The 461,373-nt window shown below is 46.9% G+C and carries 414 protein-coding genes, 15 tRNA genes, 2 rRNA genes, 3 pseudogenes, 3 riboswitches and 1 other annotated feature (2 of these 438 running past the window's edge); of the genes and pseudogenes, 103 read left to right on the forward strand and 331 right to left on the reverse strand.

Annotated features, from left to right (window positions below; all coding sequences use genetic code 11):
- Positions 1 to 592 carry the 5' portion of a MurR/RpiR family transcriptional regulator gene (locus MKX75_RS23250; RefSeq protein ID WP_339167006.1) on the reverse strand. The gene continues 272 nt to the left of window position 1, outside the view, so the window shows 592 of its 864 coding nt (coding positions 1–592); it begins with the start codon at positions 590 to 592; its stop codon lies off the left edge, out of view.
- Positions 593 to 804: 212 nt separating this feature from the next.
- On the opposite strand from MKX75_RS23250, the gene MKX75_RS23255 reads away from it, so the two are divergent.
- Entirely contained in the window at positions 805 to 1,152 is a 348-nt protein-coding gene (locus tag MKX75_RS23255) for a hypothetical protein (protein WP_339167008.1), read from the forward strand.
- 155 nt (positions 1,153 to 1,307) lie between these two features.
- Here the strand turns inward: MKX75_RS23255 and MKX75_RS23260 are convergent, their stop codons facing one another.
- The 7 genes from MKX75_RS23260 to MKX75_RS23290 all read right to left on the reverse strand — a co-directional run bounded on the left by MKX75_RS23260 (position 1,308) and on the right by MKX75_RS23290 (position 8,062).
- Positions 1,308 to 1,847: a DUF4303 domain-containing protein gene (locus tag MKX75_RS23260; protein ID WP_339167010.1), complete on the reverse strand. Its 540-nt coding sequence runs from the start codon at positions 1,845 to 1,847 to the stop codon at positions 1,308 to 1,310.
- Positions 1,848 to 2,068: 221 nt separating this feature from the next.
- Positions 2,069 to 2,293 carry a helix-turn-helix transcriptional regulator gene (locus tag MKX75_RS23265; RefSeq protein WP_017692532.1) on the reverse strand — a complete coding sequence of 75 codons (225 nt, stop codon included), beginning with the start codon at positions 2,291 to 2,293 and terminating at the stop codon, positions 2,069 to 2,071.
- 244 nt (positions 2,294 to 2,537) lie between these two features.
- On the reverse strand, positions 2,538 to 3,527 hold the full coding sequence (locus tag MKX75_RS23270; protein WP_339167012.1) for a YhcN/YlaJ family sporulation lipoprotein: 990 nt from the start codon (positions 3,525 to 3,527) through the stop codon (positions 2,538 to 2,540).
- A gap of 270 nt (positions 3,528 to 3,797) precedes the next feature.
- Positions 3,798 to 4,811, reverse strand: coding sequence for a DUF4340 domain-containing protein (locus MKX75_RS23275; RefSeq protein ID WP_339167014.1), 1,014 nt, complete (start codon positions 4,809 to 4,811; stop codon positions 3,798 to 3,800).
- Positions 4,808 to 6,202, reverse strand: a complete 1,395-nt coding sequence (locus tag MKX75_RS23280) for a GldG family protein (RefSeq protein ID WP_145151479.1) — start codon at positions 6,200 to 6,202, stop codon at positions 4,808 to 4,810. The genes MKX75_RS23275 and MKX75_RS23280 overlap by 4 nt, the downstream gene beginning before the upstream one ends.
- Positions 6,203 to 6,206: 4 nt before the next feature.
- On the reverse strand, positions 6,207 to 6,923 hold the full coding sequence (locus tag MKX75_RS23285) for an ABC transporter permease subunit (protein WP_062837857.1): 717 nt from the start codon (positions 6,921 to 6,923) through the stop codon (positions 6,207 to 6,209).
- Complete coding sequence (locus MKX75_RS23290; protein WP_339167016.1) at positions 6,920 to 8,062, reverse strand: ATP-binding cassette domain-containing protein; 1,143 nt, start codon at positions 8,060 to 8,062, stop codon at positions 6,920 to 6,922. Before MKX75_RS23290 ends, MKX75_RS23285 begins: the two co-directional genes overlap by 4 nt.
- A 236-nt stretch (positions 8,063 to 8,298) precedes the next feature.
- On the opposite strand from MKX75_RS23290, the gene MKX75_RS23295 reads away from it, so the two are divergent.
- Positions 8,299 to 9,372, forward strand: coding sequence for a glycosyltransferase family 4 protein (locus MKX75_RS23295; RefSeq protein WP_254847941.1), 1,074 nt, complete (start codon positions 8,299 to 8,301; stop codon positions 9,370 to 9,372).
- 64 nt (positions 9,373 to 9,436) lie between these two features.
- Here the strand turns inward: MKX75_RS23295 and MKX75_RS23300 are convergent, their stop codons facing one another.
- Together MKX75_RS23300 and MKX75_RS23305 are read right to left on the reverse strand one after the other, a co-directional pair.
- Entirely contained in the window at positions 9,437 to 10,921 is a 1,485-nt protein-coding gene (locus MKX75_RS23300) for a DHA2 family efflux MFS transporter permease subunit (protein WP_062837860.1), read from the reverse strand.
- A 263-nt stretch (positions 10,922 to 11,184) separates the two neighbouring features.
- Complete coding sequence (locus tag MKX75_RS23305) at positions 11,185 to 11,544, reverse strand: hypothetical protein (RefSeq protein ID WP_339167018.1); 360 nt, start codon at positions 11,542 to 11,544, stop codon at positions 11,185 to 11,187.
- A 184-nt stretch (positions 11,545 to 11,728) separates the two neighbouring features.
- Here MKX75_RS23305 and MKX75_RS23310 point away from each other — a divergent pair, with 184 nt between their 5' ends.
- Both MKX75_RS23310 and MKX75_RS23315 read left to right on the forward strand, forming a co-directional pair.
- The gene (locus MKX75_RS23310) at positions 11,729 to 12,967 is read left to right on the forward strand and encodes a glycosyltransferase family 4 protein (protein ID WP_339167020.1); all 1,239 of its coding nucleotides are present in this window, start codon (positions 11,729 to 11,731) and stop codon (positions 12,965 to 12,967) included.
- Positions 12,964 to 13,134, forward strand: a complete 171-nt coding sequence (locus tag MKX75_RS23315) for a hypothetical protein (RefSeq protein ID WP_167350959.1) — start codon at positions 12,964 to 12,966, stop codon at positions 13,132 to 13,134. Before MKX75_RS23310 ends, MKX75_RS23315 begins: the two co-directional genes overlap by 4 nt.
- Positions 13,135 to 13,643: 509 nt before the next feature.
- Here MKX75_RS23315 and MKX75_RS23320 read toward each other — a convergent pair.
- The 17 genes and pseudogenes from MKX75_RS23320 to modA all read right to left on the reverse strand — a co-directional run bounded on the left by MKX75_RS23320 (position 13,644) and on the right by modA (position 27,530).
- Positions 13,644 to 14,360, reverse strand: coding sequence for a glycosyltransferase (locus MKX75_RS23320; protein WP_145151490.1), 717 nt, complete (start codon positions 14,358 to 14,360; stop codon positions 13,644 to 13,646).
- A 213-nt stretch (positions 14,361 to 14,573) separates the two neighbouring features.
- On the reverse strand, positions 14,574 to 15,290 hold the full coding sequence (locus MKX75_RS23325) for a glycosyltransferase (RefSeq protein ID WP_339167022.1): 717 nt from the start codon (positions 15,288 to 15,290) through the stop codon (positions 14,574 to 14,576).
- The gene (locus MKX75_RS23330; protein ID WP_339167023.1) at positions 15,287 to 16,228 is read right to left on the reverse strand and encodes an NAD-dependent epimerase/dehydratase family protein; all 942 of its coding nucleotides are present in this window, start codon (positions 16,226 to 16,228) and stop codon (positions 15,287 to 15,289) included. The genes MKX75_RS23325 and MKX75_RS23330 overlap by 4 nt, the downstream gene beginning before the upstream one ends.
- Complete coding sequence (locus tag MKX75_RS23335; RefSeq protein WP_062837866.1) at positions 16,210 to 17,037, reverse strand: SDR family oxidoreductase; 828 nt, start codon at positions 17,035 to 17,037, stop codon at positions 16,210 to 16,212. The genes MKX75_RS23330 and MKX75_RS23335 overlap by 19 nt, the downstream gene beginning before the upstream one ends.
- Positions 17,034 to 18,020 (reverse strand): polysaccharide biosynthesis protein, encoded by a 987-nt coding sequence (locus MKX75_RS23340; protein ID WP_062837867.1) that lies wholly within the window; start codon positions 18,018 to 18,020, stop codon positions 17,034 to 17,036. Before MKX75_RS23340 ends, MKX75_RS23335 begins: the two co-directional genes overlap by 4 nt.
- Positions 18,013 to 19,104 (reverse strand): UDP-N-acetylglucosamine 2-epimerase (non-hydrolyzing), encoded by a 1,092-nt coding sequence (gene wecB, locus MKX75_RS23345; RefSeq protein ID WP_062838047.1) that lies wholly within the window; start codon positions 19,102 to 19,104, stop codon positions 18,013 to 18,015. The genes MKX75_RS23340 and wecB overlap by 8 nt, the downstream gene beginning before the upstream one ends.
- 14 nt (positions 19,105 to 19,118) lie before the next feature.
- On the reverse strand, positions 19,119 to 20,768 hold the full coding sequence (locus MKX75_RS23350) for a glycosyltransferase family 4 protein (RefSeq protein WP_339167024.1): 1,650 nt from the start codon (positions 20,766 to 20,768) through the stop codon (positions 19,119 to 19,121).
- A gap of 39 nt (positions 20,769 to 20,807) precedes the next feature.
- Positions 20,808 to 21,947, reverse strand: coding sequence for a glycosyltransferase (locus MKX75_RS23355; RefSeq protein ID WP_062837868.1), 1,140 nt, complete (start codon positions 21,945 to 21,947; stop codon positions 20,808 to 20,810).
- Between the two features lie 65 nt (positions 21,948 to 22,012).
- Positions 22,013 to 23,107 carry a glycosyltransferase gene (locus tag MKX75_RS23360; RefSeq protein WP_062837869.1) on the reverse strand — a complete coding sequence of 365 codons (1,095 nt, stop codon included), beginning with the start codon at positions 23,105 to 23,107 and terminating at the stop codon, positions 22,013 to 22,015.
- A gap of 257 nt (positions 23,108 to 23,364) precedes the next feature.
- Positions 23,365 to 23,706: a hypothetical protein gene (locus MKX75_RS23365; protein WP_062837870.1), complete on the reverse strand. Its 342-nt coding sequence runs from the start codon at positions 23,704 to 23,706 to the stop codon at positions 23,365 to 23,367.
- Position 23,707: 1 nt separating this feature from the next.
- A complete protein-coding gene (locus MKX75_RS23370; RefSeq protein WP_076333119.1) occupies positions 23,708 to 24,007 on the reverse strand; it encodes a hypothetical protein in 300 nt (99 codons plus the stop codon).
- The gene (locus tag MKX75_RS23375) at positions 24,004 to 24,345 is read right to left on the reverse strand and encodes a hypothetical protein (protein WP_017692510.1); all 342 of its coding nucleotides are present in this window, start codon (positions 24,343 to 24,345) and stop codon (positions 24,004 to 24,006) included. Before MKX75_RS23375 ends, MKX75_RS23370 begins: the two co-directional genes overlap by 4 nt.
- A 23-nt stretch (positions 24,346 to 24,368) precedes the next feature.
- Positions 24,369 to 24,656 (reverse strand): hypothetical protein, encoded by a 288-nt coding sequence (locus MKX75_RS23380; protein ID WP_017692509.1) that lies wholly within the window; start codon positions 24,654 to 24,656, stop codon positions 24,369 to 24,371.
- A gap of 121 nt (positions 24,657 to 24,777) precedes the next feature.
- Positions 24,778 to 25,218: pseudogene (locus MKX75_RS23385) on the reverse strand (ATP-binding cassette domain-containing protein); the annotation flags it as partial.
- A 150-nt stretch (positions 25,219 to 25,368) separates the two neighbouring features.
- On the reverse strand, positions 25,369 to 25,701 hold the full coding sequence (locus MKX75_RS23390; RefSeq protein WP_264934204.1) for a hypothetical protein: 333 nt from the start codon (positions 25,699 to 25,701) through the stop codon (positions 25,369 to 25,371).
- Positions 25,702 to 25,974: 273 nt separating this feature from the next.
- Complete coding sequence (gene modB / locus MKX75_RS23395; RefSeq protein ID WP_339167029.1) at positions 25,975 to 26,661, reverse strand: molybdate ABC transporter permease subunit; 687 nt, start codon at positions 26,659 to 26,661, stop codon at positions 25,975 to 25,977.
- Positions 26,658 to 27,530 (reverse strand): molybdate ABC transporter substrate-binding protein, encoded by an 873-nt coding sequence (gene modA / locus MKX75_RS23400; protein ID WP_339167031.1) that lies wholly within the window; start codon positions 27,528 to 27,530, stop codon positions 26,658 to 26,660. The genes modB and modA overlap by 4 nt, the downstream gene beginning before the upstream one ends.
- Positions 27,531 to 27,771: 241 nt before the next feature.
- Between modA and MKX75_RS23405 the strand changes: the two genes are divergently transcribed.
- Positions 27,772 to 28,803 (forward strand): helix-turn-helix transcriptional regulator, encoded by a 1,032-nt coding sequence (locus tag MKX75_RS23405; protein WP_339167032.1) that lies wholly within the window; start codon positions 27,772 to 27,774, stop codon positions 28,801 to 28,803.
- Between the two features lie 155 nt (positions 28,804 to 28,958).
- Here the strand turns inward: MKX75_RS23405 and MKX75_RS23410 are convergent, their stop codons facing one another.
- Positions 28,959 to 31,031, reverse strand: coding sequence for a beta-galactosidase (locus MKX75_RS23410; protein WP_339167034.1), 2,073 nt, complete (start codon positions 31,029 to 31,031; stop codon positions 28,959 to 28,961).
- Between the two features lie 175 nt (positions 31,032 to 31,206).
- Here MKX75_RS23410 and MKX75_RS23415 point away from each other — a divergent pair, with 175 nt between their 5' ends.
- Positions 31,207 to 32,064, forward strand: a complete 858-nt coding sequence (locus MKX75_RS23415) for an AraC family transcriptional regulator (RefSeq protein WP_339167036.1) — start codon at positions 31,207 to 31,209, stop codon at positions 32,062 to 32,064.
- 80 nt (positions 32,065 to 32,144) lie between these two features.
- Here MKX75_RS23415 and MKX75_RS23420 read toward each other — a convergent pair whose 3' ends face one another.
- The 32 genes from MKX75_RS23420 to MKX75_RS23575 all read right to left on the reverse strand — a co-directional run bounded on the left by MKX75_RS23420 (position 32,145) and on the right by MKX75_RS23575 (position 66,017).
- Complete coding sequence (locus MKX75_RS23420) at positions 32,145 to 32,378, reverse strand: helix-turn-helix transcriptional regulator (protein WP_076333123.1); 234 nt, start codon at positions 32,376 to 32,378, stop codon at positions 32,145 to 32,147.
- Positions 32,379 to 32,387: 9 nt separating this feature from the next.
- A complete protein-coding gene (locus MKX75_RS23425) occupies positions 32,388 to 32,864 on the reverse strand; it encodes a DUF2975 domain-containing protein (protein ID WP_145151513.1) in 477 nt (158 codons plus the stop codon).
- Between the two features lie 278 nt (positions 32,865 to 33,142).
- On the reverse strand, positions 33,143 to 33,478 hold the full coding sequence (locus MKX75_RS23430; protein WP_339167040.1) for a DUF3024 domain-containing protein: 336 nt from the start codon (positions 33,476 to 33,478) through the stop codon (positions 33,143 to 33,145).
- Positions 33,479 to 33,591: 113 nt separating this feature from the next.
- Positions 33,592 to 33,861 (reverse strand): 30S ribosomal protein S14, encoded by a 270-nt coding sequence (rpsN, locus tag MKX75_RS23435; RefSeq protein ID WP_036605831.1) that lies wholly within the window; start codon positions 33,859 to 33,861, stop codon positions 33,592 to 33,594.
- A gap of 52 nt (positions 33,862 to 33,913) precedes the next feature.
- Complete coding sequence (locus MKX75_RS23440) at positions 33,914 to 35,110, reverse strand: GTP-binding protein (RefSeq protein WP_339167042.1); 1,197 nt, start codon at positions 35,108 to 35,110, stop codon at positions 33,914 to 33,916.
- Between the two features lie 484 nt (positions 35,111 to 35,594).
- Positions 35,595 to 36,815, reverse strand: a complete 1,221-nt coding sequence (locus MKX75_RS23445) for an MFS transporter (RefSeq protein ID WP_339167043.1) — start codon at positions 36,813 to 36,815, stop codon at positions 35,595 to 35,597.
- A gap of 41 nt (positions 36,816 to 36,856) precedes the next feature.
- Complete coding sequence (locus MKX75_RS23450; RefSeq protein ID WP_339167044.1) at positions 36,857 to 38,050, reverse strand: MFS transporter; 1,194 nt, start codon at positions 38,048 to 38,050, stop codon at positions 36,857 to 36,859.
- 14 nt (positions 38,051 to 38,064) lie between these two features.
- Positions 38,065 to 38,817 carry an ABC transporter ATP-binding protein gene (locus MKX75_RS23455; protein ID WP_339167045.1) on the reverse strand — a complete coding sequence of 251 codons (753 nt, stop codon included), beginning with the start codon at positions 38,815 to 38,817 and terminating at the stop codon, positions 38,065 to 38,067.
- The gene (locus tag MKX75_RS23460) at positions 38,818 to 39,627 is read right to left on the reverse strand and encodes an ABC transporter ATP-binding protein (RefSeq protein ID WP_339167047.1); all 810 of its coding nucleotides are present in this window, start codon (positions 39,625 to 39,627) and stop codon (positions 38,818 to 38,820) included. It lies immediately after the preceding gene.
- Entirely contained in the window at positions 39,608 to 40,504 is an 897-nt protein-coding gene (opp1C, locus tag MKX75_RS23465; protein ID WP_339167048.1) for a nickel/cobalt ABC transporter permease, read from the reverse strand. The genes MKX75_RS23460 and opp1C overlap by 20 nt, the downstream gene beginning before the upstream one ends.
- The gene (gene opp1B / locus MKX75_RS23470; protein ID WP_339170568.1) at positions 40,504 to 41,436 is read right to left on the reverse strand and encodes a nickel/cobalt ABC transporter permease; all 933 of its coding nucleotides are present in this window, start codon (positions 41,434 to 41,436) and stop codon (positions 40,504 to 40,506) included. Before opp1B ends, opp1C begins: the two co-directional genes overlap by 1 nt.
- Before the next feature lie 229 nt (positions 41,437 to 41,665).
- Positions 41,666 to 43,303 (reverse strand): nickel ABC transporter substrate-binding protein, encoded by a 1,638-nt coding sequence (gene nikA / locus MKX75_RS23475; protein ID WP_339167049.1) that lies wholly within the window; start codon positions 43,301 to 43,303, stop codon positions 41,666 to 41,668.
- Positions 43,304 to 43,529: 226 nt separating this feature from the next.
- Positions 43,530 to 44,831: an opine metallophore biosynthesis dehydrogenase gene (locus MKX75_RS23480; protein WP_339167051.1), complete on the reverse strand. Its 1,302-nt coding sequence runs from the start codon at positions 44,829 to 44,831 to the stop codon at positions 43,530 to 43,532.
- A 65-nt stretch (positions 44,832 to 44,896) separates the two neighbouring features.
- Positions 44,897 to 45,691, reverse strand: a complete 795-nt coding sequence (locus tag MKX75_RS23485) for an SAM-dependent methyltransferase (RefSeq protein ID WP_339167053.1) — start codon at positions 45,689 to 45,691, stop codon at positions 44,897 to 44,899.
- A 43-nt stretch (positions 45,692 to 45,734) separates the two neighbouring features.
- Positions 45,735 to 46,595: a diaminopimelate epimerase gene (locus MKX75_RS23490; protein ID WP_339167055.1), complete on the reverse strand. Its 861-nt coding sequence runs from the start codon at positions 46,593 to 46,595 to the stop codon at positions 45,735 to 45,737.
- A 297-nt stretch (positions 46,596 to 46,892) separates the two neighbouring features.
- A complete protein-coding gene (locus MKX75_RS23495) occupies positions 46,893 to 48,113 on the reverse strand; it encodes an amidohydrolase (RefSeq protein WP_339167057.1) in 1,221 nt (406 codons plus the stop codon).
- A 39-nt stretch (positions 48,114 to 48,152) separates the two neighbouring features.
- Positions 48,153 to 49,214 (reverse strand): LLM class flavin-dependent oxidoreductase, encoded by a 1,062-nt coding sequence (locus MKX75_RS23500; RefSeq protein ID WP_339167059.1) that lies wholly within the window; start codon positions 49,212 to 49,214, stop codon positions 48,153 to 48,155.
- A 240-nt stretch (positions 49,215 to 49,454) separates the two neighbouring features.
- Complete coding sequence (locus tag MKX75_RS23505) at positions 49,455 to 50,327, reverse strand: LysR family transcriptional regulator (RefSeq protein WP_062837890.1); 873 nt, start codon at positions 50,325 to 50,327, stop codon at positions 49,455 to 49,457.
- Positions 50,328 to 50,396: 69 nt separating this feature from the next.
- The gene (ssuE, locus tag MKX75_RS23510; RefSeq protein ID WP_339167061.1) at positions 50,397 to 50,945 is read right to left on the reverse strand and encodes an NADPH-dependent FMN reductase; all 549 of its coding nucleotides are present in this window, start codon (positions 50,943 to 50,945) and stop codon (positions 50,397 to 50,399) included.
- Positions 50,946 to 51,066: 121 nt separating this feature from the next.
- On the reverse strand, positions 51,067 to 51,981 hold the full coding sequence (locus MKX75_RS23515; protein ID WP_339167063.1) for an ABC transporter permease: 915 nt from the start codon (positions 51,979 to 51,981) through the stop codon (positions 51,067 to 51,069).
- Between the two features lie 60 nt (positions 51,982 to 52,041).
- Complete coding sequence (locus MKX75_RS23520; RefSeq protein ID WP_145151552.1) at positions 52,042 to 52,974, reverse strand: ABC transporter permease; 933 nt, start codon at positions 52,972 to 52,974, stop codon at positions 52,042 to 52,044.
- A gap of 222 nt (positions 52,975 to 53,196) precedes the next feature.
- On the reverse strand, positions 53,197 to 54,840 hold the full coding sequence (locus tag MKX75_RS23525) for an ABC transporter substrate-binding protein (RefSeq protein ID WP_076333141.1): 1,644 nt from the start codon (positions 54,838 to 54,840) through the stop codon (positions 53,197 to 53,199).
- 173 nt (positions 54,841 to 55,013) lie between these two features.
- Entirely contained in the window at positions 55,014 to 56,357 is a 1,344-nt protein-coding gene (locus tag MKX75_RS23530; RefSeq protein ID WP_062837894.1) for an LLM class flavin-dependent oxidoreductase, read from the reverse strand.
- A gap of 322 nt (positions 56,358 to 56,679) precedes the next feature.
- Positions 56,680 to 56,958 (reverse strand): glutaredoxin family protein, encoded by a 279-nt coding sequence (locus MKX75_RS23535; protein ID WP_036605813.1) that lies wholly within the window; start codon positions 56,956 to 56,958, stop codon positions 56,680 to 56,682.
- A gap of 238 nt (positions 56,959 to 57,196) precedes the next feature.
- Entirely contained in the window at positions 57,197 to 58,165 is a 969-nt protein-coding gene (locus tag MKX75_RS23540; protein WP_339167067.1) for an aminoglycoside phosphotransferase family protein, read from the reverse strand.
- A gap of 193 nt (positions 58,166 to 58,358) precedes the next feature.
- Complete coding sequence (locus tag MKX75_RS23545) at positions 58,359 to 60,038, reverse strand: glycosyltransferase family 2 protein (RefSeq protein WP_339167069.1); 1,680 nt, start codon at positions 60,036 to 60,038, stop codon at positions 58,359 to 58,361.
- 67 nt (positions 60,039 to 60,105) lie between these two features.
- Positions 60,106 to 61,653 (reverse strand): GT-D fold domain-containing glycosyltransferase, encoded by a 1,548-nt coding sequence (locus MKX75_RS23550; protein ID WP_339167071.1) that lies wholly within the window; start codon positions 61,651 to 61,653, stop codon positions 60,106 to 60,108.
- A gap of 5 nt (positions 61,654 to 61,658) precedes the next feature.
- A complete protein-coding gene (locus MKX75_RS23555; RefSeq protein ID WP_062837897.1) occupies positions 61,659 to 62,390 on the reverse strand; it encodes a sugar phosphate nucleotidyltransferase in 732 nt (243 codons plus the stop codon).
- Positions 62,387 to 63,160 (reverse strand): glycosyltransferase family 2 protein, encoded by a 774-nt coding sequence (locus MKX75_RS23560; RefSeq protein ID WP_339167074.1) that lies wholly within the window; start codon positions 63,158 to 63,160, stop codon positions 62,387 to 62,389. Before MKX75_RS23560 ends, MKX75_RS23555 begins: the two co-directional genes overlap by 4 nt.
- Positions 63,157 to 64,278 carry a glycosyltransferase family A protein gene (locus tag MKX75_RS23565; RefSeq protein ID WP_339167076.1) on the reverse strand — a complete coding sequence of 374 codons (1,122 nt, stop codon included), beginning with the start codon at positions 64,276 to 64,278 and terminating at the stop codon, positions 63,157 to 63,159. The genes MKX75_RS23560 and MKX75_RS23565 overlap by 4 nt, the downstream gene beginning before the upstream one ends.
- A 41-nt stretch (positions 64,279 to 64,319) precedes the next feature.
- Positions 64,320 to 65,276, reverse strand: a complete 957-nt coding sequence (locus tag MKX75_RS23570) for a glycosyltransferase (protein WP_062837899.1) — start codon at positions 65,274 to 65,276, stop codon at positions 64,320 to 64,322.
- A gap of 444 nt (positions 65,277 to 65,720) precedes the next feature.
- The gene (locus MKX75_RS23575; protein WP_062837900.1) at positions 65,721 to 66,017 is read right to left on the reverse strand and encodes a hypothetical protein; all 297 of its coding nucleotides are present in this window, start codon (positions 66,015 to 66,017) and stop codon (positions 65,721 to 65,723) included.
- Positions 66,018 to 66,057: 40 nt separating this feature from the next.
- On the opposite strand from MKX75_RS23575, the gene MKX75_RS23580 reads away from it, so the two are divergent.
- On the forward strand, positions 66,058 to 67,623 hold the full coding sequence (locus MKX75_RS23580; RefSeq protein ID WP_339167081.1) for a M4 family metallopeptidase: 1,566 nt from the start codon (positions 66,058 to 66,060) through the stop codon (positions 67,621 to 67,623).
- Positions 67,624 to 67,797: 174 nt separating this feature from the next.
- Here the strand turns inward: MKX75_RS23580 and MKX75_RS23585 are convergent, their stop codons facing one another.
- Complete coding sequence (locus tag MKX75_RS23585) at positions 67,798 to 71,928, reverse strand: WIAG-tail domain (protein WP_339167083.1); 4,131 nt, start codon at positions 71,926 to 71,928, stop codon at positions 67,798 to 67,800.
- 352 nt (positions 71,929 to 72,280) lie between these two features.
- Here MKX75_RS23585 and MKX75_RS23590 point away from each other — a divergent pair, with 352 nt between their 5' ends.
- Together MKX75_RS23590 and asd are read left to right on the forward strand one after the other, a co-directional pair.
- On the forward strand, positions 72,281 to 73,411 hold the full coding sequence (locus MKX75_RS23590) for a YheC/YheD family protein (RefSeq protein WP_339167085.1): 1,131 nt from the start codon (positions 72,281 to 72,283) through the stop codon (positions 73,409 to 73,411).
- 85 nt (positions 73,412 to 73,496) lie between these two features.
- The gene (asd, locus tag MKX75_RS23595) at positions 73,497 to 74,288 is read left to right on the forward strand and encodes an archaetidylserine decarboxylase (RefSeq protein WP_062837904.1); all 792 of its coding nucleotides are present in this window, start codon (positions 73,497 to 73,499) and stop codon (positions 74,286 to 74,288) included.
- Positions 74,289 to 74,634: 346 nt separating this feature from the next.
- On the opposite strand, the gene MKX75_RS23600 is transcribed toward asd, so the two are convergent.
- Positions 74,635 to 75,420, reverse strand: coding sequence for an AraC family transcriptional regulator (locus tag MKX75_RS23600; protein ID WP_062837905.1), 786 nt, complete (start codon positions 75,418 to 75,420; stop codon positions 74,635 to 74,637).
- A gap of 407 nt (positions 75,421 to 75,827) precedes the next feature.
- Positions 75,828 to 77,285 (reverse strand): PLP-dependent aminotransferase family protein, encoded by a 1,458-nt coding sequence (locus tag MKX75_RS23605; RefSeq protein ID WP_339167088.1) that lies wholly within the window; start codon positions 77,283 to 77,285, stop codon positions 75,828 to 75,830.
- Between the two features lie 156 nt (positions 77,286 to 77,441).
- Between MKX75_RS23605 and MKX75_RS23610 the strand changes: the two genes are divergently transcribed.
- The 3 genes from MKX75_RS23610 to MKX75_RS23620 all read left to right on the forward strand — a co-directional run bounded on the left by MKX75_RS23610 (position 77,442) and on the right by MKX75_RS23620 (position 79,929).
- Positions 77,442 to 78,059 (forward strand): pyridoxamine 5'-phosphate oxidase family protein, encoded by a 618-nt coding sequence (locus MKX75_RS23610; protein ID WP_145151586.1) that lies wholly within the window; start codon positions 77,442 to 77,444, stop codon positions 78,057 to 78,059.
- A 178-nt stretch (positions 78,060 to 78,237) separates the two neighbouring features.
- Positions 78,238 to 79,536: an aminotransferase class I/II-fold pyridoxal phosphate-dependent enzyme gene (locus tag MKX75_RS23615; RefSeq protein ID WP_339170571.1), complete on the forward strand. Its 1,299-nt coding sequence runs from the start codon at positions 78,238 to 78,240 to the stop codon at positions 79,534 to 79,536.
- A gap of 264 nt (positions 79,537 to 79,800) precedes the next feature.
- Positions 79,801 to 79,929 (forward strand): hypothetical protein, encoded by a 129-nt coding sequence (locus MKX75_RS23620; RefSeq protein ID WP_017692471.1) that lies wholly within the window; start codon positions 79,801 to 79,803, stop codon positions 79,927 to 79,929.
- A 169-nt stretch (positions 79,930 to 80,098) separates the two neighbouring features.
- Here MKX75_RS23620 and MKX75_RS23625 read toward each other — a convergent pair whose 3' ends face one another.
- From MKX75_RS23625 to MKX75_RS23645, 5 genes are all read right to left on the reverse strand, one after another.
- Positions 80,099 to 81,316, reverse strand: a complete 1,218-nt coding sequence (locus MKX75_RS23625; RefSeq protein ID WP_076333152.1) for an ABC transporter permease — start codon at positions 81,314 to 81,316, stop codon at positions 80,099 to 80,101.
- A 2-nt stretch (positions 81,317 to 81,318) separates the two neighbouring features.
- Complete coding sequence (locus tag MKX75_RS23630) at positions 81,319 to 82,071, reverse strand: ABC transporter ATP-binding protein (RefSeq protein WP_062837910.1); 753 nt, start codon at positions 82,069 to 82,071, stop codon at positions 81,319 to 81,321.
- A 27-nt stretch (positions 82,072 to 82,098) separates the two neighbouring features.
- Entirely contained in the window at positions 82,099 to 83,472 is a 1,374-nt protein-coding gene (locus MKX75_RS23635) for a DEAD/DEAH box helicase (protein WP_339167093.1), read from the reverse strand.
- A 434-nt stretch (positions 83,473 to 83,906) separates the two neighbouring features.
- The gene (locus MKX75_RS23640) at positions 83,907 to 84,680 is read right to left on the reverse strand and encodes an SDR family oxidoreductase (protein WP_339167095.1); all 774 of its coding nucleotides are present in this window, start codon (positions 84,678 to 84,680) and stop codon (positions 83,907 to 83,909) included.
- Between the two features lie 55 nt (positions 84,681 to 84,735).
- Entirely contained in the window at positions 84,736 to 85,194 is a 459-nt protein-coding gene (locus MKX75_RS23645) for a chemotaxis protein CheX (protein WP_062837913.1), read from the reverse strand.
- A gap of 456 nt (positions 85,195 to 85,650) precedes the next feature.
- Between MKX75_RS23645 and MKX75_RS23650 the strand changes: the two genes are divergently transcribed.
- Together MKX75_RS23650 and MKX75_RS23655 are read left to right on the forward strand one after the other, a co-directional pair.
- Positions 85,651 to 86,553, forward strand: a complete 903-nt coding sequence (locus MKX75_RS23650) for a LysR family transcriptional regulator (protein WP_036605798.1) — start codon at positions 85,651 to 85,653, stop codon at positions 86,551 to 86,553.
- A gap of 30 nt (positions 86,554 to 86,583) precedes the next feature.
- A complete protein-coding gene (locus tag MKX75_RS23655; protein WP_339167096.1) occupies positions 86,584 to 87,393 on the forward strand; it encodes a histidinol-phosphatase in 810 nt (269 codons plus the stop codon).
- A 455-nt stretch (positions 87,394 to 87,848) separates the two neighbouring features.
- Here the strand turns inward: MKX75_RS23655 and MKX75_RS23660 are convergent, their stop codons facing one another.
- From MKX75_RS23660 to MKX75_RS23685, 6 genes are all read right to left on the reverse strand, one after another.
- Positions 87,849 to 88,481, reverse strand: a complete 633-nt coding sequence (locus MKX75_RS23660) for a GNAT family N-acetyltransferase (RefSeq protein ID WP_339167098.1) — start codon at positions 88,479 to 88,481, stop codon at positions 87,849 to 87,851.
- Positions 88,482 to 88,648: 167 nt separating this feature from the next.
- Positions 88,649 to 89,380 (reverse strand): metallophosphoesterase family protein, encoded by a 732-nt coding sequence (locus MKX75_RS23665; RefSeq protein ID WP_339167100.1) that lies wholly within the window; start codon positions 89,378 to 89,380, stop codon positions 88,649 to 88,651.
- Between the two features lie 265 nt (positions 89,381 to 89,645).
- A complete protein-coding gene (locus tag MKX75_RS23670) occupies positions 89,646 to 90,620 on the reverse strand; it encodes a metallophosphoesterase (protein ID WP_339167102.1) in 975 nt (324 codons plus the stop codon).
- A gap of 175 nt (positions 90,621 to 90,795) precedes the next feature.
- Positions 90,796 to 91,560 (reverse strand): succinate dehydrogenase iron-sulfur subunit, encoded by a 765-nt coding sequence (sdhB, locus tag MKX75_RS23675; protein WP_062837919.1) that lies wholly within the window; start codon positions 91,558 to 91,560, stop codon positions 90,796 to 90,798.
- A 656-nt stretch (positions 91,561 to 92,216) separates the two neighbouring features.
- Entirely contained in the window at positions 92,217 to 93,959 is a 1,743-nt protein-coding gene (gene sdhA / locus MKX75_RS23680; protein ID WP_036673387.1) for a succinate dehydrogenase flavoprotein subunit, read from the reverse strand.
- A gap of 43 nt (positions 93,960 to 94,002) precedes the next feature.
- Positions 94,003 to 94,671 (reverse strand): succinate dehydrogenase cytochrome b558 subunit, encoded by a 669-nt coding sequence (locus MKX75_RS23685; protein ID WP_062837920.1) that lies wholly within the window; start codon positions 94,669 to 94,671, stop codon positions 94,003 to 94,005.
- Positions 94,672 to 94,973: 302 nt separating this feature from the next.
- Here MKX75_RS23685 and MKX75_RS23690 point away from each other — a divergent pair, with 302 nt between their 5' ends.
- Positions 94,974 to 95,897: a LysR family transcriptional regulator gene (locus MKX75_RS23690; protein ID WP_062837921.1), complete on the forward strand. Its 924-nt coding sequence runs from the start codon at positions 94,974 to 94,976 to the stop codon at positions 95,895 to 95,897.
- 59 nt (positions 95,898 to 95,956) lie between these two features.
- Here the strand turns inward: MKX75_RS23690 and MKX75_RS23695 are convergent, their stop codons facing one another.
- Together MKX75_RS23695 and MKX75_RS23700 are read right to left on the reverse strand one after the other, a co-directional pair.
- Entirely contained in the window at positions 95,957 to 96,628 is a 672-nt protein-coding gene (locus tag MKX75_RS23695) for a TrkA family potassium uptake protein (protein WP_017692455.1), read from the reverse strand.
- Positions 96,629 to 96,645: 17 nt separating this feature from the next.
- Entirely contained in the window at positions 96,646 to 97,986 is a 1,341-nt protein-coding gene (locus MKX75_RS23700) for a TrkH family potassium uptake protein (RefSeq protein WP_339167105.1), read from the reverse strand.
- A gap of 426 nt (positions 97,987 to 98,412) precedes the next feature.
- On the opposite strand from MKX75_RS23700, the gene MKX75_RS23705 reads away from it, so the two are divergent.
- Positions 98,413 to 100,110 (forward strand): type II CAAX endopeptidase family protein, encoded by a 1,698-nt coding sequence (locus MKX75_RS23705; RefSeq protein WP_076333156.1) that lies wholly within the window; start codon positions 98,413 to 98,415, stop codon positions 100,108 to 100,110.
- Here MKX75_RS23705 and uvrC read toward each other — a convergent pair.
- Positions 100,079 to 102,166 carry an excinuclease ABC subunit UvrC gene (gene uvrC, locus MKX75_RS23710; protein ID WP_076333157.1) on the reverse strand — a complete coding sequence of 696 codons (2,088 nt, stop codon included), beginning with the start codon at positions 102,164 to 102,166 and terminating at the stop codon, positions 100,079 to 100,081. The genes MKX75_RS23705 and uvrC overlap by 32 nt on opposite strands.
- A 472-nt stretch (positions 102,167 to 102,638) precedes the next feature.
- On the reverse strand, positions 102,639 to 102,956 hold the full coding sequence (trxA, locus tag MKX75_RS23715) for a thioredoxin (RefSeq protein WP_017692451.1): 318 nt from the start codon (positions 102,954 to 102,956) through the stop codon (positions 102,639 to 102,641).
- A 264-nt stretch (positions 102,957 to 103,220) separates the two neighbouring features.
- Between trxA and MKX75_RS23720 the strand changes: the two genes are divergently transcribed.
- On the forward strand, positions 103,221 to 103,376 hold the full coding sequence (locus MKX75_RS23720) for a YqzM family protein (protein WP_139331949.1): 156 nt from the start codon (positions 103,221 to 103,223) through the stop codon (positions 103,374 to 103,376).
- Between the two features lie 187 nt (positions 103,377 to 103,563).
- On the opposite strand, the gene dnaI is transcribed toward MKX75_RS23720, so the two are convergent.
- The 11 genes from dnaI to MKX75_RS23775 all read right to left on the reverse strand — a co-directional run bounded on the left by dnaI (position 103,564) and on the right by MKX75_RS23775 (position 124,953).
- Positions 103,564 to 104,514 carry a primosomal protein DnaI gene (gene dnaI / locus MKX75_RS23725; protein ID WP_062837925.1) on the reverse strand — a complete coding sequence of 317 codons (951 nt, stop codon included), beginning with the start codon at positions 104,512 to 104,514 and terminating at the stop codon, positions 103,564 to 103,566.
- A 264-nt stretch (positions 104,515 to 104,778) separates the two neighbouring features.
- Entirely contained in the window at positions 104,779 to 107,562 is a 2,784-nt protein-coding gene (locus MKX75_RS23730) for an alpha-mannosidase (RefSeq protein WP_339167108.1), read from the reverse strand.
- 22 nt (positions 107,563 to 107,584) lie between these two features.
- Positions 107,585 to 110,737 (reverse strand): beta-galactosidase, encoded by a 3,153-nt coding sequence (locus MKX75_RS23735; protein WP_339167110.1) that lies wholly within the window; start codon positions 110,735 to 110,737, stop codon positions 107,585 to 107,587.
- The gene (locus MKX75_RS23740; protein WP_339167111.1) at positions 110,734 to 112,053 is read right to left on the reverse strand and encodes a glycoside hydrolase family 125 protein; all 1,320 of its coding nucleotides are present in this window, start codon (positions 112,051 to 112,053) and stop codon (positions 110,734 to 110,736) included. The genes MKX75_RS23735 and MKX75_RS23740 overlap by 4 nt, the downstream gene beginning before the upstream one ends.
- Positions 112,054 to 112,341: 288 nt before the next feature.
- Positions 112,342 to 115,548 (reverse strand): alpha-mannosidase, encoded by a 3,207-nt coding sequence (locus MKX75_RS23745; protein ID WP_339167113.1) that lies wholly within the window; start codon positions 115,546 to 115,548, stop codon positions 112,342 to 112,344.
- A gap of 4 nt (positions 115,549 to 115,552) precedes the next feature.
- Positions 115,553 to 117,907 (reverse strand): glycoside hydrolase family 3 N-terminal domain-containing protein, encoded by a 2,355-nt coding sequence (locus tag MKX75_RS23750; RefSeq protein ID WP_339170572.1) that lies wholly within the window; start codon positions 117,905 to 117,907, stop codon positions 115,553 to 115,555.
- 36 nt (positions 117,908 to 117,943) lie between these two features.
- A complete protein-coding gene (locus MKX75_RS23755) occupies positions 117,944 to 118,864 on the reverse strand; it encodes a carbohydrate ABC transporter permease (protein ID WP_062837930.1) in 921 nt (306 codons plus the stop codon).
- A gap of 24 nt (positions 118,865 to 118,888) precedes the next feature.
- A complete protein-coding gene (locus MKX75_RS23760; RefSeq protein ID WP_036605780.1) occupies positions 118,889 to 119,818 on the reverse strand; it encodes an ABC transporter permease subunit in 930 nt (309 codons plus the stop codon).
- Positions 119,819 to 119,895: 77 nt separating this feature from the next.
- On the reverse strand, positions 119,896 to 121,368 hold the full coding sequence (locus MKX75_RS23765; protein WP_076333162.1) for an ABC transporter substrate-binding protein: 1,473 nt from the start codon (positions 121,366 to 121,368) through the stop codon (positions 119,896 to 119,898).
- Between the two features lie 281 nt (positions 121,369 to 121,649).
- Entirely contained in the window at positions 121,650 to 123,164 is a 1,515-nt protein-coding gene (locus tag MKX75_RS23770) for a response regulator transcription factor (protein WP_339167116.1), read from the reverse strand.
- A gap of 1 nt (position 123,165) precedes the next feature.
- Positions 123,166 to 124,953 (reverse strand): sensor histidine kinase, encoded by a 1,788-nt coding sequence (locus MKX75_RS23775; protein WP_339167118.1) that lies wholly within the window; start codon positions 124,951 to 124,953, stop codon positions 123,166 to 123,168.
- 482 nt (positions 124,954 to 125,435) lie between these two features.
- Here MKX75_RS23775 and MKX75_RS23780 point away from each other — a divergent pair, with 482 nt between their 5' ends.
- A complete protein-coding gene (locus MKX75_RS23780) occupies positions 125,436 to 128,252 on the forward strand; it encodes an endo-beta-N-acetylglucosaminidase (RefSeq protein WP_339167120.1) in 2,817 nt (938 codons plus the stop codon).
- Between the two features lie 222 nt (positions 128,253 to 128,474).
- Here MKX75_RS23780 and MKX75_RS23785 read toward each other — a convergent pair whose 3' ends face one another.
- The 3 genes from MKX75_RS23785 to MKX75_RS23795 form a co-directional block, all read right to left on the reverse strand.
- Entirely contained in the window at positions 128,475 to 129,353 is an 879-nt protein-coding gene (locus tag MKX75_RS23785) for a hypothetical protein (RefSeq protein WP_339167122.1), read from the reverse strand.
- Positions 129,354 to 129,729: 376 nt separating this feature from the next.
- A complete protein-coding gene (locus MKX75_RS23790; RefSeq protein ID WP_036605770.1) occupies positions 129,730 to 131,265 on the reverse strand; it encodes a helicase DnaB in 1,536 nt (511 codons plus the stop codon).
- A 386-nt stretch (positions 131,266 to 131,651) separates the two neighbouring features.
- Positions 131,652 to 131,945, reverse strand: a complete 294-nt coding sequence (locus tag MKX75_RS23795) for a YuiB family protein (protein ID WP_062838055.1) — start codon at positions 131,943 to 131,945, stop codon at positions 131,652 to 131,654.
- Positions 131,946 to 132,395: 450 nt separating this feature from the next.
- Between MKX75_RS23795 and hemQ the strand changes: the two genes are divergently transcribed.
- Positions 132,396 to 133,142 carry a hydrogen peroxide-dependent heme synthase gene (gene hemQ, locus MKX75_RS23800; RefSeq protein WP_062837936.1) on the forward strand — a complete coding sequence of 249 codons (747 nt, stop codon included), beginning with the start codon at positions 132,396 to 132,398 and terminating at the stop codon, positions 133,140 to 133,142.
- Between the two features lie 328 nt (positions 133,143 to 133,470).
- On the opposite strand, the gene MKX75_RS23805 is transcribed toward hemQ, so the two are convergent.
- Together MKX75_RS23805 and MKX75_RS23810 are read right to left on the reverse strand one after the other, a co-directional pair.
- A complete protein-coding gene (locus MKX75_RS23805; protein WP_145325111.1) occupies positions 133,471 to 133,722 on the reverse strand; it encodes a hypothetical protein in 252 nt (83 codons plus the stop codon).
- Complete coding sequence (locus MKX75_RS23810) at positions 133,719 to 134,912, reverse strand: NAD(P)/FAD-dependent oxidoreductase (protein ID WP_036605766.1); 1,194 nt, start codon at positions 134,910 to 134,912, stop codon at positions 133,719 to 133,721. The genes MKX75_RS23805 and MKX75_RS23810 overlap by 4 nt, the downstream gene beginning before the upstream one ends.
- Before the next feature lie 525 nt (positions 134,913 to 135,437).
- On the opposite strand from MKX75_RS23810, the gene MKX75_RS23815 reads away from it, so the two are divergent.
- Together MKX75_RS23815 and MKX75_RS23820 are read left to right on the forward strand one after the other, a co-directional pair.
- On the forward strand, positions 135,438 to 136,439 hold the full coding sequence (locus tag MKX75_RS23815; protein WP_339167128.1) for an NAD(P)/FAD-dependent oxidoreductase: 1,002 nt from the start codon (positions 135,438 to 135,440) through the stop codon (positions 136,437 to 136,439).
- 75 nt (positions 136,440 to 136,514) lie between these two features.
- Entirely contained in the window at positions 136,515 to 136,766 is a 252-nt protein-coding gene (locus tag MKX75_RS23820) for a hypothetical protein (RefSeq protein ID WP_076333170.1), read from the forward strand.
- A gap of 21 nt (positions 136,767 to 136,787) precedes the next feature.
- On the opposite strand, the gene MKX75_RS23825 is transcribed toward MKX75_RS23820, so the two are convergent.
- The gene (locus tag MKX75_RS23825) at positions 136,788 to 136,931 is read right to left on the reverse strand and encodes a sporulation histidine kinase inhibitor Sda (protein ID WP_017692430.1); all 144 of its coding nucleotides are present in this window, start codon (positions 136,929 to 136,931) and stop codon (positions 136,788 to 136,790) included.
- 356 nt (positions 136,932 to 137,287) lie between these two features.
- Positions 137,288 to 137,947 (reverse strand): YheC/YheD family protein, encoded by a 660-nt coding sequence (locus MKX75_RS23830; RefSeq protein WP_339167130.1) that lies wholly within the window; start codon positions 137,945 to 137,947, stop codon positions 137,288 to 137,290.
- A gap of 236 nt (positions 137,948 to 138,183) precedes the next feature.
- On the opposite strand from MKX75_RS23830, the gene MKX75_RS23835 reads away from it, so the two are divergent.
- Both MKX75_RS23835 and MKX75_RS23840 read left to right on the forward strand, forming a co-directional pair.
- Entirely contained in the window at positions 138,184 to 138,438 is a 255-nt protein-coding gene (locus MKX75_RS23835) for a hypothetical protein (RefSeq protein ID WP_062837940.1), read from the forward strand.
- A gap of 26 nt (positions 138,439 to 138,464) precedes the next feature.
- The gene (locus MKX75_RS23840) at positions 138,465 to 139,994 is read left to right on the forward strand and encodes a Ppx/GppA phosphatase family protein (protein WP_264935122.1); all 1,530 of its coding nucleotides are present in this window, start codon (positions 138,465 to 138,467) and stop codon (positions 139,992 to 139,994) included.
- On the opposite strand, the gene ppk1 is transcribed toward MKX75_RS23840, so the two are convergent.
- Entirely contained in the window at positions 139,954 to 142,035 is a 2,082-nt protein-coding gene (ppk1, locus tag MKX75_RS23845; protein WP_339167131.1) for a polyphosphate kinase 1, read from the reverse strand. The genes MKX75_RS23840 and ppk1 overlap by 41 nt on opposite strands.
- Positions 142,036 to 142,284: 249 nt before the next feature.
- Between ppk1 and MKX75_RS23850 the strand changes: the two genes are divergently transcribed.
- The 3 genes from MKX75_RS23850 (at position 142,285) to MKX75_RS23860 (ending at position 144,821) form a co-directional block, all read left to right on the forward strand.
- Complete coding sequence (locus MKX75_RS23850; protein WP_062837943.1) at positions 142,285 to 142,512, forward strand: hypothetical protein; 228 nt, start codon at positions 142,285 to 142,287, stop codon at positions 142,510 to 142,512.
- Between the two features lie 384 nt (positions 142,513 to 142,896).
- Positions 142,897 to 143,910, forward strand: coding sequence for a glycosyl hydrolase 53 family protein (locus MKX75_RS23855; RefSeq protein ID WP_339170575.1), 1,014 nt, complete (start codon positions 142,897 to 142,899; stop codon positions 143,908 to 143,910).
- Positions 143,911 to 144,365: 455 nt separating this feature from the next.
- Positions 144,366 to 144,821: a hypothetical protein gene (locus MKX75_RS23860; RefSeq protein WP_339167133.1), complete on the forward strand. Its 456-nt coding sequence runs from the start codon at positions 144,366 to 144,368 to the stop codon at positions 144,819 to 144,821.
- 8 nt (positions 144,822 to 144,829) lie between these two features.
- Here the strand turns inward: MKX75_RS23860 and MKX75_RS23865 are convergent, their stop codons facing one another.
- From MKX75_RS23865 to MKX75_RS23890, 6 genes and pseudogenes are all read right to left on the reverse strand, one after another.
- Positions 144,830 to 145,171 (reverse strand): hypothetical protein, encoded by a 342-nt coding sequence (locus MKX75_RS23865; protein WP_339167134.1) that lies wholly within the window; start codon positions 145,169 to 145,171, stop codon positions 144,830 to 144,832.
- Between the two features lie 194 nt (positions 145,172 to 145,365).
- Positions 145,366 to 146,244, reverse strand: a complete 879-nt coding sequence (gene rarD / locus MKX75_RS23870; RefSeq protein WP_339167135.1) for an EamA family transporter RarD — start codon at positions 146,242 to 146,244, stop codon at positions 145,366 to 145,368.
- A gap of 93 nt (positions 146,245 to 146,337) precedes the next feature.
- The gene (locus MKX75_RS23875; RefSeq protein ID WP_339167136.1) at positions 146,338 to 146,916 is read right to left on the reverse strand and encodes a hypothetical protein; all 579 of its coding nucleotides are present in this window, start codon (positions 146,914 to 146,916) and stop codon (positions 146,338 to 146,340) included.
- A gap of 175 nt (positions 146,917 to 147,091) precedes the next feature.
- Complete coding sequence (locus MKX75_RS23880; protein WP_339170577.1) at positions 147,092 to 147,733, reverse strand: NAD(P)-dependent oxidoreductase; 642 nt, start codon at positions 147,731 to 147,733, stop codon at positions 147,092 to 147,094.
- 273 nt (positions 147,734 to 148,006) lie between these two features.
- Positions 148,007 to 151,909 carry a carbohydrate binding domain-containing protein gene (locus tag MKX75_RS23885; protein WP_339167137.1) on the reverse strand — a complete coding sequence of 1,301 codons (3,903 nt, stop codon included), beginning with the start codon at positions 151,907 to 151,909 and terminating at the stop codon, positions 148,007 to 148,009.
- Between the two features lie 410 nt (positions 151,910 to 152,319).
- Positions 152,320 to 152,415, reverse strand: a pseudogene (locus tag MKX75_RS23890) (iron-sulfur cluster assembly accessory protein); the annotation flags it as partial.
- 437 nt (positions 152,416 to 152,852) lie between these two features.
- On the opposite strand from MKX75_RS23890, the gene MKX75_RS23895 reads away from it, so the two are divergent.
- A complete protein-coding gene (locus MKX75_RS23895; RefSeq protein ID WP_339167138.1) occupies positions 152,853 to 153,191 on the forward strand; it encodes a hypothetical protein in 339 nt (112 codons plus the stop codon).
- A gap of 553 nt (positions 153,192 to 153,744) precedes the next feature.
- On the opposite strand, the gene MKX75_RS23900 is transcribed toward MKX75_RS23895, so the two are convergent.
- The 19 genes from MKX75_RS23900 to MKX75_RS23990 all read right to left on the reverse strand — a co-directional run bounded on the left by MKX75_RS23900 (position 153,745) and on the right by MKX75_RS23990 (position 164,384).
- The gene (locus MKX75_RS23900; protein WP_339167140.1) at positions 153,745 to 154,206 is read right to left on the reverse strand and encodes a phBC6A51 family helix-turn-helix protein; all 462 of its coding nucleotides are present in this window, start codon (positions 154,204 to 154,206) and stop codon (positions 153,745 to 153,747) included.
- Positions 154,199 to 154,750, reverse strand: a complete 552-nt coding sequence (locus tag MKX75_RS23905) for a hypothetical protein (protein ID WP_339167142.1) — start codon at positions 154,748 to 154,750, stop codon at positions 154,199 to 154,201. The genes MKX75_RS23900 and MKX75_RS23905 overlap by 8 nt, the downstream gene beginning before the upstream one ends.
- Positions 154,737 to 154,937, reverse strand: a complete 201-nt coding sequence (locus tag MKX75_RS23910) for a hypothetical protein (RefSeq protein ID WP_339167143.1) — start codon at positions 154,935 to 154,937, stop codon at positions 154,737 to 154,739. Before MKX75_RS23910 ends, MKX75_RS23905 begins: the two co-directional genes overlap by 14 nt.
- Positions 154,938 to 154,993: 56 nt before the next feature.
- Positions 154,994 to 156,316 carry a hypothetical protein gene (locus tag MKX75_RS23915; RefSeq protein WP_339167145.1) on the reverse strand — a complete coding sequence of 441 codons (1,323 nt, stop codon included), beginning with the start codon at positions 156,314 to 156,316 and terminating at the stop codon, positions 154,994 to 154,996.
- A 41-nt stretch (positions 156,317 to 156,357) separates the two neighbouring features.
- Positions 156,358 to 156,834 carry a hypothetical protein gene (locus MKX75_RS23920; RefSeq protein ID WP_339167146.1) on the reverse strand — a complete coding sequence of 159 codons (477 nt, stop codon included), beginning with the start codon at positions 156,832 to 156,834 and terminating at the stop codon, positions 156,358 to 156,360.
- A complete protein-coding gene (locus MKX75_RS23925) occupies positions 156,827 to 157,279 on the reverse strand; it encodes a hypothetical protein (RefSeq protein ID WP_339167147.1) in 453 nt (150 codons plus the stop codon). Before MKX75_RS23925 ends, MKX75_RS23920 begins: the two co-directional genes overlap by 8 nt.
- Positions 157,280 to 157,300: 21 nt before the next feature.
- On the reverse strand, positions 157,301 to 157,891 hold the full coding sequence (locus MKX75_RS23930; protein WP_339167148.1) for a hypothetical protein: 591 nt from the start codon (positions 157,889 to 157,891) through the stop codon (positions 157,301 to 157,303).
- The gene (locus MKX75_RS23935) at positions 157,884 to 158,321 is read right to left on the reverse strand and encodes a hypothetical protein (RefSeq protein WP_339167150.1); all 438 of its coding nucleotides are present in this window, start codon (positions 158,319 to 158,321) and stop codon (positions 157,884 to 157,886) included. The genes MKX75_RS23930 and MKX75_RS23935 overlap by 8 nt, the downstream gene beginning before the upstream one ends.
- A 16-nt stretch (positions 158,322 to 158,337) precedes the next feature.
- Positions 158,338 to 158,790, reverse strand: a complete 453-nt coding sequence (locus tag MKX75_RS23940) for a hypothetical protein (RefSeq protein ID WP_339167151.1) — start codon at positions 158,788 to 158,790, stop codon at positions 158,338 to 158,340.
- Positions 158,791 to 158,984: 194 nt separating this feature from the next.
- Positions 158,985 to 159,296, reverse strand: coding sequence for a hypothetical protein (locus MKX75_RS23945; RefSeq protein ID WP_339167152.1), 312 nt, complete (start codon positions 159,294 to 159,296; stop codon positions 158,985 to 158,987).
- Between the two features lie 157 nt (positions 159,297 to 159,453).
- The gene (locus MKX75_RS23950; RefSeq protein WP_339167153.1) at positions 159,454 to 159,666 is read right to left on the reverse strand and encodes a hypothetical protein; all 213 of its coding nucleotides are present in this window, start codon (positions 159,664 to 159,666) and stop codon (positions 159,454 to 159,456) included.
- Between the two features lie 67 nt (positions 159,667 to 159,733).
- Positions 159,734 to 159,958, reverse strand: a complete 225-nt coding sequence (locus MKX75_RS23955; protein ID WP_339167154.1) for a helix-turn-helix domain-containing protein — start codon at positions 159,956 to 159,958, stop codon at positions 159,734 to 159,736.
- Positions 159,959 to 160,038: 80 nt separating this feature from the next.
- Positions 160,039 to 160,812, reverse strand: a complete 774-nt coding sequence (locus MKX75_RS23960) for a hypothetical protein (RefSeq protein WP_339167155.1) — start codon at positions 160,810 to 160,812, stop codon at positions 160,039 to 160,041.
- A 479-nt stretch (positions 160,813 to 161,291) separates the two neighbouring features.
- Positions 161,292 to 161,717, reverse strand: a complete 426-nt coding sequence (locus MKX75_RS23965; RefSeq protein ID WP_339167156.1) for a hypothetical protein — start codon at positions 161,715 to 161,717, stop codon at positions 161,292 to 161,294.
- A 73-nt stretch (positions 161,718 to 161,790) separates the two neighbouring features.
- Entirely contained in the window at positions 161,791 to 162,222 is a 432-nt protein-coding gene (locus tag MKX75_RS23970; protein WP_339167157.1) for a helix-turn-helix transcriptional regulator, read from the reverse strand.
- 964 nt (positions 162,223 to 163,186) lie between these two features.
- On the reverse strand, positions 163,187 to 163,546 hold the full coding sequence (locus tag MKX75_RS23975; protein ID WP_339167158.1) for a hypothetical protein: 360 nt from the start codon (positions 163,544 to 163,546) through the stop codon (positions 163,187 to 163,189).
- Complete coding sequence (locus tag MKX75_RS23980; protein ID WP_339167159.1) at positions 163,546 to 163,677, reverse strand: hypothetical protein; 132 nt, start codon at positions 163,675 to 163,677, stop codon at positions 163,546 to 163,548. Before MKX75_RS23980 ends, MKX75_RS23975 begins: the two co-directional genes overlap by 1 nt.
- Positions 163,643 to 164,098 (reverse strand): hypothetical protein, encoded by a 456-nt coding sequence (locus tag MKX75_RS23985; RefSeq protein WP_339167161.1) that lies wholly within the window; start codon positions 164,096 to 164,098, stop codon positions 163,643 to 163,645. Before MKX75_RS23985 ends, MKX75_RS23980 begins: the two co-directional genes overlap by 35 nt.
- Position 164,099: 1 nt before the next feature.
- Complete coding sequence (locus MKX75_RS23990; protein ID WP_339167162.1) at positions 164,100 to 164,384, reverse strand: hypothetical protein; 285 nt, start codon at positions 164,382 to 164,384, stop codon at positions 164,100 to 164,102.
- 190 nt (positions 164,385 to 164,574) lie between these two features.
- Here MKX75_RS23990 and MKX75_RS23995 point away from each other — a divergent pair, with 190 nt between their 5' ends.
- Positions 164,575 to 164,787 carry a helix-turn-helix transcriptional regulator gene (locus tag MKX75_RS23995; RefSeq protein ID WP_253440672.1) on the forward strand — a complete coding sequence of 71 codons (213 nt, stop codon included), beginning with the start codon at positions 164,575 to 164,577 and terminating at the stop codon, positions 164,785 to 164,787.
- A 211-nt stretch (positions 164,788 to 164,998) separates the two neighbouring features.
- Here MKX75_RS23995 and MKX75_RS24000 read toward each other — a convergent pair whose 3' ends face one another.
- Both MKX75_RS24000 and MKX75_RS24005 read right to left on the reverse strand, forming a co-directional pair.
- A complete protein-coding gene (locus MKX75_RS24000; RefSeq protein WP_339167164.1) occupies positions 164,999 to 166,300 on the reverse strand; it encodes a hypothetical protein in 1,302 nt (433 codons plus the stop codon).
- Positions 166,301 to 166,321: 21 nt separating this feature from the next.
- Positions 166,322 to 166,534, reverse strand: a complete 213-nt coding sequence (locus MKX75_RS24005) for a hypothetical protein (protein ID WP_339167166.1) — start codon at positions 166,532 to 166,534, stop codon at positions 166,322 to 166,324.
- 1,047 nt (positions 166,535 to 167,581) lie between these two features.
- Here MKX75_RS24005 and MKX75_RS24010 point away from each other — a divergent pair.
- Positions 167,582 to 168,424 (forward strand): hypothetical protein, encoded by an 843-nt coding sequence (locus tag MKX75_RS24010; protein WP_339167167.1) that lies wholly within the window; start codon positions 167,582 to 167,584, stop codon positions 168,422 to 168,424.
- 55 nt (positions 168,425 to 168,479) lie between these two features.
- Here MKX75_RS24010 and MKX75_RS24015 read toward each other — a convergent pair whose 3' ends face one another.
- The 3 genes from MKX75_RS24015 to MKX75_RS24025 all read right to left on the reverse strand — a co-directional run bounded on the left by MKX75_RS24015 (position 168,480) and on the right by MKX75_RS24025 (position 171,052).
- Positions 168,480 to 169,439, reverse strand: coding sequence for a tyrosine-type recombinase/integrase (locus MKX75_RS24015; protein ID WP_339167168.1), 960 nt, complete (start codon positions 169,437 to 169,439; stop codon positions 168,480 to 168,482).
- A complete protein-coding gene (locus tag MKX75_RS24020) occupies positions 169,436 to 170,476 on the reverse strand; it encodes a tyrosine-type recombinase/integrase (RefSeq protein WP_339167170.1) in 1,041 nt (346 codons plus the stop codon). Before MKX75_RS24020 ends, MKX75_RS24015 begins: the two co-directional genes overlap by 4 nt.
- A 219-nt stretch (positions 170,477 to 170,695) precedes the next feature.
- Complete coding sequence (locus MKX75_RS24025; protein ID WP_062837974.1) at positions 170,696 to 171,052, reverse strand: iron-sulfur cluster assembly accessory protein; 357 nt, start codon at positions 171,050 to 171,052, stop codon at positions 170,696 to 170,698.
- Between the two features lie 671 nt (positions 171,053 to 171,723).
- Between MKX75_RS24025 and mqnE the strand changes: the two genes are divergently transcribed.
- Positions 171,724 to 172,830 carry an aminofutalosine synthase MqnE gene (gene mqnE / locus MKX75_RS24030; protein WP_062837975.1) on the forward strand — a complete coding sequence of 369 codons (1,107 nt, stop codon included), beginning with the start codon at positions 171,724 to 171,726 and terminating at the stop codon, positions 172,828 to 172,830.
- 234 nt (positions 172,831 to 173,064) lie between these two features.
- Positions 173,065 to 174,126, forward strand: a complete 1,062-nt coding sequence (locus MKX75_RS24035; RefSeq protein WP_076333178.1) for an NAD(P)/FAD-dependent oxidoreductase — start codon at positions 173,065 to 173,067, stop codon at positions 174,124 to 174,126.
- On the opposite strand, the gene MKX75_RS24040 is transcribed toward MKX75_RS24035, so the two are convergent.
- Positions 174,123 to 174,377 carry a YuzB family protein gene (locus MKX75_RS24040; protein ID WP_062837976.1) on the reverse strand — a complete coding sequence of 85 codons (255 nt, stop codon included), beginning with the start codon at positions 174,375 to 174,377 and terminating at the stop codon, positions 174,123 to 174,125. The genes MKX75_RS24035 and MKX75_RS24040 overlap by 4 nt on opposite strands.
- Before the next feature lie 80 nt (positions 174,378 to 174,457).
- Here MKX75_RS24040 and MKX75_RS24045 point away from each other — a divergent pair, with 80 nt between their 5' ends.
- The gene (locus tag MKX75_RS24045; RefSeq protein ID WP_053783253.1) at positions 174,458 to 174,703 is read left to right on the forward strand and encodes a NifU family protein; all 246 of its coding nucleotides are present in this window, start codon (positions 174,458 to 174,460) and stop codon (positions 174,701 to 174,703) included.
- A 137-nt stretch (positions 174,704 to 174,840) separates the two neighbouring features.
- Here the strand turns inward: MKX75_RS24045 and MKX75_RS24050 are convergent, their stop codons facing one another.
- The gene (locus MKX75_RS24050) at positions 174,841 to 175,620 is read right to left on the reverse strand and encodes an SDR family oxidoreductase (RefSeq protein ID WP_339167171.1); all 780 of its coding nucleotides are present in this window, start codon (positions 175,618 to 175,620) and stop codon (positions 174,841 to 174,843) included.
- Positions 175,621 to 175,793: 173 nt separating this feature from the next.
- Here MKX75_RS24050 and MKX75_RS24055 point away from each other — a divergent pair, with 173 nt between their 5' ends.
- A complete protein-coding gene (locus tag MKX75_RS24055) occupies positions 175,794 to 176,792 on the forward strand; it encodes a DUF2167 domain-containing protein (protein ID WP_339167173.1) in 999 nt (332 codons plus the stop codon).
- A gap of 119 nt (positions 176,793 to 176,911) precedes the next feature.
- On the opposite strand, the gene MKX75_RS24060 is transcribed toward MKX75_RS24055, so the two are convergent.
- From MKX75_RS24060 to MKX75_RS24085, 6 genes are all read right to left on the reverse strand, one after another.
- Entirely contained in the window at positions 176,912 to 177,751 is an 840-nt protein-coding gene (locus tag MKX75_RS24060; RefSeq protein ID WP_339167174.1) for a MetQ/NlpA family ABC transporter substrate-binding protein, read from the reverse strand.
- A gap of 75 nt (positions 177,752 to 177,826) precedes the next feature.
- Positions 177,827 to 178,486, reverse strand: a complete 660-nt coding sequence (locus MKX75_RS24065) for a methionine ABC transporter permease (protein WP_076333181.1) — start codon at positions 178,484 to 178,486, stop codon at positions 177,827 to 177,829.
- Positions 178,487 to 179,521: a methionine ABC transporter ATP-binding protein gene (locus MKX75_RS24070; RefSeq protein WP_076333231.1), complete on the reverse strand. Its 1,035-nt coding sequence runs from the start codon at positions 179,519 to 179,521 to the stop codon at positions 178,487 to 178,489.
- A 126-nt stretch (positions 179,522 to 179,647) separates the two neighbouring features.
- A riboswitch (SAM riboswitch) is annotated at positions 179,648 to 179,788 on the reverse strand.
- 169 nt (positions 179,789 to 179,957) lie between these two features.
- Positions 179,958 to 180,677 (reverse strand): Cthe_2314 family HEPN domain-containing protein, encoded by a 720-nt coding sequence (locus MKX75_RS24075; protein ID WP_076333182.1) that lies wholly within the window; start codon positions 180,675 to 180,677, stop codon positions 179,958 to 179,960.
- Positions 180,678 to 180,877: 200 nt separating this feature from the next.
- The gene (locus MKX75_RS24080) at positions 180,878 to 181,801 is read right to left on the reverse strand and encodes a heme A synthase (protein WP_268801834.1); all 924 of its coding nucleotides are present in this window, start codon (positions 181,799 to 181,801) and stop codon (positions 180,878 to 180,880) included.
- A 387-nt stretch (positions 181,802 to 182,188) separates the two neighbouring features.
- A complete protein-coding gene (locus tag MKX75_RS24085; protein WP_062837984.1) occupies positions 182,189 to 182,533 on the reverse strand; it encodes a thioredoxin family protein in 345 nt (114 codons plus the stop codon).
- Between the two features lie 142 nt (positions 182,534 to 182,675).
- Between MKX75_RS24085 and MKX75_RS24090 the strand changes: the two genes are divergently transcribed.
- Positions 182,676 to 183,962 (forward strand): DUF2515 family protein, encoded by a 1,287-nt coding sequence (locus MKX75_RS24090; RefSeq protein ID WP_339167178.1) that lies wholly within the window; start codon positions 182,676 to 182,678, stop codon positions 183,960 to 183,962.
- 214 nt (positions 183,963 to 184,176) lie between these two features.
- Here MKX75_RS24090 and MKX75_RS24095 read toward each other — a convergent pair whose 3' ends face one another.
- From MKX75_RS24095 to MKX75_RS24125, 7 genes are all read right to left on the reverse strand, one after another.
- Positions 184,177 to 185,805, reverse strand: coding sequence for a polysaccharide biosynthesis protein (locus MKX75_RS24095; protein WP_339167179.1), 1,629 nt, complete (start codon positions 185,803 to 185,805; stop codon positions 184,177 to 184,179).
- Positions 185,806 to 185,866: 61 nt separating this feature from the next.
- Positions 185,867 to 186,307, reverse strand: coding sequence for a DUF456 domain-containing protein (locus MKX75_RS24100; protein ID WP_047841365.1), 441 nt, complete (start codon positions 186,305 to 186,307; stop codon positions 185,867 to 185,869).
- Positions 186,308 to 186,361: 54 nt separating this feature from the next.
- On the reverse strand, positions 186,362 to 187,111 hold the full coding sequence (locus MKX75_RS24105) for a Cof-type HAD-IIB family hydrolase (RefSeq protein ID WP_076333185.1): 750 nt from the start codon (positions 187,109 to 187,111) through the stop codon (positions 186,362 to 186,364).
- Between the two features lie 405 nt (positions 187,112 to 187,516).
- A complete protein-coding gene (locus MKX75_RS24110) occupies positions 187,517 to 189,466 on the reverse strand; it encodes a penicillin-binding protein 2 (protein WP_339167180.1) in 1,950 nt (649 codons plus the stop codon).
- A 397-nt stretch (positions 189,467 to 189,863) separates the two neighbouring features.
- Complete coding sequence (locus MKX75_RS24115; RefSeq protein ID WP_339167182.1) at positions 189,864 to 191,900, reverse strand: penicillin-binding transpeptidase domain-containing protein; 2,037 nt, start codon at positions 191,898 to 191,900, stop codon at positions 189,864 to 189,866.
- A 105-nt stretch (positions 191,901 to 192,005) separates the two neighbouring features.
- Positions 192,006 to 193,151 carry a transglutaminase domain-containing protein gene (locus MKX75_RS24120; protein ID WP_139331951.1) on the reverse strand — a complete coding sequence of 382 codons (1,146 nt, stop codon included), beginning with the start codon at positions 193,149 to 193,151 and terminating at the stop codon, positions 192,006 to 192,008.
- Positions 193,152 to 193,169: 18 nt separating this feature from the next.
- Entirely contained in the window at positions 193,170 to 193,625 is a 456-nt protein-coding gene (locus tag MKX75_RS24125) for a hypothetical protein (protein WP_062838060.1), read from the reverse strand.
- A gap of 216 nt (positions 193,626 to 193,841) precedes the next feature.
- Here MKX75_RS24125 and MKX75_RS24130 point away from each other — a divergent pair, with 216 nt between their 5' ends.
- Both MKX75_RS24130 and MKX75_RS24135 read left to right on the forward strand, forming a co-directional pair.
- On the forward strand, positions 193,842 to 195,017 hold the full coding sequence (locus MKX75_RS24130) for an MFS transporter (RefSeq protein WP_076333188.1): 1,176 nt from the start codon (positions 193,842 to 193,844) through the stop codon (positions 195,015 to 195,017).
- A 521-nt stretch (positions 195,018 to 195,538) separates the two neighbouring features.
- On the forward strand, positions 195,539 to 195,886 hold the full coding sequence (locus MKX75_RS24135; RefSeq protein ID WP_062837991.1) for a toprim domain-containing protein: 348 nt from the start codon (positions 195,539 to 195,541) through the stop codon (positions 195,884 to 195,886).
- 74 nt (positions 195,887 to 195,960) lie between these two features.
- On the opposite strand, the gene MKX75_RS24140 is transcribed toward MKX75_RS24135, so the two are convergent.
- Positions 195,961 to 196,572: an SCO family protein gene (locus MKX75_RS24140; protein WP_062837992.1), complete on the reverse strand. Its 612-nt coding sequence runs from the start codon at positions 196,570 to 196,572 to the stop codon at positions 195,961 to 195,963.
- Positions 196,573 to 197,004: 432 nt separating this feature from the next.
- Here MKX75_RS24140 and MKX75_RS24145 point away from each other — a divergent pair, with 432 nt between their 5' ends.
- Entirely contained in the window at positions 197,005 to 197,985 is a 981-nt protein-coding gene (locus MKX75_RS24145; protein WP_339167184.1) for a metal-dependent hydrolase, read from the forward strand.
- A gap of 117 nt (positions 197,986 to 198,102) precedes the next feature.
- Here MKX75_RS24145 and MKX75_RS24150 read toward each other — a convergent pair whose 3' ends face one another.
- A complete protein-coding gene (locus MKX75_RS24150; RefSeq protein WP_017692386.1) occupies positions 198,103 to 198,321 on the reverse strand; it encodes an alpha/beta-type small acid-soluble spore protein in 219 nt (72 codons plus the stop codon).
- Positions 198,322 to 198,441: 120 nt separating this feature from the next.
- On the opposite strand from MKX75_RS24150, the gene MKX75_RS24155 reads away from it, so the two are divergent.
- Positions 198,442 to 198,642, forward strand: coding sequence for a hypothetical protein (locus MKX75_RS24155; RefSeq protein WP_076333191.1), 201 nt, complete (start codon positions 198,442 to 198,444; stop codon positions 198,640 to 198,642).
- 115 nt (positions 198,643 to 198,757) lie between these two features.
- Here the strand turns inward: MKX75_RS24155 and trpS are convergent, their stop codons facing one another.
- Positions 198,758 to 199,750 (reverse strand): tryptophan--tRNA ligase, encoded by a 993-nt coding sequence (gene trpS, locus MKX75_RS24160; RefSeq protein ID WP_076333192.1) that lies wholly within the window; start codon positions 199,748 to 199,750, stop codon positions 198,758 to 198,760.
- Between the two features lie 73 nt (positions 199,751 to 199,823).
- Positions 199,824 to 200,093, reverse strand: a binding site (T-box leader).
- A gap of 245 nt (positions 200,094 to 200,338) precedes the next feature.
- Here trpS and MKX75_RS24165 point away from each other — a divergent pair.
- Both MKX75_RS24165 and MKX75_RS24170 read left to right on the forward strand, forming a co-directional pair.
- On the forward strand, positions 200,339 to 201,313 hold the full coding sequence (locus MKX75_RS24165) for an aldose 1-epimerase (RefSeq protein WP_076333193.1): 975 nt from the start codon (positions 200,339 to 200,341) through the stop codon (positions 201,311 to 201,313).
- A 205-nt stretch (positions 201,314 to 201,518) separates the two neighbouring features.
- The gene (locus MKX75_RS24170; RefSeq protein ID WP_047841310.1) at positions 201,519 to 201,752 is read left to right on the forward strand and encodes an alpha/beta-type small acid-soluble spore protein; all 234 of its coding nucleotides are present in this window, start codon (positions 201,519 to 201,521) and stop codon (positions 201,750 to 201,752) included.
- 83 nt (positions 201,753 to 201,835) lie between these two features.
- Here the strand turns inward: MKX75_RS24170 and MKX75_RS24175 are convergent, their stop codons facing one another.
- Together MKX75_RS24175 and MKX75_RS24180 are read right to left on the reverse strand one after the other, a co-directional pair.
- Positions 201,836 to 202,246: a hypothetical protein gene (locus MKX75_RS24175; protein WP_062837997.1), complete on the reverse strand. Its 411-nt coding sequence runs from the start codon at positions 202,244 to 202,246 to the stop codon at positions 201,836 to 201,838.
- Between the two features lie 274 nt (positions 202,247 to 202,520).
- On the reverse strand, positions 202,521 to 204,320 hold the full coding sequence (locus MKX75_RS24180; protein ID WP_076333194.1) for a M3 family oligoendopeptidase: 1,800 nt from the start codon (positions 204,318 to 204,320) through the stop codon (positions 202,521 to 202,523).
- Between the two features lie 118 nt (positions 204,321 to 204,438).
- Between MKX75_RS24180 and MKX75_RS24185 the strand changes: the two genes are divergently transcribed.
- Both MKX75_RS24185 and MKX75_RS24190 read left to right on the forward strand, forming a co-directional pair.
- Positions 204,439 to 204,609, forward strand: a complete 171-nt coding sequence (locus MKX75_RS24185; RefSeq protein WP_076333195.1) for a YycC family protein — start codon at positions 204,439 to 204,441, stop codon at positions 204,607 to 204,609.
- Positions 204,606 to 204,839 (forward strand): hypothetical protein, encoded by a 234-nt coding sequence (locus MKX75_RS24190; protein ID WP_062837999.1) that lies wholly within the window; start codon positions 204,606 to 204,608, stop codon positions 204,837 to 204,839. Before MKX75_RS24185 ends, MKX75_RS24190 begins: the two co-directional genes overlap by 4 nt.
- A 25-nt stretch (positions 204,840 to 204,864) precedes the next feature.
- Here the strand turns inward: MKX75_RS24190 and MKX75_RS24195 are convergent, their stop codons facing one another.
- From MKX75_RS24195 to MKX75_RS24205, 3 genes are all read right to left on the reverse strand, one after another.
- Positions 204,865 to 205,596, reverse strand: a complete 732-nt coding sequence (locus tag MKX75_RS24195) for a DUF2225 domain-containing protein (protein WP_175623788.1) — start codon at positions 205,594 to 205,596, stop codon at positions 204,865 to 204,867.
- Positions 205,597 to 205,641: 45 nt separating this feature from the next.
- Complete coding sequence (locus MKX75_RS24200) at positions 205,642 to 206,019, reverse strand: globin (RefSeq protein ID WP_339167189.1); 378 nt, start codon at positions 206,017 to 206,019, stop codon at positions 205,642 to 205,644.
- Between the two features lie 244 nt (positions 206,020 to 206,263).
- The gene (locus MKX75_RS24205) at positions 206,264 to 206,428 is read right to left on the reverse strand and encodes a hypothetical protein (protein ID WP_155984997.1); all 165 of its coding nucleotides are present in this window, start codon (positions 206,426 to 206,428) and stop codon (positions 206,264 to 206,266) included.
- 153 nt (positions 206,429 to 206,581) lie between these two features.
- On the opposite strand from MKX75_RS24205, the gene ylbJ reads away from it, so the two are divergent.
- Entirely contained in the window at positions 206,582 to 207,832 is a 1,251-nt protein-coding gene (ylbJ, locus tag MKX75_RS24210; protein ID WP_339167190.1) for a sporulation integral membrane protein YlbJ, read from the forward strand.
- A 104-nt stretch (positions 207,833 to 207,936) separates the two neighbouring features.
- On the forward strand, positions 207,937 to 208,740 hold the full coding sequence (locus tag MKX75_RS24215) for an NAD kinase (RefSeq protein ID WP_036673293.1): 804 nt from the start codon (positions 207,937 to 207,939) through the stop codon (positions 208,738 to 208,740).
- A 29-nt stretch (positions 208,741 to 208,769) separates the two neighbouring features.
- Here MKX75_RS24215 and MKX75_RS24220 read toward each other — a convergent pair whose 3' ends face one another.
- Complete coding sequence (locus tag MKX75_RS24220) at positions 208,770 to 209,189, reverse strand: YutD family protein (protein WP_254847947.1); 420 nt, start codon at positions 209,187 to 209,189, stop codon at positions 208,770 to 208,772.
- 14 nt (positions 209,190 to 209,203) lie between these two features.
- Positions 209,204 to 210,103: a lipoyl synthase gene (lipA, locus tag MKX75_RS24225; protein WP_062838003.1), complete on the reverse strand. Its 900-nt coding sequence runs from the start codon at positions 210,101 to 210,103 to the stop codon at positions 209,204 to 209,206.
- 240 nt (positions 210,104 to 210,343) lie between these two features.
- Here lipA and MKX75_RS24230 point away from each other — a divergent pair, with 240 nt between their 5' ends.
- Positions 210,344 to 211,414, forward strand: a complete 1,071-nt coding sequence (locus tag MKX75_RS24230) for a M23 family metallopeptidase (RefSeq protein WP_062838004.1) — start codon at positions 210,344 to 210,346, stop codon at positions 211,412 to 211,414.
- A gap of 178 nt (positions 211,415 to 211,592) precedes the next feature.
- On the opposite strand, the gene yunB is transcribed toward MKX75_RS24230, so the two are convergent.
- The 4 genes from yunB to zwf (MKX75_RS24250) form a co-directional block, all read right to left on the reverse strand.
- The gene (gene yunB / locus MKX75_RS24235; protein ID WP_339167191.1) at positions 211,593 to 212,468 is read right to left on the reverse strand and encodes a sporulation protein YunB; all 876 of its coding nucleotides are present in this window, start codon (positions 212,466 to 212,468) and stop codon (positions 211,593 to 211,595) included.
- A gap of 264 nt (positions 212,469 to 212,732) precedes the next feature.
- Entirely contained in the window at positions 212,733 to 213,377 is a 645-nt protein-coding gene (gene fsa / locus MKX75_RS24240) for a fructose-6-phosphate aldolase (protein WP_036605718.1), read from the reverse strand.
- An 88-nt stretch (positions 213,378 to 213,465) separates the two neighbouring features.
- Entirely contained in the window at positions 213,466 to 214,359 is an 894-nt protein-coding gene (gene gnd / locus MKX75_RS24245) for a phosphogluconate dehydrogenase (NAD(+)-dependent, decarboxylating) (RefSeq protein ID WP_339167192.1), read from the reverse strand.
- A gap of 537 nt (positions 214,360 to 214,896) precedes the next feature.
- Entirely contained in the window at positions 214,897 to 216,351 is a 1,455-nt protein-coding gene (gene zwf / locus MKX75_RS24250; RefSeq protein ID WP_339167193.1) for a glucose-6-phosphate dehydrogenase, read from the reverse strand.
- 415 nt (positions 216,352 to 216,766) lie between these two features.
- Here zwf (MKX75_RS24250) and MKX75_RS24255 point away from each other — a divergent pair, with 415 nt between their 5' ends.
- On the forward strand, positions 216,767 to 217,087 hold the full coding sequence (locus tag MKX75_RS24255; RefSeq protein WP_036605715.1) for a helix-turn-helix domain-containing protein: 321 nt from the start codon (positions 216,767 to 216,769) through the stop codon (positions 217,085 to 217,087).
- 175 nt (positions 217,088 to 217,262) lie between these two features.
- Here MKX75_RS24255 and MKX75_RS24260 read toward each other — a convergent pair whose 3' ends face one another.
- Positions 217,263 to 218,135, reverse strand: a complete 873-nt coding sequence (locus tag MKX75_RS24260) for an AraC family transcriptional regulator (protein ID WP_339167194.1) — start codon at positions 218,133 to 218,135, stop codon at positions 217,263 to 217,265.
- 141 nt (positions 218,136 to 218,276) lie between these two features.
- Between MKX75_RS24260 and MKX75_RS24265 the strand changes: the two genes are divergently transcribed.
- Complete coding sequence (locus MKX75_RS24265; protein WP_339167196.1) at positions 218,277 to 219,404, forward strand: glycoside hydrolase family 88 protein; 1,128 nt, start codon at positions 218,277 to 218,279, stop codon at positions 219,402 to 219,404.
- A gap of 91 nt (positions 219,405 to 219,495) precedes the next feature.
- Here the strand turns inward: MKX75_RS24265 and MKX75_RS24270 are convergent, their stop codons facing one another.
- Entirely contained in the window at positions 219,496 to 220,653 is a 1,158-nt protein-coding gene (locus MKX75_RS24270; RefSeq protein WP_339167198.1) for a Gfo/Idh/MocA family oxidoreductase, read from the reverse strand.
- 111 nt (positions 220,654 to 220,764) lie between these two features.
- Between MKX75_RS24270 and MKX75_RS24275 the strand changes: the two genes are divergently transcribed.
- The 10 genes from MKX75_RS24275 to MKX75_RS24320 all read left to right on the forward strand — a co-directional run bounded on the left by MKX75_RS24275 (position 220,765) and on the right by MKX75_RS24320 (position 230,611).
- Positions 220,765 to 221,637, forward strand: coding sequence for an AraC family transcriptional regulator (locus tag MKX75_RS24275; protein ID WP_339167199.1), 873 nt, complete (start codon positions 220,765 to 220,767; stop codon positions 221,635 to 221,637).
- A gap of 220 nt (positions 221,638 to 221,857) precedes the next feature.
- Positions 221,858 to 223,291, forward strand: a complete 1,434-nt coding sequence (locus MKX75_RS24280) for a lysylphosphatidylglycerol synthase domain-containing protein (RefSeq protein ID WP_339167200.1) — start codon at positions 221,858 to 221,860, stop codon at positions 223,289 to 223,291.
- A gap of 87 nt (positions 223,292 to 223,378) precedes the next feature.
- Positions 223,379 to 224,491, forward strand: a complete 1,113-nt coding sequence (locus tag MKX75_RS24285) for a phosphatidylglycerol lysyltransferase domain-containing protein (protein WP_339167202.1) — start codon at positions 223,379 to 223,381, stop codon at positions 224,489 to 224,491.
- 632 nt (positions 224,492 to 225,123) lie between these two features.
- Positions 225,124 to 225,771, forward strand: a complete 648-nt coding sequence (locus tag MKX75_RS24290) for a phosphatase PAP2 family protein (protein WP_339167204.1) — start codon at positions 225,124 to 225,126, stop codon at positions 225,769 to 225,771.
- An 8-nt stretch (positions 225,772 to 225,779) separates the two neighbouring features.
- On the forward strand, positions 225,780 to 226,865 hold the full coding sequence (locus MKX75_RS24295) for a HAMP domain-containing sensor histidine kinase (RefSeq protein WP_339167205.1): 1,086 nt from the start codon (positions 225,780 to 225,782) through the stop codon (positions 226,863 to 226,865).
- A 169-nt stretch (positions 226,866 to 227,034) separates the two neighbouring features.
- Complete coding sequence (locus MKX75_RS24300) at positions 227,035 to 227,538, forward strand: DedA family protein (protein WP_339167206.1); 504 nt, start codon at positions 227,035 to 227,037, stop codon at positions 227,536 to 227,538.
- 42 nt (positions 227,539 to 227,580) lie between these two features.
- Complete coding sequence (locus MKX75_RS24305) at positions 227,581 to 228,147, forward strand: methyltransferase domain-containing protein (RefSeq protein WP_062838017.1); 567 nt, start codon at positions 227,581 to 227,583, stop codon at positions 228,145 to 228,147.
- Positions 228,148 to 228,204: 57 nt separating this feature from the next.
- A complete protein-coding gene (locus tag MKX75_RS24310) occupies positions 228,205 to 228,885 on the forward strand; it encodes a response regulator transcription factor (RefSeq protein ID WP_339167207.1) in 681 nt (226 codons plus the stop codon).
- Between the two features lie 61 nt (positions 228,886 to 228,946).
- On the forward strand, positions 228,947 to 229,978 hold the full coding sequence (locus tag MKX75_RS24315) for a HAMP domain-containing sensor histidine kinase (protein WP_339170582.1): 1,032 nt from the start codon (positions 228,947 to 228,949) through the stop codon (positions 229,976 to 229,978).
- Positions 229,979 to 230,011: 33 nt separating this feature from the next.
- A complete protein-coding gene (locus tag MKX75_RS24320) occupies positions 230,012 to 230,611 on the forward strand; it encodes a methyltransferase domain-containing protein (RefSeq protein WP_339167208.1) in 600 nt (199 codons plus the stop codon).
- 56 nt (positions 230,612 to 230,667) lie between these two features.
- On the opposite strand, the gene MKX75_RS24325 is transcribed toward MKX75_RS24320, so the two are convergent.
- The 7 genes from MKX75_RS24325 to MKX75_RS24355 form a co-directional block, all read right to left on the reverse strand.
- Positions 230,668 to 231,060: a hypothetical protein gene (locus tag MKX75_RS24325; RefSeq protein ID WP_339167209.1), complete on the reverse strand. Its 393-nt coding sequence runs from the start codon at positions 231,058 to 231,060 to the stop codon at positions 230,668 to 230,670.
- A 25-nt stretch (positions 231,061 to 231,085) separates the two neighbouring features.
- The gene (locus MKX75_RS24330) at positions 231,086 to 231,868 is read right to left on the reverse strand and encodes an SDR family oxidoreductase (protein WP_339167210.1); all 783 of its coding nucleotides are present in this window, start codon (positions 231,866 to 231,868) and stop codon (positions 231,086 to 231,088) included.
- Between the two features lie 89 nt (positions 231,869 to 231,957).
- The gene (locus MKX75_RS24335; protein ID WP_339167211.1) at positions 231,958 to 232,536 is read right to left on the reverse strand and encodes a TetR/AcrR family transcriptional regulator; all 579 of its coding nucleotides are present in this window, start codon (positions 232,534 to 232,536) and stop codon (positions 231,958 to 231,960) included.
- Positions 232,537 to 232,592: 56 nt separating this feature from the next.
- Positions 232,593 to 233,591, reverse strand: coding sequence for an NADP-dependent oxidoreductase (locus MKX75_RS24340; RefSeq protein ID WP_339170584.1), 999 nt, complete (start codon positions 233,589 to 233,591; stop codon positions 232,593 to 232,595).
- Between the two features lie 85 nt (positions 233,592 to 233,676).
- On the reverse strand, positions 233,677 to 234,762 hold the full coding sequence (locus MKX75_RS24345; RefSeq protein ID WP_339167213.1) for an alkene reductase: 1,086 nt from the start codon (positions 234,760 to 234,762) through the stop codon (positions 233,677 to 233,679).
- 63 nt (positions 234,763 to 234,825) lie between these two features.
- Positions 234,826 to 235,584 carry an SDR family NAD(P)-dependent oxidoreductase gene (locus tag MKX75_RS24350; protein ID WP_339167214.1) on the reverse strand — a complete coding sequence of 253 codons (759 nt, stop codon included), beginning with the start codon at positions 235,582 to 235,584 and terminating at the stop codon, positions 234,826 to 234,828.
- Positions 235,585 to 235,871: 287 nt separating this feature from the next.
- Positions 235,872 to 236,768: a LysR family transcriptional regulator gene (locus MKX75_RS24355; protein ID WP_339167215.1), complete on the reverse strand. Its 897-nt coding sequence runs from the start codon at positions 236,766 to 236,768 to the stop codon at positions 235,872 to 235,874.
- A gap of 112 nt (positions 236,769 to 236,880) precedes the next feature.
- Between MKX75_RS24355 and MKX75_RS24360 the strand changes: the two genes are divergently transcribed.
- Positions 236,881 to 237,858, forward strand: coding sequence for an NADPH:quinone oxidoreductase family protein (locus MKX75_RS24360; RefSeq protein WP_339167216.1), 978 nt, complete (start codon positions 236,881 to 236,883; stop codon positions 237,856 to 237,858).
- A 163-nt stretch (positions 237,859 to 238,021) separates the two neighbouring features.
- On the opposite strand, the gene MKX75_RS24365 is transcribed toward MKX75_RS24360, so the two are convergent.
- On the reverse strand, positions 238,022 to 238,810 hold the full coding sequence (locus MKX75_RS24365) for an RNA methyltransferase (RefSeq protein ID WP_339167217.1): 789 nt from the start codon (positions 238,808 to 238,810) through the stop codon (positions 238,022 to 238,024).
- Positions 238,811 to 238,836: 26 nt separating this feature from the next.
- Positions 238,837 to 239,538 (reverse strand): TrkA family potassium uptake protein, encoded by a 702-nt coding sequence (locus MKX75_RS24370; RefSeq protein WP_076211287.1) that lies wholly within the window; start codon positions 239,536 to 239,538, stop codon positions 238,837 to 238,839.
- A 127-nt stretch (positions 239,539 to 239,665) separates the two neighbouring features.
- On the opposite strand from MKX75_RS24370, the gene sspI reads away from it, so the two are divergent.
- Positions 239,666 to 239,899, forward strand: coding sequence for a small acid-soluble spore protein SspI (gene sspI / locus MKX75_RS24375; RefSeq protein ID WP_036673259.1), 234 nt, complete (start codon positions 239,666 to 239,668; stop codon positions 239,897 to 239,899).
- Between the two features lie 230 nt (positions 239,900 to 240,129).
- Here sspI and MKX75_RS24380 read toward each other — a convergent pair whose 3' ends face one another.
- The 12 genes from MKX75_RS24380 to MKX75_RS24435 all read right to left on the reverse strand — a co-directional run bounded on the left by MKX75_RS24380 (position 240,130) and on the right by MKX75_RS24435 (position 250,790).
- Positions 240,130 to 241,713, reverse strand: a complete 1,584-nt coding sequence (locus MKX75_RS24380) for a peptide chain release factor 3 (protein WP_062838029.1) — start codon at positions 241,711 to 241,713, stop codon at positions 240,130 to 240,132.
- A gap of 351 nt (positions 241,714 to 242,064) precedes the next feature.
- Positions 242,065 to 242,463: a DoxX family protein gene (locus tag MKX75_RS24385; RefSeq protein WP_053783291.1), complete on the reverse strand. Its 399-nt coding sequence runs from the start codon at positions 242,461 to 242,463 to the stop codon at positions 242,065 to 242,067.
- A 360-nt stretch (positions 242,464 to 242,823) separates the two neighbouring features.
- Entirely contained in the window at positions 242,824 to 244,374 is a 1,551-nt protein-coding gene (zwf, locus tag MKX75_RS24390; RefSeq protein ID WP_339167219.1) for a glucose-6-phosphate dehydrogenase, read from the reverse strand.
- A gap of 215 nt (positions 244,375 to 244,589) precedes the next feature.
- Positions 244,590 to 245,339: a YwmB family TATA-box binding protein gene (locus MKX75_RS24395; protein WP_339167221.1), complete on the reverse strand. Its 750-nt coding sequence runs from the start codon at positions 245,337 to 245,339 to the stop codon at positions 244,590 to 244,592.
- Between the two features lie 408 nt (positions 245,340 to 245,747).
- A complete protein-coding gene (locus MKX75_RS24400) occupies positions 245,748 to 246,416 on the reverse strand; it encodes a response regulator transcription factor (RefSeq protein ID WP_091020933.1) in 669 nt (222 codons plus the stop codon).
- The gene (locus tag MKX75_RS24405) at positions 246,358 to 247,473 is read right to left on the reverse strand and encodes a sensor histidine kinase (RefSeq protein ID WP_339167222.1); all 1,116 of its coding nucleotides are present in this window, start codon (positions 247,471 to 247,473) and stop codon (positions 246,358 to 246,360) included. The genes MKX75_RS24400 and MKX75_RS24405 overlap by 59 nt, the downstream gene beginning before the upstream one ends.
- A gap of 31 nt (positions 247,474 to 247,504) precedes the next feature.
- Positions 247,505 to 248,152 (reverse strand): cell wall-active antibiotics response protein LiaF, encoded by a 648-nt coding sequence (liaF, locus tag MKX75_RS24410; protein WP_062838033.1) that lies wholly within the window; start codon positions 248,150 to 248,152, stop codon positions 247,505 to 247,507.
- A 151-nt stretch (positions 248,153 to 248,303) separates the two neighbouring features.
- The gene (locus MKX75_RS24415; protein WP_062838034.1) at positions 248,304 to 249,011 is read right to left on the reverse strand and encodes a PspA/IM30 family protein; all 708 of its coding nucleotides are present in this window, start codon (positions 249,009 to 249,011) and stop codon (positions 248,304 to 248,306) included.
- A gap of 1 nt (position 249,012) precedes the next feature.
- Positions 249,013 to 249,516, reverse strand: a complete 504-nt coding sequence (locus tag MKX75_RS24420) for a PspC domain-containing protein (protein ID WP_339167224.1) — start codon at positions 249,514 to 249,516, stop codon at positions 249,013 to 249,015.
- Positions 249,517 to 249,533: 17 nt separating this feature from the next.
- The gene (locus MKX75_RS24425) at positions 249,534 to 249,770 is read right to left on the reverse strand and encodes a PspC domain-containing protein (RefSeq protein WP_339167226.1); all 237 of its coding nucleotides are present in this window, start codon (positions 249,768 to 249,770) and stop codon (positions 249,534 to 249,536) included.
- A 4-nt stretch (positions 249,771 to 249,774) separates the two neighbouring features.
- The gene (locus MKX75_RS24430) at positions 249,775 to 250,446 is read right to left on the reverse strand and encodes a PspA/IM30 family protein (RefSeq protein WP_062838036.1); all 672 of its coding nucleotides are present in this window, start codon (positions 250,444 to 250,446) and stop codon (positions 249,775 to 249,777) included.
- 35 nt (positions 250,447 to 250,481) lie between these two features.
- Positions 250,482 to 250,790, reverse strand: a complete 309-nt coding sequence (locus tag MKX75_RS24435; protein ID WP_062838037.1) for a hypothetical protein — start codon at positions 250,788 to 250,790, stop codon at positions 250,482 to 250,484.
- Positions 250,791 to 251,314: 524 nt separating this feature from the next.
- Between MKX75_RS24435 and MKX75_RS24440 the strand changes: the two genes are divergently transcribed.
- Positions 251,315 to 253,678, forward strand: coding sequence for a helix-turn-helix domain-containing protein (locus tag MKX75_RS24440; protein ID WP_339167227.1), 2,364 nt, complete (start codon positions 251,315 to 251,317; stop codon positions 253,676 to 253,678).
- A 334-nt stretch (positions 253,679 to 254,012) separates the two neighbouring features.
- Here the strand turns inward: MKX75_RS24440 and MKX75_RS24445 are convergent, their stop codons facing one another.
- The 19 genes from MKX75_RS24445 to MKX75_RS24535 all read right to left on the reverse strand — a co-directional run bounded on the left by MKX75_RS24445 (position 254,013) and on the right by MKX75_RS24535 (position 262,775).
- Positions 254,013 to 254,939, reverse strand: coding sequence for a class I SAM-dependent methyltransferase (locus MKX75_RS24445; RefSeq protein ID WP_339167228.1), 927 nt, complete (start codon positions 254,937 to 254,939; stop codon positions 254,013 to 254,015).
- 169 nt (positions 254,940 to 255,108) lie between these two features.
- Positions 255,109 to 255,187: transfer RNA gene (locus MKX75_RS24450), tRNA-Leu, on the reverse strand.
- Positions 255,188 to 255,193: 6 nt separating this feature from the next.
- Positions 255,194 to 255,267 (reverse strand) — tRNA-Cys (locus MKX75_RS24455).
- A 6-nt stretch (positions 255,268 to 255,273) separates the two neighbouring features.
- Positions 255,274 to 255,348: transfer RNA gene (locus MKX75_RS24460), tRNA-Gly, on the reverse strand.
- Positions 255,349 to 255,352: 4 nt separating this feature from the next.
- A tRNA-Gln gene (locus MKX75_RS24465) sits at positions 255,353 to 255,427 on the reverse strand.
- A gap of 22 nt (positions 255,428 to 255,449) precedes the next feature.
- Positions 255,450 to 255,522: transfer RNA gene (locus MKX75_RS24470), tRNA-His, on the reverse strand.
- A 30-nt stretch (positions 255,523 to 255,552) separates the two neighbouring features.
- Positions 255,553 to 255,626, reverse strand: a tRNA-Trp gene (locus MKX75_RS24475).
- Positions 255,627 to 255,632: 6 nt separating this feature from the next.
- Positions 255,633 to 255,718 (reverse strand) — tRNA-Tyr (locus MKX75_RS24480).
- A 9-nt stretch (positions 255,719 to 255,727) separates the two neighbouring features.
- Positions 255,728 to 255,803 (reverse strand) — tRNA-Thr (locus tag MKX75_RS24485).
- A 20-nt stretch (positions 255,804 to 255,823) separates the two neighbouring features.
- A tRNA-Phe gene (locus MKX75_RS24490) sits at positions 255,824 to 255,899 on the reverse strand.
- 95 nt (positions 255,900 to 255,994) lie between these two features.
- A tRNA-Asp gene (locus MKX75_RS24495) sits at positions 255,995 to 256,072 on the reverse strand.
- A gap of 27 nt (positions 256,073 to 256,099) precedes the next feature.
- Positions 256,100 to 256,173: transfer RNA gene (locus MKX75_RS24500), tRNA-Met, on the reverse strand.
- Positions 256,174 to 256,190: 17 nt separating this feature from the next.
- Positions 256,191 to 256,266 (reverse strand) — tRNA-Val (locus MKX75_RS24505).
- A gap of 67 nt (positions 256,267 to 256,333) precedes the next feature.
- Positions 256,334 to 256,405 (reverse strand) — tRNA-Glu (locus MKX75_RS24510).
- 9 nt (positions 256,406 to 256,414) lie between these two features.
- Positions 256,415 to 256,506 (reverse strand) — tRNA-Ser (locus MKX75_RS24515).
- A 3-nt stretch (positions 256,507 to 256,509) separates the two neighbouring features.
- Positions 256,510 to 256,585: transfer RNA gene (locus MKX75_RS24520), tRNA-Asn, on the reverse strand.
- A gap of 67 nt (positions 256,586 to 256,652) precedes the next feature.
- Positions 256,653 to 259,578 (reverse strand): 23S ribosomal RNA (locus tag MKX75_RS24525).
- A gap of 305 nt (positions 259,579 to 259,883) precedes the next feature.
- Positions 259,884 to 261,436, reverse strand: a 16S ribosomal RNA gene (locus MKX75_RS24530).
- The 16S and 23S rRNA genes sit together here with 15 tRNA genes alongside, the layout of an rRNA operon.
- 460 nt (positions 261,437 to 261,896) lie before the next feature.
- Complete coding sequence (locus tag MKX75_RS24535; protein WP_076333548.1) at positions 261,897 to 262,775, reverse strand: nucleotidyltransferase-like protein; 879 nt, start codon at positions 262,773 to 262,775, stop codon at positions 261,897 to 261,899.
- 122 nt (positions 262,776 to 262,897) lie between these two features.
- On the opposite strand from MKX75_RS24535, the gene MKX75_RS24540 reads away from it, so the two are divergent.
- Positions 262,898 to 263,278 (forward strand): DUF2614 family zinc ribbon-containing protein, encoded by a 381-nt coding sequence (locus MKX75_RS24540; RefSeq protein ID WP_339167229.1) that lies wholly within the window; start codon positions 262,898 to 262,900, stop codon positions 263,276 to 263,278.
- A 271-nt stretch (positions 263,279 to 263,549) separates the two neighbouring features.
- Here the strand turns inward: MKX75_RS24540 and MKX75_RS24545 are convergent, their stop codons facing one another.
- From MKX75_RS24545 to MKX75_RS24610, 14 genes are all read right to left on the reverse strand, one after another.
- Positions 263,550 to 265,280 (reverse strand): glycosyl hydrolase family 18 protein, encoded by a 1,731-nt coding sequence (locus MKX75_RS24545; protein WP_339167231.1) that lies wholly within the window; start codon positions 265,278 to 265,280, stop codon positions 263,550 to 263,552.
- Positions 265,281 to 265,423: 143 nt separating this feature from the next.
- Positions 265,424 to 265,846 (reverse strand): peroxide-responsive transcriptional repressor PerR, encoded by a 423-nt coding sequence (gene perR / locus MKX75_RS24550; protein ID WP_026081471.1) that lies wholly within the window; start codon positions 265,844 to 265,846, stop codon positions 265,424 to 265,426.
- A gap of 171 nt (positions 265,847 to 266,017) precedes the next feature.
- Positions 266,018 to 267,427 carry a DUF4097 family beta strand repeat-containing protein gene (locus MKX75_RS24555; protein ID WP_339167233.1) on the reverse strand — a complete coding sequence of 470 codons (1,410 nt, stop codon included), beginning with the start codon at positions 267,425 to 267,427 and terminating at the stop codon, positions 266,018 to 266,020.
- 26 nt (positions 267,428 to 267,453) lie between these two features.
- Positions 267,454 to 268,047, reverse strand: a complete 594-nt coding sequence (locus MKX75_RS24560) for a hypothetical protein (RefSeq protein ID WP_339167235.1) — start codon at positions 268,045 to 268,047, stop codon at positions 267,454 to 267,456.
- Between the two features lie 147 nt (positions 268,048 to 268,194).
- Positions 268,195 to 268,905 (reverse strand): MgtC/SapB family protein, encoded by a 711-nt coding sequence (locus MKX75_RS24565; RefSeq protein ID WP_076333552.1) that lies wholly within the window; start codon positions 268,903 to 268,905, stop codon positions 268,195 to 268,197.
- Positions 268,906 to 268,938: 33 nt separating this feature from the next.
- Positions 268,939 to 269,403, reverse strand: coding sequence for a GNAT family N-acetyltransferase (locus MKX75_RS24570; RefSeq protein WP_339167236.1), 465 nt, complete (start codon positions 269,401 to 269,403; stop codon positions 268,939 to 268,941).
- Between the two features lie 95 nt (positions 269,404 to 269,498).
- A complete protein-coding gene (gene gatB, locus MKX75_RS24575) occupies positions 269,499 to 270,938 on the reverse strand; it encodes an Asp-tRNA(Asn)/Glu-tRNA(Gln) amidotransferase subunit GatB (protein WP_062836483.1) in 1,440 nt (479 codons plus the stop codon).
- 26 nt (positions 270,939 to 270,964) lie between these two features.
- Positions 270,965 to 272,422, reverse strand: coding sequence for an Asp-tRNA(Asn)/Glu-tRNA(Gln) amidotransferase subunit GatA (gene gatA / locus MKX75_RS24580; protein ID WP_036667997.1), 1,458 nt, complete (start codon positions 272,420 to 272,422; stop codon positions 270,965 to 270,967).
- A gap of 27 nt (positions 272,423 to 272,449) precedes the next feature.
- Positions 272,450 to 272,737 (reverse strand): Asp-tRNA(Asn)/Glu-tRNA(Gln) amidotransferase subunit GatC, encoded by a 288-nt coding sequence (gene gatC, locus MKX75_RS24585; protein WP_076333553.1) that lies wholly within the window; start codon positions 272,735 to 272,737, stop codon positions 272,450 to 272,452.
- 205 nt (positions 272,738 to 272,942) lie between these two features.
- Positions 272,943 to 273,326 (reverse strand): hypothetical protein, encoded by a 384-nt coding sequence (locus tag MKX75_RS24590; protein ID WP_024631336.1) that lies wholly within the window; start codon positions 273,324 to 273,326, stop codon positions 272,943 to 272,945.
- A gap of 239 nt (positions 273,327 to 273,565) precedes the next feature.
- Positions 273,566 to 273,832 (reverse strand): hypothetical protein, encoded by a 267-nt coding sequence (locus MKX75_RS24595; protein WP_186333798.1) that lies wholly within the window; start codon positions 273,830 to 273,832, stop codon positions 273,566 to 273,568.
- A gap of 318 nt (positions 273,833 to 274,150) precedes the next feature.
- The gene (locus MKX75_RS24600; protein WP_145152305.1) at positions 274,151 to 274,783 is read right to left on the reverse strand and encodes an MBL fold metallo-hydrolase; all 633 of its coding nucleotides are present in this window, start codon (positions 274,781 to 274,783) and stop codon (positions 274,151 to 274,153) included.
- A gap of 6 nt (positions 274,784 to 274,789) precedes the next feature.
- The gene (locus MKX75_RS24605) at positions 274,790 to 275,359 is read right to left on the reverse strand and encodes a thioredoxin family protein (RefSeq protein WP_017692292.1); all 570 of its coding nucleotides are present in this window, start codon (positions 275,357 to 275,359) and stop codon (positions 274,790 to 274,792) included.
- A gap of 2 nt (positions 275,360 to 275,361) precedes the next feature.
- The gene (locus tag MKX75_RS24610) at positions 275,362 to 275,976 is read right to left on the reverse strand and encodes a DedA family protein (RefSeq protein WP_145152307.1); all 615 of its coding nucleotides are present in this window, start codon (positions 275,974 to 275,976) and stop codon (positions 275,362 to 275,364) included.
- A 160-nt stretch (positions 275,977 to 276,136) separates the two neighbouring features.
- On the opposite strand from MKX75_RS24610, the gene MKX75_RS24615 reads away from it, so the two are divergent.
- Positions 276,137 to 276,484, forward strand: a complete 348-nt coding sequence (locus tag MKX75_RS24615; protein WP_339167238.1) for a dehydrogenase — start codon at positions 276,137 to 276,139, stop codon at positions 276,482 to 276,484.
- Positions 276,485 to 276,971: 487 nt separating this feature from the next.
- Here MKX75_RS24615 and MKX75_RS24620 read toward each other — a convergent pair whose 3' ends face one another.
- The 5 genes from MKX75_RS24620 to yyaC form a co-directional block, all read right to left on the reverse strand.
- Positions 276,972 to 279,566 (reverse strand): O-antigen ligase family protein, encoded by a 2,595-nt coding sequence (locus tag MKX75_RS24620; protein WP_339167239.1) that lies wholly within the window; start codon positions 279,564 to 279,566, stop codon positions 276,972 to 276,974.
- Positions 279,567 to 279,752: 186 nt separating this feature from the next.
- A complete protein-coding gene (locus tag MKX75_RS24625) occupies positions 279,753 to 281,000 on the reverse strand; it encodes an SAM-dependent methyltransferase (RefSeq protein WP_339167241.1) in 1,248 nt (415 codons plus the stop codon).
- Positions 281,001 to 281,096: 96 nt separating this feature from the next.
- Entirely contained in the window at positions 281,097 to 281,801 is a 705-nt protein-coding gene (locus MKX75_RS24630; protein ID WP_339167243.1) for a DUF6483 family protein, read from the reverse strand.
- A 275-nt stretch (positions 281,802 to 282,076) separates the two neighbouring features.
- Complete coding sequence (locus tag MKX75_RS24635) at positions 282,077 to 282,868, reverse strand: alpha/beta hydrolase (protein WP_076333560.1); 792 nt, start codon at positions 282,866 to 282,868, stop codon at positions 282,077 to 282,079.
- A gap of 60 nt (positions 282,869 to 282,928) precedes the next feature.
- The gene (gene yyaC / locus MKX75_RS24640; RefSeq protein ID WP_339167245.1) at positions 282,929 to 283,486 is read right to left on the reverse strand and encodes a spore protease YyaC; all 558 of its coding nucleotides are present in this window, start codon (positions 283,484 to 283,486) and stop codon (positions 282,929 to 282,931) included.
- A gap of 158 nt (positions 283,487 to 283,644) precedes the next feature.
- Between yyaC and MKX75_RS24645 the strand changes: the two genes are divergently transcribed.
- The gene (locus MKX75_RS24645) at positions 283,645 to 283,869 is read left to right on the forward strand and encodes a DUF1128 domain-containing protein (RefSeq protein WP_017692283.1); all 225 of its coding nucleotides are present in this window, start codon (positions 283,645 to 283,647) and stop codon (positions 283,867 to 283,869) included.
- Between the two features lie 66 nt (positions 283,870 to 283,935).
- Here the strand turns inward: MKX75_RS24645 and MKX75_RS24650 are convergent, their stop codons facing one another.
- Together MKX75_RS24650 and MKX75_RS24655 are read right to left on the reverse strand one after the other, a co-directional pair.
- Positions 283,936 to 284,661 carry a pirin family protein gene (locus MKX75_RS24650; RefSeq protein WP_339167247.1) on the reverse strand — a complete coding sequence of 242 codons (726 nt, stop codon included), beginning with the start codon at positions 284,659 to 284,661 and terminating at the stop codon, positions 283,936 to 283,938.
- Positions 284,662 to 284,800: 139 nt separating this feature from the next.
- Complete coding sequence (locus MKX75_RS24655) at positions 284,801 to 285,820, reverse strand: asparaginase (protein ID WP_339167248.1); 1,020 nt, start codon at positions 285,818 to 285,820, stop codon at positions 284,801 to 284,803.
- Between the two features lie 178 nt (positions 285,821 to 285,998).
- Here MKX75_RS24655 and MKX75_RS24660 point away from each other — a divergent pair, with 178 nt between their 5' ends.
- The 4 genes from MKX75_RS24660 (at position 285,999) to MKX75_RS24675 (ending at position 288,014) form a co-directional block, all read left to right on the forward strand.
- Complete coding sequence (locus MKX75_RS24660) at positions 285,999 to 286,700, forward strand: phosphatase PAP2 family protein (protein WP_076333563.1); 702 nt, start codon at positions 285,999 to 286,001, stop codon at positions 286,698 to 286,700.
- 134 nt (positions 286,701 to 286,834) lie between these two features.
- On the forward strand, positions 286,835 to 287,092 hold the full coding sequence (locus tag MKX75_RS24665; protein WP_017692278.1) for a GlsB/YeaQ/YmgE family stress response membrane protein: 258 nt from the start codon (positions 286,835 to 286,837) through the stop codon (positions 287,090 to 287,092).
- Positions 287,093 to 287,156: 64 nt separating this feature from the next.
- Positions 287,157 to 287,564: a YtxH domain-containing protein gene (locus tag MKX75_RS24670; protein WP_017692277.1), complete on the forward strand. Its 408-nt coding sequence runs from the start codon at positions 287,157 to 287,159 to the stop codon at positions 287,562 to 287,564.
- Positions 287,565 to 287,648: 84 nt separating this feature from the next.
- Positions 287,649 to 288,014, forward strand: a complete 366-nt coding sequence (locus MKX75_RS24675; RefSeq protein ID WP_017692276.1) for a DUF5665 domain-containing protein — start codon at positions 287,649 to 287,651, stop codon at positions 288,012 to 288,014.
- A gap of 19 nt (positions 288,015 to 288,033) precedes the next feature.
- Here MKX75_RS24675 and MKX75_RS24680 read toward each other — a convergent pair whose 3' ends face one another.
- From MKX75_RS24680 to MKX75_RS24730, 11 genes are all read right to left on the reverse strand, one after another.
- Entirely contained in the window at positions 288,034 to 289,095 is a 1,062-nt protein-coding gene (locus tag MKX75_RS24680) for a magnesium transporter CorA family protein (RefSeq protein WP_339167250.1), read from the reverse strand.
- Between the two features lie 101 nt (positions 289,096 to 289,196).
- The gene (locus MKX75_RS24685; RefSeq protein WP_062836470.1) at positions 289,197 to 289,970 is read right to left on the reverse strand and encodes a sigma-70 family RNA polymerase sigma factor; all 774 of its coding nucleotides are present in this window, start codon (positions 289,968 to 289,970) and stop codon (positions 289,197 to 289,199) included.
- Positions 289,967 to 290,419, reverse strand: coding sequence for an anti-sigma B factor RsbW (gene rsbW, locus MKX75_RS24690; RefSeq protein ID WP_062836469.1), 453 nt, complete (start codon positions 290,417 to 290,419; stop codon positions 289,967 to 289,969). The genes MKX75_RS24685 and rsbW overlap by 4 nt, the downstream gene beginning before the upstream one ends.
- 18 nt (positions 290,420 to 290,437) lie before the next feature.
- Positions 290,438 to 290,776: an STAS domain-containing protein gene (locus MKX75_RS24695; protein WP_017692272.1), complete on the reverse strand. Its 339-nt coding sequence runs from the start codon at positions 290,774 to 290,776 to the stop codon at positions 290,438 to 290,440.
- An 86-nt stretch (positions 290,777 to 290,862) separates the two neighbouring features.
- The gene (locus MKX75_RS24700; RefSeq protein WP_339167252.1) at positions 290,863 to 292,539 is read right to left on the reverse strand and encodes a response regulator; all 1,677 of its coding nucleotides are present in this window, start codon (positions 292,537 to 292,539) and stop codon (positions 290,863 to 290,865) included.
- A 16-nt stretch (positions 292,540 to 292,555) separates the two neighbouring features.
- Positions 292,556 to 293,428, reverse strand: a complete 873-nt coding sequence (locus MKX75_RS24705) for a protein-glutamate O-methyltransferase CheR (protein ID WP_036606984.1) — start codon at positions 293,426 to 293,428, stop codon at positions 292,556 to 292,558.
- Positions 293,429 to 293,514: 86 nt separating this feature from the next.
- On the reverse strand, positions 293,515 to 297,240 hold the full coding sequence (locus tag MKX75_RS24710; RefSeq protein ID WP_339167253.1) for a response regulator: 3,726 nt from the start codon (positions 297,238 to 297,240) through the stop codon (positions 293,515 to 293,517).
- A complete protein-coding gene (locus MKX75_RS24715; RefSeq protein WP_062836466.1) occupies positions 297,237 to 298,406 on the reverse strand; it encodes a fused response regulator/phosphatase in 1,170 nt (389 codons plus the stop codon). The genes MKX75_RS24710 and MKX75_RS24715 overlap by 4 nt, the downstream gene beginning before the upstream one ends.
- Positions 298,407 to 298,754: 348 nt before the next feature.
- Positions 298,755 to 299,099 carry a general stress protein gene (locus MKX75_RS24720; protein WP_062836465.1) on the reverse strand — a complete coding sequence of 115 codons (345 nt, stop codon included), beginning with the start codon at positions 299,097 to 299,099 and terminating at the stop codon, positions 298,755 to 298,757.
- A 94-nt stretch (positions 299,100 to 299,193) separates the two neighbouring features.
- Positions 299,194 to 299,727, reverse strand: a complete 534-nt coding sequence (locus tag MKX75_RS24725) for a hypothetical protein (RefSeq protein WP_076333567.1) — start codon at positions 299,725 to 299,727, stop codon at positions 299,194 to 299,196.
- A 68-nt stretch (positions 299,728 to 299,795) separates the two neighbouring features.
- A complete protein-coding gene (locus MKX75_RS24730; protein WP_339167254.1) occupies positions 299,796 to 300,305 on the reverse strand; it encodes a DUF948 domain-containing protein in 510 nt (169 codons plus the stop codon).
- Between the two features lie 221 nt (positions 300,306 to 300,526).
- On the opposite strand from MKX75_RS24730, the gene MKX75_RS24735 reads away from it, so the two are divergent.
- Together MKX75_RS24735 and MKX75_RS24740 are read left to right on the forward strand one after the other, a co-directional pair.
- A complete protein-coding gene (locus MKX75_RS24735; protein ID WP_017692264.1) occupies positions 300,527 to 300,691 on the forward strand; it encodes a DUF1328 domain-containing protein in 165 nt (54 codons plus the stop codon).
- Between the two features lie 372 nt (positions 300,692 to 301,063).
- Complete coding sequence (locus MKX75_RS24740) at positions 301,064 to 301,576, forward strand: hypothetical protein (protein ID WP_145152345.1); 513 nt, start codon at positions 301,064 to 301,066, stop codon at positions 301,574 to 301,576.
- 90 nt (positions 301,577 to 301,666) lie between these two features.
- Here the strand turns inward: MKX75_RS24740 and MKX75_RS24745 are convergent, their stop codons facing one another.
- Positions 301,667 to 302,554: a cation diffusion facilitator family transporter gene (locus MKX75_RS24745; protein ID WP_062836461.1), complete on the reverse strand. Its 888-nt coding sequence runs from the start codon at positions 302,552 to 302,554 to the stop codon at positions 301,667 to 301,669.
- A gap of 290 nt (positions 302,555 to 302,844) precedes the next feature.
- On the opposite strand from MKX75_RS24745, the gene MKX75_RS24750 reads away from it, so the two are divergent.
- Positions 302,845 to 303,033, forward strand: coding sequence for a hypothetical protein (locus MKX75_RS24750; RefSeq protein ID WP_017692261.1), 189 nt, complete (start codon positions 302,845 to 302,847; stop codon positions 303,031 to 303,033).
- A 116-nt stretch (positions 303,034 to 303,149) separates the two neighbouring features.
- Here the strand turns inward: MKX75_RS24750 and MKX75_RS24755 are convergent, their stop codons facing one another.
- The 6 genes from MKX75_RS24755 to MKX75_RS24780 all read right to left on the reverse strand — a co-directional run bounded on the left by MKX75_RS24755 (position 303,150) and on the right by MKX75_RS24780 (position 311,924).
- Positions 303,150 to 304,775, reverse strand: a complete 1,626-nt coding sequence (locus tag MKX75_RS24755; RefSeq protein WP_062836460.1) for an ATP-binding cassette domain-containing protein — start codon at positions 304,773 to 304,775, stop codon at positions 303,150 to 303,152.
- A 215-nt stretch (positions 304,776 to 304,990) separates the two neighbouring features.
- Positions 304,991 to 306,037 (reverse strand): MBL fold metallo-hydrolase, encoded by a 1,047-nt coding sequence (locus tag MKX75_RS24760; protein WP_076333569.1) that lies wholly within the window; start codon positions 306,035 to 306,037, stop codon positions 304,991 to 304,993.
- Between the two features lie 70 nt (positions 306,038 to 306,107).
- The gene (locus tag MKX75_RS24765; RefSeq protein WP_339167256.1) at positions 306,108 to 306,305 is read right to left on the reverse strand and encodes a hypothetical protein; all 198 of its coding nucleotides are present in this window, start codon (positions 306,303 to 306,305) and stop codon (positions 306,108 to 306,110) included.
- Positions 306,306 to 306,313: 8 nt separating this feature from the next.
- Positions 306,314 to 307,348 (reverse strand): cytochrome d ubiquinol oxidase subunit II, encoded by a 1,035-nt coding sequence (locus tag MKX75_RS24770; RefSeq protein ID WP_076333570.1) that lies wholly within the window; start codon positions 307,346 to 307,348, stop codon positions 306,314 to 306,316.
- Positions 307,345 to 308,691 carry a cytochrome ubiquinol oxidase subunit I gene (locus MKX75_RS24775; RefSeq protein WP_062836456.1) on the reverse strand — a complete coding sequence of 449 codons (1,347 nt, stop codon included), beginning with the start codon at positions 308,689 to 308,691 and terminating at the stop codon, positions 307,345 to 307,347. Before MKX75_RS24775 ends, MKX75_RS24770 begins: the two co-directional genes overlap by 4 nt.
- A 386-nt stretch (positions 308,692 to 309,077) precedes the next feature.
- Entirely contained in the window at positions 309,078 to 311,924 is a 2,847-nt protein-coding gene (locus tag MKX75_RS24780) for an ATP-binding protein (RefSeq protein WP_339167258.1), read from the reverse strand.
- Positions 311,925 to 312,266: 342 nt separating this feature from the next.
- Here MKX75_RS24780 and MKX75_RS24785 point away from each other — a divergent pair, with 342 nt between their 5' ends.
- A complete protein-coding gene (locus tag MKX75_RS24785) occupies positions 312,267 to 312,965 on the forward strand; it encodes a response regulator transcription factor (protein ID WP_339167260.1) in 699 nt (232 codons plus the stop codon).
- 48 nt (positions 312,966 to 313,013) lie between these two features.
- On the opposite strand, the gene MKX75_RS24790 is transcribed toward MKX75_RS24785, so the two are convergent.
- Entirely contained in the window at positions 313,014 to 313,430 is a 417-nt protein-coding gene (locus tag MKX75_RS24790) for a hypothetical protein (protein WP_339167261.1), read from the reverse strand.
- Between the two features lie 242 nt (positions 313,431 to 313,672).
- Here MKX75_RS24790 and MKX75_RS24795 point away from each other — a divergent pair, with 242 nt between their 5' ends.
- From MKX75_RS24795 to MKX75_RS24805, 3 genes are all read left to right on the forward strand, one after another.
- Positions 313,673 to 314,815, forward strand: coding sequence for a virulence factor (locus MKX75_RS24795; RefSeq protein WP_062836452.1), 1,143 nt, complete (start codon positions 313,673 to 313,675; stop codon positions 314,813 to 314,815).
- 147 nt (positions 314,816 to 314,962) lie between these two features.
- A riboswitch (Lysine riboswitch) is annotated at positions 314,963 to 315,190 on the forward strand.
- A 117-nt stretch (positions 315,191 to 315,307) separates the two neighbouring features.
- The gene (locus MKX75_RS24800; protein ID WP_076333573.1) at positions 315,308 to 316,789 is read left to right on the forward strand and encodes an amino acid permease; all 1,482 of its coding nucleotides are present in this window, start codon (positions 315,308 to 315,310) and stop codon (positions 316,787 to 316,789) included.
- A gap of 196 nt (positions 316,790 to 316,985) precedes the next feature.
- On the forward strand, positions 316,986 to 317,627 hold the full coding sequence (locus tag MKX75_RS24805) for a class D sortase (RefSeq protein ID WP_062836450.1): 642 nt from the start codon (positions 316,986 to 316,988) through the stop codon (positions 317,625 to 317,627).
- A 128-nt stretch (positions 317,628 to 317,755) separates the two neighbouring features.
- Here the strand turns inward: MKX75_RS24805 and MKX75_RS24810 are convergent, their stop codons facing one another.
- The 9 genes from MKX75_RS24810 to xylA all read right to left on the reverse strand — a co-directional run bounded on the left by MKX75_RS24810 (position 317,756) and on the right by xylA (position 334,966).
- Positions 317,756 to 322,270 carry a collagen binding domain-containing protein gene (locus tag MKX75_RS24810; protein ID WP_339167263.1) on the reverse strand — a complete coding sequence of 1,505 codons (4,515 nt, stop codon included), beginning with the start codon at positions 322,268 to 322,270 and terminating at the stop codon, positions 317,756 to 317,758.
- Between the two features lie 164 nt (positions 322,271 to 322,434).
- Positions 322,435 to 323,562 carry a transglutaminase domain-containing protein gene (locus tag MKX75_RS24815; protein ID WP_062836448.1) on the reverse strand — a complete coding sequence of 376 codons (1,128 nt, stop codon included), beginning with the start codon at positions 323,560 to 323,562 and terminating at the stop codon, positions 322,435 to 322,437.
- A 392-nt stretch (positions 323,563 to 323,954) separates the two neighbouring features.
- Positions 323,955 to 326,348: a YcdB/YcdC domain-containing protein gene (locus tag MKX75_RS24820; protein WP_339167265.1), complete on the reverse strand. Its 2,394-nt coding sequence runs from the start codon at positions 326,346 to 326,348 to the stop codon at positions 323,955 to 323,957.
- A 229-nt stretch (positions 326,349 to 326,577) separates the two neighbouring features.
- On the reverse strand, positions 326,578 to 327,504 hold the full coding sequence (locus MKX75_RS24825) for an alpha/beta fold hydrolase (RefSeq protein ID WP_339167266.1): 927 nt from the start codon (positions 327,502 to 327,504) through the stop codon (positions 326,578 to 326,580).
- A gap of 168 nt (positions 327,505 to 327,672) precedes the next feature.
- Positions 327,673 to 328,299, reverse strand: a complete 627-nt coding sequence (locus MKX75_RS24830) for a bifunctional 4-hydroxy-2-oxoglutarate aldolase/2-dehydro-3-deoxy-phosphogluconate aldolase (protein WP_062836445.1) — start codon at positions 328,297 to 328,299, stop codon at positions 327,673 to 327,675.
- Positions 328,300 to 328,549: 250 nt separating this feature from the next.
- Complete coding sequence (locus tag MKX75_RS24835) at positions 328,550 to 330,691, reverse strand: glycosyltransferase (protein ID WP_339167268.1); 2,142 nt, start codon at positions 330,689 to 330,691, stop codon at positions 328,550 to 328,552.
- Positions 330,688 to 331,419 (reverse strand): glycosyltransferase family 2 protein, encoded by a 732-nt coding sequence (locus tag MKX75_RS24840; protein ID WP_254847967.1) that lies wholly within the window; start codon positions 331,417 to 331,419, stop codon positions 330,688 to 330,690. Before MKX75_RS24840 ends, MKX75_RS24835 begins: the two co-directional genes overlap by 4 nt.
- 220 nt (positions 331,420 to 331,639) lie before the next feature.
- Positions 331,640 to 333,133: a xylulokinase gene (xylB, locus tag MKX75_RS24845; protein ID WP_076333577.1), complete on the reverse strand. Its 1,494-nt coding sequence runs from the start codon at positions 333,131 to 333,133 to the stop codon at positions 331,640 to 331,642.
- 516 nt (positions 333,134 to 333,649) lie between these two features.
- Positions 333,650 to 334,966, reverse strand: coding sequence for a xylose isomerase (gene xylA / locus MKX75_RS24850; protein ID WP_062836441.1), 1,317 nt, complete (start codon positions 334,964 to 334,966; stop codon positions 333,650 to 333,652).
- Positions 334,967 to 335,166: 200 nt separating this feature from the next.
- Here xylA and MKX75_RS24855 point away from each other — a divergent pair, with 200 nt between their 5' ends.
- Both MKX75_RS24855 and MKX75_RS24860 read left to right on the forward strand, forming a co-directional pair.
- Positions 335,167 to 336,333 carry an ROK family protein gene (locus MKX75_RS24855; RefSeq protein ID WP_076333578.1) on the forward strand — a complete coding sequence of 389 codons (1,167 nt, stop codon included), beginning with the start codon at positions 335,167 to 335,169 and terminating at the stop codon, positions 336,331 to 336,333.
- Between the two features lie 147 nt (positions 336,334 to 336,480).
- A complete protein-coding gene (locus tag MKX75_RS24860; RefSeq protein WP_017692236.1) occupies positions 336,481 to 336,678 on the forward strand; it encodes a hypothetical protein in 198 nt (65 codons plus the stop codon).
- A 118-nt stretch (positions 336,679 to 336,796) separates the two neighbouring features.
- Here MKX75_RS24860 and MKX75_RS24865 read toward each other — a convergent pair whose 3' ends face one another.
- The 3 genes from MKX75_RS24865 to trxB all read right to left on the reverse strand — a co-directional run bounded on the left by MKX75_RS24865 (position 336,797) and on the right by trxB (position 340,292).
- Entirely contained in the window at positions 336,797 to 338,644 is a 1,848-nt protein-coding gene (locus tag MKX75_RS24865; RefSeq protein ID WP_339167269.1) for an AraC family transcriptional regulator, read from the reverse strand.
- A gap of 413 nt (positions 338,645 to 339,057) precedes the next feature.
- A complete protein-coding gene (locus MKX75_RS24870) occupies positions 339,058 to 339,288 on the reverse strand; it encodes a glutaredoxin family protein (RefSeq protein WP_056693307.1) in 231 nt (76 codons plus the stop codon).
- A 62-nt stretch (positions 339,289 to 339,350) separates the two neighbouring features.
- Complete coding sequence (gene trxB / locus MKX75_RS24875) at positions 339,351 to 340,292, reverse strand: thioredoxin-disulfide reductase (protein WP_036668032.1); 942 nt, start codon at positions 340,290 to 340,292, stop codon at positions 339,351 to 339,353.
- Between the two features lie 256 nt (positions 340,293 to 340,548).
- On the opposite strand from trxB, the gene MKX75_RS24880 reads away from it, so the two are divergent.
- Positions 340,549 to 341,280 (forward strand): ZIP family metal transporter, encoded by a 732-nt coding sequence (locus tag MKX75_RS24880; RefSeq protein ID WP_036606933.1) that lies wholly within the window; start codon positions 340,549 to 340,551, stop codon positions 341,278 to 341,280.
- 123 nt (positions 341,281 to 341,403) lie between these two features.
- On the opposite strand, the gene MKX75_RS24885 is transcribed toward MKX75_RS24880, so the two are convergent.
- On the reverse strand, positions 341,404 to 342,213 hold the full coding sequence (locus tag MKX75_RS24885; protein WP_339167272.1) for an alpha/beta hydrolase: 810 nt from the start codon (positions 342,211 to 342,213) through the stop codon (positions 341,404 to 341,406).
- 132 nt (positions 342,214 to 342,345) lie between these two features.
- Positions 342,346 to 344,241 carry a heavy metal translocating P-type ATPase gene (locus tag MKX75_RS24890; protein ID WP_339167274.1) on the reverse strand — a complete coding sequence of 632 codons (1,896 nt, stop codon included), beginning with the start codon at positions 344,239 to 344,241 and terminating at the stop codon, positions 342,346 to 342,348.
- Here MKX75_RS24890 and MKX75_RS24895 point away from each other — a divergent pair.
- On the forward strand, positions 344,229 to 344,597 hold the full coding sequence (locus MKX75_RS24895) for a hypothetical protein (protein ID WP_339167276.1): 369 nt from the start codon (positions 344,229 to 344,231) through the stop codon (positions 344,595 to 344,597). The genes MKX75_RS24890 and MKX75_RS24895 overlap by 13 nt on opposite strands.
- A gap of 182 nt (positions 344,598 to 344,779) precedes the next feature.
- Here the strand turns inward: MKX75_RS24895 and MKX75_RS24900 are convergent, their stop codons facing one another.
- The 23 genes and pseudogenes from MKX75_RS24900 to MKX75_RS25010 all read right to left on the reverse strand — a co-directional run bounded on the left by MKX75_RS24900 (position 344,780) and on the right by MKX75_RS25010 (position 374,834).
- Complete coding sequence (locus MKX75_RS24900) at positions 344,780 to 346,087, reverse strand: homocysteine synthase (protein ID WP_036606925.1); 1,308 nt, start codon at positions 346,085 to 346,087, stop codon at positions 344,780 to 344,782.
- A gap of 238 nt (positions 346,088 to 346,325) precedes the next feature.
- Positions 346,326 to 347,171 (reverse strand): sugar phosphate isomerase/epimerase, encoded by an 846-nt coding sequence (locus MKX75_RS24905; protein WP_339167277.1) that lies wholly within the window; start codon positions 347,169 to 347,171, stop codon positions 346,326 to 346,328.
- 26 nt (positions 347,172 to 347,197) lie between these two features.
- Positions 347,198 to 347,950: a 2-dehydro-3-deoxy-D-gluconate 5-dehydrogenase KduD gene (kduD, locus tag MKX75_RS24910; protein WP_339167278.1), complete on the reverse strand. Its 753-nt coding sequence runs from the start codon at positions 347,948 to 347,950 to the stop codon at positions 347,198 to 347,200.
- Positions 347,951 to 348,027: 77 nt separating this feature from the next.
- A complete protein-coding gene (locus MKX75_RS24915; RefSeq protein WP_339170587.1) occupies positions 348,028 to 348,786 on the reverse strand; it encodes a DeoR/GlpR family DNA-binding transcription regulator in 759 nt (252 codons plus the stop codon).
- 225 nt (positions 348,787 to 349,011) lie between these two features.
- Positions 349,012 to 349,851 carry a 5-dehydro-4-deoxy-D-glucuronate isomerase gene (gene kduI / locus MKX75_RS24920; RefSeq protein ID WP_036606918.1) on the reverse strand — a complete coding sequence of 280 codons (840 nt, stop codon included), beginning with the start codon at positions 349,849 to 349,851 and terminating at the stop codon, positions 349,012 to 349,014.
- 215 nt (positions 349,852 to 350,066) lie between these two features.
- Complete coding sequence (gene cyoD / locus MKX75_RS24925; RefSeq protein ID WP_062836431.1) at positions 350,067 to 350,396, reverse strand: cytochrome o ubiquinol oxidase subunit IV; 330 nt, start codon at positions 350,394 to 350,396, stop codon at positions 350,067 to 350,069.
- On the reverse strand, positions 350,397 to 351,017 hold the full coding sequence (gene cyoC, locus MKX75_RS24930; RefSeq protein ID WP_062836430.1) for a cytochrome o ubiquinol oxidase subunit III: 621 nt from the start codon (positions 351,015 to 351,017) through the stop codon (positions 350,397 to 350,399).
- Positions 351,018 to 352,988, reverse strand: a complete 1,971-nt coding sequence (locus tag MKX75_RS24935) for a cbb3-type cytochrome c oxidase subunit I (protein ID WP_076333585.1) — start codon at positions 352,986 to 352,988, stop codon at positions 351,018 to 351,020.
- Between the two features lie 21 nt (positions 352,989 to 353,009).
- A complete protein-coding gene (gene cyoA, locus MKX75_RS24940; RefSeq protein WP_076333586.1) occupies positions 353,010 to 353,984 on the reverse strand; it encodes a ubiquinol oxidase subunit II in 975 nt (324 codons plus the stop codon).
- 318 nt (positions 353,985 to 354,302) lie between these two features.
- Positions 354,303 to 354,566, reverse strand: a complete 264-nt coding sequence (locus MKX75_RS24945) for a hypothetical protein (RefSeq protein WP_076333587.1) — start codon at positions 354,564 to 354,566, stop codon at positions 354,303 to 354,305.
- 329 nt (positions 354,567 to 354,895) lie between these two features.
- Entirely contained in the window at positions 354,896 to 356,257 is a 1,362-nt protein-coding gene (locus MKX75_RS24950; protein ID WP_062836427.1) for a GH1 family beta-glucosidase, read from the reverse strand.
- A gap of 16 nt (positions 356,258 to 356,273) precedes the next feature.
- Positions 356,274 to 358,655, reverse strand: a complete 2,382-nt coding sequence (locus MKX75_RS24955) for a glycoside hydrolase N-terminal domain-containing protein (RefSeq protein WP_339167281.1) — start codon at positions 358,653 to 358,655, stop codon at positions 356,274 to 356,276.
- Between the two features lie 189 nt (positions 358,656 to 358,844).
- Positions 358,845 to 360,530: an ABC transporter substrate-binding protein gene (locus MKX75_RS24960; RefSeq protein ID WP_062836502.1), complete on the reverse strand. Its 1,686-nt coding sequence runs from the start codon at positions 360,528 to 360,530 to the stop codon at positions 358,845 to 358,847.
- A gap of 332 nt (positions 360,531 to 360,862) precedes the next feature.
- Positions 360,863 to 362,566 carry an ABC transporter substrate-binding protein gene (locus MKX75_RS24965; RefSeq protein ID WP_145152403.1) on the reverse strand — a complete coding sequence of 568 codons (1,704 nt, stop codon included), beginning with the start codon at positions 362,564 to 362,566 and terminating at the stop codon, positions 360,863 to 360,865.
- A gap of 387 nt (positions 362,567 to 362,953) precedes the next feature.
- Positions 362,954 to 364,642, reverse strand: a complete 1,689-nt coding sequence (locus MKX75_RS24970; RefSeq protein ID WP_339167283.1) for an ABC transporter substrate-binding protein — start codon at positions 364,640 to 364,642, stop codon at positions 362,954 to 362,956.
- Positions 364,643 to 364,829: 187 nt separating this feature from the next.
- Positions 364,830 to 365,732 (reverse strand): carbohydrate ABC transporter permease, encoded by a 903-nt coding sequence (locus tag MKX75_RS24975; RefSeq protein ID WP_036606894.1) that lies wholly within the window; start codon positions 365,730 to 365,732, stop codon positions 364,830 to 364,832.
- Positions 365,733 to 365,747: 15 nt separating this feature from the next.
- The gene (locus MKX75_RS24980; protein WP_036606891.1) at positions 365,748 to 366,731 is read right to left on the reverse strand and encodes a sugar ABC transporter permease; all 984 of its coding nucleotides are present in this window, start codon (positions 366,729 to 366,731) and stop codon (positions 365,748 to 365,750) included.
- 278 nt (positions 366,732 to 367,009) lie between these two features.
- Positions 367,010 to 369,463 (reverse strand): glycoside hydrolase family 2 TIM barrel-domain containing protein, encoded by a 2,454-nt coding sequence (locus MKX75_RS24985; protein ID WP_339170590.1) that lies wholly within the window; start codon positions 369,461 to 369,463, stop codon positions 367,010 to 367,012.
- 21 nt (positions 369,464 to 369,484) lie between these two features.
- Positions 369,485 to 369,688, reverse strand: a pseudogene (locus MKX75_RS24990) (sugar-binding domain-containing protein); the annotation flags it as partial.
- A gap of 51 nt (positions 369,689 to 369,739) precedes the next feature.
- On the reverse strand, positions 369,740 to 369,919 hold the full coding sequence (locus tag MKX75_RS24995) for a hypothetical protein (RefSeq protein WP_339167285.1): 180 nt from the start codon (positions 369,917 to 369,919) through the stop codon (positions 369,740 to 369,742).
- A gap of 175 nt (positions 369,920 to 370,094) precedes the next feature.
- Positions 370,095 to 371,690, reverse strand: coding sequence for a response regulator transcription factor (locus tag MKX75_RS25000; RefSeq protein ID WP_339167287.1), 1,596 nt, complete (start codon positions 371,688 to 371,690; stop codon positions 370,095 to 370,097).
- Positions 371,683 to 373,473 (reverse strand): sensor histidine kinase, encoded by a 1,791-nt coding sequence (locus tag MKX75_RS25005; protein ID WP_062836420.1) that lies wholly within the window; start codon positions 373,471 to 373,473, stop codon positions 371,683 to 371,685. The genes MKX75_RS25000 and MKX75_RS25005 overlap by 8 nt, the downstream gene beginning before the upstream one ends.
- A 182-nt stretch (positions 373,474 to 373,655) precedes the next feature.
- The gene (locus tag MKX75_RS25010; RefSeq protein WP_339167288.1) at positions 373,656 to 374,834 is read right to left on the reverse strand and encodes an MFS transporter; all 1,179 of its coding nucleotides are present in this window, start codon (positions 374,832 to 374,834) and stop codon (positions 373,656 to 373,658) included.
- Positions 374,835 to 374,975: 141 nt separating this feature from the next.
- On the opposite strand from MKX75_RS25010, the gene MKX75_RS25015 reads away from it, so the two are divergent.
- Positions 374,976 to 375,587 carry a TetR/AcrR family transcriptional regulator gene (locus MKX75_RS25015; protein ID WP_339167289.1) on the forward strand — a complete coding sequence of 204 codons (612 nt, stop codon included), beginning with the start codon at positions 374,976 to 374,978 and terminating at the stop codon, positions 375,585 to 375,587.
- Positions 375,588 to 375,681: 94 nt separating this feature from the next.
- On the opposite strand, the gene MKX75_RS25020 is transcribed toward MKX75_RS25015, so the two are convergent.
- The 5 genes from MKX75_RS25020 to MKX75_RS25040 form a co-directional block, all read right to left on the reverse strand.
- Positions 375,682 to 376,104, reverse strand: a complete 423-nt coding sequence (locus MKX75_RS25020; protein WP_339167290.1) for an OsmC family protein — start codon at positions 376,102 to 376,104, stop codon at positions 375,682 to 375,684.
- 277 nt (positions 376,105 to 376,381) lie between these two features.
- A complete protein-coding gene (locus tag MKX75_RS25025) occupies positions 376,382 to 377,128 on the reverse strand; it encodes an amino acid ABC transporter ATP-binding protein (protein WP_339167291.1) in 747 nt (248 codons plus the stop codon).
- Between the two features lie 16 nt (positions 377,129 to 377,144).
- The gene (locus MKX75_RS25030) at positions 377,145 to 377,789 is read right to left on the reverse strand and encodes an amino acid ABC transporter permease (protein WP_017692207.1); all 645 of its coding nucleotides are present in this window, start codon (positions 377,787 to 377,789) and stop codon (positions 377,145 to 377,147) included.
- Between the two features lie 32 nt (positions 377,790 to 377,821).
- Positions 377,822 to 378,673: a transporter substrate-binding domain-containing protein gene (locus MKX75_RS25035; protein WP_339167293.1), complete on the reverse strand. Its 852-nt coding sequence runs from the start codon at positions 378,671 to 378,673 to the stop codon at positions 377,822 to 377,824.
- A gap of 115 nt (positions 378,674 to 378,788) precedes the next feature.
- Positions 378,789 to 379,421 carry a TetR/AcrR family transcriptional regulator gene (locus tag MKX75_RS25040; protein WP_076333597.1) on the reverse strand — a complete coding sequence of 211 codons (633 nt, stop codon included), beginning with the start codon at positions 379,419 to 379,421 and terminating at the stop codon, positions 378,789 to 378,791.
- 214 nt (positions 379,422 to 379,635) lie between these two features.
- Between MKX75_RS25040 and bacA the strand changes: the two genes are divergently transcribed.
- Complete coding sequence (bacA, locus tag MKX75_RS25045) at positions 379,636 to 380,445, forward strand: undecaprenyl-diphosphate phosphatase (RefSeq protein ID WP_076333620.1); 810 nt, start codon at positions 379,636 to 379,638, stop codon at positions 380,443 to 380,445.
- A 622-nt stretch (positions 380,446 to 381,067) separates the two neighbouring features.
- Here bacA and MKX75_RS25050 read toward each other — a convergent pair.
- The 5 genes from MKX75_RS25050 to MKX75_RS25070 form a co-directional block, all read right to left on the reverse strand.
- The gene (locus MKX75_RS25050) at positions 381,068 to 381,394 is read right to left on the reverse strand and encodes a thioredoxin family protein (RefSeq protein ID WP_062836412.1); all 327 of its coding nucleotides are present in this window, start codon (positions 381,392 to 381,394) and stop codon (positions 381,068 to 381,070) included.
- 85 nt (positions 381,395 to 381,479) lie between these two features.
- Positions 381,480 to 382,388, reverse strand: coding sequence for an aldo/keto reductase (locus MKX75_RS25055; RefSeq protein WP_339167294.1), 909 nt, complete (start codon positions 382,386 to 382,388; stop codon positions 381,480 to 381,482).
- 179 nt (positions 382,389 to 382,567) lie between these two features.
- Positions 382,568 to 382,738, reverse strand: a complete 171-nt coding sequence (locus MKX75_RS25060; RefSeq protein ID WP_167350917.1) for a hypothetical protein — start codon at positions 382,736 to 382,738, stop codon at positions 382,568 to 382,570.
- A 152-nt stretch (positions 382,739 to 382,890) separates the two neighbouring features.
- The gene (gene gpmA, locus MKX75_RS25065; protein WP_339167297.1) at positions 382,891 to 383,634 is read right to left on the reverse strand and encodes a 2,3-diphosphoglycerate-dependent phosphoglycerate mutase; all 744 of its coding nucleotides are present in this window, start codon (positions 383,632 to 383,634) and stop codon (positions 382,891 to 382,893) included.
- A gap of 72 nt (positions 383,635 to 383,706) precedes the next feature.
- Entirely contained in the window at positions 383,707 to 384,279 is a 573-nt protein-coding gene (locus MKX75_RS25070; protein ID WP_339167298.1) for a DUF420 domain-containing protein, read from the reverse strand.
- A gap of 377 nt (positions 384,280 to 384,656) precedes the next feature.
- Here MKX75_RS25070 and MKX75_RS25075 point away from each other — a divergent pair, with 377 nt between their 5' ends.
- Positions 384,657 to 385,847, forward strand: coding sequence for a cation:proton antiporter (locus tag MKX75_RS25075; RefSeq protein WP_076333599.1), 1,191 nt, complete (start codon positions 384,657 to 384,659; stop codon positions 385,845 to 385,847).
- Positions 385,848 to 386,062: 215 nt separating this feature from the next.
- Positions 386,063 to 386,716 (forward strand): transcriptional regulator, encoded by a 654-nt coding sequence (locus MKX75_RS25080; RefSeq protein WP_339167299.1) that lies wholly within the window; start codon positions 386,063 to 386,065, stop codon positions 386,714 to 386,716.
- Between the two features lie 287 nt (positions 386,717 to 387,003).
- Here the strand turns inward: MKX75_RS25080 and MKX75_RS25085 are convergent, their stop codons facing one another.
- The 10 genes from MKX75_RS25085 to MKX75_RS25130 form a co-directional block, all read right to left on the reverse strand.
- Positions 387,004 to 387,489, reverse strand: coding sequence for a DedA family protein (locus MKX75_RS25085; protein ID WP_062836407.1), 486 nt, complete (start codon positions 387,487 to 387,489; stop codon positions 387,004 to 387,006).
- Between the two features lie 13 nt (positions 387,490 to 387,502).
- Complete coding sequence (pssA, locus tag MKX75_RS25090) at positions 387,503 to 388,048, reverse strand: CDP-diacylglycerol--serine O-phosphatidyltransferase (protein WP_076333600.1); 546 nt, start codon at positions 388,046 to 388,048, stop codon at positions 387,503 to 387,505.
- 21 nt (positions 388,049 to 388,069) lie between these two features.
- Entirely contained in the window at positions 388,070 to 389,818 is a 1,749-nt protein-coding gene (locus tag MKX75_RS25095) for a HAMP domain-containing sensor histidine kinase (protein ID WP_339167300.1), read from the reverse strand.
- A complete protein-coding gene (locus MKX75_RS25100) occupies positions 389,815 to 390,495 on the reverse strand; it encodes a response regulator transcription factor (protein WP_062836404.1) in 681 nt (226 codons plus the stop codon). Before MKX75_RS25100 ends, MKX75_RS25095 begins: the two co-directional genes overlap by 4 nt.
- Positions 390,496 to 390,746: 251 nt before the next feature.
- On the reverse strand, positions 390,747 to 391,559 hold the full coding sequence (gene thiD, locus MKX75_RS25105; RefSeq protein WP_062836403.1) for a bifunctional hydroxymethylpyrimidine kinase/phosphomethylpyrimidine kinase: 813 nt from the start codon (positions 391,557 to 391,559) through the stop codon (positions 390,747 to 390,749).
- 105 nt (positions 391,560 to 391,664) lie between these two features.
- Entirely contained in the window at positions 391,665 to 392,363 is a 699-nt protein-coding gene (locus tag MKX75_RS25110; RefSeq protein ID WP_076333602.1) for an ABC transporter permease, read from the reverse strand.
- Positions 392,356 to 393,279 (reverse strand): ABC transporter ATP-binding protein, encoded by a 924-nt coding sequence (locus MKX75_RS25115; RefSeq protein WP_339167303.1) that lies wholly within the window; start codon positions 393,277 to 393,279, stop codon positions 392,356 to 392,358. Before MKX75_RS25115 ends, MKX75_RS25110 begins: the two co-directional genes overlap by 8 nt.
- Before the next feature lie 126 nt (positions 393,280 to 393,405).
- Positions 393,406 to 394,338 (reverse strand): sensor histidine kinase, encoded by a 933-nt coding sequence (locus MKX75_RS25120; RefSeq protein ID WP_339167304.1) that lies wholly within the window; start codon positions 394,336 to 394,338, stop codon positions 393,406 to 393,408.
- Positions 394,335 to 395,051: a response regulator transcription factor gene (locus tag MKX75_RS25125; protein ID WP_339167305.1), complete on the reverse strand. Its 717-nt coding sequence runs from the start codon at positions 395,049 to 395,051 to the stop codon at positions 394,335 to 394,337. The genes MKX75_RS25120 and MKX75_RS25125 overlap by 4 nt, the downstream gene beginning before the upstream one ends.
- A gap of 153 nt (positions 395,052 to 395,204) precedes the next feature.
- On the reverse strand, positions 395,205 to 396,056 hold the full coding sequence (locus tag MKX75_RS25130) for a DegV family protein (RefSeq protein WP_145152451.1): 852 nt from the start codon (positions 396,054 to 396,056) through the stop codon (positions 395,205 to 395,207).
- A 306-nt stretch (positions 396,057 to 396,362) separates the two neighbouring features.
- On the opposite strand from MKX75_RS25130, the gene MKX75_RS25135 reads away from it, so the two are divergent.
- The 4 genes from MKX75_RS25135 to MKX75_RS25150 all read left to right on the forward strand — a co-directional run bounded on the left by MKX75_RS25135 (position 396,363) and on the right by MKX75_RS25150 (position 399,701).
- The gene (locus MKX75_RS25135) at positions 396,363 to 397,139 is read left to right on the forward strand and encodes an ABC-2 family transporter protein (protein ID WP_339167306.1); all 777 of its coding nucleotides are present in this window, start codon (positions 396,363 to 396,365) and stop codon (positions 397,137 to 397,139) included.
- Positions 397,136 to 397,936: an ABC-2 family transporter protein gene (locus MKX75_RS25140; RefSeq protein WP_339167307.1), complete on the forward strand. Its 801-nt coding sequence runs from the start codon at positions 397,136 to 397,138 to the stop codon at positions 397,934 to 397,936. Before MKX75_RS25135 ends, MKX75_RS25140 begins: the two co-directional genes overlap by 4 nt.
- Positions 397,937 to 397,958: 22 nt before the next feature.
- The gene (locus tag MKX75_RS25145) at positions 397,959 to 398,927 is read left to right on the forward strand and encodes an ATP-binding cassette domain-containing protein (protein WP_339170593.1); all 969 of its coding nucleotides are present in this window, start codon (positions 397,959 to 397,961) and stop codon (positions 398,925 to 398,927) included.
- 96 nt (positions 398,928 to 399,023) lie between these two features.
- A complete protein-coding gene (locus tag MKX75_RS25150) occupies positions 399,024 to 399,701 on the forward strand; it encodes a succinylglutamate desuccinylase/aspartoacylase family protein (RefSeq protein WP_339167308.1) in 678 nt (225 codons plus the stop codon).
- 95 nt (positions 399,702 to 399,796) lie between these two features.
- On the opposite strand, the gene MKX75_RS25155 is transcribed toward MKX75_RS25150, so the two are convergent.
- From MKX75_RS25155 to MKX75_RS25180, 6 genes are all read right to left on the reverse strand, one after another.
- Complete coding sequence (locus MKX75_RS25155) at positions 399,797 to 400,852, reverse strand: serine hydrolase domain-containing protein (protein ID WP_339167310.1); 1,056 nt, start codon at positions 400,850 to 400,852, stop codon at positions 399,797 to 399,799.
- A gap of 160 nt (positions 400,853 to 401,012) precedes the next feature.
- The gene (locus tag MKX75_RS25160) at positions 401,013 to 401,414 is read right to left on the reverse strand and encodes a MerR family transcriptional regulator (RefSeq protein ID WP_339167311.1); all 402 of its coding nucleotides are present in this window, start codon (positions 401,412 to 401,414) and stop codon (positions 401,013 to 401,015) included.
- A gap of 26 nt (positions 401,415 to 401,440) precedes the next feature.
- Positions 401,441 to 402,928: a prolyl oligopeptidase family serine peptidase gene (locus MKX75_RS25165; RefSeq protein ID WP_339167312.1), complete on the reverse strand. Its 1,488-nt coding sequence runs from the start codon at positions 402,926 to 402,928 to the stop codon at positions 401,441 to 401,443.
- 189 nt (positions 402,929 to 403,117) lie between these two features.
- A complete protein-coding gene (locus MKX75_RS25170; protein WP_339167313.1) occupies positions 403,118 to 403,561 on the reverse strand; it encodes a FixH family protein in 444 nt (147 codons plus the stop codon).
- A 19-nt stretch (positions 403,562 to 403,580) separates the two neighbouring features.
- Entirely contained in the window at positions 403,581 to 404,030 is a 450-nt protein-coding gene (locus tag MKX75_RS25175; protein WP_047841622.1) for a disulfide oxidoreductase, read from the reverse strand.
- Positions 404,031 to 404,218: 188 nt separating this feature from the next.
- Complete coding sequence (locus MKX75_RS25180) at positions 404,219 to 405,847, reverse strand: copper amine oxidase N-terminal domain-containing protein (RefSeq protein ID WP_339167314.1); 1,629 nt, start codon at positions 405,845 to 405,847, stop codon at positions 404,219 to 404,221.
- Between the two features lie 328 nt (positions 405,848 to 406,175).
- On the opposite strand from MKX75_RS25180, the gene MKX75_RS25185 reads away from it, so the two are divergent.
- The 3 genes from MKX75_RS25185 (at position 406,176) to MKX75_RS25195 (ending at position 408,190) form a co-directional block, all read left to right on the forward strand.
- Positions 406,176 to 406,382, forward strand: a complete 207-nt coding sequence (locus MKX75_RS25185; protein WP_062836391.1) for a hypothetical protein — start codon at positions 406,176 to 406,178, stop codon at positions 406,380 to 406,382.
- Positions 406,383 to 406,582: 200 nt separating this feature from the next.
- The gene (locus MKX75_RS25190) at positions 406,583 to 407,692 is read left to right on the forward strand and encodes a hypothetical protein (protein ID WP_339167315.1); all 1,110 of its coding nucleotides are present in this window, start codon (positions 406,583 to 406,585) and stop codon (positions 407,690 to 407,692) included.
- Positions 407,693 to 407,914: 222 nt separating this feature from the next.
- Positions 407,915 to 408,190 (forward strand): WXG100 family type VII secretion target, encoded by a 276-nt coding sequence (locus tag MKX75_RS25195; RefSeq protein WP_339167316.1) that lies wholly within the window; start codon positions 407,915 to 407,917, stop codon positions 408,188 to 408,190.
- 59 nt (positions 408,191 to 408,249) lie between these two features.
- On the opposite strand, the gene MKX75_RS25200 is transcribed toward MKX75_RS25195, so the two are convergent.
- The 6 genes from MKX75_RS25200 to MKX75_RS25225 all read right to left on the reverse strand — a co-directional run bounded on the left by MKX75_RS25200 (position 408,250) and on the right by MKX75_RS25225 (position 414,202).
- Entirely contained in the window at positions 408,250 to 408,519 is a 270-nt protein-coding gene (locus MKX75_RS25200) for a DUF4176 domain-containing protein (protein WP_062836497.1), read from the reverse strand.
- Complete coding sequence (locus tag MKX75_RS25205) at positions 408,519 to 409,217, reverse strand: hypothetical protein (RefSeq protein WP_339170597.1); 699 nt, start codon at positions 409,215 to 409,217, stop codon at positions 408,519 to 408,521. The genes MKX75_RS25200 and MKX75_RS25205 overlap by 1 nt, the downstream gene beginning before the upstream one ends.
- A gap of 51 nt (positions 409,218 to 409,268) precedes the next feature.
- The gene (locus MKX75_RS25210) at positions 409,269 to 410,231 is read right to left on the reverse strand and encodes a hypothetical protein (protein WP_339167317.1); all 963 of its coding nucleotides are present in this window, start codon (positions 410,229 to 410,231) and stop codon (positions 409,269 to 409,271) included.
- Between the two features lie 46 nt (positions 410,232 to 410,277).
- Positions 410,278 to 411,051, reverse strand: a complete 774-nt coding sequence (locus tag MKX75_RS25215) for a hypothetical protein (RefSeq protein WP_339167319.1) — start codon at positions 411,049 to 411,051, stop codon at positions 410,278 to 410,280.
- Positions 411,052 to 411,343: 292 nt separating this feature from the next.
- Complete coding sequence (locus MKX75_RS25220; RefSeq protein ID WP_339167320.1) at positions 411,344 to 412,396, reverse strand: hypothetical protein; 1,053 nt, start codon at positions 412,394 to 412,396, stop codon at positions 411,344 to 411,346.
- A gap of 90 nt (positions 412,397 to 412,486) precedes the next feature.
- Positions 412,487 to 414,202 carry a DUF6138 family protein gene (locus MKX75_RS25225; RefSeq protein WP_339167322.1) on the reverse strand — a complete coding sequence of 572 codons (1,716 nt, stop codon included), beginning with the start codon at positions 414,200 to 414,202 and terminating at the stop codon, positions 412,487 to 412,489.
- Between the two features lie 331 nt (positions 414,203 to 414,533).
- Between MKX75_RS25225 and MKX75_RS25230 the strand changes: the two genes are divergently transcribed.
- The gene (locus MKX75_RS25230; RefSeq protein ID WP_062836384.1) at positions 414,534 to 414,776 is read left to right on the forward strand and encodes a hypothetical protein; all 243 of its coding nucleotides are present in this window, start codon (positions 414,534 to 414,536) and stop codon (positions 414,774 to 414,776) included.
- A gap of 223 nt (positions 414,777 to 414,999) precedes the next feature.
- Here MKX75_RS25230 and MKX75_RS25235 read toward each other — a convergent pair whose 3' ends face one another.
- The 3 genes from MKX75_RS25235 to MKX75_RS25245 form a co-directional block, all read right to left on the reverse strand.
- Complete coding sequence (locus MKX75_RS25235) at positions 415,000 to 416,652, reverse strand: extracellular solute-binding protein (protein WP_339167324.1); 1,653 nt, start codon at positions 416,650 to 416,652, stop codon at positions 415,000 to 415,002.
- Positions 416,653 to 416,794: 142 nt separating this feature from the next.
- The gene (locus MKX75_RS25240; protein ID WP_076334049.1) at positions 416,795 to 418,387 is read right to left on the reverse strand and encodes a response regulator; all 1,593 of its coding nucleotides are present in this window, start codon (positions 418,385 to 418,387) and stop codon (positions 416,795 to 416,797) included.
- Positions 418,362 to 420,122: a histidine kinase gene (locus tag MKX75_RS25245; RefSeq protein ID WP_076334050.1), complete on the reverse strand. Its 1,761-nt coding sequence runs from the start codon at positions 420,120 to 420,122 to the stop codon at positions 418,362 to 418,364. The genes MKX75_RS25240 and MKX75_RS25245 overlap by 26 nt, the downstream gene beginning before the upstream one ends.
- A gap of 161 nt (positions 420,123 to 420,283) precedes the next feature.
- On the opposite strand from MKX75_RS25245, the gene MKX75_RS25250 reads away from it, so the two are divergent.
- From MKX75_RS25250 to MKX75_RS25260, 3 genes are all read left to right on the forward strand, one after another.
- Positions 420,284 to 420,562 carry a hypothetical protein gene (locus MKX75_RS25250; protein WP_062836380.1) on the forward strand — a complete coding sequence of 93 codons (279 nt, stop codon included), beginning with the start codon at positions 420,284 to 420,286 and terminating at the stop codon, positions 420,560 to 420,562.
- Between the two features lie 306 nt (positions 420,563 to 420,868).
- A complete protein-coding gene (locus tag MKX75_RS25255) occupies positions 420,869 to 421,789 on the forward strand; it encodes an ABC transporter permease subunit (RefSeq protein WP_076334080.1) in 921 nt (306 codons plus the stop codon).
- A gap of 34 nt (positions 421,790 to 421,823) precedes the next feature.
- Complete coding sequence (locus MKX75_RS25260) at positions 421,824 to 422,702, forward strand: carbohydrate ABC transporter permease (RefSeq protein ID WP_017692164.1); 879 nt, start codon at positions 421,824 to 421,826, stop codon at positions 422,700 to 422,702.
- Between the two features lie 44 nt (positions 422,703 to 422,746).
- On the opposite strand, the gene MKX75_RS25265 is transcribed toward MKX75_RS25260, so the two are convergent.
- Both MKX75_RS25265 and MKX75_RS25270 read right to left on the reverse strand, forming a co-directional pair.
- Positions 422,747 to 422,938 carry an aspartyl-phosphate phosphatase Spo0E family protein gene (locus MKX75_RS25265; protein ID WP_062836379.1) on the reverse strand — a complete coding sequence of 64 codons (192 nt, stop codon included), beginning with the start codon at positions 422,936 to 422,938 and terminating at the stop codon, positions 422,747 to 422,749.
- Positions 422,939 to 423,220: 282 nt separating this feature from the next.
- Positions 423,221 to 423,931, reverse strand: a complete 711-nt coding sequence (locus MKX75_RS25270) for a MarR family transcriptional regulator (RefSeq protein WP_062836378.1) — start codon at positions 423,929 to 423,931, stop codon at positions 423,221 to 423,223.
- Positions 423,932 to 424,153: 222 nt separating this feature from the next.
- Between MKX75_RS25270 and MKX75_RS25275 the strand changes: the two genes are divergently transcribed.
- Complete coding sequence (locus tag MKX75_RS25275; protein ID WP_339167326.1) at positions 424,154 to 425,734, forward strand: FAD-dependent monooxygenase; 1,581 nt, start codon at positions 424,154 to 424,156, stop codon at positions 425,732 to 425,734.
- Positions 425,735 to 425,818: 84 nt separating this feature from the next.
- Here the strand turns inward: MKX75_RS25275 and MKX75_RS25280 are convergent, their stop codons facing one another.
- The 5 genes from MKX75_RS25280 to MKX75_RS25300 all read right to left on the reverse strand — a co-directional run bounded on the left by MKX75_RS25280 (position 425,819) and on the right by MKX75_RS25300 (position 429,557).
- Positions 425,819 to 426,841, reverse strand: a complete 1,023-nt coding sequence (locus MKX75_RS25280; RefSeq protein WP_076334052.1) for a hypothetical protein — start codon at positions 426,839 to 426,841, stop codon at positions 425,819 to 425,821.
- A 24-nt stretch (positions 426,842 to 426,865) separates the two neighbouring features.
- Positions 426,866 to 427,864, reverse strand: coding sequence for a C39 family peptidase (locus tag MKX75_RS25285; protein WP_254847996.1), 999 nt, complete (start codon positions 427,862 to 427,864; stop codon positions 426,866 to 426,868).
- A gap of 28 nt (positions 427,865 to 427,892) precedes the next feature.
- Entirely contained in the window at positions 427,893 to 428,813 is a 921-nt protein-coding gene (locus tag MKX75_RS25290) for a WYL domain-containing protein (RefSeq protein WP_076334053.1), read from the reverse strand.
- Positions 428,814 to 428,896: 83 nt separating this feature from the next.
- Positions 428,897 to 429,085 (reverse strand): hypothetical protein, encoded by a 189-nt coding sequence (locus MKX75_RS25295; protein ID WP_076334054.1) that lies wholly within the window; start codon positions 429,083 to 429,085, stop codon positions 428,897 to 428,899.
- A 148-nt stretch (positions 429,086 to 429,233) separates the two neighbouring features.
- Positions 429,234 to 429,557: a helix-turn-helix transcriptional regulator gene (locus tag MKX75_RS25300; protein ID WP_062836375.1), complete on the reverse strand. Its 324-nt coding sequence runs from the start codon at positions 429,555 to 429,557 to the stop codon at positions 429,234 to 429,236.
- 206 nt (positions 429,558 to 429,763) lie between these two features.
- On the opposite strand from MKX75_RS25300, the gene MKX75_RS25305 reads away from it, so the two are divergent.
- Positions 429,764 to 431,143 (forward strand): MFS transporter, encoded by a 1,380-nt coding sequence (locus MKX75_RS25305; protein ID WP_339167330.1) that lies wholly within the window; start codon positions 429,764 to 429,766, stop codon positions 431,141 to 431,143.
- Positions 431,144 to 431,336: 193 nt separating this feature from the next.
- Here the strand turns inward: MKX75_RS25305 and MKX75_RS25310 are convergent, their stop codons facing one another.
- From MKX75_RS25310 to MKX75_RS25320, 3 genes are all read right to left on the reverse strand, one after another.
- Entirely contained in the window at positions 431,337 to 431,786 is a 450-nt protein-coding gene (locus MKX75_RS25310) for a nuclear transport factor 2 family protein (RefSeq protein ID WP_062836373.1), read from the reverse strand.
- A 280-nt stretch (positions 431,787 to 432,066) separates the two neighbouring features.
- Positions 432,067 to 432,474 carry an Rrf2 family transcriptional regulator gene (locus MKX75_RS25315; RefSeq protein WP_017692155.1) on the reverse strand — a complete coding sequence of 136 codons (408 nt, stop codon included), beginning with the start codon at positions 432,472 to 432,474 and terminating at the stop codon, positions 432,067 to 432,069.
- A 106-nt stretch (positions 432,475 to 432,580) separates the two neighbouring features.
- A complete protein-coding gene (locus tag MKX75_RS25320) occupies positions 432,581 to 433,420 on the reverse strand; it encodes a helix-turn-helix domain-containing protein (protein ID WP_062836372.1) in 840 nt (279 codons plus the stop codon).
- Positions 433,421 to 433,538: 118 nt separating this feature from the next.
- On the opposite strand from MKX75_RS25320, the gene MKX75_RS25325 reads away from it, so the two are divergent.
- Positions 433,539 to 434,543 carry a Gfo/Idh/MocA family oxidoreductase gene (locus MKX75_RS25325; protein ID WP_076334056.1) on the forward strand — a complete coding sequence of 335 codons (1,005 nt, stop codon included), beginning with the start codon at positions 433,539 to 433,541 and terminating at the stop codon, positions 434,541 to 434,543.
- 20 nt (positions 434,544 to 434,563) lie between these two features.
- A complete protein-coding gene (locus tag MKX75_RS25330) occupies positions 434,564 to 435,511 on the forward strand; it encodes an aldo/keto reductase (RefSeq protein ID WP_076334057.1) in 948 nt (315 codons plus the stop codon).
- A gap of 268 nt (positions 435,512 to 435,779) precedes the next feature.
- Here the strand turns inward: MKX75_RS25330 and MKX75_RS25335 are convergent, their stop codons facing one another.
- Both MKX75_RS25335 and MKX75_RS25340 read right to left on the reverse strand, forming a co-directional pair.
- A complete protein-coding gene (locus MKX75_RS25335) occupies positions 435,780 to 436,799 on the reverse strand; it encodes a Gfo/Idh/MocA family oxidoreductase (protein WP_339167332.1) in 1,020 nt (339 codons plus the stop codon).
- A gap of 55 nt (positions 436,800 to 436,854) precedes the next feature.
- Positions 436,855 to 437,631, reverse strand: coding sequence for a sugar phosphate isomerase/epimerase (locus MKX75_RS25340; RefSeq protein WP_036606781.1), 777 nt, complete (start codon positions 437,629 to 437,631; stop codon positions 436,855 to 436,857).
- Positions 437,632 to 437,829: 198 nt separating this feature from the next.
- On the opposite strand from MKX75_RS25340, the gene MKX75_RS25345 reads away from it, so the two are divergent.
- From MKX75_RS25345 to MKX75_RS25365, 5 genes are all read left to right on the forward strand, one after another.
- Positions 437,830 to 438,660: an AraC family transcriptional regulator gene (locus MKX75_RS25345; RefSeq protein WP_076334058.1), complete on the forward strand. Its 831-nt coding sequence runs from the start codon at positions 437,830 to 437,832 to the stop codon at positions 438,658 to 438,660.
- A gap of 89 nt (positions 438,661 to 438,749) precedes the next feature.
- Positions 438,750 to 439,451 carry a response regulator transcription factor gene (locus MKX75_RS25350; protein ID WP_076334059.1) on the forward strand — a complete coding sequence of 234 codons (702 nt, stop codon included), beginning with the start codon at positions 438,750 to 438,752 and terminating at the stop codon, positions 439,449 to 439,451.
- 20 nt (positions 439,452 to 439,471) lie between these two features.
- Complete coding sequence (locus MKX75_RS25355) at positions 439,472 to 440,920, forward strand: ATP-binding protein (protein WP_076334060.1); 1,449 nt, start codon at positions 439,472 to 439,474, stop codon at positions 440,918 to 440,920.
- A 147-nt stretch (positions 440,921 to 441,067) separates the two neighbouring features.
- Entirely contained in the window at positions 441,068 to 441,826 is a 759-nt protein-coding gene (locus tag MKX75_RS25360) for an ABC transporter ATP-binding protein (RefSeq protein WP_076334061.1), read from the forward strand.
- A gap of 11 nt (positions 441,827 to 441,837) precedes the next feature.
- A complete protein-coding gene (locus MKX75_RS25365; RefSeq protein ID WP_254847997.1) occupies positions 441,838 to 444,234 on the forward strand; it encodes an FtsX-like permease family protein in 2,397 nt (798 codons plus the stop codon).
- A gap of 82 nt (positions 444,235 to 444,316) precedes the next feature.
- Here the strand turns inward: MKX75_RS25365 and mmuM are convergent, their stop codons facing one another.
- The 9 genes from mmuM to MKX75_RS25410 all read right to left on the reverse strand — a co-directional run bounded on the left by mmuM (position 444,317) and on the right by MKX75_RS25410 (position 459,156).
- Positions 444,317 to 445,384 carry a homocysteine S-methyltransferase gene (gene mmuM / locus MKX75_RS25370; RefSeq protein WP_076334063.1) on the reverse strand — a complete coding sequence of 356 codons (1,068 nt, stop codon included), beginning with the start codon at positions 445,382 to 445,384 and terminating at the stop codon, positions 444,317 to 444,319.
- Complete coding sequence (gene mmuP / locus MKX75_RS25375) at positions 445,362 to 446,774, reverse strand: S-methylmethionine permease (RefSeq protein WP_339167335.1); 1,413 nt, start codon at positions 446,772 to 446,774, stop codon at positions 445,362 to 445,364. Before mmuP ends, mmuM begins: the two co-directional genes overlap by 23 nt.
- A 92-nt stretch (positions 446,775 to 446,866) precedes the next feature.
- A riboswitch (SAM riboswitch) is annotated at positions 446,867 to 446,968 on the reverse strand.
- 72 nt (positions 446,969 to 447,040) lie between these two features.
- Entirely contained in the window at positions 447,041 to 448,243 is a 1,203-nt protein-coding gene (locus MKX75_RS25380) for a Ger(x)C family spore germination protein (protein WP_339167336.1), read from the reverse strand.
- The gene (locus MKX75_RS25385) at positions 448,240 to 449,340 is read right to left on the reverse strand and encodes a GerAB/ArcD/ProY family transporter (protein ID WP_062836361.1); all 1,101 of its coding nucleotides are present in this window, start codon (positions 449,338 to 449,340) and stop codon (positions 448,240 to 448,242) included. Before MKX75_RS25385 ends, MKX75_RS25380 begins: the two co-directional genes overlap by 4 nt.
- Before the next feature lie 38 nt (positions 449,341 to 449,378).
- Positions 449,379 to 451,091, reverse strand: a complete 1,713-nt coding sequence (locus MKX75_RS25390) for a spore germination protein (protein WP_062836360.1) — start codon at positions 451,089 to 451,091, stop codon at positions 449,379 to 449,381.
- Between the two features lie 147 nt (positions 451,092 to 451,238).
- On the reverse strand, positions 451,239 to 452,144 hold the full coding sequence (locus tag MKX75_RS25395; RefSeq protein ID WP_339167338.1) for a methyl-accepting chemotaxis protein: 906 nt from the start codon (positions 452,142 to 452,144) through the stop codon (positions 451,239 to 451,241).
- A 177-nt stretch (positions 452,145 to 452,321) separates the two neighbouring features.
- Positions 452,322 to 454,802, reverse strand: coding sequence for an EAL domain-containing protein (locus MKX75_RS25400; protein WP_339167339.1), 2,481 nt, complete (start codon positions 454,800 to 454,802; stop codon positions 452,322 to 452,324).
- Positions 454,803 to 454,949: 147 nt separating this feature from the next.
- Positions 454,950 to 456,074, reverse strand: coding sequence for a response regulator (locus MKX75_RS25405; protein ID WP_062836358.1), 1,125 nt, complete (start codon positions 456,072 to 456,074; stop codon positions 454,950 to 454,952).
- A complete protein-coding gene (locus MKX75_RS25410; protein ID WP_339167341.1) occupies positions 456,052 to 459,156 on the reverse strand; it encodes an ATP-binding protein in 3,105 nt (1,034 codons plus the stop codon). The genes MKX75_RS25405 and MKX75_RS25410 overlap by 23 nt, the downstream gene beginning before the upstream one ends.
- Positions 459,157 to 459,506: 350 nt before the next feature.
- On the opposite strand from MKX75_RS25410, the gene MKX75_RS25415 reads away from it, so the two are divergent.
- Positions 459,507 to 461,373, forward strand: the 5' portion of a protein-coding gene (locus tag MKX75_RS25415; RefSeq protein WP_339167342.1) for an NAD(P)/FAD-dependent oxidoreductase. 77 nt of this gene lie beyond the right edge of the window; the window shows 1,867 of its 1,944 coding nt (coding positions 1–1,867); its start codon is at positions 459,507 to 459,509; its stop codon lies off the right edge, out of view.

The following is a 461,373-nucleotide window of genomic DNA, read 5'->3' on the forward strand; positions in this document are numbered from 1 at the left end:
GCAGGGCATCGATGGTCTCTGGTGTTTCGCCTGAATAGGATACGGCCATCGCTACATCTCCCTCAGCGAGCGAAGATGCGGACGTAATCTGCATGTGTGAGTCTGAAAACGCCGTACAGCTTTTGCCGATCCGCACCAGTTTTTGATAGAAATCCTGCGTCACAATCGACGAGGTTGCCACACCGTACAGATCGATGCGGCGAGCCTGGCACAATAATTGAACGGCATGCTCCAATCTGCCCAAGTCCAGTAAACGAGTGGTATCTGCAATAGATGCAAGGTGGTTGGCTTCGATAGCTTCAACAATTTTGGAGAGCGGGTTGCCAGCGACGATATCCTGATATGCCGTATCATCCGAAGCGTGTGATAACTCTGCGGCGAGCTTCATTTTGAAATCGGGAAAACCTTTGAAATGAAACGACTTGCAAAAGCGGGTCACCGTCGCCGCACTCGTTCCACTCTGCTCTGCCAGATGACTAATCGTCCAGCCGGGAATGTCCGATGGAGATTGCATAATGACTTCGGCAATACGTCGCTCCTGAGACGGAAGGTTATTCAGTTCTTGCTGCAACGCACGTAATATGGCTGCCATGAGGACCTCACTTTATGAAAATTATTTTTATATATTTTTAGTAAAATAAGAAAATTATTTTTATAACTTCATTTTAATCAAGACGATCCTGCAAATCAAGAGGAATTTAACATGACTTTCTCATTCATGCTGAACTTGTGGGTAGACGCTCGCCTCCTTGCTCCACATAGTGGATATCCTTTATATTGAAAATCGAGAGGGGCGCAATTCTAATGAATCGAAGACAACGGAAAAAGCTCATTCCTTCCATCTGGATTATTGCTACTAAACAAACAGAAGGACACGCATATTATGCCCTCTATGCTATCGATTGGAAACGAGGAGGTAGGCTGAGTTGGGAAGGCTGGAATCAGCTCGAAGACCTGCTGCAATTTCATATTCCGATCAAACGAAAAGCCGGAGGTCGGAGATCTTATTCCATGCCTGCCGCCAAAATAGCAAAAAGAGCACTGCATCTTCATCTAACTGAAGCACAATTTGAGGAATTGGAGCAGCTCTTTTATCAGCCATTTTCGAAGAAAAGATGGAGGATGTTCATACAACTGAATAGGAATCAATAAGTGTATGGATTCGGTTATTTCATTTTTACACGCTAAAAAAAAGCCTCTTCCCTTCTTTGGATAAAGAATAGGAAAGACTTTCGGGTTGCTACTACGATTCAATTCATTTCGATTCATTTCCATTCGAAGAAAGTTTCAACTCAAGTCAACTCGGTCTAATTCATGCCATCATATCGTTTTAAGAATTTGCTGGCTAAGCCGGGTACAGTCATGTGATGAACTGATTGATTTTCAATCTCCTCCGCCAGATCATCATCTGTGAGAGAAACGAAAAACGTAATGTCAGCTTTGGTTTGTCCATATCGGGCGAAAACGTCATTTGCTGTCTCATTCACAACTTTGGCGATGATTCGAATGATCTCATCCTTATACTTCTGGACATCTTCTGTTGCGTACAACAATCGGCTGATATGGTTAAAATGCGTCTCGTCGCCATATTGATATTCGGAGCAGCCCCATCTGTAATAGATCTCATCCTCCTCACTATCACATAGCCCTTGCTCTTTCATACTCAAAATATGCCCAGCAAGGGATTTCTCTGTATTTACCGCCAAAAACAGGGTAACCCAGTCACTGTCCGTTCCAAAAGCACAAGCATATACTTTTTCATGCTGCACCTTAGCCAGCGTTTGTTCCAGATCGGGTAGAAACCCCGCTCGAAATTGGTCTTCAAATTCATTTAAAAAACGGTCCACTCAGCTCATCCTTTCATTATTAAGATAAGGTAATTATCATTATGGTCTACTAAAATAATGAAAACAAGCGATGCGATGCTACGTTTCGGATCTTCCCTCAATTTATTGTTAACTCCCTCATTTCATGGTCAATAGCAGCAAAAAAGCCTTGCCCCATTCTTCATGACAAAGAATAGAGAAAGGCTTTCATGCTGCTACTTAATCCTAACTGTAATTCGCAACTAAATCTTCAGTTCTCCAAGCTTAATCAGCTCGACAACTGCCTGCGAACGACCCTTAACATTGAGTTTCTGCATCACATTCGAAATATGGTTACGCACCGTTTTCTCGCTGATGAATAACTGCCCTGCGATGTCACGCGTTGTTTTGTCTTGAACCAGTAATTCGAATACTTCGCGTTCACGGTGGGTCAACAAAAATTTGCTTTTATGATCGATACCCTTCAATGTTCACCCCTCCTTGCTCGGGTTGTGTTGGTGTAACAAGGTTAAGGGGATACAGTCAACTCATCTTATGTCAGGTCAAGGGCGTTGGTTCAGTTTTAGAAGAAAAATGGGCAGTAAACCTGTGATTCATTGTCCCAAGAGAACGTGTGCAGTTGTCTATATCTTTGAGATTATGTAAAACAAACATGCCCCTGCAGCGGATGTTGCCATCTGCGCAAAGGCACACTTGTACTTGTCAAAAAAACTACCGATTCATTCGGTTCATGACACCACCGTTGTGATTACGGTTCATCAGGCCATCGTCAAGGATACCATCACGGTGATTGGTATCCGTGCCGTTGGTCGGGAAAATGCGCTCTACCATCGATTGGAACGTATCGATCATGCCGCTGACAGGCTTACCATTACGAATATCTGTGGCATAGTTCTCAACATGCTCCACAAAATCCGGATTAGCTGATACATATACATTCTCGATATTCGGTGCAAACTGCTTGATTTTGGCTGAAATTTTACCCTTAATCTCAGCTGATGTGTTATCGTCCGAGCTATCTACACGTTGTCCTTCACTTTTCATACCATAATGACCATCGTCCGTCCCACGTGCTTTGCCGCTGTTTGTCAGACCACGCATCATGCCAACCGCGCCTGTGCCCATCGTGCCATAGATGCCACGATCATTGCCCATATGACTGCGATCCGTTGCTGAATTTGTATTCAGACCTGGCGCAATTCCGCTGGTGCTGTACGGAGACATGGTACCCGTACCGCCATTCACACGCATACCACCCATATCGTGATTCATGTTTCCACCACGCATGGTATCACTGGCATGATTGCGCATCGTTCCACCAAGCATACTCGTACGACCATTGGATTTGCTATCCAGCTTGCCTGAATGACCATCTGCCAAACGAACCGCGACATAAGCATTGCGATCCGTTAACATGACACGAGCGGATTTGACTTCCTTCATCTCCGTGATGCGTTTTGCCAGCTCTTCGCTGGATTTCAGGTCAGTCACATTATGCATGCGATAACTTTTCGCACGGATACCATCCATGCCATTCGTTTCCACACCATAACGGTTAATGCCGTTAGCTTGCTCACGAACACTTTGCGTATGAAGATTATTGGTATCCCGATTCGTGCCACAACCTGTCAAACCGGCCATTACAAAGATTGCAGTAGACAATGATAACGTAATAGCTGTTGCCTTTTTGACTGCTGGCATGTACTCATCCTCCAATGTATGTTGGTTTTGGTCACAAAGATAGGATGCGCTTCTGTACGTACCGGTATGCTGAAAGGATATGGTACCTTACCCTGTAGTTATGATCTTTTGGTTGTGGTCTTTGCTAATTGGTCTTGGGTTTTGATCTCTGGACAGTGAGGGCTTCACCTATATAATAAAAAAAACAGTGCTGCTTGTTCGCAGCACTGTCTCCATGTAACTTGAATTCAATTCAAGTTAGTTATATTCACTTATCTACTTTCAACTCACTCATTTTCCATCTGATGCGGAAGTCGTCGACTCATCTGCTGAACTCGATGACTCTTCTGAAGAAGTTGTTGATGCTTTAATCGTATCCGGGAATTTCTCGGCTTCCGTCAGACTCGTCGCATCCATGGCATAGGCCCACTGACCATCCGGCGTAATGACCCAGATCTGATCTGGTTCGGATGGTACGGTAAGTCCCCGATACACATCACGAACTTGTTGCCCATTTACCGTCTGTTCAACAGACAGGCTGAATCGGGGGACCGTATCCTTCAGCTCGGACGCTTTGCGCACATCATCTGCTGTCGACAGGTTTTTGATTTTGCCAATGAGCGAAACGGCATCTGTGGCTTCAATTGTTTTTCCATTCAATGTCCAGGTCTGCTCTGCCGCACCGTTCTCCAATGTTGATTTCAACATCCAAGTGGCTGCTTCACCTTCCCACTCCAGTGACCCCACATTCGTCTCATCCATGTTGAAAGGGGTGGTGTCCAACAGATCACGACGTGACAAGGCCATGTTGGTAATCGCCTCTGTCTGTACGGCAACTACGGGACCCTCATCTACACGCACATAACGTGCATCATCTGCTGGAAGCTGGCCACCAATAGCCAGTTTAACCTCCCGATTATCTTTGAGTTTGATCTCCAATCGAGTAGCACCTGTTCCTAACCCGTACTTATCCAGATCCGTCGGTGCTTCTTCCACCACCAGTTCCTGATTCGCACCACTCAGAGCATCCAGCCAGCTGCTTACACTGTAACCGTTGAGAGGATAGGCTTTCGGTTCAATCATCTGCCAGATGCCATTCTCAAGTGTCAAAGTCGAAGATGCTGCTGCACCAGATGTCTCCTCCGTTGTGTCATGTATCGTGATGGATTGAATATCCCCAGACTGAATACCAAGTAACTTGGCTTGTACCGCTTCTTCTTCCCGAAAATAATTTTGACTGGCCGCGTACACCCAGCCCACAATCAGTACGATAACCACCAGAATCGTTGGGATCCATTTTCTCATACCCGTCTGCGCCTCCACCATAAGAGTACACCGAGTATAACAAAGATGAGCGGGAACGCCACAATCGCCACAAAGAAGATCGTTCTAGCCTGTTCACCGTTCAGGTATGCCATCTCATAACCGGCTTGAACCCGTGGACGAATCGTCAATCCATCTTCTTTTTCACTCAAATAGTTCACTGTATTCAAAATAAAATCCCGATTGCCGCCATTCGCAATTTCCGAATCCTGCATGAAAATGGACGAGCCCAGAATAACTGCCTTCGGTTTACCATCCGTTGTATCGGCTGCATACCCCAATTCCACTGGACCCTGAATGTCCTCTTCGGCATCATTGGTCGTTTCATTTTGCAATAAACCGCCGATATTCGTCTCCCCATAACTGTCATCCGAAGAATGAATTAACGGGGAAAGGGTATATTTATCCTGTTCTTTGCTGGTCAGCGCAATCGACAGCGACAACATCGGATACAATTGGCTTGCAGCAAGTTTGTCCGTAATTGCATGCGTACCATACTCCGGCACGACCCAGAGCGGCCCCATCGTACTGGCTTGCTGATTATCCACCATGACCGCATGCTCATCTACGACGCCATAGTCAGCCATCAGGGCATCGATGTTTTTCCAACTCGATTTCATATCTTCCACAAATCCGAGGGATAATAACAGCTTGCCTCCATTACTCAAATAGGTACGAATGGCTTTCATTTCCGTATCACTGAGATCACGTTGTGGACCAATAATAGCGAGCACATCTGCATCCTCCGGAACCTTCCCGGCTTGATTCAGCTGCAACTCTTCCGTTTGCACATTATTTTGTTCCAAGGAGGATTGAAGTGTGGTCATCTGATCAAGACTCAACTCTTCATGTCCGGTCAAAAAGACCATTTTGTGCATTTCCGTGGATGACATATTCATGAGCGCCTGCGTCAGCTTTTCCTCACCTGTGAACTGATATGATCCGTCACTGCCGTCACCTGTCGCGGTGAACAGACTCGCAATATCAATCACTTTGTGTTGATCTCCCTGCTCCAGTACGATGGAGCTGCCTGTTATGCCGTATTTGGATGCCAACGCAGGTTCCTGCGTCAGATTATACTGTTTTAGCTTTAGCTTGCTGTTGCGTTTGGTATACTCCTCCACCATATCCGTGACCTCACGGTTCAGGACCGTGTTGTTGGCATTTTCGACGGTTAACACCAGAATGTTGACGTCGTCCTTCACGTTTTTGATCGCAGTAAGGGACTGGTCAGATAACGTGTATTGTTTATTCGAGGTCAGATCCAGCTGGAAGCCGCCAAGTGAATTCAGGAACAGTGTTAGCAAAATAAAGATGCCAATCACCGCTACAGACAGCACGGTACTGTTGGTATGACTTAACCATTTTTTCATCTTCTCACCTCCACCGCTTCCGTTCCACAATTTGAATGCTTAACAGCAGAAATACACCTGAAAGTGTGACATAGTACAAGATATCCGGCCCACTAAGCACACCTTTCATGAAGCTGTCGAACCGGTTAGTCAGGGCAAACGGGTCCAGCCACTGTTGCAAAGCAGATCCCGTATTGCCTGCGAATGAATCAAGCATCCACAAAACGAGCAAAATAATAAAACCAGCCACCGCAGACACCATCTGATGCTGGGATAACGTTGAAGCGAACAGTCCAATCGCCATCATGCTTCCACCCAGGAAGAATAACCCCAGCGCAGACATCCATACCGTAGTCATATCCAGTGTCCCATAGAACGACATGATGAATGGATACACCAGACTGCACAGGATGAGTACGACCAGAATGGCGAGAGAAGCGAGATATTTGCCGAATATAATTTCCGACACACGTGCCGGAGAGGTAAGCAACAATTCATCCGTTCCCTGTCTGAATTCTTCAGCGATCAAACGCATCGTCAGCAATGGTACAACAAACAGCAGCATGGACAACGTGTCTCCCAACACGAGACGATAATCGACAATGCTCGGCTGGTAATATACAAAGCTTGAATAGAACAACAGACTGGTCATCAGTACATATACAGCAAAAGCAAAATAGGACGTTGGTGACAGAAAATAAGCTTGCAGCTCTTTGTTGCATACCGCCATCATTCGTCTCATTTGGAGTCCTCCCCTTTACGAGAATGGGGCGAGGAATCCGCTGATGCACTCGCTGATGTTCCCAATACACTCGACGAGTCGATGTCCGAAGTTACGTCCTGATCCGTCTCTGCCCCAGCAACCTTATCCACATCTGCCAAATTCGTGTCTGTGTCGGTTGTCTCCGTTGTCGTCAGCTTCAGGAAGATTTGCTCCAGACTCAGGTTCTCCTTCTTCATCTCCAGTATCGGTAATCCTGCACCGGACAAAAGGTAGAACAGCTCTTCCCGAAAATCTTCCGCACTTTCTCCGGTGAGCAGCATTTTAACCGTATCCGTTGAAGCTGAAGTCAGTGAAGTGTCTTTGACGTCATTCGCATCGGACGTCTGAATGACTTCACTCCGCACCTTCTCCCATGGTGACAGCACATTATGTATTTGCTCCGCAGTGGCTTTTACTTCAATCGACACCTTGAACTGATCCCCTATCGCTGATCCGAAATGCTGAGGTGAACCATCCAGCACAAGTTGCCCCTGATTAATGATCAACATTCGATTACAGAGCGTGCTCACTTCAGGCAAAATATGTGTACTGAGCAGCACCGTATGGTTCTCGCCCAACTCTCGGATCAGATCCCGGATCTCGATAATCTGATTCGGATCAAGCCCCGATGTTGGCTCATCCAGGACCAGCAGATCCGGCTTGTGAATAATGGCTCCCGCCAATCCGAGACGTTGCTTGTAGCCTTTGGATAAACCGCGTACCAATTGTTTTTCCCGACCCTGAAGTCCCAATCTGCTAACCATCTCACTGACCCGCAGCTTGACCTCACGTGCCGGGACATCCCGCAGATTCGCTACGAATCTGAGATAGGACTGTACTGTCATATCCGGATAGAGCGGCGGTGTTTCAGGCAGATACCCAATCTTGGAACGAACACGCTGACCCTGCTCATGCACCGACACTCCATCCACCATAATGGAACCCGCGGTTGGATGCAGATAGCCCGTAATCATACGCATCGTTGTTGTTTTTCCGGCACCATTGGGCCCGAGAAACCCGACAATCTCACCACGTTCCATGGTGAAATCCAGTTGATGCACGCCACGCTGCCCTTCGTACACTTTGCTGACCTGTTTCACTTCGAGCACATCATTCATCCTTTCCCGTTAAAATACCCGTGCACCATCGTTTGCAATAGATGATGGGCACGGGAAGTTCCTTGTATCTTACGTGAGCTATCCTAGCCTCAGCTTAATGTCACTTAAAAGAAAGCTTAAAAATAATTGTCCAAAATGTGAACATTCACAGTAACACCCACACCCTGCGCTTAAAGCCAACGTAACATAGAGTACAGGAGAATGTGCTCCTGACCAAAAGTCAGAGGGTGAATCGTGTGAAAGTATTATTCACGTTTTATGTTCCAAGCGGTGGCGTGGATACGTTAAATCGACTGCGCACCGCGGTTCTGAAACGTCATGGCATTGAAGCGCACCTGCTGTATCTGAACACAGGCTCGGGATTGCAGAACAACAGTGATACGCCCATTTTCACCGCGTCCAGTGACGAGGATATCCATCATTTAATTCATACCCACCATTATGATGCTATCATTGCCACCTCAGACATTGCTATGCCCGGCCGCTTGCGAGGACTTGGTTATACAGGACGAATCATTTTTGAAGCGCAGGGACTCGGCACACGCGATCAGGCTCTGGAAACGATACAGATGGCAGTACCATACCTGCAAGCCCATTGCGATGCAGCCGTTTTGCCGCCCACAGACCATCTACTGGATATGTTCATTCATATCTGCCCTTGGCTGCATCGGTTTGTTATTCCCAATATGCTGGATACGGACACCTTTGCTCCCATCTTGGTGGATACCCCACCCTATCCCGTGCTGGCTTGGGTAGGACGACTCGAACACAACAAAAACTGGCGTGAATATTTAACCATATCCAGTGAAATCATCAAAAAAAATCCGAAAGCCAGACTATGGTTGTTCCACGATCCCACCTTGGCTAACCCTGAAGATGAAGTCATGTTCCGGCACATGCTGGCAGAATACGGACTCGAAGATAAGATTGGTATCTTTATCAATGTTCCCCATTCTCAGATGCCTGCCTTCTATTCCATGATCGCCGCTTCAGGAGGCATCATGTTATCCACTTCCCTGTTGGAAGGATTCGGTTATGCTGTCGCTGAAGCCATCTCTTGTGGCTGCCCGGTACTCAGTACAGACTCCGACGGTGTGCGTTCATTTATCACACATAATAAAACTGGGAAGTTCTATCCGATAGGCAATATCAAGGCAGCTGTCTCCGAAGCAAAGGACCTCATGAACAACAAGAAACTGCGTGAATATATCCGCATTCAGGGCAGACAGCATATGAGCTTGTCTTTCTCACCAGACCGATATGCCCTTTCATTTCGTGAAATGATGACTGCCTTGCGTATTTTTCAATAAAGGATCGCAAAAAGGCAGCTCAGAGAGATTCTCTGAACTGCCTTAGTATGGTTCTTAGGGAGTCTTAGTGTCCCATCATCATTGCAGGATCAGGCTTGTCGCCATTTTGAAGGTCTTCTTCCGGCATTGGTTTTGGTTTGCGCAGGATCAAACTGAGCAAACATCCGAACAATGCAATACAAGCGGCCAGGAAGAACGTATCATTGAAACCACCCACCAAACCATGAACGATAGCGGTCGGCTCTGCACTCGTTGTATTATCTGCAATTCTTGAAGTAAGGAAGCCCGTAAGTCCGGCAACCGCGAAAGACACGACCACTTGCTGTGCAGCAGCCGTAAGCGGTGTAACCCGTCCAACCAACTTGCGCGGTGCAGCATTCAATACATGCGTATTGAGCGGCATCATGGACAAGCCCATACCCAGACCCATCATGACCAGCGCCGTTATAATCAGACCAAGACCTGTCTCTGCCGTGATGGAGGACAGAATAAACAATGCTCCCGAGATAATTCCCAGACCCACGAAGGCCAGAGGTCTCGCACCAATTTTATCAAACAATCGACCGCCGAGCGGCATACCCACACCGGAAGCCAAAGCCTGTGGAAGCAGAATCAATCCTGTTTCCAGTGCAGTGTACCCTTTGATCTGCTGCAAATATAACGGGATCAGGATCATCGCACCGAACAGCGCCACTTGGGACACCCATGCGAGAACAATCCCCCGTGAGAAGTCAGATGATTTGAATACCCGAAGTTCGAGCAATGGATTTTGATGACGTAGTTCTACAATAATGAACAAAATGAGCGCTACGCCACCCACAATGACACCCGTAAGTGTTGTTGCAGATGTCCAGCTCGTTCCACCCTCACTCACACCGTAAGCAAGCATCGAGAACGCAATTGGCGCCAGAATCATGCCGAGCAGATCCAGTGCAGGCGTGCGTCCACGATCCGTATCAGGCAAGAACTTGATACATAGAATGAAAGCCGCAATACCGATTGGCAAGTTAATCAGGAAGATCCAGTGCCAGCTCAGTGATTCAATAAACCACCCGGACAACACCGGACCCAATGCAGGGGCAAGCAGCATGGGAATTCCTAGCATCCCCATGATGGAGCCTCTTCGCTCAGGAGGAGCCAGACGAAAGACCATCGCCATACCAATTGGAGCAACCATGCCTCCACCGAGACCCTGAATGACACGGTAAATGATTAATTGCTCAGGCGATTGGGCAATCGAGCATAATACAGAACCCAAAGTGAACATGGCAATCGTGAACAGAAATACTCTTTTGGCACCAAAACGGTCAGTTAACCAACCTGCAAGCGGAATAACCGCAGACAATGCCAGGGTGTAACCCGTAACCGTCCATTGGATGGTCTTAAGGTCCGTTTCGAAATATTGAACAAGATTCGGAATGGCCACGTTCACGACCGTGCTGTCCAGAATAACCATAATCATTCCGACGATAATAGCCAGGAGTGGCAGTATAATTGTTTTGATTGAAAACTCTGCCGGCTCCTGGGGAACTGCTGTTTGTTCTTTCACGTTCTCCACACTCTTTTCCGGCTAGCGGATCACAGGTTTATCCCTGCGTCTCACTCAGCCTATATTTACGACTAATTTCAAACTATCGTTTTAAACCGTCGTTTTAAACTTTTGTTTAATACTGATCTAATTTTAATGAAAATACCTTTGCTGTCAAGCTATTTTTTAGAGACAATTCCACTATGGATGCACCACAAAAAAATGGAACAGGCTCTTCCCTGCTCCACACGTTGGCTGATCATGCCTATTTAATTATGTCCATATCAATCTGCGAGCTTCATCATCTGATATTCTGACAGTATGCCCAATGTCTGACCGTGAATATTCCTGCAATACATCCGAATCACCAGATGATTCGGTGAAGAACTGTTGCTGATGATCCTCATTTCATAAGGCTCGGATGACACATCCAAATTATGAATGACCTGATTACCGCCCGCTCCCCCTGAACTGGGCCCGAGATGAAAAAGATGCCGGTACAGTTCTCCATGCCTACTGGCTCCACCAACAAATACATCCGTCCCTTCTTCGCCGCCGACATAGGCCAACTCCACATCCATGTACTTGACGGGAACAAATGTCTGTAGCAGATTCTCATGAATCTCAAGTAAATATACCGCCACTGTAGAACCCTCCTTCGGAGCATGAACCTTCCTGTTCATAGGATATGCTCCCTCTCGTCCATTGCCATTTGCATTCACCCATTTTCGAACATTTACACGGAAATGCCCGACCTTCCGGTCCTCTTTTTTCATAGAATAAAAGGATAGAAGCTCGGCCGGTGCAGGCCGTGACAAGGAGGTAGCTATGAGAGTTCTGCTCGTTACGTATTGGGAGCTTACACATATGGGTGGGATCTGGACATATGTTAAACAATTGGCCGACAGGCTGATGGCGCTTGGTGTAGAGGTTGATATCATGGGCACGAATGGTGCCAATAACGAAATATATATTCGTAATCTGAATCGTGCTTTCTCCAAGGATAAAGTGTGGCCCATGCTGCAAGCCAAGCTCAACCCAACCGATCTGCCACAATTCACAGCCGACTCTCTTCTTGCTTATTATGAATTGAATAGATATGCCTTCGAGATGGCTGCCGCTTATCTGGGAGTGGACCATTATGACGTCATCCATGCGCAAGATCCGGTAGCCGCCGTAGCGATAAAACGCATTTTGAACCGTAATGTTCCACTCGTTACCAGCTATCATGGAGCTCTTGCACGCGAAGCCTTCTACGATGCTCAAAATTCCAACCCGCAGCTTACCCTATCATCCTATTTGCAATCGAAACGCGGACGTTATTTTCTCTCATTGGAAGAACGGAGTGCGGCACAGTCTGAGCTCATTCTGGTGTCCAGTCACTGGATCAAGAGCACGCTTACAGAGCTTGCGGTTCCCGAATCAAAGTTTCGGATAATCCCCTACGCCGTGGACCTGTCAGCCTACCGTTCATTAGCAGCTACGAAGTTCCGTCAGCGGCCACCTGCAGGCAAAAAAGTCATTGCCTTTACCGGAAGGCTTGAATACATCAAGGGCGTTCATGTGTTGATCAAGGCTTTAGCCAGTCTGAAAAATAAACGTTCCGATTGGGTCTGCTGGATCGCAGGAGAAGGCAACCTGATCGATGAATTGCGGGCACAGGTCACGGCGGCTGGCATTGGAGCAGATGTTGTGTTTTGGGGCAAGCTGGACAATATTCCTTCCTTCCTGCGCCATGCCGACATTTATGTCCAACCCAGCCTGCAGGACACCCAGCCGTTCTCCGTTACGGAAGCGCAACTGGCGGGTGTACCCGTTATTGTCAGTGGTACGGCCGGCATGCCTGAAATGGTTGACCCTGGACGCACGGGGTGGGTCGTGCCTCCGCAGGATGTCGATTCGCTCCGCGAATTGTTGCATGCACTTCTGGAGGATGACGTTACCCGTAAAAAAGTAGGTGCTGCGGCCAAAGCCTGGGCCGAAGAAAACCGCTCACTGGAAGAGATGGGACTTCGTACATTACAAGTCTATCAAGAAGCCATTTACAGAGGAGGACTCACGATATGACGTTACTTGTACCTAGTGATTTGTACAATCGCTGGTTCTCGACCCCGGTTTCCACACCTCACATCGACGTGGATTACGCTGCAATGAATGAATTGATGAAGAAGCTGCCTAAAGGATATGTATTTCCCGATCCGGCATCGATGGCGATCATGAATTCAAAGGACTGAGGCTTCAATACAAGCCATATTCATGTAACATGCTTGAATATGAAACACGGGGTGTCCCATTTGTCATACGAATGACAGAGGACACCCCGTGTTCGTTTTACTGTGTTCTAACGAATCCAACACACGCTATTTGTTTCCTTTTACACAAGTCTGAAATGTAACGAATCACAGAGACGTTATTTCGTCTAATGTGGTCGATTTTCAGATTCGGAAGCCATTTTCGGAAGAAATAACGTGATAGAGATTCGTTAGAATTTATTTTTCATGGTAATTGCCCCAATAAGACGTGGCAGATTCGTTAGCGCTTGAAGCCATGGGAAATCCAGATCTTATTCATCTGTTGCCAACCTGGAATACATATTCAGATTGTTGAACTTTTCGCCTGCCCTTTAGCATGCGTCGGTGAAATGAAAAAAAGAGAGCATCCCATCTATAGCAAATTAATGCTGTAGACTGTACTCTCTTAATATTTAACACCTATTTCATTCAGCCCTCTTCGCCAAATCGATCTATTTCCAGTACCCACCAACATGTAGCAGATTGAGCAGCGTAGGTCGATGCTTATCCTGAACCCGTTCCATCTCGGCAACCAGTGCCTTGAAGTGACGTTTGGTTCCCATGGACTCATGCAATCGGTAGCACATCAGAGGTTCATTGTAATAGAACAGCTCATACATCGGAAACAGTCTCATCCACATCTCATAGTCATGGGTATAGCGAAAATCAGTGTCGAACAAGCCGAACCGCTCAAATGCCTCCATCTCTAGCATGACGGTACAGCCGTTGATCGGACAACCTTCGAGCAGTACCTGCAACATCTCCAGACGACTACCCACTTCCGGCTGCACCGTATCCAGCCATTCACTCTTCTCATTCACATAATGGTAGGCACCATGACAGAATGAAGCCTTGACCTCTCGCATAAACTTCAGTTGTTTCTCCACCCGGTCCAGCAGCATTACATCATCTGAACTGAGCCAGACAAAATATTCCCCTGTCGCATGTTTGATGCCCTCATTCAATGCTGTCGCGGTTCCACCGTTTTCTTTGCGAATATAGTGGATAGAATCCATGAATGGATGTAGCCGCTCCACGTGCTCGGTTGACCCATCATCCACCACGATCACTTCAATATGCGGATACGTCTGGTGAATGGCGCTGTGAACAGCCTGCTCGATATAAGCACAATTGTAGAAAGGAATGACGATTGATACTTTCGGCTCCATTCGGGCTTCCCCTTCCTCCGCTTGTCTCTGTGTAGCGATTGCTTTCTTCTATTATATGAAGATCAATACGATCGGTATCAGGCAGCTGCGGTGCTGCGGAAGCACATTTCAATCATTAATCGACTTTCTCACCTTCACTATCTTTGGCAAAATTGCTACGCAAAGAGGGCGTTAATCAGCCACCTTGTGACCTTCATAACCGCCCTCCCTACGCTACCCGCCAAGCGCCGCTATACGCTGCAATAACGGTTCGCGATATCTGGACCATACCATGGATGCCTCTCTGCCGATGACATCCGCATGACGAACCGATCCCATTCCTCCATGCCAACGATATGCGGTATGTGGCTCGTTCAGATATGGAAAACGATGACCGTTCAGAAGAATACGCAGCCAGAGATCCAAATCATGCGTATAAGGCAACAACTCATCAAACAACCCCACCCCACTGAACAGATCCTTGCGAATCATGACGGTACAGCCATTCACCGGATTGCCATTAACGAACAATCGCAACCAATCCAGATCAGCCATCGGTGCAGGTCCTGCGTTCAGCTTGGTCGCGGCAGAATGTTCATTAATATAATGAAAGTTTGTATGCGAGACAAGCACATTCTCGCGTTGCATAAACGCAAGCTGATGCCGAATTTTATCAGGGTACAGACAATCATCCGAACTAAGCCAAACCACATATTCACCTGAGGCATGGCGGATGCCATGATTAAGTGCCGAAGCGGTACCACCATTGCTTTTGCCAAGTACATTTATATACGGAAGATAAGGCTGAAGCAGCTCCGCATGCCGGGTAGAGCCATCGTTCACAACAATGATCTCCACATCATGATACGTCTGGTTCAGCGCACTCTGAATTGCCTGTGGCACGTAAGGGCAGTTATAGAAAGGAATGACAATGGACACTCTTGGACTCAATTTGTCGTCCTCCCTTGCTGGGCACGAACATCACTCAGAATATCCTGTAGCGATGTGGCAAATGGAATCAGCGGCTGCCAGCCAAGCTTGCGCAGCATGGATAATTCCTCCTGTTTACCCGCTCCATCCGGACCGGAAGATGCGCCATCCCAGCGAACAGGCACTTCTGCTTCTGTCATGGACAACAGCAGATCTGCAATTTCACCTAGACTACGCTCGACTCCGGACACCACTGGATATACCGTACCGCTAGCCCCCTGTACCAGGAGGGTCGCATATGCTCTGACCGCATCTCGCACATCCAGAAAGTCACGGGTGCTGTCCCGTCCGGACAGACGGAATGCCTCGGTTTTGCCCGCCTGCTCACACGCAACAACATGGCGCGCAAGCAGTGAACAGATACCTGTCGAAGGACCGGCACCGATCAGATTGCCCGGCTCCGCCAGCATGATCTGCTGTCCGAAGAGCGACATCCAAGACAAAGACACCATCTCTTCAAGTGCTTTGCTAAGGCTGTACGGGTGCGGAGGCTGGGGAATCCGGCCGGGTTCCGGCGTATATTTTAACCTTGATCCCACAATAACGGTTCGTGCTGCCGGACAACTGCGAAGCGCATCCAGTAAATACAGCACAGCCATTACATTGGTCTCCAGGACCAGTAGCGGATCTGCCCACGAATCGGGCACGGAATTTTTGCCGGCGAGATGCAGTACATAGTCTGGCTGCACCTCGTCGATTAGGTGACGTACTTGCTGTTTATCATTTAGATCACAGACATGGACTTCGGCGCCTTTACCGAATGAATACACATCCGGTCTCCGGACTACCGCTGCAACCACTGCACCTGCTTCCCGAAAATAAGAAACCGCATGTCGCCCGGTAAATCCCGAGGCGCCTGTGATCAGTACTTTCTTGCCTGTCAGCTCTGCTCCATCCATAATGCCAGCTCCTTCAGCATTGTAGAATAATCCGGCAGGTCTGTCTTCACATCCTCACGAGTGGATACCAGCGTACGGTCCTGCACCATGCTGTCATCACGCACAATCGTCACATCCTGCTTATCCCAAGTCTGCTTGAACAGCACAAGCAGGTCATGCTTGCTGACCGGAGCCGGATGAGCCAGATGGATGAGACCACTAACGGATGAAGCCAGATAATGGTCTACCCATTTGGCCAGCTCAAGCGTGGTCACCCCGTTCCAGAACACGCGGGTATACCCGCCGACTTCACCTGTGCTGGACATAAACCATTGCATCAGACCAATGCCACCCTGCCGAATCTCAGGTCCAATGATCGACGTACGAATCGTCAGATGGCCTTCATCCTGAACTTCACCAAGTGCTTTGGTGATGGCGTAAGCAGAAGTCCCATCCGTGACATCATCTTCCCGGTATGCTCCCCTGTCCCCGCTGAACACACAATCTGTGCTGATATGAATCAGGCGTGCACCAATCTCATCCGCAACCCGCCGCAGACGATGCGGCAGGAAACCATTAATATGATATGCGGTGATTTTGTCCTCATCTGCGAAGCTGTTCAACACACCTACAGCATTAATAATCACATCCGGGTGCACCGCTTCTACCAGTCGATCGACCATGAAGCTGTCGTTCACATCCAGGAGCAGACCATTCGGGTCCGTGACATCCCGAGTTGTGTAGAAGACGCTGTGTACACCTTGACGGCGGAAATAGTCGACCAGAATATGGCCGGCCATTCCGTTCCCACCAAGTATCAGCAGTTTCATGACAGAAATCCTCCGCGTTTCAGAATTTCACGAATCTCCTCTTTGGTCATCAGTTGATGTTCGGAACTGAAGCTGTTGAAGGAAACTGGAGGACAATTGTTGTAATGTTCACGCAGTCCCGGGATACCGAGGGTCGGGAGAATGACCAGATATTGCTCATCGTAGACCACAGTAGTCATGCTCTCGAATTCACTCATCAGTATTTCATGAATTTTCTCCCCTGGACGAATACCACGTTCCACAATAGCCACATTCTCCACGCCGGAATCCTCAATCAACACTTCAGCTAGATCCACGATTTTGCATGTTGGCATCGTCATGACAAAAATCTCTCCGCCCATACTCTCCACGGAAGCTTTGAACAGCAGCGTGATCGCGTCCTTGAGGGTAAGAAAGAATCGAGTCATGCTCATGTCCGTGATGGAGACCTGCCCTTTCTGGCGAATCTGATTCTTGAACAGATGCACCACACTGCCGTTTGTTCCCAATACATTCCCGCCCCGCACCGTAACAAACTTGGTGTCGCTGTGCAACAAGTTGGCATATACGATTAATTTCTCCCCGATGGCCTTTGTCATGCCATAGAAGTTGGACGGGTTGGCAGCCTTGTCAGTCGAGATATAGATGACTTTTTCCACCTTGTTCTCAATAGCCGCCTCGATCACATTCTGTGTACCAATCACATTGGTTTTGAGTGCTTCGTACGGCTGGTCTTCACACACCGGAACATGCTTGAGTGCAGCCAGATGAAACACATAGTCCACATGCTGGCAGGCAGCCGTTAAGGCGTCCTTGTCACGAATATCTCCAATCCGGAAATGAAGACGCGGGTCTTCAAAATCACGACTCATGGCCACTTGGCTGGACTCGTTCCGGGAATACACAATAATTTCTTTAGGCTGCTGGGGCAGCAGTTGAGCCACAAGTTCATAACCCCATGATCCCGTACCGCCAGTCACGAGTATACGCTTATTTTCAAACATGCATTTTCCCTCCAAGCAGAAATTTAACCACTTTACTGGATACATCTGTTGCTTTGTAGCCTTGCGGACAGTCCCAATCCGTAGACATCTGCGTCATGACTTTTACACAATCGGCGATGCGTGCCGCATCCAGACCGGAGACCACATTGCTTCCGCAATCCACCGTTTCCGGCCGCTCTGTCGTTCGACGCATGGTCACGGTCGGCACACCCATAATGCAGCACTCCTCCTGCACGGTACCGCTATCCGTAAGTGCACAACGTGCATGACGTTCGAGCATCACAAAGTCGAAGAATCCAAACGGCTCGTGAAACTCCACCAGCGGGTTCATCTCCAGCTGCAGATGCTCGGCAATCCGAATCGCTGTACGCGGATGAATGCTGCAGATCACACGCAACCCGTGTTCCTCTGCAACCTGATTCAGCCCTTTCATAATCTCCAGCAAATGAGGGGCATGATCGACATTCTCGGCACGATGAGCGGTAACCAAAAAATATTGCCCGGACTTCAGCTTCAACTTTTTGAGAATTTTGCTGGAGTTTACCTGTGCGTCATAGTGCTGCATCACTTCATAGATTGGATTGCCCGTGAGCACGATTCTTCTGCTCGGTACCCCTTCGCTAACCAGATGTTTCTTGCTCTGTTCCGTGTAAGGCATATTAATGGTGGAGATGGCATCAATAACCCTGCGATTCTTCTCCTCAGGCACATCCAGATCGAAGCAACGATTGCCTGCTTCCATATGAATAACAGGAACCCCCATGCGCTCAGCCAGCACAGCACACAATGCGCTATTGGTATCACCGAGCAGCAGTAATTTATCGGGTTTCTCCTGCAATATCAGATCTTCCATCTGCGTAAACATCGAGGACAACTGCCGTCCCAGGGAGGCCGCTTCATCCTGGAGAACGTAATCCGGTGCGCGCAGACCCATTTCCTTGAAAAAGAGACCGCTGAGACTTTCCGTGAAGTTCTGTCCCGTGTGTACCAGAATATGTTTGGACGCGTACTGGTCCAGCTTGGAAATGATCAGGCTGAGTCGAATGATCTCAGGTCTCGTACCCAGCACCGTCATGATCTTCATCGTAATCCCTGCCTTCATCTTGTATTGGAACCTTTGCGCCTCACTCGACTACGTCCCGCCTTGGCAGATTTACGTCTGCGACTAGCCGATTTTCCCATATGCGGACGCGGTCCCTTCGTTGTACGGGGTTTCCCCTTACGTTTGCCAGTACCCGAAGCTTGTTTCAAGCCCTCACGGTCTCGGCGAGTATGTGGTGCAAGTGATTTGCGTCGACGTTTCCCCGTTCTGCCACCCTGTTGAATGAGCTTTGCAACGGAGCGAGCCGCTGCACCCGGAGCATCGTGACCCAATGCAATCGGAGGTAATGAGGAAAGCGGCAACGCCTGGATAACGCTCAGTGGGAATAAGAGTGCCCGCACTGTAGCAGGTTCCAGAGCCAGTACTGTGCGTAATCCGCTCTCTCCCCATGTGTACACAGGTCCATTCGGAGGCTGGATGTACGTAAACCATCCGGGAAAACGTAACAACCACTGTGTCACCATCGTATGCAATTTCGTTCGGTAGGTTTCAATCCCGTAGAGCCTTTCCGCTTCTGTCCGATTGCGCCACCCCGTATCCGAGGCCAGATCGGAATCATTCAGCAAGGTTGTCGCTAATGTAACCAGCGCTTCGGTATCTCCCGGCGGGGCCAGAAAGGCATCACTGCCTACGGATTCCATCAATTCCTTCAGTCCACCCTGAGCGAAGGCAATGACCGGTTTGGCAAAGTAGAGCCCCTCCAATGCGGTCATACCAAATCCTTCTTTGACCATGCTCGGAATGACTACAATATCCATGGCGGTATACGCCAGAGATACGTTCTCTTCAAATGTGGTGAAGGTAAATCGGCGCGAATACCCGGATTTCTTCACCCGTGATACACACTCGTCGTAATACTTTTTATCCGATGGTGCGCCGATGATCCAGAAACGACAGCGCGAATGCGTTTCACAGATCTTCAAGGCCATATCTACAAAAGGTTTCAACCCTTTGGCATCATATATAAAGGAAGAAATATAACCGATACAGGTCTGTGATGACTTGAAACCGAGTTCCTTGCGCTTGCGCTCACGCAGATGAACCCAGCGGTCCGGTGCGGGTAGTGCAGGTTCCCAAGTAGGCGAAATGACGGTCAGTTTGTCACCCATGCCAGCTTCATGAAATGGGGCCACCGCTGTCTCGGATATACCGATAATCCAATCTGCATAACGGCCAATCATCTGGATCGCCTCGGTTGTATGTTCATTGGAATGAATGATCTCGGTGATCTTCCAGATGACCGGAATCTGAAGCGATTTCGCCACTACAGCCGGCATTACATTGACGCAGGTGTTCGTTAGCACCAGATCAGGCGCGGTTTCCCGAATCAGGGAGACCGCCTCCTGATACGCTGGTGTATGACGAAGATGCTCCGCATCATCTGCAATGCCCCGGTAAGGTGTGTACACACCGTGAAGCATCGGCAGATTGCATATTTTGACCTGAATGCCGAATCTTCGTGCAAGCCCCGCAAGCTTCCCCTCCTGCGGAACTACGAGCACACAATCAAAGATCGTACCGATCTCCCTCATAAAATGAAGCAGCAGCTTCTCCGCGCCCGTAATGCTGCGGGTGTTGCACACATGGGAAAACAACATCAGCTTTGGTTTCATTGCCATGGCCGCACGGACCCTGTATGCGGACATCCGATACAGGGTACTGTGCACACCTCCTCCCGGCCAAAATTAAGGGAATATGATGGTTAACATTTCATTAATTCTTTTACCGTACGTGTGGTCTTTCAGTGTACGTTCGAGCCCTCGAAGTGCGATCTCGCGACGTTCCTTCTCATGAGTAAGGTAATATTCCACCTTGTCGAGCAACTCCTGCGGGGAGGAATACGTCTCAATCTCCACACCTGGTTTGTAGAAACGGGCAATATCATCCCGTGCATCGGTCAGCTGTAGCGTTGTGGATGCGGCAATTTCAAACGTTCTCGGGTTCGGTGAAGCCGGCGGGATTTTGAGGTGATTGTTATTGACCGAGTCATCTTCGTGGGACCGATGCAGGTTGATGACAATTTTGGTGCCATTGTACACATCGTTGGTCTCCTGCGGACTCATCCAGCGGCCAAGTTCAATCTTCTCGCCATAGGCAGTGTAGTCAGGCAGGCGGTCCCACCAGATGCCGTTAAATACCGTATTGTGTGACATCAGCTGAGCCATGATCGGGTTGAAGAAGTATACCCGGTTCCAGTAGGCGGAGCCGATAAAGCTGACATCTCTTTTTAATGGGGAAGGCGTTGTAATTGGGAAGTAATGATTGGTGAAGGCGGCAAAAGGAAGGTAATGAACCGATGCACAACCGGTTTGGCGGTACAGTTCAACACAGTTCAGTTCCAGCGTGAAGATATGGTCATAATGATGCACGATCTCCAGCGTCATATCTGTATAGTACGGATCATCCGTGAGCCAGATCGCCGTCTGAATGCCTGCTTGGCGAATTGCATCGATATGCTCGATGGGAATATCCATTCCATCCAGCACAAGCACCAGATCAGGACGCGTTTGCAGCGCAATCTCGGAAACCGGTTGACGCGGATCAGAGAGGGTTACCTGAGCTACCATGCCCTGTAGTGTGGCCATAATCGCCTCATCCAGCGGAGAGTATGGAAAGCCTTTACCCGAAGATACATACAGCACGTGAAGCTGCCGGAAAGGCAACGGTTCCTGTGCACAATTCACAATATAGTTGGCGCGACCACGCAGATATCCTTCTTCCTTACCCGCATCATATCCGGCATGTTGCCCATTTTTACGTGCTTGATCTGCCAAGCTGAGTACGGGTGCATGAACCTTTTTGGTTTTACGGTGTTTGAGAGACATACCGCCACTCCTTTATTTTTGGGATAGGGTTCTCGTTACTGCTGTACTTCAGATGGGGACTGGGATTACAAATGTTCCAGCAACTGAGCGATGCGTCGAGTGAACGTGTGCTGGTTCATCGTGGTGAGAAGTCCACGCCAAGCCATCGCCTGTCGTTCTTCTTCATGTTTCAGATAATAGTGGATCTTGTGCTGAAGCTCTGCCGCATTGCTGAACGTCTCGATGTCATAGCCCGGCTGATAATAACGGGGCAGATCTCCGCGTGTATCCGTAATCTGCATCGTGCCGCAGGCACTGATCTCATACGTCCGTGGATTAATGGAGCGGCCTTCCAGATGGTGCGTATTGCGATTGTCTTCTCCGTTCTCGCAAGTCCGGTGAATGTTAATGACAATCTTGGCACCATTGTAATAATCCACGGTCGCTCCGGGGTCAATCCACCCTTCGTGGATGAACCGGCCAAGTACATCAAAGCGTGCCAGCCGGTTCCACTGACTACCCGCGATGAACACCTTTTTGTCTGCGAGAAAAGGGGCCAGCTCATCAAACAACTTAATCCGATTCCAGAACCCTGTACCGATAAAACAAATGTCGTACTGATGCTGCGGTGCCGTGCGCCGCGGTTGAAACATGCCTGGATTCACCGCGAGCGGCATGTAGATGACCTGGCTCGCTCCATGTCCCAGATAGAAGGGCACCGCGGCCTCTTCATGTGTGAACACGACATCATAGTGCTGACAGAGGGTCGCTGTATCTTCGGTGAAATACGGATCATCCACAAACCATACAGCTGTTCGAATACCGAGTGCACGTATGCCGTTCACCTGCTCCAGATGATCTGCGGGGAACACATGTAGACCATTCATGACAAGCACGACATCGGGCCGATGGTGGCTGGCTTCCTGCAACATCGCTGCTGGCGATCCAACAACGCATTCACGTACAGACTGCTGCAGGGCCAAGGTTACACCTTCATCGATGGCATCGAATCCTTGTGGAATATACAGCACCTTCATGTCCCGCAGGGTCGGTTGAAACACCTGGACCCGCTCCATCATGGCCTGACAGCCGCCAAATCTGCGGCCTTCTGCGTATCCGCCGCGGTAAGCCGTCTCCGCTTCGGTCAGCGGACGGTGTCTTCGTTTTGCCACATTCTTCACCCTGTCTTCCTTCAGGAGATCTCACTTCCAGACTCTCCCCGTGATTGGTCTTCCCTCTAAAGGATATGCCTCGGGGTCAGATGCATCATGGACGGGTGTCCTGCAAGGCGCAAAATTGGCGCTTGCCCTCCACATCCGCCTGTACGGGCATGTCCGCTTTTGCGGTTATGCAAATAACCCGGAGGGATCTGTCCCCCCGGGCTATTACATCTGTTATACAAGTATCATTCCATGCAGGAATAATCGTGTCTACTCGGTTACTGTGCTTTGTACGCCAGCTGATGTCCGTCCTCGAATCCCTTGGCGAAACCCGCGTTGAATCCCTCGTTGTACGCCTCGTTGTATCCCTGGCTGTACGCACTGTCCGGGTTCGGATCGGTAGGGGTAGCCGGGACGAATGGTTGTACGGGCTTCGGACTCCGGTGCCGCCGTACCGTACGTTTCTTTTTTTTGAGCCACGCACTGCGTCCTTTAAGTGGGCGTTTGTGAAGCACACGCTTGGCTTTGAGCGCACGCAGTTTGCGGATTTTGCGCAGACGGGCTCCACGGGTTACCAAAGCTCTTTTGGTTCTCAGTCGTACTTTCTTCTTCTTTAACATGTCAACATTCCTCCTGTATGTCCCGAACGATACGAATTACACACCCGGGGTCTTTGAGCCAGGGCAAGCCAGGCTCCCCATGCTGGATTCGAGCCAGCCTGATTCCCGTAACCATACGAGACATCTCTTCCTGATAACGACTCAACAAACGAATGTTCTCGGCCAGACTGCGGGCGGATACTTCCGAATGAGCGGATACGCTGGCTACACTGTCCAGAATGCGCGCCAGCGCCTGCTGACTGTGTGCAATAGATTCAATGAGAGCCAGTTTCGCTTCCTGCTCACGCCGCATCAGACTCATTTTCCCATGTCTCCCAGATCCATGCCGCCAAACATGCCACCGTCCATACCGCCGCCATCTTCGCTATCGTTCTGTACCATCACCGCTTTGAGATTGTTGCACAGTCCGGTTTCCATCCGGGTCAATCCTTCCAGCAATTCCACCAGCTGATCATGCATTTTGAGTGGCTCTCCGACCTGATCCCCATGCGTCAGAAAGGTATCCCCATTCAGATGATTCAGCGTCCAGTTCCGTACCTTCTCGGCCTCAATCGCTTTTGCCTCCAAGATCAGGGCAATGTTCCACTGCATCTTGGCTGCTGCGTCCAGCATCAGAATGAGGCTCTGTTCTCTACTCATGTTCTTTCACCCGCCTTCCGGGCTTATTCTTCCTCTTGAACCGCAATCTCCCGCATGACTTGGGTCAGCGTTTCCGCTACAGCCTCTTCCAGATCTGCAAGGCCTCCCAAGTAAGAGATAATGCTTTTGTTGATTTGCCCAGAGCTATCCAGCAGACCGTCAACGCCATCCAACTCCGGTTCGATATCTGGCAAATGATTGATGATTTCAGACATGCGCACAGCGACTTGGCGTTTGGCATCCAGCACACGTGCGATCTGCTGGTGAGAGTGTGCAATATGTGTGATGATTTCATCGATTTTGCTCTGCATGGTCCTCCTCCTTACCGTCACGGCCTGCTTCACCCAAAGAAAAACCCGGCCTATCAGCATTTGCCTGTTACAGCATATGCCGGGCCGGGATCGTCAGTTACTACAGCTTGCGCCTATATCGTCAGATGACATAACTCCAGTCGGAAGAATATCGACTGAGGAATTGGCGAGTACGTTCCTGTTTCGGACGCACAAATACCTCTTCCGGTGTTCCTTCCTCCACAACAGAGCCTCCATCCATGAAAACAACTCGATTCGCCACCTCACGGGCAAAACCCGTTTCATGGGTAACCACAATCATGGTAATCCCTTCATGAGCAATGGAGCGGATGACAGACAATACCTCCCCCACAAGCTCCGGGTCCAGCGCCGAGGTCGGTTCATCAAACAAAATCACTTCGGGATTCCATGCCAGTGCTCTGGCAATCCCCACCCGTTGCTATTGTCCACCTGACAACATACTCGGATACTCATTAATTTTGGCAGACAGTCCGACTTGTTCAAGCACACGCAAGGCGCGAGTTCTCGCTTCAGCTTTGGGTATTTTCTGGGCAATAATTAAGCTAATAGGACATCCTGATAAGGATATAGGACTTCTCTGTAGTACGCGAAAAAGCCATCCCCAAACCAATTGGTGGATGACTTCTTCTGTATGAATATCATTGAATTATACTATTTTGGCGGTACACCGCTTGATGTTTTACACGACCATCTATCTGCGACTCGCCCATTTAATTTTACGTGCAACTTCCAATCGCTGTAATTGCAAGAGCCCGATCCGTTCCTCAAACTTCTTGCGTTCATCCATGGAATGAGCGGCATGAATCTGGTGGCAAAGACCTGTCAGTTTGCTGTTGATGTAATCAAACCGTGTCCATAATTCCTCTTCAGGTGTGCGCTGCTGCTCCGTCGCCGTCTGAAATATTTTGAGTTGGTGGATAAGGGATTGCTGCCATTCCTGATCTTGAATTTGGATGGCAAAATGCAAAAGATCCAGATAGTCATCGATTTGCAACGATACGCCGCAATCAGGTTTAGTGTTCATCGTCGTCTCTCCTTATTTCAGTACTTGGCTGGAATCAGTTACTTCTATCTTACAGGAACAAGCCCATTGAAAGCGAGTGCTGAACGATTAAATTTTGGAAATATTTTTATTTTTTTATGTTAAAACAGCTTTACATTTCCATTAAGACCAATTTGGCAGGGTATTGATATTGGTACATATGAAATTGGTAATAAAAACCCGCATTAAGGAAAAAAGTTCTTTCCTCAAAACGGGTTTTTCATTATTTTATATATAATATTAACACATATCAAATCAGTCATTTTTTCCATCTCGCTGCTGTCTGGTCATCAGTAACATGAGAAACGAGATGATAATAATGGAAACAGTCCATGCCCAAGCCATGGTCTGATTGCCCGAATCCACAGCGACATAGATTGCCGTGGGTACCGTTTGCGTTTTGCCCGGAATATTGCCTGCAATCATCAGTGTCGCTCCGAATTCGCCGAGTGCCCGGGCAAAGCCCAGGATGAAGGCGGTCATCAATGCTCTGCCTGCGAGCGGCAGGGAAATGTAACGAAAGACCTGCCACTCATTCGCCCCAATTGAACGGCCCGCATCTTCCAGATCACGATCCACACCGCTGAATCCCGATTTCATCGTCTGATACACCAACGGGAAAGCAACCACCACCGAAGCAATCACCGCTGCCCACCAGGAGAATATAACCGGCGCAGAGAATATCGCTTCAATCCATTGTCCAAGTACACTTTTACGTCCCAATATGACAAGTAACAGAAATCCGACCACCGTCGGGGGAAGTACTAAAGGTAGCATAAATGCCGTTTCCAATAGAATCTTTCCCCGAAATGAAGTACGCGACATTTTCCAGGCTACGACGATTCCCAACACAGTAGCAACCACGCTGGATAACAACGCAACCTGAAGCGACAGGCGCACCGGTGACCAGAACACGGACCAGTCTATTACGTTCACATTCATTCTGAAATAGAGAATCCGTATTTCGTAAAGATATCCAGCACTTCAGGGGTTTGCAAGTACGCATAGAATTGTTCGGCCTCTGTACGATGTTTCGTTCCTTCGATAATGCCTACCGGATAGTTGGCAGGTGTGTAGCTGTTTTTGTCCACCTCAAACGCAATTTTCACCTGATCCGAGGTAAGAGCATCCGTTTTATATACAAATCCTGCATCTGCATTACCTGTCTCTACATATTGAAGAACCTGTCTAACGTCTTTACCCTGCACAAGCTTGCTTTCCAGTTCATCCCACAGCTTGGCATTGGTCAGAGCTTCCTTGGCATAGGTTCCCGCTGGCACACTTTCCGGAATTCCAATCGCTACGGTCTTGATGGAATCGCTGGTGAGATCCGTTTCACTGGCCACTGTATTGGTCCCATCTGCTGGCACAATCGCCACCAGTGAATTCTGTAGCAGATTCTTCTGATCGCCCGATGCAATCAGGTTTTCGTCCACCAGCGCATTCATATTTTTCGTTGCCGCCGATACAAAGATATCAGCCGGTGCACCTTGTTCAATCTGCTGTTGCAGGGCACCTGATGCGCCAAAGTTGAAATTCAGTTCTATATTGGGATTCGCTGTTTCAAAATTCGTTTCTATTTCCTTCATGGCATCCGTAAGACTGGCCGCCGCAGAGATCGTCAGATCTACCGTTTCCTGCGGATCAGTAACGCCTGCTGATGAACTTTCGCCTGATGCTGCTGGCGTCGAAGTTGTTTGTTCTGCACCCGTGGATGTATCCGTAGTGCCCGTGCTTGCGCCACAACCAGCCAATACAAGAGCCAGTCCCAGTGACATACTTCCTAATACATATCCGATTCTCTTTCTCATACACTTCTCCCCCAATGTTATGTTTAGTTATAACTAGATATAATTAATTATATCTAATTATACACAAGACAAGGAAAATGGGAAGGTGATTTCAATCACATTTGAATTTTGATACCTGTCCTATAGATTTATTACATATTCTCACGTTTATGGCTTCCCTCAATTAATGGTATAGTACAAGAAACATTCCATTACGATAAAAGCATAGTTGCTCTATACCTTTGAAGGAGGATCTTCACTTATGACGGAGGAGCAATCCTACACAACCGAAGAAATATCCAAGCTGCTCAAAATATCGAAACTGACGGTCTATGACCTAATCAAAAAGGGAGACCTCGTCGCATACCGTGTGGGTAAACAAATGCGAATTGATGCAACTGATCTGGAGGCATATAAACGTCGCTCCAAGCAACTTCAATCCCCAGGTCAACGCATCCCGACTCCAGATCAGACCTCGGCAACAGGGACTCAGCTAGGTCTTAGTGATTCTCTGGGAGCTTCAATATCGTCAGCAAACTCCGCCGGTTCTGCGCCAGCGATATCTGGTCATGGTCTGACAGGTACGCCACGGCATCTGGTGATCACAGGTCAGGATGTCAGTCTGGACATCCTGATGCGCCACATGGAGAAACATACTCGGGACATTCGCCCGCTACGTTCGTTCATGGGCAGCCTGGATGGACTTATCTCGATGTATCGCGGTGAGTCTGATCTGGTCAGTACCCATCTGCTAGACGGAGATACAGGTGAATATAATCTGCCGTATATTCGTAAAATTCTGACGGGACGATCTTATGTTGTGGTGAACCTGCTGTCACGTCCTGCCGGACTGTATGTACAGCGTGGCAACCCGCAGAACTTGCAGAATTGGACCGACCTGAGCAAGCCTGAACTTCGTCTGGCTAACCGGGAGAAAGGTTCTGGCGCGAGAGTACTGCTGGATGAGCAACTTCGGCTACATGGAATTCCATCCACAGGTCTGATCGGATATGAAATGGAAGAAACCAGTCACATGGGCGTGGCTGCCAAAGTCAGTTCAGGTGAAGCTGATGTTGGAGTTGGCATTGAGAAGGCTGCGCGACTTGTGGGACAGGTTGATTTTATCCCGCTCACTCAGGAGCGCTATGATCTGGTCATGTTGAAGAAGCAAGGTAATGAAGCCTGGATCGAATCGGTCCTGCGAATTCTCCAATCGCCGGAGTTCAGGCAGGAATTGCAATCATTCGAGGGATATGATGTGTCACGTACAGGTGAAATTTTGTACGAAGCATAATTATGTACAATACAGTCCATGACAGAAAAAGGACCGCCCATGCTAAACGCATGTTAAACATCACATCATGCATATACAAAACGCCTTGCAATGGCTGCAAGGCGTTTTTGGTGTTTCTTTCTATATATAACGCATGATATGGATGAATGGATTCCTTATTGCGGCAAATCGATCTCAAAGATGAATACACCATACGCGGACATGTTGATTTCATTCTGCATTGTTGTACCCGATAGTAACTCTTTTGCTTCTTTCTTAAGCTTGATAGCCACTTGTTGATCCGAGTAGTTGAGTAAAAATACATAAGCTTTGTCCTCACCAGAACGGATACCAAGTTCAACCTCAGTCGGTACCTCAACCAGGTCATCCACAGGTGACGATAGCCCTATTTCATCTAGAATAGCATCTACGACCGGTTCATTGTAAGCCGCTCCGTAATACCATACCTGCCCCTGACCTACCGCACGTTTGGTCAATGCAGGGCTACCTGCATAGTATTCAGATGCATACTCGGCCATGACCTGCACCTCGGGATGCTCCACGTGAAGAACTTCGTTAAATCCGGCCGTTGACGTTCCCTCCTGAAGTCGCTCACTCGCCCCACTCCATTCCAGTTTGGCTGCTGGAACGGTTCCTTTGATTAAGGTAAAGTCCTCTACAGTTACACCACACAACTCAGCGACAGCCCCAGGGAACGGTCTCATGTAACAATGCCCCTTAAGATCCTTATATCCGGTGCGAGCACCGAAAAACAGAGTGCCTCCTTGACTGACATAGGCTTGCAGAAGTTCTGCTGTCTCGTCTGTCATGATGGCCGGGTGAGCATAGATGATCACCTTATATTCGGATAGCTCCTCCAGTGTTGTCGTTGGTTGCAGTGTAACCATGTCCGTCGGAATATGACGATACTGAAGCTGCTTATACCAGGAACGTACGCTCTGTTGCTGAAGCGGACCGTGCCACTCGTCCAACTCACCATCCCAGATATTATCGTAGTCCTGCAGGATCGCAACATCAGCTTGATATGTAGTGCCCGCAATAACGCGCCCGATCTTGGCAAACTCTTCACCCACTTGTGCAACCTCGCGTACCCTTCTGTTGGGCTGATTATGGTAATCATTGATGCCATGCCAGTACATCTCGGTTCCGAACGTTGCCGTCCGCCAGCGGAAATATACGAGCAAATCTGTTCCATGAAGAACGGATTGATATGACCATAATCGGATCTGTCCCGGTCTTGGCGTACCCATGCCGATACTATCGACCCAGCCTCCTGGTCCAGACTGCTGTTCCATGACGCAAAAGTTCGGTGACATGTTGCGGACGTTGGACAGTTTCATGCTCCATGCCCGGTCTTTCAATGAATTGTCGTCTGTCCCTGGGAAGATCGTAGCAAACTGCGGATACGAATCATAAGAGAAGAAATCCAATAGCTCCTCTGTCATTTCATGATTATCCAAGTGTCCAAACGTACCGTTCGTTGTGATCCAACGTTCCGGGTCCAGTTCCCGAATGATATCCACTTGGAGCTTGGCAAATGAAATGGTATTAGCTGAGATGAATCTCTTTTCATCTAATGCCAGGTGAGGATTTGGCGATTGGCTGACCATATTTCGGGTAAGGTGAACTTGCTCCCAGTCAGTATAGGTCTGACTCCAGAAAACGGTTCCCCATGCCTGGTTCAGATTCTCCAACGATTCGTAACGATTCTTAAGCCATTCACGGAAGGCGACATGGTCAGCCTCAGCATAGAAAACATCCATATGACAATTGAATTCGTTATCGATCTGCCATCCAATAAGCGCCGGATGATCTTTATAGGTAATCACCATATTGCGCACAATTTTCTCACATTGCTGTCTGTAGATTGGGCTGCTGTAGTTGGTATGGCGTCGCATGCCGTGTTGATACAATACCCCGTCCTTATTCGCGTTTAAGACTTCAGGATATTTCGAGGTTAACCACGCTGGTGGTGTTGCAGTCGGTGTTCCCAAAATAACGCTCAAGCCGTATTGATGTGCCAGATCCAATGCCTTCTGGAAAAAACTAAAATCAAACTGACCTTCTTCCGGTTCAAAGATGGACCATGCAAATTCAGCCATCCGAATAACTGTGATATTCATCTCTTTCATTCTACGGAAATCGTCCTCCCACAACTGTTCCGACCAGTGCTCAGGGTAATAACAGACCCCCATTTTTAATTCATCCAATTGGATTGATTTTGCCACCTTTAATTGCCCCCTTAACCTGCCATATTGCCTCCATTCTATTGGAACCTTCACAGATAATAAATGACAAGATTATGCGACTTATAATAAAATATTGTCATTGCTGAATATTCAAATAACAGTGGGCTGAATCTATTTCAGTTCACTACATAAAAATATTGCGTTTAAATGGAGGATGCACGTGAAAGAACACATCTTTCTCCCCAAACCGGTTTTCCCCAGATATGTATGTTTTCCCGATTTTATTGGAGGGTACAGTGACTTTCCGAAACATCATGTGAATCGGGAATATCGAACCAAAGATATCAACTTGGATCATTGCTATAATCTGCACCTTGTACTTGAAGGTAAAGGATTCCTGGACACAGGAACCGCTTGTTACGAGTTAACACGTGGGCAGGGATTCCTCTATGGTCCCGGTCTTAGACAAACGTACTATTCAGATTCGGATGATCCTTGGAGTATTCGTTGGATTCACTTCTACGGCGTTCGTCTCGAAGAACTGTTAAATGGAAAAGGCGTTGACGAGCCCTGGCTGTTTCAATGTTCCAACTTCCCGGTGGTTACCTCGTTAATGGACAAATTACTGGAGCTAGGAAGAGGCTATCAAGTGGAGGACGAGCACAGTACGGCAGCAACTCTATATGAACTTCTGACCCGATTGCAATCCGCAGCGAGCCAAATCAATGTTTCCTTAAATCACACTTCCGAGCGAATTCGTGAAGCAGGGAATTATATTCGTTCCCATAGTAACGAGCACATTACATTAGACCACGCTGCCGGGATTGCCGGATACAGTACAACATACTTTAGCCGAAAGTTCAGTCAGACGTTTGGCATCTCCTTCCCGGAATTCCTGATGGAATCCAGGCTATTACATGCGAAACAGCTGCTCGCAACAACCAACCTTTCTATTAAACAAATTACACTGGAAACGGGATTTTCACAGTCAAGCTACTTCATCCGATGTTTTAAAACCCAGGAAAATGTAACGCCTATGCAATTTCGAATGATGCACAATCATTCGTTATAGGTACGGTACGTATTTCGTGATCATGCTGACGCAAAAAGAAGACTCTGCATATAACATGCAGAGTCTTCTTCGTTCATTTTTCATAAATGCTCGTTCGTTTCTTCATCCTCATCAGCCTTATATTCTAATATATCTCCAGGCTGACAATCCAGTGCTTTACAGATGGCATCCAGAGTGGATAATCGGATCGCTTTCGCTTTTCCTGTTTTTAATATGGAAATATTAGCGATCGTGATCTCAACTCTCTCAGCAAGTTCGGTGACCGTCATTTTCCGCTTTGCCAACATCACATCAATATTGATTACAATGGCCATATATTCACCTCAGACCACTAGGTCATTTTCTGATTTAATATCAATCGCTTCCTGCAACAATCTTTGGAGCACCGCGGAAAATACGGCAATAACCAATGAAGCAAAAATAGGAACCATTCCCATAAGGATGAGGCCCGGGGCATCATCTTTCTCTGCTACAACATAAACAAATGGCAACATCACAAAATAGAGACTACTGATTACAATAGCACAATATTTTATTGTTTTTAAGGATCTCACTGATATTAGAGAGAACGCTTCATTTTTGTCGATGTAGCTCAACAGACGGAATGCCTGGTACAGTGCAACGATAAACGGAATAACTGACACATACATCATAATCACTATGGGGTATAGTGCACCTGCATAATTCGGATTCACCGGGTTGTTCGCTAACCAAGGTATGCCGAATATACATAAGGCAAGAATGGGAACACCAATAAGCAACACAGCCAATTTTAAAAAGATGGTTGTACCTCGCTTCACAAAAAGCACCTCGCTTGTTTTAAGTGATATGAATTTATCACAGTATTTATTGTTTTACAATAAATTTTTATTGTAAAACAGATTTTATTTATTCTTTTGCCCGTTAAGGAAGGAAGATCAAAAGATCGCATCTCTCTTTGCTTCAGTGATTCTTGGACACAAAAAAAGCCCGATGCTAGCCACTGATGTCGCTAGCTCGAACTCGGTTGCATATACGCCATATTTGTCTGAATTAACATTAATTTTAACAAATGAAATATTCTCTTATCCGATCTCTCTCACGTACGCCAGAACAGTCCAGCCTCATCCCGTTCCACCTGCTCGAGTACATCCTCAAAATCGGAACAAGGTGCAATTACATCTACCGGATTCCAGCTGCTCTGTTCATCTCTGGCATACACCTTCCACTGGTTATCTTCCCAGTAAAATCGGGCAATGTGCATCTTGTCCCATTGATACCGCTCCTCCGCAGGTCTTTCTTCAGTCAGGATCAATTCATTGTCATTCATCACATATGTCAACTTCACCATCGTACGCAGTGGCACAGGTACCTTCTCGTGAATATAGCCGTTCATTACGGACTGAATTCTTCTTAGTGTAAACAAGTCCAGCATGGTGATGCACATCCTTTCAGCAAAAAAACGCCCTGTTCTACGCACCGCATGTAGCTTCCAACAAGTGGTGCCCTTCCTCATGCAAAAGTGGTCAGCTACACCCCTTGATCATTTTACCAGCTGGATTTCGTTACCCCAGGAATCTGTCCTTGATGAGCCAGTTCTCTGAACTTAATTCGAGATACCTTGAACTTGCGTAGATAACCCCGCGGCCGACCTGTTACCTCACAACGGTTCTTCAAACGAGTCGGAGATGCATTCCTCGGCAATTTCTGCAAGGCTTCGTAATCCCCTTTTTCCTTCAGTTCCCGGCGCAGGTCCGCATATTTTGCCACGATTGCCTGACGTTGCTTCTCACGTACCACTTTTGATTTTTTAGCCATGAATGACAGCTCCTTATCGATTGAATTTATATTTAGAACATTATCTTCCGAGTTATACGGCTTCCACAGGCCATGGCAGTGGATTGTCGAAATGGCCCCAGTCGGCCAGCATTTCTTCATCACTGAGCAGGCACTGGTCCAGCTCATCTTCAATGCTTGCACGCTCCATTTCGATCCCGATCATGACAAGCTCCGTCTGACGATCTCCCCACTGGGCATCCCATTTCTCCAGAACATCCGGCTCGTTACGCAAAATTTCTTCCTTGTCCGCTTCCGGCAACGCCGCGACCCAATGTCCCGCAGGACCGAACTGAATGGATGGCCCTGCCTGGCTGAGGCTTGCAGCAACATCCCCTTCGGCCGCGAGCCATACCAAACCTTTGGCACGTACCACTTCTTCCGGCCAGTAACTCATGAATTCAGCCAGACGGGAAGGATGGAACGGCTTTCTGCGGCGATATACAAAGGAACCAATGCCATATTCCTCGGTTTCCGGTGTATGCGACTCCTTCTCCAATTCCTGAATCCATCCGGCGGACATGCTCACCTTCTCAAAATCAAAGCGGCCTGTATTCAGAATCTCAGACGGATTCACCTGTCCATTCTCAGTCCGAATGATCTTGGCATTAGGCTGTAGCTTGCGAATAATGCCTTCGAGCTTGTTCAGCTCGGTGTCATCAACCAGATCACATTTGTTCAGCAGCAGCACATCACAGGTTTCGATCTGATCAATCAACAAGTCTACGACATCACGGGTGTCCTCATCTCCGGTCGCTTGGTTACGGTCCAGAAGACTCTGCCCTGATCCAAAATCATGCCAGAATCGATTAGCATCCACCACCGTTACCAGACAATCCAATCGAGCCAGGCGAGTCAAATCAATACCCGACTCCTCATCGGCGTATGTAAAGGTCTGTGCAACGGGAACAGGTTCACTGATCCCGGTGGACTCGATCAAAATATAATCATACTTGCCTTCGTTCACCAGCTTCTCAATCTCCTGCATCAGATCATCTCGCAAGGTGCAGCAGATACAGCCATTGGACAATTCCACCAGCTTCTCTTCAGTTCGAGACAAGGTTGCCTCCCCCTTGACCAGCGCAGCATCAATGTTGACCTCACTCATGTCGTTGACGATCACAGCAACCTTAAGCCCTTGTCTGTTGTTCAACACGTGATTCAAAACCGTCGTTTTCCCTGAACCGAGGTAACCACTCAGTACGGTTACCGGAACTTGCTTTTGTGTCATAGATCTCGACTCCTTATATGTGCAGTCTGTGTAATCCAGACTTTAATAGTAATTATTACGATTAACAACAATGACTATAATCCTGTTAGACGGTCGTTGTCAAACTATTTTTGATTCAACCTGCAAAAAAAACAAAAAAAGGCTGATGACCGACCCTTACACTTTCGCATCCTGAGGATACGTTTTGGCAAAAAGTGAGTCATAAACCTCCTCTGTAAATGTTCGCATTACATGCGGGATAGGCTAGACGAAACGGAGAGGACAGAAAGAACCTGAAGAAGCGGAGCTACAAGCTTTCTGCAGGAAAGCTACTTCGAAAGCATACACTTCGCCTACAAGCTTTCTGCAGGAAAGCTACATCGGAAGCATACGCCATCCCCGGATTTAACCTTTATAAAAAGGTATCAAAAAAATCTGGGGATAACAGCGATCGGAAGGTTGTTCTGTCATCGGAGTGATCCGTGTAAATGTTCTTTAGTTCAATTTATATAGACACCACTGAACTGGCCTTATTCCCCGCTTCCATCCGTTGCCTGAAAACAACCACCAGAATCATCGCTGCAATAGAGAGCAACGTGCAGATCATAAACATGGTCGAATACGAACTCACTTGCACAATAAGCCCCATTGCCAGTCCACCCAGAGAGAATCCAAGGTCATACGAGGACATGAAAATCCCCATGAGTACATATCTGGAATCCGCGGGCAGCACAAAAGACAGATATGTGGTTAATGTCGGGTACAACAATGCCAGAGCAAAACCGCTAAATACCGCGGATAAATACACCAGTGGCCCGATGGTCTCCATTAGACTGAGCAACTGGGTTCCCAGTGCAGCACAGAGCATTAACCCTGCCATCAGCCAGGTATTCCAGCTACCGTCGGACGGAATTTTTTTACGCAAAATAAACCTGCACAGGATCACAACCAGTCCCTGAATCGTCAGAAATACGCCTGCACTTGCCATTCCGGTGGATACCATATACAAGGGAAGGAAGGTCGCTGTTGCCCCAAAAACGCAGGACGCAAACAACATCACCACACTGCTGATTAGCAGTGGCGTACTGCGCCAGATGCCTCCGAATGAACGAAACATATCGCCCAAGGTATACGATTTGTTCTGCACGGTACTCCGCGGCAGATCTACATTATATCCAATCAGAAGTGGCAGAGCCGCCAGACCGATCATCAGCAGCGTAAACGCCAGATCACTGGCATTTTCCCAGATTTGTATGGCAAGGATCGGAATGACCAGAGAAGGAACCATCGTAAACAGGGTGTACATGGACAGCCCTTGTGCCCGGTCTTTGTCCTCCAACTTTTCCACAATACCCGCCTGCATCGTCATGGAGAAAAAGGCCGTAGCCACCCCTTGCAGAGCTCGCAACCACAGATACGTCTCCACACCAAAAACAACAAATAACAGCAACGTGCCCGCATGCAGAAGCAATAGCCATTGCATCACTCGAAGCGGCCCATGCTTACCCAGCAGCTGTGCTGCAAAAGGTCTCAAGAGCATACAAGTGAACATGTATGCCCCCATCATCAGACCAATCTCAGCCTGATTCAAACCGGCGGCCTCGCTTCGCAAAGGCAGAATAATCGTCAAAGCTGAATTCGCCGCAAAAAATAAAAAGGCCAGCATATAAAACCGGATAAACGAAAAGGATACCGGATTTAATTTCCCATTGGATGTTGCCGTCATCGAAGACTTCAAACGTTCGTCACCACTTTCTCTTCTGGCAGTCAACTCACAGATGTACCTGACACGGGTCTACGCCGTTCGTAGGCAAAAACAATCATTACCGCTCCTAGGATAGCACACATCATGTACATAAATGAATAGGAAGAGAAGTCAGCGACGGGTCCCATAATCACACCACCCAGAGAAATACCCAGATCCGCCATCGCGATAAATAAACCGATCAGAACGTTTCGATTCAGCTTAGGCAACACAAAAGATAAATAGGTCGTGAGTGTCGGATACAGGATCGCCTGACCGATTCCCATGAACACAGCACCCACATAGAAATAGACCACTCCGCCTGTCACGGCAAAACTGACACATTGCGCAGCTACGGCGAGCAGACACATGGTGCCCATCATGAAAGGAGAATGCCAACTGCCATCGGAAGGAATCCTTTTTCGAAGCATAATTCGAGCCAGCACCACCGTTCCTGCCTGAAGCATCAGATATACGCCAGCATTCCCGTTTGGTACTTGGCTCGCATACAGCGGAATAAAGGTGGTAATCGCGCCAAATACAACGGAAGCAGCGAGCATTAACACACTGCAACGAAATAAATGTGGATTCTTCACCAGCTGACCAAAGGATTCCCACATGCTCACGTTCTGCTCCGATGGATCCACAGCAGGTTGCTCCTTGCTTGGTTCCATTTTGGCAGTATATCCGAAAACACCCGTACAGACGGCAATACCGATCAGAACCACTGTAAAATAATCCATGCCACCCGTCTGCCAGATTCCTAATGCAATAACAGGTCCCACGATCCCCGGTATATAACTGAACAGCGAATAATACGAAATCCCCTGAGAGCGATCTTTCTCCGGAAGGGCATCAATAATGCCAATCTGCAAAGCCATGGAGAAGAACGCTGTCGATACACCTTGCAAAATACGAGCAACCAAATAACCGCCAAGTCCCGTAAAGGTATATAAAATCAGCGCAAATCCATTGATAATCAGAATCAGACGCAATATTTTGATTGGTCCATGCTTTTGAATAATCCGACCGGCCCAGGGTCTGAAGAACATCGTTGTGAACATATAAGCACCCATGATTAGTCCGATCGTTGTACCGCTCGCACCCAAGGACTCGCCTTGCAATGGGATGATCACGTTAAGAATGGCATTGGCACTGAAATATAGAAGAACCAGTATGTACAAGCGTAGAAAAGGCCAAGACATCGCTCCACTCACAATGGGTGCTCCCCCTAAAATGTAATTAAATGCTTCAATAATCGCTTCGCATAGTCTGACTGAACATCCTTTAGCTGCTCAATAGGAACGATCTCTACAACCTGTCCCTCTCTGAAAATGATTACCCTGTCACAGATATAGGCTGCCGCCTGTATATCATGTGTGATAAAGACATAGCTCAGCTTGTAGATTTCCTTAAGCTCTTTCAACAATTGCAACACCTGGATCTGAACGGACACGTCCAATGAGCTGATCGCTTCATCAAACACGATAAGTTTTGGGGCTGTCGAGATCGCTCTGGCAATGCACACTCTCTGAGCCTCCCCGCCCGATAGTTCATGCGGATATTTGGATCTATAGGAAGGGTCCAGTCCAACTTGGCTCAGCAACAGATCCACCTTCTCTGAATTACTTTGATCCTTTCGCAGCTTTTGCTGTGCTTGCATCGGTTCCATAATGGCAGCTTCCACGGTAAGAAATGGATTGATGGAGGACGTATAATTTTGAAAAACGGCGCTAATGTTACCCATCCGTACACGTCGATCCTGTACGTCTTTACCATCGAGCGAGATCGTTCCACGATCCGGGCGTTCAATGCCCAGAATCAGACGGCCCAACGTAGATTTACCGCTTCCGCTTTCACCGATGATACCGAGACACTCACCCTGCTGGCATTCAAAGGTAACCTGTTTCAAAACTTGTTGTTTGTGCTTGGAGAACAGTCCGCCTTGGTTATATGATTTTTCGATACCTTCCACCTTTAGCATCTATGACTCCCCCTGCATCAACGCCTTAAAATGATTGCTCAGCTCCAGCCGGGTAGAGACCAGATACTGCGTATAGGCATGCTTCGGCTCTGTCAAAACAGAATGCATGCTACCGCGCTCTACGATCTCGCCGTCCTTCATGACCATCACGTCATCTGCAATCTTCTGAACAACGCCGAGATCATGGGAGATGAACATCATGGAACAGCCCATGCGTTCACGTAATTGAATCAATTGCTCCACCACTTCATATTGAGAGATCGTATCCAGTGCCGTTGTTGGCTCATCCGCAATAATCAGATCAGGCTCCAGCACCAATGCCAGTGCAATCATGATTCGTTGCAGCATCCCACCGGACAGCTGATGTGGATATTGATTCAGAATCTCGCGCGGATGTCTGAGCATGACGCTTTCCATCGCATGGATGATTTTCCGTTCAACCTCACGGGTGTTCCAGCCAAAATGCTGCTGAAGCGTCTCCCGAATATGAACACCAATGACACAGGAAGGATCAAATGCACTCATGCCATTTTGCAAAATCATACATAGATGCTTGCCCCGCTTACGCCGCATCTCCGGTTCCGAAATCTGGTTCAGGTCTTCGCCCTGGAATAACATCGTGCCCGATTGGCGAATCCATGGCTTGTTCAATCGCATGAGAGCTCTGCACGTAACGGATTTACCGCTACCACTTTCCCCTACAATGGCCATACAGCTTCCCTGCTTAACTTCAAATGAACTGTCATGAATGATCACTTTGTCTGTATTGGTGTCCCATACCTTCAAATGTTCAACCTCGACTATATTCATAAGTGGTCTTTCTCACCTCACTTTCGTAAGACTTGTCAGACTTACCTTGAGAGGTCATCAATTTGGGGTCCAGAGCCACTTGAAGGGCATCCGATAGAAAATTAAAAGCAGATACCACCACCACAATGGCCAGGCCCGGTGCCAACATCAATTCAGGTCTGGAGAACATGACTTCCCTCGCCTCATTGAGCATCATGCCCCACTCCGCATGCGGAGCCTGAATGCCAAGCCCCAGAAAGGAAAGGCCGGAGATCTGCAACATCATCGAACACATGGAACCACTGGCAATGACAGCAATATCGGCAAAGGTAACCGGAACAATATGTTTGGTTATAATTCTCAGATTAGGCGTGCCAGAGGCTTTAGCGAATTTCACATAATCCATATCAGAGAATTGCATCACAGATGTTCGAATAACGCGGGCAAACCAGGCCCATTTCATCCACACAAAGGCAATCAAAATGTTCTCCAGTCCTGCACCCAAAATGCCAACCACCGCCAGTGTCATCACGTATCCGGGAAAAGACAGCATAATGTCACAGACTCTCATAATCCATGCATCCACTTTCCCCTTGAAGTAACCCGCAATGAATCCAACAATAGCCCCGATCAGAACAGATAAACTGAGTGCAACCAGCACCCATAACACACTTGGACGGATACCATAGATAAGCCGGGATAGTACACATCTGCCCAGATGATCATTGCCTAATAGATACTCCCAAGACGAAGAGGCGTATCGAAGCTTCATGTTCACTTGTCCAGGATCATGCGGCGCAATAAGCGGAGCCAAAATGCCCGCCATAAGCGTAGCGATAATCACCACCAAAGAGGTCATCGCAAGCTTGTCTTTGCTCAGATTTTTCAATATTCGCATCAGAATTCCTTTCTCAACCGGGGATTCATCGCCGCATTAATGATGTCGGATAACGTGTTAAACAACACAAAGGTGACAGCCAACATCAAAACATACGCCTGAATAATCGGAAAATCCCTGCTTAAAATGGATTTCACGCTGAGCCTACCGAGCCCCGGCCAGGCAAATACATTTTCAATGACTACCGTACTGCCCAACACGATCGGGATCGCCATGCAAAAGATGGACACGGCCACCTGTAATGAATTTCTTAGAATATGCAGGGTAACTTTCTTCTCGCTCAGACCACTTGCCCGTGCATATAACACATAGTCCTCATTCATATTGCTCAGCATGGAACTTCGAACCGTTCGGAAATAAATGCCTGTATAACTCACCGTGATCACAATCACCGGAAGAATGTAGCTTCGATACGAGTCCATACCACTGGTAGGCAGCATATCCAGCTTGACGGAAAAATACCAGATCATAATAGCTGCAAGCCAGTAGGATGGCATGGCCGTAAGGAAAAAGGAAATACCTCTAACCGATCGATCCAGCAGCTTGCCTTCTCTCATGGCACAGATCACACCAAGCAGGATGGACAGCGCAATAATAAATACCGATGAGACGAGCGTTAACTTCAATGTGTTCATAAAAGCCGGCCCCATCAAAGACCACACGGGTTCACCCGATACATATGAGTTGCCGAAGTCCAACTGCAAAACAGCCATAATCCAGTTCGCATACTGGATCATGAACGGCTGATCGAATCCCAGCGCTTCATTCGTTTGCGCGATCAGTTCATCTGTAATCTGCGGAACCTCCTGTGCCTGTAATACGACAACTGCCGGGTCCAAGGGAGATAGATTAATCAGGACGAACGTTATAAATGAAATGATAATCAGTAAAGGGATGGCTAACAGAATCCTTTTGACGATATAACTTCCCATATCCATCTCCGCTCTATTTAAATTGAACTAAACAATATTTACACTACACTCCGATGACAGAACAACCTTCCGATCGCTGTTATCCCCAGTTTTTTTTGATTCCTTTTATATAGGAAAAATCCGGGGATAGCGTATGCTTCCGATGTAGCTTTCTTGCAGAAAGCTTGTAGGCGAACGCTCCGCTTCTTCAGGTTCTTTCTGTCCTCTCCGTTTTGTGTAAATGTTTAGTTCAATTTATATATTTAAAATTCATTTGTTCAAAAGGTAGTTCATATTGAGTCTGCTTGAATGAGATTCCTTCGAGATTCTCGGGAGCGACTATGGTGACACGTCCGTTGGTAATCGGAATGAACACTGCTTCATCATGGACGATCTTCATAATGTCGGCATACAGGGATTGGCGTGAAGCCTCATCCGTGGAGACCATGACCGCATCGATTTTCTTGTACAATTCATCTGCTTCAGCAATTCCGCTTGTCGTATGCTTGTAAGCCGAATCTGATGTAAATGCAGCAATGGTACTCTGTGGATCATAGGCCAGTCCCCACGTTTGATTAAAGAGCAGATCATATTCCCCGGTGGCTCTCCGATTCGCGATGGAAGTAGACTCTTCACCCACGATCTCAAGCTGAACACCCAATTCTTTCATCGAATACTGGATCAATTCGGCCTGTATTTTCTGTGAAGACGAGTTGCTGTCATAGTATAGTTTCATGGCTAGAGGCTGACCGTTCTTCTTTCTCACCCCTTCACCACTTGCCAATGTCCAACCTGCTTGGTCCAGAAGCTGTTTAGCCATTTCCGGATCATACTCCCGTTTCTTCAGGTCTACCTTGGCGTAATTGACATTGGCTGAAAATAGCGTGTCCGCAACAGTCTGCGTTCCGTTAAAAATATCGTTACTGATCGTTTCCCGGTCGATACCAACCCATAAAGCTTCTCGTACTGCCGTTTCCTGAACCGGACTATTCTGACGACTGCTATTGGCTACGATCATATTCGTATTCATCGCTTCACTTCGAACCAATTGATAATCACCGGATTCAGCCAATTGATCCATGGCCTCGACATCAATGCTGTCTGCCCCCCGGTCATCTGTGAACACAAAGTTGATTTCTCCCTTTTGTAATGCCAGGAATGTCGTTTCGCCTGCAGGAAGAACCTTGGATGTGATTTTCTTGATTGCAGGTGCACCACCCCAATAGTCTTCATTGGCTTCAAACGTGGCATTCTCTTCGACTTTATGAGCAGTAAGCTTGTAAGGCCCTGTACCGTGGAAACCACTCACTCCGTCTTTGGTTCCGCCTTCTTTAAAATCCTTGGGTGATATGAAGACGTAAGGTCTTGTCATGGACAGTTCCACTAGCGCAGGATAATAAGCTTCTGACAGTGTCAGCTCCACCGTATGCTCATCGATAACCTTTACACTTGTGATTTTGGTAGACAGCTTGATCCAGGCATGTTTTTCAGCATTCGCCTGAACTGCATCGATATTTTGTTTGACCGCCTCTGCGTTGAACGGCTCCCCATCATGGAATTTCACATCTTGTCGCAGATAAAAGGTATAGGTCTTGCCATCCTCCGAGATATCCCATGATTCCGCAAGCAATGGCTTGATGCCGTCAGGCGTGTTTTCCACCAGAGACTCATATATCATCCCTTGCGCAGGCATGGAGCCTGTATACAGATGGGGGTTCATATCATTAATATCTTTGGCAGAAGCATAGATAAGTTCAGTCTGTACCTGGCTATTGGCAGGCTCCGTTTGGGCACTCTCTTTCTCTTTTGTGCTCTGAGCGCATCCTGCCAGCACCGTAATGGCAGATACCAGCAATAGTATGGATGTAAAAGTAAGACCCTTTTTCACAACATTTCCTCCTGATGATTAAGTTACAAGCAGACCTTATAGGTTACATCGGACCACTCCGATTGCAGTACCATCTTCCGATCGCTGTTATCCCCAGATTTTTTTGATTCTCTTTTCCAAAGAGAAAATCCGGGGATAAAGGCGACCGCTTCGCTTCTTCAGATTGGTTCTGCACTCTCCGTTATGATGTAAACATCAGGTTCAACTTGATTAATTTGAGATGTAATTAGACCCTATTACTTGAAAGTCCCGTGCAGATCATGCGGATATCCTCGTCAAAGGATTGGATCACAAAGGCATCGGATAAACGTTGATCTGTTTTCGTACGGGCAACTTCCTGAAGCTTCGCCTCATATTTGGCGATAAATTGATCAATCGTTGGGCAGCTCACATCGAGGTGTCTGGCAATGCCCTGAATGATTTTGATGCGGTAGTAATCTTCTTTGGGCATACGAGGGATGTCCAGCTCCCCTTCGCGATTCATGAACGTTTTGCGGAATGGCACTGCTGAAAAGTCGAAATATTTCCCTGCCGAATCGGGTTCCGAGAATGGATCAATCAATAATGAGGTATACCGTATGTATAATAAATACTCTTGATGAATGACCTGTAGCTGATTGAAATTCTCGATATCCTGGCGTGATATACTCTCTAATTGAACCGGATAGTTGTCATCCGTCATGAATTGAAGCAGGTTGACTCCCTGAATACGGAGCCGTTCCGTAATATTCATAATCTCCTGCCACTGTGCCCGCATATCCCGTATCAAACCTTGTGTAATCGGACCTTCGGGATACATCTTATATACATATTTCGAAATATCCGATGCCCCAAAAATGGCCTCTAATGAGAAGTCGTTCATGAACAGGGGTGGATGCACATACAACGAAATATTTCTCGTTTCCGCCTCCAACGGAGATCGCATCACTTCCAGCGCAACACCCAAACGCTCATACACTTGGCATAGCTTACTGACCTGTTCAGACGGGTAACGAGTGGAACCGATATAGACCTTTTTCTTGACCCCTGTTGTAATTACATGATTGGACGGATGTTCGTGCATCCAACGGGTATCTCCGAGGTAGGTCGAGAAGCTGACCACTTCCGGCGCTGCATTCCGCTCTCTCATATAATGGGTCACGAGTCGATTCGACCCAAACGTTGGAGAAATCAAAATGATACATTTCAGTTGTTTGATGAATTCATCATTCATTTGTTCCAACACATCGATATAAGCATCGGTGGTAACTGCCAAAATGAGTGTATCCCATTCCCCATCAATGGTGTCATATCCCTTGAACACATGATCAATGAAACACTCACCTTCGAGTGGCTGATGTTTCTCATTTTGAATGCTGACCTGAATACGCCCATTGCTCTGTTCGAGGGCTGAGAATACGGACGCTGAACGAACCGATGCTCTCCCCACAATGCCTATACAGCAATTGAGATGAGCTTTGAGTGTAACCGCAAGCTGAATGGATGCAGGCCCGGTTCCAAGTAACAGAATTCGCTGAAGATTGCTCATGTATGCCTCCTATATTCAAAGTTCAATCCGTAATCCTTTTGACGCACTTGGATGCACTTGCATCCCTATGCTTTTTGATACAACGCAATATCGAACACATCATCCGGACGCAGGATCTGGTTCACCAGCTTCCACTTGCTGCTATCCGTCTCTTCCATCGGATAATTGAACAAGGACTTCAACTGGTCACCGTATCTCATAGCTACAACCACCTGCGCATTCGTCAGGGCATGCAGTTGATCGAGCAACTCATATTTAGGGGCCACGGTAGAGCTGAAAATGATATGTGTTGCTTCCTTGGTATACTCCAGATTCTCCAGCAATGTTGACTGCAAACGAATCTTCAAGCCCGCGCCCAGCTTCTCCACCACCTTCTGCCCGAGTCTAATAGATTCTTCATCAATATCGATCCCTACGACCTCTGCACCTGTTCGCTTGGCGATGAGTAATGGTGTCATGGGGAAGGAACCGGAGCCTACCAACAACACCTTAGAATCAGAGGTGACATGGAAGCTGCCGAATTCTTTATCGATGCACTCTTCTATATTCTTGAAATAATGGGCAATCTGTTCATCCCCGTTCTCTAACTTCAATGCACGATATTTCTCCATGATCGCCACACACTGGGCGGATTTATTTCTTAACTGCCATATAAGCGAATCCAGTTCTTCCAGCTCCGAATGCTCCAACTGTTCCCAGGTTGCCTTATTCTCCTGATCGGTCACAAAGCGGGAGTAGTCATTGATCATAGCCTCCAGCTCCGAGCTATGCTGAATCGTATGATCATACTTGCTCGCGAGCTTATCGAATTTCTCTGCAAATTCACTCAAACATGTCTGAAAATGGACCAATGTGATCATTTCTTTTCCCCCTATACGTTGTCTCGATCATGTATCAAGTACCTCATGCGTTTACTACGCTCCATTCTGCTGGAGTATCTATGAAGGCTTTTCCCTGTGCCACAATTCCAACAGATCCCTCAATCGTAATCCTCCCAAGTTCTGCGCCATTCCACTGGGCCGCCACTTTGATCGCACCACCAGGCTGCTTGATGTACTGCGTAATCTGCCTCTGCTGGCTCCATGCGAGATACGCTCCCACGGAGGCTGTACCCGAACCACACCCTCTCTCCCAAATCAGACTATCCAGCTCCGGAACATAGATGAGTGGGGCCATTTCTTCCGAGTGCGATTGATATAACAAGATACCGATCAGCTTATCTCCCAGGGTTAGTCCCAGTAACCTTGCAAGGGTCTGTGCCCTCTTTTTCATCGTATCGTCGAAGTCATCCACTTCAATCACGATATGGATGAACTCAGCGTACCGGATGATTACCATATCCAGCTCGATGCCTTCGTACCGGATTGTTCGCTGCTCAATCTGCTTCGGAACCGGCATGGTTACCTGGCAGTCATATTCATTCTGCTGTTTCTTCACATGGCACATGATTAATTGATCGGTTCCGGAAACCTCCAGCACGATGTCCATCGATTCCTGTTGTGCCAGTCCTGCTTCAGATGCGTGGTGTGCTGCAAGTGCCATACAGGCATTGCCACAGAACTCTCCTCCGGCCATTTCCAGGCGGGCCACAGCTTCCGGTCTCCTCGTTGGTTCAATGAATCCCACTTGTTCAGCGTAAACGTTATCATACGACATTAGACGCGTTGCGATATGATTGTATTTCTCTGCTGCATGATCCGTTTTAACCAGAATCGTCATGTTTTGGGTGGGACTGAACTTGATAAAATCGATCTCCTGTTTCATCGCAGCAGCTACTCCTGTTCTTCATTTTTGCCTAATAGTAATTATTACGATTAAAAGGTCGAGAAAAATATAGCACATCCTTTTAGGGACCGTCAACAAATATTTCCATTTAAAAAAATAAAATTTCATAAACCCTTTAGCTGTCCATCCTATAAGAAAACCCAAACAGAGCTGACGCTTCTGCGCCAGCCCTAGCCATAACAACACCATCTGATAAGATTCAACAAATACGAAAAACGGTTGCCGCAGAACGGAACCGTTTCGATCTGGATGTAATCCAGGGATTAACTGCGACCCTCACTCCTGATGTGATTGCACATTTTGCAGTGCCTGTTCAGCTAGTGCAGCCAGAAGATGTGCTCCCAGCGGCAGTGCCCGTTCATCCACATCAAAGCCAGGGTGATGCCACTCATTCGGGCCAGAGGTGCCCAAGAAGAGGAACAGGCCGGGAACTTCTTTTTGATAAAAAGAGAAGTCCTCTCCTGCCGGAGAAGGCAGAGGTCTGATGCTATTCAGTCCAATCTGACTTGCAACTTGCTCCGCCGCAGATGCCAGAGCTTCATCATTGACCACGGCAGGTGGTCCCTGAATCCAGCGAACCGTAGCACGTGTGCCATAGGCCGCCGCCACACCGGCTACCACCTGATTGAAACGCTCGCGAATTCGTGCGCGCACTTTCTCATCAAAGGTCCGTACTGTGCCATCGAGTATCGCTTCATCGGGAATAACGTTCCAGGCTGTGCCGCTATGTAGCTTGGTGACGCTGATTACAGCACTCTCCTGTGCTCCCACATTGCGACTCACAATGGCCTGTAATGCCGTAACAATATGTGCGGCAACCACGATTGGATCAATGCCTGCTTCCGGCACGGCTGCATGGGTGCCTACACCTTCCACTTTGACAACGAAACCGTCTGCTGCTGCCATCAACGCACCTTCCCGAATGCCCACCGTACCCACCTGGAGATCAGGTTTGTTATGCAACCCAAATACGGCCCTAACATCGGATAATGCGCCGCTCTGGATCACTTGCCGAGCACCCGTTGCTTTTTCCTCCGATGGCTGGAATATCAAGCGTACTTTCCCAGGAAGCGTGGACTCACGCTGCTTTAACAATCGTGCAGCACCAATCAGAATCGCCGTGTGTGCGTCATGTCCGCAAGCGTGCATCTTTCCATCTACCTGGGAGGCAAAATCCAGTTTCGTCTCTTCCTGAATGGGCAGCGCATCAATGTCCGCTCTTAGGGCAACCACAGGTCCGTCCCCTTGACCTACTTCAGCGACGAGCCCTGTCCGCAGCACATATTCGTCTGCAATACGGACGCCTTCCTCTTCCAGCCAGCTGCGAATAGAAGCTGTCGTCTCCCTTTCCTCACCGGACAATTCCGGGTTACGATGCAGGTGTCGCCGAATGGTGATTAAACGTTCTGCGAATTCTTCCGCCCGTTCACCATGAAGCTCATGCTCGGGGCCCTGTACTTGTTGCTCAGCCTGCTGCTGTTCCAGATCACTTTTCATCACATGGCCTCCCATTCGTATATATTCATTGCCCTACTTCTATCCGATTGCTGCTTCCTGTTCCTTAGATTCCAGTGCAAATTCACTAAGCCCCTGCTCTGACAAAATTTCACGCAACAATTCAAAGGAACGAATTCGCTTGGCAAAGTCCCGTGTAGCTGTAGTCACAATGAACTCTTCCACAGCAAAATCCTGCTGGAACTTCAGCAGTGCCTGACCTACCGTTGCTTTCGTGCCCCGGGTCACACTTGGCTCCAGAATCTCGATCCGATAGGTTTCGTTTGATTGACGACCGAATTCTTCCGCCTGTTCCACAGAACCGACAGTGAGTACTTTCCCACTCTCCAGATGGATCTTCACCAGCATATGCTCGCTCGCAAGTCCTTCCGCTTCCTCCTCACTCTCGGCCACAATTAACGATATGGCTAGTGCAGCGTAGGGCTCCCGTCCCTGGGAACGATCAAATTGTTCACGATATACATGGATCGCTTGAAGCGCTACCTCTATATTACTGTTAATGAACAGTGAAAAGACATAGGGAAGTCCCAGTTCCGCAGCCATGCCTGCACTATCAACACTGGCTCCAAGTACGTACAGCTCTGCTGGAATGTCGGACACAGGCGAAGCAGTGAGCCCCGCAAGTGCATGAGATGGATCTTCATGTGGTTCATTATGAATGTATCGCTTCACCTGAACAATTTTCTCTTTCAGGGATGCAGCTCCCTGAATACCTTCCTGCAATGCCTGTGTCGAACGAGGTAATCCCCCCGGCGCACGACCGATTCCCAAGTCAACTCTTCCTGGGCCGAGCGCTGCGAGTATATTGAAATTTTCGGCGACTTTATACGGGCTGTAATGCTGGAGCATCACCCCGCCAGAGCCCAGGCGAATCCGCTTCGTATGCGCAAGCAAGTGGGAGATGAGTACCTCTGGGGAGGAACCTGCAACATGCCCTGAATCATGGTGCTCCGATACCCAGAACCGATGGAATCCAAGCTGATCTGCCTGCTGTGCCAGCTCAATCGTGTGCCGAAAAGCATCCACCGCCGTTTCCCCTTCATAGATGGGGGTCTGATCCAAAATGCCAACACGAATACTCATTTCCTTCTCCTCCTTGATTGTGCTGAACCTATGTTCTTGAATCACTATTAAGTTGAACTGGAGATGTTACACTTTATCACTCCGACTGCAGTGCCATCTTCCGATCACTCTTATCCCCAGATTTTCTTTACTCCCTTGGTTCAAGGGAAAAATCTGTTGATAAATGCGCACGCTTCGCTTCTTCAGATTGGTTCTGCACTCTCCGTTATGGTGTAAAAGTCAGATTCAACGTTAGACGCTCTATAACTGCCGCAGCAGTTCCCCGAAGGGCTCTGCCAATGGCGAATATTCTTCCTTTAACGTGACGACGCTGATCTGCAACGATACACCTGCAACCTCATGTACCTGAATGGGGAACAACTCCTGATTTTGCACTTCCTTCTTCACCGTGAGTCCAGGGAGAAAGGCAATGCCTGCCCCTTGCATAACCAGTTTCTTCGCCGTCTCCGAATTATCGACATGATATGTAATATTCGGCGGATGTTCCAGCGAGTCGAAAGCCCGGTGAATGCGAAGCCAGTCCAGTGAACCACATTCGAAAAAGACCAGTTGCTCATTCCGGATCGCTTCCATGCTGACATGCCCGCTTTCAATGAATGGATGTCCTTTGTACACATAGAGCTGGATCGGATCTTCATAAAAAGCAACCGTACGGATCGCAGGATGCATGACCTTGCGTACAAAGGCAAGATCAATCTCCTGACCAAGCAGTTTGGCAATCAGCTGATCCGTCGTTGCTGTCGTCAATTTGATGTTAATTTCGGGGTAAGCATCCTTAATCTTGGGTAGAAAATCGGGAATGACATAATTGGATACCGATACTGTACTACCGAGCCGAAGAGCATCCGGTGTGGATCGCCGTTGCTGAATCTTCTGCTTGCCCTTCTGAATCACTTGCAGCACTTGCTGCGCATATGGCAGGAATTTCCGACCTTCCTCTGTCAGCACAATTTGCTTGCCAAGCCGATCAAACAACTTGCAGCCCAGCTCCCTTTCCAGTGACTGAATGCGAGCTGTGACCGAAGGTTGGGACAAGAAGAGTACTTCGGCAGCTTTATTGAAGCTTCCATAATGGTTGATATATACAAATGCTTCAATGTTCTCGATATTCATGAGCGCCTCCGTATCCACGTCCGCAGACGTTTGACTTTATATCTATTTAACCGATAAATTTACTCGGTTTTATGATATCTTAATCCCATCCTTTTCCAGTGTCAATATCAATTCGTCCAAGGAACGATCCAGGCGTGAAGTAATGTCCACCGAGAGTATGAACTTTCCATCATCCAGTCGTTCAATCCCCTGATCCACAGCGTACACCCCACCCAGAATATGTCTTCCACCAAGGGCTGCCAGAACAGGCTTCAATGCATAATCAATAGCGAGTAGATGAGCAATGGAGCCACCAATGACGAGCGGGATTGTCAACTTACCCCGTAGCCCCTCTTGCGGAATCAGATCCAGGAACAGCTTGAGCACGCCGGAGTACGATGCCTTGTATACCGGTGTAGCTACAATAACGGCATCCGCCGCTTCAACAACAGCCAGAGCATCACGAATAAATGAGCTGTCGAATCGGGCTTGCACCAGATCCTCAGCGGGCAGATCCACAACGTGAATAACTTCAACGGTGATGCCTGCCTCCGTTAATTTTTGGCTGCTGTAATCCGTCAGACCTGTCAAACGCGAACGTTTGGATGGTGATCCGGCAATAATGACAACATGTGACATAAATTTCTCCTCCTCAAGCGTAAACGGCTGTCGCCGTCCTCTGGTGGCACAGCTACCGTTTCGCAGTGAAATATAAATGGATAGGGTGAAACTTATAAATTCTTATCTTTTGAAATAGCGGTCAGGCCGCTCCTTTTACTTTGGGGTCCAACCGATCGCGAATATCGTCTCCAATCAGATTAACCGCCAATACAAACAACGTGATCGCCAGCCCCGGGAACGTACAGATCCACCAGGCAACCGTCAGATAACCTCTACCTTGCGAGAGTAAGGCGCCCCAATCGGGAATTTCCTTCAACACCCCAAGTCCCAGAAAGCTGAGTCCGGAGCCCGTCAGGATCGATGTTCCTACGCCAAGCGTAGCCATGACCAGCAAGGGTGACAACGAATGTGGCAGTACATGTTTCCAGAAAATACGGGTATTGGAACCGCCCAGTGAACGTGTCGCTGTAATGAAAGGCAGACCTTTAACAGATATGACCTGCCCACGCATCACCCGTGCGTACCCCGGAATCGAGGAAACCGCAACAGCCAGTGCAATATTCATCAGTCCTGGCCCGAGAGCAGCTGCAACAGACAACGCCAGGAGCACGCCGGGTACAGCCATCAGTATATCAACGGCACGCATGGTGATGGTATCAACAACGCCCCCGGCATAACCGGAGATAATACCAAGCGCACTGCCAACAATGCCTCCCACAAGCACCGAAGCAAATCCAATAAGTAATGAATCCCTGCTTCCATGCACAACTACACTGAAGATATCCCTGCCAAAATAGTCCGTCCCGAACAGGTGCGCAGCAGAGGGAGCCTGCAGAATGGCATCGGTCATCATCTGAGTTGGATCATAAGGAGCAATCCAGCCCGGCACAATTGCGCATGCCACGGTAAACACGACTACCAGCAATGCTGCATAAAAGAATAATCGGGATACCGCGAGTGAAACGCGATAGCGCCAAGTGCGGCGATTCCACAGACGTATACGTCCTACGCCCGCCCATGCTTTTTTGTCACCAGCCAAAGGTTTCATGCTCATGAGCAACAACTCCTCCTTCCATACTCCGCGTCAGGACACTTCTGACGGTTCCAGTTGTCATCATGTTCGGACTGCACGCCGAACCCGGGGATCAATGTACGAATACGAGATGTCCACCAACAAATTCAAGACCACATAGATAATGGATGTAAAGAAAACAACGCCTTGCACCACGGGCAGATCCTTGGCCATTAGCGCATCGGCAATAATCCGGCCGATTCCTTGTCTGGAGAATACAGTCTCCACCACAACCGTTCCGGCAAGCAGATCACCGATCAGCATGCCAATTACCGTTACGGCAGGGATCAGCGCATTACGCAGCGCATGGCCATACATGATGGCGCGCTCGGAAAGTCCTTTTGCCCGTAATGCTACGATAAACGGTTCATTGATGACTTCCAGCATGCTGTTCCTCACCATCCGTACGATAAACCCTGCACCCACGAGACCCAGCGTAGCTGCCGGAAGAATCAGTGAGCTGAATCCATCGGAACCCATCGCCGGGAACCAGCCAAGCTGTACCGAGAATAACAGGATGAGCAGTATCCCCGTCCAGAAGGTTGGCATGGAGATGCCAAACAGTCCAACGAGCCGGGCAACGAAATCAATCACGCCATTGCGATGAATTGCAGACAATACACCGAGTGTAATTCCAATCGTGATCGCAATGATTGAGCTGAGTGCGGTCAAAGCCAGTGTGGCTGGAAAATGCTCCAGTATTTTGGGCAGAACCGGATCCGAATTGATCATCGATTTACCGAAATCGCCACGCAGCATATCACCGAAATAGTTCGCAAACTGGATGTAAAACGGCTGATCCAGCCCAAGTTGAACCCGCAGATTCTCGATCATCTCCGGGGTAGCCGAGGACGGGTCCAGCATGAGCAGAACCGGATCACCCGGCAGAAGATACATGATGCAGTACACCAGCACCGAAGCTCCGAAAATAACCAGAAGCGATGTTGCGAGTCGTGACAGTATCGTTTGAACCATACCGGGATATCTCCTTCCTGAATCTGGATTGGTCGTTCCTATAGTGCGTGTTCAAAAAGACCAGTTTTCAGTACCGAGAAGATGGAATGAAGCTAGAAATGGAGTAGCGGAGCGTAGGAAACTACGTGAGCAACGGACATTTCGGCTGAATTTCATATTCGATGCTGATCATGCCATTAGGCATGACTCGTAATCAAAAGTAGACTTTTTGAACAACCTCTGTTAGGGCTGAATGCGGACGTCGTTAAAGAGTGGATACCCCAGTGAATCGAACTTGATGCCTTCGACCTTTTTGGATGCTGCGACGGTATAAGGGAATACATAGATCGGCAAAATTACCGCTTGCTCAATCAGGTATTGTTGAATCTGATTGTAGATCTCGACACGTTTATCCGCGTCACTCTCAACGGCTCCCTGCTCCAGCAGTTCATCAATCTTCGGATCAGACAAACCGGACAATGTCGGACGCTGACCCTCTGCACTCGTATGATAAAAGGCATACAATGCATTTGGATCGGAGTTAACCTGGCTGTTGCCATAGAGATCGTAATCCCAGTTCTGATAGATGACCGTTGCGATGTCTTTTGTAATTTCCACTTCAACTGCGATGCCTACCTGCTTCAGCTGTTGCTGGATAATGGCGGCAATGTCGTTGCGTTTCTCCCGATTGGGCGAACCATCGACATAACGTAGGGTCAGTTTCTGGCCGTCTTTGGCACGAATGCCGTCAGCGCCCTTCACCCAGCCTTGTTCATCGAGCAGCTGATTGGCTTTGTTGATGTCCGGGTTAATGCTTCCTTCCAGCGATGCATCATAACCCAGAATTCCAGGAGACAGTGCAGACCACGCACGTTCGTAGTTGCCCAGATACAATGTTTTGACAATCGATTCCACATCTACGGCGGATTGTACCGCCTGCCTTACTTTCACATCATCCCAAGGCGCTTTGCGCAGATTGAAAAAGAGTGTATATGGTAATCCCACCGTGTTAGCCTGTAACAGTTGCTGGTTCGGATCGTTTTTCAATGCAGCGATATTTTGCGGTGGAACGGTCTCGGCAGCGAGTACCTGACCACTTTGTACACTTCCGATGCGTGTCGCTTCTTCCGGTACAATTTTGAATGTGATCGTATCCACATGTGGCGCAGCTTTATTTTCAACCGTCTCAGGTCCCCAGTTGTAATCCTTGTTCTTGGCAACGACGATATCCGCATTTTCATCCCATTTCACAAAGGTATACGGACCTGTGCCCACCGGATTTTTACCCAGCTGGTCGCCATATTTTTGGGCAGCTGTAGGGGATACGATCCCCAGAAGCGCCTGACTCAAGTTGCCAAGAAAGGCTTGCGATGGCGATTCCAGATTTACCTTAATGGTATATTCATCAATGACCTCGGAGGAGCTGTAGGGTCTAATCAGGGCAAGGGAATTGGCAGCTTTGGTGGCCGGATCGATCACCCGGTCCAGATTGTATTTCACGGCTTCCGCATTAAACGGTGTGCCATCGTGGAACTTCACGCCTTCACGCAGCTTGAACGTATAACTCTTGCCGTCCTCGGATACGCTCCATTCCGTGGCGAGCCACGGTTTGATGGAACCATCCGGCAACTGTACTACCAGATTGTCATAGATCGTGCGAATAGCACGTACAGCCACGGCAAGACCACTGCGATGAGGGTCAAGTGAATCCGGCGATGTAGCGAGGGCAAAGGTTAAGTTGCCCCCTTCCGCTGACCCGGCCTGATCCCCGCCCGAAGCCTGTGCTGCACCGTTCGTGCTGCCTCCCGCCGCTCCGCAACCGGATAATACCATCACCAATACTGCTGCCAATGCCATATATTTCATCCATGAGATAGACCTGTTCATATCGCTTCCCCCTCTGTGTATACAGGTGTCATTAAATTAATGTTTATACCCAATACTTGATATTCCCTATGAGTTAAGTCGGTTTTAAGACAGTACAAAACGTAGTAAGTGACTTTATTACCGGTTCGAGAAAACAGCCAGACAAAATCAGATGCTCGTTCGCTCCCTATCCGTTATGCCAAATCAGATACGACTTGCTCCTTCGCAGCCGTATAACGGTTAACCGGAATTTGCACCCCAAGGTTACCTCGCAATGTATCGTGCTCATAGTCCGTACGATACAGGCCGCGTTCTTGCAGAATCGGAACAACGAGTTCCACAAAATCAGACAACCCACTTGGCAGCTCGGAAGCAATAATGAAGCCATCCGCCGCTTCTGTCTCGAACCATTCCTGAATCTTGTCAGCAACCTGCTCCGGTGTGCCCAGGAATTTGCTTCGCGGTGTTGCTGCCCGCAGAGCCACTTCACGCAACGTCAATCCTTGCTCCTTGGCATCCTTCTTGATCTTGTCCGTGCCACTGCGGAAACTGTTGCTTCCAATGCCATTCAGTTCCGGGAACGGTTCATCCAGCGGATATTGGGAGAAATCATGATGTTCGAAGAAACGACCCAGGTAATCCAGCGCTTTGTCGATGGTGACCAAGCTTGCGATCTCCTGATATTTCTGTTCAGCTTCCTCTTCCGTCCGTCCAACAATAGGATTGATGCCTGGCAGAATGACAATATCCTGGGAAGAACGTCCGTAGGAAGCCGCCCGTGTTTTGACATCCTTATAGAATGCCTGCGCATCTTCAATTGTATCGTGTCCAGTAAAGACAGCATCTGCTTCTTGTGCTGCCAGCGTTTTGCCATCTTCCGATGAACCTGCCTGGAAAATTACCGGCTGTCCTTGCCGTGAACGGGCAATATTAAGCGGACCTTGTACGGAAAAAAACTCTCCTTCATGATTAAGCGTGTGCAGTTTGGATGGGTCGAAGAATACACCGCTCTCTTTGTCTCTTACAAAGGCATCATCTTCCCAAGAGTCCCACAACCCTTTGGTTACCTGTAAATATTCCGCGGCAATTCGATAACGTTCCGGATGCGTAGGGTGACTGCTCTTACTGTAGTTCTTCGCTGTACCTTCGAGCGGAGAGGTTACTACGTTCCAGCCTGCACGGCCATCACTGATCTGATCGAGGGAACCGAACTGTCTGGCTACGGTGAAGGGATCACTATAGGATGTCGAGAGGGTACCCACCAGTCCAATCCGTGAAGTAACGGCAGCCAAGGCGGACAAGATACTGATCGGTTCGAAGCGATTCAGGAAATGGGGAATGGATTTCTCGGTAATATACAGACCGTCTGCGATAAAAACAAGATCGAACTTGCCTTCCTCCGCTTTCAGTGCCTGACGCTTGTAGAATCCAAAGTTGACGCTGGCATCCGACAGAACCTCCGGGTGTCTCCAAGTGGTATTGCTTCCTCCAACCCCATGAATAATGGCTCCAAATTTCAAACTGCGTTTCGCTGTCATGTTCACTCCGCCTTCCTTGGATTAAAATCTTCAAAAAAATGATCAAGGGCCAATCTGAACTGATTACGTATACGAATTAACTGAAAGTTAACTATTCCTATGAGTTTGGTTTGTTTTAATTTCACAAATCTTATCACTGCCCTGCAAAAGGGTCAACAGCGCGACTAATAGATTTTTTCTATATGTGTATTGAAGATGTGAATTAGAACCATTTACATCTCATCAAGCGTTGAGTTATGAACGTTCCAGCAGCTGCACAAATGCGATCTTGCATCATGCAGCAGCCGGAACGGCTTGCTCCAAAGGTATATATCGACGCCCGTTAGACCGCTGCCGCTTCGTCCGCTCGTGCCAGAAGTTCAGCCAGCTTCTCCAGATCAGGTTCCAGCAAAGCTTCAAACTTGCCGTCCCCTCCCACTTCAATCACGGGTACATGCCGAATGCCATATTTTGCTTCAAGCACATCTCGCAGCACGTCATTACCCTGCACTTCAATGTTCTCGAAAGGCTGGTTTCGCTCTGTCAGAAATGCTTTTACTTCCCCGCAAAAATGACAGCCTGTTTTGCTCCACAGCACGACTTTTTTGGTTGATGATGACATCGACATACCTCCTGGTTGGTTTTAAAATTAAGATCTGAGCGATGGATGACGAATCCCCTAGACCTTCAATTCCCATCTGTTAAATAAGAATTATGGCTATAAATGTACTCCTGCACCCTTCAGGCGTCAATGGATCTGCTAATAGAATAAACCTATAGCTAAGTCAATGGATCTGCTAATAGAATAAACCTATAGCTAAATAGAAAGATTAAATTTTAAATTTGAAAGATGAATGATTTCACATCAATGATTCGCTATTGGCCCTCCAAACCTGTTCAAGAGCTTGTTTCGCTAATGTAGTGTAAAACTCGATCTGATCCGGACTTCGATCTATGGCCCACCTCAGGGTATCAAACGCTTTCAACAGCAAAACATACCTCGCTTGATTCAGTTCATGTTCCTGCTCTTGTACACTTGTCCCATAACCTTCTAAAAACGCTTTCAGTTCTTCGTTGTCAGGACCCTCTCCCCGTAGCTGGCATTGCAAGAGTTGAATGATATCCCCATACGGCGTGACGGTGACCTCCGCATTTCCCCAGTCCAGAAGGGTAATCTCTCCTGTCAAACTTACGATTGTATTCTTCAAAGAGAGATCGCCATGGCATAAGCCAAAGCGGAATTTTTGTATTTTCATTTGTTCGAATAATTGCCTTACGACCTGTGATTCCTCCATCGTCATCACACCAAGCTCGATCAGCGGGTCTTGCTCCGTCAGACTATTGATATTGTATTGCACATATCCTTGCCAGCTGCCATCTGATCCTGCATGCGGGGGAGAGTAAAATCGATCCTGTACAGAATTGTGCAGATCCCTTCCGAAACCTGTAACGGGGATGGATTGCAAAAGTTGAGTATACTCACCAAGTTTCCTCCAGATCATGGACGGGGGCACTGTCGTATCCAATCCGTTATCCCCTTCCACAACCGTTTGAATCATATAGGCATGTTCAGCGTTGACCCCAACGGATAATGTTTCTGGCCCAGGAATACCGGCACTCGTTGCTCGTTCGATGCACCATTTTTCTTTCAAAAAGGTGGGATATGTATCTGGATTATTCATCCGTACAATCACTTTATGACTTGCCGTTTCCACCAGGCAGACCTGATTAACAAAACCTTTACCCACGATATGATGTGAGCATGTTACTTTTTCCAGCAAAAAATCACTGGCAATCTGTTCGGCTTGGTTAACTATAGAATTCTTCACGGTGCATCCTCCCTGTCCCTATCTCATGATCCCAAGTTACGCTTGATGATAACTGCGTTGGTCATAGTGTAAAAGGAAATGGATGATCTTTCAATTATTCGGATGCGGAATGAGTCAGAGCGATTATACTGGATACCGCTACATCTTCCATTCCGCATCATGCTGCTGATCTGGACAAACAGATCGCCTGACATTACAGATCTGGGTTCAAAAGCTGAGGTGGGGCGATAATGGGCCAGCCTTCTTCCATCGAATTCAGTTGGTCCGCAGACACACTGACAATATGCCCGGAATTTACACCCCAACGTTCTGCGGCATATACGGATACAAATCGTCTGCGCTTGCCTCCGCTAATCTGATATCGAATCTCGGGTGCATCCACTGCGGCAACAATACTTCCTTCTGCCCAGCCATTCGGAGAACCTTGAACCGCTGTCGTATGCACCTGATGCGACTCCAGCGGCCATCCTTGCACGTCCCCCGCTGATATCAGTGCTTCTCCGGCAGGAATGGCGAGCAGATCCGGTTTGGCAACCTGAACAGGAGATATTCCACGCGGTACAGGGATGTTCAACTTACGCCGCCGTCCGCCGGTTAAGGTATAGACATCGCCTTTGGCATCGGACAGGAACGATCCTTCCGGGTAGAAGTCACTGCTGCGTCTGAACTGTAATGCTGGATCTTGGCTACCCTGCGTTGAGATTCGCTGGCGCGGATCGATTGGGTTTGTATCTCTGTCCTCTTGTTGACCGGATGGGGTACCAGAGCTTTGTCGTTTCGCCATGCGGGTAGTTTCGGCAACCAGCGTATGAGGATCTCCCCACTTTTGGCTATAAAACTGCTCGTTATCCTTGTTCACTACAGCAAAGTCCTGCTCACCCAAGGCTTTCATGCTGACACTTCCAAAGTGATGGATAAAGGCATCCCCCGCTACCGCAAGCTGGTATCCTGCCAGTTTCACCCGGATGATCCAGTCGTCATCTTCGAAATTACCCACGGCATACCCTTCATCCAAATAACCTACCCGCTCCAACAGTTCCCGTGAGAACAGCCAGCAGAATCCGACGAGTCGATCGGTCATTCGGTGTTTCTCTGCATCTGGACGATTATGTGTGGTGGCAAAAGACCACATGTCCTCGACCTCACGGTACGGAACCTTAATTTGCTGATCCCCGCCAATATAGTTGGTCACCGGGCCCACCACACCAATCTGTGGATCACTGGCAAGACAAGTCATCATGTTATCCAGCCAGCCTGGAGTAACCAGCGTGTCGTTGTTCAGTACGATAATATGTCGTCCTCTCGCCATCATCAGCCCATGATTGACACCTCCGGCAAACCCTCGGTTCTGATCCAGGGCAGCCACCCTCACCATGCCGCCTTTGCGGAGCATCGCCTCAGCAGTTCCATCCTTGGAGGCATTATCCACGACTATGATTTCGAAGGGGGCCGGGGTATGCTTTTCGATACTGGACACACATTGCAGCACATACTCCCGCTGATTGTACGTGGGAATAATGATGCTAACTCCTTCAAAAACAAGACCAAACGAGCCCTGTCCCTGGCGGACACCTTCGTCATAGCCTCTGTGATAACCCTGTTTGTATAGTTTGGCGCCCTTGGCTGTGCGTTTACTTTTGCCCTTGCGTCTGGATTTCCGTGTTGAACGACTACCTGCTGCATGCAGAACTGCCATTTCAGGTTCCGAGACATCTTGCTGTGTGGCACGGTGGCCCGCTTTTTTGTCGCTGCTTATGCTGCCATTCCGGTTGTGTTCACTACGGCTTTTGTCACTGCGAGTGACGTTTCGAGCATCAGCCTTGTTGTTATGACCATGACGTCCTTCCCCGCGCTGTTGACCGGGTATGCTCATGTTGCTCCCTCCATTTCCACTCGTCCGTGAGGCCAACGCGCACATGACCAGCCCCCGGACGGTCCACCTAGAGTTGAAGCTCTCCTGTTACCAGTTTGTCAGCCAGATGTCCAAAATCCAGAGCGACCTTGCCGAGTTCACCTGCAATTCGCCGACACAGAATGACCGCCGGAATGCCCGCCGCCACCAGAGCGATATCGAAAGCATGCTCTGCGGTTTGCTGCATCACCCTCGGAACATCCATGACACCTGCCACTGAACCAATGATGCCTGTGACATGAATACCCCGGCTATGCAGCAGTGCCGCAAGCTCTTCAGCCTGGCTGCCTATGAGCAGAACTCGTCGCCCTTGCAGTACCGGCAGCACCAAGCCGGACTGATGCAGACTGTAATTGATCGTGGAGCTGGTCAACTTCAGCCGGGACCAGTCGATCCCAAAGTGGCGCAATACCGGGAATAGCAGACCCTGGAACGTAGGCGCCCGGGAGATCGGGACGCCAACCCAGTCGGCGGACTGTATGGCTTCCGCGAGCATCGCGCGGATGTCTGGGGTTGAGCATGGCACCCCTGCATAGGGCAGAAACGGTGCCAGCTCCTGCACTTCCTGGCCTGGCAGCACCGTATCGGCTGCCAGGGTGAGCAGTTCGCCATCTCCGAGGCGAACGACAGACAAGGGGCGCTGCGCATCCAGCGCCGCCGTGATGTGGCCAGCCATCTCATGAGGGCTGGCCAGCCGGGCCAGGCTGGGCGCGTATTGGCGGAATCCCGCCGCGATCAGATCTGCCGCGGCCACGGCAGGCAGAATATGATCCGGCGGGATGTGCTGCGCCACCAGCGCCTCCCCGCCGGCGAATACGCCGTCGCGGTAGCCCTCGGCGTAGCCGCCGGGCACGGCCTGCGCCTGCACTGCGTGCTCCGCGGGCTGTGCAGGCGCAGGCAAGCCCTTCGCGCTGCCCGCATTCGCGGCGGCAGCGCCTTCCCGCCCCGCAGGAGCGACACCCTTCGGGAGTGTCGCTTGGCGCGGGGCGGGGCCAGCACCGCTGGCAGGCATCGCCTGTGGCGTGCTGGCTTGCGGTGCTGGCAGGGGCGCACGGCGCATCGCTGTGCGCTGCTTGGCGCGGGCAGCGGCACGCCGGCCCCGCGCTGGTGCAGCCCTGCGCCCAGCAGTGGCCTGGCGCAGGCCGGCTTTGCCTTTGCCGGTACGGCTGGCTCTGCCCGCATTGCTTCCGTTCGCAGGGCCAGCTTTGCCTGCTCTGCCCACAGCACTGCCCGTGCTGCCCGCTTTACCCGCACGGACCTTATGCGCTGCGCCTGCTGATGTCCCCGCTTTGGTCTGGGTACTCCGTTTCCCAGACTTCACACCTCTGACTCCAGCGGGCCCTGTACCCGTCCCTGCCGGAGTGCCACTGCCCATGAATACCGCCGGGTGCGTGCCCCGCGGTTTACCTGACACTGAGGCCCCAGTGGACCTGGTAGGTATCGCTACTCTCACGCCATTTCCTCCTTTGGCATGCACGAGGATTGTCGCTGCGCAAAGCGCCGGAGCATCCTTCCAGCTCCGGCGCAGGGTGTTCTGCTCCCATGGGGCACCGCACAGCGGCAGCATCAGGCGCATATATTTTAGGGCAATTGTCCCTTCATGCGGACAGCTGCTTCCTGGAGCGAATCAAATGTACCTGCATCACTCCAGTATTTCTGCAAAATATCATATTCCAGTCCACCAGCAGACGCGTAGTGATTATTTACATCCGTGATTTCAAGCTCTCCGCGTGCAGACGGCGCGATGTTTTGAATCAGGTTAAATACGTGATCGTCATACATATATATGCCAGTTACACAATAAGAGGTCTTCGGCTGGCTTGGCTTCTCCTCAATGTACGAGATTCGCTCTGGATGCTGTGGATCAAAGACCGGCACCCCATAACGTCGAGCATCATCCACTTCTTTGAGCAGAACTCGCGCTGTACCCGCCGGTTGCTGCATGTAGCGGTCCACATAAGGCTTCAAATCGTCGCTGAAGAGATTATCCCCCAGAAGCACAACAAATTTTTCGCCAGGAAGGATAAAGGTCGTCGCCAGATCCAATGCTTCCGCAATCCCGCCTGCCTTTTCCTGAATGCGGTACGTCAGCTTGACCCCATGATCTGCTCCGCCACCAAGATACTCTGTATATAACCCGGCGGAATGTTTGTTAATGACAATCAATATTTCATCAATGCCTGCCTGGCGGAGCCTGTCGATGCCATACATAATCATCGGATGTTTACCGACTGGAAGCAGATGTTTATTAATGAGCCGGGTCAGAGGATACAGTCTAGTTCCTGTTCCGCCGGCAAGAATTACACCTTTCATTCCACATTCCCTCCTTCATCGGATATGTCCATATATTCAAGCGGATCGACATGCCATTTGCTCATAAAAATCGAACGATTACGCTCAAGCAGCTGTTTCCACGCCACCGGATCTGTCTTCTGGAAGCTTGCACTTCCCTGATGATGCACAAGGACATCCCCGCATACCAGCAAGCGATAGCCTTGCAATCTTGCTCTATAACAATAATCGTCATCCTCATAGTGTCCCGGAGAGTACGCCTCGTCAAGCAGTCCAACCGATTCTATTACACTTCGTTTCATCAGCATGCACAGACCGACAATCCGGCGTACGTCCCTCCATCTTGAAGAATCCGCAATATTGTTGGAATCAGCCAGTTCCTGAAAATGTTCCATGTTCCGAAACGCCAGTTCAATCTGCTGAATTCCGCTTGCATAATTCGTGACAGGACCCGTGATCCCAATACTTGGATCACTGTGTAGAGCCGTTCGCAGATTCTCCAGCCAACGATGCGTGACCGTAACATCATTGTTCAGCAGCAACAGCTCTTCCCCGCATGCTGCACGGAGTCCAGCGTTACACGCTGCCGGAAATCCCCGATTGTCCGGGAACCTGACAAAACGAATTCGCTCCAGTGCACAATATTCAGCGGTTCCATCCGTCGAACCGTTATCCACAACGATAATTTCGTATGACGCAGGATCGCCCGAGTATTGTCTGATGGCATCAATGCAGGGCCTGATCAGATCCAGCCCGTTGTACGTTGGGATAATTATACTGGTCAGGGTCATCTGGCGTTCCTCCTGTAGGCCACTTCGGCACGAGAGAGCGTATGTGTCTGGGCTGTATCCCAACCTGTATCCAGCCAGGTAGTCAGCGCCTCCAGGTGATCTCCGATGATCAATCTGGCGACATCATTCCCACTCCCCGTGTTACCGGGACGCAAACGATTGGAACGAATAACATCCACCTGACTTGGTGCCGATACGCTCAGCCCATGCTGAATGGCGAGGCTTTGTGCCTTAGGTGGAACGGCCAGTGATGCTGGCTTCACGGTCTGAATCATACGACGAGACAACGCATGGGGCACGGCTGTCATGGAATTGGAACCAAGATCTGCCCTGCCTAAGGTTCGGTTCAGATATGCTTTGATTCGGCTTACCTCATCCTGCCCTGCAAACGGAGGAAGCAAGGACGTCAGATTATTCAACGCCACATCCTGTCCCCGATCCACCGCGAACAGAAAGGGTGCAAGCTGTTCCGCCGATACGACCATATCCCCATCCACAAAAAGGACCGTCTCCGCATCCGTCACCTTGGCTCCCAGGGACCGCCCCACATCATGCCCTGCCCGATCCGGTTCATATACGAGCGTAATTCCCGGCTGCCTTAATACCTGCTTCAAGCTGTCATCCGTCGTTCCATTCAGTACCACAATGATATCTGTCAGAGGCAAACGTTTGAGTTGCAATAGCACCTGCCCCAGTGTACGTTCCTCATTGCAGGCACAGACAACGGCAGCAGCCGAATGGCGAAGGGGTAGCGGTACGATCTGGCATGAATATCCAGAAGTATGAGCATACCCTTGCATAAATGCCTTACCTGCGTTCAGAGCTACTTCTAGGTTGCTTAGCTCCGCAACATTCACCGCGTATGCATTCCACGCGTGGCGCGCATGTTTTTCTGACGCTGCGTTGTCCGCCTTCGCCTCGCTTCCTGCAAGTTGCCCTGCTTTCCACATCAAACGCAGATCCACCAGGCCAGCTTTGGATCGGTTTCTGCTCGTTTTTGGAGTAATCGACTGTTTCTTGTTTCCATGACGCTTGTTGATACGGCTGCTTCCTGTCGTCGTTCGTCTTCGTCTATTTGTTGTCCGTCTGCGGTGGACAATTCCCGAACGTCCCTTCATTACCTCACCTCCAGCATGCTGCATCATCCGATGCGACATGCTTACCTCGCCAGGCTGCGAACACGTTGCAGATCGGTATGGCCTCCGCGGGGACCAAGCGTGTCCGTAATCCACCTGATTGCTGCCAGATGATCATTCAGCACCACTTGACTGAGCGGATCAGGCCCGCTTCGTTTCTTGATTCGAACGGCATTCAATCTGCCCACAGGTACGTGATGAACAGCGCGTACCCGGAGTCCGCCAATCACTGCTTTCGCTTGTGCGAGCGGCGGAACTTCAAGTGATGTTATTCCGATGACCTCAAGTCCATGACGGCTTAATGCATGCGGAATAGCAGTCATCGAAGCCCCTCGGAGATCGGATCTGGCGAGTATGCTGTTTAACATGTGTTTGGCCTCCACTACCGGATGAATGGGGCTGCGAGTTATCGGTCCATGGTAGTCGTTAAGTGCCACATCCGTTCCCTTCAGCACAGCCTGCACATAAGGTGCAAGGTGCTCGGCAGGGATTGCAATATCTGCATCAGTGAACAGCAATACCTGACCGCGGGCCGCCGCTGCACCTACTTTTCGTCCTCCATCATGCCCCAATGCTTCGGCATAAGTGAGTACTCGTGCCCCTGCACGTTTAGCTGCGTTAGCTGTACCATCTGTTGAACCATTAACAACGACAAGTACTTCAGCGTCACGACATATCCGCAGCGCTTCCCGAACGACGGCCCCAATTGTTTTCTCCTCATTCATAGCAGGGATAATGACCGAGAGCATAGGCCGCTGAGAATCGTCCCCATGCGGAGAGGTATCTCTTATGCCATTTTCGGCTTCATTCTTGGTCCCATCCTTTGCCTGTAGCATCTGCTGCTTGGGTGGAATAACGAACATATAGGCCTTTGTACCCTTTTTCTGTCCAGACTTCAAACCTCGTTTCTTCAGCACTGTTTTTCCGCGTCTCACTTTCGATTGCGTTGCAAAACGTGCTTTAGTACGGGTTTTACGCAACACTTTCACCTCCCGCATTCAATCATGAGCATGCCAAGGGAGTACACGTTATTCTATGTATTCGTGGAGCAGTGGAAACGGCGTATGTCCTTGCACCAAGCAGGTTCTCTCTGCGAATCAGGGGGGACAAGCCTTCCTTTTAGACAAAATACGTCAAAATATGCGTAAAACGCTACCTCTCCCCTACTTCAGACACAATTTTAGAAAAAAGCCAAATTTGCATCTTTTCCAAAGTTTTACACTGTGATAATATACGATCCAAGCAGTTTTATTTACAAAAATAACCTTGTAAGGAACACAAGTTCCCTATCTTCTTCTTTAACTATTTATTGACCTTAGGTTAGTTATTTAGTTATTGATGATGCATTTGCAAAACATGTTTAGTTATTTGTGTTTCTGATCTTGAGAGGAGTGATGCTGTTCAAAACATACTGCCATTGTCATTTACGTAAACCCGGAATGAACAACCCAGTTTTCCGTGAACACACCTTCTACCTGCGCAATTGGACAACCCCCGGCTTCTGAAAGAGGAACACAATGGACGATTAAGCCTTCGGGCTGAACCGAATAAACGGTAATCCTTTGGGTTGTGTTGATCACTCCCCAAGCCAAGGCCCAACCGATTTTGTTCCAATCGTTTCTTGTCTCATTCCACGCTTCAGGTTCAGCCCCACGCTCCGCGCTGCCCAAGTTGCAGACGGAATCCCAACCGAGATTGGCATGATTATGAAATTGATTCATTTTTCCAAAAAAAATAAGTTTGAGAATGGGAGAGTTTACTATGAAATTTGCCAAAGTTATGCCAACAATTCTTGGAGGAGCTCTTTTGCTCGCTTCCGTATCCTCTGCTACTGCAGCTCCAGTGTCTGATCAATCCATTCCACTTCAGGCCCCTTATGCCTCTGAGGAGGGTATTCCATTGAGCAGTGGAACAGATGACACCATCTTCAATTACCTTGGACAACAGGAACAATTCCTGAATTCCGATGTGAGATCCCAGCTCAAAATTGTCAAAAGAAATACCGATACCGCTGGCGTAAGACACTTCCGTTTGAAACAGTATATTAAAGGTATCCCGGTCTATGGTGCAGAACAGACGATCCACCTGGACAAAACCGGAGCCGTGAGTTCCGCGCTTGGCGATCTGCCACCAATTGAAGAGCAAGCTATTCCGAATGATGGTGTAGCCGAGATCAGCCGAGAAGACGCGATCCGCATTGCAACCGAAGAAGCAACCTCCCGTATTGGAGAGCTTGGTGCAGCGGAAATCACACCTCAAGCTGAATTGAACATCTATCATCATGAAGAAGATGGTCAGACTTATCTGGTTTATATCACGGAAGTTAACGTGCTTGAACCTGCCCCTCTGCGGACCAAGTATTTCGTAAACGCAGTGGATGGCAATATCGTATCCCAGTTTGACCTCATTAACTTTGCCACTGGAACAGGTACGGGTGTGCTTGGTGATACCAAAACCCTGACAACCACCCAATCCGGCAGCACCTTCCAACTGAAAGATACCACTCGCGGTAATGGCATCCAAACGTACACGGCGAACAATGGCTCTTCGCTGCCAGGTACCCTGCTTACGGATTCAGATAATGTATGGACCGATCGTGCAGGTGTAGATGCTCATGCTTATGCTGCTGCCACGTATGATTTCTACAAAAACAAATTTAACCGTAACGGCATTAATGGTAACGGATTGTTGATCAGATCCACTGTGCATTACGGCTCCAATTACAATAACGCCTTCTGGAACGGGGCACAGATTGTCTTTGGTGATGGAGACGGAACGACGTTCCGATCCCTGTCCGGTGATCTGGATGTTGTGGGTCATGAATTGACACATGGTGTTATTGAGTACACAGCCAATCTGGAATATCGCAATGAACCAGGTGCACTCAACGAAGCCTTTGCCGATATTTTCGGCAATACGATCCAAAGCAAAAACTGGCTGCTCGGTGATGATATCTACACACCTAACATTCCAGGAGACGCGCTCCGCTCCCTGTCCAACCCTACATTGTATGGTCAACCTGACAAATACAGTGATCGCTACACAGGTACACAGGATAACGGTGGTGTGCATATCAACAGTGGTATCATTAACAAAGCCTATTTCCTCGCAGCTCAAGGCGGAACACACAATGGTGTGACGGTTACTGGAATCGGCCGGGATAAAGCGATCCAAATTTTCTACAGCACATTGGTGAACTACCTGACGCCAACGTCCAAATTTGCAGCTGCCAAGACAGCTACCATTCAAGCTGCCAAAGATCTGTACGGAGCAACTTCCGCTGAAGCGACTGCCATTACCAAAGCGTATCAAGCTGTAGGCCTGTAAAACTTACTTTAATTCTTGTGGTTAAACTTATAATGAACTCATTTTAAATTGTAACGAAACGTTCAGACACCCCTCACCGTCCGAACGGATCAAGCTTATCTCATGCAAAAGCGGTGTCCCGGACAACTCTGGGCACCGCTTTTGTCATTTATCTTTTATTTATATAAGGCTGTATTATGCTTGCGAAGGTCCTGCAGCAATCCATGACAACAATCCGTACGTATGCTTGCAATCTGCCGTACGTGACACTTCCAGTACCGCTTCATCCTCACTCTGCGAGAGAAGAGATACCTGAAATCCCCGGTCATTGCTCATGGCTACAATCACATAATGTTCTGAAGCAAATGACTCTTCAAACACAACGGTTACCTCTGTGCATGCTTCACTCTCTGGCAGTACAAAAGCTTCCATTCCAAATTGCTGTACCACAGGTTGCTTGCTTACGCTACGAACTGGCTGGAAGGACAAATGTTTGGCCTGAACTGCGCCCGATTGCAGCTGGTTGCTGCCCACGGCATCATCACACAGATGCTCCTGTGTAATGGATTGAGGTTCTGGATTATACTCCACTTGAACAGCATATCCTGACGACGTTTCGACTGAATCAACAACGGATTGAGTCCTTTCATCTGTTACAGATTCCGCAATTTCTTCTGTCCATTCTGTAGAGAATTCAGCCCCGGCTTGAGCCTCTTGCTGATCATATTGATTTTCAAATTCAGGCTGTGTCTGTTGATCCTGCAGTTCCAGTACACCAGCCAGCGCATTCGTTGCTGTCTCATTACCGATATCCAGTCCAAACAGTGCTTCATTGTCCAGACCTACCGACTGCATAAGCTGCTGAACCTCCAGCATTGCTTCCTGCCTTTTCAGCTCTGCCAGTTGCTCCAGTGTATCTGCACTCACCTGACGAATGGCATTCCAGATCTCTTCACTTAGATGTGCCGTACCCACAATACCTGCATTCAAATGACTGGAAGTGATACTTTGATCACTTAATTTGCTGCCATCAATCGCTCGGTCAGCCAAATGCACAGCGGATATCGCTCCTGGAGCTAATTTACTGCCATCCACACTACCATCTGCCAATTTGGAACCCGCTACTGCTCCATCCTGGAGGTTAACCGTACCTACCGCGTCCTCTTCCAAGTGAAGCGCACCAATACTTCCCTCTTGAATGTGATCCGCACGGATTGCGCCTTCTTCAATATGAGAAGATTGCACACTTTCGTCTGCAAGATGAACACTTGATACCGCACCCTCGGCTAATTTGCTGCCATCGATCGCATGGTCAGCCAAATGCACAGAAGATATCGCGCCTGCGGCCAGTTTACTACCATCCACACTACCGTCAGCGAGTTTGGAATCCGTTACTGCTCCATCCTGAAGATGCTCCGTGCTTACCGCTTCCTCTTCCAAGTGAAGCGCACCAATACTTCCCTCTTGAATGTGATCCGCACGGATCGCTCCTTCTTCGATGTGAATCGATTGCACACTTTCATATGCCAGATGTCTGCTCGATATCGCACCCGCAGCTATTTTTGTTCCGTCTACACCGCCTGTCGCCAGTTTAGATCGGGTCACGGATTCTTCCTGTAAAATAATCGTACTCACCGATTCTTCTTCCAGATGAGAAGTACCAATGCTCCGCTCCTGAATGTGGTGAGGAAGGATCGCCCCATCCTGCACATGGCGGGATTGTACCGCTCCTTGCTGAAGATGATTTGCGCCAAGCGCCTCCGCCTGAAGATGCAGTCCACTGATCAGACCTGGTTGCAGATGTGCTTCCGTTACGGATAAAGGCGCCAGATGATCTGTTTGCACAGAGGATGGCGTGAGATGTTGTGATGTTATTGCCTGCCCTACGATATGATCTCCATGAATAATGTCTTCTTTCAGATGTTGGGAGTTCACGACCTGAGCAGCCAAATGATCCGATGTTACACTTCCTCCAGCCAGATGAATGGAATCGACCGAACCAGGCTGAAGGTGATCACTGCTTACCGCACCATGCTGTAATTCCACTCCAGTTACCGAATCTGCTGCCAGATGCTCTGAAGACAACGTACCTTGCCGCAGTTTGTTGCCTGTAATACTGCCATCTGCAAACAACTCCGGCGACCGGATCTCATCAGCCAGATGCTCCAGGGAAACGGCATGTTGCTTCAGATGATAACCACGAATCGTTCCGGCAGGAATATGCTTGGCGACGATACTTTCAGCCAGGATTTTAGAAGAAGTAACACTGCCATCGGCCAGTTTCGCTGATGTAACTGCCAAGTCAGCCAGTTTGTCAGTAGAGACACTCTCTGGTGAAAGTTTAGGAGAAGTAACCGCATGGTCCGTCAGATGCGGCGGGAAAATGGACCCTCCAGCCAATTGGGCTGAGGTCACACTGCCCGGGGCCATTTTATCCGTAGTGATTGCACCGCGAGACACCGCCTCCGTATGAACACTGCCCGGTTGAAGATGGGGTGTGCTCACCGAGTGCTCCGTAAGGTGCTCGGACTTCACAGAATAAGGTCTCAGTGCTTCGGAACCTACACTGCCTTGAGCCAGATGCGCACCTGTAACACCTCCATTCGCGAGATGGGTCGATGTTACGCTGCCCGGAGCCAATGCTTTGCTTATGACAGAGGCAGGCCCCAGTTTCTCGGCTGTAACACTGGTATCCGCGAGCTTCGCACTTGTTACCGCTCCGTCCTGCAATTCAAATGTACCTACGGATGACTCGGCCAAGTGCTTCTCCAGCACGACACCTTCGCCCAAAGCCTCAGCAGACACACTTCCCGCGGAGAAATGAGAAGCTTCAATGCTTCCACTAGCAATATGAATCGAGTGAATGGCTGAATTATCCACATGCACAGGGGTTATGCCTCGATTCGCGATATGCTCTGCACGAATGGACCCTTTGGCCAGATGTTTACCTTGTACGGCTTCATCGGCAATTTTGGAAGCAATGATGCTCTGGTCAGCGATCTTGGAAGCCGTAATGGCCTGTTCCAGCAATTTCGCTGTTCCGACAGACTGGTCTGCCAGCTTGCTGCTGTTGACCGCACTATCCACCAGATGCTCACTGCTTATTTCTCCATGCCCAATCTGCTCGCTGCCTATAGCGAGCGCTCGAATCTGAGCGGAGCCGATGGAACCATCCACCAGATGCCTTCCGCTTAATGAATTCTCGGCAATGTGTCTGGTCTGAATCGCCCCGTCCTCAATCTGCTCACTTCCAATACTGCTGGCAGACAGTTGGGAACGCCCCACAATCCCTTCCGCCAAATGTGCCTGTTTAACTGCACCGGACTGAATGTGGTGTGATTCGATGGATTGCTCTTCAATCTTGCTGCCCGTCACAGCACCCTCACGAATTTTGGCCGATGTCACCGCATCATCAGCCAGCTTCGATGTATGAATGACTCCACCCGATAAATGGCGGGTCTCGATCCCACTGATGGCAATCTTATCACCAGTGACCGCATGATTTTTGATTAATTCTTCGGTAACCAGCAAGCGGCTAAGATGCCTTGTATTGATGGAACCGTCGGCAATTTTGGCGGAATCAATGACTTGATTGCCGAGCTTCTGCGAAGTGATGCTGCCATCCCTGATTTTATCCCCACCAATGGAAGCATTCCGGATTTTGTGACCTGACACGGAGCCATCAATCAGATGTTCTTCCGATACAGACGCTTCTGCCAGTTTCGCAGATACAATTGCACCATCCGCGATGTGGATGCTGGTCACTGCATAATCCTGTAACGCTTCACTTCCGACAGCACCTGGTTTCAGCTTGGATGCATCCACCGAGAAGGGAGCCAGCCGACTCTCCGTAACAGCGAACTCACTGAGATCATCCGTGTAGATGTAGTGTCCGGTATGTCCCGGCATCTGATTCTGATTCAGGATCTCTAGCCGATCCTTGCTCTTTGTCTCCTTCTTGCTACTCTGTTCTTCCAGGGAAAGAGGAGCAATACTGCTTACCTGAATTTCTTTCTCCGTGACCACTGGAGCACTCACTTCCTGGTTCACTGACTCTACAGGTTCAGGCTTCGGGGTGTCAGCCAATTTCTCTTGCACAGGCTCGTTCGTAGCTGAACGAACCTCTGTACTTTCGGGAGAAGCTTCAGCTGAATCTTGAATGCTCTTGGGAGCAGGTACATCTGTATTCAGGCGTTCTCCCCTATTCGGTATCAGCCCTGATTTTGTTGGATCCACTCGGCGATCAGTCAGTTCCAATTCCTTGAATTTCGGGCTCACATGCCGCAGTTTCGGCGTCAGAACCTTCTTTTTGCCATTTTTACTCATGCAGCTTGCTCCTTCCTCTAACGTTCGTCTCCGGCATCATATGCTTCCATATGGGCATCTGCCACTTCAATTGTGACTTTTGCAGATTCCAGAGCACGGATGTACAGGCTTCAAGACAGGAAGGTTCGATGAGCTTCGTGGAAATAGGCGTGTCAGGGTGGTAGTGGAAAGGCGGCTGTCCACGCCCCCGTCCCAGTCATGTCATAGAATATTATGTCTAAGCAAACACTGGTGCATGGCTATGCATCTACACACCGGTCTGCGTTATCGCGATGTCAGAGCCATGCGGTGACAGGCCGGCATTCCATGAATGGACGATCCATGTCGCGATAACATCGAAGGAGGAACGGTCATGCCCCAAGAAACGATCGGCATTATGTTCGATTCACGCATGTACCGGGGGATACCGGCCGGAAGGACCGGTCAGGAATCACTCGCGAATTATGAACAGGCAGCGGCCAGTTATGGATTAACTCCCTGCTTTTTGCGGCTGGAAGATATTGATTCGGATCGTAAGACATGTGTTGCCTATGTAAAAAAGGAAGGTAAATATGTCCGTGAGCGCATGCCATTGCCCTCCGTCATTCATAACCGATCACTCCAGCTTCGCCGGGCGGAACAGCATCAGATCACCAAGCTGATGTTGCAGGGTATTCAGGTATTCAACGTTCGCAACCGGTACCGTAAAGATCACATTCATGACATGCTTCATCAGGACTTCGCCTTGCGAGAACATCTGCCCCATGCAGTTAAAGCTACGCCTGAGTCTCTGACCTATATGATGGAACATTATGATGACCTCGTCATCAAACCCTGTAGTGGCAGTATTGGTCATGGTATTATGCGAGTCTTTCAGCGAGATGGACAGTGGAAACTGACCTGTGAGACAAAAGCTGCACGCAAAGGATGGGCTACATTCCGATTGAGCAAAGGACAGCTTCCTTCCTCCACCCTACGGCGTATCTTTCGTCATGCCTACCTCATTGAAGAACGTATCCCGCTGGTGCGTTATGAGGGTAGGCCGGTCGATCTGCGGGTATCCGTACAGCGTGGTAGCGATGGTCTGTGGGGAATTACAGGCATGTTTGCCAAAGCCGCTCCTGCTCATACGTTTGTCACCAACATCGCCCAGGGCGGTAAAGTCATGAAGCTCGCGGAGGCCCTTGGAGCAGTATATTCAGACTTCGATTTGGCTCGACTGGAGCACAGAATCGGATTTGTTGCACTCCGAATTGCCCAAAACCTGGCCGCCAGTCTGCCACACCTGGCTGATCTGGGCCTTGATCTCGGAATTACGCGTAGCGGCCAGATCTATTTTATTGAATGCAATGGACGGGATCAGCGCTACGGTTTTCGTAAAGCCGGCATGTCGGAACACTGGAAGACCACATACAGTAAACCGATGGCCTATGGACGTCTGTTGCTGGAGCAGAATTCGAGAATTCCGAGACAACCGCAGACATACGATAGGGGATCATATTGATTTCGCGTGCATTCTGTGTCAATATTATGCAGAACGGCCGGTCATGCCGGCCTTGAAGTTCGCATTAACCCTAAGGGGGATATTCATGGCAAAAACGCTGTTGCGATTAATGACCGAGCTTTCTTCGCGCAAATGGATCTCCCGGACTGTGGGAGCCTTCTCCAAAAGCCGGGGAAGCAAGGCATTTATCCCTTATTTTGTCCGGACCTACGACATCCCTGTTCAGGAGGCCGAGAAAGACTGGAAGGAATACCGTTCACTGAACGATTTCTTTACCCGCAAATTAAAACCGGGCATGCGCCCGTTGGAACTTTCAGAGCATGCACTGATCAGTCCGGTCGATGCCAAGATTACGGCAGCCGGTCCGATATCTGCAGGGACACTCCTGAATGTTAAGGGACAAAATTATACACTTGCTGAATTATTAAACCATTCTCCCCATCTGGAGAAGTACAAGCACGGCTACGGGTTCGTCCTCTATCTCAGCCCTCGCGACTATCACCGCATTCATGCACCTGTCAGCGGCCGCAAAATAGAGAGCGAGCACATCAAAGGCAAAGTTTATCCCGTGAATGACTTTGGCCTGACCCATATGAGATCCGTGCTTAGTCGAAACGAACGGCTCATTACGTATATCGCACACGATTACGGTGAAGTGGCGGTTGTCAAAGTAGGTGCGATGAACGTGAGTAGCATACAATATGCGGACACGGACACAAGTACCTGGGCACAGGGCGATGATCTGGCCTATTTTGAATTCGGTTCCACTGTTGTTCTGTTGACGCAGAGTGGCACATTCGAACCGAAACCGGGCTTACAGCCAGGCGATTCGGTCAAAATGGGCGCATTGCTTGGTCGTTTGAAACCGAAGAACTAATGAGTCATACGCAAATAAAGAGGATGGCGCAGCACCTGTAACCAGGTATTGCGCCATCCTCTTTATGCATTCATATTCATCCATGTATACATACAGTACGAAGCTATGCTCCGTCGTTATTGGTCTGCTGAGTTCTCCTCAAAACCACACATCTTGCAAGTCCTCTGCCGGTTTGAAGCGGCGCAGACGGTTCCGGAAAATATTGCATCCCTTCGTAGAGCATCCCCGGTTGCGGACCCGACGTTTTCCGTTCATCACAAGTTCCCCCTTTTGGTCATCTGGAATGCTAGATAATTACCCTTGCGTTCCAGACTTGAAACGTTGTCATGTTCTTCCCATCAGAATTCTAACGAATCTCGGATGGGCTTTTGCCTGTATACTGCTTGAACTGACGACTGAAGAAGAAAATATCCCGGTATCCCAGAGCATCTGCCACTTCGGTCACATTCATGCCGGTATGCACCAGCAGATGTTCTGCCCGTTCAATACGCATACGGATAATATAAGATTGCACCGATGATCCAACCAGTTCCTTGAACTTGATCGAGAAGTATCGGGGTGATAAGCCAGCCCGTGCAGCCAGATCTTCCACCCGATGCGTAATCCCGGGATGCTGACGCACATAATTGGCGACCTCCTGGATCACATCGGATAACTGGTTGCTAACCTTTTTCTCCACAGGTTCTTCCGTATCGGCGCGCAGCAAATGAATCATCAGCTGTTTTAGAATCAATCGACTCTCTTCATCACGTCCGTACACATCCGATAAGAACAGTCTTACATAACGTGCCAACAAATGCTCAAATTCCACCGTTTCCTGTACCTCACGATAGGACTGGGGAACATCAGTAACAGGCTCGTCCACATCAAAGTGAATATACGTAAGTACCAACGGTTTTTGCTTATTATGTGTTGCCGTAGGATGATCGCCTGGTCTGAACAAAAAACAACTACCCTTCCCAACTTCATAGGACTGGTCATTCAGTACAAGCGTTCCTTCACCACTCCATACATAAAATAAATCATAGTTTTGCATCGGTTTTTCCCGTTTCTGCCACTTCCAGCCCGGTTCACAGACAATTTTGGCGACAGCGGGCAAAATAACAAATGATGACGGCGATGCCTGCAGCATGTCGCCACTCCCCCTTGATAGTTAATCTCTCTGCATATGGCATCATTCTGATCTGAATCTCACTTCTTCAATCAAGGCCATATGTATTTCAGTATCTATAGAAATTGAACTAAAGAACATTTACACTTGCCACTCCGATGACAGAACAACCTTCCGATCGCTGTTATCCCCAGATTTTTTGATTCACTTTTTCAAAGGTGAAAATCTGACGATAGCGTATGCTTCCGATGTAGCTTTCCTTCAGAAAGCTTTTAGGCGAACGCTCCGCTTCTTCAGGTTATTTCTGCCCTCTACATTTTCGTGTAAATAATTAGTTCAACTTGTATAGCATCATTCAATCCAACTTGCTCATATATAATCTCTGCTCCTACAGGAGCGAAATGTCTTATCCCATTATACAGCGGAATTCACTGAAACGAAAATGTGCACTTCTCCCAGGCTAGCCGCATTCGCCGGATTCCCTCTATTATCTCTTCTTTCTCCAGATGTGCAAAAGCAAAGCAGGCCGCCGGATGACCTGAAGTCAGCCGATATCGCTCTCCATCACGGAACAGTATGCCATCCTCCTCAGCAAGCTTTTTAAATTGCTGATAACTGTCCACATTGCCATTCCAGGTAGCATAGATATGCAGTCCTGCATCACCAAGCTGCATGGTGAATGCCTCCGGCAACTGTAGCTGCATCTCTCGCACAAAGAAATCATGCCGTTCCCCATATAAACGGGTTAACCTCCGTAAGTGCCTCAGGTAACCTCCTCGGGTCATGAACTTCGCCAGTGCGCGCTGCTCCAGCAGTGCCGGAGGTACCGGTTCATACAGCGCCTTGGCGGCAAGCAAAGGTTCTACCAGACCAGGTGGCAGGACGGCGTAGCCTAGTCGGAACGCAGCAACCATCGTTTGTGAGAATGAACCGACGTAGATGACTCGCTGTTCACGATCAAGCACTTTGAGGGGTTCAATCGGTCTTCCGCCCCACCGGAATTCGCTGTCGTAATCATCTTCAATAATGACCGCATTCCGCTTCGAGGCCCACGCAAGCAAAGCACGTCTTCTGTCCAATCCCAGCACGGCTCCTGTTGGAAACTGCCGGGTAGGTGTGACAAATAACGTCTGTGCCACCCATGGCTGGGGAATAATACCCGCGGTATCCACATCTGCCGGGATGATGTTCCCACCACAGGACTTAACGGCATGGGCAATGCCCGGATACCCCGGATTCTCCAATACAACCGCTGCCCCCTCTGCAATCAGCAGCTGGGATAGCAGAGTGATGCCTTGCATTGAACCGCTGAACAATACAATCTGTGATGCATCAGCCTGGATGCCACGTGTCCATCTGAGATGGGAGGCGATGGCTTCACGCAGCTCCGGATCACCGGCTGCACCGCTAGGTTCTCGCCAACCACTCCGATGAACAGCAGCGAGCGCACTCTTCCACTCCGCCAACGGGAAATGTTCTGCTGGCATGCGCTGCATTTGGAAATTAATGATGGACGGCTTCGGTGAAGGTATCTGGGCCCGTGGGACATCATGTTGTGTATTCAACATCTGGACTCGTTCGCCCCAGGGAGACAGCCTGAGAACGGCTTCCTGTTTCTCGTTTTCCTGTGTCGATAATGTTTCCGTTACAAATGTACCTCTTCCCCGATGTGCATGGACATAACCATCCGCAAGCAGCATGTCGTATACCTGAGCTACCGAACCACGTGACATCTCATATTGTCTTGCCAGTTCGCGCGTCGAAGGAAGCCTCGTGCCTCCCTCCAGTGTGCCTGCATGAATGGCATCCCGTAACGCATGGTACAATGCCTCATACTTGTATCGATGCTGAAGTTCATAGGTATCCATCGGTAGCCACAATTCCATCGTGCACCTCTCTCCATCCGTCTTCATTCGTGATCCCTGACCAATTGGCCTACTAAAGTGAATGTAAATTGGATCTATTTCATTGTCAATGTATGAACTATGGTTATCCATAAGATATGGCGTTCTATTATATATTTCATTGATGGGGGAATACACATGAGACGGAAAGAATTCACAGTAGATGAAGAACAGGAGATTACCACATTTCTGGATCAGTGCTCCTTCGGGTTTCTGGGAACAGTCAGTCCAGATGGACAACCACGGGTTACACCACTGAATTTTGTCTATATGGACGGTCACTTTTATTTTCACGGCAGTCTGGCTGGCGAGAAGATGAAACAGATTAAGCAGGATTCGTCGGTCAGTTTCACGGTGGCTGAAGAGTTCTCCCTGATTCCATCCTATTTCAGTGATCCCGAGCTTGCTTGTCCAGCGACTTCTTTCTTCAAAAGTGTCATGGCCTTCGGTCAGGCAGAACCGGTTAAGGATCTGGACATCAAAGGCAAGGTACTACAACGCTTCATGGAGAAACTCCAGCCACAAGGCGGATATGTGCCCATTGATGCTACTGACTCGCGTTACACAGGCAACCTCAAAGCTGTAGCCGTTGTAAGAATAGTACCAGAACGAATCAGCGCCAAGTTTAAATTCGGACAAAATCTCTCCAGTGAACGATTCGATCATATCAGTGGTCAACTGGAGCAACGCAATGAGGGACGAGATGCCGAAACCGCTGAGATGATGCGGAAATATTGTCCATTTCATCAGCAATAAGATTCATTTTCAGAGGATTCATCCAAGGATAAATTCAGCTAATTTTCACCTTAAAACCGTCTGCAACAACGCGGTAAAGCGATATAACTGTCATGTTGCGTAATTTCCGTGACGGGGGGATGTCAAGGTGTTATAATGTTAGGCAGTTGAATCCCAAAGACTTGGAAGGATGAAAAGAATGAATCCACTGGCTGAACAGTTGAACGAAAGTATTCAGGCAGGCAGCAGTCACGTCTACTCCATGCTGTCACAGCTCGGCAAAGAAATTTATTTCCCTAAAGAAGGTATCTTGAGTCAATCTGCTGAAGCAGCAAGCTTGGCCAAAACCTATAATGCAACGATTGGTATCGCTCTGGAGGGCGGTGTGCCGATGCATCTTCCGGTTATCCAGGAGAAGCTCTCTGCATTCCAGCCGAAAGATCTTTACCCTTACGCTCCGCCTGCAGGCAAGCCTGAATTGCGGACCGTTTGGAGAGACAAGATGCTGAAGGAAACACCTTCGCTTGAAGGTAAAACGTTCGGTAACCCGATTGTAACCAATGCATTAACCCATGGACTTAGTATCGTAGCCGACCTGTTTGCCGATGAAGGGGACGCTGTCATATATCCGGATAAAAACTGGGAAAATTATGAGCTGACCTTCGGAATTCGTCGTCATGGCCAGTTGGTTCATTATCCCCTGTTCGATGATCAATTGAACTTCAACAGCGAAGGCTTGCTTCAGGCCCTGCTTGATCAGAAGGACAAAGGTAAAGCGATCGTACTGCTCAACTTCCCGAATAATCCTACAGGTTATACGCCTGGAGCCGAAGAAGCAGATGCGATTGTGAGCACGATTCTTCAGGCAGCTGAAGCTGGCGTTAACGTGGTTGCTGTAACAGATGATGCCTACTTCGGGCTGTTCTTCGAAGATTCCATTCATGAATCCCTGTTTGGCAAACTTGCCAATATTCATCCACGTGTTCTGACTGTAAAAGTAGATGGTGCAACCAAGGAAGAATTCGTATGGGGCTTCCGCGTTGGATTCATTACGTATGCCCATGAAGATGCAGCCGTTCTGCACGCATTGGAACAGAAGACACTCGGTATTATCCGGGCAACCATCTCCAGTGGCCCGCATCCTTCCCAGACCTTTGTATTGGATGCGCTCAAAGCACCGGAATTTGAAACACAGAAACAGGAGAAGTTCGAGATTATGAAAGGCCGTGCCAACAAGGTGAAGGCCATTCTCGATAGCGGCAAGTATGAAGATGCATGGGATTATTATCCCTTCAACTCTGGTTACTTCATGTGCCTGAAGCTGAAAGAAGTTGGTGCTGAAGAACTTCGAAGCCACTTGCTGCACAAATACGGTGTCGGTACAATCGCGCTGGGTGAAGCGGATCTGCGAATCGCCTTCTCCTGTATCGAAGAATCCGGATTGGAAGATCTGTATGAAACCATCTATCGTGGAGTTCAGGATCTGCAGACGACCTAGTTAACACACCGTAACGAAGTTACAACAATCTCAATAAATCAGGGACACAGGATCATGTCTGTACCCTGCATGATATAAGAACCCTTTGTATAACCGCGACGTTTCATGTCTACGGATATACAAAGGGTTCTTTTATGTTTTAGCTGCCCAAAAGCTTTAATTTCTGACTTTACCGGGCATCGGCCCAATCAGCCTACCCCCAAGGCACATAATATACGATGTACGCAAGGGCGTGCCAAACAACCACTTGAAAGGGGAATGACCATGTCTGGAGTTGAAGATACAAGAGGCGGTTATGGATGCGGCGGTTACGGCGGAGGATTTACAAACACAGGTGCCATTCTCGTTCTTTTCATCTTGCTCGTGATTATCACTAAATCGTTCCTCTGTTAGTACCAATACACACTTGCGCGAGAATCAAGTGATCTGACCGCATGATTCCATTACAGCACAAAGAAGGGTATACCGGGATACAGCCCGGAATACCCTTCTTTTGTTATCTTTTGTACCTCTCACTGATGAACTCAATCTAATCATCCGAGTTGGTCAGGTGTCCGATCGTTTACTCGTCATCTTCTTCCTTCAACCACTTGTTACCTTGCGAACGCCGCATGATTACAATGACCAGTATGCCCAATACAAGTGCCACTCCAGTGATGCTTAGTCCACTCACTCCGGCAGCTAGCATAGGCAGCCACATGAGCAATGCAGCCAATGCGTGCAGATGGAATATGAATCCTAACACCTGGGAACGACGACTTTCTCCCGAGATCGGATAGATCATAATCCAGAACGATTCACTATGACTGCGACGCAGCGCGCCTAACTGAACACCTGCAAGCAACAGGAAGAACAGATACACACCTACACCAAAGTAGCTGCCTGCTGTCCACCAGGATAGTAACATGCCCAGTACAACTAGGCGTAACACAATTGAGAACACTTCAGTTCGAATAAACGTTTTGGTAATCAGATATCGGTAAGCTTTCCCTGCATTCCAGGGAAGACCGCTCCCCAATTTGCTAAGCCAGCGACGCGAACTTACTTTCTGTCCGGATGAAGGTACATCCACAAACCAGCCAAGCGTCCGCATAACCCTGCCAGCCTGCCCCTGCTCCACCTGAATCAATCGTTCCCACGCTACCCGATGTTTCACCGGTATACGCAAGGCGACGATGTAGACGACAGCCAGCAGCAGCAGGAACCAGACGCTGCGTTGCGGTGGCTGCCACAGCCATGCGCCAACCGCCAGCACTGCCAGAGCCCATCGCAAGAGACGATATCCTCTTGCTGCCCCGAGCTGAACCATTCTTAGCTCTTGCCACGCTCCATAACTGGACAACCCTTTCCACAGCAACAGGAATACGATGAACCAGCCAAATGGCCGTGCATCCAGATCTGCTCTGACATAGAGAGGCCACAGTGTAACAAATACCAGCAGCAAGCCCAGACTTTTATAGATGACACCCCGGGCAAAGCTATTCTTCAAATACTCCTGCATCCGGTATTCCTGTGGTCGCAGGAACACGATATCTGCCGGAAGCAGATATGTACGATAACTGCTAAACAGCACTAGCGGTGCCAGCAGCAACAATGCAATCCAGCGAATCGGAAATTCAGCCGGAATGTTCTGGACAAACGATGTATACCAGGCGGAGAACGCAATGACGAGAAATAAAAAGACCATAGCTACACCGCTCTGGATCACATAACCCAGATAAGGAAGAATTCCGTTCCAGAATCCTGTGCGTCTTTGCTTCCATAGCAGCTTGAGATCCATGCTCAATCCCTGCCTTGTACGAGGGAATAGAACATGTGCTCCAGCGTGGCATCCGATTCCCCGAATTGGGAGCGCAGTTCATTCAGCGTCCCTTGAGCAATAACCTGCCCACGGTGCAGAACGATAAAACGGTCACAGTAATTTTCAATCGTGGACAGAATGTGTGAACTGAGCAAGATGGATGATCCAGATGCTTTCATTTCAAGCATAAAATCAAGCAAGGAGCGAATACCGAGCGGGTCCAGCCCCAGGAAAGGCTCATCAATGATGTACAGTGGTGGTCCGGCCACAAAAGCACACATGATCATAACCTTTTGTCGCATCCCCTTGGACAGGTGAGTCGACAGACTTGTACTTTTCTCATTCATGCGGAACAATGCCAGCAATTTCTCTGTACGTTGTTTGAAGTCAGCCTCCGACACATTGTACGCTCTTGCCGTAAATTCCAGATGCTCCATCACCGTCATCTCATCATACAGTTCAGGTGATTCAGGTACGAATGCCATGGCCGATTGGTAGATCTGCGCATCCTCGTCCCTCTTCTTGCCCATCACTCGCACTTCGCCCTGTTGAGGGGTCATCAAGCCGAGGATATGTTTCATGGTTGTGCTTTTGCCAGCACCGTTTAATCCGATCAGTCCGACCATCTCTCCACGTCCGACTTCCAGATCGATGCCGTGAAGGACCGGCCGTTTGGCGCTATAGCCTCCGCTTAGCCCGCTGATTTGCAGAACAGGCGATTGAACGTTTTCCATCTATCCCTGCACCCCTTTCGTCAGATTCTATTCTTCGGAGCGTGGCGTTTTGTCTTTACTCCACTTGGGTGCTCCCTTGTTTTTACGATCCTGTTCGCGCTCCGTGCGGCCTGTATTGCCAGCTGGTTTGCTACCCGCTGGACGCGAATTGGAGATTGTAGCTCGGGTACCGCCATTGCGGCTGCCCTGACCTGGTTTGCGATCTCTGGATTGTCCTGGTTTTCTGGAGAACGAATGTCCCTCAGGACGTGTGTCCGGACGCGGATCAGCCTCCAATACTTTACCGCCAAAGAGTACACGTTCCGGCAGTTCAATTCCGAGTTCGCGTGCGAATTTACGCATAATGAAGATCTGTGTTTCGTCCACAATGGACAGTACAATACCCGAGCGCCCCATCCGGCCTGTACGACCTGCACGGTGAACATAGTGCTCCGAGTCAAATGCAGGGTCATAGTTAATGACCATTGGCAGGCCTTCGATATCCAGTCCTCTGGCAGCGACTTCACTGGCGATCAGCAATTGCAGTTTACCGTTACGGAATGCAGACAATACGTTACTGCGGGTCACTTTGTCAGCATCGCCATACAGCGCAGCAGCGGACAAGCCCAGATGATTCATTTTCGCTTCCACTTCACCAATATCCTCTGTTGCATTCACAAATACAATTGCCCGATCCGGGTTGTACTGTCTAACCAGACGACGCAGCATGTCAATTTTGTTGCGGTTCTCTTCTACAAAATAAAAATGCTCAAGGCCCGCAGCCGTAGCACGGTCCGGTTCAATTCCGATCTGAACAGGCTCTTTCATCTCACGCTTTGCGAGTCCAGCCGTATGCTCATCAATGGTTGCTGACAGGAAAATCAGCTGACGGTCGCGCAGTGCACTTTTCAGAACAAAGTTCACGTCACTTACGCCGCCAAGTTGGAATACCTGATCCGCTTCATCAATAACAATGGTGGAAACGTTGTGCATTTTCAGTTTTTTGAGTGTAATCAATTCTTTCAGTCGTCCCGGTGTACCCACAACCAATTGCGGATGCTCACGCAGCTTCTCGATCTGACGTTTAGCCGCTGCGCCACCAATCAGACCCAATACGCCGATCTTGCGTTCTTCCCCGTAGCGCTGTGCCTCACGTACAATTTGCATCGCCAGCTCTTGTGTTGGTGCAATAACAAGCTTCTGAGTACCTTTGATTTCCATTTTGATGGATTGTAACAGTGGCAGCAAATATGCCAACGTTTTTCCTGTTCCCGTCTGGGATTTGGATACGACATCTCGGCCTTCCAAAATAACCGGGATTGTCTGAGCCTGCACAGGTGAAGGTTCGTTAATGCCATGTTTCGCCAAAACGGCCTCCAGATCCTGTTCCACGCCAATTGAAGCAAATGTTTGATTCGTCATGTATGTCCATCCTTTTAATTTATTCATTTTGATGTTATATAAGTTCAACTAATTATTATTTACACTGACACTTCGAGGACAGAACAACCTTCCGATCACTGTTATCCCCAGATTTTTTTGATTCCTTTTTTAAAAGGAAAAATCCGGGGATAAACGGCAAGCATATGCTTCCGATGCAGCTTTCTTTCAGAAAGCTTTTAGCTTCGCTTCTTCAGGTTATTTCTGTCCTCTCCGTTATTGTGTAAATGTTAGTTGAACATATAAGTTGCTTGTACGGATATAACCGAAGCCTGTCATCACATTACCTTTCATTATATGCGAAAAAAGCCCGTGGACCAAATCTTATTCAGGAATTGTCCATTTGCACACAAAAAAAAGAAAAGCCCCTCGGCGGAGCCTTTCTTTCATCCCGAATATGATGCCCAATATTGCATTTACTTCTGATTCATTACACCGTGCGACAATCGATCCGCAAGACGTGGAAATAGCTGGTACAGCCATATGCCAGCAGAAGCAAGTCTTGGCAGATTCACTTCTTCCTTGCGCTTTTTCATCGCCCGAATCATATGACCCGCAACGTCTTCCGGTTTCAACATCATCCAGCGTACATTATTCACATAATTGCCAGATGGGTCAGCCCGATGGAAAAATGGTGTATCAATCGGACCTGGGTTAATCGTTGTCACCAGGACTCCGGTCTTGCGAAGCTCCTGACGCAGCGCGTTACTAAATCCGAGTACAGCATGTTTCGTAGCCGTATAGGAAGCGGATTTTGCCGTACCGATTTTGCCGGCCATAGAAGCCACATTCACAATCTGTCCTCTACCCCGTTCCAGCATCTGTGGCAGCACTGCTTTGGTACAGCGGACAATGCCCATGTAATTGACGTCCATCATCTCATCGAATTCCTGTACAGACATGTCCGTCATAGCTGCGAATTTTCCATAACCCGCGTTATTCAGTAAAATGTCAATTTGTCCGTATTTATGCAATATCGCATCCACAGCTTCCTGAACCTGCTCACTATTCGTAACATCAAGCGTGAGCAATTCATGTGGCCCTTTCAGCGAAGCACCAATCTCTTCCAGCTTATCCCGCGAACGGGCAGCCAGAATCGGGATGGCTCCTTCTTCTATCAGCATCTGCGCACAAAGCGCACCGATACCACTCGATGCACCTGTGATAAACACTACCTGATCTTTCAGCATCCGTGATGTCCTCCCGTATGAACACATATTGCCTTTTGAGGCGTATGGTTCTATTCTACGAGATCATGACCTGAATATCCATCTCACCAATGCCGTCCATCAGCAAAGGAATGCTCAGTGCTTTCGTTGCACTAAATGTAGTCAAGTGTTCGGATTTCATCACTTGTGGAGGTGTAATATCAACCACAACACCTTGGTTCGACAGGATCGTACTGGCATTACCACTGATCATATTACCGAGTTCCGAAATAGCACTCTTGCTCATTTCATCCATTTCTGTAATGACGAATCCGCCCATCATCGCAGATACAATTTTCAGTGCAACTTGTTCGTTGATTCCAAATACAATATTTCCGCTAAGTTGTCCGGTCATTCCGATCACGATCCAGACATGGTCTGCAATGAACTCTACATTCTTCACGCCAAGACTCCCGGTGGAAGGCGAAACCTGGATGAGCTGTTCGAATACGTTCCGTGCCGATTCCAGGAAAGGATTAATCACTTCCGCTTTCACTGTCTATGTCCCCCTCACACTGGGTTATTGGTCACACACCAAAAGTCCCATATTCATTAAATTTATTATACTTTATCACGTACAAGAATTCATTAAGAATTCGTTAAATCATGTGTACTATAATTTATCGTCATCCGTGGGGCAAATGTTTATAGCTGATTCTAGCGAATAAACAGAGCTTTTCACTTCTTTTGCAGAAAGCTTTTCAATCATCGTACGTGGTAAAAGGTATTTAGGACTTTATGACTGTTTTCTCACAACTGTTAAAAAAATCAATTTCTTGCATTCGCGTTTTTTCACAGTCTCTTGAACTACTTTTTATCCCAACAATCACCTTCATTGCTCTGCTGTCCTGAATCACCTATAATTTAAGATAACGGAACAATAACCAGTTACGGGATTTCATCGCACCAAACACTACATAATCAAGATACTTTGCCTGCAAGGAGGTCACCTATGAACATAAGCCAATTGGAGACACTAATTACCATTTCCAAAACGATGAGCTTCCGCAAGGCGGGAGAACTTCTGAACCTGACCCAGCCTGCCGTCTCGGCCCAGATCAAAAGTCTGGAGGATGAATTCAGCACCGTTCTTGTGGATCGCAACCAACCCGTCACCCTGACAGACCGTGGACAGGTATTCCTGGAGCATGCTGAACGGATGCTCGACATCGTCGATGAGTTGAAACAAAAATTGTCCGATCTCGATGAAACGCCTCAGGGACGTATCGTGCTGGGTACAACAACTTCCATTGCTATTCAGATCCTGCCAAGGGTGTTATCCTATTTCCAAGATCAATTCCCGCTGATTAAAACCAGTATTCAATCCCTGCCTTCATCACAGATCTATACCCAGGTCGAAAATGGGCTGGTTGATATTGGTATTGGTTATCTCACGGAGCGCAATCCCAACCTGAATACCTCTGTACTGTACTATGACACATTTGAACTCGTGGTATCTCCTTCCCATCCGCTGGCGAAGAAAAAACATGCTGCAGTGGATGTGCTCCGCAGTACACCATTGATTCTGCTGTCCCCGGATACCGTAGGACGACGGTTTACAGAAACCATTTTTAAGAAACATAATATTGAACCTAATATTGTGATGGAGTTGTCTAGCAGCGAGGAAGTGAAACGGATGGTCGAGATTGATCTCGGAGCAGCTGTCATATCCAAACAATCGGTTGCCCATGAGTTGCGCCAAGGTACTCTGAGAATGATACCCTTAAGTGAGCTGGAGGTCAGTCACCCTGTTGGTGTCATTTATAAGTCCAGTCGTTACCTCAACTCAGCAATGCAACAATTCATAAGTGACCTCAAAGGCATGCCGGAAACCCAATTCATCAGTTCAGAATGACAATGAGCCATGAGAAAGGAAGGATTCCATATGAAATTCGATCTTCACACACATCATTTTCGTTGTGGTCACGCAGACGGCAACATCCGCGATTATATAGAGGCAGGTATTGAGGCAGGACTTCAGGCCATCGGCATCTCGGATCATACGCCATACTTTGGCAGTGAGCTTGAGCAGGCATTTCCCCGGATCGCAATGGGCAAGTCGGAATTACAGCATTATGTGGAAGAAGTCCTTGCTCTGAAAGAAGAGTACGCAGGTAAAATCGATGTACTGCTCGGCATTGAATCTGACTATTTCCCTGCTCATGCGGAATTGTACCGCACCACACTGGGACAGTATCCTTTTGACTATATTATTGGTTCCGTTCATCATACCGAGGATGTGAGTATCTTCAACAAAACCCGGTGGAACGGACTGAGCAGTGCTCGTAAAGTTGAAGTAAAAGAAAGCTATTATTCATTGATCCGAGAATCGGCTCGCAGCGGTATGTTCCAGATCCTTGGGCATATTGATGCGATGAAAGGAAATTATCCACCCTTCTCCGAAATTATCGCTGATCAGGCCATTGATGAAACGTTGCAGGTCATTGCAGAATCCAACGTAGCCATCGAAATTAACACATCAGGCAAAACCAAACTCAGCGGTGGCTGGTACCCGTCAGATGCCATTCTGGAACGGGCGCATCATTATGGAGTGAAGGTGACCTTCGGGTCGGATGCTCATAAACCGCAGCGGGTTGCAGACGAGTTGGATGACGTTCGTACACGTCTCAAGGAGATTGGATTCACCGACTGGGTGTACTTCAAACAGAAACAGATGCAGGTTGTACCACTGTAAAAAATATCAGACCACATAGAAACCCCCACAGCGCGCTTGTTCACGTTGTGGGGGTTTAGGTTTAATTCTAAATTAAAAATATTATATAACATTTACACGATAACGGAGAGGACAGAAATAACTTGAAGAAGCGAAGCTAAAAGCTTTCTGAAAGAAAGCTGCATCGGAAGCATATGCTTGCCGTTTATCCCCGGATTTTCCCTTTTCAAAAGGGAATCAAAAAATCTGGGGATAACAGCGATCGGAAGGTTATTCTGTCATCGGAGTGGCTGTGTAAAAAATTCAAAAAAAATGAACCCGCTCGCGCGGGTCCCAACAGCATTATCTATTATCAAAAAGGGGGTCATGAGATAAGTTTACCCCCTGTCTGTTAGAGTTCAATTGCAGCTATATTTCATTTGTGTAACAAATAATTGAAGTTCGATTCATTCACGTTTGACTACTCTTAATCTATGTTATTGCGGCTTGTCAGATACCAGGGTTTGAAAGTCTTTCTTCTGAAGCGGATGTACGTATTGTTCCCGGTACATGCTGTACACTTTGACATCCATTAGGGATTCTGATGCCTCGTCATCTTCATCGTGCAGCCCGAATGAGGGAAGACTCCGCTCATAGGACATCCCTATTTTGCTTAGCACCCGTTCTGAAGATACATTGGCCTCATAACAACGTGCCTCCACCCTCCACAAATGAAGATCGTCAAATCCAAACTGCAGCAACCTCTGTACAGCCTCGGTAGCCACACCCCTGCCCCAACAGGATCTGTTCAGGATATAACCAATCTGTGCGGTTCCATTCTGATCATTCCAGTGCTGGAATGACGTGATCCCGATGACCTGTTCTTTGCCTCTCCAGCAGATCCCATAATGTAACGAATCCAGCTTGGCACTGCTGCTCCGTATCTGGTTCAATAACCGTCTCGCCCTGATCGGTGTGGGCTGGCTTCCCCTATTCACATACCGGATAACTTGAGGATCGGAAAAAAGTTCCGATAATGTACTGTAATCACTTTGACGCAATGATCGCAGGACAAGACGCTCTGTCCACAAAGCAGGCAGACCTTGAACCAACATTTTTCGGGTAAGCATGACAATCGCTCCTTTTGCCTAAACGGGCTCTAGTCCGGTAAGACAAGCATGCTCTGAAGATGATCCGGCGTAATACCATTTGAACTGATCCACGAACTTTAGTATTCGCTTTTAGTGTTCATATATTGCATCATTCAATTCCTAACCCTTAAGGGTTAGGAGGCTGACTACTCCTGCAACCCACGATAGACCCCCTTACGAATCTCACGGATATAAAAATCCAATGCAGGAACATTTGCCGACTGTGCAGCTTTTACTTCCCGCTCAATATCATAAGGTACCCGCACAAATTGAACATTGAATGGGATATTGTTATCATTGCTATCTTCACCCTCCAGAATACAGTAGGAAGCCTGGGGAAGATCCAGCGGATTACCTACACTGCCTGCATTAAACAGTAGCTTGCCATTCATATACTGCAAGTATGCGTTATGCACATCACCATAACCCACGACGTCTGCTATACCTTGGTCAGGCTCATCAGCCGGAGGATCAAACATTGCTAACCTCTTTTCCAGCTCATCCCAAGGCTGTACACGATGGTATACACTTTGAGGTGAAGCATGAACCAGGCGGATAGTGCGACCGCTCAGCTTAAACTGATGACTGAAAGGTAGACTTGCCAAGTATGCCAAACGTTCCTCACCAAGCCGTTCTGCTTGCCAAGTGAAATTCTCGTTGTCCTGGTTAACGGCAACCAGTTCATCCCAATTACCGCGGATGACAAGTTCGCACGTCGCTCTCACCTGATCAACAACCTGTACCGGTTCTGGTCCTTTGCCCACGAGGTCACCGAGACAAAAGATTCGCTCTACGCCACGACTTCGGATATCTTTTAGCACTGCTTCCCAGGCAGTCATGTTGCCATGAATGTCGGATACAATCGCAATTCGTTCCATCTGGATAACCTCCATTCATGTTGAATCGTTCACTGTTGTACGTTTACACTTGCCACTCCGATGACAGAATAACCTTCCGATCGCTGTTATCCCCAGATTTTTTGATTCCCTTCTTCAAAGGAAAAATCCGGAGATAAAGGCGAAGCATATGCTTCCGATGCAGCTTTCTTTCAGAAAGCTTTTAGCTTCGCTTCTTCACGTTATTTCTGTCCTCTCCGTTCTCGTGTAAAAAGTTTAGTTGAACTAATATGATCTCATATTCCTTTTATGTGGTTAATCCTTTAAGCTCAAACACCGTTAGTTCGGGTCTGCACAGAAAACGAATGGGCAGTTGGGTCATGCCAAAACCACGATTCACATATACGGGCATCTGTGTCTGGGTGGAGTAATATACCCCCTGGACATCCGTGTAATACAACCCCTGAACATACTTATGCGAACCTCGCGGAGTCGTCAGCGCCCCCACCCAGGGAAAACGTACCTGTCCACCATGGCTATGACCGGAAAGCTGCAATCCGAAACCATAGGGAGTGGCAATGTCGGCATAATCCGGTTCATGCATGAGCAGAAGCTTCCACACATCATGATCCAATTCCTTGATAGCTTGGGCAGGATCAGGTCTGCCTGTCAGCGCGTCATCGAGACCAGCTATGGCCAGACGTTCTCCCCCTTGTTCAATCACCACATGTTCGTTCCGCAACAAAGTGAATCCGGCTTCACGGAACATGGTTGCAACTTCATTCTGCTGTCCGCCCCGATAATCATGATTCCCCAAAACCGCAAATTTTCCATACTTCGCTTGCATGGAAGCCAATATCGGAATACATTCACGCATTGGCTCTGCTTCCCTCTCAACGATGTCTCCGGTAAAACAGATCAAGTCCGGTTGCTGCTCTTTAATCGTTGCTGCCAGCTTCTTCATCTCTTTCACCCCGGTATGAAAACCAAGATGAGCATCGCTAAACTGAACGACACGCAATCCGTCAAATGCCTTTGGAAATTTCGGCAGTTTCAGCCCCACTTGCTTGATTTCCAGACGACGCGGCTCCCAAAGCCAGGCATAACCTCCTGTAAGCAAACTGGCACCTGCCGTCATCAAAACCATACGCAATAAGAAACTTCGGCGAGAGGGATCATGATCCTTTTCTTCTCCAGGAAACACAGACTCTTCTGCACCTGGTGCCTTGTGCGAGCGCTGGGACGGCGAGTTGTTACTACCCTGACGCGGTGTCTCTGCCATATCTCCCCCTCCTTCTACGCTCCATATCCATCCCCTTAGTATACCATATTCTGCATGGATGGCCCGGTTCCTCTGCTTCTTTGTAAAAAGAAGCCGGGATCTCCGGCATGTTGCTGCACGGGATCACGACTTCTTCTAAGTTGCAGATTGCACTTCTGCACATGTTATGAGGAGATTATACTCCCAACCAGCGTTTGAACATATGCTTGGTCGTTTGTTTGTTCATTTCGGCAATGGAGGTTGTCAGTGGAATACCTTTTGGACAAGATTGCACACAGTTCTGTGAGTTACCACAGCCCTCAATGCCTCCGTCTTCCATCAACGCTTCCAGACGATCATCGGCGTTCATCTCCCCTGTTGGGTGAGCATTGAACAGGCGCACTTGGGAAAGCGCTGCTGGACCAATAAAGTCTGTCTTCTCATTGACGTTCGGGCATGCCTCCAGACATACACCACATGTCATGCATTTGGACAGCTCATATGCCCACTGACGCTTCTTCTCAGGCATCCGTGGACCTGGACCGAGGTCATAGGTACCATCGATCGGAATCCATGCTTTAACGCGTTTCAGGGCGCTAAACATCCGGGTACGGTCGATGACCAGGTCACGAACCACCGGGAATGTCTTCATTGGTTCGATGCGAACAGGCTGTTCAAGCTTGTCGATCAGGGCTGCACACGCTTGACGTGGCTTGCCGTTGATGACCATGGAGCAGGCACCGCAGACTTCTTCGAGACAGTTGGAATCCCAGCACACGGGAGCAATGGATTTGCCATCTGTATTAACCGGGTTACGCTGAATCTCCATTAGGGCGCTGATCACGTTCATGTTGGGACGGTACGGAAGCTCAAATTCTTCGTTGTACGAAGATGACTCCGGGCTGTCCTGACGGGTGATGATAAACTTGACGGTTTTGTTGGCTGTAGCTTGTTCCGCCATATCGTTGTCCCCTCCTCTGGTGACGATGATTGTATTGCTGATGCGCAAAATGGTTTGGTGCACGGGAGACGCTTCGTCAGCGGAATGCCCCTCTGATCGCTGTTATCCCCGGATTTTTTTGATCAACCCTTTCCAGGGTTAAAATCCGGTGATAAAGGCGAGCGCTTCGCTTCTTCTGGGCATTTCCGCTTCCTCCGCTACGTCGTGCACTGGGTCACTTTGCTGGAAACTGCACTCCATTCATGTTGGATGGCAGCATTGAAGTTCTGAAGCATCGCTAAGGCGCGTTGCTTCTTCAGGGCATTTCCGCTTCCTCCGCTACGTCGTGCACTGGGTCACTTTGCTGGAAACTGCACTCCATTCATGCTGGATGGGCAGTATTGAAGTTCTGAAGCATCGCTAGGCGCTTTGCTTCTTCTGGGCATTGCTGTTTCCTTCGCTATGTTGTGCACGTGGGTCACTTTACTGGAAAACTGCACTCCATTCATGCTGAATGGGCAGTATTGAAGTTCTGAAGCATCGCTAGGCGCTTGCTTCTTCTGGGCCTTTCCTTCACTTTGATTGCAGTAACTTTGAAGAAGCTTTGCTTCTCCAAAGTTCTCCTGCCTCTCCGTTCAGGTGTTTAACTATTCATTGCATGAATAGTATGGTACTACTTAATCCTTAGAGTAGTCCCGGATACGTGGTGGGATCAGGGATACGTCTACGGGCTCGTACGAGATTTTCGGGCCTTCCTTCGACCAGCTTGCGATGGTCGTTTTCAGGAACTCTTCGTCATTACGCTCCGTAAATTCCGGTTTGTAATGCGCGCCACGGCTTTCGTTACGCAGCAGTGCGCCCAGCGTCATCGCTTCTGCCAACTCAATCATGTTCCACAGTTGGCGGGTGAACGCTGCGCTCGGGTTGTTCCAACCGGAGCTGTCGTACATGTTGATTTTGCCGTAACGCTCTTTCAATTCCTTGATCTTGCCGATCGTGGCTTCAAGCTTGTCGTTGTAGCGTACAACCGTCATGTTGGCTGTCATCCACTCGCCAAGCTCTTTATGAATGACATAGGCATTTTCCGTGCCCTGCATTTTCAAGATGCCTTCGTATTTGTCGCTTTGTTGTTTGGTGTGTTTCTCGAATACGGAAGATGGGATATCAGCGGACGATTTTTTGAGTCCTTTGATATATTCAGCCGCTTTCGGTCCAGCCACCATACCACCATAGATCGCGGATACGAGTGAGTTTGCACCCAGACGGTTCGCACCATGGTATTGATATTCACATTCACCAGCTGCGAACAGCCCCGGAATGTTGGTCATTTGGTTGTAATCTACCCACATGCCGCCCATGGAATAATGGACTGCCGGGAAGATTTTCATCGGGATTTTACGCGGGTCATCGCCCATGAACTTCTCATAGATCTCAATGATTCCGCCGAGTTTAACATCAAGCTCCTTCGGATCTTTGTGCGACAGGTCGAGATAAACCATGTTCTCGCCGTTCACACCCAAGCCCATGTCTACGCAGACGCTGAAAATTTCACGAGTCGCGATATCACGCGGAACCAGGTTACCATAGGACGGATATTTTTCTTCAAGGAAGTACCACGGCTTGCCGTCTTTGTACGTCCAGATCCGTCCACCTTCACCACGCGCGGATTCGGACATGAGACGCAGCTTGTCATCCCCTGGAATGGCTGTCGGGTGAATTTGAATGAACTCACCGTTAGCATAATTCACACCTTGCTGATACACCGCACTTGCAGCTGTACCTGTGTTAATTACCGAGTTGGTCGTTTTACCGAAGATGATACCGGGACCACCACTCGCCAGAATAACTGCTTCTGCCGGGAAGGTCTGTACTTTCATCGTTTTCAGATCCTGAGCTACGATCCCGCGACATACCCCTTCATCATCCAAAACGGCCTGCAGGAATTCCCAGTTCTCGTATTTCGTAACCAGGCCCGCTGCTTCCCAGCGACGCACCTGCTCGTCTAATGCATAGAGCAATTGTTGCCCTGTTGTCGCTCCGGCAAACGCCGTACGGTGATGCTTTGTTCCCCCGAAACGACGGAAATCAAGCAAACCTTCCGGTGTCCGGTTGAACATTACGCCCATACGGTCCATCAAGTGAATGATGCCAGGTGCTGCTTCGCACATCGCTTTAACAGGAGGTTGGTTCGCAAGGAAGTCACCGCCGTATACCGTATCGTCAAAGTGTACCCATGGGGAGTCACCCTCACCCTTGGTATTTACCGCTCCGTTAATGCCGCCTTGTGCGCATACAGAGTGGGATCGTTTAACAGGAACCAGTGAAAATAAATGAACATGGACTCCGGCTTCAGCCGATTTGATCGCCGCCATCAAGCCTGCGAGACCGCCGCCCACAATAATTACATTCGTTGATGCCATTGCTGTTCACTCCCTTATAAGTCAGCATTTATACGCTAAATGCTTAAATTAGAACTGTTTTAACTGCGTCAATCATCGAAGTAGCTGTCTGGAAATCAATGCTCCGGAAAGCAAATAGTGAAGCAATAAACATGATGGAAACGATAGCGAACAAACTCATACATACGTAAGAGGATACACGCTGCGCACGCGGACCAACTGTAATCCCCCAGCTAACGAGGAACGACCACAGGCCATTGGCAAAGTGATATGAAGCCGCAACCACACTGATCATATATATCGCAAAGGTTATCGGATTCGTCACCGCATCATGTATGACGCCGCCAATCTCTTCATGGGATACGTTACCCAGTGCAATCTGTACCCGCGTCTCCCATACGTGCCAAATGACGAATACAAACGTAATGATACCGCTTACCCTCTGCAACGTGTAGCGCCAGTTGCGCTCATTACCGTAACGCCCAACGTTAGGCTTGGCCTGATAGGCAATGTAAAGACCGTAAACACCGTGATAGAACAACGGCAGCCAAATGAGTGTCGCCTCAATTACAATAACAAGAGGCAAACCGTTCAGAAATGCAACGGCACCATAAAAAGCTTCTTTGCCGCCTTCAACTGCTGTGAAGTTCGTCACCAAGTGCTCAATAAAGAACAGACTGAGCGGAATGACGCCAAGCAAGGAGTGCAGCTTTCTGGAGTAAAACCCTTTCATAAAATGTCGATCCCCTTTCGCTAAATACAACGTTTTCATAAATGATTTCACTTATCGTGACACGAATCCTTTTCCATGAAAAGGTTCGACAAATTGTTCCGTTTTCGCCAGGTGTGAACAACTTGTGTCACGATTCATGTTACTCCTTTTTTTCTTATAAGGGAATTGCAATATAATTATTAAATGTTATAACCTATAGGTATAAGCAGTGAAACATTGGGTTTACAGGCCATACAACATGGAAAACGATTAAGCAAGGGCAAGAATCACACTCATCACTCATGGAAAAGAGGTCGTTATTCATGTTCGAAGAGTTAAACGCATTTGCAGCGGTCGTGGAGCAGTCCAGCCTGAACCGTGCATCCAAGTTACTGAACTTGTCCCAACCCGCACTCTCACGCAAAATTGCTAAATTGGAGGATGAACTCGGGGTTGCCCTATTCCACCGCCGGGGCAAACGGCTGGAGTTAACCAGTGTGGGCCAGCTCGCCTATACGTTCGCGGTAGAACAGAAGCAACAGCAGCAGAAGTTCCTGACGATGCTCGCCCAGTATAAGGATGAAGAACAGAGCACCATTACACTCGGCGCAAGCCTGACGACGCTTCAAACTACGTTACCGCCTCTGGTTAATGCCTTTATGGAGAAACATCCGAATGCCGAACTGAAATTGTTGACGGGGAAAACGCATGAGATTGTCTCTTTTGTACGTGACAAAAAAGCCGATGTGGGTATTGTTGCTTCTTCCATCAGCGAAGTAGGGCTTAACTGTGTGCCGCTCTTTGACGATCATCTGGAGCTGGTAGTGCCGCTCACGCACCCTTTGTCCGGCAAGGAAGCCGGAATGGAGCATTTGCAGGATCTGCCGATGATCACGTTCTCCAAAGGCACCTGGTACCGCAAATTAACGGACGACCTCTTCCAGCGCTGTGCCGTGATGCCGGATATTCGTATGGAGATTGATTCCTTCGAAGCGATCATCCGACTTCTGCCTTCCGCCAAAGCCGCTGCTCTATTACCCAAGTCATATCTCCGTCCACAATTGCTCGCGGACAACGATCTGGTTTCTGTTCATTTGCCACAACTACAACAGACCCGAAGAACTACCTGCATGATCTATGGGGAAAAGGAAGACCTCAGTGAGACCTCCAGACAATGGGTCAAGGAGACGGCCGCACTCTTTACAGCAAAGGCGCCATTGCCCTCACGGAGGACTACGACGCCTTAGCTTGAATCTGATCAGCCAGGCTCCGACGCCTGGCTCCCATTTTTAATCATCTTAACTTATCAGCTCTCCTGGCTGATAACCTCCTCTTCAAATCGGTCGATATCTGCATTATTACCAATAATGACCATAATATCCCCCATCTGAAGCGAGTCCAGTGCTGTCGGAGCAATAATGACCCCGGCTTCTTTCTGTAACGCCACAATGCTGCAACCAAAACGTACGCGTGCATTCAGGGTGGAAAGGGTTTTGTTGTGCAGACAGGCGGGAACCTTCATCTCGACAATACTGTAATCATTGGATAGTTCAATGTAATCCAGCAAGTTCGGGGTGACCAGCTGGTGGGCAACCCGAATGCCCATATCCCGCTCAGGATAAACAACACGATCGATCCCCAGTTTATCCAGTGCTCGTCCGTGAAGGACGGATATGGCCTTGGCCACGACCGTCTTGACGCCCAGTTCTTTTAACAGAATCGCGGTGAGAATGCTCGTCTGGATATCATCCCCGATGGCAACGATGCAGCAGTCAAAATTACGAATCCCCAGGGAGCGCAGCACTTCCTCATCTGTGGCATCGGCTACAACGGCATGGGTGACCAATTCACTTATGTCTTCGACGACTTCTTCATTTTTATCGATCCCGAGCACCTCGTAGCCGAGTTCCATCAATTCCTGTGCCAGACTGGAGCCAAATCGTCCGAGCCCAATCACTGCAAACTGCTGTGTTTTCATTGTTCTTCACGAACCCCTCATCCAATAATCATTTTGCCTTCCGGATACCTGTATAACTCTTTACCCTTTTTCTGCCCAAGTGCATACGCTAATGTAATGGGTCCGAGCCTTCCTGCGAACATTGTAAAACAGATCAGGAGCTTCCCGATGGTGGTCAGCTTCAGCGTTAGTCCGAGTGATAATCCCACGGTGCCAAAGGCCGATGTCGTTTCAAATAAAATCATCATAAAGCTGGCTTCTTCCGTGGTACTCAGCGCCATCGTTACGGCTATGATGAACAAGAGCGCCAGCAATGTAATGGTAAGCGCCTTGAAAATCCTTTCCTGTACGAGCCGATAGCGGAAAAATACGATATCTTCACGTCCACGCATCATGGCGATGACTGCGCCAGCCATAATCATAAATGTCGTCGTTTTGATCCCGCCTCCGGTTGAGCCCGGTGAAGCACCGATGAACATCAAAATGATGATAAAGAACTGCGTTGCCTGCCTGAGCCCAGCAATGTCTACCGTATTGGCCCCTGCTGTTCGCGGTGTAACTGACTGGAAGAACGAACCGAGTATTTTGCCACCCCAGTTCAGACCACCGAGCGTCCGGGGATTGCTGAATTCGAATACGAAAATAACGAGTGCACCAAACACAATCAACAATCCAGTCATTAACAGTACAACTTTGGAGTGCAGAGACAGCTTCCGCGTTTTGCGGTAATCCACCAGGTCTGACAACACCACAAAACCGATCCCGCCAGAGACAATCAGGAACATGGCTGTAAAATTCACCAGCGGGTCATATACATATCCGGTCAGACTGCGGAAATCCCCAAACATATCAAAGCCCGCATTGTTGAACATTGAGATCGCATGCCAGTAACCGTAATAGATCGCCTGTCCGATTGGCATGTCGAACGACCAACGAATGGCAAAGAGCGTACCACATATGCCTTCGAGAATGAGTGAGTAGATCACAACTTTACGAATCAGCCGAACGATGCCCTCCATCGTGCTCTGATTCATCGCTTCCTGTAGAATCAGCCGCTCCCTAAGCGAGATCCGCCGTTTGAACGCAATGGCAACCAACGTAGACATCGTCATGAAGCCAAGTCCGCCAATCTGAATCAGAATCGCGATCACAACCTGACCCAGCACCGAAAAATGAGTCCCTGTATCGACCACAACCAAACCGGTGACACATACGGCCGAAGTTGCCGTAAAGAGCGCATCAATAAATGCAAGGCTATCACCGTTTCGGCTGGATGCCGGAAGCATTAATAGCAGTGTGCCTACCAATATGATGGCAGCAAACCCTAACACAAGAATACGTGGTGGCGATAATCGCATCCATTGAACATTCAGTTTCACTTAAGTATCATCCATCCTCTGCTAAAATGAAAATAACTCCACACCCCGTGGAGCCTTCTTCATCTGAAATGCTGTTTCCAAACGTTAAACATGTATGATTCAGATTAAAACGACATATATAATGAAGTTGGAATATAATCTATTCGTTCCCTTGTTGGGCGAAAGACATGCGAATCGTTGCACATTTGTTTCAAAATTATAAGCGCTGCGGCGTTTGCAGACAAAACGTTTTTTGTGTAAATCGGATCGAATTCAGCCAAAAAGGGAAAAACTCAGATATGGCGACGGATGGATCAGATTCTTTCGGTCCTTTTCATTCATTTTCAAGGATTTACACCCGTTTTCGTTACATCATTGGCATTCATGCATCGCCCTGTGCTATGTTTACTTTAATATCCATATTAGATTAAGGAGGAACACCATTACATGAATCCCTTAGGGAAGCCTTTGCTACTCAAGGCTAACTTCAAGCGTCTGGGGTTGCTTGCGGCGATCGGCCTGATTCTATTTTTTGTATTTCAGATCTTTCCTGCTACCTCATCGCAAACCACAGAAATTTCGTCTACGTCCTTCATAACCAAGGAGCAGGCGACGCAATCCGCACGATCTTTCGCAGCTTCTGTGGATGACTATACACTGCCAAATGATGCTGGAAACACCCTGGTAACCTACCAGACACATTCCGATATTTACGGGTATATGGCCAAAACGAAACAACTCGACGCCTATAACCAGAAATGGGAAACAGCCTATCCTTACGATGTATACCGCGTTCGTTTGCCTGATCAGGACAAAGGCGGTTATCTTCATGTTGACGTACATATGAAAACAGGAAAAGTGGTCGGCTTCAAACGAGAACTCCCTTCTTCCCTCTATACAGCTATTGAGGCGGAACAGAGCACTGGGAAAGTGACCACATCGCAAGTGCTTGCCGAAGGCAATATGTCTCTAGACGAGAAAGAACAGCTTGCGGCTGGCGTTCTGGCCGAATTCGGTTATGAAGTGCCGACACTTCAACTGGATACTCGCGATGGTGAAGCGGGACTGAAGTATACAGATGCTGCAAAAACCATTGGAGATTCCAAACTTGAACTAAACTTTACGTTTGAAGAGGGTGCGGTACGATCGTTCGATCCTGGCTTCTCGGTCCCTGAATCCCATACCGATTATGTGAAAGCTCAGACGCGCCAAGCCAACTGGATGACCTATGGCGGATATGCGTTCCTCACCCTTGTTCTGGGTGTGCTGGCCATTATTTATAGCATTCTGACCCGAACACATACGTCTTTCAAACGCGGGATCATTCTCTCGCTGGTGTATTTCGCAGCTTCGGTGATTGGCACGCTGAACATGATTCCTCTGCTTCAGGCACAAGGATTCTCCAACTTCATGTTAGCGTTCCTAATGTTATTTCAGATAGGCATTACACTGGTCATGAGTGCAACCATCTATCTATCCCTCGTTGCCGGTGACGGCATGTGGCGTAAAATAGGTCTGAACCCTTGGCCTCGTGCCAAAGAACCGGGATACGGTAAATATGTACTACACAGCATGTATGCTGGTTACCTATGGGCATTCATTCTACTAGGTGTGCAATCCATCCTTTTCTTCATTCTGGAGAAGAGCATTGGCACATGGTCAACAACGTCAGCAGATCAATCTACATTTAATATGACCTATGCCTGGCTTTTCCCGATTATGGCCTGGATGGCCGGTATTGGTGAAGAAGCCGTATACCGACTGTTCGGCATTCGTATGATGCAGAAGATTGTGCGTAATACGTTTATTGCATGTCTGATCCCAACCATCATTTGGGCACTTGGACACACATTGTATCCGATCTATCCAGTAATCACCCGTCCCATTGAGCTGATGGTGATTGGATTGCTCTTCAGTCTGATCATGCTGCGTCACGGCTTCATTGCCGTTGTATTCGCCCATGTGATCTTCGACAGCTTATTGATGGGACTCAGCCTGATCTTTATGGGCGATGCCCTGAATATGGCTGCTGGACTCTTCTGGATCGTACTCCCGGCCATCGTTGGTTATGTGGTCTACAAATTCAATCCAAAACAAAAAGAGAAGCCGTATGTTACGACTCCTCATCCCGAAGTGCTGCAATAATCTGATTTGCCAACTTGTCACCAATAGATAGAGGCCGGAAGTCTTCGACGCTGGCCTCTTTTATTTTGCGCAAAGAGCCAAAATGCTTCAACAGCAGCTTACGCCGCTTCTCTCCGATCCCAGGAATGGCATCCAAACGTGACGTCACCATCGATTTACCCCGCTGTTCGCGGTGGAACGAGATCGCAAAACGGTGAACCTCTTCCTGTATCCGCTGCAACAGGTAAAATTCCTGGCTATCCCGAGGCAGGGAGATGACCTCCGGTGGATTACCGATCATCAACTGTGAAGTCTTATGCTTCGCATCCTTCACCAGACCACATACCGGAATAAACAGCCCCAGCTCATTTTCCAAAATATCGACCGCAGCCGAGATCTGCCCTTTACCACCATCGACCACAATCAGGTCAGGCTGAGTCAGGTTTTCTTTCAATACCCGCTCGTAACGGCGACGGATGACCTCTCTCATCGTTTCATAATCATCCGGTCCTTCAACCGAACGGACCTTATACTTCCGATATTCCTTCTTATCCGGTTTACCATCCGTAAATACGATCATGGCGGATACCGGATTCGTTCCCTGGATGTTCGAGTTATCAAAGGCTTCTATTCGACGAAGCTGGTCCAGTCCAATAAAACGTCCCAGTCCTTCGGCAGCTTTAGATGTCCGTTCTTCATTTCGCTCAATCAAACGGAACTTCTCTTCCAATGCCACACGTGCGTTATCCACAGCCATCGTAATCATCTGCCGTTTCAATCCACGTTGCGGAATGAGCACTTTAATCTCCAACCACTCCTGTAACGCAGCAGCAACCTGAGTTGGGTCTTCCAGACCTGCCGGGAGCTTCTCAGTTGATGCAGTTGTATCCATTGTGGAAGCATCCTCTTGCATACTCTCAGGTTGTTCACCTTCTGCTTCAGCGGAACTTCCATATGCTGCACGAGTCTCGGCAACCAGTGGCTGGGAAGCGAGCCTTTGCTCTCCTTGTCCCGTCTGTTCGAACTCCACCGTAACAGCGGCAGGTACCGCTTCATCAGTATCAGATACTGTATCCGTACTTTCATCACCGGTTGACATATCTTTGGGCATTTCCGGCAACAAAATCTCTTGTGGCAATGCCGGATTATCGCTGTAATACTGCGTCACGTAGGACATAAAGTCACTGTACGCCTCACCATAAAACGGGAAGGTGGAGACATGGCGTTCGATCATTTTACCCTGACGCATGTATAGAATCTGGACACACATCCAGCCTTTATCAATAGCAAAACCAAATACATCGCGGTCTCTGGCATCGGCCATCGTAATTTTCTGTTTTTCCATCATCGCATCGATGGCAATCACCTGATCGCGTAGTTCCTTGGCACGTTCAAAATAAAGGTCCTCCGCAGCTTCCTGCATCTTCCGCTGCAAATCCTTTTTAATCTCTTCATGTCCACCGCTCAGAAATGAACCGATCTCTTGCGAAATCTGATCATATTGCTCCTTCTCGACTTCCTTCACACAAGGCGCAAGACACTGGCCCATGTGATAATACAGGCACACTTCTTTGGGCATTACACCACATTTGCGCAGTGGATACATACGGTCAAGCAGTTTTTTCGTTTGGTGTGCCGCATACGAGTTCGGATAAGGTCCGAAGTATTTGGCTTTATCTTTCAGCACACGCCGGGTTACTTCCAGCCGGGGGTGCTTTTCATTTGTAATTTTAAGATACGGGAATGTCTTGTCATCCTTGAGCAACACGTTATAACGCGGCATATGTTTCTTGATCAGGTTACACTCCAGAATAAGTGCTTCCATGTTACTGCCTGTCACAATATATTCAAAATCACGGATTTCGGAGACCAGCCGCTGGGTCTTTCCGTTATGACTGCCGATAAAATAAGAGCGTACGCGGTTCTTCAGCACTTTGGCTTTACCTACATAGATAATGGTGCCTTCACTGTTCTTCATCAGGTAACAACCCGACATGTCTGGCAGCAAAGCGAGCTTATGACGAATCTGCTCCAATGCCTTCTCCTGATCCTGCAAATCATTCATGAATTGGTCCATAATTCGGTGAATCCTCCTTCCCTAAGAAAGTATAAATAAAAGGTTACACTAAGCCATTCTGATTACAGTACCGTCTTCCAATCCGTTATCGGATAGTCTCTGAGTCACCTTTTTTAGAAGAAGAAACTAAAGATAATTCACACTGACACTACGATGACAGAACAACCTTCCAATCCCTGTTATCCCCAGATTTTTTTCATTCCCTTTTCTCAAGGGAAAAATCTGTTGATAAAGGGGAACGCTTCGCTTTTTCAGGTTTTTTCTGTCCTCTCCGTTACTGTGTAAATAATTAGTTCCAATATATATCAGAGATGAATCCGGGATAAACGCGAGCACTTCGCTTCTCCAGATCGGTTCTGTACTCTACATTGAAGTGTAAAATATATTTTTACTTTATATTGTCCTATATAAAGGTATTCGACGCAAAACGCCCCCGGCATGTAAACCGGAGGCGTATGTGTAAGCCTGTAAATTATTGATGTTTTGCGATAATTCCTTTGAGCGCATCTTTCGAGTTCAGACCAACCACTTTATCTACCGGTTGACCGTCTTTGAAGAAGATCAAAGTTGGAATGCTCATTACGCCGAAGCGGGAAGCAGATTCCGGATTTTCATCCACGTTAACTTTAGCAATTTTCACTGCATCGCCAACTTCTGTGGACAGCTCTTCCAGGATTGGAGCGAGCATTTTACAAGGACCACACCAAGGCGCCCAGAAATCAACAAGAACCGTTCCTTCGCCTTCTACTTCAGCGTTGAAGGATTGATCGGATACGTTAACAATAGCCATGAAATTGTCCTCCTTATATATACTTACGGTTTATTTTAACCTGTAACGTCGTGAACGACACTTCCAGTATAACACAGGTACGTCAAACTTGTGAATTGAACGCCACAATGTTCATCTTCTCAACATCAAATCTTCACAATTACAGGATGTGGCCTGCCAACTGCAAAATCTTTACAAACGCTTTCTTTTCCAAGTATACTGAAATTACTCCGGGTTTCAGCCCCCATACGGGCAAGCTGTCATTCCCTATAAGGAGGCAATAACATGGACGCAAATGTGCGGATCAGCGACCCGCGTGAACATGTGAACGAGGAACCCCGCAACGATCTTTTTGATCTGATCGTGGGTGTTGCCGGCATGGGCGGCCTGATGACAGTGATCTTTTTCGGTATGGTAATCTTCAAATTCATCACCGAATAAGATACTCAGGCTTACGCAGGACCAAAAAAGCCCGGTTTTCGCGACAATGCGAAAGCCAGGCTTTTTTTGGGACTACTTTAGAGCTTAATTGCAATCAGCTCATTTTATACAATCAAAAGCTCTACCGTTAATTTGATTTGGAGATTAAGCTTGTCTCGAACCATTTCGTTCATTTAGATCGGTCGGTTCAACGTTTGCCGCGCTGATTCTCACCCCGAACGGAGATGACATCCACAAATGGACGAATCCGGTCCATGAGACGCTGCCCTTTATTCGATTCCTCGCCGTCCCGGTTGGTAAAGCTAAGGTGCTTTTCAAGCCCATCCAAATTGTAATTGGACGTATAGAACGTTGGTTTGCGATTCATCCGATAGTTCAGAATGGACCCCATCACATGATCTCGAACCCAAGGGTTCAGATTCTCTGCCCCGATATCGTCAAAGATGAGCAGATCACAGCTTTTCAGAATATCCGTCATTTCCTTCAGCTTCTGCCCTTCACTGATCATGGATTTCAGATCCTCCACAAAGTCAGGCATATAGATAATGACACCCGTGTGGCCTGCAACCGCCAGTTCATGCAACAGATAACACATCAGAAACGTCTTGCCTGTCCCGAAAGTTCCCTCGAGAAACAGTCCTTGCGGAGATAATCCGTTCTCCTTGGTCTCCCTAATATAACGAAGCACCTGATTCACTGCCGGAGCACGCATCCGATCCTTGCCCATGATCTCCACGTCGTTGTATCCGGCACTGAGCGCACGCTCGTCCACATAGAAACTGCGAATACGTTGCTTAATGATATGTTCATTTTGCCGGGCGATATGTTTGGAACAAGGCGCTTTTATATCTATGATTTCGGGTTTACCGTTAAAATGTTCTACTTCCAGTTTGCAAAAGTGGCCCTGAAAATCGTTAGGACAGTTGTCGAGTCCCGGACAATTCGCACAGTTCTTTGAGTCTTTGGCGTACTGAAACAGCTTGCTCAGATCGGTCATGAGCTGTGCATCTTGCAGTTCAGGATGACCTGCGCGGAATTCGCGTACGTACGGATTTTCCATCAACTCCGCCGCAATCCGCCGCGATTGCTCACGAAAGGCAGGGTTCAGCTGCTGAAGCAGTCCTCCCAAGGATTCCATGGCTTCAAGCCCCCTTAATGTTTCAATATAGAATGAACAATTGAAGTGTACCTGTGACCATCTTGATGGCATAGGAACTTTGGATCACTTGCAATTCTACTGTTCATTCTATAGAAAAACAACCAATAACTCAACTGATACATCTGGTAAATAGCGTAACCCTTCCACCACCGTACATGATCCCTAGTTTAGAGTACACTTGCAGTCCTCTACCTTACAGTACGTGTTCAAAACTCTGTTTTCCGACTTATTGAACCACCTTTATTAGCGGCGCAAGCCAACAGTAACGATCTCGCATGAACCTGTCTGTATGTTCCATTCCTTGCTGGCAAATGATAATGTTGATGCCTCTTCTATGCTGAGGGAATGAAACATTTCGCCCTCTTCCTCCAGGATGTTGCTCTTGTATGCCGTTTCGAATGGCTGTGGATTCGCTTGTGATGCAGCAAACTTCAAGTTAGCGGACTCGGTGGTCATATTGAACCAGCGGAACATCACATCACCAGAATCCTCATTCACCTTGAGCGAAGAAAAAGCCAAGCCGTCCCCTTGCCATGCAAACGGTGTGTTGTTAGGTGTCAGATAGCCCGGGTGTACTTCGGTTTGTGCCAGCGTCCAAGGAACCTGGAACTGATACGCCTCAATATATGCACCTGACGCTGCACCATTTCCATCGTGGGGAATGATCTCGATCTTAAATGTATGTTCACCAAGGCATTGTGCTTCAGGTGTCGGGAACAAGCCCCAATCTCCAAGTTCGCCTACAGAACGAAGCAGCGTAACCGCGATGGTATTGCGTCCATCCAGAAGGACTTCATATTCATTCAGGCCCAGATTGGCAACGACCAATCCGGCGTCCTTTTCACTCACATCCACAAAATTTTGTTGATGCTGAGTATTGCTTGGATTTTGCCACTCTGGTGCAGGCTTGTTATCACGCGTTGCAATTTCGAACATGGAATCCACATGATGAACTCCAGATACAAGATCCGTTGGGAAAAGAGCACGTACCCGGTGATCCTTCGCCTGATTGTTGAAGGTTGTTTCCATTTGCACGCCTTTTCCACTACGACTAAGCGATACAACCGTGCGGATCTGGAGCGGAATCATTTTAGTTGATCGCTGGGCTTTGCGGTATGGATAATAAATCAGCTCCCGTTGTTCCTGATCCAGCATCTCATCCGCCGACTCCGGTATTTCCCAATGATGAATCACTTCGAACGAGGCCAAGTATGATGTATCCTCAAGGACCCGAATCTCAGCCTGAAGCGCTTGTGTTGTCAATGCCACTTCATTCTCTGGCTGTTTGAACATGTATTCATTACCGATATCGCCCACATTTTCGTACACGCCAAGGTCCTTGTAAGTCCGGCCTGTTCGTTTATCTGTGAGGGTGAATGAACCGTTGTCGGCAATCGTGACGATCAAGTGTTGATTTTCCATGCCACGTTCACCACGCAACAGCGTAGTCGTTTTCGATGGAGATCCACTCTTGGCACGATCCGCTGAGTTCACCAAAGCATAAGTCTTCAAGCCCAATGCAGCTACATTCTCTGTTTCAAAACGAATACGAACGCGCCGGCAGCTATACGGCTGACGGAAGCGATCATCCGGTAGATCATAGCCGAATTGCAGACCCAGATCCTCCACCGTACATGGAATCTGCGTACCTTCTTCATCTACCAGTATGCGATCTGACAGGTCAACGGCTTTCATCTGCGTCGCCATCTCTTCCAATGTATATCCATCCCGGAAATACAACCGAGCCGCGTCCAGTTCCATCTGAACTACACCACTGCGTTCCCATCCCGTTGTATTAAACACCACCACAAGCCGGGCATTTTCGCCGTAACGCTCAAAGATGGAGGTATCGACAGCTGTAGCAATCTGGCTAGTGCTCTCTTCAATCAATGCCTCTGCCACATGACGGCTCTTATCAAACCGTGTTACCATCTCGCGGTGCACCTCATCCACACTGCATCCACAGATGCTGTCATGTGGGTGATTCTGCATCAGCGTTTTCCAGGCATATGTCAGTTGATCATGTGGATAGTCATGCCCAAGCAGATAGGCATAGGTTGCCAGGGGTTCAGCCACCTTTTCCAGCATGGTCTGGCCCAGCTGGTTCATCTGTTTCAGATACACACGAGCCGAGGCGGTGTTCACCAGAGTTCCCCAGCCATCGGTACGTTGGCTGCGCAGTTCGCCTTTGACCGTGGACAACTCATGTTCAGCCGATGCTCTCAAGGCGTTCAGATAATCCGGAAAGTTCGAGTGAATGAACTCGATATCGGGATATAATTGCTCAGCCATGCGAATCGCTTCTGGCAAGTCTCGCTGAATCGGCTGATGATCACATCCGTTCATGTACAGCAACTCATTGGTGGATGCATATTTCTCAGCGTCTGCAAGCTTGGTTTCCCAGAACTTGCGGGCCGATTCCTCGTCTACTGGAACTTCATTTCCGTTGGAATACCAGTTGGCAAACAATACGCCGAGCACTTTCGATCCATCTGGCCCTTCCCACATCAGCTCCGAGAAGCTCGATTCATATCCGGCATCCGATACCGTATTATTAAATCCCGTAGGCTTCACACCACGCCCAAAGAACACATTATCAATGCCCGATTGCTGCATTAGCTGCGGAGTCTGTCCGACCAATCCGAATGTATCGGGAAAATAACCAATCTTCGAAGGTGTTCCGTAACGCTTGGCATCCTTATGTCCAACCTGCATGTTGCGCACATTGGCTTCTCCACTCGTCAGAAACGCATCCTGCAAAATGTACCATGGCCCAATCACAATCCGTCCATTGCGGATATGCTTCTCCAGTCGTTCCTTCTGCTCCGGTCGAACCTGAAGATAATCTTCGATGATAATCGTTTGCCCATCCAAATAAAAGCTTTTATAGTCTGATCCCTCATCAAGCTGATCCAACAGTGAATCGACGAGCTGAATGAGTCGCATATGATGCTTCTCATACGGCAAGTACCATTCCCGATCCCAGTGGGTATGTGAAATGATGTGTGCTCTCTTCTTCTTGGTCATCGTGTTATCCCACCTCTTTCGTCTAGTTTACAATCTCAACCTCATCCGGGCGATACACGCCATTCAGCTTTCCGGAAGCATCTGTGGCAAAAAGAACCGAACGATTTTTCTCCAATTGGAACGAGTACGATACACCTGTACGTTGATCTCTTACGTGAACCTCATGGTTCAAGGCAAACTCCGATACGAATACATAGAGATTCCCTTTTGGAAAACTCAGCTTCCGCCCGTAGATTCCTGCGACATCCCCGCCAGATATCCATTCCAACTCCTGTTCGATGCCAGCAATCTCAGTGGCATAACGATACAATTCAGCGAGTGGTTCATCCCGTCCGTTTAACTCGAGCGGCAGTGGGGTCCAGATTAATTGCCCTTTGCCCAAAGGCAGAACGTGTACTTCATCTGGTGTACCATTATCGCCATGAAGCAACGTCTCCTTCGCTACCTCGGCGATACGACGCCGTCCATAGGTCACCCGGTGATTCACGCCATTAATATTCAGCAATTCCTCCCGCTGCACGTTACCCAGACTGCGTTTGCCTACGATATGATCGGCCCGGTCACTTGTTTTCCAGTATGCGTCCAGTCCCAGTGGTCCGGTAATCAGCAGACTCGTCCCTTCCTTCTCGGCGAACGTGAGCAATTGATACAGTGCAGCGCTGTCCATATTGTGCGGACTCGGTACGATGATCAGTTTCGGTGGCTGCTGCTCCAACGCTTCCAGATGATATTCGGATAACGCACGGAACGGCAGTTTCAGATCATAGGACATCACACGGGTCAGCTTCGTTGTCGCATCATAGGCCAGGGCACGGTTGGAGAAGTCATTGGAATACGGGAACACCACTGCAATATCCTCCAGCTGGCGGTCTTCAAAGAGATCACGAATGCCATGCATGAATCGGCCAAAATCATAAGACACATCCGCCTCTGGCTTCTCCGTACCATCTGCACGAAGGGCTCCGATATGAGACTCATTGGCATTATCCATATAAAAGTTGGTGTTCCAGATCCATTGCACCGCTCCTGCACCGCCTGTCGAGAAAGCATAGGCGTACTTGCGTTCGAGAATGCCACGAAGCTCTTCCTCCGTACGCTTGGCTCGCCCATCGGGGGTTTCCACGTACATGATGCCCGTCTCCTGAATGAGATTGGGCTTATGAGGCGTTTTGGCGAAAATACCGTCCCAGATCAGATCATCATTCAACCACCAGGAATGCACGGTTGTGTAGTCCACTTCACGTTCATAGAAGAAAGGTGAAGGACGCTGCGCACCAAGGGCTTCATCCTGCCCCACGGTAACCAGATGATTCGGTACCAGATCCTTGATCGTACCTACAAGCTCTCTAGCCCAACCATTGTGCATCTCCATAGAGAAGAGACAGTAATCAAGCCAGCGCGTTCCTTTTTTGGCCTTGTGCATGTCCTGTACATCAAAATTAATCTCTTCCGGCTCCGGGATCACCGCGGCTGCAAAGTTGGGAAGCTGCTTCGGTGACATGTTCCATGCCTCCTGCAACGCTTCAATCGTCTGATGCCGCTGCTCAAGCCAAGCGATATAAGCCTGCTGTTCATACAAATCCCTCGCCGAGCGTGGGCCAGCTGAGAAGATACGCACCGGATCAAACATCGATGGCTCGTTAATCAGATCCCAGTCCACATGCGTTGTGTGCGTGTGACGACTGACAATGCTTCGGATGAAACGTTTCTGTGCCTCGACACTCTGCGGGTCCAAATACGGATTCGTGCCTTCCCATGTCTCCGGTGTAAAGGAGAAAAAGGTGAATGTGACCTGCAAGCTGTGGCGTTTCGCCGTTAAAATAAAGGCATCAATGGCACGAAGCACATCCTCTGCCATATGTCCGTCCACCTGCATCATGTTGCGATAGGCGGTCCAGATTCCCGTGCGAATCCAGTTGATGCCGGCTTTTGCCATCTGAGCCATGTCTCGATCCCAGACATCCGCATTGGGCAGAAATAAAAATTTCCGTGCCACATCCGAGGTCATGTAGGTCATACCCACAACAGGCAGAGGACGTCCATCTTTTACAAAATAGTCCCTGCTGCGGGTAATCACTTCCCCTTCTGCCAGCAATGCGGCATCTTGTCCCCAGAAGCCTTGACGCAAGGTTCGAACTTCTCCATCAGGTGCCTGCGCGTGGCATACGATCAGATACAACCCACTTTTAATGGAAACCGGGAGAAGTATACGTTCGAAACGCTGCTCACCGGAAAGTTCCATCTCTAGTTGATGGCTCCATACCGTTTCCGTCGTGCCACTTGTGCGATCCTCATGCTCGACCGTTATGTCGAATGTCCACAGCTCAGACGTTGTACGCCTGCTGCCTGCACGCTGTAAAATCTGGCCTTGAAGTGTAAGTACAGCCCGTTCATCTGGATCATACGAAGCGTAATTCGTTTTCAGGGATAACTCGGTTACACCTTGCGCACAGAATTGCGCCCACTTTACAATCTCGACAGCACCATCCTGAGTCCAGAATGCGGGGGTCAGCGGCAGATGCACAAACATCCAGCGTGAACCAACAAAAGTCCCGCGGGAGTTTTCCCACAGAACGACCGGAGCGGCGATGCTGCGTCCATCCTTGCTCATGCCACGAAGTAATGGATAAATCTGCGTACTCATGGGGCCGGATGAACCCATCTGGTGAGGCAGATCACTTGTTTTGGTTGTATGTGGAACCAGATTCCATGTATCTGAAATCTCGAAAATCCCCTCTTTACCAGCAAGAAGCGGGATATATTCAGATGACGTGTACGATTGCACGTTGGCAGCAGATACGTTCAATGCCTCATGGATATAGAGTTCCTGATGATACGCGGTCTGCTCTGACTCTACAACCCATGCCTCATTTTCATATCGAACCGGACGTTTGAAGGGTGCACCGCCAACACTGATCAGGCTCCCTCCCTGATGCAGATAAGCTGCAATCTCCATCCATGCGGATTTGGGGAAATAGGGTGCGTGCAGATTCACTAGACATCCTTCACCTGCTGTAGCGTTCAAAGCCTCTGCAAGTTCATCAGCGTTTACAACAGTGATCTCTTCGACTGCTTTCCATGTATTCAGAGCCTGCTCCGTTGGAAAAGCGCCATCCACTGGAAACGCAGGATCAGCGAAGATAATCAGCTTTTTATTATTAGGTTGGATACTCATAACAGGCCATCCTTCATGGATCTATAGACCAACTGGGAGAACAGGCTGTTGGACCATGCAAACCATTTACGTGTAAAAATCGTCGGATCATCGGCATGGAAGCCTTCATGCATATAACCTGTATCTGCATCTGTCGCTTCAAGCATGCGAATAATCTCCAGTTTCTCCTCGGCAGACTGCGCAGTCAGTCCTTGCATGGACAAGCCCATATGCCAGATGTAATCGGGCGGAGTGTGCGGGCTACCGATTCCTTTGGCAACCTTGCCCTCATAATAGAACGGGTTCTCTTTGCTCAGAGCAAAGCGGCGCGTATTCTGGTAGATCGGATCATCCGCTGTGACGTAACCCAGATATGGAATGGACATGAGTCCCGGTGTACCCGCATCGTCCATGAGACAGTGGTTGCCATAACCGTCCGTCTCGTACGCATAGATCGGTCCAAATTCGGGATGACGATAAATACCATACAACTGAATGCCGTGATCCACGTCCTGCTCCAGATCCTTCAATTCCTGCAAGAATTCCATATCCCGGAACACCCACTCGGCAAACTCCTGCATCTGACGCAGAGCGACAACCGCGAACATGTTGCCAGGGATATTGTAGTGGAAATCGCAAGCATCATCACTGGAACGGAAGCCGGACCAGATCATGCCCGTGTAATTGACTGGCATACCTTTTCCGTGATTGCGCAGGGAGTCTGTTGGGATACCGTTATTCCGAGTAAAGCGATATGGAGATTGTTCCATGTGATGCTGTTCGACTTTGAATAGATCCACGATTTTACGCATCGCTGCCTTGAAGCTGGAATCAAAAATATCGGTCAGCTCGGTTTCCTTCCAATATAGATAGGCCAGGCGTACAACAAAACATAATGAGTCAATCTCAAATTTGCGTTCCCACACCCAAGGTGACATCTCGGTCTCGTCCGTGGTGTTCCAGTGCCAGTCGTTCGCTGTCTCATTGAAGGCATTGGCATACGGATCAATGTGAACATACTGGATATGACGTTTAATTAACCCGCCAATAATGCGTTGCAGGTCCTCGTCTTCTTTGGCAAACGGAATGTAATGTACCACCTGCTCCACGGAATCACGCAGCCAGGAAGCCGGAATATCTCCTGTGATAACAAAAGTCGTACCGTCCTCCATCAACTTCGTTGTTGTTTCAATGGTGTTAGGAAAGCAGTTTTTGAATAATTGAAGCAGCTTTGGTCGGTGAGCCAGTTTCTGTTCCGCTTCTTCGAGCACGGCCTGAATGGATTGTGGCAACGCGACGGGCGGCATTGGTATTTTGGGTAATCTGAACTGTTCCATGGATGAGTGCAACTCCTTAAACAAATTGAATGGTGTAGCTATAAAGAAACAAAAAATTTACACAGGACCACTGCGCGGTCAGAAATATCCTCCGATCGCTGTTATCCCCAGATTTTTTTGATTCCCTTTTCTAAAGGGTAAAATCTGAGGATAGGGTATGCTTCCGATGTAGCTTTCTTTCAGAAAGCTTTGAGGCGAACGCTTCGCTTCTTCTGGTTATTTCTGTCCTCTCCGTTAACGTGTGAATAAAGAGCTGGACATATATAGCTCGAAATATTTCAAAAAGGTTTACCGCAGTAGCACGGTTTGTATTTGGTAAGGTCTAAAAGATAGTGTAATCTGGCCATGGGTATGAGCCAGTGGTTGGACCGGTTCTTCCAGTGCGTTAGAGTGATAGGCTTGCTCAAAGGCATGCGGCCATTGCAATGTGATGTTTTCGCGTTTGCCTGATGATTCATAGAAACGAAGGACTGTTCCGTGCCCATCCTCTGCCATTTTGACCGTATCGAGAATGACGTGATTACTATTAAAGTTAATCCAGGAGCCTGTTGCTGGGCGTACAGGTGCGGCATTTGCATTTGTGGTTGCAGTTGGATCGCCTTCGGCTCCTGCGCTTTGTTGTACTTGATCCCTCTGCCCCATCTGTTGTACCTGCTCCGTCTGTTGCCCTTGGTTCACCTGCTGTACCGTCACCTCATGATTCAGTTCGGCAGCCTGACGTACGGTGTGTGCAGTTCGCCAGTCTCCGTCATGTGGGTATAGGGAATACGTGAATTCATGTTCTCCCAGATCAGCCGTGCGATCCGGCCATTTGGGTGCACGAAGTAAGGACAAACGAATCGTGCTTCCTTGCACGTCGTACCCGTACTTGCAGTCATTGAGCAGGCTCACGCCGTATCCGTATTCGGACACGTCCGCGAAGCGATGTCCACACACTTCATACTGGGCTTGTTCCCAGCTTGTGTTGCGATGCGTCGGACGTTCCAGTGCACCAAATGGAATCTCAAATGTCGCTTTGGAGGTCACCACATCAATTGGGAAGCCAACTTTCAGAAGTTTGTGATTCTCGTTCCAGTTCACCTGTGTCTGGAAGTCAATTCGCCGTGAGTCATGATAAAAGACGATATCTTGTGTGATCACCGATTGATGAAGCTTCCAGCGGAAGCGCAATACATCCTTCGTTGTACCCGCCAGCACCAGCTTTTTCTCCAACAGCTCCACTTCGCCAGCAATCTGCTCTTCATAACGACTGTCGATATCCCATGCATCCCAGAGCGTCGGACGATCATGGAAGAAGTGAAGTTGATTGCCCCGTTCACCCGGCTTCAACATCTCACGCTCTGCGGTTTTATCCCACAGGCGGATGATCTCCCCACATTCATTGAACTGCACATGATATAAGGCAGTATCCCATGTATCTTTAAAGGTTGGTTGTGCGGCAAGGTTCTTCATTTCCCGTACATTCGTTTCCCTTGTATTTTCCGGTACCAGCCAAATCGTTTTATATCCAAACGCAGGTATGTCTGTCACGAGAATGGACATGCTGCCATCCTCCCGATCCATTCGCAGGCGCTGGCCTTCTTCATCAATCCCGTAGCGATCAAAGCCATCCTGCACAGGAAGTTGAACGACTGCACTCCGTTTCCAGCCCAAGCTGTTGAACACAACATAGGCCACGGAACCTTCTGGCCCCTGTGTGTTGATACCGGTTGTTAATGCTGCAACGCCTTGACTCAATCCAGTTCTACCCAATTCGAATACCTGTACATATTCCTCATTCGAAGTGACGTAGGATTCCGTAATCGCCGATCCCGGTATAATATCGTGGAATTGATTCAGCAAAATTAATTTCCAGCCGTCATGCAGCGCTGAACGCACTTGAGCTTCGGCGTCCGTCTCCATATCTGGTTGAGCGAGTGTATTCCACAGCTCAGCTTCACGATACAGAACCTCCGCTTTCCGATTGTTGCGCTTGTTACGCGCATGTGTCGTGTAGGTTCCCCGGTGTAACTCCAGATACAGATCACCATGCCACTTCGGAAGTACAGGCTGTTCTTTTTCGATTCCGGCAAAGAAAGCTCCAGCTGAGCTATATCGACTTGCAGGCTGCCCAACCATCAGGTCTGCGCGATCCACATACTCCAGCATCTCGCGTGTTACCCCGCCTCCGCCATCTCCGTGTCCGTATAGAAGCATATGCTCCGGATGAGCCGCTTTCTCACGGTAGGACTGCCAGTGATCATGAATGTCCTTCGGCAACGTATGCTCGTTAACACCATGATTGAGGTAAGACAGAATTGGTGTGCCGTCAATGCCCACCCAGTGGAAGAGATCGTATGGAAATACATTCGTGTCATTCCATCCGAGCTTCGTCGTCATGAAATATTCCACATTGCCATGCTTCAAAATCTGCGGCAAGGAGGCACAGTACCCAAACGTATCCGGTAGCCATTCAATCTGTGATGTTTTGCCAAACTCCTCCATATAGAAACGCTGACCATATAACATCTGGCGAATCAGGGACTCCCCACTCGGAATGTTCAGATCAGGCTCAACCCACATGCCGCCCACCAGTTCCCAGCGGCCTTCTACAATCCGCTGCTTCACCCGCGCGTACAGCTCAGGGTCATGCTCTTTCAAAAATGCATATAACAAAGGTTGGCTTTGGGAATACACATAGTCGGGATATTCATTCATGAGTGCATCCACGGTGGAGAAGGTACGGCTCGTTTTGCGTACCGTCTCACGTACAGGCCACAGCCAGGCAATATCAATATGGGACTGTCCCACCATATGCTCCAGACCTTCCACGTTGCCGCCAATCTCACGCACATGATGCTTCAGATTATTCTCAATCTGACGAATACCCTCTCCCTGCTCAATCTCTTCTGCTGACATGCCTACAAATTGATCCATCGCACGATACACCAGTTCTAACAGGCGAACCCGCCTGAAGTCACTTTCGGGCAGCAGCACAGCTGAATCACGCACAATAATAACGGTGTACATCAGACTGCGAACCGCTTCATTGGGTCTCACCAGCAGGCTCGTAATTGATGTGATCGGCGGCTGAATAACCGCCTGTTGATTCAACGGGTCTACAGGTTCAGGTACCGGATCAAACATCTCAATCTCAAGTTCCGGAGTGGTTCCGACTTTGGATGGATCGAGTGTGACGTAGGTATGATTGCGGTCAAGTCCCTGATAGGAATGTCCATTCACCCGCAGCAAACCTTCGCCTCCGGTTTCAAATACAAGTCCATAAGGTGCTTGCTGCCATGTTGTAGGGACCTCCAAACGTGTTCTAAAGAAATAAGTCGTTCCCTGTTTGCTCGGAAAACGCTCAAAATCTTGCCCTTCCGGGTACTCACCCTGATTCTCATACTGTCCTGGCACATTATAATAAGCGCGGGTAATGTCCCAACTGCGCAGTTGTAATTGCTCCAGCCACTGATGTTCGGACAACTCGCGAATAAATCGTCTGATACGTTCCAAAATCTTACGCCTCCCTTACAATCAGTTCGGCCATTTGCGTATCGTTTACGCTGCTGCCGATATGAATATGGAATTGTCCCGGTTCAACAACAGGCTTCAAGTCACGACCAATATACTGCAGCTGCTCGGCCCCGATGTGGAATTCCACGATCTGTGTTTCTCCAGGCTTCAGGTTCACTTTCGCAAATCCCTTAAGTTCCTTGGCGGGACGAGTCAGCGAACTGACCACGTCAGATATATACATCTGTACAACCTCTGCACCTGCATAACGTCCAGTATTGGTCACATTCACCGATACCGTAACCGTATCACCAGCTGTCATAGACTCAGCACTCAGTTTCGGTTCGCTGTACTCAAATGTGGTATAGCTAAGTCCGTATCCAAATGCATAACGTGGCTCTAAATCCTCTTCCAAATACCTTTTGCCGCGGGAACGTTTGCCGTTATAGTAGATCGGTAACTGACCAACATGCTTCGGAATGGAGATCGTCAATTTACCCGATGGATTCACATCACCGAATAGAATATCTGCAATGGCATGCCCGCCCTCTTGACCCGGATACCACGCCTCCAGAATTGCATCGGCATGTTCATCTACCCAAGGCTCAGTGATAGGACGACCATTGATGTACACAACGACAAGTTTCTTGCCGAGCTTATGAATCTCCTGAATGAGCTCCAGCTGTACTCCGGCAAGACCCAACGTCATCCTGTCGATCCCTTCGCCGCACTCCATATCATTCCAGGAGTTATCGGACACATTGGAAGCACCCGTCTTAAGATCAATCGTTCCTTCTCCAAAGTCACGTGCACTGGAACCGCCAACCACGATAATGACCGTATCCGCTTGACTGGCAACTTCGATCGCACGCTCGAATCCTTCTTTCGAATCACCTTTGATCCGGCAGCCTGGTGCATATAACACCTCATCCATACTGCTGTCACCACTCAAAGGACCAACAGAACTCTTTTCCGTTTGCCCTTCCACATGATTAGCCAGCTTACTGCGAATCCCATCCAGTACCGTCGCCACTTTCGACTTCGGTTGCGGAGACGTGTAATCACCCAGTTGATTGTAGGCCTGATCCGCATTGGGACCAATGACGGCAATCCGACCCACATTTGCTATCGATAGAGGTAACGTGTCAGCCTCATTTTTGAGAAGTACAACGCCTTCCGCAGCCAACTGTCGTGCCAGCTGAACATGCGCTTTACTGCCAATGACTTCTGCTGCACGATCGGCATCCACGTAAGGCTGTTCGAATAAGCCCAGTCTGAACTTCAACGCCAGCACGCGAGAGACAGCCTGATCCAGAACCTGCACATCAAGCTTGCCTTCTGTTAACGCCTGCACCAGATATTGCCCGAACATCTCACCGGACATCTCCATATCGATGCCTGCTTCAATCGCCTGTATGGAAGCTTCCATTCCATCTGCCGCGACATCATGCCCACTTGCCAGCATATTAATCGCACCACAATCCGTAATGACCAGACCGTCAAAGCCCCAATCCTTACGCAAAACATCTTCCAGCAGTTCCGTATTCACGGTGCAAGGTGTGCCATCAATTTCGTTGTACGCTGGCATGATCGACGCAGCCCCAGCTTCCACCGCTTTACGGAATGGATACAGATCCACTTCCAGCAGTTCGCGCCAGCCCATATGTACAGGTCCTGCATTGCGTCCACCTTCCGAGCTGCCGTAACCTACAAAATGTTTCAGCGTTGCCGCCACTGTATCTCCACGGTCGAGACTTTCACCCTGAAGTCCTTCCACAGATGCAACCGCCAGTTCTCCTATGAGATACGGATCTTCCCCGAAGCATTCCTCCGTACGTCCCCAGCGCGGATCACGCACAACATCCAATACCGGAGAATAGGTGACCGCACCACCTTGGGCACGTGTCTCCCGTGCTACTGCCTGGCACATCTCCCGATACAGATCCACATTCCAGGTGCTCCCCAGTAAAAGGGGGACAGGATATACCGTTCCGTCAATGGCCATATGACCATGCGAGCACTCTTCCCCAATCAGGATGGGAAGCCCCAGTCTGGAATGCTCCACCGCATAGCGTTGAATCAGGTTAACCGCCTCAGCGCCTTCTCTGGCGGATAGTCCATTTTCCAGCGTCACGCCAGTCCAAGGGTCTGCCCGAAGCGCACCGTAAAGGGAGCCGATGCCCCCATTTTCCACTTGCTGCTTAAAGGATTCATTTAACGTGATGTTCCCTTGATCATTCGTATAGGTCTGCCAGCCAAATGGCTGCGTAAGTTGGCCTACCTTTTCTTCCGTCGTCATCAGGCTCAACAGGTGTTGTACCCGTTCTTCTATGGCTTTGCTTTGATCCTTATAAGTCATCAATCTGCATCTCTCCCATCCTATAGCGTGATCCGGCTATTCTTTGACAGCGCCCACCGTCAGACCTTGTACGAAATAACGCTGGAAGAACGGATAAGCGAATATTATCGGCAACGTGGCAAGCACTACCATCGCCATTCGGGACGTATCCTGCGGAATGGACTGCATGGCTGCCAAACTCATTGAACTGTTAGCAGAGTTCTGCTGGATAAACTGGATGCTCGACTCAATCCGCATCAGCATGGATTGCAGCGGCACCAGATTCGGATTATCAATATATAAGAGTGCGTTGAACCAATCATTCCAGTAACCGAGTGTACTGAACAACCCGATGGTTGCCAGCCCTGGCAAGGAGAGTGGAATCACGATTTTCATAAAGGTATAGAACTCACCGGCGCCATCAATCTTCGCCGATTCAATGACTGCATCCGGTACACTGGTGGAGTAGAATGTACGCAGGATCATAATATAGAAGGCATTCATCGCCAGCGGCAGAATCAGTGCCCATAACGTATCTTTCAACCCAAGGAGCTGGGATACGACCATATAGGTCGGAATCATCCCGCCGTTGAACAACATCGTCAGAATCGCAAAGATGGAGAAAAATCTCCGGTATCTGAAGCTCTTGCGGGAAATCGCATACGCGTACAGCGACATGAGAATCAGACTGATGATGGTACCGAGTACCGTCACCAGAATGGTCACTCCATACGCCCGCAGCAGCGTGTCCCCACTCTGCCAGACAAACTGATATGCCGCGAGACTCCATTCTGCCGGAATCAGACGATACCCATCACGGGCCAGTGCTTTCTCGTCCGTAAACGAGATGATGACTACAAATATAAAAGGAAATACACAGATCAGAGCGAATAGACCGGCGATGATGTTCATGATCACGTTCCAGCCGCTGGATACGTGGTGGAAGTCACGTTTTTTAACAAGCCCTGCTTGAGCCATAGTGGTTCACTCCTTTCCCTTGTCCTAGAATAGGCTACTGTCTTTATCGACTTTGCGCACAACATAGTTGGAGATAATAACAAGCACAAAGCCCACCACAGATTGATACAATCCGGCAGCAGTACTCATGCCAATCTCACCGCTCGTTTTCAAACCACGATATACATACGTATCAATAACATTTGTCACGGAATATAACGTACCCGAATCCCTTGGCACCTGATAGAACAGTCCAAAGTCGGCATAGAAAATGCGGCCTACGGCCAGCAAGGTCATAATTGTAATGATGGGTGACAGCAACGGAATCGTAATATTACGAATCTGCTGCCACTTACTTGCTCCATCGATCATGGCTGCTTCGTAGAGCGATTTATCAATCCCCAGTATGGAAGCCAGATAGACAACGCTGCTATAACCGATGGTTTTCCATAACGCTACGAATACCAGAATATACGGCCAATATTTTGCCTCGGAGTACCACTGAATCGGTTCCATCCCGAACCAGCCGATGATCTGATTCAACATCCCGCGGTCCATGCTCAGGAAGCTGAATGCGAAGTAACCAACGATAACCCAGGAAAGGAAATACGGCAGGAACATGCCCGTTTGATACAGTTTGGCGAGTCGTTTATTAACCAGTTCCGAGAGCAGGATTGCCAATGCCACAGCAAATACCAGTCCCAGGAAGATAATGGCGATGTTATAAAAGAGGGTGTTGCGTGTAATGAGCCATGCATCACTTGTGCTGAACAGGAATTTGAAATTGTCCCAGCCTACCCATTCACTCTTCATCAGACTTGCCCAGAACCCTTCACGGCTGAAGCGATATTCTTTAAAAGCAGCCACGGTGCCCACGAGTGGCAAGTAGGAGAAGAAGAAGAACCAGATGGCGCCTGGCAGCACCATGAGCAGCATGACTCGGTTTCTAATCAGGTTTTTCAAAAATGTAGTCATTATGGAGATCCTCCTTCAGGCTTGAATGAAAAAGGACCGGACGCGATAAGCAGCCGCCCGATCCTTACGATGTACCGTTACTTGTTTTCCGCTCTCCAGGCATCCAGCTGGCTTTGGGCTTCAGCCATTACTTTCTCCAGTCCGGCTTGATTGAACTTCTCAATCACTTGATCCAGATTAGTCGCCGGGTCCAGTGTACCTGTCATCAGTGCTGCCCAATATTGCTCTTTCACGTTCTGTACCGCCGTCAGTTCAGCAGATACATTGCTTGCATCGAAGTTGAAGCTGAGGATCGGGGAATTGACACCTTCAGCATTGAACTTCTTGAACTCATCCCATTTGTTGTCCGGGTCATTGCTGTTCAGGAAGAGCAGCATGTTATTCCCCAGGGAGTATGAAGGCATATCGTAGTTTTTCGACTCAGGCAGATTCTCCATATGTGTGTCATCCACTTTTTTGTAGTGTGTACCCTCGATACCGGAATCCACCATATTGCGCAGTACAGGATCTGTATTCAACAGGTTCAGGAACTCCATCGCTTTCTCCGGATATTCCGAGTTGGCCGAGATCGCCATGATGGAGCCTTGTACAGATGTATTCGTGATGATCGCATCACTGGCTGGAGTCGAAACGACTTCATAACCATAACTTGCAGACCATTGATTATCTGCGAGCGGCTGAGTCTGTGCACGATCCAGGAACCAGTTACCCGATGTTGTCAGGTCGTTCGTGGAACCTGTTGTTGCCGCTTCTGCCGATACATAACCGGCTTTGTAGTATTTGTGCATTGTGGTGAGTGCTTCTTTCATTTCAGGTGTTTCCAGGATGTTCACGAGCTTATAATCTGTTGTATCCAGCTTGATTGCCATTGGCAGATTCTGAATGACATAGTCATATGGCACGTAAGGAACATAGTTCTTATCCATGGCAAATGGTGTTACACTCGCCTCGTTTTCCTTGATCGTTTTGAGCAGAGGCTCCAGACTGTCTAACGTACGAACGCCAGAGATGTCCAGCTTGTATTTATCAACCAGCATTTGGTTAAAGCGCCATACCTCTTGTTGAGGCAGCTCTTTGTTGGCTGGAATTCCGTAATTGTGTCCATCTACCTTCGAACCGCTGAGGAATGCAGGATCAATGGTCTTGGTGAGATCTTGACCGTATTCGGTAAGCAAGTCATCCAGTTCAAGGAACGCACCTTTTCTTGCATTTTGTACATAATCGAATCCACCCGAAGAGGTGAACAGAATATCCATTGGCTCACCGGATGCTACGTTAACCTGCATCTTCTGCGGGTAGTCACCCCAGTCAACCATCTTCATCGTTACCGTGGCATTAATTTTCTCTTTGGTATACTTGCTGACTTCTTCCATCACTTTGTTGACGTCTTTCTGAGGGGTACCGATGGTATACCAGATCAACTCGACCGCGTCATCTCCCGCTCCTCCGGATTCTGAAGCACTTTTGCTTCCTCCACAGGCACTAAGAACAAGCGTAACGGCCATTAACAATGCAAGAACGAGTGAGAAGCGTTTTCTTTGTTTACTCATTTCTTTGATCCTCCCTTTTCGTGGTCCCTTAGGCTCTACTTACTAACTGCTTTAACCTTATCGAATGAAAGCATTTACAAAAAGAAGATAAACTTAAGTTTTCGAGGTACAAATTAAAGAGAAATCGTCCTTGGGCAACTATTTTGTACCTGTTTAAATAAATCGCTTACATGAAAGAGACATGCCGGGTAACGTATGGCATGATCTTCATCACATGCCACTTCTGTTCCCGATATGTCTCTTGGATTCCGTCCGCAAAATTGGATCTGCCCGTCACCGAATTAACCAAACACCTTGAAATCAGTCGGTGAAATTCCTACATATTTGCGGAACTGTTTATAGAAATACCCTGTCTCCCAGTACCCTACATTTCGGGCGATCTCATGTACCTTCAGATTCGAATTGCGTAGATGCTCCTTCGCACGTTCAATCCGGTATCTGTTGATATATTCGGCAAACGTCTCCCCGGTCTCCTTATGGAACAATTGTCCCAAATACACTGGATGCAGATGATAATGGGCACCCAATAGCTTCAAGGAGAGCTCTTCTGCGTAGTGTTTGTCAATATGCTGAAGCACCTGGTTCACAATCGGATTCTTCAAATCCTGCAATAGGGATTGGATGGTCTGCGACCCAACCTGCTGAAGTGCCCTCACGAGCTCATCAAAAGTGCCACTGTCCAGCACAAGTTGAAGCCCCTGTTGGTATATGGCAGACTCATCCGAGTGTTTGATGCTCTCCAGTTCCATTTTGAAGCGAATCACCACTTCCAGTGCGGTATTCTGTAACTCCCCAGGTGTAAGCCCATCGCGATGCTGTTCAAAGTCCATGCGAATCTGGTCGGCAAGCTGTTCTGTATTCCGGGACAAAATAAGTTTGGCGTACTCCCTCCAATCGATGAAGAAGGTCGCCGTTGAACTTCCGCACCTTTCCAGTATCGCATGGTCGATCACTTTAAGATCGGGATAAATCATCACATACTGGAGTGCTTTTTTGGCCTCGGCATAACTGGTCGGTGCATGGTACAGCCCCTTCATCAACCTGCCTGCTCCAATGCGTACCGCAGGATGTGTTACGGTTATCGCATTAGATAATTCCTGAAGACCATCCATCAACTGTCGCTCCTCGTCGCTCGTACCCTGAATATTGGCAATAATGACGATGTCTCCATCGATATCATGAAATACGTTCAGATGGCGTCTGTCCCTCAACATCTCTTCCACACGTTCAAACATACCAGATGTCTGTTCTTTATCCCGCAAGACAGCCACAGCAACGTCCGGTGCATCCAGCGAAAGATTCATAAATTGGGCACGTTCTTCAAATTCAGTAGCTGCAATCTGTCCCGTAAGCCATCGATGAAGAATGTTATCTTTCAGAATCTGGATGCCATACGCATCATCGGCTTGAGGTGACACCGTATGATCTAGCTTGGACGCGGTGTTGCTCAGCGTGGATTCCAATTCCTCCACATTAATCGGTTTAAGCAGATAATTTTCGATTCCCAGCTGCATGCCTTCCTTCAGATATTCGAACTCATTGAAACCACTGAGGATAATGACCTTCAGCTCAGGTTGCACTCGCCTTGCTTCCCGAATCAGGTCTAGACCATTCATGAGCGGCATCGAAATATCCGTAATCAGAATGTCCACAGGCTGAGAGGAGAGCGCTTGTAACGCCGCCTGCCCATTCCCTGCGTGACTCACAATTTCCATACCAAACGAAGACCAATCCACAATATCGTATAAGCCTTCAATGATGAACGGCTCATCGTCCACAATAAACACCTTGTACATGTTACACACCTGTCCCTTCTGTATGTGGATAACGCACCCTGATCCGTGTTCCTTCTCCGAGGGTGCTCTCTATGGTGATACCGAACTCTGGCCCGTACAGGAAACGCAATCGACTATGAACACTGCGCAGCCCGAACATCTGACCAGACTCTTCAGGACGTTCCAGTTCTTCAAGGATTTCCGTCAGGCGTGCAGGATCAATGCCTTTGCCATTATCTCTGACCTCCACCTGCACTACATCATCCGTCTCTTCTACAATGATGGATAAGCGGTTATCCGAACGTTCTGTCTGAATGCCGTGCACGACATAATTCTCAATGATGGGTTGCAGCGAAAGTTTGACTACAGGGTGTTGATAATAAGCAGCGTCGATCTGGATCGTATATATGAAAATATCCTTGTAGCGGATTCGGAATAACTCCAGATACAAGCGGCAAGCTTCCATCTCATCCTTCAGCGTATAATTTTTCTTTTGCTGTACCAGGCTCTTGAACAATACGGATAGACTATAGATCATCTCACCGACGTCTCTGGCACCCTGGGATATGGCTCTCATCCGAATCACTTCGAGCGTATTGTAGAGAAAATGGGGGTTGATACGCGCCTGTAATGCGACCAACTCCGTCTCCTTCTGTTTGATCTCGGCTTTGTAGACCCGTTCGATATACAGATTCAGCTCGTCCAGCATATCGTTAAAGCTATGCGAGATCTGCCCCAGTTCATCATCACGCGGATCATCAATGCGAGCCGTGAAGTTGCCGTATTTCACTTTCTGGGTGAAGCGAATAATTCGACGGGTTCGTTTGGCAAAGTTAATAATGAAAAACGCCGGAACCAGCACGGCAAACAAAATACATACGATACTGATCGAGATGATGGTATTGCGAATGCCCGCATAGGTTTCAGCCATCTCTTCTACCGGAACAGTGCCGATGACCACGTAACCCTGATCCGCAGAGACGAACTTGTTCACATACATGTTCTGCTCCTTTTTCATCGAATCCATATCCGTCTGATCAAACAGCGAATCGGCTACATTCACGTAGGGATATTTCTTCCCATAATACTGATTGTTGGAGTCGAACAAGACTGTACCTTTCGCCGATAATACCACGATTTCTCCCTTCAGATTACTCTCGTAGTTATCCAGTGCATTTCCGATTCCCTCCGAGTCAAAGAAGACAAGAAATTGGCCCAGATTCCGAAGGGTCTGTGTATTGTTAATCGGTACGCGGATGGAATAGAGCGCAGGGTCCCATTGATTGATCTCTTTGCGAATCCAGGAATTGGGGGCACTGATATTGGGCGTTTCCATCGCCATCACGTCAGGAATATAGGAATGGGCCACATTGGTGTCCAGCTTGCGGAACTGCTTGTGTTGATTGAAGGTAGACAGGTCCTGCTGCTCCGCGCTATACAACATGAGTTGGTTAATCTGCGAATTACGATCCATAATGTTCTGAAAATGTTTCAACACATCGGCCGAATAGTCGTCCTGATTGGCATAGTATCCATTGGTCATGTGCTGAACATATTCAGCGTACGAATGATTCATCAGATAAGTAATGTTGGCGGACAGCGCCTCATTCTGATGCATGTCTCTCACCATGTTTTGCACCGATTCATACTGCTGATGAATGTATCGATCCACATGTTCCATCGCCGCTTTCTGGATCGCCAGTTCCCGGCGAATCGTGGAGTCGGACACTGACAGGAAGATGATATAAGACAATGTAATGATCGTGACAATGGATATCATCGAGAAGATCAGTAGCATTTTCATAAACATATTATTTTTGAAGAAATTATTGTAAACGCTAACAATTTTCAAGTCGCATGTCCCCTCCGATGCTGTTTTCCTGACTCTATAAGTTGAACTAAAGATTACTTACACTGACACTACGATGACAGAATAACCTTCCAATCGCTGTTATCCCCAGATTTTTTCGATTCCCTTTTCTTAAGGGAAAATCTGGTGATAGCGTATGCTTCCGATGCAGCTTTCTTTCAGAAAGCTTTTAGGCGAACGCTTCGCTTTTTCAGGTTTTTTCTGTTCTCTTCGTTATCGTGTAAAAAATTAGTTCAACTTATAAAGAATTATATCATTAGGCTTCTGACATTAACTTGTCACCTGGAACTTTTCTTTAGTTTGTACTAGCGATTCTTTAATTTCACCCTATTTAAAAACGCTTTCATCCACTATCGTTAACCATAAGTTTAGCTTTGTGTAAAAGAATACCTTACATTCATTCCACTTGAAGGAGGAACAGCATGACACGCAAACTCAAACCGAAAGGCATCATTCCCAAAGTAACTGCCATGGTCCTGACTACGGCTCTGCTTGGACAAGTTGTTGCATCATCCGTTTATGCCGGAGACACGCTCCCTTACACCGGTGAAAGTGCCAAAGGGGTAAATCAACCCTATCAACATGGGTACACCTCAGCCCAGATTCTGAACTGGACACCGGAAAGTGATATCCATGGTGATCTGCTTCGTGCCCATGTTCCCTTGCAGCCACGTAATGAAGCGTTCTCTGCTACACAGGCATATCCTGAGCTTAGCCCGGACACCCAGCTATTTACGATGAGTGGTGATTACGGCAATGCATTCTTCGATAGCACACCATATACCAATGAATTCAGCCAGTATCTCTTTAACTATTGGCAATATACAGACTACTACAGCTATTGGCACGGCATGGCCTCTGCGGGAGTACCGGAGGAGCTGTATGACCCTAGTAAGGAATGGACGGAGAAATATTTCGAGTTTGGTATTTTGAACATTCCGAATCCGGCATACACCAATGCAGCCCATAAGAATGGCGTTAAATCCATTGCCAACATCTTTTTCTCGGACAATGACCGTGGACCACAGACGTACAAACAAATGCTGATCCAGGATGAAAACGGTCATTTCCCTGTGGCCGAGAAGCTGGCCGAGATGGCAGAATACTACAACTACGATGGATACTTCTTCAATCAGGAAGAGGTTGCCCGGGGTGTAGCCCCTGAGGATATCGCTTCCTACAAGAAATTCATGAAATATCTAAGAGATAAAGGCCTGTATGTCCAGTGGTATGATTCCACAATCAATACAACGGGCAAGATTCAGTACCAGAATCAATTTAATGGGCTCAATAGCCCCTTTGTACAGGATTCCGTTCTCGGCAGAGTCTCGGATTCCATCTTCCTGAACTATGTATGGAACCACAAGATGCTCCGCGATTCCCGTGATCATGCTCTTAGCCTGGGATTGGATCCACTGGAAACCGTATTTGCTGGTGTCGAAGGTGGACATGACAAATTCGGCCGCTGGAAGCAGTCCTACGACCTGCGTCATAACTTGGATGAGAACGGTCAGCCTATGAATAGTATCGCGACACTCGGTGCTGACTTCACCCACAACGCCTTGGATGAAGAGATGGGCGATGGCAGTACCAATCATCGAGCTGAGGATGAGTACCAGTGGATGACCTTTGTACGTGATCGCGCCTGGTGGTCTGGTCCAAATCAAGACCCGACAGATGCACGTCGTAATGCGTCTGCCAATCTGTCGGATGTGTATGCTTCCGGCGCAAACTGGGATGGAATCGCTGCATATCTTACCGAGCGATCCGTCATCAACGGCTCTAATTTTGCAACAAACTTCAATACGGGCCACGGTCTGAAATATTATGAAGACGGCACTGTCTCGAACGATAAAGAATGGTCCAATATCAACATTCAGGATATCCCTGTCACTTGGCAATGGTGGATGGATAGTGAAGGCGACAAGCTAATTGTTGATTTTGATTATGGTCCCTCTTATGAGAAAGGCGCAAGGTACAACTATGACTCCATTGGCGCGTTTAATGGCGGCAGCTCTCTCGTGGTGAACGGTACACTGAACGCGGAGAACTTCCTGCGTCTGTACAAAACCGACCTGTCCGTCAACGGACAATCCAAACTGGAGCTCACGTATAACAAACCGTCAACTAGCGATGCTTCTTCCCTGCATGTTGGGCTGATCTTCGAAGATGATCCATCCAACGTGGTCAATGTAAATGTGCCTAATGCAGGCCAGCATACGGAAGGCTGGAAGACAACTTCGCTGGATTTGAGCGCCTATCAAGGAAAAACCATTGCCGCTATGGGATTATCCTTTGACCCGAATGGCGAGGCAATAGAGAATTACCAGATGAATATTGGCGGGATCCGCATTTCCGACGGTTCAGCGGCTGTACCGGATGCACCTACCGGATTCCATATTGCCAAAGCACTGACCAACACCAATGAACTGGTTGTTGCATGGGATATGAAGGACTATTCAGAGGTCAAACAATACAATTTATATGAAAATGGTGCCTATGTTGGTGGCGTGTATGATTCTACTTTTTATATCAAATCGCTAAAACAGCCGTCTGGTGAACTGTCCATTCGTGCGGTTGGTGCAGATGGTACCGAGAGTGAAGCAACCGTCCTGCCTTACGATCTGAATGCAGCCGTTCAGAATATTGATGTGAAATTCAAAAAGAATGGCGATGCCATCGTAAGCTGGAAAAACCCGAAAAAAGCAAAAGATTCGGGCAAAGACAAAGATAAGAATAAGGACAAGGATAAAAAGAAAGACAAAGGTAAAGGCAATGAGTCTATTCAACTCACACTACAAACCGAATACACGAAAGAACCCTTCACCACGTCTCTTCAGGTCAAAAAAGGAAAACAATCTGCCGTCCTGACCGGACTTCCAACCAATGGTGAGCATTACGTGCTGAACATCGCCATTGGCGGCCAGAACCCGGTTACCCATACCGGACAGCTCGCAGATCTTCAGATTACACCATACGCCAAGGAAAAGGTCACTGTAAAAGATGGGAAATATACATTAGCCCTCCCGGATCTGGAGGACTGGTACAAGATCTATGTTTATGAAAATGGGGTGGCACGCGAGTTCGGAGTCACTTACGTTTCGCAGAAATTCCCGTATATCATTCGGGGAAGAACGAAGCTGAGTGAACTGACCTTCACACCATCGTCCAGCAGCAGCTCTTTGAAGCTGGTCATTGAGGATTATGCAGGCAATCAGGCCACTACGATTCTGAGGTAACATTGCAAGGTATTTTCAAACTAACCTGTATAACATTAGCCACTTACATCTATTTTAATAAAAGAGAGCCCTCTCACTTCCTTGATAGGAAGTTGAAGGGGCTCTCTTTTATTAATCTCAAAAAACATCTCGAAAATCATTGACGATATAACTAGCTTGAGAAAGTACCGGAAGATGAAATTGTTTATGTGTAATCTAAATTCTTTATTTCCAACATAAAATTTATAGCTGATTATATAGTTTCTTGAAATTAGAAATGTATGGGTCAAGAAGATACAACTTCTTCTTTATAATTCTCTCTCTATATTTAGAGAGTTCTTCGGAAGTATTCACTACTTTATAGCTTTTAATTTTAGCTTTCTTCACAATTCCAATGGAAATTTTATCATTATACGGGTCAAACAGCTCGATCGTTCCATTAAATAAACTAGTTCCTCCATTAGGACCCTTTTTATACGTTCCATATTGATATACGTTTTTTTTCTCTTCCGTATATTGCATAAGAAATCCAGATTCTTTTTTAAAATTCAAAGATGCAAACAAGGACATATTTTCTGCTTTTAATGGAACATTTAAATCATTGGAGTCTTCTAAACCGAGAGCGACCATCACATTATCGTTCATGTACCTAAAAACCAATTCAGTATCTAAACTCAAGTCCTTTATCACTGTGTATCCAGATACAGGCTGACCATCTTTAAAAGTACCCTGATGTGCCGTAGCTCGATCATATTCTTCACTGTACTTACTAAATTTAAAATATTCTCTTAAAGTACCTTGCCCATTCTGTTTATCATTAGCCCAAGTTCCCTCATAAATGACTTGAGGCGTTTCTGTTTCTGGGTCTGATGTGATTAACTCTCCCTTCCCAGATCTCTTTCCATATTTCCACTCACCGGTATAAGTTTTATACTTTCCCCATGTGGCAGTTCCCTTTCCATGTGGTTTCCCATCTTGAACTTCACCATAGTAGACACCTCCATTAGAAAGAGATAAAGATACTTCTTGTGTTGTTGCAGCGTAAACCCCTCTTTCAGTAGCTACATTAGACCCTATAAATAACCCTAGAACCAATAAAGCAAATGCAATAAATCTCTTCAAATTCAAAATCCTTTCTATTCTTATGTATTAGTAGGTACTATTATATATCGTATAAATGATAACATTTCTGTATATTCATAAGCTGATCATTGAGAACTACGCGGGCAATCAAGCAACCATGATTTTGAGGTAACCCGTCAGGATATTTCAGGCACGTTGTATAACTGCAAAGAAACGTAGGGTCCATTACTTCCAACAGGCAGTTAAAGGGCTCTATGTTTTGATCACGAAGTAGTATGTCAGGAAGGATTTGGGAGTTACAGTAATAACTCGATCTGATGGTCTTGATCAGATAAAGTGAAAACGTTGGTAATTCAAAAAAAAGGCGAGTCTCCATTAATCGGAGGACTCGTCTTTTTGGTTTTAATATAAATATTTAAGAAGTTCCTTTTTGCTTACTCGCCTGCATCTGCTGGGCGAATCGCATCATCTCTTCGAACTCTTCCTCGGATACGGCGTCTCCATCGGTGCTTATGTCTTGTACAATCGGAATCTCAGGTTTGGCTTTGGTTCCTTTGCCGTATGTACGGGTACGGGTTCCAGCTGCACCAGCAGCCTGTTTGCCTTTGACCTTGGCCTGATCGCGAATATATTGGACGGCTTTCTCGTAAGAGTTCACCTGCTTGAGCAACATGTTGGAGGCGATCGCCTCAACGAAGTTACGGTTAATTCGCTGCTCTCCGCCGGATACAAGTAATGCCATCAAATAATGAATCAATACATTGATAACTTCACCAGGTAACTTGTAACTCAGATCAATTTTCTCAAATATATCGATTAGATTGTCCGGTACTGCACCAGGGAAGAACGTCTGCAGTAGACGTGTATACGGCTCATTCCGCAACATCATGTTGTATTGGTGAATATCACACTTGGTCATAAATTGTGGAGGCACTTCAACGTAGTATTCCATCTGCACTCCATGCTCAACAGGTGGTTCACCGGAGTCTTCTTTCCGTTCTGGCTCCTCCATATGCTGTCTCAAAGCCACTACCTTGGCTGCCTGTACAGTCTGTTGCTCATGACGCTTCTTCGTCTGCCTGAACTGCATGCTCGCCTTATGCTGGAGATCATCCAGAATCAACTGGCCCTGCGGACTGAAGATATCATCTTCATCCAGCAGACGGCATACATCCTGCACACTGAGGTTAAACTTGTTCACGACATAATTTACAATGCCCAGTTGTTCATGATCGAACCGCAACTGTTCTACATGACGCCGGTTGACCGACTCCCGCGGAAAACGCAAAATAATGTCAGCGTAGTTCAAACTGTTTTCTTCCGCTGCATCATTCGTGCCTGTCCGCTGGGCCGTAGTCGATACTTCCGACAATGCTTGCTCCAACTCGTAATCAATAACATGTGTATTCAATTCAAATATATCGTAAAAGGGAACGGAAATATTCTCTTTATTGGCTGCTGGATAAGGCGCGTCCCCATTTTCCACTGCCGAGAAACCGGATCGCAGGGAAAGGACGGCAAATTTGCCTATCTTGTCACGAAGCAGCAGTGTCAAATGCTGTGTCCGGAAAAATTCTGCCGGAGAGAGCGGCGGTTGCAGCTCATATTCGTAGATGTAATCATCATTTTCCGGAATATATAGCCGTGAAGTCTGAAGCAGCCCTACTGCCTCAAGCTTGGATGTCTGCTCTAGCAAATATTTACGCCCTTTCTCACTTGGCTCAAGTCCAAGTGTCATGAACAGCCTCCGTTGCTGTTCAAGCGGCGAATAACCGACCTGTTCACCGGGAAGATGCTGAAACAACAGCCGATACAAGCCAACCGCAAAAGCACCTACCATGGGCTGATATGCTCCTGTAAGCATACGGTCATCCAGGGCGCTAAGTCCAAACTCCCTGTATACGCAGTAGCGATGATGTTCAGTATAATGGTGCAGATTCTTCATGCGCATAGCCTGATCTCCTTCTCCCCAAAAGTATGTTTATCTATTCTATCATAAATGTCTGATCCTCAAATGCTCAAAAACAGGTAAAAAGATGGCCTGTTCTCGCTCCGTTTCGTCCTAGGTCGACATCATTCACGTTTTCGCCGAATTAAGCAACTTTCAAAAAAAACATGTCGAGAGTCGCTAGATTACTATAAAAGCTGTAGCCGGAGAATACAAGTAAAGATCTGAAGAGAATGTTCTCCAAATGTATATGAAGTACAAGCGTACAATAATCCATCTTATATCAATGAATAGCAAAAAAGCCTTCCCTTTGTACTCGTAAGCGTTTACGACAAAGACAAGACTTTCTCACGATTACAGTCATGCATGTGTTACCTCTTTCCAGCAAACTAAAACATTCTGTATCCACCCAGACGCAACTTCTGAATCGTCCAGCCACTGATTACCGCACCAGCCAGTCCAGCGACACCCGTCATATAATCTACAAGCTGGAAAGAACCCAGATGTGACACCAGAGATGACGAATGATCCCATAGAGAGTATACAACAATAGGCAGAATTACAATAATGAACAGATAGGAAGGGAACCAGGTTGTCTTCATCAGCATGTTTAAAATGAAACCGATACCAAACATCATAACGAAAAATAATACCATTAATACCAGCACAGGTATAAATTGCATCGGCCGACGTTCACCTCTTCTTTCACGCATTCGGGTTTCACTTCTGGATAGTAGTTAGTGTACCGCAAAAAATGTGGCGAAGCAACGAACTTTCTGGACAAATTTCCCTATATTCACGCTCTGTCCATTTGCCCTTCTGCTTCATGTTGGGATACAATGTAAACGATAAAGCACTCACCCGTCCCTTATAGTACGTGTTCAAAAAGACTGGTTTTCAGTACCGAGAAGATGTAATGAAGTTAGAAATGGAGCAGCGGAGCGTAGATAGAGCTACGTGAGCAACTACAATGTTTCCGAAGGAAACATACTTCGTAAGCATCCACTTATTTCGGCTGAATGCCATATTCGATGCTGATGATGCCACCAGGCATCATTCGTAATCAAAAGCGGACTTTTTGAACAACCACTTATCGGGATTTGGAAATATACCTTGCAGGAGGAACACAACCAATGAACGAAGCAGCATCAACACTGGAGGGCTGGTATGCCCTGCATGATTTTCGCTCGATTAACTGGGCCGCCTGGAAAGCAGCAGATGATGAAGAACGTGCTGTAGCACTAGACGAGCTTCAGGAATTCTGGAAAGAATGGAAAGAAGTCGAGGATTCATCCAAAGGAAGTACAGTCGTGTATACGGTTGTAGGTCAAAAAGCAGACCTCGTCATGATGCACCTGCGTGAAACGCTGGAAGATCTGAAGGCTGTGGAGAACGCGTTTAACAAAACGATGTTTGCCCAATACACAACTAAGTCTTATTCCTACGTCAGTGTAGTGGAATTGAGTAACTACCTTGGCAAAGAAGGCGAAGACCCGATGCAGAATCCAGAGATTATCGCCCGCCTGAAGCCTGTTCTGCCGCAACGGCAATACATCTGCTTCTATCCGATGAACAAAAAGCGTGAGCTGAATGACAACTGGTACATGCTGTCCATGGACGAGCGTCGCACCATGATGCGCAGTCACGGCATGATTGGTCGTAGCTATGCGGGTAAAGTAAAACAGATCATAACCGGCTCTGTCGGTTTCGACGATTGGGAATGGGGCGTTACGCTGTTTGCGGATGATGCACTTCAGTTCAAGAAACTCGTCTATGAGATGCGTTTCGATGAAGTTAGCGCGCGTTATGGCGAATTCGGTTCGTTCTATGTGGGAAGTCTGTTGAACGAAGGAACTTTGGAAGACATGCTTAAGCTGTAACAATAGACACAATAAAGCACCGCGACAGCTCCTGTAAAGGATACTGTCTGCGGTGCTTTATTATCTATCAATATTCTAATACCTCAAGCTTGATTTAGATCTATATTGTTTGAACTATTTGTTTACACAAAAACGGAAAGGACAGAAAAAACCTGAAAAAGCGAAGCTACAAGCTTTCTGCAAGAAAGCTACTTCGAAAGCATCCACTTCGCCTAAAAGCTTTCTGAAAGAAAGCTGCATCGGAAGCATACGCTATCACCGGATTTTCCCCTTTAACAAAAGGGAATCAAAAAAATCTGGGGATAACAGCGATTGGAAGGTTATGCCTCTAATCCTGCTCTTCATCAACCGCTTTCAGTGATTCGAGGAATTCGGCTGTGGCCCGGTCACGGTCACGACCTTTCTCTTTAAGCCGCTCAATCGCGGGCAAAATGAGAATATCCACTTCTTTCTGCACGATATAGGCCAGATCATACTGATCCTGTTCCTCCAGATAACCACCGACCTGCATCAGGGCGTTGTATCGATCCAGTTCTTCACGCGTTAATAGTCCCCGGACCTGAACACTGCAATGTCTCATCCAAAAAACCGCCCTTTCTTCAGGACTAACGGAATACCACCAATGATGAACAGATAACGCAGATCAACCAGCTTCTTCAACTGAGCCGCTTTCCAGCCCTTGTATTTCTTGCCGCCTACAACAGCAATCGCTTCACCTTTACCCAATGAAGCAACCGTGCCTTTGCTCGTAAATACAAAAGGTTGTGGCTGTTTCTTGCGAATGGATGCCACGACGTTCTTCGCACAGTTAACCCCCTGCTGCATCGCAATCTGGGCTGTTGGCGGATAAGGCCGTCCTTCCGCGTTGAACACAAGTGAATTGTCACCGATGACATAGACATGCTCATGCCCTGGAGCACGCAGGTAGTCGTCTACTTTCACTCGTCCCCGCATGACTTCAAGACCTGCCTGTTCAAGCAGTGAGTTACCGCGAATACCGCCGGTCCATACGACTGTAGCAGCATCGAGCTTTTCTCCCTCTCCCACAATAACTCCATCCGGGAGACATTGCTTGATCGGAACACCAATTTTGAAGGTAACACCTTTCTTCTTCAGCACATTCATCGCATGTTCTACCAATTCCGGGTCAAATCCAGGCAAAGCCGAAGGTGCTGCCTCTACATTGTAGATATGCACATGTTTCGGATTCACGTCGAACTCTTTGCACAGCTGTGGAATGCGATCTGCAAGCTCAGCTACGAATTCAACGCCACTGAAACCCGCTCCACCTACGACAAACCGAATACGATTTCGTTTGTTGTCGTTTTTGTACATCGCAAATTGATATTCGATGTGTTCTCTAATCAGTCTGACCGAGTTAATGCTGCGGATTGTCATGGCGTGATCAAGCATGCCCGGAATACCAAAGGTCTCAGGTTCTCCGCCTAGTCCAATAATCAGATAATCATAGGATAACGTGCCGTCCTCCAAAATAATCTTCCGATCCTGCAGACGAATCTCCTTCACGGAAGACTTGACCAGATCAATCTTGAACTCATCAATCAGCTTCGAAATAGGGACTCTTGCATGCTCAATGGTATCCGTGCCGGCTGCCGGCATATGTAGATGTGTAGTAATATAATGATAATCATGCCGGTTCACCAATGTGACGTCGGCCTCGTTATAGTTCAATTCCTTCTGCAGCCGCTGGGCTGTTAGAATCCCGCCATAGCCCGCGCCGAGGATGACGATTTTGGGAATACTGCTCATGTCTATACCCCTTCCGGTTTCACTTGCACCAGCCCGATGCTGGGTGAGATGCAAAATACACTTACTTACAAATATTGATGAGGTCTTGCCCATTATGACGACAAATGTTAACTTCGCGAATTTATTTAAACGTTTGCAGCAAAATTTAATTCGTTTGCACGCAAATTATCGTTTCAAGTTGTGAAATTAACCACAAGTTTCCACAAAACACGGGAGTTGTCTTCACATTACATATTGACTCTAAATTAGACAAAAAAACACATAGTACAGGTCAAGGATATCTGTATTTCTGGTAAAGATCAAGGTTTTTTTTGTTATTTTTCATAACCTTTCATTTCCAATTTCATCCTATTCTCATCTGATCTTCATCAATTATTCTCAGATTCGTGATGCAGCTAACTTTGCAACCCTGAATACACCGTTTATAATAGGAAAGACAGTTCAGCACCAACGTCGGTTACGATATGTAGCCTGCACATTCTTCCTGTTAACTACCTATTAAAATATGAAAGGTGTTGTTGATTCTTGACTGCACAGAATTCCAGTCATGATATGACTGATTTGCTTATTATCGGTGGAGGCCCTGCGGGTCTGTTCGCCGCGTTTTATGGTGGGATGCGTCAGGCATCCGTTACACTGGTTGAAAGTATGCCACAGCTTGGCGGACAGCTTGCCGCTCTTTACCCGGAGAAATACATCTATGATGTAGCCGGATTCCCGAAAGTAACCGCTCAGGAACTGGTGAATAACCTGGTTGAGCAAATGAGTCATTTTAACCCGAACATCCGCCTTGAAGAAAAGGTTGTATCGGTGGAGAAAAAGGATGAACAACATTTCGTCGTGAAGACGGATGAGAATGAATATCATGCCAAAGCCGTCATTATTACAGCTGGTGTAGGTGCATTCGAACCACGTCGCCTGGAGCTTGAAGGTGCTGCCAAGTTCGAGAAGAGCAACCTGCACTACTTCATCAGTGATCTGAATGCCTTCGCTGGCAAAAAGGTAATGATCAGTGGCGGCGGTGACTCCGCAGTAGACTGGGCACTCATGTTAGAGCCCATCGCTGAGCAAGTAACGCTGATCCATCGTCGGGACAAGTTCCGTGCACATGAGCACAGTGTCGAAAACCTGATGAATTCCAAGGTGAATGTCGTTACACCGACCGAAATCACGGAACTGCATGGGGATGACACCATTACCAAGGTAACCCTCTCCCATGTCAAAACCAAAGAAACACAGGAAATCGAAGTAGATGACGTGATTGTTAACTTCGGATTTGTCTCTTCTCTCGGGCCGATTGCCGAGTGGGGAATCGAAATTGACAGCAACTCCATCGTTGTGGATTCCCGCATGGAAACATCTATTCCAGGGATCTTCGCTGCCGGGGATATTACAACATACCCAGGCAAACTGAAGCTAATCGCTGTCGGATTCGGTGAAGCTCCAACAGCAGTGAATAACGCCAAAGTATACTTCGATCCGGATGCCAAGTTGTCCCCGGGACACAGCAGCAACATGAAACGCTAGTTTCGCTAAAACAACATAATTGATACAAAAAAGGGTATCTTACTCCTGAGTGAATCCATATCAGGAGGGATACCCTTGTCTTATATATGCCCGCTGTGTAACGGTCTGGTTGTACCGGAGCAGGCTTGCCCCCACTGCCTTCAGGGACTGTTAGAATGCGGCAAATTGGATGACTACACCGGACCATACAGCCCCTACGCATTCCAAACTTCCTCTGACACGGCAGACGAAGCCGAAAACGTTTGCAATCATGTGATGTACTGTCACCATTGTCAGACGAGCACGCCATGGCCTGTCTCACTATGGGACTTGTCCGGAAACCTGTAACATTGCCTGCAATGAGGATCTCTAGTGAAGAATGGCAGATACGTCGGTACCCAGTTTGCGCTTATGGATTTCTGCCAACAGCAGTGCGATGAAATCTCGTTCGAGATTCAACTCAATCGCTTTATGGTAGGAATCCAACAACATCTCATCGGATAACATAGCCATTTCCCGCCACAACCTTTCCTTTTTTTTCCTCAAAACTATCATATCAGAGATTCATATAGAGAACAAGCGTTCTTGTTATCCACAATGATATGTGGAAATCCTGTGCATAGTTTGTTGATAATTGGTAAAAATGTTGAGTAATCAACGTGTATAGTGTGGACAATATTTATGCACAGGAAAGATGTACTTTCAACAGAACGTTTATCAGCGTATTTTTTTTGGAATAAATTCATAGTTTCAAGACTTGTTGCGAGTAAATTACCCTGTAATGTAAAATTTCAAACGTTTTTCATACCGTTTTCTTCTATATATTATCGGTTTTTCTTGGATTTTTTTAAGCTTTTCCATCCATTTTTTTATTGTGGTCTGGTATTCACTTCCAGAATCCATATCTTGCCTGAATAATCCAGCCCATAATCAAAACCAAGCTGACCCACACCTGGGAACTGACTTTCCATGATATATGTGCATGTCAGTGTAAGTGAGCGCATCTCTCTGCGTTTGTGCCGACCGGATATATGGGGCAGGGATAAACCAAGGGCTCTCCGTCCCGACAACATGGTGCCACCCTTGCTCAGATTCGTCACACAGAGTCCTGGGCGAGCGAGTCGTCCTACCAAGGAACGGAATACCCATCCTCGTTCGGTCTTGACGACTTTGACTCTATAATCAACAGGTCTTCCTTGAATCGTTGCCAGATGGATGCCCTGCTGGATCAAATACCTGCGTCTTGCCTTTACACGTACCAGAGAGCGATACATCTGACTGAAACTGGCGAAAGAACGGGTCGTTTTCATATGCGTGTATCGATAAGCCCCTCCGCTCGCCGATACCCGGATAACACCATACCCTCCGCCACCGACAATAGGTTTGACATACACCATTCCATAACGACTGAGCATGTGCAGCAGATTCCCCGAGTTGAATGCCTTGGTCTGTGGAATATGGACAGCAGCTACCGGGTACTTCAGCAGTGCCGCTGTCTTCCGCCATTTGCTTGCAAGCTGTCTCGACATGGGTTGATCTCCTTCCCTAGAACAATAGTCCTTCCTTATACATACTCAACAGGAGCCGTGCTTTCTTGGATGTCTGTCCAAGGCAAAGGCCCCTTTTCCATGGAACATGTCCCAAGGTGATGGCGGAAAAAGGAACAAGCGCCCGGTTTGCTTTTCAAACAAGTCAATCTGTCGTATGCTACTAAGGAATGGCTGGAAGGGCTTAAATATGAGGATCTAAGGAGCGTTCAGAAGAAATGGAAGCATTTTTCAAATCACTATATGGCGTAGCCTATTTTGCAATGTCGATCGTTCTGGTAGCCGTCACGGTACTTCTCTTTGTCACAGGTATCCGACTGTTTATTCAAAAGCGCAATCGCGGCTTTGCCGTGAGTTGTCTTATATTTGCCTGTTTCATCGTCTTTATCATTGTTGTTATGTTAACTACGCCCTTCTCTGCCACACCTCCGGGTTCACCGGAAGCCATGGCTGCCCTGCTTCACTTCGGGTAGTTGAACCTCTGTAGAAGGAGATGCTTATGACACGTACTAATGAAACCTTAGGAATTATTGATATCGGCTCGAACTCCATTCGTCTAGTTATATATGAACTGGACCAGGACAAAGCCTATCGCATCATTCATGAAGACAAATACGCCGCTCGTCTGAGCAGCGTTGTTGAGTCGGATGGAACCATTCTGCGTCACTCTCTGAATAAAGCCATCACCATCTTGCGTCAATTCAAAGCGACCTGTGAAGCCTATCAAACCAAACTGATTCGCGCAGCAGCTACGGCAGCTATTCGTAATGCAAGCAATGTCCTTGAGATTATCGAATGGCTGGAGAGCGAGACGGGACTTACCATCGAATGTGTATCCGGAGATCGGGAGGCCTATTATGGTTTCCTTGGTGTCACTCAATCCATTGAACTGGCAGACGGTTATGTCGTGGATATTGGAGGCGGTAGCACGGAGATTACGGTCTTTCGGGATAGGAAAAGGTTACATAGCATTTCCCTCCCCATCGGGGCAGTGAATTCGCATGCCCGTTATGGGGGCGAAGACCAGTGGACCGTGGAAAACGCGAATGCACTGTGTAACGAAGTCATTCAAGCTCTCCGTGGACAGGATTGGATTGCTGAGCACCCCGGCCTGCCACTTATCGGACTTGGAGGCACGATGCGTACACTCGCCAAAGTGGAACAGAAGCGTACCCAGTATTCGCTGCCTGTCACCCATCATTATGAGATCGGTGAGGAAGCGATGGAGAACATCGCACGCTCCTTGCCACATCTCACCTCGGCACAGCGCAAAAAGGTACCTGGGCTCGCCAAAGATCGCGCAGACATCATAGTGCCCGGCGTATTGATCCTGCGAACTGTTTTCAGATTAATACAGGGTGATCGGTATGTGGTTAGTGGTGCGGGTTTACGGGACGGGTTGTTGCGAGATTACATGGCTGAAGGTCAACCGGTCGTTCCGGACGCGCTGAAGGACAGTATCCGTAACTTTATCCATTTTGGTCCGCCTATTCCAGAGAAACGTCTGCAACGGATTCATCAGGATGCAGTTACCCTGTATACTGCACTGCAAGGTACTGCGCCTGATCAAGCAGATGCCCGAATTCTGTATGCTTCTTCCATGCTGCATATGGCTGGTAAGCAGATTAACTATTTCCGTTATACACAGCACTCGGCCTATTGGATCATGAATGCGAGCATCTATGGACTTTCTCACCGGGAGACCATTCTCAGTGCCAGTGCTGCCGATTATCATCCTAAAAAAAGAACGCCCCAACTGCTGAATAAGCACCGGGACATTCTGAAAAACTCGGATGAGCGGCATGCTCATCGTATAGGCTCTCTGCTGCGCGTAGCCGAAGCCATCAATCGATCCGAGAGCATCGCTGCGATCGAAGCAACAAAAGAAAACGACTCGCTGCAGGTGCAATTCACCTGTACAGCCGAGCCGTTACTGGAACTTGATGGCCTGGAAGAGGCCGTCAAGGACTTACAGGAAGCCTGGGGAGTTACGTTAACGCACTCCATTCAGCAGGCTTCCAAGGGATAATTCCCATGGCCTCCGTCTGACTTCTCAGCGGGGGCTTTTCATTTTGTACAAATACATAATTGCCACCAGGCATAAGTTCTCTCGCTTTGACATTATCCATAAGGGACAGATTAAGGATATCCACCAGCATCTTCTTCAGCTCTGGATCGAATACAGGACACATCAGTTCAATTCTTCGATTCAGGTTACGTGTCATCCAGTCTGCACTGGAGATGAATACATCGGGGTTACCGCTATTTTCAAAATAAAACAACCTTGAATGCTCCAGGAAGCGGTCCACAATGCTAATGACACGAATGTTCTCACTAAGCCCCTCTACCCCCGGACGCAGGCAGCATACGCCGCGCACGATCAGATCGATCTGTACTCCGGCTTGAGAAGCCTCATACAATTCATCAATCATGTCCTGATGGGATAAGGAGTTGATCTTGGCGATGATTCTGGCAGGTTTGCCTTTCAGGGCATGCTCCGTTTCTCTACGAATCAGTGAAAATAGTTCGTCCTTCATCCCATCCGGAGCAACGTGGAACGCCTGTAATGCCTTCGGACCGGAATATCCGGTAATCTCATTGAACAATTCGGATGCATCTTCCCCAATAATCGGATTGGAGGTGAACAGTCCCACGTCCGTATACACTTTGGCTGTACTCTCATTATAGTTACCGGTTCCTACATGAACATAACGTCTCAAACCCTGCTGTTCCCTGCGTACGACAAGAATGATTTTGGCATGGGTTTTCAGTCCAACCAGTCCATAAACCACGTGACAACCGGCCTTCTCCAGCTTACGTGCCCAAGCAATGTTGCGCTCTTCATCGAACCGGGCTTTCAATTCCACCACAACTGTGACTTGCTTACCACTCTCAGCAGCAAGTGCAAGTGCTGGAATAAGGCGTGAATCGCCATTGACCCGATATAAGGTCATCTTGATGGCCAGAACTCTTGGATCTTCCGAAGCCTCCAATATAAAATCGGTGACCGGTTCAAATGATTCGTATGGATGATGCACCAGCACATCTCGTTTGCGCAACAGCTCGAAATGACTTTCTCTGGGCAGGAACTCCAGTGGATAGACAGGCTTCACCGGACTGTATTTCAGATGTGAGAAGCCGTCCAAACTATCTACGAATCCAGCCAGAAAACTCAGATCCAGTGGTCCATCAATTTCGTACACCGGGTCCTGAATATCGAATTCATCCTGCAATTCAAGCAAGGCATCCGGACGAAAATCTTTGCAGACTTCCAATCGTACAGGAGCCCCTCGGCGTCTGCGCCGCAATTCTTTTTCAATAGCCTCCAGCAGATCTTCTGCTTCTTCTTCATTAATGAACAGATCCGCATTGCGGGTCACTCGGAATTCCTGCGCAGCAAGTGAGATATATCCGCTGAACAGAGTGTGAATATGATGTTTGATGAGGTCTTCAATCAGTATGAATGTTTTCTTTTTGCTATTCGCCCGAATGGGAGCCTGAACCACACGAGGCAGATTGGAAGGTACCTGAACAATAGCCATAAACGGCTCGCCCTCTTGCTCCCCTTCCTTCTGCAGCATCACGGACAGATAGACAGACTTGTTGTGTACCAGCGGGAACGGACGACTCTGATCAATCGCCATCGGTGTGAGTACCGGGAAAATAATTTCATGAAAGTACTGGTCCATTGCGCGCTGCTGTGTCACATTAAGATCTGTATATTCCTGAATGTTTACGCCTTTCTTGGCGAGTAGACGAATAAGTTCACGATACGTTTTATACTGCTCGGCGACCATGGTCCCGGTTCGTTTGATCAATCTGCGGTATAATCCCGAAGGGGTATACCCTGTAAAATCCTTTTGCGTAAATCCGGCCTTGATCTTCTCTTTTGTCTCTGCCACCCTTACACTGACGAACTCGTCCAGATTACTGGCGACAATCCCGAGAAATCTCATGCGTTCCAGCAGGGGCGTCGTTGGATCCTGGGCCTCCTGAAGTACGCGCCGATTAAACTCAACCCAACTTAAATCGCGATTAACGTAGTTACCTGTTTTGACGTCTCTATGCATGTATGGCCTCCGAATGTGTTGCATATCTATTCTTGGTTAGAAGTTCTACTATAATTGTACTATTCGTAATCAACATCAAGCGTCAGCGCAGTGTAAACGCTACGTAAAATTTATGTAAATGATACCTCATGGGCGCAACTTTTTCCATCCCTTTACAAAGGTCAATAGACAGAGTAAAGTGAAGTACAGTGTGATTTGGTCCGGTTTCTTGTTATCATTTCCAAATATCAGTATTTAAAGGAGTATATAATGAAATCCAACAAACCTAGAACGTTACAAAAAAATATAGAGTTTTTCACGGCTGCACTCTCTCAATGTGTAGTGAGCGCATGGCAGGAAGACCCGGCTGGCGTCTACTGTGAAGTAGGTAGCGGCATTGTCGAGCGGATCAGTGAAGATAGCGTGCGCATTCGCAACAATGACGGAACGAAGAGTCACTATGCACGAGATATCACGATGTTCCAGACCGAAAAATAATTTTGCGTAAATACGTAAAAAAGACTAGCTTTCCCAAACAAGGTGTTGTATACTCTTGCCACAAGGAAAGGAGGTGCGTCAACATTTCTAATCACATGTTGAACGTGTCCCTTACCCGATCCACTAGCTCAAAATAAAATGAGTCCGGTGGAGGCGCGGGATACGGATCAATGTTTCAAAAAGCGCCACGGGTAGAAAAGCCGTCTTCGGACGGCTTTTTGTTTTGTCTTTTTTCCTAGAGAGGTTGAGAAAACACCCAAAATATTGGAAATGGACCCTTTAGTAGAGTAAACCTGGATGGCTATAATTAGGATGCAACTCAACCCAAATCCGAGGAGGCATCTTGTAATGTTCAAAAATGTAAGGGGTTTCAAGACATCCATCATGTTGGCTTTTGTTTTGTTATTCACCTCCATCATGTTGCCCGCAGGTCAGCATGCCAGCGCAGCACCAAGTTTCGCCAAAGGAGCCGACATCAGCTGGGTTCCCGGAATGGAAGCCCAAGGCTACAAATGGAAAGATAAAAACGGGGTACAGCGTGACATCATTGATATTTTGAAAAACGACTATCAAATCAACTCCGTTCGTATTCGAGTGTTCGTTAATCCTTCGAATGATTATGGTAACGGTTACATGAATAAGGATCGTGCGGCTACACTCGCACAACGTGCCAAAAATGCCGGCATGAGCGTGATGCTCACCCTGCACTACAGCGACTCCTGGGCAGATCCTGGTCAACAAACCAAACCTGCTGCCTGGAAAAATTACACGTTCCAACAACTCATGGATGCGGTATGGAACCACACTCGTGATGTGATGACCGCGATGCAAAGCAAAGGCGTTACCCCGGACTGGGTACAGATCGGTAATGAAACAAGCAACGGCATGTTATGGGAAGATGGCAAAGCATCCACTAACATGAAAAACTATGCGTGGCTGGTGAACACAGGCCATAATGCAGTGAAATCCCTGAGCAGCGGCACCAAAACCATTGTGCATCTGGCGGGTGGAGATGATAACGCCCTCTATGTATGGAATATTGGTGGTCTGATCAATAACGGAGCTAACTTTGACATGATTGCCATGTCCCTCTACCCTTCGGCTTCCGGCTGGAACACAGCCGTGACAAATACGGTAAACAATGCCAAGGATCTGATCAACCGTTATGGCAAAGAGATCATCATCTCCGAAATTGGCATGGACAATAATCAGGCAGCGGCTGGTAAAAGTTTTGTAGCGGCGATGAAAAACCAAATCCGCAATCTGCCGAATGGCAAAGGGAAAGGCGTATTCTATTGGGAGCCTCAAGCTACACCAGGTTATAACAGTGGCTACGGCAAAGGCGCATGGCAATCCAATATGATGCCGACGGTAGTCATGGAAGGATTTATTGACTAGGTACGATGGGTAGAAGTGCGGGCTGTGGAGCAATGGTGGCGTTCCGGGGGCGGATCGTTCTTATGATCGCTGTTATCCCCAGATTTTATGAATTCCCCTGATAAGGGGAAAATCCGGGGATAAAGGCGACCGCTCTGCTTCTTCAGAATCGATTCCGCCCCCTCCACTACGTTGCTGCTCCTTGAGACACTTCTAAAATCGTGTGTAGTCAAATGATTAGGGTAATGAAGAGCGGAAGGCGCTTTCCTATGGGATTAGCGCCTTTTGTGTGTTTGCGGGCAGCGTGGTCGGCGTTCCGGGGGCGGATCGGGCACTTCTAAAGCGTGTCGCGATCAATCAAGGAGGGGTGCGCCACTCGGGCTGGAGACTGATGTTCTTTTGGCTTACATATGAATATAATAAGTTAATTGAGATAACACATAGGATCAACTTTTTATTGGAGCGGGGGAATATGGATGAGTTTTTTAAAAGGGATGGGGCAATTGGCTGGAGAATTTACCGGGAAAGTATTGGGAGGTAGTGTGCGGGTTGTAGGTGAACTTGCAGGAAGTCCCTTTATCAAGGAAATCGGAAACGGCGTAGAAAAAGCCACGATTAATACAGGCAAAACCGTTGGACAACTGGCTAGCGGGACATATGATCTGGCGAGTGGTGCGATCCGTAAAGATGATACCGCCATAGACGCTGGACTTGCCGATATTGGAGGTGCCGTAACCAATACTGCAAAAGGTGTAGCGATATCAGCCAAGTATGTATATAAAGGTGGTAAGGATGTCGTCGTGGGCTTGAAAGAGGAAGATAAGGACAGAGTCAAGCTTGGTGCCAAAAATCTTTTAGCTGCTGCTTCCGTAACAACACTCGCTGTCGGTGTCATTGATGCAGTTGATGGGGCTGAAGGTGTAGATACGTAGGATTTGGATTAGATCACCAATAACACAACAACTGAAGAAATACAGCCTAGCAAGGCAACAAAAATATGGAGGCAACTAAACGAGATTTTTTCAAGAAAAATCCGTTGTTTCTTCTGAATAAAGCATGAGTAAATGAACACTGTAACCACAATGGGCAGATATAAATGAAAATCCGGACCATCCGTGCTTGGTAATAGTTTATTAATATATCTACCTATCGTCTCGTTGACCATCATAAATCCATATATACCACCAATTATCGCTGAAACTGCAAACTGAAATAGTATCTGAACTACAGCATTCTTTACAAAGAACGGATTACGTTTACGGTAACGGTCACTAACCATCATATTATCTATTACCTCCTCGTTTTTTTGATTACCTCTTTTATGAGTAATGCCCCTATATTTTACCATAAGGTTGATCAGTTCCCTTTATAGTTTTTATTGACCTATCGTTCCCCACAAACGAAAAACTGCCCTGCCCACCTCATTGGCGGACAGGGCAATTATGGCGATATCAGAATGACTCATGACTCTTCTGTTCAGCTTACCTTAGCAAGTCTCGTAGCGCGCATCGATGCAGCAGCGTATACGATCAGCGCTGTCCAGATGAGTGCGAAACCGACGAGCAGAACTGGCGAGACCGTTTCCTTGAACACGAACACACTCAGGATCAGCATGATCGTCGGTCCGATATATTGTACGAAGCCGAGTGTGGACAACGACATCCGGGCGGCTGCCCGTGCAAAGAAAAGCAGCGGCAGCGCCGTCACCACGCCGGAAAGCAGCAGTTCGAAGAACATCGGCGCAGGCAGTGTCCATGCCGTTGCTTCTCCCACAATGGCCAAGTAGATCCAATAGCCGAGTGCGACAGGCAGAACTACAGCTGTCTCCGAAAATAAGCCCACAGAAGCGTCTTGCTTAATCTTCTTCTTCGCCAGACCGTACAAACCAAATGACACGGCCAGCGAGATCGCAACCCATGGGAAACGTCCGTAGTCGATGGCAATGATGAGCACCGCGACACCAGCGATGGCAATCGCGAGCCATTGGCCACGGTTTGGCTTTTCATGAAGGAAGACAACCGCCAGTAACACGTTCAGCAACGGGTTCAAATAATAGCCCAGACTTGTCTCAACGACATGACCGTTGTTCACTGCCCAGATGAAGATCAGCCAATTAATAGCAATAAGCAGCCCACTCGCGGTGAGGGACAGCAAGGTCGAACGACTGGTCAGAATGCGCTTCATGTCACCCCAACGACGTTGGACGGCAACGAAAATCCCCATAAAAACAAATGACCAGACAACCCGGTGCGATAAAATCTCGCCTGCCGGTACATTTTCAAACAACTTCCAATACAGCGGGAGAACCCCCCACATGATATACGCAATGATCGCGTTGATTAATCCACTGTTCATAACTATTTCCCCTCTTAGCCCTGTGATGTCTCAACGGATTATACGCCTCGATCCTCATTTAAGTAAAGGGGTAATAGGTCATGCGTAGCGAGATTATACTTTGCGCTTTTTCTTTCTTACTCTCATAAAGAAGACAAAGATCGCCGCAAATACGACTACACCTACGATATACAAATCAATATCCTGCTCAAACATAAACCACATTTTGTGTTCTACGTTCACTTGTTGTTTGGGTGGATATCCTTCCCCGAATAGTTCAGTTGCTTGATTAAGATTATTCATTTCGATAGTCAAACTGCACGGACTACTGCTTAACTCGCCATCCGCTTCGCTAAAGTATATTAAGTATTTGTTGCCTTCCTTGAAATCAAACCCCCAAGTGAAGTTAGTTGCGATAATGAGTTGAGAGTCAACTTCAGTATTCCAACTCCTCTCAGCCTCTACTAAAATATATCTAATTTTCTCTTTGGTCCCCGTAAACCCCTCTTGCTTCAAGTCGACCTTTACTTGCTTTACTTCACCATAAACAGCTCCATCATATAGTTCTAACTGTTCTTGGGGACTTCCCAATTCTACACATGACAAAGCGTTAACATCTTGTGCATTTGAGATAAAGAACACGGTGGATATAAAACATATTAACGTGAATATACGAAACTTCAGCTTTTCCACCTTCTTTTCATAACGTTAATTCGTACATCTTTATTGACCTGTTTAACAGGAAAAATGTTGCATTTTCTCTGGCCCTTAGGTGAATGAATGCGTTTGTTTATTTCAATAACACAAAAACGAACGCCAATCTGTTAAGATCAGCGTCCGTCATGTTCCATATTATCATTTAAAAGTATTACTTCGCTTCGCCGACAACGGTAAAGCGCTCGTTTTTGTGTTGTGGGTTTTCAATCTCATCAACCAAAGCAATCGCATAGTCTGCATAGCTGATGTAGCTGTTGCCTTCACTGTTCACGAGAATAACATCGTTGCCTGCTTGATATTTGCCAGTGCGTACACCTTCTGGATTAAAGAATCCAGCCGGGCTCAGGAATGTCCATTGAATACCTGAAGATGTTTGTAGATCCTGCAAGTTTTGGCCTTGGTTCGTTGCAGTTGCTTTGTAAGCATCAGGGAAGCCTGGAGATTCAAAGACACGCAATGTCTTGGACTCGTCTGTGAACAGGCTTCCTGCTCCACCCACAACGATCAGACGAGTGTTTGGTGCATCTTTCAGAATGTTGATCAACGCTTGTCCTACTTCCACATGCAGGTTTTCTTTACCCGCTGGAGCACCAAATGCATTTACAACTACATCAAACGCTTTAAGATCTTCAGCTGTAAGGTCGAATACATCTTTCTCCAGCGTATTCAGACTTTTATCTTCCAATTTGGATGCATTACGAACGATCGCCGTTACTTTATGCCCTCTGTCTGCTGCTTCTTTCAAAATTACACTTCCTGCTTTGCCTGTTGCACCAATGATTGCAATGTTCATCATGATCTCTCCTTTAAATTATCGATTTGTTTATGTTTGAACTTTATATTGTAACTATAGTAGTTACAACTAAGTTTGTCAACTAGTACTCGCCATCTCTCTTTACCTCTCCTAAAAAGATTGTGCATTTGGGATGGGCCTTATTCTGACGAGGTCGCTCATCCCATCTATAAATAAGTAAAGCCCTGTTCACTTATTAGCTGAACAAGGCTCCCCAAACTACGACTATGAATCCTGGCATCGTGAAGTCTATATCGATGTGTGATGAATACCTTATGCGCTCAGGCGTCCCCAACTTAACAGTGATGCATTCTTAAATTGAATGGAATGAAATGCTGTCGGGCTCTCGATGACATCCGTACTGGTTGCATTTCCCGGTGCTCCAGAAGTTATTACACCTGCATTGTATGTGCTCACGCCCAAAGGGAAGATGTAATTTCGTCCTCCGTTGTTGTCCCACGTGCCGCTGCGATTGTTAAATACCGCTTCCAGCCCCGTAGCTGTACCCACATCAATGGTTATCTTGTTATACCCTGCTAGCTCGGAGGATGGAATGGCAACTCCTGGTGGCGTCGTCCATGTGCCGCCTGTCGGGCGGTAATGGATATTAGGTTGAGCATAACCTTGCTTGTAGTAGATGGTTACACTATTGCTTATCGGTGCAGCATCGGTTGTTACACTCAGTTCGGCACTTGCAGCCGATTTGTTTTGTGCCGCATCATAGGCAGTGACTTTGTAAACATAGCTCGTTGATGCCTTTAGGCCGGTATCCGTAAATGCAGGCGCAGTACTCGTTCCGATTTTAACACCGTCACGATATATTTCGTATCCGACTACGCCTACACTATCCGTCGACGGAGTCCAAGCCAGCGCTACACGATCAGCCGACTTGGAGGTAACTATCAGACTTGTTGGCACACTTGGTGGAGTTACATCTACTTGAGGTGCTCCTGGAGTGATGACTCCTGCATTGTAGGTACTCACCCCTAACGGAAACTGATAATTCTTGCCCCCATTGTTATCCCACGTACCACTACCATTGTTGAATACAGCTTCCAGCCCCGTCGCTGTACCCACGTTGATTGTGATCTTAGTGTACCCCGGCATCTCGGCTGCTGGCATCTTCACACCCGGCGATGTCGTCCATGTACCACTTGTCGGACGATAGTGAATATACGGTGTGGCATATCCTTGTTTGTAATAGACCGTTACGATATTGCCCTCTTTTGTTTTCACTGTCAGAGGTTCGCTAGCTGGTGAGACATTGCCTGCCGCGTCTACCGCCTTGATCGTATACACGTAATTCGTTGCCGGTGCAAGGGATTCATCCGTGTACGTCAGTTTTGTGGATTCCCCCACTTTGCTGCCATCCCGATAGATCTCATACCTTGCGATACCGTAATTATCCTGACTGGCCGACCACCCGAGTGTCACGGAGGATGAAGTTGAATTTTGCACAACTACATTTGCCGGTGCTGATGGTGGTTCGTTATCTGCCGCCAAAGTTTGCACTTGTACGGGCGAGCTGACGGTGGAGACGTTATTCGCCTTGTCTCTGGCCTTGATACTGTAAGCATAGGTTTTCTCGGGCTCAAGTCCCGTATCGGTGTATCCTGTCGTCTGGGAACTTCCTACTTTGGTTCCATCACGATAAATGTCATAACCTTCTACACCCACATTATCTGTAGATGCAGTCCATTGCAGCGTGACACTGCGATCCGTCACACGTACAGCATTGACACCTGTCGGTGCCGAAGGCGGTGTCTGATCGACCACCAGGAACGGGTGCGTGCCTTGGATTGTTCCATTTACATCCTCCACAATTTTACCGGAGGCGTCCTTTTTATATTTTCCTGTACCCACATATACCGTCTGGATGTCACTGCGGGTAACGTTGCCATTGGTATCAACAGCCTCAATATAATAATCCACCAGTTGATCCCGGAAATCGTTGAAATACGTGTAATACATATCCCCGATCTCCTGTGCCGGTACACTCTTGAACATATCTGTGCTGCTTGACTGCCATGCCACACCATTGATATCTGGTTTCAGATCACGCTTCGTCATCGGATATTCTTGCCAAGTGCTGACTTTAGCCGGATCGATGTTGGGTACGCCTTTCGCCTTGAGTGCCGCAGGGTCGTACACACGGAACGTGTTATCCTTGGCATCTGCCCTCTTATCCCGATGTGTGCGTACCTTCACTTTGATATCACTCACACCATTTACATCATAAGCATACGTGTAGATACCGAAGGTATTATCAAAATAATGGAGCGTCCATCCTTCTGCCTTACTAACGTTGGCACTGCCCGGGTTGTACGGATAACGCTGTGGCCACCATACCGATGGACCTGTGCGATCCTTCGCAAGCTGGCTACTTACATAAGGCTTGGAGAAGAAAAGAGATTGATTAAAGGACAACGTTGGCTTCACGCCATCATCCACATTTTCATCATAATAACCAAAACCGGAATCCAACGCTGGCAGAAGGAAATACCAGCTCAGCTCTGCCGGATTAGCTCCTCCTTTATAATTGTTGGCGGGATCTCCTTTCACCGGGTAAGCCATCATCCACGGATTCAGCTGATTTCCCTCGTACGTGATTTCACGATCCAGAGCCGTCGTTGGCTTCCAGTGGTTCGGATTGCTGTCCAGCCAGATCTGTTCAGCAGTCTTGGCATAATTCAGCGCAGCTTGCTCCAGTGCAAAATTGCGCTCAAGATAGTGATATCCATACTCAAACGATACGGTCATGCCATCCTGTACGCCGTCCAGATTTTTTTTGGGCTCCAGATTGAGGCCTGTTGCCTTGTTGAATGCATCAAACTGTCCCTTCCAGATTCCAAAAGGAAGACGCCAGTGGTACCAAGTCGGGTCTGACGAAGAATCCCGGGTATCAATCCATGAGCCGTCCTGTACATGCACCACATCATCGGCTTTTGGAGTATTCGTGCGCAAGTATTCGTTGATACTCTCGCCTTTCACACCTGGCTGGGCATACGTAACTTCACCTGCATTTCGCCATGTGTCTTCGGAACCGGCACGGCCAGAGGAATTGTCTCCGTCATGTGCAATGACGAAGAACTGCTTCTGATCCACCAATCCTTCGAACGGTTTGAGTACGTCTGCTTTCACCGAGCCCTGGTAGCCTTCTTCCCAAGATTCAGCCTGTGCCACAGGGATGCCAACAATCTTCTTCTCCGTACCCGTTTCAGGATTCACGTGTCGCACCCAATGAGGTGTGGAAGCAAACGGATATTTGTTGTAAACAACCTGTTTCTCATTGAACATTGGAGCAGATACCCATGAACCCACATTACTTGTATTTTGCAGATCAGCCCGGTTCGGCGGGGAAACCATGGTATCTTTGCCCGGGTCGTTCAGCAGCGGGTAATCTTGGAGGGTTCGCGAAAAATGATTGTTACCAATCACGGACCACTCAATGCCGAGTTGATCCAGAACCGGGATGATTCGTTCCGAAAAACCCAGCTCGGTCGGGAAAAATCCTTTGGAAGATTTAAAACTGTCACCCAGAAAAAAAGGCTGTGCCAATACGGCATTCTGATAGATCAGATCTTTCAGCAGATATTCGTTGCCTGCCAGTGGTCCCATGGAGTGGTGTCCGGAGAAGTGGACGAGATCCATCGTTCGTTCTCCGTTCGTTGTTTTGAGATTATTGTAAGCATTCTTCCAAGGAGCACCCCAGGATTTATTGTTGTAACCGTTTACATTATTTGTATACATAAAGCTATCTACATTGTTCAGCAATGACCCTGACATCGTAACCTGCATACCTGCAGCCGGGTGATTATTTTTCAGATTGCCAGCCACTTGCCAAGGCCAGGTCAGATACGCTCCAGTTTTGGCATGGTGAGTGTAATACGCCACAAGATCATCATGCGGCATAGGCGCTCCGCCAGGCAGAAAATACGGATAACCAGCCGGAGGGTTCTTTTTCAAATCGATGACTTGCCCGTCATAGGTGTATCGGATCGGAGATCCTACAGGTGCTGAAGCATACTTGGATGTGTCATAGTAAGCCCAAAAATTTGGCATATGGTTATGGTATACATGGGAAGCAGAGATTTCGGCATAAGCCGCTGTCGTTTGCATGGAAATGACAATGGGTAATGCCAACAGGAATGCGCCGATCCTGCGCACAAGCTTCATGTTATTCCTCCCTTTTCTGTTACCCCTGTGGGGATCATGAATTCAATTATTGTGTAAGATGTTCAGGTTGATCAACAAATAGCATTTTTGACTTTAAGGCTCAAGTTGCCTGAATTTGTACCTCTTTAACGCCTCCTTCCTTTTTGACTTAACTTTTTTTGTACAAACGTTTGCGCAAACAGAGAATTTCCATGGGCATGCCCCTCATCTGTAAGCTATAAACACGCTTTTTTAAAGGAAAAGTTATGTCCAACAATCTGCAAACGTTTGCACAAAATATATTACCTGTGATTGGAACAAAGTGTCAACAAAAAAAAGGCACAATCCCGACGAAACATCTCCGCCAGAATTGCGCTTTTTTCTTTGCTATAAGCATAGCCTACTTAAATAATCCTCAACTGGATTACAACTTAACAATCCTTATCAGGCACACCCGCATCTTCCTTCGTACGGAAAGAAGATCCGCAGCCACATGTGGCTACTGCGTTCGGGTTATGAATCGTAAATTTACGCTTGGCTATTCGGAAGGCTTAACGCCCGTCACTACGCGGTTTCTCGTATGTGAGCGGGATTGTGAATCCGCACGACTACTTGTTAATCACGCGCCACTATGACGCATAATCTCGTTAATCGCATTCTACCCTAATGGATGCGTACAAGTCAACGACTGCCCACCTCTGCAACTATTAATTTCGGATGTCTGCGTATTCCATTTCGCTCGACGTCGCGCAGTTTCATCGCATATATACTCCGCCGCCTCCGCGCTATACTAAGAACAAACGTTCCCTTACGATAATTACGAAGGAGAAAGCGGGTACTCACCGCCCATGATCGACATTACCAAAGCTGACCGCGCGCTAATCGGTTGTTTAAGTAGATTGTCTAACAGTTAACGTGGTAAAATATACTAGAATCAGATTCTTTGTGAAGGGTGGTTAGTATTTTGAATATTGTGGATTTACTAGAAAAAGCAAATCAAGAAAGATTAAAGATTCGACAAAATGCGGAAAAAAGAGAAAGAAAGATACAAAAGATGAAAGAGGAACTACACGGTGCACTAAAGGATGTATTTGCTGAGTTGCACGATGGGGGTGCTTCTACTCATGGACACTCAATTGGTCCAAATGTAGCGTCTATAACACTATACGGTGAAACAATCACTATTTTGATTACTGAGTTACACAATGCGATTGAAGAAAATCCAGAAATCATACTAGAGGACTTCATAAAACTTCGTATTCTGAATGAATATAAAGAGAAGATAGGACTCGAAGCTCAGTAACAAACAATTAAATAACGCAGTTCTCGCGGATTAAATTCCGTTGAGAACTGCGTTATTTAGCTAATTGGATCATCTGACCACCGCCTCCGCCCTTCATTATCGAACTCCCGGATTTTTTTTGCCGCGCGGATTGTTCTCACCCCTGATCCGGCCGCCCGCGACGGGGGCGTTGGGGTCACGCGATTCCGTCCCGTTTACTCTCTTGCTTACCGCATAAATATACAGTCGCGGAGGATTGAGTATATGTGATCATCAATCCCTCGTACTCTCCTTAAACCCGCGCCACTACTACGTTTCCTAACCGTATGTATAAATCCATTCTATTCACCGTATATACATTTCCAGTTCTATTCGCTAATAAACCGCATATCTGCGCGGATAATCCGTCCGCCACGTTAACAACCGCTGGCAGTTTATACATCCGATTTTCCGCGCAGTATACACCGGTTATGCACCGTTCAACCCCGAAGTTTTAGCGTGGCCGTCCGCCAGGAGCGCGTTGCAGGTTTTGACGCCCCTTCACCGCTATCCTGTCCGGTAACGTCCGCTAATCTTACGCAGTTTCTCCGTCAACCAGATCGTTCAATTCCGCGATTTCCCTACGGATTTCCTCGTCTGTCTTACGGTTACTTGCGTTCTCTTCGCGTCTGTCTTCTACTATAGTACGGTCGGACAGTAGCGCCCATCTACGCATATATAAATCGATAGCTTTCACGGAAGGCAAACCGTTATTTCCTCCGCGAATTGCTTTCATTAAAGCAACGTTAACTTCCGTTCTCATTCCGCGAAGATTAATATCCGTAAGATAACTTACGTAATCAATAAATTGTTCTTGCGCTTTCCATTCGTAAAGAGTTGAACGCGCGATTCCAATCTCATTCGCTAACTCTTGCATATTCTTCTTACGGCCATCCTCAGACAGTAGCTCTCCCCACTCATTACTCACCAGTAACTGCGCGGCCTTCCTCTGCTGTACAGTCAGTTGTGCCTCTAATACATTACGTTGTCTACTCATACATATCGTCCTCCTCATATTGGTGAATCTTCGGCAGAACCTCAGCAATCGCTATATATACGGCATCCTCCGCCATAACTGCCGCTCCTTTAATTTCGTAGGCTAACGCAGAATCCTTCGTCATTAATCCGATGCTGAAATGTACCTTCCTCATAAGTCCGTTGATATCCAATTCATCCGTCTTGCCGGTATCAATCGCCTCATTTACGCGCTTAATAATCCGCAGGAACGAGCCGGCCCCCAGCGCATGTATGCTGCACCAAAATCCTGTGGAGTAGCGCAAAACCTTCGCGGCTTCCTCGTATTTGGCGAGCTTACTTAAGTCAATTCGCGTTATTTGATCCGCCGCAAGCACCGCCGCGTACTTTACAGCGATTACTTTAAGCGGCTGCAGACGATCAACTAGCGCCATCGACAACGGAATATCAACGATCTTCGGGCGCGGCTTCGGATCAAGATTCCTCCCGTTATCAATTCGTATTTGTCGCAGCTTCTCGTCTAACCTAGCGATATCTGTACGTAACTCCGCGTTAGTCATTGCCATCGTTTAAATCCGCCCCTTCGTTCTGTTCTAATTGTACGATTGCCTCGCCAATAACCGTATCTAGCCCGCGCAGTATATCCAGGCGGCTACCTGCGTGTACTCCTAATACCTCGCTAATCACTGCGCTGAGCTCTCCGACTGGATGTGCGACATCAACGGTAAACTCCATTAAAGTACGTGACTTCATTCATATACCTCCTCGTATTAAGAAGGCCCGCAATTAAGCGGACCCATAACGATTGATTACGCGGATCTCGAAGTAGTGAATGTGCCGCCCCAATTCTGATTCGCGCTATTGCCGTGGTTGTGCGTTGGTAACGTAATATCGTGCGTATGATTATTGAGCTTGGCCCATATCGCATCAAGCTGCGTCTGTAACCCGGTAACACTTCCGATACCCACGTTGAGTCCGGTTACTTCGCGGCGAAATTCAACGTTACCATCAATTGTTACCGCGCCTTGTAAACGGATCGGATTCGCGGTATTATTCGACCCGATAAATACGTCAGAACTGATAATCGAGAGGCCGCCGCTATTCTGATACGAGTTAATCTCGCCGGCCGTACTCCCGCCTGTTCCAAAGAACGTAATTGCAGAGACGCCGTTATCAGATCCGGTATTGATGCGGATGCGGTTCGTACTATTTGCGTCGTATGTCCGTAAACCTTGCGCGTCAACTTCCATACGCCGACCGGACGCTGCTGTTCGGATAAGCGCGCCTGTAATAGTACTACCCGTCGTAATATCACCCCGAAATGTACCTTTACCCGCGTACATATTACCGTCAGTATCCACCGTAAATTGACCGTTACCGACGTTAATTGAGGAACCTACGATCGAGCCGTTATTGAAATCGGAGCTATTAATCTGCGCGGTATTAGCCGTTAACTTATTCATAGTCGCGTTTCCGAAATGATCCGCGAGAAACGGTGAGCTGCGCCCCTTCCATATCGGATACGCTTGCTTATCACGAATCCACGCGGTGCTATGCGCAATATTGTCGGTACTCATCCTGGAACCTTGTAATCTCCCTCCAACGTGGATATCCGCAACCTCTGTGTAAGACTCTTCAACCGCGCTACTAAGCTCTACGCCGGCATTTACTTTGGCGACCAAAATCGGAAGGACTTCTTTTGAATGCGCGCCGAACGAGAAGAATTCGAGATTAGAAGGCACTGTAACGTCGATTTCGAAATCTGTGCTGTAGACCATTTGGACATAACGCGGCACGCCGTCCTCAAACTCGAGAATAAGGATGCCTAGCTCAATGCCATGCTCCAACGCTTGGTACGCGGGTTTATTCTCGTTAGCCGCCTTAAATTTGGTATAGCACTCTCTCGCTACTTGCTGGATTTCCTCGATGCTATTTTGGGCCGAAAGTTTGCGAAAAACTGATTCCGCGATATCTAACATGCCGGATAGAAATACGATTCGTTTACCGATCACTCTCGCTTTTGAATAGTCATCCTTCACGACAAAATCCATCTCTCCTGACTTCGTGCATATGCGGCCATCCGACCATACGTATATATTGTTATCGATAAAGGCTGAGACACATAAACTCATTAAAATTCCTCCTTTGATATGAAAATAGGACCCAGAGGTCCTTAGTTGATAAGCAGTGATTTAAGTTTTAGATAACGTCCTTGGTCATGCGTCGTCTTTGTAGTTGATGCGCGCTGATACAGGCGGCTGAGAGAATCGAAATCGTGTCTCACGTCCGAAATGTCAACGCCTGAATAATCGACGCCTTCGTTCTTGAATACAAGATCTTCGTCACCCTCCAGGACACTAGTCCCGTTTTGGAGCTTTACAATTGAGATCGTAGACTGATCTGTAGCCGGTCGCTGTTTAAACAACACAACGGACCATGAGCCCGGAAATTTCCTATCTATACGAATAGTTCTTCCTGTAATAAACGTTCCTCCACCATCATCGGAAACCCATGCTCCGGAAAGTGGCTCGTTTGGGTCCGGGTGGACTAACGTAATCCTTGACTCACCGTAAAACTTCGCATATGTGTACCCTGTTGTATCAATATCTGTTACTCCGACACCTTTACCCGTGATCACTTTTCTACTCATTTGAAGACACCCCTCTTTTAATTTGTGTGTACAATCCGATATTGTCCGGCGTCGGGTTACTCTTCGCATATCGTTCCGCAGCCTTAACGTCGGCCTTGGTTACGGTGCCTTCCGCGAGCTTGGTACGGAGATGGCCGCCGAGTACCCGGTGATCGATGTGCGCCGTCTTCTCCCCTTCGTAATAATCGAACCGATCCCGGATAAGGTGAGCGCGGACAAGATCGTCAGGATCGTTCGTTTCCTTTGCGCGGGTATCGAAATGCTCAACATCCTGCGCGGACGGGACCGCAACGAAGTTCACTCCGGATTCCTCGTTGAACATTAACGCGATCGTATCGTTATAATCCCGTTCCAACTGCTTCGCTCTTGCGATCTTCTCCGGATTGCCTGGCGCCATTTTAAGCGCCTCTGTTACTGCGCTGTAATTGATCGAATCTGTATTCATGTAATTTCCTCCCTGAATGTATTAGTAGGTAGCGCTACGTCTCATCGATTCGAAGTCACGCAAATCCCGCTCTGTAATTACCGCGTTCATAAACTTACTGCCGGCTGTACTAATGTCTGCGCGGGCTGTTGTGTACGTGTACTTACTCTCGCGGAGCTCCGAAAGTACATCTTTGCGCTGATCCTCTAGTTCCGTCGCAGCAGTAATAACTTTCTGAAACGCAATTCTGTACGCGTCTGCGGCTGCGGCTAGTTCATCAACAGCGGGGTTAAACGTCGAATCCATATATTGCGGAACGAATTCCTTGTTCCATGACTCTGCGACATCATCCGAGCGTATAGCAGTTTGATAAACTGTGGCTGCGATCTCTGACTGTTGATCGGCTCTGCGTATAGCTCGTTCCAGATCGAAAACCTTCTTGTCCGCTGCGTCAATCTCAGCGTCAAGGTTCACCTCCTCCGCGATTGAGCGTCTAACTAGTTCCAGATAATTATCTTTGGCCTGGGATAACTCCTGCTGGATATCCTCTCTCTTTTGGTCTAGCCCTTTACGCTTTGCTGATGCTTCTGCTCTCTCTGCTTTGAACTGATCAAGTTTATCGAATTTAATCACTTTGTCTGTCTCCCTTTTCAATGTATTGGATTAATCTGCGAAGCCATTGAACGGCACGCGCTCGCCAGCCTCTTAACTTCGGTTCTTGAACGGATGCGACACCTGGATACAATTCCCGATATATTTCCGGATTGTCCTCCACAATGTGGTAGAGTTGAGCCACGTCCAGAGGGTGCACAATGTCCGCGTTAATCTCCGGATCAGCTAGAGCCTGCCGGTAAATTTCGCGGTCACTCGTCTGTAGGTCGAAACCTCCGCCAATCTCCGCAAATTCTACAACCTCGACCGCAAGCTGTATCGCGAGTACCGGATCAGAGCACGGAACAATTGATGACGTTTGAAGCTCGCCCCTGCGGTCATATAGCTGAATGTGGAGAAGCTGCGCGATGCCGTCCGCCTTTACCCAATCCGCAAGGATCAATGGTTTCAACTTATCCCTCCTTATATCAAATCGAGCTGACAAGTGACTCGCCGCGCCGTAAAGCATCGTTTGCCAATTCCTTGAGCTCCGGAATACGGTTTTCAATATTCGGCTTCCAAGTCATTCGGATACCTACGTTACAAGACTCCGCGAACAAACGGACATGCTGCTCGTATTGGCGGTATCTTTGGAAATGTGGCGCGTTCCCTCGTATGACAACGAACTTCGTGCGGCTGTCTACGTTCCGAATAATGTCCTTGATCATGAGCGGTATAACCTGGCGCATCGTAATCGTCTTTGTATCGCGCTCATCATAATGAAGCGAAAGCACGGCGTAAGGCTCATACCATACGGTACCTTCTACGCTAGGATCTCGTTTTGATAGGCGGACGCCGGCGACAATGCGGCCATTACCTGTGTTAAGTATCGCGACATGGGCGTATGTGATTTGATCAGGTAATAAACGTTCGTCCATCATCTCGTCACCCTCCGTAAATTAATGTCACCCGTTTTCCGACCGGCCGTCGATCTCCTGGCACGATATCGAGCGCGATGGTATCGCCGACCTGCAGCGTAGTTCCTTCGGTGCGTACGTTTGACGCGTGAACAAACACCGTGCTGGCGATCCCTGCGCAGCGTACGAAGAAAAAACCGCGATCGTTGTTGCAATACTCAACTCTGCCCGTCGCTTCCAACGCCCTCACCCTCTTCGAGTTCCGTGACGAATGCTTCAACCGCGCCAGTAACATTCGATGTAACCGAAAGTGGATACGCACCCAACTCGCGGATATGATCCGTAGCATGAAAATATCCGCTCCATAACGAGCTCACCGCGCTTTCAAATGGCGTCATATCGGCGATGATTGCTTCTTTCGCGGTATACGTAACCCATCCGTCGCTGGCTGTGATGATAACGGTGTCGATTCCGTCCTCTTGCGTATGTTCGATCCGAGTGTACAACTCGCGCTTAGTCTCCTCGCTCATTCCGTTCCCCTACCTTCCGTTAAATACGTGCATAATCCGTCCGCTATTGCGTGCCTTCCGCTTAATTTAAGCGCGCCAAAAAGAAGCCGAGGGTCATAGTTCCTCCGCCTGTTCCAAGCGTTAATTCCGCGCTATTCTCACGTATTGCGTACCACTACTATCCGCTGACATTTACGCCGAGCAGCCGCCTGATTGACCGTTTCCTAGCGGATGGTACGCGGTATTGGATCGCTACTAATCTGCCCTCGCGCTCATACGTTGCCATGATAGTGAAATCCGGAAAGCTTCGGCCGATCTTCCGTATAACTTCGCGATCTTCCGTGTAAGCTGCGAGATTGTCGGCATTCAAGCGCCATATTGCGTTGGACATTCCGATTCACTTCCTTAGATTAACGTTTTAAAGTATTAAAGTTTAAATACAAAAATAAAAGACGCTTTTAAAGCGCCAATTTGTCGGACTCTTTTGCTCTTTGAATCGCCAGTAACACGTCATCTCCGGTCCCGAATACTTGCGCCAATTTGATCCTCAGATCACGCGAAACATTACGTCGTCCGTTCTCCACATCGCTCACACACGATTGGCTGACGTTTAGTGCTTCCGCAAACTGGGACTGGGTCATGCCAGCCATAACCCTGATACCACGCACTCCTGATCCATCCATTATCACAAACCTCCTTCGCTCATTTGAAATATCGCATACATCCGAAATAAATAATCGGGAACCTTCGTCCCCTTCCCTACTTACGCGGAGATGTGGACAGTACGAGGCTTGCGACAGTCTACAAACTTCTCTGTCAATGGTTGTTCGTACATATTGTATGTGACCATCTCTCCCCACCAAATATCGTGATGTGTTCCCTTGTACTGGTTACGATCACTGGTCCATCCGTACACTCCATCGAGATATCCCGCGCCCTCCGTTCCCTTCTTATCTATGAGTTGAGCCGTATTCTTCCGGCCGTGACTTTCCTTCCTTCTCTTAGCGTCAGCCATGTTCGCAAGCTTCTTCGCCGCGCCGTACGATCTCTCTGAACGCTCTTGAATGTCCTTCATTTCCTCCGGATTATAAAACCCATACGGCAAGGACATACGCTTGCGCTCGCCTTCATATTTGATCGTTCCATACCGTTTCTTGCGCTCCCATAACGTCTTGTACAGGCGGAGGCAGGTCGGACCACACTTGAGTTTATTCCCGCGTCCTTCGAATGGATATTGACACATTAGGCATAACTTCCCTCCGAACTTCTCAACTGCACCCTCCGCGTCAGCCTCGCAGTAAATACGGACATTGTGCTTCCGCATAAACTCCCGCGCTCCTGAGCCTGGCGGAACGATAAGGTCACGGTCGCGAGGCATATCGTACGGATCGCGCATGATAGATAACCCTCTAGTGTGATCCTCCGCGAGAATATAGTCGGCTAGGCGCTCCAAGCGCTGGTATTCGAGCTGCGTACGGAAGCGGCCATCACCGCCTACGTGATTGTCGTAGTAGTACGCGTCGTACAGTTCCGCCATAGTCTCCGCTATCTGCAGACGTTGTTCGAGTGGCTGTTTGGCGTACGTCCGATAATTGGCACGCGTCCAATTCGGGAATAGCTCGCAGTCTTTACCGGAGTAATCGTAGCGATCGACGTCGGGCGTGACGATGAGCTGTAAGGCGGGGCCGGTGGTATATTCGACTAGCTGTTTTGCTGCCTCCATGTAAATCCCTCCTTGTGGATGTCGACTGGTTTAACTTCCGCATATCGTTTGTCTTTCTGTAAAGTTCCTCCGCGCTCTTATATCTCACCATACCTTTATGCGCGATAACATTTATCCGCTAGGAACGAAGTGACGACGCGTGAGGGATAGTGTTCTTCTATCCCGAAACTCTGCTCGGTAATGTTTTATTTTTCTTTCTCGTTATTCTTTCTCGTTATTCTTTCTCTGGTTAAATGACTTAATTACAGAGGAGAAATGGTTTATTATCCGAGTTTAAACTGTTTGAAGTCCGCTTATGATGCCTTGGCTTCCGGCTCAAATTCGGCCTGCTTTATTTGTAATCGCTCCTTATCCTCTTCAATCTCACGAGCCGCAGCGTCCACTCTCTCTTGAAATGCACGCACCTCCTCAGCATAAATTGCGCGGAACTCTGCTTCGGTTAACGGCTCAAGTGGCTCATAAATGCGTTTATTTGCCACCATCCTTGACTTACTAACGTTAAGCAGCCCATATCTAACGAGGATATCAACATTGGTACGTATTTTGTACGCGGACATACCGGTTTGAGCGGTTATATCCAACTGATTGAGCCACACTTTACCGTGCATAACGTGTCCCAACTTATTCTGACGCCAGGACAGTAGATACCCGTATAGGCCCACCGTTTCCAGAGTGAACCCGTCGAGTAACGGGTACATCCGGAATAAGATATTAGGCATGCGCGCAAATCCGTCATCGTGGGCGAGCGGTTTTGATACGTCGATTGTCATTGCGATACTCCTTTCTCACTATCTAGATTGCGTAACCGTAGCCGCCACCGTTACCCTCACAGAATGCAACCGCAAGCTTTCCATTCAATTCCGCGTCACCTGTGTCAAACTCGGCAACTTTTTTATACTCGCGCATCGTAACCGTAACCTTGCCGGCTTCGTCCGCGTCTTGATCGATAAGGAAACGACCTCTTTCTAACTCAATGTCTTTGACCACCTGTAACCAAAGTTCGAGATAAATTTCGTATGCTCGTGCAACAAGCTCTGATCTAGTGACCGGATAGCCTAGTTCAAACCTGCGGAGAGTGCTCTCGCTGGTGCCGATACTTTCCGCCACTCTGGAACGAGATAAGCCCATACGGGTACGACGTTCTTTGAATGCTGCGCCTCTCTTACTCCATGCATTAGTGTTCTCCTGGATGTACTGCTCACGCGTAGTCAATTGGTTTGTCATAGTAAATCTCTCCCTTTTTCGTTATGGTTTTAATAGATGCGGAGTCGTCCGCGGAAGGCCTATACTACCTTGTTGCCGGCCAATGACGTTTGGCACACTTTCGTCTAATATTTTATCTACAGCGAGATGTGAATCCGCACAGTCAACCGTGAAATTTCGTTATATTACTATGCTGCCGGTCGATGGGTCTTCGCACACCCGCTCTACTACTTTGTTCCCGCTCGGATGAATTTTCGGGTACCTAACGCTATACTTGTATTAACGACTGCCGATCGCCCTTCGCACACTTTACGAAAAAATTTCTCTATAACATATTAACTCCACTCACCTCCAATCTCGGGTATACGACGCGCAGCCTATACTTGATTTAACGATTCCCGATCCTTTCTGACACACTCTACGAAAAATATCCGTTACTCTACTAGTGCCGACCGATTCGAATCTCGGGTATACTTGTTGAAATTTCGTCCTCATTATATATAAGGACAAAAAATCGAAAAGTTGGGACATTTGCTGAGATACTAAATATAAGCACAAGTTTTTTGAAGAAAGGGACATCCGTTTCTTATTTCGCTTCCTAAGTAATATAGGCACATAATTTCGTGAAATTGAGACACAAGAAAAAACTTTTACAAAAACTGAAACCAATCGGAACTCACGTTCGTATTACAAGATATAAGAAGCGGACAAGCGGTGCCTGAACCGGATTTACCGGCCGCCTGTCCTTGGATGGAAGCGCAGTTCCCGCTACACTCCCGAATCTATGTTAAGCAATGCGCCAGTGAGAGATTGCCGTCTCTCCATCGCGTTATAAGTTCCGGACCAACCGTTGGCGCGGTGAAGTCCGGATAAACTACGAACTGCATAGCGATCCAAGACGATAATTGGCGTTAACGACTCAGTACAGTACGTTCCAAAGCGTGCGTCTTCTCCCCATTAGGCGTTCCCGCGCCGAAATTTAGGTTCATTGAAGGCGGTCAAGCTTGAGGTTAATGTCGCCAAGATCCTTGGTACACATTATAATATCGAGTAAAAACTGCAGACCATTTACCTGCGTTAATGCCGTGATAATCGTTTCTATTTGAACGCGGGTATCCATGCCTTCTACTTCATCCGCGATAATCAACCCTCCGGAATCGCCATCTAAATAAAGGTGATCGAGGTGGGGCGCTTTATGGACACTGCGTAACCAAAGATTGCCCTCGTCCATAATAAAAATGTGACGCTCGTTCAATACATAACCTTCGTAAAGAGTATACACGTGGGGATTATCCCACGGGCCCATCACCATGGAAGCAAGTTCAAGTTCAATCTTCGCGGGCATCAGGCGATCACTTCCTTCACGATAAGTACAAGCGCGTAGACGAATTTGAGCATACGGATAAAGTTACGTTTATATGAAGTGTTTACTTCCTCCTTGTTACGCGTAGTTGGCATATTGGTAGTTGCAATCATTGTTGTTTCCTCCTTCGATAATGAATCCGACCTCGGCGAGCTTACTGGCTGATAACGTAGCTGTTCCGGATACTGCGCGACTACTCACTCCGGCGATCCGACGGAACGCTCCCGGTAGGCAAACGAGCTGCTGTCCGGATGTGAGATGCGTTACGACGAAATTGCCTCCGTGTCGTTCGCTCAATTCGTATGTAATCCGCGAAGATAACGGATCTGATAAATCTGCGATGATGCTAAGCGCTTCGAGTTCGGCCGCCGACGCTTCTACGTTGGCAGTACGGTTAGTACGCTTGATGCGAGGGAATACTGCGAGAAAGAGATTGTGTGGAATGCTCCGTTCTATACCGTTGAGAGTGACGATGAAGCTTGCGGCGATGCGGTCGCGTGTGTACGGAAGTGTTACCGTTGGGACGATTTTCATATTATTGTGCCTCCTTATGGGGGATAAGTTTTTGGAGTAATTCAACCGCGCTCATGTCGCGGATATTATTAATGAAACTAAGGTCACCGACTTTTAAATCGAATATTGAAGGCTCGCCGTAAGTTGTGACGTACTCTACTCCATCAAAGCTAATGCGCTCCATGACTGCGAGACTAAACTCAGTGTCAACGTAAATCGCGTGATGTTCATCTATAAGCGTGCCAGCGTATTCAATCCGCCACGGTCCATCTACGTCTACGCCTTTGGTTACGATAGTGATCGGCATAATTGCGTACCTCCTTGCGTGAATGTTGATTCGTTCGGATACAATGTTGCGAAAGTTGAAACTTATTATACAGTTATACGTATATTCGCTTATCTGTTAATGAGTATATACGACTTCTAGTATAGAGTCAACACTTTATTTACGCTTATCTGTATATTCGTTATAATGGGGTTTAAGGGAAGGTGTACATATGAGAAGGATTCGAATCCGCCTTAATGAAGTAATGGCAGAACGTGGGTTAACACAGACACAACTTGCGGAGGTATCAAACGTTAGACAAGCGGCTATCTCTGAGATGTCTCGGAATATCCGCGAACAGATCAATATTAAGACGCTAATCAAAATAGCTGACGCGCTTGAGATCGACGACATATCGGAGCTTATCGTAATAGAGAAGGACTAGGAGGGCCGCATGATTAGCGGCTCTTTTTTGCGTGGTTTTACCGTGGAATCAGCGCGTTAGGACTTCGGTGAGGGAAACGTACCCGGACGGGCTTGGTGCGCTGTTTACACGGGGATTTGACGAGTAGAACGCGAAAGAACCGCTAACCCTGCGTATGGGCTGCGGTTATTTACAATGAAAAGGAATAATATGCAATCCGATGTTCTGTGATTTATTTTAATTGAGCAGGTGTGTTACTTAAGGAAACATACTCTTGCCAGTTGTATTTATTAAAATGACCGCAAGTATTAAGAAGTTCATCGATCACTTGCTCTTTTTTTTCTGGGTGATTCTGAATATAAAAATATATCGCTAAGAGGTCTAATCCAGTCAATAGACAATGATCACGACTCGTGCTAAAGTTCATCATTTGGTCAGGGAATGCCTTCTCATTTCTCTCTTCTAGAGGAATATCTTTATAAGCGTTTACCACTAGAAAACCCTTTGGCTTCCGGTCTTTAGATATGATATATTCACTAACCCATTTCTCGAGTTGTGCAGCGTGTCTTTCTGCAGCACTTTTGCTTACTCCTTTTACTTCTACAACAGCAGCATGATCCTTATATTCTAAAATCAGATCATCTCTCCCTGGAACTCCTTCACTAACATTAAATCCAAGTTCTTTAAAAACAATACTGACTATATTCTCCAAATATGTGCCGGTACCAGTAAAAAGAATTTTTAACGCTTTTAAAGATTCTGATTGGGACTCCAGTGCCTGTATCTCGTACTTTAATTCTTCTAGCTTTTTGTTCTTCTCAGTTATTTCCTGTTGAATTTCACTTTCGCCTGGCAATTCTGTTGAAAGACTCCATTTAGGCATTGTAATTATTGGACTTTGATCACTTCTTTCATCAATATTCCCCACTATATTAATAAGATCATCAAGAAATTCCTTATTATCATATGCCATTCGCATATATTTAGGGATAAACACGATGTTTCCTTTGCCTACCTTTATGCAACCGCTAAGAAATGAGTTTGTTCCTTTAATTTTTAGTAGTGGAATACCGAATTCTTGTTTGTATGATGATACATAGCGCCAATCACCTTCATATTTTGTAAATAGCGGTTTTATGAATGAGTTGCTTACAAGCTCAATGCTGTCACCTCTACCAATATTCGTTATAGGGTATTTTGGCAATAATTCCTTTCTTAGATCGTATGATTCATGTGTCGCTGCACTAGTCATTCTAAAAAATTTAATTGGAGGTGGGGTATAAACAAAAATAGTTCTCCCCAAACTTAAAAACTCATCAATTTCATTCCTTCGCCTACGTACATCTCGTAGAAAAAGGGGAAGATCATCCACGTTTGTCCAATCTGTTGAATATTGTTTAAGTTTTTCTTTCACACGGTATTCATTAACTACGTCAAGTAAATCTATAAGCAATACATCAAATTCTAGAAAAGATACTTGAGAACTAAAATTTATCTGTCTAACACTATTCCCTCCAACATTTGTTATCCTCATAAAATCCATCCTTTTAGCTTGTTAGTCTATTCCCGCATATTTAAACGTACAGACTCCGCGCATATAACGTTCGCCCTTCACTGCAACGCTCATCTCCGTTATGTCCTCGATCACGCCGCTACCAACGAGCTGCTCCTCGTCAATAAATACAACGATGGGCGTTCGGTCCAATTGCGCGGTGTAAAGTTGGATGTCGGAAGTTAGCGGACGCATAAATCGTTTACTCTTCTTCATATTATAGTCCTTGCCAAAATTCGCGATCTTCAGGCGAGATCAGTTGCGTTAAGGCTTCGCCATCGGTGTCGTAATAATTTACCGCGTAAATTTCTCCCGTCTTACGATCTATGCGATCTATTACATCCTCTCGGTCTATATCTCGGCCGATTGTAAAGGCAGCTTTGTCGCCAGTGTCAATGTAATGAATAGTCACGGTCCTACCATTTCGGTATCGGATGAAGTCCAAAATCCCCATTTAAACCTCCTGTCGCTCGTTCTACTCATAAACACTTCGACAAATTGGCGCAAATTTCCTGCTAATGTGACGTGTCAAAACCAGAGGAGTAAACGCGTAATAAATATCAAAATAAATTAGTAAGGAAATACGAGTATTTAAGAGATATCGGGAGAAGTAGCGAAATGAGTAAAGCATTAAATGTCGAAAAATACTGGCTTTAAGTTAACTTGAACGAACATTATGTTATCGGAAATTAACTAAATGTGAGTAATAACCGACAATCAACCAGTATTTTCTATTTTTCGGGTGAGTGTAAAATCGCCGAATATGACGTTTTACCAAAATACGCTAGTCCACTTATACTACGGAGGTGTTAACGCGTAAAACGGCACATGTGTATTAACGGAATTGACTATGTATACTCGCCAAGCATGTAGATAGACCGCATATTTAATTTTGTCAAGTATTATTAGTAGGGGGGTAATTTCTCTTTTATTTGAACAAAGATGAAGTTACACTTAATTTATGAAAAAGGTGGTGATGAGATGAGTACATACGAGGCACTTGACGTCATGCTTAACTTTGGTACTTTTATTTTCGCAATGTTGGCCTTCATTACGTCAGTAATTTTCTTTTTACACGTAAAAAAGCGATAGCCTCCCCGCCAAGAGCTGCTAACGCATTAATCATTCGTAAATATCATAACCCTTACCGTCAACACACGCAATACCCTCGACGCAGCCAACAACAGGCTGTGTCTTTTTACTTGTGGTACTCCTACTTACTCGGTATAATTTGGGTAATATTACCTAGAATGGAGGCGTGCAATGAAGCCATTATGGACAACTTTACTCGCGGTGTTACTACTGACGGGATGCGCAGGTACATCAGTACCGGAAACCGCAAAAAATGATGCAGAATCGGTTGTTAGCACCACCAAACCAGTGGCTGTCCCCCAAGAAGAAGTCACCGAAGAGATAAAGGAAACCGCCGCAGATGTATTAATGCGTGCAAAGACCGACATCAAAGATGGTTACGAACAGTCCGCAAAGAAGTTATTGGAGAGCATGATATTCGATTACCCGGACGCGGAAGAAGTTAAGGAAGCTAACACATTAATCGCGAAGATTGACTCGAAAGCAAACGAAGAGAACGCGAAGGCAGAGGCAGAAGCAAAGAAAGCGGAGGAATCCCGTAAAGCAAACGTCAATAAGGCGCTGTCCAAACTGCGTAAGACAACGGATGAAGTCGAAGGCATTACGTGGTATTACGATAAGACTACGTCGAAGTACGATGATACGAACAACGCGCATTTATACATAGGGGTTCAAGAATCCGGCGATCCATACCTACGATTACGCATTCGTTACGCGTCGGATAGTTGGTTGTTTATTCAACAATACATTTTCCGTTCCGGAGACGACAAATATACGATCACGCCTGGATACTCCGGAGTTAATCGCGATAACAGTGGCGGAGGTATATGGGAATGGTACGATGCGACCCCAACAGCGGATGATCTCGACATGATCCGCACAATCATCGCGTCAGACAAAGCTATCCTTAGATACAGCGGACAACAATACTACGATGACCGCACAATTTCGAGTGAAGAAAAGAAGGCGTTCCAGAACGTACTCGATGCGTATGAAGCGCTTGGCGGTAAATAAACGAAGAAAAGGCGCAGCCCTCACGGAATCTAATCCGCGAGAACTGCGCCTAATTTCATTCTTCGTCATCCTCAACGTTAATCTTCGTGAGCCTCTTCCTCTTCGGTTCATCGTCCGCGATTTTATTGAGCGGTGAAGTCTTCGCATGTTCTATCTTCAAGTCATCGTTAATCAGCGCAACGTATCTTCGCGTCATTTCCATCGTTGTATGGCCGAGCGTCTTTTGTACTGCGAAGGTAGACGAGCCGTTACGAATCGACTCCAGAGCGTAAATATGACGTAGGTCATAAGGCCGTATGTGGACGCCGATCTTCTTACTATGGCGCTCAAGTCTATCGCCCCATACGTGACGGTTCAACGCGTTTCCTTCATACGTACAGAATATCGGTACTTTGTCCGCCCAACTCAGCGGCCGCGCACGTATTAGCCTGTTCATAGCCTTAATCGTCGCGTCAGATATCGGAAGATCGCGGGAGCGCCGTGTCTTCGCCGTTAACGCTGTTACGTGAATCTCGCGAGCCTTAGGACGGAAGTTGCTCGGCACAAGCGCCAGGGCTTCCGATGGACGAATACCGGTATCTAGCGTCAATAAGATTAACGCGTAGTCACGTAGGCCGACGAACGTTGACTGATCCGGCACCTTAAGTAATTCGCGGAGAACATCGATATCAACGCTGACTCGGCGACCCTCTTCATGGCGCTTTTTAAGTTTAGCAATCGGATTGTCTCTAATATAGTTGTTTTCAACACACCAATTCAGAAATGAACGCAAATACACGAGACGGCTATTGTAAGTTGCTGGCGCTATCTCAGGCTGCGCGAGGTGGTCGTATACCATCGATTTTAGATTCTGAGGGGAATCCCAAGCGGTAGGATAACGCGACATAAAGAGATTCATACTCTGTCGATAGTCCTTAATCGTTTGTTTGCTCAACCCCTGAACTCGTTTCCAGTTAAGAAACTCATTAAGACATTCTTCCCACGTTCGAATTTTGAGCCGATCTCGTTTTCTCATCTGTCTACTCGATTCTTAATAAATTTACTCGTAGGAGAGAATTGATCGTGACTACGCCGAACGTCTTCCGTATCCATCTGTATATACCTTCGCATGGTACGAATATCAGACCATCCGCCCATCTTTTGTATGGTAAACGGATCAGCTCCGTTAATGACCATAGCTCGCGCCCAGGTGTGCCGATAAACGTGCGCGGTCATCTTCTTCCCTTCAACGCCCGCCTTCTCTCCATGATACTTTAACCTCTTATTAAATTGGTTCGCGGATACTGGGTCACCGAAGCATGAAAGGAATATCCGATCCGTAGTAAAGTGTTGTCTGTTTTCCTCTATAAGCTGCAGAATCAATTTCGCCACTGCCGCGGAGAACGGTACCATGCGCGGCTTACGGTTTTTGTTGGCTTCACCGGACAATGTAATAAATCGCGTTTGAAAATCGATATCTCCGATGCGTAGCCCGAGCATTTCAGATACGCGACAGCCACTATCGAGCATCAACATAATGCCGACATAATCGCGGAATCCCACGAAGTCCCTTCGATTCGGTTGTGCTAAGATGGCAATAATCTCTTCATCCGTCAGACAATTTGTTAAATCTACGTCCTGGCGCAGCAACTTCACTTTGCTTATCGGATTAATCTCGATTAAGTCATCGCGCTCAAGCTGATTGAAGATCGCCTTAAGTGTACGTATACGAATGTTAATAGTCGTATCCGATAAACCTACACGCTGCCCCTCCGTTGGTATGTGCTTGTGTCCCTCGTATCGGACCCGATCGTACTTCATATACGAAATGTGGTCGCGAATAGTGCTGACCTCGATATGCTCAATCAACGTGATATCCGGATGAAACTGATTAAGCCATTTCACGAAGTATCCGTAATGTTTCGTGTAATCCTTAAGGGTGCTTTCGCGTAGTCCCTCCACCTTCTTCGCGTTGGTTACAAAATCCAGTGCTTGCTCTAATGTAAGCTCCGGGAACAACTTTACATCACGCGCGCCGACCGGGGCACGTCTTTCTCGTTTCGTTAACGCCATAACAAAAAGACCTCCATAACGTAATTAGTACGAAACTAATACGTCATAGAGGTCGTGATTCACAACCCTGAAATGCCATTTCAAGGATTGATAACGTTCATCGTCCGGGGTTGTTAACCTACCGAAATACCTGCGCAATTCACAATCTGCACCGTTAAGGCTACCGTTACAGGCTTGCGTTCGTCATCCGTTATCGAATGCGCTCAAACCCGCGCCAGTTTAACAATCCTTATCAGGCACACCCGCATCTTCCTTCGTACGGAAAGAAGATCCGCAGCCACAAGTGGCTACTGCGTTCGGGTTATGAATCGTAAATCCACCCGTCATGCCGGACTCTTCAAAATCAATTTCAAGTCCATTCAGGTATTTCAGGTTTTCCTTCTCGACTACAACCTTCATGTTCTGAATATCCATATACAGGTCCTCATCGGACTCTTTATCGTCAAAGCCCATGGCGTACGAAAATCCGGTGCAACCGCCCGGTGCTACGCCAAGACGCAGGAACATACCAGGTGTCTCTTGCTGTGCAAGCATCTCTTTCAATCTGTCAGCAGCCGTTTCGCTGATGTTAATCATGCCAGGTCACTCTCCTTTTTCATATAAAATCATGTTCAAAAAGGGCGCTTTTCAGTACCAAGAAGATGGGATGAAGATAGAAATGGAGTAGCGGAGCGTAGGCAAAACTACGTGAGCAACTACAATGTTTCCTTCGGAAACATACTTCGTAAGCCTCCCGCTTATTTCGGCTGAATCCCATATTCGACGCTGAGATGCCGCTAGGCATCCTTCGTAATCAAAAGCGGACTTTTTGAACTACCTTTCATTAACTCTTCTTTAAATTATACTCCACCCCGTCAAGGGTCTCAAGTCATGTTTGCCTCTTTCCGCGTTCCCCCTGAACTCCTTTTTCTTCCCAGTGTATTGAACCCCCGCGACACGAGGTTTATAATGAATAGGTGGTCGCACTGAAATGTCGATATTTTGTCATGACTTATTCAGACGATGGTCATAATTGGAGTTGTAATTTTTTTCACATTTCGAGACTGCAACGCAGTCCCCAATGCATATATGAGTCAACAGACTCCATTTTTTGAAAAAATTTAGCTTTCATATGCAGCACACGCTGCACCGGGTAAATAAGAGTTAGTCCTTATAAGAAAGCGGCAGATGACCGCATCTTTGCTATGTAGTTCTGTATGCAGATCCTACACACAACTCAAATCCGGTTAAGAACAGGAGGAAACAGTATGTCTACATTGGTAACACCGTTCACAGACAAAAGAATGGCTGAAATCGTTGAGAAAGTGCAGAACGGCGTAAGGCTGAGCGTAGAAGACGGCGTATATCTGTATGAAACAGATGATCTGCTGACTTTGGGCCAGTTGGCCAATGAGGCCAACCTGCGGAAGAATGGTAAGAAAGTGTATTTCATCGAAAACATGAGTCTTTATTTTACAAACGTATGCGAAGCTCGCTGCGCTTTTTGTAATTTCCGCAAAGACCAGGGTGAAGATGGCTCTTACACATTGTCCGGTCAGGAAATGATCGATTATGTGGAACAGCATATTCATCCAGGCGTAAGAGAGTTCCATATTGTAGGCGGACATAATAACCATGTTCCTTTTCAGTATTATGTCGATTCCCTGCGTGCTTTAAACGAGAAATATCCGGATGTTACGCTGAAAGCCTACACGGCAGCCGAGATTGATTTCTTCACTCGCATCAGCGGACTCAGTATTAAGGAAGTTCTACAGGAGTTGCAAAAAGCAGGTCTGAAAACATTGACTGGCGGCGGCGCTGAGATTTTGTCGGATGAATATCGCAAAAAAATGCGTGTAGACAAAGCGAACGTGGATCGTTATCTTGAGGTGCACCGCACAGCTCATAACCTGGGCATGCGTACGCATACTACGATGTTGTATGGATCGATTGAATCCTATGAGGACCGCGTTAACCATATGGCGCAGATTCGTGAATTGCAAGACGAGACCAACGGATTCATGGTCTTTATCCCGCTTTCCATGCAGCCAAAAAGTAAAAACGCGAGCATTATGCGTCGTAACTCGGCCTATGAGGATCTCAAAACAATTGCGATCAGCCGTTTGATGCTGGATAACATCGATCATATCAAAGCCTACTTCATCAACATCGGTCCTCAACTGGCTCAAGTCGCCCTTGGATTCGGTGCTTCGGATGCACATGGCACGATCGTTCGCGAACGAATTAGTCATGCAGCAGGTGCACTAACGCCTGAAGGCCTCACCCGCAAAGAGCTCATTTGGCTAATTAAAGGTGCAGGACGTATTCCGGTAGAACGTGATACGTTCTACAATGAAATTGAAGTGTACGAATAGTAAATTAACACCATCTATAACTATATTGCACCAGCATCACTCCAGGACGCTACTTTCATTATAGAGAGACGTTTGAATTCGAGTGGTGCAAACTGCTGATTTATATCTTCAATTTTCAATGTCTATTTTTCAATAATTCAAATCCAAACAAAAGGAGCAGCTATGTTATTGCATAGCTGCTCCACAGGTTACAGCCCCATTTCAGTGGGACTGATGCAGAAAGGAAGCCGAGTCATGAAAAATTTCGTCATTCTTGGAGGCGGCTATGGCGGCCTCACCATCATCAAGGAACTTCTGGAAGGTAAAATTCCATCCGATACACAAATTATTTTGGTGGACCGCAGCCCCTTCCAGGGATTAAAGACCGAATATTACGCACTCGCAGCAGGCACCGTATCCGATTATGACCTGCGTATCCAATTTCCCGTGAGCGATAAAGTCACTTACCGTTATGGAGAAGTTACTTCGATCGACCTGGAACAGCGTCAGATTGAATTTGAAGGCCAAGACCCGCTCGTGTACGACAAGCTTGTCATTGGACTTGGTTGTACAGATCGTTTCCACAACACACCAGGCGCCGAAGATTACAGCTGTACCATCCAGAGCTTCAGCAAAACACGCGAGACCTACCTGCGTCTTAATGAGATCAAAGCCTATGGCAATGTGCATATCGTTGGCGGCGGATTAAGCGGTGTCGAGATGGCAGCCGAACTTCGTGAGAGCAGACCCGATCTGAACATCAGCATTCTGGATCGTGGCGAGCGTGTATTATCTGCTTTCCCACAACGTCTGTCCGTTTATGTGCATGAATGGTTCAACGAACATCAGGTAGAGACACGCGGGCATATCGCTATTTCACGTGTTGAACCGAATGCCATCTATAACCGGGATGAACAGATTCTAACGGATGCTGTCGTGTGGACTGCAGGCATTCAGCCCGTAAAAGTGGTTCAGGATCTGGACGTGACCAAAGACCCTCAAGGTCGTGTCGTCCTGAATGAATACTACCAAATCCCGGAATATACCGATGTATATGTTGTTGGTGACTGTGCGAGTGTCCCTTATGCACCTAGCGGTCAAGCTGCCGAAGTGCAGGGTGAGCAGATCGCCCATATTCAGCATGCCCTCTGGAAAGGCGAAAAGCCCAATCCACATCCACTCAAGCTTCGTGGCACACTAGGTGCACTCGGCAAGAAGTCCGGGTTTGGGCTGATGGGCAAAACGTCCATGATGGGACGTGTACCTCGTATTTTGAAAAGTGGTGTGCTCTGGATGTCCAAGCGCCATCTCGGTTAGTCGAGATCGAGCTCGTCCCAAGCATCGGCTTCGGCAATTTTGGCCAGAATGGCGTTATATAGATCCTCTACTTTGTCTGTGATGACAACTTCGCCATTCACCAGTGCAAAAGGAGTCATATAACATTGGCCACAGTTGGTAAGGCAGCCGTATTCAATCACGTCATAGTCTGGATTTTCTTCCAGTTGATCCATGACTTCATCTGTGCCAAAATGCATATTATTGGCACAAAATTCAATAATCGGTCTCATGTAGGTTCACCTGCTTTGTTTGACCATTTTAATTTACGGCCAATTGTAATATAATATAGTAAGGAAAGGAGTTGAAAAAAATGAGCGAAAACGCACAAAGCACCATGTACGATGAGGTATCTGATGTGCTTGACAAACTTCGTCCGTTCCTGCAACGCGATGGCGGTGACGTGGAACTGGTCGACGTGGAGGACGGCATCATTAAGCTGAAACTGGTCGGTGCCTGCGGCAGTTGCCCAAGCTCCACCATTACCTTAAAAGCCGGGATTGAACGCGCCCTTCTCGAAGAAGTTGAGGGTGTACAAGAAGTCGTACAAGTATTCTAATCAATCCTTCACGAAATAAACCTCAAGAGCCTTTCGCTTCGCATGAAGCGGAGGGCTCTTTTTTTGTGTGCATATGCAGAGAGTCCATTTCTCACTGTCACCTTGACCAGTTTTCCACGTACGTCCTTCATTTCACCCTAAGTATCCTCGCGCTGTATGGTTGGACGAATCGGATCAAGTCCTCCAGATACATCCATAATGTTGCCTGTTATAAAATCGGAATGATCCAGGCACAGATACGTAATGACTCGTGCAATATCTTCACCGCTACCGGGTCGTCCTCTTGGCGTTTCCTCGTCGGTGATGCCTGCCATCTCATCAATCGTTTTTTCCTTGTTGGCACCGCGAATATCTCCGGGACATACCATGTTAACCGTAATTCCAAAAGGAGCTTCTTCAACCGCGAGTGTCTTCGTAAAAGATACCAGACCAACCTTGGCAGCCGCATACACTGCGCGGTGGGGCCAGGATCTCGCTTCTCCGGCATGACTGAAGCCAAAATGGATAATCCGTCCCCATTGCTTGCGTCTCATCTCTGGCAATACACGCTGATCCAGTAACATGGGCCCCAACAGGTTACCCTGTACAAGCATCTGAACCTCACCTTCAGCATACTCCGCAAATAATCGACGCTCACGGACAAATGGTCCCGCGTTATTTACCAAAATATCAATGCTGCCCAGCTTGTCTTCCACCTGTTCAACCAATGAAGCAATATCTTGCACCTTGGATATATCAGCCTGAATGGCAATGCACCGCACACCCTTGGCTGTAATCTGAGCCCTTAAAGCCTCAGCTTCTGTTCTGCTGTGTACATAGTTGAGGGCAATATCACACCCCTGATCTGCCAGACTGAGGGCCGTCATTTTACCAAGACCTTTGGCACTTCCCGTTATGAGGGCAACCTTTCCCTTCACGTTCATCCCCCTCTTCAAAGAGCAGTCACTATCCAGTATAAAAGATTTATCCTCCTCCTACAACTCGGTTATCTCTAAGGAAGTATCCACCTATAATTCCAAATATATCTTGATCGAAATCAGACACCTGTGATACTGTCGAGGATATAACCCGAAAGGACCTCAACATGAACATGAAGAACAAAAGATGGATATCGTTTCTTACACTTTTGATGGTGAGTTTATTCACAATCTCTAGTGCCCTACAGGTATCAGCGGCAAATGAGACTGACCAGGCACCTGATGAGTACGATTGGATTACTGGACCAGCATCTGTCTCTCTGGACGGTAAGGCCACCCTGGAAGTCCCTGAGAGCCATTCCTATCTGGATAAGGCCAATACCCAACGTTCGATACTTAACAGTGGTGGAAAGCCTAACGGGAATGAAATCGGAAGCCTAACCAGCCATAGCGAATTCGACTCGTGGTATGTCGTGTTCGAGTACGTGAAGACAGGTCATATTCATGATGACGATCAAAACCTGAGTGCTGAAGAACTGTTAAGCAGTTATATCCGAGGCACAGAAGAAGACAACAGAGAGCTTGATCCTGAATATAGAACGTACATAACAGGATGGGAAATCGAACCGGCATATGATAAGACCAAGCATCAGTTGGTCTACTCCCTTGGTTTCAAGAATGCTGATCAGCAAGCCATGGTGAATTACAATGTAAAGCTCCTGACACGCGAAGGGTACATCACAGCCATTCTGGTTACAGATACGAACACCTTTCAACAGAGCCGCCAGGCATTCGAGGAAACGGTCCTTAATCAACTTAGCATTAATGCAGGATATACCTACGAGGAGTACAATGCTTCGACTGACAAAACATCCACCATAGGGCTCAACAGTCTTCTGATGGGCGGGATCGGATACACAGCTTCCCACAAATTCAGTGCTCTTCTTTTGCTCAAAAAAGGATGGGCCTTGATCCTGGTTGTCGTTCTTGGGCTAATCGGGTGGATCAGATACAAGATCAAAAGCTCACACGGAGAAGAAGAAACACTCTCTCCCTCCGAGAGGACGTACCTGCAAGAAGCAGATGAGCAGCAGTATGCTGATCAGAATGAATTATCCTATTACCGCCAATCTGGGCATCCATCCAACGTGGATAAACAAGATAAGCCCTGACCCTTGTTGATTCCCACGTCAGTACAGACTAGGAAACATAAAATAAGCCGTATATCTCTTCTGGAGAGACATACGGCTTATTTCTTACAAACTTTACATCACATCACACATATCGTGAATTATTCAGTTGCAGGTTCAACTGCACCTTTATAACGTTCTTTGATGAATGTTTTCACTTCTTCGGAGTGCAGAGCAGCAGCCAGTTTTTGGATTGCATCTGCATCCTTGTTGTCCTCACGGGAAACGAGGATGTTTGCGTATGGGTTACCTTGCAGATCTTCGATCAGCAAAGCATCATTCGCCGGATTCAGGTTCGCTTCAAGCGCATAGTTAGCGTTGATGAATACCAGATCCGCTTCATCCAATTGACGAGGCATCATGGCTGCATCCAGCTCAATAATATCCAGGTTCTTCGGATTTGCTGTGATATCTTGAATCGTAGATGTAATATTTGTGTTGTCTTTTAGCGTAATAATGCCTTCCTTCGCGAGCAACAACAGTGCACGTCCACCATTGGATGGGTCATTCGGAATCGCTACTTTTGCGCCATCTGCCAATTCATCCAAAGACTTAATTTTTTTGGAGTATCCGCCAAAAGGCTCAACATGAACTGGTGTTACAGCAACGAGGTTGAATCCACGTTCTTTATTCTCTGTGTCCAGGTAAGGCTGGTGCTGGAAGAAGTTTGCATCCAATTTTTCATCAGCAAGTTGCTGGTTGGGTTGAACATAGTCATTGAACGTAACGACTTGCAAACGAATCCCTTGTGCTTCCAGTTCAGGCTTGATGCTTTCCAGAATCTCTGCGTGTGGTGTAGGTGAAGCTCCAACTTTCAATTCAACTGTACGTGGTGCACCTGCTGAATTGTCTGCGCCGCTATCGGCGTCCTTGTTGTTTCCGCAAGCTGCGAGAACCGCAATCAACATAAGACTAAGTAGAGCAATAGACCATTTTCTCATCTGTAAAACCCCTTCTCTAATCATTTTTTTCATGTGGCATCCGCATTATTGCACATCCATCATGTTATCTATGTGTTATTTCCTGGTGAAAAATGTAACCAAGCGATCTCCAGCCATCTGGAGAATTTGCACTAGAATGATCATCGACACTACGGAGATGATCATGATTTCATTTTGATAACGATAGTATCCATAGTTAATTGCCAGTGTTCCCAGGCCTCCACCACCAACCATGCCCGCCATCGCCGTATAGGAGACGAGCGTAACGATGGTAATCGTTATACCAGCAAGCAGGCCAGGTAATGCCTCAGGCAGTAACACCCGTCTTACAATCTGTCCGGTCGATGCGCCCATCGCCTGTGCCGCCTCAATGACACCCCGATCCACTTCACGCAGCGTGTTCTCCACCAAACGGGCGAAATAAGGAGCTGCTGAAATCACCAAAGGAGGTATAACGCCGAGCACCCCAGTAGCTGTACCGACGAGTGTACGAGTGAATGGAATAAGAGCAACAATCAATATGATGAATGGGACTGAGCGCAAAATATTAACAATCAGGGATAGTATCGTGTACACTGCCCGTGACTTAATCGAAGCAGAACGGGCTGTCATGAACAGCAGAACTCCGAGCGGTAAACCTAAGATAACGGTAAACAAGCCTGATACACCCAAAATTTGCAGTGTCTCTATGGAAGCTTTACCAACCTCTTCCCAACGTACGGTTGAAAAATCCATCTAACGTAGCACCTCCACATCAAGTCCCTCTGCGGTTAATTCGGATATCGTCCGTTCAATCGCATCTGACTCACCCTCGAACCGAACGGTCAGTTGCCCATAAGGAACCTGTTTGATCGTAGAGATCGTACCTTGCAGGATGGCAAAATCTACACCTGTCTTGCGTACCGTTCTGGACAAAATCGCTTCATACGTTTTATTACCCAGAAAGGATATCTTCACAAGTTTGGAAGCAGCACCTGCCTGCAATTCAACGCTTGCATTCACCAGAGCGGTCTCTTCCAGAGCAAGTCCAGCTTCATGGTCACGCATCGTGAAGTCCCGCGTAATGGCGTGCTGCGGCTTCAGGAATACTTCTGTTACAGGCCCCTGTTCCACAATGCCACCTTGATGAATGACAGCAACCTTGTCGCAGATGTTCTGGATAACGTGCATCTCATGTGTAATCAGCACAATCGTGAGGTTGTATTTTTCATTAATGTCGAGCAATAACTTCAGGATTGAATTCGTCGTCTGCGGATCAAGTGCCGAAGTAGCCTCATCACAGAGAAGTACATTCGGATCACTTGCAAGCGCTCTTGCAATCCCAACACGTTGTTTCTGTCCACCAGATAATTGGGCCGGATATTTACTGCTATGGTGCTCCAGGCCAACCAAAGTAAGCATTTCCTTCACTTTGCGATCAATGGCTTCCTTGGGTGTATTCACAAGTTTTAGTGGAAAAGCCACATTGTCATATACCGTTGCCGAGGATAGCAGATTAAAGTGTTGAAAAATCATGCCAATCTTGCGTCTCTGTTGCTGCAACTCAGTTTTGCTCAGGTCAGTCAAGTTGATCCCGTCAACCCATACTTCACCCTCCGTTGGACGTTCCAACAAATTAATACAGCGAATCAGTGTACTTTTGCCCGCTCCGGAATGGCCAATGACGCCATAAATTTCACCCTTGCGGATGCTCAAATCCAGATTGGATAACGCTGTTGTGGCTTTTGCCCCTTTACCATACGTCTTTGTTAATCCTTTTAATTCAATCAATAGCACTTGCCCCTTCCTACCACCTACATGTATCTTTACCCGAAAGAAAGGAAAACTCCCCTTTACGTACAAAAAAAAGAAGAGCCCCTTTGCAGATACAAAGACGGCTCTTCACGTGAATTTACCTTCTCATCTGCCAAAATCGTGTCTTGCACCATTTTGTAGGAATTAGCACCTAACATCTATAACGAATGACACATGTGTCATTCATTATAAATCGGTTGCCGGGCTTCATCGGGCCTGTCCCTCCGCCGCTCTCGATAAGAAATATGAGGTTGTAAGATTCTATAAGTTCATGTAGTTCATGTTATATACTGTTCAATAGTTCAGAAACTTCTGTAAAAATAACGATATTCATGTACCATTCGGTATGAAACTCAGTATAATCCAAGTATTCCGATTTGTCAAAGGGAATTATTTCATTTTATTTACTGCGTTAACGTTTCTTACCTTGCTTAAGCCATATCTGATTAATGTAGCCGTATGAAGTACTTAACGTTTCACATACCATATCCACGCCCTGACGCATTTCATGCACATGCTGATCCAGATCCTCCAACTTCACTTTCCCTTGCAACGTCTGGTGTAACTGCCACAAATCATCATGCATTTCAGAGTTCATGTAGTGAATTTCCATGTTACGTCGTTTACGCAGCTTGCTCATCGGTTCACGATATGAATCCTTGATCTGAATCAATCGCAAGGCAAGGTCATGATGCTGCGTCGCATAATCGAACTGCCTTAACACGGTAAAATAAGAAAAATGTGCTTTTGTATTTGAGGTATTCAGTTCGAATATTTCATTTAATACGGTGCCGACTTTATCCAGAATGGCAAAACAACGGATGAAGCCATCTTTATAAAAATAAACATATCGGGCATACTCGGCTTTCTCGGCCTGCGTCATATCGTCCGTAGAGCCTGCAACGACCTTTTTGCGAAAATGAGCAGCAGCGAAACAGCTTTGCTCCAGTTCATCCAGCGAGGAGATGAGTCCCTGCGTCCACACATACAGTTTCCGATAGTCATGCGTGGGATCATGGTCCACATGCATTTGTCGCTGAAACAGCTCAAGCGTATGCGCCATAGAATCCATCGCTTTCTTCAATAACCCTTCGTTTATACGTGGCTTTTCTCCCAGCAATGTTCGCAGCATAACTAACCTCCTCTTTTCCACATCAACAAGGATTCATCACCATCATACTTAAACCATTCCGAGTATACGTGTAATTGCTGCTTGCCATAGGTTGCCCTGATCCCCCTGACATCAAACAAAGTCCACCTGTCCAATGATGTACATCACTGGATGGTGGACTTTCAAATTTAGCCCAAGAGTCGTTCCAACCTCAACGAAATTTAGAAACGATTAGCCGGGCGATGCAGCTTGTACACTAAGAAACTCATATACGTTAAAACCCCGAACAATATGGCGATATCCAGCATATGAGCAAGGGCTACGAACATGTATACTTCCGGACGGCTCATCGTCACCATCATGAAAATACCAATGACCACTTGCATCAAAATCAAAATAACGGATACCACACCAAGGGTACGCATCTCCTTGTTATCCGGATGATTACGGTAAGCGAAGTGACCCAGAATGGCGATCACAATTACGAGCGATGCAGCCGCAGCACGGTGAGCAAACGCAACCGCCACCCCACCCGAAAGCTCAGGAATAATCTGCCCGTTACAGAGCGGGAATCCGGAACATCCGCCTGCAGAATCCGTGTGGCTCACAAATGCACCTGTGTATACAACGAGATACGTATAAACCGTGGAGAACCAGACCAGATTCCTGAATTTTTTAGTGACCCGAGGGTATTTATTCAGACGCTCCAATCCGCCATCTTTGGCCTCCTGCCTTATGCCCAGCGCCATCATAAGGGAACTGGCAAAAGCAATCAATGCAAAGCCGAAATGCAATGCCATGACTGCTGAAGATTGGGAGAAGACGACGGCAAAAGCCCCCATGATTCCCTGGACGATAACAAATACCAAGGTTAAGAAAGAAAACAATTGCAGGTCACGACGTGACTTGCCGAACCGCAGAAAAGCAACAAATGAGGCAATGGACAACAGTCCAGCCAGTGCGCTTACAGCGCGGTGGGAATATTCAATAAGTGAAGCCACAGTATGTGCCGGAACGAGTTTTCCGTTACATAAAGGCCATTCCGTTCCGCAGCCAAGGCCCGATTCCGTTTTGGTTACGATGCCTCCACCAAAAGTGGCCAGAAACATGACAAGACAGGTTAATACGGTTAACCATTTAAACAAAGTTAAGTGCTTCAATTTTTTCTCACCCGCTGTTGGTTTAAGATGGCGAAGAATATTCTCCGCTTGTTTCGGTACTTTGACACTTATTTCACAACTAAACTCATTATACCGGATAAAATGTTCATTGACGTCGCGCTTTGTGACAAAATGTTAACGTCTGGTGAAATAATGACCCACAGGTCATTGAGGATATGTACAGAAGCGTTTCTTACATCGAACGTCGAACACACAAACGCCATTTCCCTATTTCAAGAGAAATGGCGTTCTGTTTAGTATACCCTTTTACAACATGAACAATCTCCAAGGATAACAGCGATCGGAAGGTTATTCTGTCATCGGAGTGTCTGTGTGTCTGTGTAATTATTCATCATTTGAACTTATTTAACATCATTTATGGATGGTGTTGTACACCTCAACTGCACGATCCAGGAACTGCTCAATCTCTTCTCTCGACTTGCGCAGCTTGTTCACGTAACGTACGAGTTCGCGGCCATCTGTATACGCCACAAAGCTTGGAATACCAAGAATATTTTGTTCTTCACTAACCGTTCCAACCTGATCCACGTCGACCTCAATCAAAGTCAGTTCACGTGCATATTTCTCTTCAACCTCAGGCATAAACGGATCGATGTATTTGCAGTCACCACACCAGTCAGCCTTGAATACGGCAATCGTTAAACGTGGTGATTGAATGGCTACATCAAATGCCGGTTTGGATGTAATTGATTCCATTGGGTTCATCTTCCTTTCTGTACCTTGTCTTAATCTAAGTGAAGCAAATTGGCGAGTGGAAGTCAAATAATCAGCGCATACTTAGAATAAACCACATCGTCTGTGAAATTAAACCCAGAACATCATGAAAGGATGTCACAACATGACTTCCACCAGAACCGATTCTTCCAGCGAACAGCATCACGGGTCCCTACTGCAGATTGTTCGTTCCATTCCGGGAGCTGCCCGGGAAATCTGGCGTGGCAAACAGGCTGCATGGCAAGCTTCGGCACAGCTTCGGCATCCATTGCGTGACATCGAGTGGGATACTGATACGGCTATCGCTCTGCAATCCGAGGTGGAGCGTTTGTTACCTGCCAGCGGCAAGTCTTTTGCACGCACTGACCAGGTCCAAAGTGCTCTCGTCTGTGAAGAAGATTGCATCATTCTGGAAGAGATCAAGACGCTGACCCAAGAGCATAATCGGAGTAACATCACTCGCACGGCAGCCTATCTGGAATGTTACGAGCAATATCCTGAACTGCATTGGGCGCTACTGGCTCATATGGTCTCTCGCAACGGCGGATATCACATGACAGATCTTCAGAGTGACCTGATGCATAATTTACAGAATCAAAGCGATCGTGAGCATATGTATCGACTGTTAGAACGGTGTAACGCACTCATCTTCCAGGATGCATATCCCCAGCTTCTGCTGTATATGAACAGTCGCCGGATCGGACGAAGCTGTTTTCATCTCTTGTCACACTTTCACGTATCGGCGTTCATGACGCCGTTTTGGGAACGCTTTTGGCTGGAACGGTGCAGTTCACTGCTAAGTGTGGCATTAATTATTAATGAGCAGAACTATATCGAGAGCCGGGTGGTGCAGCATCCTTATTTTCAAAAAGAAGTACTTTCCAAACCCGCGTTCCATCTGCATAATCTGGCCGGTCTGAATCATATCGTCTTTCCTCTAGGAAGAGAAGCCGGGCTTGCAGGACGGGTGATTGAACATTTTGGCAAGCTGGATGAGCGAATTCTGTTTGGCAAAGGCCTGTATGCCCTGTTGTTTGGTGTAGAGCAAGTACACACACAAGTGTTGGAATTCGCACGTTCGGTTCCCCATCGTGGCTCACGTGCCGAATATTGGCCTGGCCTGTTTACCCATCATGAAGACGAGGCGGGTGATCATACACTTTATGCTCAGGAGCTACTGGATGAAGAATGGCTACCCAAAGGGCAACGATTGTATAGTCCTGAACTGCTCGCCGTATGGGGAGACACGCCTTATGAGCCAATCACCAGACAGGACTGGCTTCAGACTCGGGATTGTCTTGGTTATCTGACGGCACCGCGCCGCCCATGGCTGTTTGAGATGAGTCACGAACATCGGTATGGCATGCTGAAAACAGCACTGGCTCATGATGCTAAAGCGACCATTCACTAAAGTTGAAGATCATATGGAGCAGGCAAAGCCGCATGATGTAGATAACCCGATGCACCGCTAGTATAGGTTTACTTACCTAATAATTTGCCTAATGTCCAACTCAGGCTCTCAGCTGGTCTTAACGATACAAAAAGCCCTGTCCGCTTCGACAGCAGACAGAGCTTGTATCTTATTTTGCACAATAATGATGCTTAAATGATTATATCCTTCCAGGTTAACCTCTTTGCACGCCTCCACGTTGGAGACGCATGAGTGGACGAAGAATTTTTTGCAGAATACGGGGGTAACTGCCCAGCTCGTCCTTGCGCAGTACACGCAGCACGACCATGAGAACCAGATACACCCCCACCACAAGCACTCCAACCACAAGGCAGGTGAGCAAGAAGGATACGCGTGCTGGCAGGAACAGTCCAAAGATCATATTGCCAATCCAGTTCGCTGCAAATCCTACACCTGCTGCAAGCAGCACTGTAATGATAAACCCTTTCCAGCGATCTCCCATAATGGAGAAATCAACGATTTTGCGAAGGACTCGCAGATTCAGGTACGTGATCACCAAGAAGCAGAGAGCTGTTGCAATAATGATGCCGTAAATACCGAAGATAGGCGCCAGAATCAAACTTGCGACCAACTTGATCACAACACCTGCTGCCACACTCACCATCGTAATCCGCGGTTTACCTACCCCAAGCAAAATGGAGTTGGTGGTCATCATCGTAATCTGAAAAATGGTACCGAATGTCAACAAAGCAATGATCGGCGTTCCATCCAGATTGGTAAACAGCAATCCGTTGACGGAATACGCTGCCGCACAAAGTGCAATAACAATCGGCATACCTGTCAGAATCGAAATGCGCAACGCAAGTGTAACCTGATTCTTCAGATGGGCTTCATCCTTGCGGGCAAATGCTGCTGAAATGACAGGCACTAACGATTGACTCAAAGCGATAGCCAGAATCGGAGGAATCCCCGCAATACTTTGGGCCTTGGCACCGAGAATCGCAAGTACACCTGTCGCCTCTTCAAGCCCGATCTGGCCACTAAGCAGTGGAACCACAAGGGATGAATCGATAAAGTTAATGGCTGGAACCGCAAGTGAAGACAGCACAATTGGAATAGAGAGCTTAAAGATATCACTGTAGATGCCTCGCATCGGCAATTGCTCTGCACGCTCGTAATTCAATTGCGCCGCACGATCGCTACGACGCAGCTTCAAGGTGAAGTACAGCATGACACCGAAAGCACCAACACTTCCTAATACCCCACCAAATGAAGCACCTGCAGCAATCGTTTGATCATCATAATTCCATTGCAGCATGACATAAGCCACGATAATGGCTGTACCTACACGAGCAAACTGTTCCACAATCTGTGAAATACCGCCTGCTGTCATGTTGCCGCGTCCCTGGAAATATCCACGCATCATCGCAATAGCCGGGAAGAGCAGCAAGGCTGGGGCCAAGGCGCGAATGGCGCTGACTGACTCCGGTACTTTGGAGACATAGGTGGCATAATAAGGTGCCGCGAACCACAATAAAGCAGACATAACTACCCCAGCGACAGCTGCAAAGATCAGAGCTGCACGGTAGATCTGTTGAGCTTCACCCGCGCGTCCGAGCGCATAGCGTTCCGATACCATTTTGCTCAGAGTACTCGGTATTCCCGCCGTTGCCACAGTTAACAGCATTAAATATACCGTATTGGAGATCGTAAACGATGCGTTACCGATATCGCCGAGGATATGCTCCAGCGGAACCCGCTGAACCAATCCGAGTACTCTCGCGATCAGCGCAGCGGCCGCCAGAATGAGCGTACCCTTAATGAATGTTTCTTTCTTAGACAAACCAATTCCCCTTCTTTCCTCCACACCGGACATGCATCCCGTTGAAGCTAATCCTGAACGTTTAGGCGAATCTTACCACCCAGATAATAAAGAGAACAATCATGACGATTTGCAAAATAATTTTCATCACAGTGCTCGTAAATAGTCCCACCACGGAACCAAAACCAACTTTCGAAGCTTTGGAAGGTGAAGACCCTCCGATCAGTTCCCCGATAAAAGCACCGATAAATGGTCCCAGCACCAGTCCGAATGCCGGAATGACAAATGGCCCAATGATAACACCAATGGTACTCAGCGTGGTCGATAACTTGGAGCCACCGAACTTCTTCACGCCCCAAGCGCTGACGACATAATCAGCCACGAACAACACGACAACAATCAGAATCTGGATGATCCAGAACCACACGCCGAACGGATCAAAGCTGAAGAACCAGCCGTAGACCAGAAATGCAAAGAAAATCGCTACAGCACCAGGCAGTATGGGATATACCGTTCCAGCCATTCCCACTGCAAACAGCAGCACAATTAAAATCCAGGCAATGGTTGCGAGCAAAGGTTACTCCCCCTTCAAAATATGTTCACGGATCACTTCGACGATACCGTCGTCATTGTTACTCGCTACGATCAGATCGGCCGCTTCCTTCACTTGCTCTTGCGCATTGCCCATCGCTACACCAAGACCTACGGCCTCGATGACAGCCAGATCGTTCAGACTGTCTCCGACAGCAACAACTTCGGACATCTCGATGCCCAGCAGCTTGCAGACTTCGGCTACACCACTTGCTTTGGATACGCCAGCAGGGTTGATCTCAATATTAACGGGTGAAGAATTCGTCATTTGCAGACCACCCATTTGTTGCAGTTCCATCATAATCTGGTGACGCACTTCATCCACTTCGGTATTGAAGCCGAATTTCAACCATTCCAGACCTTCAATATTGTCTGTCCAGCGATCACGATTGAACAGCTCTTCCACGGAGTATGCCCAGTACCAGCTATTATATTTCTCTCCAATTTCCTGCATTTTGCGAATCAATGCCGGGTCCATCAGATGACGCATATGCAGATCATGCGGTGCTTTCCAGACCTCACTACCGTTAACGGTAACCATCGGTGTCTCCAGTCCCAGTTGGACCGCATAAGGCATCGCGTGGAATACGGCTCTTCCCGTGGAAAGGCACACATGCACACCCCGACGAATGGCAATCTGTATCCACTTGGCGGTCTCCTGCGTAATTTCATGATTATCGTTAAGCAATGTTCCATCCATATCCAATGCAAGCAATTTGTATTTCAGTTCACTCATACAGTAGTTCCTCCTAGGTTGTCTCTCTCCAAGTTGAACTCATGGATATCCATTCAGGCACTACGCGGGCCCTCTAGGTTCCACAATGGTTCTCCAGTTCAGCTTAAAGGTTCTTTTTATCTATTTTTAAACATTCTTTCACAACAAGATCGCCCGGCATCCACAAAACGGACGCTCCGGACGTCACAGCTAACGACATTTTACCACAGATCATCTGTATGCAACAAAATAACCCGTAATCGAAACGTTGACGCTTCACGACAGATGTATATTCCAAATCGAACTAACCATTCATGTCTTTAAGGCAAGCATCATCCAAAAGAGGCAAGGGATAACTCCCCTGCCTCTGCAAATCAAATCTAATTCATTCACTGCATATCAGTGCATTTCAATATTCTGTATTACTTACTCTTGGTCTTGCTTCTGATCTTTCTTGCCTTTCGGTGTTCCATCGAGACCGTATACTTCATCGTATGCATCGAAAATTTTCCGTGCAATTGGCGAAGCACTGACTGACCCGAAACCACCTTCCGGTACCACAACCGCTACAGCCAGCTTCGGATTATCCCTCGGTGCAAAGGCAATAAACACACCATTCTCTTTCTTGTTCGGCCCTGTACCCTGCTCCGATGTTCCTGTTTTCCGTGCATAATCGTATGGGAAACCGTCAAATGAGCTTACTTTGGTGACCATACCCTTATGAACTTCATTCCAGTGCGCATCGGCAAAGTCAACTTCATTGAGCACTTTAGGTTTGATTTCCTTCACCACATTGCCATCCGCGTCACGGATTTCCTTCACCAGATGTGGTTCCATCCGCTTGCCTTTATTGGCAAGCATCGTCGTGTATTGGGCGAGTTGCATCGTGGTGTACTTGGCTTGTTGTCCAAAGGAGGCAAATGCCAAACGTGTTAGAGCTGATTCATGATCTTCTTTGTATTCCAGCCTACCCAAGAACTCGTTAGGTAAATCTACTCCCGTAGAGACACCCAAACCGAAATCCTGCATGTATTTGTGCCAGACATCGATGCCTTTCTCTGAGCCGTATTTGCTTAACAAACGTTTACCCACCATGTCGATCATGAAGGCATTCGAGGATTTCTCAATCGCTCTTCTCGCCGTAATAGAACCATTATAAGCAGAATGCGAGTTTTTCACTTGTCGTCCGTCTTTCCCCAAAACTGCATATCCCTGATCATGATATGTCTGTCCTGCTGTAAATAATCCCTCTTTCAATCCAATAAGGACACTTAGCGGTTTGATCACCGATCCAAGGAGTACAACGGATTCCGCCCGACTAGGCTTGGCATCATTCGGTGGGAACGACTCGGTGGTTCCGTTCCTGAATACATACTTAATTTTGTCATAATCCCAATCGTTCGGATCATAATCCGGCATACTTGCCATGGCTACCACATTTCCTGTATCCACTTCCATGGCTACTGCGTATCCCGTAATCGCCTTCGGAAGTCTGCGCAGTTCATCCGTAATCGCCTCTTGTGCAGCCATCTGAATTTCCTTGTTAATGGTGGAAACCAGACTGTAGCCTTTCTCTGGTGGTGTTTGTAACATCGTTCCATCTGGCAGATTACGTGCGTCAATATCAATGGACTGGTAGCCACTTCGTCCACGAAGTTCCTCCTGATATTGAAGCTCCAATCCATCAAAACCAACCTTCTCTTCCTCGTGGTATACAAGACCAGGATCACGCTGGGTACTTGCCCCCTCGCGGATGGCCTTATATTTGGCAAGGCTGTCTGGTGCCCGTTTGAACTCCCTTGTGTAACCCACAACCTGAACCGCTACGCCATCCGGGTCATACTTTCTTATGTTTTCTTCTAGCACCATAACGCCCGGATAATCCGCTTTTTTCTCCATGAAAAAGGCAATTTCTTTGGTCGATAGATCCGACTTCACTAGTCTCGGCACATATCCAAACGTTTTCTGATAATCCAGATCCAATCGTTTGATGATCTCTTCCGCATCCGGCTGCTCTTTGTCCCCTGGATTAAACTGCTTAAACACAGCCGCCAGATCATGAGCCAGTTCCTCTGCTTCCTGTCTACGTTCATCATTCCGATAATCCTCATATAACAACACATAGAGGGACTGTACAGGTTCGGAATAAGCGAGCGCGACTTCCCCTGTCGCATCATAAATGGGACCACGAACAGGTGCAAGTGGGATATCCTTGGTATTTCGACTTGTTTCCATATACGTCAGTTCAGGACCCTCCACGAATTGTACAAAGGCCAACCTGAAAATAAGGATACTGAATATGACAAATGCCGCGAAAAAAAACAAATTCAGCCTTGCGGTGGAAGGCTTATTGACGGGTGTATCTTCCTCAGTCATGGGTTTCTTCCTCAATCGGTTAAACATGGTTTAAGCCTCTCCCGTTCCTCTATAAAAATAAAATATCTAATCCATATTGTGGATGTGCTCATTCCCCTATTTAATCCTTTCTCATACAAGTCTACCAAAGGCTAGCTGTCACGTCTTTCAATTTTTGGTTACATTTTCGTAAACAGAACCGTTACACTAACCAATCTACCGATTTAAATGTAAACACTGACATATCAACGTTATCCCGCTCTGTCGAAAGCGTTTACCCTTTCCTTATATAAACGTGATACAGCTCATTTGGTTACACATTAATGCAATTAATTAGTTCACTCCCTCGATCCATGCTCTGCGTAAATACAAAAAAGAGGACCCCGCCAAGGGTCCCCTCTGTAATCAATGACCCACATCACTGTGTGCCTGATTCCGATTCTGCATCTTTATTTTTGTCCTTTTTCGGTACACCGTCGAGACCGAATTCCTCGTCATAGGCATCGAAGATCGCACGTGCAACCGGAGCCGCACTACTCGAACCAAAGCCCCCTTCGGGGATAACCACAGCAACAGCCAGCTTCGGATTATTACGAGGTGCATAGGCGATAAACACCCCATTATCCACCAGTTTGCCACCTACAACCTGTGTCGATGTTCCTGTTTTTCTGGCAAAGTCATAAGGGAATCCGCTAAATGCGGATACCTCGGTTGCCATGCCTCGTTGTACTTCATTCCAGTAGGCATCGTTAAACTCCACCGTGCTGAGTACCTTCGGTTTTACTTTCTCGACCACGTTGCCTTCCGAATCCCGGAACTCTCTGACCAGTTGTGGCTCCATTCGCTTTCCTTTGTTTGCCAACATCGTCGTGTACTGTGCTAACTGCATAGTTGTGTATTTCCCCTGCTGTCCAAAGGAACCATACACAAGACGCGTCAGCGAGCTTTCCGTGGTGTTCATGTAATCCCGTATGCCCAAGAATTCATTCGGCAGATCCACCCCTGTGGATACTCCAAGGCCGAACTGCTTCATGTATTCATCCCATTTGTCAATTCCGGTCGCACCGTATTTCGAGTACAACTTCTTCCCGATCTCATCAATCATGAATACGTTCGAGGAATGACGAATCGCATCATGCGGACGCATCGCACCGTACACATGGCCTGATGAGTTCTGAACTCTGCGGTTGTCTCCACCAAAGGTCGTTGAACCTCTATCCGAATAAACGGTATTTGTTGTGAAAAAACCTTCTTTCAAACCGATCAAGACACTAAGCGGTTTGATCGTGGAGCCGAGTAACACGATCGATTCGGCTCGCTTTTTAGAATCATCCGGAGGGAAAGAACGAATCGTACCATTTTGGTACACATATTTAATATCATCGTATTGATCATTCGTGATACTGCCTGTTCTCCAGAGGTTGGTATCATAATCCGGCATACTGGCAGCAGATACGATTTTCCCCGTGTCCACTTCCATCGCAACTGCAAATCCGGTCTTGGCATTCGGATGCAATTTACCGGAAACCGGATTCCGATGAAGCCAACTCAACTGATCCATAATGGCCTGTTCTGTTTTCACCTGAACGTTCTTGTTAATGCTGGAAATCAGGTCGTACCCTTTCTCCGGCGGGGTAGTACCAGCCACACCTTCAGGCAAGTTACGCAAATCAACATCAACGGATGTATATCCGCTTTTGCCGCGGAGAGCATCCTGATATTGCAGCTCCAGTCCATCAAAGCCTACAAATTCATTTTCCGTGTATACCAGGCCCGGATCCGTTTGCGTTTTATTGGCCTCGTCCACCTCTTTGTATTTGTCCAGGGCCTTCGAACTTCTGAACTTCTTCAGATAACCGATGGTCTGAACCGCTACCGTATCCGGATCGTAGAATCGTACACTTTCCTCGACGATCTGAATGCCTTTGAACTCGTCCTTATGCTGTAGGAAGTAAGCTACCTCTTCCTCGGACAGATCACTCTTGATCAGTCGTGGCATAAAACCGTTCGCCTTGCGTGAATTCAGGTCCATCTCTTCGAGAATTTGCTCCACTGTAAGTGGCTCTGAATCCTTCAGCTTGTACTGTTCGAATACATCATGCAACCGGGTTGCGATGTCTTGCACTTCCCCAATATTCGGACTCGGCTGACCGCCCACATCCCCATAGTTTTTATAAAGTGTCAGGTAGAGAGACTGAATGGGCTTGGAATAAGCCAACTTTACTTCACCTGTGGAGTCATAGATCGTTCCCCTCACGGGAGGAAGCGGTACATCCTTGGTAATGTTACTCGCTTCTTCCTGGCTGAGTTCAGGGCCTTCGACAAATTGCAAAAACGCCAATCGAACAATAATAACGCTAAAAATAACAAAGGAAGCGAAGAAAAATACGTTCATTCGGTAGCTAAAGCGCCGTTTGTCCGTAAGTTCGTCCTTCTCATTGGAATGCTTTTTCATCCATCCTACCTCTTTCATGACTTGATGCATACCGCTCAAACTGGTTCTTCCCGGCATGATAACCTGGCAACGTCGTCATATTACGGACCCTTGTCCGTTGTAATGTTAAGCTGATTGATCCTTTAAGTGGGTGTCGGCAAAATTCGGAGGATTAAACCAATCTCCACTGATGGCCCACGTCGGATCAAGCGGAACCCAGCTCTCGGAATCACTCAAATACACTTCATTCCACGCATGCGGACCGTATCCGCCCTGGCCGTTATACCCCAGTCCTGTAACGACTTTGACTTCGAGTCCTTGTGAGCGGGCCATCACAGCATATAGACGGGCATAATCAATACATACGCCTTTTCGTGTATCAAAAGTATTCTGTGGATTCTGTTCATGCCATATGCCCTTTTGCTCATAGTCATCCACTTTACCATAGTCATACTGAATCCGTGAACCTACCCAGTCGTATAGCGCTCTTGCTTTGGCCTCATCTGTCGATTGGCCTTTCACAATCTCACTCGCTGCAGATTCAATATCCGTCGGAATATTATGGTCAATGACTTCATATTTACGTTGCAGGATGCCGCCCAGTTCCTTCTGCACAGCCTGCGTAAATACAGGAAGCTTGTCCTTGATGAACGTGCCTGACAACGGTTCGATAACCGACTTTGCCCCTTGCATATAGATTGGAGATGCCTCCACATACCTGCTGAACATGCTCCCAGGGTAGAGACTTACAATCATGAATAGCACCGCAATGACAATCATTCCGCGGACGGAGCCTATAATTGTGCCAATCAAGGCACCTGTCAACCTGCTAAACATACCTTTAGGAGCACTTTCCTCGCCTAGACCCTGCCTGCTGCTAAAAATGAATGAACTCAGCAATCCAAGAATCAGTCGGATGAGGCCGTAGCTAAGTACAAATAATACGGCGAACCGCATCAGCGGAAAGTCTGCAATCGCCGTAACCAACGTATAATACATCTGTTCCCACCGATTTAACTCACGGTTAGGCATGGCTGAAGCATACGCAGACAACCACTGCTGCACATATGGCGCAAGCCACATCGTTAAACCGATCGACAACAGAATACCAATCACCGCCATAATGCCATCCATCAGGAACCCGAAGAGTCTGCCTGCTGAACGCGAAGCCCCTCTGGACCAACCCTGCAACAATGAAGCAGCTACAATCAGCAGCAGCATAATTGTGATGCCATTAAACTCCTTCAGGCTGTCCAGCCAATTCTGCAGCACGAACTGATTCCCCCTTTACTACGATGCTGGTGCTGTTTTGTTCTCCTGTGCCTGTTCGACAAACGTACGTATCGTTTCATTGTCGAGTTTCCATTCGCCAAGAGAAATTCCGCGGAAGGTCACATCCACTTTATCCGATTGAGTTCGACCCTTAATCTCCACATTGGGACTTGTGATGGTGAATGCTCCATCCTGTCCTTTAACGTATGTCGCTTTGGAAGCTTCCTTAAGCATCATGCTGGTCGCTTCTTTCTTCAATGTGTCCATCGTACTGGATTGTACGTCTGTCACTGTCTGTTTGATCTGATCAATGGAGATGCCGCTGTATATCAGTAGAGCCGCAATAATGATGATGGCAATCGCCCATTTCAATACGGTTTTGACCACATTCAGAACAAAGAACAAAATGATCAACGCAACCACGATCACTAGCCAGTTCTGCATCACAAACTCTTTGATTACTTCTATGTTCATGATTACACCTTCCGTATTAGAATTCATTCGTTACACTTCCCGAATATTATACATGATTTCCGAAGCTGCTGTCAGCTAAGCCCTCTCCCGTAAAAATAAAGGGTCTAAGTTCGTCCCGCCGGGCGTACAAGTAGTACCATGAGGTTCTGCTGACGAACGGGAACACGTTCTAGATCTGTAGTTTGAACACGCATCGCTTAACAAGGAGGGGCTTATGTGAAAACGGCCATCTGGCTATACCTGTTTTTGTTCCTTGCGGTATTTGATTTGCACGCCCAGTATCCCATTCTGACCCCTTTTGCCATCTCGCTTGGAGCTGCCCCTACCTTCATCGGCTGGATGATGGGCATCTATTCCTTAACACATCTTCCTGGCAATCTGATTGCTGGAACGCAAATCGATAAACATGGCAGTCGCCGCTACATTGTGTTCAGTCTGCTCGGGGCAGGATTCATCCTGCTCCTGCAAGCCTATGTACAGACACCATGGCAACTGCTCACCCTGCGTTCCATCAGTGGTTTTGTACTGGCCTTCCTGTCTCCCGCATGTCTCGCCTTGCTTGCACAGTTATCCAGCGATCCGGTGAAACAGGGGAAATATATGTCGGGTCACGGGGTAGTGCATACCCTCGCTTCTGTTGTATCGCCAGCAGCCGGTGCGATCATTGTGGGCTCTATGGGCTTCTCCGCTACATTCTCAGGCTTGGGTTATCTGCTTATTCTCACAGGTGTCATTGCATTCATGACGATGCCTCGTGGTATCGTCAAGCAGCACGAGAGAGTAACTGAACCTGCTAAACCTGATGTCTCACCAGCAAATGCACAAAGTGCATTTCTACCAGTGTCCTGGCGATACTTTGCCCTGCCTCTGGTTATTGCCTGTGCCCAAGGAATTCTCTTCTTCGAATTACCCCTGCGAGGAGGAGGACAATCGTCCATCATGTCTACCGGACTGCTTTTCTCCATTATCAGTATTGGGGCACTCTTCACACTCAGCATGTTATTTCTCAACCGGTATTCCCCCAAGCTGCGTCTGGTTGCGGGCGTGCTGTTAATGTCCTTGTGTTTTTTTGTGATGGCAGCCATTCCACAAATCCCGTTGTCCACCGTATTATTTGTACTCGGGATGTCCAAAGGCATTATCTTTCCAGCTATGGCTACCCTATTTATACGTCTGAGCGGAGGAAGCAAGCTGGGTCGCATTTTCTCACTGCAATCCATCGCCACCTCCATCGGTTCTTTCATCGGCCCCATCACAGCCGGGCAACTGCGTGTCGGGTTATCACCCTATTTCATCGCCTTTGTTTTGTTAATGATTGGTATGCTACTGCTTCCATACTATACAACCAGACGCGAGGCATCCCTGTCCGATCCCAAAAGTATATTAAACTAAATTCCGATCAGTCTCTGTCTCCTTACCTTTATGGCATCAATTAGGCCAGTATTTTCATTAGCTTTGCATCATTCCCCCATTTACAGCTAAACTATATAAAATGGACTAACGTTTTACACGTTGATGGAGTGGCTCAGGGATCATAAGCGCCGTCTTTAAGATTTCATCTTTTTCTTAAATATCATCATTAGGTATGGACGATCATTGGAAGTAGTGAAGGAGACGGAATCGATTTTGAAGAAGCGATAGCGTTCGCCTTTGTCTTCATATTTCAACCTATAAAAATTCAATCAGAAATTTGGAGACAACAGCGATCGAAGGAACGATCCGTAACCGTAACGGCCACTACTGATCGAATTACTTTCCTGATGTATGTGAAAAAGAATTTAGAAGTCAGAGGTGTTCCTGTCCGCGTGGTGAACAGTGTAAAGAAAGGAGTCCATTTTATATAATCAGTCGATTTTCGCTGCAACATTTCCCGGGGAATGTCGACATAAGCTCTCGAACAAGAGGTGAATATCATGCCTATTCATGTCATTGTGGAAGGTAAGAATGATCGAAGCAAACTGAAACGTCTGGTCGGACCCGAAATCAACATTCTATGTACATTTGGAACACTAAATTCCCTCAAGCTGGAGACCCTGCGCAAGCAAGTCGGTTATGATGAAGTCTTTTTATTTATGGATAATGACAGTTCCGGCAAAAAAATTAGAGGTGTGCTTCGGGATGCTTTCCCGGATGCAGTACAGATGTATACACGACGAGGATATGCGGGGGTGGAAGGAACACCTGATGAGTATATCATTGCCCAGCTGGAGAAAGCCGGGTTAGAGACATACATCCAATACCCTGAACATCCTTCCTTTTAAATGAAATACCAAAAGGCTGCCATTGGGTTGATATTCAACCTGGAGGCAGCCTTTACAATGTGAGTATCAGATGATTATTCCTTGATCAGATTCCGAATATCCTCGGCAATGGCAGCTGGCACAACGTCCTCTGTATTAAATGCGTTATATACTTTGCGTAGCTGGTTGTTCTCATCCACCAGACCAATCATGTTCATATGGGCAAAATCGTCCTTATTCTCCCCTTCAATCAGGATTTGGAATGAATCCCTGGCGAACTGTTTTGTTTTGTCCATATCACCTCGCAAGAAGTACCATCCGGAATAATCCGCATGGAAGCGGTCCGCGAATGTCTTAATCTTCTCTCTTGTATCGACTTTCGGGTCGAATGAAATGGATACAAACGAGACATCTTTACCGAAGGTGTCGTCCTCTTTCAACAGATCCTGCACCTGGGATAATGTAAACGTCGTAATAGGGCAGACATCCGGACAACTGGTGAAATAAAAGTAGAACAAACGGACTTTCCCTTGGGTGTCCTCCAGGGATACCGTACTGCCATCTACATTTTCCATGGAAAAGGATTGAATTTCACGAATCTCGGGTAATTTTTCCTTACTGGCAAAGACGGTACCCCACATCAGATACACAGCCATAATCAGTGCGAGCCCCAGCAGCATCCATGTCCATTTGTACTTTTTCAGCATCTTCCTCGTCCCTCCTGTATCTTTTCTTATCAATACGCATACATATGTGAACCCAAAATCACGCTCGTTACGCTTCATCCATCTACTGTGACATATGTATTCAAAGAAACCTACTTTTTATGAGATTCTATATTATTGTAACGGTTTAAAGGAACAATGCCCATACATTTTTAGCGTTGTATATCATTCCATTTGTTCGTATGTGCTCTGACAATTTTTCTTTCTGTATCCGATATAAATTTTATCATAGGAAATGCCGAAATAGTTTGACAAACTGCGTACATTTATTGGTTATAATACATTTATTGTCATCCATTCGAAATTTGGGGTGTTTTGCATCCTGACAGGCGGATATTATACACTATAAATGGGTATCACCTAGATAGAGAAGCAATATGCCTTACAACGATACACCACACAAAGGAGACGTTTATGGATACCTCTACACATTTTGTCATGGGGATTGGTTTAGCCGGTCTGGCTTATGTCGATCCTGTCGTCGCGTCCAACCCTATGCTTGCAGCTGCGGTAATGGTTGGCACGATCGCCGGTTCCCAGGCCCCTGACATCGATACTGCGTTACGTCTCAAAAGCAATTCGCTTTACATTCGGAATCATCGGGGCTTGTCACACTCTCTGCCATTTCTCCTGTTATGGGTTCTGCTCATCACTGGCGTCATTGCACTGATATTCCCTGGTGTACCTATTGGACACGTTGCCACTTGGACCGCTGTAGCCGTAGGCGTTCACGTATTCACTGATCTGTTCAACACCTATGGAACCCAAGCCGCCAGACCTTTTACAGAACGCTGGATCGCCTGGAACATCATTCATATTTTTGATCCGTTTCTATTCTCCACGCATGTCGTGGCTATCCTGTTATGGGCCTTTGACCTGATCGCCCCTGCACCACTCTTCGTGACGTTATATAGCTTGACGGGACTATATTATATATGGCGGACGATTGCTCGTGCACAAGCGGTCAGAAAGGTTAGACGTCTCGACAACAGCCCAGAGCAAGCAAAATATATCGTCATTCCGACGATATCCTGGAATCGCTGGCATGTCGTTAAAAGAGTTGAAGATGGCAGTTATGAGATTGGTAAAATGGATGGTTCTAATCTGGCATGGAGTCTGCAAGCTTCATCTTCCACCCATGCGGCCGTTGCTGCTTCACGCAAATCGCCGGAAGTCAGTGCCTTCCTCTACTTCACCTCCTATGCGGTGGCAGAGGTTGAAGAATTACCTGCCGGTTACAAGGTCCGCTGGGCTGATGTACGTTATCGACACCGGAAACAATATCCATTTGTCGCTGTAGTCGTGATGGATCGAAATTTTGAAACGATCGATACGTATGTAGGCTGGTTAAGCGATGAGAAGATGGATAAAAAACTTTTATCCGCACGCCCTTGACGAAGCGAGCATGGCAAGGCACAATCAGACATAGGAAATGATACGCGAGAAAGCCCGGAGCGTTTCCGCCCCGGGCTTTCTGTTTATCCTGTTTTGTTGCTGTTTGGTTAAGATAAATTATTTGCCAGACCCAGCCAGAGACTGCTCAGCGATTTGTACCAGACGTTTGGTGATATATCCACCCAAAGATCCTGTTTCACGGGAAGTGTAGTTACCATAGTAACCGTCTTGTGGGATAGTTACACCCAGTTCCTGTGCAGCCTCGATTTTCAATTGTTGCAGTGCTGAATTTGCCTGAGGTACCACCAAGTTGTTAGAACGAGATCCTTGAGCCATATTTATAATCTCCCTTCAATCTGTGTCTGTAATGTAATTGCAAGCTTGCAAGATTATTATGGCTCGTACGCTTCAGGTTATACGGAATTTTACTAAATTTGTAGATGGAGGTTTTTCCCAATGAGCAAAGGCTTATCCTTATGGTTCGCGTTCTCTTCGATTATCTTGTTAGCGGTTACAGCAATTACGATCTCCTACTCCGGTTGGTTAGCAGCACTGCTGTTTATCCTGTCCATGGCCAACATTGGCTGGGGATTTGTGATTCGTGCCAAAAAAGAACGTCAGGAAGTTCGCTCGACGGCTTCAGAGCCTACTTCTTGAACATGTCTTTTATAATTCAATAATGAACGTACAAATAAAGAGGAGTTCCTACATAGGACTCCTCTTTATTCATGTTAACTATTCATTCCGTTACATATGGAAATCTTGTTCAGCACTACAGTTTGCGTCTAGGAACAAACCCCATACGTTCTTTTACTGCATCCAGCGTTTGAGCAGCAACTTCTTCTGCACGGCGCGCTGACGTATCGAGAACATCGGCTAATTCGCCAGACTCGCGAATCTCATTATAGCGTTGTTGTAATGGTTCAATAACAGACACAACCACTTCAGCCAGTTCCTTTTTGAACGGACCGTACATCTTGCCTTCATAACGCTCAGCTACTTCCTTAAGCGTCATACCCGCACATTCAGCATAGATGCTCATCAGGTTGCTGACTTCCGGTTTGTTCGCTGGATCATATACGACTTCACGTCCCGAATCTGTTGTAGCACGGCTGATTTTTTTGCGAATGACATCCGGCGGATCGAGTAGAGCAATATAGCTACCAGCGTTAGGGTTACTTTTGCTCATTTTCGAAGAAGCATCGTCAAGTGACATTACCCGCGCACCCACCTGTGGGATATACGGATCTGGAATGGTGAAGTACTCCCCATAACGATGGTTAAAGCGTCCTGCCAGATCACGTGTCAGTTCCAAATGCTGCTTCTGATCCTCACCCACGGGTACAAGATCAGCATTGTATAGCAAAATATCAGCCGCCATTAATGATGGATACACGAACAGTCCAGCACCAACGGAATCTTTACCAGATGATTTATCCTTAAACTGAGTCATGCGTTCAAGCTCACCCATGGAGGTCAGCGTCGTCATCAACCAGCCCAATTCCGCGTGCTGCGGTACATGGGACTGCAGAAATACATTAGATTTAGACGGGTCAATACCTGCTGCAATAAACAGCGCAGCTACAGCTTCCGACTGTTCACGCAATGCTGCTGGTTCCTGAGCTACGGTGATGGCATGAAGATCGACCACCATGAAATGACATTGATAGTCATGCTGGAGTTTTACAAAGTTTTTGATTGCACCAATATAGTTGCCCAATGTGAGCTTACCACTTGGTTGAATACCTGAAAGTACTGTTTTCATTGCACATAACGCCTCCCTGATTTTAAATAAAAAAAACCGCCATTCTCTGCGAACGCAAAAAGGCCCCACATCCGCAAGGGACGTGAGACCGTGGTGCCACCCTTATTCGCTTTTCTTCCATTGCCCCTGACCCTGAATTCAAGTCAAGCTGAAGAAATGCCTTCATTGTTCCGTAACGTGGATTATACGGCAGACTCTAGTGGGGCAAGCCCGTCTTTCGGCTTTGCCTGTTCAAATCCACACTCAAGGGTCCATTCGGTAAAGAGCTCACACCGGTTCGCATCAACCACCGGCTTTCTGAAGAGGATTCTCTTGGCCTACTTGTCCCTGTCATCGATTTCATGTCATTCAATTCTAATAAATGCTTTCAGAGTTCCATCTTAATGCGCACAGGCGCGAATGTCAAAATGAGATGAACTTTTTTACCCGACACACTAAAATCTGTTATGATGGAATTGCTTATCCTATTGTTAACTTCACACGAAGTCGAGCAGGAAATAGCTGGCATGTACACAATGACACGCCTGTAGCAGTAGCGTCATCACGACTGCTTGCAGACAGATTTCAAGTGGGAAAAGGAGCATCGATATGAAACAAGTGACCAAAGGCCAATGGAATGGTTACGACACGTATATCCTACATAGCCGTGAATTGGAAATTACCCTGCTGCCGCGTCTTGGAAATAATATTATTTCTATTCGCGATTTAGTGCAGGACAGAGATGTCGTCCGCCGTCCGGATGAAGACGATCTTGCCTTTTATCTGCAGAAGCCGTACCATTTTGGCGTTCCTCTCCTGATTCCACCAGGGCGCATTCATCGTGGACAATTCGAATATGAAGGTGTTCGTTACCAGTTCGATCAGAATACGGCGAATGATAACCATATTCACGGTCTCCACCGTACCCAATCCTGGTGTGTCAGTGACATTGAGGAAGATGAAGACGGCTGTGCAATTACAACCGAATTACTGACTGAAAATGAAGAGCACTGGATGGCTCAATTCCCGATTCCCCTGAAGCTTGAGATGACGTTCAGTCTGCAAAACGCTGTATTTAGCCAGCGTCTGCGAGTCACTAATCTGAGCTCCACGCCTGCTCCTTTTGGGATGGGATATCATACATGGTTTTTGCTAGACGGCAAACCTGCCGACTGGACATTGCAAGTGCCTGTTTCCGGACTATACGGACAGAATGAGGAGCAACTCCCTACAGGTGAAATTGAATCTCTAGGTGAATGGTCTGCTCTGAACGAAGGCATCAACTTGCAGGGACGTAACTGGGATACCTTGTTGAAAGCTACCGAAGGTGAATCAGCCACGGCTTACTTACGCAGACAAGATGGATATACATTGAAATATTCAGCAGATGAAGCATTTTTCAAACATTGGGTTCTCTTCACCAAAGGTGAATCTGATCAGTTCTTGTGCATTGAACCGTACACTTGGCTCCCGGACGCACCCAATTTGGCCTTATCGGATGAGCAGACGGGGTTAATTCGCCTGGAACCGGAACAGCCTGTTGAGCTATTTACACGTATTGAGGTTATACCTCCGACAGACTAAGTAAGCTTCTCATCCTCTATATTGCTTTTGCGCATATCACTCTATATTTTAATATCCTTGTACAACTTGCCGACCCGCATTGGGTCGGCTTTTTGATGTGACATGTCTACTATTAATCATCCATATTTTCCCTTACGCCATATCATGTATATTTCCGTATTCTCTAACCATACTAACATCACCAACCCATAAGGAGGTGACACATATGTACGGAAGTCAAAACCAAGGTAGCGGTAGCCGCTCCAACAACCTGGTCGTTCCCCAAGCAACTGCAGCATTGCAACAATTGAAAATTGAAGCTGCACAAGAGCTGGGTGTAACTATTCCACAAGATGGTTACTACGGTAACTATACTTCCCGTGAGACAGGTTCTCTGGGTGGATACATCACAAAACGTCTGGTGCAAATCGCTGAGCAGCAATTATCGGGTCGTTCGTAAGCTCGTAATTTTTGCTTGATTTGAGCAGATTCCAAAGTACAAGCGGCCTTCTTCGGAAGTGCCGCTTTCTCTTGTGCAAGTACTTAGGAGGTCGACTCCATGCCTGAATCCTTGTATGTATTGGTTCTAGGGTAACGAATCATCAGGCTCGCCATATTATAATTAGACTCCATTGTTGCATCCACCAAAATCATACCTTGTCTTACTGTGAAGTCGTACGATATTTCGCCATGCGTCCAGTTCCGTTTGAATTTCAACGTCTCCAGTGCCATTGCCCGGAAAGAAGTTCTCTGGGTTTCGTTTAGTCCCCCTTCCTCCACATCCATCTGTCCATTTCGTCCGGTTATCGGATTATGTCGAATACCAAATTTCCCAATTACGTTGTTTCGTATTTGCACAAAAACTACCCCTGAGTCTAACCCCGACAACTCATGATCAAGCTCTTTGAACACCAGATCCAACTGTCTCGCTAATGAAAGCTCGTCAATTTTCATATTAACACTCTCCTTATATGCTTATAGTCCTATACATCAAGGACTTACGACTCATTATATGACATCATATGTGCTCATTCAACAAACAACGGCAAAGTTGGGTATTTCTAACTATAATTTGCACAATTAATTGCCATTCCACTTCCTTAAACTGAGCTTTTTCACTTAATTACGACAAAATATTCGAGAATTGAAAATGAACATTCTGAACAAAAAAAGCTGCAATCCAGTGTCTGTTAAACACTCGATTGCAGCCATTTCATATATCTTCAACCTATTTTTCAGTTGCTGTCATCTGCAAAAACTGCTCAATATCGGCAATGACCAAATCCGCAGCATTTTGCCAGAAATCCGGTTGTGTCAGGTCCGTACCCAAATGTTTCTGGGCCAGTTCTTCGACCGTCATACGTCCTGTATCCCGCAACAAGTCATCATATTTACCTGCAAATGCTGTACCTTCTTGCTGTGCTCTCGCATAGATTCCCGCACTGAACATGTACCCAAACGTGTATGGGAAGTTATAGAATGGCACACCTGTCAGGTAGAAATGCAGTTTGGAGGCCCAGAAATGCGGATGATCTGTTGCAAGTACACCGCAGAATGCTTCCTGCTGTGCCTCCACCATCAATTTGGATAACTCATCCGCATTGACCAATCCTTTTTTTCGTTGCTCATAGAAACGATTCTCAAACAGGAACCGGGCATGGATATTCATAAAGAATGCCACACTTCGCTGTATCTTGTCTTCCAACAACGCCAGCTTCTCTTGCTCATCTGTTGCTGCCTGTACCAGGGCATCTGCTACAATCAGTTCAGCAAACGTGGAAGCTGTCTCGGCCACATTCATCGCATAGCGCTGATTCAATGCAGGCAACTCTTCCATAATGTGTTGATGATATCCATGACCAAGTTCATGCGCAAGAGTCGACACATTGGATGGCGTCCCGGAGAAGGTCATGAAAATCCGGGTTGCTTTGCTAAGTGGCAAAGACGTACAGAATCCTCCTGGGCGCTTGCCAGGACGGTCTTCTGCTTCGATCCAGCGTTTCTCAAAAGCCATCTCTGCAAACGAAGAAAGTTTAGGACTGAACTTGGCAAATTGTTCAACAATAGTCATTGCTGCCTCATCGTAAGTGATCTTGCCACTCGATTGGCCTACAGGTGCATCAACGTCGCTCCAGCTGAGCTTGTCTACCCCCAGCAGTTCTGCCTTGCGCTCCAGATATTGAACAAGCGCAGGTTTAGCCCCGTTAATCACATTCCACATCGTATCCAGTGTCTGACGTGACATCCGGTTGATGGCTAGAGGTTCTTTGAGGATATCATCCCAGCCACGTTTCTCATACAACTTCAGACGGAATCCTGCGAGGTGGTTCAGCGTGTCTGCACAGAAATCTTCGACATCGGTCCAAGCCTGCTCCCAGTTTGCAAATACCGTCTCGCGTACATTCCGATCACTATCACTCAGCTTGTTGGCAGCCTGTCCTGCGGACAGCATTACCATTTCTCCATCTTGCTCAAAAGGAATGTTCACCTTGCTGACAATCGTATTATAGAATTTGCCCCAACCATGGTACCCATCCACTCCCAGATCCAAAGCAAGGCCTTCCAGTTCCGGCGAAAGCTTCTCACGAGCTAGCGTGCGACTCTCGTTCAATACAAATGCCAGCGGCTGAATATCTTCCCGAGCAATCCACGCGTCCCACACCGAATCCGATGTCTGACTAAGTGTATTATCGAACTTCGACTTACTGCCGTTCAGCATCGCAGCAAGAGAACTGATGGCTCCCTGAAGCTGCGTTGCCTTCTTGTCTTTCTGGTTTTGTGATGAGAGACAGGATACAAACGCAGAACCTTCCGAAATGCGGATATAGCAGCTCTGCAGCAATTCCAAAATGGCATCAAAAGCAGCCGTCTCTTCTAATGAAGTCGGTGCGGGTGTTTCATTCAACAAATGTTGCAGTTTGCGTACATCCTCTTCCAGTTCAATCAGATACGCAGCAAATGATTCGGAGGAAGAACCTCCACTAAAAATGGACTCCAGATCCCATACTGGGTTTAATGGCGTTTTCATTTAATAAGGCACCTCTCTCTATAAATTGGATAGTTAGGATCGAATTAAAAACTGGTTTTCTGCGTGCTGTATCTCTATACTAGAGAAATACTTATAGCAACTCTCAGGAGGTAATCGTATGAAACCTTTACAAGTATCGGCTGATACAGCCGTCAAATTAGCAGAATCCTTGGGCGTGCCTTTGGAGCACCTGATGCACATGCCCCAACATATCCTGATGCAGAAGATTGCGGAACTCGCCAAACAAGAAGCTTCCAAACCTTCTGCAACAGAAGGCGAAAAAGAATGATTCCGTTTGAAAACAGCTGGCCTTACGATATTGTGATGGGGGATATCTATGTACAGCAATGTCCGTACTGTCATGCAAGTAATGTGCTGCTCCCCCTCAAACCAAAAGAGCTTGTGCTCATTCGCGAAGGCAAAAAGAAACTACTGGTCTTTCCCTGCTGCAATGCCAGCATGACCGTGATCGACAATGACAGTGACTATCTGTTATCCAGCCGTCCTGTCCGTAACTAGGGTGTGTCTTAAATCCAAGGTTGACTTAGAGGGGGCTGCGCTTTGCAGCCTCTTTCTCTGCTTCCAGCATCTCTTCTGGGAGTTCCATCTTGCCTGAAATCATCTGTTCGCGCAGCACCGCCCACTGTTCTCTTGAAGCACGAATCATAGCCGCATCTGTGATTCGCTTGTCATGTATGACCTTGCCGAACCATTGCACTGCTTCATTGAACCGGCCTACCCTGCGATTCAATTCCCCGAGCAAATACAACAGTTTGGCTTCATTGCCACCTGTTCCTTCACGTTCGAACACCTTCACATAGGCTTCAAGGCTAAATTCAAGAAAACGATGTTCCTGTGCATGGTCCTCCATATAACGATACAACCAGGCTATATGATGCAGCAGGCCAGCGACGACACGGTCTTTTTCCTGGATAACCTGGGCGCACAGCAAGGCAAGCTTGTACGTAGCCAGCGCCTGGTCCAGTGTCCGTGCTCCGCTATAATCACGTTTGACCCAGCGATTACCGATCTGTTCCTTGAAAGCCTTGCGCTGAGCATCATTTAAATGCTCCGTTGCGTTCTCCGTCGAGGCAAACCCGCACTGCGGACAGATGCGAACCACATAAAAATCTGGATTCTCCAGCTTGTAGTACGCACAAAAATCAGAATCCGTCCGGTAGGGTCTTTTCAAGCTTGGTCTTACCCGTGAGGTGTCATACTCAGTTTCACAATAGTGACACGTTACCTTCACCTTATACAGCGGCTCTAATTCCACTCGGTTCCCCATCCCTCTCCCGTACGCTTATAATCATATTCGGAACTACGGTGTATTTACAAAATGGTGCGCAGGCCCAGATAAACGCTGCAGGATAAACGAATGCAAGGGCTCTTCCACACCAATCTGTGTTAACGCTTGGTTCATACATGCAAGCCAGGCCTCAGCCCGTTCAACCGTCACTTCAAAATGCATATGACGGGCACGCATCATCGGATGGCCAAACGCCTCGGAGAACAGCCCTGGTCCTCCAAAAAATTGAGACAAAAACATATACTGCTTGTCGATGACCGGCTGAATATTTTCCGGGAAAAGTGGAGCCAGTTGCTCATTCTGCTGAACGATCGGATAGAAAGCCTCGACCAGTGCACGAACACCTCTCTCACCACCAAGATTGTCATAAATACTCAAACTGGGATTCATTCGTCTGATTCCCCTTTCTGATGTCGAATTTTGCCATATATTACACGTTTCGTGAACATTGTGAAAACAGTAACAATATCCAGGCCACAAAAGCCTTTATCTCCATTCTATCAAAAAAAACCAAAAAGTCCTATATAACATGAAATCAACAGGACATATAACCTGCCGTCTGTATATAGGACCTTATTCAAAACATAGGACAAAAAAAGCGCCAACCGCATAGGTTTGCGCACTAGATATTCCATTAATAACTCCGCCAGTCCTCTTCCTCAGAGCGTACCAGCGAGGCACGTATCACATATACAAAAGCACAGACCAGGATTCCGGTGACAAGACTCATGATCATCACTCCATCCGAATTGAATTCCACCTTGGAGACAATTAGGTGACGTTCAGGCGTTTTTCTCATTTTAGCACACATCACTTAAAAACACAGCCACTTTTGCAAGCGCTTTCTACTTATAATTTTGTACTGTTTGTCCGCTTTTTTTCATATATTGATGGCAAAAGCGCCACCGACTACTGCACACCGACCATTCCAAAAAATAAAGGAGAGGAATTCATGGCTGCTCCACAACGACTCACCCATGTCCTGGTCACACTCGCTCTCCTGCTCCTTTGTGTGTTAATGGTCTTGTTCCCAGCGGAAACCTGGCACGCAGGTGTACGCGGACTGTCCATCTGGTGGGACGTACTGTTTCCCTCCCTTTTTCCTTTTTTGGTGCTGTCCGAGCTGCTGCTCGGCTTCGGCATTGTTCATTTTTTGGGCACCTTGCTGAATCCATTAATGCGTCCATTGTTTCGTGTTCCGGGAAGCGGTGGTTTCGTATTTGCCGTAAGCTGTGCATCCGGTTATCCTACAGGGGCTAAACTGACCGCCCAGTTATGGGAACAAAAGCTGGTTACCCGGGAAGAAGGAGAACGGCTCGTTGCCTTCACCACATCATCCGATCCAATCTTCATGATTGGAGCGGTATCGGTTGGCTTCTTCCACAATGTCGCCATTGCGCCAATATTGGTTGCGAGCCATTACGCTGCTGCTTTTCTGGTGGGTGTGCTCATGCGTTTCCACGGGGGTACAGCGAAAGGCTCACCGACAGACATCTCTTCTCCATCTCCAGCAGAGAAGATACATCGAAACAGACTGGTTCGTGCCATCTATGCGATGCATGAAGCAAGAAAGGCTGACGGACGGGCATTTGGTGAACTGTTGCGCCAGGCAGTCTCCTCATCCCTTCGCCTTATTATTATCGTAGGGGGGCTGGTTGTATTCTTCTCGGTCATGATGGAGTTACTTGTGCAGACCGGTTGGCTTGGCGGATTGTACGGGATTACCGAGCAATTGCTACGGCATAGCGGATTGCCTCCATCCTTATCTCCTAGCTTGGTTGGTGGGCTATTTGAAGTAACGCTGGGGAACAAAGAGGCTGGGAGTGCCGGGACATCCATCCCTCTCGTCTATAAGGTAGCGGCTGCTGCCTTTGTTCTCTCCTGGGGCGGATTATCCGTACATGCGCAGATTATGAGTGTCCTTAGCAACACCCCCATGAGATATGGTCCCTTTCTATTTGCCAGAGCCATTCATGCGTTAATCGCACCTGTATTAGTCCTGCTGTTGTGGACACCCATGATGGGGCGTTCTTCTTTCCCCGTTCTCATGGAGCCTGGTTTCATCCCATCATTATCGACGTATACACCGGACTGGAGACTGATCTTCCTCTCGGGAATGATTGTTTTTGCAAGCCTCATCGTGTTGTTGCTCATCTTAGCGATATTAAGTTCTCTACTCCTGCCAAGACATGCGAAAAAATAAGACCACTATTCATCTATATTTCACTGAATATGCTTCCAAACGTTGTGTTCTTCCGCGGAATTGATTATCATCGGTAGTATAATGACCACAAAGGAGCTTTCATCTTGAGATACTATGTTCAAGACCGCGGAGACCAGTTATCGATTGATCTCAGTCAGCAGTTTCATGCGCTGGCGAAGGAAGAAGGGTTCAAGCTGGATGCAGAATCGCCGGAGATTGTCATCTCCATCGGGGGCGATGGTACGATGCTACAGGCATTTCACAATTTCATCGACCGCATTCCGGATATTGCTTTTGTTGGGGTTCATACAGGCCATCTCGGCTTTTACGCCGATTGGAAGAAGGAAGAATTACGGGAATTAGTTCGGCTGATGAGTGGCAAGGGAGATCCGGAGCGTCTCAAACCACGTATTGTACAATATCCACTCTTGGAGCTTGAAATTCGTAAAAAGTCGGGGAATTCCTCTTACATCGCCCTTAATGAATTTACGTTAAAAGGTGTAGACGGTACCGTCGTGGCTCAGGTCGATATTAACGATGTAACATTTGAAATGTTCCGTGGGGATGGCATCTGTGTATCCACGCCATCAGGCAGCACGGCATACAACAAAGCCCTCGGCGGTGCTATGGTGCATCCAACCATCGAGGCGATTCAGATTGCGGAGATTGCATCGATTAATAACCGGGTCTATCGGACACTTGGTTCACCGGTTATTCTGCCCAAGCATCATCATTGTGATATTTTCTCGCGCAAGGATCAGCGGTTATTGATGACGATTGATCATGTGAACGTGATGGTGGAGGATCTGATCTCCGTCCGTTGTCAGGTATCCAGCCACAAGGTCAGTTTCGCGCGTTTCCGTCCTTATCCATTCTGGAACCGGGTTCGCACGGCATTTCTTGACTAAAATACGAACACAAAAAAAAGCGGTCCTTCTCAGGAACCGCTTTTTGCTTTGGCTTGAGGCTGATCCTTGCTCTTCTGAAGCACAAAGTACGCACAGCCAAAGTTACAATATTCATTGATATAATCCACAATACTGGCAATCGTGGAATCCTTCGTCGCTTTTGGATGGTTATCGCGGTAAAAACCTTTTAACCTTAACTGGCTATAACCCCAGTCCCCGATAATATAATCATAACGCTCCAGCACTTCACTGTAACGATCACGGAAGACCTCTGGGTTCCAGCCCTCTTTGTGGTTCTGGACGATTTCATAATTTTTGCCGCCGATCTGTACAATGACCGGTTCTTTGGGCTTTTCCTCAACTGACTCAACAACCGATTCCTGAACCGGCTCCTGGATCTGTCCCTGAAGCTGGTCCTGAATCTGTTCTGTGATTTTTTCTTCTTCCAATCCGGTTTCCTCCATCACGCGTGTGTTGCCGCCTGTTCAGCATGTTTGGTAGCCGATTTCACCTGTTCATGCGCATGGTAGGAGCTGCGTACCATCGGACCGGACTCGACGTGGCTGAACCCACGTTTTAATCCTTCCTGTTTCAATGCAGCAAACTCCTCTGGCGGATAATACTTTTCAACATACAGATGTTTCTCCGATGGCTGCAAATATTGACCAATCGTCATAATATCGCAGTTCACCGCACGAAGATCATCCATCGTCAATAAAATTTCATTATATTCCTCACCTACACCAAGCATAATGCTTGATTTCGTTGGGATGTTAGGTTGCATTTCTTTGGCACGAGCAAGTAATTCCAGTGAACGTTTATATTTCGCCTTGGCGCGCACTTTGTCTGACAACCGCTCTACCGTCTCAATATTATGATTCAGAATGTCCGGTTTGGCATCCATTACAATCTGCAAAGATTCCCGATCGCCCAGAAAATCTGGAATGAGTACTTCAACGCTGCACAATGGCAACCGCCGCCGTACGGCCTTTACCGTCTCTGCAAAGATCGTAGCTCCCCCGTCCTTCAGGTCGTCACGGGCTACACTTGTAATTACGCAGTGTTGCAGATTCATCTGCTCTGCTGCTTCCGCCACACGTTCTGGTTCCTGCAAATCAAGCTCCGTTGGCAAGCCTGTGTTCACCGCGCAAAAACGGCATGCCCTTGTGCATATGTCGCCCAAAATCATAAAAGTGGCCGTTCGATTGGCCCAGCATTCATAAATATTCGGACACCGTGCTTCCTCACATACCGTATGCAGCGTTTTGGAACGCATCATCGTTTTCATTTCCTGATAGTTATCGCCGGTTGTCAATTTGATCCGAATCCAATCCGGTTTCGGTTCTTTAACACGTTTAGCCAATGCATAAACCTTCTTTCTACTGAAGTTAGGCTGTTGCTCGGAACATATTATACCATGAAAGCGTTGGAAAAACTCCCATTTGTCACATCTTGTGCATTCATGCCCGATATGGACAATTTGCATCATTCGATTCATCCCAAGTGCTGACATGGATAAAATGAGAACTTTTGAAGAACGCTAACCTTTAGCTTGGTTCATCGGGTACCTTGTATCATTTTAATGGAAAGGGGCTGCTTCCCAGTGCAACAACGCTTGACCTTCAGGCACACGTACCGCTTTTGGATCAAAACATTACTTGCAGGTACTCTGCTTCTCCCATTCTTGCCTGTTGAAGTTTACGGTGAACCCGCCCAGGCCGCTCCCAAACCACAGGCAGCTGAGCTAAAGCCCGCAGAAATCTTCGCTGCACGTCGCCATTTATATGAGAGCATCGGTCAGATGACTCAGATTCCCTGGTACAGGCTGGCCGCCATTGATCAGTATGAACGTACGATTACCCGTGCACACCCGAAGGATCGCAAGCATCCGGAGCGGCTCACAGGTGTCTTCATGACCTCTCCGGCCTGGAGAGGATGGCTAAATCCGGATGAGACGGATCAACATCCGGAATCCATTCTTTTTTTCAAAGGATATGGGCGTGATGGTTCAGGAGACGGTTTAGCGGATGCTAACAATGATCAGGATGTGCTGTACAGTATGGCTTCTGTTATTCAGGGTTACGGGAACAAGCAAGAAGACTTCAACATTGCCTTGTGGGAATATTATCACAACTCCCGTGCTGTACAACGGATACAGCAATTCGCGAAGTTATATGAGCATTTTGACAATCTGGATCTGTTTGGACATGCCTTTCCGGTCCCACTTGGAACCAATTACTCCTATCGCAGCACCTGGGGTACCAAACGAAGCTGGGGTGGCTATCGCATTCATGAGGGAACGGATATCTTCGCTCCGCATGGCCTACCTGTGCGCAGCACCTGTTACGGGGTCGTGGAGATCAAAGGCTGGAACCCGTTTGGCGGCTGGCGCATCGGAATTCGGGATTTGAACAACCATTATCACTATTACGCCCACCTCTCTGGTTTTGACAAGAGCGCACGCATCGGTGAAGTGGTTATTCCCGGTCAGGTCGTAGGTTGGGTTGGCAGTTCGGGTTACGGGAAACCTGGGACACAGGGCAAATTCCCTCCGCATCTGCACTATGGGATCTACCGGGACAGCGGACTGCACGAGTGGTCGTTCGACCCTTATCCACAGCTGAAACATTGGGAACAAGATGAACGCAAACAGAAGAAGAATAAGAGCAAGTGAGTCGAGAATATACTCAGTAAGTGGAAGCACTTTGGAGTACACCGCTTAATTCAATCCAAGTCTATAATTTGGCGGAATTAAGTGGATTCTCTTCGGCTTAGAGTGCAATATCCATTCGAAAAAGGGACCTCTTCAATAGAGGTCCCTTTCTTTGCTATGAGCTAGAAATGGGTGTGATTCACGGCTGCGCGTCCTTATTAGGCTGCACTCCGCCATTGATATCAGGCAAATCTGGCTCAAATTCAAGCTCGCCCTCTTGCAAATGGTTTGACGGCGCCTGTTGCTGGTTCTGGCTTGGGGGATTCGTCGTCACTCCATTCCCGCTTGATACACCCGTATGACCTGATGGCAGCGCTATAGCCGGTGCATTACTGCCGTTACTGCCTACCGGCTTGCCCTGATTATCGTAATAATACATGGGCACATCCCCGACAACCAGAAGGTAAGAAATCGGGATTTCCGTATCAACCGTTTCGGGCTCCATATCGAAGGGCACCACGACCGCGACCTCAGCAATGATGTGAATGTACACTTCCACCAAGATCATGTTAATGCCTGCATTTTGCTGACGGGTGTTCAGGTCCACTTTGACAGCTCCTTGAGGTTCAATACGAACCGGTATACTCGGGCCAAATGAAGCCATCACCGGACTGCCCAGCGCCTGCCCCAGCGGTATCTTTTCTTTTAACATGTGTACATTCTGAAGCGTGGATTGCACGATATTCATCGTACTTGCGGTGATTCGCATATGCTCATTGTAGTTCAGCATGAAACCGGACACTTTCCCGGCGGTATCCGTCTTCCAGTCAATCAGCCCTTCGTTGGTTTTGCCGTCTGCCACCTGTGCTGTAATCGCCTTGTTGATCGCTTCGGTCGCAATCTGCTTCACTCTGATCTTGGCCAAGTGCATAATAGGAGGCTTCATTTTCTTATCTACATAGGCAAAACCCTGCATTAAACAAAACGCTGTCACCAATAAAATGATCAACCACATTTTACGCTTGCCGCTTGGCGGCTTACGGCGTCTCCGGCTTCGCCATCTTCTTCTCATCATCGAAGTGTCCCTCCCCTGCGGGATGAGCTATAGGCTATATGTTAACCTTATGCACCGTTGTCCTGAAAAAGAAGGACAGTACATGGACACTGGACAGAAAGTAACAACAACATGAAAGGGACAAGTACTCCTCTTTGGCTAACCTAACCGGAAATCGGAAACTACATAAAATAGAGATAAAAAAACCTCCCGCCCGCAGATTAATCTGCAAGGCGAGAGGCATTATGTTCAGACCACCAAAAAACTCAGGCAACGTCTATCCTTTTATTTCGGAACAGATTCCCAATCTTTCAGGAAACGTTCAATGCCGCTGTCCGTAAGTGGATGTTTCCAAAGTGTCGGCAGAAGCGAACCCGGAATGGTGGCAATGTGCGCACCGGAAAGGGCTGCATCCTCTACATGTTTGATATTGCGAATGCTTGCTGCGATAATCTCGGAAGGCAGATCATACATGTCCAGAATCAGACGCAGATCACGAATCAGTTTCATACCATCCACCGCAATATCATCCAAGCGCCCAACGAATGGACTGATGTAGGTTGCACCGGCTTTCGCCGCCATCAGGCCCTGTGCTGCGGAGAAGATCAGCGTTACATTGGTTTTGATCCCTTTTTGCGTTAACTCATGACAAGCATATAACCCATCTTCGGTCATCGGCAATTTAATGACTACATTCGGTGCCCATTCTGCAATCTCATAAGCTTCCTTCAACATATCCTCGGCTTTAAGACCGATAACTTCAGCACTGACCGGGCCTTTAACAACGCCACAGATCTCCTGAATGACTTCTTTAAATACGCGACCTTCTTTGGCAATCAAAGACGGGTTGGTCGTGACTCCATCCACCAGACCCAGACGTTCGATCCGTTTGATTTCTTCCACATTCCCTGTATCCAAGAAAAATTTCATGATATGTTACCTCCACTTGATGAATTCGTATAAACACGATATAAGTCATTACCCGATGTTCATCATATGTTAACAGTTATATATAAAATTAATTTTTCTCTACAGCGTGACCGCCAAATTCGTTACGTAATGCTGCTACCACTTTACCTGTGAATGTATCTGTCTCCAGGGAACGATAACGCATCAGCAAGGACAAAGCGATAACTGGTGTAGCCGTTTGAAGGTCAAATGCCGTTTCTACCGTCCAACGTCCTTCGCCAGAAGAGTGCATTACGCCTTTAATTTCATCAAGGTTCGCATCTTTGGAGAAGGCACGTTCTGTCAGCTCCATCAACCAAGAGCGGATAACGGAACCGTTGTTCCATACGCGAGCCACTTGTTCGAAGTCGAAATCAAATCCACTTTTCTCCAATACGTCAAAACCTTCACCGATGGATGCCATCATACCGTACTCGATACCATTGTGAACCATTTTGAGGAAATGACCGCTGCCCGCTTTACCTGCATACAGGTAGCCGTTCTCTACGGAAGTGTCTTTGAATACCGGTTCAACGATTGCCCAAGCTTCCGGGTCTCCACCGATCATATAACATGCGCCATTACGTGCGCCTTCCATACCGCCAGATGTACCTGCATCCATGTAGTGAATGCCCTTAGTTTTCATCTCTTCGTAGCGACGGATGGATTCTTTGTAGTGGGAGTTACCCGCTTCAATAATGATGTCGCCTTTGGAAAGCAATGGACTAACTTCAGCCAATACAGCGTCTACCACGTTGTGAGGAACCATGATCCACAATACACGTGGGGATTCGAGCGAAGCCACCATCTCAGCGTAAGAAGATACGCCTTCAGCGCCGTATTCTTTCATTTCTTTTACTGCTTCAGCGTTCAGGTCAAAAGCAACCACTTCGTGTTTGTGATCAATCAGGTTTCTACCCAAGTTCAATCCCATTTTTCCTAATCCGACAAGTCCAAGTTTCATTTCAAAATCCTCCTGTTATGAACAATGTTTAATTTTCATTTGCGTTCAAAATTAAAAATAAGTGCTTAACGTTTGGAGAAGTAACCGTTCCGGTCACGAATCGTTCTTTTGATCGCTGTTATCCCCAGATTTTTTGAATCTCCTATATTAGGAGAAAATCCGGGGATAAAGGCGAACGCTTTGCTTCTTCAGAATCGATTTCGTCCCCTACACTACATTCTCAGCGTTCAAGCCAACCCATTTTAAAACTGAACCACTAATCTATATTCAAAAATTTTCACGGCCTTCTGGTAATCATAACCGGAAGGGCTTATGCAAAATTGGAACGGTATAATTCATAATTGATACTGTATATATCAGCATTTTGCATCATTCAATCCAAACTCGCTTACGAGTACAAGCAGCTCTAGGGAAATAAAACATTTCCTTCTATATCCTGCTGACTTGGAAGTCGCAATTTTGTTTGTTCAAAATGTTCAATTGTGAGCAGAACGGATTGTACCGTTCTTTTTTCTTGTGCTTACTTTTTCGGTACACTTACCACCAACGGTAGCCGTTCTCTGCTGTCAGGCGATCTGCTGACTCTGGTCCATGCGAACCTGCGCTGTACGTATCCAGTGGCACGCTGCCCGCTTCGAATGCTTCCTGAATAGGTTGCACCCATTGCCATGCCAGCTCCACTTCGTTCCAGTGAGCGAAGAAGGTGGAATCTCCACGCATCGCATCAAAGATCAGATTCTCGTAAGCTTCAGGAATGTTACGTTTACCTGAGTTGAAGGTCATATGCATCGGTTCCACTTCACCATGGTTCAATGGATTCTTCGCATTTAATTGAAGCGAGATGCTTTCTCCTGGACCAATCTCAATCGTCAGCAGGTTAGGTTCCGTTGTATTTTCAGATTCATGACCTGTCTTCAGTGGAGCCTTGAATTCAACAACGATTCGGGTGGATTTTTCAGCCAGGCGTTTACCTGTACGGATGTAAAATGGAACCTCGCTCCAGAATGGATCATCGATCCACAGTCTCGCGGCAACATACGTCTCGTTCTGAGATCCAGCAGGGATGCCAGGCTCGTCCAGATATCCAACAACCGAAGCACCTTGCAACTCGCCTGCAGCATATTGCGCACGAACAACTTCAGAAGCGACGTTTTCTTTTGTCAAAGGACGAAGCGCTTCAGCAATCTTTTGCTTTTTGAATTGAATCTCTTCCGGTGTGCAGCGTTTTGGCAAATGCAAACCAATCATCATCAGCAACTGAAGCATATGGTTTTGGAACATGTCTCGCAGGGCACCGCTTTGGTCGTAATACGCGGCACGTTCTTCAACACCCACCGTCTCGCTTGCCGTAATCTGTACATTGGCGATATAGCGGTTAGACCACAGCGCTTGAATCACAGGATTTGCATAGGTGAGCGTCTCGATATTTTGAACCATCGGTTTACCAAGGAAATGGTCAATGCGATAGATCTCTTCTTCCGCAAAGGTATTGCTCAGTTTTTCGTTTAGATCCCGAGCTGATTGCAGGTCGTGTCCGAACGGTTTTTCGATAATCAGTTTCTTCCAGCCTTTGGTGTTACCCAGACCACTTTCCTGAATATTCAATGCGATTGGCTCAAAGAATTCCGGTGCCACCGACATGTAGAACATGCGATTTTCGGGAATGTTAAGCTCTTGTTCACGCTGTTGAACCAGTTCCAATAGTTTGGTGTAATCTTCAAGCTTCGTATTATTTAAAGAACAATAACGGAAAGCGCCAATGAAATCACGAACCTGAGATGCTTCTTCCGGCGTCTGACGTGAGAATTCATGCAGTGACTTTTCAACATTCGCCTGGAATTCTGTATCCGACAATTCACGTCGTCCCAACCCGATTACGGAGAAGGATTTCGGCATTTTCTGATCCATGTACAAGTTATATAATGCAGGGTAAATCTTGCGTTTGGCTAAATCGCCTGTTGCCCCGAAGAGGACAAATGTCATTGCATCCATTGGAGTGCCTCCTGTGATCTGTGCAGTATAGTATATGATGTTGCAAAATGTTCAAATCCAAGCATGACAAAAGACGGAATAAGTGGGTGTGTTCCCCGCCTTGCCTCCGTTTATATAGCGCACCTGAATTCAACCATGGAACATTCCTTCTCTCCACAACCTGTGTTTAGGTTATAAATTGTAACCATTTGAATTAACGTTACCCATATTACACCTGTCGTCACAATTCGTCAACAATCGTGTCGAACCTGTGAACTCCAGTGTTTATAGGGTTTTGATTTGATGATAACGCTTTATGTGGTAACATTAAGAACAATTGGTATGTGACATTTTACACATATGGCCTGTGGACATGTAGGTTACAATAAGTATACTAATGATATTACAAGCAATATTAAATCAAAGGAGTACAATCATGAGCGATGATGAGAATGCCAAGCAAATATGCACAAAAGTGGAACAATCTTATCAGATCATTGGCCGAAAATGGGTAGCCCTCATTATTCATGCGTTGATGGAGGAGCCCAAACGCTTCAGTGAGATTCACGCTTATATCCCTGACTTGAGCAAACGTGTGTTAAATGAGCGAATGAAGGAATTGGAGGAAGAAGGACTTGTGGTTCGCCATGTGGTCACGGAACGTCCAGTTCGGACTGAATATATGTTGTCACGAAAAGGCACGGAACTGGGGAGAGCGCTAAGCGCCGTGGAACGTTGGGCTGATAAGTGGCTGTAACATTTTGAGGAATCATTATGGTTTATTTGCTTGAAGGTGACGCTGTGTAATCCCGGAGGTGGAGTATCGCATTTAGCAAATGGCTAGTGCAATCCGCATCCGGGATTTTTTCACTTCCAACGGTGAATACTAATTGTATATAGAGACGTAATAACGCTATTTTTTTCAATCCAAATTAATGCTTACTGCTCCGTTCAAATTGTTGTCGATACTGCAGCGGGGTCGTCCCAGCAGATTTGCGAAATAATTGTATGAAATACGAGCCATTCGGAAATCCGGCACGTCTGCCAATCTCCTCCACCGAAAGTGTTGTTGTCTCAAGGAGCAAGTAGGCTTGCTTCAACCTTCGAGCTGTAACGTAATCCGTAATGCTGCTACCTGTCTCTTGATGAAAAATGCGGGAAGCATACGATTTGGACAGATGAACATCTGCCGCCATCTGATCCAATCTCATCTCATAATCGAAATGCTCTTCAATCCATCGCATCATCTTCTCCGAGTGTCTCAGATGACGTGAATCCGTTAACTGTGATAGCGCTTCATCTGCTCCCTCTTTTTGTTGATCCAAGACACTCAATAGTTGAAGCAAAAACAGAACCGATTCCTCCCATTCTCCCCCAACACGACTCCGAGACTGATTGTAGCTCTCATACATCCAATCCAGTTGATCCATGTGGGAACTCAGGTCAAAAACTTGTTGCTGATTGCGCCCATTCCACAACCTCGAAAAAAAAGAACGCCGATGTGGGAACGCTTCTAGATAACGATCCATGACTATCGGCTCTACATAGAAGATATTTCGCTCATACGGGGTATTGGGATGAACTTCTGCATAGACATGATGCAATTGATAGGGTTGGAAAAAGAACAGCATGCCTTGTCGAATCGGATAGGTATGATTGTTAACGACTACTATGCCCTCACCTTGTTGAACGTATAGAAATTCTCCACATTGATGCCAATGATAATATCCTTTGAAATGATCCACAGACTTGATTTGATAATCCCACGCTAACGTAGATCCTCCAAATTCCACACGCTCCAGCATCCCTATTCACCCTCTCCTATGATGACAACAGAACAACATTTCTTCATATCCTAACACAACTTTGTGTGAATGAAAAAAGATATACTGAGCTCATGAGAAAGCGTTATCTTACTTTCTAATTCTACACTCAGGAGGCTGGATATGACTAAACCAGGATCGGCTGTTACAACCACATATTGGCAAGAAGTAATGCAGAGATTGGAACGAAAAGTAGGTGAAATGAAAGAACATATTGGAGATAAATGCCCTCATTTTGCAGGGAAAGACGGCAAGTACGATAACATCAATACCGACTGGTGGGCTTCCGGTTTCTGGCCTGGCATGTTATGGATTATGTATGAAATGACGGGAGAACAATCCTATCGGGATACGGCATGGTCGTGGGATGAGATGCTGGAGCAATGGTTTGTTAAACCTACCGTGGAGCTTCATCATGATGTGGGCTTCCAGTTCCTCTCCACCGCTGTTATCAAACATAAAATCACAGGCGACGAGGATGCACTCAGACGTGGTCTGGAGGCAGCCAATTTCCTTGCAGGTCGTTACAATCCGGCAGGGAAATTCATTCGAGCCTGGAATGAGGATAAATACGGTTGGGCCATCATTGATTGCATGCTGAATATCTCTCTGTTGTTCTGGGCCTCTGAAGTGATGGGTGACCCTCGGTACAGACATATTGCCATTAATCATGCCGAAACGACCATGCAATATGGTGTCCGAGAAGATGGATCGACCAAACATATCATCTCCTTTGATCCCGAAGATGGACGATATATTGAATGTTTTGGTGGTCAAGGATATGCCCCGCATTCATCATGGAGTCGAGGTACATCATGGGGTCTCTATGGATTCGCCAACACGTATCGGTATACCCAGGATGAACGATTCCTGAACACAGCGAAACGGATCGCACATTACTTTATTGCTGCGCTGCCAGAGGATCATGTCCCCTACTGGGATTTCAGACTTCCGACGCTGGAAGGCCAGTCCCGCGACAGTTCCGCCGCAGCCATTGCTGCATCCGGTCTTCTAGAGCTGGCCGCCGTCGTTCCCGAAGGCGAGAAACGCCTATACACAGATGCAGCTGAACGTATCCTTCGTTCTTTAACCGAGAACTATGCCGTTTGGGATCAACCCGAGCATGAATCGATTCTGCTGCACGCTACAGGCAGCGGTAATTCCTTCATCGATGTCTCTCTGATCTATGGGGATTATTATTATCTGGAAGCGGTTGCGAAGTTAAATGGTTGGAAGCACCGGGTGTATTGATTTCGGTGGTGATGTAGGTGTAATCGACCTAAAACAAAAAAAGATGCCGATCTCACTGTATTGTGAGGGGGCATCTTTTTCGCGTAAAAAACTACGAATCCAACTTGCTACCGAGCGTAATACTCGAATCCTCGAAGTTCTCTACCGTCGTCTTCTTTTCATAAAAGTGTACGGCATGTTGCATAATTCCCTCTCTTGTGTAAAACGCGTCTTCCGCCCCTATTGGAAAAATAACCTTTTCTCCCGTGCTTGCCGACTTATAGATACCCACAATCAGTTCAAGCGTATTTCGACCACTTTCTCCATCTACCAGAAGGGGTGATCCTGTCTCAATAGCGTTTAACACATTCTCAACTTGCCCAGCGTGACCGACATAAACAACATCCGGTAATTCGTCAGCCAGCTTCTGAATCTGCTGTTCCAGCTCTTGATTGGGTTCCGGAAATCCGTTACTTCGTGCAGTAGAAGCAACCACTTTCCAAGGTGCAGATACCCGGGCTTCTTTGCCCTGAAAAATTAACTGCTGCTCCTCTCCGTGATGCACGACCGAACTGGTAATCATGCCAAGCGCCCCTTCCTGGAAGCGAAGCATCGCCATGGATACATCCTCGACTTCGGCATTATCATGTGCCGTATTCGCCATCATCGCCTGCAATTCCACTGGAGGTCCCATCATCCAAAGCATGGCATCAATATGATGCACTGCATGATTGAGGGTGCAGCCTCCGCCTTCTTTTTCCCATGTCCCGCGCCACCACAGATCATAATAATTGTGGCCCCGCCACCAGAACGAATCAACCTGCACATGTACGATAGGGCCCATCTGTTTACTATCCAACACACCTTTCAGCTTCATCATCGGTGTCGTAAAACGATTCTGAGCTACAACGGATAGTAGCTTGCCACTTGCTTGCGCTGCTCTCAGCATCAGATCTGCTTCCTCCAGAGAAGATGCCATCGGCTTTTCGACCAGCACATGCGCACCTGCTTGCATGAATTCACACGCAATTGGAGCATGTGTATACGGCGGCGTACAGACTGAAACCAGATCTATATTCTGGGCAAGTAACTCTGTGTAATCCGTGACCGCTTGCGCACCTTCCAGTCCATATTCGTTAATTCGCTTCTGTGCTTTATCCACGTACATGTCGACCACAGCAACAATCTGACATCGCTCAGGAAATGCCAAATATGCTGAGATATGCGCTCCACTAATTGCACCTGCTCCGATAATTGCCACTTTTAACATCGTTACATACCTCCCTTATTCCCTTCACAATACACAATAATAAAGCGCTTTTATGCGTTCATCTTGTGCTAAAATAAAACTATCTTGCGTATGTTAAGGGAGGCAATCCTGATGTCCATCATCCTGGGAGAACAATTTAATCTGGCCTGTCGTCGTACATCCAACACTACGTTTCGCGAAGTGTTTCATGCTCATTCGCAGATGGAGATAACCTATATCCACGAGGGATATGGGCAGTTGATCACCGAAGGGCAGGTGTTCTCTCTTGAACCTGGTATGCTCATGATTTTTCGACCTTTTCAATTGCACCACGTCCAGATTCAAGTATCCAGACAGCAGCCTTTCATTCGAAATGTACTCATGGTTGAGCTTGATATATTGAAGGCACTTTGGTCGCATTTTGTGGCGACTCACCACTTCATACAGGATCTGCTGGGAGAGCAATCCCCCATTCAGCCGATCCGACTTGCTGACACTTCCCCTCTCGTTCAACGAATGGAACAATATGCAGATACGTATCCAGGTCTGCTTCCCCACGAAGTAGATGAGGATACTCGCCTCTTTTTATTGGATCTGCTCGCACAGCTTCGCTATCTGTGGCAAGACGGCCAGCAGCGCCGCTCCCAGGATGTACTCTCGTCCAGTGCAAGCGTTCTTCACCCTCATGCCGAATCCATCATGCAATGGATTGAACAGCATTACCATGAGCCTTTTCGTTTGGAGGATATCGCAGATACACTTCATTTATCTCCCTACCATCTGTCTCATGTTTTCAAAAAAGCGACCGGAACCACAATCGTTGCGTATGCTCAAGCCACCCGCATTCGTCATGCCTGTGCGCTGCTCACCCGTTCCTCGCTCACCGTTCCCGAAATCGGTCACCGTGTTGGTATGACCAGCCCCTCCTACTTTTGCAAAGTATTCCGTACTGCCACAGGATCTACACCGCATCAATATCGGCTGAAGGTGCAGGGATGGAAGTAATATTCCGCATGAATACTTCCATCCTTGTCTTCACTATCAGTTCACACTTATTGAATTTAATCCCCCTTCAATTCTTCAGATTTTCTTTAGAAATATACCCATGAAATCCTTAGTTTTTTTCAATATGATTCCTGTACGGCAGGAAGCTCGCAAAATACCCGTGGCCCCTGCCCAATAACGTTAAATTCTATTTTTTCATAAAGGTGGAGTCCAAGATACAATGAAAGATTTGCTTCAAAACCTTAAGTTATTTCAGTTTCTAAAAGCTTGTTATCACTCCAAAATCATTAGGGCTCTAATCCCTCTAACGATTCTTGTCATTATCTATGAATATGGAAGACATGAGATTCAGCGTATTAATATAGCTAGCATTATTCATGAAATACATATGAAGCCAGTTCATGTCATCGTTCAATTAATCATTACTTCGTTTATAGCCGTATCTGTGATGAGTACGTATGATTTTCTAATTCGAAAACAGTTTAAGCTCAATATTCATTGGATAACCACGTATCGTTACGCCTGGATCGCTAACACTTTTAATAATATGGTTGGGTTCGCAGGTCTTACCGGTGTAGGATTACGTGCGTTTCTTTATAAGAAAAGCGGGATTCCCATGAAAACAATGGGCGCTGCCATACTTTTTTTATCGCCTGTTTTATTGGTTGGCCTATCCTTGCTTGGCGGTCTTGCACTAATCGGTATTTTGCCTGTAGAACCCCTATTTGAACAACATCCTTGGCTTCGAATCGGCGTATGGGGAGTTGCCTTATACTTGCCATTTTTCTTACTCATGCAACGTTCATCCCTTTTCGCCAAATGGTTTAACAAGGGAAATGGTAGATTACCATGGAGCGTCATTCTCGCTTCTCTGGGGTCATCTGTGCTGGAATGGGCTTGTGCAGGAACACTATTTTGGTTGTTTGCTTTTTCTGATCTGCACCCCTCACCGTTTGCTCCGGTATTTGGGGTATACGTTGTGGCAGCCATTGCGGGAATCATTAGTATGGCTCCAGGCGGCATTGGAGCTTTTGATCTGATCGCCTTACTCGGATTGCAGACATTAGGTGTTGAGCCTTCTCGAGCACTGATGATTTTGCTGTTATTCCGCATGTTTTACTTTGTCATTCCTTGGCTCATCGGTCTGGTGTTGGCCGGGCTTGAGATGCGTCCAAGTCGACAGCAATGGCAGGATATTACGAAGAACTGTTTCAATGCTACACGTAACATATGGGTCAGATGCTGGAATTGGCCTTCACGTTTCAGTTTGCTTAGTGATCTGGGTGCGTGGATGCTTGGTAAGCTCGTATTCGCTAGCGGGGTCCTTCTACTCATCTCCGCGGTTTCTCCAGGCTTTATAGATCGGTTGCGCTTCATGGAACATCTGTTATCTTTATCCATGATGCGCTTATCTGAACAATTGTCAGTAACTATCGGTATCATGCTTATCGTCATATCCTGGGGGATATCCATGCGTATTCGCCGAGCATACTTGTGGACTGGAGCATTGTTGTTAGCAGGAGCCATTTTCACATTTGCCAAAGGATTTGATTACGAAGAAGCACTTATATTATTAACCGTGGCGTTCATTCTGTGGATATCTCCTACACGATTTAATCGTGAGAGTGTTCATATATCTGCACGTAGCATCTGAATCTGGACGTTTCTTGCTCTAATCTCATCGTTATCGTATTACATTATTGGGTCACAGCTACATCCGGCTATTCTGCAACACCTGCCCATGCGTGCGCAACAATGGGTGTCACATCCTCACGACTATATGTTAACAGCGCTTAGTGGATTAATGGGCGCTTTGATTGTGATGGCTTTTGTCTTCACATTACGTCCGTCTCGCTATACAGAAATGCGCCCTGATGAAGAAGATATGGATAAATTCACTCAATTCATTGCTACAGAAGACGGTAATCTGTTAACTCATCTCCTCTATCTGGGTGACAAACATTTTTACTGGGCCCAAAATGATCAGGTTCTGATTCCGTACGCTCAAGTACGTCAGAAACTCATTGTACTTGGTGATCCAATCGGCAATAAAAACCTTGTTGGTGCTGCAATTCAACAATTTCAGAGCTATGCGCATCATTATGCATTGACCGTGGTTTTTTATCAGGCTACACCTGAATACCTATCGATCTATCATGAGAATGGCTACAAATTTTTCAAATTAGGTGAAGAAGCTTTGGTACCTCTAGACACCTTTACCCTAAGTGGGAAAAGTAATCAAAACTTACGAACAGCCTTAAATAAGTCAGCTCGCGAAGGGCAGAACTTTGAAGTATTATCCCCGCCATATTCTTCAGAATTACTATCTGAATTGCGTCAGATTTCGGACGAGTGGCTCGGTGACCGTAAAGAAAAAACGTACTCATTGGGGTGGTTCAACGAAACCTATATTCAGCGCTCACCCTTAACACTGCTTCGTAATGCACAAGGCAATATTTTGGCTTTTGCAACGCTGGCCCCTTCCTATAGTCAACATCAAGTCATCTCCATTGATCTGATGCGTCATCTGAATGATACACCGAATGGTACGATGGATGTGCTATTTGTACGTTTGATTGAATGGGCCAAAGAACAGGGGTATTCTTACTTTAATCTCGGAATGTCTCCGCTCTCCAGCGTCGGTGAGAATCAGAACTCTCATCGTGAAGAAAAACTAGCCCGTCTGGTCTTTCGATATGGTGGGTACTGGTATGGATTTGAAGGACTACGCCGTTATAAGGAAAAATTCTCTCCGGAATGGTATGCGAGATACTTGGCTTATCCTTCAGGCATGGCACTCCCCATGCTTACGCTTGATCTTATTCGGTTAGTGTCTCGTTGTCCTAATGAGTAATGGTAGGGTGAATCTGATATAAAAAAAGACCTCTGGTGTTTATTATGATATAATATACCTAATTTTGATATAACTGGAGGTTTTTTATCTGAGTTATAAAATCCCCTTTGGTCTTTTGATATTAACTATTTCGATTATCGGATTTGTAATCACCAGAAGCAACCTTGAGGCCTACGCCACGGTATATAGACTTATTGGGGTCTTGGTTATCTTATCGTCTTACTTCTTTGTCTTTCGAAAGCGGATATAAGGGAGTAACTTAGCAGGGGTGGTTATTAGTGTGATGATATTTTTCAGCAAATTGTACTCAGAATATCTACTGATTCCACGACCTCTACGTTTGTTATTTCTGTGGGGATGGATTGTTTTGTTTTTTGTTACTGGTATAAAATTGAACTGGTTCTACTTCCTACAATAATCTGATTTCAAAAAGTTCGTTTCCATCGGACATAAAAAAGAGCTGAGTCGTCATTATGACGTCTCAGCTCTTCTTTATGCCATCTGTTCATACCACTCATTTTCGAGACAAATTTTACCTGATATTCAGAAATTCTTTAGAAAATCCCTCTCAAGTTCTTCAGAGTTTATCTCTACTATGGATACATTGATAAATCCGTATAGGAGTTGAGCATTTGAAGCTTTCCAATCCGTCATCTACCAAATCAGCCTGGCTTTCCTTGCTTTGGCTTGCAGCCGTTCCAATCTTAAATATCTTCTATGGTGTACTAAATCGCCCTGGGGATCATGTTTATAGTCTTGCAACACCCCTGGATTCCATGATCCCTTTTGTCCCGGCCTTTATCATTCCTTATGTATTATGGTACCCGTTCATTACAGGTGCATTAATAGCACTTGCTTTTAAGGACAAGCGAACCTATTTTCAAACGCTCATTGCACTTTGCAGCGGTCTGGTGATCTCATACATCTTCTTCGCTCTGTTCCAGACAGCGATTGAACGCCCGAACATCCAAGGGGAGAAAGGCTTTCTCTTTACCATGGTTGATTACATCTATCGTAACGATCAACCCTACAACTGTTTTCCCAGCATTCATGTCCTGACCAGTTATCTGATCCTTAGAGGAACGCGTGTGTTTGGACGAGCGATATGGGCGATGACTTCCACCCTATCCGTTCTTATTATGATGTCTACTGTACTGGTGAAACAACATGTCGTCGTAGATATTGCAGGTGGCATCCTGGTTGGAGAGCTTTGTTTCCGTTTGACTGGAACAACCCTCCACGCTCTCTCATCGCGTGTTAAATCGACTCGATTGGAGTGAGATGAACATTGACAGATTCCCCCTGGTTTTATCGCAAACATCGTATTCGTTTCCATATCCTGATCAGTTCTGGTTTGAGTTTTCTGATAGCCTTGCTCATGACCTTCATATGCATGCTTCCGCTTGCGGCAGTTCATCATGTAGCCAAGCTGCATCTATTGCAATTGCACCTGGCATATCTTGTTCTTATCCTATTTACTACGTTTTTTGTGATATCTTTTTTCATTCTGACTCATCGCATCGTTAAAGAAATTGCCACTTTGGATCACGCGATAAGCATCATATCTGAAGGAGACTTGAGCTATCGAGTGCCTCGGCTTCAACTTGTTGAATTAAGAAAATTTTCGTCTCAACTTCAATCCATGGTGGAGCAATTACAAGAACAGATGATCGAGGAATATGAGAGCGAGACCGCCAAGAGAGAATGGATTGAAGGCATATCTAATGAGCTTTACGCACCCCTGGAAGGGATCATTCGAAACGTGGAGTTGTTAAAAACCAATTCATTTAGGAACCAGGAAGAATATAACCGGATTATACAAGAAACATATACAGATGCCTTTCAATTTCGAAAGCTAATGAATGATCTAATCCAGCATGCCCGACTCTCTGCCCATGATACCCAGTTGAATTTAGAAAAAGCGGACGTCGTTCAGCTTATGCAGCGAACCATTTCTGACTTTGAATCGACAGCGAAAGATCATGACTTTATGGTGGAAAAAGAGTTGCCTTCTTCTCCGATTATGGCTTATATCGATGTTGCAAAAATAGAAATGGCACTCCATAATCTACTATCCCATGTGCTCAAACACTCCACTAAGCCAGGTACCATTCGCCTGATCTTCAAAGCTGATCACAGACAGCTCGTTATTGGGATAGAAGGTAATTTCTCCTCTCATCCTGATGCATACGGCATACCTATGAATCGTACACAACAGCATAGCTCATCCCGCACTGCATCAGAGATCTATGCCAGAACTGCAATGGGCCTTCATATCGCCAGAAATATGATTAAGCTTCAGGGTGGCACGTTAACTTTGAATCACGCGAACAACATTATTGTTGTGACTGTGCCACTTGATCACCGTTCCTGATAGTTCCACCTGTTCAAGTCTTGCCAGTAAGTTGGCAAGGCTTTTTTCTCTTGAACATAGTTGTATGGCTTTGCTTATGTATTCTTTAGATTTTCTTCAGAAATATGCTCATTAATTCCTTAGTTTTTTTCATTATGATTTCTATATCGACAAGAGAGGAGGCAAAACAATGATCAGTAATACGATCTTAGAGCTACTTCATCAGTATGGATATCTGATTTTTTATTTTGCCTTCTCATTAGGGCCTTTCGGGATTCCAATTCCAAATGAGATCACGATTATCAGCGGTGCCATTCTGAGCCACACAGGAGTTATCAATTCATGGATCACATACTTTTGCATTCTGGCAGGACTTTTAACGGCCATTACCTTTGCTTATTTTGCAGGAAAGATGTTCGGACCCAAGATAAAACACAGATTTCAACATCATAAACACTTCGTCAAGGCTGAACGAATTCTGAACCAGTACGGCAATTGGGCAATGTGCATCGGTTTGTTTATCCCGCTTGTGCGATACGTCCTCCCTGTTGTGATTGGGCTGAGCGACGTTCATTATAGAAAATTTGCTCTTATTTCATATTCCAGTGCTTTGCTCTGGACCATCACCTATTTTACAGCAGGAACTTACTTCGGTGGTCCCATTCTATCTACGCTTCAATTATTCCATTTTTGACCGGATTGAATCACATATCATGACTTACATGGAGGCATCTCAATGAATTCCAATGAACCTATCTTATTTCTGAAAAGCTTTCTTCAAAGCCCTAAACATGTCGGTAGCATCATACCCAGTTCCCGGTTTCTCGCCAACAAAATGGTGAATCAAGCGTCTTGGCTGGAGGCCAAAGCAGTTGCCGAACTCGGATCGGGTACAGGTGCCATCACTCGTTATATTCATCAACAGGTACAGGATTCAACTAAAGTGTTATTGTTTGAGATGAACGAAACGATGAGGAATAATCTGCAGAGAACATACCCGGAATTCTCCTGTTATCCAGATGCCGCTCGATTAGTGGAATCCATGAATCAAGAGGGTGTTCAGCAACTGGATTACATTTTTAGCGGATTGCCGTTCTTCAACTTTGAGGCTGAATTAAGAAATACGTTGGTAGACCAGATCCATAAGGCACTCAAGCCTGGAGGGTTATTCATCGCCTTTCAATATTCTCTTCAAATGAAAAAAACATTATCCGAACACTTTATCATCGAAAAAATAGAATTAGTGCCTTTGAATATCCCACCTGCGTTCGTTTATGTCTGTCGCAAAAAGGAAACAATTTAAACATTCCGGGCTATCGTTTACACTGATGTTATCTTAATTTTTAAGGAGTGTTAAATTGTGAATACCGTTCTTGTCGTTGATGATGAACCCGATATCCGTGATGTCATTCATGTCTATTTACGTAACGAAGGATATCATGTCATTGAAGCAGCCAATGGGGAAGAAGCGCTAAATATGATCAAAACAACATCGGTCCAGCTCGTTATTCTGGATGTTATGATGCCCGTTATGGATGGAATCAAAGCCTGCTTCAAAATAAGAGAAGTATCCACCATTCCCATTATTATGCTATCTGCCAAGGAAGAGGACATCGATAAAATTACAGGCCTGACTACCGGGGCTGACGATTACATGGTCAAACCATTTAATCCATTAGAGTTACTTGCTCGCGTTAAGGCTCAGCTGCGACGTCAAACACTGATCGGGAAACCAGAATCCAATTCACTTATTTTGATCAAGGACCTTGTCATTGATACAAGTAAACATTCCGTGAAGCTAAAAGAAAAAGACATTCCACTAACGCCCCTGGAGTTTTCCATTTTGGTGTTACTTGCAAGCCATCCCGGACAAGTATTTAGCTCCGAGAAGATTTATGAGACCGTGTGGAAAGAACCTTATGGATATTCCGATAATACGGTGATGGTCCATATTCGCAATCTGCGAGAAAAGCTGGAATTGAATCCAAGAGAACCTCAGTATATTAAAACGGTATGGGGAGTGGGTTATAAAATTGACTAAAAGATCTCGTCCTTTACCTCGGAAACGAAAGAAAAAAATTCAAATCAATATATTAATCCGAATTGTTTTGAGTACTATTGTTGCAGCAGGATTTAATAACTTGCTCATTTTTCTTTCTATAGAGGTTTTTAAAGCTTGGGAGCAGGCTTGGTTTCGTAATTCGCTTCCGTATGTCATAACTCCCATTTTTATACTCACTTTTATCTTAACTTTTCTGTTATTAACTCGTCGAATGGTTAAAGACATTATTCGCTTGGAGCAAGGGCTTCAAATCATATCCGAAGGAAATCTGAATTACCGGGTGCCCGTTAATCGACAAGATGAACTTGGGCGAGTCGCTTCCAACATCAATCACATGACAGAACAGTTAAAGCAACAGATTGCTAAAGAACGTGAATTGGAGCAATCCAAGATGGACATGATCACTGGCATCTCACATGACTTGCGTACACCGCTTACCAGCATAATTGGCTATATTGAGCTTCTCAAATCAGAATCATTTCAAGACAAAGCAGAGTATGACCGTTTCATCCAAAATACCTACAACAAAGCAACCCATTTGAAGAAGTTACTCGATGATTTATTTGAATATACGCGTCTTAACGCAGTGAACACCCAATTGGATTTGAAAACTGTTGACCTCTGTCAGCTATTGGAACAATTGTTGTTTGAATTCGAACCTTTAGCTCAGGAGCATGGGATTCGTATTGAAAAAAAACTCGGTGATGCTCCCATCATGGTTTCCCTGGATAGCGATAAGATTGCACGAGCCATCGACAATCTTCTCATGAATGCATTGAAGTATTCCTTTAAACCGGGCACAATTCATGTTCGAATGAGTGTGCAGCATAATCACGTTACCATTGATGTAGAGAATAAAGGCATGCCACTAACGATAGAACAAAAAAACAGACTGTTTGATCGCTTTTATAAGGTGGATTATTCGAGAAATAGCGAAGGTATTCAGTCAGGATCTGGTCTGGGTCTTTCTATTGCGAGGAACATTGCGGAGTTACATCAGGGGACTTTAACGCTAAAACATACGCGTAACATATTTATATTCCAACTAAGCTTGCCTTCTAACATCCAGTGAAACATCAATAGCATTGATAATGGAGGATACCACATGAAAACATCCGAACCCCTTCTCTTTCTGCAAGGATTTCTAAAGAATCCCAAACGTGTAGGCAGTGTCCTCCCCAGCTCCAAATCTTTGGCCAAGAAAATTGTCCAGTCTGTACGATGGGATGAGATCAGAACCATTGCAGAGCTGGGACCAGGAACAGGTGCCATCACCCGGCTCATAAGAGCACAATTACCGAAATCTGCAACCGTGTTTCTATTTGAAAGAGACCCCAAAATGAGAAGTAATCTGAAGAAAACATATCCTGAATTCATGTTTCATTCGAATGCATCTTATCTATTGAAAAGGATTAATCAAGAACATGTGCATCAGTTGGATAACATCATTTGTGGACTGCCCTTTTTTAATTTTTCCAGAGAAATGAGACACAACATCCTGTCACAGATCCATACAGCGCTCCGACCTGGTGGCACGTTAGTTTTATACCAGTACTCCCTTCATATGAAGAAACGATTAGCTGAACTATTCGAGATTGAAAAAATCCAATTTGAGCCCTTCAGCTTCCCTCCTGTATTTGTGTATATTTGTCGTAAGAAGGAAGAGGAAGGACACAGTGAAACGAGAGAATTGGGGGAAACCTGATTGCATTATTACTACAGCACTCCATTGATTTATGCATATCCTGTTTTGTCACATTCTCATTTTACGGTTGCCAGCCAATGAAATGCCTCATCTATGTCATGGAATTCTTGAGTTGGATTGGATATCTCCATTCCTGAGAGCATTCGGTTTGCACTTGATTTAGCTATCGCTTTATGGGGAACAATCAGTGCTGAATGCGTAATTCCGGCCTCCATTGATCTCAGATACCACTCTTGTGCAACCCATTCTTGGTCATCTGGCGAAATAACGGCCAAGTGACGGCTATCGTATAACGCCTTATTTGTGCGTTTTTGCACCGCTAACTCCAACACTTTATTTAGCGGTATACGATATTGTTCACCTTTCGCAAAGCTCTTCCATTGCAAAACAACTACCTTGTTTTCCTCATTCCATGTAACGGTTGCTTGAGGGGAATCATAAAAAATCATTTCGACCAGCTCCTTTTTTTAATATTTAATGTCCTGTCTTGTCTTGGGAGGATCTAATTATGCGAGTCATCATCTTACGTGGTAACAATCGCGGCATAAATGCAATGAATCGATTTCGAGCTCCAGGCATAATTAACGTCTTGCCACGCAAGAAGCCTTGATATCCTTCTTCCGCCACCTGTCCAGCTTCCATGATTGGGCCCTGCAACATCTTCGAGACCCCCATACCCGACCGATCAACAAACCCGGTGGAAGTCAGGCCTGGGCACAATGCCGTCACCGTAACACCAGTTCCGCTTACTTCATTCTCCAGAGCCTCGGTGAATGATAGTACGTATGCCTTTGTTGCATAATATACCGACATCATCGGTCCAGGGAAAAAGCCTACCAATGAAGCCACATTCATCACGCCACCGTGCCCACGTTGGATCATCCCCGGCAAGAATAGTTTTGTCATGACGGTTAAAGCCGTTATATTTACGTCAATCATATTGACTTCTTGTTCCAGATCCGTTTCCATAAACGTCCCGAACAGACCGAAGCCTGCATTATTGACAAGATAGTCAACAACAATGCCCTTTTCCTTCAGCTCATTATAAATCTCCTGTGGTACCCCAGGTGCCGCCACATCTTTGGCAATAACCGTCGTCTGAATACCATACTTTTTCTGATACTCCTGAGCTAGATCCTGTATCTTACCCTTGCTTCGTGCTACCAGCACAATATGATGTCCACCTTTGGCAAACCGATCTGCCAACTCTTTACCGATCCCACCCGATACGCCTGTGATGAGTACTGTCTTCCTCATGTTGTTGCCTGCCTCTCTTTGCTAAAAAATATGCTTCATCTGGAACGTCAATATTAGAATGAACATTCTATAATGTTGAAAAAAATAGACTACTTCCGTATGAGATCCATGGATAGTGTCGCTATACGAAGCAGTTTTTCCTTGGTCATCGAAGTCTTGGCCATTACCCTTAACCCAACGCCTACATTATGCAGATATTCCGCCAATACCTCGGCGTTGTACTCCGTAGTGAATTCATTTTCTCGCTGTCCCCACACCATAATGTCCTTGATTAGTTTCTCGGTATTTGCAAACATCTCCGTCGATCGGTTGTTCATGTCGTCATCCCGCGCCGCCAATTCTACCGTCGAATTGACAATGAAGCAGCCTGATGCTGGAGATTCCTCCCCATGAATTAAAGAAGAAAATATAAACTGAAGTGCTTCAGTTGCCGTTTTGGATCGCTTTACGCCTGCTGCAAGGGCGGAGCTGATTTTGTGATCATACAGATCTACTGACTTTAGAAACAAGGTATGTTTGTCGCCAAATGTGTCATACAAGCTTTTACGATGAATTCCCATATGATTGACCAGATCCGTCATAGACGTCTTCTCATAGCCTTGTTCCCAAAAAAGTTTCATCGCTTTATCCAGTACAACAGACTCTTCGAACTCTTTGCTTCTTGCCATTAGCTTCCCTCCTGTTCAGAAAACGAACATTGAAATAACATGCTCTCGTTGGGCCTTTAAAAGGTAAGAATGACTTTCCCCTGGGAGTGACCCGTGGACACTTTAATCAATGCCTTTTCAATTTCATCAAACGTATATGTTGAATCGATCGAAGGTTTGATATCTTCTTTTTCTATAAGAGCTGTGATTTTTTGTAGTTGACTCCCACTGGAGTGTACAAACATGAAGCGATATTCATTTTGATTCTTACGTGCCATAGAGTCCAGACGAGCACCCACAAGTCCAAACAATGCTTTTTTCCACATCGGAAAATGGCTATCCGCTGCAAAACGATAATTGGGTCCCGCTTTCAAAGAAACTAATTGCCCCTGTGGTTTCAAAATGCTCAGTTCAGCTTTAATTTCCTCTGCACCCAAGGTGTCGATCACATAATCGATATCGGACAGGATATCAGCATAATGCTCCGTTTTATAATTAATAAATTGATCTGCTCCGATCGACAGTGTACGTGATCTGCCTCTTTCGCTGCCACTTGTAATCACTGTTAGCCCCATGGACTTGGCAATCGGGATAGCCATCGCACCGAATCCACCGGTTCCTCCAGGTATAAACAGCTTTTTATTCGGTTCAGCTCGGAGTACATCATGCAGTGCTTGATACGCGGTCAAGGCAGTAAGGGGGACTGCAGCAGCTTCGATAAAAGAAAGATTTTCAGGCATAATGGATAAGGCATCCTCATGTACAGCCGCATATTCAGCAAAAGCCCCAATTTTATTCAAAGGCAATCTGGCATAAACCGAATCCCCCACTTTAAATTTCAAAACATCATCACCGACAGCTTCAATGACACCAGATAGTTCATTCCCTAAAGTTAGAGGTAACCTATAGTCGGCAATCATCCGAACACTGCCATTCATATTCAAGATATCCAGTGGATTTACACCCGCAGCTTTTACTCTGATGAGGACCTCATGACTCTGAATCTGAGGTGTCTCAATATCATTGATTTCCATTTGGATATTTTTGGAGTATTTCCGTATTTGGACTGCTCTCATCATTTATCCTCTTCCTTTGCTTATAGACTAGGATCATGGCGCGCAATGTTCAGTTGTACGCCATGTATCCAGGCTTGGCTTTGTGCTAGTGTTGCCCCTCTTGTGACTTTAATTCTCCCAACGTAGGATAGTCGGTGTAGCCTTTACTTCCCATTCCAAAGAATGTTGTCGGGTCTGCATCATTCAGTGACGCACCTTGTTGAAGTCGTTCCACCAAATCTGGATTGGCTAAAGACCATACACCAACTGGTACCAGATCAGCGAGACCTCGATCTAGATCTACACTGAGATCCTCCAAAGTTCTTCCAGCCCGATTGACCAACAATGGATTTTGCCAGATTGAACGAATGTCTTGGAGCAGATTCTCATCTCCAAGGTGCATCACATGAAGGTAAACCAAGTCCAATTGCGCCAATTCTTGTACAAGGTAGCGATAGAGTTCAGGGCCTTGTTCGCCATCTTGAATTCCACCCAGCGGTGTCCCTGGCGAAATGCGGAAGCCTGTTCTTTCTGCGCCTATTTCCTCCACGATGGCTTTTGTTACTTCAATCGCGAAACGAGCACGATTTTCAATAGACCCGCCATACTCATCTGTCCGTGTATTTGAATTTTCTCCGAGGAATTGATTAATTAAGTATCCATTGGCTCCATGAATTTCAACGCCATCCGCACCTGCTTTAATCGCCGCAGCGGCGGCTTTGCGGAAATCAGCGATGGTGGTTTGAATATCCTCCTGACTCAATTCGCGTGGAACAGGGATATCCTGCATCCCTGTGGCCGTGAACATTTCTACACCCGGTGCGATTGCAGATGGAGCAACCGGTTGACGATGATGCGGGGTATTGTCCGGATGTGACATTCGTCCAGCATGCATTAACTGGATGTATACATATCCACCAGCTTCATGCACAGCATCCGATACCTTTTTCCATCCTTCAATATGCTTATCGGTGTAAATGCCTGGTGACCATAAGTAACCTTGTCCATCATCAGAAGGCTGTGCACCTTCCGTAATCAATAGCCCCATGGTTGCACGCTGAGCATAATAAAGTGCAGCCAACTCTCCAGGTGTTCCATCTTCTTGTGCCCGACTGCGTGTCATGGGTGCCATCGCTAGTCGATGGGGCAATTCCATGTTGCCTATCTTCGTTTTACTCCATATCTTTTCCAATTGGATGTGCTCCTCTTCTTATTTAAGATTTTGTAGAAAGATTTATTCGTGGATGCTTCTGAATTAACTTAGTTCTGAAATAATCGGGTACATGGGAGCAGTCAGTTGGAACTCATAGTTCTGATCTACAATTCCTACGACCACTTCATTGTGATCATACAGATCGATCATGAAGCCCGCCATTTCTTTAGCTGTATGATATTTGGTCATATTCGCTTTATAGTCAAAAGCTTCAGCGTCTATTGATTTTTGTACAAATTCTGTTTCCGTGATCGCTGGTGCAAGCACCTTCGCTTTCAGTTTTGCACCTTTCAGTTCCAGTTCTTTGGCAAGACCTTCTGTGAAGGCACTCACGTAGTATTTGGATGCAGAATACGCAACACTGCCTACAGCAATGGCATATCCGAGCGCGGAGGAGACGTTAATCAATTGGGTACCTTCGACATTCGCATAATCTCGCACATACAATGTAGAGAGAATGGTCAGGGATTCGATGTTAACACGCAGCATGGTCTCCACTTTATCCAAATTCTGTTCAGCAATGAACGAGCCTTCTCCAAGCCCTGCATTATTGATCCAAGTCTCAATTTCATATTCCTTCAAATCGTTATATAGCGTGTACGCCTCTGCGGTAACAGACAGGTCGCTTGTGTGAACAACAACATTTACTTTAGGGTCGATACCCTGAATAGTCGATTTAAGGTCTTCCAACTTATCCAATCTTCTAGCTACCAAGATCAAGTTTTTACCCCGTGTTGCAAATGCCAATGCTGTTTCATATCCAATTCCTGAACTTGCTCCTGTAATCACTGTGTATTTCATCTTAATCTCTCCCTCATATTCTTTAGATTAGTGTAATTCCAATTTTGAGAACGATCGTTCTTTATTGTGCAAAAAAAACAGTTAGATCTAACTTGCTGTTAGCATATCATTTCTAGAACGAACAGTAAAGAATTATTTTTATAACATTCTTTTCCCTTCAACAGAGAACCATAGCGTAAATTTAATAAATTGACACCGATGAGTTACTAACGCAGTTTACTTAATTTACGCTGTTTTTTCATTCTCCACTAAATAAGATCATGACCAGACCCGGAGATTTCTTCATTTTATAATCCCCCACTTTCTTTCCCTATATTAGAAACCATTGAAACCACGTCGATGAATGCCTGTACTGCTGGCGAACTCCGTTGTTGTGATTTAATAACCATTCCAATGGGTAGTAGTTGGGGCGGATCAAGTGATAGAACTGTCGTTCCTTCCAGACTATTAGAGAGCATCATACGAGGTAGCAAAGTTATACCTAGTCCTTCCTGCACCATAGCAAATATGGTTGCACTGTCCTGAACCCTAAATCTAACATGTGGAGTGATTTTTTCTTCTTTCGAACCAGATTGATTCATAATATCAAATGAACACTCGTCTTTAGATAAAATAAACTGTTCTCCCTCTAGTTCACTTAGAGTAATAGCTCCCCTAGCTTCTAAATGATGTCCCGAAGGAACAAGTATACAAAGCTCATCTGTTAATATCCATGTGCTATTTTTTTCAACAGACGGATGAAGTAAAAATCCAATATCAATTATATTTTGTTTTAGCCAATCCTCTATTTCCAATATGTTTCCTTCAAAAAGCACCATTTCTACGTTTGAATATCTCTCCTGAAAAACGGTAATTATACGAGCGAGCACGCCTGCATGTATGAAAGGGATATAACCAATTCGTAATTTTCCTGTTATTTCTCCTTGTTCTGCTTTTGCTTCTTGTACGATCGCTTCGGCAAAAGACACAATAGAACGTGCATACTCCAAAATCCTCTTCCCCACAGGTGTGAACGTAATTATTCCCTTACGATTACGCTCGATCAAAGTAATATTTAACTCTTTCTCAAAAGCCGTTAGCGCATGACTCACAGCAGATTGAGTTAAATTCAATTCCTCTGCTGCTTCCGTAAAACTGCCTAGTTTCGCAAGAGCTACAAGGCATTGAAGCTGAGTTAAAGTCATATGAATTCTCCTCATAATAATATGCTAAACATGATTTGAACTCATAATGATGCTAATCTATAATTTTGTCAAGAAGAGCATCACCAATATAGATTAACGAGGAGAAATGTTCATGTTTAGTTGGCAGGCATATTCAATAGGAAAAGCTGAAGAGGTTGTGAAAAAAATAGAGATTCCCTTGCCGGAGCCTCAAGAAAACGAAGCTAGAATAAAAATTCTGGCTACAGTACTAGGTCTTCCCGACAAAATGATGTTAGAAGGAACTTATTTAATTACCAAAACACTACCCATCTCGTTTGGTCAAGAGGTTGTAGGTATTGTTGACAAAGCAGGCCCGGGATATCCATTTAAAGAAGGAGATCGTGTAATAGGAATTACAGGTTACCATATGGGCTTGGGAGGATTAGCAGAATACTGCATAAGTCCTGGTGACAGCACTGTCTTGGCACCATCAACACTTTCAGACGCAGAAGCAGCTAGCTTCTTAGGCTCATTCCATGTTGCATATGTTGGACTTGTTAACCGTGCAGCGATAAAATCCGGGGAAACGTTGCTTGTATTAGGCGGGGCCGGACGAACAGGCTCAGCAGCCATTCAATTAGGCAAAGCACTTGGAGCAACCGTCATTGCCACTGCGAGAGCAAAAGAACAAGAGGAATTTTGCCGCAGTCAGGGCGCAGACTATGTCATTAATCCAGCAGAGCAAGGGTTTGATGAAGCCATTGCCAAGTTTACTGAGGGTCAGGGCATCAATGTCATTTATGATACGGTTGGTGGTGACGTTTATACTAACGCTGTAAATAGTATTACTTTAGGAGGGCGAGTTGTACTTATTGGGTTTGCAAGTGGTAGTTGGGGACACCCTGATCCATTGCATATCCTATCTAAAGGCTATTCTGTTACCGGAGCACTCCACCTAGTTCGCTCAGAGGAAGAACGTACTGAGAGTATCCATGTTTTAAACAACCTGCTAGAAACAGGAAAGATACAACCTCCCCCTACTTCTGCTTATGCATTTGAGCATGCTCCTGAGGCCCTCGCCTCTCTTCGTGAACGACAATCAGAATTAGTTGTTGTAAAAGGAACTTAACAGTCTAAGCTTGGCTATGTTAATTCATTTATCTCAACAGCTTTTTCTGTCCAATCAAAAAAAACAGTCCTCGAAGAAATTAATTCTACTCTTCGGGACTGTACAGTTCAGTTATAAGGTTTTACTAATGATGATGTTTATCTTCCAGCATCCTATGTATCGGTTACACCATCCGCTGTCTCATCGCCTCAAACAACAAAATCGTTGCCGCCATTGCCGCGTTAAGCGACTCTGCCTGTCCCTGCATCGGGATCGTAATCGCATCATCTACTAAACGTGCCGTAGCATCCGAGATGCCTTTGCCTTCGTTACCAATCACGAGCCATACCGACTGCGTAAAATCATAACTATAACATGAATGCTCTGCCTGCAAAGAAGTACTGACCAGCTTCACGCCCGCAGCTTTCGCTTCAGGAAGCAAGGATTCCAACTGGCCCTCCACAATGGGCAAATGAAACAATGACCCCATCGTCGAACGAATCGTCTTCGGGTTATAGACATCAGCACAGCCCGCGCCGAGTACGACCCCAGCAGCTCCTGCTGCATCCGCGCTACGAATGATTGTACCCACATTACCTGGGTCCTGCACCCCGTCCAGCACCACAACCAGCCCACGCGCTCCGGTGATCAGGCTTTCCAGTGGCTCCCTGCCTTTACGTACAATTGCAAATACAGGCTGCGGTGTCATCGTATCCGTACATTTGGCGATAACCGCAGGAGATACGCTGACCCATTCCACACACTGAAGCGGGTTCTCAAGCCCTGTCAATTCAATCGGTACACCTTGCTCTCCATCGAATACAATGCACTCCAGATCTGCTCCAGCACGCAATGCTTCCTGTACAAGATGAATACCTTCAATCATATATTTATGTTGACGGGTACGATGCTTTTTCTCCAGCAGCTGCGCCCATTCTTTTACACGTGTATTTTGCGGTGATACAATATCCATTTTTTCATCCTTCCCATCTACATCCATCACTTCGGATACGCAAGCTCCATTTTCGTCAAATGATCCTTGTGACCCACAATGATCAGCACATCTCCAGCTTCGATCCGATCCTCAGCGTACGGAGAAATGTTCATCGAATTTCCACTGCGAATCGCCATCACGTTGCACCCAAAACGAGCACGGATGTTCAATTCCATCAGGTTCTTACCGATCATTTGCTCCGAAGCTCTCATCTCCAGAATGCTGTAATCCTCAGACAACTCGATGTAATCCAGTATATTAGGCGAGGTCAGATGATGGGCTACGCGCAGTCCCATATCCCGCTCAGGATAGATCACCTTATCTGCGCCAATTTTTTGAAGCACCTTACCATGAAGCTCATTTTGAGCTTTTACGATCAGAACAGGTACACCCATATCTTTCAATATCAGGGTTGTCAGAATGCTCGCCTGAATATCTTCACCAATCGCCACAACGACAACGTCGAAATTTCGTATGCCCAGCGCACGCAGCGCTTCTTCATCTGTTGAATCTGCCGATACCGCATGGGTCACCACATTGGACATTTCCTGAGTCCGCTGCTCGTCCGCATCAATTGCCAGCACGTCGAATCCCATGCCACTCAGTGCATTGGCAACACTTGATCCGAACCGTCCCATGCCAATTACGGCATACTGTTTCTTGGCCATTAGGGTCTTAACCTCCCGCTGCACTTCAGCATGACGCATCATTACGATACCCATGCTAACGTAAATAATCCTTCGTAGTATACCACAAAGCCTGATAAACTTGAATGCGCCCGCTCTTCCCAGGGAACAGTATTAGAGCAGCCGAATATACGAGGAGGGAATTGCGATGCCCATTACATTAAGCCTGCGTGAAGCGATTGTTCATAAAGTTCATGACAAGAGTGATGATCAGCTCCGGGAGATGATTGAAGGTTCAGTAGATGGACCGGAAGCTGCATTACCTGGACTTGGCGCCATTTTCGAGATGATCTGGAAGAACACAGAACCTGCCAAGCAGGAAGAACTCATTCAAATCGCGCAGGAGCATCTGCACACCATTCCCGTTCAACCGCTTCGCTAATCGAAGCATTGGAGGGTAAGGTAACCATCAAACCGTTTGTTCTGTCTGCAAAAGAAAGCTTTCCCTTATTCGGCTGGATCATACCCGCCTCTAAGTAAGGTGTATAGCAATAGATCCCCCCGCCAATCGGCGGAGGGATCTTATTTTTTTAACAAGCTCCATCTCATCGCATGAACTTGTTACGTTTAACTAGCCTTTTAACAATTACCACGAAATACTTCTGCCTTTACTTAAGGCGCAGTCTCCAGGAATTTAGCTGTAGGATTTTTATCCATAGCCGTTCTCATGGCGTACTCATTTTCGAAGAGCACCACATAATTTCCTTTTTTATCTTTTACAAGCGCAGAGTTAATCCGGAATTTGCTTGCATCCAGATTCTCGTCCACGATCCAGCGAGCGAACTGATAAGGCATACGCTGCAATTGCACATCTACCCCATACTCGCCTTTCATCCGGTATTCAAATACCTCGAACTGAAGTTGACCAATTACGCCGAGAATCGTCTCGTCGAAACTTGCCGTCTGGAACACCTGAATGGTTCCTTCCTCCGTCAACTGATCAATTCCTTTTTGGTACTGTTTATGTTTCAACGCATTTTTTACGGTAACTTTAGCGAAAATCTCTGGCGAGAACGTTGGCAATTCTTCAAAGATAACCTCGCTGCCTTGGCTCAGTGAATCGCCAATCCGGAAGATACCCGGATCGAACAAACCGATAATATCGCCGGCATACGCCTCTTCCACAATATCCCGATCTTGTGCCAGGAATTGCTGTGGCTGTGACAGTTTGATCTCTTTGCCGACACGGTTATGCTTCACACTCATGCCACGTTGGAACTTGCCTGACACAATACGCAGGAATGCAATGCGATCCCGGTGTGCCGGGTTCATGTTGGCTTGAATTTTGAATACATAACCACTAAATTTTTCATTCGTTGGTTGAATCTCGCCTACCGTACTGCGGCGTGGTTCAGGCTTCGGTGCCAGTTCCAGGAAATTCTCCAAGAAGGTCTGCACGCCGAAATTGTTAATCGCACTACCGAAGAAAATAGGGGTCAATTCGCCGCGTTGAACCTTCTCCATATCAAACGGATCTCCCGCAACGTCCAAAAGCTCCAGATCCTGAATTAACTGATCATGCAGATATTCTCCTGCCATCTCACGGATAATTGGATCTGTATAACCGTTTACTTTCTGAACTTTAATTATCGAGTGATCGTCCCCTTGGAACAACTCCACCTGATTTTTCATCCGGTCGTAGACACCGCACAGTTCGCGACCTGTACCAATAGGCCAGTTCATCGGAACTGAACGAATACCCAGTACATTTTCAAGTTCTTCCATCAGATCAAATGGACTTTTACCCTCACGGTCGAGTTTGTTGATAAACGTAAAGATTGGAATGCCACGCTTCGCACATACCTGGAACAACTTAATCGTCTGTGCCTCGACACCTTTTGCCACGTCAATCAACATCACCGCACTATCGGCAGCCGTAAGTGTACGATACGTATCTTCACTGAAGTCCTGGTGACCCGGTGTATCCAGAATGTTAACGCGATGGTTCAGGTAATCAAATTGCATTACGGAAGAGGTAACCGAGATCCCCCGTTGTTTCTCAATTTCCATCCAGTCACTGGTTGCGTGTTTGCTGGCTTTCCGAGCTTTTACCGTTCCCGCAAGGCGAATCGCGCCCCCGAACAGCAACAGTTTCTCGGTTAGTGTGGTTTTACCCGCATCCGGGTGAGAGATAATGGCAAACGTCCGGCGTTTGTCCACTTCCTGTTGAAGAATATCATTTGCAGCTTTGCTCATAGGTTTAATCCCTTTCGTCCGTTCATTCACGTTAATCCGGCATGGCCGGTCCATCATTCAATCTTTATGCAATCCGGCGAGGCCGGTTGATTGTACACGAGTTTTTACGTACTAGGTATTTACACACTAGATTAATTTTACACATTTACAATGGAGTTCATCCTCCTCAAATCTGTGCTTTCATGCATACCGTGAACTGCTTCTTAACCCAACTCTCCTATTGTACCATAATCTGTACCGAAAATAACCGATTACTACAGCAGATTCTTCTCTTTTCATTTGCAAAAAAAAAGCACCCTTCAGCCATTTCCATGGCATCCAGGCACTCCTCATTCATTTTATTTATCGGGTTTAGAAAATCAATGCATCCAGTGCGTATTGTCCGCCACCTGTCAGGGCCAGCGCTACACCAACGACCAGAATTGCGAGATTATATTCGAATCCGTTCTGCGTGGACCAGTATCCGTTCGCTCCATGCACTTTCACAATGGCAATGACCATCGTCAGCGCAATTAGAATGCCACCTACCGGTGTGAGCAGACCCAGAGCCAGCAGTAATCCGCCACCGAATTCCGCGAGTCCAGCCAGTAACGCCACCAATGCACCTGGTTTCATGCCCATCGACTCAAACCAGCCGCCTGTACCCTTGATCCCGTAACCTCCGAACCATCCAAACAGCTTTTGTGCCCCGTGCGCCATGAACGACAATCCAATCACCAAACGAATCAACAACAATCCTACATCCAACATCATTTTCTTTTCCTCCATTCAATATATACAAAATAGTATTCTTAGATTAAAGATATTATGCTAAATTTTTTTCTCCATGATATCGTGTTAAAACCCCTTCACCTGTTTCACATTTCATCTCATGAATCGAGCACTTATCCGAGAAGTTTATCGGGTTAAGTTTTGTTATTTGCGTAACTCTTTATCTCTTGTGTTGAGTATAAGTTATATACTTACTTTTTGTCAACAACTTAATTTAAATATATTTAGCGAGTCGCAATCCCCACATCTTTTCACAGCAAAAGAAGCCCGGAAAGTTCGCTTCATCCGCGTTCTTTCCAAGCCTCTTTAATCATCATTTCACCTTATGAATGAATAGCTTTAATTATTGACTTGCCAGATCACACGATCCTCGTCCTGACCATTCACCGGCCACCAATGGAATCCGTCCTGCTCCAGCAGCTTATCTGTCGCTTCTGGCCCCCAAGTTCCGGCCGGGTAAGGATGAAGCTCTCCCTGATTTTGACCCCAGGCTGCTGCAATCCGATCTACAAATGACCAGGCCGTCGCCACTTCATCCCAACGGGTAAAGTACGTAGAATCCCCCTCTGCTGCATCGTGCAGCAGACGTTCATACGCTTCAGGTGAGTTAATTCCGATCATGCAGCTCTGACAGAAATCCATCGCGAGCGGCTGAATCTCGGAATCCGAGCCTGGCTTCTTGGCATTGATTTTGATGTATATGCCTTCCATCGGATTCACCCGAATGACCAGCAGATTCGGTTCCAATTTATACTTTTTCCCGAGATACACATTGTTCGGCATCGACTTGAACTCAACTACGATCTCGGTTGTTTTTACCGGGAGCCGCTTGCCTGTCCGAATGTAGAATGGTACACCTGCCCAGCGGAAATTATCCACGAATACACGTGCGGCAAAATACGTTTCTGTATTCGACTCCGGGTCAACCTTGTCTTCCTGACGGTAACCGGGAAGCTGCTTGCCACGGTATTCCCCTTCGGAATACTGTCCCCGCACAACGTTATTGCTCACCTCCTCATCTGAAGCGAACGCCCGCAATGAACGTAATACCTTCACCTTCTCATCTCGAATATCCTCTGGGAAAAGGCGACTTGGTGGTTCCATCGCAATCATCGTCAGCATCTGAAGCATATGGTTTTGCCCCATGTCACGCAGCGCACCAGAGTGATCATAATAACCGCCACGTTCTTCCACGCCTACCGTCTCACCCAGCGTAATCTGAACGTTGGCAATATGTTTGTTGTTCCAGAGCGGTTCAAAAAAAGCATTCCCGAAGCGGATCACTTCGATATTTTGCACCATTTCCTTGCCCAGATAATGGTCAATCCGATAGATTTCCTCTTCACGGAACACCTCACGAATCTGTTCATTCAGATGTTCGGCCGATTGCAGATCATAACCAAATGGTTTTTCGATCACCAATCGGTTCCAACCCTGACTTTCCAGCATACCTCCGTCCCGCAAACTGTACGAGACACTGCCAAACAGCTCGGGTGCCAATGCCAGATAGAACAACCGATTACCCGGCGTGTTAAACTTTGCTTCCAGATTCTCCGTCTGCGCACGCAGCTCTTTGAACCCTTCCACATTATTGATATCCAGTGCTTTGTATTCAAAATGATCGACAAAAGCGTTCCACTCATCAGGTTCCCCCGCTGGATAACGGCAGAACTCTTTAATGGATTCATAGATGTCTTCCCGGAATTCTTCTGGGGACCTCGGACGACGTGCTACGCCAATAACCGCAAAGTCTTCGGCAAGCTTGCCTTCACGGTAAAGACTGTAGATGGCCGGAAACAATTTCCGGCGGGCCAAATCTCCCGTTGCTCCAAAAATGAAAAATACTGCGCCTGGTGTCTGTACTTCATCTTGCGATTGTTTTTCAACCATGGGCTCCTCTTTCTTCCGGGAAGATAACCTTCACGCTCTCCCCGAGCTATGTAATGGTGTTATATATGCACGACATACAACCGTCAATTACCAGCAAGTTCCTTCTTGGATGTGATGCCATTTTAGCATATCAACTGAACGGATGCACTATTTACCACTCATTTTTCTGATAAAGATTCTCACTATCCCATCCATATTCATAGAAATTTCATCCCTTAATACTCAATCGTGATCACCGGGAAACCTACCGTGATTCGATTGTTCCCTTGTTCACCAACCTGGTGAACTGCGAGCTGCATATTCAACATATGCGAGCCACTCTTAATCGACAGGGGCAGCTCAGCAGCCTCATAAGAGACACTAGCACTGGCTACATCTGTATAACTTTCAACGGAGGCAAGATCCACATTTTTGGACAGGTCTGTCTCGATGAGTGCCAACTGCTCACTCGCATCAAATTCAGTAGCATTAGCTGCCGTACCTTGCACAGACATATTCCAACCTGCCTTCATCCCTGAGTCTACAAGCAGCTGATCGACCTGTTCATGTAATGTCATTAATGTATTCCGATCCGTGTGTGCATCCCCTGAAAGTTGTACGATGGCATAGTAACCATTGTCTCCTGTATCGACGACATTGACCAACAAGCCTACACCTCCATTAGCCATGTCGACAACCACTTCACTGCGGTACACATCATGACCCGTCTGGTGTACCCGTACCGGTTGTTCCAGCCCTAAGTGACCAGCCAGTAACGCTGCCTGTGCTTGTGCATTTCCCAGGCCTTCTCCTTGCCATTTAATAACCAAACGATCGACATTATCGATCACGCTATCAGCAGTATAGATTAACTGTTCTAGTTGGGCTGCTTTCGGTTCGTTCTTCTCTGCGTATACCTGTGTCACACCAATAAGAATAATGATTGCCATTGCCAATATACCTGCTGTCATCCAACGATTTAACATTTGAATCCCCCGCTTCTTTCTTGCATTTCTATGAATCTATCAACAGCATACCCCTTTCGCATATTTGCTATACTTCTTCTGCACACAGCAAAAAAAGCCCCACCCACCACATACATGGCAGATCGGAGCTTTCCATTCATCCTTTTCTAGATAAATTGAACTAATCAATATTTACATTCGCACTCCGCTGACAGAACAACCTTCCGATCGCTGTTATCCCCAGATTTTTTGATTCTTTTTATAAAGGGTAAATCAGGGGATAAAGGCGAAGTGTATGCTTCCGAAGTAGCTTTCTTTCAGAAAGCTTTTAGCTTCGCTTCTTCTGGTTCTTTCCGTCCTCTTATCTATAACTTCCGCACATGAAAGCACGGTTTTTTGGCTTGATTATGATATTACATATGATTCTTCTTACTCTGCAAGTCCGTTTTTATAAGCATAGATCGCAGCCTGTGTACGGTCGTCTACGCCCAATTTTGCGAGTAAATTCGTGACATGGAATTTGACTGTTTTGATACCAATGATCAGATCATCAGCGATGTCCTGATTCGATTTGCCTTTAGCCAGCAACCGGAGTACATCCATTTCCCGATCCGTTAATTCATCATGCAAAGGAGCTGCTGCCTGTGGCTGCCGGAAGCGATTCATCATTTTCGAAGCCACCTGTGACTCGAGAACGGATTGTCCGCGAGCTGCTGCGCGAATCGCATCTGCCACTTCATTGGCTCTTGATGTTTTCAACAGATAACTGAATGCGCCTGCTTCAATGACAGGGTACATTTTTTCATCATCCAGGTAACTGGTCAATACGATGACTTTGCACTCCGGATACATTTTAAGTACCTGACGAGTAGCCTCAATGCCATCCATGCCTTCCATAACCAGGTCCATTAGAACAACATCAGGCTTATACTCCTGCGCAAGCCGAATGCCTTCCTCTCCACTACCTGCTTCACCAACAACTTCAATTCCATCTTCGGTATCCAGTACCGCAGCTAGACCAATACGTACCATCTCATGATCATCCACGAGCAATACTTTGATCGACGTTTCCGTCTCCGTTTCGACTTCCGGTTCCATTGACATGTTCTTCCTCGCTTTCATCGCTCATCAAAGGTATCGTAATCTCAATCCGCGTTCCCTTACCTGGCGCTGTTACAAATTGTATGGCCCCGCCAATCTCCGTAACACGTTCACGCATGTTAGCCAGACCGTAGGAAGCCTGTTTATTCTCATCCAGATCAAAGCCTTGCCCATCATCACGAATCAGTACCCGAATCGCATCTGTGCGGCGCTGGAGCCGTATCTCCATTTTCTCAGCTTTCGCATGCCGTAACGTATTAGACATAGCCTCCTGAACGATCCGGAACAGATGATTCTCGATGCCTTTGATCAGATCAATGTCTTCGTCTATTTCGAGTACAATGTCCATGGGTACTTTCGTTTTCAGTTCCATCACCAGATCACGCAGACCTTGTTCGAGATGTTTACCCTCCAGATAAACTGGTCGCAGATGTAACAGTAACGCACGCATCTCGGACTGTGCTACCGAGGCCATTTCCTCAATTAGAGCCACCTGCCGCTGGGCACGTTCAAAATCCTTCTCCATCTTCCGTCCAACGGCCGTTGCTGTCATCGATATCGCGAACAATTGCTGCGATACCGCATCATGCAGTTCTCGTGCCAGCCGCTGCCGCTCTTCCACAATAGCCGTAATTCTGGCTTGTTCGGCAAGCTGTGCATTATGGGTAGACAATCGCTGAAGCGAGGATACCTGATCTTCCCACTTTTTGCCGATTCGTCCGAGTTGCTCACTCAAGCGCCCCACATCATCTACACCCAGATCAGGTACAGTACGTGACAAGGAACCCTTCTCCCACTGTAGGAGCGTTTCCCGAAGTAGTTCAAGCCTGCGTTTGACCCGGTAACTCTGATAGAACCCAAAGACCGCGCCAATCCCAATCAAAAGCAGCAATAGAGCCAGACCTGATTGAATCAGATGCCGCCAGCCTGCAAACGGAGCAAGATAACCATATGTATACAATACATACAAAATAACAGCGAGCACAATGAAAACCAGGAGGATCCCTTCACCCATACTTCGGGTTACCATATCGGCATGTCGTTTTGTCTTCATCGGGGTCTCCTCCTTCTCTTCATCTATTTTACTACGGATTACTTATGCTTAGGTCGCCAACAATATAAGAAATGACAAATTTTGCTTTATGTTCACTGGATTCATATCCAGGCGTTCTCCATACTAGTTTGTTCATCATGCCGCTATCTTGTTCTCCCAGAAGATTAATCCGGCCGAAAAGAACCGATGCTTCAATCTCCACACCATAATCCTCCGGTAGTGTCAGGCGAACATTCCCCATAACCCCTTGCAGCAGCACAATCGTTTGTTTCTCCTCCGGAATTGAAAGAGACAGATCTGCGTTAACCTCACCCATGGCATGCCACAGGCTCATACTGCGTAATGTCCAGGATGATTGATCCCAGTAGTACCGAGCCATGAAATTCTGTTTCTTCATAACGCCTTCGTCCAGGTGAACCTTTTTGTTTTTTGAATAAAAATAAGCTAAAGAAGCCAGTACAATCAGGAATACAATCATCAAATTATCCAGCAATAACAGTGCCGCACCAATACCGAGATATCGGTAACCTTTACGGGTATCCCCTTTGCGAACTTGAAGCATACCAACCGTTAACAGAATCAGTGCGGCAGCGGTCAGCAAGTTAATATTCTGATTCAATAACATCATTGCCCCAATAATAATAATGACAACTGCAAGCCATTTACTCTTTTTATTCATCCCCGCCGCACCTCCTCTGTAAGTTAATCTTCTCTTTATTCAACGGAAAAGCCATACCAGGCAATAAAGTCCTGTATGGCTTAACTTTTGTTCTACCAACCGTTCGTTATACACGATTTATAGAATATCATATTGTCCACCGAGCGAACAGTTATTCTTTTGAAGTTCCGTTCGCTTCATTCTTGGAACCACTGCCCATTTTGTTTTTGAGGGCTTGCAACTGCTGGTCTACTTTGAATTGCTTTTCCACATCTACAGGATTCGTGTACGTGGATGATGTGTTGCGATAAGGTGCACGAGCTACGTCAGCTTCAGCTTCCAGTTGCATGATTTTCTCTTCCATGCGGTGGAATCCTAGTGATGCGCCCCCACTTTCGATCGAATGCAAGCTGTTGATGGAAGACATTTGTTTTTTGGCTTTTGCCATTTGTGCACGGGATACGAGTTCATTACGTTTGTTACGCATTTTGTAGAACTCATCTTTCATGTCATGCAACTGTTGCAACAGATCTTTCGCTTGTGCTTCAGACTGTGCATGCAGTTCGCTGTACTCTGTAATTTTTTGATCAAAGTAGATCTTCTCTTCCAGCAATTTGCGTGCCACTTCTTCCTGACCGTTGGCCAGAGCAGCTTCTGCTTGGGATTCACGTTGTACCGAAGTACGCTCCGCTTCATCCAGACGTTGTTTCATGCGGCGCTCATTCGCCATTTGTTTGGCAACAGTTACCTCTGCCTCATGAATCTCAGCCTCCATATCACGCAAGTACTGGTTCAACATTACAATCGGGTCCTCTACTTTATCCAACATATCATTTACCGATGCTTTCGTCATATCCTTAATCCGTTTAAATACTCCCATTTTACTTTTCTCCCTTCTCGTAACGAGATAATTTTTGGCGAAGCTCTTCAACTTCTTTTTTCAATGCTTTTTTCTCGATATCTTTCATCATGGAATCAAGTTCACTTTCTTGCGGTGCACCTGCTCCGTAGGCGTTGTTGTCATAAGAACGGGGACCAGATTGAGGTCTGCCGTTGAATCCTGGGCCGGGACCGAAGTTACCAGGACCTTGTTGGTTGTGATTATTTTGAAAAGGACCTCTTGGCTGCTGATGATCATAGTTGTTATATCCTCTGCCAGGACCAGGGCCTGGGCCGTAGCCATACGGATCATAAGGCGGATACGGTTCTTTTGGTACCACCAGTGCTGCAATGAAGTATATTAACAACGACGTGCCGCCAGTTACGAAGATACTGATGACGAAGATGATACGCAGCAGGGTGGAATCCATCCCGATCGTTTCGGAAATTCCGCCGCACAAGCCGGTTAACATCCGGTCACGCGTTGAGCGGTATAATTTGCTCATGTGCTTTCTCCTTTCGTTTACTTATATCCTCTTACGTTGGAATCATAAACATATGGATCAACGTAATTGGATTCCTTTGGTACCACCAACGCAGCGATGAAGTAGATCAACAATGATGTACCTCCCGTAGCGAAAATACTGATGAAGAAGATGATACGTAGTAGCGTGGTACTCAATCCGAGATTCTCAGAAATGCCGCCGATCAAACCTGTTAGCCTTCGATTACGCGCCGAGCGGTATAATTTATTCATCATGTGACTACTCCTTTCTGTCATTGTTTAATTTCTGTCTTAAGCGCTCCAGTTCCTTATCCAGCGTGGAGGATGACATGCTGCCAGTCACTCCTGAACCATCTTGGCCCATCCGCCGGATATCCCGAAGACTTTGTGCTTCATATTCGAGATCAGAGACTTGGTCATCCAGTCGGTTAAACATACGCGGTACATTCTGCCCGTTGTGATTGCCTCGCTGGTTCATACGTTGTTGTAACTGAATCGTCTGCATACGAGCGTAGTAATACTGGCGTTTGCTGTATACATTCTGATATTCAACCTTGAGCTGGTCGATCTGTTCATCCAACTCCTGTAATGCCGCATAACTTTGTGCATACAATTCATTGTACTGTTCCATTTTTTCCTCGTGGAGGATTTTCTCCTGCAAGGCCAGCTTAGCGAGATGCTCTTCCCCTGCTTTCAGAGCCATGGAAGCCTGTTCTTCCCGTTTGTTCACCATACCTGCTGCCTGATCGGCTTGTTGTTTCATTTGTCTGGTATGGCTTGCATATTGATGACGAAGCTTCTCGGCTTCACCGATGTCTTGGCGGGTCGAGACCAGGAACTGATCAATCAGTTTAACTGGATCCTGACTTTGCTCCAAATGTTCGTTCAGATTGGCTACGGTAATATCCCGCATTCGACGAAATACACTCATTATGTTCTGTCCCTCCTTTTCATAATCGTGAAAGCTTAGTAACGACCACGACGACTGCGGTTATTGTTTAGCATTGAGATACCAAAGATGATTAACCCGATCGCGATGATCGGTCCGATCAACCATGCCAGCTTACCCATCAGTGAGATGATACCGATGATGAGAACAATCCAGCCAAGCATCACATTCCCTCGTTTGACTCCGTAGTATCCCAGTGCAATCATCAGGACCGGAATCAGATACCCCATTAAGTGTCCAAGAAGAGGAGTTAACTTTCCGAAAAGGAGTAGTGCACCCAGCGCAATCAATACAATTGCCCAGCCATTTCCCTTATTCAATCTCATAATTGTTGTTCACCGCCCTTTCCATTCGTTCATTTTAATGTGTTGAGTCATTTGTTCGTTTGTTTCGTGTTTTTTTGTTTCCGTGTTTCTTGTTTAACCTTATGTCCTTATTCTAGGGGATTCCGCGACTTTTCAAAACAGACCGTGGACGGTTTTTCATCCTAGACTCAGGTCGGGGATCTAGTTGGACCTTTGACTGTCCCTGTATAAGACCAACGTTCCTTCTAAGCTGAATAGTACTCCGGATACCTTCTATTACCCGTATTCAGGCTCCGCTTCACTCGATATGGCACGTGAACGAGAATGAGATCCATGTCTCTATTTACGTTCACTCTTCACTTTCGTTTCCCCTCATTCCCTCCAGTTCCAATTTCCTTTACCTCAAAAATAAAATTACTTTTTTATCCAAATAAACAAAATTTAGATTGTTCTATATGTAAGCGTTTACTAAAATAGAAAGTGTTACTATTTCTAATGTCAGGAGTGGAACTGAAACTGTGCGACCCATCAGCTATCTCCATAAAATGATCATCTTCGGAATCCTGTTAAGCACCCTGCCCATTTTGTTAACGGGAATTGCCGCATTTATCTATTCATCGAACCAAACTGAATTGCATCGTACACAAGCCAACAGGCAGTTGCTGGAACAAATGCAATCCAACGTAGAGCACAAACTCGCTACAGTCAGTTATATGCTTGATCAGGCTCTTCGATCTCCAGTAACCCTCCGCTCCCTGTCTGCTTCATCCTCAAGTCAAGAGAACGGCCCGTTACTTGCCGACAAGCTGCAGAGCGAGTTTCAACATATGAGGTCGTGGGAACCTTTGCTGGATATTACCCTGGTGAATCAATCTCAGAATTGGCTTATTGACCATGCTGGATTATATCGTAATACCGATTTTCCATTGGCACTTCCCATGAAGGATTTGATATCGGATACGCTAACTTCCGGATGGCAGCTCTCCCCTTCATCGGTGTTTAGTAATGATGAGCGTACGCCCGGAACAGGTTGTATTTATCATATTGCCCTTGCGAGGTCTATTCCGAATCTGAATACGTCCTCTGATGCTGCCTTGATTGCCGGAATTCCTGCATGCTCTTTGCAAAATACGTTAGGAGAAGCCTCCATAGACAACACTGCCTCAGGACTGATCATTTTAAATCGGGAACAACGTATCTTGGTGCATCCCGATCCTGTATACATTGGACAACCGTTGTCTGCAATTGGATTAGCGGATCGGGATACGGGGGACAACATAAGCAAACTAACATCCATCCCATTTTCAACGGGCTTTGAAGAACGGGAAGTCAAGATCGCGGGTACGCATTATTCCCTGACCTATAGCCCTTCTACCTTAAAAGGATGGACTTATGTTCTAATTTCACCTACCAACATTCTGACACAAGAATATATCGAGATCGGATTACACACCTTGTATATCAGTATCTTCTTGCTTTTACTTTCATTACTGCTCGCATGGCTCGGCTCCAAACGAATGCATATTCCAATCCGTAAACTTTTAACCCAACTTGGTGACAACCGCCTGTCCAAAGAGAGCATCACTTTCGCTCAGCAATCACCACAGCTGCATGATGAATTCGAACAGATCAGAGCAGGTGTCTCACAATTATCTGCCTCTCGCTCCCAACTGGAGAACACGCTAAATATGCATCTGTTACAGATTCGCACTCATTTTATGATAAATCTATTCCAGGGTAAGAGCCCTGTTCATACTCTTCCTGATACTCTGAATGAATATGGCTATACGCGTCAGGTTCGTGAATGGCAACAAATTGCTGTTATTACACTTCAGGCCGATCTCGTTAATCATACAAAGTATTCAGCTAATGATCGTGACCTCTTATTATTCGCTATTCAAAATATATTGGAGGAAACGGTTGTGCATAACCAACAACTGCTTCCTATTGTACTGGAACATACGGTAGTCACGGTGATTGGGACTGTTGAAAAGGATCACTCTGTTTTTTCACAGCACCTATATGTATTAACAGAACAGTTACAACAGCAGATTGATGAGATTCTAGCTCTTCAGGTCAGTATAGGCTTCAGCCAACCGCACAGCTCCCTATATCACATCCCTCAGGCTTACACAGAAGCCATGGAAGCATTAAAGCATCGGATGAAGCTGGGGACAGGTATTATCTTTCAATATGAGAACATCGATCATTACGCTCCCACTTGGTCTATGACCTACCCGGAATCTTTGGAATATACGTTGATCCAAGCGATTCAAAGTGCGGACGAAGTCCAAGCTTATGCTCTTCTGCATCAGGCCCTGGAAGTGATCTTTGGTATGGAGTGTACACCAGAGGAATATCAGGTGGCCCTTACGAGGCTGCTAACGCATATTTTGCAAATGACTCAGGAATCCGGTATACGACTCGGACAGATCTCCCAAAGCCATGGATCGATGTTTCATGAACTTCATGGTTTGCAGTACGCGTCTGAAGTAGAGGATTGGTTTAATCATCAAGTCATCTTGCCTATCATTCAGATTTTTAAGGGGAGACAGTATGCCCAGTACCAACATATATCCGAGAAGATGATTGCCATGATTCATCAAGATTATGATAAGGATCTGACGCTCGAGGAATGTGCTATGAAGCTTCACTACAATGCCAACTACTTAAGTAGTGTTTTTCGCAAAGAGACAGGCTGTGCATTTAGTGAATATCTAACCAAGTACCGATTTAACATCGCTAAAAAATGGCTGGACGAAAGTGATTTAACGGTAAAAGATATCGCAGCCCGACTTCGGTACAACAATCCGCAAAATTTCATCCGATCATTTCGTAAATGGGAAGGTATCACCCCCGGCCAGTACCGGGAACGTAAGCAGAAAGCAGAAGTGTCGAACAGAAAGTAGACTGTGTATTTCGTGGTTTCATATTTCGTTTTCTGTTGTCTCGAATTTGAATCTAGCGTTGGTTTTATCTCATGGGCAGTTCCTTGATTCAGCTCTACAGCTCCAAGTAGTCGACTGTTTGGTTCAATGCGCTCGAAGCCTTGGATTTATAAAAAAGAAGGAGCAATTATCCTGCTCCCTCTTTTTTTATAAATTTAACTTTAACTACATATACTTCACACGTGGATTTCTTGTATGACAGACAGTGTGATGCTTCCTAGCGCCATTTTAGATGTTAGACAACCTTGTCCGTCTCGATTCCTGATCCCTAGAGCACGTAACAAGCTTATACAATTTATCGCTTATCCTTAGTAATGACTGTTTTCATATTTGGCTGTTCCAGTTGAATCAAAATTTTACCGAACCTTGCTCCCCGCGAGAAAGCCACCATACTACCCTTGTATGTATCTCGGATGTACTTCTCAGCCAGTCTGAGGGAATCCTCATCTGTTGGTAACTCATACGTATTAAGCCATTCTGGCAGCTTCTCAATAACCTCTTTCACCGGTACTTCAAATGAGTTAACTTCTCTCGTAATGATCATGGTGTATGAATAACCCTTCAAATACAGCAACTGTTGAATATATCCCATATCACCGGCCTTATATGAAGAAGTTACACCCAGTACATCCTTAAGTTCATCCATTAGTGTGTGTTCCCTCTGTCCCGCCATAGTGCTTATATACACATACTTCCGGGCACAGTTGATCGCCATCTCAATCGTTTCCCAATCCGACATCGCCGGGCACATGGATGCAAATGCAAAGTCATATTTCTTCTCCCAGCCTTTATCCTGAATAGAGATTTCCTCATATCGTTCTTTTACGATATCGATTTTGGATTCCAGAGCTGAAGGTATTGTTTCTTTCATAAGGGAGACTAGTAACTCAGAAGGTTCCACAGCGGTCACACTTGCTCCTTTTTCTGCAAAAGGAATGGTGAATATACCTGAAGCGGCTCCAATGTCTAAAATGGATAACCCTGCGAACTCCACCCCCTGGTTCTCAATCCAGCCCATAATACGCTCAGACCGCTGTTTTCCTTCTTCAGTAAACGACTGTGCGTGATAGTCTCTGGCCCACCGCTCAAAAGCTTCTTCTGTATTAAATGGTGCGCTTTTCTTCTTATATTTTGAACTTCTCGGACGATTCTTCCATGCCTCTTCCCACACAGAAAGGTTAAATAACAGATCGGTATCCGATAGATTTTTTCCATTAGTCACTCTGCTTCACTCCTTTATATTAAAGACTTCACTTATCTACAATATACTGAATAAAATCATACGTCAATCTTTATTAAGTCCAACTTTCCTTACCTATGCAAAAATCATTTCTTAATAAAATAAAAATAGTCCTACAAATTGCTTGCGCAATCTGTAGGACTATTCAATATACCGGCGAGAGGACTCGAACCTCCACGGTTTCCCACTCGATTTTGAGTCGAGCGCGTCTGCCATTCCGCCACGCCGGCATATACTGGAGGCGCCACCCAGATTCGAACTGGGGATAAAGCTTTTGCAGAGCTGTGCCTTACCACTTGGCTATGGCGCCATATTTTGGAGCGGAAGACGGGAATCGAACCCGCGACCCTCGCCTTGGCAAGGCGATGCTCTACCGCTGAGCCACTTCCGCATAATGGCTGGGGATATAGGATTTGAACCTATGCATGACGGAGTCAAAGTCCGTTGCCTTACCGCTTGGCTAATCCCCATTAAAAATTGAAAAAACAAAGGGGCGATCGAGGGGAATTGAACCCCCGAATGCCGGATCCACAAACCGGTGCGTTAACCACTTCGCCACGATCGCCACAAAAGGTTAATTTTCTAGAAAGTTAATTGGCAGGGGCAGCAGGAATTGAACCCACACCAACGGTTTTGGAGACCGTTGTTCTACCTTTAAACTATGCCCCTAAAAACTGGTGGAGGATGATGGATTCGAACCACCGAACCCGTACGGGAGCAGATTTACAGTCTGATGCGTTTGGCCACTTCGCTAATCCTCCAGGATTACATGGTGCCGGCGAGAGGACTTGAACCCCCAACCTACTGATTACAAGTCAGTTGCTCTACCAGTTGAGCTACACCGGCATATTAAATTATTTTAAAAATGGTGGCTCGGGACGGAATCGAACCGCCGACACGAGGATTTTCAGTCCTCTGCTCTACCGACTGAGCTACCGAGCCATAATAAAGTCTAATCTCATTTCCTTACACTTTATATAGGGCATCAGTGCCATACAGCAGATGTAGTGAACAGTTTGCCTCATGTAAAGATTAAATGGCGGAACCGACGGGATTCGAACCCGCGATCTCCTGCGTGACAGGCAGGCATGTTAGGCCAACTACACCACGGTTCCAGATCACTTTCTCAATGGAAAGTATAATTGCGGGGGCAGGATTTGAACCTGCGGCCTTCGGGTTATGAGCCCGACGAGCTACCGGGCTGCTCCACCCCGCGTCGTTATAAAGGTTAAATGGTGGAGGCTGAGGGGATCGAACCCCCGACCCTCTGCTTGTAAGGCAGATGCTCTCCCAGCTGAGCTAAGCCTCCGAACAACACATTTATGATCATACCATAATCTTGTTGTAAAAATCAACTTCTTTTTTTGAAGTTATTATGACCCGTAGGGGATTCGAACCCCTGTTACCTCCGTGAAAGGGAGGTGTCTTAACCCCTTGACCAACGGGCCTTAATATTATGGCGGAGAGAGAGGGATTCGAACCCTCGAGACGCTTGTGACGCCTACACGATTTCCAATCGTGCTCCTTCGGCCAGCTCGGACACCTCTCCATATGGCTCCCCGAACAGGGCTCGAACCTGTGACAACTCGATTAACAGTCGAGTGCTCTACCAACTGAGCTATCAGGGAATATGCTTCAGAGATCGTTCTCTGAAAACTAGATTCGAAACGAAACACGCGAATTATTACTTGCATATTGGATAAGCCCTCGACCGATTAGTACTGGTCAGCTCCATGCATTGCTGCACTTCCACCCCCAGCCTATCTACCTCGTCGTCTTCAAGGGGTCTTACATACTGGGAAATCTCATCTTGAGGGGGGCTTCACGCTTAGATGCTTTCAGCGTTTATCCCGTCCGTACATAGCTACCCAGCGGTGCTCCTGGCGGAACAACTGGTACACCAGCGGTACGTCCATCCCGGTCCTCTCGTACTAAGGACAGCTCCTCTCAAATTTCCTACGCCCACGACAGATAGGGACCGAACTGTCTCACGACGTTCTGAACCCAGCTCGCGTACCGCTTTAATGGGCGAACAGCCCAACCCTTGGGACCTACTTCAGCCCCAGGATGCGATGAGCCGACATCGAGGTGCCAAACCTCCCCGTCGATGTGGACTCTTGGGGGAGATAAGCCTGTTATCCCCAGGGTAGCTTTTATCCGTTGAGCGATGGCCCTTCCATGCGGTACCACCGGATCACTAAGCCCGACTTTCGTCCCTGCTCGACTTGTAGGTCTCGCAGTCAAGCTCCCTTATGCCTTTGCACTCTTCGAATGATTTCCAACCATTCTGAGGGAACCTTTGGGCGCCTCCGTTACTCTTTAGGAGGCGACCGCCCCAGTCAAACTGCCCACCTGACACTGTCCCCGCACCGGATTACGGTACCAGGTTAGAACCTAGATACGATCAGGGTGGTATCCCAACGTTGCCTCCACGCAAGCTGGCGCTCACGTTTCAAAGGCTCCCACCTATCCTGTACAGATCGTACCCAAATTCAATATCAAGCTGCAGTAAAGCTCCATGGGGTCTTTCCGTCTTGTCGCGGGTAACCTGCATCTTCACAGGTATTAAAATTTCACCGGATCTCTCGTTGAGACAGCGCCCAAGTCGTTACGCCATTCGTGCGGGTCAGAATTTACCTGACAAGGAATTTCGCTACCTTAGGACCGTTATAGTTACGGCCGCCGTTTACTGGGGCTTCGGTTCACAGCTTCGGATTGCTCCTAACCACTCCCCTTAACCTTCCAGCACCGGGCAGGCGTCAGCCCGTATACTTCGCCTTACGGCTTCGCACAGACCTGTGTTTTTGCTAAACAGTCGCTTGGGCCTTTTCACTGCGGCCCCCTCGTGCTATTCACACTACCGGGGCACCCCTTCTCCCGAAGTTACGGGGTCATTTTGCCGAGTTCCTTAACGAGAGTTCTTCCGCGCGCCTTAGAATACTCTTCTCGCCTACCTGTGTCGGTTTGCGGTACGGGCACCATCACCTGGCTAGAGGCTTTTCTTGGCAGTGTGAGATCATGACCTTCGCTACTGTAATTTTCACTCCCCATCACAGCTCAGCCTTACAATGTGCGGATTTGCCTACACATCAGCCTTACTGCTTAGACGGACATCCATCAGTCCGCGTCACTACCCTACTGCGTCCCCCCATTGCTCATAACGGCTTACGGTGGTACAGGAATTTCGACCTGTTGTCCTTCGACTACGCCTTTCGGCCTCGCCTTAGGTCCCGACTTACCCTGAGCGGACGAGCCTTCCTCAGGAACCCTTAGGCTTTCGGCGGATCAGATTCTCACTGATCTTTTCGTTACTCATACCGGCATTCTCACTTGTATAATGTCCAGCGCTCCTTACGGTACACCTTCAACCCTTATACAACGCTCCCCTACCCCTGATGCAAAGCATCAAGCCATAGCTTCGGTGGTGTGTTTAGCCCCGTTACATTTTCGGCGCAGAGTCACTCGACCAGTGAGCTATTACGCACTCTTTCAATGGTGGCTGCTTCTAAGCCAACATCCTGGTTGTCTGTGCAACTCCACATCCTTTCCCACTTAACACACACTTGGGGACCTTAGCTGATGGTCTGGGCTGTTTCCCTTTTGACAATGGATCTTAGCACTCACTGTCTGACTCCCGGAAGTAAGTCTATGGCATTCGGAGTTTGACTGAGCTTGGTAACCCTTGCGGGCCCCGCACCCAATCAGTGCTCTACCTCCACGACTCTGTTTTCCGAGGCTAGCCCTAAAGCTATTTCGGGGAGAACCAGCTATCTCCGAGTTCGATTGGAATTTCTCCGCTACCCCCACCTCATCCCCGCATTTTTCAACATGCGTGGGTTCGGGCCTCCAGTGCGTGTTACCGCACCTTCACCCTGGACAGGGGTAGATCACCCGGTTTCGGGTCTACGTCCACGTACTACATCGCCCTATTCAGACTCGCTTTCGCTGCGGCTCCGGCTCTTCACCTTAACCTTGCACGGGAACGTAACTCGCCGGTTCATTCTACAAAAGGCACGCCATCACCCCTAAAACGGGCTCTGACTTTTTGTAAGCACACGGTTTCAGGTTCTATTTCACTCCCCTTCCGGGGTGCTTTTCACCTTTCCCTCACGGTACTGCTTCACTATCGGTCGCTAGGAAGTATTTAGCCTTGGCAGATGGTCCTGCCGGATTCATACGGGGTTTCACGTGCCCCGCACTACTCGGGATCCGTCTCGGAGGGAACAGACTTTCAATTACAGGGCTTTTACCTTCTTTGGCGGGCCTTTCCAGACCTCTTCGCTTAATCGGTTCCTTTGTAACTCCATGTGAGACGTCCCACAACCCCAAAGAGCAAGCTCTCTGGTTTGGGCTTCTCCGCGTTCGCTCGCCGCTACTGACGGAATCACTATTGTTTTCTCTTCCTCAGGGTACTTAGATGTTTCAGTTCCCCTGGTATGCCTCTACATAACCTATGTATTCAGTTATGAGTAACTGGAAATTACCCCAGCTGGGTTTCCCCATTCGGACACCCCCGGATCAAAGCTTGCTTACAGCTCCCCGAGGCAGTTTCGTTGTTCGCCACGTCCTTCATCGGCTCCTAGCGCCTAGGCATCCTCCGTGTGCTCTTAGTAGCTTAACCATATCGCTCGTGTTCGAGCTGTCACTCCGCTTGTTTTGCTTGCGCAAATCCAAAAGTCGTTCCATTTCGATCACTCGCTCATGCAATCTACCTTATAAAAACACTTCACTTGTTTACACAAGATCAGCTTAAAGGAATGTTCTAATTCGCGTTTGTTTCGTTTCGATATCTAGTTTTCAAAGAACAAGCTCCATGCAAAAGCAAGCTGTTTGAGAGTTTGAGCTCTCAAAACTGAGCAACGAGTGAGTGTTTTGCAGCTAAGCTGCATATTTGAATGTTTCCACGCGGGAAACGATTCTCCATAGAAAGGAGGTGATCCAGCCGCACCTTCCGATACGGCTACCTTGTTACGACTTCACCCCAATCATCTATCCCACCTTCGGCGGCTGGCTCCTTGCGGTTACCCCACCGACTTCGGGTGTTATAAACTCTCGTGGTGTGACGGGCGGTGTGTACAAGACCCGGGAACGTATTCACCGCGGCATGCTGATCCGCGATTACTAGCAATTCCGACTTCATGCAGGCGAGTTGCAGCCTGCAATCCGAACTGAGACCGGCTTTGTTGGGATTGGCTCCATCTCGCGATTTCGCAGCCCGTTGTACCGGCCATTGTAGTACGTGTGTAGCCCAGGTCATAAGGGGCATGATGATTTGACGTCATCCCCACCTTCCTCCGGTTTGTCACCGGCAGTCTATCTAGAGTGCCCATCCGAAATGCTGGCAACTAAATATAAGGGTTGCGCTCGTTGCGGGACTTAACCCAACATCTCACGACACGAGCTGACGACAACCATGCACCACCTGTCTAGCATGTCCCGAAGGAAAGGACTATCTCTAGCCCGGTCATGCTGATGTCAAGACCTGGTAAGGTTCTTCGCGTTGCTTCGAATTAAACCACATACTCCACTGCTTGTGCGGGTCCCCGTCAATTCCTTTGAGTTTCAGTCTTGCGACCGTACTCCCCAGGCGGAGTGCTTAATGTGTTAACTTCGGCACCAAGGGTATCGAAACCCCTAACACCTAGCACTCATCGTTTACGGCGTGGACTACCAGGGTATCTAATCCTGTTTGCTCCCCACGCTTTCGCGCCTCAGCGTCAGTTACAGCCCAGAGAGTCGCCTTCGCCACTGGTGTTCCTCCACATATCTACGCATTTCACCGCTACACGTGGAATTCCACTCTCCTCTTCTGCACTCAAGTCACCCAGTTTCCAGTGCGATCCGGGGTTGAGCCCCGGGATTAAACACCAGACTTAAATGACCGCCTGCGCGCGCTTTACGCCCAATAATTCCGGACAACGCTTGCCCCCTACGTATTACCGCGGCTGCTGGCACGTAGTTAGCCGGGGCTTTCTTCTCAGGTACCGTCACCTTGAGAGCAGTTACTCTCCCAAGCGTTCTTCCCTGGCAACAGAGCTTTACGATCCGAAAACCTTCATCACTCACGCGGCATTGCTCCGTCAGGCTTTCGCCCATTGCGGAAGATTCCCTACTGCTGCCTCCCGTAGGAGTCTGGGCCGTGTCTCAGTCCCAGTGTGGCCGATCACCCTCTCAGGTCGGCTACGCATCGTCGCCTTGGTGAGCCGTTACCTCACCAACTAGCTAATGCGCCGCAGGCCCATCCCCAAGTGACAGATTGCTCCGTCTTTCCAGTTCTCTTCAGGCGAAGAAAACAACTATTCGGTATTAGCTACCGTTTCCGGTAGTTGTCCCAAACTTGAGGGCAGGTTGCCTACGTGTTACTCACCCGTCCGCCGCTAACCATCAGAGAAGCAAGCTTCTCTTCAAGTCCGCTCGACTTGCATGTATTAGGCATGCCGCCAGCGTTCGTCCTGAGCCAGGATCAAACTCTCCAATAAAGTATTGAAAAGAGCGATAAGCTCATTTTGAATCTGACGAGATTAAAAATCTCATTTATGCTTCGAAATCATACAGTCCGAAGACTTGTACCCATTTCTCAGCGTCGATCTTGCAAGCAAGATCGTTACTCACTCGTTGTTCAGTTTTCAAAGATCAAACACGATTTGTTTTACTCTTTTTCGTCTCAACCAAGTTTCGGCGGCGACTTAAATAATGTATCACATTTCGTTTGTTTTCGTCAAGAACTTTTTTTAATTTCTTTTTTTGAAGCTTTAGTTCTTCACTTTTCCTCTAAAGAATTTATCGTTTGTTGGCGATAAGCTCGTTTGAGGAACGAAATATAATGTATCATATATCACGAATGAGAGTCAACATTTTTTTATAAATTATTAAACAAACAAAAAAGGAAGGTTTCCCCTCCCTTTTGTGATCAATATAATGTCAGGCTCTCGGAGAAGATTATGCCTCAATCCAATACCGAATTTCCCGGCCCTCTCCTCCGATCGATGGCCATCCTGCAGATTCTTTTACAATAGAACGAAAGACCAGCTTGCGCAGAACCAATGGCAGATCTTCTCGAACAAACCTTAACTGCGGGTGATGAACCAGTTCATTCATGCTCCACGGCTCTTTGCGACTTCTTAACACACGTAGCAGCAACTCAGAGCATTCACTCATTTTGGACATTACGGAAAACTCACAGGCAAGCAGGACAAGCTCTACTCGCTGCTCCAGCGTCTCGGAGCTTACCGTAAGCTCTTGATATAGTTTCCACAAAGCGCGATCCAGATTCTGTACATGTGTCCAGACGGCATGATCCGGGTATATCCCCTGTTCAATCAATACAATTCTTGCCCAGTTCCCCAGAGCCTCTAATACATTATAGTAGGCATCTACAACATGCCCTTCCTGGATATGGCGCTTAGCCTCCACATACATTCTCAAGAAACTGGTGAATTCATGAAGCAGCTTCTGCTCACGTAATTCTGCCCCAAAGGCAGACAGTTCTTCTCGTAAATCACTTAAGGCGCTGTCTGCTTCCCAGATAATCTCACCTTCAATTAGACACTGGGTGAGATTATGATGATTCCCGGTAACGACACTACTCTGTAACTCATGACGGCTCGCATAGATCATTTGATAACGAAGATCACCATATCTATAATGTCCCACCGTCGACTTCAATTGGTCATCATTATGAACAACAAGTACTAATAATTCAAAATCTTGAACTAGGGAGCCGTGGAATCGCTCTCCCGGGTGGGAATAAGCGATAGCCCCAACTGCCCCCGTCTCTTCCGACTGTTCGGACAAAAAAGCAAGGTTCTTTAATTCCACGATTCCCTCCATACATTTCATGGCAGATAAGCGCCAAGTCAGTTATAATGTAATTCTACATCCAGACTGAAGTTTCCTTCTTTTCCAGGTCCGATACTACTCATACGATAGGAGCATTTTTCATGATTTTTAAATCAGCAAAAATTAATGCTTTTCGCACTTGGGGATTACTGCTGACCATGCTAGGTATGGGCCTAATGATACTGGGAACAGCCGGGATTGTATTCTGGGGACATGCAGGCAAGGTATTCGCAGCTGTAGGACTTGTCATCGGACTGATTGCCATGATGGCCAGTCTGGCCATCTATTTCTGGGCTGGCATGCTCTCTACCAGTGCAGTACAAGTCGACTGCCCGGAATGCGGGAAGTTAACCAAAATGCTGGGCAAGACGGATCGTTGTATGTTCTGTCATACCATCCTCACCCTGGACCCTAATAAGGCCAATACAACCAGTCAACAACTGAAAGCGCCTTCTACAGCAGCTCCCCCCACCGAAGGATAGTACGACTTGATCTCCAACCGCCAGATGTCTTTCACCTTAATTCTATTGAAGAACAAAAAAAGGCCCGGTATCTCTACCGGACCTTTTTTGACTTGGCTTATAAATGTTACTCTTGTTACTGTTGTAACTAGCTAAGATATGAAGTTAAGTTATGAGTCCTAAGGCCAACAAAACGTTTGACTGCACATATGATGATATCAAACGGGAACAACTTTTGACTTTGTGAAGTAAAGGAAGTTAAGCCAGCAGTCAAAACTGGAGCACGAGCAAATTATTTTGAGTGACCAGCCTGTTTCAATACCTCCCACGCAGAAGCATTGGAAAAACTGCGATTCCACGCAGCTACTCCGCCCAGTTTCAACGAAGCAATCAAATCCACACGCGCCTGAAGCGACACGGCATCTTCGATCCATATTTTCTTGGTCGCTCCGTCTTCCTTGTATTCCACATAGTTCTGTCCACTTGCCTGATCCAGTTCAGGTTTGAGTTTCTTTTCTTGAATCAGGTCCACAATGGTATTCATGCCTACCGCTTTGGAAGACACCTTAACCTCTCCTTGATCGTTCGTCTCTTCCGTCCAGATCCGGGTATAAAGCGGCACTGCCATAATCAACTTGTTAGAAGGTACTTCATCTTCCTCAAGTATGCGTCTCATGGAAGCCTCGGTCCATGGAAGAGATGCTACCGAACCTGCTTTGGGACTAGCCGCCCAATGTTCATCATAGGCCATCACAATAACATAGTCGGCAAAAGAACCTAATGCACGGCGATCCAGAAAAGCAGACCACATCTCACTGTTGGATTTCGGTGTTACATCGATTGATAACATCAATCCATGTATGCGTGCCATCGCCTTAATCTCACGCACAAATTGCGTAATATTCGGCCCGTCATCTGTATAGACGTTCTCAAAGTCGATGTTGATACCGTCCAACTGATACGTCTGTGCATACTCTAACATCTGCTCGATAATATGAGTTCGTGTCGCATAAGAAGCTACGGCTTCTTTGGTAATGTCCGGGTCAAAGCTATTATCCATGAGTCCCCATACTTCCATACCTGAACGGTGAGCCCAGTTCACATAAGCTTGATTTCCCTTGCTTTTCACAGTGCCCTGTCCATCTGTAATGTGGAACCATGTGGGGCTGACCACATTCACACCAGGCATTTTACCGATCGAGCCCACATCAGGCTGACGATTGTACACGGCTTCCCAAACCAGGTTTACCGGTTTATTCTGCCACTTCTTCTCTGCTGCAGTCAGTGTATACTTGGGCATGTCCACCTTCTTTTTCTCGGTGAGCGCGATATGATCATTATCTACGTATCCGGCATATCCATTATCGAGTTGAACAAAACTCTGTTTATCACCCGTCTGCCATACACGTACTCGTGCATTCTTTTCCATATCGGCAATGATTGGTGAGGATTCTCCCCCGCGTTTATACAACGGCACCGTTTTGTCCGCTTTGGATGACAACGTATCAATCTCTGCATATTGTATCGTGTCTCCTCCACGCATCAGCAGCACAGCACCTGTTATCGAATCTTCCTGTATAGCTATGCCGTACACTTCCTTCAAAGGTTTGAGCGGAATGTATGCTTCTCCATCCTTAACCTCTGGCTTCACCGTCATAGGATAATCTTTATGATTAAGTTCTGCTTGTGTGCTGCCCTCTTTCATATGAAGGACTCGCTGAGGGGAAGCAATAATGATATCTCCCGACTCTGGTTCATAACGTATGCCCGCATCAATCGCCTCTTGAAGCACCTTTACAGGTAACTTAAGTTGATCTCCTGTACCCGAAGCGTCTCCGTCCATCAGTTGCCCATCCACAAAAATAGGCTGGTTTCTTCCTACCCAATCAGGGTCTTCATGGGTCTGGTTCAACCATACATTCGTTATAAGCCAGTAAGCACCTCCGGCGATCAGACAAGCCCCGAGAAAACCGGGCCAAAATGAACGTCGCTTCTTACCTGTATATCTGCTTTTTCTACCCAAAAACGTCTACCTCCGTTAATTATGCTGAATCATAAGGATGTGCGCATAAGTTGTTATAGAAATGAGCATTTTGCATAAATGCTAAAAAAAAGCGTGAAGAATCCATACTGAATTCTTCACGCTAATATTGTAATTCAACTCTCTTAATCCCTGCAACTTTTACAAACGCCATATACTTCCAATCGGTGACCATGTACTTCAAATCCCGTACTCGATTCCGCTTGAAGCTCTACACTTTTGAGTGAAGGATAGCTGAAGTCTTCAATCTTGCCGCATTGATCACAGATAACATGATAATGATCCGTCACATTGGCATCGAAGCGGCTTGAATTATCTCCGTATGTCAATTCCCGGACCATGCCCGCTTCCAGAAACATCTTCAAATTGTTATATACCGTCGCCACGCTCATACTGGGAAATTGGGGTTCAAGGGCTCGGTAAATTTCATCGGCTGTCGGATGCCCCATGGATTCCATCAGATAGTTCAATATGGCATGACGCTGGGGTGTAATACGGACACCGGTCGTTTTCAGATGCTCCAACGCATGTTGGACACGTGTTGCCATAAAACCCACCGCCTTACCTTTCATTCATTCTCTGCTGAAGAGTATATTGCTTGCTCATCATACAGAGTTGATTCCCGGCCATTAACAACGACAACACATCTTTCGTGTCGTGTAATCTTGCCAGTGTACATTTATTGTACGGCGATTACAAGTTTATTGTCAACGCGGCCGTCAAGGAACCTCTGTAGAATCATCCTGGGAATTTGCTCCGTCTTCGGTCGTCTGTTCCAAATCTTCAGCCGTATCTCCTGCCTCTTGTGTAACTGTATCCGGTGTAGACACAGCGGGATTGCTCTGAATGGTGAGATCGCTGTTGCCTTCGATTTTCACCCTGTACTCGCCCTCACCGAGCTGGCCTTCTATCGTTTTATTCTGTACTTTGAAAGGCAGATCCGTGATTAAATCTCCATAACTGCTGGAACCTGCAAGACTGTAGTCGCCCCGATCAGGCAGTAGCACGTTAATGGCACCTACAGCACTGTATACATCCCAGTCACCTCCGACTTTGGCAGATACAATGTTAATACTGCCATTGAGCGATTGAGCCTTGATTCCCAGGTTGGCACCATCCAGTGTAATATTACCGTTACGTGTCTCTGCCGTGAATTCGCCAACGGAGTCTGCGATACTGATACTTCCCACTTGTGTGGTCAGATCGACATCACCGGAAACGCCGCGTGCCTTCATGTCTCCACGGTTACTATCGAGGTCCACATTACCAATAGCATTTGCAACGATGACATCTCCGTTCAACGTTTTGCCCGAGATATCTCCAACGGCATTGGTAATCCGAATCCGTCCGTTACCTGTTTCGGCGAATATCGTACTAATGGCTTCCGGACGGTTTAGCAATATGGCACCATTGGAAGTTCGAATATCCAGATTAAAGCGACGATCATCGGGAATCGTTATGGTAATATTCATCCGTGGCTGCGTTTTTTCATTTTCTCCATACGTCTTGCCTGTAGCTTTGATATGAATTACTTTCGTACCATCGGTCTCCACAAAAGAAGCATCGGCTACGGCCTTCGCCTGTACTTCCGTCGTCTGATCTACCCAGATAACTGTTCGTACTTCGATCTCCTCCGTGTCTCCCCGTTGCACCGAGATATCCCCGTTCACACCTTCGACCACCAGATCTGACGTATCCATACCAACAGGAACACGAATCGTGCCCTTATCCTCCATATATCCTGCAGCTTGACTGTAGTCCATGGAAGCCGCTCCGAGATTTAGACTCACTCTATTCCATAAGTGCATGTAGTGATCCTGCTCAGTAACAATAAATACAGAAGCCGCCAAAATCAATGAGGTCAGGATGCCTTTGGCATCGGGTCTAAAACGTACTTTTATTGGTTCATCAGGATTACCTGGATTATTGGATTGCGCCTTTTTTCTTCTGCGTGTCCACAGAAACAGAACGATATATTCCACGCCTAAAACAACGAGCAAAAATGGCCACCAGTCCACCATGTCATATACATAGTCAGTTCCCCACCGTTTATCCAAAATCAACAGCACACCGACCGCTATGATTAAGGCTGCAGCCGTATAGCGGCCAACCCGGACTTTACGGTTCATCACGTTCCCTCCTTGTATCGTTTCGATTACATTTTTTTCTTGTTCAACATTACCCAGAACTCACGCCCGAACAGAAGCAACCCTCCTATGATCATGAGAATCGCAAATGAATAACCGCCATACATGGCAAGGATCTCTTGGAACCAGCGTGGTTTGCGGAAGAACAGCACCATCAATGATCCTCCCACAATCAGAAGTAATCCGAATGATATGCCTTTCTCCCAGACCATCATTGCATCTCGTGTAGAACGTTCATTGGATACCGGCTTGTCCGAAGTTGCCTGGGTTACTGCTCTACGTCTGCGCATCATGACCCAATCCGCAGATTGCAGCACATCATATACATTGTAAAAGTAAATAACCGGAATACACAAAGCCAGCAAGATGAGCAATGGCACATTGATCTGTATACCAATGGATGAGAAGTACAACACTGCTGAAAGATCAAGCATAACAAGCAGCATAAAGGTCAAACCCCTCATGTACAATCTCAGATAAATATGACCCAAGCCTGGAATAATGGCACTCAATAACCCAGCAATAAATTTATGAGTCCGATTCCTGACGGGTTTGGTCTGAACTGTACTGGTCTTTTGGTTCGATTGATGTCTCCGTTTCATAACATACTCCTCTCTTCTGAACTGACCTTCCGCTCTTCATGCATTTGGTTAGATAGTACCCTAAAGAGCAAGGAGAGTAACTGGAAGAAATATGGATATGACCAAAAACCCTCCGGCACTACTGGCCTGGGGAGGGTTCTAATTCATTTATTCGATCGACACTTTGGTGACGTGTTCCCACTGTCTTAACTTGGATACCAGGCCCACTGTTTTGAAATCATGCGGTACCTGGACATGCAGCACAATCTCAATTTTCCGTTCAACCGATATCATCTCTGCATAAGCGAGATCCTGTTCATTCACGGTTATTTTACGAATTTTAATCTTCTCCTGCTCCATACATGACGACAGCTGTTCCAGGAAACCGGGTTCTGACAAGGTATGAAGTGTAACGACATGCAGTTTATTCCCTCGTAAATATCTTAGCTCTAATTTGTTAAATACCCAGAGATTAAGCAGTACCAGAACGGTAGATACGATAGAGGCAAAGAAGAACCCAGCACCTGCTGCAAGCCCAATGGCTGCAACAACCCAGATTGAAGCTGCCGTAGTCAGTCCAGTGATGGATTTTCCCGTGAAAAGAATTGTACCTGCTCCCAGGAATCCAACACCGGTAATTACAGCTGTAGCCAGACGCGCTGGATCGATCCTTACATTTAATTCATTAGCAAAATCTTTAAAGCCATAAACAGACAACATCATAATCAGTGCAGAGCCAAGACATACCAGAATATGGGTACGCAAACCAGCGGCATGATTGGACCGTTCCCGCTCTAGGCCTACCAGCCCTCCAAGCAGCATGGCCAGTAATAATCGTAATAAAATGTGCCACTCATCAATGAACCAGGGATCGCCCAAAGTCGGTATTCCTCCTCAAAGTTGTTAATATGATTAAAGTTTATTCTTGTGAAAAGTCGTTAATTCCACTCCAGGTGCAATCTGTGTGACTTCCACGGGGTTAAAACCGAATTTGGTATACAGATTCACAGCGGGTTGATTCAGCGTTCCTGTGGAGACGATATAACGTGGAAGATCCGCATGCTGTTCCAACACATACGTCATCAAAGATGCAGCAATTCCCTTGCGAAAGTGATCCGGGTGCACCATCATTCGTGTAATGGTCAGTGTGTTCTCCTCTTCCTCTACTACAGCGACAGCCCCGATAAGCTCTCCGTCATCAAGGATGCAACCGTAAAAGCTCTCCCCACAATCCCGAAGTGTCTCCATCGTATCCATCAAAGGAGGAATCTCCTGAAATCCGATGATTTCGGCTTCCAATCGATAAGCTATATGTTGAAGTCTCCATAACTGCCCCAACGTCTCCAGATCACTAAGTGACAATGGTTGAATGTTCATATCCGTTCCCCCGTCCGAAATACATTTGTCTCCATAATAACAAAAAGAGGCTGTCACAGGGACGAGCCTCTTTCTGTCCGGCCTCACCGGAAGGATTAGCGGTTCAGTACATCTGCAAGCAGTTGGTTGGCAAGAGCTGGATTCGCCTTACCTTTACTTTCTTTCATAACCTGACCAACGAGGAAGCCAATGGCTTTCTGTTTACCAGCTTTATAGTCTTCCACCGATTGAGGATTATTCGCCACAACCTGCTCAACGATCGCAAGAATGGCACCTTCATCACTAATCTGCACAAGCCCTTTCTCTTCAACGATCTGCTGTGGAAGCTTGCCGCTCTCCAGCATTTCCTTGAATACCGTTTTGGCGATTTTGCTGTTAATGGTACCCTTCTCCAGCAGTCCGATCATCTCACCCAAACCTTGGCCTGTCAGTGGAACCTGAGTCACCTCAAGATTGCTCGTATTCAGGTAACCCAGCAAGTCGCCCATGATCCAGTTGGATACGGATTTGGCATCCTGAGTGAATTTCAAGCTATCCTCAAAAAGATCAGCTATAGCCTTGGATGAAGTAATAACCTCTGCATCATAACTAGGTAATCCATAATCAGCCGTGTAACGCGCTTTACGCTCGTCTGGGAGTTCAGGTATCGTAGCCTTGATCCGCTCTTTCCAGGCTGCATCAATATGCAGCTTCACGAGATCCGGGTCCGGGAAATAACGGTAGTCATGCGCCTGTTCCTTACCACGCATCGATAGTGTTTTTCCTTGCGCTTCGTCCCAGCGACGCGTCTCCTGAACTACTTCACCGCCATCATCCAGAATTTCAGCCTGACGATATTGTTCATATTCCAGACCACGCTGAACACCACGGAAGGAGTTCATGTTTTTCAGCTCGGCTCTTGTTCCCAGCTTCTCCTGTCCATGTGGACGCAAACTGATGTTGGCGTCACAGCGCAGTGAACCTTCTTCCATCTTCACGTCCGACACATCGCAGTACTGCATGATTGCACGCAATTTTTCGAGATACGCACGTGCCTCTTCCGGAGAAGAAATCTCAGGCTCGGATACAATCTCCACAAGTGGCGTACCAACACGGTTAAAGTCCACCAAAGAAGCGTATCCGCCATCGATATGCGTGAGCTTCCCTGCATCTTCTTCCAAGTGAAGACGCGTGATGCCGATTCGTTTCGTTTCACCATTCACTTCGATATCAATCCAGCCGTTCTCACCGATCGGTTGATCGAATTGCGAGATCTGATAGGCTTTGGGTGAATCGGGGTAAAAGTAGTTTTTACGGTCAAACTTGCTGACATCAGCAATCGTACAATTCAGGGCCATCGCTGCCTTCATTGCGTAGTCTACGGCCTGACGATTCAGTACAGGCAGTACGCCCGGATGTCCGAGACAGACCGGGCAGGTATGCGTGTTGGGCGGAGCTCCAAAAGCTGTGGAGCAGCCACAGAAAATTTTGGAGTTCGTATGCAACTCCACGTGGACTTCAAGTCCAACGACCGTTTCATATTTAGATGCGGACATTTCTATATTCCTCCGTTCCGGGCAGTCTACAGCTGCGGACGCTGCTTATGGAATTCTGTATTTTGTTCAAATGCATGCGCTACACGCAATACCGTTGTTTCATCAAAGGCTTTACCGATAATCTGCAGGCCGACAGGCAATCCATCCGAGAATCCACATGGAATGCTAACAGCAGGTACACCAGCAAGGTTAACCGGAATCGTCAAAATATCGTTCAGATACATCGTAAGTGGATCATCCACCTGTGAACCCAGTTTGAACGCCGTAGTTGGCGCAGTTGGTCCAATAATCACATCATATTTGGCAAATACATTGTCGAAATCCTGTTTGATCAATGTACGTACTTTCTGTGCTTTCAGATAATAAGCATCATAGTAACCCGAGCTGAGTGCATACGTTCCGAGCATGATGCGGCGTTTCACTTCTGGACCAAAGCCTTGGCTGCGGGACTGATGATACAGATCCAGCAAGTTATCCGGATTGTCAGCACGCACGCCATAACGCACGCCATCAAATCTAGCCAAGTTGGAAGAAGCCTCTGAAGATGCAAGCAGGTAATACGTAGCCACCGCATATTCGGTATGCGGAAGCGACACTTCTTCCCATGTTGCCCCGAGTCCTTCGAGAACTTTCAATGCAGACAGAACCGTCTCTTTCACTTGTGGGTCTACGCCTTCACCAATGTATTCCTTCGGAACAGCAATGCGAAGCCCTTTGACATCACCTGTGAGTCCGCTCAAATAATCCGGAATCTCTACTTTTGCAGATGTCGAATCTTTGGCGTCATAACCAGCAATGGCTTGCAGTACATAGGCAGAATCTTCAACATTTTTCGTCAAAGGTCCAATCTGATCCAAGGATGAGGCAAATGCTACCAATCCAAAGCGGGAAACAAGTCCGTACGTCGGCTTCAATCCAACAACACCACAATACGAAGCAGGCTGTCTGATGGAGCCACCTGTGTCTGATCCGAGCGTGAAGTATGCTTCTCCCGCAGCCACAGCTGCTGCCGAACCACCGCTGGAGCCTCCTGGAACACGATCAAGTGCCCATGGATTACGTACAGGGGAGAAACTTGAATTCTCATTGGAGCCGCCCATGGCGAATTCGTCCATGTTGAGTTTACCGATAGTTACGGTGTCCGCAGCTTTCAATTTCTCGACAACTGTCGCATCATACACCGGGTCGAAATTGCGAAGAAACTGGCTACCGCACGTCGTGCGCAGTCCATTCGTAACGATGTTATCCTTAATACCGACAGGAAGGCCGAAAAGCAAACCTTTCTCCTCGCCGCTCACCAGACGATCATCCAGTTGACGTGCACGAGCGCGTGCTTGTTCTTCATCCAGTGCCAAATACGCCTTAACCTTATCGTCATGCGCGCCAATGTTCTGATACGCCTGATCCACCAGATCGCTGACCGACAGCTCTTTGGCATGCAGCTTGTTATGTAACTCAGGCAACGATTGTTCAAATAAACTCACAGTGTTTGTCCTCCTTCCGGTTATCCGTTATTCCATTACTGCAGGCACTTTAAACTGCCCATCTTCTTCTTCCGGTGCATTGCGCATCACCTGTTCAATGGACAGGCTTTCTTTGGTCTCATCATCACGCATGACATTGCTTACGTGCAGAACGTGAGTGGTGGGCTCGATGTCTTCTGTATCCAGCTCATTCAGCTTTTCTGCATATTTTAAAATCGCGTTCAGCTGACCTGTCAGGGTCTGTTCTTCTTCAGCAGTCAAGTTGAGCCGGGCCAGCTTGGCCACATGCTGAACGTCATTATTCGAAATACTCATTAGCGGATGCCTCCTTCATTCGGTCTGATTCCCGCAACGACCTGAAACGAATCGCTCGTTTAACGGGCTAAAGTCTCAAGATAACTTTTTTCATTATAGGTGAGATAGTTCGACAATTCAATGCAAATGACCTGACTGACTTCCGGGAAGCTAAAAACGAACTTATAAAATAAAAAAGAGCCGGCATCAGCCGACTCTTAAAATTCTAAATCCATGCACGCAGATTAACCTGCTTTATAAAATCCGCCTGTGACATAACATCGTTCGCGGTTTCCTCTTCCTCTTCCACAGCTTGAAAATCTCCGTTCATCAGATGATGAAACAGCTTCTCATTGTGTGTCGCAAGGGCGTAATCTATCAACGCTTCTCGCTCGACCCGCTCAGCTTCCTGCTTCAGCAGAACCTCTTCCAGATCGACGTCGCCGGATGGAACAAAAAAGTTCCGGTTCACCTGCGGCACTCGAAGCACGTAATCGAACGCATTGTCCGGATTCCGGTCATAAGCGATGATGAAACCATATTCCCCCACAGGAAGATTCTGCTCAAACGCATCCGCGACGATGACAACCTTCTCTCCTAATCGCAGCATCGTCTAACCTCCTGGTAGTCTATCTTAATATTTATTTGTATAGTCTACTAGAAAAGAATAGCGATGTCTAGGAATACTAGAATTAAACAACATATTTGTGCAAAATCTTTTTTTCCATTTTTAAAATGATGCTATTTCTGATTTCGTGCACCTGGCTTGTGCTAGTTAATACGACAGGCTCTGCAAGAAACGCTCAATGTGATCAAAAAAAAAATTAAACCCGACAATTTCCCGGGCAATCAGACTTCATTCCGGTAATCTTGCAGCTTGTCGAACCACGGTTGGTTACGGGCTCCGTTTCGTAATACACGACTCGTCCATATATTCTGCTGAGACTTCATCCCTTCACTGGTCACGCTAGGGTTATGTATTGAGGCTCGCTCAGTACCTTTTTCTCTTTTTCCACTTTCTATGATGCGACGGTTTTCTTCAATAATCGGATACTCGACACGCTGTCCCAACAGAATAACTCTTGTTTTCTCCACTTTGATATTCCCCGCTCTCATGATCTACTATTTCTTAAATTTATTATTTCTAAATCAATCTGTACTTGCTGATAACTTGCTTTTGTCTCAAACTGGCTTGTGATGAAGCATATTATGCATCTCTATGTAGGGTAAAACAGGCTGATTCTGTGATAAAAAGGGGCTGAAAACAAAAAAAGAACGCAAACCGGGTATAGACCACAGTCTGCGTGCTTCGCAAGGTTGGGTGTTTCTTGGTAATGCTTCAGTTAGATGATGCCTTAACGCTTGTAACAACTAATTGCTATTCTAATGAAAAAGTTGTCACTTGTCCAGACTTTCTTCACATATCATGTCGGATTATCTTGCGGACACGTAAGGATTGTTCTGTTTCTCATAACCAATGGTCGTTTTGGGACCATGACCTGGATATACTTTCACTTCATCAGCAAAGGTGTAAAGCTTGTTCTGGATGGAATCAATCAGATCCCGTTCACGCCCTCCTGTCAGGTCTGTTCTGCCCACACCCATGCGGAACAGCACATCACCGGCAAACAGGTCGTTATCACAAAGCAAACTTACACTGCCTGGTGAATGGCCAGGTGTATGGAACACTTTAAACGTATGTCCAATCAGATTCAGCTTCTGCCCTTCGTCCATGGCATATTCAGCAGGATCTGTCGAAAGCGGTGGTGTCGCCTGTGGCCAATTCAAAGATCCATTTAATTTCGGGGTTGTAAGCCAGTCACTCTCCAAATCATGAAGATAAACGGGACACCCCTTCAATTTACGGATCTCATCTACCCCACCCATATGATCAAAGTGAGCATGAGTGAGGAGAATGGCTTCGATCTCCAAGTCTTGGATCGCTTTAAGCAGCGGCCCCGGATTCATGCCCGGATCAATAATGACGGCTTTACCCGGATCTTCTCCTTGTAAGAGATACGCATTGGTTTGAAGTGGGCCTAATGAAAACGTACGAATGTTAAGCATATCGGCTTAGTAACCCGAAATCAGTTCACGCAGCTCACGGATAATGGCCGCATGTGACTCCGTTCCTTCCCCATAACGTTTGCCAATCTCTTGACGTGCTACAGCCAAATTTTCTTGATAATCTGCTGCTTCACGATCCGGATTAAGGCGTTTGAATTCAATCATAACTTCCTGTACATGCTGCGGACGAGGTCCCCACTGACCCAATACATGACCACCTGTATCTGCAAAAATAACGACTGGCACGGAACGGCCACCCATCGTCAGGAACTCATCCATCACTTCAGGATGGTTCTCCATAATCAGAACCTCTGTTGGGATTCCTGAGATTTCAAGCGCCTGGAACACAACCGGAATATTACGGACAACATCTCCGCACCAGTCCGCAGCCAGAATTAACACACGCAGATCATCGCGATGGTTCAGGCTCTCAAAGAACTCACGATCCTCTTCGTTCGACCAAGTAAAGCTATCATAGTTAGCCTGGAATTCACTTTGGTTCTTGGTCATACTCTCGATAAAATCTTTCGGTGGCAGACCTTTACCGAATTTGTGAGACAAGTTGGGTTTACCCATGACTAGACACTTCCTTTCTTTTTACGAGCATTCATCCATTTAATAAGTACATAAACGATCATAAGGGCGAGAGCGACAAGCAAAATCGGCATAACATATGGTGCCGCTTTCTCATCAATATGCTTCCATTGATCTCCAAGAATCATCCCTAAATATATAAACAATGCAGTCCAAGGTATAACAGCGAGTGTAGTAAGCAAGATGAATTTGCCTGCGTGCATTTTCGTGATGCCAGCCGGGATGGAGATTGCATGCCTTACCACCGGAACAAAACGCGCCGTGAAAATGACACCTGTACCATACTTGCGGAACCACTCTTCGGAATGGTCGATGTGTTTTTTCTGGATGAGTATGTATTTACCGTAGCGTTCAAGCACAGGTCTGCCGCCATAACGGCCAATCCAGTAAATAAATAATTGGGCAATCACACCGCCGATTGTTCCGAAAATCATAGCACCGAAAAAGTTGATATTACCTTGTGAAACGAGAAAACCTCCATACGCCAGCACAATTTCGCTCGGGATGACTTCCATCATTAATCCAAGCATGATTCCAAAGTAACCAAGACTTTGAATCCAATCGAACAATTGGCCGACAAGGTTATGAATAAAGTCCATCTCAACCCTCTTTCTCCATCCTGATTGGCGGTGCCCCTCCGCACCATGGATGTTCGTCCCTATTTTATCACAGGGCTGTGGACGTTGCTACTTCACTAGGTTGGGGTAGTGTCCCGTTCGCAGCGGTTCGCATATGGTATGGGGAGAGGAGCGTGAGAAGATGTCACACAAGTCAATACCCGGTTCTCCACCGGTCAAACATAAGCAATCCGGTCAAAACCTTCCTTCAGCCAGAGGGATTCGCAGGGCATGCAGCAAGGAATTGTATCGTACAGCCAAAAGGCTAAAAGTGTATGTCTCCCCAGAACGGATGAAGCAGGCGGAAGAATGTTATTACGGTAAGGTGATTACGAATCTGCTCTGGATCGGGGAGAATCGCGATAACCGCAAAAAATTATGTGAGTGGTGGAACACGGATGTCAGTGCAGAGATTGCCGTACTGTGGGAAGTGGATGTTGAACCATTAAAAGAGGCGTTTCAGCATGCATTTGGCGGGTACCGCCTTTAGTAGGAATGGGGGAATGAAAAGCTTCCCTCTGGGTGGAATTCAGGGTCCTCCTCTGGCTTACGGTTGGAGCAGAGCATGGAGCCAACCACTCCAGGGAGCAATGAGCACCACGGTGGGTATTAGCACCACAGGGAGTATGAACATAAACACCGAGTAATTGGTGATGATTAATCCCCACGAGCGGTAACGAATCTGAGGCGTCTTATTCAGGGATTTTAAGCCTCCTTAGAAATCTAAGGAATCTCAGACACGTTATATCGGGATTTTTGGCCTTTTATAACGTTTTTGTCAGGAGAATTGGGAAAATAACTTGTCTGAAGTTCCTTACAATTTAAAAGGAGGAGCTAAAGGCCAAATAAGACGTCCTATGTTCCTTAGAAAATCGGACACCCATCCGCCAGGAGCAGCCCGCTTGGACTTCCAGACTATTTCGACGCTGACATTCATTATTCTATTGCTTGGGTAAGCGTCAAGATTCAGCAGTGATTCAAGGGCTCCGCTTGGTCAACTCTGGAATAAACGGAGGAGAAGCAGAGGCAGAAGCAAACCTGCGCAGGTTCTCTCCATAATCTTGAGCATGTTCTTCCAGTACAAAACGACGATCATTGCGAACGTTTCCTGCTTCCACTTCCTTAGCCAGCAGTTGATAACGTTCATACATCTGTACACCAGCGGCGGCAGTCTGTTGGGCTCGATTCGTGAATCCTGCCTCCCATTCCCGCCGCGCTGCCCTCTCCATCCAGTACAAAGCAGTGGATTGACCGCCGCTATCATACCGATTCAACGCGATCGCTTGCTCAAAATATGTTCCAGCCTGCTGTCCCTCGCCTAATTGGGCTGCCAATCGTCCCAATTCAATGTAAATCTGAGGGTGCATCGGGGAATGGGACAAGCTGTTTAAAAGGAGTGTTTCTGCTTCTCGTCCAGGAAGAGATCGTGCAAGGGATATCACGATATCCGGTCGATTCGGATTAGACTGAAAGGCAGCCATAAGATGCACCTTCTGTGCTGGAGTGCCATCCGGTTCAGACATCGCCTGACGGTACTGCACTTCTGCTACAGCGTATCGGGAGGTCAGCCACACTGTTCCACCAATCCAGAAAAGGATGATCATCACTGTGGATACCCTTATTAGCCGTGCAGTTACTCGCTGAAAAATATGAAAGAAGGATCGCATCGGGACAGTAGATGGACGCGATTGGGTTCTTAGATATCGCAAGAAAAGAGATCTGGATTTAGATCTCGATTTGAATCTGGAGGGAGTGTATTCTACAGTTCCGCCGGAACGTTGGACTCCCTCCGCTTCCCTCTTCAATGCTTCTGCCCAAGCGCCGAGCCAGATGAAGAACATCCAGAATAGTGTGAAGCTCCAGTCAAAGTCCATCGCCCCATGCAGGCCAAAAATAAGCACGGATGGCATGAGCTGCGGTGCAAAATGAACGATGCTTCGCAGGGTGAGGAGAAACCACCCTGCGACCAGCAGGATGCCGATCATGCCCGTGTCTAAGGCGAGATCGAGCAGACCGTTGTGGACCTCGCCTCCGACATAAGGCGAGGATTGAATGGCGCGAAACATGTTGCGCCATGTATCTCCACCGTGGCCGAGCCATGCGGCCTCGGTCCACAGCTGGAGGGCGTCCCGCCAAATCTGTAGGCGGGACACCCCAGTGCCGACACCTGCCGCTAGGCGATCGGCGGTGGAGGCCACGGCTATCAGTGCGGCGGCGGCTCCCGCCAGCACGATGGCCGTCAAGGCAGCGGCGCGCGAAGCCTTGGCGGCGACGCTGTGCCATAGGCGGCACAGCAGCAGCGTGCCGAGCAGCGCAGCTGCCCATGCCCCGGCCAGTGCCAGCAGGCCGGGCACGGGTGCAGGCGCCAGCTGGGCAGCAGCCAGCTGGCGGTACAGCCAGGCCGCGCACGCCAGTGGCGCGGCCGTGGCCAGCAGCAGCGGCAGGCGGGCACCGCGCCGCTGCAAAGCGAAGGCGGCGACCGCGGCGCAGCCGGTCGCCAGCCAAGCGCCGCGCGACTCGCTCAGCAGGAGCGCGGCTTGCGCAGGCATGAGCGGCAGCACTGCCGCGATGAGTCGCCCGGCCGGCACAGGCCGGGCTATGACTCGCGCGGCGGCTGTCAGCCGCTCCAATGCGTACATGCCAACAATGGCCCCGTACGCATTAGGGTACTGCAATAATCCGCCGAGCCGTGCCCCGGCGGAGCTGATCTCGGGGTCAGCAGTCCGCATTACCCCGAAGGGCAGCGGCCATACTCCGCACACGGCTAGAATGCCGCTTAACACAAGCAAGCCGCCTGCCACCTGCCAACCGCAAGCTAACCAACGCGCACCATCCGTGCGCGCAGCCAATACTGCGGTGAGCAGAGTAAACATCGCAAGCAGGCTCCACCGCAGCATTTCATCCATACTGCCCTGTTTACTCACCGAGCCTGCCCATGCATGTAGCCCAAAACAAATCATCATCCCCAGCGGCCACAATACCCGCCACATTCCCGGGATTCGAATCATTCGCCCAACCGTTCGTTCATCTTTCCCTAGCCAATGTACCGTTGACAGGGTTACTTGTTTTCTCGCTTGCCTTTTCTCTTTCTCTTTCTCTGGATGAAAAGCTGCAAGAAATAGCACAACTATAATTAAGATGCTTCCTGCTGCGATCAGAAGGACAGGATACAGATCCACTGAATAGTACAATCCTCGACTCAGACACCCTGCGAGCAGCAACAAAATGGAGAGTATGCCCAGCCCAACAGTCCATAACGACCTTGAATACTGTTCAGATCTCAAGATCCGTGAAAAACGACCTGACCCCTCAGTTTGGATAACTCCATTTGATTGATATGTATCATCTTTTTCATACATATCATCTTTGTTGTATGTATCTTCCCTATGATATGTACGATCTCTACTGTCTCTACCGTCCCTCCTGCCCTCTTTACATAAGTCCCTGTTATCTATATATTCTGTACCCTCTGCATGGTGGTTCCTGTCAGAAGCATGTTCCATCATTTCCTCGCTCGTCCCATGACCTCGTTTGTACCTTGTAATTCCCTTACCCGTTGTCCCTTTTTTCATCCGCTTCCACCCTCCTTCCACCGCTCCATATGCATAACAAAAAGACAGAAGATCCCGATAACGGGTCCTTCTGCCTGATATTATCTGACAGTTATGATGTTGCTTGCTATAACGTATGTGCATTCAGTTGAAGTTTACATTTAGAGACCCTAATTGCAGTATGTCCCTGTATTGCTATTGGCACACTTAGCAAAGGTCGCAATTTGCGGAATCCTGAACGGTTTCTTTGCTCGATTTTGATTTCCCGCTGGCCTGCTTGCCATCGCCAGGAAGCAAATCTGCACAAGCCCGTTCCAAATAGGGATCGGCATGAATGAAATCACGGAAAGCCGTATATTCATTCCACATCTCCGTCACTTCGCCAGCCTGACCGCGAACAGCACGAATCAATATGTTTTTAGGTGTATTCTCCATATCGATGAATTCAAGCAATTGTGTCTTGTATCCCATCAGATCAAGCAGTTTGGCACGAATCCCATCCGTAGCCAGTGCGGAAAAACGTTCCTTGAGGATGCCATGGGACAACAACGGATTCATCACGGAAGCCTCTACCTGGTCAAACAGTTCATGCTGACAGCAAGGGACAGACAGAATAACAGAAGCCCCCCAACGAACTGCCTTCTCCAAAGCGGCATCGGTAGCTGTATCACAGGCATGCAGCGTGACAACCATATCCACTTCGTTCAATTCGTCGTAGTCCGCGATGTCTCCAACCAAAAACTTCAGATCGCCATAATGCAATCGATTAGCCAGATCATTACAGTGTTCAATTACATCTGCCTTTAAGTCCAACCCAATAATCTTGAGTGAACGCCGTTGTTGTACAGACAGATAATGATATAACGCAAAGGTCAGATAAGACTTGCCACAACCAAAATCAACGATGGTCAGTGGACGTCCCTCCGGCAGATGCGGAATAACATCCTGCACCATTTCGAGGAAACGGTTAATCTGTCTGAACTTGTCATACTTACGAGCCAGCACACGACCTTCTTCGTTCATAATACCAAGTTCAACGAGGAACGATACAGGCACGCCTTCTTCCAATACATATTGCTTCTTGCGATTATGCGACAGATCCACCGCAGTCTTGGAAGCAGATTTGGTCAAAATGGATACTTTATATTTTTTGCTGATCAAAATTTGATAGTCTGCCTCGGTCGTACAGAGCAGGCCTTGACGAAACGTCTCTTCGCATAACAAAATCATGCGCTCAGCCGCTTCAGCCGGAGTCAAATTCTCGTGCAGCACTTTGTTGTTATAATGGAATGCAAATTGATAATGCAGCTGATTCTTCAGTGTCACCGGCTTGACTTGCACTTTGGTATACGAGACATTGTCCCGTCTGCGCAGCTGGCTCCAGGTCGCTGTAATCAGCGAATTCTGTTCAAAGATGTCTTGTATAAGCTTTCGCAATGAATCCACGGGGTACATCTCACTTTCGGTTTGATTTGGTCAACCGTTACCATACCACAATTCCGTTCCCTCTCCAAGTAAAGGCAGGTAACAAGCCTTGATCCAATCCATATTTTATGAGTTCATCTCATGACGATTGAGTTCAGCTAGTCCCTCTTCAACTTCGTTCCGTGGCAGACCGCCCTGCTCCAGTTGTTCGTCCGTAAGTTGGCTCAACCTTTCATAGAACGCCTGTACATCATCTCGGTAGCTCACCGGGAATTCACCACCAAGCTGTAGCAGCCTGTACCAACTGTTCTCTGCCTGGTCGTAACGCCCTTGTTGTTCACGATACAGGGCAAGCTGTCTTTCGGTTCGAGCAGGAAGTTCATATTCTTTCGTAAGCCCCAGCACACCCTCCACCCGTTCCGGTGCGTCCAATAACTTGGGATTAGCGCCATGATTCAATGCATACAGGTAAAAATGAAGTGATCTCATCAATCGAATGAGGGCCTCATCCTCTGCGTCCATTCTCTCCTGATCGTCGATGCCTTCCACTCTGGCCTTTTCTTGATAAATATATGCCTCTTCTTCAATTAGCCTGGCGGCTTGCTGTAGATTGTCCACTTCAATCATTCCGCGAAAACGGAACATTTCAATAAAATCCTCCGCTGGCAATGAGTTCAGTAGGGATAGGTTCAATCCAAACTGCCTGCGCATCAGCTCATCCAGTTCGGACAATGCCTCGGTGTGCTTACGCTGCTGTTTGAGCGTGAACACTTTGCCAATTGCCTCTGTCATTTCCTCCATCATGCGGAGCAGATAATCTTTTCTGAACATGCTGTATGCCCCCTCATCATTCGACCCTATGCATCCAATCGTTCTCATAACGTCCCTTTATAGTTATTTTAATTCATGCCATGACAAAAAGCCAAAACAAGACGCGCGCGTCTAAGCTCTGGCCATGAATACACCAAACCCCTGCCTATCCGAAAGGGACGTTGCAGGGGCTCGGCTGGAATGGAACTGGATACTCCTCCACAAGAGAGTAGAGTCATCCAGAAACCAAACTATATTCTAATTTCTAATGAAATCCACATCAATCACTTCATCAATTACTTCGATAATCCAGCCATAAATTGTTTAATGACCTGAATTAACTCTTCTGGAGCTTCATACATGCTCATATGACCTGAACCAGCAATAACCGCTTGCACGATATGTGGCTTGTCACTTGTAAATGTGCGTTCTGGCGGGATAACAGCATCCTTCTCTCCAGCTACCAGCAATACAGGTAATGGTGTGGCTGACAACACATCGCGGCGATCCGGGCGTTCTCGCATAGCAAGTGCAGCGCCAACAGCACCTTGAGGGGCCGTCTGGTAACCAATCTCCTTCACACGTGTGACTTGCTTAGATAAGGAGTCCACATGTTCCGGTGCAAACAAGCCGGGAACCAGTCCATCTACAAAATTCACGATACCTTCGGTTTGAATGGTGGATACAGCGCGAAGACGTTTCTCCTTGGCTTCTTCACTGTCCGGATAGGCTGTGGAATGAATCAGGCCAAATGCATTCAAACGCTCCGGGTGGCGTTGTGCGATCGAAAGCGCAATATATCCCCCCATGGAGTGTCCCAGAAGGACCGCCTTTTCCACGTTCAGCTCATCCATCAGCTGTAACACATCGTTGCCCATCTGTTCGATCGTATAACTTCCTACAGGTGCATCTGTTTTTCCGTGTCCACGCAGATCAGGTACAATACAGCGATAGCTGCGTGCCAGCTCAGGTACGACCTCATCCCAATACGAGGAACTGCCACAGTATCCGTGGAGCAAAATGAGTGCTTCTCCCTTACCTTGTTCGGCATAACAAATCGTCGTTCCATCACACATCACTTTTTCCATATGAATCCCTCTCTCTGCGCGAATTAAATAATTCAGGTTGTATATTATTAAGCCTACGTATCATGAATGAAACGTTTGTCTCCATTTCCATGCTTCAATCGCGGCGTCTGCAATCGTTCGTGACATGCCCATAACCAAGTGAAGCGAGGTCATCTGCAGTATGGAATAAGGCCTTGGTCCATTGGCATTAACCACAGCTGCCACACTGTATTGTCCGACAGGAGGAAGCTTGCCCCCAACCGATTGAGCCGGAATGAGTGGGTTGTTCGAGAGATAGTATGTACTTACGGCATTCTTTGGACCCAGACACGCATCAATCGCTATGATGGCATGGTGTGCAGGAATAAGTGCCAATTTCTTTTCCAGCGTATCTGCATCACAAGGGGAAGACAGCGTGCCAATCACATTCTCCATTCCGCTCTCTTGTAGTAAACTTCCTGTCAGTGGACCCAGAGCATCCCCGGTGGAACGATCAGTACCGATGCAGACAAACGTGATTTCAGCTGGAGAATGAAGTTGAACGATGTTTTTGAAAAATGAAACCAGATTCTCTGCAGGCACGCCTTTGCGGACTTCCCTTCCTTGATGGCGAACCATTTCTCGCTTATACGCTGCCAAGCTGTATTCCCTCCAGTACACTCAGGTTCTCATTAAATCCTGTTGTTGTATCCATCATTGTAACCGATGCTTCGTTTCCCCGCAAAAGCATTGGCCTGAGCACTTCCAATCATGATACAATAACAAGAGTTTCCGATACGGAAGGGATGAACTTAACGATGGATTTAACACAAGCAACAGCAGCCAATATGGAATATATGATTGAAGCGATCAAAACCAAACTTCGGATGGCAAGCGGTGCCGCCATGCAGGCTTCGTCATTCCCACTTGAGAAATATGAAGATCTGTTTGACCTGTATGAAATGATTTTGAGCAAGGAACATCTCAGTATCTCTGAAGTGGAAGCCGTTGCTTCCGAACTGGGTAACCTTCGTAAATCCTAAGCCCAAAAAAAGGACCTGTCTTCCACATCAACGTGGAAACAGGTCCTTTTTCACATGCTTATATCCTTAAGGCAGGTCAACCAAAACAAATTCGGCAGGTTCACTGTCTGTGCTCGTGATTTGCAGATCACAACTTTTACGAATTCGCGCAGCATCCCCCGGCTTGAGGTTGAAATTACCGTCCGAACAATGAATCTCCACATGTCCACTGATCAGGAAAAGATGTGTGCGCCGATCTTCGTGTTGCGGGTACATCAACTTCTTCCCGGATTCCAAATGGGACAGGTAACAGGTTACATCCTGGGAAATAGGCAATGCACCCTCGGTTCCCTCGCCCTCTTGCCCTGATACAATCGGACATAGACGATTCAAATGCTCCTGCGGCTCTACTCTCCGATTCGTATAGGAAGGTTTCAACATACGCTCCGATGGCAAAAACCACATCTGGAGAAAACGTACCGATTCATCCGCTGACGGATTGGTCTCGGAATGTTCAACTCCCGTTCCCGCACTCATCACCTGGACCGTTCCCGGTTCAAGCAATTGTTCTGTTCCCATACTATCTGTGTGCTTGAGTGTGCCTGAGATGACATAACTGACAAGTTCAAGATCATGATGTGGATGTTTCTTAAAGCCTTCTTTCGGCATCAGCGTGTTGTCATTATGAGCCAGCAGACAGCCAAAATGGGCGTTGCTCGGATCATCATAATCCGCAAACGAAAAGCTAAATTCACTGTGTATCCAACCTCGATCCGACGTGTGCCTTTCTTCCGATGTCACCACTTTAATCATGTTCATCCACCTCCAAGGGTTTAGAGCTGCCACATTACCGCGGCAGTCCATGCGTGTATATGAATTGTATAGATGAATACCAGTTGGTATGTCATCTTTACCCGGGGTCCGGCAACTCTAATCACGCCCCTTCTTAAGGTTATACGCTATCTTCAAGTGAGTGCAGAAGGAACTCACTATCTGCATGACCCACAAGGGTGCCCGCGTCATTTCGGATGTCCGAAGGGAATACTTCAGCCAGTCGTGCAATGGTGCTTTCATTGGAATAACCAATCTGTTTCAGGATGGATTGGGTAATAAAGGCCCATTCTTCCTCAGAACCATCCAGTACCTTGAAGGTGATTCCCAGTCTTTCTTTTTTCAGACCAAATCCGAAGACCCCCTTGAATCCACCCTTCGCTACAATGTTATTGTCTTCGAGCAAAACTGAATCTACACGCTCCGTGCCACCTACCATCAAAGGATGTTCATTCATGGCCGATGTGATCGTCTCCACAGCTGTTCTTGTGGAAGGATCGGCGATAAGATCCGGACAAGCGAGCTTCAGATAGGCGTTGGACAATGCCGATAACGGCAAAGAAAATACCGGAAAGCCGCAGCCATCCGTCCCAAGCTCAATCTCTTTTTCCTGAATGCCTGCCAGGTCGGCAAACGTTTCGAGAATTTCACGTTGCACCGGATGAGTCGGCTCAGCGTAACTGCCCAGGTCCACCTGCTTCATCTGACTGTATCCCAGGATTCCCAGATGTTTGCCGGAACAGTTGTGCAAAATGCGACGTTTCTCCCCTTGTGCACGTAACCATTCATTGCGGCTTTCTTCATTAAGCGGATAACTCGGCGCACAGATCAGGCATTCTTCTCCTAATCCGATTTTACCGGATAGCTGCTCCAGCACCCGAATATGTTCCGGTTCCGAACGGTGCGAAGAGGACATGATCGCAATCTCCTGTGCTGAGAGGCCGTAGTGGATGGCAATCCCTGCCCGAATTCCTGGAATAGCTTGAAAAGGTTTGGCAGATGAGCGAGTGAACGCTCGAAAATGAGGATCACCAGCCGAGTATACGATTCGACCATGCTCATCCGTAATACTTATGTGTCCGTAGTGGGCGCATTCCATAACGCCTGCACGGTATTCTTTAATTAACAAGGCACTCTCCATGCGAGTTCTCTCCTTTGTGCTCCCGATTTCATCTCTGCTTTGCGTCACGACGCCGCATGGGATATCTTAAATAGTATAGTACAAAAGCGACGTTTTTACAGTTTTTTCGACAGGTATTTCGGGTATAGCTTTATCAATCTACGTTCATCTACTACAACTACTGAAGGAGAAACTCACTATGCCGCGCAAAACATATTCACCAGCCTCATTCGGTTCAACTCCCGGCACGTTGTTACGCCCACTCCTCAACTGGGGTTTGGCAGGTCTGGCCCTCAGCGCTTCGGTCGTATTTATCCTGGCAGGTCTGGGTGCCTGGCTGGGTGCTGATGTTATTATTCGTCTGGATGATCAGATTCAGCAATTATTTTATCTGAATTCGGATTCACGTCTTCATCTATTCTCTTACACTGCATTCATAACCGCACTGGGCTCATTCAAAATCTCTGCTGTGGCTGCAGGAGGTTTTGCTCTACTTTTCTTCATGCAACGCAGTCCAAGGTTTGTTATATATGGATATGCGATCTCGGGGAGCTTTGCCATGATGTGGATTCTGAACACGTTATTGAAGGAATTTTTCAGACGAAGCAGACCTGAGCTGGATCATCTGCTGGTCGTTCACGGGTACAGCTTCCCTAGCGGCCACGCCATGATCTCCATGGGCTTCTACGGCATGCTCTTTGTAATCTGGGCCATTGAACGACAGCGACATACCACTTCCGGTGTGTGGCTACCTGTTCTATGCGGCATCAGTTTTATTTTCTTGATCGGCCTCAGCCGCATCATGCTGGGTGTTCATTATCCTACGGATGTATTTACGGGATTTGCCGCTGGTTTGGCATGGATCTTCTGCATGATCAAAGGCATTAAACGAACCCATTAAAGAATGAATTCCTCCAATTTCCAGTTCATTCATCCTCATCTTTATTGTTTCACAGGGTTGCACGGCGTTTATATACGAAGTAAGCAAACGCGAACAGACAACATCCTACATCAAGTTTAAAGGAGGCGGTTGTTATGTGGGGCATCATTATCAGCATTGTGATGGCAGTCATCATCGGTTTGATCGGAGATGCACTTGCTGGTCACAACATGCCTGGAGGCATCATCGGTGCAATGATTGCCGGATTTGCCGGAGCCTGGCTGGGAGCACTTTTGCTTGGTAACTGGGGACCGGTTATCGGTAACTTTGCCATTATTCCTGCCATCATTGGTACAGCGCTCTTTGTTTTCTTGCTGGGGCTTGTGTCCAGACTGCTAAGACAGGCTGCCTGATTCGGGCAACAAGGTGTTCGTTGTTTCGTATTTGTTTCTTAATTTGAAGAAGGAGTGATTAGACATGAATAAAGCAGAAGAGCAATATCCTGTACAGACTGGTTCGACTTTCGCCAAAGGGATTTTCATCGGGGGGTTGCTGGGAGCAGCTGCAGCACTACTCTTTGCTCCTAAACCAGGACGTGAATTGCGTGGTGACCTTTCCGAGAAAGTGGGCATGGTTACTGACCGCACCAAAGAAGTGGCAACGGTTGTAGGTGATAAAGCCTCTGAACTGGCTAAAACGGTCTCTTCCAAAACTTCTGATATTGCGAAAACGGTAAACCAAGGCCGTAATGATGTCATGGACTCTGTGAGAAAAGCGTCCGCTGATGTGGCTAACGAAGCATCCCGTGCATCTGATGAAGTGGCTGCGGCTTCTGTGGAAGCGAAGGAAGATGCGCGTAAAGAACTTAACTCGACTAGCCTGTAAGGCTTATATAGATCGAGTGACCAATAGCCAGCTGCACTCCAGCTGGCTATTTTTTATCCAATGCGAGTTGAGGGGGAAGGAAACATGAGTAAAGTTACAATCAACGGCAATACTCCAATTACGGGAGGAACACCGGCGCAGCAGTATGATACAAGCGAGCATCCTTTTGAATTGCGGCATGAGGTAAAGCGATTGAACACACGTCTGGACCAGATTGCGGATAGTCTGGAGAGAGCACAGATCAAGGATATTATTGAGAATTACAGCAGTCCGAAAAAGCGGATTATTACGAACTTTACAGCGGGTATGGCTCGAGGACTCGGTCTGACCGTAGGTACCTTTGTTGTTCTGGGTTTACTGGCGTTCATTCTCAGTCAATTCGTCAATATGCCGATTGTGGGACAATATATCGCTGACTTGCTTGGTTATATTGAAGATTACAAAAACTAAAATGAATTAGCAGAGTAGGTCAAGTCTTACGCTTTCCGGTCGCTCCTCTACTCTGTCCTTCTTCGGCAGTAGACTGTGATGATTTTACTTTGAGCAGATCTCCTGTCCATCCTTTCATCATCAGCCATACATACATGCTGATCATGCTTAAGATAATGACGATAAGGACCAGTACAACTCCCCATGATTTATCGATAAAGGGCAGGTTCTCAAAGTTCATCCCCCAGATTGCGCCAGCTGCCGTGGCGGGTATGAACACAGCGGTGACAATGGTCAGCGTCTTCATAATCTCGTTCCCGCGTACACCAGAGATCGCATTATCAATGGAGATTAACGTATCGATCTCTTTCTCGTAGTGACTAAACAAACGTTCCATTCGCTCTACTCGATGTTGAAGCTGTTGGAAGTACCGATTTTCGTTGATTTCGCTGAGGTAAGCCTCATGGGCAGCAGCCATCAGTTCCGAGTAGGGAATAAACAGATTGCTCCAGTACAACAATTCAAATCGAGCGGCGAGAATCTGGTCCATCAAGGTACGGGCATTTCGGGATTCCATCTTCCGCTCCAAATCACGCAGGTTCATCTCAAAATGATCCATCCCAACATGGTAGTAATGCAGTATAGCTCGAAAAAGTACAAACATCCCATCCCTGGCCTCACTACATTGCTGTAACATATGTGCGCGCTCATCCGTCTTCATAATGCCTCGTGTATTGTCATCCATGTTCAAGGTAACCAGGTTATTGCGATCGACATAGAAAAACATCTGATTATCCTGGCGTTTGTCATCTCTCTCATTCTTGATCGCATACAACAAGGAGCCAAATAAGACGGGCTCTGTACCATTCACGAAACGGACGGACAAATAATTCGATTCGACTTCCGGAATTTTATGAAGCCAATACTCCATTTCCGGAAATGCCTCTGTCAGCTCCTCCAAAGCATCACTCATGTTGGCAGGGTCAGGTGCAACCCAATCCCACCATTGCCACTGGTCCGAGCAAGATAACTTGTCGCGGCGAGCTTCCAGCTTCATTTGATCCACAATCACATTATCCACTCCTGCACTTAGTTCGTTCATCGCATACCCATCTTTTCGATCCCAAAAAGGACACGTATGCATTTCAGTGCAATTACGTGTCCTTTTTTATGCCGTACTCAACAACATCAGGGATTCTTTTATCATAACATTGAAGCATTCGACATGATCTGTTTCAGCTTCTCTGTAGCTCGCTTCTGAATCCGCGATACACTCATCTGTGAAACACCAAGCTTCTGGGCAATTGCCCGCTGAGATTGGCCATCTTGGAATGCTAGAATAAGTACCTTCTGCTCTTGTTCCTTCAATTGTCCCAATGCCTGTTGCAAGTCCATCCGTTTTTCGACTGAATCGAAGTCATTTACATCTGCACTGATCAGCTCACCCAATGTCGCTGCACTGTCATCCTGAGATAACGGAGAATCCAGTGACACATAGTGATAACATTCCCGACCAGCCAGCACTTCAATCGTCTCTTCCGCGGTCAAATCAAGGTATTCAGCAATCTCGTTCACACCAGGTGAGCGCTCCAGCTTCACGGTTAACTCATCAATGGCATGTTGCACCAGTGCGCCCTTTTCCTTGATCCTCCGGGGCACCTGAATATACCAGGATTTATCTCGCAAATAGTTCTTCATATGACCAATCATGCTCTTCATGGCGTAAGGTTCAAACGGAATACCCAGGTTGATATCGTATTGCTTAAGCAAACGTATCAATGCCATCTGCCCGGTCTGATACAAGTCTTCGTATAGATCGGGGCGATTCCGAGCAATTTTACCTGCTGCCATCTTTACCATCGGTTCATATTTACGGATGAGAACTGTTGCAATTTCATTATCTTGGGTCTGCTGGTATTCCCAGATCAAACCTATAGCTTCAGACATGGACTCTGGGGGAGTCACTTTTTCACTCATACTTTCTCCTCACTTCTTGCAAGACGTTTTACGAGTACTACCTTCGTACCTTTGCCCGTCTCACTTTCCACACTGACATCGTCCATCAAGGCTTGCATCAGGTAGAACCCAAGTCCGCCAATCTGTGCTTCTGTCAGTTCTTTGTCGTGAAGACCGGCACGTGACACAGCAGGGTTCATATTCTCGAAGCTGGCACCTTCGTCTTTGACAGTAATGGACAGTGTTTCGCCGTCCACTTCAAATACGACTTCAACCATGCCGCCTTCGTGTGAGTAGGCATATAGTACAGAGTTGTTACAGGCTTCGGATACAGCCACTTTCATATCCTCAATGTCTTCATAAGAGAATCCCATTTTGGATGCTACTCCATAAAGATTGAGTCTTACAATATCAACGTAATCAGCTGTCGCCGGTAGATTAAGGGTGACTCTTTGAACTTCTGCATTCATTCCTTTTTCGATCCTTTCCTATTGGGAATTCTTCTGTGTGACAAAGAATTTGGCGATGCCCGTCATATCAAAAAGTTTCTGGATTTGCGCAGGAACTTCCTGTACTTCAAAACGAGCTTCCATTCCATGTCTTGCCTTCAGAACAGATAACAGGATACCAATCCCTGTACTGTCGATATACTTCAATTCTTTCATGTTAATCAAAAGATCCTGTTCCTTGTTATCCACGAGCGGCTCCATTACCAAACGGAAGTCAGGAGCAACTGACAAATCCAGTTCGCCAGTCAGATACACCGTGCACACGCCGTCCTGTGTTTCAGTTCTTGCATTGAATTTTTCATTCTTATTTGTATTCATTAGACATCTCTCTCCTGATCAATGGTTTCCTTACCTAATAACCCAACTTCAGCACGAGTGAAACAAAAAGAAGTTTGGCAAATATTTCAATTGGCATGATTCATGGCAGATGGGCCTGAGTTTAACATTTGGCGTTGTTTTTGAAACTGGGCTATTTTCTGTTTTACATTGCCCATCTTCACCGGTTTACTAATATAATCATCCATGCCTGCGGCAGTACAGCGTTGCTGAATGCCTTCCATAACATTAGCCGTCATCGCTATAATGATCGGCTGAGTAGACGGGGACAGACTCTCTCGTATCCGCCGTGTGCACTCCAGACCGTCCATAACAGGCATCTGCAGATCCATGAACACATAGTCATAGGGATAACGGCTGCTCAGGACCATGTCCAGTGCGCTCTGTCCATCTTCAGCGATGTCCGAGAGCAACCCAAGCTTACTGAGCATAATCGCCATCAGCTTCTGGTTAATGGGATGATCATCCACAATTAATACCGTGGGATATTTATTCTCATTCTTCACATCCGTCAGCTTCTCTTCCCCGTTCCTCTGAACCAGTTCCGTTTCTACATAACGTTTCGCCTGAATCGTAAATACAAACGTTGCTCCCCGTTGCTCCTTGGTGTCGAGATAGATCTGTCCACCCATCATTTCAACCAGCGTCTTGCAGATCGCCAAGCCAAGGCCTGTTCCGCCGTACTTACGTGTCATGGATGTATCCAGTTGGGAAAACGGCTTGAACAGGCGATCAACTTTGTCTGACGCTATGCCTATTCCCGTGTCCTTAACAGCAAACTCCAACGCCATTTGTCCGTCCTTCTCCTCATTCACTGACACAATCAGATATACCCCGCCCTGGTCGGTAAATTTGATCGCATTAGCAATGAGATTCAAGAGAACCTGGCGTAGCCTTGCCATATCTCCATAAATCAATTCAGGGACCGAATCTTCCAGGAAATAATCCAGTTCCAGATTCTTTTTGCCTGCTTCTGCCGCAAACAATCCCAGCACTTCCCGAATACAGGAGACAAGTTCAAAAGGATGCTCTTCAAGTTCCATTTTGCCGGATTCCATCTTGGTGAAGTCAAGAATGTCATTGATGACCGTGACGAGTGCATCCGCACTGCGACGAACGATGTCCGCGTATTCCTTCTGATCGTCCTTCAAGTCCGTCTCCATCAGCAGATCCACCATGCCGATAACTCCGTTCATCGGTGTGCGAATCTCATGGCTCATCATCGCCAGAAATTCAGTCTTCGCATTGGCTGCAATTTCCGCTTCTTCCTTGGCCTGAATGAGTTGTTGGTTCATCTTCTCCAGTTCCTGTGTCTTCTGGTGAAGCAGCATGGTCTGTGTCTTCAATCGTTTATTGGTGATAAACATCTCCACAAAGCCCTCGATCTTCGATTTCAAAATCTGAGGAATAAATGGCTTAACCATGTAATCAATGGCCCCGGCTGAATATCCGGCAAACAAGTGCTCCGCCTCTCTGCTATTCGCAGAGATGAATATGATCGGCACATCCTTGGACTTGTCCCGTGCCTTAATTAACTTTGCTGTCTCAATTCCGTCCATTCCAGGCATCTGTACATCAAGTACGATAACCGCAAATTCGTCTTTTAGCAGACAGCGGAGTGCCTCTTCTCCAGAAGTTGCCTTAACGAGTTTATATTGTTCCGATTCCAGAACTGCTTCAAGAGCAAGCAAGTTCTCAGGGCGGTCATCTACCAATAATATATGGATTGGTTCATTGAGCCCCATGGCTAACCCTAACCCCCTATTTGATCTTCCGGTATATTTTTTCGGTCCGGTCTAATGGCTCATAGGTATCACTGAACTCTGTAAAATGTATCGATTCTTTCGAACCCAGAACCAGAATACCAAAGTGGCTCAAGCTCTCGTGAAACAGCCCATGCACATGGTTCCGCAGTTCATCATTGAAATAAATCATGACATTGCGGCAAAAGATAACATTAAACTCATTAAATGACCGGTCTGTTGCCAGATTGTGCTCGGCGAATATGATGTTCTTCCTTAGAAAAGGATGAAATATCACCGAATTATATTTCGCTGTATAGTACTCGGAGAAGGCTCTGGTACCCCCTGCCTCCAAATAATTTGTAGTAAACAGTTTCATTTTCTCAATACCGTAGACGCCTTCTTTGGCCTGCTGCAATGAGCGATCATTCATATCCGTTGCGTAGATTCTTGCCTTGTCATACAGCCCTTCCTCATGCAACATGATGGCCATGGAATAGACTTCCTCGCCTGTAGAGCAACCCGCATGCCATATTCGGATATACGGATAGGTTCTCAGAATAGGAATAATCTGTTCCCGAAACATTCGGAAAAGCGAGGGATCTCGAAACATTTCCGTCACAGGGATGGACAAATTCTGTACAAACCGTTCAAACGCGGAACGGTCATGAAGCACACGCTCCTGCAGCCCGGATATGCTCTTAACACCTTCGGCATGTGCATGATGCCAGATTCTTCGTTTCAGGGATGGCAGTGCATAGTTTCTAAAATCATATCCATATAAACGGTGCATGCCTTCCAACAGCAACTCAATCTCGATCAGCTCGCGCTCTTCATCTTGCGGCATACGGACCAAATCTGCCCCCGTCTCGGTAGGTTCCCACGGTGTCATAAATTCTCTCCACTTCTTCATTTGTTACTTGCGTATTCGTCGTATTGTCTTTCATTACCCAAACAATGTACTTACGAATAATGAACTTACGAATACAGCCATACGCGCATTAAGGATAATAATTGATCCGTCTGGATCGGTTTTTTCACATAATCAGATGCTCCGGCCTCAATACACTTGCCTCGATCCTCTTTCATGGCTTTAGCCGTAAGCGCGATAATCGGTAACTTTTCAAACTGCGGGATTTGTCTGATTCGTGTCATCGCTTCATAACCGTCCATTTCTGGCATCATCATGTCCATCAGTACCAGATCAATTTCCGGATTTTTCTCCAAAATCTCCAGAGCCTCACGGCCGTTCTCTGCAAACGTTACATCCATGCGATAGCCTTCAAGGACACTAGAAAGGGCAAATACATTACGAATATCGTCATCGACAAGCAATATTTTCTTGCCTTCAAACAACGTTTCCTTGTTGTGCAGCTTTTGCAAGATTCGACGCTTATCTTCCGGCAAATTGGCTTCTACCCGATGCAGGAACAATGTAGTTTCATCCAGCAAACGTTCCGGTGACTTCACATCCTTGATAATGATGGATTCCGCATATTTACGCAGCTTCATTTCTTCCTTGGAATCCAGTTCTTTGCCTGTATAAATTATAATCGGCAGATCGTTCAGATATTCATCATCCCGAATCTGGTCGAGCAACTCGAATCCGGTCATATCTGTTAACATCAGATCCAGTACCATGCAGTCATAACGCTGGGTGTGTAACTCATTCAAAGCCTCACTGCCTGTGGATACTGCTGTGATTGCCACATCGTCATGACCAATCAATTCAATAATGGCTTTACGCTGAATCTCATCATCTTCCACAATCAACAATTGTTTCAACTGATTCTCGGTATAGGATTTGATATGCGAGAAAGCTTTATCCAGTGAATCCTTGCTGGAAGGTTTTTTCAGATACGCGATAGCGCCCATCATCAGACCTTGCTTCATATCATCAATGACCGAAATTACATGTACCGGGATGTGGCGTGTTGCCGAACTGCTCTTCAGCTCGCCCAGAATGGTCCAACCATCCATAACCGGCAATTGAATATCCAGAATAATCGCATCCGGGAGATATTGACGTGCCATTTCAAGTCCTTTATCCCCTTGCAGGGCAACAAGTGCCTTGAATCCTCTTCCTCTGGCCATATCCATCAAAATATGTGCAAAGTTCACGTCATCCTCAATAATGAGAAGGATTTTGTCACCTTCCATCAGATTTTCACGATCATCTTCGATCTGCGTTACTTCAGGCGTATGGCTAGGAGATAGGTCCGTACCTACGCTACGCTCTGGATCAGGAGAGAGAATGGATTGATGACTTGAAAGCATGGTCCGTGTTTCCATGGACTGTTCATACAGCGCCTCTGAAGATACTGCAGCTTCTTTTGAAGCACCTTCCTCGGCCAGGGCTTCCTCTTCATGATTATCCGGCAAGTACAAGGTAAAGCAACTACCTTCTCCCTCGGATGATTCCACCTGTATTGCACCACCAAGCAAACGTGCCAGTTCCCTGCTAATGGACAATCCCAGACCCGTTCCGCCGTATTTCCGACTTGTTGTCCCATCCACTTGCTGGAACGCTTCAAAGATCAGATCCGTCTTATCCGATGGAATACCAATGCCGGTGTCTTTTACACTAAATCCGAGATATTCCTGATTCGTATTCATGTAACCCGGCAGTTCTTCCGGTTTCATCCGTCGTCCAATTAGACTGACCGAACCACGATTGGTAAACTTGAAGGCGTTCGACAACAAATTCCGTAGAATCTGTTTGACGCGATGACTGTCGGTGTAGACCCATTCCGGTAAATCGCTGTCAAACTCGATGTTCAAATTCAGCTCTTTTTTATTTGCCATCGGTCCAAAGTTTTGCTGAACAAAGCTGGTCAACTCTTCCATTCGAACCGTCTCATAATTGATATCCATCTTGCCTGCGTCCACTTTGGACAGATCCAGAATCTCATCAATCATCTTCAGCAGATCCGCACCCGACATGTAGATGGTTTGTGCGTATTCCTGCTGCTTGTCAGTCAGATTTCCACCCTTGTTCTCCGACAATAATTGAGACAAAATGAGTAGGCTGTTCAGTGGCGTACGGAGTTCATGCGACATATTCGCCAAAAATTCCGACTTGTACTTGCTTGTCATCGACAGCTGTGTAGCTTGCTGTTCCAATTGTGTCTTCGTTTTCTCAATTTCGTCATTCTTCTCTTCGACTTCACGTACCTGCTCTTCAAGCGCCCGCGTTTTGGCAATAAGCTCGGTATTAAAATGCTCCAGCTCTTCCTGCTGGCGCTGCAGCAGTTCTTCGGAACGTTTAAGCGCCTCTGTCTGCTCCTCCAGATTCTCATTGGAACGGCGCAGTTCTTCTTGCTGTGTCTGCAATTCTTCCGACTGAACCTGTAGTTCCTCTGTCAGTGTCTGGGATTCACGAAGCAGCTCCTCCACACGCAAACGACGCCGAACGTTATTCAGAATAACGCCCAGGTTCATGATCAGTTGAGAGAACAATTGTTTGTGCAGTTCATTGAAGCCTTCAAAGGAAGCCAGTTCAACAACACCAATCAATTCATCTTCGAACACGACAGGATAGATCATGATACCCGCAGCACGTGTTGAACCTGAAGCTGAACCAATATGCACGTAATCTTCCGGCGTATTTTCCAGAACAATCGGTGTCATATCCAGCGCAGCTTGACCAATCAGACCTTCACCGATCCGGTACATTTCTTTACCAACGTCTTCGTTCTCTTCGAATGCATAAGCACCGTAGCGTCTCAGTTCGTCGGGATGTTTCTCCTCATCGACCAGATACACGACACCCAACTGAGCACCAAGCACAGGTGTGAACTCACTGATAAACATCTGTGAAATTTGTCGAATGGAACCAATGCCCCGAAGTAGCTCCGGAACTCTTGCAATGTTCGAACTCATCCAGTTCTGATCCTGTTGAGCCTGCACATAGGCTTTCTCGACTTCCAGTTTTTCTTCCAGATCGCTGGATACATCTTTGAATACTGTGGCAATCTGACCAATCTCGTCCGTCGACTTGACCTGGATGCGCCGGATTGTACGATAGCGGCCTTTACCGAAACTGGTGATCATCATCGATACGGTATTCAGACCCCGTGTAATACTAGGCAGCACCCACATAATGACACCCAACGCCAGCAACAGTCCGGCAATCATGATACTTATGGTGATCTGCACTGCTCTCGTATACGCTGCGTTAGCGTCCTTGATCTCGGCATCAATCTCTTGATCCTGATAGCGGGAAAGAGCATTCAAACTATCCACAGCCTCTTTTTGCACCGCGAGTCCTGTTGCATTGCGGTAGTTATTCGCATCTTCTACCCGGTTTTGGGACATCAGACTGATCTGTCTCGTTGCGTAGGATGTATAAGCAGTCCACGCCGAATTCACACGATCCACCAGCTGATGCTCAGGTGCACTGTCCGCCCGGTTTCTTACTTCTTCGAGATAACCGTCACCCCGATCTTTCATCTCCTTGAGGTCACCGTCAGCTGCACTAATCGAATTGTTCGGATTTAATAGCAAGTTAGCCAGCACTTTGGCAATGTCATTAACCTCTCCACGTGCAGCAGAAGTGAACCTTACTTTGAGATAACGCTCCTGATACATCTGATCAATCTGCTGATTACTGCTGTTCAGCCGTTCATAGCTCACAAACGTGAGTACGATCAAAATGGCCATTAGAGCGGTAAAGCCAATCAGCAGTTTATTCCTGATCTTCATTCAGCCCCCGCTCCTTTATCCAAAGTAATCCAGACCAGACATTTATCATCATCCCGTTCCTGGGGAATTTCGTCGTCGAAAAATAATGCCTGCATGGCAGCTTCATTCCATTGATGTGAGCCGGTCAGTTTTTCGACCAGGAATTCGTGTTGCTCCTCCTGCCCACCCTGAACAGCTTCCAATAATCCATCCGTATAGAGTGCAATATGCCCATCACCCTCGTAATGAATCGTTTGTGGTTCAATGTCCATTTTGTCAAATAACCCAACCGGACAGCAGACGCTGTCAAATGTAGTCACACTGCCGTCGTTTCGGAAAAATAAAGCAGGTGGATGCCCTGCGTTAACATAATCAATACGCTTCATCCGTGTATCAACGACCAGATAGATTGCCGTGAAATAGTACTGCACCAATTGTTTCTCTAGATGGAGCTGGTTAAAGCGGCGGTTCAGCTCCTGAATGACCTTCTCTGGATCGACATAGGTCGTGACCGTATCTTTCAACACAGAAGCAATAAACATGGTAAACAAGGATGAAGATATTCCATGTCCCATCATGTCGAGCAAGAGTACTCCGTAACGGCCTTCCCCAAGTGGATACCATGAATAGAGGTCCCCCGCAAGCTCAAATGATGGTTTATAGATGGCATGCACTTGAAACAGTGGATCACGGATTGCCGGACTTAATACGGCATTTTGGACCATTGCTGCCAGCTTCAGCTCATCCTGAATGCGTTGATCACGCTCTTTATGCCAATCCTTCTCCTGTTTCAAACGAAGCGCGAGTCGAATTCTCGCCATCAGTTCGACTTTGTTAATCGGTTTGGTCACATAATCGGATGCGCCTGCATCCAATGCTTCGGCAAGTTTCTTGGAGTCACCGATGGCAGTCACCATAATAATCGGTATATCCTTCAGATTTTCAAATTTCTGCACAATACTGCAGGCTTCGATACCATCCATCTCAGGCATCATCATATCTAGCAAAATCAGGTCAATATCCGACGGTCTTGGACGTGGTTCGTTGCTTTCCTCCCCAATTCCCAAAACTTCAAACATTTCCATAGCGGAACTTGCCGTTACAATGTCACGATAGTTTTCTTTTTTCAGAATTTCTCGAATGATAATGACATTCGTCGGATTGTCGTCAACAATAAGTATTCTCATTGATATCTCCTTATCTGTGGCGTCCGGGTTTGTCGATTCTTATTAGATTAAAACGAACGTTGATTATACAAATTTTGCATACAAAACGGCGGTAGACATAATAATTCCTAGTATAACTATAATCTTAAAATCAAAAAACTTCTATCAGTAAATGGCACCATCGTAGGGGATTTTCCCCGCGACCACCCTGTTTTTGCAGCGTCCTGATCCCGCTTCCAAACTTGCAAAAACATAGATAAGGAATGGGGAAAGCCCCATTCCTTATCTATGTTTTTGATTAAGCATTTTACAGAAGTGATTCAGAAGCTCGTCCATGTTCAGCAAGCTTCAACTTGCGATGTATATCGGTTAATCTTTCTTTTTAGCAATAACAAGCACTTTACCCTTGTCAAGTTCACTCTCGTAGAAGTCGGCCTCGGCTTCGGTAAAGCCCATCGATACAATTTTGGCCCGGAGTTCATCACCACGTGAGCGGAACAGATTCGCCAAGGAATCAAATACGCCTTCTTCCTTAATGCCAATTTCTTTGGCATCTGCTGTATCGGCAATTCGATCTGTACGATCCTTCTCATGGGCGAGAACAAAGATATGATCAGCAAGGTATCCGGTAATCTGCAATTCTTTCACCGCTTCTACCGCCTGGACTCCGTTTTCTACCACTTTTGCATAAGCTTGCGCATTGGTTGAATTCATCGTTTCCACTCTCCTCTGATTTAATCTTCTTTATCGAGCTACTTAGTATATAACCATACTATCTGGGATTGAAACGATTCAATAATAACCAATCCTAGGAAACCGTGTCATCAAAAAGATCAATGCCGTCGATCTGACTAGAGCCTGACTTCATATATACCTTTAGAGCCTGGTCTCCACGGAGAAATACTTCTCCGTCCTCAGCCACATAATAGGGTTTGCCTAAAGCTTGATGGATCGCTTCAATATTCATCTCGATTCTCTGCCCATTTAACTTGATGTGATCCTCAGATGCATCGATATGCACATATTGAATGACATCCGTATCTTCACACAAGCCAACCTTCACATCGTGAAAGTGATATTCAGGGCACCCCAGATAAGGATCTTCCTGCTTATGCACCGGCTGGCCCTTCTTGGCCAACAAATCGTTCATGGTGTCATCCAGAGAAACGCCATTCAGAGTCCGAAAATGCTGGAAAGTCTCGGATCGATCAACAGCCAGAGTCACCTCTGACGCCTTCTCTTCCATTGCCGTCCATTGCATATCGTGAGCAGCGGGTACCGCTGCCGGTTGAACGGAAAAGGGAGAAATTACGCTAAACATCACAAGCAGTAGTTTCATCATGATTCTCACCCTTTCATAAGGTTCATCACCGCTCTGAAGGTTTCTTTTTGGATTACAAAGCGATCATGTTATTTACGCATCCTTTGCCATACATTCGCTGCAACATCAATATACTTCATCCAGTTTTTCCCGCCCTTAGCATCACCATAATATGTAGCTTCATAGGATTGCAGAGTACGATCCGTTGATGTAGCAGGCGGTGCAGTTACATGAACCTCTTCAGCATGCTTGGTCTGTTCAGTGTTGTTACGTTTGGTCTGAAACTTCGCCATCAGCGTCGTGGAGACTTGTTTCGCTGCTGCCGTCACTTCATTCAACACTTCTCCCAGATTCTCAACAGATTCCATAACAGGATCAATTTTTTTCATTTTGTGCTGTACATCCACCGTAATATCATTGGCATGTCGTACCGTCTGCTTCACTTCATAACTAAGTTCATCAATGGTCTTCTGTACCTCCTGCAATGTCTGTGAGACATTGTCCAAAGAACCTTGGGCGGATTTCAAAGTACGAATTAAAAAGAAAACCAGTACTGCAAATGCCACTGCAATCAGGGCCACGCTAATTTGATAGATCATAGAAGAACCTCTCTTTCCATATGTGCATCAGTTTGTTATTGCTATAGTTACCCGGCGATTTCCCGGACGAAACAAAATAACAGCTTACTTCAACTATGCCCGCGTTTGGAAAAAAAACCAATGTTTCAACCGGATAACCCCCGGTTAAAGTTAGACTACACAAGGCGGTGAGGTGAACACAACTCACTCCACAATTAAAGTAAACGAAAGGATGAAACCTCATGTTGAAATGGTCTGTATTATTTCTGATTATTGCACTGGTAGCAGGTATTTTCGGATTCTTCGGTATTGTTGAAGCAGCTGCTTCAATCGCTAAAGTACTCTTCTTCATCTTTGTAGTACTGTTCGTAATCTCCCTTATTACGGGACGCAGCCGAATGCGATAACCGCAGTCTCTGTTATGACTGAATGCTGAATAACGAATACATACAAAAGCCGATCGTGCTACCAAGCCGATTGGCTTTTGTGCGTTCAGGCATAGGTCAACTTTTCTATATTATGTATTGCACTCCCTCCTGCTTTATTCCAATCCGATCGCCCACTGAATCGCTAAAAACAGGACTTTTTTGAGATAGCCAACCCGGTTTTATCCCACCGAAGTATGATATTTACAGGCTTGCTATATACCCACATATGCGCCAGTTGACACTGGAGAATGCAAGAAAATATTGTTATAATTTGTGATTCATAGGGTAGCTCGCTTGGTTACTTTTAACACAGGACAACAAATTACATAACAAACCGAGGAGGAATTACAAATGAAAAAAATCGTAAGTTTTGCCGCTGCATTAACGTTGATGGGTTCGATGGCTGCCGCTGCTGGTGCTGAGGAAGCGGTTACTGGAACAGTGACTCCGGAAACAGGAACAGAAGCTACGACAACAACAACTCCTGCTGTTGAAGTGAACAAACCTGCTGTAGAAACAGTAGAAGGTTCTGCTGAGACGGTAACAGGTACAACAACAGAATCGACAGCCACAGAAGGCACTTCAACGACAACGGAAACAGAAACTCCAGCTACGACTACAGATGACAAAATGTTTGAAGAGCCACTTGTAAAACCAGGCGATGAAGTACTGGTACCTACAATGTTGCTGAACTTGCTTGAGCGCACTTGGTTCTACGATGCACCTAACGGTAAACCAATCGGTGCACTGAGCTCCCAAGTCATCGACACAACAGGTGAAGTGGTTGACGGATTCGACGGTGGCGAGTGGGTGCAAGTATACACGTGGAAAGGCAAAGCGTGGATCCACGTTGCCATTCAATAATATCGTATAATCGTTCTAACGATAAGTAAAGAGGACAGCGCGCATTATGCGGCTGTCCTCTTTTGATTTTCCAACATGTTCACGCCCTGTTCAAGGGTTTCCCGTGACTTCATCCATTTTCGGTTCCACATGCACATGCACATGCATGATGTTATGCGATCGCTTCAACCGCTCTTCCACTCGGTCACAGATCTGATGGCCTTCAATCAGGCTTAGGCCTCCGTCCACTTCAATCACCACATCCACAAGTACATGACTGCCATGCACACGTGCCTTCACATCCTTGATCATCTCAACGCCGGGAACCCGAGCCACGGAGGATCTAAGATCCGTCAGTTCTTTCTGATCAAATCCATCCGTCAGACGATGAGTTGAATCCCGGAAAATCTCCCAAGCCGTCTTGCAGATCAACAAACCTACAGCAATCGCAGCTACTTTATCCAGCCAAGGAAGTCCGAACTGCGCACCTATAATCCCAACTGCAGCGCCTATACTGACCCATGCATCCGAACGATTATCTTTGGCCGCAGCCATCAGTGCCTGACTGTTAATTTGTTTAGCCAGACGGTGATTGTAACGATATACGCCTAACATCACGACCGCACAGACCACAGCCACCGCTGCCGCCCACAGATTCGGAGCAACAAAGGCGCCTTCATACCAAGAACGAACGGCTTCAACCAATACTTGCAGACCAACCATAGCCATAATAAATGAAGCTACCAAGGCAGCAACAGTTTCCGCTCTAAAATGACCATAAGCATGATCCGAATCAGGTGGTTTCTGGGAGATCCGAAGCCCGATCAGTACAGCAACGGATGCCACAATGTCCGTAAGGTTATTAAAACCATCCGCCAGCAATGCGCTGGAAGCAAATAAATATCCACAGATCAGCTTAAAGGCGGACAAGACGAGATAGGCTACGATGCTAACCCAAGCCCCTCGCTCCCCTTTTCGTATTTCTTCATAAGCGTTCAAACCGGGCGACACTCCTTTAACGTTTCGTATTACGGTTTTTCCATGTTACCAAATGCGGAGCGTGTGGGTCTACAGAAACAGTGTTGCCAGGCTGCATTGCTGTAGGCAAGCCGAAACAAAGTTGCCAGACGGCAGGGCTGTAGGCGATGAGAAAGAATGTTGGCCTGGGTCAAATCAAAGGATTTGAGCATTTTATCAGGTTGCCCTTGTGGGGCTTTTGTAAAACGTATAAAATAGGTACATCCCGTCCAATCTGGACGGCTTACTGTAAGACCGGGAGGGAAATAACGATGAGCGAAAATAACGAACCGAAAAAGGTCAGTTTGCAGGATGCTATACGCCAGAAGCTGGCGCAAAAGAAAGAACAAGCAAATTCCGGTAACCAATCCAGCGCCTACTTTGAAGGCGGACCTAAAGCGATGAAGAGTCAAAACAACAAGAAACCTAACAACCAACGTCGCCGTACTGGTGGATCTTAGGTCTTAGAGCCTCAGAAAAAGCCATTGGATTGCAAAAAGAACCGCAAGCCCTCTTCCGAGAGGCTTGCGGTTCTTTTGTGTTCCTATACATAATGTACCTGTAATTCAGACTTATTTTAAGCTTCTACCGGATACATTTTATTACGCAGTTCTTTGATTTCATCACTTTCCAGATATTCGTCATAGCTCATTTGGCGATCAATGATGCCATTCGGCGTAATTTCGATAATCCGGTTAGCAATCGTTTGGATGAACTGATGGTCATGGGATGTAAACAGCATTGTGCCGTCAAAATCAATCATGCCATTGTTCAGCGCTGTAATGGATTCGAGATCCAAGTGGTTCGTAGGCTCATCCAGAATCAATGCGTTAGCACCAGTCTGCATCATTTTCGCCAGCATACAGCGAACTTTCTCGCCCCCGGACAGTACACTTGCCTTTTTCAAGGATTCCTCACCAGAGAACAGCATACGTCCCAAGAATCCACGCAGATACGTTTCATCCTGATCTTTGGAATATTGACGGAGCCAATCCACGAGCGTCATGTCTACACCGTCAAAATACTTGGAGTTGTCTTTCGGGAAATAAGCTTGAGTTGTTGTTACGCCCCAAGTGTATTCGCCGCTATCCAATTCCGTTTCACCCATAAGAATATCAAACAACAGTGACTTGGCATTACCATTCGGGCCAACAAATGCAATTTTATCCCCTTTGTTCACGACAAAGCTGATATCATTCAGCATGTTTACACCATCAATGGATTTGCTGATGCGATCTACGGTCAACAATTGTTTACCGGCTTCACGCTCAGGTTTGAAGTTGATAAATGGATATTTACGGTTCGATGGACGAAGGTCATCCAGCGTAATTTTGTCGAGTTGTTTCTTCCGGGAAGTCGCCTGCTTTGATTTCGAGGCATTCGCCGAGAAACGTTGAATAAAGGCTTGAAGCTCTTTAATCTTCTCTTCTTTTTTCTTGTTGGCATCACGTTGCAAAGCAAGTGCCAATTGGCTGGACTCGTACCAGAAGTCATAGTTACCTACGTACAGCTGGATTTTACCAAAGTCAATATCCGCAATATGCGTACATACTTTGTTCAGGAAGTGACGGTCATGGGATACCACAATGACAGTACCTTCATAGTCCATCAAGAAGTTCTCAAGCCATTGAATGGATTCGAGATCCAAGTGGTTGGTAGGCTCATCGAGCAACAGGTTGTTTGGACGACCAAACAATGCTTGTGCAAGCAGGACACGAACTTTTTCGTTACCACTCAGTTCATTCATTTTCTTATCGTGCATGTCACGGTCGATACCCAGACCGATCAGGAGTGCTGCTGCATCCGGCTCAGCATCCCAGCCGTTCAACTCGGCAAATTCACCTTCAAGCTCACCTGCACGCAGGCCGTCTTCTTCAGTGAAATCCGCTTTAGCATACAGCGTATCTTTTTCTTTCATAATGGCATAGAGACGACTATGGCCCATAATTACGGTTTCGAGAACCGGATACTCATCATATTCAAAGTGGTTTTGCTTCAAAACGGCCATACGTTCGCCCGGGGTGATGTGCACCTCTCCCGAGTTTGATTCAATTTCACCGGACAAAATTTTCAAGAATGTTGATTTGCCGGCTCCGTTGGCGCCGATCAGGCCGTAACAGTTTCCTGGCGTGAATTTGATATTTACATCTTCAAAAAGTGCACGTTTTCCGTAGCGGAGCGTGATGCCGCTTGTACTGATCATTAAGCATACCATCCTTTATTGGTTAATCTGCATACTGCATGAATAGCAAGTTGCGTAAATCATGGATTCAATATCCCGATGCCTATTCTGGCACCATATTATAACACAAAAAAGCGGCAAATTCGAAAATTGGCCGCTTTTTACTTATTAAAGATTTGGTAAATATACTGTTCATGCGGGTATACCCCTACATTAACATATTTGGATCACTTTTGTTAGTCCTGTTTACCATTTTCGTGGTGAATACGAAGCGTTTCGCCATGACCCAACACCCGAATTCGCTCTTTACCGATGCCAAGCCGCTCACGTTCGACTTCCAGCCGATCCAATGCTTCCTTGGGCGTATCATCCGCCAGCTTAAATGTGCCGTAATGCATCGGCACCATGAGCTGGGAACCGGATTCAACGAATCCTTGCAACGCTTCTTCAGGTGTCACATGCTGAGAAGTCATGAACCATTCCGGATCGTAGGCACCGATGGGCATCAAGGTAACACCAATGTCAAAGCGCTCTCCAATCGTTTTGAATCCCTGGAAGTAACCTGTATCCCCCACAAAATACAACACAGGCGGGCCGTCAGATGCTTTGGCTGTTTCGTGTTTCCCTGATTCCTTTGATGATTGGTCCTGGTCGCTCGTTGTTGCAGCACTTTCCGCTGCTGAAGTCGTCGCCGGATGATTCGGTTCCAACACATAACCGCCCCAATGGGATGTATTGGTGTCGAACAGCGTTCGGCGCGTCCAGTGCTGTGCCGGAACAAAAGTTATTTTGACCCCGCCAAGTGTCATATGGTCCCACCATTTCATCTCCTGGCATCGATGGAATCCTTTGCGTATCATTTTGCGCTTCAGACCATCGGGTACGATCAGCAACGTCTTGGCTGTAATCAGCTTACGCAAGGAAGCCAGATGCAGATGATCATAGTGGGAATGGGATATTAGAATGACATCCAACGGTGGAATATCCTGAATCGGAATGCCAGGGGCACCGAGCCTTCGTTGAAATCCCATTTTTTCGGCCCACACCGGGTCAGTCACGATGTTCAATCCATAATATTGAATGAAAAACGTGGAGTGACCAATCCAGGTAATACTCGTGTCATCCCGGTTGGCATGCAGATAATCCAGTTCAGGTGGGTGTTTGGGCACGGTGTAGGAATAGTCCTTCACTTTGTTGCGCCGTTGCTCCCTCCATTGCTTGAATTCCTTCAGCGTTTTGTCCGTACTTACATTATCAATGTTGTTATAACGGATTTTAGGCATGAAAGGGCCCTCCTCCCTTCCTATTTCTTAACAACAGATTACCCCAAATGGGAATGCACGTACCAGCCAATCAATCCTGCGGATTTTTGCATACGGCCAGATACACGAACAGAAAGGCAATCGCAGCCACAATAATGAGTGGTGGGGCATACATAATGGTGAATGTCTCAAAAAAGCTCAATCCGGTTATACCAGGTATCCCCGTGACTCCCTCAGTAGATAGTGGATCCAGCAAGGGAGACATGAGTAAGAACATGTTCAGCAGCATGAACAGACTCATCCTTTCTTTTTACCAGAATTACCGCGTACATAATTGGCATCAAACAGGAACAGCTTCATAATCAGCACAAGCGAAGGAATCAGCACGAGTAGCCCCAAACTGAACGCCGTAATCAGCGCAATCCCCATCGTACGATTCGTAAAACTGTCGTAAATATTAATGTAAGGATATAGGATATACGGCAAGTGAGATCGTCCATAACCATACCAGGCAAAGGCAAACTGAAGCATGACAGCGATAAAACACCAGCCCAGATATTTGCGTTTCCATACCAGCGACACCGCAATGACAAAACATATAAATGAAGCAATGAACATCCATGAGATATTCACCATCTGCTCAAAGTGTGCGGGATTCTGTTTGTTAATCTGCAGAAAAGCCAGAAAGCTCGCGAAAATAGTGGGCAAGCTCCAGAGCAGCGCATACTCTCGAAGCACCTCAAAGGCAGGCTCATCCGCCGCCCGCTTCGCATAGTAGGTAAGAAACATCGCCGAGATATACAGCACACTAACCAGTGCAAGCAAAACAACCGACCAGGTATAGGGATTCGTCAAAAATTCACGCCATCGAAAAAACACCTGATCGCCCACCTGCTCAATGATCCCACCTTCGGATATCGCCAAAATGGTAGAGAACACCGCTGGGATCAGCAATCCCGTCGCTCCATACAATGCCATGTAGATCCGGCTGTTCTTCCCATGGTTGCCATAGGTATTGTAAGCGTAATACACGCCCCGGATGGCAAGCAGTACAATGGCCAGAGAACCTGGAACCAGCAAAGCCGTCCCATAATAAAAAGCGCTGTCCGGATAAAATCCGACCAGTCCGACCACAAAAAAGATCAGAAACACATTCGTCACTTCCCACACGGGAGACAGGTAGCGCTGAATGATGTTATGAATTTTGTTCTCGTGACCGGTCAAGATGCTGTAAAAGCTGAAAAAACCAGCACCGAAATCAATCGAAGCGACGATCAGGTAACCGAATAAAAATGTCCACAGTATCGCGATGCCTGCAATTTCGAAACTCAATGCACGATCCCTCCTTCAAGCCCCAGCGTCTCCAGTTCCTTCTCTGCTTCCTTATTACGGAACAGCTTGCTGAGCACCCGAATACACGAGAAACACAGAATCAGATACAGCAAGATGAACAACACCAGCATCCATCCTACCGAAGTTGACGTCGTAGCCGCTTCCGCCACCTTCATATACCCACGTAAAATCCAAGGCTGCCTGCCAACTTCGGCAAACATCCACCCCAGCTCAATGGCAATCATGGCGAGAGGTCCCAGCAAGACAATGCCCAGCAGCAGCCATTTGGGATACGGCTTACGACCTGGCAACCATCGACGCAGTACATAGAGCACAGGAATCATCAGGATGATCACGCCGGTTGTGACCTTCAGATCGAACATATAGTGAATAGACAGTGGTGGCCTCAGATCCGCAGGATATTCTTCAAGACCTTTCACTTCCGTATCTGGACGATTACCTGCCAAAATGCTAAGAGCATACGGAATCTCAATGGCATATTTCACTTCATTGTTCTCATCCAGAATTCCGCCATAGAGGAGCGGTGCCTTCTTCATTGTTTTGAAATGCCATTCTGCGGCAGCCAGCTTCTCCGGCTGATACTTCGCCAGAAATTTACCGGAGGAGTCTCCAATCATGACGGTGCTGATCGCAAATACGAGCGCAGACACCGTCGTGAGTTTCAGTGCTTTTTTGTAATACACATGGTCTCGTCCCCGGAGCAAACTGAAGGCAGCGATCCCCGCAAGAATACCTGCACTCAGGGTGTATGAGGAGGCAAGTACATGGGACACTTTAGTTGGCGTTGCCGGATTCAACATCGCAGCAATTGGATGGATATCCTTCATGATGCCATTAATCAGAGTGAATCCCTGAGGCTGGTTCATGAAGGAATTCACCGTTGTAATGAAAATCGCAGATGCAGATGAGCCGAGAGCTACCGGAATCAACAGCAGCATATGCGTATATTTCTTTTTGAAACGATCCCACGTATAGAGGTAAATCCCAAGAAAGATCGCCTCGATAAAAAAGGCAAACGTCTCCATAAACAGCGGCAGAGCTATCGCCTGTCCCGCGACCCGCATAAACATCGGCCACAGCAGGCTGAGCTGTAATCCGATTGAGGTACCTGTAACGACGCCAACGGCAACGGTGATGACAAAACCTCGCGCCCAACGGCGTGCCAACAGGGTGTAATGTATATCATTGGTTCGCAACCCTCGCCACTCGGCCAAGGCAATCATGAGGGGAACACCTACACCAATGGAGGCAAAAATGATGTGTACAAACAGGGTAAGACCGGTCAGTATACGGCTGAGCAAAACAGGATCCAGGGATGACATGGTTACACTCCTCTTTCACATAATCGTTTATGTACGACAGCAGATCACTCTGCTTGAACGTGTATCTCAATAACTCATGATTCGAATGATGCTTTTCACCACGGCATACAGTACAACCACAGCTGCGACCAGACAGACGATGATGAGTGTTTTCTCTTGTTTACGGAACATATAGCTGCCGTCCTCCTTTGGCATGGGATGCAAATTATGGCTCTATATACAGTGTGCAAAAGAATAGGTTTTTTTATCCGGGACATTGAAAAAACAAAAAAAGCCTTTACCTCTCATCACGCTTGCGTGCCGAAAGGTAAAGACTTTATCAAATAGATCTGATAACCATTGTGCTAGAAAAAGTAAAACATGTTCTTACTTCTAAATCATTATGTTTAGAGCAACACATCCTGCTTGGGCAGTCGAACCTTGAACGTGCTTCCTTTGTCCGGTGCAGATATGAAAGTCAGTGTACCGTTGTGATCTTCTACAATTTTGCGGGAAATGTACAATCCGATTCCTGTTCCACCAATCTGCCGATGATCCGAATTATCCACACGATAGAATTTGTTGAACAGCATGTCCTTTTCTTTCTCGTCAATACCTATTCCGTAATCACGTACATCGATACATAACCATTCCTCTTCTTCCCATAACGTAACATCAATGCGGTCGGCTCCCGGTGAGTACTTGACCGCATTACCCACCAGATTATGAAGAACCTGAACCATCCTGTTCTGGTCAGCATAAGCAAAAAAGTCCCCATTAAACGTATGAACATGGATTCGTTGGACAGACTTCATATTCCACTGATCAACTACCCCCTCTACCAGTTCAACCAGCGGTACATAGGTCATATGGTAGGTCATACCTTCGTTGTCAAGCCGCTGAATATCAAGCACATCATCCAGCAAACTGCTCAGCCGCTTGCCCTCTGATGAGATGGTCTGCATGAATTCCTGCTGTTGAGCTGCCGGAAGGTCATACATCATCATGAGTTCCACATATCCCATAATGGTGGCTACAGGTGTTCGAAGCTCATGGGATACCACGCTGATCAGCTCATTTTTCATCCGATCCAACCGCTCTTCTCCTGTCCGATCACGGAATACTAGCAGGAATCCATGATTTTTACCCGGAACATCCATCTGTTTCATATACAAGGAAAACACACTTTTCTCCACATTGTTAAATATAAATTCGGTCTCAATAAATGCCGTTTCACCATTTAGGAATGCCCGCGTCTGTTCCGACAGATTGAAGTTATCCGTCAATACCATCGTATCAATGGCCTGCGCCAAATCTTCAATGGATCTGCCCAGGAAATCACCCAGACCAAACATCTCTTCTATCCTTCGGTTGACGATGGTTATGTTGCCTAGTCGATCAGACATGACAAGACCTTCCCGAACAGACTCTATAAATTGCTCACTGATATCCCGCTGTTCCTGAATAGCAATCTTTTCATTGAACAACTCCGAATTAAGCTGCTCCAGTGCAAGGGCATGCCGCACACGATCTTCTTCTGCTCTGGTTCGCTCTGTAATATCCTTAATAAACAGGTTATACAACGTCTCATTTTTGCCAAGCTGAATCTCAACAATTTTGTACTCAATTGGAAAGACGGAACCGTCTCGGCGAATACCTGAAATTTCATCTACGGTCGTGTATCTCTTACCTTCAACATATTCGAATCGCTCCAGCAATTTCTTAATCTCCATACAACTGGCCCCTTGAAAAAGAGACGGTGCTTCCTTCATGAGAATCACTTCTTCCCGAAGCAATCCAAACATTCTTTCCGCCTCCGGGTTAAACTCAACGATGATTCCATTGGAGTCCACAGCGATAATCGCATCAATCGACGATTCAATAATTGCACGTTTGACTTCTTCACTATTCTTGAGTTCCTTGGTCCGCTCGATGACCCTATCCTCTAGCGTTAACTTGTCCAGTCGGATCTGTTCGAACTGTTCCAGCAGCACATCAGCCATTTTGCGCAAATTACCAATAAGAATCTGCACTTCGGTTACATGGCTCGTTGGCCATTCCATCTTCCCATTGCGAAATAACAATCTCGGAAGAGAACCTGTCATCCTGGTTAGTCTTAACAGCGGGCTAACGACCTTACTGCTCAGAGGAGCCGCCACAATCATGGAAGCAACGATGATGACGAACAGGGATTGCAATGTGGACAGGTAGATCGATTCTATTCGGGGATAATACTTGGTCGAGTTGTTCTCAATGAATACCCGATAAGGTGTTACAGCTGTCATCTCCGCTTCATAGATGAAAGATGCCTCTTTCCAGTGATTCAATACATCACTGTAATGGATATTATCGGAGCTTAACAGAATGAGATTATCCCTCGACTTTAGAAGACGGAATTGGTCCATATCCAAGTACTCGCCAGTCTGAAGTGTATTCAAACCAGAAGCCACGACTGTATCATTCCGATCCAGCAGAATCACATTCACACCCAATAGATGGTGATAACGTGCCATATTCTGATCCATATTCTCCGAGGTAACATACTGTTCGTCTAGATCCTGAACAACGGCATTCGCGGCATGTTTCATATCACGTAAAATGGCATCATTCATCTGACTCAATTGTCTGCGGCTATCTGCGGATAACAATACGAGCGAAACAAATACCACGAAGGCAACTACGTATTTAAACGCAATCCTTGTAAGTGGAATGGTTCCCGTACGCTTGGATTTGTGCTCACCCGTGGTAATCCAGAAATCCACCACAATACCCGCGATCAGGGCATTCACCATGCCAATCACAGCAATATACATATACTCATACTTCAAATCTTCTATATTCAGGCCCAATATATAATGCCCGCAATAAATAACCGGAAGTAGCATCACTACCCAGAAGACAGCATTAGCCTTGATTAGACTGCCATTCTTCCAACGGAGCTGCCAACCGAGCATCCAGATCAGTTCAGCGAAATGTGCAATCATCACAGTTAAATTCCGCGGTTCGAAGCCGACAATGATGGTATTTAGCAGATGGATAACTGTAATAGTGACAAATCCATAGATAGCCCCATGCAAACGAAGAGCAATAAGTGCTGCTGCGCTGCCAACCATAAACTGTACACCATAGAATAAAGTAAGCGGAAAAATAGTGCTTAGTGAGCCAATAATGATCAGAATGCTGGTTCCAATCCAGGGTACCCTCAGCTTAAGTACCACCCACTCCAGCAGCTGTCTTACATCTAAACGGTTCATATATCACTGCCCTCACGGCTAATTTTTGGTTCTGTATTTAACAACAACGTTGGTTCCTCCTATAAACTAAAGCGGATACAATCTACTTTTTTCCCCAGAAATCGTTCTGATCCATTATACTGTAATTAGTACTTGATGTAGCTTTGGGAAATTCTGATCGCTCGGCAAACAAACTGCATTCATGCTAAAATATTGAAGTTCATCAAAAAGCCTGCTATCCACCTACATACACATCCTATATTTTGGGATAGAAACATTAAATTTTTTGCAGTATTTTTAAGCAAATCACCGTGATTTTTTAGTATTTTCTTAACATATTATTTTCACCAGGAGTGTGACCCTATGACGATCAAAGTACTTCTTATAGAAGATGAGAAAAATCTGGCTGACATGATTGCTTTCTTTCTTGAGGAGGAAGGATACATCACTGAACGGGTTCATCATGCCCGTGAGGCACTTCAACTGTTCTCGCAATTTCAACCGGATATCGTTGTAACGGACCTGATGCTGCCTGAAACGGATGGAAATGATCTTGTAGAAGCATTCCGCCAGCATTCCACTGTGCCCATTCTGATGATCTCGGCAAGCACCATGTTGAATGATCGACTTCGCGCATTGCACAATGGTGCGGATGACTTTCTGTGCAAGCCATTTAGTCTGAAAGAGCTGGACGCACGAATTAAAGCACTGCTGCGCAGATCAATTATTTCCTATCAGGATAAACCGGTTAAAGAGGACAAGCAGGCAGAGGTTACTGGACATGTAAATGTGAATGAGTACAGAAGAACTCTGTTTGTGGATGGTGTTGAAATCGAGGTCACTCATATCGAGTTTGAAATTATGAAGGAATTGTACCGGAATCCGGGCAAAGTATTCACCCGCAATGAACTGATGGATCGAATCAAAGGCTCCGAACGTGCCTATCTGGATCGTACCATTGATGTTCATATCTCAAGTCTGCGTAAAAAAATCGAGCCTGACCCCAAGAATCCCCGTTATATCAAGACCGTTTGGGGAACAGGCTATAAATATGTGATCTGATTTTATCGTAACGATTGAAGTTCAAAACCTTTGGCTATACCCCTACTTTTATCTCATGGATAAGATGGGCGGTATGGCTATTTGTGATTCATACACCGAAGCGTGTAACCACTGCTGCATGTCCTTGATCAGATGATTCGGATCTTGCTCGTTCCAGAGAATCATCTTCATCTCACCTGTACCTGTAATCTGTTGCAGGTGGCGCTTCCGAATTAAAGATTTGAAATCGGTAATGACCAGTAGCGGAATCTGCGGCATAAAAGCCCGAATAGCATTCGCCGCTGACACCGCTTCTTCGGCGATCTGATAATCAACAATACAATAACGGGAGTTTTCCCAACTTCCCCGATGTGTTTCTATCACTGAACCGGATGGTGCATCAGCCATCCACTCCCTGAATAATTGAATAATATTTTCATATGCAATACGACGTTTTCCATCCGAAAGCACGGTAATGGGTTCCATAGGTATAACCTCCAGTTGTTTCTTCTTATTATTGTGCCAATTTTCGTTTAAAAATGTTTGTGCGTGAACATGAAAGAAGTGTTAACAAATTTCGTACTTCTTCACACAAAGTGTCAGTCTCGTGCACTTTGTTTCTGGATGATTTCGCAGATTCCACACATTGATGTAAAATAGAGAAATACCCGTGTGATTTAATTTACGGGAAGTGAAGGATGAATCTGGTACTATAGGAGGTTACACTGATGAATATTGTTTCCATTGAACCAACACCGAGTCCAAATACGATGATGCTGCATCTCGATGAACGTCTGGAGGACGGAATTCGCAAAACATATACACTGGACAACGAACGATCCGCTCCGGCGTTCATACGCCAGATGCTTCATATTCCTGGCGTAAAGAGTGTGTTCCACACGACCGACTTTGTGGCGCTTGACCGTAAAGGGAATGCAGACTGGTCCGTCATTTTGGGCGAAGTCCAAAATCGCCTTGGACAGCAAGGCATTGATCTGGACTGGATTGAATCCGAAGATGCCTCAGGCGAGCACTTCGGAGAAGCACAGGTATTCGTACAATTTTTCCGAGGCGTACCGATGCAAATCAGGGTCAAAGCCGGGGTCAAGGAAGAACGAATCTCGTTGTCGGACCGTTTTGTCAAAGCCGTGACAGAAGTTGCCAGTGCGACGATGATCAAAGAACGCAAACTGAGCGATTACGGCGTTCGATATGGTGAATTGCCTGATATTGCTCGTGAAGTCGAGCAGGAATTGGAAGCTGCTTACCCGCCAGAACGACTGGAACAGGTCATCAAACAGGCCATTGAACATGGTACCAAAGCAGAAGAGTTCGTTGAGCGCCGTCGTGAATTGGATGGAGCCGAACTTGAAGAGGCTCTTCGAAGCGAGGACTGGAATGTTCGCTATGCGGCATTTGACGGCATGGAGCCTACGGCCGAAAGACTGCCCCTCGTAGCTCATGCCCTGCATGACAACAAAATGCAGATTCGCCGCTTGGCTGTAGTATACCTCGGTGACATTCGTACACCGGAAGCGATGGAATTGCTCTATGAAGCACTGCAGGACAGTTCTCCTGCGGTACGTCGGACTGCCGGGGATACCTTGTCTGATATCGGTGACCCTGCCGCCACTCCAGCCATGACAGCAACGTTATCCGATAAAAGTAAACTTGTACGCTGGCGTGCAGCACGTTTTCTATATGAAGTCGGAACAGAAGAAGCAGAACAAGCCTTGCGAGTTGCAGCCGATGATCCCGAATTTGAAGTCAGCCTACAAGCCAAGATGGCTCTGGAGCGGATCGAATCGGGCGAACAGGCTGCTGGAACGGTATGGCAGCAAATGGCTGGCCGTAACAAGAAAGAGGATTAGTCGTCCCTCAGACCTCACATCCAACAATTGTTATTGCACTGGAAAACCATGCGCGTTATACTGATTGTCTGTTTACTAAACAGAACACACAGTGTTAAGTTGTGTTGTTCATAATTTCATAGACAATAGATACACCTCATCCATTGATGGTGAGGTAGAGGTCGCGGGTGCGATTAGTACGCTGAAGGAGGCGCGAAGGAGCCGCTTTTGATATCAGCCGAAAGGTGTACCCGCCGAAGCTTACTGGACGTTCCTTATACGGTCCGGTGGGCTGGGGCTGCTGTCGAAAGGCGCAGAACTGTCACGGAAGTACATTTCCTTTATATAAAGGTTTATATAAAGGTATGAATTCTTCTGTGTTGAGCTATCTTAATCATCTGGGACATGGTGCGGACATTGAAATATTAAAGACCGCAGGCTGATGCCTGTGGTCTTTTTGTTTATGAATTCAGGTATCGCAAACATCAGTATATCGAATGAAGGAGTGTTTCCATGCAAGACCGCAGTAACCCAACAACGACAACCGGACCTTCCCTGAAAAAAGGATTACGCGCACGCCATATGACGATGATCGCCCTCGGTGGCTCCATTGGTACTGGGCTGTTCCTCGCAAGTGGTACCGCCATCTCAACCGCAGGCCCTGGTGGAGCTTTAATTGCCTATGCGGCTGTTGGCATTATGGTCTATTTCCTGATGACCAGCCTTGGTGAGCTTGCAACCTTTATGCCGGACTCCGGTTCATTTAATACGTATGCCGCACGTTTTGTCGATCCGGCCCTCGGCTTCGCCATGGGCTGGAACTTCTGGTACAACTGGGCGGTAACCATTGCAGCAGAGCTTGCTGCCGCTACAGTACTCATTAAATACTGGTTCCCCGACAGTTCATCCATGTTATGGAGCTTGTTGTTCCTCGTGCTGATCTTTGCCTTAAATGTACTGTCGGTCAAAGGCTACGGAGAGTCCGAATACTGGTTCGCCATTATCAAGGTAGCTACCGTTATCATCTTCCTGGCCGTTGGTGTGCTCATGATCTTCGGTATTATGGGCGGAGAAGCAGTTGGTTTCAGTAACTTCACCATCGGTGATGCACCTATCCATGGCGGATTCTTCGCTGTGCTTGGTGTATTCATGGCCGCGGGATTCTCATTCCAAGGCACAGAGCTTATCGGTGTAGCCGCCGGTGAAAGTGAGAACCCACGAGAAAATGTACCTCGTGCAATTCGTCAGGTATTCTGGCGCATTCTGATTTTTTACATTTTGGCGATTACCGTGATCAGCCTAATCATCCCATATACTCATCCGAACCTACTCAAGGGTGATCTGGAAAATATCGGGGTTAGCCCGTTCACGCTGGTGTTTGAGAAAGCCGGACTCGCCATTGCGGCTTCCGTCATGAATGCCGTCATTCTAACTTCCGTACTCTCTGCCGGTAACTCAGGCATGTATGCTTCGAGCCGGGTTCTCTATGCCCTTGCCCGAGATGGTAAAGCCCCTCGCTTCCTAGGCAAGTTGAACAAAAAAGGTATTCCCATGAATGCCCTGTTGCTCACGACAGCGGTTGGTATGTTGGCATTCCTTGCCTCCCTGTTCGGCGATGGCATTGTGTACACCTGGTTGCTGAATGCGTCCGGGATGTGCGGATTTATTACTTGGCTCGGGATCGCCATCAGTCATTATCGCTTCCGCCGTGCATACGTTGCACAAGGCAGAGACCTGAGCGACTTGCCTTACCGGGCACGCTGGTTCCCGTTTGGGCCGATCTTCGCTTTTGTCCTGTGTATCATCGTGATTATCGGACAGAACTACCAGGCATTCACGGGAGACCAGATCGACTGGAGTGGAGCCATCGTCGCTTACTTGAGCGTACCGCTGTTCCTGGTATTGTGGCTCGGTTACAAATGGATCAAGAAGACCAAAGTGGTGCCGTTGCAGGAATGTGATTTCACACCTACCGATTCACCAACTGATAAATAGTAGCTATACAATAAAACATCCCCGTAGCGTTGCAGTTTTCCTACTGTAGCGATACGGGGATGTTTGTTTTGGTTTGACCCTCCTCCTCTGATCAATTCCTGTGCATCCTTCTGTCCCTGTCCATATTTTGTATAGGTCGGTAAGTAAAATAGAGAAAGGTATACTATTTTACTTGGACAACGGGAGTTGATGTTTAATGAAAAAATTCTCTATCCTGCTCATCCTGCTGGGCGTTCTGATCGTCAGCTTGCCTTTCCTGCGTGAAACGTATTATGACTGGCAGCAAACCCGTGTCATGAACGATCTGGAGCAGTTGCAAAATGGCTTGTCTAAGCTTAATCACTCCTTCGAACAAGGTATACAGGATGCAGCTTCTACCGAGCCGACTACGGACAATCCAGATACAGCACAGGAAGCCTCTTCGGATACGTTGGGGGTGCTATCGATTGACAAGATTGATGTCCGCTTACCGATTCTGGAGGGTGCAACGGAAGACAATATGAAGGTAGCTGCAACCCATCTTGTCGAAACCACCCGCATTGGGAACAAAGGTAATGCAGCCATAGCCGCTCATCGCGCCCACAAAAAAGGACGACTGTTCAATCGCCTGGGAGAACTCCAGATTGGGGATTCCATGGAGGTCACTCTGGCAGATCGAACGATTATTCAGTACAAGGTAGATCAGATATCTGTTGTGGAGCCGAATGACTTGTCTGTATTGGAAGACCCGGGGCTCGGACAGGTCCTCACCTTGATTACGTGTGATCCACTTATTAATCCAACACATCGGCTCATTGTAAGAGCCATTGAAGTGAATCTGGATGTTGCCGGATTATGATCTTCTCTAGGTTCAGCCAAGAAAACACCCTCTAGTATAAATTCACACGGTGACTCTGAGTCACCGTTGTGAAAGCTAGAGGGTATTTTGATCTGAATATGATCAGTTCCTGCATTACGTGCTGCGATCTAGCGTTGAAACGATTGTCTACGTCGGAAGTAGGCGTATCCCGCACTACCTAATGCCATCAGCATCATGCCTGTAACAGTGAAAGCCAGTGTGCTCTCTTCGCCTGTCTTCGGCAGCATTCCCTCTGCTACAGCGTTTCCGGTCTGCTGTGATGCAGCGTCTCCAGTACCCTGTGATCCGTCTGTGTCCGCTCCAGCAGGAGGTGCTAATGCACTATCCCCGTCCGGTGCATCTGTATCCCCAGTTGGAGGTGCAGTGTCGTCACCGTTCGAAACGCTAGGTGTCGGTGGCGCTACTCCGGAATCTTCATCTGTTGGAATTCCGGTTCCTCCCCCAGGTTCTGTAGGTTCAGTAACAACCGTGCCTGGAATCGATGGTCCTGGTGTTCCTGGTTCCGATATTACTGGTTTTTCTGGATCTGGTGTTACACCCGTAGTAGGTGTTCCCGGATTATAAGGTCCACTCGACCCACCCGATACCGGGATAGCCTGATTCGTTTTTTCCACAACTACAACTTCGGTTTGGATGTTCGTAATTTCAAATGGTACTGGCGTTGTGTCCAAGATATATCCATTAGGCGCTTTTATTTCAACCAACTGATATTTATTGATATCCAAGTCTTCAAGTACAATTTCACCTTGTTGATTGGTTGTCAGTGTAGCTTCATCTAGACCTGTTACCTTGTGGAACTCCCAATTCCCATTTGCGTCCATCAATGCACTTTGAGCCCATAATTCAAAAACAGCTCCCTGCAGATGCTGAGTTCGACCCGCATTATATTTAATCAATTTTACGGAACGATCATTTTCTTTATTTTCGATGGTCAATTGGGTTTCCGGTTTGGTAATAGATACAACCGTCTCGGGCTGTTCAATCACAAAGCCTTCTGCCTTGGTCTCTACCAATGTATATGAACCATAGGCCAAGTTATCAAATTCAATGACTCCGTTCAGGTCCGTTACTTTAGTATCAACGACCATGTTAGAAGGATCTCGCAGTTCGAACTCAATTCCGCTTAATACGGACTGATCCTTGGCATTTACTTTGGTAACGACAAGTTTCCCATCCGTCCCCATCACATTAGACTTCGTCAATGTAATAATCTGAGTCTGGTTCTCTACAATGGTAAAGGGAATTGATGTAGCATCCAACTGGTAAAACTCAGGTGCCTCAACTTCTACCAGTTCATAATTCCCTGCTAAGAGTCCACCTTTGGCGATTTTCCCATCTTCCCCTGTCGTTAACTCGTCTATTTTCTCCCGGGTTGCGCCATTGTTCAAGTACAATTCAAAAGCTGCACCCTGAAGTGTCTTGGAGGAGTCCACCGCATCTACCTTGGTTAATTCAAAGCCTTGACGAATCTTTTTATTTTCAATTTCAAAGGCGATATCCGCATCCTTGAATTCAATTGTTTTGCCTGAAGCAGCGCCATACTCAGGATCAACCAAGTATCCTGCCGGTGCAGACAGTTCTTTTAACTTATACGGTACGCCATTCGTCAGATTGTTCAATCGATAATTTCTGGAGCTTTCAATCACTCCGTTCTCATCCGTTGGTTTCAATGTTTCCAGAAGCGTAGTTCCAGACGCATTATAGATTGCGAATATCGCCCCCTCCAGCGGAATTCCTGCATCACTGACTTTGTGAATAGTGATTTTGCCCAAACCTGTGGATGCTCCTCCGCCTGCTCCGGCCAATGAAACTTTGATGCCCGCCTGATTGCCTTCGCCTACCACTGAGGAAGACTGACCTGCGAATTCAACCTTATTCTCAATTCGAGCGCCATGATCGGCATTAATGTAGGACTGATATTCCAGAATGAATGCAGTATGAAGGTCTTTCTTGAAGGTGAAGGTAAATGTATTGCCCTCCACGACCAATTCATAATCAGCCGGATCAACCAGACCCGCTTTGGTGGATACATTGCCTGAATTGTTGGCAGGCAGGTTCGTTGCATATAATTTCAATGAATCGGCCAATAAAATCTGGTTTTCCGACAGGGTATCCGTTAATGGAGAACCCGCGGGAACATAAGATTGGCTTGGATTAATATTTACCGTCCATGATGCTTTATCCGTTGAACCGATCTGTTGACCTGTTTTTTGTACATACACACCACCATGAGCTGGCGTGACACTTGCTGATCTATTAAAGCGTACTTCACCGCCCTCACCGTCCGTTAGAACAGCCTGGTTGGCATATGCGCCTTCGACGGAATAAGGTCCATCCAGGCTTGTTTGGTACTGAATACGATAAGCTGCTTTGCCGATGTTACCCATATCCAATGCAAAGCCTTTACCGTCCGGGTTCAGCTGGAATTGTCCAGCCGTCAGCACAACCTCGCTACCTATTGCAGTAACATTATTTTCTCCCTGCAACACCAGCTCATGAACCTTCAATGAACCGTCTACAAAAGATTGGTTACCTGTGTAGGCATCCTTAAGGATTGCATCCTGAATATCGTACAAGTTGTAGTTTACATCAATTGTCCAAGTGATCGTTTTGTCTTTGGCGCTGTATTCGCCCTTCTTGTTACCATTTTGAATGGTGTACTCTTGGGGTTTGACCACAGCAGATTTGCTAATTGTAGTCTGTGCTACATCGGACTCTTCCCAATCGATCGTAGCTGAGTTGCGATATTCATTATTCGTTGGCATACCTGCCGTTGGATCAAAGCTTGTCGTGTAGGTAATAACATGTTCTGTGTTAAGTGTAACGCCGTTCTTCAGCCGAACGGAGAATCCTTTTTCATACGAGGGATCAGCCGGATCTGCGGTCAGTTCAAAGTCGTCTTTGTTAGCACCACTAATTTGCAGACTACCCGGAATGAGTTTCATATGTTTGCCTTCATAATTGTCGGTGATGACGATATCCGTCATGTCCTGTAAATCACGGTTCAACACAATCTGCCATTCGATTTCTTTTGTGTTGAAGTTTTCACTTTTTACGCTTTTTGCAAAAATGACTTCCTGAATGTCTCTTCGGCCTGTTTTGGAAGTACCATCATACATATTCACGGTATTGGTTATCGTATCGTTTGTATAGACCCGAGCGATGGATTGCGTATCATATTCGATCTCATAGGCCTTTGTAATATCGTTCTTAAAATGTAATCTGAAGCCGTCATCGAAGCCTGTATTCATCGCTTCAAGTGTATATTCATTCGGATTGATCAGCGTCCGATTTGAAGCGGCTCCGCTTGGACTAATGTCCACTTGATACACTTTAACGGAATTGTCGATCAGCTTCTGTTTTGCCGTATCAAACCGGTCTTCAATCCAAGCATTCGCTTGCACGATTTCTTGTTGATTGTAGTTGTATTGCACTTTCCATGTGATCGTCTGTGTCACCGGATCATATGCACTATCTTGCCCTGACTTGTTCAAAGGCTCATTAAAGCTCACGCTGACCCGACCAATGTCCGTTTCATTGTACTCACTCTGATCTGATGTCAGCGCAACCTGATTTTGATACACCACGTTGGTGAACGGAGCAACGGTTGGTGCTTTAACACTTGTTGTGTAGCTCACACGATAGGCCTTATCTGTGTCTCCCAGTTGAACAGGAAACGCAGACTCCGTTTGCACCACTGGACCTTCTTTTACAGATCCATTCAATTGCACTTCCAATTCGCGAATTTCGATGTTTCCCTTAAGTTCCAGGTTTGTTGGCAACGTATCTGTAAGAACAGCATTGTTCATGGCCTTCTCGCCTTGGTTAAAATCAACGGTCCAGTCAATTTCATCGGAGTTAAAGTTGTTTTTGTTTGCGCTTCCCGATTTCTTTAATTTATCCGTGGCTGTATTGGCAAAGTGTACATCAATGATGCCTTGTCCAACGGAACTAAAGTTTATCTTTTGTTTCAAGCCATCTTCCATCTTGCTCTCATCGAACTTGATCCACACATAGAAGTTACCTTCCAGCTTCGCATGTTCAATCAGTTCATTAAAGGTAAAGATGATTGTGCCATCTGTATTCACCACATACTCCCCAACACCGCCATCCAGATCACCTTTAAGCTGCGATCCAATGATGAATTTATCGGGTAAGTTAAAGGTGTACGTAGAACCATCGCTATAGTTGTGCGTGTCATCTGCGAGTCCCCATGTAAAGACTACAGCTACTTCATCCTGAATACGTGGACGAATATCCTTAATCTTATCGCCTTTTATTTCGATCGTGCCATCTCCATTGTCTACAGGGGCCTGATTGTACATCTGCACACTTGTAATTAAATGTTCTGTGATCACCGGGCCTGCGGATGCATTAAGCAAACGCATCACATTTCCTTGCTGATCTCCTGGAGTACTGGCATCCTCCTCTTCTTCCGGATTGGCAGCAACATCAACGTTGTTTCCCTCTCCCGAAACTGCCGAACCTTCTTCTGATGCTGTATCGCTCATTGCACTGGCTGGCAAATTAGTCATTTCATCCTGAGCATGCATCGTTGGTGTAAATATCCAACCCTGCATCATTTGCGTGACCAGCAATAGAGCAATGATCACTATGCTCATTTTTTTCCTCATTTTTTGCATATCCTCCTCTAACGTAGTGTTGGCGTACGCCGAAGATTAGAATAACAAAGCGACATATACAAAAAATAGACAACACATAAACCCTTGTCATTGAACACAAAAAAAGGACACTCCTCATACGGAGCATCCTGTTCAAACGGTTGTTAAAGTGTCCAGTTAATCTTGACGCGTAGATCGGTGGTACCTTCCATTTTGGATACATAATAAGATATCGATTTCATGCCAAGCTGGTACAAATCCTGCAAATCTTCAATCAGCCCAGCCTCAGTACCCTTATACCTGAACGTGAGCGAGGTTCCGCCTTCCTTCAGTGTACTTTGAACCTTGGTCTTCAGCGCAGCATGGCCTTTAACCGCATCCTGTTCATCATACAGGGAGTAGTCCAGAGCATGGTACAGCTTCTGATAGGCAGCCTTTTTGCTATCTCCGGCCTTCACCAGCTTCAATAAAGCTTCCCGATAAGGGGCTGGCGCAGCAGGGTACTTGCTTTTGCCTGTCCAGATATGGTCACGTGCCATCTCATCATCGCTCAGCAAATAATAGCTGTGGCTTACCTTACCTTTACGGTCAGGAGTAGGATCATCCCAGGTGGTATCCATGTGATACCACTTGCCGTCCAGGTTCACGATATTCCAGGCATGAAGCTGCCCACCTGCTGTGCCTTCCACAATCCGGTTATCAATGCCTACTCGCTCCAACATCCGATATGCTAGCAGTGAATATCCCTGACAGACGGTACTGCCCGTAACAAGACCGTCGTAGGCGGTATATTTCTTCAGCGAGGTATCATAGGAAAGGTTAAGCACAATCCAATCATGGATGACTTTGACCTTCTCATGATCCGTCATGCCTGGTTTGATAATTTCTTTCAACACGTTCGTGACTTTACGATTTACATAATCGGTCTGTTCCTTGGTTTCCCGGTAGGAGAGCGTCACATGTACTTCGGCCGACACATTGGAACCTTTATAATTAAATGCATAACTTTTAACGGTATATTGAATATAGGGGTCACTCTTCATTGCCTCATCGATGGAGGTTTGCAATTGTTTTTTGAGGCCTTTCACATTGCCTTTGTATGTAAAAACAAGTTCCTCCGTTCGCTGTGACATTGCGGTAAGCAAAGTCTGGCGCAGATCCGTAGCCGTGGATATATCTGATGTACCCGATGCAGCATACAGCTGATCCAGATCAACCGTACGTGGTAACGCTACAGCAATCAGACAGCCTGCCAGCAATATGGTGATAATTCGTTTCCCGTTCTTACCCATGAAAGGAACCCACCCCTCTTTGCAAAGTTCTCACGCCCTATTGTATCACAAAAGGCTCTGTCGTCATTCTTCTATATCAGTTCAACTAAAGAATATTTACACGAACACTCCGATGGCAGAACAACTTTCCGATCGCTGTTATCCCCAGATTTTTTTGATCCTTTATTCAAAAGGAAAAATCCGGTGATAAAGGCGCACGCTTCGCTTCCTCAAGTTATTTCTGCCCTCTCCGTTATCGTGTAAATGTTAGTTGAAATGATATAATTTTTGTAAAAATTAAATCAAAAGAGACCTTCTATGGAAGGTCCCTCTGATCTTCAGTTCAATGAATCACGATTACCCGTTATCTTCATCCTATGATTCACACGGGCTTGATATGCGTCATTCCTCGTCTAATACAGACGATTACCACTCATAAACGTATCTGTCTTGCCTTGAAGCTTGGCAAGCCGTTCCAGTACCTCCGACGCTTCAGCTACTGTCACTTTGCGTGCAGGCATGAATCGTCCTTCAATCGAAGGAAGCAAGCCCAATTTCAAACTCAGGGAAACTGCACCCTTGCTCGTAATGGCACTGGCATCCGCAATGTTGGGAAGATCCGATGGCAACGTATAGAATCCGGCCAGCTTCTCATAGCGTAAAATACGTACAAGCAGCACTGCCAATTCTTCACGTGTCATCTCTTCTTGCGGATTCAGATTCTGTTCAGGGTCTGCTCCGGCAAGCCAGCGCTGATCGATTAATGCCCGAACTGCCTTATAATACGGGCTGTCAGGTGTAACGTCGGCATACAGCTTGTCATCTCCGTCCCCACTATAGTAGAGATCCATATTCGGGTTAATCGCTCTTGCCAGATAGTTAAACCAGTCACCTCGGGTGATCACACGATCCGGGAATACACGTCCCTGCTCATCCGCAAGCAATACGCCATGCTGTGTCATATTCCGCAGAGCTGCTTCAGCCACATGGCCAGAAATATCCGTAGGATCAGCCTTGGTTGCAGAGCTTGTATCTCCGTATAACAACGTCCATTCTCCTGTATTAGCATCCAGCACTTCATAGGTGCCGTAGATCGAATGATCATCTCGTGTAGGCATATAAGCCAAGTTAACTCCCACCGGGATGACTTCACCGCTGTTCGTACCCCATCCACCGTAACGAGAGTATGCCAGAACCAGCTTGAACTCTTCCAGATAGATTGCCTTTGCCTCTTCGTAACTGATGGCTGGTTCTTTCTCTACTGGCAGTTGTTCAGGCGTTGCTGCAATACGCGTATAGAATTCATTAACTGCCCCGTTGTTCAACACCTGTACTTGTGCCGTATCATCCTTGACCGGGATGCCGTTCAGATACCGTTGGAACATAAAGGTGCGTGCATCGTCTATCTCAATAACATTAGCCAGCCGGAACTGCTCCGTTGCATCTGGAACTAGTGCAATGACTGTGTTCATCGCCAGTTTCTCAGCCTGTTTCCGGGTTACCAATTTCTCTGCCTTCTCTTCAGTTGGCTTCTCCTGCTCCATCTCCGGTCCCATTCGTTGCATCATTGTATAGCTGTAGATCTGTCCTGTAACTGCATCTACCTGTGCTGAGATATCCCGCATGAACATATAGGACATATTGGCACTTCGATCACTCCAGCTCAGGCTCCATACCTGATTGTTCGGGCTTGCATACAATCCCTTGCTTAACTGGCTGTGCTCCAGCTTGTAACCCTTCGGAATTTCAAAGTTGGTTGCCACCCGATTGGCGGCCTGCTGTACATTTAACCTCGTACCCTTAGCCGGGACAAAAGGAGTCACATCACCTTTCAACTTCGTATCCTGCTGTAGAGAATCTTCATCTACAGCTTTACCTGTTAAAGTATTAATCCGTTCCAACGTATTCGCCTCAATCGGAACGATACTGATATTTTTCGGTGTGTAGCCAAGGTAATACTGCTGACCCTGCTTGGAAGACAGACGATCTTTGGAGATATAAGCCAGCTCCACATCAAACTGTTCTTCAAACTGCTGTCTGGCTTTCTCTTCTGAAGCTGCCGGTTTCGATGAAGGATACTTAGCTGAGGTAGTGCCTCGTGAGTAACCTGTCACCAAACCACTTTCATCCACATTTATGTAGACTGTCTCTGCGTCAGATAACAATCCGTCATGTTTTAACTGGTAAGCATATCGATACTCTGTTCTGCCAAACAATGACTGTTGTTCAATGGAAGAATACAGATCTCCAAGCGGAGCATACTCCGTGTCCTTCAGACCTGGAATCGCTTGGTACAACAGTGCCACAGCCTTCTCTTCGGCTTCAGCCTTGGTTAGCTTCACATCCGATTCCGAGATATGCTTATCCATGACATCCGACGGCAAATGTACACTTAACACTTCCCCTGTGCCTGCATGTACAGTTGCATTGAATCCTGAGGTATGATTGCCTTGTGTAATCTGGAACCCGATCTCCCATGCCTTGTAGTCTGGCGGTGGATAAGAATTAGGTGAATCGAATCGGGCAGATGAGATCGTTGCTTTCTTTAACAATGGAAATAATTTCAGTATATTTTCACTGGCTTGCCTGGATGAGATTTTTGCTCCCTCAGGCACGTCATTGCTCGTTGCGTCTAGTTGTTCATTATCCCCCGTTGTCGCTTCGGTCACCTGTTCAGCTCTCGCGGCTGATGCGCTGCCTGCAAAACCTGGTGTTTGCGAAGCAAGTAACAGTGTTGCCATCGCTGCGGTTGTTGCTTTGGTTGCGAACATTTTGAAACGTACATTAAACTTCCAATTCAAACTCAAATCTGGACCTCTCCCTTCAATTTCATACAAAGAAGCATAGCAAATAACCTCGCATGAATATTGCCAGTCTATCCTATGATACCATAAGCTTCCTTTTTAATGGTCGTTTTCGGGGCAATTTTACAAATGTGAATTTCTGCATATTGCTCATAACAGCAAAAAAAACGCCAACCACGTTGGCGTTTTCTCTGTTAGCCTGCACTCTTATGTAGGCCTAATTCTACCTGGTTTAACTGCTCGCAATAGTGGAATCGTTCGAATTAGACCGACCTTGGACATGGGTTTGCAAGAATGGAATAACAGTATCCCAGAAGGCGGGATCTTCCTCGGAACAACTGTGTCCTCCGCTGTTGACCCATAGATGTTCCACAGGCGGATCGGCTTTGGACATAAAATATTCTAGCTCACTCGGGGGAATAAAATTATCTCCCTTGGAGTGCACCATAAGCATCGGTAATTGCATTCCCCTGCGCCGTTCATTCAGCATCATCACCGGATCACGCTGACGATAGGATTTCAGAGATTCACCCAATCGCCAGAACCAGATTCTCGGAATTAACTGGGCCAGTGGAAAGAGGGGTAGACGCCGACGTCTCAGCTCCGAACTGACGATTACCTCAAATTGCGATGGCATCGAGTCCGTAATTACTGCTGATACAGGGATTCCCTCCGTCACTGCAAGAATCGTACCCAGTCCACCCAAAGAATGTCCAAGCACTCCGATGGCATCCGCATCAATCTCTGGTCGTGCAGTCGTATACTGCAATGCCGCGAGCAGATCATCCCGGAACAGGTAGGCAGATGCAGCACGAACCGGATCACTGGCCCCATGACTGCGAACATCATACATAAACAGGGCATATCCTGCTTCCCAGATCGGACGCGCGTAACGAAGAACACGGGAGCGATTGGAGCCCCAGCCATGTGCAATAATAACGAGCGGCCATGGTTTCGGAATGTCAGCTCTGGCCGGGATGAACCAGCCATGCACTCGACCTCCTCCACTGTCAAAGGTCACATCCTCAAATGGCATTGGAGGCGTCAGGGTGATTGGAATCTTCTTGGGTGTCTGGCTCTTCACAGCGGCCTTCCATAATCCACCTGCCGTTACTGCGGCAACGGCCAGCATGCCGCCAATCATTGTTTTAGCTTTCACAGGGCATCTCTCCTCTCCGAATTCTGGCATACATCCATCATAAGACAATAGAATGAACGGCACGTTAAACGACATCGGTTTTTATGATAACGATTGATCTAAAATTATTTGAAACGATACCTTCATATATATACCCAAATCTACGTACTTCTCGTCCGTCGCCCGTGACTACTCCTTCGCTGCTTCCACAAATTTTTGTGTGCAGGCCGCAATCTGCTCATGATCTCCTGCGTTAAGAGCCTCTCGTGGCAAAAGTGCACTTCCCAGACCCACCGCAGCAGCGCCTGCTGCGTAATAGTCAGCAATGTTCTCCAGCGTTGCGCCGCCTGTTGCCAGCAGTGGAATATGATTCAGTGGGGCTTTGATCTCCCGCAGATACGGAATGCCCAGACTTGCCATCGGAAATAGCTTCACAACTCGTGCTCCCGCTTCATGGGCAGCGACAATCTCCGTGGGAGTCATGGCTCCAGGCCAGATCTCGATACCATGTTCTACAGCATATTCAATTACAGACAGATCGACATTGGGAGACACCAAAAATTGTGCGCCTGCAGCGACTGCTTCCTTGGCCATCTGCACATTCAGTACCGTACCCGCTCCAACATAAGCCTTCCCTTCATGCCGCTCACGCCAGTCTGCAATAATATCATGTGCTCCCGGCGTGTTCAGTGTGACCTCCATCAGTCGGATGCCACCACTCGTCATACCTTGTCCAGCTGTTACCGCCGCTTCACGGCTAATGCCTCGTACAATCGCGACCAGCCTCGATTCCAATAGTACTTCCGTCAGATTCATATCCAGTTCCCCTTACTTCATCAATTCGGTAGCCGAAGACAGGCAATCATGTTCACCGCTTTTCCGTTATTCATTATTGTAAAGCATATCCTCCCCTGGATGAAATACATTAATCCATTTCCGAAGTGAATACGTCTGTCACCAAACTCTATGATGTACTTTTATAACAACGTAAAAAACCTCTTCATGGAACATGGGCTGATTCACCCACTCAATTCCACGAAAGAGGCATCCATTTTGATCAGAAATGCTAAGCATTTTCCAATACGTTATCCTTCTCCAAATCTTTAAAGTACCGATCGTTATATAACATACTTGGATGCGTTGGATGATAGGCGAGTGCAATATCATTATGTTCCCGGGCCTTGGCACGGTTACCCATCCGGTCATAACATACACATAGTTGAAGATGCGGCATCCAGGTCCAGGCTGCTTCATTCAGCACCACCATAGGATCATCCGGACGTACAGCCCGAGTCGCCTGTTCGTACCAGAACAGGGCTTTGCGATAATCTTCACGGTCGGCAAAATAACCACCCAATCGACAGCAGATCTCGGCTCTTGGCAAATCATAGGCAAACGATCGGAACAACGCCGTTACTTCCTGTTCTGGACGTTCACGTGCGGCTTCACAATCCGCAATTTTCTGGCAAGCAGCGATCTGATCTTCTACCCAACCCAATCCGGTATCCAGAAACTTCTCATAGTACTTCACTGCATCCTCATGCTGTCCATGGTCCTTCAATTCATTGCCAAAATAGTACAAGTCGCGCGGTGGGAAGTCCTCTCCGGCCTGTTCCCTTTTGCGATAGATCCGCAGATTACGATCGGTATACTCTTTATCTTTCTTGTGGGTAACCGCCACATCACTATGCAGCAGATTTCCCGCTACAGCCAGATATTCATGCACTGCGCCAATCCAGCGAAATTGCCGATCCCGACGCACCAGACGATTCCGGCGCAGGCTGTAGGCGACCTTGCCATCTGCTGTGAATGACAGATTGTAATCCATCGTGACACTGTCAACCGCCGGGTCCAGCGAACGTTTCAAAGCAATTAGCTTGGCGCGATCTTCTGCTTCAAACACATCGTCGGCATCCAGCCATAGAATATATTCACTCTTTGCTTGATCGAAGGCAAAGTTACGTGCTGCTGCAAAGTCGTCCACCCATTCAAAATCAACGATACGATCCGTATATCTGGAAGCGATCTGACGGGTACGATCCGTTGAACCGGTATCGACGATTACGATTTCATCGGCAATGCCATTGACCGAGTCCAGACATCTGGCGAGGGACGCCTCTTCATTTTTCACAATCATACACAGCGTAATACTGATCGTCTCTTCGCCTCGTCTGGCCCTGCGGTTAAAGGCAGATACACCCGGCAACTCAGACAGACGATAGATGTGATAGGCCGGAAGATGTGTATCCACGAACAAACGAAAACCCAGTGCCTGAGCACGGATGCAGAAATGACGATCTTCGCCCCAGAAGGATACATTGGGAATCTGGTCATATGTAACTCCTGCTGCCAGAACATTTTTGCGAATGAGCGTACATGCCCCCAGCCCTCCAACTTCATAACAACCCGGGACGCGTAGCTGATTCAGAAAAGCAGTCGTTTGCGCCCCCTCGTCTTCCGCCTCGTTCCCGGCTGATGATTTGCCGCCGCGTCGATACAAAGCATACTCATCCTGCAGCCATACCTGCGGCATCTCCCTTGCCCCCGGCTGCCATCGTGTCCAAAAAATATTGGATACAATGTCTTTGCCGCTCGATACGAGTTGCTCCAGCGTCCGCGGATGCAGCACCAAGTCAGAATCAATCAGGAAAACTGCATCGTAGAGGTTATCACGTGCATATTGCAGAATATGATTTTTCAAACCGGCTACGCGCCAAATCTGCTCATCCTGCCAATAGTGGCCTCCCTCATCCTTGTTGTATACCCCTTTGTTGTGAGGACTGTCACCATCAAGTTCATCTGCATGAATAACCGTCCCTTCATGCTGAAGCACAAATTCACGCAATATATTCGATGCGGCTTCTTCCTCGTTATCGTCTACAAACAGATAGTCCGTCTTCACCGTTGTTCGTTCCAGTGCATGCAGAGAATCCAGAAATTCACGGAGCACCGCAGCGGTCTGGCGAACAGGGCTCGCGATCAGTATTCTTTCCTGTCCAGACTCAGAAAGCTTTTCCGATTGAAGGGTTTCCCGCGATTTAGCAGAACGTCTGGACGGTCGATTTTCACTCTGGCTCACATGCTGGTTCTCTTTTGTTTTCTCATTCTGCTTCTCTTTCTGATTCTCTTTTTCTTGGGAATACGGCTCTATTTGAGGTGTGGATTCTTCTTGCGATTTGCGTACCTGATCTTTCTTCAACTCGCTCACTCCCCCTCTCCATTCTCGGACCATAACAACAGTCGTGGCGCTTGATCCAATATCGATTCGTACTGTTCCTTCCAACCGTATCTTGCTTCAGGGTCCAGTGCTTGATAGCGATCATATTTGCGGATACGGTCTTCTTCCCGCGCCCAACCATAGTGCTTCACCCGGGGAGCATGACATCCATAGGACCAATGCTGGATCGTTATCGGAAAACGACCACAATGCTGGGGGGTTTCTTTCCATTCATAGCTCATACCCGGGTGATACCGAATTAAAAATGGCCGATAATAGGCATGCGCCTGCCAAAACTCATCTTCCCGGTAATGCGTCTCACTCCACATATCAAACAATCTGAAATAGATTGCATCTTCATGTCCACTGAGCAACAGATCGCGCACAGCCCCAAATTCACGGGTCAGAATCTCATCTGCATCCAGATTTAAAATCCATTCCGGTTCAGTCGCCACTGTCTCTTCCCACTGTTGTTTTCTCAGACTTACCTCATCTGCAAAACGTGAAGCAGGATTCTCCACTAATATGAGTGGAATACCGTCCAGAAGTTCCCGGCACAGCGCGACCGTTCCGTCTGTGCTTCCGTCATCAATGATGACCGCACGATCAATCCAGGGACGGTGTGTCTCCAAAGCCTGCCTGAGATATCGATTCTCCTCATTACGAACGATCATCGACAAGGTGATATGTGGTCTTCCATGCTCCTTTTGTTCATCCAAAGCTTCACCCCCATGCTCAAGCTTCTACCTATTAAAATCATCGAACATCGATGCCTGGACAAATCACAACCCTCTATTTCCAATCTATGCAGAGCTAGAATGCGGATATGCAGGCCAAGAAAACCTTTCATGAGATTAATCCGGATGAACGACAAAAAAAGCACCCGCCTGCGCGGATGCTTTAATGTACTAACAAGATTAATGTAGTGAAATAAATGAATTAACGGTACGCAGCCAGACGATCATTCAGACTACGTGTCTGTCCGTAGACTTCCTGGTAGAGTGCGAACAGGCCATCATACACCGCAACCGTTTCCGGGTTCGGCTCATAGGATTTCGCTGGACGAATAAACGCCGTTGCACATTCCTGCAAGGACGGGAACCAGCCACAGCCATAAGCGGCGAGCATCGCTGCACCCATCGCAGGACCCTGTTCGCTCTCCAGCTTCACAATTGTCGCGTTGAAGACGTCCGCCTGCATTTGCAACCAGGCTTCATTTTTGGCACCACCACCAATGGAGATGACTTCATTCACGGTTTTACCTGCACCACGCAGAATATCAATCGACTCCCGCAGCGAGAACGTAATGCCTTCCATCACCGCGCGTCCAAAGTGCTCCAGCTTGTGCCCCGCATCCATACCAATGAAGCTACCCCGAATATTCGCATCCGGGTGAGGTGTACGCTCCCCAACGATATAAGGTGTGAACAACAATCCATTGCTGCCCGCCGGCACCTGATCAATGCCCTGTAAGAGCACATCAAATGATTTGTCCGCTGCAAATGTATCCTTGAACCAGGACAGGCTGTATCCTGCGGCAAGCGTTACCCCCATAATATAGAAGGCATCTTTCTCCCCGTGGTTAAAAAAGTGAACTTTCCCTTCGAAATCGAGATCTTTACGCTCTTCGTAGGAAAGCACAACCCCGGACGTGCCGATGCTGCACATCGTTTGTCCTTCACTCAGAATGCCTGCGCCAATCGCACCACACGCATTGTCCGCACCGCCTGCATATACTTTCGTCGCAGCCGCCAGACCCGTTTGATCTGCAATCTCAGGCAACAATGTGCCGACTTCTTCAAACGATTCCACGAGACGTGGACAAAGGGAGATTGGCAGTTCGAATGCTTCTGCAATCTCATTGCTCCACTGCTTGCCTGCAACGTCCAGCAGCAAGGTACCCGCTGCATCGGAATAATCCATGGCGTAATCCCCTGTCAGGCAATAACGTACATAGTCTTTTGGCAACAGGAACAACGATGCTTGCTGTAACAATTCAGGCTCGTTCTCCTGAACCCATAGAATTTTAGGTAAAGTAAAGCCTTCCAGGGCACGGTTCCGCGCAATGCTTAACAGCTTGCCATCCAGCACTTTTTCAATGCGACGGCACTGAGCCGTTGTGCGTGTATCGTTCCACAGGATTGCATTACGCAGCGGTTTACCTTCGGCATCCACCAAGACCAGTCCGTGCATCTGGCCGGAGAAGCTCAGCCCTTCGATTTCCGAAGGCTGCACGCCAGACACTTCCAGCAATTTGCGCAGGGAGACAATCGTCTGCTCTACCCAATCTTCTGGATTTTGTTCGCTGTATCCAGCCTTGGGCTGGTACAACGGGTATGCCTCGGATGCTTCAAATGCCACTTTTCCTTCACGATTGACCAGTACGGTTTTGACTGCACTGGTTCCTAGATCGACGCCAATTACGTAACTCATAGGTTAACTCCTCTCGTTTATCACAGGTTATATCCACGAAAGATCCAAGTACGCATGAAAGTCACTCCGTAATCAGAAAACCCTTGGATCGCCGTTATCCCCAGATTTCCTTTATACCCTTTAGCAAGGGTGAAATCCGGGGATAAATGCGACCGCTCCGCTTCCTCGGGTCCTTTCTGCTCACTCCGTTTTGCATGCATGATCCTGGACACACATGGATATGAAACGAGTAAAACGTACTCGTTTCTGTAGCGAAAAATCGTGCCAACGACGTCTATCCGTCATTGATATATAGATGAAACTTTGATACGCCTGTAGGTCACTTGTGCATGATTGGCTCAGGTATCAAAAAAACCGTCCCCATCTTCCCAAGGGAAAGTCGGGGACGGTCCGAATGTCATGCTTGTTCAGGCGTTCCGTGGTACAAGCTTGTGCAAGGCAGTAAGGTTACTAATGACTAACCACATATGAGTAACCATCGATGGTCGGCGTGCACCAACCCTGCCTAATCCGCTACTAGTCAGCCAGGATGTACTGGTTGAGTTGTGCTCTCAGCAATTCCTGACGTCCGGATTGGTTTTTGCGTGGGTTTTCGTTGTTCAACGCGTACTCAGCAAGGGATGCCAGTGTTGCTTTGCCTGCAACTACATCTGCGCCAATACCTTCGCTGAAGCTGCTGTAACGTTTTTCGATGAAGTCATCGAATACGCGATCTTCAATCAACTTCGCTGCTACTTTCAAACCTTTCGCATACGTATCCATACCTGCGATGTGTGCCAGGAACAGATCGTCTGCTTCGAAGGAACCACGACGTACTTTCGCGTCAAAGTTCACACCGCCACGGCCGATACCGCCGTTTTTCAATACTTCATACATCGTCAATGTAGCATCGTACATATCAACCGGGAACTCATCCGTATCCCAACCGATCAGCATATCACCTTGGTTCGCATCGAGGGAACCGAGCATGCCGTTTGTACGAGCAACGCGGATTTCGTGATCAAATGTATGACCAGCCAATGTAGCATGGTTCGCTTCCAGGTTGAGTTTGAAGTGTTTGTCCAAACCGTATTTTTGCAAGAAAGCAATGGAAGTTGCTGCATCATAATCATATTGGTGTTTCGTTGGCTCTTTTGGTTTAGGCTCGATCAGGAATTGTGCATCAAAGCCAATTTCCTTCGCGTAGTCTACAGCCATATGGAACATGCGAGCAATGTTGTCTTGCTCCAGTTGCATGTCTGTGTTCAACAATGTGTCGTAACCTTCACGACCGCCCCAGAATACATAGTTTTCAGCGCCCAGACGTTTACCGACTTCCAGACCTTTCTTGATTTGTGCTGCAGCGTGAGCGTACACGTCTGCGTTACAAGTGGAAGCTGCACCGAACATGAAGCGTGGGTTCGAGAACATGTTTGCTGTGTTCCAGAGCAGTTTTTTGCCGCTGGATTTCATGTGGTCTTCAATCAGACCAACGATAGTATCAATGTTGCTGTAGAATTCACGCAGGTTGTTGCCTTCTGGTGCGATGTCCACATCGTGGAAACAGAAGTATGGAAGATTCATTTTTTCCAAAAATTCAAATGCCGCTTCCACGCGAACTTTCGCAAGGTCCAGACCTGAATATTTATCCCACGAACGAACAGCTGTCTCCGCACCAAACGGGTCACTGCCGCCTGCAGTTAATGTATGCCAGTAAGCCATACCGAAACGGAAATGTTCTTCCATCGATTTGCCGGCTACCACTTCTTCCGGATTATAATGTTTAAAAGCAAATGGATTCTTGGAATCTTTACCTTCGAATGTAATTTTATTAACGGATTCAAAATAGGCCATGTGTAAAATGCCTCCTCAATAGTTTTAAAGAAATCGTTTACACCGTTATCCTATCACATCGATAATACTTTGTCTATTGGTTAAACAAAGTAAAAATAAAAATGTTTTTTGCCTGTTTGTTTACGCTATAATAGTCGAATAACTTGTTTCGGATGTGGGTCAGAACCCTTTTATCAGAAGAATAGGAGTGCCTTAACCATATGAAAATTACCGGAGACCAGATGCTGGTCAAAAAAATAAATAAGTCGATCGTGCTGGACACGATCCGGCGTCATGCCCCTCTTTCACGCGCACGCGTGTCTGAACTAACAGGACTTAACAAAGCAACAGTTTCCAACCTTGTAGCCGATCTGATTCACGATGAACTCTTGAAGGAGATTGGCCCTGGAGAATCCAGTGGCGGACGCAAACCACTCATGTTACTGTTTCGAGGGACATCGGGATATGCTGTTGGACTGGAACTTAGTGTGACCCACTTGAAAGGTGTACTGACGGATCTGGAAGGTCACGTCATCACAGAGTATGCAGTAATCTTGGAACATCATGATGTGTCCTCTGTACTGGAGCAATTGAAATTGGCGGCACAGCAACTCATTGAAGCAGCTCCTCCTTCCCCTCATGGTGTCATCGGCATTGGCATCGGAGTGCCCGGCATGGTTGATGAGGCAGGAACGGTCCTGTTTGCACCCAACCTGGGGTGGGAGAAGGTAGCTCTGCGCTCCATGCTTGAAGAAGAATTTGAACTACCTGTAACCATCGATAATGAAGCCAATGCTGGCGCCCATGGAGAGTTGAATTTTGGAGCAGGTATCGGTGTTCGTCATATGATCTATATCAGTGCAGGCATGGGAATTGGTTCAGGCATCATGGTGGATGGTGAATTATACAAAGGAGCGTGGGGCTATGCTGGGGAAACCGGCCATATGTCCATTGAAGCGGAAGGTCTGCCCTGCTCCTGCGGTAATCGTGGATGCTGGGAGTTATATGCATCGGAAAAAGCCTACGAGCATCCGGATCATCAGCTGAGATTACCTGCTCATACTACCCGAGAGCTTATTCATTATGCGGAGCAAGGCGACGAGGCTGTTCAGGCATTATACGATACGATCGGGCGCAAACTGGGGATTGGTATTACCAACATCGTCAATAGTTTCAATCCGGAACGCATTATCATTGGTGGCCCGCTCTCGGAAGCAGGACCATGGATTGAAACAGCGCTCAAACAAGTTGTAGAAGAACGGACATTGCCATATCATCGCCGCAGTTTGCAGATTGAGTGGGCAGCTCTGGGCAGCCGTTCCACCCGTGCTGGTGCCGCTTACTCTGCGATTTCCCAGTTTCTAGGAAGAATAAGGGTTTCCGTCTAATAACAGATGAAAATTGACATCATTTCGCCCCATTTCCTCCCTTTTTGTTAAAGAAATCCAGATGTATAATGGGGTTATGTGATTTTTGTCATGGCTATGTGAATGCAGCTGTGTTAATTCCGATAACGAAACGGAGTGAAGAAAAGCGTGACCTACGTGGATACTTCAGATATCTCGGCGCAAATGTTTGTCACCGTACTCCTGTTCCTGATTGTGCTTGCGCCCCTGTTCAGCCTTGGCATACTCCGATTGTTTCAGAGCAAAAAGAAGGCTGGTTTCATGTACATGCTGTCAGGATTGCTGGTGTATGTTGTATTTCAGACTTTCATGAGTATTTTTTTCTAGATAAAATAGTTTAATTAAACGCAAAATCCCCTTTCGCAGTAATTCCTGGAGTTCATGTTACCATGTGCTCCACATTACAGCGGTAAGGGGATTTTTCACATTACCTGTGTTAAAATCACTACTTTTTAGATTTCTCCAGAGCGCGTTCTTCCATCATGTCAACAATATCCTGAATCTGACCCATGACGGAAATTGGATCGGAAAAGTAAAATTTATAACCATCAATTTCGTATAACTCATTGTTTTTGACTGCGTCTAACGTTCCCCACACCGGATCACTCGTATAGTCAAACGATTCCACTTTGGCATTCACGGCCATAAATATGTAATCACCAGCATATGATCCGGCGAGCTCATTGGAGATCGTAGCCCAGCCCACTTTCGGATCAATGCTACGTTCCACGTTCTCATTCATAGGCAAGTCCAATTCACCATGGATCGTTCTGCCTGTATGCGCATTACCATAAAGCGTGATGTCTTTGCTCAAGCCTCCGTCAAACACAGTAACGGTTTCTCCCTCTTTGATTATACTGCTTAAACTCTCCTTGGCCGAAGTCACCTTTTGTTCAAAATCGGTAAGCCATGCCGATGCTTCAGCCTCTTTCCCCAATATAACGCCAAGCTCTTTAACCTGATCACGAACGGGGGCCGAGTTGTCCAGAAAGACGGTTGGGGCAATTTTGGAATAAGCATCGTAACTTTTGGCATTGCCTGTAACGATTAGGTCAGGGTTCAGTCCAGTTATTGCTTCAAGATTGTCCGAAATATCCTCGATACCGGAAACCTTGCCCTCCAGATAAGGGTTTTGCATAAATACGCCGTTACTTCCTACGGGTTTTACATTCAAGGCCAGAATATGACCCAAAAAGAAATCCGTTACGACACGCTGCGGATTAGCTGGCACTTCGACCTCACCCATGGATGTGTTCACTATACGTGTTGTCGCTTGCACATTTTCATTTGTATTATTTTCGCTTGAACTGTTTACTTGGAAAGCTGGTGCTTTCGATTGAGCTGTACTTCCATCTCCTGCTGCAGCCCCTGTATTCCCTGAAGAACCGCCACTACATGCACTCAAAAGCAACCCAAAAGCCATCAGCAAAGCCATTGGGACTCTCTTTATATTTCTTAACATTTCATCAGACCCTCCATCTAAATATTGATAATAATTATCATTATCATATGAAGGAATATAACATGGGGCTGGAGAGCCAACAATATAATTTCTTCCTGCTGAGGATGTAACATCTTCCTCTACCCATTGCTTACGATACTTCTGCGGTGAAATTCCCATGTACTTTTTAAAAGCGTTGCTGAAATAGTACGCATCCTGATACCCAATTGCCGACGCAATCATTCGTAAGGGAAGCTTTGTTTCGGCCAATAGCTTGCAAGCTTTTTGCATACGCAAACGGATTAGACAGTCAATCGGTCCACGATTAAGCACTTGTTTGAAACAATTCGAAAGATGGCCCGGACTCCGCCCCATTGCTGCCGCCAAAGAGTCCAACGTATGCGGTTTTGCATAGTTCTGCAACAGGTACTCCAGAGTCTGTATGACCAACTCGACGGGGCTGGTTACTTTTACAACCAGAGGCTGTAGATAGTACTGTTCCACCAGGTAATAAACCCATTGATAGAACGATGCTTTAAGTTGAAGCGGTACCGAAGGCGCCTCCTGCTGTTGGGCCTCTAACATACGATCTGCAATTTCATATAACATCATTGGTTGCGTTAGTGTCACACGGTATGTAACGTGAGTTGGATATCTGCGTTCGTCTACAAACATCGGCTCATCGCCGTACGTTGGTCCCCGTTCTGCTTTATACGAAATCAATATATACTCCGCTCCGTCTGAACCTGCGTTAACTTCAAACAGACTTTTGGGAGGTGCGTGAATAATCTCAAAAGGATTGATGGAATAGGTCTTCTGATTGAGCAATACCAGCAAGTTCCCTCTCTTCATACAGAAAAAACTGCTAGACTGCACTGTAAATAATGTTCTTTCACCCTTTGCAAGAGTAGCTCTTTCAACATGAATATCTCGTATACTCGCCTCTTCCCAGAAGCGAAAATGCTCCTGCTGATCTATAATCATGCTGCTTGTTCACCTCAATTGTGCTCTGCGACTTAAGAAAAGGATATCGCACTTCTGTACATTGGACAATTCCGAATGATAATTCATTGCGCCATCATCTTAGAACTTCACGTTGCTTGCGATCAGTTAAATATCCGTTCATTACACTCAGAGTAAATGCACAAAAAACCGTACCCTTCCGGGTACGGTTCTTTCTATATCCTAACGGCTCGCGAAAACCGGAATTGCATATGAATCGAATCTCTCTTTCATCATATGATGATCCAGATGATCAGCCTGATTTAAGCGTCCAATGCTTTAGCGAATTGGGTTTTATTCATACCCAGGATGCGGTGTTCACCAATAACAGTCAAAGGCACGGCACGTACACCCATGTCCCATACTTGTTGTGCAAATTCGTCGCTAGTTTCGATATTGCGCTCTTCATAAGCGATGCCTTTGTCAGCCAGGAAACTTTTTACGGATTTGCAGTTCGGGCAATTCGTTGATGTGTATACAATTACGTTTTCCATGTTTAATTCACCTCGTATGGTTTTATATTAATCTATAGTTTGTTTGAAATCAGCTCATTCTATTACAGAACAACTGCGCTGTGCTCCAAGCTTTCAATGTATTTCTCTGTGTCCATCGCAGCCATACATCCGCTACCCGCAGCTGTGATCGCTTGTTTGTAACGTGTATCCTGAACGTCACCACATGCGAATACGCCTGGGATGTTTGTCTCGGATGTACCTGGTGTAGTCAGGATATATCCGTGTTCGTCTGTAGTGATCTGTCCGCCAAGGAATCCAGTGTTTGGTGTGTGACCAATGGCTACGAATACGCCGCTTGCTGGAATCACTTCTTCTTCACCTGTTTCGTTGTTCAACACTTTCAGACCTGTCACGCCGTTGTCGCCAGCAAGTACTTCGAGTGGTGTACGGTTCAAAGCCATCTCTACTTTTTCGTTGCTGCGTGCACGATCCTGCATGATTTTGGAGCCACGCAGTTCTTCACGACGGTGCACCAGCGTTACTTTGGAACCGAAACGGGACAGGAAGCTTGCTTCCTCAAGTGCAGAGTCGCCACCGCCGATAACGATGATCTCTTTGTTACGGAAGAAGAATCCATCACATGTTGCACATGTGCTCACACCACGGCCCACATTCGTTTCTTCCCCAGGAATACCCAGGTATTTAGCAGATGCGCCTGTAGACAGAATCAATGTTTCGGATACGAGTTCACCCATACCTTCAACTTGAATCTTGAATGGACGCTCGCTCATGTCGATGTTGTTCACCCAGCCTGTGCGGAATTCAGCACCGAAACGCTCCGCTTGTTTACGCATGTTATCCATCAGTTCAGGACCCATAATCCCATCAGGGAAACCTGGGAAGTTCTCCACTTCAGTTGTTGTTGTCAGTTGGCCACCAGGTTGTGGTCCTTCAATAACGAGTGGGTTCAAGTTGGCACGTGCCAGATAGATTGCTGCTGTAAGCCCTGCAGGGCCTGTTCCAATAATAATTGATTTATACATGTATAGTTCCTCCCCCGGGTTCTGCAAAAAGGTTAGACCCTCCGGCATCAAAAGCTTATGCTTTTGCATACACTAGAACGAAAAGCCTACATCATGTCCACAAGTCCTGCCTGTGAAATGACAATGGCCCTATGCAGAAACGGAATTCTAATTTATAATCATTCTAATCTGTTGTTCATTATGATCTCTTTTATGTACGGTGTCAATGCTCGGCAGCGATTATGAAGAAGTCTTCATCAGGAGGGAAAATGGAAGCATGAACGATGCACTCATTGGCAGTTTTATATCAGCCATGTCTACCGGCCTAGGGGCCGTACCAATTCTATTTATGCGCAAAATATCGCACCGTCTGCGTGATATCTTGCTGGCATACGCCGCAGGTATTATGACCTCGGCCTCGGTGTATAATCTCATTCCGGAAGCGCTTGGCCAATCGAATCTCTTTGTACTTGCATTTGGTATTATGCTTGGTAGCCTGGTTCTACTGGTGCTGGAGATGAAGATTCCACACGTCGATCTGGAGAATCCCGAGAAAATGCCTTTTAAAATTGAAACCAAAGCCTTCATGATTATTGCAGCCATCACCATGCATAACCTGCCGGAAGGGTTATCCGTTGGCGTCAGCTATGCAAGCTCGGATGAGAACCTGGGCAATCTCATTGCCTTCTCCATCGGATTGCAGAATGCACCGGAAGGATTCTTGGTGGCCCTCTTTCTTGTGAACCAGAACATTGGCCGCTTCAAAGCACTGGGTATTGCCACCCTGACCGGAGCGGTAGAGATTATTACAGCTATGATTGGTTACACCTTGAGCAGTCTCGTAGCTGGTCTTGTGCCTTATGGTCTGGCCTTTGCAGCCGGTGCGATGATGTTCATTGTTTATAAGGAACTTATTCCCGAGAGTCACGGCGATGGCAATGCACGTGTGGCGACGATGTCCTTTTTGCTCGGGCTCATCACGATGATTGGTCTGACCGAACTGTTTTAATTGAAGACTAAAGAACCCGAGCGAACAGTCCAAGACTGTCGACCGGGTTCTTTGTTTAGCCACAAATGAAGATTCCATGAAATTACTGGGATTGTCTGTATGGGGCATTATGCACCCACCTGATTAAGATTGAATAAATCGGATCAGTTCCGAATTGAATTTCTCCAATTCATCATAGAATGCGCCATGACCACTCTCTTCAAAAGCAATCAATTGAGACGATGCGATGCCCTTGTGCATCTGCTCGGCGAATTCAAACGGACAGATCTCATCCTTTTTCCCGTGCAAAATGGCTGTCGGCACCTGAATGGAACTCAGTTCACCTCGCAAGTCCTCATCGCGCAACGCAATTGCACTGCGAATGGTACCATAGGATGAAGCCTCCATGCCAAGCGCGTGGAACCAATCCATGAATGGCTGGCTGTGTTTCTTCGCAAAGAACATGCCGCCAAACGTCTCCTGCAACTTCGGACGATCTGCAAAGATCGGCTCAATGATCTGCTCGTTCAACTGCTCTGGAGTCAATCCATATGGATAACCTTCACGCTGTGTGAACACAGGGGCTGCAGCAGATAACAAGGCCAGCTTTGAGACACCATGTCCCTTATGGCGAGCCATGTAATGAACTGCGATCGCTCCACCCATGGAGAACCCTGCGAGTACCGCGTCTGTCAGCTCCAGCTCATCGATAACGGCACGAACATCGTCAGCCATGCGATCATAATCATATCCTGTGGAAGGTTTATCCGATAAGCCATATCCTCTAAAATCTATCGCTATGGCACGAATGCCATGGTTTGGAAGTACGTTCAATTGGTATTCAAACATTTTATAATTAACAGGCCAGCCATGCAAAAAGACAACCGGGGTGCCTTCGCCAATATCTTCAACATATACTTTTACATTTGGTTCCACTTGTACATAACGTCCCATATTTCACAACTCCCTTAGTATCGAATCGTCTCTTCGAATCATTACCCGCTGACCCTAGGTTCAAACGTGAGCCGTTCAACCAGCCGCATACTACCAGCGAAACCAATTAACCATCTTTCTCTCCAAATCTGATTACCGCAGCAGCCTAAGCCCATTCAGAATAACCAGAATTGTACTGCCTTCATGACCTACCACACCTAGAGGCAATGCAACGTCTTGGAGGAAGTTACCCGCAATTAAGGCCACAATAACGGTGATGGCAAAAAACATATTCTGCTTCACCGTGCGCTGTGCTCGCCGGGCCTGCCCAATCACCCAAGCGATCTCTTCAATATTGTCGTTCATCAGTACCGCATCAGCGACCTCCAATGCAGTTCCGCTACCCGACAATCCCATCCCCATACCCACAGTAGCTGCAGCAAGTGCTGGTGCATCATTGACTCCATCCCCTACCATTAACACAGGACCATACTTTTTGCGGAGGCCTTGAACCTGCTTCACTTTATCTTCAGGCAGCAAATCTGCATAGACCATACTTACTCCTGTTTCACGGGCAATTACAGAAGCTGATCTGGCTCGGTCTCCTGTTAACATGACAACTTTTACACCCATCACTTCAAGCTTTTTCACTGCAGCTGCTGCCTGTGGCCGTACCGTGACCCGCATCGCGATCAGCCCGACTAATTCACCATCAGCCATAACAACGGATACGGTTTTCCCCTCCCCCTCAAGACGAGAGCGTACATCGTCCCACTCAGAAGACACCTTCACAGGGGTAACACCCTGTTTATCTGGATCATCAACGTTGCTGTCTTTCATCTCCTCTGACTGCATCGATTCCATTACATCTGTTTTGCCAATACTCCAGACCACACCATTTATAGTTCCTTCGATACCCCAGCCTGTTAGAGCCTGTACGTGCTCCGCTTCCTGAAGTGTAATGTTCTCCTTGTTCGCCTGATCTACGATGGCACGAGCCAAGGGGTGCATGGAGATGTTCTCAATCGCCGCTACCGCAGCTAACAGCTGGGTACGATCTACATGTTCAGCCGTAATAATATCGGTGACTTGCGGGGTGCCCATGGTCAATGTACCTGTTTTGTCAAAAGCCACGACCTGCGTGCGAGCCATATTCTCCATATGGGCACCACCCTTGAAGAGAATGCCACGGCGGGCACTGCTGGACATCGCGGACAGCATAACAGGCATGATGGAAGACACCAATGCACAAGGCGAAGCAACCACCAGAAATACCATCGCTTTATAAAATGCCTCATTCCATGTCCAGCCAAGCAGTAGTGGAGTTCCTGCAATCACAAGTAAAGTCACCCCTACAACAATGCGTGCGTAAATTCCTTCAAACCGCTCCATGAAACGCTGGGAATCCGGCACTTCTGCCTGCGCTTCTTCCACCATTTTAATGATTTTGCCAAACAGTGACCCTTCAGCCGATTTTGTAACCTCTACGTATAAGGCGCCCTCCCCGTTTACCGTACCTGCATAGACTTCATCCCCCGCAACTTTGTCCACAGGCAGGGATTCTCCAGTAATGGACGACTGATTGATAAAAGAACTCCCCCGGTACACCACGCCATCCGCAGGAATCAGTTCTCCCGGTTTGACCAACAGCAGATCACCCGGCTGCAGATCATCAATAGCCACGAGATTCATCTGTCCATCTTCAATACGCAGTGCAGTCTCCGGCTTAAGTGCGAGCAACGATGAGATATCCTTATGACTGCGCTCTGTCGCATAACTTTCCAACGCACCACTGAGTGCAAAAATAAAGATAAGCATCGCGCCTTCATTCCAGTAACCGATGGCTGCTGCCCCAAGGGATGCGGCAATCATCAGCAGATTTACATCCAGATCACGGTCCTTAACCAGTGTCTCGATACCTTCCTTCGCTTTGGTCCAACCGCCCACGGCATACGCCACAATGTAGAGCATGATGGATAAGGTACCAAAATACGGTGCAGTTCCCCAGGCAATCAGCATCAACAGCCCGCTACCCAATGCTGATTGCATCTCTTTATTCTGCACCATGGCTCGAAAATCAGGCTTCTTGCCCCGATTGGGGCCGGGTGTTTGGGATGAGCGTTGTTCTGCTTGTTTCTGTCTGTGTAGAGGTTGATGTATCGCTTGCATATAAATCACGTTCCTTTCGAATGGTAGGTTTGCGGATGACGAGTCTGCTGAATTCCGCTACAAAAAATGAAGTTGTATTGAGAATGAGAGCCATTGTTAATGCCCTAAAAATGACACATGCTGCTGCGGGAATCCCGCAGCAGCATGGTTTTGAGAATGATTTTGAAATAATCTCGAATGAGAATGATAATCATTTTTGCACTTATGCAATTGTTTTTACTCAATACAACTTTTAATCAGTATATGCCTGTGATTCACATTTGTAAATGGGCTTTTTTCAATGCTTGCTCATAAATGATTGTTCAAGACAAAAGCCGCTGTCCCGGAGGACAACGGCTTTAACCATCTATGGATATTCATTTGACCTATTTATGGCCTATCGCTTAAGTGATTGTTCGCACATCCACCCAATGCCATTTTACGCGCCTACACTTGCTCCCTGACTTGCTTTGATGGCTTGCTCCAGATCATAGATAATGTCTTGAATGTTCTCCGTACCCACAGACAGACGAATCAATTCCGGATTAACCCCTGCTGCGGTCTGTTCATCTTCAGTCAACTGCGCATGAGTCGTGCTTGCCGGGTGAATGATTAGAGACTTGGAGTCGCCCACGTTTGCAAGGTGAGAGAAGAGTTTGACACTTTCAATCAATTTGCGACCCGCGTCCGCACCACCTTTGATTCCAAAGGTCAGAATGGCACCTTGCCCTCTTGGCAGATACTTCTGTGCAAGCTCGTAAGAACCATGGCTCGGCAGACCAGCATAACTTACCCACGACACATCCTCATGTTTCTCAAGGAATTCGGCAACAGCCAGAGCGTTGCTACTATGACGTTCCACACGTAGGTGCAATGTCTCCAGTCCTTGCAGCAGCAACCAGGAGTTAAATGGAGAGATCGTTGCACCCAAGTCACGTAAGAGTTGTACCCGAGCTTTGATAATATAAGCAATCGGTCCAACCGCTTCCGTATATACCACACCGTTGTAACTGGAGTCCGGCTCCGTCAATCCAGGAAACTTGCCACTTGCTTTCCAGTCAAATTTTCCGCTATCCACGATAACGCCACCAATGGATGTACCATGACCGCCAATAAATTTTGTTGCAGAGTGAACGACAATATCTGCTCCATGCTCGATGGGACGAAGCAGGTACGGACTCGGGAACGTATTATCTACGATCAAAGGAATTCCATGTTCATGGGCGATAGCTGCCACCGCTTCAATATCCAATACATTCCCCTTCGGATTACCGATCGTTTCGGCATACAATGCTTTGGTTTTCTCCGTAATCGCTGCCCGGAAATTCTCAGGATCACTGGAATCCACAAATTTTACGTCCAGACCCAATTTCGGCAAAGTCGTCGAGAACAGATTGTACGTACCCCCATACAAACTCGCCGAAGACACGATCTCATCACCTGCACCGGCAATATTCAGAAGTGAAAACGTAATGGCTGCCTGGCCGGAAGCTGTAGCGAGCGCCCCGGCTCCGCCTTCCAACGCCGCAATCCGTTGCTCAAACACGTCGGTTGTTGGATTCATCAGACGGGTATAGATGTTGCCAAACTCTTTCAAACCAAACAAATTAGCGGCATGCTCGGTGTCCTTGAATCCATAAGAAGTTGTCTGATACAAGGGCACAGCTCGTGCGTTGGTGGTTGGATCAATCTCCTGGCCTGCATGAATTGCCAATGTTTCAAATGAAAGCTCACGTTCGTTTGACATAAATCTGAATCCTCCCTTGGTATATACGTTCTCTGAGTCCCTGATGTCTTGGCATGGTGGCGTATGTTTTCCATATTCTCTCACAAGATGTCGCATTTGAAAAGAATTATTTCCGATTTCTCCGATAAGAAATATTTAATATGTAAATTATCGATTTCTGTACCAAAAAAACCTTTGCCCTCGCAAAGGTTTTTCAGCTACTTTGGCTTCGGTATGTTATACCTCATCCAGGCTTTTGTTAGACCCGAACTGCACTCCATACTTCACGCAAATGTTTGGCCGCAGGCACAGCTTCCTCCGCAGTTACGCCTTCAAGTGAAATATCGATATGTGGCTTATACGTTTTCAGCAATTCAAAAAATAACGGGTAATCCAGTATGCCTGCCCCAGGTACCGGATTGAACTTCTCTCCCTGTGCATCGAAGGCTACGTCCTTGGCATGAATCACGATCATACGTTGATACAGTGATTCCATCACCTCACGCAAGAAAGCCCCTTGATCTGCTGCATGTGGCTGTTTGATCAGATTACACGGGTCAAATAGCATCCCCAGATTGGATGAAGGAATCTCTTCAAATAACCGTGTCATATGTTCATGGGTATGAAGGGTATGGGTGGATACAGGCTCAATCGCCGCATGAACGCCCCACTTCTCTGCTTCCTCAGCCAGTTCCTCAACCGTTTCTTTCAGCACGCTCCATGCCTTCTCTTCATATCCATCCGGATGCGTACCCTGGTAGGTGTCCAAGCCCCCGGTCTCCGTTGCCACCATGCTGCAACCAAAATCCCGGGCATAACGCAGATGCTCCTTGAATCGTTCAATGTCCGCACGTCTTGTTACCGGATCAGGGTCAATCGGATTAATATAACAGCCGAGTACCGCAATCTTCACCCCGCGCTGTGCAAATTGATCTCCAATCTCGTTCGCCAGCCCGGGACTCAGCTTGCCATTCGAAGAGTCCACATCTGATAATGCTTTGGCAAGCGCCAGCTGTACGGAATTGAATCCATTATCCGCAATCGTCTGTGCAAGCTGTGCTGTAGGCTGTTTGCCAAATGTATGTGCCAGAATACCAAGTTTCATCTCAATGCCTCCTTATGCTAATCCGATTATCGTGCCATCCAGCCGCCATCGACATTCAGCACATGACCATTCAGATAATCCGAAGCGGCAGATGCCAGGAAGACAACGGGTCCTTTCAGATCTTCAGGAGTACCCCAACGTCCAGCAGGAATACGGGCTGTAATATCCCGGTAACGATTCTCATCTGCACGAATCTGGGTTGTATTATCGGTTTCCATATAACCAGGTGCGATCCCGTTAATCTGAATCCCCTTACCTGCCCACTCATTAGCGAGTGCTTTGGTTAAACCGGCAACGCCATGTTTACTCGCTGTATAGCCCGGTACATTAATCCCGCCTTGATAGGACAACATGGATGCAATATTAATGATTTTGCCGCTTCCGCGTTCAATCATATGTCTACCAGCCAATTGGCTTAGGAAAAATACAGTGTTCAGGTTCAGACCAATTACATCATGCCAGTCCTGCCCTGCATGATCAGCCGCAGGTGTGCGGCGAATGATTCCGGCATTGTTGACGAGAATGTCAATTCTGCCTTGGAACGCAAGCGCCTGTTCGAACACAGCCGACAACTCATCTTCACGACTTAAATCCGCTTCAATCACATAAGCTTTGCGTCCGAGTGCTTCAATGGCACTTGCCGTTTCCACAGGCTTGGAATAAGAGACCAGCACCACATCAGCACCTGCTTCTGCCAAGCCGATGGCCATCCCTTGTCCAAGTCCTCCCGAGGTACCTGTTACCAGTGCAACTTGTCCGCTTAAATCAAATGGGTTCATGAATGATTCCTCCGCATGGTTTTGATATGCAATCCATAGATCCGTCCGTTCTTTAATCCCATGAATAATGAATCAGATTAACTTTGATAATCCACTGTGACACCGCTCTGCTCGTATAAGGTAGCCGTCTCTTCATCCAAACGACTATCGCTGATAATGTAGTCCAGTTCCGAACACTGGGCGAAAGTTCGCAGTGCAAATTGTCCGAATTTATAATGATCCACAACGCCGTATACTTGCTGCGAGGCAGATATCATTGCTTTTTTCAGTGGAACCAGATCTCCCGTGTAGATCGATAGCCCAAATTCCGGATGAAGGGCTGTCGTGGATATAAAGGCTTTGTGAATGTTTAGACTGGCTATAAACGCAGCCGTATCATCGCCCACCAGCATATTCCGTACACGAGCCCCGCCAGGCACGACCAGTCGCACCTGCTCCTTCTTGGTTAGCTCCGCAATAATGAACAGATCATTAGTCACTACCGTGATGGGCTGATTGTCGAGACGTTTGGCCATCTCCAGCGTGGTGCTGCCACCATCAAGGGCAACGATATCCCCTGGATGAATGTAGGCAAGGGCACGTTCAGCAATCTCCGTCTTCTCCGGATGATGCTTCTCTGTGACTCCGCGGCTATTCAAGATGCCATACTGGTCATTCTGAGCCAGCATAGCCCCTCCATGGACACGTACGAGTAGCCCCATACTCTCCAACTTGTCGAGATCCTCTCGCACAGTCTTCCCCGTCACCTGCAACAGCTCACTCAGATCACTGACGGTTACTTCCTGGCGCTCCAGCAGAGCCTCCATAATTTTTTCATGTCTTTTCAATGGATTCATCATAATCAACTTCCTATACTACCTGAGTCAAATGAATAACAGTTTCACACGTACACTCCGGGTACAGAAAACCTTCCGATCACTCTTATCCCCAAATTTTCTTTAATCCCTTATTTAAAGGGAGAAATTTGGTGATAAAGGCGCACGCTTCGCTTCTTCAGGTTCTTTCTGTCCCCTCCGTTATAGTGTCTACTCTGTCCAATTAACTCAGACATCTGTAATTTATTATTTCAGGTCTTTCATCGCTACGCCGTCCATATCTTCGAACGTCTGGTTCTCACCAGCCATCGCCCAACAGAAGGTGTAATTGCTCGTACCCACACCACTGTGAATGGACCAGCTTGGCGAGATGATTGCCTGACGATCGCGCACAACCAGATGGCGTGTTTCGTTCGGCTCGCCCATCATGTGGAATACAACACCGTCTTCAGGCAAGTTCCAGTACAAGTATACTTCGGAACGGCGATTATGGGTATGTGCAGGCATGGTGTTCCACATGTTACCCTTGTCGAGTTCGGTAATGCCCATCACCAGCTGACAGCTCTGGATTCCACCTTCTCCTTGGTGAATATATCGATAGATCGTACGCTCATTGGATGTTTCGATGCTGCCCAGATGATTCGGCTGAGCTTGTTCTTGTGTTGCTTTTACTGTTGGATAGGTGTGGTGAGCCGGTGTGGATACAAAATAGAATTGGGCAGGCTGAGCCTTGTCACTGCTCGTGAACACAACTTCCTTCACACCTCTACCGATGTAGAGACATTCCTTTGCTCCAATCTCATAGCCTTGTCCATCTGCTGTTACTGTTCCGTGACCACCAACATTAATAATACCGATTTCACGACGCTCCAGGAAAAAGTTTGTTCCGATATCCTTCAGGTTTACTTCAAGGGTAATGTCCTTGCTCTCAGGTACAGCCGTTCCCACAATATAACGATCCACATGAGAATATACCGTTACCAATTCATCAGTTGCGAACAGTTGCTCCATCAAAAATTCCTCACGCAGGCGAGATGTATCATACGTTTTCACTTCATTGGGATGTGCAGCATAGCGATTTTCCATTATTAATCCATTCCTTTCGTCATTTGAGTTGGTTGAGATTGATGTTGAATAATGTTCATATAAGTTCATTTTAGTTCATTATGTATCTTTTGTGTACCTTTATTTTCAAAATAATTAATATGATTAATCATTAATACTATTTATTTCTTAAATGAGAATAAAAAAGATCCCCACAGTCTGTAATACAGACCGGGAGATCTTCTTTAATTCACGTATTAATGTGCAACAGCGTTGTTAAGCATGATCCAGATCGAACCGATCACGATAGTCATCATGATCAGCAAACCGAAGATAAGAGCCATAACATTCCAGCGCGGTTTTTCTGTTTCACGAATATGCATGAAGAAGAAGAGTTGAACCACGAACTGAAGTGCTGCTGTACCTAGAACAACAATGAGTGTTCCTGTTCTTTCCATCATATCATTGAGAACCACCACAAGTGGAATGATTGTCAGAACGACGGACAGAATGAAGCCGATGACATAGGACTTCAGTGAACCATGTTGCTCATGACCGTGGGAATCATGTGAGTTGTGCCCTGACATCTACATCACCCCCATGAGATAGACGATCGACAGGAGGAAAATCCATACGACGTCCAAGAAGTGCCAATACAAGCTGATAACGTTGATTTTACCGCGAGTAACATCGGTAATACCACGTTTTTTCAGTTGGAACATGAGTCCGATCATCCAGATCAGACCAAGCGATACGTGAAGTCCGTGAGTACCCACAAGGGTGAAGAATGCGCCAGAAGCAGCACTCGTTGTAAAGCTAAACCCTTCGTGAATCAACTCAATAAACTCATATACCTCAAGAGCGATAAAGCTCGCACCCAGAACAGCTGTAACAGCCAGCCAACTGATTAATTGTTTTACTTTACCCTGATTCATTGCCAGAACGGCAAGGCCGCTCGTAAATGAACTTGTGAGCAAGATAAATGTCTCGGCGATAACGCCAGGCATTTTGATCAATTCAGACAAAATCGGTCCGCCCGCCGTATTGTCACGCAACACAATGAAGGTTGCGAACAATACGGAGAACAGGATAACGTCGGAAATCAGGAAGAACCAGAATCCGAGAATTTTCATTTCCTGTGGATCATGATGTCCATGGTCGTGACCATGTGCATGATTCTCACCGTGCTTAGCGGCTGCTTGAGCCATCTATACCGACCCCCTTAACGACGCTTCGGTACGTTTGATTTCGTCGACCGGAATGTAATAATCCGTATCGTATGAGAATGAACGGGCGATCATGCAGATCCCTACGCCAGCGAGTCCGAGAATTGCCATCCACAACCATCCGAATACGAAGCCGAAACCGGCGATGAACCAGAAAACAGACATGATGAACGGAATTCCAGAGTTCTTCGGCATATGAATCGGCTCAAGCGGTTGCTCTGGCGGATAGATGCCTTTGGCACGACGTTCTTTCTCTTCCCACCACTCATCAATATCATCTCCGCGCGGTGTAACGGCGAAGTTGTATTCAGGAGCTGGTGAAGGAATTGACCACTCCAGCGTACGGCCATCCCATGGATCGGCAGGAGCTTTGAGTGATTTGTATTTGCGAATACCGTCTGCGATTTGTGCAACTTGGAACAGGAACCCGACACCCATCAGGAATGCCCCGATTGTGGATACGAAGTTCAATTCCCACCAGCCGGTATCCCAGCCGTATGTGCTCAGACGACGAGTCATACCCATCAGGCCGACAGCGTACTGCGGCATGAAGCAGACATAGAAACCAATATTCCAAGTCCAGAATGCCCATTTGCCCAGTTTCTCTTCGAGTTGGAAACCGAACATTTTAGGCCACCAGTAATACAGACCAGCGAAGTAACCGAAGACAACGCCACCGATCAATACTTGGTGGAAGTGGGCAATCAAGAAGTAACTGTTGTGGAACTGGAAGTCAGCAGGAGCAACGGATAACAGAACGCCTGTCATACCCCCGACAATAAAGCACGGGATAAAGGCAAGTGTCCACATCATCGGAGTCGCCATGCGAATCCTTCCTCGATACATGGTAAACAGCCAGTTGAATATCTTAACCCCTGTTGGAATAGCAATCAACATCGTAGTTACGGCGAAGAATGCATTCACGTCTGCTCCGGAACCCATCGTGAAGAAGTGATGCGCCCATGTGAAGAAGGACAGGAAGCTGATGATCAACATTGCGAATACCATCGACTTATAACCAAACAATTTTTTCCGAGAGAAGGTACTTACAATCTCGGAGAACACACCGAATGCCGGCAAGACGACAATGTATACCTCAGGGTGACCCCACATCCAGATCAAGTTGATATACATCATTGGGTTACCGCCCAAATCAAGTGTGAAGAAATGCGCCCCGGCAAACCTGTCGAGGAATAGCAATGCAAGTGTCACGGTCAAGATTGGGAAAGCAAACAAGATGATAATACAAGTGGAGAATACCGACCATGTGAACATCGGCAATTTCATCCATCTCATGCCTGGCGCACGCATTTTAATGATGGTAACCAGGAAGTTGATACCCGTAGCTAGGGAACCGATACCTGATATCTGTATACCCCATATATAGAAGTTCTGTCCTACCCCCGGACTGTGTGACAGCTCCGATAGAGGCGGATAACTCAGCCATCCTGCATCCGGTGAACCACCGATAACGAAGGACAGATTAAACAGCATTGCGCCCAAGAAGAACAACCAGAAGCTGAGTGAATTCAGGAACGGGAACGCAACGTCTCTTGCTCCGATCTGTAGTGGTACGATAACGTTAAATAGACCAAACATAAATGGCATCGCCATGAACAAGATCATGATCGTACCGTGAGTTGTGAAGACTTGATTATAGTGTTCAGGGTTTAGAAATTCATTGTTAGGCATAGCCAGCTGAAGGCGCATCATTAGCGCATCCACACCACCACGGAATAACATGATAATGGAAGCGATGATATACATGATACCGATCTTTTTGTGATCGACAGTCGTTAACCAGTTACGCCAGAGCCAGCCCCATTTTTTGAAATAAGTTAGCACCGCTACAATAGTAATCATGGTAATTCCGATAGCTACCATCGCACCATAAATGAGCGGATCACCGGTTACGAAAAACTCCGATGCAAACTCTTTAAGTCCCTCTAACATTGGGGGCCTCCTTTCGAATCTTTAGTTAGCACTCTTGTCCTCGTCTTGATTCGACGTATCAGTTGCATTTTGAATGGCTCCAGAAGCTTCGCTTGAAGTTCCATGCTTACTGTGAGCACTTTGACCATTTACTACATACTTGGTCACAATATTTTGGAACAATCCTTCTGGGAAGGCAGAATAGTAAGCAACATTGCTTGTTCCTGGCTCAGCCAGTGCATTGTAACCTTCTGTGGTCAATTCCTGGGAACTTTGTTTCACTTCAGCTACCCATTTGTCAAAATCTTCGTCCGATGTAGCATTCACATCAAAACGCATTTCTCCAAAATGCTCACCTGTGAAGTTAGCGCCTGAACCCCAGTACTTACCTTCATGATCTGCCTGCAGATACAAGGTCATCGCCATACCCGACATCGTATAAATCTGTCCTCCAAGTTGCGGAATCCAGAATGAATTCATCGGTGAATCCGCAGTGAGTTCAAATTTCACGGGCCGGTCTGCCGGAATATTCAGCGTGTTGACCGTTGCAATCCCTTGCTCAGGATACATAAACAACCATTTCCAGTCCAGTGAAGACACTTGGATGGTAATTGGTGCTTTTTCGTGAGCCAACGGCTTCGAAGGCTCCAGATCATACGTGTAACGAACAGTAACAATGGCAAGCAGTCCAATAATGATAATTGGAACCGTCCACCAGATTGCCTCCGCCTTCGTACTATGAGACCAGTTAGGCTCATAAGCAGCTTTGTTATCCGGCTTGTCGCGGTAACGCCATACGATTACGGCAGACAAAATGAGTACTGGCACAATGATGACAGCACACAAAATTGTCGAGATGACAATCAAATCTCTCTGCGAAGCGCCAATTGGCCCCTTCGGATCCAGAACAACGTACTGCCCGCCTGCCAGCATTGGCCAGACAATCAATGCAATTGTAACCAACGTCAGGACAACCGGAATGATTATCCGGATTAGCGACCTAGGTTTCTTGTTCATTTTGATCCCCTCTCCTTAAATTCGCTCATACTGAAAAATCAGTATACTACTCTCTTCCTACTAAAGATATCAGAAATGAACAACTTTTTTGTTCTTGTTAACAAATTTGTCGATTTTACACCTTAAATGTGTGAATTTTTTCTCACAAATCGCTTGCATGGTTGATATTTGCTTATTGTAATCTTTACACATCAAGTCACAAAATAAAACCCTTTGCAGTCCCGTTGAACAGTGTCAACGAATCCGCAAAGGGCTTTATTGACTGGATTCCGGGTACTTATCCAGTCTTATTATGAACGAATGTACGCAGGATTATAATCAATCGGCGCCTTCGTCTTCCCGGCGTGTATGAACGAGGCCTATCGCTTTGGCAATAACGTAGATAAATACACTACCTACAAGGAATCCAATACCGACCATCAAGCCAAGATTACGATCATTAAAATCATTCAGATTGATCAGACACATGATCACTCCCGTAATGAGTGCGACCCATGCCAGAACTGTCATCGTCAAGACGGCGCGCCGCATATTTTTGTCTTTGCGCTCCAATTGGCTAACCATTGCTGTCTTCGATGCCATAGTAAACACTTCCTTTTCCCTTTTTGTAAGTGCTTTCCTTATACCAATATACCACATCAGTATGATTTTTAGTCAACAAATGTTCAAATTTTCTTCGCAATTTGGACACTTTATTTTAAATTTACCCGTTGACAATACATTATTCATTTCTTCCTTACTTCTTATAACCCAAAAACCGTCTCTTCATAACAGGAACTACACTTGACCTGATCAAACCTTTATGATCTCCTCGTTTTCATCTGTAATAAAACACAAAAAAGACGGCACATCGGAATACTCCTATGCTACCGTCTTTCTCTTTGCTCTTCCCTTAAAAGCTCCCACCGAGTCTATTGGGGATTATGTTCGTTCCGTGTTTCCAACCAATTATTCTTGATGACATTCTGATACCAGTAATAGCTCTCCTTCGGCGTTCTCACAAGTGAACGATAATCCACATGAACGAGACCGAAGCGCATACGATAGCCCTCTGCCCATTCGAAATTATCCATCAGTGACCATGCCATGTACCCTTTCAGGTTAATGCCGTCATTAATGATGCGGTGAATCTGAGCCAAGTGCTGTTCATAATATGCAATCCGGCGATCATCATTAATTTTGCCATTCTCCAGATCATCATTGATGCAGGCACCGTTCTCCGTGATATACACATCCACATTTCCATACTTTTGCAGATAATGCATGAATTCATACAAGCCGCGTGACTCCACTGGCCAACCAATATCAGTTTTGGTGAGGCCCATATCAACTTCTTCCGATTGCAGAGCGCCTGCCTCAGGATTGAAGCGATTGATCCCCATGGTGTAATAGTTAATGCCTAGCAGGTCGATCGGTTGCGAGATGATCTCCATATCGCCTTCTTGAATTGGCACCGTAGCTCCCGCTTCTGCGAACCAGTCCACCATAAATTGCGGGTACGAGCCTTTGTAGATCGGGTCAAGGAACCAGTCGGTATTGAGCGCGATTGATCTATCACAAGCAGCTTGGTCCTCAGGAGATTTGCTATAAGGCTCAGCCCAGCATACGTTTGGAGCAATACCGATCTGTCCGGTTGTACCCAAGCGACGGAAGGATTGAACGGCTTTACCATGAGCAACCAGCAATCCATGAGCAACATTGATTGACGTTTGCAGGTCTTTGTTTCCTGGCGCATGAATCCCGAGAAGGTTTGACAGGAACGCGATACACCATGGTTCGTTGAATGTCAGCCAGAAGTTGATTTTACCCGAGAATTCTTTGAAGATCACTTCGGCATATTTCACAAAAGCATCCACAGTTCTGCGGTTGCCCCAACCTCCGTCATCCTCCAGCGTTTGCGGAAGATCCCAGTGATACAGCGTGAGGAACGGTTCAATTCCAGCCTCCAGCAATGCATCCACGAAACGGTGGTAGAAGTCCAGACCTTCCCGATTGATCTCCCCATCCCCGTCAGGAATAATACGCGGCCAGGCAATGGAAAACCGGTACGTATTAATCCCGAGTTTCTTCATCAATTCGATATCTTCCTCATACCGATGATAACTGTCACATGCAACATCACCATTGTCTCCGTTATATACTTTGCCAGGCGTGCGCGCAAACGTATCCCAGATGGATACCCCACGTCCACCTTCCTGTGCCGCTCCTTCTATTTGATAGGAAGCTGTTGCTGTTCCCCAGCGAAAATCTTGCGGAAATTTAAAAATCGTCATGGTTTACTCCTCCGTCTCATGATGACACGCGGATCGTCTGTCCTGCGGTCATGGTTAAAATAACTACATAATCGCCCTGTGGCGTAAGTTCTGCCTTAGCTTGTTCATGTCCTTCCACACGCAGCGGATAAGCACTGCGAATGGTCAGCGAATCATTTCGGTCTGCCTTGATGACCGCTGACGCGAGCTTATTGTCCGCCCACGTTATGCCCACGGTATAACCACCTCTTGCACGAAGCCCTTCAACACGACCTTGAGTCCAGAGATCAGGCAGTGCTGGAAGTAAATGTAACTCGTTCAAGTGGCTCTGCAACAACATCTCGGCCATTCCGGCCGTGCCTCCAAAGTTACCATCAATCTGGAAAGGCGGATGGTCGTCAAACAGATTCGGATGCGTAGATCGAGCCAGCAATGTGCGTACAAACTGATGTGCCTGGTTCTTATCCAGCAGTCGTGCATACAGATTGATCAACCACGCACAGCTCCATCCTGTATGCCCGCCACCTTGTGCGATACGGCGTTCAAGCGATACTCGTGCAGCTTCCACAAGTTCCGGTGTATGCATGCGGTTAATCTGCTCTCCTGGATACAGTCCATATAGATGAGAGACGTGACGATGCCCTGGCTCGGATTCGGTAAAATCCTTATACCACTCCAGTAATTGTCCTTCGCTTCCAATTCGGAATGGATAGAGTTTCTCCAGAGCCTCACCCCACTCGCTCGCCAATGACTCACCTAGATTCAATTGCTTCGCGGCCTCAATACAACGGCTGAACAGTTCACGAATTAACGTCATATCCATCGTTGAAGCCATGGATATACTGCGCGCCTCTCCAGCGTCTGTCAGGAACTTGTTCTCTGGTGAAGTGGATGGAATCGTGACCAGATAACCATCCGGTCCTTCCACCAGCCAGTCGAGACAGAAGAGTGCAGCTTCTTTCATAATGGGATAGGCACGTTCCTCAAGAAAACGCTGATCACCGGTAAATTGGTAATGCTCCCATAGATGCGAGGTCAGCCACACGCCACCCATCGGCCAGAATGCCCAGCTTGCATCACCGCCTGTTGGTGTCGTGGTTCTCCAGATATCCACGTTATGATGCGCGGTCCATCCACGGGCTCCGTAGAGAATTCGCGCCGTTCTACGCCCTGTATCACTGAGATCTGTCAGCATATCAAATAGCGGCTCATGACATTCACTGAGATTGCAGACTTCTGCCGGCCAGTAGTTCATTTCGGTGTTGATATTGATCGTGTAATCACTGTGCCATGGCGGCTCTACCTGATGGTTCCAGATTCCCTGCAAATTGGCAGGCTGGCTGCCCGGACGCGAACTCGCCATTAACAGATATCTTCCATATTGAAAATAGAGTGCCTCCAGCCCAGGGTCTTGTTCCCCTGCCTGATAAGCCTGCAGCCGCTCATCCGTAGGCAATTCGGCGTTAGCCGATACACCTAGATCAATAGAGACTCTGTTAAACAGAGCGTTATGATCTTCTACATGTCGGTCACGAAGCGATTCCGCACCATGTGCGATCCCTTTGGAGATCGTATCCATGCATTCCTTTTCCAGCACCAGGTTGTCCTTTACAGGCAACACATTGTAACTTTCAAAGGACGTAGCTGCTGCCAGATAGAAAACAACCTGATCAGCACCCTGAATATGTAGCTTGCCTTCCAGCTTGGAGACCTTCGCCTGCTCTCCTGTTGCCGTAACTGCCACACGCACAGCATACGCGGTTCCCCGATCCTCTTCATAGATAACGGATTCAGGGTGATCCCTGAAGTAATTGGACTCCACATGACTTGGGCACCGGCTGAACATGGTGAGTGCATCTCCCGAAGTCTGAACCTGATAAGGATGGGGACTGTCTAACGTAACAATTACATTCACAGCACCCTTCTGATCAGCTTTCAATGTGCAGACCATCAGATCATCCGAAGCGCTGGAATATACTTCACGTACATAATGAGTTCCTTCCCAAGAATACGCCGTGCTGGCAATACCCGACTCTAGATCAAGCTCACGCTCAAATGCATCATACGAAAGATCATCCAGACCATCATGGTGTAGTAGAAAGTGACCCATCGGCTGATAGGCCTCCACATCACGACCCAGCATTTCACGGTTCAACAAATCCTCCGCTTCGCCATACTGCCCATCCATAATCAACTCACGCGTCTGTTTCAAATACCGCTGACTGCTGTATTGAATCGTATCTCGTGGAAATCCTGACCATAATGTATCTTCATTGAGCTGAATTCGTTCATCTGCTGCGCCACCGTACACCATGCCTCCAAGACGGCCGTTTCCGATAGGCAATGCTTCTTCCCAGCGTTTTGCCGGTTTTCGATACCATAGACGATTGATTTTAGTTTGGTTGTTGTGTTGGGACATGATTAGCTCCTGTTCCTAAATCAGCTATAGAATTCTTTAATACATAAAACGTTTTCGGTAAGTGCTTACAATAATAAAATTATATGTGATTTCAAAATTTGCGTCAATGCAAATCATCACATCATCCACAAAAAAAAGGCCCTATATAGGGCCTTTCCTTGTGTAACCATGAACCGCAGACAATCCATATTATTTTACGTCTTTGCCTGTCCACAGGGAGACACGTTCCTTAACCCAAACCGTAAATTGTTTCTCCATTTCAACTGCACCTGCTTTGTCCAAATCAGCCAGTAAAGCATCATAGGTTGCATCAAAGTTTGCTGGTGTAGTCAGAACAGCTTCCGGAATCCGTTTACGGATGATATCCTGCGTTTTCTGGAAAGTTACCTCATAGTCTGTACCGGAAGGTACTGACATGTTATAAGCTGCGCCCCAATCCTTGACTGGCAGATCTTCTTCAGCCGGATAGAACTCTTTCCAAGTCGTGATACCATAAGCTTTCAGCGTTTCTTTCTCTGCAGCCGTGTAACCAGCTACAATCTGTTCAGGGAAGTTCGTTGTATAGTAGTTATCCGTAGAATCTTTTACACCGTCACCGTATCTTGCACTAAATACGTTATACATCCCAATTCCTGTTTCTTTGCTGAAATTGGAGTTGTCATTTGTTTTACGATCTTGAACTTCATCTGGGATAACCCGTTGACCATCCTCGACGTTATAGTGTTCGCCTTCAAGACCCCAGTTTCTCAATACTTGGCCTTCATCGGAAGCAAGCCAATCCATGAATTTGATGATACGCACTGGATCTTTGGCAGAAGTTGTGATCCCGATGCCATAACCGTCAAATCCGGCTGGTTGGAACGTATGATCCACAATTTCGTCGTTAAGGGATACGGAGAAGTGAGCATATGTGGCGTCATCCTTGCCCGATGATTTAAGCGCGTTCTCCGCTTCTTGATAATTCCACTCTTGGTCAATCAGACCGAGGACACGGCCACTGGCAATTTTGGACTTATATTGGTCATCCTTTTGAACAAATGCATCTTTGTCCAGTAGGCCTTCATTATACATTTTGTTCAACCAACGGAAATATTCTCTTTCCTCTGGACGTTTGTAGTGCAGCTTAGCTTCATACGTTTCAGGGTCAATGTAATACTCACCATCATCCGGTGCGCCTGTTGCCTGGAAAGCTGGGTTTGTTACCGTGATCATGATCTTCCAGTCATCTGCATTTAATGTCAATGGAATGGTTGGCTGACCATCAATCGTTGGGTGTTTTTCATAATAAGCTTTAAGTACGTTCTCGTAATCCTCAAGTGTTTTCACTTCAGGGTACCCAAGCTCTTTCAAGACTCTTTGCTGAATTTCGAATCCACCTGTAGCGTCAAACGTAACATTATCGACACCCATATTGGTTGGAATGGTATATATCGCTTGATCTTCAAGACTGTATTTCAAACGGTTCATCTGTTCTCCATAGATTTTTTTCAAATTGGGAGCATGCTCCTCAATCAAATCCGTGAGATCCAGCATCGCGCCTGCATCCACAAGCTTAGATAAGTTACCTTTAGGGTAGATCATATCAGGAAAGTCACCACTGGCAGCCATAAGCGCAATCTTCTGGTTACCACCATCGTTTACATCATACTCTGCTTCAATGGTAACGCCTGTTTGCTCCGTTATCTTTTTACCAACAGCATCTTGCATCTTGTTCCAGGTTGGACTAGCATCCGCCCCGAAGAATGTAACTGTGATCGGTTCGGTTCCGCTGGACTCCGAAGTCTCTTTGGTTCCCGAATTCCCACAACCAGCTGTGACCAACATTGCACTTGCGAGCATCAACATTGCAAACGTCTTGGGTGTATTACCTTTCATTTTGCCTCTCATTGTCTAGTTCCCCCTATTATTTATGAAGGTTTTATCTGTATAACAGGCTTTATGCCTGAGGATACCACTTTTTTTGAATGCGCTTTCGATACAGTCCATTATGGTTTTTTGTAAAGCTAGCATCTCAATCGGTTTAAGGCGATAAAACATTCTACTAACAAGCATAAAACGTTTTCGTAATAACTATAAAACGCTTACTGAAAGTGCTTACATGATAGATTATATGCTATCCACCACCCTACGTCAACAACAAAAAAAGCCCTTTCTCAAGGGCTTTTTTTGAAATGAAAACCATTAGCTTTTATGCCTCGTTTTCAATCTTATTTCACATCTTTTCCAGTCCATAGCGCAACACGTTCTTTGATCCAAACGGTATATTGTTTCTCCATTTCTACCGCACCCGCTTTATCGAGTTCAGCTAGGAGACTATCATATACGCTGTCGAAGTTCTCCGGTTTGGCAAGGATGGCTTCTGGAATCCGTTTACGGATGATGTCCTGCGTTTTCTGGAATGTTACGTTGTAATCCGTGTCAGAAGGTACAGGCATGTTATATGCTGCGCCCCAATCTTTCAGCTTCAGTTCATCTTCGGAAGGATAGAAATCTTTCCATGTTGTAATACCATATGCTTTCAATGTTTCCTTCTCTGCTGGTGTGTAACTTGCTTGGATCTGTTCAGGGAAGTTCGTTGTGTAGTAGTTATCTGTAGCATCTTTTACACCATCACCGTATCTTGCGCTGAAAATATTGTACAATCCAACTCCTGTTTCTTTGGTGAAGTTCGAGTTGTCATTCGTTTTGCGTTCCTGAACGTCGTCAGGGATGACACGTTTGCCATTTTCAACGTTGTAGTGTTCGCCTTCAATACCCCAGTTTCTCAACACTTGACCTTCATCGGAAGCAAGCCAATCCATGAATTTGATGATACGTACCGGATCTTTGGCCGAAGTTGTGATCCCGATACCATATCCGTCAAATCCAGTTGGTTGGAACGTATGATCCACAATGTCCTTGTTCAGGGACACGGAGAAGTGAGCATATGTGGCATCATCTTTCCCCGCTGCTTTGAGAGCATTCTCAGCTTCACCATAGTTCCAGTCCTGGTCAATCAGACCGAGTACACGACCACTGGCAATTTTGGATTTGTATTGATCATCCTTTTGCACAAAAGTATCTTTATCCAGCAATCCTTCATTATACATTTTGTTCAACCAACGGAAATATTCTTTCTCCTCAGGACGTTTGTAGTGAAGCATTGCTTCATACGTTTCAGGGTTAATGTAATATTCACCATCATCCGGTCCACCTGTTGCCTGGAAGGCAGGGTTCGTTACCGTGATCATGATCTTCCAGTCATCTGCATTCAATGTCAGCGGAATGGTTGGTTGACCATCAATCGTTGGATGTTTTTCATAATACGTTCTAAGAACGTTTTCGTAATCCTCAAGTGTCTTCACTTCAGGGTATCCGAGCTCTTTCAAGACTCTTTGCTGAATTTCGAAACCGCCACCTGCATCAAATGCAACGTTATCTACACCCATATTTGTTGGGATAGCATAGATCGCCTGATCGTCCAGACTGTATTTCAAACGATTCATCTGCTCGCCATAGATTTTTTTCAGGTTTGGTGCATGTTCCTCAATCAGGTCAGTCAGGTCCAGCATTGCGCCTGCATCCACTAGCTTCGACAAGTTACCTTTAGGAAAGATAATATCAGGGTAATCACCGCTGGCAGCCATCAAAGGAATCTTTTGGTCACCACCATTATTCACATCATACTCTGCTTCAATTGTAACACCTGTTTGTTTGGTGATCTCTTGGCCCACTGCATCTTTCATGTTGTTCCAACTCGGACTTGCATCTGCACCAAAGAATGTAAAGGTTACCGGGGTGGTCGTATCTCCAGAATCAACCGGCTTTTCTGAAGCGGTAGTTCCTCCTCCACTGCCGCTGCATCCTGCTGTAATTGCAAGAGCACTGGCTAACAGAAGCATTGCAAATGTTTTTGGTGTTTTGCCCTTCATGTGTAATCCCCCTTATGGATATAATGAAGCTGTATATTTGTATAACAGGCTGACCTGCACATACCGTGACCAGATGAAACAAATGTAACTATTTTGTTTATCTAACATTAAAAGCGCTTTCTTCATACCGGTGAATGGATCTTGCATCACCTTAATTCACTCGTCATCCTCTAAGTTGCCTTTGAACGAATAGGACAGAATGTATGTCGTTTTCCCTGATGTACAAGCAAATGTAAGTGCTTTCATAATTGAATAATAATACCTCCAATAGTCCTTGTCAATAGCGAATATTCAAAATTGAAAACGTTTTTTAGAAAACGTTTTAGACATAAAAAAGAACCCGGTTTCCCGGGTTCTTTCTCTGTTTGAATCTGACCTGAAACGTACTTATTTAGCCTCTTCACCGCTCCACAGTTGGACACGGTTTTGTACGAGCTCTGTATATTGTTTCTCCATATCCTCTGCTCCTGCTTGGTTCACTTCTGCAATCATGCCGTCATAGATGGCATCGAATTGTTCAGGAGTACTCAGAATGGCCTCCGGTATACGTTTCCGGATGATATCCTGTGTTTTCTTGAAGATAACGTTGTAGTTAGAATCACCTGGTGTTGGCAAATTGTATGCTGCTCCCCATGGTTTGATTGGGAACTCATCTTCACTTGGGAACAGGTCTTTCCACGTAGTAGCACCATATGCTTTGAGTGTTTCTTTCTCTGCATCGGAATAGGCTGCTACGATCTGTTCAGGGAAATTCGTAGTATAGTAGTTATCCGTTGAATCCTTCACACCATCTCCATAGTGACCGGACATATTGGTGTACAGTCCAATACCCGTTTCTTTCTGGAATACGGCTGCATTATTGGTTTTTTGGTCTTGAATGTCGGCAGGAATCACACGTTTGCCGTCCTTCACTTCATACTGCTTGCCTTCAATTCCCCAGTTCATCAGTACTTGCCCTTCTTCAGAAGCCAGGTAATCAAAGAATTTGATCGTACGAACCGGATCAGGATTCGATGTTGTAATCCCTACACCCCAACCGGACACAAAACCAGGGTCTTGGAAGGCATGATCCTTGATATCCTCGGACAGGGTTACCGGGAAGTGTGAATACGTTGCTTCCGTCTTGCCTGCAGATTTCAATGCATTTTCTGCATCGGAATAACCCCAATCCTGGTCAATGACACCAAGAACACGTCCACTTGCAATTTTGGATTTGTATTGGTCTGTTTTTTGGATGAAGCTGTCCTGATCCAGCAATCCAGTGTTATACATATGGTTCAACCATCGGAAGTACTCTTTTTCCTCTGGACGTTTGTAATGCAGACTTGCTTCATATGTCTCTGGATCGATGTAGTATTCACCGTCATCGGGTGCACCTGTTGCCTGGAAGGCCGGGTTCGTCACGGTAATCATGATTCTCCAATCATCCGCGTCCAGTGTTAAAGGGATGGTTGGCTGACCATCAATCGTTGGGTGTTTCTCTTTGTACGCCTTCAATACATTCTCGTAATCCTGAAGTGTACGTACTTCCGGGTATCCGAGTTCTTTCAATACACGGTGTTGAATACCAAATCCGCCACCTGCATCAAAGTACTTTTGGTCTACCGCATAATACGTTGGCAGCACATAAATAGCCTGATCTTCATTACTGTATTTCAACCGGTCCATGTAATTACCATACAGCTTTTTCAGATTGGGAGCATATTGGTCGATCAGATCTGTCAGATCGAGCATTGCCCCGGCATCCACCAGTTTGCTAAGTTCTCCTTTGGGTGACACGATATCCGGATAGTCTCCGCTCGCTGCCATTAAGGATATCTTATCCTGACCACCACTAACGGCAAATTCACCGTTAAGGGTTATCCCTGTTTTTTCTGTAAGGACTTTGCCGACTTCATCCTTCATGCCATTCCAGTTCGGACTGGGATCGACACTAAAAAAGTCGAAAGTAAGTGGAGTTGTCTCTGCGCTTGTATCCTTGAAGGACGTATCACCGCCGCTTCCTCCACCACAACCTGCGAGCAAAGACATCGCAAGCACTGGAGCCAGTGCAATCTTCATTTTGGAACTTGCCATAATGGTAATCCTCCCTGTTTCATATGTCTGTTTTGTCCGGGACTTTTTTGTCCCTGTCTATAGCCTCATGAATACCACACCGCAGCCCTATACGGTGAAGCGCAGACCACATGGCTGCGCTTCGGGTATCCTGATGCTTCATTTGTAGGTGTACGGCCGCTCTATGTGGCAGCCTGTACAAGCTTGTTTAACCTTTTACTGCGCCCAGTGTCATACCGCCAACAAAGTACTTTTGAAGGAATGGATATACAATGAGGATTGGAACCGTTACAACGATCGTAATCGCCATTTTGATCGATTCCGGTGAAATCTGTGTCATTTGCTGCGCCATATCATTGGCATTTCGTCCAGCACCTGAGCCCTGCTGTGTACTCTGCAATACTTTCATCAGCTCATATTGGAGCGTGGTCAAATGTGCCTTTGAACCATTATACAGGTACGTATCAAACCACGCATTCCATTGACCTACAGCCAGGAACAATGCGATGGTAGCAAGCACTGGTTTACACAGTGGCAAGATGATTCTGTAATAGATTGTAAAGTCATTCGCTCCGTCCAGCTTCGCAGATTCCTGCAATGAGTATGGCAGGCCATCAATGAATGAACGGATGATGAACACGTTAAATGCACTGATCATGCCAGGCAATACATATACCCAGAATGTACCGATCAGGTTCAAGTCACGCATCAGAATGTACACCGGAATCAGACCACCGGAGAAATACATCGTGAGCGCAAGCGTTGTGGAAACAAATTTTCTAAGTCCAAAATCAGGTCTGCTCAGTGTAAAGGCAATCATGGATGAACTGATCAATCCGAGCACGGTACCTACAAGTGTACGCAGAATGGAGATCTGCAAACCTTGTAGCAATCCATCATATTGGAAAATCGTTTTGTAGTTCTGTAATGTGAATTCGCGAGGCCACAAGTAAATTCCGCCACGTACTGTATCTGTCGAGTTATTGAGTGAGATGGCTAGTACGTTAAGGAATGGATAAAGTGTTACAACCAGCACCATGGTCATCGCGAGGATGTTGAATATATCGAACAGTTTATCGCCCCGAGTAGCATTGAATGCTTTGTTCGCCATAATGTCGTCCCCTCCCTACATGATGCTTTCTTTTGTGAATTTTTTGAACAAGCCGTTCGCAGTAAACAGAAGGATGATACTGACAACGGAGTTGAATATACCTATGGCTGTACCATATGAGAATCGTCCCATATTCAAACCATAATTGAGCGCGTATAGATCAAGTACTTCCGAGTAGTCTGTGACCAGACTGTTGCCAAGCAAGAACTGCTTCTCGAAACCGATACTGATAAGATGTCCAATTGACATGATGAAAAGTACGGAAATCGTGGTCCGTATGCCAGGCAGCGTAATGTGCCACATCTGTCTCCAACGGTTGGCTCCATCTACACGGGAAGCTTCATACAGCTCATTGTCGATACCTGTAATCGCCGCCAGATAGATGATGGCATTCCAACCAGTTTCTTTCCACATATCTGAAGCGGTTACAATGTACCAGAACAAGTTCCCCTTAGCCATGAATTGAATCGGCTGATCAATAATGTTCAGGCCTACCAAAAGATCATTGATAATCCCTCCATCGGTGGAGAGCATCTTCGTAATGATCCCGGCTACAACAACCCAGGATACAAAGTGAGGCAGATATGATACCGTTTGCACGGCACGCTTGAAGAACATGCCTCTCATTTCATTCAGGAGAATAGCGAAGAATATCGGCACGATAAAACCAACAACTAGTCCCATCAAGCTCATTGCAAGTGTATTTCGAAGTACCAGATAGAAACGATCATCACTGAACAGCTCTACAAAGTGTTTAAAACCAACCCACTCTTGATCACCAAATGATCTGGCAGGTTTATAGTTTTGGAAAGCCATCGTCCATCCCCATAGTGGCAGATAGTTAAATACGAAAACCCAAGCTACGAATGGCAATGACATGAGATAGAGATATTTCTGCTGCTTCATTCTGTCCCAAATTCCGTTCCGCCGATTCTTTAAAGGCGGTTTGGGGTCACTGCTTCTGTTCGCGGAAGCGGATTTTTTTGTTAGCGTTTCCATCTCCGTTCCCCCTCCTCTGTTTTATAAAATAATCATACTCGATAGAGCGTTTTCAAAATACCATCTGGATTTTAGAGAAAATCATATAAAAATTAGATATAGACATATATAATCAGACATAAATTAGTTAAAATCAGTGATAAATTCTACTTCTAAATGAAATAAAAGTAATATAAAGGTAAAATATCATCTAAAACGGTAAATATCGAAAACGTTTTATAGTAATCGTTTACTTCAATTACATGGCATACAAAAAGGACCCTTTCGGGTCCTTATGATTACAATGTAAATTGAATGGTTTGCAGTTTAGCAATCCCAAGCAGTTGCCCAACAGAAATGGAGGTTGCCGGTTGAAAGTGATCTCCATGCAGATATGAAAGGATCTCCTGAAATAAGTAGGCGACTTCCGGACGCTTCATTAACGACAGGTTAGTAAAAGGAAATGAGGATACCAAAACCCTACCTTTCCCTACTTTTACCTCAAAAGCATAAGCGAGTCGTTTAGCCCGATGGAAATGGTCCACCACTTCAATTAGTGGCTCAACACCGTGCAACGTATCCAAACATATCGCCGGCGTACCGTTCACCAGGTGATACCAATGCCAGTCCGAGGCCCCATCCTGCGGGAAGGAGCCCAATAGTGGTACCTGATCCCTCAAAACCATGCCCATCGTTGCACCAGGCTGTGTCGCGAACATCAGGTAATTCCAGAATACAGGCAGGTACTTGGTCTCCACTGAATCATATAGCCCCTCTGCCGTTGGCTGTAGCCACACACTCCCCCCATTAACCACATAATCAACGACATTTGGTGTTAACGACTGAACGATCACCAAGTCAATCTCCCTATTTTTCAATAAACGAAATCCATCGATGTGATCTACGCAATCATCATGCGCTTTACCCAGGAATGGCTGCAACTCTGCCACGGTATTCCAGAACCGCTTCGAACCCGGATGGGACTGATAAACAGGAAACGACCAGCCATGCCATACATTGGCTACATGCCTCTCAGCATCACCTGACCGCAGTTCCGCTTCGATCCGAAAAGCAGTTGCTCCTTCACGAGGTGTTGTGGTAACGATGCTTCCCAATGACATGACAGACCCACATTGGATATCTCCGGTTTTCCATTCTCCTTTCGTAAGGATCACATCATCGCTAATCAACTTCCACTGTATGGATGCATCCTTAAGCAAATCTTTACCATAGTGTGATATGCGTACATCGACATGAATAGGTTCTCCGGCGTAGAATGTACGTTCATTGCAGCTTAACAACAGCACCACATCTGCGTTGAACCGCATGAATTCTTCAGGTGTTGTAATGCCTTTGTCGTCCCAGAATACGTCCAGAATGCCCGTCGTAGCATGTCCCTGCCCTGGAAAATCGCGGATGTCCAGCAGCTGCACACCCGCAGCGTCTGGTGTTCGTCGAATCCGCTCCATGGCTTCTTTTAAGGAACGCATCAAATGTGTGCCGGTGGCCTGTTGAAAATGCTCCAGGTCCGCCATCATGCCTTTGTTAGACAACGATTCTTCGATGGGTCCTAACCAGCTAGGACGCAATACGCCAGTATACTTGGCTCGCTCTTGGGGCCTTACATACATGGTGTACTGTGCATGCTCGTGCCCAATGACGGGATGCTCAGCAAGTCGGGTAACCGCATGATAGTCCAGCGTGGTATCCGGCACAGCAGAATATGCGGATTCCAGCGGGGGATGCCAGTTCAACGACTGGATATAATAATCACCTTCCCGCCCTTGCGCCGGAAGCTGTCCAAAACCTGTATTGTCCGTATACAACCGGGTCGGGTCCATATCCCTTGCCCTCGATACCAATGCATTGAGTTCAGGATGGCCATTCGGACCAATCAGTTCATTCCCCATGGAGAACATGACGAATGAAGGATGCCTGTACAGGGATTGCAGCAACCCGTCCAGCTCTTGTGTCAGATAGGACAACACTTCAGCGGGTGCAGACTGATCGGGTTGCTCAAAGAATCGAGACCAATGTGGAAGTTCTGCCTGTACCAACATGCCCTCTTCATCAGCCGCGTCCCAGAACGGTTCTGGCGCGCTCCACCCATGCAGTCGGACGTGATTGAAGCCGTACGATCTGGCGACTTGAAACTGCTGAAGATAATGCTCCTTGTCCCAGGCAGGATAACCCGTCAGTGGAAAGATACAGCAATCAACGTACCCGCGCAGATACACCGGTGTGCCATTCAATACAAGCTGCTTTCCGTTTGTTGCAAATGACCGTACACCGAATGATTGCTGCACCTGGTCCAGTTCCTGTTCACCGTCATGCAGACGGATCACTGCTCTGTATAATTGTGGGAATTCATCCGACCATTTTGCGACAGACTTCTCTATTCCAAGCTCCAATCGCCATTGGTCTATTACACCCTTGCTTTCAGTTGAAACTACGGAGCTTATATCAGCATGCACTGGAGCACTCAGCTCCACATGACAACTGTAACGATCAAGCCATGTGCCGTCCGGATGCTGGATATCCACATGTAATTGCATCGCTCTGGCCGATTCATTCGCGGGAGCGCTTACAGTACAATCAACCAGAATGGCTCCTTTTTCAGCATCTGGTTGAATACGTAACGTCTGTACTCGGGATGGGGGCAGAATGTCCAGATAAACACCACCCGTAATTCCACCCCAGGCTGTGGCCGTATGCAATGAATGAATATGGCTGCCGGCTAGCGGAAGTTTCATCGTATTATCGACCCGGATCTCTATCCAATTCACTTCTCCCTGCTTCAACAGAGAGGTAACATCCCACTCCTGTTGATTCACCAGGCTATCTTGTTGCCCGGCATACTGTCCATTGATCCAAAGATTCGTGGTCCAGCGGACTCCTTCCAATCTGAATACATACTGGCAACCGGAATCGTCTGATGGAACATGAACATCCTGAGCATACCAGGCTGAGCCTTCATACTCACGTACTTTGGTCCAGGTATCGAGTCTTTCGTATTCAGGCTCATCTCCTTACCCTTGCTCTTCCCATGAACCAGGAATCTGAATGGTCTCCCATGATGTGTTTTCACTCCGAGGAGGTGGGGATTTCATTTGTTCAACGAGCTTATCGAACTCCAGATCCAAACGAAACTGCCATATTCCATTTAAGTTCAATGTATGACGTACAGCACCTATATCAGACAAATTCATATCGTATAGCCATCCCTTCATCTGGATTCTTGTAAATCCAGTCTAAGATGTGAAGCATTCCGTGACCATTGCTTATCATGGGAAGTGCATGGACAATATGATGAATCTGGTAAATGTCCAGTAGTCCCGAAAACGTTTTATAAAACAAGCATGGGCAAAGCCCAGCACTTCGTACTTATTCTTCGTTTATATCGGTAGCCGATTCTTTGGAAAGGGATTGCGTCCTTGCTTGTTTGTAAGCGGATGGGGATTCCCCTACATACTTCTTGAACTTACCGTGGAAATAGTCCACGTTCGCATATCCCACTCTCGCCGCGACCTGATGGACCTTCAGTCCTTCATCCAGCAATTCCTTGGCCTTCTCCATACGAACCTTGTCCAGAAATACATTGAAGTACTCTCCTGTATGATTCTTGAACAACTTGCCGAGGTAACTGCTGTTATAGTTAAACACTTCTGCCAGTACTTCGAGCTTGAGATTTTCACCAGGATTACGCTGGATAAATTCAATCATCTGTTTCAGTACAGTATCCTTGCTACCTCCACCCATACGTTGAATAAGTCGATTCAAATGTTCGGCTGCCATCACTTTGAGATCAGACATCGTGAATTGATGATAGACTTCGTTAATCAGAACCGAATGTTCCTGCATAATGGAGTGCATATGTTGATTCGTCGCTGCGAGCTTGTTGATTGCCAGGGAAAATACCTGTGAGAACGCCGTCTTGATCGCTTGCTCTGTTCGATGATATGGTACCAGACGCTCTTCCATCTCACCCAGTACCCGCATGACTGATTCACTACTGCGGATGTCCAACGCATAATACAGCTTGTCCGCGAGTTCTTCCTCATCTGGTTCATGCGTTCCATCCACAGCTTCAACTTCTGGCATAACGCCTTTGCCTTCGCTGCCTTCATTCCATAGAATAATGCGCTGCTCCGTGAACAAGAATCGTTCCCCAAGTGTACGATTGGCCTGAGTGTATGACCGTGCAATCTCAGCTGTAGAATGTACGGGTTCTCCTGCAGCACCATACATGTGAATATCCCATTCTCCAAGTAGTCCTTCTAGCTCAACATAGAGATTCCTTGCAGATGAATCGGATGTGATCGTTTCCTTGCTTAACAGACCCAGACCGGAATGGAAGGAGAATACGATGCCTCGATCTTTCTGGTCAAATGCTTCAATCAGTTTGCGCTTCATGACACTGCCCCGTTGCAGGTCGGGAGCCGAATGCATCTCCAGCAGCACAATCTGATAGTGAGGCCAATGCAGACCCAGGCTATCATCTTCCATGCTGCCAGCACCCTCCAGACTGTCAAAGAGCAAAGCCTCGATCTGATGCTCCCTATAGACGGTATCCTCACCTGCATGACGTGCCATCGTCTCCCGTTCACGGGTCAGGATCGTAGCAATACGCTCCAGCTCGCCAATAATCTCTTCTTCATCCACCGGTTTGAGCAGATACCCATCCACACCGAAACTGATGGCTTTTTTGGCATAATCAAAATCCGCATAACCGCTCAATATCAAAAAGTGCGAATCCGGATGATTCCGGCGCACTTCTTCAATCACATCCAGCCCGGTCATACCGGGCATGCGAATATCAATAATCGTCAGATCAGGCTCCAATTCCTCAAACCGGGAGATGGCCTCGCGCCCGCTGGCAGCTGTAGCAATGACCTGGAATCCGTATTTTTCCCACTCGATAATGGTGGTTAATCCCTCACGGATGCTCGGTTCGTCATCCACCAAAAATACTTTATACATGTTGGTCCCCTCCTGCTGGCAAAGTGAAAGAAACCTCTGTTCCTTCCCCATATACACTCGTAATCTGCAATCCATATGGCTCCCCGTACGTCAGTGTTAAGCGTTGATGTACATTACGCATGCCAATCCGGCTCTTCTCCTGTTCCTCTGGTCCACAGATGAACTGCATCACCTCAGCCAGTCGTTCCGGCGTTATGCCTGCACCATCATCTTCTACACGGATCTGCACAATGTCCTCTACTAAACGAATACTTATATTCACACGAACTGTACCCTCTTTGTTCTCCAGACCATGGACAATCGCATTCTCAACCAGAGGCTGAATAATCAAAGGCGGAATGTACATCTTCTCCACCTCGGGATCGATATGGATCTGGAACGCAAGTCGGTCGCCGTAACGAAATTTCTGAATTTCCAAATAGGAACGTACCATTTCAAGTTCAGCCCGGAAGGTTGTTTTTCCACTGCCAATCTCCAGACTTTTGCGCATCAGCTTGCCCAGCAGCCTGACGATGTTGGCAATCTCTGCTTCGCCCTTAATATGCGCTTTCATGCGAATGGACTCCAAAGCATTAAACAAGAAATGAGGATTGATTTGGCTCGCCATCATTTTCAGTTTAATCTCTTTCTGGGCGATTTCCAATTGATTGTTCTGTTCGGTCGCTTCTACCACCTGTGTCATAAGTTCATTGATGCTTTTCACCATATAGTTAAACTGACGTGACAGTTGTCCGATCTCATCGTTGCCGTCAATTCTCGAAGTCACGTTTAGATCTCCTAATGCAAGCTTATTGAGATGTTTACTCAGCCGCAGCAATCGGTTCGACGTGAGGAACGAGATGATATATACGAATAGCAGGGCGATAACCAGCACAAGGATAATAAAAATCATACCGATCATGCTGACGGTGTTCGCATCTTTGACAATATTTTTGGTAGCAAAAACTGAAATAACCTTCAAGCTGTTCATGCTTGATCCAGGACCCAGCTCATCAATAACAATGTTGGAGGGTTCCCCCTGAAAGTCAGCTTCTATGGTACCTTTTGCCTGATTCTGCAGATCGACGCCAAAATCAAGTTCGTTCAGCGTTTTACCCACCAGCTCTGTATTCTTGGCTGCAACCACATAGCCCTGCTCGTCCGTAATCAACGTCTCGAACTGTTCTTGACGCAACAATCCATTCAGCTCATCCTGATTGATCACAATCATCAGCACACCCTCGGTCCGATATTCGGCAAAAGGTACTTTGCGTACCAGGCTGAGCTTGTGTACAGGATTATCACCCTTGTCCGGAATGTAAAACCACCCGATGCTGGTCGTTTTCAGTGCCTGCTGATACCAGTAACTCTCTTCGGTCTGCTTATCTACAGGAATGAATTCGAGGTTGTTGATCAGTGTCGGATTGGTCGAGTAAAACCGAATGCCGGCGACTTCACGGTACAGACGCCTGTATTCTTGAAAATCTTTGTATGCGAGATAAGCCGAGGTCAGTTGCACAACACTCTCGTACCGTTTGTTCACGATCTCCTTGAGATCCGCATTAAACATTAAAAGGTTGGATATGTCTGTTGGCACACGCAACATGGTCGCCGTCTGGCTCTTGATCTTGTCCACATTGATGATCGTCTGCCCAATCGCATTGTCCAGAGCCTGCTGGCGAAAATAACTGGTCACAGCAAGACCAACGATCAGGACCGGGATCATGACGACCAGTACATAGGAAATGAGCAATTTATGCTTTAATTTTAGATTATTGGTGGTTCGTATCAGCCTTTTAAACATGTCTGCACCTTCCGTCATCTGTATAAGCGCTTACATATAAAGAGCAGGATCAGGATGTTCTGTCCCTTTAATTTATCATACCACATAACCGCCAGAATTCGGATTGTCATTGAACCTCGAACAGAAGAGGCCGCCATTAACATGGCGACCGGGCTTACCAAATTATTTCTGCCGACAGAAGTTTAGTGACTGCTAGATGGGCGGAATCCATATCCTTTGGCACGCCATGCAACAATCAGAGCCACAAGTGATAAAGCCAAGATGGCCCAGTTAAATGACGAAGCTCCCCATTGATTCAGAAGAACACCTCCCACCATTCCCCCAAGGGCAATAGCCAAATTCCAAACGGTTGTATTAATCGGCATGACGAGATCCATACCCTGTTCGCCCGCAGCTTGAGCAAGTGCAGTCTGCAACAGGGTAGCCGCACCGCCAAATGTCAGACCCCACAGGGCAACAGAAGCAAAGACGACAACAACATGCTCACTCCAAAGACCTAATACAAGGGAAACCAAAGCAAAGCCCGCAAGGCTCATCAGAACCAACATACGTAACCACCGATCAATGAACATACCTGTAACCCAAATGCCCACCAATGCCATCAGACCAAATACAAGTAAAATGAGTCCAACCTTGGATTCCAAACCGACATCAGCGAGAAACGGAGCAATATAGGTGTATAAAATATTATGAGCCAACATCCAGGCCAAGACGACAGTCAAAATGGGAATGATACCGGGGGTGAACAGTACTTGCTTGAGCGAGATCCGCTTATCCGCTGACTGCCCCGGATAGTCGGGTACTTTCCATAGCACCCAGAAAATCAGTATCAACGCCAGCAACGACATCAGCCAGAACACCGAGCGCCAGCCCATAAATGAACCGAGCAGCGTACCTGCCGGAACACCAAATGATAAGGCAATCGGCGTTCCAATCATAGCCACAGCCATGCCCCTTCCCTTGAGATGATCAGGTACCATGCGTAATGCATAACCGCCAATCAGGCCCCAAGAGACACCTGCTGCAACACCGGCCAAGAAACGAGCGAAAAGTGTCAGCACATAGTTTGACGAGAGGGCAGTAATGGTGTTGAAGACTAGAAAACCGATAATGGACAGGAGTAAAAGCGGACGACGTCGCCAGCCCTTTGTCAGCACCGCCACAGGTATGGCAGCAACCAGCGACCCAACAGCATAAAAGGTGACAAGCTGCCCCGCCCCTGCCTCAGAGATCTGCAGCCCTTCTTTAATTTGCGGCAGCAGCCCCGCAGGAAGTGTTTCGGTCATAATGGCTATAAAACCCGCCATAGCCAGGGCTAGCAACCCTAACCATGGAAAACGATGAGAAGATATATTCGACATCTGTGCAGCTCCTTTTAAGGTAGTATAGAATAAGTAATCGAATTATGGATCGATCATTCCTTATATTATTCAGACTGTCTCACCTTGTCAATGACTTTTGGATCGATTAGTATATAATTAAGAAAAAAGGGGGAATCTCTTATGGCAAGAACGGGACGTCCGCGCATATTCGATCGGGATGAAGCCCTATTACAGGCGATGATGCTCTTTTGGGAGCAAGGATTCGAGGCCACTTCATTACTTCAGCTTCGAGCAGCCATGGGGGATATTTCAGCAGCCAGCTTCTATGCAGCCTTTGAATCCAAAGAAGCGCTGTATAAAGAAGTGGTAGAACGATATATGGGAACGTTTGGACGTGTCACCGAAAGCTTCTCGGATCTCACGCTGTCACCAAGAGAAGCGATTGAAACAACATTACGAAGTACCGCAAAAATGCAAACAGACACCGCACATCCATCGGGCTGTTTAATTGTGCTGTCAGCCAGCACATGTTCTTCCAAAAACAATCATATCCGTGACATTGCCGCTGAGAAAAGAAAGCTGACTCGTAACCGCCTGCAAGATTGCATCCAGCGTGCAGTAGACGTTGGTGAAATTCCTGCTTCCACGAATGTGGCCATGCTAACCACCGTATTTGATACCTTTATGCAAGGCATCTCTACACAAGCCCGGGATGGCATTCCTTTTGCAACGATCGATCAGGCTATCACGGAATTCATGGGCATATGGAACCTTGTTCAACATCCAGCCTGACTTTATTTACTAGCTGTTGATGGGTTAGAAAAACCAAAAAAGGCACTCCCACGATTGGAAGTGCCTGCTCAGTCTACGATTTACGCATATGCTGTTAAGGACGAGGTGTACTTACCCCATTCAGGATCAGTTTTGGATGAATATCGGCGCTCAGCGAAGCCGAGACTGCACAATATTTCTCTTCGGCCATTTGGATGGCTTTCCAGATACGATAATCCGGAATATCCCCATTGACCTTGAAGATCAGATCAATGGATGTGAATCCTTTAGGCATCTCTTCGCTCCGTGTGCCTTGCGCTTCGATCTCGATCGCCTCAATTTTGTCCAGGAAAGCGTCCAGAATCATCGTGATATCGATTCCCATACAGCCGCCGAGACCAGCGAGTAACAATTCCATCGGGGTCGCACCTTTGCTGTCACCACCATAAGCAGCAGTGGCATCCATGCCAACGGCGTAGCCGGAGGGTCCTTCCGAAGTAAACGCGCGTTTGCCTTTCCATACGGTTGTTACATTCATGATGTTATCCTTCTTTCTCTCAATAGGTTAAGTTCAAGCGAAAAAGATTTGCACTTGCCACTCCGATGACAGAATAACCTTCCGATCGCTGTTATCCCCAGATTTTTTTGATTCCCTTCTTCAATGGGAAAATCAGGGGATAAAGGCGCACGCTCCGCTTCTTCAGGTTTCTTCTGTCCTCTCCGTTCTTGTGCAAAAAGTTTAGTTGAACTGATATCGTCACGACCTTAAATACCCGCTCCGGGTACGTTCGTTCTTCCGATCGCTGTTATCTTTATCAAAATTCAGTAATTTGTTGCAAGAAACGACGAGTGCGCTCTTGCTTCGGTTGTTCAAAGAAGGCCTGTGGACTTGCTTCTTCCACAATCGATCCATCCGCCATAAAGACAATTTTGTTCGCCACATTACGGGCAAACTTCAATTCATGCGTCACGACCAGCATCGTCATACCTTCCTCTGCCAGTTCCTTCATGACGGAAAGCACTTCTCCGACCAATTCAGGATCAAGAGCTGAAGTTGGCTCATCAAACAGCATCACTTCCGGCTCCATTGCGAGTGCACGTGCAATGGCGACCCGTTGCTGTTGTCCACCCGACAACCGGGATGGATACGCATCCTGCTTATCCGACAGCCCCACCCGATCCAGCAGAATCCGGCCGCGTTCGACTGCTTCATCACGTTTAATTTTTTTCACCGTAACGAGACCTTCGATCACATTACCCAGCACTGTCTTGTGCGGATACAGATTGAACTGTTGGAAGACCATACCGGTCTGGCGACGAATCTCCAATACCCGGGCACGCTGGACACGCAGTGAATCAGCACTATTGACCACTACACCGTTCACTTCGATCTGTCCTCCAGACAGCTCTTCCAGTCCATTCAGGCAGCGCAGTAAGGTACTCTTGCCTGAACCACTTGGGCCAAGCAATACAACAATATCTTTGGCATCGACATGCAGATCGATGTTCGTAAGCACTTCATTTTTCTGAAAACGTTTGGTAAGTCCAGTTGTGGTAATCATCGGTTCTCTCCTCCTATCAGTAAGCGCGGGCCAGCCGGCGCTCCACTTGTTCCAGAATGGCCGAGAAGCCGATACTCATAATCCAGTAGATCACACCGATGGCCAGATAAAACGGCATATTCAATGCATATTGGGATACCAGCAGTTGTGCTGAACGCAACAACTCGGTAACACCGATTGCAGCCACAAGTGACGTTTCCTTCAACATGCCAATAAAGGTGTTTCCCATCGGCGGGATGGCAATGCGCACAGCCTGCGGAAAGATAATCCGTCTCATCGCTTGAGCCGGGGTCATTCCCGTTGCGTATGCAGCTTCCGTCTGCCCTTTAGGTACAGCCTGAATAGCTCCCCGGAACGTCTCCGACAGAAACGCACCTGCATTCAGACTGAGTCCCAGACATGCTGCGGTGAGCGATCCCAAGGTCACTCCATAATCGACCAATCCGTAATAAATGACGAATAATTGCACCAACAGCGGGGTTCCCCGCATGATGGATACATAAAATCTTGCGATCAACCTAAGCCACATCGGTCCCTTCAGACGAGCAATCGCAACGAGCACGCCGATGATAAAGGCAAAAAACATGGAGATCACAGTTACATACAGCGTATAGTAAGCCCCCTTCAGAAAGAAGGGGATATTCTCAAATACCAGTTCCATGGGTCAAATCTTCCCTTCGCCTTGCAGGTTCATTATTGCGCAGGCTCTTCATCAAACCATTTTTTGAAAATGGTATCGTACGTGCCATCATCTTTCATGCCTTTGAGGGCATCATTCAGTGCAGCTACCAGTTCCGGGTTGTCTTTACGTACAGCAATTCCTGCTTGGTCACTTTTAATCGCTTCACCTACAGCTTTGATATTGAAGCCATTGGCATCCACAATCGGTTTAAGCGCGTAAAGGTTGTTAATTGTGGCGTCAATCCGTCCAGCATTCAGGTCTTTGAGTGAAGAGATGACATCGTCATAGGTTTTAATCGTGAAGTCGCCCACTTTCGGCAACACTTCATTACGCAGATATGATTCATCATTCGTACCCAAACCCACGCCAATCGTTTTACCTTTGAAATCTTCCAGCTTGGTAATATCGTTATTGTCTTCTTTGACAATGATTTTAACTTGGTTCGTGATATACGGATCACTGAAATCCAGTACTTTCTTACGATCATCAGTAATGGTCATCTGGCTGATGATGGCATCCAGCTTTTTAGCTTGCAGACTAGGTGTCAGACCGGAGAACTCCTGGGATACAAATTCAACCTCAACTCCCAAACGCTTCGCAACCTCACGTGCGATATCAGCATCGTAGCCATCCATTTCTTTCTTATCGTTCAGGAAGTTGTATGGTGCGTATGTGCCCATCATGCCCACTTTGATCACGCCAGCAGACTTGATCTGCTCCAGTTCATTACTTGCCTGCGCACCGTTCGTGCCTCCATTGTCCGTTGCCTTACTTCCACAAGCGCTAAGTACCAGCACGGTCATCAGCAGAATCGCTGTCAAAGACCAGCCTTTACGAGTTTTCGATCCATATGTGTTATTCATTACGTTAACTTCCTCTCATTCGTGTATTCATCTCTTGGTGTACATTTGGTTACTTCGTTGTCATGAAACCGCAGTTGTACCATTATTCCCTGTTACTTGCTTAATCATGTGAATCTTATGTGCCTAGGAGTCCGTAAAACTCAAAGCTTGCTGCTTCAGCTGCCAGTGATGAAGCTGTCATGGCTGAGAACTTGCTGTGCAACTCATCCGAGCCGAACAACCATCGCGATATCATGCCTTCAATCATGCTTACCAACAATGCGGCCCGAAGCGGCACATCCATGTCCTGAGGCAACATGCCGAGTTCAATGGCACGTTCCATATTGTGACGGAACGCTGTCTCGACGGCATTACGTGTCTCCTCGACCAGACGTTGTACGGATTCTTCGGTCACGATGCCTTTGAGCAACAGCTCCATAAAATAACGATTCTGCGCAGCAAATGAGAACAAGTCGGTGAATAGCCTTTCCGATGCTTTCACCATATCCTCTACTGATCCGGCATCCTTGCGGTATCCTTGCCCAATTGACTCAAGTAACTTCTCCTTGCCCGTTAATACAATCTCCGAAGCAATGGCTTCTTTACTCTTGAAGTGCCAGTAGAACGTTCCCTGCGCAACACCAGCTTCACGGACGATATCGGAAATTTTCGTCTGATGGTAGCCCTGGGTTGCAAATCGCTCCATCGCTATGCGAATTATTTGGTCCCGGCGTTCTTCACCGGGTTCCAAACCGTTAATTTTGGTCATTCATGTAACCCTCCCGATTGATCAGTCAGTCAGTTAAGTTATATCCTATTGGATAACTAGGTTTTTGTCAATATAGTTTTAAACAAATGGTTACAAGCATAAGTTGAAGTTGAGCGCATTTGTGATCATAATAGGTGATAGCCTTGTTCAGATGAACAGGCATGGTCAAGCAGGACAGCCTGTGCTGTCACCTGCATTTCAAGGAGGAAGAGAATTGGACATTATATCATCCATTATTATGGGCATCATCGAAGGTTTGACTGAGTTTTTGCCCGTGTCCTCTACTGGACACATGATTCTGACCGCCCACCTGCTGGGTTTATCGGAGGACAACGAGTCAGTCAAAACGTTTGAGGTGGTTGTTCAACTCGGAGCTGTACTTGCTGTTGTAGTACTGTACTGGAACAAATTCATTGATATGTTCCGCTTCACCGGAGGGACTAGGTCGTATTCCCGCCGCCTCAATCTGGGACATATCTTCCTGGCAATGGTTCCTGCCGTAGTCATCGGACTTGTATTCCGCGACTGGATCAAAGCACATTTATTTGGTCCGGAGACAGTGCTGTACAGCCTCGTTATTGGTGGTATATTGATGATTGTAGCCGAACGCTGGAGCCGGAAGAGTCACCGAATTACCACTCATGATGTCGATGATATTTCTTACAAACAGGCATTCGTGGTGGGACTATTTCAGATCTTGGCGTTGTGGCCAGGCTTCTCCCGTTCCGGGTCAACGATCTCAGGCGGTCTCTTTGCAGGAGTAAGCCGTGTAGCCGCTGCCGAGTTCACATTCCTCGTATCTGTGCCGATTATGATTGGTGCTACGGGATATGACCTGTACAAAAGTATCGATCACCTGAACGGCAGTGATTTCCCGATCTTCGCGATTGGATTCATCGCTGCGTTCATCGTCGCCATGCTGGCGATCAAGACGTTCTTGTCCATTTTGAAAAAATTGAGCCTGACCGTCTTCGCTGTATATCGCTTCGTTTTGGCAGCCGTGTTCTTTATTATTTTGATGTAATCATTACAATTCAATTCATTAAGACAGGCAAAATCAAGGCGGCCTCGTTCCTTTCGGAACGAGGCCGCCTTATTTATGTTCTCTGTGCTAACTATTGCTACATGGTTCTGTTGTTGCTTCAGAGACAGGAATATCTGTAATTATAGGTTGGATCATGCGTGATGACGACTAGGTTTACTATGTATCATGGACTTCCAGGTTCATATTCACTTCTGGTAAGATGTCTGGCTCAGTACCACTCTTTCACTTGAATGTTCCGGTGTCTCTTCCGATACCTCAATCTTTCAATCAAATTATATCTACTCTCCTTTTGTTCCTGCAGCAACTGCTTCACTCCGATCATTAATAATCGGTATCTTCGGTCATCGTTGTGACTTAATTGGTGCATTTCTTCAAAAATTTCATTCTTCATACGGATCTTGTTCACTCCAAATATTCAGTTTGTTCTCACAGTATACATGGGAACACTGAACAAATTCTAAACAAGCCCTTTTCCTCAGCTTCACTTAATTGAGGAAACATCATGCGGGCTGGAATGAAGCAAAAAGACCCCTCCTGTCACCTGGACAAGAAGAGGTCTTCATAGCAATGTTATTTAATAAACTCAATGGCCTTCGTATGCTTAAACTTTGGATTCAAGCGTCTCCAGATACTCGGAGATTTGAGCAGGTGTTTTCGCCCATTTACTATGCAGATGTGCGATTTTTTTGCCGTTCTGGAAAACGAGCAGGCTTGGAATGCCACGTACACCATTCTCATCGGCAAACGGCTGGAACTTCTCTGCATCCAGGGCATAGAAGGTTTTATCCGTATGCTGGTCGATAACATCCCCGATGAAGCGATCCAGGTTTTTGCAATCCGGACACCAGGTTGTATCAAATTTAATGACGGTATAACCATCAGAGTTAATTGTATCCAAATACTGTTGTTCACTTTGAATTCTTTCCATATGTCTTCTCTCCCTTATATGTTCCTTTTTTGGCTGATCTTCATTGTACCTCGTATAGTTACAATTGAAAATAGGCTTAATAGAGTTAACGATGCTGCTTGTACAGATTAGCGGGACTAAGCTCCCGTATTTCCTGAATTTCCGCAGCTGTGAGCGCGGGTGAATTCGAAGCGGCAATATTGTGCAGCAACTGGTCTCTTGAACTGGCACCCGGGACAACTGCTGCTACGGCAGGATGGGATAATGCGTAGCGAATAGCCGTCTGAGCCATGCTGCGTTGATCCGTGACCAGACGACTTAGTCCTTGCCGAATGGTATATAGTTGCTCTGGCGTATAGTCCAGATAACCTTTGTCTGCCTTGGCAGATCCGGATTCGGCGAGCACACCGCTAGCTACAGGTCCACGGGCAATTACGCTGATCCCCTTTTGCTCCAATAAAGGCAGCACTTCTTCTTCCGCTCTGCGGTCAGCAACACTATACTGGTTCATCACACTGACGATCGATGCCCTCTTCACATATTCCCGAATCACATTGGGGCGAATGGAAGAGATGCCGTAATACCGGATGAGTCCTTCTTTCTTCAACTCCTCAAACGCTTCGATCGTCTCTTCGATGGGGTCGTCCAAGGTTCCGCCATGCAGCTGATACAGGTCGATATAATCGGTCTGCAGTCGTTTCAGACTTTCATGCACAGCCTGCTTGATATAGGCTTTGGATGGGTCCCAAGACCAGCCCTCCTTGCCAGCAATACGACGATTACCTACTTTGGTCGCCACAACGACTTGGTCCCGACGTCCCTTAATAGCTTGTCCTACAATTTCTTCATTACGCCCTTCGTCATACAGATCGGCTGTATCCAGCAGATTGACGCCGTGATCCAGAGCTTCATGAATTAGATCTATAGCGGGCTCCATATCGGTTCCGAGCGACATACAGCCCAGCCCAATCTCAGACACCATTAGTTCGGATGTGCCCAGACGATTTTTCTTCATAAATTTATCTCCCTCCATACGTTCTGCAAGTATCCATTGTACCATTCTTGCTGGCAAAAATCGCATGCCTCACCAAAACAAAAGGTGGCTTTCAATTGCACAAAAAAACCTGGAACGACTTCATCTCCAGGTTTCTCATGATCATCATTTAATACAATCGATAGGTGAACTATAGCAATCTATTTCACTTCCACGCGTGGTCTGGTTTTACTTGTGCCATTCGACGAATTGGAGTTTTTCATCATACCCGAAACAGTGCTGAACAGCTTATCTCTTGCTTGTTTGTTCCTCATCAGATAAGTTACACCTGCTCCGATAGCCGTCATCAGTATTCCTCTTCTTTTAGACATGTGCTTCTCCTCCTTCAGGATAAATGTCATCGTGTCTTGTTTGACAATTACCCTGTGGGAGCAAAACGAAACGAAGTACAAGCTTGATCGCGCAAAAAAAAGATGACCTCCGAATTAAAATTCAGCGGTCATCTTCCAATCGTCCATGTCCATTAGTCGGACGGCGTTGCCACATGGGTCATTTCTTCGTGTTTGTAGGTCGAACCATCCGCGGTCAGATAGAAGTGACCGATCGGATGCAGATCTTCATCCAACTCATAGACAAGCGGAATTCCTGTCGGGATGTTGAGCGCCATCACGTCTGCTTCGGACAGTTGGTCCAGATGCATGACGAGTGAACGGAGCGTGTTACCATGCGCAGAGATCAGCACTCTTTTGCCAGCCGACACCATCGGTTTAATCTCCGCATTCCAGTAATCCAGCACACGCTTCGATGTGTCCATCAGATTCTCCGTAAACGGGATCGTGCACCCGAGCCGCTTGTACTTGTCCAAACCCTGCACATATCGATCATCGGTTTCGTCCAATGCAGGGGGAGATACGCTAACGGAGCGTCTCCATTCCTTCACTTGGTCTTCCCCATACTTCAAGGCAGTCTGCTGTTTGTTCAGTCCTTGCAGTGCACCATAATGGCGTTCATTCAGCTTCCAGGTCTTCGTAATGGGAATCCACATGAGGTCCATCTCATCCAGCGCAATATCGAGTGTTCGAATAGAACGTTTCAGCACAGATGCATAGGCGTAATCAAAATCAAACCCCTGTTCCTTCATGATCTTCCCTGCTTTACGAGCTTCTGCGTAACCATCCGTCGTCAGATCCACATCTGTCCAACCGGTAAATCGATTCTCCACATTCCACATGCTCTGTCCATGGCGAATCAAAACAACTCTGTACATTAGCGTGAACCTCCTTCCAAAGAAACATTACCCGCAAGTCAAACTAATTAGCACAGTGAAACGTTCATCACATTAATAATATGGTGCCATCATCAGGTATACCACGACACCTGTAGAGCTGACATACAGCCAGATTGGCATAGTCCAACGTGCAATTTTGCGGTGTTTCTTCAATTGATTCGTCCATCCCCACACGAGTGTGAACAACGCCAATGGAACAATCAGTGCTGCCAGTATACTATGGGTAATCAGAATGAAGAAATAGATCGAACGAATGATGCCCTCGCCGCCGTATTTGGACGTCTCTGGTGAGAGGTAATGAAACGTCAGATATGTCACGAGGAATAACAGTGTCGTTGAGAATGCAGCAAGAATAAATCGTTTGTGCAGCTTCACATTCCGCTTGATGATAGCAATAAGCGCTGCGAGCAGGAAGATGAAGGTAAAGCTGTTAAACACGGCATTAAACCGCGGTAACACCGTAATATCAAAGGTTACATCACCTTTGTAACCAATAGACGGTGCGAAGAACAATAATAAAATAATGACATTAGCAAGAATGGAAAACGTGATAATGATGCCTGCGAAATTTTTATTACTCGTCGGGGATGGAATGTTCGGTTCCCCTTTGTTATTTTTGCCCAATGCAAAATCCTCCTCATATCCTAACTTCTATGTTCTATATCATTATATCTCGGCATTTCCGGGCTGTTAAGTGACAACACTCTGAACAAAAACCGCTGCACTCCCCTATAAAATGCCCCTTTGCGGCCATTTTCAATCAAATCCAATCCGGCTCCCATTTACCCCAGCCTGTATTTGTGGTATAATTAATGCAATTAATCACATACGCGTTGAACTGGAGGAGCCTGTCACCAAGGGCCCCCTTTGTCTTTTTTTAGGCATAAAAGCGGCACTCTTACAAGCGCCGTTTTTATGCCTTTTTTTGTACTTAAGGCTTGGAATGATCCCCCCTTGGACAGGTAAACCTATAAACGCTACTGCTGGAGAGGAGCACATCTATGGAATTTATTTTGGTTCTTGCACTTATTTTGATCTTTACGAAGCTCGCCGGAGACTTGTCTGTAAGACTGGGTCAACCTTCGGTATTGGGGAAACTGATTGTTGGTGTCATTCTTGGACCCGCCCTGCTCGGATGGGTTCAACAAAGTGATTTCGTGCATTATATGGCCGAGATCGGGGTATTACTTTTGATGTTCATTGCCGGACTGGAAACCGATCTGGGGCAATTGAAGAAAAACTGGAAAGCAGCCTTTGCGGTTGCTGTTGGCGGTATTATTTTACCATTTATCGGAGGATACGGTTCGGCCATAGCCTTTGGTATGTCACAGACACACGCACTATTCTTTGGACTTTTATTCTGTGCCACATCCGTCAGTATATCGGTTCAGACACTGAAAGACATGGATCAACTCAGCTCTCGTGAGGGTACAACAATTCTTGGTGCAGCTGTCGTCGATGATGTCCTGGTCGTCGTTATTCTCGCCGTGATGATGAGCTTGTTAGGTACAGGTGGAGGAGACACTTCAATTACTCTGCTCATTGGTAAAAAGCTGTTATTCTTTGTGATCATCATCGCTGCCAGCTGGTTCCTTGTTCCACGCATCATGAAGTGGATGGCACCACTGAAAGTAACCGAGACCGTTATTACTGCGGGACTGATTATTTGTTTCGGATTCTCCTACTTTGCAGAGTGGATGGGTGTCGCTGGAATCATTGGTGCATTTGCCGCGGGTATCGCCATCTCCCAAACTAACTTCAAACATGAAGTCGAAACCAAACTGGAACCGATCGCCTACGGAATTTTTGTTCCAGTGTTCTTTGTTAGTATTGGCTTAAATGTCACCTTTGATGGTGTAGGTTCACAGATTTGGTTTATTATCGTTATAAGCCTCATCGCCATTGTAACCAAACTGATCGGTGGAGGAGCCGGTGCACGACTGACCGGATTTAATATGGCATCTTCATTGGCCATTGGCTCAGGAATGATATCAAGAGGTGAGGTTGCGCTCATTATCGCTTCAACCGGACTTGCTTCCGGATTACTTGATTCGGAATACTTCACGAGCGTCGTGATCATGGTCATTGTAACCACACTGGTAACTCCACCGCTCCTCAAAATCACCTTTGCTCGCAAAAAAGGGGAAAAGCGAGTTGAAAGAGGAATTGAAGAATCTCATTTAAGTGGGTAACTGTAGTTAATTGAAAGTATTGAAATTATTCTGTATTTAAAGCTATACTTGGCTTAGAAATGCAATATATTGGTCGTGAAGCACACGCCGCTTTGATCCATTCTCTCCTTCAACACGAAGGTTGGAAATGGTCAGAGCGGCTTTTTGTATTTCGGATGACGACCTGAATCCCTGTTCACATTCGTTTTATTTTATTTTTAAAGGAGATGAAGACGATGAGTATTGATTTTGATGAGGCTTACGAAGTGTGGATGCACTCCCTTTTGGAGAAGGAAACAAACCCCAGAGTGCTCTCGCGAATAGAAAATGGACTTGAATATGGCACACTGGAATTTTTACGTTCCGTTTGGTTCCCTGTTATGAAAAGCTTTAACCATCTGCAACCTGAATGGGAGGTTCGTGACTTTCATAACGGCTATCGCTATCTGGATCTGGCTTATCTGCCAGGTAACGGCGTTAAAGGAGGTATTGAGATTCAGGGATACGGGCCACATGCTCGGGATCTGGATGTACGGCGGTTTAAAGATTTATGCTGGCGGCATTGTCTGCTAACACTTGATGATTGGATTTTTCTGCCGATTGCGCATCTCTCCATTAAAGACGAACCGAAAAGGTGCCAACAGCTTGTGCTCTCTTTTATGGGAAAATTCATTGCTACAGATGTGCCCGCATCCCTCAATTGGATTGAAGCCGAAACTGTTCGTTATGCCAGACGCATCATTCGTCCATTTGCCCCATCGGAACTAGCAGCGCACCTCCGAATCACAGATCAGCATGCTCGAAGAGTTCTTCATAGCCTGATTGATCAACAAGTATTAAATGTCGCTAGTGGCACCCAACGATATCGAACCTATATCCTGCGAACCTGAGACACTCTATTTCGCCGATTTGGGGCATATCCATTTTTTAACGAACTCAGGACACCTTATTCTGATGATATGGAGGAAATCAGGGCACTTTTTCAGGCTTTTTCGTAAAATAAGGTTGCTGAGATTCGTTAGAATTTCAACATTGCTCATATCTAGGTAATAAGCTCACTCAAGTTCGTTAGAATGCTGGAGGAGTGTCTCCGACCGTACATAGAAAAACAAAAAAAGACCACCTTACACTCAAGAGGTCTTCGATCTTTGCCCGTTGTTGCACAGGCTGTCCCATTTTAAGTTAACACACCGACATAAAAACCAATCGAGATAAAGACAACACACCAGACAAATGCACCAATGCCCGATACAAGAACGTACCTGCCCATTGCCATCTTGCTAATCCCCGAGAAACAGCACATCAGATGACGAATGCCTGGAATGAAGTAACCCAGGATGATGGACCAATATCCATATTTAAGGAACCACGACTCCACCCTGCTGAATCGTTTGGCATTGACGCCGACCCACTTGCCGTATTTTTCAACCAGCGGCCTGCCCGCTTTCTTGCCGATCATATAGCTGAGCAGCCCCCCGGTAAATGCGCCACCGAAACTGACGGCGATGGATACGGAGTAATTCAATACCGAGATGGAGGCGAGATATCCGACAAACGTCATCATCACCTCATCCGGAATCGGCATGCCAATGACACCAAGAGCCAGTAGTCCGTATATTGCGAAATATCCATATTGACCAATAAATTCTTTTGCAAATTCCATACTGACTCGCTCCTTATTTCGGTTCCACAATATCCTTCTCATGAGAGGCTAGCACTTGTTTTAGTGATGGGAATCGGATTTGGCTCACCATGAGACCGGATAGTACAATAATGACAAGATAAGCTACACCATGCGTGAAATAAGGACTCCAAAGCGCGAAAAAGGACATCAGACCCCCTGCAAATGTAATCGGCATCCCGACAAAACCACTGCTTGCCGTCTTCTGACAGTTATAACGAGCCAGACGCAATGCACCGCAAACCGGAAACAATGCGGTCAGTGCCATTCCCAGCACACTCACTTCATTCATGGAGTTCAGATACAGAATCAGCACGGGGGCTGTTCCGAATGAAACTACATCTGCGAGCGAATCCAGAGCTTTGCCGAACTCACCCTCACAATGCAATTTGCGGGCCGCAAACCCGTCAAACAGATCAAAGAACATCGCTACCCATATCATCATCACAGCCAGGGCAAATTCACCATGAATAGCCATAATGACTGCCAGCATGCCTGAACTCAGATTCCCCAAGGTTAAAATCGATGGTAAAGACTTCATAAGATTTGACTCCCTTTCGTACTAGGCTTTAGGAAAAATAATATAAAAACGGACTCCATCCGGTGTATTCTCCACTCCATAACTGCACCCGTGCAGATCAAGAATCTGCTTCGCAATGGCCAGACCGAGCCCGGTTCCCCCCATTTTGCGATTACGTGAGCGCTCTACCCGATAGAACCTCTCCCATATATACTGGCGCTCAGCTTCAGCAATCTGCTCGCCCTTGTTCTCAATGGAAATGTGAACCAAACCGTCACGTCTGCTGATCTCAATAGTTATATCGGTATGTGGTATCGCATGACGTATAGCATTCATCATGATATTGAAAATAACTTGCTCCAGCTTGCTCCGGTCACCTTCCACCGTCTGCTCTGTTGTGGATACAAGCACCACATCCAATCCTTTGTCCTTCAGCTGCGGACCCAGACGACCGGCGATATCTTCAATCATGTCAGCCAGTGCAACAGCATCCGTAATCAACTGAACCGCTGAGGATTCCAGTCGCACCAGATCCAGCATCTCTTCAACCATCGTTTCCATTTTGATGGTCTCATCGGCGATGATCTCAATGTAACGCTCACGCTTGCTTTCACTTACGCCATCCTTCAGCCCTTCTGAATAACCCTTAATAATGCTGATCGGTGTCTTGAGTTCATGCGATGCATCGGCAAAAAATTTGCGTTGACGCTGTTCAATCTGCTGCTTCATTTCCATATCTGTACGCATCTGCGTGTTGGCCTGCCTCAGCTCTTCCAATGTCTGACCCAAGGTTCCGGATAATGCATTCAGACTATTGGACAGACTGCCGATTTCGTCATTACGCCGGATGGGTGATTTCACCGTGAAATCCAGGGTAGACATTTTCTTGGCGACATGGTTCAGGGCCAGCAGCGGCTTCGTTACGATTCGGGACAGCAGCAGTGCCAGTAACAGAATCAATATAAATGCGCCAATACCAAAATACGCATAGAACAAACGTGTTGCCTCGTTCGCTTCCCTCATCTCCTGTAGAGAGGTAAGCGAGAAGATCAGTTGTTGCTCGGGTCCTGAACGATGCACCGGAGCAATGGTGATGACGTTCCGCACACCACTCCAGCTATCCGTCCATTCTTCATTGAGCATTTTGCCATTCGCCAAGGCAAGCTGGTCTTCAGTGGACAAAGGGAACCGACTATCCAGTGCCTGCACCAGCAGTCCCTGTCTCTGACTCCACGTTGCCAGATTAGGAAGAACCACCTCGGTTAATACACCTGACCATTCCTTTACCGGTTCAATCGATTCCTGAAAGCTTTCTGTTCCCCATGCAGCAGAAGTGGCATCCTGGATTTTGAATGGGTAGACCATGGACCCGCTGGCGGGGCCTCTCACCGTCAGTTCTTGCCCATATTTCAGATGGGATGTAATCCAGCCTGCATTCTCACTATTGATAAACAAGGACAAGGACACCTTCACGTGACTCCCGTCCTCCTGAAGCAGCGTAATGTGGAACGGATCATTAACCAGTCTTCCGGTATTCGTCAGAATGACCAAATGCGACTGATTCTGACGCATGAATTTCCCGGTCTCCTTGGCTAGTTGTAAATCACTCCAATGCCCATTCGAATATTGCTGTTCGAACTTGGACAGCTTTTTCTTCATACTGCTGACCTTCTGATGCTGATAAAAGTCGGGAAACCAGACCAACTGGGCAAAAACCGTTGTTCCGTATAGAAGTACCAGACATCCTGCCATGACCAGGAAAAGCTTCATTGTTACGCCATTTCTTCTCATGCTTCTGCCTCGAATCGATATCCGGTGCCAATTACAGTCCGAATGCACTTGGCTTCATCACCCAATTTGCTGCGCAGCTTCTTGATATGAGTATCCACAACACGTGAGTCCCCTTCAAAATCAAATCCCCAGATCCGATTCAGGATGGCATCCCGGGACAATACAATGCCTGCATTTCGTACCAAATAGAGCAACAGATCATACTCCTTTGGTGCAAGCTCCACTTCAATGCCGTCCTTCTCCAGTCGCCGAGCCCATGGATCAAGAGTTACCTGTCCGAAGCGAACCACACCCTGCTCTCGTCCAAATGAACCTTCAACCCGCTTCATTAATGTCTCTGCACGTGCAACCAGCACACGTGGACTGAATGGCTTCGTGACATAATCATCTACACCCAGCTGGAATCCATGAATTTTATCGTCATCCTCGGACCGTGCAGTCAGCATGATAATAGGTACGGTGGATTGGGAGCGAATATGCCCGCATAATGTCCATCCATCCATTTCCGGCATCAAAACATCCAGAATAACCAGATCCACCTCATGCAGAGCCAATAGTTCCAATGCCTGTACTCCATGTTCTGCTTCTATGACGTTCCATTGTTCTTTTATGAAATAATCGGCCACAATCTCACGAATGCGGCTTTCATCTTCCACCAGAAGCACTGTTCTGATCATGACCGACTCTCCTTTTTAGATTTCTGATGATAACATACCTATTCCATGTGTCGTTCATGTGTCCAGACATCTTTTGGAATGAACCCCATGATATATACGATTAATATAAGCCAAAAGTTACTAATTTTTATCAAAATTCGCACAAAAAAGAAGCCATCAACGAGCAATCTTCTGCTCATTGACAGCTACTTAAATGAAATCGAAGTGTGTTATCCAGAAGTGATGCGCTACTGCGCGCTCACTGGTAACACTTAGCGTTGGTGCTCCAGACGGTGTGCCACATGCAGTGTCGGGCCAACAAAACGGTTCAGCGGGAATCCGCCGGCAATCGCTTTGGTCACGAAGGCTTTACCTTCACGAACAGCCTCTTTCACTGAAAGACCACGAGCCAATCCTGCGGTAATCGCCGCAGACGTCGTGCAGCCCGCACCATGCGTATATCCGGAGCCGACAACATCGGCTTCAAACCATTCGTAGTTGGTTCCATCATAGAGTAGATCCATTGCTTTACCCGGGCTAATTACACCTCTGTCCTTGATCAGAACATGCTTTGAGCCATGGGCATGAATTGCTGCTGCTGCTGCTTCCATCTGTTCTTTGGAGCGAATCGGTCCACTCTTCGCCAGTTGGGATGCTTCGAACAGATTAGGTGTAACCAGATCGGCACCTGGCAGCAGGAATTCGATCATTGCTTCCGTATTTTCCGGTTGCAGTACTTCGTCCGTACCTTTGCAGACCATTACCGGATCGATCACGATCTGTGGCAGACCACTGCGGCGAATATGCTTCGCTACCAGTTCAATAATATCTACAGAACCGAGCATACCTGTCTTCATTGCATCAAAACCGATGCCATCAAGAACAGTGCGAAGCTGCGCTTCTACTACATTTAATTCCACAGGAAAGACCTGGTGATCCCATGTATCGGGCTCCATTGCCACAACCGTAGTCAGTACGGTCATACCATACACACCCAGCTCCTGAAAAGTTTTCAAATCAGCTTGAATCCCTGCACCGCCGCTCGTGTCCGAGCCAGCTATTGTTAATGTTTTTGGAATCGTCATGGTAGTTGCATTCTCCTTTGTGTCTCAGTTGACATTATCCTATCCCTTGTACGAGCGGATGTCAATGGCATCTGAAGCCACACAGAGCATGGTTTTCCGAATGAATCAATTCACATCTTTGGTCTCCAAACGAACCATGGACATCGAAGCAATCCATATACCTACAGCTCCAAGGGTCAGCGGGATAACAATAAGCGAATGAATGGAAACTTCCGACCCGTTGAATCCGGAGCAGACAATCGAAACTAGCAAAATGGACGAGACCATTGTCGCTGTAACAGAATGCTTACGCATACCGAAGAATAGGGGAATGAGTGCCATACACGCAGCCGATAAAGAACTGATACTGTACTTCACCAGAAGTCCCAACATATCCCGATTGCTCAGTGATTCAGGAATGAAGGAGTAGAATTGATTAACAATCAACAGCAGTGAACCCATCAACAGATCGGTAACCATAATCATCACAAATGTAAAACCAAACACGATAATCAATTTGGCCGCGATGATTTTATGACGCTGGATGGGATAGGTGAACATGACGTTCATGGTTTTATTTCGATACTCACTGATCACCAGCTTGGATAATAAAGCTCCTGCAAATATGATGAAGGTCGCTCTCACAAATGTATCGATAATTATAAAGGCGGTCTGGTAATCGGCATAGGCATAATCTTCTGCTCCCACATCCATGAATCCAATCATAATCAGGAAAAGAAGAATGGCTATGTTGGCAATACCTGCACCTGCAAAATTACGTGCAAAGCGGTGCTTCCGCATCTCAAGTCTGATTAGTTTAAGCAACGTCTTCATCCCCTTTTACCAACTTCATGAAGTGTTCTTCCAGGGAATGAGCCCGTTTGGATATCGATTCGATCTCAATGCCGTGTTGAATCAGCTTGGTGTTCAGTTCCGATGGAATGATTCCCGGATCATAGATTCGTAACGTTTGGTCATCGACCAGTTTATAATTACTCAAACCAAGCTGGTGTTCAATGACATAAGTCGCTTTGCGGATATCTACCGCCTGTAACTCGATGTACTCATTTTGACTTCCACGAATGCTCTCCATCGATACTTCCTCCACCAAGCGACCGCCACGAATGACACCAACCGTGTCAGCAATTTGCTCTATCTCCCCAAGAATGTGACTAGAGACCAACAGGGTAATGCGATACTCATTACTAAGGCGCTTGAACAAATCTCGCATCTCCCGGATCCCTACAGGGTCCAATCCGTTGATCGGTTCATCCAAAATGAGTAGTTCGGGTGTGGTTATGAGTGCACGAGCCAATCCCAGCCTCTGTTTCATACCCAGCGAGAAGTCCTTGACCGGTTTCTTGCCCGTATCCTTCAGCCCTACCGTTTCCATCGTGTTGTCGATGATCTTTTTGTTGTGAAATCCCATGTATTCACAGTGAAGCTCCAGATTCTCGCGAGCAGACAGCTTATCATAGAAAAAAGGATATTCAATAATGCTGCCCATTCGTTTCAACACTTCATAGGATGTAGGTGTAAGCTTCTCCCCAAACAGTTCAATTTCTCCTGTTGTTGGTTTAACCAGATTGGTCAGCATCTTCATGATGGTTGTTTTGCCTGCACCATTCGGACCGAGAAACCCATAGATCTCACCTTGCTTAATACTCATATTGACGTTGGATACAACCTCGACCCCTTCATACACTTTGGTCACATCTATCGTTCGTGCGATATAAGTCATCGTCTTGTTCTCCTTTACGTCCCCTGTCCGGGTTCCTATATCTGTATTGTAAAGAGAAAAGTCTGCTTTTTTATTAATCAAATCTTACAAAAACCTTAAGCTTGACCGAAAATGCCAAAACAGGCTCTACCTGGCCTTTAAGGTAACCGAAAATACAGTCCGTTGATGTGGCACACTATGTAAATGAATACTTCCACCCATCCGCTCAACTAGCCGCTTCGTAATCGTCAGTCCAAGGCCGCTGCCCTGATAGAGTCGATTGCGAGAATCCTCCAGTGTATACATACGTTCGAACACACGGCTATGCTCACTCTCAGGAATTCCCTTCCCTTGGTCCCAGATTTGTAGCGTCACAGGTCCACCTGCCGAATGTTCGAGCGACAGCCCCAGCACCTTACCCTCTGCTCCATATTTCATCCCATTGGTCATGAGATTATCCAGCACACGGTCCAGTGCTTCTTCATTTCCTTGCACGAAAATATCATCATCAGGTATATCCAGCTCCACATGCAACCCGAGATTGGTCAACATTTCATAAAAGGAGATCATCTTCAACCGGCATAATTCGCTTATATTAACTCGACTAAGCACCAGCTCCGTGTCTCCAGATTCCAGCTTCGCCAGATCGAAAAAGGAATGAATCAGACGTAGCACTTCCTGCGCCTTATCTTGTATTTTCTCCGTCATACTCTTTCGTTCCTGATCGGTCAATGATGGACTGTGCAGCAAGGTCTCACTATAGCCCAGCACAACCGTAAGCGGCGTTTTCAGATCATGGGAGATGTTGGAGAGCATATTGCGCATCTCCTTCTCCTGGTTCGCATAACCGGCCTTCGCGCGGTGCGCATGATCCAGCAGCTGGTTCATGTCTTTCAGAAGCTGGCTAACTTGATCATCACTGTTGAATACAAGCAAGCGCTCAAAGGTGCCTTGATCCAAAATAGCGGATATTTTCTCGTGAATATAAGACAGGTGTTGGCTGCGTTTCCTCAATCTCATCCACATTCCAATGACCACAATGACTAGAATAGCTGTTGTACTGGCAAAAATCAGTGTCATGTCTGCTCCGCCTCCAGCTTATATCCGATGCCCCAGAGTGTCTTGATATACTGGGGAGCCGAAGGGTCCACCTCTAGTTTTTCTCTTAGACGGCGCATATGTACGTTAATGATATTTTCGTCTCCATAATAATGATCGTTCCAGACCGAAGCGTAGATCTGAGCCTTGGTGAACACTTTGCCGGGATGAGTAACCAATAGCTTCAGAATGCCAAATTCCTTGGAGGTCAGCTTGACGGGTGTACCTTCACGTTCCACCTCGTATGTCTCCATGTCGACCACAAGTCCGCCGAGGTGAATACGCTGATCTTTAGCCACTTCAGCCACAGGCTGAGCGGTATAATTGGCGCGGCGAATCGCAGCTTTAATACGGGCAGTCAACTCGATTAATGAGAAGGGTTTGCTCAAATAATCATCAGCACCGAAGCCCAGCCCCAGCGCTTTGTCCACTTCTCCATCCTTCGCAGACAGAATGAGCACAGGTACCAAACTTACTGCCCGAATGGTCTGCAGCACATCCATCCCACTCTTACGAGGCAGCATCAGGTCCAGAATAACCAGATCATACCCCGGTTGTGACTGACTGAATTGACGTTCTGCCTCTAATCCGTCATATGCATACGTGACGTCGTATCCCTCTTTTTCCAGATAAGGTCCGACCATCTCACTAATTGAACGATCATCTTCAACAAGCAATAAGCGTTGACTTGACACAAGTTCCCCTCCAACATGAACATTTTTCTTTATTACCTCACAGTTTGTTTGAATTGGCAATGACATACGAAAAAACCTGACAGGAGCACCACTTTGGTATAAAGTGTGTTTCCTGCCAGGTCTATGAGCGTTAATAGATGAGTGCTTATACGTCTAGTCTCTGTATCCGTTCTCGCTGTGTATCCAGCACAGTCCAATGGTTCCTGCACCTGCATGGATACTTACTACAGGGATGAATGGCATGATCTCGGTCTTTAATTTAGGGAGCAGATTGGCAATCTGCTTCTTGATCGTGACGGCTTCTTCCTGATTATTCGCATGCATAATGCACACATGCTTTACTTTCTCCACATCCAGTTTGAGCATATCCAGCATACGCTCTTTCGTCCGCTTGAACGTGCGAATCTTCTCATTCACAACCACTTTGCCCTCTTCAAATCGAAGCAACAGATGGATCTTGAGCAGTTGACTGATGATCAGCTGTGTGCCCGACACCCGCCCACTGCGGTGAAGATGCTGAAGACTGGCCGGTATGAGGTAAAAGGACATGTTATCAATCATCTGTTCAATATTTACTTTGATCTCGGCAGCCGAACATCCCTGCTTCTGCCATTCCAGTCCTTGCATAATCATCTCACGGTGAGGATAGGCACCTGCCTTTGAATCAATTGCGGTCACCGTCACTCCTGCAATCTCTGCAGCCTGCATGGACGTATGCAGCGTTCCGCTCAGTGCAGTAGAGCAATGAATCGTAATAATCTCATCGTACTTGTCTTTCAGCGACTCATATAGTTCAATGAACTCGCCAATGGGTGGCTGCGAACTGCTCGCACGTGAAGCCTCCGCAAGTTTTTCATAGAACGTTTCAGATGTAATGTCATCGGTTTCCCGGTAACATTCTTCTCCAAATACGATGCGCAGCGGTACGATGTAGATATGATTTTGCTCCGCAAAAACGGGATCCAGTGTACTAGTACTATCGGTGACCCATGCAATTTTCTTCATGACATCCTTCTCTCTTGCCGGATTGTTCGTTCTGTATCCTCAATCGTCAGGCACAAGCCCGGCGGTTTATTTAAAATTTGAATATTTCATATTGTAAACGTTTGCGATACTACCTCTCAATTATAAAGGAACGGACAGACCGTTGTCTTGTGGCGCAATCATGAACAACCCTATTATTTCCATTTATAGCTAAAAAAATGTCTTGCCTGTGAAGGAATAAATTGGTATGCTGTTGTCCTTCTCTCTTTTTTCGCCTTGACTGAAGTGAACGGAAACGCCGTTCAATCCACTTATCGGAGGTGTCACATGCTTTATTTCACTCTGGCTTCCAAAGCCTACTCCCGGAACCTGCAATACCGCGGGGCACACATGGTCCATAACTTGGCAAGCGCCATGTTCGGTTACATGTACGCCTGCCTTTGGATCGGCATCGGGGCCGATCACACACTCGGAGAATACGGGACACAGGGGATGATCAGTTATATTGCGTTCACGCAATCCTCTCTCTGGATCTCAGGTTTTCTCACGAATGGATTGGGTATTCCCCTATCCGTCAGGACAGGGCAGATTGCACTGGATCTGATGAGGCCTGTTCATCTGTTCACCCACCTGATGGCGCGCGAATGGGGGCAGATTGCCTACCAGTTTGTGTACAAAAGCATTCCGATCTACCTACTCTTCTCCATTGTCTTTTCCCTGCATTGGCCCTCAGACGTTTCAACACTATTCTATGCCGCACTTGGTCTTGTTGGCGCCGCATACTTGTCCATCTGCATGAACTACATCATTGGTGCCACGTCGATGTGGACCACAGAGTCCTCCTGGCTTCACTGGGGCAATCACGCGATGATGAATCTGCTGGCTGGTTTCTTCATTCCGCTGGAATGGCTACCGGACTGGCTTGAACGACTGGCCTGGCTATCACCCTATCCTTTCCTGCTCTATGTACCTACCCGAATCTACCTTGGTTTCGAAGATGGCTCCTTACTATGGGGAACCTTGCTTTGGTGTGTCTTCATGACGTTGATCTGTCTTGCGATCACCCAAGTATTACGTCGTAAAGTGGAGGTGCAAGGCGGATGAAACGAACTTCCTGGTTCAATTTATATAAAATGCTCATTCGAACAAGCATCCGCAGCCGGATGCAATACAAGTTCAATTTCGTTATGGCGTCCGTACTGGCCGCTTTAATTCAGATCTCCGAGTTTCTGATGGTTGCTCTGGTGTTGCACAAATTTGGAGCGATTAAAGGCTGGTCCCTCCATGAGATTGGTTATCTCTTCGCCATCATGACGTTATCCAAAACACTGTACCGCACATTCGGCAACGAGGTTCATCATCTGGAAAAATATCTGGTTAATGGTGAGCTTGATCAACTGTTAACCCGTCCGATGCCCGTATTGCTGGCACTGCTACCGCAAAACTTCCGCATCATGGCTGGGGAAGTCCTGCAAGGCGGGTTCATTCTCTGCTGGTCTCTGGCAGGCATGATGCAGAGCGGACAGATCGGCTGGGCTGCCATTCCTTTCTCCCTGTTCATCATCCTGACGGGGGCAGTCATTCTCTTCTCCATCGGACTCGCTACTGCCACACTCGGATTCTGGACCACACGCATCGAGGAATTACAGACGATCACCGAGGATGCAGCACGAACGGCTGCCCAATATCCGCTAACGTTATATCCCAAATGGATGTCTGGCATTCTGCTAACAGTGATTCCAGTGGGATTCGTCAACTACATTCCGTCACTCTACCTACTGCGGGGTGAAGGAGGAGCGTGGGTTCTAGTTGCTGTTGCGGCGGTTGCCGTACTGAGCTTGGCAGCAAGTCTACGTTTCTGGCAATTCGGCATGACCAAATATCAAAGTACAGGTAGCTAAGGAGGCGTAACGAATCATGAACATGATCACAGCACGGCATCTGCAAAAGGAATTCAAAACTCCTGTTATTCGCGAAGGACGTTTCTCCGGGTTACGTACGTTATTTTCACGTGAATATGTGTCCAAGGAAGCGGTACGCGATATTAGTTTTGATATCGGTCCAGGTGAATTTGTGGGTTACATCGGTCCGAACGGGGCTGGCAAGTCTACCACGATCAAAATGCTGACAGGTATCCTCCACCCAACCTCGGGCGAGGTACGGCTTGGCGGTATGAACCCGCATCAGGACAGGCGCAGAACCGTTGTTCGACTGGGCGTCGTGTTCGGACAGCGAAGCCAGCTCTGGTGGGATCTGCCCGTGAAAGATTCATATGATATTCTGGCCGAGATGTACGGCGTCCGTGCCGAGGATAAAAAGAAACGGCTGTCCCAGTTCGCCGAGCTGCTGGACCTTGAATCGTTCTGGGCCACGCCTGTTCGCAAGCTTTCGCTTGGACAACGCATGCGTGCGGATCTCGCAGCTTCCATGCTGCATGATCCGGAACTGCTTTTTCTCGATGAACCGACGATTGGACTGGATGTGAACGCAAAGCGGAACATTCGCCAATTTCTACGTACATTAAATGAAACGTTTGGCAAAACGATTTTGCTGACCACACATGACATGGACGACATAGAGCAGTTATGCAGCCGGGTCATGGTGATTAACCATGGTCAACTGACATATGACGGCACGATCTCATCGCTTCGCGAAACCATCGGACTGCCTACGTTGATTCGGGTAACGTTCCGGGGAGCGTTTCACATCCCAGATGTTGTGTCGTCCGCGATACAGATTACAGGAGTGGAAGGACAGATCGTCACCACCCAAGTGAACCGTAAGGAATGGAGCACAATGGACATTCTCAAACAGTTGGAACATTGGGGTGAGATTGAAGATGTAGAGATGAAAGAACCTGATTTTGAAGATATCATTCATCGGGTGTACTAGTCGGCCCATTTTGTAATGAAATTGGATGAAGACCTGTTCTTCTGCCGTTACATGAAAGAGGGACATGACGTACTGTAATAGCGGAGGTGAAGCGTCATGCTTGTGACCAAACATGTACTGGCAGCATCCAGCGCACACGCCACTCCCTATTACATCGTACGTGGCATGATGCCGGGACCAGTGATGTTCATTACATCCGGGGTTCACGGGAATGAAACAGCGAGTATGGCCGCTGCACAAAAGCTCGCAGATGATTGTGCGACGGGTCGTCGTGTCATTCAGCGAGGGCTGCTGATTATCGTGCCACGCGTGAATCAGAAAGCCTACGCAAAGAAAATCAGAGGTAAGCCAGATCTGAATCGTACGTTTCCACGCCGTATGTCGGGCAAGGCCAAGCATCCATTGGCAGCGGCAGTTTTTCAGCTGGCGCGTGAATATCGGGCCGACTGGTGGCTCGATCTGCATGAAGCCAACGGACTTTCCCAGCTTAGTTCGCGAGTGCTTGGACAGACGCTGATTACCAACCCTGGCAGTCGCACCATTCCGGCTTGCAGGAGAGTAATCGAACGGATGAATCGGTCGATTGCGATTCGTGATCGTCATTTTAACCTCAAGCAGCATGAGTTGCCGGGATCTGCTCGTACAGCGGCTTCAAGAATATTACAAGCCCGCTCTGTTACGGTGGAGACCTGCTGGAGTCTGAAACGCGCGACACGTATCAAGTATCAGACGAAGATTGTACACCATTTTCTGCGTGAAGCGGGCATGTCATGATTGAGATTATGAAGATAGAAATAAAAGACACCTTCAGAAGAGAGCGCCCGAGGATACACTTCGGGAGTTCGCTTTGGAGGTGTTTATTTTTGCGTTTATCTCTGCATCATGGCTTCCAGAATTTTATTACCCACAGGGTCCAGCGGCATGAGTGGATAAAGGTCTTTTTTAGTTATAAACTTGAATATCGCATCCAGATACTCATCCACAATGGAGGCTGATCCAAAACAATAATTGGACAATAATACGACGCCTATCCCCTGTTGCTTATTTATAGCCAAATAACTGGTGAAACCAAATGTGCTGCCGTTATGCCAGAGAATATTCTGATCTGAGATATGATCACTAAACCAGGCGTAATGATGGGTCGAATCTCCAATCATTACAGGCATGTGACTTTGTTGTATTGCAGAGGCTGCAGGATGATCTTCATTCAGATTGGCCTGCACAAATAAACACATATCGTGAAGAGATGACTTGATCGCCCCTGCCCCTTCATGTACACCAGTATCCCAATGAGGCATCTTTTTCCCCGTTGACGTATGTCCATCTACAAATCTGCCATTCTGTTCTGCATTCAGCATAACAGCTGTCTCCGTCATCTTTAATGGACCTGTGATATATTTTTTCAGCAGATCGTCATATGTACTGCCTGATACTTTACATAGGATATAACCCAGTAAGCCCACGCCGGTATTGGAATACTCAAATGAACCCATTTGATCCGTAAAGTCAGCATCCGATAAAAAAGCAAGTAAATCATCCTCCGTATAATTTGAAAACGGATTATATCGATTTTTCTTCGAGGACAGGTTTGTGGCAACTCCAGGTAATCCAGAGGTATGCGTAGCAAGACTTTTTAAGGTAACCTTATTCAAATAATCGTTTTTACCGTTGTGTATGTACTTGCCAACCGTGTCATCCGTGGAAAGCTGCTCTTGACGTTCCAATTCTAATAGAAGGATCGATGTAAAAAGCTTGGTTACAGAGCCGATTTCAAACAATCTGTGTTCGGGAGCCGCCGTGCTCTTCTTTTGGGGATTGCCTACCGAATGATATTCGATATCGCCCTTTGTAATTATGCCAATCTCAAGATGCAGATGTTTCTTGCCTTTGATGTAATCGGATACAAAATCCTGTAAATCCCTCATAGAAAATGTTACTCCTTTTTTGGTGTAAATTTCATTATTGGAATGTTGAAATGACGTTAGCCACTCCTTTGGCAAACTTCACTATGTATTCGTTTAAAATTTCCTATTCCCTGCTCGTTAGTTAATGCTTGTCTTCTCCTAAACAGGAAAAGAGCCGTGATTACGGCTCTTTCTTTGTCACCCTGAACGACTGAATATAGTTGTGGATATCATCTTCTGGCGTCTTGAGCAATCTGGCCAGATGAATCTGCATCTGTTCCAGGTGATCGATATGCTTCTGAATATCAGCGATTCGGTCAGAAACGAGGGTTTTTAACGTCTCACTTTCCATATCCTCCTGACTGAGCAGTTGCAGGGTCTCTTGTATTTCTTTTAAGGAGTAACCCAGCAGCTGGGCGTCCTTAATGAACTTAATTTTGACAAGATAATCTTCAGTATACACCCGGTATCCGTTGGAGGAACGACGGGGAGCAGGCAGAATCCCGCTATCCTCGTAATAACGGAGGGTTGCCATACTCACACCGGTACGCTTGGCCAACATTCCTCTTGTCATGGTTTCCATGCCTACTCCTCCACCTTTCTGCGGACTTATTGCGTTTGTTTGTTGCGGATCTTGGTATACGTGGCATCATAGGTGACCTCGGGAAATTGCGCTGAAGAACCTTGCAGCAAGGGCTGCTCTTCCCCTTTGAGATAACGGTCAAAGAATGCCAGCGCATAGGATCTTGTTATATCCACATTATGTTCTGGCGTCATGCCTCTGGCGAATAGTTTCGGTGAGATTAATGAAATATCCGTAAAGCTTTGATGGAAGAAATTATCCACCGTCAGATAATAGGTATCATTCAGACTACTTGTCATCACTCGATCCAGATCAGGCTTAAACTCTGGATAGGCTACTTTTTCCGTTTCGGTGGCATCCGGTTCCAGACTTTTGGCGGTTCCACCCGACATGATATACATAAACGGCTGTTTCAGGGCTGTCGTGGATACTTTTCCCCAGAATCCTCCCTCCAGGCTAAGTCCTGCCTGGAATCTTTCATCCTGCGCCAGTGCTTCCGCTGTCGTTGCCCCACCATATGAGTGACCCATGATGCCCACTTGATCCAGATCAAGCTTGCCTTCGAGCAATTGATTCGGGTCATGCGAATTCCATTGGGTAAGCGTATCAAGCACAAAACTTGCATCAGCTGCACGGATACCTATGCCTTCTACATTATATTGATACAATTCCTCTGACGTTGCAAAATCAGGGTCGGCCTCATAGGAGACTACACGTCCATCGGGAAATGTCACTCGTGCTGACGTATACGGGTGATCTATCCCCACCACAATGTAACCATGGCTTACCAGCTCCTCAATCATTGTCATACTCTGAAAACGGGCTGAACGGATACCCGGCGAGAATAGCAAAACCGGATACTTGCTCTGGACGGCGGACATCTCAGCTCCTTGTACCACATGTGTTGGAATGGTATCCAGATAACTGAACACCTGAGACGGAATGCCGAATACCAAACTAATCGCTTCTCCCAGTTCACTCGGGTAATGCTCCAGTGGCAGCCCTTGAGCGGCCTCCTGATCTACTGGGTACCACACATTAATCATAAGTTCACGCTTGTCTCCTTCCTCAGGTGTTTTGGTCTCTTCACGAGATTCATCCACCAGGTGCTCAGAGAACGTGCCAATGGCATATGAGCCGGTTGGTTCAGGCATTGTAAAAGCAGGTAACAGCCAGGTCAGTATGATTGAACCTGCACTGAAGGCCAGAACCAGAATCGATGCCAGCGTCATCTTAATCCATGAACGACGGTTGGATTTCTGCGCGCTGTGAACATAACGGCCACTGCGGTATGATTTCATGAGTTGAATGATTAACGTTATGAATAATACAAGTGTAACGATATAGGTTAGTATCATCTGCACCCGAAATGAATTGATTAAGCCATGCAGAAGCACTGCCGGAATCAGAGCTGTGAGTGTCCCCATTATCATTGCCCGGCGCTTCGGAAACACCAGCATAATTACTGTAACAGCTACGGTTACCAATACCAAAATCCATTCTAAAATTCTCATTATCCAGCCTCCCATATTCCTTGATGAATCAAGAATAAACCTTGAAGTATACTTCAAGGTCAAGGCTGAATATATGAACGAAAATGGATGAAGCAAGCCAATTGAAACACATTGAAACATCCGATGAATATACCCTACATCTAGCCCTTATGCACTTGTACGGTATATTCATCGGGTGACCACAAATGACTATTCTACGGTTACCTTTGTTCGAGGCATGGTATGCATCGCTCCTGAGGTCACATGCGCCTGAATTACGTACACTCCAGGTTCCTGAAACGAATGCTTCACTTCGTATATACCCTCGCCTTTAGACACAGCCTTCGTCGCTCCCCGAGATTCAAGCTCTTCGGCACTCATCATTCCTTGATCGAATGAAGGTGCTTCGGGTTCATCCTGTTCATTCCATATCTGAAACTGTACATGATCCGCATCATTTACAGGCTGTTCTCCCTGTGTCAGCTTGATCTGTAAGGCAACCTCTTCATTCACTTTCGCCTTATCCGGCATCATGAGTTTCACCCGGATCATCTCGGGCATCTCCCCGGAAGCAGACTGTTCCTCATAGGAGCAGCCAGCGACCAAAAGGATTAGCACCAGGAAGGGCGTGAACCAACGAGCTTGTCCGCTCATCACCATCTATCCTTTCTTATCAAGAAGATTTTGGTGTTTTGCCGATACCCCATAGCATCACGATGATGATAATAAAGGCAATCAGTGCCAATAGCGGAATGGTGATAAATCCAAACCAGTTCAAATAGTCGGTATAACATGGAACCTTGCCGCACGCCACGGCATTACCTGTAGCCGAAAAAATACGCTGGATCGTTACATGATATAACGAAATGCCGCCACCGACGAAACTAAGTGGGAGCACGTATTTCGTGATGCCCACGTCATCCTTAAAGTAGGCAATGCCCAGCAAAATCGTTAGTGGATACATGAATATGCGCTGATACCAGCACAGATCACATGGAAGAAAGCCCTTGATCTCACTGAAATAGAGACTGCCCCCTGTTGCAATAACGGAAACGGCCCAGGCAACAAATAACCGGGTATCCACATTTCTCGCTGGACGCTCCGATTTTGATGATGTACTCATTCCTCTGTCCCCCTTTTCATTTTGCTTATACCAAATTATCATACCTCATTCTAGACTCCATCGGCTATTCAAGCTGTTATGTAGGTCATTACTCGATGATTATACCAAATTTTTGAACTTTTGGGTGAATACAAAAAAGCTGCCGTATGGGGCAGCTTTTTTGCTTGATTCATATGAAAAACATTGTATTACATGGATTTAGTCAGCGTAATGGAACCATCTTTTTGTGCCCATTTCACGTTCCAGTTCAGAAGTTCAGCAATGAAACGCAGGGGTACTTGCGTACGTCCATCTTTGTTTACAAATACAGTTGAACCCACGTTTTTCTTCACACCGTTCACTTCCATCACGTTGTTGTTCACCCAGAATTCAAGGGTATCATCGCCAGCCATTACCGTTACTTGTTGTGCTTTTTTGTCCCATTTCACTGTTGCACCAATACCTTCACTCAGGAAGCGCAGTGGAATGTATGTTGTGTTTTTCCAAAGTACTGGTGTTGTGTCCATGTTGGTTGTTTTGTCGTTAATTTTCAGCATTTTGCTGTTCAGTTGCATCCATACCGTTGTCATTTCTGGCGCTGGTGCAGGTGTTGTTGGCTCTTGGAATTTGTCATTGAATTGAGTCACGATCGCGTTACCCAGGGCTTGACCTACACCGAACATCACTTTGAAGCCTTCACGATTCGTTGTGTAAGAAGCATCATAATTACCTGCTGCATATTGATTCAATACGTTTTGCACTTGATTCTCATGCGTTGTCAGAGCTTGTTGTCCTGCTGCTTTTGGCAGATTGCCAGCTGTTGCCGAATCCAGGAATGTAGCGAATTCAGTTGTAAACCCATCAATACGTTTCTCTACTGCTGCACGAGCCGTAGCATCGTTGTTTTTAACAGCTTTTACATAGTCGCTTTGTGCGTTAACGTGGTTCGTTACCCAAATTTTCTCGAAAGCATTGGCACCATCGTTACCGTAAACGGAAGCAATCGCTGCTTTAAAGTCAGCTGTGTTTCCAGCTTCAGCTGTAACCAGTGCGTTGGAGGCTGCTGTGCGTCCATCGAACTCCTCTTGCATTTGCAGAGCCGAAAGCGCAAAGTGCTCGGAAGCCAAGTGGTTGAGTGCAGATCTCAGATCAGCTGCTTTCGTATCCGCTTTGGTATTTTCGAATTTCTCAGGCATTTGTGTAGTAATGGCCGTGGAGAGCGCCTTACTTACGTCGAACATTTCTTTGAAACCTTCACGGTAAGCCTTGTATGCATCAGCATAATCTCCAGCTACATACTCATCGAATACTTTTTGCACGAGATCTTCATGTACTTGCAGAGCCTGTTTGGCTGCTGCTTTTGGCAACTTGCCTTCGGTAGCTGTGCTCAGGAATGTGGAGAATTCATCCACGAAACCGTTGATGTTTGCCTGTGCTTGTTTGATCCCAGCCTGGTTGCCCATTTTGGTTGCTTTCACCAGATCATCTGTGTATTTATTATGAGCGCGGAAGATACGTTCGAATTCTTTGGCACCAGCGTCACCGTATAGGGAAGCGATTGCCGGTTGCATATCCAGTGCATTCTGGTCGAGTGCTTTGTAGGCTGCATCTGCATCTTTAGCTCCGTCATAGGCTTTAGCCATTGCCGTTACTGCGAGTGCAAAGTGCTCGGACAACAGGTGGTCCAGGTTCGCTCTCAGGTCAGCTGCAGGTGTGTTCACGGATGCTTTCATCATGGTCATCGGTGTCTGTGGTGCGGAAGCTGCTCCAGCGATCCCCGGCATCAACAGTGTCAAGCTAAGTACAGGTGCGATAAACTTCTTCATTTTCATTTTCATTACGTGTTCACTCCTCGATTATGTTTTGTGTATAATTTCTTTCCTTGTCGTCGTCTTCATAGGGTGTAACGCAGGCTTCTCCATTCTGGATCACTCTGTGGGCAAAAAAAATCGCAGCTTTCAGTGAAGAAAGCTACGAATGCCTGTTGTATCAAGGTTTTTTAGGATTAAAAAAATATAAAGTTGCAGTGATCTTTCCTATCCGAGACGATATACCATCTGTAAGATAGGTACTTCATTTCCCTTAATTTCTCAATTGAAGCTTACATCAAAGGTTAACCTGAAGTACAATGAAGAGAATCATATTATTCGCGAAGGGGGTCCATTCATGACCTGGTTGCCTTATGTTTTAATTGTGGGTATCGCCTTATTTGGAGGTGTTGCTACCATGATCATCGGAAATTCGAAAGCCAATCAGACCAGTAATCCCGAATATGATCGCCGCACAAAGCAAAACCTCAGTAAACTTTCCTATGTATACGTCGGTGCGATTGTACTTGGTTTTGGCGGACTAATCCTCTATCTTTTTAACTAAAATGTTTCGATTCGGCAAAGAATACATTCCAACAGGCTGAGCAACTTCAAGTTTCGTTCTACATTCTCCTGTCTACATGCACATGTTTACAAGTTGGAGATAATTCAGAATTATTCTGGATATGTTCGGGGTTTAATATAAAGCCATAAGGGACAGCGAGCCCATTAAACAAACCAAACCCCAACTTGAAGGAGAGATATATGATGAAAAAAAACATGAAGAAATCTGTAGCAACAATGATGGTACTGGGCATGACTTTAACAGGAGCAACGGGTGTATTCGCCGGAACGCAGCTGGAAAAAATCTCTGCATACCTTAACCATGGAATCAGCTTTAATGTTGATGGCGCGGCTTACTCACCAACGGATGGCAATGGCAACAAGCTTGCACCAATTACCTATAACAACTCCACTTATCTGCCTGTACGTGCGCTTGCCGATGCGCTACATGTACCTGTATCCTATGATGGCAAAAAAGGACAGGTCATTATTGGCCAAGCGACAAGCAATCCATCAACTCTAACGAATGTAACGTATAGTGCAGCACAAAAAGACGCCATTCAAAAGGCTTTTGCACAATTCGATGGGTTCGAGACCGCTTATGCACCTCAGCAGATGATCGCAGGTGATACGTTCAAAAGTGTAGGTGCGGGTGGCGATGGCGTCAGCTTTGTTTTCAACCATATGAAAGTGGATGTGTCTCCAAGAGATTATTCGGACGGCTATACGAGTAAAGACGTGAAACTATCCAATGGCGTGATCGCCAAATGGTACACACCCGATCAAACGGGCATGCTCACGTTCCAACTGGATGATCGTTACATTACCCTTAGCTCGCCGGATCATAAGCTGAGCCAAGCTCAGCTGCAACAAGTCGCTGTCTCTGTTCAGAAGGTAACTGGCAACAACGATCAAGGGATTACTGCATTCGCAGATGTGAACTATAGCAAGCAACAATTGGATAACATTCGCAAAGCATTTGCGAAGTTTGACGGGTTCACAACAGCCTATGCCCCACAACATATGGTTGCTGGAGATTCATTCAAAAGCGTAGGTGCGGGCGGTGATGGTGTAAACTTTATTTTCAATCGTATGAATGTCACGGTATCCCCTAAAGATTATTCGTTCAGCTATGATGGCAAAACGGTAAAACTGCCTAATGGCGTATCCGCCAAATGGTATACACCCGATCAAACGGATATGCTCACGTTCAAGCTGGATGATCGTTATGTAACACTCAGCTCGTCAAATAACCAATTGACTCACACTCAACTGGAGCAAATGGCGGTATCCGTACAAAAAGTGAAATAATCGAAACACCTTCATTATTAAAAAAAACAGGAAATAAAACAGAAACACACATCATCTCGGTCCCCTCTATGATTAGGGGCTGATATGATGTGTGTTTTGTCCTATGTAAGACGAATTTCAACTATTCTGAAAACAAGGCTTTCGTCCAGCTTCATTTTGAAAAGGATGGGGTTATAATGGAATGTACAGCATCTTATATCCGAGCGAAACGGAGTGGACATCATGAACCAACGCATTGATCTGTCCCCAGAAGAACTGCAACAACTGGCAGGTGAGTTCAACAAGGCATCGCAAAATGGACAAGATATTCTTGCCCAACTCAAAACGATGATTGATCAGTCTGAGGGGCAGTGGGAAGGCGAACGTCAGCGGGAGTTTCTCGGGCGTATGAATGACAGCATGACAAACATCGGTCATTATTTGCGCGGTTTACAGGAAACCAGCATCAGTCTTCAGCAGACAGCGACGCGTTTCCGCGAAACGGATCAGTCACGTTAGGACTGATCCGTTTTTTTTCATTTACTCCTCATATATAGAACCGACCTTTACAACTCGGGTTACTTACGCTCCAGTTCCGCCGCAAATGTCTCTTCCTCTTGATCCACGTATCCTCTGAAAATGATCTCTTCGATATCTTCATGATTGAATACATACGTATAATCCGGATTAATGTAGCCTTCAGGGTATAGACAGCCAATATAATCAAATTGACGGGGTGGTTCTGTCATCAACATCTGCTTGCGTCCATAGATGACAAGCTTTTTGGTGCCTTCTTTTAAGCGAATAACAGACCCATTGGGCAGTAAGGTAGATGTTTCTTTGTCCATCATGTAATCTTCCTCTCTGTATTCTGTAATGTATTGCCGGCTTCCACAGGCCTGTTCAGTACACGGCGAAGCCAGTAGTACCGATGTAAATCCATCATAAAATGAAACACTACAAAGGCCAGCATGATATACACACTCATAAGTACAACAGCAACCGTCTGTTCTGTAACAAAGGCCAGAGAAATATTGGCCAGCAGATAACCACCGCCAGTCAGCATAGTCAGCGTCGCAACAGGCATGCGAGCGCCCTTATCGGACTTTTGCCTGTTAGGTGACTGCTTCAATCTGTTGATGTGAAACTTCGCATACTGAAAAAATGCAAAACCGTATACGACAAACGAACCGATCGCATACCATGGCGTTGTGAGGCCCAACATGCCGTAGGCAAACTTTTGAATAATCATCATAAAGCCCAATGAACATACGATCCCGAATACACCTCGAAACAGAACGTAATTCAATTGCAACCTGCGGGGAGCCACAATCAGAGCAATGGCCCATACATTCATGACTGCCAGCGGCGGGAGCAGCAAATATGCATACAACGGCTGAAACGGAACACTGAACACCGGGATGAGCAGGAATACATTGAGGAAGAAAAGAACGAGCGTACCTGCACTGAAACGAATTCCATCCACGGCGTATACCGCAAGATAGTTCTCGAATGCATCCCGATTATAGGATGTTCCTTCATACACGGCAGATTCGGAAGTAATGGATGTCTTGGTAGTTCGTTTATGACTTCCCATCTATTTGAACCACCCGGAAACCGTAGACCATGCTTTCTTCGCTCCATGTTTTACAACATCCTTCACGGAATCATCCTGCCCATCGCCATCCAAATCCATATTCATGGTTACCCCTTCTGCAAGATACGTCAAACCCACAGATACACCCAAGCCGACCGCACCTACTGCCAGTACAGGCGCCGCCGCAGGCAGAATGGCCGCTGCCAAGAGAGTCGCTCCCACCGTAGTTGCCCCACCGACCACAACGTTACCAATAATATCACCAGCAATCTTGTCACCGGACGCATTCTGACTGATGTTCTCCTGCGTATCCGTGAATACATCAATACCTACACTCGCCCAACCCAGCTTGTCCGTTAATGCCGATTTGACTGCATAACCTGGCTTCATCATCGAGGCGATTTCCTTAATCTGAGGTGTAGCTGTTCCGTTCGCTATTTTGGCTTCAATGTCTCGGACATAATGGATTTTGTAGTCCCTTGGTCTGCCGTTCACCAACGGATTACCTTTCACTGAATCATAGCTTTCGCGAACCAAAATACGTGGCGTGTTTCGGTTCAGCTCCTGCTTGACCATATAACCGTTTTTCACTCGATATCCCAGTTTCGCGACAGCCGCAGCAGCGGTTAGCGTACCTACTGTGCTTCCGGGGCCATCAAATGGTGCGAGCAAATTAACACCTGTAATACCAAATGTCCCACCCGACTGATCCTCCTGTTCCATCTTCTCACGAGTAGTCTTTACATACGCAGCCAGCTGCTGCATACTCTGTCCAGCAGTCTGAAACCGCTGTTGATGTGTCTGGTACAGACCAATAATGGTCTGTCTATTCCCTGACTGCCAGGCTGCTCCCTGAATAGCCTGTTGCAGAACACTATCCACCTGCTGTAGCTGTGCCGTCACCTGTTCAATCTGCTGTGCGAGTGAATTCAGATAGTCTGCCTTCATGACAATTTTGGTCAACTGGATTCCCCCCTTGGTTTAAATGTATGTATGGCTCATATCAGACTTAAACTCCAGACAATACGGATAATGAACGCGTCGTTAGCAGAAACAGGCTTTGCACTAGCTCTTCTTCCGTTACCTTGAAAGCTGTTAATAGACCGTTCTCTTCCCCCTCAAGGAACAACCAGTTACCGTGGAGGCTGCCTATAAAATAAAGGGTTTGTGGCTGTCCTTCCTGTCCTCGGGTGTACACTTCGAACTGCCCCCACTTCTCAAGCGTGGCAAAACCTTTAGCCAATGTCTGCATTAACGCTTGATCCAGATGCTGGTCCTCTTTCAAAAGAGATTCGAACTTTTCCAAGGCTGAATCGACTGCCAACGAAGACAGATGTTTTAACGTTTCTCCCTGTATGAGTGTACGAATCGTATCCTGTGATTGAGGGTTCACATTGGATACTACTGGGTCGGGTAGTTCAATTCGATTCCCCATGACCTGAAACATTTCTTCGAATTCATCAAAAGAAGTCAGTACCGCCTGATCTTGTACAGGTTTCCAGACCCACTCAACCATCTGCATGCCTGACAAAAATCCATAGGTCACCGATGATTGCCCATCTGCTGCACGCAAATCGAGTCGGGTTATTGCACTGCTGAGCTTACAGCCCATAAGCAGGTTATGTACTTCCGGATCGATGGTCATCTGCTGGTTATCCAATTCAATAACACCATCTTCAACTAAACCTGCGAGAATTTGCTCATAGGTACGTTCGACCTGCTCCCCCTGTAATGCAGGATCATTCAAATCCGTGAGAAGCTGATCCACTTCCGGAATATTCATTATTTGAAACAGAAACAAGGCCTCCCCGCCGGAACACTGAAACGATGTATATGAAGGCAAAGTCATTCCCCTTTCCCAAGTGGTCAATATAAAGAGGTGGCGAAAGATTCTATTATTTTATTGTAAAAGGAACCTTGGCTGGGCTCAATGCGCCCCCACTCCTGATGTGAGACGTTAAGCCTGATTATATTTACCCAAAAAAATAGCCAAGGCACAGCAATGATGCTGAACATGGGCTATTATTTTGCATATTCACGCTCAATCGGAAAACAAATGCTTTCTCACCAGTTTTCTATTCATGGATATCAGTTAAACGAACAACCCTGCGATAGTACATCGCATCCATCAAATCCTCCCAATCGAGTTCACTGGCATTAACGTCTCGATAATAGACCGCAGCAGCAGGCAAGAAACCGACCAGTGGTCCTGTACCACCACATATCAGGCTACCACCGTCTCCGCCTTTGGGCATCACTTCGCCAGCCGAATCCAACGTAAGCTCATACTTGTAGGGGTCCCCGGCAAATTGCACCCCAAAGAAATTCGGTAGTTCCAGATCATAAGGACGATCATCCTTTGCTTTAACCAGTGAAGCATCCGGTTCTGCCGATCCATCCACAATCTCATCCACGCCTTCCAAACTCCCAAAGTGCTTCAATCTCATCGTATAGTTGAAGCTGTCACCCCAAGGAAATAACGTGCGACAACCGCCACCATAGATATACTCCCATTCGTCTTCGGTCAGCAAACCAAAGCCCGTCCCTGCTTCCTCCCTCACGACGTCCTCCAGTTCTATTCCTTCGTTGAACCACAGGATTCGCACTTCATCTTCACCTTGGCGAATGAGACGGAATTGTTGATGCAATTCATATTCACGTATATCCGACTGCTTAAACTGCTCCAGTGCTGACGGGAAATCAGGATCTTCCTGCGCGTGTGCTTCCTCCTCGGATACTTCAATCCAGCCAAGCGAGATCAGTTCACATTCCACGAGCATCGGCGCAATATTCACTTCTCTCACAGGTGACATTTGACTCGCCAGAAACGAATCCACGTCTTCGACACCATACTCACTGACCGTTTCATGCAGGTCGGCTGAGGTCTCTTCGTTCATTCCATGTTGCCAACGATCCCAGCCGAGCGTTACTTGATCCCCAGGCACAAACACAAATCTCAGCCCATCCTCCGTAAATACACCTGTCTCCATTCGCTGACCGAATCGTTCAAATGTCTCGAGACCCTCATATACCATACCATCTGGTAAACGACGAATAAGCTTACGCATCCAAGCCTCTTTATCCTGAGCATTCAACCCCTGCCACATGTCTCGTCTCAATGCTTCCATAACTTCTCCCACCTTTCCTTATACACTTTCACTTCTCTAAAATGCTTTGCTGGCTCATACATCACAATCTGACTTGTCTTGTGTACATCCTCATTTCCCTGCGGCTTGCAACAGTTGCAGCAATAATTCCTTCCGTCTTCCCTCCGCTTTGCGAGCGAGCGTTGTGAGCTTCTCCACCTTGCCAAAGATCGGATAGAGCACACGTTCCGCTTCATAATGCTCAAGTTCTTGAATCTGTCTAACCAACAGTTCGAGTATTACCTCATTTTCCAGCACGGGCTGAATCTTCAGCTTCAAGCTGTCCGTCGAACGACTCAAACTGGCGACTAACGCAGGTATGGATTGAGCCGTTACACCCTGTTTTTCTACAAATGCCGCAATGAACTTATCCTGAATTAACTGATGCTCATCATCCACTTCACCCATGTAATATTCAACCAGCGGGAAATACTGCTCATCCACAAGCCCCAGCCCAAAGGTTGCATAACTGCCTGGCATACAACTCTTCTCACCCTCGGTATCCTCATAAAACTCAAACTCTTGGATAGCCTCACGCGCATACTCTTCCAGGAGTGGATGCAACTCCGGGTACTCCAGTGCATTAGCAAAGAATCGGTGGGTATCCGACTTCGCGAGCCCTTTAATCGGCAAATACTGCTTTACGGCAGATTTGAGCTTGATCTTATAACCTTTCGGAAAGCCCTGCTTCAATAAATGAATGATAAAGGTAAGTGCCTGCTGATAAGCACTCGCCTCTTCCTTCCGAATGTGAATGGTCATCAGAGCGAATACATCATTTGCTTTGCATTCCACTTCTTCCGTCTTCACATGAATATCGTCCTTCGCATACGTCCCGCTACCTTCTGTCATCATGCGTTCCGCACGACGGCTACCGAGTTGCTTCGCCAGTTCCAGGAAAGTCACACCTTTGGGTTTGCTATAGCTCGGCTCAAATCGTAGAATCATCACCGCCGAGTATAACAGCAGATCTATTGGTTGAGTCCCGAATGTTTGCGCCCTCCCCTGCTCGTCCGAATGTTGGCCTGCCTGTGTATCGATGTTCGATTGAAGCGTTGCTCCGGTTTTAAGCGAATATTCGTTGGTACGATAAGCCGAGGACCGCACATCATAATACTGTGGCAAAAACTGATTCTCCGCCCATGCCGTCACCGCACGAGTAATCTCACCACGATGTTCCGCAAGTGCATCCGGACGCCCCTGATTTAACGCTTGAATCCGATCATACTGCCTGATCGTCCATGCTACATCCAACTCCGGGAACAGCTTTGGATCGAGCAGATGACTCGTCAAAAAGAAGGACTCCAACCGTTTCGTTGGATATGTACTGTTCTCCAGATTCTTGTCTACATAGCTATGAATACGCTCAAGGAGTAGCTGTCTTTTCTCTTCATTAATATATTCAAGTAACGTCAATTGCATCTTACCTTCGGTTGTTGGGAATTTCCCGCGGAAGGTAAATCGATAGTCAATCAATGGTGTATTAGCCAGCTTGTCCAATCTGTCTTGAACAACCTCTACAAGCTTTGGCCCGATCTCATTACGTACCTGTTCCTCTGTAAAGGCTCCTGCCTGCTTCGATTTCAAACCATCATCCAAACCCAGATCCAGACTGTCTACGGTGGTCCGTCCAGGTCTGTAATCCAGCACAATATCATTGAAGATGCCCATTTGCAGCGTGGTTCGCTTCACAACACTTTCCAGATCATCTCGCTTTTCCTGTTCATCAAACCATTCGTGGATCGTCGTAATCATCTCTTCCATCGCCTGATCATAAAGTGTACTCATCTAATCTCCTGCCTTCTCATACATCTAATGATGTTCATCAACCACACTTGAACCTCTATGAATCCCGGATCAATCCGGGGCGTCTATGTTATAAATACGTATTGATGTTCGCATACTACCTATTATTTTACTCTCTCCAGCACACCCGGAACAATAAGGCAGCAGGGGGAGAAAAGGTGGTGAAAGATGCCCATAAGTGGTATTTAAGACATGCCCTAGTCAAAGAGATCTACGGATGCCTTTCACATCTATGTAGGCTCTCGGTATGCCCTCGCTATCATCTTCCCCACGTTGTATAATCATTGTATTCCTTTTCAGGAGGTCCGACTAAATGAGCTACAGCAAATACTTCCCTTTGGAAAACTATTTGAATCAGGTTTCAATCACCCTTACATATGCAGAGCTTGAGGAAATTCTCGGATTTACGTTACCCCCTACAGCGTATAATCGCGAACAATGGTGGGTGAATAATTCCAATAATCATACACAGGCACTATCCTGGTTAAATGCCGGCTGGAAGGTGGATAATGTGATTTTAGGAAAAAACGTTACCTTTGTCCGCTTCGAGTCATAGATAATCATGTGCTTACTTGTACTGATGGTACTCGCCATTTCAGGTTCAGTGTCCTTAATAGATATCTTGTTCGGTATAAAAGATTCGGGTGAAGGAAGCCGAATATTGGTAACCACTTCAAAGGCTCTATTTTTCTTATCCTTGTTGTTTTTTGTCATGAAAATGCCTACTAAAAAAGCAGAGTAGATCCGATGAATTCATCAGTTCTACTCTGCTTTGTTGATTAATTAACTGTCTTATACCACTCGTTCACTTCGGCTGTAATATCATCGCCGCCCATGGACTTCCACTTCGTCACAAACGCATCAAATTCCTCAATGCCCACCTGACCATAGATGATCTTGCTGAACGTATCCTTCTCCAGCTTGTCGATGGCATCCTTCTTCATTTTCATCGTCTCGGTTGGTGCTCCCGTGAATTTGTTCTTAATCGCATTATCTTTATTCGCAACGACCACCTCAGCGGCGACAAATACTTCCGGTTTGTTGGCAATCTTCGTATTTTTCTCAAAAGGAGTCTCCGGTTCCTTGCCCTTCGCAAGTTCCGCCAGCGTATCCATCATGAGATTCGGAATCCGTGCACCATCATACGTAATCGTATATTTGAGTGGTGATACACCATCCTTCACTTCAGCTTCACCAACAACTTTGCCGTCCACGATATCATAATCATATCCTTGCGCGAAGCCATGTTCGAACTCGCTGCCTACTTCCGGATTGGCAAAGTTGTCGAACAGATAATTTTGATACGTGAAGAAAATCTCCGGGTTCGCCATATTCTTGTTAATCAGCACCACCCCATTGCTTGCACCAGAACCATGTTGGTGGCTCTCTCCTGTTGGCCCTGTAGGTAAGGCAATGGCCTTGTACGTGGCACCGTCTACATTTTTCTTCACATCATCAATCGGCCAGTTTGGCATCCAGTGTGGCCCCACGATAATGCCTGCTTTACCTGCGGTGAACAATTCTGCTGCTTTGATCTCGTCATAGACACCCGCTTCTTTGGGCAGGTAGCCTTTGGACAACCACTCTTTCATCGTCGCAAGACCTTCCTTCACACCTGGCTGGATGGAGCCATATTGCAATGTGCCGTCTCCGGCATCATTCCACTGTCCAGGCATCGTGTTGTACATGCCGAAGATCCAGCCAGATTCCGTCATCCAGGTATTAAGTGCATTCTTCATGCCGACGGTCAGACCATACGTATCTTTTTTGCCGTTCCCATCCGGGTCCTGATTCGTAAAAGCATCCATGACCGTAACCAGCTCATCCATAGTTTTCGGTTCTTCCAGTCCCAGCTTCTTCAGCCAGTCTTCTCGAATGAACATGACCGAATCGCCGTTGTAGGCATAATCGAAGATTGGAATGCCATAACGCTCGCCCTCATACATGTATGGATACCATTCGTCGGATGCTGATTCAGATGCCTGTTTCCATGTGTCCGAAGCATATTGGTCAAATAACTCGCCTGCATTGGCAAACTTGCCGGATTCGATTAATTCCCTTACCAGATTGTAGTCTCCCCGAATGGAGACGATATCCGGCAGTTCTTCGTTAGCGGACAGGGACAAGCGCAATTTCGTATAAAATGCATCATTGGTCACCGATACGGCCCACGGTGTGGTCAGATCGATACCCAGTCGTTCCTTGGCCCATTTGGTATGCACATTGTTCTGTGCCGTTTCCCCATTCTTGAACTTTGTATCATCGTTCCAGGCCCGCAAATAGCTCATCTGTACCGCCGGTTCATACTTCCCATCTTGCAGAGCAAGTGGTGCAGCTGCTTCCTTCACCGGTTCTTCCTTGGCCCCCGAACTGCATGCCGTTACAGCAACCATCGTTATTGCGAGCAATGCCGTCATCATTTTTCTATACATGAACTAACCCCTCCTCAGGTAACTTGGATACCCTTTTGTGCCAAATGCACCTCTGCATGTGGCATTATGCACCTTACATGAAAAGGATAGTGCAGCCGGGGAGGCAAACATATATCACAATTTCAATGTTCATATTGATTTGTTAACCGTTCCGAAAATCTTGCGGGGTCAGTCCATAATGTTTGCGGAACACCTGAATGAAATAAGGCGTGTTGTTGTACCCCACTTCCTGACCAACTTCATAGATCTTCATCGCCGTATGCTTGAGCAAATGAACCGCACGTTCCATTCTGGAACGGATAATATAATCACTAATACCTTCACCGGTGGATTGTTTGTACATTTTCGACAGATATACCGGGTGCAGATGCACTTCTCCAGCAATGACCTGCAACGATAGATCCTCACCCAGATGATGGTCGATCCATTGCTGCACCTGCCTAATGAGGGTTGATCCCGCATCCTGTCCCGCCTCGCTGGTGCTCTCTGCCCAATGCTGCATCACAGACCGAGTCCACGTTTCAAGACTGCGTAGCGAGATGCCATAACCATCCTTGAGCAGCTGCTGATACTGCTCCCCAAGCACTTCGGCTAATTGCCTTCCTTCCCGATGAGCCATATAGGAGAATGCCGCCGCCAGATAATGAAAAGCCACATACACATGCTCCGGGAACACACTGTTCGACAGTTCGGCAAAGATCTGATCAATCTTACGGTGTGCATCCTCCATGCGCCCGGCTTCCAGTAACGTCGTCAGACCCGGCGGTTCATACAGCGCCGTGAGTGACTTCAACGTGGACCCATTGGAGCCTGCTGCCGCATTCAGATGTAATCCTTTGCCTGCCTCAGCCTGCTTGCGAAGTGCACTCACGGCTTGATGGTATAGCTGCGGCACCTGATCTGGGAAACGCCCCATGCGACTAACGGATAGGGAAATGGTCGCGTTCAGATACTGCCTCACACTGTGGATCAATCGCTCTCCGAGTCGGCCCATTAACATCTCAGGTTCGGCTTGGGTTTGTTTGGGACTGGCCATGAAGACTAGGTCATCATAGGCGTCATCCGTATGGCAGAGATGATAGGCACTGCCGTAGATCTCTTCCACTACATTCGAGATGGCGTACTTCATCAGCCGAAACGCTTTATGTGTGGCTTGATGGTCATCATAACGGATGAGCAGCAGCTGCATTTTATCCTGTGGACGGAACCCGATCTCCAGCTGCTCCAACTTATCCGTGAGTTCTGCATCCGCAAATTTATGCCCTAACAGCACATCCTTCATCAGCTCCGCCCGCTTCTCGGGCAGATGTTCCCTCACCGAATACATGGCCCGCTGGTGCAGCATTTGTTTCTCACCCTCCAGGCGAATCTGCACGGCGGCCTGCTGCACGGATTCGATCAGTTCCTCATCCCGGACCGGTTTGAGCAGATAACTGACTGTCCCATGTTTGAGCGCCTGCTTCGCATAATCGAAGGAAGCATGCCCCGATAAAATAATACATTTGGTACGTTCCCACTTTTGCCGGATATGACTGACCAGATCCAGACCGGACAGACCCGGCATGCGAATATCCGTGATAATAATATGGACCTGATGTGTTGCCATATGTTCCAGTGCCTCTTTGACTGAATAGGCTTTGAATACCTGACCAATCCCGTGTTCTCTCCACGGTATGGAGACGGCGATCGACTCTACTGCGGAATGTTCATCATCCACGACCATCAGATTCATCATTCGTTTGTTCCTCCTCAAACCATCGAATTTCTACACTAAGTCCACCATAGGGAATCGCTCCAAAATGAAGCCCGGACGACAGCCCATATCGTGTAACGAGACGCTGGTGCACATTCCATGTGCCTGTTCCAATCTCTTCGCCCATCGGTTCATTGATCTCCCGTTCCAATTCCGCAATCTCTTCCGCTGTCAGCGTGACACCGTCATTGTCTACAAACAGGCTGTATCTTGTATATTTTCGTCCCTCAATATGTTCGGGTACCGCCATACCTGTTACGACAACATGCCCACTGCCTTCCATCGGCTCAATACCGTGGATCACCGCATTCTCTACGATCGGCTGAATGAGCAGTCGCGGAATGTGAAGCTGCATCAGTTGCTGCGGTACAGCGATCTCGTAGGTCAGCCGGTTGGTCCGCATCTGTTGAATGGACAAGTAATGGTCCAGCAGCCGGATCTCTTCTTCCACTGTCGTCATGTCATTCTCGCCCCGCGTAATGTAACGATAGTAGTCACCCAGGCTTAGCGACATGGCAATAACCGCTTCACGGTTGCCGAGCTGGGTCATATTTTTGATATAAAACAGGCAGTTGTACAGGAAATGAGGATTGATCTGTGATTGCAGATGCTTCAATGTTGCTTCACGTGAGCGAATACGTTCCTCGTATACCTTCTCGATCAGTTCCTGAATCTGCTCCGCCATATGGTTAAAGCTCTGGGTCAGGTACGCAAATTCATCACGAGAGTGATCGACTGGAATCCGTGTGGACAGCTGCCCTTTGCGAATCTGTTGCAGCCCTCTCATCAAACGGTGGATTGGCACCTGGACTTTTCGATACAAAAGCAGCGCAGCCCCGATACTCAGCACGAGCAGTAACAGAATGGAGGTAATAAACATATTTCGGCTCTTATCCATCGGGGTTAGCAAATCATCCAATACCACCGGGTTCACGTATACTGCCTGTAGCTGTTTGGAGTGCACGTAACTGACCAGATATTGCTTGCCGCCTACCTCCAGCTGATGATTACCTTCTCTCTCCGGTCCGTTAAAGGGGATATCACGCATGATCGCTTCAACCAGTTCGGGGTCCGCCGTACGGTTCAGTAACGGCTCATTGCCCGGTACTAATAAGAAAGGATCTCCTCCCTGCGTTTCTTTAAAATCATCCAACATGGCAACCACGTTCATCGGGTCAAAATTAATCTCCATCACCGTTCGCACGCCTGTATTCACCGGTTTTTCATTCCACTCATAGTTATCTGTGAAAAAGTAGGTGAAGCTCCCCTGCTCCAGCTGCCATTGGCCCGGTTGCGGAAACGTCAACATCTTCTCATCGTAGACCGTCCGGCTGGACATGGTGGATAACACAAGTTCGGCTTGTGGCAGCACAATGGTAATATCGTTCTTCCAGCGGCTGGTGGACTGGTACAACGATAATTTGTCGAGAATATCCAGATAGATGCTGTTCTTCTCATACTGGCTGGTTAAATCCGTCATGTAACGGTAGTGCAGGATACTCGGATCCCGCAACAATGTAAGACCATACAGTGAGAGCTGCTCGATATTTTTATCCACCTGGGAACTGAAATAATTGAACTGGTTCAGACTCGACTGTTGTTTCTCTTCAACGACCATGTCCACATTTGCCTGATTCGCGTATGTATAGAGCAGCAGAATGGGTACGAGCAGGCAGATTAAAAGAATGACCGTCTTCGCAAATACTGTGAATTTCATCGTTTCACCCTGTCCCTGAATTTGAAGTCGTTCTACACCGAAGTCCTATTTTATATTGAAAACCCTTACATTTCTATATGATTTTATGTTCTCCGTCTTTCCTGCGACCTGAAATCCCCTTATACTGGAAATGAATCAACATTTCGTGAGGGGGCTCTGTGATGCAACTGACAGAACAAGGCATTTTGCATATTGAAGAAGATGATATTTCCAGCTTGTACTGTTACAGGGACCTAGATGGCATGGCTTTTGATGCTTCATTCCTGTTTGAGTTACAGCTTCAGGAATTAACCTTATCTCCAGGTAGCGTTCGGGCGATTCAGTTTGATTTTGAGGGAGAGGAAGCCCCGCTCTATGAAGAACGGGAACGTTTAGTGACCGAGGTACAGTCAGCGGTTCGTACCGTTGATACGCAGTATGATGGCTCGATTGTGAAATAATAGAGGCATGTTCAGCATGAAGGGCATATCGGAAGCAGAAAACATATGGCAGGAGCTAACCTGATAACAGGAGCGTTTGACTTTACAGTCGGATTCTCTTTTTTGCTGTTTCCATCAACAGGTTAATATTTCAACATCCGCATTGAAATGTTGTTCTATAGTCCGCCCTTTTCCGTTGTTATAATTCAGTTGCTCCACTCCGTGCAGAGGCTTGATCGCCTCATGTTGCCCGGGGTTGGACGAGATAAAGGAGGGACCCTGATGGCTATGGAACAACCGTTAACAACCAATAAGCCGGTGCGAAAAATGACACCCCATGCACGCAAACGTACCCGCTGGAATTTCAAACGCACGTGGCCGCTGCATCTGATGCTGCTGCCTGCTGTACTGCTCACTTTGCTGTTCGCCTATGTGCCCATGGGCGGCATTATTATTGCTTTTCAAGACTTCAAACCGTGGCTGGGGTTCACTGGCTCCAAATGGGTCGGCTGGGACAACTTCCGGTTCATGTTCGAATATCCCGACAGCGTTCAGGTCATCTGGAACACGGTACTGATCGCTTCGATGAAAATTGTGGCCGGACTTGTGGCCCCCGTGGTGTTCGCCATTTTGCTGAATGAGGTTCGGAACTCCACGTTCAAACGTTTCTCACAGACCTTGGTGTATCTGCCCCATTTCCTGTCCTGGGTTGTCCTGGGTGGTATATTGCTCGACATGTTATCACCGGAAGGCGGGCTGGTAAACCAGCTGTTGGCGGCGGCTGGTGTTGAACCGATTTTCTTTTTGGGGGATGGCGACTGGTTCCGTGTAACGGTAGTTGTTAGTGATGTGTGGAAGGAATTTGGATTCGGAACGATTGTATTTCTGGCAGCACTTGCGGGTATTAACCCCGCATTATATGAGGCTTCGGAGGTAGATGGGGCAACACGACTTAGACAGACATTACATATTACCCTGCCTGCACTCGTGCCGATGATTATCGTAGTAGGTACGTTATCGCTGGGCAATATCCTGAATGCAGGCTTCGACCAGATCTTCAACCTGTACAATCCGCTGGTATATGAAAAAGGCGATATTATCGATACCTTTGTCTACCGCATGGGAATTCTGAATGGCAAAATGAGCTTTGCGACAGCCGTTGGACTATTCAAATCATTTGTCGCGATGTTCCTGGTCATCTCTGCGTACCGGATGGCGTACAAAATCGCCAATTACCGTATTTTTTAAAAGAGTTAGCATAACGCATTAAGGAGGAATCAAGGTGTATCACAAAACAACCGGGTACCGTATATTCAATGGTTTCAACCTGATATTCATCGCGGCCGTCTCGATCCTGTGCATCCTGCCGCTGGTCCATATTCTGGCCGTTTCCTTCAGTGGTAAAGCGGCAGCATCCGCCAATCTGGTAACACTGTGGCCGATTGATTTTACGGTGGACGCCTATACCAAAACATTTGGTAACAGTAACTTTCTGAGTGCACTCTGGATTTCAGTCCAGCGTACGGTTCTGGGAACACTGCTCAGTATGACACTTGTTTTCCTGACGGCTTATCCGTTATCCAAGGAGAGTCTGCATTTCAAGGGGCGCTCGTTATATGCGTGGTTTTTCATCTTCACGATGCTATTCAGCGGGGGATTGATTCCATCCTATATTTTGATCCAGAAGCTTGGACTGATTAATACGATGTGGGCTCTCATTTTGCCAGGCGCGGTGGCTGTCTGGAACCTGATTCTGATGATGAACTTTTTCCGTAACGTGCCAAAAGAGCTGGAAGAAGCCGCATTCATTGATGGAGCCAACCATATTACGACCCTGTTCAAAATTTATCTGCCTGTATCCATGCCCGCCATTGCCACGATCTCCTTATTCACCATGGTAGGTCAATGGAATTCCTGGTTCGACGGGCTGATCTATATGAATGATGCTTCCAAATATCCACTTGCCACGTTAATGCAGACCATTATCGTACAGCAGGACTTCTCCAACATGAACGTGGATGCAACGCAGCTCCAGAACATGTCTCAACGTACGGTGAACGCGGCTCAGATCTTTATTGGCGCTCTGCCGATCCTGCTCGTATATCCGTTCTTGCAGCGTTTCTTCGTAAAGGGGATTGTGCTCGGGGCGGTAAAAGAGTAAGGCAAACACACGGAATCTCGACATGAAATTCTTTGTTCAGAAGGTTATGATTTCATTTGATTTGCGATCGTTCTCCCACGAGTTGCGTTGTTATATTCATTAATTAACTCATCCAGCACCATGGATTGGCGAATAACTTCCGGATGCCACAGTTCCGGATATTGATTTGCAATCTGGTAGAGTCTTTGCCGTGCATGTTCGATACATTCCTGAATGGTTTCCGGATTATGTACCATACTCCCGCCCCCTGTTGTCCTTAAATATCCATCATCCAAAAAAGACCATCTAATATAATATTCGGAACAAGAGGGGATTTGGATTACCCCAAAATTAAAATTTTGGTTATTTTTTCTTGTGAAATTTATTTTTAGCGTGGATCACATAACCTGATGTGCATATATGTTGAATGCAAATAAACCGGACCGGCTGCGGCCTGTCCGGTTTTATAGCGTTTATTTTTTTGCAGAACAACTTCGTATGCCGAGATGAATATGAGCAGGCTCAACAGCTTACTTACGCTAATCCTCATATTTCGTAAAGAAAACATCCTCAAGAACGGCCTTGGCTTTCTTCAGATCACGGGAATTCAGCGTATGAAGCATCCCCATAATTTCATTCATTTCCTCGTTAACGGTTACTGCTTCCGTACTCTCATTATCATGTGAGACTTCATCGGGATATGGAATAACTTCACTAGAAACCAATAACGGACCATCTTTTTCTGTATGGAACCAGGACGCCTGTGCCGTATCACGGAGAGCATGAACTATGAACTGCAATTCATCTTCGGTATATCGTTGCAAAAAACGGTTTGCGCCAAGATCAATTTGTTGATGCATGGCTTGATGTAAACGATATATGTCTTGACCCCGTTCTGACACGCGAAACAATACTTCTTTTTTATTATCCGGCAGGTATTCAGGCAAAATGATATTTTTCTGGACCAGCCTCTTGGTGATTTTGGAAACTGTGCCTTTGGAAAAGCCGAATTGCTTCGAAATGGTTATGCCATTTACAGGTTCAAGTGTTCCAATGGCATCCAGCACATGCAGCATAGTAACCGTCATGTCTTCGACTAACTCTTGAACCTCCGGATTAGGGCTGTTTTGGAGCAGCCACTCCTTCTCTTCGTCATCTTCCGCTTGGAATTTAATCTGTATGTCTTTCACAGCTTCCAGCACTTCATCAATCAGGTGCTCTTTATTGTGATAGTTTGATGGCTTGATCATCCTTTTTCCTCCAACACTAATGAACTTCATCCCAGTATATCAAGGACAGGTTCATAAATAAAGTTTCCAGGAAACAATATTGACAAATGAATAGAATTTAAACTAATATTGTTGCAAGGAAACTTATTGTTTCTTAGAAACAATAAGTTGTAATTTTCATAGTCCGTTAGTTATTAGAAACAGAACTTTATTTCAGATCCAATTTAGAGAGGAACATTACAAATGACAGATATACGATTCAATCCATCGCAAGAGAAGCAACAACCGGGTGTGAGTCCATCGAGGAAAGATTACGATATCGACGTATTGGTTGCAGGCGCCGGTCCGACCGGATCTACATTAGCAGCAGATCTTTTGCGCCGCGGCCTTCGTGTCCGACTGGTCGACAAGGCTCCCCACGCCTTCAAAGGTTCTCGTGCAAAGGGAGTACAGCCGCGAACCCAGGAGCTTTTGGAGGACCTCGGCGTGCTGAGTGAGGCTCATGCGGAGGGAGATTCTTACCCGCTCGCAGGTATTCATCTCGGGCCCATCACCGTGCCGTGGCGCATGCAACAACGGAATAAACCTACACCAGATGTGCCCTATCCGAATATTCTTCTGCTGGCTCAACACCGCACGGATGCCATCCTGCACCGACTGCTCAAACGTCAGGGACTGAATATTGAATTTAACAACGCGGTGGATTCTTTTGAACAGGATGCCAATGGGGTGACAGTGACGCTCTCTTCAGGGGAGAAGATTCGCAGCAGATATCTGGTGGGGGCAGACGGTGGTTCCAGCACCGTTCGTAAAGGTGTTGGCATTCGTTTTGTGGGAGAGACCAACGAATCGGATCGGATGCTTATCATCGACGGTACAATCGATGGGTTGTCGCGCAGTCGTTGGCATATGTGGCCACGCACAAAAGGTAAATTTGTCGGAGCATGTCCCCTGCCACATTCCGACCAATTCCAAGTCATGATCAGGTTGGGAGCAGACGAGAACCCAGACCTCGACGAGGCTGTACTTGCCGCTCAGTTCCACAAGCTCACTGGTTTACGGCTCTACGATATTACCTGGAGTTCTGTATTTCGTCCCAACGTGCGACTTGCCGAGCATTATCGGTCGGGCCGGGTCATTCTTGCAGGCGATGCAGCCCACGTCCATACCCCAGCCGGTGCGCAAGGACTCAATACCGGTGTACAGGACGCTTACAACCTCGGCTGGAAGATAGGTCAGGTCATTGCTGGCGCACCCGATCGCTTACTTGACAGCTATGAAGCTGAACGTCAACCTATTGCCGCACGAGTACTTGGAAAATCCAGCGAGTTGTACGCCAAGCTCGATAATAAACGCCTTGCCAGTCTCAAACGAGGTGATGAAGAACGTCAGCTCACACTATCGTATCATGGTGGTCCACTTAGCTCTGAGAATTCATCAGCGACCAAGTCACTTCAGGTCGGAGATCGAGCACCCGATGCTCCATGCATCGGCCCAGGCGGGGTAAGACGTTTTTTTGAAATTCTCCGTGGACCACAATTCACATTGCTTGCTTTTGGAGCCAATGCCGCTCATATCCTCCCTGACCTGATCTGGCCGGCTAGTGGTGCCGAATTGCACAGATACATCGTCAGTACTGGTAATGAAGCCGAACAGAATGTTATCAACGACACCACCCAAAAACTGACTGACATCTACGGCATTAACAGCGACACGCTGATACTTATTCGACCCGATGGTTACATCGGCAACATCATCAAGAGCGACTGGCAGACGGAATTTGAGAATGTAGTCAGTATGGTTACCCCGCCACGTTCAGTGTAAAATATTAGAATATTCAAACTGCGCTTTAAGCACCAAATGCACACTTCGGGCCGGGGGCCACATCAGAGGAACTACATGCTTCATTCATCTTAAACCGACGTCATCAAAACGATTTCCTAACGTCTCAGGAAAGGCACGTTTAATGGCATCAATGGCACGTTGTTCCGTAACCCCTGCCTTCCGGATAAGCTCAATCACGCTTTGCACACATTCCGGTTCTCTCGAATCCCAAGAAATAGAGTCATCTATTACCTCAACGATCGTTGTATACAGGTTTGCGAGTAGCTCATACTCGTCTATAACCTGATCCATCTGAATGGACAGATGCCTAAGTCCTGCAACATAAGTGGCAATATCCAATCTTGATTTGGCATAATAGCGAAATACAATTGCCGCTTGTTCTGCGTCATATGTTCCTGACTGTAGAACAGCAGCAATAGTGGCATACGCATCCGCTCCACAGGCATAATCTTGGGGTGGCAGCATATAGTCATGGGTTTCCCATTTGTAAACGGCCTGGATTAACGATTCCTTGCAGACTTCCCATAGATCTATGGGTGCACAAGCTTCCAGCACCTGATAGTACCAATAGGGTGTACTGTTCCTTCCAAACGAATCATAAGGCAGACGAATGACTTCATTGCCTTTACTTTCACAGATGAATAGCATCCGTTCCACATCATCATATCCAGTAACAATGACAAATTGATCGTGCCAGAGAATCGCACCTACGCCCCGGTCAATGGAAGCTTTAATGTCCAGCAGAGCCTGCTTCTGATACAGGGGAAAGGTTGGTTCGAACGAAAAGCCCGCTGCCTGGCTCGCCGTCACGCCAATGAAGTCAGCTGCGACAAAGTTCTCTGCCATCCAGTTGTATGCGGAGACTGACTCTGCCGTCATACGCCGATCCACCACTAATCGGAATGTACTTGCTGTCATACCTGCAATCATGTAGCGCGGGAAATCCGTCCACTGTTTATGTAATAAAATGCGATACATCGCATCTGTATACGCACTCACACCGTTCCATGATCTATTTGCATCAGCAGAATTCATAGTTTGCGGGGATTGAATCCAGTCCTGCAATACTACTTTTGTCGCCATCATCCTTCACGCCCTTCATTTCTCATCCTATCGTGCGGAATGTGCTCCCCACCGTGGTACCGTGGACCGTTTAAGATCAGGATACTTCCTGGATATCACTCGAAAATAATCAATAGCCTGCTCTTCCAATGCTTTCGCCTTCACTAGTACCTGTGCTAAATCTTCTGTGGTGTCTGGTCGCAAAATACGTCTCTTCTCCTGCTGATCCATATATCCTTTCATTTGGTCAATTAACGTCCCAAGCTGTTCATAACATGCACAAGCCTGGTCCAGTTCGTTCCATACCCCTCGAACATCCTGCAAATACATTCGTATTTCGGTTCGGGAATGGCAGAAGGATTCCAAAATATAACCCGCACCTGATTTATCGAAATCCCCACTCCGCAGGGCCTGCACCCATACATCATATGCCTGTCTACCTGAAGCAATATTCCGATCAGGCAGCAGACGATAGGGGATATCCCAATCCTCAATCGCCAGTCTCAGGGATTCCAGCAGCATCTGCTGTTCAGGGATGCGGAGCTGATCACCAAACACCTGACAATACCAAAATCCGGTAAAGTTTAAGCCGAAATTATCATATAACAAAATCTGCGGTTCCTTGCTCCATCCGTCTTGCACATAGAAGATACGGTCACTATCATCATACCCATGAATAACACCGAACTCGGGAATCCAGTAAATCACACCAATACCTTCATTAAGACTACGTCTCACCCAATTCACTGCATCCCGCTGGTAATAACTGAACGTGGAATGCCGTGTACGTCCCCCATCCCAGATCGTGAATATCCCCAGGTTATCAATTCCCGGACGATGTGCTTCCCCCCACTGTCCATACGCTGTAACCGACATGGGAAGTAGTCTGCGATGCACCGCCAGCTTGAAAGCCATGCCCGTATATCCGGCAAGTAAAACCTTGGAACCTTGAAACTGGCCCGTATGGGTGAGTATCGCATGCAGACTATCCACATACGATTTGGACTCCCGCTTCATGATGAGGTTATCTAAAATATTCTCAGCCAAGGACGTATCTTCTCCTCTCTACGCTGCTTTATTCCACGTTTTGCTTACGTTGTATCGCGAGCCTGTCAATTAATCCTTCTGCGCTTTGCTGAAGCTTGCGTCTAAGCCACCCAGGAGACAAAATTTCCTCCCATTCGCTAATAAACAAATGTTGCAAGAAAGCGTCCGTGTCATAAAATTCAATCGAATAAATCAGGTCTTGCCTAGCCTGAATACGATACCCTTGCCATAGGTCCATTTGTTGCAATTCTTTCAAGCGAATCTCAGCTACGAACGGTTTACGCACAGGCAGTGGTTCTTCCCATCCACCTAAGAGAGCATCTGACCTGTACTCAAATCTCTCATCCAAGATCGATACATGAACAATGCCCTCCAAGCGAATGGCCACTTGCTGCACAGGATCTGCTACATAACCCACCACGTAATCGGCGTTAAACTGGGATATCATCTTCAATGGACACAAGGAAAACTGCTGTTCTCCATCGTGATCCCTGTAATGAATATGTACTCTACGCAAGTCAGCTATGGCATGGGACAACAATTCAAAGAATTGCAGTTGCTTCGGTGGCGCCGAAAACACTGGGAGCTCGTGACTTCCCATCTGTTGTTCCTCCAACGTAAAACGCTCCAGCAAATGTGCTACACGTTTCACCGCGTCTGCTTGATCATAATTGTAATGTCGATAGCGATGCGCCAGATATTTCAGCACACGCTGTTCTTCTTCGGTCATATACAAATGGGGCAATCGAAAAGTCTGATCCTCATAACAATAGCCCCGATATTTCGCCATATATACCAAAGGAGCTCGCAGGGAGCTTGCCATATATTCAATATCACGCTGAGCCTGACGACGGGAGATTTCAAATTCACGGGCAAGCCCGATACTGTTCGGAAAACGTCCACCCCGAATCTGTTCGTCAAACCAGTGAATCCGATGCATGTTACTCATCTTCCCGCCCCCATCTCATCCAATTCTAATATATTCCATTATATCAAAAGACATGGCCCGTTCCGAAGAACAGGCCAGTAATGTTATACGTGTGCCTTATCCACTCTGGATTGCACTGCTTTGGAGCATTTCTTGCATACTTTCAGACTTGTACCGTCCGTTTTTGTTTGCGTATACAACAATTTAATTCGGGTACTGCTACACACCGGGCATGTTCCCCGGCCCCTGGAAGGAAGACTCCACAAGATGCGTCCTCTTTTGGTTTTTGCCAATGGTTGTGAACCTCTTTTCAATATGGTTTGTGTGTTCACCGTTATTATATGGGGCATGGTACGACACAGAATGTCGCATCAGTATTAGAGGTTGTCTAGAAATAGAAAATAAAAATGTCCCCTCTTCGACCTGAAGAAAGGACAACATTTAGGAAAGATCTGTGCTGGTCTGAGCGGCAGCCTGCAATAATGGTTGCAAGAGTCCTGGAAAGCGTGTTTCCAGATCTTCGGACCGCAGGGTGAGAAAATGCTGTGTGCCTTGCACTCTGACCCGAATAACTCCGGCTTCCCGCAGGGTCCGAATATGGTGCGACATCGTTGACTTCACAACAGGTGCATGAAAATGACTGCACGGCTGCTCCCCGCTTCTCGCTGCTTCCGCAACAATCCCAAGACGGGTCGGGTCGCTTAATGCATACAATACAGAGGAAAGTTCAATATCTGATACTTGTGGATGGTGTAAAATTTTCATACTGTAGTCTCCTTTTTTCAGACTATCCATTGTATTTTAACACAGATCCATGATATATTTCTAATGTTCGACACCAATCGAACTTTAATGATTTCGTTTATGTAACCCCTGCTGTCAGGCACGGGATTGACATCATACTACATTTTGCAAATGTTACACACCGTTTCTGAAATTTTGCGAAATACACAGTACTCCAGGAGGTTTTTATGAACAACACCGCAACCGCATCATCAGGGGAACGGACCGGAATACAGGAAGGATTGATTGTGAGCTTGCTTGGCTTCACCGTTCTACTCGTTGTTATGAATACAATGATGTTTAATCTGGCCTTGCCTAAAATTGCAGCCGAATTTATGCTTACATCCGTCGCTTCATCTTGGATTGTTACAGGGTATTCCATTGTATTTGCCATTTCCTCGATTACGTTCTCACGTCTATCCGATTTCATACCCATCCGTACATTATTCACGACTGGGCTGACTTTACTTGGTGCTGCATCCGTTCTAGGATTCTTCAGTAATCACTTCATCATTTTGCTCATTGCACGTCTGATTCAGGCTGCGGGTGCTGCATCGGTTCCGGGGCTTGCCATTGTGCTGATTACCCGGTATATTCCGAATGATCGCCGAGGTAAATCGATGGCTGTCATCATGTCCGCCAGTTCACTGGGTCTTGGACTTGGTCCCGTCATCGGCGGAAGTATTACACAATTTCTGGGATGGCATGATCTGTTTATCGTTACAGGATTAACGTTATTCTTGATTCCTGTATTCTTCAAATTGCTTCCTCGGGAAACGCCGCAAAAAGGTTCATTTGACCTGATGGGTGCCGTGCTTCTCGCCATCGGTACTACAGGTGTGCTGTTATTCCTGACTTCCCGTCAGTGGTTCACGCTTGTCATCGGTGCTGCTGCACTGCTTCTGTTCTGGCTCCGAATTCGGCGCGCGGCAGATCCGTTTGTCCAACCTGCTTTGTTCAAAGATAAAAAATATATGATGCTCAGCTCGCTGGGGATTGTATCGTACATCAATAACTTCTCAACGCTGTTCCTGCTGCCGCAAATTTTGGCGCATCTATATGGACTGACACCTGCTCAATCCGGACTCGTCATCTTCCCGGGTGCAGTCGTGTCTATGCTGCTGTCCAACCGGATCGGCCGAATGATTGACCGACATGGCAATACGCTGCTGCTGAAATTTGCACCATGGTTGCTACTGGCCGCTGCCGGATTGTTCGCCTTATTTGCAGACAATAACATCTACGCCATTATGGCTGTCTATGTGCTGCTCAGCGTTGGTTTCTCATCCCTGACCACCAGCGTATCCAATGAATTGTCCGGCAACCTGACCAAGGATCAGGTCGGCGCAGGTATGGGACTGTTCCAACTCAGTCAATTCTTCAGCGGTGCTTTCAGTGTTGCTGTTACTGGCGTAGCATTGACGGCGATGCAAAACATGCCGCTATCCTCAGCGTACACCAATATTTTCTGGGGCATGACTGTGGTCGCGCTAGCATCCGTTATTTTCTCTCAGTTGTATCTGAGAATGCAGTCACGGAAAGTCACGGAAAAAAGTAGCCGGATCTAACATCTCATTTAACCGAAAGAAGTCAGGAAGGGACCCTCGGGTTCTGAACCTGGCTTTTTTTCTGCCTATTTTCTATATATGTGTCAACTGGCCTCTCCCACAAACACAAAAAAGCCCCCAGGACGCATTCATCACGCTCCTCGGGACTATTATTTTAATGTTGCTCACTTCGATATTCTGCTAAAAGATTATACTATTCAAACAGGTCCAGACGAAGACGTTTCAGACTCGTATGTTTGATGTACCACTGGCCGTCGATTTTGACAAAAGTTTCATGATAGTGCCCAAATCCGTGGAACGATTTGTTCTCATTGCCCTCCGGGAACGTTACCCAATCTTCCATTGGGGAGATGACCTTCGCTTCGTTCTCGGATACAAATTCAACTTCGGCGCTATGTACATGGTGCACGGTTACGGCAACATCCACCAGATCACGGAATACTTGTACAATCGTATCACGGCCTGTTAATACCGGAATCGGATTGCCTTCTGTGCTGAAATCAGCGATTGCATCCGGAGCGAACACGTCACCCAAGGTATCCCACTGTTTCGTATCAATATAGCGGCAATAGCGCGCCTTGGTATTCCGAATGTTTTCCAGTGCGAGCAATTGTTCCAGTCCTGTAATCGTTGATTGGCTCATGTGTTGTCCCTCCAGAGATGTAAAATGTGATGTAAAATTGGATCAAGTATGTATGCAATTATACCTTCCTTATTGTACCATCCGACTTCTATTAGGTACAACGACATATTATACGTTTGAATATTAACCATTTCACTTACTCTTGAAGCGTCCCCATGCAACGAAATACCTACAATACAAAAAATCTTTCCTTACCTCTCGCGAGGATGGAAAGATTTAGTTATACCTATGTGGCAGACGAGTTAACCACGTCGAATGAAGCTTCACTTCTAGCTACAAGTTATAGGGAGTGTGCACCCTTCATCTGGGAAGCCAGTTCCGACATCTTTTTATTGTTCAAAAAACTTTCCATCTCTTCTTCCGCCTGCACCATCACCTGTTGGATCAAGCAACCTGCGTTATGATTCTGGGAACATTCAAACAGAGACGCCTGACCTTCAATCGCATGAATAATCTCCAGGAAGGAAGGGTCCGGATTTTTACGACTAAGACGATAGCCACCATTGGCGCCAGAAGTAGATTCGATCATACCCGCCTTAACCAATTTGGTCAGTATTTTGGACAGATAGGTTGGTGATACCTTCTGCAGTTCTGCAAGTTGATGTACACTAACCAGCTGTTCAGGGGCAGTGCTTACAAGATGAAGCATCGTATGCAAAGCATAATTTGTTGCTTTTGAATATTTCATGAGGGCACCTCATTATACACGGATTTAATTTATCCATAATAGACTTGATTAAGCTCTCTGTCAAACCATTACTCTTTAAGCGCTGGCAACATCGAAAGGATACCGGTTAATTATGATACAATCCGCGATAATCCGTAGGTGTCATCCCCTCATGGGCCATGAACTGGCGGTTAAAATAACTGGCATTGGGATACCCCGCTTCCTCCGCAATCTGTCCGATATTGGCCGCAGGCCGTTCCAGCAGCCATTGCTTTGCCATCTGTAGCCGTGAACGAGTAATAAATTCCATGGGCGTCATCTCCACAGCACTCTTGAACATTTTGCAAAAGTAATATGAACTCACACCTGCGAGATCCGCCCAGTCCTGTAACAGGAAAGGTTGGCAGGCCTCCTGTTGCATCTGTGGAAGCAGCGCAAGAACCCGACTCTCCGCCTTACTTGTGGTGCGTGTGCTCTTTAAAGGTACCGCATGCTGCACGAACTCGGCGAGTACAGCATAAGTCAGTGTGGATAGCTGAGCAGGACGCAGCATGGTGTTCTGTTCCGCTTCAGTCAACAAAGCCAGATGAGCCTCTTCCCATGAGCTACGCTGCCGTAGCGTCCACAGCAGATTGCGATGCAACCCCCGCTCGATCATATAATCATGCAGACGTTCACCGTAAAAATGAACCCATCTCACATCCCACGGGTCATCTTCACTACTATAATAATGCTGTCGCTGTTGCGGGAAATAAAGCACGGCTTGACCTGCGCGAAGCTCATGCACCACCCCGTCCACTTCCACGTATCCCTTGCCTGCAGCGACATAGTGAATATTAAAATTGTTTAGTACGCCTGCCTCCCGTAATACGGAATGCTGGGGATGTTCCATATAATGTCCAACCGATTCCGGATAACAAAAATATGGAATATCCTGCAGGGTTAGCAATACCGTTTGTCTCATCATAACGACTTCTCCTTGATCAACAATATTGTGTTAACTAACTTCAATATATTATCATTTTAATTCGATCATCTATTCCTTATAATCACAATATACATTTATACACAGGAGGATACAACACATGAATTCAGTTCAAAAATTGCGTTGGGGAATTCTTGGTAGCGCTAGCATTGCTGTGGAATCCGTCATTCCAGGCTTGCAGCAATCCGAGTTGAATGAAGTCACCGCGATCGCTAGTCGGGACGAAGATAAAGCCAAACAGACGGCCGATCAACTCGGGATCGACAAGGCCTATGGCAGTTATGAAGCTTTGCTCGCAGATGATTCCATCGATGCCGTATATATCCCGCTACCGAATCATTTGCATCGGGAATGGACGATCCGGGCTGCTGAGGCAGGCAAACATATTTTGTGCGAAAAACCACTGGCTCTGACTGAGCAGGAAGCTAAGGAGATGGTTCAAGCTTGTGCAGATGCAGGTGTGCAGCTGGCTGAAGCCTTCATGTACCGCCATCATCCACGTTACGATCAGATCAGGGATATCATCGCCAGCGGTGAGATCGGTGAGATCCGCGGTATTCACAGTACATTTTCGTTCAATAACTCCAATGCATCCGGCAATGTCCGCTTTCGGCGGGATTGGGGCGGCGGTGCACTGTATGATATCGGATGTTATTCCATCAGCGTAGCACGTCTGCTGCTTGGTCAAGAGCCAAGTGCTGCCACTGTTATCGGCATGTTCTCCCCGCAGCATGATCAGGTCGATATGATGGCATCCGGATTGCTGGAATTCGATAATCACGTTGGCGTGACGTTTGACAGCAGCATGTGGGCAGCCTTCCGCAACACACTGGAAGTACTGGGGTCCGAGGGCATTATTGAAGTCCCTTCCGCATTTGTCAGCGAGCAAGATAACAGTTCGAACTTCTATGTAACAGCTGGCGGTGAACGCAGAGAGATTGAGGTCCCGCAAGTGAACCACTACTCTCTGCAGGGAGATGATATGGCACGTGCTGTACTTCTGGGCAAGGATCTGCGCTTCGCCCCTTCCGATGCAGTAGCTAATATGAAAGTATTGGAAGCTTGCCTTCGTTCAGCGGAACAACGTACACGAATTACACTATAATCGAGAGGATGAACTGACTTATGGAATATATCGAAATTGCTGGTGCAGGTAAACCCGTCTCCAGACTGATTAAAGGAACCGATTATTTCGTGCATAATGCCTACGATAAAGCAGCTACGAATATGGATGCTTTTCTGTCGATCGGCGGTAACACCGTCGATACAGCGCATATTTATTGTGATGGCGAAAGTGAAGAAGTCCTTGGTCGTTATATGAAAGAACGCGGTAACCGCGACCAGATTGTCATTCTCACCAAAGGTGCGCATCATGACCAGAACGGACCACGCGTTAACGCTGATGCCATCCGTAGTGATTTGCTGGAAAGTCTGGAGCGTCTTCAGACAGATCACGTAGAGATGTATGCTTTGCACCGGGATGATCCCAATACCCCTGTCAGTGTTATTCTTGAAGCACTGAACGAACATATTGATTCCGGCAAAATCGGCGCGATCGGCGCCTCCAACTGGACCTGGCAACGGCTAGAGGAAGCCAATGCGTACGCTGCGGCGAATGGCCTGAAAGGTTTTACCTTCAGCAGTCCGAATCTCAGTCTCGCCAAAGCAAACGAACCTTTCTGGGAAGGTTGTGTGTCAGCAGATGCAGAGACGCTGGCATGGCATGAGCAAACCAAGCTACCATTGCTGTCCTGGTCCTCCCAAGCACGTGGTTTCTTCACTGGACGATTTACACCTGAAGTTCGAGATAACGCCGATCTGGTGCGTGTATTCTATAGTGATGGCAACTGGGAACGTTTGCGCCGGGCTGAACAATTGGCGAATTCGAAGAAAACAACACCAATCCAGATTGCACTCGCTTATGTATTGAATCAGACGTTCCCAACCTGTGCGCTGATCGGTGCTCAGAATCAGGCAGAACTACTCTCCTGTGATGAAGGTTCCCGTATCACGCTGACTCCTGCTGAAATCGCATGGTTGGATCTGGGCAGTAATGTGCCAGCTGGCATCTAAAAAAGTTAATCATTCTATCATTACATCTAATGACTCCATGGGGCTGATATTCCGCGATAGCGCGAGTTGTCAGCCCTTTTCTGTTCTGCACAAGCGATCAAATGCTCTACCCCTGCACAAATTACCGAATATACTGTTCACTTTCCTATCACTTGCCTGGGTACAAATACAGAAGGACTTACCCCAGAACACATCTCTGAAGGTAAGTCCCTTATATCATAGATTAAGACATATAGAATGTTAGAATTTGCACTGTCATTCGGTTGGATTACAGCTTAATGATCTGACCTGTTTTCTCGGATTCGAATGCTGCCAGGATCACTTGCAGGGAACGCAAACCCTCTTCCCCGGAAATCGCTGGAGGTGTTTGAGTCACAATCGACTCTACAAAAGCGTCAATTACGCCACTCGGCACTTGTTTCTCGTTGGTAGCCATGGCACCGACTTTGTATGTCTCAACTGTACCATTGGTCAGCTCAACAATAACTTCATCGCCTTCGACTGTTCCGATCTTCATAACACCATTCTCACACCACAGAACTGTACTATTGTCTCCGGCTCTGTATTGTGTCCAGCTCGCTACCAGCGTTCCGATCGCTCCGCTCTTCATACGAAGCAAGCAAGTCGCGTTATCGTCAACCTTAGTACCTTCTTTGTGCAGTGTGCTGATGAAACCAGCTACTTCAGATACTTCATCGTTCAGCAAGTAACGGATGAAGTCTGATTTGTGTACGCCCAGGTCGCCCATAGCGCCCATAATGGCTTCTTCTTTGCGGAAGAACCAGCTTTCAGCTCCGTCCACACTCCATGCTTCCGGACCCGGGTGACCGAAGGATGTACGGAAATTCAGAACTTTTCCGAGTTTACCGGAGTCGAGAATTTCTTTTGCTTTCACGTGAGGAGGCATCAGGCGCTGGTTGTGTCCAACCATCAGATACACACCATTTTTCTTGGCAGCTTCGATCATTTGCTCGCCTTCTTCAGTGGATACTGCCATTGGTTTCTCCACCAATACATGCTTGCCTGCATTTGCAGCAGCAATCGCCATTGGTGCATGCAGATAGTTTGGTGTACACACACTAACGGCATCTACCGTTTCGTTAGCAAGCAATTCTTCGTAACTGGAGTACGCTTTACCGCCGTAAGTCTCGGCCATCTTCTCCGCACGCTCCACGATCGGATCTGCAAAAGCGACAAGTTCTATGTTCTCATTGGCAGCGTACTCTGGAATATGTCTGCGCTCGGCAATGGCTCCACAGCCGAATACAGCAACTTTAATTTTACTCATGTACATAAGTCTCCTTTGACAAATAGATTAGCATTTTTCATGGTTCGATGGTCCATTAGAATTGGTTCAGGTAGTTTTCTTTCAACCAGTTGTAGCTATTGGATACGCTCTCAAGTGGAGGATTCTGACATACGTCTTGTTCCACGATCAACCACTCCACACCTGCATTCGTAGCGCCTTCAATAACAGCTGGCAGGTCAACCGAACCTTGTCCCAGTTCCAGTGTTTTCATCTGGCCCTGTTCGTCTTTGCTGAAGTCCTTCAGATGAAGCAGCGGCAAGCGACCCGCATATTTATTAATATACTCGATCGGATTTTGTCCCGCAAATTGTACCCAACATACGTCCATTTCCACTTTTACCGCTTCCGGTGATGTTTGAGCGAACATGGCATCAAACGCATTGGCATCGCCAACCTGGCCGTGGAATTCAAAGTCATGGTTATGGTAACCAAAGATCAATCCTTGCTTCGCTGCTTCAGCTCCATATTGTTGTAACTCAGCGAATAGCTTGGTCCAACCTTCTGCATTCTCAGGACGATCTTCTGGCATCAGGTAAGGGCAAATGATATATTGTGCACCAATTGTTTTCAGGTAATCGATCTGTTTTTGCAAGTCTTCGCGCATCGCATGGAGTGAAACGTGGCTGCTGAATCCTTTCAGTCCAAGTTCATCTAGTAGCGCTTTCATTTCCTCAGCTGGAATATCGCCATATCCGGCAAACTCCACGCCTTCATATCCAAGGGCCGCTACCTTACGCAACGTACCACGAAAATCTGCTGCAGTTTCATCACGGAGTGTAAACAATTGCAAACCAATATTAAGTTTTTTCATGTAGGATACACCTCTGTTCTCAAATTTGCTTTCATTGCTCTATCTGGTATCATCCTAACGCAAAACAGGCTAGAATGAACATATACAATATAGTCAGAACATGAACTATCTGATCAAATTTTATTTCCATCATTTTGCATCTATAGAATGTAGCCCATTTGAATGCATGCAGGATGAACATATTGGGGGATTTCATCTTTGGATACGTTAGAGACATCTGTGCTGATCTGTGACTACTCATATCACTATAAAGCGTTCACTCATAATATGAAGGGCGAGCTGCAAACCTATCTGTTTCGTCTGCAGACCGAAGGCTCGTGCAAAGTGTATGTACAGGATAAAGAATTCAGGATGACCAGCGGGGATTTATTGCTGCTCAAGCCTGGTGACGATTACCATCTCGTGGTCGATGAACCACATAAGGAAGGACGTTTGTCCAGCGGAGATTATTATCTGTTCTGTGAAGGCAGCTGGATCGAGAACTGGTGGAAACGGCAGCATCGATCTACCGTGAGCCGGATAGGACTCGATGATAAGTTGATCAGCCTATGGCGAAATATGCTTCTAGAGAAGCGTCGCGGACCTCTTGAGGAAAATGCGGAGCTAAAGGATGCGTTACTGCGCGGATTATGTCTTTATATCGACCGGGCAATCACCGAGAATATTCAGACGGATCGGGCAATTTCCTCTGCGTTGAAGTTAAAACGTTTTATCGAGGAGCATGCCACGGTTACCTTTAAACTTGAAGAAGCGGCACGTTATGCCGGACTCAGCCTGTCACGTGCCGTGCGTTTATTTAAGGAGCATTACAATCAGACTATGATTCAATACGCGATTGAGATTCGTCTGAATGCGGCGTTGGAACGCATGAAATACAGTGAAATGACACTGGAGCATATTGCGGAATCTTGCGGTTTTGCAAGCTATTCCTATTTCCACCGGGTATTCCGGGCGCACTTCGGTGTGTCCCCCGCGGAGTATCTCAAATCCAGACAACATGAGCCTATCGATGATCTGGAGCATGTATGACCTGCAGTTTCAGATTAGAAACCCATGACCTTAAAGAGGTTCATGGGTTTATCCATTAAATTCACATCAATCATACTGGAGCGATACATATGCTAACCCACCCGCGCAAAGTCCTCATCATCGAGGATGAACCGGATATTTCGCGTATCCTGCGAGATTATCTAACCAAAAATCAATATGAAGCCGCCGTGGCAGCCACTGGTCAAGACGGGCTTCAGATTATGGAGCTTATTCAACCGGACTACATTATTCTAGACATTATGCTTCCAGATATGGACGGAATTGAGGTGTGCCGTGAAATCCGACGACGCAATAATATCCCCATCCTTATTCTGAGCGCTAGAGGCAGCGATACCGATAAGGTACTTGGCCTTGGCTTTGGAGCAGACGATTATATGACCAAGCCCTTCTCGCTGAGCGAACTGTTAGCACGAATCAATGCCCACTTTAGACGTTACGACAGCATGACATCGGATCAGGACAGAACAGATCTACTGCGTCTTGGAAACCTTATGATTGATAAAAAAGCCTATAAAGTTACATTGAACGGATTAGAAGTTTCTCTGTCCGCCAAAGAATTCGAATTACTTCATTATCTGGCAAGCCATAAGAATCAGGTGTTCTCCAAAGCCCAGTTGCTTGACGCCATCTGGGGATATGCAACCTACGGCGATGAAAATACCGTAACCGTATACATTCGCAGACTGCGTGAAAAAATCGAGGCAGATGCCTCGCATCCGACCGTTCTGAAGACGGTATGGGGTGTCGGTTACAAATTCAATTACGAATAAGTGAGATTGGAGGCTCCCACATGTCATTGAACAGCTGGTCCAAACGCTGGTTGTTAACAACACTTGGCCTTCTGATTATTATAGTTTTAAGTATCCTTGCGCTGGCGATAATGCTATTTCAAAATCGAAATTCTGAACAATCCAACCTGTCCATAAATCAGGTTCGCCTCACGATCAATCCAACTCTGCTCGCTTTGGAGCAAAATCATCAGTATCTCAATGAACAAAATATTCATGAAGATATACGTTCCATCGCCAGAGAAAGTGGGGTTCTACTTACCTATGTGGACCTGGATGGAACAGTGATCATGTCCTCCGCCCCAGGCTCTGAAGGAACTCAAGTTAACCTGCGTTCATCCCTTCATTATGATCTGCATCATGCCGCGCAGGCTACGGACGGTAACCAATTACTTGATATTGCGTTTCCCGTGATGGACGGACCCGTGGGAAGTCAGATCGGCAATGCCATCTTTTCCATCCCCCAAGCTATGGTTACGGTTCAGAAACCGATGACTGTTCCGATGATATGGATTAGCGTACTCTTGCTCCTGTCACTGATCCTGAGTTTATTTCTATTCTGGATGAAACGAAAACTGGATAAGCACCTGCTCTCTCCCATCCATCAATTGAAGCTTCATGCGGAATCCATCCTCAAAGGTAATTATGAAGAAAAGATTCAGTACAACCAGATCAATGAATTGAGCGAAGTGTTTGCCATGTTTGACCTGATGCGCACAGAAATCAAGCATATGAACGACCTGCGTATCCAGCAGGAACAAGCACAAAAAGAACTCATCACCAATATATCTCATGATATTAAAACACCGATTACCACGATAAAAGCATACATAGAAGCTATTGAGGAAGGACTATGCAACGATCAGGAAACGCTAATGGAATATATGAGAGTCATGCGTACCCATACGGATAAAACAGCCCGGCTTGTGGAGGATCTGCTGGTTCATGCACTTCAGGAACTGGGGCAAATTTCGGTGGAACCCCTTGAAAAGTACAGTGGTCCTGTACTTGACGCTATGTTGAAACCTATTGAACATGTAATACTCACAAGAGGTCTAGTCTATGACGGGCCCAAGTCCAACCACATTCCCAATGTGTTAATCGCTATCGACCCTATCCGAATTGAACAAGTCATCTCCAATCTTGTCGCCAATGCCCTCAAACATACAGCTCAGGGAGATACGATACGTATAGACACGGAACTGGAATCTGGGCATTTGAAAGTGACCATCACCGACTCGGGTCAGGGCATACGTGTACAGGACATGCCGTTTGTTTTCCAACGTTATTTCAAAGGCCAGGCTAGTCATGCAGACCAACATGTTCAGGAAGGTACAGGGCTGGGTCTTTCCATCTGCCAAAGCATTATTGAAGCACACGGAGGCCGTATTTCTTTTACTAGTAAAGAAGGAGAAGGTACGACCTTCCGATTCTATCTGCCGATCTGCTGAGCCCACACTCCAAAGCTATTGTGCGGAGCAGCCTTCCATTTCCGAATTAACTTAGGTGCCTGTAATACTTTATTCATAATTTGATAAGGCTTTCTCAACATCCCTCCTCTAGAATGAATCCTATACTGCACTCGGGAGTGATTCGACTTGTCGAAAAAAGTGATTATCCGTGCACAGAATCTGTGCAAGACGTACAACAGCGGAAGTGAGCAACATCATGCCATCCGTAATGTCGATCTCGATATCTATGAAGGGGAATTCACGGTCATCATGGGTAACTCTGGCTCTGGCAAATCAACCCTCTTATATCTGCTTAGCGGACTGGATCAGATTACAGCTGGTGAAGTTTATTTTCGTGACCAGCGGATCGACGCTTATCGTGAACGGGAAATGTCCGACTTCCGCACGCGCCGAATCGGTTATATTTATCAAAGTATAAATTTGGTCCCGGACCTTTCCATCAAAGAGAACATTGCTTTACCGGGATATATCGCTGGAAACAAAAAGAAAGACATCCAATCAAGGGCTACTGAGCTGATGAATGCCATGGATATTGATGAACAGCGTAACCGCCTCCCCTCTCAGACGTCTGGAGGACAGCAGCAACGAGCAGCCATTGCACGAGCTTTGATCAATTCGCCGGATATCATCTTTGCGGATGAACCGACCGGAAGCTTGAACCTGGAACACGGCACCGCCGTTCTCGATATCCTTACGGATATCCACCGCAAGGGACAGTCTGTTGTTATGGTTACGCATGATATAAAAGCAGCCTGCCGGGCAGACCGCCTAATCTATATTCAGGACGGCAAGATTGGTGGAATCCTTGAGTTCGATACCTATGACGAACATCAAATTCAAGATCGTGAAGCGATCATCTTCGCTTTGGTTACGGGAAAGGAATAACGATGGCGGTCATGTTTAAACTTAGCTTGTCTTATCTGAGTAGGAACAAAATACAAAATACGTTAATTGCGCTGCTCCTGCTACTCTCGACACTTCTGGTATCTACAGCTATTGTCATACTGGCGAATACGGGCAATCAGTTTCAGGAAATGCATACCCGTACCCATGGATCTCATCAGATCCTGACGTTTGAGAAAGGACTGAATGACCCCGAATTTGTACACGACTGGTGGGCTTCCCAAGATGGTGTTGAGGTATCCCCATTGCTAACGTATCGAACATTATCAGGCATCGTTCTTAATGAAACGGACATTCCCAACCTGTATCTGTATATGTTTAATACGCCTTTACCGCCATGGGGTGTAGATGAGCTTATTTTCTCCAGTGGGACGCCCGGAACACTTCCCGAGCAAGGCTCCGTCTGGATTCCAACGTCCATGGCGAGTGCCTACCATATCTCGGTAGGCGATACCATTGGTTTCAAAACCGGCTCAAACACACTCGATCTGAATGTGTCCGGCCTTGTCATCGATGTACCATACGGAGCGCCCTTCTCCAATACTGCGAGGGTATGGATGAATCCTGTCGATTATCAACATGATTTCGCGACACTCGCAGGCAACGAACATCACATGATCGGCATCCACTTCAACGATTACAGCATGAATTCTGTGTATTGGGAACGATACAATCGTGAGACAGGCACTCCGTTTCTTGAATCCAAAATGGAGTTCGAAGCGATCTCCTCTTTCTATCTGATTATTAACCAGGTTATTGGCTTCATTATGATCTTCATGGGTGTTGTCATGCTATCCATCGCTTTGATGACAATCGGGTTCACAATTTCGGATGCTATCCTGGCTAATTACAGAACAATAGGCATTCTCAAATCACTCGGGCTAACTTCCCGGAGAACGATAGGTACCTATGTTATTCAATATGCAATGCTATCCATCGCAGCCATTATCCCAGGAATTACACTCAGCGTATGGATCTCCAGGTGGATCATTAATATATCCGCGTCCTCTCTTCGAGTGAACAATCAGAACATTCCAGTCCAAGGGTTGGACGCGGCCATACTGGCTGGTGTGCTTCTATTTGCTTTAGTGATTTTGTTTACTGTGTTATACGCCAAAAAGGCACGCAGCATCCAACCCGTTCAGGCTATTCGTTATGGTATGTCGGAAACAGATCACAGCCGGATGGCCAGTAGAATGAATTCGCCATGGGCACAACACTGGGTCGGGTTCACACGAATGCCTGTGACCGCGGTCCTCGGACTTCGACATGTTTTCAAAAACACCAAAAGTTCTGTTCTCACACTTTTACTGACCACCATGGCTTCCTCTGTACTGGTCTTAGGATATGTGCTGCTGACCAGTATAATCGGAATTGAACAGACAGCAGCCAAATGGGGATATGACAATGCCAACATCGCAGCAGTCGTAGTGAACAAAAGTAACTTCCCCAAGGCTGAACTAAAGCACGTATTAGCGCAGGATCCGAGGATCAGCAATGTAGGCTGGCAAGGGAACATCACAGGTGTAATTAGCCCGGAATCTTCAACAACAGTAAAGGGCCAATCCATCAGTCTCAACTTGAGTGTAATGGACGGGAGTTACCAGGAGCTTGGATTCGAAACGTTAAAAGGGGATAACCCACAGCACGCAAATGAAATTGCCATTGGTGTAAATGTAGCCAAAACATCAAACAAAGATCTCGGTGATCTCATCGACATCTATATTGAAGGAGAAAAGCGTACATTCCTCATTACAGGCATCTATCAGGCGATCGCCAACATGTCTGTTTCAGGCCGAATCACCATCGATGCCATGAGAAGTGTGAACCGGGGTTATGGTGAATTTGATGCCATATTCATTAATGTGAAGGATCTCGCACTAGCGGATAAGGTTGCCGGGGCGTTGAATGAGCAATTTAAGGATTTTGCTTCAGTAGTTACCCAGAAGACATTGCTTGATTCGGTTTACGCTGAAGCTGCAAACATCCTGATCTATCCGATGAGCCTGATTGGATTGCTGTTCACCATTGTGACGTTCATCATTATTTTCAGTACCTGTCGAATCAATATCCGCAAAGAGAGCAGAACGTACGGGATATACAAATCGCTGGGAATGACATCCCGTCAAATCCGATTATCGCTCACCATGGGAATGGTTGTGCTGTCCGCCATGGGAGCGATACTGGGTATTTTCGTAGGCGTATATGTACTACCTCTTCTGCTCGAAATGGTCCTTTCCAATTATGGTATCGTAGAGCTTCCACTGATTATGAATTGGGGTGGAATGATATTGTTCGCCTGCCTAAGCATCATTGCAGCAGGTCTTGGATCATGGTTTTCTTCCCGAATCATTCGAGAGACATCGCCACGTATGCTGGTTATCGAATAAGGTAATACGATGCCTTAACACAATAAAAAAATCCCTTCCACGCCTCTATAGAATGTGGAAGGGATTTTCATAATGATATGAGCTAACTCCGCCACTTCTTCGCAAGTTCACCAATCTGATGTGGCGTCGTACGGCAACAGCCGCCAATAATTTTCGCGCCCGCAGCAACCCACTGCTCCGAAGCATCACTCATGTTGCCACAGGTCCCCTGTCCACTCCACGTCTTCGTTGCTGCATCGTATACTTCTCCCGAGTTCGGGTAGACAATGACAGGTTTGTCGCTGGCACGGCTGAGAATACCTACGGCTTCCGTCACTACTTCCATTGGAGCACAGTTCAGGCCAATCGCCGCAATCTGCGGCTCGGAGCCAAACGTCTGTGCACATACCTCAAGGGGTGTGCCCTCGCTGATGGTTGTCCCGTCTTTTAAAGAGAAAGATAGCCAGGCATACGCATGAGGAAACTCCTTCAGTAATTCAACCAGCACCTGTGCTTCCTGCAAGGAAGGAATCGTCTCAAACGCCAAAATGTCAGCCCCCGCTTCAATCAGCGCCGCCATACGCGGACGGTGAAATGCAGCAAGTGTCTCATCCGATACGCCATAATGTCCCACATACTCTGAACCATCCGCCAGATAGGCGCCGTACGGCCCAATAGACCCGGCAATAATTGGACGTGAACGAAGACATTCTCCCTCACGATCCCCTGTACGATCTGTTATATGCTCCTCATTCTCCAGCATCTCTGCACGTACCGAAGTAGCTTCTACAAGCTGATCTGTCGGGCTTTCTCTCCCTACTAAACCACTCTGTACTTCTGCCCATACGTCATCTCTCGCCTTTGCAGCCAGCTCCACCGTCTTGCCAATCAGGTCTAACGCTTCCTGCTCTCCAATTCCTCTCTTGCAGAAGCCATCCACCGTCGCCTGATAACTGGATGTAATCGCACAGTCGGCTCCTGCTCGGAAATAATCCGCATGGACCTGAACGATAACATCCGGATTCTCAAGTAATACACGAGCAGACCATAACGGGTCGTCCAGATCACATCCATGCTGTTCGAGTTCCGTTGCCAGCGCTCCATCCAGAATCATGACCGGATGTTCACGAAGGATCTGTTCTATGGGATTAATCTGTTTTGCTTGCGTCATGTACTTGTCCTCTTTTCTTGTTCGCACGTTCTGTCAGATAATAAGCGGCGTAACACACTGCGATAAATGGAACCCCACAATACAGCGCAATTCGCTGTGTCGGGTCAAAAGCAATACCTATGCATGAAGCCAAGCATAATATAAATGAAACAATCGGTACCACGGGGTACAACGGTGTGCGATAAACCAGATCTTTGACCGCATGTCCTTCCCGGATATATTGTCTGCGGAACATGTATTGGGAGGCACTGATGCTCATCCATACCGCAACGACAGCCAGACCTGAAATAGAAACCAGTGTAATATACACGGTACCTGGTGCAATGATGCTCGACAGCAACGCCAGCGCACCACCGACCATACTGATCAGAAGTGCATTCAATGGTACTCCGCGTTTGGTTAATTTGGCAAACCAAGGGGAGATCGTTTTTTTATCAGCCAGAGACCAGAGCATCCGTGAAGATGCATATAGGCCTGAATTGGCAGCAGAGAGAATCGCCGTCAGAATAACAAAGTTCATAATGTCTGCTGCATAGGGTACACCCACCCGCTCCATTACCGCTACAAACGGACTTTCCAGTACACTGGCATCCGACATGGGCAGCAAGGCCGACAAGATAACAATCGTTCCGATGAAGAAAATAACCAAGCGCCACAGCGTCGTATGAATCGCTTTGGGTATCGTCTTTTCCGGATTTTCCGTCTCCCCTGCGGCAATCCCGATTAACTCGGTGCCCGAGAATGCAAAGTTTACTGCAAGCATGGTCATCAATATCGCTGTAGCCCCATGAGGGAACCATCCGGATGCCGTAATATTCGATAGGAATGGAGCCGGTTCAGAGTCTGCCATCGGAATAATGCCGAACATGGCTGCGCCACCGATTAGAATGAAGATTACGATGGTCACTACTTTTACAGAGGAGAACCAGAACTCGGATTCCGCAAACAATTTCACCGTCAATGCATTGAACAGGAAGATCATTAGTGCAAAGAGCGCGCTCCATATCCATACGTTTACCGATGGGAACCAGCGCTGCATCAGCAGTCCGGCGGCTGTAAATTCGGAGCCAAGCGCAACAGTCCAGGTTAACCAGTACAACCAAGCCACTGTGTAGCCGGTTGCTGGTCCGATATATTTAGCTGCATAACTATGAAATGCTCCCGTCTCCGGCATATGAACAGATAGTTCACCCAGACAGAGCATCACCAGATATACGACGATCGCTCCGATCAGGTAGGACAGAATGGTTCCCAGTGGTCCCGCCTGCTGAATCGTATAACCGGAGCTGAGGAATAATCCCGTTCCAATGACTCCTCCGAGAGAGAGCATGACCACATGCCGTGCCTGCATTTTCCGCTGAAAATGCCCTTTGTCGTTGTTGTTCTCCATACCTGCTGCTCCCCTACTTCTTCATCCAGAAAAAACAAAAAAGACCCACTCTTCCTAAAGAGTGCGCCGTTACTGACAAATAAAAACAAACGCTCCTATCTATCAGGCTTTCACCCGCTGGAATTAGCACAGTATCCTTCAGATCTGTTGCTGAGGTTTCTAAGGGCCAGTCCCTCCACCTCTCTGGATAAGAAAATGATTTTTTACTAATATAGCGATCTATCATGAATGTGTCAACATTTAAATAATAAATGTCCCACGCTGCACTATTCGGTGGAAGACCCCGGATTGGTGATGGTGATCTTCACATCATACGTAATCGGCACGGTGCTGAAGATTTGGTCCCAATCATCTTTGATTTTCTTCCATGTTTTGGGCTCTTTGATACGCAAGCTATCCCGAAAATCCGCAACATCCACTTTATAGGTATGCTGGAGTTTATATAACACCTGTCGAATCTGTTGTTCAGCCAGTTCAGCAAATTCCTTTTCCAGTTCTCTGAGGTAAGCACCTTTTTCCTCTTCCTCAGGAGCACGCCAATCCTCCATCAGCCAGCCTTCAGATTCAGTCTTTACATGGAATGAAATATCATTCCCCACCACCTTTGGGGTGATTTTCACTTTTTTCTTCTTCATTTCGTATAACACAGTGAACCCTTCTTTGTTGTGTGTTTTTAAGACGCCCCCCTTTTTTTGGGGATTGAGCCATGATAATCCTTCCAAATCCGTTTGACTAAGTTCCCCGATGAACTTGGTTGTTTTTCCATCAAAGATGCTGCCCCCTGAGAACTTGTCCTCCCCATCGGAGTTTAATACATTCTGGAGCAGGAAGCTCGATCCGGACTGCATTTGAGCGTCTAACTTAGATAGCAGAACCGGATCAAGTATTTTATTGGATATATAAGAATTGTTCGTAATGCCTGTGAGATAAAATGCTGGTATTCGTGAAGGGTCCTGTGATGTCAGCACATCCACTGCACGACGATGACTAATTAACACCAGACAGTTGGGGCGAATATCATTATCTCGAAGAACAAAATCAAGCAGTTGGTCCAAACCATATTTTTTAGCAATATCCTTGGAAACGACGATTACCTTCAGATGATGTCCTATGAGAGGCCGATCCCGCCTTAACGCAAACTGGCGGAAGATTTGCAACAAGGAGTCTCCGGAAAGCTGTTCATTGGCATAGGATGTTTTGCCGGAAGAAGGCGAACCGGATTGCTGACTCGATTGACTGTTGGAGTAGCCCGGAGCGATCTGCACCGTAGCAGTCAAATAGTTCTTCTTGGGATATGAGCCTCCCTGAGCAGCGATGTCTTTCTCGAATTCAGTCTCTTTGCCGACATCGATTCCAAGACCAACATAGAGACTTAGATCCTCTATTTCTCGGCTACTCCAGCATCCGGATAGCGTTAACAGAATACACAAGGCAGAGACTACACGTAAGAGCATACGGAATGGAATCATGCATGCTTGCCCCCTTTTTTGCGAATCAGACTTATGAACAGTAACACCAGAGGTAAAATGCCAAATAAAAATACAGATGCATTGCCCAGCATATCCCCAAGTGCAAAGGTATCGTCCACCGTTTTAGGCATCATTGCCGTCAAATAAATGAACGGAAGTAGACCGTACATGATGCCTTTGATTTTTTTGGAACGAAACAAATCACGAATGCCCACCGAAGCACAGTAATGTGTAATTGCTGTGGTCGAGAAAATTTGCATAATCCAGATAACAAGCAATAAAGACTCAAATCGCTCAAATATCAGACCCTGAATCTCAAAGCTTCTTACCAAATCCAGCGTTGGCCAGGTTCGAGTTTTGATCCCATCGAGCGATAAACTGCCTATGACCATTACTACCGTGATCAAATAAATAATAGTGGATATGAGTATGCCCCAGCTCATCGCCTTATTGCTCTTCTTCGGGTTTTTCATATAAGCAGTCATGATTAACATCACCTCATATCCCGTATATGACAGTAGTGAAGGCTTCAGTCCTTTGAAAACAGGCATAATGCCATCTCCGAGCACAGGTCTCAGATTACCAATCTCGAATAGCTGGTTACTCAGTAGAATTTCAATGACAAATATAATGATCGTAATCGGCAAAATGATCTCAAACACGCGTACAATGACGCTAAGCCCTCCTGAAATCAAATATATACCGATCCACATAAAGACCATGACAATTGCCCAGGTGGGAGTACGTTCGAGTAGATACATTCCGGTTACATCAGCCATAACTCTAATTTCAAATGCAGCAATCACCATAAAATACATAATCATGGCACCGCCCAGTATGTAAGCGATCCAGCTCCCCGTAATTTCACGGGTGAACTGGAACACGGTTTTCCCCGGAAATCTTCGACACAGGGTAACCAAAATAATGCCGACGCCCGTGATAATTAGCCCAGACAGAATAATGGATATCCAGACATCCGGTGTTCCGACAGCTTTGCTGGTCGTTCGTGGTAACGTCAATATCCCGGCGCCAAGCATGTAATTGACAATAATTACAACGGCCTGTGTCGTGGTTATCTTTTGTTGGGAGCCATTCACTTCAGTTCACCTCCAGACCTTCTGTCCATGGAATTCAATTATTCTTTTCGGTCCTTGTCGATTGGATTAGTCATATCGGGACGCATTCTCATCATGTTTAACGGAGCACGGATAACAAAATCCTTCCAATCATTCAAGTGATAAGGAACCGCTGGGGCAACATATGGCACGCCAAAGCTCGAGAGTCGAGCCAGATGTGTACATACAAGCAGGAAGAACATAACCACGCCATACAGTCCGAGAATAGCTGCACTAAACATGGCGGCAAATCGCAGAATCCGCAGCGTTAACCCGGCACTATAGACAGGAATCGTAAAGGATGAGATGGCTGTAACCGCAACGACAATGACCAGGAATTGACTTATGATACCCGCCTGTACCGCTGCTTGGCCAATAATCAAACCTCCGACGATCCCCATCGCAGGCGCAATCGGCTTAGGTAGCCGTATCCCTGCCTCCCTCAGAATCTCAATCGAAAGTTCCATGATCAGTACTTCAATAATCGAAGGAAACGGTACTCCCGTACGCGTTTCAATAATCGTCAATACCAGCTTGGTCGGAATAAGTCCTGGATGGAACGAGATAAACGAGATATACAGTGCAGGAGCAAGCAATGCCAGCATGGCGGCCATAAAACGCAGCATTCGCAAAAAGGTTCCGGGAATCCAGCGTTCATAATAATCCTCGGGAGATTGGAGCAACATGCTGAAGGTCACCGGTACAACCAGCACAAATGGTGTTCCATCCAATAAAATAGCCACCCGACCTTCCAGCAATGCGCCGATGACCCGGTCAGGTCTTTCCGTATTCAGTACCTGCTGAAAAGGACTCAGTGTACTGTCTTCAATGAGTTGTTCCACATAACCAGATTCCAGCATCGAATCCATATCCATCTCTTCAATTCGCTTGCAGACTTCAGCCACGAGATTAGGGTCGGCAATATCCTGAATATAGGCTATCGCCAAATCTTTTTTGATCCGTGAACCCACTTCATACTTCTTAATAAATAGGCTTTGATCACTTCCATACCGACGCAAAATGCCTGTGTTATCGCTTAACTGCTCTGTAAAACCGATACGCGGTCCACGAAGTAGCCCCTCTGACAACGGTTCATTCATACCTCGTGTTTTGATCTTATGTGCTCCAATCAATAAAGCACCTGGCAAACCATCAACCAACAGTGCATTCTTCCCAAACAACACGCCAACTGCGAGCTCTTGAAGGGACTTGGTTTCCTCAACCAGACTGACAGGCAGTAATTGATCTTGCAGGTATGCTGACAGTAAGTGTGCGTTGTCTGGATGAAGAAAACCCTCTTGCTTGAGTAAAGGAACACCTTCTAACATTAACGGTGTAATCAAATGATCATCAATCAAGTCCTGATCTACTAAGCCCTCGGTATATACGACCGCAGCCAGTGTATTGGTCCCCCTAATGGTAAATTCCCTAATATGCACGTCTGCATTGAGTCCAAAGCTTTCTTTTACGCTAGTTAGATTTGTATTGTACTTATCGGTTAATTTAATATTGGCATATTGACCTGTCTCAGTACCTTGGCCCTTCCCTGCGGCTGCTGGTGAAATATCCTTCGAAGATATGGAAGGTCGCTTCGTGCGAGAGAAGCTGCCACGCTTAATGGCGGCATTGATCCAGCGCATGGTCAAGGTAATGCCAATCGGAATGATAAAGACCAAAACTGCCTGAATCCATATGGACCTATCCGGCACGTAGGACACAATTGTTGACCACATGTTCCCACCCCAACATTTCTCTGCATAACGAAGCTGCAGGTATTCCCAAGTATTGTGTCCCCGTTTGATCACAATAATTCCCGATTTTATGTAAAGAACGACAAAAAAACGGTTCCTGTATAAGGAACCGCTATCCGCTATATATGATTATACAATTCTGGTCACATGCTCTGCTTTGGCGTCCAGCAAATGGGCTGATGCAGCAATGGCCGTAAAATCATTCAAAGCGATCTCAATCCGCTTCTGGCTCTGCTCGACATATTCCTCTACCTTTTTTGTACCGCCTGTGATATTACTAATCTCCTTCGTTATTCCAGTAACACTATCTCGAATCTCATTAATTGAACTCTCCACCATGGCGGACAGTTTCTTTACTTCCTTGGCCACGATATCGAATCCTCGGCCGAATTCGCCTGCATGCGCAGCTTCAATGGCAGCATTTAACGCAAGCAACTGCGTCTGTGATGAAATCTCGCGTATGGTTCGTACCACGCCCTGAATCGATCCGGCCTGTTCCTGCAGATGAGTCAACGTTGCACGGTTAGAAGCTGACACCTCTGAGATATAGGAGATACTGGACATTAATTCCTGGCTGCGTTCAATACCTACATCTGCCTGCCCATTTAGCTCATGGGACATGTTTTTCAATTCATTCACCACGACTGAGATATTGTTCTGACGATTGGTAATGTTAGTGGCGATTTTGGAGACACCCAGTATTTTTTGGTTCATCTCATCAAAGACTGGCATATAGGTCGCCTCAAGCCATACGGAATTTCCCTTTGCATCCTTGCGTTCAACCTTGTCTTGGAAGCTAACACCATTAAATATGCTATTCCAAAAAGCGTCATAGTCCGGGGTATTCACAAAATGCCCGAAGCATAACTGCTGATGCTTCATGCCATACATCTCATCAACTGTATATCCCATCGTCTGGGCAAAGACTTCATTCACATACGTTACCCGTCGATCCAGATCGAATCGAATGATCGCCAGACTTTTCTCCATCGCCTTGATGACCAGTGCATCGGTGACAACATCTTTCTTTTCCATATCTAATATAGGCACTTGATAACCCCCACAGTTCATTCCATAATAAACAGCCTTTTACCAGCAAAACAACGAGTACAACAACATATGTATCCATCAGGTTCTAAATGACTCTACTATTGATACCCGATTTGCAGAACTTTGGATCACCTGTTGCTGTTTATTTTTTATTTGTTATTTTCAGAACGTCAATACGTTACCCGACCTCTGGGGCAAAAAGAAAATCTGCTCCACCTCATCCGCTGGCAATGGCTTGCTGTAGTAGTACCCCTGCACTTCATTGCAATCCTGTTCGGTCAGAATATCCAGTTGTCCCTTCGTTTCAATGCCTTCTGCAATAACATCCATATTCAATTGTTTCGCCATTGTAATCATAGTCGAAACAATGGCTCTATCGCTATGATTAACCGCAATGTCCTGAATAAAAGAGCGGTCAATTTTCACTTTGTGAATCGGGAACATTTTTAGATAACTAAAGGAACTGTACCCTGTTCCAAAATCGTCCAGGCTGATCCGGATTCCAAGCTCGGTTAATTGATTGAGTATTTCAATGGAAGCGATCGCATCCATCATCATGCTTTCCGTGATTTCCAATTCCAGATACTGCGGGCTCAAACCCGTCTCAACTAGAATCTGACGAACCTGTTCCACCAGATTGGATTGATGAAATTGCTGAGAGGACAGGTTCACCGACACTGGAATCAAAGGCCCCCCTGCATCATGCCAATTCCGCATCTGAAAACAAGCTTCGCGGAGCACCCGGTTACCTAGCTCAATAATCATGCCCGTCTCTTCTGCAACCGAGATGAACGTGCCTGGATACAATAATCCACGGGTCGGATGATTCCATCGTACCAAGGCTTCGACACCAATCATGCTGACTTCACTTGTCTGAATCTGAGGTTGGTAATGTAACACAAATTCCCCTCGATCCAATGCTTTTCTAAGGTCATTCTCCAGAACCATTCGTTCCTGCAACTCGTGATGCAATTCGGCAGAGAAGAACTGATATCCGTTCTTGCCATTCTTCTTCACTTCATACATGGCCGTATCTGCATGCTGCAGCAACTCTACAGTATCTTGCCCATGGTCCGGAAATACGGCGATCCCAATGCTGCCCGTAACATAGAACTCGCTCTCTTTTAGATAACAAGGCTTCGCAATCGCCTGAATAATGCGTTCAGCCAAGCGGGTGATGTCTCCAAGACTAGTGTACTGATGAACAAGAATCGCAAACTCATCTCCACCCATTCGGGCAAGCGTTACATCCTCGCCATTCAGTTTATCCTTAATCCGTCGGCTCATCTCCTGAAGAAACAGATCTCCATAGATGTGTCCAAGAGAGTCATTAATAACTTTGAATCGGTCAAGATCAAGGACCATGACGGCAAACTGCTTTTGCTCATAACGATGCGATTCAATCGTTTCCGATAACCTCTGATTAAACATTCTACGATTGGGCAGTCCAGTCAACTCATCATGAAAAGCCAGATGATAGTTTCTCACCTTTACGCGCTTTTCGTCCGTGATGTCCTTCATAATGATGTAATTTCCCACGACCTGTTTATCTACAATGACGGGTGCGAGCACAACGCCAAGTTCAACCCGTTCCTGATTGGTGCTATAGATGACGGTCTCGTACTTCATCTCTTCACCATCCGTAGCACGTCCGAACATATGCCTGATGCGCTCCCGATCCTCCTCCACAACCATGGTTAATAGAGCACTTACGGATTGATCCTTTAATTGCTTTTCCTTAATACCACCAATTCGGGCTGCTGCCGGATTAATCCCGACAATTCGCATGTGAAGATCGATGGAAATAATACCATCCTGATTATGCTCATAGAGCGATTTATACCATTTTTCATTCTCTTGTTTCTCCGACTCCTGTTTGGAAAACAGTCTTGATATGTACAAACCAACAAGCGACAATCCCAGCGTAAATAACGTACCCATGGAAATAAAATAGGCTAGACGCTTCTGGTCGAGAATTGTGTTTAGCGAAGATATCACCCGGTTCGGACGCATATCCGATTCGATGTGCGCTGCCATCATGCCTGTATAATGCATACCCGCAATAGCCCCTCCCATGATGAGGGCACTTCCAACCTTTTTCCAAACATCATGACGTGTATCCGATTTAAGAAAATATAACGATAACCACAGTGCTGTAATTGAAGCCGCGCATGCAATCATTATCGATAACATGACATACATAGGATCGTACCGAATCTCCACCTGCATCGCATACATCCCGATATAATGCATCAACACGATACCGAGCGCAAACAGACAGGCGCCACCCAATAACTGTAACAGTGGCAGCCTCTGTCGGGAGACTACAAGCAGCGCCACAAAAGATGCCACAATGGCTACAGCTACAGAAATCAGCACAATGACAAGATCATAAGAGACGGGAAATGGTAGTGACATCGCCATCATGCCAACGAAATGCATGGACCAGATGCCCATACCCATGACCATTGCGCCAAAAGATAGCCATAACCAACGATTTCTGCCGCTGGCTTTGTTAATTCTGCTGGTGAGGTCCAGAACGTTATAAGAAGCCGCAACAGCAATCAAATATGAAATCAGGACAAGTACGTTATCATGTGAAACCATGCCATGTTGAATACTGTGTTCCAAGGTATGTTCCATTGTTCGATGCCTCTCTCTACATGTTACTTCTTTCATTATAGAACATCGATTTGAAACATTTCTGAAACCTGAACCATAAGTCCCAAGCAAAATGATTTCCGTAGGCAGTGGACCATAAGAAAAACCCACTTGCCAGGGCAAGTAGGCTTAGGTTGAACGATTGGATTTCCAGCTTTCGAACCATTCCTGAACAGCCGGATGAGGGAGCATATCCATTTCCTGACTCAACATACGGCATAGCAGGCTATACTGAACTTCGACCGAACGTCGATCACCGAGTCGATGATACAGGTTCATCAGAACCACATAGATATTTTCCTCATCAGGCAACATACGCTGTATTTTGAGATAATGTGCAACAGCATCTTCATCCTGATGGGCAGCGATATAATAATCTGCAATTTGTTTCTCATGGCGAAGCCAGAGATTGCGCAGTCGACGTCGCTCCATTTCGGCCCACAGATACGTTGTTTCCCCCAGATATGGACCCTTGTAAAGAGATGAAATCTGTAAATGAAGATCCATCGTTAACGCAGTAACGGCAGGCGCCTCAGCTACCCTTTTCTCCCACGTGTCCATATCCAGGGATGCCCCATTCAATTGCAGCATATATCCTTCATCGAGGTTAGAAATCTGGATATTAACCTGCTCTGCCTGTAGCTGTTTGCGAATCTGGTAGATAGCCGTATAGAGCTGGGTTACTCCGCGTTTCCATTCAATCTCAGGCCACAATTGTTCAAGCAGCACCTGCTTGCGAACAGGTTTATCTCGATATTGCAAAAGAAACGAGAATAGTTCCTGGGCTTTGAATGTCTTCCATCGTATGGTGATGGGCGGGCACCCCGCCTTTTCAAATTGCAATGGACCAAGGCAATGAAGTATAACCTGTGAATCCGGGAACCGTTCAGTAGGATCGGACGTTAGCAACAATCGATGAATCGTCTTCTCTAGCCGCTCTGTCTGCAACGGTTTCAGTAGATAATCCAGAGAATTAAGTTCAAACGCCTTGACTGCATATTCATCATATACCGTGACAAATACAATTTTGGTCGCTGGAAGTTGTTGCAGAACGCGCTCAGCCAGTTCAATCCCGCTCATCTCGGGCATCTCTATATCCAGAAAAACCACATTCGGTCGAACCTGTACGATATGCTCCAGAGCCTGCCTGGGACTGCGGTATTTCCCGATAATATCCAGATCGCTAATGCGCTCCAGTTCCTCCGCAAGATGATTCAACGCGAGCGGTTCATCATCCACCAGTATCGCTTTCATGAAATCCCACCTTTTCTATTGGAAGCCGGACTTGAATCTCGGTTCCCTGTTCCAGGGAACTATGTATGAGCAGTCCCCATCCGAATAGCTGTTTGAGTCGACGCTCAATATTCCGGATGCCGATCCCGCCTTCAAGCGTTGGCCCCTCCATAATCCGTTCCAGTGTTTCCGGCGACATGCCTACCCCGTCATCCTTCACCGTAATTAGAATGAATTGTTCATCCCGCGTAACCCGAATCAGAATGCGTCCCCCCTCAGCACGTCGCATAATACCATGCCGTACGGCATTCTCCACCAAAGGTTGAATGGTCAGTGGAGGGACCCGGAAGTTAGTTGAGGTTAACACTTCAATCTTAAAGTCCAGCCAATCATCAAATCTTACCTTTTCAATATGTAGATAGGATTGCACCAATTTTAACTCCCGATCAAAAGGCGTCAGTGGATTCGTGTTGTCAAATCGGAAGCTTTCCCGCAGATAATTGCCCAATTCATTGAGCAGTTCATTCATCTGTGCAGGTTTGCTTTTGCTTAGCGCTGCAATGGAATTCAGAGTATTGAACAGAAAATGCGGCTTGATCTGCGCCTGTAGAAAGGCCAGCTCCATGCGAATGCGTTCAGCAACTGAACGTTTCATCTGTAACAAGGTACGTACACGTACACGAAGTTCGGAACCTTCCACCGGTTTGCGCAGAAAATCATTAGCCCCTGCCAGACCCGTTTCCAGAGCGCGATCCCCTTGCCACGCAGAAATGAGTAACAGGATGGGCAGCTCAAACATGGTGTACTGTTCACGGATTTTGCTACATATGACGGTACCTGATATACCAGACAGCGTGCGATTCACGACAATCAGATCCATTTCATGCAATGGGTGCATGCTCTGCATGATTTCTTCCGGATTTCTCACCACAGTCACACGATAATCATCCAGATTCAGAATAGGCAACAAAAGATTCAAATTCAGCGCATCATCATCCACAATCATAATATGGTACATGCTCGATAGAGATCGTTTGCTTCGGTTCACTGGCAAATTCAGAGCATGGTGATCAACCGATTGAACTGCCGCCGTTTGCTCAACCATAGGCGACAATACAACTTGTGTTTCATCTCTGAATGAATCTGCACTTAATGGTAGTGTAAGTATGATGTCCATTTCTCCAGATGCACTGTCAGGTACATGTACCGTTCCATGATGCAATTCCGTTAATGCCTTGACCAGATATAACCCTGGAGCATCCGGATTGTGATTCATCTGTGCATGATCCTGATCCAGCCTGGATTCGAACAACGCACGGGTAAGCGAGGTCTGCTCCATTGAAATGGCGCCCCCCTGCATATGGACACGAACTTCAACCATCCCGTTCACTACTGAAGCTTCAACTTGGATGGTACCCGTAACGGTAACCTTCAAGCTATGCTGGAGCACACCTGCCAGAATCTGATGCAAGCGTTGCTCATCGGCAGCTACTCGTGGCAGTGTTTTATCCACACGACTTGTAATTTCTATCGAATGGTCATATACCATATATCGGACACGTTCCACCACTTCATCTACTAATGCGTAGAAATCAACGGACCGGATCCTCAAATATATTTGTTGCTCACGAATTTGCGAAAAGTCGAGCAAATCATCCACCATGCTGCGCATCATCCAGCCCACCGATGTAAGCAATTGCAGGTCCTGCCTCTGGTCAGCTGTAAGGTGATGGTCCGATTGAAGGCGTGCATCCGCGATACTAATCAAAGCCTGTAGTGGAGTTTTCATTTGATCTGAAATATTGGCCATGAATTCATTCTTGAACCGCTCGACACGCTTCATCTCAAGGGATAGCCGCTTCAAGCGTCTATAGGTCATTACAAATTGCTGCACAAACATCAGAATAAACAAACCCGAGAAGAGAAAGACCTGAATAAAGTACCAGTCACCCATATGGGTGAGACCGAGCTGCAATAATAGATTGGACAAGCTATGTGCGGCAAATATAAAAAAGGCCAAAAATCGATGTCCAGCAACAGGATCGCCACCTCGGAAACTCCGAAGCAAGATCACTAAAGAGTAGCTATACACGGCTACATTTTGGATCACCAATACCACGACCAGATGTGACACCATGTCAATTGGCAATACGAATAGCAAGATAATGAAGACCGCGTTGAAGATGTACACCGCGTATCTCACCCAACGTCTAATTACCGTTTCCAATTGACAGGCGACAAACATAAACATCCAGAACGTGAGACCCACTATGGACAGAAAATATACAATGAAACCCGTAGCATATGTAAGGTCAGGCCATAGACAGAATAATAATCTGGTTCCCTGATACGAGCTGGTGACCATCATGCTAATGAAAAATAGAGACATATAGATCCAGCCGCTTCGCGATGACTGATAATGCATGAATCCAAAAATCATACTCAGAAAACCAAATACAACCAGAATGCCAAATTCAAAAGCTACATTCCTCTGCTGCGATTGGTATATAGCATCCATACTGCCTATCTGAATGGGTTCAATCATTCCCCCGCTATTCGCAAAATCATAGTTGGCTACCTGCACATCAATATTCACTTCGGAACCGCTTATCTCCGTATGTGAGATATAGGGCTCTACTTGGGGACTGTATTGTCCGGCGCTTGTCGAGACAACTCCGTTCGAACCAATCTGTACCCCGTTAACAAACAACGTGTGGGCTGTACGAATTAAGGGAACACGCAAGGCAATCTGCTGTGCAGATTCTCCTTCGGCATCCAGCAATATTTTCAAACGATACGTCCCATATCCGAACGCACCCTGATGAAGATAAGGTTCAATGACCGACTGCCAATTACCAGGAACGGTAGCGATATATTCCTGCGTGCTTGTCTTCTCTGTTCCATCCAGTAACTGCCCCGGATAAAACAGCCACTCTCCATTAAGGGTGATATCTCCTTCTTTTAAACCTCCGACCTGACGCAGATCCAGTACCCCTTCATGCGCCTTCGGAGCATGCTCATCCTCCAGAAAAGAGAGTACATTTAGTGCGATAAACAAGGCAACGACACCTATAATAAATGTAATAAAACGTGTGCGACTCAATAGCTTATCCCCATCCGTAAAACGTACCTGTGATTAATCATGTGATGACAGAACAACCTTCCGATCACTGCCTACATGTACGTATCGTAACACAAAGCATAGGAGCATACACTTTTGTATTGCATCGCCCAGAGCAAGTCCCTCTGTTATTTCAAATGATTCATAACGTATACTCTGCTCCAGAAATGTAGACAACATGAATTGATTGTGATTTTTTTCACTTATAATTTATTGCTGAACGTTTACGATGGGTTTATCACTTATATTACTCACGAGTAACCTGTACTTCTATCCAATATTTCTATCTATTCAATTCATCCAACACTTACTAACAACAGGAGGACACACACATGAATCATCCTTATGAAAAGCTGTTCGCCCCCTTCCGCATCGGAAACATGGAAGTGAAGAATCGAATTGTCATGTCTCCTATGGGAACCAATTCGGCCAGTCCTGATGGTCGCATTTCCCTTGAAGAGATCGATTATTATGAGGAGCGCGCCAAAGGCGGCGCGGGTATGATCATCCTTGGGGCACAATTTTTGACCGAAGATCTGGCTCAGGGCGTATTGGAAGGCATTGTAGAGAAAGATTATGTCATTCCGTTGCTCACGGATCTCGTCGATGCAGTACAACATTACGGCACCAAAATTATCGCTCAGCTCAGCTGTGGCACTGGACGTAATGCGCTACCAGACCGTTCGGGGAAACCTCCCGTATCGGCTTCGGCCATCCCAGCCATCTATAATCCGGAAGTACTGTGCCATCCACTTACGGTGGAAGAAATACAGACCATTATGGAGCAATTCGCCGATTCGGCAGCCAGATTGAAACGGGCGGGCTTTGATGGGATCGAAATTCATGCCCATGCCGGTTATCTGATCGATCAGTTTATGTCGCCGATCTGGAACAAGCGTGAAGATGAGTATGGCGGCACGACAGAGAAACGGATGCGATTTGCCATAGAAATTGTACAGGCGATCCGCCAAGCTGTAGGTCCGGACATGCCCATTTTGTTCCGTATGGCACTGGATCATCGCTTTGAAGGGGGGCGTACGGTCGAGGACAGTCTGGAGATGCTGCAAATTCTCGAACGTGCTGGCGTAGATGCCGTTGATATTGATGCCGGTTCCTACGAAAGAATCGATTACATTTTCCCGCCAGCTTACTTGGGTGATGCTTGTATGGAGTATATGTGTGAGCCTGCTCGTCAGGTTGTGAACATTCCTATTTTGAACTCGGGAAGCCATACACCTGAAAGTGCTGTCCGCCTAATTGAATCCGGGAACGCGGACTTCGTCATGTTTGGTCGCGCATTGATTGCCGATGCCGAGCTTCCAAACAAACTGCGGGATAATGTGCGGGAGGATATTCGTCCTTGTATTCGTTGTAATGAGGAATGCATCGGTCGGATCATCGAACGGAATACCAAAATCAGCTGTGCGGTCAACATTCAGGCAGCCAACGAGAAACGCTTCGCGATTCATCCGGCGGAGACTGCCAAGAAGGTCGTTGTTGTAGGTGCAGGACCATCCGGTCTGGAAGCGGCACGTGTAGCAGCACTCAAAGGACATGAAGTTACACTGTACGAAAAAGAGGCCTCTGTCGGTGGACAGGTCACCAGTGCAGCCACACCGGAATTCAAAGGCCAGTTACGCGCCCTGATTGGCTGGTATGAGCGGCAGTTAACCCAGCTTCACGTGAAAGTGAAGTTAAATCATGAGATCAAGCCGGATGATCCGGCACTGGAAGCCGCTGATCATATTTTCATCGGCGCAGGAGCCATACCCCTTGTGCCTCCAATCCCTGGTATTGATAACGATAACGTCGTGGGAGCCATTGAGGCTCATTTACAAAAAGACCTTGTACGCGGCGAACATATTGTCATTACTGGTGGGGGGTTAACAGGTTGCGATCTGGGACTTGAGCTGGCTATGGCAGGCAAAAAAGTCACCATCATCGAGATGCGCCCGGAAGCGGGGCAAGATGTGATGTACATTAACCGTGCAGCCCTGATGCCTATGCTGGATAGCTACGGAGTGACCATTCTCGGTGGACATAAGGTCCTCTCCTTTGAGGCCAATGGTTTACAAGCAGAGAAAGCTGATGGTTCCAAAGTGTTCATTGAAGCGGATACGATCATTAATGCCTTTGGTATGAGAAAAAATACAACGATCGCTGAGCTGATCCGGGCCAAGTTCGGAACCAAGACCAGCC

This window comes from Paenibacillus sp. FSL R5-0341, assembly GCF_037975235.1.
GTDB lineage: Bacteria > Bacillota > Bacilli > Paenibacillales > Paenibacillaceae > Paenibacillus > Paenibacillus amylolyticus_A.

Coding starts and splice junctions, on each gene's coding strand:
- MKX75_RS23255 (WP_339167008.1), top strand. CDS start 805: ATGAATCGAAGACAACGGAAAAAGCTCATTCCTTCCATCTGGATTATT.
- MKX75_RS23270 (WP_339167012.1), bottom strand. CDS start 3,527: ATGCCAGCAGTCAAAAAGGCAACAGCTATTACGTTATCATTGTCTACT.
- MKX75_RS23275 (WP_339167014.1), bottom strand. CDS start 4,811: ATGAGAAAATGGATCCCAACGATTCTGGTGGTTATCGTACTGATTGTG.
- MKX75_RS23280 (WP_145151479.1), bottom strand. CDS start 6,202: ATGAAAAAATGGTTAAGTCATACCAACAGTACCGTGCTGTCTGTAGCG.
- MKX75_RS23285 (WP_062837857.1), bottom strand. CDS start 6,923: ATGAGACGAATGATGGCGGTATGCAACAAAGAGCTGCAAGCTTATTTT.
- MKX75_RS23290 (WP_339167016.1), bottom strand. CDS start 8,062: ATGAATGATGTGCTCGAAGTGAAACAGGTCAGCAAAGTGTACGAAGGG.
- MKX75_RS23310 (WP_339167020.1), top strand. CDS start 11,729: ATGAGAGTTCTGCTCGTTACGTATTGGGAGCTTACACATATGGGTGGG.
- MKX75_RS23315 (WP_167350959.1), top strand. CDS start 12,964: ATGACGTTACTTGTACCTAGTGATTTGTACAATCGCTGGTTCTCGACC.
- MKX75_RS23320 (WP_145151490.1), bottom strand. CDS start 14,360: ATGGAGCCGAAAGTATCAATCGTCATTCCTTTCTACAATTGTGCTTAT.
- MKX75_RS23330 (WP_339167023.1), bottom strand. CDS start 16,228: ATGGATGGAGCAGAGCTGACAGGCAAGAAAGTACTGATCACAGGCGCC.
- MKX75_RS23335 (WP_062837866.1), bottom strand. CDS start 17,037: ATGAAACTGCTGATACTTGGTGGGAACGGAATGGCCGGCCATATTCTG.
- MKX75_RS23340 (WP_062837867.1), bottom strand. CDS start 18,020: ATGTTTGAAAATAAGCGTATACTCGTGACTGGCGGTACGGGATCATGG.
- wecB (WP_062838047.1), bottom strand. CDS start 19,104: ATGAAGATCATGACGGTGCTGGGTACGAGACCTGAGATCATTCGACTC.
- MKX75_RS23350 (WP_339167024.1), bottom strand. CDS start 20,768: ATGTCCGCATACAGGGTCCGTGCGGCCATGGCAATGAAACCAAAGCTG.
- MKX75_RS23355 (WP_062837868.1), bottom strand. CDS start 21,947: ATGTCTCTCAAACACCGTAAAACCAAAAAGGTTCATGCACCCGTACTC.
- MKX75_RS23365 (WP_062837870.1), bottom strand. CDS start 23,706: ATGTTAAAGAAGAAGAAAGTACGACTGAGAACCAAAAGAGCTTTGGTA.
- MKX75_RS23370 (WP_076333119.1), bottom strand. CDS start 24,007: ATGAGTCTGATGCGGCGTGAGCAGGAAGCGAAACTGGCTCTCATTGAA.
- MKX75_RS23375 (WP_017692510.1), bottom strand. CDS start 24,345: ATGAGTAGAGAACAGAGCCTCATTCTGATGCTGGACGCAGCAGCCAAG.
- MKX75_RS23380 (WP_017692509.1), bottom strand. CDS start 24,656: ATGCAGAGCAAAATCGATGAAATCATCACACATATTGCACACTCTCAC.
- MKX75_RS23390 (WP_264934204.1), bottom strand. CDS start 25,701: ATGAACACTAAACCTGATTGCGGCGTATCGTTGCAAATCGATGACTAT.
- modB (WP_339167029.1), bottom strand. CDS start 26,661: ATGAATGTGAACGTAATAGACTGGTCCGTGTTCTGGTCACCGGTGCGC.
- modA (WP_339167031.1), bottom strand. CDS start 27,530: ATGAGAAAGAGAATCGGATATGTATTAGGAAGTATGTCACTGGGACTG.
- MKX75_RS23405 (WP_339167032.1), top strand. CDS start 27,772: ATGACGGAGGAGCAATCCTACACAACCGAAGAAATATCCAAGCTGCTC.
- MKX75_RS23415 (WP_339167036.1), top strand. CDS start 31,207: ATGCACGTGAAAGAACACATCTTTCTCCCCAAACCGGTTTTCCCCAGA.
- MKX75_RS23420 (WP_076333123.1), bottom strand. CDS start 32,378: ATGGCCATTGTAATCAATATTGATGTGATGTTGGCAAAGCGGAAAATG.
- MKX75_RS23430 (WP_339167040.1), bottom strand. CDS start 33,478: ATGCTGGACTTGTTTACACTAAGAAGAATTCAGTCCGTAATGAACGGC.
- rpsN (WP_036605831.1), bottom strand. CDS start 33,861: ATGGCTAAAAAATCAAAAGTGGTACGTGAGAAGCAACGTCAGGCAATC.
- MKX75_RS23440 (WP_339167042.1), bottom strand. CDS start 35,110: ATGACACAAAAGCAAGTTCCGGTAACCGTACTGAGTGGTTACCTCGGT.
- MKX75_RS23445 (WP_339167043.1), bottom strand. CDS start 36,815: ATGACGGCAACATCCAATGGGAAATTAAATCCGGTATCCTTTTCGTTT.
- MKX75_RS23455 (WP_339167045.1), bottom strand. CDS start 38,817: ATGCTAAAGGTGGAAGGTATCGAAAAATCATATAACCAAGGCGGACTG.
- MKX75_RS23460 (WP_339167047.1), bottom strand. CDS start 39,627: ATGAATATAGTCGAGGTTGAACATTTGAAGGTATGGGACACCAATACA.
- opp1C (WP_339167048.1), bottom strand. CDS start 40,504: ATGCGAATATTGAAAAATCTGAGCAAAGACAAGCTTGCGATGACCTCT.
- opp1B (WP_339170568.1), bottom strand. CDS start 41,436: ATGGGAAGTTATATCGTCAAAAGGATTCTGTTAGCCATCCCTTTACTG.
- MKX75_RS23480 (WP_339167051.1), bottom strand. CDS start 44,831: ATGAGCAATCTTCAGCGAATTCTGTTACTTGGAACCGGGCCTGCATCC.
- MKX75_RS23485 (WP_339167053.1), bottom strand. CDS start 45,691: ATGATCACATTGGTCCATTTTCAGACATGTTTGAGTGAATTTGCAGAG.
- MKX75_RS23490 (WP_339167055.1), bottom strand. CDS start 46,595: ATGAAACAGGAGATCGATTTTATCAAGTTCAGTCCCACCCAAAACATG.
- MKX75_RS23495 (WP_339167057.1), bottom strand. CDS start 48,113: ATGAAAAGTGATCTGGAACAGCAGCAGGCTGAGCAACAAGTACAGGGC.
- MKX75_RS23500 (WP_339167059.1), bottom strand. CDS start 49,214: ATGAGTATTCGTGTTGGCATTTTGGATCAGACCCCCATCTATGAAGGG.
- MKX75_RS23505 (WP_062837890.1), bottom strand. CDS start 50,327: ATGAATATCGAGAACATTGAAGCATTTGTATATATCAACCATTATGGA.
- ssuE (WP_339167061.1), bottom strand. CDS start 50,945: ATGTCACATGTTGTCATTATTGCCGGATCACCATCCAAACGTTCGCGT.
- MKX75_RS23515 (WP_339167063.1), bottom strand. CDS start 51,981: ATGAGCATGAAACCTTTGGCTGGTGACAAAAAAGCATGGGCGGGCGTA.
- MKX75_RS23520 (WP_145151552.1), bottom strand. CDS start 52,974: ATGGTTCAAACGATACTGTCACGACTCGCAACATCGCTTCTGGTTATT.
- MKX75_RS23525 (WP_076333141.1), bottom strand. CDS start 54,840: ATGAACAGGTCTATCTCATGGATGAAATATATGGCATTGGCAGCAGTA.
- MKX75_RS23530 (WP_062837894.1), bottom strand. CDS start 56,357: ATGACAGCGAAACGCAGTTTGAAATTTGGAGCCATTATTCATGGGGTT.
- MKX75_RS23535 (WP_036605813.1), bottom strand. CDS start 56,958: ATGTCATCATCAACCAAAAAAGTCGTGCTGTGGAGCAAAACAGGCTGT.
- MKX75_RS23545 (WP_339167069.1), bottom strand. CDS start 60,038: ATGAGCATACCCGGTCAACAGCGCGGGGAAGGACGTCATGGTCATAAC.
- MKX75_RS23550 (WP_339167071.1), bottom strand. CDS start 61,653: ATGCGCCTGATGCTGCCGCTGTGCGGTGCCCCATGGGAGCAGAACACC.
- MKX75_RS23555 (WP_062837897.1), bottom strand. CDS start 62,390: ATGAAAGGTGTAATTCTTGCCGGCGGAACAGGAACTAGACTGTATCCT.
- MKX75_RS23560 (WP_339167074.1), bottom strand. CDS start 63,160: ATGACCCTGACCAGTATAATTATCCCAACGTACAACGGGCTGGATCTG.
- MKX75_RS23565 (WP_339167076.1), bottom strand. CDS start 64,278: ATGAAGGGACGTTCGGGAATTGTCCACCGCAGACGGACAACAAATAGA.
- MKX75_RS23575 (WP_062837900.1), bottom strand. CDS start 66,017: ATGAATCAATTTCATAATCATGCCAATCTCGGTTGGGATTCCGTCTGC.
- MKX75_RS23580 (WP_339167081.1), top strand. CDS start 66,058: ATGAAATTTGCCAAAGTTATGCCAACAATTCTTGGAGGAGCTCTTTTG.
- MKX75_RS23585 (WP_339167083.1), bottom strand. CDS start 71,928: ATGAGTAAAAATGGCAAAAAGAAGGTTCTGACGCCGAAACTGCGGCAT.
- MKX75_RS23590 (WP_339167085.1), top strand. CDS start 72,281: ATGCCCCAAGAAACGATCGGCATTATGTTCGATTCACGCATGTACCGG.
- asd (WP_062837904.1), top strand. CDS start 73,497: ATGGCAAAAACGCTGTTGCGATTAATGACCGAGCTTTCTTCGCGCAAA.
- MKX75_RS23600 (WP_062837905.1), bottom strand. CDS start 75,420: ATGCTGCAGGCATCGCCGTCATCATTTGTTATTTTGCCCGCTGTCGCC.
- MKX75_RS23605 (WP_339167088.1), bottom strand. CDS start 77,285: ATGGAATTGTGGCTACCGATGGATACCTATGAACTTCAGCATCGATAC.
- MKX75_RS23610 (WP_145151586.1), top strand. CDS start 77,442: ATGAGACGGAAAGAATTCACAGTAGATGAAGAACAGGAGATTACCACA.
- MKX75_RS23615 (WP_339170571.1), top strand. CDS start 78,238: ATGAATCCACTGGCTGAACAGTTGAACGAAAGTATTCAGGCAGGCAGC.
- MKX75_RS23620 (WP_017692471.1), top strand. CDS start 79,801: ATGTCTGGAGTTGAAGATACAAGAGGCGGTTATGGATGCGGCGGTTAC.
- MKX75_RS23625 (WP_076333152.1), bottom strand. CDS start 81,316: ATGGATCTCAAGCTGCTATGGAAGCAAAGACGCACAGGATTCTGGAAC.
- MKX75_RS23630 (WP_062837910.1), bottom strand. CDS start 82,071: ATGGAAAACGTTCAATCGCCTGTTCTGCAAATCAGCGGGCTAAGCGGA.
- MKX75_RS23635 (WP_339167093.1), bottom strand. CDS start 83,472: ATGACGAATCAAACATTTGCTTCAATTGGCGTGGAACAGGATCTGGAG.
- MKX75_RS23640 (WP_339167095.1), bottom strand. CDS start 84,680: ATGCTGAAAGATCAGGTAGTGTTTATCACAGGTGCATCGAGTGGTATC.
- MKX75_RS23650 (WP_036605798.1), top strand. CDS start 85,651: ATGAACATAAGCCAATTGGAGACACTAATTACCATTTCCAAAACGATG.
- MKX75_RS23655 (WP_339167096.1), top strand. CDS start 86,584: ATGAAATTCGATCTTCACACACATCATTTTCGTTGTGGTCACGCAGAC.
- MKX75_RS23660 (WP_339167098.1), bottom strand. CDS start 88,481: ATGCTTACCCGAAAAATGTTGGTTCAAGGTCTGCCTGCTTTGTGGACA.
- MKX75_RS23665 (WP_339167100.1), bottom strand. CDS start 89,380: ATGGAACGAATTGCGATTGTATCCGACATTCATGGCAACATGACTGCC.
- MKX75_RS23670 (WP_339167102.1), bottom strand. CDS start 90,620: ATGGCAGAGACACCGCGTCAGGGTAGTAACAACTCGCCGTCCCAGCGC.
- sdhB (WP_062837919.1), bottom strand. CDS start 91,560: ATGGCGGAACAAGCTACAGCCAACAAAACCGTCAAGTTTATCATCACC.
- sdhA (WP_036673387.1), bottom strand. CDS start 93,959: ATGGCATCAACGAATGTAATTATTGTGGGCGGCGGTCTCGCAGGCTTG.
- MKX75_RS23685 (WP_062837920.1), bottom strand. CDS start 94,671: ATGAAAGGGTTTTACTCCAGAAAGCTGCACTCCTTGCTTGGCGTCATT.
- MKX75_RS23690 (WP_062837921.1), top strand. CDS start 94,974: ATGTTCGAAGAGTTAAACGCATTTGCAGCGGTCGTGGAGCAGTCCAGC.
- MKX75_RS23695 (WP_017692455.1), bottom strand. CDS start 96,628: ATGAAAACACAGCAGTTTGCAGTGATTGGGCTCGGACGATTTGGCTCC.
- MKX75_RS23705 (WP_076333156.1), top strand. CDS start 98,413: ATGAATCCCTTAGGGAAGCCTTTGCTACTCAAGGCTAACTTCAAGCGT.
- uvrC (WP_076333157.1), bottom strand. CDS start 102,166: ATGGACCAATTCATGAATGATTTGCAGGATCAGGAGAAGGCATTGGAG.
- trxA (WP_017692451.1), bottom strand. CDS start 102,956: ATGGCTATTGTTAACGTATCCGATCAATCCTTCAACGCTGAAGTAGAA.
- MKX75_RS23720 (WP_139331949.1), top strand. CDS start 103,221: ATGGACGCAAATGTGCGGATCAGCGACCCGCGTGAACATGTGAACGAG.
- dnaI (WP_062837925.1), bottom strand. CDS start 104,514: ATGGAATCCTTGGGAGGACTGCTTCAGCAGCTGAACCCTGCCTTTCGT.
- MKX75_RS23730 (WP_339167108.1), bottom strand. CDS start 107,562: ATGACCAAGAAGAAGAGAGCACACATCATTTCACATACCCACTGGGAT.
- MKX75_RS23735 (WP_339167110.1), bottom strand. CDS start 110,737: ATGAGTATCCAACCTAATAATAAAAAGCTGATTATCTTCGCTGATCCT.
- MKX75_RS23740 (WP_339167111.1), bottom strand. CDS start 112,053: ATGGAACAGTTCAGATTACCCAAAATACCAATGCCGCCCGTCGCGTTG.
- MKX75_RS23750 (WP_339170572.1), bottom strand. CDS start 117,907: ATGACTTATAAGGATCAAAGCAAAGCCATAGAAGAACGGGTACAACAC.
- MKX75_RS23755 (WP_062837930.1), bottom strand. CDS start 118,864: ATGGCTCAAGCAGGGCTTGTTAAAAAACGTGACTTCCACCACGTATCC.
- MKX75_RS23760 (WP_036605780.1), bottom strand. CDS start 119,818: ATGACTACATTTTTGAAAAACCTGATTAGAAACCGAGTCATGCTGCTC.
- MKX75_RS23765 (WP_076333162.1), bottom strand. CDS start 121,368: ATGAGTAAACAAAGAAAACGCTTCTCACTCGTTCTTGCATTGTTAATG.
- MKX75_RS23770 (WP_339167116.1), bottom strand. CDS start 123,164: ATGTACAAGGTGTTTATTGTGGACGATGAGCCGTTCATCATTGAAGGC.
- MKX75_RS23775 (WP_339167118.1), bottom strand. CDS start 124,953: ATGTTTATGAAAATGCTACTGATCTTCTCGATGATATCCATTGTCACG.
- MKX75_RS23780 (WP_339167120.1), top strand. CDS start 125,436: ATGACACGCAAACTCAAACCGAAAGGCATCATTCCCAAAGTAACTGCC.
- MKX75_RS23790 (WP_036605770.1), bottom strand. CDS start 131,265: ATGCGCATGAAGAATCTGCACCATTATACTGAACATCATCGCTACTGC.
- MKX75_RS23795 (WP_062838055.1), bottom strand. CDS start 131,945: ATGCAATTTATACCTGTGCTGGTATTAATGGTATTATTTTTCGTTATG.
- hemQ (WP_062837936.1), top strand. CDS start 132,396: ATGAACGAAGCAGCATCAACACTGGAGGGCTGGTATGCCCTGCATGAT.
- MKX75_RS23805 (WP_145325111.1), bottom strand. CDS start 133,722: ATGAGACATTGCAGTGTTCAGGTCCGGGGACTATTAACGCGTGAAGAA.
- MKX75_RS23810 (WP_036605766.1), bottom strand. CDS start 134,912: ATGAGCAGTATTCCCAAAATCGTCATCCTCGGCGCGGGCTATGGCGGG.
- MKX75_RS23825 (WP_017692430.1), bottom strand. CDS start 136,931: ATGGCTATGTTATCCGATGAGATGTTGTTGGATTCCTACCATAAAGCG.
- MKX75_RS23830 (WP_339167130.1), bottom strand. CDS start 137,947: ATGTCGAGACAGCTTGCAAGCAAATGGCGGAAGACAGCGGCACTGCTG.
- MKX75_RS23835 (WP_062837940.1), top strand. CDS start 138,184: ATGGAAGCATTTTTCAAATCACTATATGGCGTAGCCTATTTTGCAATG.
- MKX75_RS23840 (WP_264935122.1), top strand. CDS start 138,465: ATGACACGTACTAATGAAACCTTAGGAATTATTGATATCGGCTCGAAC.
- ppk1 (WP_339167131.1), bottom strand. CDS start 142,035: ATGCATAGAGACGTCAAAACAGGTAACTACGTTAATCGCGATTTAAGT.
- MKX75_RS23850 (WP_062837943.1), top strand. CDS start 142,285: ATGAAATCCAACAAACCTAGAACGTTACAAAAAAATATAGAGTTTTTC.
- MKX75_RS23855 (WP_339170575.1), top strand. CDS start 142,897: ATGTTGGCTTTTGTTTTGTTATTCACCTCCATCATGTTGCCCGCAGGT.
- MKX75_RS23860 (WP_339167133.1), top strand. CDS start 144,366: ATGAGTTTTTTAAAAGGGATGGGGCAATTGGCTGGAGAATTTACCGGG.
- MKX75_RS23865 (WP_339167134.1), bottom strand. CDS start 145,171: ATGATGGTTAGTGACCGTTACCGTAAACGTAATCCGTTCTTTGTAAAG.
- rarD (WP_339167135.1), bottom strand. CDS start 146,244: ATGAACAGTGGATTAATCAACGCGATCATTGCGTATATCATGTGGGGG.
- MKX75_RS23880 (WP_339170577.1), bottom strand. CDS start 147,733: ATGAACATTGCAATCATTGGTGCAACAGGCAAAGCAGGAAGTGTAATT.
- MKX75_RS23885 (WP_339167137.1), bottom strand. CDS start 151,909: ATGAAGCTTGTGCGCAGGATCGGCGCATTCCTGTTGGCATTACCCATT.
- MKX75_RS23900 (WP_339167140.1), bottom strand. CDS start 154,206: ATGAGTAGACAACGTAATGTATTAGAGGCACAACTGACTGTACAGCAG.
- MKX75_RS23905 (WP_339167142.1), bottom strand. CDS start 154,750: ATGGCAATGACTAACGCGGAGTTACGTACAGATATCGCTAGGTTAGAC.
- MKX75_RS23910 (WP_339167143.1), bottom strand. CDS start 154,937: ATGAAGTCACGTACTTTAATGGAGTTTACCGTTGATGTCGCACATCCA.
- MKX75_RS23915 (WP_339167145.1), bottom strand. CDS start 156,316: ATGAGTTTATGTGTCTCAGCCTTTATCGATAACAATATATACGTATGG.
- MKX75_RS23920 (WP_339167146.1), bottom strand. CDS start 156,834: ATGAGTAGAAAAGTGATCACGGGTAAAGGTGTCGGAGTAACAGATATT.
- MKX75_RS23925 (WP_339167147.1), bottom strand. CDS start 157,279: ATGAATACAGATTCGATCAATTACAGCGCAGTAACAGAGGCGCTTAAA.
- MKX75_RS23940 (WP_339167151.1), bottom strand. CDS start 158,790: ATGATGGACGAACGTTTATTACCTGATCAAATCACATACGCCCATGTC.
- MKX75_RS23945 (WP_339167152.1), bottom strand. CDS start 159,296: ATGAGCGAGGAGACTAAGCGCGAGTTGTACACTCGGATCGAACATACG.
- MKX75_RS23950 (WP_339167153.1), bottom strand. CDS start 159,666: ATGTCCAACGCAATATGGCGCTTGAATGCCGACAATCTCGCAGCTTAC.
- MKX75_RS23955 (WP_339167154.1), bottom strand. CDS start 159,958: ATGGATGGATCAGGAGTGCGTGGTATCAGGGTTATGGCTGGCATGACC.
- MKX75_RS23960 (WP_339167155.1), bottom strand. CDS start 160,812: ATGGCGGAACTGTACGACGCGTACTACTACGACAATCACGTAGGCGGT.
- MKX75_RS23965 (WP_339167156.1), bottom strand. CDS start 161,717: ATGCCTAATATCTTATTCCGGATGTACCCGTTACTCGACGGGTTCACT.
- MKX75_RS23970 (WP_339167157.1), bottom strand. CDS start 162,222: ATGACAAACCAATTGACTACGCGTGAGCAGTACATCCAGGAGAACACT.
- MKX75_RS23975 (WP_339167158.1), bottom strand. CDS start 163,546: ATGCCCGCGAAGATTGAACTTGAACTTGCTTCCATGGTGATGGGCCCG.
- MKX75_RS23980 (WP_339167159.1), bottom strand. CDS start 163,677: ATGATTGCAACTACCAATATGCCAACTACGCGTAACAAGGAGGAAGTA.
- MKX75_RS23985 (WP_339167161.1), bottom strand. CDS start 164,098: ATGAAAATCGTCCCAACGGTAACACTTCCGTACACACGCGACCGCATC.
- MKX75_RS23990 (WP_339167162.1), bottom strand. CDS start 164,384: ATGCCGATCACTATCGTAACCAAAGGCGTAGACGTAGATGGACCGTGG.
- MKX75_RS23995 (WP_253440672.1), top strand. CDS start 164,575: ATGAGAAGGATTCGAATCCGCCTTAATGAAGTAATGGCAGAACGTGGG.
- MKX75_RS24000 (WP_339167164.1), bottom strand. CDS start 166,300: ATGAGGATAACAAATGTTGGAGGGAATAGTGTTAGACAGATAAATTTT.
- MKX75_RS24005 (WP_339167166.1), bottom strand. CDS start 166,534: ATGAAGAAGAGTAAACGATTTATGCGTCCGCTAACTTCCGACATCCAA.
- MKX75_RS24010 (WP_339167167.1), top strand. CDS start 167,582: ATGAAGCCATTATGGACAACTTTACTCGCGGTGTTACTACTGACGGGA.
- MKX75_RS24015 (WP_339167168.1), bottom strand. CDS start 169,439: ATGAGAAAACGAGATCGGCTCAAAATTCGAACGTGGGAAGAATGTCTT.
- MKX75_RS24020 (WP_339167170.1), bottom strand. CDS start 170,476: ATGGCGTTAACGAAACGAGAAAGACGTGCCCCGGTCGGCGCGCGTGAT.
- MKX75_RS24025 (WP_062837974.1), bottom strand. CDS start 171,052: ATGATTAACATCAGCGAAACGGCTGCTGACAGATTGAAAGAGATGCTT.
- mqnE (WP_062837975.1), top strand. CDS start 171,724: ATGTCTACATTGGTAACACCGTTCACAGACAAAAGAATGGCTGAAATC.
- MKX75_RS24035 (WP_076333178.1), top strand. CDS start 173,065: ATGAAAAATTTCGTCATTCTTGGAGGCGGCTATGGCGGCCTCACCATC.
- MKX75_RS24040 (WP_062837976.1), bottom strand. CDS start 174,377: ATGAGACCGATTATTGAATTTTGTGCCAATAATATGCATTTTGGCACA.
- MKX75_RS24045 (WP_053783253.1), top strand. CDS start 174,458: ATGAGCGAAAACGCACAAAGCACCATGTACGATGAGGTATCTGATGTG.
- MKX75_RS24055 (WP_339167173.1), top strand. CDS start 175,794: ATGAAGAACAAAAGATGGATATCGTTTCTTACACTTTTGATGGTGAGT.
- MKX75_RS24060 (WP_339167174.1), bottom strand. CDS start 177,751: ATGAGAAAATGGTCTATTGCTCTACTTAGTCTTATGTTGATTGCGGTT.
- MKX75_RS24065 (WP_076333181.1), bottom strand. CDS start 178,486: ATGGATTTTTCAACCGTACGTTGGGAAGAGGTTGGTAAAGCTTCCATA.
- MKX75_RS24075 (WP_076333182.1), bottom strand. CDS start 180,677: ATGCTGCGAACATTGCTGGGAGAAAAGCCACGTATAAACGAAGGGTTA.
- MKX75_RS24085 (WP_062837984.1), bottom strand. CDS start 182,533: ATGGAATCAATTACATCCAAACCGGCATTTGATGTAGCCATTCAATCA.
- MKX75_RS24090 (WP_339167178.1), top strand. CDS start 182,676: ATGACTTCCACCAGAACCGATTCTTCCAGCGAACAGCATCACGGGTCC.
- MKX75_RS24100 (WP_047841365.1), bottom strand. CDS start 186,307: ATGGCTGGAACGGTATATCCCATACTGCCTGGTGCTGTAGCGATTTTC.
- MKX75_RS24105 (WP_076333185.1), bottom strand. CDS start 187,111: ATGAGTGAACTGAAATACAAATTGCTTGCATTGGATATGGATGGAACA.
- MKX75_RS24110 (WP_339167180.1), bottom strand. CDS start 189,466: ATGACTGAGGAAGATACACCCGTCAATAAGCCTTCCACCGCAAGGCTG.
- MKX75_RS24115 (WP_339167182.1), bottom strand. CDS start 191,900: ATGAAAAAGCATTCCAATGAGAAGGACGAACTTACGGACAAACGGCGC.
- MKX75_RS24125 (WP_062838060.1), bottom strand. CDS start 193,625: ATGAACATAGAAGTAATCAAAGAGTTTGTGATGCAGAACTGGCTAGTG.
- MKX75_RS24135 (WP_062837991.1), top strand. CDS start 195,539: ATGCCTATTCATGTCATTGTGGAAGGTAAGAATGATCGAAGCAAACTG.
- MKX75_RS24140 (WP_062837992.1), bottom strand. CDS start 196,572: ATGCTGAAAAAGTACAAATGGACATGGATGCTGCTGGGGCTCGCACTG.
- MKX75_RS24145 (WP_339167184.1), top strand. CDS start 197,005: ATGGATACCTCTACACATTTTGTCATGGGGATTGGTTTAGCCGGTCTG.
- MKX75_RS24150 (WP_017692386.1), bottom strand. CDS start 198,321: ATGGCTCAAGGATCTCGTTCTAACAACTTGGTGGTACCTCAGGCAAAT.
- MKX75_RS24155 (WP_076333191.1), top strand. CDS start 198,442: ATGAGCAAAGGCTTATCCTTATGGTTCGCGTTCTCTTCGATTATCTTG.
- trpS (WP_076333192.1), bottom strand. CDS start 199,750: ATGAAAACAGTACTTTCAGGTATTCAACCAAGTGGTAAGCTCACATTG.
- MKX75_RS24165 (WP_076333193.1), top strand. CDS start 200,339: ATGAAACAAGTGACCAAAGGCCAATGGAATGGTTACGACACGTATATC.
- MKX75_RS24170 (WP_047841310.1), top strand. CDS start 201,519: ATGTACGGAAGTCAAAACCAAGGTAGCGGTAGCCGCTCCAACAACCTG.
- MKX75_RS24175 (WP_062837997.1), bottom strand. CDS start 202,246: ATGAAAATTGACGAGCTTTCATTAGCGAGACAGTTGGATCTGGTGTTC.
- MKX75_RS24180 (WP_076333194.1), bottom strand. CDS start 204,320: ATGAAAACGCCATTAAACCCAGTATGGGATCTGGAGTCCATTTTTAGT.
- MKX75_RS24185 (WP_076333195.1), top strand. CDS start 204,439: ATGAAACCTTTACAAGTATCGGCTGATACAGCCGTCAAATTAGCAGAA.
- MKX75_RS24190 (WP_062837999.1), top strand. CDS start 204,606: ATGATTCCGTTTGAAAACAGCTGGCCTTACGATATTGTGATGGGGGAT.
- MKX75_RS24200 (WP_339167189.1), bottom strand. CDS start 206,019: ATGAATCCCAGTTTGAGTATTTATGACAATCTTGGTGGTGAGAGAGGT.
- MKX75_RS24205 (WP_155984997.1), bottom strand. CDS start 206,428: ATGAGAAAAACGCCTGAACGTCACCTAATTGTCTCCAAGGTGGAATTC.
- ylbJ (WP_339167190.1), top strand. CDS start 206,582: ATGGCTGCTCCACAACGACTCACCCATGTCCTGGTCACACTCGCTCTC.
- yunB (WP_339167191.1), bottom strand. CDS start 212,468: ATGATGAGAAGAAGATGGCGAAGCCGGAGACGCCGTAAGCCGCCAAGC.
- fsa (WP_036605718.1), bottom strand. CDS start 213,377: ATGAAATTTTTCTTGGATACAGGGAATGTGGAAGAAATCAAACGGATC.
- gnd (WP_339167192.1), bottom strand. CDS start 214,359: ATGAAACTTGGACTTGTCGGATTAGGAAAAATGGGATTGAACTTGGGT.
- zwf (WP_339167193.1), bottom strand. CDS start 216,351: ATGGATGCAATGACATTTGTCCTCTTCGGGGCAACAGGCGATTTAGCC.
- MKX75_RS24255 (WP_036605715.1), top strand. CDS start 216,767: ATGAGCGATGATGAGAATGCCAAGCAAATATGCACAAAAGTGGAACAA.
- MKX75_RS24260 (WP_339167194.1), bottom strand. CDS start 218,135: ATGCTGGAGCGTGTGGAATTTGGAGGATCTACGTTAGCGTGGGATTAT.
- MKX75_RS24265 (WP_339167196.1), top strand. CDS start 218,277: ATGACTAAACCAGGATCGGCTGTTACAACCACATATTGGCAAGAAGTA.
- MKX75_RS24270 (WP_339167198.1), bottom strand. CDS start 220,653: ATGTTAAAAGTGGCAATTATCGGAGCAGGTGCAATTAGTGGAGCGCAT.
- MKX75_RS24275 (WP_339167199.1), top strand. CDS start 220,765: ATGTCCATCATCCTGGGAGAACAATTTAATCTGGCCTGTCGTCGTACA.
- MKX75_RS24280 (WP_339167200.1), top strand. CDS start 221,858: ATGAAAGATTTGCTTCAAAACCTTAAGTTATTTCAGTTTCTAAAAGCT.
- MKX75_RS24285 (WP_339167202.1), top strand. CDS start 223,379: ATGCGTGCGCAACAATGGGTGTCACATCCTCACGACTATATGTTAACA.
- MKX75_RS24300 (WP_339167206.1), top strand. CDS start 227,035: ATGATCAGTAATACGATCTTAGAGCTACTTCATCAGTATGGATATCTG.
- MKX75_RS24305 (WP_062838017.1), top strand. CDS start 227,581: ATGAATTCCAATGAACCTATCTTATTTCTGAAAAGCTTTCTTCAAAGC.
- MKX75_RS24320 (WP_339167208.1), top strand. CDS start 230,012: ATGAAAACATCCGAACCCCTTCTCTTTCTGCAAGGATTTCTAAAGAAT.
- MKX75_RS24325 (WP_339167209.1), bottom strand. CDS start 231,060: ATGATTTTTTATGATTCCCCTCAAGCAACCGTTACATGGAATGAGGAA.
- MKX75_RS24330 (WP_339167210.1), bottom strand. CDS start 231,868: ATGAGGAAGACAGTACTCATCACAGGCGTATCGGGTGGGATCGGTAAA.
- MKX75_RS24335 (WP_339167211.1), bottom strand. CDS start 232,536: ATGGCAAGAAGCAAAGAGTTCGAAGAGTCTGTTGTACTGGATAAAGCG.
- MKX75_RS24340 (WP_339170584.1), bottom strand. CDS start 233,591: ATGAGAGCAGTCCAAATACGGAAATACTCCAAAAATATCCAAATGGAA.
- MKX75_RS24350 (WP_339167214.1), bottom strand. CDS start 235,584: ATGAAATACACAGTGATTACAGGAGCAAGTTCAGGAATTGGATATGAA.
- MKX75_RS24355 (WP_339167215.1), bottom strand. CDS start 236,768: ATGACTTTAACTCAGCTTCAATGCCTTGTAGCTCTTGCGAAACTAGGC.
- MKX75_RS24360 (WP_339167216.1), top strand. CDS start 236,881: ATGTTTAGTTGGCAGGCATATTCAATAGGAAAAGCTGAAGAGGTTGTG.
- MKX75_RS24365 (WP_339167217.1), bottom strand. CDS start 238,810: ATGGATATTGTATCACCGCAAAATACACGTGTAAAAGAATGGGCGCAG.
- MKX75_RS24370 (WP_076211287.1), bottom strand. CDS start 239,538: ATGCGTCATGCTGAAGTGCAGCGGGAGGTTAAGACCCTAATGGCCAAG.
- sspI (WP_036673259.1), top strand. CDS start 239,666: ATGCCCATTACATTAAGCCTGCGTGAAGCGATTGTTCATAAAGTTCAT.
- MKX75_RS24380 (WP_062838029.1), bottom strand. CDS start 241,713: ATGAGCAAAGCTGCAAATGATATTCTTCAACAGGAAGTGGACAAACGC.
- MKX75_RS24385 (WP_053783291.1), bottom strand. CDS start 242,463: ATGTTGGATGTAGGATTGTTGTTGATTCGTTTGGTGATTGGATTGTCG.
- zwf (WP_339167219.1), bottom strand. CDS start 244,374: ATGGTTGAAAAACAATCGCAAGATGAAGTACAGACACCAGGCGCAGTA.
- MKX75_RS24395 (WP_339167221.1), bottom strand. CDS start 245,339: ATGTTAAATCGTTGGATGACAGCAGGTATATTGGCAATGGCAATCATT.
- MKX75_RS24400 (WP_091020933.1), bottom strand. CDS start 246,416: ATGGAACCGGAAGTCGAAACGGAGACGGAAACGTCGATCAAAGTATTG.
- MKX75_RS24405 (WP_339167222.1), bottom strand. CDS start 247,473: ATGAAGACAAAACGACATGCCGATATGGTAACCCGAAGTATGGGTGAA.
- liaF (WP_062838033.1), bottom strand. CDS start 248,152: ATGAATAAAAAGAGTAAATGGCTTGCAGTTGTCATTATTATTATTGGG.
- MKX75_RS24415 (WP_062838034.1), bottom strand. CDS start 249,011: ATGGGAGTATTTAAACGGATTAAGGATATGACGAAAGCATCGGTAAAT.
- MKX75_RS24420 (WP_339167224.1), bottom strand. CDS start 249,516: ATGAGCAAATTATACCGCTCAACGCGTGACCGGATGTTAACCGGCTTG.
- MKX75_RS24425 (WP_339167226.1), bottom strand. CDS start 249,770: ATGATGAATAAATTATACCGCTCGGCGCGTAATCGAAGGCTAACAGGT.
- MKX75_RS24430 (WP_062838036.1), bottom strand. CDS start 250,446: ATGAGTGTATTTCGTCGAATGCGGGATATTACCGTAGCCAATCTGAAC.
- MKX75_RS24435 (WP_062838037.1), bottom strand. CDS start 250,790: ATGAGATTGAATAAGGGAAATGGCTGGGCAATTGTATTGATTGCGCTG.
- MKX75_RS24440 (WP_339167227.1), top strand. CDS start 251,315: ATGATCATCTTCGGAATCCTGTTAAGCACCCTGCCCATTTTGTTAACG.
- MKX75_RS24540 (WP_339167229.1), top strand. CDS start 262,898: ATGATTTTTAAATCAGCAAAAATTAATGCTTTTCGCACTTGGGGATTA.
- perR (WP_026081471.1), bottom strand. CDS start 265,846: ATGGCAACACGTGTCCAACATGCGTTGGAGCATCTGAAAACGACCGGT.
- MKX75_RS24555 (WP_339167233.1), bottom strand. CDS start 267,427: ATGAACCGTAAAGTCCGGGTTGGCCGCTATACGGCTGCAGCCTTAATC.
- MKX75_RS24560 (WP_339167235.1), bottom strand. CDS start 268,047: ATGAAACGGAGACATCAATCGAACCAAAAGACCAGTACAGTTCAGACC.
- MKX75_RS24570 (WP_339167236.1), bottom strand. CDS start 269,403: ATGAACATTCAACCATTGTCACTTAGTGATCTGGAGACGTTGGGGCAG.
- gatB (WP_062836483.1), bottom strand. CDS start 270,938: ATGTCCGCATCTAAATATGAAACGGTCGTTGGACTTGAAGTCCACGTG.
- gatC (WP_076333553.1), bottom strand. CDS start 272,737: ATGAGTATTTCGAATAATGACGTTCAGCATGTGGCCAAGCTGGCCCGG.
- MKX75_RS24590 (WP_024631336.1), bottom strand. CDS start 273,326: ATGCTGCGATTAGGAGAGAAGGTTGTCATCGTCGCGGATGCGTTTGAG.
- MKX75_RS24595 (WP_186333798.1), bottom strand. CDS start 273,832: ATGAGAGCGGGGAATATCAAAGTGGAGAAAACAAGAGTTATTCTGTTG.
- MKX75_RS24600 (WP_145152305.1), bottom strand. CDS start 274,783: ATGCTTAACATTCGTACGTTTTCATTAGGCCCACTTCAAACCAATGCG.
- MKX75_RS24605 (WP_017692292.1), bottom strand. CDS start 275,359: ATGGGTAAACCCAACTTGTCTCACAAATTCGGTAAAGGTCTGCCACCG.
- MKX75_RS24610 (WP_145152307.1), bottom strand. CDS start 275,976: ATGGACTTTATTCATAACCTTGTCGGCCAATTGTTCGATTGGATTCAA.
- MKX75_RS24615 (WP_339167238.1), top strand. CDS start 276,137: ATGTCACACAAGTCAATACCCGGTTCTCCACCGGTCAAACATAAGCAA.
- MKX75_RS24620 (WP_339167239.1), bottom strand. CDS start 279,566: ATGAAAAAAGGGACAACGGGTAAGGGAATTACAAGGTACAAACGAGGT.
- MKX75_RS24625 (WP_339167241.1), bottom strand. CDS start 281,000: ATGTACCCCGTGGATTCATTGCGAAAGCTTATACAAGACATCTTTGAA.
- MKX75_RS24630 (WP_339167243.1), bottom strand. CDS start 281,801: ATGTTCAGAAAAGATTATCTGCTCCGCATGATGGAGGAAATGACAGAG.
- MKX75_RS24635 (WP_076333560.1), bottom strand. CDS start 282,868: ATGGAAAAAGTGATGTGTGATGGAACGACGATTTGTTATGCCGAACAA.
- MKX75_RS24645 (WP_017692283.1), top strand. CDS start 283,645: ATGGATTTAACACAAGCAACAGCAGCCAATATGGAATATATGATTGAA.
- MKX75_RS24650 (WP_339167247.1), bottom strand. CDS start 284,661: ATGATTAAAGTGGTGACATCGGAAGAAAGGCACACGTCGGATCGAGGT.
- MKX75_RS24655 (WP_339167248.1), bottom strand. CDS start 285,820: ATGGAGAGTGCCTTGTTAATTAAAGAATACCGTGCAGGCGTTATGGAA.
- MKX75_RS24660 (WP_076333563.1), top strand. CDS start 285,999: ATGCCGCGCAAAACATATTCACCAGCCTCATTCGGTTCAACTCCCGGC.
- MKX75_RS24665 (WP_017692278.1), top strand. CDS start 286,835: ATGTGGGGCATCATTATCAGCATTGTGATGGCAGTCATCATCGGTTTG.
- MKX75_RS24670 (WP_017692277.1), top strand. CDS start 287,157: ATGAATAAAGCAGAAGAGCAATATCCTGTACAGACTGGTTCGACTTTC.
- MKX75_RS24675 (WP_017692276.1), top strand. CDS start 287,649: ATGAGTAAAGTTACAATCAACGGCAATACTCCAATTACGGGAGGAACA.
- MKX75_RS24680 (WP_339167250.1), bottom strand. CDS start 289,095: ATGAACGAACTAAGTGCAGGAGTGGATAATGTGATTGTGGATCAAATG.
- MKX75_RS24685 (WP_062836470.1), bottom strand. CDS start 289,970: ATGAGTGAAAAAGTGACTCCCCCAGAGTCCATGTCTGAAGCTATAGGT.
- rsbW (WP_062836469.1), bottom strand. CDS start 290,419: ATGAATGCAGAAGTTCAAAGAGTCACCCTTAATCTACCGGCGACAGCT.
- MKX75_RS24695 (WP_017692272.1), bottom strand. CDS start 290,776: ATGAATACAAATAAGAATGAAAAATTCAATGCAAGAACTGAAACACAG.
- MKX75_RS24700 (WP_339167252.1), bottom strand. CDS start 292,539: ATGGGGCTCAATGAACCAATCCATATATTATTGGTAGATGACCGCCCT.
- MKX75_RS24705 (WP_036606984.1), bottom strand. CDS start 293,428: ATGACACCGTGGGAACCTACCGAGACGGGGGCAGATTTGGTCCGTATG.
- MKX75_RS24710 (WP_339167253.1), bottom strand. CDS start 297,240: ATGAAGATCAGGAATAAACTGCTGATTGGCTTTACCGCTCTAATGGCC.
- MKX75_RS24715 (WP_062836466.1), bottom strand. CDS start 298,406: ATGAGAATACTTATTGTTGACGACAATCCGACGAATGTCATTATCATT.
- MKX75_RS24720 (WP_062836465.1), bottom strand. CDS start 299,099: ATGAATTCAACCAATGCGCAAGCTTATGCAAAAGTGGTAGAAAACGGA.
- MKX75_RS24725 (WP_076333567.1), bottom strand. CDS start 299,727: ATGATGAAACTACTGCTTGTGATGTTTAGCGTAATTTCTCCCTTTTCC.
- MKX75_RS24730 (WP_339167254.1), bottom strand. CDS start 300,305: ATGATCTATCAAATTAGCGTGGCCCTGATTGCAGTGGCATTTGCAGTA.
- MKX75_RS24735 (WP_017692264.1), top strand. CDS start 300,527: ATGTTGAAATGGTCTGTATTATTTCTGATTATTGCACTGGTAGCAGGT.
- MKX75_RS24740 (WP_145152345.1), top strand. CDS start 301,064: ATGAAAAAAATCGTAAGTTTTGCCGCTGCATTAACGTTGATGGGTTCG.
- MKX75_RS24750 (WP_017692261.1), top strand. CDS start 302,845: ATGAGCGAAAATAACGAACCGAAAAAGGTCAGTTTGCAGGATGCTATA.
- MKX75_RS24755 (WP_062836460.1), bottom strand. CDS start 304,775: ATGATCAGTACAAGCGGCATCACGCTCCGCTACGGAAAACGTGCACTT.
- MKX75_RS24760 (WP_076333569.1), bottom strand. CDS start 306,037: ATGCCTAAAATCCGTTATAACAACATTGATAATGTAAGTACGGACAAA.
- MKX75_RS24765 (WP_339167256.1), bottom strand. CDS start 306,305: ATGCTGCTGAACATGTTCTTACTCATGTCTCCCTTGCTGGATCCACTA.
- MKX75_RS24775 (WP_062836456.1), bottom strand. CDS start 308,691: ATGTCATCCCTGGATCCTGTTTTGCTCAGCCGTATACTGACCGGTCTT.
- MKX75_RS24780 (WP_339167258.1), bottom strand. CDS start 311,924: ATGAACCGTTTAGATGTAAGACAGCTGCTGGAGTGGGTGGTACTTAAG.
- MKX75_RS24785 (WP_339167260.1), top strand. CDS start 312,267: ATGACGATCAAAGTACTTCTTATAGAAGATGAGAAAAATCTGGCTGAC.
- MKX75_RS24790 (WP_339167261.1), bottom strand. CDS start 313,430: ATGGAACCCATTACCGTGCTTTCGGATGGAAAACGTCGTATTGCATAT.
- MKX75_RS24795 (WP_062836452.1), top strand. CDS start 313,673: ATGAATATTGTTTCCATTGAACCAACACCGAGTCCAAATACGATGATG.
- MKX75_RS24800 (WP_076333573.1), top strand. CDS start 315,308: ATGCAAGACCGCAGTAACCCAACAACGACAACCGGACCTTCCCTGAAA.
- MKX75_RS24805 (WP_062836450.1), top strand. CDS start 316,986: ATGAAAAAATTCTCTATCCTGCTCATCCTGCTGGGCGTTCTGATCGTC.
- MKX75_RS24810 (WP_339167263.1), bottom strand. CDS start 322,270: ATGAGCATAGTGATCATTGCTCTATTGCTGGTCACGCAAATGATGCAG.
- MKX75_RS24815 (WP_062836448.1), bottom strand. CDS start 323,562: ATGGGTAAGAACGGGAAACGAATTATCACCATATTGCTGGCAGGCTGT.
- MKX75_RS24830 (WP_062836445.1), bottom strand. CDS start 328,299: ATGAATCTGACGGAAGTACTATTGGAATCGAGGCTGGTCGCGATTGTA.
- xylB (WP_076333577.1), bottom strand. CDS start 333,133: ATGAGTTACGTAATTGGCGTCGATCTAGGAACCAGTGCAGTCAAAACC.
- xylA (WP_062836441.1), bottom strand. CDS start 334,966: ATGGCCTATTTTGAATCCGTTAATAAAATTACATTCGAAGGTAAAGAT.
- MKX75_RS24855 (WP_076333578.1), top strand. CDS start 335,167: ATGAAAATTACCGGAGACCAGATGCTGGTCAAAAAAATAAATAAGTCG.
- MKX75_RS24865 (WP_339167269.1), bottom strand. CDS start 338,644: ATGAAGAGAGGGAACTTGCTGGTATTGCTCAATCAGAAGACCTATTCC.
- MKX75_RS24870 (WP_056693307.1), bottom strand. CDS start 339,288: ATGGAAAACGTAATTGTATACACATCAACGAATTGCCCGAACTGCAAA.
- trxB (WP_036668032.1), bottom strand. CDS start 340,292: ATGTATAAATCAATTATTATTGGAACAGGCCCTGCAGGGCTTACAGCA.
- MKX75_RS24880 (WP_036606933.1), top strand. CDS start 340,549: ATGAACGATGCACTCATTGGCAGTTTTATATCAGCCATGTCTACCGGC.
- MKX75_RS24885 (WP_339167272.1), bottom strand. CDS start 342,213: ATGGGACGTTATGTACAAGTGGAACCAAATGTAAAAGTATATGTTGAA.
- MKX75_RS24895 (WP_339167276.1), top strand. CDS start 344,229: ATGCTGATTGCATCTCTTTATTCTGCACCATGGCTCGAAAATCAGGCT.
- MKX75_RS24890 (WP_339167274.1), bottom strand. CDS start 344,241: ATGCAATCAGCATTGGGTAGCGGGCTGTTGATGCTGATTGCCTGGGGA.
- MKX75_RS24900 (WP_036606925.1), bottom strand. CDS start 346,087: ATGTCAAACGAACGTGAGCTTTCATTTGAAACATTGGCAATTCATGCA.
- MKX75_RS24905 (WP_339167277.1), bottom strand. CDS start 347,171: ATGAAACTTGGTATTCTGGCACATACATTTGGCAAACAGCCTACAGCA.
- kduD (WP_339167278.1), bottom strand. CDS start 347,950: ATGAACCCATTTGATTTAAGCGGACAAGTTGCACTGGTAACAGGTACC.
- MKX75_RS24915 (WP_339170587.1), bottom strand. CDS start 348,786: ATGAATCCATTGAAAAGACATGAAAAAATTATGGAGGCTCTGCTGGAG.
- kduI (WP_036606918.1), bottom strand. CDS start 349,851: ATGGAAAATCGCTATGCTGCACATCCCAATGAAGTGAAAACGTATGAT.
- cyoD (WP_062836431.1), bottom strand. CDS start 350,396: ATGTCAGGGCACAACTCACATGATTCCCACGGTCATGAGCAACATGGT.
- cyoC (WP_062836430.1), bottom strand. CDS start 351,017: ATGGCTCAAGCAGCCGCTAAGCACGGTGAGAATCATGCACATGGTCAC.
- MKX75_RS24935 (WP_076333585.1), bottom strand. CDS start 352,988: ATGTTAGAGGGACTTAAAGAGTTTGCATCGGAGTTTTTCGTAACCGGT.
- cyoA (WP_076333586.1), bottom strand. CDS start 353,984: ATGAACAAGAAACCTAGGTCGCTAATCCGGATAATCATTCCGGTTGTC.
- MKX75_RS24945 (WP_076333587.1), bottom strand. CDS start 354,566: ATGGCATCGAAGACAGCAATGGTTAGCCAATTGGAGCGCAAAGACAAA.
- MKX75_RS24950 (WP_062836427.1), bottom strand. CDS start 356,257: ATGACGATTTTTAAATTTCCGCAAGATTTTCGCTGGGGAACAGCAACA.
- MKX75_RS24955 (WP_339167281.1), bottom strand. CDS start 358,655: ATGTCCCAACACAACAACCAAACTAAAATCAATCGTCTATGGTATCGA.
- MKX75_RS24960 (WP_062836502.1), bottom strand. CDS start 360,530: ATGAAAGGTAATACACCCAAGACGTTTGCAATGTTGATGCTCGCAAGT.
- MKX75_RS24965 (WP_145152403.1), bottom strand. CDS start 362,566: ATGAAGGGCAAAACACCAAAAACATTTGCAATGCTTCTGTTAGCCAGT.
- MKX75_RS24970 (WP_339167283.1), bottom strand. CDS start 364,642: ATGGCAAGTTCCAAAATGAAGATTGCACTGGCTCCAGTGCTTGCGATG.
- MKX75_RS24975 (WP_036606894.1), bottom strand. CDS start 365,732: ATGGCGAACAAAGCATTCAATGCTACTCGGGGCGATAAACTGTTCGAT.
- MKX75_RS24980 (WP_036606891.1), bottom strand. CDS start 366,731: ATGGAAACGCTAACAAAAAAATCCGCTTCCGCGAACAGAAGCAGTGAC.
- MKX75_RS24985 (WP_339170590.1), bottom strand. CDS start 369,463: ATGAAACTTCCGCTAGCCGGCAGCCATATTCATTCATTGCATACGGCC.
- MKX75_RS24995 (WP_339167285.1), bottom strand. CDS start 369,919: ATGAATTTGTCTGATATAGGTGCTGTACGTCATACATTGAACTTAAAT.
- MKX75_RS25000 (WP_339167287.1), bottom strand. CDS start 371,690: ATGTATAAAGTATTTTTGGTGGATGACGAACCGAGCATCCGTGAGGGA.
- MKX75_RS25005 (WP_062836420.1), bottom strand. CDS start 373,473: ATGTTTAAAAGGCTGATACGAACCACCAATAATCTAAAATTAAAGCAT.
- MKX75_RS25010 (WP_339167288.1), bottom strand. CDS start 374,834: ATGTCGAATATATCTTCTCATCGTTTTCCATGGTTAGGGTTGCTAGCC.
- MKX75_RS25015 (WP_339167289.1), top strand. CDS start 374,976: ATGGCAAGAACGGGACGTCCGCGCATATTCGATCGGGATGAAGCCCTA.
- MKX75_RS25020 (WP_339167290.1), bottom strand. CDS start 376,104: ATGAATGTAACAACCGTATGGAAAGGCAAACGCGCGTTTACTTCGGAA.
- MKX75_RS25025 (WP_339167291.1), bottom strand. CDS start 377,128: ATGATTACCACAACTGGACTTACCAAACGTTTTCAGAAAAATGAAGTG.
- MKX75_RS25030 (WP_017692207.1), bottom strand. CDS start 377,789: ATGGAACTGGTATTTGAGAATATCCCCTTCTTTCTGAAGGGGGCTTAC.
- MKX75_RS25035 (WP_339167293.1), bottom strand. CDS start 378,673: ATGAATAACACATATGGATCGAAAACTCGTAAAGGCTGGTCTTTGACA.
- MKX75_RS25040 (WP_076333597.1), bottom strand. CDS start 379,421: ATGACCAAAATTAACGGTTTGGAACCCGGTGAAGAACGCCGGGACCAA.
- MKX75_RS25050 (WP_062836412.1), bottom strand. CDS start 381,394: ATGGAAAGAATTCAAAGTGAACAACAGTATTTGGATACAATTAACTCT.
- MKX75_RS25055 (WP_339167294.1), bottom strand. CDS start 382,388: ATGAAGAAAAATCGTCTGGGCACATCCGAACTAATGGTGTCTGAGATT.
- MKX75_RS25060 (WP_167350917.1), bottom strand. CDS start 382,738: ATGTCTAAAAGAAGAGGAATACTGATGACGGCTATCGGAGCAGGTGTA.
- gpmA (WP_339167297.1), bottom strand. CDS start 383,634: ATGTACAGAGTTGTTTTGATTCGCCATGGACAGAGCATGTGGAATGTG.
- MKX75_RS25075 (WP_076333599.1), top strand. CDS start 384,657: ATGGAATTTATTTTGGTTCTTGCACTTATTTTGATCTTTACGAAGCTC.
- MKX75_RS25080 (WP_339167299.1), top strand. CDS start 386,063: ATGAGTATTGATTTTGATGAGGCTTACGAAGTGTGGATGCACTCCCTT.
- MKX75_RS25085 (WP_062836407.1), bottom strand. CDS start 387,489: ATGGAATTTGCAAAAGAATTTATTGGTCAATATGGATATTTCGCAATA.
- pssA (WP_076333600.1), bottom strand. CDS start 388,048: ATGAAGTCTTTACCATCGATTTTAACCTTGGGGAATCTGAGTTCAGGC.
- MKX75_RS25095 (WP_339167300.1), bottom strand. CDS start 389,818: ATGAGAAGAAATGGCGTAACAATGAAGCTTTTCCTGGTCATGGCAGGA.
- MKX75_RS25100 (WP_062836404.1), bottom strand. CDS start 390,495: ATGATCAGAACAGTGCTTCTGGTGGAAGATGAAAGCCGCATTCGTGAG.
- thiD (WP_062836403.1), bottom strand. CDS start 391,559: ATGACGATTCCAAAAACATTAACAATAGCTGGCTCGGACACGAGCGGC.
- MKX75_RS25115 (WP_339167303.1), bottom strand. CDS start 393,279: ATGACTTATATCGCACGAACGATAGATGTGACCAAAGTGTATGAAGGG.
- MKX75_RS25120 (WP_339167304.1), bottom strand. CDS start 394,338: ATGACACTGATTTTTGCCAGTACAACAGCTATTCTAGTCATTGTGGTC.
- MKX75_RS25130 (WP_145152451.1), bottom strand. CDS start 396,056: ATGAAGAAAATTGCATGGGTCACCGATAGTACTAGTACACTGGATCCC.
- MKX75_RS25135 (WP_339167306.1), top strand. CDS start 396,363: ATGCTTTATTTCACTCTGGCTTCCAAAGCCTACTCCCGGAACCTGCAA.
- MKX75_RS25140 (WP_339167307.1), top strand. CDS start 397,136: ATGAAACGAACTTCCTGGTTCAATTTATATAAAATGCTCATTCGAACA.
- MKX75_RS25145 (WP_339170593.1), top strand. CDS start 397,959: ATGATCACAGCACGGCATCTGCAAAAGGAATTCAAAACTCCTGTTATT.
- MKX75_RS25150 (WP_339167308.1), top strand. CDS start 399,024: ATGCTTGTGACCAAACATGTACTGGCAGCATCCAGCGCACACGCCACT.
- MKX75_RS25155 (WP_339167310.1), bottom strand. CDS start 400,852: ATGAGGGATTTACAGGATTTTGTATCCGATTACATCAAAGGCAAGAAA.
- MKX75_RS25160 (WP_339167311.1), bottom strand. CDS start 401,414: ATGGAAACCATGACAAGAGGAATGTTGGCCAAGCGTACCGGTGTGAGT.
- MKX75_RS25165 (WP_339167312.1), bottom strand. CDS start 402,928: ATGAGAATTTTAGAATGGATTTTGGTATTGGTAACCGTAGCTGTTACA.
- MKX75_RS25170 (WP_339167313.1), bottom strand. CDS start 403,561: ATGAGCGGACAAGCTCGTTGGTTCACGCCCTTCCTGGTGCTAATCCTT.
- MKX75_RS25175 (WP_047841622.1), bottom strand. CDS start 404,030: ATGAGTACATCATCAAAATCGGAGCGTCCAGCGAGAAATGTGGATACC.
- MKX75_RS25180 (WP_339167314.1), bottom strand. CDS start 405,847: ATGAAAATGAAAATGAAGAAGTTTATCGCACCTGTACTTAGCTTGACA.
- MKX75_RS25185 (WP_062836391.1), top strand. CDS start 406,176: ATGACCTGGTTGCCTTATGTTTTAATTGTGGGTATCGCCTTATTTGGA.
- MKX75_RS25190 (WP_339167315.1), top strand. CDS start 406,583: ATGATGAAAAAAAACATGAAGAAATCTGTAGCAACAATGATGGTACTG.
- MKX75_RS25195 (WP_339167316.1), top strand. CDS start 407,915: ATGAACCAACGCATTGATCTGTCCCCAGAAGAACTGCAACAACTGGCA.
- MKX75_RS25200 (WP_062836497.1), bottom strand. CDS start 408,519: ATGGACAAAGAAACATCTACCTTACTGCCCAATGGGTCTGTTATTCGC.
- MKX75_RS25215 (WP_339167319.1), bottom strand. CDS start 411,051: ATGAATATTCCGGAAGTGGATCAGCTTCTCACGGATTTGAATGATCCT.
- MKX75_RS25220 (WP_339167320.1), bottom strand. CDS start 412,396: ATGGAAGCATTGAGACGAGACATGTGGCAGGGGTTGAATGCTCAGGAT.
- MKX75_RS25225 (WP_339167322.1), bottom strand. CDS start 414,202: ATGAGTACACTTTATGATCAGGCGATGGAAGAGATGATTACGACGATC.
- MKX75_RS25230 (WP_062836384.1), top strand. CDS start 414,534: ATGAGCTACAGCAAATACTTCCCTTTGGAAAACTATTTGAATCAGGTT.
- MKX75_RS25235 (WP_339167324.1), bottom strand. CDS start 416,652: ATGTATAGAAAAATGATGACGGCATTGCTCGCAATAACGATGGTTGCT.
- MKX75_RS25240 (WP_076334049.1), bottom strand. CDS start 418,387: ATGATGAATCTGATGGTCGTGGATGATGAACATTCCGCAGTAGAGTCG.
- MKX75_RS25245 (WP_076334050.1), bottom strand. CDS start 420,122: ATGAAATTCACAGTATTTGCGAAGACGGTCATTCTTTTAATCTGCCTG.
- MKX75_RS25250 (WP_062836380.1), top strand. CDS start 420,284: ATGCAACTGACAGAACAAGGCATTTTGCATATTGAAGAAGATGATATT.
- MKX75_RS25255 (WP_076334080.1), top strand. CDS start 420,869: ATGACACCCCATGCACGCAAACGTACCCGCTGGAATTTCAAACGCACG.
- MKX75_RS25265 (WP_062836379.1), bottom strand. CDS start 422,938: ATGGTACATAATCCGGAAACCATTCAGGAATGTATCGAACATGCACGG.
- MKX75_RS25270 (WP_062836378.1), bottom strand. CDS start 423,931: ATGATCAAGCCATCAAACTATCACAATAAAGAGCACCTGATTGATGAA.
- MKX75_RS25275 (WP_339167326.1), top strand. CDS start 424,154: ATGACAGATATACGATTCAATCCATCGCAAGAGAAGCAACAACCGGGT.
- MKX75_RS25280 (WP_076334052.1), bottom strand. CDS start 426,841: ATGATGGCGACAAAAGTAGTATTGCAGGACTGGATTCAATCCCCGCAA.
- MKX75_RS25290 (WP_076334053.1), bottom strand. CDS start 428,813: ATGAGTAACATGCATCGGATTCACTGGTTTGACGAACAGATTCGGGGT.
- MKX75_RS25300 (WP_062836375.1), bottom strand. CDS start 429,557: ATGAAAATTTTACACCATCCACAAGTATCAGATATTGAACTTTCCTCT.
- MKX75_RS25305 (WP_339167330.1), top strand. CDS start 429,764: ATGAACAACACCGCAACCGCATCATCAGGGGAACGGACCGGAATACAG.
- MKX75_RS25310 (WP_062836373.1), bottom strand. CDS start 431,786: ATGAGCCAATCAACGATTACAGGACTGGAACAATTGCTCGCACTGGAA.
- MKX75_RS25315 (WP_017692155.1), bottom strand. CDS start 432,474: ATGAAATATTCAAAAGCAACAAATTATGCTTTGCATACGATGCTTCAT.
- MKX75_RS25320 (WP_062836372.1), bottom strand. CDS start 433,420: ATGATGAGACAAACGGTATTGCTAACCCTGCAGGATATTCCATATTTT.
- MKX75_RS25325 (WP_076334056.1), top strand. CDS start 433,539: ATGAATTCAGTTCAAAAATTGCGTTGGGGAATTCTTGGTAGCGCTAGC.
- MKX75_RS25330 (WP_076334057.1), top strand. CDS start 434,564: ATGGAATATATCGAAATTGCTGGTGCAGGTAAACCCGTCTCCAGACTG.
- MKX75_RS25335 (WP_339167332.1), bottom strand. CDS start 436,799: ATGAGTAAAATTAAAGTTGCTGTATTCGGCTGTGGAGCCATTGCCGAG.
- MKX75_RS25340 (WP_036606781.1), bottom strand. CDS start 437,631: ATGAAAAAACTTAATATTGGTTTGCAATTGTTTACACTCCGTGATGAA.
- MKX75_RS25350 (WP_076334059.1), top strand. CDS start 438,750: ATGCTAACCCACCCGCGCAAAGTCCTCATCATCGAGGATGAACCGGAT.
- MKX75_RS25355 (WP_076334060.1), top strand. CDS start 439,472: ATGTCATTGAACAGCTGGTCCAAACGCTGGTTGTTAACAACACTTGGC.
- MKX75_RS25365 (WP_254847997.1), top strand. CDS start 441,838: ATGTTTAAACTTAGCTTGTCTTATCTGAGTAGGAACAAAATACAAAAT.
- mmuM (WP_076334063.1), bottom strand. CDS start 445,384: ATGACGCAAGCAAAACAGATTAATCCCATAGAACAGATCCTTCGTGAA.
- mmuP (WP_339167335.1), bottom strand. CDS start 446,774: ATGGAGAACAACAACGACAAAGGGCATTTTCAGCGGAAAATGCAGGCA.
- MKX75_RS25380 (WP_339167336.1), bottom strand. CDS start 448,243: ATGATTCCATTCCGTATGCTCTTACGTGTAGTCTCTGCCTTGTGTATT.
- MKX75_RS25390 (WP_062836360.1), bottom strand. CDS start 451,091: ATGTGGTCAACAATTGTGTCCTACGTGCCGGATAGGTCCATATGGATT.
- MKX75_RS25395 (WP_339167338.1), bottom strand. CDS start 452,144: ATGGAAAAGAAAGATGTTGTCACCGATGCACTGGTCATCAAGGCGATG.
- MKX75_RS25400 (WP_339167339.1), bottom strand. CDS start 454,802: ATGGAACATACCTTGGAACACAGTATTCAACATGGCATGGTTTCACAT.
- MKX75_RS25405 (WP_062836358.1), bottom strand. CDS start 456,074: ATGAAAGCGATACTGGTGGATGATGAACCGCTCGCGTTGAATCATCTT.